The sequence below is a fragment of the Luteibacter sp. 9135 genome (assembly GCF_000745005.1).
GTDB lineage: Bacteria > Pseudomonadota > Gammaproteobacteria > Xanthomonadales > Rhodanobacteraceae > Luteibacter.
This window is the reverse complement of sequence record NZ_JQNB01000001.1, coordinates 1,667,501-2,128,873: the sequence shown is the minus strand read 5'-3', so window position 1 is coordinate 2,128,873 and position 461,373 is coordinate 1,667,501. Positions and strand designations below refer to the sequence as shown.

General features: G+C 65.4%; 405 protein-coding genes, 8 tRNA genes, 2 rRNA genes and 3 pseudogenes (2 of these 418 only partly in view). 163 read left to right on the top strand and 255 right to left on the bottom strand.

Annotated features, from left to right (window positions below; genetic code table 11):
- From FA89_RS09190 to rapA, 3 genes are all read left to right on the top strand, one after another.
- A protein-coding gene (locus tag FA89_RS09190) for a catecholate siderophore receptor Fiu (RefSeq protein ID WP_036140235.1) crosses the window boundary here: on the top strand, window positions 1-1,944 show its 3' portion. 372 nt of this gene lie to the left of the window's left edge; only the last 1,944 of its 2,316 coding nucleotides appear in the window; its start codon lies beyond the left edge, outside the window; the stop codon is at window positions 1,942-1,944.
- A 19-nt stretch (window positions 1,945-1,963) separates the two neighbouring features.
- Entirely contained in the window at window positions 1,964-2,644 is a 681-nt protein-coding gene (locus FA89_RS09185; RefSeq protein ID WP_036140232.1) for a Fe2+-dependent dioxygenase, read from the top strand.
- 72 nt (window positions 2,645-2,716) lie between these two features.
- The gene (gene rapA, locus FA89_RS09180; RefSeq protein ID WP_036140231.1) at window positions 2,717-5,548 is read left to right on the top strand and encodes an RNA polymerase-associated protein RapA; all 2,832 of its coding nucleotides are present in this window, start codon (window positions 2,717-2,719) and stop codon (window positions 5,546-5,548) included.
- Window positions 5,549-5,554: 6 nt separating this feature from the next.
- Here rapA and FA89_RS09175 read toward each other — a convergent pair whose 3' ends face one another.
- The 4 genes from FA89_RS09175 to FA89_RS09160 form a co-directional block, all read right to left on the bottom strand.
- The gene (locus FA89_RS09175; RefSeq protein WP_036140229.1) at window positions 5,555-6,211 is read right to left on the bottom strand and encodes a rhomboid family intramembrane serine protease; all 657 of its coding nucleotides are present in this window, start codon (window positions 6,209-6,211) and stop codon (window positions 5,555-5,557) included.
- Window positions 6,212-6,224: 13 nt separating this feature from the next.
- Entirely contained in the window at window positions 6,225-6,755 is a 531-nt protein-coding gene (gene gloA / locus FA89_RS09170) for a lactoylglutathione lyase (RefSeq protein WP_036140227.1), read from the bottom strand.
- A gap of 180 nt (window positions 6,756-6,935) precedes the next feature.
- Window positions 6,936-8,543, bottom strand: a complete 1,608-nt coding sequence (locus FA89_RS09165) for a hypothetical protein (RefSeq protein WP_036140224.1) — start codon at window positions 8,541-8,543, stop codon at window positions 6,936-6,938.
- Window positions 8,543-9,001: a DUF3574 domain-containing protein gene (locus FA89_RS09160; RefSeq protein ID WP_036140221.1), complete on the bottom strand. Its 459-nt coding sequence runs from the start codon at window positions 8,999-9,001 to the stop codon at window positions 8,543-8,545. Before FA89_RS09160 ends, FA89_RS09165 begins: the two co-directional genes overlap by 1 nt.
- Before the next feature lie 193 nt (window positions 9,002-9,194).
- Between FA89_RS09160 and FA89_RS09155 the strand changes: the two genes are divergently transcribed.
- Entirely contained in the window at window positions 9,195-11,627 is a 2,433-nt protein-coding gene (locus FA89_RS09155) for a TonB-dependent receptor plug domain-containing protein (protein WP_036140219.1), read from the top strand.
- A 416-nt stretch (window positions 11,628-12,043) separates the two neighbouring features.
- Here the strand turns inward: FA89_RS09155 and FA89_RS09150 are convergent, their stop codons facing one another.
- Both FA89_RS09150 and FA89_RS09145 read right to left on the bottom strand, forming a co-directional pair.
- Entirely contained in the window at window positions 12,044-13,144 is a 1,101-nt protein-coding gene (locus FA89_RS09150) for an OmpA family protein (protein WP_036140216.1), read from the bottom strand.
- Window positions 13,145-13,339: 195 nt separating this feature from the next.
- Window positions 13,340-14,791, bottom strand: coding sequence for a bifunctional 2-methylcitrate dehydratase/aconitate hydratase (locus FA89_RS09145; RefSeq protein WP_036140214.1), 1,452 nt, complete (start codon window positions 14,789-14,791; stop codon window positions 13,340-13,342).
- Between the two features lie 291 nt (window positions 14,792-15,082).
- On the opposite strand from FA89_RS09145, the gene FA89_RS09140 reads away from it, so the two are divergent.
- On the top strand, window positions 15,083-15,751 hold the full coding sequence (locus tag FA89_RS09140) for a TerC family protein (RefSeq protein WP_036140211.1): 669 nt from the start codon (window positions 15,083-15,085) through the stop codon (window positions 15,749-15,751).
- Between the two features lie 541 nt (window positions 15,752-16,292).
- Here FA89_RS09140 and FA89_RS09135 read toward each other — a convergent pair.
- The 3 genes from FA89_RS09135 to FA89_RS09125 form a co-directional block, all read right to left on the bottom strand.
- Complete coding sequence (locus FA89_RS09135; RefSeq protein ID WP_240003957.1) at window positions 16,293-17,141, bottom strand: IS3 family transposase; 849 nt, start codon at window positions 17,139-17,141, stop codon at window positions 16,293-16,295.
- An 11-nt stretch (window positions 17,142-17,152) separates the two neighbouring features.
- Window positions 17,153-17,458 carry a transposase gene (locus FA89_RS09130; RefSeq protein ID WP_036140207.1) on the bottom strand — a complete coding sequence of 102 codons (306 nt, stop codon included), beginning with the start codon at window positions 17,456-17,458 and terminating at the stop codon, window positions 17,153-17,155.
- A 512-nt stretch (window positions 17,459-17,970) separates the two neighbouring features.
- On the bottom strand, window positions 17,971-18,828 hold the full coding sequence (locus FA89_RS09125) for an outer membrane protein (protein WP_185754285.1): 858 nt from the start codon (window positions 18,826-18,828) through the stop codon (window positions 17,971-17,973).
- Between the two features lie 333 nt (window positions 18,829-19,161).
- Here FA89_RS09125 and FA89_RS09120 point away from each other — a divergent pair, with 333 nt between their 5' ends.
- A complete protein-coding gene (locus FA89_RS09120) occupies window positions 19,162-21,180 on the top strand; it encodes an NADPH-dependent 2,4-dienoyl-CoA reductase (RefSeq protein WP_036140204.1) in 2,019 nt (672 codons plus the stop codon).
- Window positions 21,181-21,398: 218 nt separating this feature from the next.
- Here FA89_RS09120 and prpC read toward each other — a convergent pair whose 3' ends face one another.
- The 3 genes from prpC to FA89_RS09105 form a co-directional block, all read right to left on the bottom strand.
- The gene (gene prpC, locus FA89_RS09115; RefSeq protein ID WP_036140202.1) at window positions 21,399-22,553 is read right to left on the bottom strand and encodes a bifunctional 2-methylcitrate synthase/citrate synthase; all 1,155 of its coding nucleotides are present in this window, start codon (window positions 22,551-22,553) and stop codon (window positions 21,399-21,401) included.
- A 12-nt stretch (window positions 22,554-22,565) separates the two neighbouring features.
- Window positions 22,566-23,453, bottom strand: coding sequence for a methylisocitrate lyase (gene prpB / locus FA89_RS09110; RefSeq protein WP_036140201.1), 888 nt, complete (start codon window positions 23,451-23,453; stop codon window positions 22,566-22,568).
- An 86-nt stretch (window positions 23,454-23,539) separates the two neighbouring features.
- On the bottom strand, window positions 23,540-25,138 hold the full coding sequence (locus tag FA89_RS09105) for an alpha/beta hydrolase (protein WP_036140200.1): 1,599 nt from the start codon (window positions 25,136-25,138) through the stop codon (window positions 23,540-23,542).
- Between the two features lie 75 nt (window positions 25,139-25,213).
- Between FA89_RS09105 and FA89_RS09100 the strand changes: the two genes are divergently transcribed.
- From FA89_RS09100 to FA89_RS09090, 3 genes are read left to right on the top strand one after another with little or no spacing between them, the layout of a single operon-like run.
- Window positions 25,214-25,993 carry a phosphatase PAP2 family protein gene (locus FA89_RS09100; protein WP_240003956.1) on the top strand — a complete coding sequence of 260 codons (780 nt, stop codon included), beginning with the start codon at window positions 25,214-25,216 and terminating at the stop codon, window positions 25,991-25,993.
- A 42-nt stretch (window positions 25,994-26,035) separates the two neighbouring features.
- Window positions 26,036-26,983 carry a diacylglycerol/lipid kinase family protein gene (locus FA89_RS09095; RefSeq protein WP_036140197.1) on the top strand — a complete coding sequence of 316 codons (948 nt, stop codon included), beginning with the start codon at window positions 26,036-26,038 and terminating at the stop codon, window positions 26,981-26,983.
- Window positions 26,980-27,786 carry a metallophosphoesterase family protein gene (locus FA89_RS09090; protein ID WP_036140194.1) on the top strand — a complete coding sequence of 269 codons (807 nt, stop codon included), beginning with the start codon at window positions 26,980-26,982 and terminating at the stop codon, window positions 27,784-27,786. The genes FA89_RS09095 and FA89_RS09090 overlap by 4 nt, the downstream gene beginning before the upstream one ends.
- A gap of 3 nt (window positions 27,787-27,789) precedes the next feature.
- On the opposite strand, the gene FA89_RS09085 is transcribed toward FA89_RS09090, so the two are convergent.
- Both FA89_RS09085 and FA89_RS09080 read right to left on the bottom strand, forming a co-directional pair.
- A complete protein-coding gene (locus FA89_RS09085) occupies window positions 27,790-28,596 on the bottom strand; it encodes an SDR family oxidoreductase (protein ID WP_036140193.1) in 807 nt (268 codons plus the stop codon).
- 56 nt (window positions 28,597-28,652) lie between these two features.
- Window positions 28,653-30,212, bottom strand: a complete 1,560-nt coding sequence (locus FA89_RS09080; RefSeq protein WP_051938646.1) for a POT-type proton-dependent oligopeptide transporter — start codon at window positions 30,210-30,212, stop codon at window positions 28,653-28,655.
- A 97-nt stretch (window positions 30,213-30,309) separates the two neighbouring features.
- On the opposite strand from FA89_RS09080, the gene FA89_RS09075 reads away from it, so the two are divergent.
- On the top strand, window positions 30,310-31,341 hold the full coding sequence (locus FA89_RS09075; protein WP_036140191.1) for an oxidoreductase: 1,032 nt from the start codon (window positions 30,310-30,312) through the stop codon (window positions 31,339-31,341).
- Here the strand turns inward: FA89_RS09075 and FA89_RS09070 are convergent.
- The 3 genes and pseudogenes from FA89_RS09070 to FA89_RS09055 all read right to left on the bottom strand — a co-directional run bounded on the left by FA89_RS09070 (window position 31,336) and on the right by FA89_RS09055 (window position 33,734).
- Complete coding sequence (locus FA89_RS09070) at window positions 31,336-32,199, bottom strand: sulfurtransferase (RefSeq protein WP_036140187.1); 864 nt, start codon at window positions 32,197-32,199, stop codon at window positions 31,336-31,338. The genes FA89_RS09075 and FA89_RS09070 overlap by 6 nt on opposite strands.
- A pseudogene (locus FA89_RS09065) lies at window positions 32,193-32,986 on the bottom strand (CoA pyrophosphatase). Before FA89_RS09065 ends, FA89_RS09070 begins: the two are co-directional and overlap by 7 nt.
- 25 nt (window positions 32,987-33,011) lie before the next feature.
- Window positions 33,012-33,734, bottom strand: coding sequence for an FKBP-type peptidyl-prolyl cis-trans isomerase (locus FA89_RS09055; RefSeq protein WP_081916408.1), 723 nt, complete (start codon window positions 33,732-33,734; stop codon window positions 33,012-33,014).
- 146 nt (window positions 33,735-33,880) lie between these two features.
- Between FA89_RS09055 and FA89_RS09050 the strand changes: the two genes are divergently transcribed.
- Window positions 33,881-34,663, top strand: coding sequence for an enoyl-CoA hydratase/isomerase family protein (locus tag FA89_RS09050; RefSeq protein WP_036140183.1), 783 nt, complete (start codon window positions 33,881-33,883; stop codon window positions 34,661-34,663).
- Between the two features lie 18 nt (window positions 34,664-34,681).
- Here FA89_RS09050 and FA89_RS09045 read toward each other — a convergent pair whose 3' ends face one another.
- From FA89_RS09045 to FA89_RS09025, 5 genes are all read right to left on the bottom strand, one after another.
- Window positions 34,682-35,572 carry a DUF1684 domain-containing protein gene (locus FA89_RS09045; protein ID WP_036140180.1) on the bottom strand — a complete coding sequence of 297 codons (891 nt, stop codon included), beginning with the start codon at window positions 35,570-35,572 and terminating at the stop codon, window positions 34,682-34,684.
- Between the two features lie 45 nt (window positions 35,573-35,617).
- Window positions 35,618-37,495: a DNA mismatch repair endonuclease MutL gene (mutL, locus tag FA89_RS09040; protein WP_036140179.1), complete on the bottom strand. Its 1,878-nt coding sequence runs from the start codon at window positions 37,493-37,495 to the stop codon at window positions 35,618-35,620.
- A gap of 52 nt (window positions 37,496-37,547) precedes the next feature.
- Window positions 37,548-39,191 (bottom strand): N-acetylmuramoyl-L-alanine amidase, encoded by a 1,644-nt coding sequence (locus FA89_RS09035; RefSeq protein ID WP_036143967.1) that lies wholly within the window; start codon window positions 39,189-39,191, stop codon window positions 37,548-37,550.
- Between the two features lie 121 nt (window positions 39,192-39,312).
- Complete coding sequence (gene tsaE, locus FA89_RS09030) at window positions 39,313-39,777, bottom strand: tRNA (adenosine(37)-N6)-threonylcarbamoyltransferase complex ATPase subunit type 1 TsaE (RefSeq protein ID WP_036140178.1); 465 nt, start codon at window positions 39,775-39,777, stop codon at window positions 39,313-39,315.
- Window positions 39,774-41,246, bottom strand: a complete 1,473-nt coding sequence (locus FA89_RS09025) for an NAD(P)H-hydrate dehydratase (RefSeq protein WP_036140175.1) — start codon at window positions 41,244-41,246, stop codon at window positions 39,774-39,776. The genes tsaE and FA89_RS09025 overlap by 4 nt, the downstream gene beginning before the upstream one ends.
- A 35-nt stretch (window positions 41,247-41,281) precedes the next feature.
- Between FA89_RS09025 and queG the strand changes: the two genes are divergently transcribed.
- Complete coding sequence (queG, locus tag FA89_RS09020; protein WP_036140173.1) at window positions 41,282-42,352, top strand: tRNA epoxyqueuosine(34) reductase QueG; 1,071 nt, start codon at window positions 41,282-41,284, stop codon at window positions 42,350-42,352.
- A 7-nt stretch (window positions 42,353-42,359) separates the two neighbouring features.
- On the opposite strand, the gene FA89_RS09015 is transcribed toward queG, so the two are convergent.
- The 49 genes from FA89_RS09015 to FA89_RS08775 all read right to left on the bottom strand — a co-directional run bounded on the left by FA89_RS09015 (window position 42,360) and on the right by FA89_RS08775 (window position 80,025).
- A complete protein-coding gene (locus FA89_RS09015) occupies window positions 42,360-43,799 on the bottom strand; it encodes an XVIPCD domain-containing protein (protein ID WP_051938645.1) in 1,440 nt (479 codons plus the stop codon).
- Between the two features lie 10 nt (window positions 43,800-43,809).
- The gene (locus tag FA89_RS09010) at window positions 43,810-44,448 is read right to left on the bottom strand and encodes a hypothetical protein (protein ID WP_221174289.1); all 639 of its coding nucleotides are present in this window, start codon (window positions 44,446-44,448) and stop codon (window positions 43,810-43,812) included.
- A gap of 163 nt (window positions 44,449-44,611) precedes the next feature.
- Window positions 44,612-45,985 (bottom strand): class II 3-deoxy-7-phosphoheptulonate synthase, encoded by a 1,374-nt coding sequence (locus FA89_RS09005; RefSeq protein WP_036140170.1) that lies wholly within the window; start codon window positions 45,983-45,985, stop codon window positions 44,612-44,614.
- A gap of 45 nt (window positions 45,986-46,030) precedes the next feature.
- Window positions 46,031-46,531 (bottom strand): disulfide bond formation protein B, encoded by a 501-nt coding sequence (locus FA89_RS09000; RefSeq protein WP_036140168.1) that lies wholly within the window; start codon window positions 46,529-46,531, stop codon window positions 46,031-46,033.
- Window positions 46,532-46,688: 157 nt separating this feature from the next.
- Entirely contained in the window at window positions 46,689-47,075 is a 387-nt protein-coding gene (gene rplQ / locus FA89_RS08995; RefSeq protein ID WP_036140166.1) for a 50S ribosomal protein L17, read from the bottom strand.
- Window positions 47,076-47,284: 209 nt separating this feature from the next.
- On the bottom strand, window positions 47,285-48,283 hold the full coding sequence (locus FA89_RS08990) for a DNA-directed RNA polymerase subunit alpha (protein WP_036115434.1): 999 nt from the start codon (window positions 48,281-48,283) through the stop codon (window positions 47,285-47,287).
- 18 nt (window positions 48,284-48,301) lie between these two features.
- Window positions 48,302-48,928 (bottom strand): 30S ribosomal protein S4, encoded by a 627-nt coding sequence (gene rpsD, locus FA89_RS08985; RefSeq protein ID WP_036140163.1) that lies wholly within the window; start codon window positions 48,926-48,928, stop codon window positions 48,302-48,304.
- Between the two features lie 11 nt (window positions 48,929-48,939).
- The gene (gene rpsK / locus FA89_RS08980; RefSeq protein WP_007513384.1) at window positions 48,940-49,326 is read right to left on the bottom strand and encodes a 30S ribosomal protein S11; all 387 of its coding nucleotides are present in this window, start codon (window positions 49,324-49,326) and stop codon (window positions 48,940-48,942) included.
- A 12-nt stretch (window positions 49,327-49,338) separates the two neighbouring features.
- Entirely contained in the window at window positions 49,339-49,695 is a 357-nt protein-coding gene (gene rpsM / locus FA89_RS08975; protein WP_036115440.1) for a 30S ribosomal protein S13, read from the bottom strand.
- Between the two features lie 126 nt (window positions 49,696-49,821).
- Entirely contained in the window at window positions 49,822-51,141 is a 1,320-nt protein-coding gene (secY, locus tag FA89_RS08970; protein WP_036140161.1) for a preprotein translocase subunit SecY, read from the bottom strand.
- Window positions 51,142-51,145: 4 nt separating this feature from the next.
- Complete coding sequence (rplO, locus tag FA89_RS08965; RefSeq protein ID WP_036140160.1) at window positions 51,146-51,577, bottom strand: 50S ribosomal protein L15; 432 nt, start codon at window positions 51,575-51,577, stop codon at window positions 51,146-51,148.
- A 3-nt stretch (window positions 51,578-51,580) separates the two neighbouring features.
- The gene (gene rpmD / locus FA89_RS08960) at window positions 51,581-51,784 is read right to left on the bottom strand and encodes a 50S ribosomal protein L30 (protein ID WP_036140158.1); all 204 of its coding nucleotides are present in this window, start codon (window positions 51,782-51,784) and stop codon (window positions 51,581-51,583) included.
- The gene (rpsE, locus tag FA89_RS08955; RefSeq protein ID WP_029213879.1) at window positions 51,777-52,286 is read right to left on the bottom strand and encodes a 30S ribosomal protein S5; all 510 of its coding nucleotides are present in this window, start codon (window positions 52,284-52,286) and stop codon (window positions 51,777-51,779) included. The genes rpmD and rpsE overlap by 8 nt, the downstream gene beginning before the upstream one ends.
- Window positions 52,287-52,413: 127 nt before the next feature.
- A complete protein-coding gene (gene rplR, locus FA89_RS08950; RefSeq protein ID WP_036140157.1) occupies window positions 52,414-52,764 on the bottom strand; it encodes a 50S ribosomal protein L18 in 351 nt (116 codons plus the stop codon).
- Window positions 52,765-52,794: 30 nt separating this feature from the next.
- On the bottom strand, window positions 52,795-53,322 hold the full coding sequence (rplF, locus tag FA89_RS08945; protein WP_036140156.1) for a 50S ribosomal protein L6: 528 nt from the start codon (window positions 53,320-53,322) through the stop codon (window positions 52,795-52,797).
- A gap of 11 nt (window positions 53,323-53,333) precedes the next feature.
- Window positions 53,334-53,729 (bottom strand): 30S ribosomal protein S8, encoded by a 396-nt coding sequence (rpsH, locus tag FA89_RS08940; RefSeq protein WP_036115455.1) that lies wholly within the window; start codon window positions 53,727-53,729, stop codon window positions 53,334-53,336.
- Between the two features lie 166 nt (window positions 53,730-53,895).
- On the bottom strand, window positions 53,896-54,201 hold the full coding sequence (rpsN, locus tag FA89_RS08935) for a 30S ribosomal protein S14 (RefSeq protein WP_036115457.1): 306 nt from the start codon (window positions 54,199-54,201) through the stop codon (window positions 53,896-53,898).
- 13 nt (window positions 54,202-54,214) lie between these two features.
- Window positions 54,215-54,754 carry a 50S ribosomal protein L5 gene (gene rplE / locus FA89_RS08930; RefSeq protein WP_036115460.1) on the bottom strand — a complete coding sequence of 180 codons (540 nt, stop codon included), beginning with the start codon at window positions 54,752-54,754 and terminating at the stop codon, window positions 54,215-54,217.
- 12 nt (window positions 54,755-54,766) lie between these two features.
- Window positions 54,767-55,078 carry a 50S ribosomal protein L24 gene (rplX, locus tag FA89_RS08925; protein WP_036140155.1) on the bottom strand — a complete coding sequence of 104 codons (312 nt, stop codon included), beginning with the start codon at window positions 55,076-55,078 and terminating at the stop codon, window positions 54,767-54,769.
- 13 nt (window positions 55,079-55,091) lie between these two features.
- Window positions 55,092-55,460 carry a 50S ribosomal protein L14 gene (rplN, locus tag FA89_RS08920; RefSeq protein ID WP_036115467.1) on the bottom strand — a complete coding sequence of 123 codons (369 nt, stop codon included), beginning with the start codon at window positions 55,458-55,460 and terminating at the stop codon, window positions 55,092-55,094.
- Window positions 55,461-55,474: 14 nt separating this feature from the next.
- Window positions 55,475-55,735, bottom strand: a complete 261-nt coding sequence (gene rpsQ, locus FA89_RS08915) for a 30S ribosomal protein S17 (RefSeq protein WP_036115469.1) — start codon at window positions 55,733-55,735, stop codon at window positions 55,475-55,477.
- An 11-nt stretch (window positions 55,736-55,746) separates the two neighbouring features.
- Window positions 55,747-55,932 carry a 50S ribosomal protein L29 gene (gene rpmC / locus FA89_RS08910; protein WP_036115473.1) on the bottom strand — a complete coding sequence of 62 codons (186 nt, stop codon included), beginning with the start codon at window positions 55,930-55,932 and terminating at the stop codon, window positions 55,747-55,749.
- Entirely contained in the window at window positions 55,932-56,345 is a 414-nt protein-coding gene (gene rplP / locus FA89_RS08905) for a 50S ribosomal protein L16 (RefSeq protein WP_036115475.1), read from the bottom strand. Before rplP ends, rpmC begins: the two co-directional genes overlap by 1 nt.
- Window positions 56,346-56,356: 11 nt before the next feature.
- The gene (rpsC, locus tag FA89_RS08900) at window positions 56,357-57,079 is read right to left on the bottom strand and encodes a 30S ribosomal protein S3 (RefSeq protein ID WP_036140152.1); all 723 of its coding nucleotides are present in this window, start codon (window positions 57,077-57,079) and stop codon (window positions 56,357-56,359) included.
- A 15-nt stretch (window positions 57,080-57,094) separates the two neighbouring features.
- On the bottom strand, window positions 57,095-57,430 hold the full coding sequence (rplV, locus tag FA89_RS08895; protein WP_029213891.1) for a 50S ribosomal protein L22: 336 nt from the start codon (window positions 57,428-57,430) through the stop codon (window positions 57,095-57,097).
- Window positions 57,430-57,702 carry a 30S ribosomal protein S19 gene (gene rpsS, locus FA89_RS08890; RefSeq protein WP_029213892.1) on the bottom strand — a complete coding sequence of 91 codons (273 nt, stop codon included), beginning with the start codon at window positions 57,700-57,702 and terminating at the stop codon, window positions 57,430-57,432. Before rpsS ends, rplV begins: the two co-directional genes overlap by 1 nt.
- 13 nt (window positions 57,703-57,715) lie before the next feature.
- A complete protein-coding gene (gene rplB, locus FA89_RS08885; protein WP_036140150.1) occupies window positions 57,716-58,537 on the bottom strand; it encodes a 50S ribosomal protein L2 in 822 nt (273 codons plus the stop codon).
- 18 nt (window positions 58,538-58,555) lie between these two features.
- Window positions 58,556-58,849, bottom strand: coding sequence for a 50S ribosomal protein L23 (rplW, locus tag FA89_RS08880; RefSeq protein WP_036140147.1), 294 nt, complete (start codon window positions 58,847-58,849; stop codon window positions 58,556-58,558).
- Window positions 58,846-59,448: a 50S ribosomal protein L4 gene (rplD, locus tag FA89_RS08875; RefSeq protein WP_036140143.1), complete on the bottom strand. Its 603-nt coding sequence runs from the start codon at window positions 59,446-59,448 to the stop codon at window positions 58,846-58,848. The genes rplW and rplD overlap by 4 nt, the downstream gene beginning before the upstream one ends.
- Window positions 59,449-59,459: 11 nt before the next feature.
- Window positions 59,460-60,101, bottom strand: a complete 642-nt coding sequence (gene rplC, locus FA89_RS08870) for a 50S ribosomal protein L3 (RefSeq protein WP_036140141.1) — start codon at window positions 60,099-60,101, stop codon at window positions 59,460-59,462.
- Between the two features lie 20 nt (window positions 60,102-60,121).
- Window positions 60,122-60,433: a 30S ribosomal protein S10 gene (gene rpsJ, locus FA89_RS08865; protein ID WP_036140140.1), complete on the bottom strand. Its 312-nt coding sequence runs from the start codon at window positions 60,431-60,433 to the stop codon at window positions 60,122-60,124.
- Window positions 60,434-60,886: 453 nt separating this feature from the next.
- Entirely contained in the window at window positions 60,887-62,077 is a 1,191-nt protein-coding gene (tuf, locus tag FA89_RS08860) for an elongation factor Tu (RefSeq protein ID WP_036140122.1), read from the bottom strand.
- Between the two features lie 50 nt (window positions 62,078-62,127).
- Window positions 62,128-64,257 (bottom strand): elongation factor G, encoded by a 2,130-nt coding sequence (fusA, locus tag FA89_RS08855; protein WP_036140139.1) that lies wholly within the window; start codon window positions 64,255-64,257, stop codon window positions 62,128-62,130.
- A 26-nt stretch (window positions 64,258-64,283) separates the two neighbouring features.
- A complete protein-coding gene (rpsG, locus tag FA89_RS08850) occupies window positions 64,284-64,751 on the bottom strand; it encodes a 30S ribosomal protein S7 (RefSeq protein WP_036140138.1) in 468 nt (155 codons plus the stop codon).
- A gap of 16 nt (window positions 64,752-64,767) precedes the next feature.
- On the bottom strand, window positions 64,768-65,142 hold the full coding sequence (gene rpsL, locus FA89_RS08845) for a 30S ribosomal protein S12 (protein ID WP_036115505.1): 375 nt from the start codon (window positions 65,140-65,142) through the stop codon (window positions 64,768-64,770).
- Between the two features lie 174 nt (window positions 65,143-65,316).
- On the bottom strand, window positions 65,317-69,531 hold the full coding sequence (gene rpoC, locus FA89_RS08840; RefSeq protein ID WP_036140137.1) for a DNA-directed RNA polymerase subunit beta': 4,215 nt from the start codon (window positions 69,529-69,531) through the stop codon (window positions 65,317-65,319).
- 25 nt (window positions 69,532-69,556) lie between these two features.
- Window positions 69,557-73,726, bottom strand: coding sequence for a DNA-directed RNA polymerase subunit beta (rpoB, locus tag FA89_RS08835; RefSeq protein WP_036140136.1), 4,170 nt, complete (start codon window positions 73,724-73,726; stop codon window positions 69,557-69,559).
- 255 nt (window positions 73,727-73,981) lie between these two features.
- Window positions 73,982-74,353 carry a 50S ribosomal protein L7/L12 gene (rplL, locus tag FA89_RS08830; RefSeq protein ID WP_036140134.1) on the bottom strand — a complete coding sequence of 124 codons (372 nt, stop codon included), beginning with the start codon at window positions 74,351-74,353 and terminating at the stop codon, window positions 73,982-73,984.
- Between the two features lie 45 nt (window positions 74,354-74,398).
- Window positions 74,399-74,932, bottom strand: coding sequence for a 50S ribosomal protein L10 (gene rplJ / locus FA89_RS08825; protein WP_036140132.1), 534 nt, complete (start codon window positions 74,930-74,932; stop codon window positions 74,399-74,401).
- A 342-nt stretch (window positions 74,933-75,274) separates the two neighbouring features.
- Complete coding sequence (gene rplA / locus FA89_RS08820; protein ID WP_036140131.1) at window positions 75,275-75,982, bottom strand: 50S ribosomal protein L1; 708 nt, start codon at window positions 75,980-75,982, stop codon at window positions 75,275-75,277.
- 3 nt (window positions 75,983-75,985) lie between these two features.
- Window positions 75,986-76,414 (bottom strand): 50S ribosomal protein L11, encoded by a 429-nt coding sequence (gene rplK, locus FA89_RS08815; protein WP_036140129.1) that lies wholly within the window; start codon window positions 76,412-76,414, stop codon window positions 75,986-75,988.
- A gap of 203 nt (window positions 76,415-76,617) precedes the next feature.
- Window positions 76,618-77,178, bottom strand: coding sequence for a transcription termination/antitermination protein NusG (nusG, locus tag FA89_RS08810; RefSeq protein WP_036140127.1), 561 nt, complete (start codon window positions 77,176-77,178; stop codon window positions 76,618-76,620).
- Between the two features lie 8 nt (window positions 77,179-77,186).
- Window positions 77,187-77,582: a preprotein translocase subunit SecE gene (secE, locus tag FA89_RS08805; protein WP_051938643.1), complete on the bottom strand. Its 396-nt coding sequence runs from the start codon at window positions 77,580-77,582 to the stop codon at window positions 77,187-77,189.
- Window positions 77,583-77,666: 84 nt separating this feature from the next.
- A tRNA-Trp gene (locus FA89_RS08800) sits at window positions 77,667-77,742 on the bottom strand.
- A gap of 93 nt (window positions 77,743-77,835) precedes the next feature.
- Window positions 77,836-79,026 carry an elongation factor Tu gene (tuf, locus tag FA89_RS08795; RefSeq protein WP_036140122.1) on the bottom strand — a complete coding sequence of 397 codons (1,191 nt, stop codon included), beginning with the start codon at window positions 79,024-79,026 and terminating at the stop codon, window positions 77,836-77,838.
- A gap of 63 nt (window positions 79,027-79,089) precedes the next feature.
- Window positions 79,090-79,165, bottom strand: a tRNA-Thr gene (locus tag FA89_RS08790).
- Between the two features lie 25 nt (window positions 79,166-79,190).
- Window positions 79,191-79,264 (bottom strand) — tRNA-Gly (locus tag FA89_RS08785).
- A 17-nt stretch (window positions 79,265-79,281) separates the two neighbouring features.
- Window positions 79,282-79,367: transfer RNA gene (locus FA89_RS08780), tRNA-Tyr, on the bottom strand.
- 172 nt (window positions 79,368-79,539) lie between these two features.
- Window positions 79,540-80,025, bottom strand: a complete 486-nt coding sequence (locus tag FA89_RS08775; protein ID WP_036140121.1) for an acyl-CoA thioesterase — start codon at window positions 80,023-80,025, stop codon at window positions 79,540-79,542.
- A gap of 101 nt (window positions 80,026-80,126) precedes the next feature.
- Here FA89_RS08775 and FA89_RS08770 point away from each other — a divergent pair, with 101 nt between their 5' ends.
- The 3 genes from FA89_RS08770 to FA89_RS08760 are packed head-to-tail and all read left to right on the top strand — an operon-like array spanning window position 80,127 to window position 82,820.
- A complete protein-coding gene (locus tag FA89_RS08770; protein WP_036140118.1) occupies window positions 80,127-82,043 on the top strand; it encodes a SpoIIE family protein phosphatase in 1,917 nt (638 codons plus the stop codon).
- Window positions 82,024-82,449 carry an ATP-binding protein gene (locus FA89_RS08765; RefSeq protein WP_051938642.1) on the top strand — a complete coding sequence of 142 codons (426 nt, stop codon included), beginning with the start codon at window positions 82,024-82,026 and terminating at the stop codon, window positions 82,447-82,449. Before FA89_RS08770 ends, FA89_RS08765 begins: the two co-directional genes overlap by 20 nt.
- Window positions 82,446-82,820, top strand: a complete 375-nt coding sequence (locus tag FA89_RS08760; protein WP_036140117.1) for an STAS domain-containing protein — start codon at window positions 82,446-82,448, stop codon at window positions 82,818-82,820. Before FA89_RS08765 ends, FA89_RS08760 begins: the two co-directional genes overlap by 4 nt.
- Before the next feature lie 56 nt (window positions 82,821-82,876).
- On the opposite strand, the gene FA89_RS08755 is transcribed toward FA89_RS08760, so the two are convergent.
- The 9 genes from FA89_RS08755 to FA89_RS08715 form a co-directional block, all read right to left on the bottom strand.
- Window positions 82,877-83,344, bottom strand: a complete 468-nt coding sequence (locus tag FA89_RS08755) for a MarR family winged helix-turn-helix transcriptional regulator (RefSeq protein WP_036140115.1) — start codon at window positions 83,342-83,344, stop codon at window positions 82,877-82,879.
- A gap of 441 nt (window positions 83,345-83,785) precedes the next feature.
- Window positions 83,786-84,877, bottom strand: coding sequence for a redox-regulated ATPase YchF (ychF, locus tag FA89_RS08750; protein ID WP_036140113.1), 1,092 nt, complete (start codon window positions 84,875-84,877; stop codon window positions 83,786-83,788).
- 33 nt (window positions 84,878-84,910) lie between these two features.
- On the bottom strand, window positions 84,911-85,489 hold the full coding sequence (gene pth / locus FA89_RS08745; RefSeq protein ID WP_036140112.1) for an aminoacyl-tRNA hydrolase: 579 nt from the start codon (window positions 85,487-85,489) through the stop codon (window positions 84,911-84,913).
- Window positions 85,490-85,543: 54 nt separating this feature from the next.
- Entirely contained in the window at window positions 85,544-86,185 is a 642-nt protein-coding gene (locus FA89_RS08740) for a 50S ribosomal protein L25/general stress protein Ctc (RefSeq protein ID WP_036140110.1), read from the bottom strand.
- 77 nt (window positions 86,186-86,262) lie between these two features.
- A complete protein-coding gene (locus FA89_RS08735) occupies window positions 86,263-87,201 on the bottom strand; it encodes a ribose-phosphate diphosphokinase (protein WP_036140109.1) in 939 nt (312 codons plus the stop codon).
- A 68-nt stretch (window positions 87,202-87,269) separates the two neighbouring features.
- Window positions 87,270-87,346: transfer RNA gene (locus FA89_RS08730), tRNA-Gln, on the bottom strand.
- A gap of 65 nt (window positions 87,347-87,411) precedes the next feature.
- Window positions 87,412-88,800 (bottom strand): 4-(cytidine 5'-diphospho)-2-C-methyl-D-erythritol kinase, encoded by a 1,389-nt coding sequence (ispE, locus tag FA89_RS08725; RefSeq protein WP_036140108.1) that lies wholly within the window; start codon window positions 88,798-88,800, stop codon window positions 87,412-87,414.
- 41 nt (window positions 88,801-88,841) lie between these two features.
- Window positions 88,842-89,456 (bottom strand): lipoprotein insertase outer membrane protein LolB, encoded by a 615-nt coding sequence (gene lolB, locus FA89_RS08720; protein WP_036140106.1) that lies wholly within the window; start codon window positions 89,454-89,456, stop codon window positions 88,842-88,844.
- A 65-nt stretch (window positions 89,457-89,521) separates the two neighbouring features.
- Window positions 89,522-91,231 (bottom strand): tetratricopeptide repeat protein, encoded by a 1,710-nt coding sequence (locus FA89_RS08715; RefSeq protein ID WP_051939051.1) that lies wholly within the window; start codon window positions 91,229-91,231, stop codon window positions 89,522-89,524.
- A gap of 150 nt (window positions 91,232-91,381) precedes the next feature.
- Between FA89_RS08715 and hemA the strand changes: the two genes are divergently transcribed.
- The 3 genes from hemA to ppk2 all read left to right on the top strand — a co-directional run bounded on the left by hemA (window position 91,382) and on the right by ppk2 (window position 94,619).
- Window positions 91,382-92,653 carry a glutamyl-tRNA reductase gene (gene hemA, locus FA89_RS08710; protein ID WP_036140103.1) on the top strand — a complete coding sequence of 424 codons (1,272 nt, stop codon included), beginning with the start codon at window positions 91,382-91,384 and terminating at the stop codon, window positions 92,651-92,653.
- A gap of 34 nt (window positions 92,654-92,687) precedes the next feature.
- Complete coding sequence (prfA, locus tag FA89_RS08705) at window positions 92,688-93,767, top strand: peptide chain release factor 1 (RefSeq protein WP_036140101.1); 1,080 nt, start codon at window positions 92,688-92,690, stop codon at window positions 93,765-93,767.
- 78 nt (window positions 93,768-93,845) lie between these two features.
- Window positions 93,846-94,619, top strand: a complete 774-nt coding sequence (gene ppk2, locus FA89_RS08700; protein WP_036140100.1) for a polyphosphate kinase 2 — start codon at window positions 93,846-93,848, stop codon at window positions 94,617-94,619.
- On the opposite strand, the gene FA89_RS08695 is transcribed toward ppk2, so the two are convergent.
- From FA89_RS08695 to FA89_RS08665, 7 genes are all read right to left on the bottom strand, one after another.
- A complete protein-coding gene (locus tag FA89_RS08695; protein WP_036140098.1) occupies window positions 94,613-95,464 on the bottom strand; it encodes a cytochrome c oxidase assembly protein in 852 nt (283 codons plus the stop codon). The genes ppk2 and FA89_RS08695 overlap by 7 nt on opposite strands.
- Window positions 95,465-95,466: 2 nt before the next feature.
- Complete coding sequence (locus FA89_RS08690; protein ID WP_036140097.1) at window positions 95,467-97,320, bottom strand: GldG family protein; 1,854 nt, start codon at window positions 97,318-97,320, stop codon at window positions 95,467-95,469.
- Between the two features lies 1 nt (window position 97,321).
- Window positions 97,322-98,056 (bottom strand): ABC transporter permease subunit, encoded by a 735-nt coding sequence (locus tag FA89_RS08685; RefSeq protein ID WP_036140095.1) that lies wholly within the window; start codon window positions 98,054-98,056, stop codon window positions 97,322-97,324.
- Complete coding sequence (locus tag FA89_RS08680; RefSeq protein ID WP_036140092.1) at window positions 98,053-98,988, bottom strand: ABC transporter ATP-binding protein; 936 nt, start codon at window positions 98,986-98,988, stop codon at window positions 98,053-98,055. The genes FA89_RS08685 and FA89_RS08680 overlap by 4 nt, the downstream gene beginning before the upstream one ends.
- 966 nt (window positions 98,989-99,954) lie before the next feature.
- Complete coding sequence (locus FA89_RS08675; protein WP_036140088.1) at window positions 99,955-101,334, bottom strand: polyketide cyclase; 1,380 nt, start codon at window positions 101,332-101,334, stop codon at window positions 99,955-99,957.
- Window positions 101,335-101,562: 228 nt separating this feature from the next.
- The gene (locus tag FA89_RS08670; RefSeq protein WP_036140086.1) at window positions 101,563-102,204 is read right to left on the bottom strand and encodes a response regulator; all 642 of its coding nucleotides are present in this window, start codon (window positions 102,202-102,204) and stop codon (window positions 101,563-101,565) included.
- Complete coding sequence (locus FA89_RS08665; RefSeq protein ID WP_051938641.1) at window positions 102,201-103,460, bottom strand: sensor histidine kinase; 1,260 nt, start codon at window positions 103,458-103,460, stop codon at window positions 102,201-102,203. The genes FA89_RS08670 and FA89_RS08665 overlap by 4 nt, the downstream gene beginning before the upstream one ends.
- A gap of 222 nt (window positions 103,461-103,682) precedes the next feature.
- Here FA89_RS08665 and FA89_RS08660 point away from each other — a divergent pair, with 222 nt between their 5' ends.
- Genes FA89_RS08660 through FA89_RS08640 form a run of 5 tightly spaced genes read left to right on the top strand, consistent with a single transcriptional unit; the run spans window position 103,683 to window position 106,638 of the window.
- Entirely contained in the window at window positions 103,683-104,276 is a 594-nt protein-coding gene (locus FA89_RS08660; protein ID WP_036140084.1) for a GNAT family N-acetyltransferase, read from the top strand.
- Window positions 104,273-105,049, top strand: a complete 777-nt coding sequence (minC, locus tag FA89_RS08655) for a septum site-determining protein MinC (protein ID WP_036140082.1) — start codon at window positions 104,273-104,275, stop codon at window positions 105,047-105,049. Before FA89_RS08660 ends, minC begins: the two co-directional genes overlap by 4 nt.
- A 34-nt stretch (window positions 105,050-105,083) precedes the next feature.
- Window positions 105,084-105,896: a septum site-determining protein MinD gene (gene minD, locus FA89_RS08650; RefSeq protein WP_036140080.1), complete on the top strand. Its 813-nt coding sequence runs from the start codon at window positions 105,084-105,086 to the stop codon at window positions 105,894-105,896.
- 2 nt (window positions 105,897-105,898) lie between these two features.
- Window positions 105,899-106,162, top strand: coding sequence for a cell division topological specificity factor MinE (gene minE / locus FA89_RS08645; RefSeq protein WP_036140078.1), 264 nt, complete (start codon window positions 105,899-105,901; stop codon window positions 106,160-106,162).
- Window positions 106,159-106,638, top strand: a complete 480-nt coding sequence (locus FA89_RS08640) for a hypothetical protein (RefSeq protein ID WP_036140077.1) — start codon at window positions 106,159-106,161, stop codon at window positions 106,636-106,638. Before minE ends, FA89_RS08640 begins: the two co-directional genes overlap by 4 nt.
- 28 nt (window positions 106,639-106,666) lie before the next feature.
- Here the strand turns inward: FA89_RS08640 and FA89_RS08635 are convergent, their stop codons facing one another.
- Complete coding sequence (locus tag FA89_RS08635) at window positions 106,667-107,935, bottom strand: multidrug effflux MFS transporter (RefSeq protein ID WP_036140076.1); 1,269 nt, start codon at window positions 107,933-107,935, stop codon at window positions 106,667-106,669.
- A gap of 114 nt (window positions 107,936-108,049) precedes the next feature.
- Here FA89_RS08635 and crcB point away from each other — a divergent pair, with 114 nt between their 5' ends.
- Window positions 108,050-108,439, top strand: a complete 390-nt coding sequence (gene crcB, locus FA89_RS08630; protein ID WP_036140074.1) for a fluoride efflux transporter CrcB — start codon at window positions 108,050-108,052, stop codon at window positions 108,437-108,439.
- Window position 108,440: 1 nt separating this feature from the next.
- Window positions 108,441-109,883, top strand: a complete 1,443-nt coding sequence (locus FA89_RS08625) for an MFS transporter (RefSeq protein ID WP_036140072.1) — start codon at window positions 108,441-108,443, stop codon at window positions 109,881-109,883.
- Here the strand turns inward: FA89_RS08625 and FA89_RS08620 are convergent.
- A complete protein-coding gene (locus FA89_RS08620; protein WP_185754283.1) occupies window positions 109,815-111,089 on the bottom strand; it encodes a carboxylate--amine ligase in 1,275 nt (424 codons plus the stop codon). The genes FA89_RS08625 and FA89_RS08620 overlap by 69 nt on opposite strands.
- Window positions 111,090-111,172: 83 nt before the next feature.
- On the bottom strand, window positions 111,173-111,463 hold the full coding sequence (locus FA89_RS20465) for a hypothetical protein (protein ID WP_221174288.1): 291 nt from the start codon (window positions 111,461-111,463) through the stop codon (window positions 111,173-111,175).
- A 160-nt stretch (window positions 111,464-111,623) separates the two neighbouring features.
- Between FA89_RS20465 and FA89_RS08610 the strand changes: the two genes are divergently transcribed.
- The gene (locus FA89_RS08610; RefSeq protein WP_036140068.1) at window positions 111,624-111,833 is read left to right on the top strand and encodes a hypothetical protein; all 210 of its coding nucleotides are present in this window, start codon (window positions 111,624-111,626) and stop codon (window positions 111,831-111,833) included.
- On the opposite strand, the gene FA89_RS08605 is transcribed toward FA89_RS08610, so the two are convergent.
- The 5 genes from FA89_RS08605 to FA89_RS08585 all read right to left on the bottom strand — a co-directional run bounded on the left by FA89_RS08605 (window position 111,808) and on the right by FA89_RS08585 (window position 121,547).
- Window positions 111,808-112,242, bottom strand: a complete 435-nt coding sequence (locus FA89_RS08605) for a hypothetical protein (protein ID WP_185754282.1) — start codon at window positions 112,240-112,242, stop codon at window positions 111,808-111,810. The two genes, FA89_RS08610 and FA89_RS08605, sit on opposite strands and share 26 nt — an antisense overlap.
- Before the next feature lie 91 nt (window positions 112,243-112,333).
- Window positions 112,334-114,769 carry a GH92 family glycosyl hydrolase gene (locus FA89_RS08600; RefSeq protein ID WP_036140064.1) on the bottom strand — a complete coding sequence of 812 codons (2,436 nt, stop codon included), beginning with the start codon at window positions 114,767-114,769 and terminating at the stop codon, window positions 112,334-112,336.
- 24 nt (window positions 114,770-114,793) lie between these two features.
- Window positions 114,794-116,206: a glycoside hydrolase family 125 protein gene (locus FA89_RS08595; RefSeq protein WP_036140061.1), complete on the bottom strand. Its 1,413-nt coding sequence runs from the start codon at window positions 116,204-116,206 to the stop codon at window positions 114,794-114,796.
- Window positions 116,207-116,226: 20 nt separating this feature from the next.
- Window positions 116,227-118,932, bottom strand: a complete 2,706-nt coding sequence (locus tag FA89_RS08590) for a glycosyl hydrolase 2 galactose-binding domain-containing protein (RefSeq protein WP_036140059.1) — start codon at window positions 118,930-118,932, stop codon at window positions 116,227-116,229.
- Entirely contained in the window at window positions 118,932-121,547 is a 2,616-nt protein-coding gene (locus tag FA89_RS08585; RefSeq protein ID WP_036143953.1) for a TonB-dependent receptor, read from the bottom strand. The genes FA89_RS08590 and FA89_RS08585 overlap by 1 nt, the downstream gene beginning before the upstream one ends.
- Window positions 121,548-122,318: 771 nt before the next feature.
- On the opposite strand from FA89_RS08585, the gene FA89_RS08580 reads away from it, so the two are divergent.
- Window positions 122,319-124,205, top strand: coding sequence for a DUF3300 domain-containing protein (locus tag FA89_RS08580; protein ID WP_051938640.1), 1,887 nt, complete (start codon window positions 122,319-122,321; stop codon window positions 124,203-124,205).
- A gap of 235 nt (window positions 124,206-124,440) precedes the next feature.
- Here the strand turns inward: FA89_RS08580 and zwf are convergent, their stop codons facing one another.
- The 4 genes from zwf to recQ form a co-directional block, all read right to left on the bottom strand.
- On the bottom strand, window positions 124,441-126,294 hold the full coding sequence (gene zwf / locus FA89_RS08575) for a glucose-6-phosphate dehydrogenase (RefSeq protein WP_051938639.1): 1,854 nt from the start codon (window positions 126,292-126,294) through the stop codon (window positions 124,441-124,443).
- The gene (locus FA89_RS08570; protein ID WP_051938638.1) at window positions 126,291-128,117 is read right to left on the bottom strand and encodes a glycoside hydrolase family 15 protein; all 1,827 of its coding nucleotides are present in this window, start codon (window positions 128,115-128,117) and stop codon (window positions 126,291-126,293) included. Before FA89_RS08570 ends, zwf begins: the two co-directional genes overlap by 4 nt.
- 87 nt (window positions 128,118-128,204) lie before the next feature.
- Window positions 128,205-129,863, bottom strand: a complete 1,659-nt coding sequence (gene ybaL / locus FA89_RS08565; RefSeq protein WP_036140057.1) for a YbaL family putative K(+) efflux transporter — start codon at window positions 129,861-129,863, stop codon at window positions 128,205-128,207.
- Between the two features lie 225 nt (window positions 129,864-130,088).
- Window positions 130,089-131,906, bottom strand: a complete 1,818-nt coding sequence (gene recQ / locus FA89_RS08560; protein ID WP_036140056.1) for a DNA helicase RecQ — start codon at window positions 131,904-131,906, stop codon at window positions 130,089-130,091.
- Between the two features lie 178 nt (window positions 131,907-132,084).
- Between recQ and FA89_RS08555 the strand changes: the two genes are divergently transcribed.
- Window positions 132,085-132,384, top strand: coding sequence for a hypothetical protein (locus tag FA89_RS08555; protein WP_036140053.1), 300 nt, complete (start codon window positions 132,085-132,087; stop codon window positions 132,382-132,384).
- 6 nt (window positions 132,385-132,390) lie between these two features.
- On the opposite strand, the gene FA89_RS08550 is transcribed toward FA89_RS08555, so the two are convergent.
- The gene (locus tag FA89_RS08550; protein WP_051939047.1) at window positions 132,391-132,753 is read right to left on the bottom strand and encodes an MGMT family protein; all 363 of its coding nucleotides are present in this window, start codon (window positions 132,751-132,753) and stop codon (window positions 132,391-132,393) included.
- Window positions 132,754-132,828: 75 nt separating this feature from the next.
- Here FA89_RS08550 and FA89_RS08545 point away from each other — a divergent pair, with 75 nt between their 5' ends.
- Window positions 132,829-133,233 carry a hypothetical protein gene (locus FA89_RS08545; RefSeq protein ID WP_036140051.1) on the top strand — a complete coding sequence of 135 codons (405 nt, stop codon included), beginning with the start codon at window positions 132,829-132,831 and terminating at the stop codon, window positions 133,231-133,233.
- 940 nt (window positions 133,234-134,173) lie between these two features.
- Here the strand turns inward: FA89_RS08545 and FA89_RS08540 are convergent.
- Together FA89_RS08540 and FA89_RS08535 are read right to left on the bottom strand one after the other, a co-directional pair.
- On the bottom strand, window positions 134,174-135,298 hold the full coding sequence (locus FA89_RS08540) for an inorganic phosphate transporter (RefSeq protein ID WP_036140050.1): 1,125 nt from the start codon (window positions 135,296-135,298) through the stop codon (window positions 134,174-134,176).
- A gap of 13 nt (window positions 135,299-135,311) precedes the next feature.
- Window positions 135,312-135,941 (bottom strand): DUF47 domain-containing protein, encoded by a 630-nt coding sequence (locus tag FA89_RS08535; protein ID WP_036140049.1) that lies wholly within the window; start codon window positions 135,939-135,941, stop codon window positions 135,312-135,314.
- Window positions 135,942-136,053: 112 nt separating this feature from the next.
- On the opposite strand from FA89_RS08535, the gene FA89_RS08530 reads away from it, so the two are divergent.
- Together FA89_RS08530 and FA89_RS08525 are read left to right on the top strand one after the other, a co-directional pair.
- Window positions 136,054-137,376, top strand: coding sequence for a hemolysin family protein (locus FA89_RS08530; protein ID WP_036140048.1), 1,323 nt, complete (start codon window positions 136,054-136,056; stop codon window positions 137,374-137,376).
- Between the two features lie 60 nt (window positions 137,377-137,436).
- Complete coding sequence (locus FA89_RS08525; RefSeq protein WP_051938637.1) at window positions 137,437-138,045, top strand: exopolysaccharide biosynthesis protein; 609 nt, start codon at window positions 137,437-137,439, stop codon at window positions 138,043-138,045.
- A gap of 14 nt (window positions 138,046-138,059) precedes the next feature.
- On the opposite strand, the gene FA89_RS08520 is transcribed toward FA89_RS08525, so the two are convergent.
- A complete protein-coding gene (locus FA89_RS08520; protein ID WP_036140047.1) occupies window positions 138,060-138,836 on the bottom strand; it encodes an RNA methyltransferase in 777 nt (258 codons plus the stop codon).
- A gap of 134 nt (window positions 138,837-138,970) precedes the next feature.
- Here FA89_RS08520 and FA89_RS08515 point away from each other — a divergent pair, with 134 nt between their 5' ends.
- The 3 genes from FA89_RS08515 to FA89_RS08505 all read left to right on the top strand — a co-directional run bounded on the left by FA89_RS08515 (window position 138,971) and on the right by FA89_RS08505 (window position 141,989).
- Window positions 138,971-139,774 carry an inositol monophosphatase family protein gene (locus FA89_RS08515; RefSeq protein WP_036140046.1) on the top strand — a complete coding sequence of 268 codons (804 nt, stop codon included), beginning with the start codon at window positions 138,971-138,973 and terminating at the stop codon, window positions 139,772-139,774.
- Between the two features lie 230 nt (window positions 139,775-140,004).
- Window positions 140,005-140,931: a metallophosphoesterase gene (locus FA89_RS08510; RefSeq protein ID WP_036143942.1), complete on the top strand. Its 927-nt coding sequence runs from the start codon at window positions 140,005-140,007 to the stop codon at window positions 140,929-140,931.
- Between the two features lie 32 nt (window positions 140,932-140,963).
- Window positions 140,964-141,989, top strand: coding sequence for a metallophosphoesterase family protein (locus FA89_RS08505; protein WP_036140044.1), 1,026 nt, complete (start codon window positions 140,964-140,966; stop codon window positions 141,987-141,989).
- Here FA89_RS08505 and hda read toward each other — a convergent pair.
- Genes hda through FA89_RS08490 form a run of 3 tightly spaced genes read right to left on the bottom strand, consistent with a single transcriptional unit; the run spans window position 141,986 to window position 144,835 of the window.
- On the bottom strand, window positions 141,986-142,681 hold the full coding sequence (gene hda / locus FA89_RS08500) for a DnaA regulatory inactivator Hda (protein WP_036140043.1): 696 nt from the start codon (window positions 142,679-142,681) through the stop codon (window positions 141,986-141,988). The two genes, FA89_RS08505 and hda, sit on opposite strands and share 4 nt — an antisense overlap.
- Window positions 142,678-143,844 (bottom strand): AI-2E family transporter, encoded by a 1,167-nt coding sequence (locus tag FA89_RS08495; protein WP_036140042.1) that lies wholly within the window; start codon window positions 143,842-143,844, stop codon window positions 142,678-142,680. The genes hda and FA89_RS08495 overlap by 4 nt, the downstream gene beginning before the upstream one ends.
- A gap of 4 nt (window positions 143,845-143,848) precedes the next feature.
- Complete coding sequence (locus tag FA89_RS08490; RefSeq protein WP_036140040.1) at window positions 143,849-144,835, bottom strand: DUF2066 domain-containing protein; 987 nt, start codon at window positions 144,833-144,835, stop codon at window positions 143,849-143,851.
- A gap of 135 nt (window positions 144,836-144,970) precedes the next feature.
- Here FA89_RS08490 and purM point away from each other — a divergent pair, with 135 nt between their 5' ends.
- The 3 genes from purM to FA89_RS08475 all read left to right on the top strand — a co-directional run bounded on the left by purM (window position 144,971) and on the right by FA89_RS08475 (window position 147,742).
- On the top strand, window positions 144,971-146,008 hold the full coding sequence (purM, locus tag FA89_RS08485) for a phosphoribosylformylglycinamidine cyclo-ligase (RefSeq protein WP_036140038.1): 1,038 nt from the start codon (window positions 144,971-144,973) through the stop codon (window positions 146,006-146,008).
- Window positions 145,992-146,657, top strand: coding sequence for a phosphoribosylglycinamide formyltransferase (gene purN / locus FA89_RS08480; RefSeq protein ID WP_240003872.1), 666 nt, complete (start codon window positions 145,992-145,994; stop codon window positions 146,655-146,657). The genes purM and purN overlap by 17 nt, the downstream gene beginning before the upstream one ends.
- A 386-nt stretch (window positions 146,658-147,043) precedes the next feature.
- On the top strand, window positions 147,044-147,742 hold the full coding sequence (locus FA89_RS08475; RefSeq protein WP_036140035.1) for a DUF3108 domain-containing protein: 699 nt from the start codon (window positions 147,044-147,046) through the stop codon (window positions 147,740-147,742).
- A gap of 168 nt (window positions 147,743-147,910) precedes the next feature.
- Here the strand turns inward: FA89_RS08475 and murA are convergent, their stop codons facing one another.
- A complete protein-coding gene (gene murA / locus FA89_RS08470; RefSeq protein ID WP_036140033.1) occupies window positions 147,911-149,170 on the bottom strand; it encodes a UDP-N-acetylglucosamine 1-carboxyvinyltransferase in 1,260 nt (419 codons plus the stop codon).
- 57 nt (window positions 149,171-149,227) lie between these two features.
- Window positions 149,228-149,467: a BolA family protein gene (locus FA89_RS08465; RefSeq protein WP_036140032.1), complete on the bottom strand. Its 240-nt coding sequence runs from the start codon at window positions 149,465-149,467 to the stop codon at window positions 149,228-149,230.
- A gap of 171 nt (window positions 149,468-149,638) precedes the next feature.
- Here FA89_RS08465 and FA89_RS08460 point away from each other — a divergent pair, with 171 nt between their 5' ends.
- The 12 genes and pseudogenes from FA89_RS08460 (at window position 149,639) to ptsP (ending at window position 159,656) form a co-directional block, all read left to right on the top strand.
- Window positions 149,639-150,652, top strand: a complete 1,014-nt coding sequence (locus FA89_RS08460) for a KpsF/GutQ family sugar-phosphate isomerase (RefSeq protein ID WP_036140031.1) — start codon at window positions 149,639-149,641, stop codon at window positions 150,650-150,652.
- A gap of 54 nt (window positions 150,653-150,706) precedes the next feature.
- Entirely contained in the window at window positions 150,707-151,255 is a 549-nt protein-coding gene (locus FA89_RS08455) for a KdsC family phosphatase (protein WP_036140029.1), read from the top strand.
- The gene (gene lptC, locus FA89_RS08450; protein WP_051938635.1) at window positions 151,252-151,851 is read left to right on the top strand and encodes an LPS export ABC transporter periplasmic protein LptC; all 600 of its coding nucleotides are present in this window, start codon (window positions 151,252-151,254) and stop codon (window positions 151,849-151,851) included. Before FA89_RS08455 ends, lptC begins: the two co-directional genes overlap by 4 nt.
- Window positions 151,814-152,395 carry a lipopolysaccharide transport periplasmic protein LptA gene (gene lptA, locus FA89_RS08445; protein ID WP_036140028.1) on the top strand — a complete coding sequence of 194 codons (582 nt, stop codon included), beginning with the start codon at window positions 151,814-151,816 and terminating at the stop codon, window positions 152,393-152,395. Before lptC ends, lptA begins: the two co-directional genes overlap by 38 nt.
- A gap of 4 nt (window positions 152,396-152,399) precedes the next feature.
- Window positions 152,400-153,119, top strand: coding sequence for an LPS export ABC transporter ATP-binding protein (gene lptB, locus FA89_RS08440; RefSeq protein ID WP_036140027.1), 720 nt, complete (start codon window positions 152,400-152,402; stop codon window positions 153,117-153,119).
- Window positions 153,120-153,230: 111 nt separating this feature from the next.
- Window positions 153,231-154,721: an RNA polymerase factor sigma-54 gene (locus FA89_RS08435; protein ID WP_036140026.1), complete on the top strand. Its 1,491-nt coding sequence runs from the start codon at window positions 153,231-153,233 to the stop codon at window positions 154,719-154,721.
- A 122-nt stretch (window positions 154,722-154,843) separates the two neighbouring features.
- A complete protein-coding gene (gene hpf, locus FA89_RS08430; protein WP_036140025.1) occupies window positions 154,844-155,197 on the top strand; it encodes a ribosome hibernation-promoting factor, HPF/YfiA family in 354 nt (117 codons plus the stop codon).
- Window positions 155,198-155,366: 169 nt separating this feature from the next.
- A complete protein-coding gene (hprK, locus tag FA89_RS08425; RefSeq protein ID WP_051939046.1) occupies window positions 155,367-156,269 on the top strand; it encodes an HPr(Ser) kinase/phosphatase in 903 nt (300 codons plus the stop codon).
- A gap of 5 nt (window positions 156,270-156,274) precedes the next feature.
- Window positions 156,275-157,171 (top strand): RNase adapter RapZ, encoded by an 897-nt coding sequence (rapZ, locus tag FA89_RS08420; protein ID WP_036143939.1) that lies wholly within the window; start codon window positions 156,275-156,277, stop codon window positions 157,169-157,171.
- Between the two features lie 39 nt (window positions 157,172-157,210).
- Window positions 157,211-157,603, top strand: a complete 393-nt coding sequence (locus FA89_RS08415; RefSeq protein WP_036140022.1) for a PTS fructose IIA component family protein — start codon at window positions 157,211-157,213, stop codon at window positions 157,601-157,603.
- Window positions 157,596-157,865 (top strand): HPr family phosphocarrier protein, encoded by a 270-nt coding sequence (locus tag FA89_RS08410; RefSeq protein ID WP_036140020.1) that lies wholly within the window; start codon window positions 157,596-157,598, stop codon window positions 157,863-157,865. Before FA89_RS08415 ends, FA89_RS08410 begins: the two co-directional genes overlap by 8 nt.
- Before the next feature lie 35 nt (window positions 157,866-157,900).
- Window positions 157,901-159,656 (top strand): annotated as a pseudogene (gene ptsP / locus FA89_RS08405) (phosphoenolpyruvate--protein phosphotransferase).
- 404 nt (window positions 159,657-160,060) lie between these two features.
- Here the strand turns inward: ptsP and FA89_RS08400 are convergent.
- On the bottom strand, window positions 160,061-162,532 hold the full coding sequence (locus tag FA89_RS08400; RefSeq protein WP_036140018.1) for an acyl-CoA dehydrogenase: 2,472 nt from the start codon (window positions 162,530-162,532) through the stop codon (window positions 160,061-160,063).
- Between the two features lie 60 nt (window positions 162,533-162,592).
- On the bottom strand, window positions 162,593-163,465 hold the full coding sequence (locus tag FA89_RS08395; RefSeq protein ID WP_036140016.1) for an alpha/beta fold hydrolase: 873 nt from the start codon (window positions 163,463-163,465) through the stop codon (window positions 162,593-162,595).
- 140 nt (window positions 163,466-163,605) lie between these two features.
- Between FA89_RS08395 and FA89_RS08390 the strand changes: the two genes are divergently transcribed.
- The 5 genes from FA89_RS08390 to FA89_RS08370 all read left to right on the top strand — a co-directional run bounded on the left by FA89_RS08390 (window position 163,606) and on the right by FA89_RS08370 (window position 168,076).
- Complete coding sequence (locus tag FA89_RS08390; RefSeq protein WP_036140014.1) at window positions 163,606-164,196, top strand: TetR/AcrR family transcriptional regulator; 591 nt, start codon at window positions 163,606-163,608, stop codon at window positions 164,194-164,196.
- A gap of 108 nt (window positions 164,197-164,304) precedes the next feature.
- The gene (locus tag FA89_RS08385) at window positions 164,305-166,089 is read left to right on the top strand and encodes a phosphoenolpyruvate carboxykinase (GTP) (protein WP_240003870.1); all 1,785 of its coding nucleotides are present in this window, start codon (window positions 164,305-164,307) and stop codon (window positions 166,087-166,089) included.
- A 75-nt stretch (window positions 166,090-166,164) separates the two neighbouring features.
- Entirely contained in the window at window positions 166,165-166,722 is a 558-nt protein-coding gene (locus FA89_RS08380) for an RNA polymerase sigma factor (protein WP_036143937.1), read from the top strand.
- Complete coding sequence (locus tag FA89_RS08375) at window positions 166,719-167,144, top strand: hypothetical protein (protein WP_036140008.1); 426 nt, start codon at window positions 166,719-166,721, stop codon at window positions 167,142-167,144. Before FA89_RS08380 ends, FA89_RS08375 begins: the two co-directional genes overlap by 4 nt.
- Window positions 167,145-167,167: 23 nt before the next feature.
- On the top strand, window positions 167,168-168,076 hold the full coding sequence (locus FA89_RS08370) for a DUF4097 family beta strand repeat-containing protein (RefSeq protein WP_036140006.1): 909 nt from the start codon (window positions 167,168-167,170) through the stop codon (window positions 168,074-168,076).
- A gap of 314 nt (window positions 168,077-168,390) precedes the next feature.
- Here FA89_RS08370 and FA89_RS08365 read toward each other — a convergent pair.
- Window positions 168,391-169,529 (bottom strand): IS3 family transposase gene (locus FA89_RS08365; protein WP_185754182.1). Its coding sequence is split into 2 segments (ribosomal slippage): window positions 168,391-169,283 and window positions 169,283-169,529, totalling 1,140 coding nucleotides; the frame shifts between segments, so codons are not numbered across the junction.
- A 785-nt stretch (window positions 169,530-170,314) separates the two neighbouring features.
- The gene (locus FA89_RS08355; RefSeq protein WP_036140004.1) at window positions 170,315-171,274 is read right to left on the bottom strand and encodes a hypothetical protein; all 960 of its coding nucleotides are present in this window, start codon (window positions 171,272-171,274) and stop codon (window positions 170,315-170,317) included.
- Window positions 171,275-171,539: 265 nt separating this feature from the next.
- Here FA89_RS08355 and FA89_RS08350 point away from each other — a divergent pair, with 265 nt between their 5' ends.
- Window positions 171,540-174,431 (top strand): bifunctional diguanylate cyclase/phosphodiesterase, encoded by a 2,892-nt coding sequence (locus FA89_RS08350; RefSeq protein ID WP_036140001.1) that lies wholly within the window; start codon window positions 171,540-171,542, stop codon window positions 174,429-174,431.
- Between the two features lie 232 nt (window positions 174,432-174,663).
- Here FA89_RS08350 and hslO read toward each other — a convergent pair whose 3' ends face one another.
- Entirely contained in the window at window positions 174,664-175,674 is a 1,011-nt protein-coding gene (hslO, locus tag FA89_RS08345; RefSeq protein ID WP_081916400.1) for an Hsp33 family molecular chaperone HslO, read from the bottom strand.
- A gap of 19 nt (window positions 175,675-175,693) precedes the next feature.
- On the opposite strand from hslO, the gene mtgA reads away from it, so the two are divergent.
- The 3 genes from mtgA to FA89_RS08330 are packed head-to-tail and all read left to right on the top strand — an operon-like array spanning window position 175,694 to window position 177,890.
- On the top strand, window positions 175,694-176,434 hold the full coding sequence (mtgA, locus tag FA89_RS08340) for a monofunctional biosynthetic peptidoglycan transglycosylase (protein ID WP_036140000.1): 741 nt from the start codon (window positions 175,694-175,696) through the stop codon (window positions 176,432-176,434).
- A gap of 8 nt (window positions 176,435-176,442) precedes the next feature.
- On the top strand, window positions 176,443-177,414 hold the full coding sequence (locus tag FA89_RS08335) for a glycosyltransferase family 2 protein (RefSeq protein ID WP_036139997.1): 972 nt from the start codon (window positions 176,443-176,445) through the stop codon (window positions 177,412-177,414).
- 47 nt (window positions 177,415-177,461) lie between these two features.
- Window positions 177,462-177,890 (top strand): CBS domain-containing protein, encoded by a 429-nt coding sequence (locus FA89_RS08330; RefSeq protein ID WP_036139996.1) that lies wholly within the window; start codon window positions 177,462-177,464, stop codon window positions 177,888-177,890.
- On the opposite strand, the gene FA89_RS08325 is transcribed toward FA89_RS08330, so the two are convergent.
- Window positions 177,875-179,206: an NTP/NDP exchange transporter gene (locus FA89_RS08325; RefSeq protein WP_240003869.1), complete on the bottom strand. Its 1,332-nt coding sequence runs from the start codon at window positions 179,204-179,206 to the stop codon at window positions 177,875-177,877. The two genes, FA89_RS08330 and FA89_RS08325, sit on opposite strands and share 16 nt — an antisense overlap.
- Before the next feature lie 139 nt (window positions 179,207-179,345).
- Between FA89_RS08325 and FA89_RS08320 the strand changes: the two genes are divergently transcribed.
- Window positions 179,346-180,707 carry a serine hydrolase domain-containing protein gene (locus tag FA89_RS08320; protein ID WP_051938634.1) on the top strand — a complete coding sequence of 454 codons (1,362 nt, stop codon included), beginning with the start codon at window positions 179,346-179,348 and terminating at the stop codon, window positions 180,705-180,707.
- 26 nt (window positions 180,708-180,733) lie between these two features.
- Here the strand turns inward: FA89_RS08320 and FA89_RS08315 are convergent, their stop codons facing one another.
- From FA89_RS08315 to gcvT, 4 genes are all read right to left on the bottom strand, one after another.
- Window positions 180,734-181,771 carry an energy transducer TonB gene (locus FA89_RS08315; protein WP_036139995.1) on the bottom strand — a complete coding sequence of 346 codons (1,038 nt, stop codon included), beginning with the start codon at window positions 181,769-181,771 and terminating at the stop codon, window positions 180,734-180,736.
- A gap of 234 nt (window positions 181,772-182,005) precedes the next feature.
- A complete protein-coding gene (gene metJ / locus FA89_RS08310; protein WP_036139994.1) occupies window positions 182,006-182,677 on the bottom strand; it encodes a met regulon transcriptional regulator MetJ in 672 nt (223 codons plus the stop codon).
- 433 nt (window positions 182,678-183,110) lie between these two features.
- Window positions 183,111-183,506 carry a glycine cleavage system protein GcvH gene (gcvH, locus tag FA89_RS08305; RefSeq protein ID WP_036139993.1) on the bottom strand — a complete coding sequence of 132 codons (396 nt, stop codon included), beginning with the start codon at window positions 183,504-183,506 and terminating at the stop codon, window positions 183,111-183,113.
- A 90-nt stretch (window positions 183,507-183,596) separates the two neighbouring features.
- Complete coding sequence (gcvT, locus tag FA89_RS08300; protein ID WP_036139991.1) at window positions 183,597-184,703, bottom strand: glycine cleavage system aminomethyltransferase GcvT; 1,107 nt, start codon at window positions 184,701-184,703, stop codon at window positions 183,597-183,599.
- A gap of 125 nt (window positions 184,704-184,828) precedes the next feature.
- Between gcvT and FA89_RS08295 the strand changes: the two genes are divergently transcribed.
- Genes FA89_RS08295 through FA89_RS08280 form a run of 4 tightly spaced genes read left to right on the top strand, consistent with a single transcriptional unit; the run spans window position 184,829 to window position 188,312 of the window.
- On the top strand, window positions 184,829-185,971 hold the full coding sequence (locus FA89_RS08295; protein WP_036139989.1) for an MlaE family ABC transporter permease: 1,143 nt from the start codon (window positions 184,829-184,831) through the stop codon (window positions 185,969-185,971).
- Window positions 185,968-186,753 carry an ABC transporter ATP-binding protein gene (locus FA89_RS08290; RefSeq protein WP_240003868.1) on the top strand — a complete coding sequence of 262 codons (786 nt, stop codon included), beginning with the start codon at window positions 185,968-185,970 and terminating at the stop codon, window positions 186,751-186,753. The genes FA89_RS08295 and FA89_RS08290 overlap by 4 nt, the downstream gene beginning before the upstream one ends.
- A 3-nt stretch (window positions 186,754-186,756) precedes the next feature.
- Entirely contained in the window at window positions 186,757-187,695 is a 939-nt protein-coding gene (locus FA89_RS08285; protein WP_036139986.1) for an MlaD family protein, read from the top strand.
- Complete coding sequence (locus FA89_RS08280) at window positions 187,692-188,312, top strand: ABC-type transport auxiliary lipoprotein family protein (RefSeq protein ID WP_036139981.1); 621 nt, start codon at window positions 187,692-187,694, stop codon at window positions 188,310-188,312. Before FA89_RS08285 ends, FA89_RS08280 begins: the two co-directional genes overlap by 4 nt.
- Here FA89_RS08280 and FA89_RS08275 read toward each other — a convergent pair.
- Complete coding sequence (locus tag FA89_RS08275) at window positions 188,260-188,871, bottom strand: alpha-ketoglutarate-dependent dioxygenase AlkB family protein (protein WP_036143928.1); 612 nt, start codon at window positions 188,869-188,871, stop codon at window positions 188,260-188,262. The genes FA89_RS08280 and FA89_RS08275 overlap by 53 nt on opposite strands.
- Window positions 188,868-190,268: an amidase gene (locus FA89_RS08270; RefSeq protein ID WP_036139979.1), complete on the bottom strand. Its 1,401-nt coding sequence runs from the start codon at window positions 190,266-190,268 to the stop codon at window positions 188,868-188,870. The genes FA89_RS08275 and FA89_RS08270 overlap by 4 nt, the downstream gene beginning before the upstream one ends.
- A gap of 160 nt (window positions 190,269-190,428) precedes the next feature.
- Between FA89_RS08270 and FA89_RS08265 the strand changes: the two genes are divergently transcribed.
- Window positions 190,429-192,036, top strand: coding sequence for an electron transfer flavoprotein-ubiquinone oxidoreductase (locus tag FA89_RS08265; protein WP_185754281.1), 1,608 nt, complete (start codon window positions 190,429-190,431; stop codon window positions 192,034-192,036).
- A gap of 19 nt (window positions 192,037-192,055) precedes the next feature.
- Here the strand turns inward: FA89_RS08265 and FA89_RS08260 are convergent, their stop codons facing one another.
- From FA89_RS08260 to FA89_RS08250, 3 genes are read right to left on the bottom strand one after another with little or no spacing between them, the layout of a single operon-like run.
- Window positions 192,056-192,988, bottom strand: coding sequence for a glycosyltransferase family 2 protein (locus tag FA89_RS08260; protein WP_051938632.1), 933 nt, complete (start codon window positions 192,986-192,988; stop codon window positions 192,056-192,058).
- Window positions 192,988-193,971 (bottom strand): glycosyltransferase family 2 protein, encoded by a 984-nt coding sequence (locus FA89_RS08255; RefSeq protein ID WP_036139976.1) that lies wholly within the window; start codon window positions 193,969-193,971, stop codon window positions 192,988-192,990. Before FA89_RS08255 ends, FA89_RS08260 begins: the two co-directional genes overlap by 1 nt.
- Before the next feature lie 2 nt (window positions 193,972-193,973).
- Window positions 193,974-194,954, bottom strand: a complete 981-nt coding sequence (locus FA89_RS08250; protein WP_036139974.1) for a glycosyltransferase family 2 protein — start codon at window positions 194,952-194,954, stop codon at window positions 193,974-193,976.
- Between the two features lie 171 nt (window positions 194,955-195,125).
- On the opposite strand from FA89_RS08250, the gene FA89_RS08245 reads away from it, so the two are divergent.
- From FA89_RS08245 to FA89_RS08195, 11 genes are all read left to right on the top strand, one after another.
- Entirely contained in the window at window positions 195,126-195,872 is a 747-nt protein-coding gene (locus FA89_RS08245; protein WP_036139972.1) for an electron transfer flavoprotein subunit beta/FixA family protein, read from the top strand.
- Window positions 195,873-195,893: 21 nt separating this feature from the next.
- The gene (locus FA89_RS08240) at window positions 195,894-196,835 is read left to right on the top strand and encodes an electron transfer flavoprotein subunit alpha/FixB family protein (RefSeq protein ID WP_036139970.1); all 942 of its coding nucleotides are present in this window, start codon (window positions 195,894-195,896) and stop codon (window positions 196,833-196,835) included.
- A 93-nt stretch (window positions 196,836-196,928) separates the two neighbouring features.
- On the top strand, window positions 196,929-198,365 hold the full coding sequence (locus FA89_RS08235; protein ID WP_051939042.1) for a UbiA family prenyltransferase: 1,437 nt from the start codon (window positions 196,929-196,931) through the stop codon (window positions 198,363-198,365).
- Window positions 198,365-199,669 carry an FAD-binding oxidoreductase gene (locus tag FA89_RS08230; protein WP_036139968.1) on the top strand — a complete coding sequence of 435 codons (1,305 nt, stop codon included), beginning with the start codon at window positions 198,365-198,367 and terminating at the stop codon, window positions 199,667-199,669. The genes FA89_RS08235 and FA89_RS08230 overlap by 1 nt, the downstream gene beginning before the upstream one ends.
- 104 nt (window positions 199,670-199,773) lie before the next feature.
- Complete coding sequence (locus FA89_RS08225; protein ID WP_036139967.1) at window positions 199,774-201,420, top strand: hypothetical protein; 1,647 nt, start codon at window positions 199,774-199,776, stop codon at window positions 201,418-201,420.
- Window positions 201,421-201,423: 3 nt separating this feature from the next.
- Window positions 201,424-202,161: an SDR family oxidoreductase gene (locus FA89_RS08220; protein WP_036139964.1), complete on the top strand. Its 738-nt coding sequence runs from the start codon at window positions 201,424-201,426 to the stop codon at window positions 202,159-202,161.
- A gap of 2 nt (window positions 202,162-202,163) precedes the next feature.
- Complete coding sequence (locus FA89_RS08215; RefSeq protein WP_036139962.1) at window positions 202,164-203,108, top strand: NAD-dependent epimerase/dehydratase family protein; 945 nt, start codon at window positions 202,164-202,166, stop codon at window positions 203,106-203,108.
- Between the two features lie 22 nt (window positions 203,109-203,130).
- Window positions 203,131-204,429: an NAD(P)/FAD-dependent oxidoreductase gene (locus FA89_RS08210; protein WP_036139959.1), complete on the top strand. Its 1,299-nt coding sequence runs from the start codon at window positions 203,131-203,133 to the stop codon at window positions 204,427-204,429.
- A gap of 44 nt (window positions 204,430-204,473) precedes the next feature.
- The gene (locus tag FA89_RS08205; RefSeq protein ID WP_036143922.1) at window positions 204,474-204,866 is read left to right on the top strand and encodes a GtrA family protein; all 393 of its coding nucleotides are present in this window, start codon (window positions 204,474-204,476) and stop codon (window positions 204,864-204,866) included.
- 38 nt (window positions 204,867-204,904) lie between these two features.
- On the top strand, window positions 204,905-207,205 hold the full coding sequence (locus FA89_RS08200; protein ID WP_036139956.1) for a hypothetical protein: 2,301 nt from the start codon (window positions 204,905-204,907) through the stop codon (window positions 207,203-207,205).
- 28 nt (window positions 207,206-207,233) lie between these two features.
- Entirely contained in the window at window positions 207,234-208,526 is a 1,293-nt protein-coding gene (locus FA89_RS08195; RefSeq protein ID WP_036139954.1) for a hypothetical protein, read from the top strand.
- Window positions 208,527-208,572: 46 nt separating this feature from the next.
- On the opposite strand, the gene FA89_RS08190 is transcribed toward FA89_RS08195, so the two are convergent.
- The 5 genes from FA89_RS08190 to FA89_RS08170 form a co-directional block, all read right to left on the bottom strand.
- Window positions 208,573-210,834: a glycosyltransferase family 2 protein gene (locus tag FA89_RS08190; RefSeq protein ID WP_036139953.1), complete on the bottom strand. Its 2,262-nt coding sequence runs from the start codon at window positions 210,832-210,834 to the stop codon at window positions 208,573-208,575.
- Between the two features lie 104 nt (window positions 210,835-210,938).
- Entirely contained in the window at window positions 210,939-212,492 is a 1,554-nt protein-coding gene (locus FA89_RS19180; RefSeq protein ID WP_051938631.1) for a class I SAM-dependent methyltransferase, read from the bottom strand.
- Window positions 212,489-213,865 (bottom strand): ABC transporter ATP-binding protein, encoded by a 1,377-nt coding sequence (locus FA89_RS08180; RefSeq protein WP_051938630.1) that lies wholly within the window; start codon window positions 213,863-213,865, stop codon window positions 212,489-212,491. Before FA89_RS08180 ends, FA89_RS19180 begins: the two co-directional genes overlap by 4 nt.
- A complete protein-coding gene (locus FA89_RS08175) occupies window positions 213,855-214,682 on the bottom strand; it encodes an ABC transporter permease (protein WP_240003867.1) in 828 nt (275 codons plus the stop codon). The genes FA89_RS08180 and FA89_RS08175 overlap by 11 nt, the downstream gene beginning before the upstream one ends.
- A gap of 31 nt (window positions 214,683-214,713) precedes the next feature.
- A complete protein-coding gene (locus tag FA89_RS08170) occupies window positions 214,714-215,883 on the bottom strand; it encodes a trans-sulfuration enzyme family protein (protein ID WP_036139949.1) in 1,170 nt (389 codons plus the stop codon).
- A 212-nt stretch (window positions 215,884-216,095) separates the two neighbouring features.
- Between FA89_RS08170 and rfbB the strand changes: the two genes are divergently transcribed.
- From rfbB to FA89_RS08145, 5 genes are read left to right on the top strand one after another with little or no spacing between them, the layout of a single operon-like run.
- Complete coding sequence (gene rfbB / locus FA89_RS08165; protein WP_036139947.1) at window positions 216,096-217,145, top strand: dTDP-glucose 4,6-dehydratase; 1,050 nt, start codon at window positions 216,096-216,098, stop codon at window positions 217,143-217,145.
- On the top strand, window positions 217,142-218,026 hold the full coding sequence (gene rfbA / locus FA89_RS08160) for a glucose-1-phosphate thymidylyltransferase RfbA (protein WP_036139944.1): 885 nt from the start codon (window positions 217,142-217,144) through the stop codon (window positions 218,024-218,026). Before rfbB ends, rfbA begins: the two co-directional genes overlap by 4 nt.
- Entirely contained in the window at window positions 218,023-218,580 is a 558-nt protein-coding gene (rfbC, locus tag FA89_RS08155) for a dTDP-4-dehydrorhamnose 3,5-epimerase (protein ID WP_036139942.1), read from the top strand. The genes rfbA and rfbC overlap by 4 nt, the downstream gene beginning before the upstream one ends.
- Window positions 218,577-219,509, top strand: a complete 933-nt coding sequence (gene rfbD / locus FA89_RS08150) for a dTDP-4-dehydrorhamnose reductase (protein ID WP_036139940.1) — start codon at window positions 218,577-218,579, stop codon at window positions 219,507-219,509. Before rfbC ends, rfbD begins: the two co-directional genes overlap by 4 nt.
- A gap of 7 nt (window positions 219,510-219,516) precedes the next feature.
- A complete protein-coding gene (locus FA89_RS08145) occupies window positions 219,517-220,929 on the top strand; it encodes a mannose-1-phosphate guanylyltransferase/mannose-6-phosphate isomerase (protein WP_036139937.1) in 1,413 nt (470 codons plus the stop codon).
- Between the two features lie 45 nt (window positions 220,930-220,974).
- Here FA89_RS08145 and FA89_RS08140 read toward each other — a convergent pair whose 3' ends face one another.
- The 8 genes from FA89_RS08140 to FA89_RS08105 form a co-directional block, all read right to left on the bottom strand.
- Window positions 220,975-222,318 carry a phosphomannomutase/phosphoglucomutase gene (locus tag FA89_RS08140; protein ID WP_036139935.1) on the bottom strand — a complete coding sequence of 448 codons (1,344 nt, stop codon included), beginning with the start codon at window positions 222,316-222,318 and terminating at the stop codon, window positions 220,975-220,977.
- Between the two features lie 16 nt (window positions 222,319-222,334).
- Complete coding sequence (locus FA89_RS08135; RefSeq protein WP_240003866.1) at window positions 222,335-223,249, bottom strand: hypothetical protein; 915 nt, start codon at window positions 223,247-223,249, stop codon at window positions 222,335-222,337.
- A gap of 216 nt (window positions 223,250-223,465) precedes the next feature.
- Window positions 223,466-224,332 (bottom strand): DUF6602 domain-containing protein, encoded by an 867-nt coding sequence (locus FA89_RS08130; protein ID WP_036139932.1) that lies wholly within the window; start codon window positions 224,330-224,332, stop codon window positions 223,466-223,468.
- Between the two features lie 40 nt (window positions 224,333-224,372).
- Entirely contained in the window at window positions 224,373-226,202 is a 1,830-nt protein-coding gene (glmS, locus tag FA89_RS08125) for a glutamine--fructose-6-phosphate transaminase (isomerizing) (protein ID WP_036139930.1), read from the bottom strand.
- 17 nt (window positions 226,203-226,219) lie between these two features.
- Window positions 226,220-227,590: a pyridoxal-phosphate dependent enzyme gene (locus tag FA89_RS08120; RefSeq protein ID WP_036139928.1), complete on the bottom strand. Its 1,371-nt coding sequence runs from the start codon at window positions 227,588-227,590 to the stop codon at window positions 226,220-226,222.
- A gap of 203 nt (window positions 227,591-227,793) precedes the next feature.
- Window positions 227,794-228,021 carry a YdcH family protein gene (locus FA89_RS08115; protein WP_036139926.1) on the bottom strand — a complete coding sequence of 76 codons (228 nt, stop codon included), beginning with the start codon at window positions 228,019-228,021 and terminating at the stop codon, window positions 227,794-227,796.
- Window positions 228,022-228,221: 200 nt separating this feature from the next.
- Window positions 228,222-228,872 (bottom strand): DUF4398 domain-containing protein, encoded by a 651-nt coding sequence (locus tag FA89_RS08110; protein WP_036139925.1) that lies wholly within the window; start codon window positions 228,870-228,872, stop codon window positions 228,222-228,224.
- On the bottom strand, window positions 228,872-229,429 hold the full coding sequence (locus FA89_RS08105; protein ID WP_081916398.1) for a DUF4398 domain-containing protein: 558 nt from the start codon (window positions 229,427-229,429) through the stop codon (window positions 228,872-228,874). Before FA89_RS08105 ends, FA89_RS08110 begins: the two co-directional genes overlap by 1 nt.
- A 95-nt stretch (window positions 229,430-229,524) precedes the next feature.
- Here FA89_RS08105 and FA89_RS08100 point away from each other — a divergent pair, with 95 nt between their 5' ends.
- The gene (locus FA89_RS08100; RefSeq protein ID WP_036139920.1) at window positions 229,525-230,634 is read left to right on the top strand and encodes a PilT/PilU family type 4a pilus ATPase; all 1,110 of its coding nucleotides are present in this window, start codon (window positions 229,525-229,527) and stop codon (window positions 230,632-230,634) included.
- 129 nt (window positions 230,635-230,763) lie between these two features.
- Here FA89_RS08100 and maiA read toward each other — a convergent pair whose 3' ends face one another.
- Window positions 230,764-231,417 carry a maleylacetoacetate isomerase gene (gene maiA / locus FA89_RS08095; protein WP_036139917.1) on the bottom strand — a complete coding sequence of 218 codons (654 nt, stop codon included), beginning with the start codon at window positions 231,415-231,417 and terminating at the stop codon, window positions 230,764-230,766.
- A gap of 113 nt (window positions 231,418-231,530) precedes the next feature.
- Here maiA and FA89_RS08090 point away from each other — a divergent pair, with 113 nt between their 5' ends.
- Window positions 231,531-232,712 carry a phosphoglycerate kinase gene (locus FA89_RS08090; RefSeq protein ID WP_036139915.1) on the top strand — a complete coding sequence of 394 codons (1,182 nt, stop codon included), beginning with the start codon at window positions 231,531-231,533 and terminating at the stop codon, window positions 232,710-232,712.
- Window positions 232,712-233,362, top strand: coding sequence for an HAD hydrolase-like protein (locus FA89_RS08085; protein ID WP_036139913.1), 651 nt, complete (start codon window positions 232,712-232,714; stop codon window positions 233,360-233,362). The genes FA89_RS08090 and FA89_RS08085 overlap by 1 nt, the downstream gene beginning before the upstream one ends.
- Before the next feature lie 481 nt (window positions 233,363-233,843).
- Here FA89_RS08085 and FA89_RS08080 read toward each other — a convergent pair whose 3' ends face one another.
- From FA89_RS08080 to tkt, 3 genes are all read right to left on the bottom strand, one after another.
- The gene (locus FA89_RS08080; RefSeq protein WP_185754280.1) at window positions 233,844-235,058 is read right to left on the bottom strand and encodes an acyltransferase family protein; all 1,215 of its coding nucleotides are present in this window, start codon (window positions 235,056-235,058) and stop codon (window positions 233,844-233,846) included.
- 77 nt (window positions 235,059-235,135) lie between these two features.
- On the bottom strand, window positions 235,136-236,431 hold the full coding sequence (locus FA89_RS08075) for a transposase (RefSeq protein ID WP_036139909.1): 1,296 nt from the start codon (window positions 236,429-236,431) through the stop codon (window positions 235,136-235,138).
- Between the two features lie 121 nt (window positions 236,432-236,552).
- Window positions 236,553-238,565, bottom strand: coding sequence for a transketolase (tkt, locus tag FA89_RS08070; RefSeq protein WP_036139906.1), 2,013 nt, complete (start codon window positions 238,563-238,565; stop codon window positions 236,553-236,555).
- A gap of 223 nt (window positions 238,566-238,788) precedes the next feature.
- On the opposite strand from tkt, the gene FA89_RS08065 reads away from it, so the two are divergent.
- A complete protein-coding gene (locus tag FA89_RS08065) occupies window positions 238,789-239,523 on the top strand; it encodes an outer membrane protein (protein WP_051938629.1) in 735 nt (244 codons plus the stop codon).
- A 77-nt stretch (window positions 239,524-239,600) separates the two neighbouring features.
- On the opposite strand, the gene FA89_RS08060 is transcribed toward FA89_RS08065, so the two are convergent.
- The 5 genes from FA89_RS08060 to FA89_RS08040 all read right to left on the bottom strand — a co-directional run bounded on the left by FA89_RS08060 (window position 239,601) and on the right by FA89_RS08040 (window position 246,030).
- Entirely contained in the window at window positions 239,601-241,841 is a 2,241-nt protein-coding gene (locus FA89_RS08060; protein ID WP_051938628.1) for a ricin-type beta-trefoil lectin domain protein, read from the bottom strand.
- A 193-nt stretch (window positions 241,842-242,034) separates the two neighbouring features.
- On the bottom strand, window positions 242,035-243,060 hold the full coding sequence (locus FA89_RS08055; protein ID WP_036139903.1) for a class I fructose-bisphosphate aldolase: 1,026 nt from the start codon (window positions 243,058-243,060) through the stop codon (window positions 242,035-242,037).
- A gap of 106 nt (window positions 243,061-243,166) precedes the next feature.
- The gene (locus FA89_RS08050; RefSeq protein ID WP_036139900.1) at window positions 243,167-243,613 is read right to left on the bottom strand and encodes an energy transducer TonB; all 447 of its coding nucleotides are present in this window, start codon (window positions 243,611-243,613) and stop codon (window positions 243,167-243,169) included.
- An 86-nt stretch (window positions 243,614-243,699) separates the two neighbouring features.
- Entirely contained in the window at window positions 243,700-245,169 is a 1,470-nt protein-coding gene (gene pyk, locus FA89_RS08045; protein ID WP_036139897.1) for a pyruvate kinase, read from the bottom strand.
- 36 nt (window positions 245,170-245,205) lie between these two features.
- Window positions 245,206-246,030, bottom strand: coding sequence for a S1/P1 nuclease (locus FA89_RS08040; protein WP_051938627.1), 825 nt, complete (start codon window positions 246,028-246,030; stop codon window positions 245,206-245,208).
- A gap of 173 nt (window positions 246,031-246,203) precedes the next feature.
- On the opposite strand from FA89_RS08040, the gene gap reads away from it, so the two are divergent.
- On the top strand, window positions 246,204-247,220 hold the full coding sequence (gap, locus tag FA89_RS08035; protein ID WP_036139895.1) for a type I glyceraldehyde-3-phosphate dehydrogenase: 1,017 nt from the start codon (window positions 246,204-246,206) through the stop codon (window positions 247,218-247,220).
- A 104-nt stretch (window positions 247,221-247,324) separates the two neighbouring features.
- Here gap and FA89_RS08030 read toward each other — a convergent pair whose 3' ends face one another.
- The 3 genes from FA89_RS08030 to hppD all read right to left on the bottom strand — a co-directional run bounded on the left by FA89_RS08030 (window position 247,325) and on the right by hppD (window position 250,954).
- A complete protein-coding gene (locus tag FA89_RS08030; protein WP_036139892.1) occupies window positions 247,325-248,305 on the bottom strand; it encodes a fumarylacetoacetate hydrolase family protein in 981 nt (326 codons plus the stop codon).
- 17 nt (window positions 248,306-248,322) lie between these two features.
- Complete coding sequence (hmgA, locus tag FA89_RS08025; RefSeq protein ID WP_036139889.1) at window positions 248,323-249,633, bottom strand: homogentisate 1,2-dioxygenase; 1,311 nt, start codon at window positions 249,631-249,633, stop codon at window positions 248,323-248,325.
- A gap of 232 nt (window positions 249,634-249,865) precedes the next feature.
- Entirely contained in the window at window positions 249,866-250,954 is a 1,089-nt protein-coding gene (hppD, locus tag FA89_RS08020; protein WP_036139887.1) for a 4-hydroxyphenylpyruvate dioxygenase, read from the bottom strand.
- Between the two features lie 88 nt (window positions 250,955-251,042).
- Between hppD and FA89_RS08015 the strand changes: the two genes are divergently transcribed.
- A complete protein-coding gene (locus FA89_RS08015) occupies window positions 251,043-251,534 on the top strand; it encodes a MarR family winged helix-turn-helix transcriptional regulator (RefSeq protein WP_051938626.1) in 492 nt (163 codons plus the stop codon).
- Between the two features lie 255 nt (window positions 251,535-251,789).
- On the opposite strand, the gene FA89_RS08010 is transcribed toward FA89_RS08015, so the two are convergent.
- Window positions 251,790-253,298, bottom strand: coding sequence for a peptide MFS transporter (locus FA89_RS08010; protein ID WP_036139884.1), 1,509 nt, complete (start codon window positions 253,296-253,298; stop codon window positions 251,790-251,792).
- Window positions 253,299-253,469: 171 nt separating this feature from the next.
- Entirely contained in the window at window positions 253,470-254,318 is an 849-nt protein-coding gene (locus tag FA89_RS08005; RefSeq protein WP_036143904.1) for a tryptophan 2,3-dioxygenase, read from the bottom strand.
- 229 nt (window positions 254,319-254,547) lie between these two features.
- Between FA89_RS08005 and pdhA the strand changes: the two genes are divergently transcribed.
- From pdhA to FA89_RS07985, 4 genes are all read left to right on the top strand, one after another.
- Window positions 254,548-255,627, top strand: a complete 1,080-nt coding sequence (gene pdhA / locus FA89_RS08000) for a pyruvate dehydrogenase (acetyl-transferring) E1 component subunit alpha (RefSeq protein WP_036139882.1) — start codon at window positions 254,548-254,550, stop codon at window positions 255,625-255,627.
- Window positions 255,628-255,639: 12 nt separating this feature from the next.
- Window positions 255,640-256,620: an alpha-ketoacid dehydrogenase subunit beta gene (locus tag FA89_RS07995; protein WP_036139881.1), complete on the top strand. Its 981-nt coding sequence runs from the start codon at window positions 255,640-255,642 to the stop codon at window positions 256,618-256,620.
- A gap of 13 nt (window positions 256,621-256,633) precedes the next feature.
- Complete coding sequence (locus FA89_RS07990; RefSeq protein ID WP_036139879.1) at window positions 256,634-258,040, top strand: dihydrolipoamide acetyltransferase family protein; 1,407 nt, start codon at window positions 256,634-256,636, stop codon at window positions 258,038-258,040.
- 174 nt (window positions 258,041-258,214) lie between these two features.
- Complete coding sequence (locus FA89_RS07985) at window positions 258,215-258,505, top strand: DUF6916 family protein (protein WP_036139878.1); 291 nt, start codon at window positions 258,215-258,217, stop codon at window positions 258,503-258,505.
- Here FA89_RS07985 and FA89_RS07980 read toward each other — a convergent pair.
- From FA89_RS07980 to FA89_RS07965, 4 genes are read right to left on the bottom strand one after another with little or no spacing between them, the layout of a single operon-like run.
- Window positions 258,498-259,019: a GNAT family N-acetyltransferase gene (locus FA89_RS07980; protein ID WP_036139877.1), complete on the bottom strand. Its 522-nt coding sequence runs from the start codon at window positions 259,017-259,019 to the stop codon at window positions 258,498-258,500. The genes FA89_RS07985 and FA89_RS07980 overlap by 8 nt on opposite strands.
- A complete protein-coding gene (locus FA89_RS07975) occupies window positions 259,019-259,552 on the bottom strand; it encodes a phage tail protein (RefSeq protein WP_036139875.1) in 534 nt (177 codons plus the stop codon). The genes FA89_RS07980 and FA89_RS07975 overlap by 1 nt, the downstream gene beginning before the upstream one ends.
- Window positions 259,553-259,574: 22 nt before the next feature.
- Window positions 259,575-260,105 carry a phage tail protein gene (locus FA89_RS07970; protein WP_036139872.1) on the bottom strand — a complete coding sequence of 177 codons (531 nt, stop codon included), beginning with the start codon at window positions 260,103-260,105 and terminating at the stop codon, window positions 259,575-259,577.
- Between the two features lie 21 nt (window positions 260,106-260,126).
- Window positions 260,127-260,657 (bottom strand): phage tail protein, encoded by a 531-nt coding sequence (locus FA89_RS07965; RefSeq protein WP_036139870.1) that lies wholly within the window; start codon window positions 260,655-260,657, stop codon window positions 260,127-260,129.
- Window positions 260,658-260,853: 196 nt separating this feature from the next.
- Here FA89_RS07965 and FA89_RS07960 point away from each other — a divergent pair, with 196 nt between their 5' ends.
- Window positions 260,854-265,302 carry a putative Ig domain-containing protein gene (locus tag FA89_RS07960; protein ID WP_051938625.1) on the top strand — a complete coding sequence of 1,483 codons (4,449 nt, stop codon included), beginning with the start codon at window positions 260,854-260,856 and terminating at the stop codon, window positions 265,300-265,302.
- A gap of 53 nt (window positions 265,303-265,355) precedes the next feature.
- Here the strand turns inward: FA89_RS07960 and FA89_RS07955 are convergent, their stop codons facing one another.
- Window positions 265,356-266,501, bottom strand: coding sequence for an acyltransferase family protein (locus tag FA89_RS07955; RefSeq protein ID WP_051938624.1), 1,146 nt, complete (start codon window positions 266,499-266,501; stop codon window positions 265,356-265,358).
- A gap of 79 nt (window positions 266,502-266,580) precedes the next feature.
- On the opposite strand from FA89_RS07955, the gene FA89_RS07950 reads away from it, so the two are divergent.
- Window positions 266,581-267,045: a DUF1456 family protein gene (locus FA89_RS07950; RefSeq protein ID WP_036139867.1), complete on the top strand. Its 465-nt coding sequence runs from the start codon at window positions 266,581-266,583 to the stop codon at window positions 267,043-267,045.
- 60 nt (window positions 267,046-267,105) lie between these two features.
- On the opposite strand, the gene FA89_RS07945 is transcribed toward FA89_RS07950, so the two are convergent.
- The 3 genes from FA89_RS07945 to rocF form a co-directional block, all read right to left on the bottom strand.
- Window positions 267,106-267,435 (bottom strand): hypothetical protein, encoded by a 330-nt coding sequence (locus FA89_RS07945; RefSeq protein ID WP_036139865.1) that lies wholly within the window; start codon window positions 267,433-267,435, stop codon window positions 267,106-267,108.
- A gap of 3 nt (window positions 267,436-267,438) precedes the next feature.
- Window positions 267,439-268,854, bottom strand: coding sequence for a tryptophan--tRNA ligase (locus FA89_RS07940; protein WP_051938623.1), 1,416 nt, complete (start codon window positions 268,852-268,854; stop codon window positions 267,439-267,441).
- Window positions 268,855-268,942: 88 nt separating this feature from the next.
- Window positions 268,943-269,863, bottom strand: coding sequence for an arginase (rocF, locus tag FA89_RS07935; protein WP_036139863.1), 921 nt, complete (start codon window positions 269,861-269,863; stop codon window positions 268,943-268,945).
- 174 nt (window positions 269,864-270,037) lie between these two features.
- Between rocF and FA89_RS19175 the strand changes: the two genes are divergently transcribed.
- Together FA89_RS19175 and FA89_RS07925 are read left to right on the top strand one after the other, a co-directional pair.
- Complete coding sequence (locus FA89_RS19175; protein WP_051938622.1) at window positions 270,038-270,493, top strand: antitoxin Xre/MbcA/ParS toxin-binding domain-containing protein; 456 nt, start codon at window positions 270,038-270,040, stop codon at window positions 270,491-270,493.
- Window positions 270,493-270,939, top strand: a complete 447-nt coding sequence (locus tag FA89_RS07925; protein ID WP_036139860.1) for an RES family NAD+ phosphorylase — start codon at window positions 270,493-270,495, stop codon at window positions 270,937-270,939. The genes FA89_RS19175 and FA89_RS07925 overlap by 1 nt, the downstream gene beginning before the upstream one ends.
- A gap of 9 nt (window positions 270,940-270,948) precedes the next feature.
- Here FA89_RS07925 and FA89_RS07920 read toward each other — a convergent pair whose 3' ends face one another.
- Together FA89_RS07920 and FA89_RS07915 are read right to left on the bottom strand one after the other, a co-directional pair.
- Entirely contained in the window at window positions 270,949-272,412 is a 1,464-nt protein-coding gene (locus tag FA89_RS07920) for a carboxylesterase/lipase family protein (RefSeq protein ID WP_036139857.1), read from the bottom strand.
- Between the two features lie 37 nt (window positions 272,413-272,449).
- Window positions 272,450-273,358 (bottom strand): AraC family transcriptional regulator, encoded by a 909-nt coding sequence (locus tag FA89_RS07915; RefSeq protein ID WP_240003865.1) that lies wholly within the window; start codon window positions 273,356-273,358, stop codon window positions 272,450-272,452.
- 167 nt (window positions 273,359-273,525) lie between these two features.
- Between FA89_RS07915 and FA89_RS07910 the strand changes: the two genes are divergently transcribed.
- From FA89_RS07910 to FA89_RS07900, 3 genes are all read left to right on the top strand, one after another.
- A complete protein-coding gene (locus FA89_RS07910) occupies window positions 273,526-274,356 on the top strand; it encodes an oxidoreductase (RefSeq protein WP_036139852.1) in 831 nt (276 codons plus the stop codon).
- A 425-nt stretch (window positions 274,357-274,781) separates the two neighbouring features.
- Window positions 274,782-275,099, top strand: coding sequence for a hypothetical protein (locus tag FA89_RS07905; protein ID WP_036139850.1), 318 nt, complete (start codon window positions 274,782-274,784; stop codon window positions 275,097-275,099).
- Window positions 275,100-275,162: 63 nt separating this feature from the next.
- On the top strand, window positions 275,163-275,678 hold the full coding sequence (locus tag FA89_RS07900; protein WP_036139848.1) for a hypothetical protein: 516 nt from the start codon (window positions 275,163-275,165) through the stop codon (window positions 275,676-275,678).
- Between the two features lie 110 nt (window positions 275,679-275,788).
- On the opposite strand, the gene FA89_RS07895 is transcribed toward FA89_RS07900, so the two are convergent.
- The 4 genes from FA89_RS07895 to FA89_RS07880 all read right to left on the bottom strand — a co-directional run bounded on the left by FA89_RS07895 (window position 275,789) and on the right by FA89_RS07880 (window position 278,573).
- Window positions 275,789-275,864: transfer RNA gene (locus FA89_RS07895), tRNA-Thr, on the bottom strand.
- A gap of 16 nt (window positions 275,865-275,880) precedes the next feature.
- Window positions 275,881-276,771 carry an SPOR domain-containing protein gene (locus FA89_RS19590; protein WP_036139845.1) on the bottom strand — a complete coding sequence of 297 codons (891 nt, stop codon included), beginning with the start codon at window positions 276,769-276,771 and terminating at the stop codon, window positions 275,881-275,883.
- Between the two features lie 66 nt (window positions 276,772-276,837).
- Window positions 276,838-277,596 (bottom strand): type III pantothenate kinase, encoded by a 759-nt coding sequence (locus tag FA89_RS07885; RefSeq protein ID WP_036139842.1) that lies wholly within the window; start codon window positions 277,594-277,596, stop codon window positions 276,838-276,840.
- Entirely contained in the window at window positions 277,593-278,573 is a 981-nt protein-coding gene (locus FA89_RS07880; protein WP_036139840.1) for a biotin--[acetyl-CoA-carboxylase] ligase, read from the bottom strand. Before FA89_RS07880 ends, FA89_RS07885 begins: the two co-directional genes overlap by 4 nt.
- Window positions 278,574-278,771: 198 nt before the next feature.
- Here FA89_RS07880 and FA89_RS07875 point away from each other — a divergent pair, with 198 nt between their 5' ends.
- Both FA89_RS07875 and FA89_RS07870 read left to right on the top strand, forming a co-directional pair.
- Complete coding sequence (locus FA89_RS07875) at window positions 278,772-279,122, top strand: hypothetical protein (RefSeq protein ID WP_036139837.1); 351 nt, start codon at window positions 278,772-278,774, stop codon at window positions 279,120-279,122.
- 18 nt (window positions 279,123-279,140) lie between these two features.
- On the top strand, window positions 279,141-279,911 hold the full coding sequence (locus tag FA89_RS07870; RefSeq protein ID WP_036139835.1) for a zinc-dependent peptidase: 771 nt from the start codon (window positions 279,141-279,143) through the stop codon (window positions 279,909-279,911).
- Between the two features lie 49 nt (window positions 279,912-279,960).
- Here the strand turns inward: FA89_RS07870 and FA89_RS07865 are convergent, their stop codons facing one another.
- From FA89_RS07865 to dusA, 4 genes are read right to left on the bottom strand one after another with little or no spacing between them, the layout of a single operon-like run.
- The gene (locus tag FA89_RS07865) at window positions 279,961-281,346 is read right to left on the bottom strand and encodes an ATP-binding protein (RefSeq protein ID WP_036139832.1); all 1,386 of its coding nucleotides are present in this window, start codon (window positions 281,344-281,346) and stop codon (window positions 279,961-279,963) included.
- 56 nt (window positions 281,347-281,402) lie between these two features.
- Window positions 281,403-282,095 carry a response regulator transcription factor gene (locus FA89_RS07860; RefSeq protein ID WP_036115892.1) on the bottom strand — a complete coding sequence of 231 codons (693 nt, stop codon included), beginning with the start codon at window positions 282,093-282,095 and terminating at the stop codon, window positions 281,403-281,405.
- Window positions 282,095-282,430, bottom strand: coding sequence for a PepSY domain-containing protein (locus FA89_RS07855; protein WP_051938619.1), 336 nt, complete (start codon window positions 282,428-282,430; stop codon window positions 282,095-282,097). Before FA89_RS07855 ends, FA89_RS07860 begins: the two co-directional genes overlap by 1 nt.
- Before the next feature lie 28 nt (window positions 282,431-282,458).
- Entirely contained in the window at window positions 282,459-283,439 is a 981-nt protein-coding gene (dusA, locus tag FA89_RS07850; protein ID WP_036139830.1) for a tRNA dihydrouridine(20/20a) synthase DusA, read from the bottom strand.
- 218 nt (window positions 283,440-283,657) lie between these two features.
- On the opposite strand from dusA, the gene FA89_RS07845 reads away from it, so the two are divergent.
- The 3 genes from FA89_RS07845 (at window position 283,658) to FA89_RS20935 (ending at window position 284,876) form a co-directional block, all read left to right on the top strand.
- Entirely contained in the window at window positions 283,658-284,143 is a 486-nt protein-coding gene (locus FA89_RS07845) for a helix-turn-helix domain-containing protein (protein ID WP_051938618.1), read from the top strand.
- Window positions 284,136-284,435 carry a hypothetical protein gene (locus tag FA89_RS19160; protein ID WP_051938617.1) on the top strand — a complete coding sequence of 100 codons (300 nt, stop codon included), beginning with the start codon at window positions 284,136-284,138 and terminating at the stop codon, window positions 284,433-284,435. The genes FA89_RS07845 and FA89_RS19160 overlap by 8 nt, the downstream gene beginning before the upstream one ends.
- Window positions 284,436-284,510: 75 nt before the next feature.
- The gene (locus FA89_RS20935) at window positions 284,511-284,876 is read left to right on the top strand and encodes a Fic family protein (RefSeq protein WP_081916393.1); all 366 of its coding nucleotides are present in this window, start codon (window positions 284,511-284,513) and stop codon (window positions 284,874-284,876) included.
- Between the two features lie 159 nt (window positions 284,877-285,035).
- Here the strand turns inward: FA89_RS20935 and FA89_RS07835 are convergent, their stop codons facing one another.
- Together FA89_RS07835 and FA89_RS07830 are read right to left on the bottom strand one after the other, a co-directional pair.
- Complete coding sequence (locus tag FA89_RS07835; protein WP_036139828.1) at window positions 285,036-286,553, bottom strand: S10 family peptidase; 1,518 nt, start codon at window positions 286,551-286,553, stop codon at window positions 285,036-285,038.
- A 163-nt stretch (window positions 286,554-286,716) separates the two neighbouring features.
- A complete protein-coding gene (locus FA89_RS07830) occupies window positions 286,717-287,115 on the bottom strand; it encodes a VOC family protein (protein ID WP_036139827.1) in 399 nt (132 codons plus the stop codon).
- 522 nt (window positions 287,116-287,637) lie between these two features.
- Between FA89_RS07830 and FA89_RS07825 the strand changes: the two genes are divergently transcribed.
- Both FA89_RS07825 and FA89_RS07820 read left to right on the top strand, forming a co-directional pair.
- Complete coding sequence (locus FA89_RS07825; protein ID WP_036139824.1) at window positions 287,638-288,351, top strand: DUF5694 domain-containing protein; 714 nt, start codon at window positions 287,638-287,640, stop codon at window positions 288,349-288,351.
- A complete protein-coding gene (locus FA89_RS07820; protein ID WP_036139822.1) occupies window positions 288,348-288,797 on the top strand; it encodes a hypothetical protein in 450 nt (149 codons plus the stop codon). Before FA89_RS07825 ends, FA89_RS07820 begins: the two co-directional genes overlap by 4 nt.
- A gap of 105 nt (window positions 288,798-288,902) precedes the next feature.
- Here FA89_RS07820 and FA89_RS19155 read toward each other — a convergent pair whose 3' ends face one another.
- The 3 genes from FA89_RS19155 to FA89_RS07805 are packed head-to-tail and all read right to left on the bottom strand — an operon-like array spanning window position 288,903 to window position 290,841.
- Complete coding sequence (locus FA89_RS19155; RefSeq protein ID WP_051938616.1) at window positions 288,903-289,238, bottom strand: J domain-containing protein; 336 nt, start codon at window positions 289,236-289,238, stop codon at window positions 288,903-288,905.
- On the bottom strand, window positions 289,235-289,999 hold the full coding sequence (locus FA89_RS07810) for a hypothetical protein (protein ID WP_036139819.1): 765 nt from the start codon (window positions 289,997-289,999) through the stop codon (window positions 289,235-289,237). The genes FA89_RS19155 and FA89_RS07810 overlap by 4 nt, the downstream gene beginning before the upstream one ends.
- Window positions 290,000-290,004: 5 nt before the next feature.
- Entirely contained in the window at window positions 290,005-290,841 is an 837-nt protein-coding gene (locus tag FA89_RS07805) for a DUF2167 domain-containing protein (protein ID WP_036139817.1), read from the bottom strand.
- A gap of 181 nt (window positions 290,842-291,022) precedes the next feature.
- On the opposite strand from FA89_RS07805, the gene FA89_RS07800 reads away from it, so the two are divergent.
- Complete coding sequence (locus FA89_RS07800; RefSeq protein ID WP_036143895.1) at window positions 291,023-291,844, top strand: plasmid replication/partition related protein; 822 nt, start codon at window positions 291,023-291,025, stop codon at window positions 291,842-291,844.
- Between the two features lie 109 nt (window positions 291,845-291,953).
- Window positions 291,954-292,472, top strand: a complete 519-nt coding sequence (locus FA89_RS07795) for a hypothetical protein (RefSeq protein ID WP_036139813.1) — start codon at window positions 291,954-291,956, stop codon at window positions 292,470-292,472.
- A gap of 4 nt (window positions 292,473-292,476) precedes the next feature.
- On the opposite strand, the gene FA89_RS07790 is transcribed toward FA89_RS07795, so the two are convergent.
- Together FA89_RS07790 and FA89_RS07785 are read right to left on the bottom strand one after the other, a co-directional pair.
- Complete coding sequence (locus FA89_RS07790) at window positions 292,477-294,639, bottom strand: ATP-binding response regulator (RefSeq protein WP_051938615.1); 2,163 nt, start codon at window positions 294,637-294,639, stop codon at window positions 292,477-292,479.
- Between the two features lie 108 nt (window positions 294,640-294,747).
- On the bottom strand, window positions 294,748-295,572 hold the full coding sequence (locus FA89_RS07785) for an exodeoxyribonuclease III (protein WP_036139810.1): 825 nt from the start codon (window positions 295,570-295,572) through the stop codon (window positions 294,748-294,750).
- A gap of 395 nt (window positions 295,573-295,967) precedes the next feature.
- Here FA89_RS07785 and FA89_RS07780 point away from each other — a divergent pair, with 395 nt between their 5' ends.
- Window positions 295,968-299,003, top strand: coding sequence for a TonB-dependent receptor (locus FA89_RS07780; protein WP_036139809.1), 3,036 nt, complete (start codon window positions 295,968-295,970; stop codon window positions 299,001-299,003).
- A 125-nt stretch (window positions 299,004-299,128) separates the two neighbouring features.
- On the opposite strand, the gene FA89_RS07775 is transcribed toward FA89_RS07780, so the two are convergent.
- The gene (locus FA89_RS07775; protein ID WP_051938614.1) at window positions 299,129-299,521 is read right to left on the bottom strand and encodes a hypothetical protein; all 393 of its coding nucleotides are present in this window, start codon (window positions 299,519-299,521) and stop codon (window positions 299,129-299,131) included.
- A gap of 174 nt (window positions 299,522-299,695) precedes the next feature.
- Between FA89_RS07775 and FA89_RS07770 the strand changes: the two genes are divergently transcribed.
- Entirely contained in the window at window positions 299,696-300,472 is a 777-nt protein-coding gene (locus FA89_RS07770; RefSeq protein WP_036139807.1) for a ferredoxin--NADP reductase, read from the top strand.
- Window positions 300,473-300,475: 3 nt separating this feature from the next.
- Here the strand turns inward: FA89_RS07770 and FA89_RS07765 are convergent, their stop codons facing one another.
- Window positions 300,476-301,138 (bottom strand): RIO1 family regulatory kinase/ATPase domain-containing protein, encoded by a 663-nt coding sequence (locus FA89_RS07765; RefSeq protein WP_036139805.1) that lies wholly within the window; start codon window positions 301,136-301,138, stop codon window positions 300,476-300,478.
- Between the two features lie 83 nt (window positions 301,139-301,221).
- Here FA89_RS07765 and FA89_RS07760 point away from each other — a divergent pair, with 83 nt between their 5' ends.
- The 3 genes from FA89_RS07760 to FA89_RS07750 all read left to right on the top strand — a co-directional run bounded on the left by FA89_RS07760 (window position 301,222) and on the right by FA89_RS07750 (window position 304,326).
- On the top strand, window positions 301,222-301,992 hold the full coding sequence (locus tag FA89_RS07760; protein ID WP_036139803.1) for a DUF3298 and DUF4163 domain-containing protein: 771 nt from the start codon (window positions 301,222-301,224) through the stop codon (window positions 301,990-301,992).
- On the top strand, window positions 301,992-302,474 hold the full coding sequence (locus FA89_RS07755; protein ID WP_036139801.1) for a DUF456 domain-containing protein: 483 nt from the start codon (window positions 301,992-301,994) through the stop codon (window positions 302,472-302,474). The genes FA89_RS07760 and FA89_RS07755 overlap by 1 nt, the downstream gene beginning before the upstream one ends.
- A 73-nt stretch (window positions 302,475-302,547) precedes the next feature.
- On the top strand, window positions 302,548-304,326 hold the full coding sequence (locus FA89_RS07750) for a DUF885 domain-containing protein (protein ID WP_036139799.1): 1,779 nt from the start codon (window positions 302,548-302,550) through the stop codon (window positions 304,324-304,326).
- Between the two features lie 40 nt (window positions 304,327-304,366).
- Here FA89_RS07750 and trhA read toward each other — a convergent pair whose 3' ends face one another.
- Window positions 304,367-305,035: a PAQR family membrane homeostasis protein TrhA gene (gene trhA, locus FA89_RS07745; protein ID WP_036139795.1), complete on the bottom strand. Its 669-nt coding sequence runs from the start codon at window positions 305,033-305,035 to the stop codon at window positions 304,367-304,369.
- A gap of 124 nt (window positions 305,036-305,159) precedes the next feature.
- Here trhA and FA89_RS19150 point away from each other — a divergent pair, with 124 nt between their 5' ends.
- Entirely contained in the window at window positions 305,160-305,987 is an 828-nt protein-coding gene (locus tag FA89_RS19150; RefSeq protein WP_051938613.1) for a universal stress protein, read from the top strand.
- Between the two features lie 174 nt (window positions 305,988-306,161).
- Window positions 306,162-306,830 carry an energy transducer TonB gene (locus FA89_RS07735; protein WP_036139793.1) on the top strand — a complete coding sequence of 223 codons (669 nt, stop codon included), beginning with the start codon at window positions 306,162-306,164 and terminating at the stop codon, window positions 306,828-306,830.
- 24 nt (window positions 306,831-306,854) lie between these two features.
- Here the strand turns inward: FA89_RS07735 and FA89_RS07730 are convergent, their stop codons facing one another.
- Window positions 306,855-307,148: a hypothetical protein gene (locus FA89_RS07730; RefSeq protein WP_036139790.1), complete on the bottom strand. Its 294-nt coding sequence runs from the start codon at window positions 307,146-307,148 to the stop codon at window positions 306,855-306,857.
- A gap of 1,024 nt (window positions 307,149-308,172) precedes the next feature.
- Between FA89_RS07730 and FA89_RS07725 the strand changes: the two genes are divergently transcribed.
- Genes FA89_RS07725 through FA89_RS07710 form a run of 4 tightly spaced genes read left to right on the top strand, consistent with a single transcriptional unit; the run spans window position 308,173 to window position 312,418 of the window.
- The gene (locus FA89_RS07725; RefSeq protein ID WP_036143887.1) at window positions 308,173-308,754 is read left to right on the top strand and encodes a cysteine dioxygenase; all 582 of its coding nucleotides are present in this window, start codon (window positions 308,173-308,175) and stop codon (window positions 308,752-308,754) included.
- A 46-nt stretch (window positions 308,755-308,800) separates the two neighbouring features.
- On the top strand, window positions 308,801-310,168 hold the full coding sequence (locus tag FA89_RS07720) for an FAD/NAD(P)-binding protein (RefSeq protein WP_036139788.1): 1,368 nt from the start codon (window positions 308,801-308,803) through the stop codon (window positions 310,166-310,168).
- 29 nt (window positions 310,169-310,197) lie between these two features.
- Window positions 310,198-311,619, top strand: a complete 1,422-nt coding sequence (gene cls / locus FA89_RS07715) for a cardiolipin synthase (RefSeq protein WP_036139785.1) — start codon at window positions 310,198-310,200, stop codon at window positions 311,617-311,619.
- A 34-nt stretch (window positions 311,620-311,653) separates the two neighbouring features.
- A complete protein-coding gene (locus FA89_RS07710) occupies window positions 311,654-312,418 on the top strand; it encodes a prolyl oligopeptidase family serine peptidase (protein WP_051938612.1) in 765 nt (254 codons plus the stop codon).
- Window positions 312,419-312,421: 3 nt separating this feature from the next.
- On the opposite strand, the gene FA89_RS07705 is transcribed toward FA89_RS07710, so the two are convergent.
- The 5 genes from FA89_RS07705 to FA89_RS07685 are packed head-to-tail and all read right to left on the bottom strand — an operon-like array spanning window position 312,422 to window position 317,004.
- On the bottom strand, window positions 312,422-312,820 hold the full coding sequence (locus FA89_RS07705; RefSeq protein WP_036139783.1) for a hypothetical protein: 399 nt from the start codon (window positions 312,818-312,820) through the stop codon (window positions 312,422-312,424).
- 30 nt (window positions 312,821-312,850) lie between these two features.
- The gene (locus FA89_RS07700) at window positions 312,851-314,083 is read right to left on the bottom strand and encodes an MFS transporter (RefSeq protein WP_036139781.1); all 1,233 of its coding nucleotides are present in this window, start codon (window positions 314,081-314,083) and stop codon (window positions 312,851-312,853) included.
- Window positions 314,084-314,136: 53 nt separating this feature from the next.
- Window positions 314,137-315,150 carry a Gfo/Idh/MocA family oxidoreductase gene (locus FA89_RS07695; protein ID WP_036139778.1) on the bottom strand — a complete coding sequence of 338 codons (1,014 nt, stop codon included), beginning with the start codon at window positions 315,148-315,150 and terminating at the stop codon, window positions 314,137-314,139.
- Window positions 315,151-315,152: 2 nt separating this feature from the next.
- A complete protein-coding gene (gene iolG, locus FA89_RS07690) occupies window positions 315,153-316,145 on the bottom strand; it encodes an inositol 2-dehydrogenase (RefSeq protein ID WP_036139777.1) in 993 nt (330 codons plus the stop codon).
- The gene (locus FA89_RS07685) at window positions 316,138-317,004 is read right to left on the bottom strand and encodes a MurR/RpiR family transcriptional regulator (RefSeq protein WP_036139776.1); all 867 of its coding nucleotides are present in this window, start codon (window positions 317,002-317,004) and stop codon (window positions 316,138-316,140) included. The genes iolG and FA89_RS07685 overlap by 8 nt, the downstream gene beginning before the upstream one ends.
- Before the next feature lie 203 nt (window positions 317,005-317,207).
- Here FA89_RS07685 and FA89_RS07680 point away from each other — a divergent pair, with 203 nt between their 5' ends.
- The 9 genes from FA89_RS07680 (at window position 317,208) to FA89_RS07640 (ending at window position 328,788) form a co-directional block, all read left to right on the top strand.
- The gene (locus FA89_RS07680; RefSeq protein WP_036139774.1) at window positions 317,208-318,251 is read left to right on the top strand and encodes a sugar ABC transporter substrate-binding protein; all 1,044 of its coding nucleotides are present in this window, start codon (window positions 317,208-317,210) and stop codon (window positions 318,249-318,251) included.
- 17 nt (window positions 318,252-318,268) lie between these two features.
- A complete protein-coding gene (locus FA89_RS07675) occupies window positions 318,269-319,429 on the top strand; it encodes an ABC transporter permease (RefSeq protein WP_081916390.1) in 1,161 nt (386 codons plus the stop codon).
- A gap of 11 nt (window positions 319,430-319,440) precedes the next feature.
- The gene (locus FA89_RS07670) at window positions 319,441-320,229 is read left to right on the top strand and encodes an ATP-binding cassette domain-containing protein (protein WP_036139772.1); all 789 of its coding nucleotides are present in this window, start codon (window positions 319,441-319,443) and stop codon (window positions 320,227-320,229) included.
- Between the two features lie 15 nt (window positions 320,230-320,244).
- Window positions 320,245-322,215 (top strand): bifunctional 5-dehydro-2-deoxygluconokinase/5-dehydro-2-deoxyphosphogluconate aldolase, encoded by a 1,971-nt coding sequence (locus FA89_RS07665; RefSeq protein ID WP_036139770.1) that lies wholly within the window; start codon window positions 320,245-320,247, stop codon window positions 322,213-322,215.
- Window positions 322,212-324,113, top strand: coding sequence for a 3D-(3,5/4)-trihydroxycyclohexane-1,2-dione acylhydrolase (decyclizing) (gene iolD / locus FA89_RS07660; RefSeq protein WP_036139768.1), 1,902 nt, complete (start codon window positions 322,212-322,214; stop codon window positions 324,111-324,113). Before FA89_RS07665 ends, iolD begins: the two co-directional genes overlap by 4 nt.
- On the top strand, window positions 324,110-325,018 hold the full coding sequence (gene iolE, locus FA89_RS07655; RefSeq protein WP_036139766.1) for a myo-inosose-2 dehydratase: 909 nt from the start codon (window positions 324,110-324,112) through the stop codon (window positions 325,016-325,018). The genes iolD and iolE overlap by 4 nt, the downstream gene beginning before the upstream one ends.
- A complete protein-coding gene (iolB, locus tag FA89_RS07650; protein WP_036139764.1) occupies window positions 325,015-325,812 on the top strand; it encodes a 5-deoxy-glucuronate isomerase in 798 nt (265 codons plus the stop codon). Before iolE ends, iolB begins: the two co-directional genes overlap by 4 nt.
- A gap of 25 nt (window positions 325,813-325,837) precedes the next feature.
- Window positions 325,838-327,361, top strand: coding sequence for a CoA-acylating methylmalonate-semialdehyde dehydrogenase (locus FA89_RS07645; RefSeq protein ID WP_036139762.1), 1,524 nt, complete (start codon window positions 325,838-325,840; stop codon window positions 327,359-327,361).
- Window positions 327,362-327,477: 116 nt separating this feature from the next.
- Window positions 327,478-328,788, top strand: coding sequence for a carbohydrate porin (locus FA89_RS07640; RefSeq protein WP_081916389.1), 1,311 nt, complete (start codon window positions 327,478-327,480; stop codon window positions 328,786-328,788).
- A gap of 253 nt (window positions 328,789-329,041) precedes the next feature.
- Here the strand turns inward: FA89_RS07640 and FA89_RS07635 are convergent, their stop codons facing one another.
- Window positions 329,042-329,233, bottom strand: a complete 192-nt coding sequence (locus FA89_RS07635) for a CPXCG motif-containing cysteine-rich protein (RefSeq protein ID WP_036139759.1) — start codon at window positions 329,231-329,233, stop codon at window positions 329,042-329,044.
- 113 nt (window positions 329,234-329,346) lie between these two features.
- On the opposite strand from FA89_RS07635, the gene FA89_RS07630 reads away from it, so the two are divergent.
- The 4 genes from FA89_RS07630 to msrB all read left to right on the top strand — a co-directional run bounded on the left by FA89_RS07630 (window position 329,347) and on the right by msrB (window position 332,090).
- The gene (locus FA89_RS07630; RefSeq protein ID WP_036139756.1) at window positions 329,347-330,051 is read left to right on the top strand and encodes an HAD family hydrolase; all 705 of its coding nucleotides are present in this window, start codon (window positions 329,347-329,349) and stop codon (window positions 330,049-330,051) included.
- Between the two features lie 66 nt (window positions 330,052-330,117).
- Window positions 330,118-331,065, top strand: coding sequence for a YihY/virulence factor BrkB family protein (locus FA89_RS07625; protein ID WP_240003864.1), 948 nt, complete (start codon window positions 330,118-330,120; stop codon window positions 331,063-331,065).
- Window positions 331,062-331,409: a glycine zipper 2TM domain-containing protein gene (locus tag FA89_RS07620; RefSeq protein WP_036139753.1), complete on the top strand. Its 348-nt coding sequence runs from the start codon at window positions 331,062-331,064 to the stop codon at window positions 331,407-331,409. The genes FA89_RS07625 and FA89_RS07620 overlap by 4 nt, the downstream gene beginning before the upstream one ends.
- A gap of 78 nt (window positions 331,410-331,487) precedes the next feature.
- Entirely contained in the window at window positions 331,488-332,090 is a 603-nt protein-coding gene (msrB, locus tag FA89_RS07615) for a peptide-methionine (R)-S-oxide reductase MsrB (RefSeq protein WP_036139751.1), read from the top strand.
- Between the two features lie 171 nt (window positions 332,091-332,261).
- Here the strand turns inward: msrB and FA89_RS07610 are convergent, their stop codons facing one another.
- Complete coding sequence (locus FA89_RS07610; RefSeq protein ID WP_036139749.1) at window positions 332,262-334,598, bottom strand: S9 family peptidase; 2,337 nt, start codon at window positions 334,596-334,598, stop codon at window positions 332,262-332,264.
- Window positions 334,599-334,686: 88 nt separating this feature from the next.
- On the bottom strand, window positions 334,687-335,502 hold the full coding sequence (locus FA89_RS07605) for an SDR family NAD(P)-dependent oxidoreductase (protein ID WP_036139747.1): 816 nt from the start codon (window positions 335,500-335,502) through the stop codon (window positions 334,687-334,689).
- Between the two features lie 171 nt (window positions 335,503-335,673).
- Here FA89_RS07605 and FA89_RS07600 point away from each other — a divergent pair, with 171 nt between their 5' ends.
- Window positions 335,674-336,132, top strand: a complete 459-nt coding sequence (locus FA89_RS07600; protein WP_036139745.1) for a PA2169 family four-helix-bundle protein — start codon at window positions 335,674-335,676, stop codon at window positions 336,130-336,132.
- A gap of 171 nt (window positions 336,133-336,303) precedes the next feature.
- On the opposite strand, the gene FA89_RS07595 is transcribed toward FA89_RS07600, so the two are convergent.
- From FA89_RS07595 to wrbA, 3 genes are read right to left on the bottom strand one after another with little or no spacing between them, the layout of a single operon-like run.
- Entirely contained in the window at window positions 336,304-336,828 is a 525-nt protein-coding gene (locus tag FA89_RS07595) for a hypothetical protein (RefSeq protein WP_036139743.1), read from the bottom strand.
- A gap of 60 nt (window positions 336,829-336,888) precedes the next feature.
- Window positions 336,889-337,662 (bottom strand): YdcF family protein, encoded by a 774-nt coding sequence (locus FA89_RS07590; protein ID WP_036139741.1) that lies wholly within the window; start codon window positions 337,660-337,662, stop codon window positions 336,889-336,891.
- Window positions 337,663-337,702: 40 nt separating this feature from the next.
- The gene (wrbA, locus tag FA89_RS07585) at window positions 337,703-338,302 is read right to left on the bottom strand and encodes an NAD(P)H:quinone oxidoreductase (RefSeq protein WP_036139738.1); all 600 of its coding nucleotides are present in this window, start codon (window positions 338,300-338,302) and stop codon (window positions 337,703-337,705) included.
- Window positions 338,303-338,416: 114 nt separating this feature from the next.
- On the opposite strand from wrbA, the gene FA89_RS07580 reads away from it, so the two are divergent.
- Window positions 338,417-339,385 (top strand): hypothetical protein, encoded by a 969-nt coding sequence (locus tag FA89_RS07580; protein ID WP_036139736.1) that lies wholly within the window; start codon window positions 338,417-338,419, stop codon window positions 339,383-339,385.
- 59 nt (window positions 339,386-339,444) lie between these two features.
- A complete protein-coding gene (locus FA89_RS20135; protein ID WP_185754278.1) occupies window positions 339,445-339,621 on the top strand; it encodes a hypothetical protein in 177 nt (58 codons plus the stop codon).
- Between the two features lie 31 nt (window positions 339,622-339,652).
- On the opposite strand, the gene FA89_RS07575 is transcribed toward FA89_RS20135, so the two are convergent.
- Window positions 339,653-341,221 (bottom strand): alpha-amylase family glycosyl hydrolase, encoded by a 1,569-nt coding sequence (locus FA89_RS07575; RefSeq protein ID WP_036143878.1) that lies wholly within the window; start codon window positions 341,219-341,221, stop codon window positions 339,653-339,655.
- Window positions 341,222-341,319: 98 nt separating this feature from the next.
- Here FA89_RS07575 and FA89_RS07570 point away from each other — a divergent pair, with 98 nt between their 5' ends.
- Window positions 341,320-342,975 (top strand): alpha-amylase family protein, encoded by a 1,656-nt coding sequence (locus tag FA89_RS07570; protein WP_036139734.1) that lies wholly within the window; start codon window positions 341,320-341,322, stop codon window positions 342,973-342,975.
- Window positions 342,976-343,017: 42 nt separating this feature from the next.
- On the opposite strand, the gene FA89_RS07565 is transcribed toward FA89_RS07570, so the two are convergent.
- The 4 genes from FA89_RS07565 to FA89_RS07550 all read right to left on the bottom strand — a co-directional run bounded on the left by FA89_RS07565 (window position 343,018) and on the right by FA89_RS07550 (window position 345,447).
- A complete protein-coding gene (locus FA89_RS07565) occupies window positions 343,018-343,311 on the bottom strand; it encodes an Imm40 family immunity protein (protein WP_185754277.1) in 294 nt (97 codons plus the stop codon).
- 186 nt (window positions 343,312-343,497) lie between these two features.
- Window positions 343,498-344,082, bottom strand: coding sequence for a hypothetical protein (locus tag FA89_RS07560; RefSeq protein ID WP_036139730.1), 585 nt, complete (start codon window positions 344,080-344,082; stop codon window positions 343,498-343,500).
- Window positions 344,083-344,172: 90 nt separating this feature from the next.
- A complete protein-coding gene (locus FA89_RS07555; RefSeq protein WP_185754276.1) occupies window positions 344,173-344,796 on the bottom strand; it encodes a hypothetical protein in 624 nt (207 codons plus the stop codon).
- A gap of 15 nt (window positions 344,797-344,811) precedes the next feature.
- Window positions 344,812-345,447 (bottom strand): LysE family transporter, encoded by a 636-nt coding sequence (locus tag FA89_RS07550; protein WP_036139726.1) that lies wholly within the window; start codon window positions 345,445-345,447, stop codon window positions 344,812-344,814.
- 128 nt (window positions 345,448-345,575) lie between these two features.
- On the opposite strand from FA89_RS07550, the gene FA89_RS07545 reads away from it, so the two are divergent.
- Both FA89_RS07545 and FA89_RS07540 read left to right on the top strand, forming a co-directional pair.
- Window positions 345,576-346,880 carry a NupC/NupG family nucleoside CNT transporter gene (locus tag FA89_RS07545; RefSeq protein WP_036139725.1) on the top strand — a complete coding sequence of 435 codons (1,305 nt, stop codon included), beginning with the start codon at window positions 345,576-345,578 and terminating at the stop codon, window positions 346,878-346,880.
- 3 nt (window positions 346,881-346,883) lie between these two features.
- Entirely contained in the window at window positions 346,884-347,732 is an 849-nt protein-coding gene (locus tag FA89_RS07540; protein ID WP_036139723.1) for a PfkB family carbohydrate kinase, read from the top strand.
- Between the two features lie 216 nt (window positions 347,733-347,948).
- Here the strand turns inward: FA89_RS07540 and FA89_RS07535 are convergent, their stop codons facing one another.
- The 9 genes from FA89_RS07535 to FA89_RS07495 all read right to left on the bottom strand — a co-directional run bounded on the left by FA89_RS07535 (window position 347,949) and on the right by FA89_RS07495 (window position 358,574).
- Window positions 347,949-350,582, bottom strand: coding sequence for a M1 family metallopeptidase (locus FA89_RS07535; protein WP_036139720.1), 2,634 nt, complete (start codon window positions 350,580-350,582; stop codon window positions 347,949-347,951).
- Between the two features lie 113 nt (window positions 350,583-350,695).
- Window positions 350,696-351,961 (bottom strand): tetratricopeptide repeat protein, encoded by a 1,266-nt coding sequence (locus FA89_RS07530; RefSeq protein ID WP_185754275.1) that lies wholly within the window; start codon window positions 351,959-351,961, stop codon window positions 350,696-350,698.
- Between the two features lie 85 nt (window positions 351,962-352,046).
- Window positions 352,047-353,057, bottom strand: coding sequence for an SDR family oxidoreductase (locus FA89_RS07525; protein WP_036139716.1), 1,011 nt, complete (start codon window positions 353,055-353,057; stop codon window positions 352,047-352,049).
- A gap of 121 nt (window positions 353,058-353,178) precedes the next feature.
- Window positions 353,179-355,113, bottom strand: a complete 1,935-nt coding sequence (locus FA89_RS07520) for a response regulator (RefSeq protein ID WP_036139713.1) — start codon at window positions 355,111-355,113, stop codon at window positions 353,179-353,181.
- The gene (locus FA89_RS07515) at window positions 355,100-355,951 is read right to left on the bottom strand and encodes a sensor histidine kinase (protein WP_036139711.1); all 852 of its coding nucleotides are present in this window, start codon (window positions 355,949-355,951) and stop codon (window positions 355,100-355,102) included. The genes FA89_RS07520 and FA89_RS07515 overlap by 14 nt, the downstream gene beginning before the upstream one ends.
- Window positions 355,948-356,961 (bottom strand): ATP-binding protein, encoded by a 1,014-nt coding sequence (locus tag FA89_RS07510; protein ID WP_036139709.1) that lies wholly within the window; start codon window positions 356,959-356,961, stop codon window positions 355,948-355,950. The genes FA89_RS07515 and FA89_RS07510 overlap by 4 nt, the downstream gene beginning before the upstream one ends.
- Window positions 356,952-357,356 (bottom strand): anti-sigma regulatory factor, encoded by a 405-nt coding sequence (locus FA89_RS07505; protein ID WP_036139707.1) that lies wholly within the window; start codon window positions 357,354-357,356, stop codon window positions 356,952-356,954. The genes FA89_RS07510 and FA89_RS07505 overlap by 10 nt, the downstream gene beginning before the upstream one ends.
- Entirely contained in the window at window positions 357,353-357,715 is a 363-nt protein-coding gene (locus FA89_RS07500) for an STAS domain-containing protein (protein WP_036139705.1), read from the bottom strand. The genes FA89_RS07505 and FA89_RS07500 overlap by 4 nt, the downstream gene beginning before the upstream one ends.
- A gap of 4 nt (window positions 357,716-357,719) precedes the next feature.
- Window positions 357,720-358,574 carry an STAS domain-containing protein gene (locus tag FA89_RS07495; RefSeq protein WP_036139701.1) on the bottom strand — a complete coding sequence of 285 codons (855 nt, stop codon included), beginning with the start codon at window positions 358,572-358,574 and terminating at the stop codon, window positions 357,720-357,722.
- Between the two features lie 141 nt (window positions 358,575-358,715).
- Here FA89_RS07495 and FA89_RS07490 point away from each other — a divergent pair, with 141 nt between their 5' ends.
- Window positions 358,716-359,066, top strand: coding sequence for a response regulator (locus tag FA89_RS07490; protein WP_036139699.1), 351 nt, complete (start codon window positions 358,716-358,718; stop codon window positions 359,064-359,066).
- A 4-nt stretch (window positions 359,067-359,070) separates the two neighbouring features.
- Here FA89_RS07490 and FA89_RS07485 read toward each other — a convergent pair whose 3' ends face one another.
- Window positions 359,071-359,454: a nuclear transport factor 2 family protein gene (locus tag FA89_RS07485; protein ID WP_036139697.1), complete on the bottom strand. Its 384-nt coding sequence runs from the start codon at window positions 359,452-359,454 to the stop codon at window positions 359,071-359,073.
- A complete protein-coding gene (locus tag FA89_RS07480; RefSeq protein ID WP_036139694.1) occupies window positions 359,451-360,374 on the bottom strand; it encodes a LysR family transcriptional regulator in 924 nt (307 codons plus the stop codon). Before FA89_RS07480 ends, FA89_RS07485 begins: the two co-directional genes overlap by 4 nt.
- A gap of 111 nt (window positions 360,375-360,485) precedes the next feature.
- On the opposite strand from FA89_RS07480, the gene FA89_RS07475 reads away from it, so the two are divergent.
- From FA89_RS07475 to FA89_RS07465, 3 genes are all read left to right on the top strand, one after another.
- A complete protein-coding gene (locus FA89_RS07475; RefSeq protein ID WP_036139691.1) occupies window positions 360,486-361,550 on the top strand; it encodes an aldo/keto reductase in 1,065 nt (354 codons plus the stop codon).
- Between the two features lie 80 nt (window positions 361,551-361,630).
- A complete protein-coding gene (cycA, locus tag FA89_RS07470; protein ID WP_036139689.1) occupies window positions 361,631-363,004 on the top strand; it encodes a D-serine/D-alanine/glycine transporter in 1,374 nt (457 codons plus the stop codon).
- A gap of 121 nt (window positions 363,005-363,125) precedes the next feature.
- On the top strand, window positions 363,126-364,160 hold the full coding sequence (locus FA89_RS07465; RefSeq protein WP_036139686.1) for an autotransporter outer membrane beta-barrel domain-containing protein: 1,035 nt from the start codon (window positions 363,126-363,128) through the stop codon (window positions 364,158-364,160).
- Between the two features lie 15 nt (window positions 364,161-364,175).
- On the opposite strand, the gene FA89_RS19145 is transcribed toward FA89_RS07465, so the two are convergent.
- On the bottom strand, window positions 364,176-365,507 hold the full coding sequence (locus tag FA89_RS19145; RefSeq protein ID WP_221174287.1) for a lysozyme inhibitor LprI family protein: 1,332 nt from the start codon (window positions 365,505-365,507) through the stop codon (window positions 364,176-364,178).
- A 257-nt stretch (window positions 365,508-365,764) separates the two neighbouring features.
- Between FA89_RS19145 and FA89_RS19140 the strand changes: the two genes are divergently transcribed.
- On the top strand, window positions 365,765-366,394 hold the full coding sequence (locus FA89_RS19140) for a restriction endonuclease (RefSeq protein ID WP_051938610.1): 630 nt from the start codon (window positions 365,765-365,767) through the stop codon (window positions 366,392-366,394).
- 4 nt (window positions 366,395-366,398) lie between these two features.
- Here the strand turns inward: FA89_RS19140 and FA89_RS07450 are convergent, their stop codons facing one another.
- A complete protein-coding gene (locus FA89_RS07450) occupies window positions 366,399-367,451 on the bottom strand; it encodes an autotransporter outer membrane beta-barrel domain-containing protein (protein WP_036139684.1) in 1,053 nt (350 codons plus the stop codon).
- 122 nt (window positions 367,452-367,573) lie between these two features.
- On the opposite strand from FA89_RS07450, the gene FA89_RS07445 reads away from it, so the two are divergent.
- Window positions 367,574-368,035: a VOC family protein gene (locus FA89_RS07445; protein ID WP_036139682.1), complete on the top strand. Its 462-nt coding sequence runs from the start codon at window positions 367,574-367,576 to the stop codon at window positions 368,033-368,035.
- Between the two features lie 10 nt (window positions 368,036-368,045).
- On the opposite strand, the gene yjjJ is transcribed toward FA89_RS07445, so the two are convergent.
- Window positions 368,046-369,413: a type II toxin-antitoxin system HipA family toxin YjjJ gene (gene yjjJ, locus FA89_RS07440; RefSeq protein ID WP_036139679.1), complete on the bottom strand. Its 1,368-nt coding sequence runs from the start codon at window positions 369,411-369,413 to the stop codon at window positions 368,046-368,048.
- A gap of 326 nt (window positions 369,414-369,739) precedes the next feature.
- Between yjjJ and FA89_RS19135 the strand changes: the two genes are divergently transcribed.
- Window positions 369,740-370,636: a restriction endonuclease gene (locus FA89_RS19135; protein ID WP_051938609.1), complete on the top strand. Its 897-nt coding sequence runs from the start codon at window positions 369,740-369,742 to the stop codon at window positions 370,634-370,636.
- 1 nt (window position 370,637) lies between these two features.
- Here FA89_RS19135 and FA89_RS07430 read toward each other — a convergent pair whose 3' ends face one another.
- The 3 genes from FA89_RS07430 to FA89_RS07420 form a co-directional block, all read right to left on the bottom strand.
- On the bottom strand, window positions 370,638-370,943 hold the full coding sequence (locus FA89_RS07430) for a hypothetical protein (protein WP_036139678.1): 306 nt from the start codon (window positions 370,941-370,943) through the stop codon (window positions 370,638-370,640).
- A gap of 541 nt (window positions 370,944-371,484) precedes the next feature.
- Window positions 371,485-372,120, bottom strand: coding sequence for a hypothetical protein (locus tag FA89_RS07425; RefSeq protein ID WP_036139676.1), 636 nt, complete (start codon window positions 372,118-372,120; stop codon window positions 371,485-371,487).
- A 139-nt stretch (window positions 372,121-372,259) separates the two neighbouring features.
- Window positions 372,260-374,152, bottom strand: coding sequence for a glycoside hydrolase family 76 protein (locus FA89_RS07420; protein ID WP_051938608.1), 1,893 nt, complete (start codon window positions 374,150-374,152; stop codon window positions 372,260-372,262).
- A gap of 286 nt (window positions 374,153-374,438) precedes the next feature.
- Between FA89_RS07420 and FA89_RS07415 the strand changes: the two genes are divergently transcribed.
- Window positions 374,439-375,515: an FAD-dependent monooxygenase gene (locus tag FA89_RS07415; RefSeq protein WP_036139674.1), complete on the top strand. Its 1,077-nt coding sequence runs from the start codon at window positions 374,439-374,441 to the stop codon at window positions 375,513-375,515.
- Between the two features lie 376 nt (window positions 375,516-375,891).
- On the opposite strand, the gene FA89_RS20130 is transcribed toward FA89_RS07415, so the two are convergent.
- Genes FA89_RS20130 through FA89_RS07405 form a run of 3 tightly spaced genes read right to left on the bottom strand, consistent with a single transcriptional unit; the run spans window position 375,892 to window position 388,543 of the window.
- A complete protein-coding gene (locus FA89_RS20130) occupies window positions 375,892-376,416 on the bottom strand; it encodes a hypothetical protein (protein WP_185754274.1) in 525 nt (174 codons plus the stop codon).
- Between the two features lie 20 nt (window positions 376,417-376,436).
- A complete protein-coding gene (locus FA89_RS07410; RefSeq protein ID WP_185754273.1) occupies window positions 376,437-381,806 on the bottom strand; it encodes an RHS repeat domain-containing protein in 5,370 nt (1,789 codons plus the stop codon).
- A gap of 35 nt (window positions 381,807-381,841) precedes the next feature.
- Window positions 381,842-388,543 (bottom strand): RHS repeat domain-containing protein, encoded by a 6,702-nt coding sequence (locus FA89_RS07405; protein WP_036139672.1) that lies wholly within the window; start codon window positions 388,541-388,543, stop codon window positions 381,842-381,844.
- A 242-nt stretch (window positions 388,544-388,785) separates the two neighbouring features.
- On the opposite strand from FA89_RS07405, the gene FA89_RS07400 reads away from it, so the two are divergent.
- The 4 genes from FA89_RS07400 (at window position 388,786) to FA89_RS20125 (ending at window position 392,021) form a co-directional block, all read left to right on the top strand.
- Window positions 388,786-389,322, top strand: a complete 537-nt coding sequence (locus tag FA89_RS07400; RefSeq protein WP_185754272.1) for a hypothetical protein — start codon at window positions 388,786-388,788, stop codon at window positions 389,320-389,322.
- 123 nt (window positions 389,323-389,445) lie between these two features.
- Window positions 389,446-390,369, top strand: coding sequence for a cytochrome-c peroxidase (locus FA89_RS07395; protein WP_081916384.1), 924 nt, complete (start codon window positions 389,446-389,448; stop codon window positions 390,367-390,369).
- Between the two features lie 364 nt (window positions 390,370-390,733).
- Window positions 390,734-391,192: a hypothetical protein gene (locus FA89_RS07390; protein ID WP_036139667.1), complete on the top strand. Its 459-nt coding sequence runs from the start codon at window positions 390,734-390,736 to the stop codon at window positions 391,190-391,192.
- Window positions 391,182-392,021: a hypothetical protein gene (locus FA89_RS20125; protein WP_185754270.1), complete on the top strand. Its 840-nt coding sequence runs from the start codon at window positions 391,182-391,184 to the stop codon at window positions 392,019-392,021. The genes FA89_RS07390 and FA89_RS20125 overlap by 11 nt, the downstream gene beginning before the upstream one ends.
- Window positions 392,022-392,118: 97 nt before the next feature.
- Here the strand turns inward: FA89_RS20125 and FA89_RS20120 are convergent.
- Window positions 392,119-392,348: pseudogene (locus tag FA89_RS20120) on the bottom strand (transposase); the annotation flags it as partial.
- A gap of 1,113 nt (window positions 392,349-393,461) precedes the next feature.
- Between FA89_RS20120 and FA89_RS07380 the strand changes: the two are divergent.
- Genes FA89_RS07380 through FA89_RS07370 form a run of 3 tightly spaced genes read left to right on the top strand, consistent with a single transcriptional unit; the run spans window position 393,462 to window position 402,599 of the window.
- A complete protein-coding gene (locus FA89_RS07380; RefSeq protein ID WP_036139664.1) occupies window positions 393,462-395,537 on the top strand; it encodes a hypothetical protein in 2,076 nt (691 codons plus the stop codon).
- Window positions 395,537-397,036, top strand: a complete 1,500-nt coding sequence (locus FA89_RS07375) for a hypothetical protein (RefSeq protein WP_036139662.1) — start codon at window positions 395,537-395,539, stop codon at window positions 397,034-397,036. The genes FA89_RS07380 and FA89_RS07375 overlap by 1 nt, the downstream gene beginning before the upstream one ends.
- A 13-nt stretch (window positions 397,037-397,049) precedes the next feature.
- Window positions 397,050-402,599, top strand: a complete 5,550-nt coding sequence (locus FA89_RS07370) for a hypothetical protein (protein WP_036139659.1) — start codon at window positions 397,050-397,052, stop codon at window positions 402,597-402,599.
- 123 nt (window positions 402,600-402,722) lie between these two features.
- Here FA89_RS07370 and FA89_RS07365 read toward each other — a convergent pair whose 3' ends face one another.
- From FA89_RS07365 to FA89_RS07350, 5 genes are all read right to left on the bottom strand, one after another.
- Window positions 402,723-404,048: a DNA cytosine methyltransferase gene (locus tag FA89_RS07365; RefSeq protein ID WP_221174286.1), complete on the bottom strand. Its 1,326-nt coding sequence runs from the start codon at window positions 404,046-404,048 to the stop codon at window positions 402,723-402,725.
- Window positions 404,049-404,068: 20 nt separating this feature from the next.
- The gene (locus FA89_RS19580) at window positions 404,069-404,506 is read right to left on the bottom strand and encodes a very short patch repair endonuclease (RefSeq protein WP_081916383.1); all 438 of its coding nucleotides are present in this window, start codon (window positions 404,504-404,506) and stop codon (window positions 404,069-404,071) included.
- 218 nt (window positions 404,507-404,724) lie between these two features.
- Window positions 404,725-405,498, bottom strand: coding sequence for a TSCPD domain-containing protein (locus FA89_RS07360; protein ID WP_036139657.1), 774 nt, complete (start codon window positions 405,496-405,498; stop codon window positions 404,725-404,727).
- Window positions 405,499-405,557: 59 nt separating this feature from the next.
- On the bottom strand, window positions 405,558-406,817 hold the full coding sequence (locus FA89_RS20115) for a hypothetical protein (RefSeq protein WP_185754269.1): 1,260 nt from the start codon (window positions 406,815-406,817) through the stop codon (window positions 405,558-405,560).
- Between the two features lie 21 nt (window positions 406,818-406,838).
- On the bottom strand, window positions 406,839-408,986 hold the full coding sequence (locus FA89_RS07350) for an adenosylcobalamin-dependent ribonucleoside-diphosphate reductase (protein WP_036139655.1): 2,148 nt from the start codon (window positions 408,984-408,986) through the stop codon (window positions 406,839-406,841).
- Window positions 408,987-409,350: 364 nt separating this feature from the next.
- Between FA89_RS07350 and FA89_RS07345 the strand changes: the two genes are divergently transcribed.
- The 4 genes from FA89_RS07345 (at window position 409,351) to FA89_RS07330 (ending at window position 414,526) form a co-directional block, all read left to right on the top strand.
- A complete protein-coding gene (locus tag FA89_RS07345; RefSeq protein WP_036139652.1) occupies window positions 409,351-410,721 on the top strand; it encodes a Do family serine endopeptidase in 1,371 nt (456 codons plus the stop codon).
- A 151-nt stretch (window positions 410,722-410,872) separates the two neighbouring features.
- On the top strand, window positions 410,873-412,381 hold the full coding sequence (locus FA89_RS07340; RefSeq protein ID WP_036139650.1) for a substrate-binding domain-containing protein: 1,509 nt from the start codon (window positions 410,873-410,875) through the stop codon (window positions 412,379-412,381).
- A 3-nt stretch (window positions 412,382-412,384) separates the two neighbouring features.
- Window positions 412,385-413,083, top strand: a complete 699-nt coding sequence (locus tag FA89_RS07335) for an HAD family hydrolase (RefSeq protein ID WP_036139648.1) — start codon at window positions 412,385-412,387, stop codon at window positions 413,081-413,083.
- Between the two features lie 66 nt (window positions 413,084-413,149).
- Window positions 413,150-414,526 (top strand): leucyl aminopeptidase family protein, encoded by a 1,377-nt coding sequence (locus tag FA89_RS07330; RefSeq protein ID WP_051938602.1) that lies wholly within the window; start codon window positions 413,150-413,152, stop codon window positions 414,524-414,526.
- Here the strand turns inward: FA89_RS07330 and FA89_RS07325 are convergent.
- The gene (locus tag FA89_RS07325; RefSeq protein WP_036139645.1) at window positions 414,517-414,834 is read right to left on the bottom strand and encodes a hypothetical protein; all 318 of its coding nucleotides are present in this window, start codon (window positions 414,832-414,834) and stop codon (window positions 414,517-414,519) included. The genes FA89_RS07330 and FA89_RS07325 overlap by 10 nt on opposite strands.
- A gap of 99 nt (window positions 414,835-414,933) precedes the next feature.
- Here FA89_RS07325 and FA89_RS07320 point away from each other — a divergent pair, with 99 nt between their 5' ends.
- Complete coding sequence (locus FA89_RS07320; RefSeq protein WP_221174285.1) at window positions 414,934-415,932, top strand: alpha/beta fold hydrolase; 999 nt, start codon at window positions 414,934-414,936, stop codon at window positions 415,930-415,932.
- Between the two features lie 16 nt (window positions 415,933-415,948).
- Here the strand turns inward: FA89_RS07320 and FA89_RS07315 are convergent, their stop codons facing one another.
- The 8 genes from FA89_RS07315 to FA89_RS07280 form a co-directional block, all read right to left on the bottom strand.
- Entirely contained in the window at window positions 415,949-416,626 is a 678-nt protein-coding gene (locus FA89_RS07315) for a hypothetical protein (RefSeq protein ID WP_036139643.1), read from the bottom strand.
- 86 nt (window positions 416,627-416,712) lie between these two features.
- Entirely contained in the window at window positions 416,713-418,188 is a 1,476-nt protein-coding gene (gene trpE, locus FA89_RS07310) for an anthranilate synthase component I (protein WP_036139640.1), read from the bottom strand.
- 247 nt (window positions 418,189-418,435) lie between these two features.
- Window positions 418,436-420,433 carry an ATP-binding protein gene (locus tag FA89_RS07305; protein WP_036139638.1) on the bottom strand — a complete coding sequence of 666 codons (1,998 nt, stop codon included), beginning with the start codon at window positions 420,431-420,433 and terminating at the stop codon, window positions 418,436-418,438.
- A gap of 10 nt (window positions 420,434-420,443) precedes the next feature.
- Window positions 420,444-421,133 carry a proteobacterial dedicated sortase system response regulator gene (pdsR, locus tag FA89_RS07300; RefSeq protein WP_036139635.1) on the bottom strand — a complete coding sequence of 230 codons (690 nt, stop codon included), beginning with the start codon at window positions 421,131-421,133 and terminating at the stop codon, window positions 420,444-420,446.
- Window positions 421,134-421,568: 435 nt separating this feature from the next.
- Window positions 421,569-422,333, bottom strand: coding sequence for a hypothetical protein (locus FA89_RS19125; RefSeq protein ID WP_185754267.1), 765 nt, complete (start codon window positions 422,331-422,333; stop codon window positions 421,569-421,571).
- A 121-nt stretch (window positions 422,334-422,454) separates the two neighbouring features.
- Window positions 422,455-423,129 carry a ribulose-phosphate 3-epimerase gene (gene rpe, locus FA89_RS07290; protein WP_036139632.1) on the bottom strand — a complete coding sequence of 225 codons (675 nt, stop codon included), beginning with the start codon at window positions 423,127-423,129 and terminating at the stop codon, window positions 422,455-422,457.
- 392 nt (window positions 423,130-423,521) lie between these two features.
- Window positions 423,522-424,334 carry a co-chaperone DjlA gene (djlA, locus tag FA89_RS07285; protein ID WP_036139630.1) on the bottom strand — a complete coding sequence of 271 codons (813 nt, stop codon included), beginning with the start codon at window positions 424,332-424,334 and terminating at the stop codon, window positions 423,522-423,524.
- Entirely contained in the window at window positions 424,331-424,645 is a 315-nt protein-coding gene (locus FA89_RS07280; RefSeq protein WP_036139628.1) for a c-type cytochrome, read from the bottom strand. Before FA89_RS07280 ends, djlA begins: the two co-directional genes overlap by 4 nt.
- A gap of 457 nt (window positions 424,646-425,102) precedes the next feature.
- On the opposite strand from FA89_RS07280, the gene FA89_RS07275 reads away from it, so the two are divergent.
- The 4 genes from FA89_RS07275 to FA89_RS07260 all read left to right on the top strand — a co-directional run bounded on the left by FA89_RS07275 (window position 425,103) and on the right by FA89_RS07260 (window position 427,279).
- Window positions 425,103-425,999 carry a phosphoribosylaminoimidazolesuccinocarboxamide synthase gene (locus FA89_RS07275; protein ID WP_036139627.1) on the top strand — a complete coding sequence of 299 codons (897 nt, stop codon included), beginning with the start codon at window positions 425,103-425,105 and terminating at the stop codon, window positions 425,997-425,999.
- Between the two features lie 112 nt (window positions 426,000-426,111).
- Window positions 426,112-426,579 (top strand): Mpo1 family 2-hydroxy fatty acid dioxygenase, encoded by a 468-nt coding sequence (locus FA89_RS07270; protein ID WP_036139624.1) that lies wholly within the window; start codon window positions 426,112-426,114, stop codon window positions 426,577-426,579.
- Window positions 426,580-426,592: 13 nt separating this feature from the next.
- Window positions 426,593-427,006 (top strand): hypothetical protein, encoded by a 414-nt coding sequence (locus FA89_RS07265; protein WP_036139622.1) that lies wholly within the window; start codon window positions 426,593-426,595, stop codon window positions 427,004-427,006.
- A 90-nt stretch (window positions 427,007-427,096) separates the two neighbouring features.
- Entirely contained in the window at window positions 427,097-427,279 is a 183-nt protein-coding gene (locus FA89_RS07260; protein ID WP_036139620.1) for a DUF2061 domain-containing protein, read from the top strand.
- Here FA89_RS07260 and FA89_RS07255 read toward each other — a convergent pair.
- The gene (locus tag FA89_RS07255) at window positions 427,262-429,394 is read right to left on the bottom strand and encodes a hypothetical protein (RefSeq protein WP_051938600.1); all 2,133 of its coding nucleotides are present in this window, start codon (window positions 429,392-429,394) and stop codon (window positions 427,262-427,264) included. The two genes, FA89_RS07260 and FA89_RS07255, sit on opposite strands and share 18 nt — an antisense overlap.
- Window positions 429,395-429,457: 63 nt before the next feature.
- The gene (locus tag FA89_RS07250) at window positions 429,458-430,777 is read right to left on the bottom strand and encodes an APC family permease (RefSeq protein ID WP_036139619.1); all 1,320 of its coding nucleotides are present in this window, start codon (window positions 430,775-430,777) and stop codon (window positions 429,458-429,460) included.
- 246 nt (window positions 430,778-431,023) lie between these two features.
- Here FA89_RS07250 and FA89_RS07245 point away from each other — a divergent pair, with 246 nt between their 5' ends.
- On the top strand, window positions 431,024-431,518 hold the full coding sequence (locus tag FA89_RS07245; protein ID WP_036139617.1) for an REP-associated tyrosine transposase: 495 nt from the start codon (window positions 431,024-431,026) through the stop codon (window positions 431,516-431,518).
- Between the two features lie 143 nt (window positions 431,519-431,661).
- On the opposite strand, the gene lpdA is transcribed toward FA89_RS07245, so the two are convergent.
- From lpdA to FA89_RS07170, 15 genes are all read right to left on the bottom strand, one after another.
- Window positions 431,662-433,506, bottom strand: coding sequence for a dihydrolipoyl dehydrogenase (gene lpdA, locus FA89_RS07240; RefSeq protein WP_036139615.1), 1,845 nt, complete (start codon window positions 433,504-433,506; stop codon window positions 431,662-431,664).
- A gap of 15 nt (window positions 433,507-433,521) precedes the next feature.
- Entirely contained in the window at window positions 433,522-435,282 is a 1,761-nt protein-coding gene (aceF, locus tag FA89_RS07235) for a dihydrolipoyllysine-residue acetyltransferase (RefSeq protein ID WP_036139614.1), read from the bottom strand.
- Between the two features lie 220 nt (window positions 435,283-435,502).
- Window positions 435,503-436,363, bottom strand: a complete 861-nt coding sequence (locus tag FA89_RS07230; protein ID WP_051938599.1) for a mechanosensitive ion channel family protein — start codon at window positions 436,361-436,363, stop codon at window positions 435,503-435,505.
- Window positions 436,364-436,481: 118 nt separating this feature from the next.
- Window positions 436,482-438,824 (bottom strand): carboxy terminal-processing peptidase, encoded by a 2,343-nt coding sequence (locus FA89_RS07225; protein WP_051938598.1) that lies wholly within the window; start codon window positions 438,822-438,824, stop codon window positions 436,482-436,484.
- 31 nt (window positions 438,825-438,855) lie between these two features.
- On the bottom strand, window positions 438,856-439,854 hold the full coding sequence (lipA, locus tag FA89_RS07220) for a lipoyl synthase (RefSeq protein ID WP_036139613.1): 999 nt from the start codon (window positions 439,852-439,854) through the stop codon (window positions 438,856-438,858).
- Between the two features lie 13 nt (window positions 439,855-439,867).
- Window positions 439,868-440,536, bottom strand: coding sequence for a lipoyl(octanoyl) transferase LipB (lipB, locus tag FA89_RS07215; RefSeq protein WP_051938597.1), 669 nt, complete (start codon window positions 440,534-440,536; stop codon window positions 439,868-439,870).
- Between the two features lie 217 nt (window positions 440,537-440,753).
- Window positions 440,754-441,044 carry a DUF493 family protein gene (locus FA89_RS07210; protein WP_036139612.1) on the bottom strand — a complete coding sequence of 97 codons (291 nt, stop codon included), beginning with the start codon at window positions 441,042-441,044 and terminating at the stop codon, window positions 440,754-440,756.
- 14 nt (window positions 441,045-441,058) lie between these two features.
- Complete coding sequence (locus tag FA89_RS07205) at window positions 441,059-442,276, bottom strand: D-alanyl-D-alanine carboxypeptidase family protein (protein ID WP_036139609.1); 1,218 nt, start codon at window positions 442,274-442,276, stop codon at window positions 441,059-441,061.
- Window positions 442,277-442,312: 36 nt separating this feature from the next.
- Complete coding sequence (locus FA89_RS20860; RefSeq protein ID WP_081916382.1) at window positions 442,313-443,599, bottom strand: septal ring lytic transglycosylase RlpA family protein; 1,287 nt, start codon at window positions 443,597-443,599, stop codon at window positions 442,313-442,315.
- 128 nt (window positions 443,600-443,727) lie between these two features.
- The gene (mltB, locus tag FA89_RS07195; RefSeq protein ID WP_036139607.1) at window positions 443,728-444,759 is read right to left on the bottom strand and encodes a lytic murein transglycosylase B; all 1,032 of its coding nucleotides are present in this window, start codon (window positions 444,757-444,759) and stop codon (window positions 443,728-443,730) included.
- Between the two features lie 62 nt (window positions 444,760-444,821).
- Complete coding sequence (rodA, locus tag FA89_RS07190) at window positions 444,822-445,913, bottom strand: rod shape-determining protein RodA (protein ID WP_036143844.1); 1,092 nt, start codon at window positions 445,911-445,913, stop codon at window positions 444,822-444,824.
- Window positions 445,914-445,939: 26 nt separating this feature from the next.
- A complete protein-coding gene (gene mrdA, locus FA89_RS07185; RefSeq protein ID WP_036139605.1) occupies window positions 445,940-447,973 on the bottom strand; it encodes a penicillin-binding protein 2 in 2,034 nt (677 codons plus the stop codon).
- Window positions 447,970-448,461: a rod shape-determining protein MreD gene (gene mreD / locus FA89_RS07180; protein WP_036139602.1), complete on the bottom strand. Its 492-nt coding sequence runs from the start codon at window positions 448,459-448,461 to the stop codon at window positions 447,970-447,972. The genes mrdA and mreD overlap by 4 nt, the downstream gene beginning before the upstream one ends.
- Complete coding sequence (mreC, locus tag FA89_RS07175) at window positions 448,458-449,474, bottom strand: rod shape-determining protein MreC (protein ID WP_051938596.1); 1,017 nt, start codon at window positions 449,472-449,474, stop codon at window positions 448,458-448,460. The genes mreD and mreC overlap by 4 nt, the downstream gene beginning before the upstream one ends.
- A gap of 41 nt (window positions 449,475-449,515) precedes the next feature.
- On the bottom strand, window positions 449,516-450,562 hold the full coding sequence (locus FA89_RS07170) for a rod shape-determining protein (RefSeq protein WP_036139600.1): 1,047 nt from the start codon (window positions 450,560-450,562) through the stop codon (window positions 449,516-449,518).
- Between the two features lie 281 nt (window positions 450,563-450,843).
- On the opposite strand from FA89_RS07170, the gene FA89_RS07165 reads away from it, so the two are divergent.
- Window positions 450,844-451,779 (top strand): carbohydrate kinase family protein, encoded by a 936-nt coding sequence (locus FA89_RS07165; protein WP_036139597.1) that lies wholly within the window; start codon window positions 450,844-450,846, stop codon window positions 451,777-451,779.
- A 112-nt stretch (window positions 451,780-451,891) separates the two neighbouring features.
- Here FA89_RS07165 and glpK read toward each other — a convergent pair whose 3' ends face one another.
- The 4 genes from glpK to FA89_RS07145 all read right to left on the bottom strand — a co-directional run bounded on the left by glpK (window position 451,892) and on the right by FA89_RS07145 (window position 456,914).
- Window positions 451,892-453,397, bottom strand: a complete 1,506-nt coding sequence (gene glpK / locus FA89_RS07160; RefSeq protein WP_036139595.1) for a glycerol kinase GlpK — start codon at window positions 453,395-453,397, stop codon at window positions 451,892-451,894.
- 8 nt (window positions 453,398-453,405) lie between these two features.
- On the bottom strand, window positions 453,406-454,251 hold the full coding sequence (locus FA89_RS07155) for an MIP/aquaporin family protein (RefSeq protein ID WP_036143840.1): 846 nt from the start codon (window positions 454,249-454,251) through the stop codon (window positions 453,406-453,408).
- Window positions 454,252-454,291: 40 nt separating this feature from the next.
- Complete coding sequence (gene glpD, locus FA89_RS07150; RefSeq protein WP_036139593.1) at window positions 454,292-455,803, bottom strand: glycerol-3-phosphate dehydrogenase; 1,512 nt, start codon at window positions 455,801-455,803, stop codon at window positions 454,292-454,294.
- A gap of 340 nt (window positions 455,804-456,143) precedes the next feature.
- Complete coding sequence (locus FA89_RS07145) at window positions 456,144-456,914, bottom strand: DeoR family transcriptional regulator (RefSeq protein ID WP_036139591.1); 771 nt, start codon at window positions 456,912-456,914, stop codon at window positions 456,144-456,146.
- Between the two features lie 295 nt (window positions 456,915-457,209).
- On the opposite strand from FA89_RS07145, the gene FA89_RS07140 reads away from it, so the two are divergent.
- Window positions 457,210-457,776 carry a YolA family protein gene (locus FA89_RS07140; protein ID WP_051938595.1) on the top strand — a complete coding sequence of 189 codons (567 nt, stop codon included), beginning with the start codon at window positions 457,210-457,212 and terminating at the stop codon, window positions 457,774-457,776.
- A gap of 147 nt (window positions 457,777-457,923) precedes the next feature.
- On the opposite strand, the gene rrf is transcribed toward FA89_RS07140, so the two are convergent.
- The 4 genes from rrf to FA89_RS07120 form a co-directional block, all read right to left on the bottom strand.
- Window positions 457,924-458,038, bottom strand: a 5S ribosomal RNA gene (gene rrf, locus FA89_RS07135).
- A gap of 124 nt (window positions 458,039-458,162) precedes the next feature.
- Window positions 458,163-461,047, bottom strand: a 23S ribosomal RNA gene (locus FA89_RS07130).
- A 192-nt stretch (window positions 461,048-461,239) separates the two neighbouring features.
- Window positions 461,240-461,315 (bottom strand) — tRNA-Ala (locus FA89_RS07125).
- 15 nt (window positions 461,316-461,330) lie between these two features.
- Window positions 461,331-461,373: transfer RNA gene (locus tag FA89_RS07120), tRNA-Ile, on the bottom strand; it runs 34 nt beyond the window's last position.

Genomic DNA, 461,373 nt, shown 5'->3' with positions numbered 1-461,373 from the left:
ACCGGCGACTCGATCTACATGCGCGGGTTCGATACCTCGGGCAGCATCTTCGTCGACGGTGTGCGCGACCTGGGCACCGTGTCGCGCGATGTCTTCAACATCGAGCAGGTGGAAGTCACCAAGGGCCCGGACGGCACGGAGTACGGCCGCACTGCGCCTACCGGTGCGGTCAACCTCGTGACCAAGCAGCCGGTGCTCGGCAACGGCGTGTCCGGCTCGGTGCAGGGCGGCAGCGGCCAGCGCCGCCGCGGCACCGCCGACTGGAACCAGGCCCTTGGCAACGACGCGGCGTTCCGCCTCAATGTCATGGGCCAGGACAGCCAGGTGGCCGGACGCGACCGTATCGAGAACAACCGCTGGGGCGTGGCCCCGTCGCTGGCGTTCGGGCTCGGCACACCGACCCGTGTCTACCTCGACTACCTGCACATCAAACAGAACAACGTGCCCGACGGCGGCGTGCCGACCATCGGCCTGCCGGGTTACACCTCGCCCGATCGCCGTGCGTTCCTCACCGGCGCGGGCAAGGTCGACGAAGACAACTACTACGGCACCAACCAGGACCACGACCATGTCACGCAGGACATGTTCACCGTCATCGTCGAGCACGATGTCAACGACACCGTGGCGCTGCACAACACCTCGCGCTGGGCCCGCACCACGCAGGATTACCTGCTGACCGCGTTCATGGGCACCACCGCCAACCTGCTCACGCCCAACCCGGCCGATCCGTCGACCTGGACGCTGGCACGCAGCCTGCCGACGTTCAAGCACCAGTCCAACCGCATCGCCACCAACCAGACCAACCTCACGGCGACGATCGAATCGGGCGCGGTCACGCAGAACATCAGCGCCGGTATCGAGCTGACCAACGAGCAGGCGCGCACCATCGGCCTCGGTCCCGTTACCGGCAGCACCTTGCCGGCCGCCAATCTGTACAAGCCGTACTCCGATGTGGGTGGCCTGCGTTACCACGAGACCGGCGCGGTATCGAGCGGCAAGACCAACACCGCCGCGGCCTACCTGTTCGACACGTTGAAGTTCGGCGAGAACTGGCAGGTCAACGCCGGTGTGCGCTTCGACCACTACAAGACCGACTTCAGCAGCCTCGTGGTCTGCGGTGCGCGCAATGGCCCCGCGTGCGGTCGCCTGCCGGCCGGCAGCATCCTGCCCGGCGTGGACACCACCAAGAGCGACAACCTGATCAACTACAAGGTGGGCGTGCTGTACAAGCCGGCCGCCAACGGCAGCATCTACATCAACGTGGCCCAGTCGCAGGAGCCGCCGGGCGGCAACACGCTCACGCTGTCCGCATCCGGCAACAGCGCCGACAACCCCAACTTCGACCCGCAGAAGGCACGTACCGCCGAGATCGGCACCAAGTGGGATCTGCTCGACTCGCGGTTGCTGCTGACCGGCGCGCTGTACCGCACCACGGTGACCAACGAACTGGTGCAGGACCCGACCGACCTGCTCTATTACCAGATCGGCAAGAAGCGCGTGCAGGGCATCGAGGTATCGGCCCTGGGCAAGCTGACGGAAGACTGGGCGATCAGCGCCGGCTTCACCACCATGGACGCCACCGTCGAAAAGGGCACCAACGTCACGCAGAACGGCTCGGACGACCTGGCCTATACGCCGAAGAAGGCCTTCACATCCTGGACCACGTATCACCTGCCGTTCGACCTGACCCTTGGCGGCGGCGCGCGCTATTCCGGTGAACTGCTGCGCGGCACGGACGGCGCAGTGGGCACGCCGCAGTACACCAAGGCGTACTGGGTGTTCGACGCGATGGCCAGCTACCCGATCAACCGCAACATCGACCTCCAGCTCAACGTGTACAACCTGTTCGACAAGCGCTACGTGGCGGCGATCAACAAGAGCGGCTACCGCTACACTCCAGGGACGCCGCGCTCGGCGATGCTCACCGCCAACGTCCGTTTCTGATCCACCGGAGGAATCCACCATGTTGCTGCATATCCCCGATGTACTGACCACCGAGCAGGTCGCGGGAATGCGTGCCGCCATGGTGGATGCCGACTGGACCGACGGTCGGCAGACCGTCGGTCCGCAGGGTGCGAAGGTGAAGCGCAACCTGCAACTGCCCGACGCGTCACCCCTGCGGAGACAGCTGGGTGAACAGGTGGTCGCGGCGCTCACCCGCCATCCGCTCTACCACGCGGCGGCGCTGCCGCTGCGCACGATCTCGCCGCGCTTCAACCGCTACGAAGGCGGCGGCGAATACGGTTTCCATATCGATGGCGCGGTGATGTCCACCGGCCACGGCGACGAACAGGTTCGCAGCGATATCTCATGCACGCTGTTCCTGGCCGAGCCGGACGAGTACGACGGCGGCGAGCTGATCGTCAGCGACACCTACGGCGAGCACGAGGTCAAGCTGCCGGCCGGCCACGCCATCGTCTATCCCTCGTCCAGCCTGCACCGGGTAACGCCGGTGACGCGTGGCGCCCGTATCGCCGCGTTCTTCTGGGTGCAGAGCCTCGTCCGCGACGATGGCGCACGGCGGTTGCTGCTGGAGCTCGATACGTCCATCCGCGAACTGTCGGCGGCGGGCGCGGATCAGCCGGCGATCCTGCGGTTGACGGGCGTCTACCACAACCTCCTGCGGCGCTGGGCCGAGACCTGATCTCACAAAGGTAGGCATCCGGGGCCCGGCGGCGGATAATCAACGCCCCCTTGCAGTCCTGGCTCCCCTCGCATGTTCCAACCCGGTCAACGCTGGATCTCTACCGCCGAGCCCGAGCTCGGTCTCGGCACCGTTCTTCGCGTCGAGGGACGTAGCGTGCAGGTGCTGTTCGCCAAGGCGGGCGTGCTGCGCCCCTATGCGGCGGATAGCGCCCCGCTGATCCGTGCGGAATTCCGCGCCGGCCAGCGCGTATCGGGCAAGGGCATTGCCTTCCTGGTCGAGCGCATCGAGGAACGCGAAGGCCTTTATGTCTACCGTGGCGAAGGCCGCGAACTGGAAGAAGGCCAGCTGGACGACGAGCAGGCGCTGTCGCAGGCGGACGACCGCCTGATCGGTGGCCGTACCGACACCAACGACCGCTTCGACCTGCGCCTGGAAGCCCTGCGCCGACGTGCCGATGCCCGTCGCTCGGCCGCCTGGGGCCTGGAATCGGCGCGGATCGGCCTGGTGCCGCACCAACTGCGTGTGGCCGGCATCGCCGCCGCGCGTCGCCCGCCCCGTGTGCTGCTGGCGGACGAGGTCGGCCTGGGCAAGACGATCGAGGCCGGCATGATCCTCTCGCGCCAGCTGGCGGCCGGGCGCGCGGGTCGCGTGCTGGTGCTGCTGCCGGAAACCCTGGTCTACCAGTGGTTCGTCGAGCTGCTGCGCCGTTTCAACCTGTCCTTCTCGATCTTCGACGAGGAACGCTGCGAGGCCATCGAACAGGCCAGCGACGGCCGCAACCCATTCGAAGACGAACAACTGGTCATCGCCGATTTCGCCTTCCTCGAAGGCTCGCCGAAGCGCGCTGCGCAGCTGACCGAGGCCGGCTGGGACCTGATCGTGGTGGACGAAGCCCACCACCTGGCCTGGACCCCGGACGAGGCCAGCCCCCGCTACCGCCTGGTCGAGACCCTCGCCGCCGCCACGCCGGGCGTCATCCTGCTCACCGCCACGCCCGAGCAACTGGGCCGCGCCGGGCATTTCGCCCGCCTGCGCCTGCTCGACCCGCAACGCTACAGCGACCTGGACACCTACCTCGGCGAGGCGGAAGGCTATGGCGCCTTGTCCGAAGTGGCCAGCGTGCTGGCCGCGGGCGAGACACTCGGCACGGCGCATCGGGATTTGCTGAAGGCTCGCTTCACCGGGGACCGCGAGTTGCTCGGCCTGGTCGAGCGCGACGACGCCAACGATGCCCTGCTGGCCGCCCTCATCGATCGCCACGGCACTGGCCGCGCCATGTTCCGCAACCGTCGTGCCGGCATCGGCGGCTTCCCGCACCGTGTGCCGCACATCCGCGTGCTGGATGCCGATGCGCTCGAGCCCGGCCGCCGCGACGCCCTGCTGGCCGAGTTCCGTTCCGACCTGCAACAGCCACCGGCCCCACTGGAGTTCGACTACCACGACGACCCTCGCCTGGCCGCGCTGCTGAGCCTGCTCGACGCGCATCCGGCGGACAAGTTCCTGCTGCTGTGCCGCAGCCAGGCCAAGGTGCTGGCGATCGAGGAAGCCCTGCGCACGAAGAGCGGCGTGGGCGTGGCCCGTTTCCACGAAGGCCTGGGCATCGTGCAGCGCGACCGCAACGCCGCGTTCTTTGCCCAGCCCGACGGCGCGCGCCTGTTGCTGTGCTCCGAGATCGGTTCGGAGGGCCGCAACTTCCAGTTCGCCCACCGCCTGGTGATGTGGGATCTCCCCCTCGATCCGGACCTCCTCGAACAACGCATCGGTCGCCTGGACCGCATCGGCCAGAAACACGACATCAGCATCCACGTGCCGGTGGTCGAGCAAAGCGCGCAGCACATCCTGGCGCGCTGGTACGACGAAGGCATGGATGCATTCCGTTCCAGCCCCGCCGACGGTCGCGAACTGCTGCGTCGTTTCGGTGAACTGCTGTCCACGCTCGCCGACGAGCACGCCCGCGAGGACGATGCCCGCGATCAGGAACTGGATGCGCTCATCGCCGAGACCCGCGGCGCGCACGAGGAACTGGCCGCCCTGATCCACGCCGGCCGCGACCACCTGCTCGAACTGGCCGCCAGCCGCGACCCGCATGCGGACGACCTCGCCGGCAGCTTCGCCGCCGAAGACGCCGACGAAGCGCGGGATGCCTTCATCCAGCGCCTGTTCGAGACCTTCGGCGTGCACGCGGAAGAACTGGCCAAGGACATCGTACTGCTGGATCCACAATACCTGTCCACCGACGGCCTCACCGGTTTCGCCGATGGTCCATTGTCGGTCACGTTCTCGCGCGACCTCGCCCTAGCGCGCGAAGACCTGCCGCTGCTGCGTCTCGACCACCCGATGGTGCTGGCCGCGGTGGACCTGCTGGTCTCGGGGGAGAACGGCAATGCCGCCTTCCTCGTCGACGATGCCCTGCCCGTGCGCACGGCCCTGTTGCAGGCAGTGTTCGTGCTGGAAATCATTGCCGACCGCACACTCGATCCGGGCCGCTTCCTGCCCACGACACCGCTGGCCCTGACGGTAGACACCAAGCTCAGCGAACGCCCGGGCTTCCGCCCCAGCGACGTCGCCATGCGCCGCGCCCCTGATCGCAATATCGAGGTGCCGCGCTATCGCAAGTTCCTCTCCAAGCTGGTGCCGCCCATGCTGGAACGCGCGCAGGACCTCGCCGAGGCTCGTGCCGAAGTGATCAAGGTGGAGGCGATGGAAACCGCACGGCGCGAACTCGATACGGAATACGCGCGGCTGGTCGCCCTGCACGCGGTCAATCCGTCGATCACGGATGCGGAACTGGAGGCGGTGGAAAACGAACGCGATGCCCTATTGGCGGCCATCCCCGAAGCGCGTTTCCGCCTGGACGCGGTGCGCTTCGTGGTCAGCCCGGACTTCCTCGCGCTGCGCTGAGTCGCTTCAGAACGAGGGGCGTGGCGGCGGCCTGACGCCCCACGCCCACAGCAGCGCCAGCCCGGCGAACAACCCGCCCAGGTGGGCGAAGTGCGCCACGCCGGACACCGTGCCGGTAACACCGAAGATCAGTTCGGCGGCGCCATAGAGCGTGACGAACAACCACGCCGGGATACCGATGGGAATCGGGATCAGCATCAGCTTCTCGCGCGGGAACAGCATGGCGAAAGCGCCGAGCAGGCCGAACACCGCACCGGACGCACCCACCGTCGGGTACATGCGGCCCGGCTCGAAGAAGTACACCACCGCCAGCTGTGCCACGGCGGCCGCTACGAGGCAGGTGAAGTAGTAGATGACGAAGCGCCGCTGGCCCATCACGCGCTCGATCAGCCCACCGAACATGTACAACGCGTACATGTTCAGCACGATGTGCATGATGCTTCCATGCATGAAGCCGTAGGTCACCAGCTGCCACACGCGGAATCCGATGCCGGCAATATCGCCGCCGCCCAGGTCCACGGCAAGATCGTGGCCGATCGGCCACAGGGCGAACCAGCGGCTCACCGCCAGCGTCTGCTCGTCGCCTAGCAGCGTTTGCGCGATGAAGACCAGCACGTTGGCGATCAGGAGGTTACGGGTGACCGGGGGCAGGTTCGTCGGCATGGTGGCGGGCGCGTTAGGCGGTGAACGGCGTGGGCTGGAGGATCTCGATCCAGTACTGGTCCGGGTCGCGGATGAAGGCGATATGGCGCATGCGGCCATCGCTCAAGCGCTTCTGGAACGCCACGCCCATCGCCTCGAAACGCGCACAGGCGGCGTTGACGTCTGGCACGCTCACGCATAGGTGGCCGAAGCCGCGCGGCTCGCTGTTGCCGTTGTGGTAGGCGAAGGCGGCATCCTTCTCCGTGCCGTGGTTGTGCGTCAGCTCCAGCACGCCCGGCTGCGACAGCACCCAGCGCTTGCGCTCCGCGTCGTCATCCGGAATGAGCGCACGATCGCCCACCAGCACCAGGTAAACGATGGTGAAGGCCGCCTCTTCGTGCACCTGCCGGTACACCGGCGTAAAGCCCAGCACCCGCGTATAGAAGTCCAGCGACGCGTCTAGGTCGCGCACCCGGATCATCGTATGGTTGAACACGTAGCCTTGGGTCACAGCATCCGGCGCGGCGGTCACGCCCGGCAGTGATGTCAGGTCGGAAAGAGACATGGGGAATTTCCTCGGGACAATGCCCAAGGGTGGCCTCCCACCCCAAGCAATTCAAGCACCACCCCACGCAACGCACCTAAAACCCGTTACTACCCACCCAACAACGCGGGTAGGAGCTCACGATGTGAGCGAAAAGCCAACGCAGCGGCAAGGCCGCACCTCACCCTACCCCTGGCCCTCCTAAACCCGCCGCTCCGACCGCCCCCACCGCTCCGAAGCCTCCCCCACGGAAAGCACCATCAACACCCCCGCCAACACCCCATACGCCGCCACGAACTGCCACACCACCGCCCGCGCCGCCGCATCCAGCAACCAGGGCAGGTACACCGAACCGATCGGCGCCACCGAATGAATCACCCCGAACGCGGTTAGCACGCCCCCCAGCGCCACGATACCCGCGGCCTTGCGCACCTGCCCGTCGATCATCGCCACCACGAAACTGGCCCAGACCATCGAGGTGATGATGAAGCCGTTGCCGAGGATCACGATGACCGCCATGGCCGAGATACCGTGGGCGTTGTCGGCGTACAGCGCCGCGAAATGCGCCGGGTCCACGATGGTCGGATCACCCAGCTTGATGGCCAGCAGCCGCGCGATGGCCGGGAAGAAACTGAAGACCACGGCGCCCGCATAGCGTAGCGGCGTGGCCTCGAACGCCTGGGTGGTGATACTGACCGACACGAAGACCAGAATCGGCGCGAGCACCGCCACGGGCAGCAATTCCACCAGGTTGGACAGGTAACCGAACACGCCGCCCAGGCCGATGACCAGACCCGTGACCAGGGTATAGCCCGTGCGTGCGCCCATGGCCTTGTAGGCCGGCTGCCCGATGTATGGCGTGGTCTGCGCCACGCCCCCGCAGATGCCCGCCACCAGCGTCGCCAGTGCCTCCACCAGCAGGATGTCGCGGGTCGAGTAATCATCCCCCGCCGCGCGCGCGCTTTCGGTCACGTTGATGCCGCCCACCACCATCAGCAGGCCGAACGGCAGGATGAGGGGAAGGTAGGGCAGCGTGGCCGGCAAGGCATCGAGGAAACCGAGGTTGGGCAGGGGCAGGCCCAATCGCCATGTCCAGCCTGCGGGCGCGTGGTAGCCGCTGCCCAGCAACCCGACCGGACCCAGCCCGTAATAAAGCGCGACGCCGACGACGAAGGCGCCCAGCACGCCTGGGATGCCGAACGGCAGGCGGCGCCGGGCGATCAGTGCGTACAGCACGATACCCAGCCCGGCAAAGCCCACCACCGGCACACGCAGGATCTCGACCAGCGGCAGCAGCCCCATCAGTACCAGCGCGATGCCGGCGATCGATCCCAGCAGGCCCGCCCGCGGTACCGAACGCTGTACCCACGCCCCGAAGAACGACAGCACGAACTTGAGCACGCCCATGACCACCAGCGACGCCATGCCCAGGTGCCAGGTGGCCTCTCCGGCGGCGGCGACATCCATACCGGCTTGCCGGTAGCCCGCGAACGCCGGGCCCAGCACCAGCAGCGCCATGCCGATGGTGGTCGGCGCGTCGATCCCCAGCGGCATGGCCGTGACGTCGTCGCGGCCGGTGCGTGCGGCCAGGCGGCGGGCCATCCAGGTATAGGCGAGATTGCCCAGTAGCACGCCGAGTGCCGTGCCGGGGAACATGCGCCGGAACACCAGGTCGGCCGGCATGCCGAAGATGCCGATGAGCGCCGTCGCCAGGAAGGCCAGTAGCGACAGGTTGTCGACCACCAGGCCGAGGACGCCGTTGAGGTCGCCGCCGCCGAAGCGAGGACGCGGTGCGGGGACGGCCGCCATCAGAAGGACACGTCCGCGGGCTGGGTCACGCGCAGCACGGACTGGTCGCCCGTCTTCGCCTTCCATGCCGCGCGGATGGCGTCGACCGACGCCCGCGCCGCCGGCGTATCGGGATACAGCAGCACCACGATCTTCGAGCGGAGGCGCTCGGGCTGTGCCTGTTGCTTGCCCTGCCACTGGCCGTAAGCGTCGACCACGGTGAGGCCGCTGGGAAAGCGCGGCGTCACGTCCTTGTCGAGGAAACCGCGCCACGCCGCTTCGTCCACGCCGTCGTGCGCATCCGCGCGGCCCAGCCCGAAGTAGAGCTCCGTGCGGACCCATCCACGGGTGGCATCCGGATGGGCCGTATCGCCTTGCAGCGTTGCCGCGACAGGTGCGGCCGGGCCGCGCTGCGCGGGGCCGGCACAGGCGGCCGTCACGAGCGAGACGGCGAGGAAAAGACCAGCGAACACCTTCATGGAAACCCCTTGCACGAGTATTTCGAAACGGACGTCCATACGGCTAGGCGTCCGACCTATTGACACAGCGTACACTGCAATGCAACAAATAGTGCAAGGTTCGCACGTTACTGCGGCCACCGGAACCATCGTGCTCCGCCATCGTCGCCCGTGTCGCCGCGGTGACCTCCCCGCGTGCCCGCCAGGATCATCCATGCACCCGTCCCGCCTCGCTTCCGCCGTCCTGCTCGGTCTTGCCGCCCTTCCCGCCGCCGCTCAGGAGGCCGACCGCAACACCGCCTCCACGCTCGACCAGATCGTGGTCACGGGCACCCACGCCAAAGACCGCACGGTACTGGATTCGCCGGTGCCGATCGATGTGCTCACGCCGGAGGACCTCCGCTCGGCCGGCGCCGTCAACGGCGAGCTCGGCCAGGCCCTGGCCACGCTGCTGCCTTCCTTCAATTTTCCCCGCCAGTCCAACTCGGGCGGCTCCGACCACGTGCGCGCCGCCCAGCTTCGAGGCATGAGCCCAGACCAGGTGCTGGTGCTGGTCAACGGCAAGCGCTTCCACACCTCCGCCCTGGTCAACAGCGACAGCAAGATCGGCCGCGGCACCACGCCGGTGGATTTCAACGCCATTCCGATCAGCGCGATCAAGCGCATCGAGGTGCTGCGCGACGGTGCCGGCGCGCAATACGGATCCGACGCCATCGCGGGCGTGGTCAACATCATCCTCGACGATGCCCCGGAGGGCGGCGAGGTGGACGCCACCTATGGGGCTTACCACACGAATTTCCGCCCCGGGAACCGAGAGATCACCGATGGCCAGAGCGGCTACGTCAGCGCCAAGGCGGGCGCCAAACTCGGGGGCGACGGTGGCTTCGTCCGTGCCGGCATCGAGGGCAACAACCGCCAGCCGACCAACCGGGCCGGCCGGGACGACATCCCCTCCTGGGAGAACCCCTCGCCGGAAAACCTGGCCTTGCGCGGCAAGCGCAACTACGCCGCCGGCGACCCGCGCAACGAGAACTACAGCGGCTGGTTCAACGCCGAACTGCCGTTCGGCGACACCGTGCGCGGCTATGCCTTCGGCATGTATACCCAGCGCCGCACCGTCGGCGACAACTATTTCCGCTATCCCGACAGCGACGCGAACGTGCCGGCGCTCTATCCGCAAGGCTATCGGCCCGAATCGCTCGGCTACAACCGCGACGTCAACCTGACCGCCGGCGCGCGCGGCCGCGCCGGCGAATGGGATATCGACGGCAGCCTGACCTGGGGTCGCAACACCTTCGACTACGACCTGCGCGACACCGTCAACGTGTCCCTGGGCGAGCAAAGCCCCACGCGCTTCGACATCGGCAAGTACGACAGCACGCAGGGCACCGCCAACCTCGACTTAAGCCGATCCGTGGAATGGGGCTCGAAGCTGTTCACGCTGGCAACCGGTGCGGAGTTCCGCCACGAGGGCTTCCGGACCTACGCGGGCGATCCGGCCTCCTATGCGGTGGGGCCGATCGTGGGCGCACCGACCGGCGCGCAGGCCGGCGGCGGCCTGACACCCCAGGACACGGCGGACCTGCATCGCAACGTCGGCGCCGCCTATGTCGATCTCTCCGGCGACGTCACGGAACGCTTCTTCGCCGATGCCGCGGGGCGCTACGAGCACTACGACGACTTCGGCTCCGCGTGGACGGGCAAGCTCAGTGCCCGGTACGCGCTCACCGATGCCTTCGCCATTCGCGGCGCGGCATCGAACAACCTGCGCGCACCCTCGCTCAGCCAGGTCGGCTTCGAATCGACCTCCACGGGCTACGGTGCCGACGGCACCCTGGTGCAGGGCCGTGTGCTCTCGGTCAACAATCCCATCGCGCGCGGGCTGGGCGCACGCGACCTCAAGGCCGAGAAATCCCGCAACTACAGTCTCGGGCTCACCGCCCGCCTGGGCGAGCGCTTCGACGCCTCGCTGGATGTGTACCGCATCGATGTCGACCACCGTGTCACGTTGTCCGAAACCATCGCGCCGGACGGCCTGGAGAATTACATCGACGCACGCTTCGGCGTACCGGGTGTCCAAAGCGTGGCGTTCTTCACCAACGCCGTGGACACGCGCACCCGCGGCGCGGAGCTGGTCACCAACTATCGGCAACCGGCCTTCGGCGGCAACCTCACGCTCACCGCCACCTACAGTTACAACCGCACGTCGATCCGCCACGTCCGCGACACGCCACCGGAACTGGCCGCGCTCGGCGCGGATGCGGTGCTGTTCGGGCTGGAAGAACGCAACACGCTCACCGATGCCGCCCCACGCCAGCGTGGCGCGTTCACCGCACGCTGGGACAACTCGCGCTGGTCGTTACTGGGCCGCGCTACACGACAGGGCAGCACTACGCGGGTGTTCGATTTCGGTGGTGGCTTCGTGCCGAAGCAGACCTATGCGGCGCGCTGGCAGCTGGATGCGGAAGCCGAATGGCACGCCACCGATCGCCTCTCCCTCGCGCTGGGCGGGCAGAACATCACCGACCAATACCCCGATCGCTCGATCCCCGACATCGCCTACGCCGGCAACTTCCCCTACGACGTGATCTCCCCGATCGGCTCGAACGGCGCGTACTGGTACGGGCGGCTCCGCTACGCCTGGTAACCCCGCCAAACCCGGCGGTGCGTTGCGTCCGCCGCCAAGGTAGCCCCGGTCGCGGTCGCGGTCGCGGTTACGGTTACGGTACAGGCCAATGTAGGAGCGGACGATGTCCGCGAACCCTCAACACCGCTAAAACGAACGATGCCGCGCCCCGCCTAACGCCGGGCGTTTCCAACTACCGAACAAAGCGGTCTCACATGGCGCGGAATGCCACGCGGGCACGTGGGTAGAACCTCCGCTCGTGCCGAGGTAACGCATCATTCGCGAAACGACACGTCGAGGGTTCGCGGACATCGTCCGCTCCTACAACCGCAGGGCTGCTGGACCCTTGGAACGTTGGCCGACCCTATGGCCTGCACAAAAAAAGAGCCCGGCTTTCGCCGGGCTCTTTCATGCTGCACTTACCGATCTTGCAACGATTACTGCTGAACCTGCAGTTCCGTGCGACGGTTACGAGCGCGGCCTTCGGCCGTGTCGTTCGTGTCGATCGGGTTGCTTTCGCCGTGACCGATCGGACCTTCCAGACGATCCGCACCGATACCGTGCGAGGTCAGGTAGTCGAACACGATCTTGGCGCGACGCTCGGACAGGCCCTGGTTGTAAGCGTCCTTACCGACGCTATCCGTGTAACCAGCAACCGTGACCTTGACGGCCGGGTAACGCTGCAGGGTGTCGACAGCCTGGTCGAGAACGCCCAGCGAGTCGCTGGTCGGCTCCTGCAGGGTCGGTCCGATGTTCGTCTCACCCTTCTTCGGGCGGTCGAACTTGAAGTTGACACCACGCAGGTCGATGACGACCTTCTGCGGGCAACCATCCGGGCCGACGATCGTGCCAGCCGGGGTGGCCGGGCACTTGTCGTCGCAATCGTTCACGCCGTCGCCGTCGCTGTCGAGCGTCGAGCAATCCGGAGCGGCCGGAGCGACAGCAGCGACCGGAGCCGGAGCTGCCGGCGGCTCGCCGAAGCGCGAGACGATCGAGAAGCCGAGGAACCAGTCACCGTAGCCATTCTCGCTCTCGACGGTCTTGTCGTCCCAGTCGTAGCGGTAGCCGGCTTCGACGCGGAAGTCGGAGCTGTCGGTGATGGTCTTCGACACGCCGACGCCGAGCTCGGCAGCCGGGGACCAGCCGTTGTCGGACGGGTTGTGGTGGTACGAACCCATCACGCCAGCCAGCAGGTACGGACGCCAGCTGTCCCAGGCACCAGCGTAGAAGCGAGCTGCCACGCCGTAGCTGTTGTTCGACCAGTGGCCGTTACCGTCGTTGTCGCGCTTGGTGCGATCGGCAAAGATGTCGATCGACGCGTTGTTCGAAATGAACTTACCGAAGCCCAGGCCGTAGTAAACCTGACGGCTGTTGGTGTTGCGGTCGGTGTCGTTGTAGTAACCGCCCACCGTCGGTGCGATGTACCAGCGGCCGTCATAGCCGTTACCCGCGGTGTCAGCAGCGGATTCCTGCGCATGAACGGCACCCACGCCGCCCAGGGCCAAGCCGATCAGCAAAAACAAGCCCTTACGTTTCATCGGTGTCTCCTCATTATTGGTATTCGCTTCCGCGCTCCACCCCAAACGGAATCGCGCGTAAATCTAAAATCTAATCCGGGGACTTCAGCCGTCCCTCGCTTTTATATCCCTTCAACGGGCGGCGGCAGTTTAGCAAAAATCAAACAATTGAACACGTGCTAAAAACCGCCGTTCATACTTGAGTCACGGCTATTATCAAGCCGTGAAGAGCGTCATGAACTCGTGAATGGGCATCGCGTCGAGTTTTTCGGCCGACGAAGTGACCTCCAGAACCTTCTCGACCCGCTCTGCAGGCCACTCTGCTCGCAGGGCGGCCTCGAACTTGCGGAGCAGGACCGGGATGCCTTCGGCGCGGCGATTGCGATGACCGATGGGAAAGTCGATCGAAATCTTTTCGGTTTTTGAACCATCTTTGAAGAAAACCTGCACCGAATTGCCGATGTAGCGCTTCTCCGGGTCGAAGTAGTCGCGGGTGAACTGGGGGTTCTCCACCACCGTCATCTTGTCCCGGAGGGCGTCGATGCGCGGATCGGCCGCCACGGCGTCGTTGTAGTCGTCGGCGGTGAGGCGGCCGAAGATCAGCGGCACGGCCACCATGTACTGGATGCAGTGGTCGCGGTCGGCGTAGTTCGCCAGCGGGCCGGTCTTGTCGATGATGCGGACACCGGCTTCCTGCGTCTCGATCACGATTTTCTCGACCTCGTCCACGCGGGAGGCGACCTGCTCGTGCAGCGCCATGGCGCATTCCACCGCGGTCTGGGCGTGGAATTCGGCCGGGAAGCTGATCTTGAACAGCACGTTTTCCATGACGTAGCTGCCGAACGGGCGCTCGAACTCGAACGCGTTGCCCTTGAAGGCCACGTCGTAGAAGCCCCAGGTCTTGGCGGTCAGCGCCGACGGATAACCCACCACGTTGCGGTAGACAGCGTTGATGGCGTGGGTGACGGCACGGCGGCAGGCGTCGCCCGCGGCCCAACTCTTACGGGGACCGGTGTTCGGGGCATGGCGATAGGTGCGCAGGGCGCCGTTGTCGATCCAGCTGTGCGAGACCGCCGTCGTGATCTGCTCCTTGTCGCCACCGAGCATGGCCGTGGTGACCGCCGTGGACGCCAGCCGGACCAGGATCACGTGATCCTGGCCGACGCGGTTGAAACTGTTCTTCAGGGCATAGCAGCCCTGGATTTCATGGGCCTTGATCGCATAGCCCAGCACGTCGCGCACCGTCAGCGGCGCGCCGCCTTCCTTCACCGCCTTGCGCGAGAGGTAATCGGCCACGGAGAGGATGGCGCCCAGGTTGTCCGAGGGGTGACCCCACTCGGCCGCCAGCCAGGTGTCGTTGAAATCCAGGTAGCGGATCTGCGTGCCGATGGCGAAGGCGGCCTGCACCGGGTCCAGTTCGTGCGCGGTGAACGGCACGCGGGAGCCACCGGGCATCACCGCGCCCGGCACCAGCGGCCCCAGGTGCTTGACGCAATCGGGGAATTTCATCGCCAGGGCCGAGCACGCCAGCGAATCCAGGAGCATGTAACGCGCGGTGTCGTAGGCCTCCTGCGAGTCGATCCGGTAGTCGGCGACGTAGTTGGCGATGTCCACCAGCGGCTGGTCCGGATCGGGACGCGTGGCGGAACGGATGTCGTGTGCGCTCATGGATGTCACTCGCGGGGTTGGGATAGCCGGCGATTTTAACCGGTGACCCCGGGGCAATGTCTTGCCGCGGTGCATCCCAACCGCGCACAATGCACCCCACTACCAACCCGAAGGGGAGTAGTTCCGCGAAGTCCCTCCGGGGTTTCGTGCGCGACGGTCGTCAATACGGATGCCCCATGCATCCCGGTCGTCGCGGTGGCCTGCGCCAGGAACGAGACTTTTGTGGTGGCCACGAGTGCGCGTGCCCGTGGCCGCCGCATTCGATCTCACCACGCGCAAAGGCCGCCACCCATGGATTTCCTCACTCCCGAATTCTTCTCCGGCCTTGCCGCCATCGTCCTGCTGGACCTGGTCCTGGCGGGTGACAACGCGATCGTGATCGCACTGGCCGCACGCAACCTGCCCCGGGAATTGCAGAAAAAAGCAGTGTTCTGGGGCACGTTCGGGGCGATCGCCCTGCGCATCGTGTTGACCTTCGCCGTGATCTGGCTGCTCAAGCTGCCCGGCCTCATGCTGGTCGGCGGCGCCCTGCTCATCCCCATCGCCTGGAAACTGCTCAAGCACGACGACCATGACCCGAACATCGACGCCGCGTCGGGCTTCTGGCCGGCGATCCGCACCATCGTGGTGGCCGATGCGCTGATGGGCCTGGACAACGTGTTGGCAATCGCCGGCGCGGCCAAGGGCCACATGGGCTTGGTGGTCCTCGGGCTGGCGATCAGCGTGCCATTGGTGGTGTGGGGCTCCACCCTCATCCTGAAACTGATCGAGCGGTTCCCTGCGGTCGTCTACATCGGTGCCGCGGCCATCGCCTGGACCGCGGCGCGCATGATCGCCCATGACGGCCTGGTGGCGCCCTGGTTCGATGCACGGCCGTGGGCGCCTTGGGTGCTGGACGCGGTGCTCGTGCTGGGCATTTGCGGCGGTGGGTGGCTTTGGGGGCGTCGGGCGCGGGGATGATCAGGGTGAGCGTGGCTCGCCTTCGGCATCGCGTTGGCCTTGGCGCCTTGGGGCAAGAGCCGGCGGGTAGCTCCCTCGGTGCCACGCCTGCGGCGACCCGCTGAGGAAAGGCCGCTCCGCGGCCGTCTATCTATTGCCCTTCGGGCCGGGTCGGGCTTCGCACAGGGGTTCTCGACTCGACATCCTGTCTCGCGAGAACGGCCGGCCGTCCTGGCCGGCCCCCTTCGGGCCTGATCTGTGCGAATCCCTCGCCTGCGGCTACCGGCACCGAGGGGGCTACCCGCCGGCTCTTTCCAAGACTGAGGTGGGTTGTTACGCGAGCGGTCGCAGAGGTGCGGGGTATGGCGTCGTCGCTTTGTTGGCTTTTCGCCCACATCGTGGGTTCCTACCCCAGGGATAGGACAGGTTGTGGCATATCCAACGCCTGATCCGCCGCATGGGTCGGAGCGCACGCACGTGCGCGAACCCTCGACGTATCTAAGGCGACCGATGCCGTGCGCAACAGGCAGGTGAGCTCGCCCCGGTTTAATGGACACTCAAGTTATGGGATAGCAGCTTCGGTCGCCGCAGGCGATCGATAGCCGTTGGTCGAGTGTAAGCGCTGCCGGTTATAAAACACTTCGATGTATTCAAAAACCACGTGGCGTGCCTCCTCGATCGAGGCGTAGCGGCGTGGGGCTGCGATCTCGCACTTCAACGTACTGAAGAAGCTCTCAGCCACCGCGTTGTCCCAACACTCGCCGCGCCGGCTCATGCTTACCCGCATACCCAGTCGAGCGAGTTCGGCCTGATAGGCCGCGCTCGTGTACTGACTGCCCTGGTCGGAGTGATGGAGCACTCCCTGCGCCGAACCGCGCTGGCCTACGGCCATGCGCAAAGCCTGCAAGGGCAAGTCGGTATGCATCGTCGCAGCCGTTGCGTGGCCAATCACTCGCCGGGCGTACAGATCGATCACGACGGCCAGATACATTGGACCCTGTTGCGTGGCGAACTGGGTCATGTCCGTTACCCAGACCTGATCAGGGGCGGCCGTGGTGAAGCATCGATCAACATGGTTATCGGCCACCGCGGACACCGTGGCGGCCCGTCGTGATGCCTTGCTTGTACGCGAGCCGCGCCCGACGAGACCGCCCTGGCGCATCAAGCGGGCGGTCGCATGGCGCCCCAGGCTCAGCCCCTGCTCACGAGCCAGATGCCATAGCCGGGGACTGCCGTAAAGCCCTCGGCTGCGCTCATGCAACTGCTTCAGCTGCGCCAGGTGCTGGCGGTCACGAAGCACGCGGGGGCTCGGATGCTTTTGGCGATGCCGCCAGGCATAGAAGCTGTTGCGACCCACCTCGAGCAGCCGGCAGAGGACCACGATGGAGTACGACGCGCTCTCCGCTTCGATAAACCGGCATCTCAGCTCGATTCCTTGGCGAAGAACGCCGTCGCTTTTTTTAGGATGTCACGCTCCATCCGCAGGATCTCGTTCTCGCGTCGAAGCTGCTGTATCTCGGCCTGCTCGGCCGTCAGCGGAACGGCGGGGGGCGATCGCGAAGGCGCTCCAGAACCGGCTTGAGCCTTCTCGATCCAGCGCCTGAAGACACTCTCGACCAGATCCAGGTCACGGCATACCCGAGACACCGGCTGACCTCGCTCAAGGACTAGGGCAACCGCGCCGGCCTTGAAATCAGGTGTGAACTGACGACGAATTCTTTTTGACATGGGACACCTCTGGACGAACCTTACGGCTCACGATGGGTGTCCATCAAATCCGGGCAAGCTCAAGGCGAGCGTTCCCAGCAACGAAGCGAAACCCAGCTCTTAGCCTTTCCCACACGCAACCTCAGTCGTCGAAAGAGCCGGCGGGTGCCACCTTCGGGGCCGGTAGCCGCAGGCGAGGGGTTCGAACGGACAAGGCCTGAAGGGGGCCGGCCAGGACGGCCGGCCGTTTCCGCTGAGCCACGGAGGGCGAATCGGAAACCCCCGTTCGAAGCCCGACCCGGCCCGAAGGGCAATCAATAAACGGCCGCGCACGCGGCCCTTCATTGACGGGTCGCCGCAGGCGTGGCCACGAGGGTGGCACCCGCCGGCTCTTGCCCCAAGGCCCAAGGCCAACGCGATGCCGAGGCGAGCCCATCACCATCCAAAAACCACAAACAAAAAAGGCCGCCCGAAGGCGGCCCAGGATTCCCCCCGGCGAGGCGGACGGCGCGAGCCGACCGCCAACCGGTTGGTCAGAAGCGGAAGCGGACGTAGGCAGCCGGTCCGTCGAGCTTCATGTCGAGATCCAGGTCGTAGCGACGCTTATCCTGGTTGAGCTTGATGCGGGTGTAGGCGTATTCCGCACCGAAGCCCACGTTCTGCCACGGGAACCACTCGACGCCGAGCGCCGCGTCCCAGATGTGGCCGTAGACGCTGCCGCCGTTCTTCTTCACGCCCGAGGCGTTGAAGTACATGCGCCACTGGTCGTTGAACGCGTGCCGCCAGCCGAGCTGCAGGTTGGGTGCCCAGGCGTTGACGTCGCTGGAAGCGCGGTCCGAGACGGTCTGACCAAAGCCGGACGCCGTGCCGCTGATGCTGGCCTGGACCTTGTAATACGCCGCACCCAGGCCGACGCCGAACACGTCGTTGCCCGTGCCGAACCACCACTTGTAGGCAGCGCTGCCGAAGGTGAACTTCAGGTCACCCTTGACCCGCGCCGTGGCGTCGATCGGGTTGCCGAGGAAGTTGATCGAGGTATCGAGGCTCTTGGCGTGCGAGCGGTTCACTTCGTAGTAGTCGAAGGTGAAGCCCTGGTGCTCGCCGATCAGGAAGTCCAGACGTGCGCGCGGCACGGTCTTGTGCTTCTTGAAGTCGAGGTCGTCTTCCAGGTTGACGTCGCCGCTGGTATTGAGGATGCCGGTCTTCGCGCCGATCGTCGTGTCGTTGTTGGTGTAGTAACCGCCCAACCAGATGCTGACGTTGTCGAGGGCGGGAGACTGCGACTTCTTCTCGCTGCTGTCCTGCGCATGCGCGGCCGCGCCGAAGGCGGCGAGCGAAGCGATGGCAAGGCCTGCAGTGAGCTTGCCGTAACGGAATTGACCTGTGCGCATGAACAAAACTCCCTGGAAATGTTTCAAAGTTGTTAGTACCCCCGTTTGAAATTTTAACAAACGCAAGTGTGTGCGTTTTGTGCAGGGGAACTCTCCAGCGTTTGAAACATCGGCGAAAACAGCAATGCGAGCCGCCTTCAGGGACTATTCCGCCCCTGACGGAAGGTGATCCGCATCACATATCGGGCCTCACATGCGCTTTACCTTACGAAAGTAAGGCCTCCCTCCTCGACACCCGCGCCACTTGGCAAGGCCGGTCGCTGCTGCGCCCGCCCTTGCCCCGACGCCTCGATCCGGGGATCATTCGAACGATCGTTTGAACCGGATGTCGCCGTGTCCTATCCCCATCTGCTTGCCCCGCTGGACCTGGGCTTCACCACCCTGCGCAACCGTGTCCTGATGGGCTCGATGCACACAGGGCTGGAGGACAAGGCCGCCGACTACGACAAGCTGGCGGCCTTTTTCGCCGAGCGCGCGCGCGGCGGCGTGGGCCTGATCGTCACCGGCGGCATCGCACCCAACATCCAGGGCTGGCTGAAACCGATGTCGGGCACGATGTCGATGCCCTGGCACGTGGGTCGCCACCGAAAGGTCACCTCGGCGGTCCATGCCGAGGGCGGCAAGATCTGCATGCAGATCCTCCATGCCGGTCGTTATGCCTACCACCCCCTGTCGGTCGCCCCGTCCCGGATCAAATCGCCGATCACGCCGTTCACGCCACGGGCGCTGGGCTCTCGAGGCGTGGAGCGCAGCATCGACGCCTTCGTGCGCAGTGCGAAGCTAGCCCGGGACGCAGGCTACGACGGTGTCGAGGTGATGGGCTCGGAAGGCTACCTGATCAACCAGTTCCTCACCTCGCGTACCAATAAACGCGCCGACCACTGGGGCGGCTCGGCCGCGAACCGCATGCGGTTCCCGATAGAGATCGTGCGGCGCATGCGCGAGGCGTTGGGCAAGGACTTCATCATCGTCTACCGCCTGTCGATGCTCGATCTGGTCGACGACGCGCAGCCGTGGGGCGACATCGTCACCCTCGCCAAGGCGGTGGAAGCCGCGGGTGCGACGATCATCAACACGGGCATCGGCTGGCACGAGGCCCGGGTTCCCACCATCGTGACCAGCGTGCCGCGCGGCGCGTTCCGCTGGGTGACCCGGCGCATGAAGGGCGAGGTGGCGATACCGCTGGTGACCACCAACCGCATCAACATGCCCGACGTGGCCGAACGCATCCTGGCCGACGGCGACGCCGACATGGTCTCGATGGCCCGGCCGCTGCTCGCGGATCCGGAATGGGTGAACAAGGCGCGCGCCTCGCGGCCGCAGGCGATCAACACCTGCATCGCCTGCAACCAGGCCTGCCTCGATCACGTCTTCGAGAATCGCCGGGCGTCGTGCCTGGTTAACCCGCGGGCATGCCACGAGACCGAACTGACGATCACGCCGGCCGCCGTTGCGCGCCGTGTCGCCGTGGTCGGTGCGGGGCCCGCAGGGCTGGCCGCCGCGACCACCCTGGCCCAGCGCGGGCATGCCGTCACGCTGTTCGATCGCGCCCACGCGATCGGTGGCCAGTTCAACATGGCCAAGCGAATTCCGGGCAAGGAAGAATTCAGCGAAACGCTGCGCTACTTCGATCATCGCCTGGACGAGACCGGCGTGACCCGCCGACTGGGCACCGATGCCGACGCGGACATGCTGGCGTCCGGCGGCTTCGACACCGTGATCCTCGCCACCGGCGTACTGCCCCGGCCGCTGTCGATCCCCGGCGCCGATCATCCCCGGGTGCTGAGCTATATCGATGTCCTCCACGGCAACGCGGCGGTGGGCGCCCGGGTCGCCGTCATCGGCGCGGGCGGCATCGGCTTCGACGTCGCCGAATTCCTGACCGAGAGCACCCCCTCGCCAACGACGGACATCGCACGCTGGACGCGCGAATGGGGCGTGGACATGACCATGGCTACCCCCGGCGGCCTGATGCCGGCGCACCCGGAGAAACCCGAGCGTGAGGTGTGGTTGTTGCAGCGAAGCGAAGGGCGACCAGGTGCGCGCCTCAACAAAACATCAGGCTGGGTGCACCGTGCCACGTTGAAGAACAAGCGCGTGAAGATGATCGGCGGCGTGACCTACGAGCGCATCGACGACGCCGGCCTGCATGTGATCGTGGGGGGCGAGGCCCAAGTGCTGGCCGTGGACCATGTGGTCGTCTGCGCCGGGCAGGAGCCGAATCGCGCGCTGCATGCCGCCCTGGTCACGCGCGGCGTCGACGTACGACTGGTGGGTGGCGCGGATGTGGCCGCGGAGCTGGATGCGAAGCGGGCGATCGACCGCGCGACGAGGATGGCGGCGGCGATGTGAATCACGTTTCGGCGTCGACGCGCCGCAGGTTTCGCGCGTCGAGCCTTAGCGGAGGCGGCTACGCCGCATTATCTTCATTCGCGCACATCGTGCGCTCCTACGACAGCCGCATCGTAGGAGCGCACGATGTGCGCGAATGAAAAACACCGCGGTGTAGCCGCCTCTACGACGCACGATGTGCGCGAATCGAGACACCGCGGCGAAGCCGCCTCACTACATCAACGCTTCTCGATCGGCGTATACGTCTGGTCTTCCGGCCCGGTGTAGTTCGCGCTCGGGCGGATGATCTTGCCGTCCTGGCGCTGTTCGATCACGTGGGCGCTCCAGCCCGACGTCCGCGCAATGACGAACAGCGGCGTGAACATGGCAGTGGGAACGCCCATCATGTGGTACGCCGACGCCGAGTACCAGTCGAGGTTGGGGAACATCTTCTTCAGTTCCCACATAAGCTTCTCGATCTTTTCCGACACCTCGAACAGGCGCGGGTTGCCGCCGTCGGTGCACAGCTTGCGCGCGATTTCCTTGATGATCTCGTTGCGCGGATCGGACACCGTGTACACCGGATGCCCGAAGCCGATGATGATCTCCTTGCGCTCGACGCGTGCGCGGATATCCGCTTCCGCCTCGGCGGCGTCGCGATAGCGCGCGATGATTTCCATCGCCACCTCGTTGGCACCGCCGTGCTTCGGGCCACGCAGTGCGCCGATGGCACCGGTGATAGCCGAGTACATGTCCGAGCCGGTACCGGCGATGACACGCGCGGCGAAGGTGCTGGCGTTGAACTCGTGCTCGGCGTACAGCACCAGCGAACGATCCAGCGCATGCGAATGCAGCTCGCTGGGCTTGCGGCCATGCAGCAGATGCAGGAAATGGCCGGCGATCGACTCGTCGTCGGTCTCGGTCTCGATGCGCTTGCCGTTGTGGCTGAAGTGGTACCAGTACAGCAGGATGGAACCGAAGCTGGCCATGAGCCGGTCGGCGATGTCGCGTGCGCCGGTGACGTTGTGGTCGTCCTTCTCCGGCAGCACCGTGCCCAGCACCGAGGCGCCGGTGCGCATCACGTCCATCGGATGAGTGGCGGCCGGCAGCAGCTCCAGCGACGCCTTGACCGGTGCCGGCAGGCCGCGCAGGCGCTTCAGCTTGGCACGATAGGCGTTCAGCTCCATCCAGTTCGGCAGCACGCCGTGCACGAGCAGGTAGGCCACTTCCTCGAACGAGCCCTTCGCGGCCAGGTCGTGGATGTCGTAGCCACGGTAATGCAGGTCGTTGCCGCTGCGGCCGACCGTGCACAGCGCCGTGTTGCCGGCGGCGATGCCGGATAACGCGACGGATTTCTTCGGCTTCGGGCCGGTCGTGGTTGCGGTGTCGCTCATGCGTGACTCTCCTTAACCCTGCTTAGAGAAAAGCGCGTCGAGGTGACGCTCGAATTCGTGATAGCCGATGCGGTCGTAGAGTTCCTCGCGCGTCTGCATCGTGTCGATGACATTGCGCTGGTGACCGTCGCGGCGAATGCTGGTGTAGACGTTTTCCGCCGCCTTGTTCATGGCGCGGAACGCGGAAAGGGGATACAGCACGATGCCGACGCCGACGCTGCCCAGTTCCTCGGTGCTGAACAACGGGGTCTGGCCGAACTCGGTGATGTTGGCCAGCACCGGCACCTTCACCGCGTCGACGAAACGCTGGTAGGTCGGCAGGTCGTAAGCCGCCTCGGCGAAGATCGCATCGGCACCCGCCTCGACACAGGCGATCGCCCGCTCGATGGCGGCGTCCACGCCAAGCACCGCGATGGCGTCGGTGCGAGCGATGAGGAAGAAGTCGGGATCGGTCTTCGCGTCGGCCGCGGCCTTGACCCGGTCGGCCATCTCGCCCGTGGTGACGATTTCCTTGCCGGGACGATGACCGCAGCGCTTCGCGCCCACCTGGTCCTCGATGTGGCACGCCGCGGCGCCGGCCTTGATCAGGCTCTTGACGGTGCGGGCGATGTTGAAGGCACTGGGCCCGAAGCCGGTATCGATATCGACCATCAACGGCAGGTCGCAGACATCGGTAATGCGGCGCACGTCCACGAGCACGTCGTCCAGCGTGTTGATGCCCAGGTCGGGCAGGCCCAGCGACCCGGCGGCCACGCCGCCGCCGGACAGGTAGATGGCCTGGAATCCGGCCCGCTTCGCGAGCAGCGCATGGTTGGCGTTGATCGCGCCGATGACCTGCAGGGGCCGTTCGGCCGCGAGTGCGGCACGGAAATGGCCACCGGCCGAGGAAGGCTGCGCCATGGAATGCTCCGGGTAAAGACGCGCATTTTAGCGCAGCTGCGTGAAGAGGCCTTGCTGCGCCGCGGCGTACGCGTCTTACCCGGGGGTTACCTCCCCTGCCCCGGGCGCGCCACCCCATACATCTCCCAGGCGATCTTCTTCATCAGCGCCTGGCGATCGTCGCCCTCGACATAGAGGTCGAAGTGGGTCTTGCCGGGCAGGAAGCGGATATCGCTGCGGGCGTGCAGGCCATCCAGCGTTTCCTTGAGCAATTTCGCAGAGCCATCGAGGTAGAACGTATCCGCGGTGCCCACGATCAGGTGGATCTTGCCGTCGAGGTCGGGCTTGAGCGTGGGCCATTGCGTGCGCAGGCGCTGGGCGATGTCGTAATGGTCGCGCCAGTAGGCCACCACCTCGGGATCGATCACGCCGGTGTCGCGGTTGAACATCGGCTGCGGACGCCCATCCTTGCCCCGCGGCGAGAACACCCAGTCGAACGAGGCCAGCTGACCGCCGTAGGCACCCAGCACCCGCTCCAGGCGGGCGAAGGTCTCGAACGTGGCGATCACCTTGCCGTCGTCGCGCACCAGGGGATAGGCCGTGCCGTCGGGCGCCTTGTAGGCGTTGGCGTGCGGCGCATAGAGGTCGATGTTGGTGAAGTTGTGGAAGTCGCTCGGGTCGGGCGAGGTGGACCACGTGCCGCCGAACACCTTCGGGTAACGCGTCTGCAGCCACAGCGTGGCCCAGCCGCCGGAGGAATGCCCGTTGAGGAACCGGCCGCCCACCTTCGCGTCCATCCGGTAGCGGCCTTCCAGCCAGGGGATGTACTCGGTGGTCAGGGCCTGGCCCCAGGGCCCGTTGTTCACCGAGTCGGCAAACTCATGCGTGCCGGTGGGGCCGGACTCGTCCAGCAGCACCCAGATCATCGGCGGCATCTGCCGGTTGGCCATGGCCGACCACAGCGAGGCGATCGTGCCCGCGTACTCGTCGAAACCGCCGCCGAAGCCGTGGGTCACGTAGACGGTGGGATAGCGCGTACTCGCCTTGGCGTCGTAGCCCGGCGGCGTCAGCACCCAGGCGCGGATCGCCAGCGGGCGCCCGGCGAAGGCGGTCAGCGCGGCGCTGGGCATGATCTCGGCGTGCGCGTGCTTGCGCGCCTCGGGCAATGCATCGCGGACCGCCTGCGGTACCCGCGGCGACAGCAACCAGGGATCTTTCGCCGGAACGGTCTTGTCCAGCACCAGGGTGGGCACGGTGCCGCCCGGGGCCAGCTTCACCGCCGTCACCGCGCTGAGCAGATCGCCCGCGCCACGGCCGTGGTAGTTGTAGTCGTGGCCGACATCCAGCACGGCCTGGACCAGGTAATCGCCCGGCGGCAGTGCGGAGAACCCGGCGGGGAACGCTTCGCCGTCGGTATCGATGTCGACCGTCTGGCCGCCGCCGATCCAGGTCACGTCGCGGGCGGCCACGGAGACCGCGGTCGGCCGGAACGGGTTGGTGTCTACGGCCTCGGGTTTGCCGTCCTTCGCGGCCGAGGCCGGCATGGCGAACAGGAGCAGGCGGCCCGACGTGCCCGGGCTGGCGGCGGGCAAGCCCACCCGGACGATGCGATGGACCGCTGGCGCCGCGTCCGCATGGACGGCATCGAAGCCACCCGCGAGGAGGGCCAGCGCGAGAACCGCGCGGAACGGTGAAGCGATGGACATGTGTTTCCCCTTATCGGCCGCGATGCGCGGCGTGGCAACATGGCCGATCCTGCCACGATACGCGAGGTGAACCGAGTGCCATTGGATTGGATCAGCACACACGCCTTGTCGATCTGGGCCCTGCTGCTGGCGGTGGCCCTGGTCGGCTCGGACGTGGCCTGGCGACGCGCCGTGCGCCGACGTGAAGGCCTCGACCCGGCCGCACGCGCCTTCCTTCGGCCGACGACCGCGCTGGTCGTGGTGGTGACCATGCTGCTGGTCGCCACGGTGATCGCGGTGGAGGTGCGCGAGCAGGCTGGGCTGACGGTATTCGACGCCGGACTGGCGGCCGACCTGCGGGCCAACCTGCCCCTGCCCGTGCTGCGGGTCATCGCCTGGGTAACGCACAGCGGCGACCCCGTGGTCGTGGGCGCGGCCACCGGCGTGGTCTTCGTGGCCCTGCTGCTGCGCCGCCACTTCCGCCTCGCCGCGACCTGGATCGTTACGCTGGTAGGCACCGCCCTGATCAACAGCGCCCTCAAGGCGTGGTTCCATCGCGAGCGCCCCCTGCACGACCACGGCTTCATCGTCGAGCGCAGCTACAGCTTTCCCAGCGGGCATGCCTCCGGCTCGATGGTCTTCTACGGCATGCTGGCCTACGTGTTGCTAGTGCTGTGCCCGCCACGCTGGCATCGCGCCATCGTGATCGGCGCGGTCACCATGATCACCGTCGTCGGCATCAGTCGCATCCTGCTCCAGGTGCATTATTTCAGCGACGTGATGGCCGGCTACGCCACGGGCCTGGCCTGGGTGACCCTCTGCGTGGGCAGCGCCGAATACCTGCGCCTCCGCGAAGGCCGCCGTGCCACCACGTAAATTCATGCGACCGTGACGAGACGAGTGCTTCGATCCTCGCCCATGCCCACCCCACTCGCTTTTGCCATCGTCATGAACGCCGGCTCCGGCCGCCAGGACGCGGACGCCGCGCGCGACGAGATCGCCTCGATCCTGGAGGCCGCCGGTCGCCCCCATGCGTTTTTCCTGATCGACGACGGGCATCCGATCGAGCAAGCGGTCCGCGAGGCGGCCGCCTATGCAAAAGAGCACGAGGGCGCCATCGTGGCGGCGGGAGGCGACGGCACCATCAACTGCGTCGCGCAGACCGCCTGGCGCGAGCAACTGACCATGGGCATCCTGCCGCAGGGCACGTTCAACTTCACCGGGCGCACGCACGGCATTCCCACCGACACGCGTGGCGCCGCCGAGGCCCTGGTGCGGTCGACGCCGATCGACGCGCAGATCGGCATGGTCAACGACCGGATGTTCATGGTCAACGCCAGCCTGGGTCTCTACCCGCAGGTGCTGGAGGATCGCGAAACCTGGAAGCAGCGCTTCGGCCGTCACCGCATCGTGGCATTGTGGTCGGGCCTGGCCACGCTGATGCGCGACTACCGGCCACTGCGTATCGCGGTCACCGACGGATCGCAGGCGCGCCAGCTGCGCACGCCCACGTTGTTCGTCGGCAACAACGCCCTGCAGCTGGAAAAGATCGGCCTGGACGAGGCTGCCGACGTGCATCGCAACGACGGCACGCTGGCCGGGCTGGTCCTCAAGCCGATCGGCAAGCTGACCATGCTGCGGCTGATCCTCAGCGGTGCGCTGGGCAAGCTGGGCGAAGCCGAGCATGTGGTGAGCTTTCCGTTCCGCGAGATCACAGTGACGCCGCGGCGCCGGCACACGAAGATCAAGGTGGCGATCGATGGCGAAATCGTCTGGCTCGCCCCACCCATCGTGTTCCGCGCCGCGCCGCGTCCCCTCGTGCTTCTCACCGACGGTGAGCGCCAGCCCGGGGAGGATCCGGGTTGAGCCTGCTGGTACAGATTTCCGATACCCATTTCGGCACCGAGCGCCCGCCCGTGGTCGCCGCCCTGGGCGAACTGATCGCCTCGTTGCGACCCGACCTCGTCATCCTCTCCGGCGATGTGACGCAGCGCGCACGGCGCAGCCAGTTCGACGCGGCGCGGCGCTTCATCGATGCCTGCGGCCGCCCATCCCTGGTCATTCCGGGCAACCACGACGTGCCGCTGCTGAACGTGTTCGCGCGTGCGTTCGATCCGTTCGGTGGCTACCGTCGCGCGTTCGGACACGACCTCGAGCCGGTGCACGCCAGCGACGACCTGCTGGTGATCGGTGTGAACACCGTGCGTGCCGCGCGCCACAAGAACGGCGAGGTATCCGATGCGCAGATCGAGCGAGTCGTACGGCAGTTGCGCGAGGCCAGCACGGCGCAGCTGCGTATCGTCGTCACCCACCAACCCGTGCATGTGATCCGCGAATCGGATGTGGCCAACCTACTGATCAACCACGAGCGCGCCATCGCCGCCTGGGCCGGGGCGGGTGCGGATCTTGTCATGGGCGGGCATATCCACCTGCCCTACGTCAGGCCGCTGAACACGGAAAAACGTGCGCTGGCCAGCGAACTGTGGTCCGTGCAGGCCGGTACGGCGCTGTCCACGCGCATCCGTGACGGCATCAGCAACTCGTTCAATGTCATCCACCACGATCCCGCCAACGATCCGGGCAGCTGCGTGGTGGAGCACTGGGACTACAACGAGGCCAACGGCCGGTTCGACCCCGGTGGCAAGACCACCATTCCGCTGCAGCGCTGACCGTCACACGTAGTGCATCTTCCGCGCGACGCCGCCGTCCACCGTGATGTTCTCACCGGTGATGAAGCCGGCCTGCGACGACAGCAGGAACACGGCCAGTGCACCGATATCCGGCGGCAGGCCGGCGCGCCCGACGGGATGTTGCGCATGATCCGCGGCGGATAACCGCGTCTTGCGGCGCAGGCCCGGTTTTTTCCATTCGTCCACGACCACCCAGCCGGGGTTGATCGCATTCACGCGCACCGGCCCGGCACTGATCGCCAGCGCATGGGTGAAGGCGACGATGCCGCCCTTGCTGGCCGCGTAGGCTTCCGTGTCCGGCTCCGACTGGTGCGCACGCGACGACGCGATGTTGACGATCGCGCCGTTGCTGCGCGTGAGCGCCGGCAACGCATGCTTGCTGCACAGGAAGGTACCGCCCAGGTTGGTATCGATGCGGCGTTTCCACTCGCTCCAGTCAAGCTTGGGCAGCGGACCGCTGTTGGGATCGGCGATACCCGCGTTGTTGACCAGGCCGTCGATGCGACCGAAGCGCTTGAGCGCCGCGGCCACGAAGCGTTTCACGCTGGCTTCCTTCGACACGTCCAGCGCCAGGAAGGCGGCACGCTCGGCGGCATCCCATTCCTCCAGGCAGGCCCTTCCGGCGTCGGCATCCACGTCGCCGATGACCACCGATCCACCGACGGCAAGCACCGCCTCGGCGATGCCCTTGCCGATGCCCTGCGCGCCGCCGGTCACCAACACCACCTTGCCGGGCCACTCGACGGTGCCCGTCGACGGAAGGGGTGCCGCCTTGTTCGCTGCCGCCATGGTCGTGTCTCCTGCCGGAAGGCCTCGATGCTCCGCGCGCCGCCGTGCAGGGAACGTCACGCGGCGCGGTAATAGTCCACGGGGCGATAGCCGCGTGCGTATAGCCCGAACGCCAGCGCAGCCACGGCAGCAAAGCCGGCGAAGAAGAACATCTGGAACGCGGTGATCCCCATGCCCGTGCCCGCGATCCCTGCCAGCACGGCTTCGTTGCGCACGCCTGCGTTGGCCAGCAGCACCCAGAGGTTGCCGACGGTGACGCTCAACGTCCAGAAGCTCATCAGCGTGCCCTTCATCGACGGCGGTGCCTGGCTGTAGGCAAATTCCAGACCGGTCGCCGAGACCAGCACCTCGCCCATGGTCAGCAACACGTACGGCAGCACCTGCCATGCGATCGAAAGCGCATCGCCACCGTCCAGCGCCATTTGCAACACGCCGACCACTACCCAGGCCAGCGCGGAAAACACGATGCCCGCCGTCATGCGACGCAGGGCCGTGGGCTCGATGCCGGCCTTGCGCAGCAGCGGAAACAGCACGAGGTTGTTGAACGGGATCAGCAGCAGCACCAGCAGCGGATTGATCGCCTGCATCTGCGCGGGGTGCAGCCAGTCGGGCGCACGCATCGCGCCGGCCTGGAGCACCCAGGTCGAGGCTTTCTGGTCGAACAACGACCAGAACGGCGTAACCAGGGCGAACACCACCAGCACGCGCAGCACCACCGCCACGCCGTCGATCGCCTCGTCGGGATGAGTACCGCGCGCCCGCTCCAGCTGCATGCGCGTACCGATGCCACCCCCGATCAGGATCGCCACAAGCCCGAGGCACAGCGCCGCGACGATGCCGAGCACCGGCGTGGTCGCCAGTGCCGCCAGCGCCAGCACGACAGACCCCGCGGCGACCCATAAACCCGGCCGGCCCTGCCCTTCGCGACGGGTGAGCAACGCGGTGCGCACCACCTTCATGAAACCGTGGGGATCGTTCCCCGCGGGTGGTGCCATCACGTAGTGACGCCGACCGCACCAGAACACCACGGTGGCAACGAACATCAACGCACCGGGAATGCCAAACGCCACGGCTGCGCCGTAATGGCGCAGGAAGAAGGGCATAGACACCGATGCGAGAAACGAACCGACGTTGATGATCCAGTAGAACGCATCGAACACGACCTTCGCCAGGCGTCGGTTCCCCTCGTCGAACTGGTCGCCGACGAACGCCGCGACGCAGGGCTTGATCCCGCCCGCGCCCAGGGCGATCAACGCAAGGCCGGTGTAGAAGCCTGCCACGCTGTGCTCGAACATGGCCAGGCAGAGGTGCCCCAGGCAGTAGACCAGGCTGAGCCACAGCACGGTGCGGTACTTGCCGAACCAGCGGTCGGCCAGCCAGCCGCCCAGCAGCGGAAAGAAATACACGCCGATGACGAAGGTATGGAACACGTCCTTGGCCGCCCCCGCACGCTCCGCCTCCGGCAGGTACAGCAGCAGCGAAGTGATCAGGAACGGCGTCAGGATGTTGCGCATCCCGTAGAAGCTGAAGCGCTCGCACCCCTCGTTACCGATGATGTAGGCGATCTGCCGCGGCATGCGCTCCGGCGGGCTGGCGGCATCGGCGATGGGCGTCATGGGCGTTTCCGCGGCTTACGAAGAAGCGCTGGATGCTAAACGAAACGCTCAGGCGAGCCGCGTTACCCTTGGTCATTCGACGTCCCAAGGAGTGACCATGCACGCGATCCCCACCGGCCTCATCGGCTACGGCACCGCAGGCGCCTTCTTCCATGCACCGCTGATCGCCGCCGCGGAGGGCCTGCATCTTGCCGCCATCGGCAGCCGCCGCGCCGATCAGATCGCCCGCGACTTTCCCGAAGCCAAGGCCTACGAAAATCCTCATGATTTGCTGACCGACCCCTCGCTCGAACTGATCGTCATCGCCTCGCCGAACGAAAGCCATGCCCCGCTCGCACGTGCCGCGCTGGAAGCCGGCAAGCACGTGGTGGTCGACAAGCCGTTCACCCTGGACGCGACGGAAGCCGATGCGCTGATCGAACTGGCCGACCGCGTGGACCGCCGCCTGTCGGTCTTCCAGAACCGTCGCTGGGACAACGATTTCCTGACGGTGCGCCGCCTGATCGAAGACGGCCGACTGGGCGAGGTGGTCTACTTCGAAACGCACTTCGATCGTTTCCGGCCCGAGATCAAGCCGGGCTGGCGGGAAACCGAAGTGGCCGGATCGGGTGTGCTGTACGACCTCGGCGCGCACCTGATCGACCAGGCACTGGTGCTGTTCGGCCTGCCCCGTGCGATCACCGCGGATGTGATGCGCCAGCGCGCGGCCGCCAAAACCGACGACTACTTCCACCTGGTGCTGGATTACGGTCACCGCCGCGCGGTGCTGCACGCATCGGCGCTGGTCCGCGACCCGGGACCGCGCTACCTGGTGCATGGCGATGGCGGCAGCTTCGTCAAGTACGGCATCGACGGCCAGGAGGCCGCCCTGCGCGAAGGTCGCCGACCGGGCGGTGAGCACTGGGGCGACGACGACCCCACGCTGTTCGGACGCTTCACCGATGCCGATGGCAGCACCACGGTGATCGACACCCTTCCCGGCCGCTACACCGCGTACTACGACGGTGTCGCAGCCGCCATCCGCGGCGAATCCGCCGTGCCCGTGGACCCGCGCGAATCGCGGGACGTCATTCGCGTGATCGAGGCGGCACAGTTGAGCGCACGCGAACGACGCACGGTGGTGCTATAGGGCATCGCCGGTGGCCACGCCACGGGAGCGGTCGCTGACCCAGCCGCTCCATGACGGTGCATAAAGGCGTGAACCGCACAGGCCCGCGTACTCCATGGCCAGCAGGTTGTGGCACGCGGTAACGCCGGAGCCGCACATGTGCACCACATCGTCCGCGGGGTGCGGCCCGATCACGCCCTCGAACGCCCGACGCAGGGCCTCGGGGGAACGGAACATGCCGTCGGTGTCGAGGTTGTCCGCGAACGGCCGGTTGCGCGCGCCGGGCACGTGTCCGGCCACGGGGTCCAGCGGCTCGACCTCGCCGCGATAGCGCGGCGTGGCACGCGCGTCCAGCAGGACCAGCCGTCCCGACGCCACGCCCTCGGCCAGGGTGTCGGCATCCACCATGCCGGCTTCGTCGAAGGCTACACGCACGGCCGTCGCCTCCCGCTGCGGTACCTCGGCATCCACGGGCAACGCGGCCCGCGCCCAGGCGGCCCAGCCGCCATCGAGCACGGCCACGTTATCCAGGCCGGCCAGACGCGCCAGCCACCAGAAACGCGCGGCCGCCAGGGCCCCGCCGGCCGCATCGTAGACGACCACCTGCAGGTCCGGCCGCCAGCCCGAACGCGCCAGCCAAGCCTGAAAACGCTCGGGCGAGGGCAACGGATGACGACCACGACCGTTCGCGGGCGTCGCCATGTCGGCCAGGTCGCGGTCGAGATCGGCACGCACGGCGCCACGGACATGCGCCCGCGCATAGTCCTCGTCACCCTGGGCGGGATGGGCGAGGTCGAACCGGGCATCGACGAACAACACGTCGTGCGCGGAGAGGTGGGCGGCGGTGCCGGCATCGACGAGCGTGCGCGAGATCAGCATGGGTGGTGTCCCATCCGTTTCAGCAGGTTGAGGAGGATGGCCGCCGTGACGCCCCAGATGCGGTAGCCGGCATGCAGGAATTCGACCATGTCACGACGGTGACCACGGAACTCCATGGTGTAGCGACGCAGGTTGTCCGGCTCGAGGAAGAACGCGAAGGGCACCTCGAACACCTCGGCCACTTCGCCGGGGTCTGGTCGGAGCACGGCGTCGGCGTCGATGCGCGCGACCACCGGCGTCACCGAGTAGCCGCTGATCGTCTCGAACGCATCCAGAAAGCCCAGCGGCGTGACCTTGCGCGCATCCAGCCCGATTTCCTCGTGGCTCTCGCGCAGCGCCGTGGCCACGGCATCCGCGTCGTGGTCTTCCACCCTGCCGCCGGGAAAGGCGACCTGGCCGGCGTGCTGCTGCAACGTATCGGTGCGGACGGTGAGCACGACGTTCTGCTCGCGGTCGTCGCGGATGCCGATCAGCACGGCGGCCTTGCGGCGTGGGCCGTCGCCGATCAGCTCGGCCATGTCGTGGTGGTTCCAGCCGCGCGGACCCGGCGGTGTGTCCAGGGGCAGCAGCGCGCCGCGCAAACGGGCCAGGAGGTCGTCCATCACCAGGCCTGTCGGGTGGGAAGGATCTCATCCATCAACCAGCGCTTGCGGTCGTCGTCCAGCGACGACCAGCAGGCGATCTCCTCGCCCGTGCGCAGGCAACCCACGCAAAGGCCGCGCGCGTCGAGGCGGCACACGCCGGTGCACGGTGTCAGGGGGAGCGAGGATGATGGGACCGGGGACATACCGTCGGTCATTCTAGCGCGACCCTCAGGGCTTGACGTCGATCAACTCGAGGTCGAACACCAGGGCCTCGTTGGGGCCGATGCGGGGCAGCTCGCCGCGCTCGCCATAGGCCAGCGCCGGGGGAATCACCACCTTCCACTTGTCGCCCACGCGCATGCGCGGGATCACGTCCTGCCAGCCGGGAATCACCCGGTTGACCGTGAAGGTGACGGGCTTGCCGTGGGCGTAGGAACTGTCGAACTCGGTGCCGTCGATCAACGCACCGCGGTAATTGACCACCACGGTGCTGGTGACACTGGCCTGCGCACCGCGGCCCTTGTTGAGCACGGCGTACTGGATACCGGAAGGCAGCGTGGTGACGCCCGGCCGGACCCGGTTGCGGGCGAGGAAATCGCTGCTGCGCTTGGCGTTGGCGGCGGCGACACGGCGGAACTCCACCACGGAATCGCGCTGCACCTTGGCGTCGAAGTTCACCAGCTGCTGCTGCATGACATCGATGGGTACGCCCGGCGCGCGCTTGGCGTAGCCGTCCTGGAGCGCCCTGACCAGCACCGCGATGTCGACATCGGGCTGGGCGCTGTTGGCGAACTGGGTGCCGATCTGGTAACCGATGGCGTACGACAGCCGGGTCTTGTCGATGGCCGGTGCGGCGGAAGCGTTTGCCGTGGCCGGCCCCTGGGCCAACGCCGGGAGGGCGGGCAGGCACAGCAAGGCGGCGATCGTGACCAGCAAACGCGAGGATGGCATCCCGTTCTCCAAGAACCCGGAACCCTGGGCGTGCGTGGAGGATAATCCATCGGCCGCTGCCCCGTCCGTACACCCTCAGACGCCGCGGAAGGGGTAAAGGTTCCCCTGCTACCATCCGCCGCCTTGCCCCACCGCCAGGAGCCGCCATGGCCTTTCGTACCCTCGTCACCGCCGATCGCGGCGCCGTCCGTCACATCACCGTCAACCGCTCCGACAAGCTCAACGCGCTCAACCGCGAGACCATCGGCGAGCTCACCCTGGCCTTCCGGCAGGCCGCGCAGGACGACGCCATCCGCGTCGTCGTGCTGGCCGGTGCGGGTGAGAAGGCATTCGTCGCCGGCGCGGACATTTCCGAGATGTCCGACTGGTCGCCGGTGAAGGCGCAGGCTGCGTCGCGCGCCGGGCAGGACTTGATGCTGACGGTGGAGCGCCTGGGCAAGCCCGTGATCGCGAAGATCCAGGGTTACACCCTGGGTGGCGGGATGGAGCTGGCCATGGCCTGCCATCTTCGCGTGGCCAGCGAGAAGGCACGCTTCGGCCAGCCTGAGATCGGCCTGGGCCTGATTCCCGGTTTCGGCGGCACGCAGCGCCTGACCCGTCTCGCTGGTCGCGGCCTGGCACTGGAGTTGTGCCTGCTGGGCCAGCAGATCGATGCGGCCCGTGCCGAGCGCACCGGCCTGGTCACCCGCGTGGTGGCGGCCGACGAACTGGACGCCGCCGTGGATGCCCTGGCCGACCAGCTGGCCGCCGCGGCACCCCTGGCCCTCAAGGGCATCCTGGAGGCCGTGATCGAAGGCGGCGAGTGCGCGATCGACCAGGGCCTGGCCTTCGAGACACAGGGCTTCGCCATCGCGTTCTCCACCGAAGACATGCGTGAAGGCACCGACGCGTTCCTGGAGCGGCGCAAGCCGGTGTTCAAGGGCGCCTGATACGGCGCCCGTGGTGCGTCAGTCGTGGCCGCCGGCGTATTTCTTCTCGCCCGCGGTCACGCGCACGTCCAGCCGGTTTTCCGGCGGCGCCAGCGGGCACGTGGCATACGGCGTGAACGCGCACGGCGGGTTGCGCGCCTCGTTGAAATCCAGCACCAGCTTGCCGTCCTTGGCCAGCGGCGTATCCAGGAACCGCGCCGCGCCGTAGGTTTCCTTGCCGCTGGTACGGTCGGCGAAGACGAAGAACAGTGAATCGGGTTCTTCCTGGATGGGGTAGAGCTCGAAGGTGTGGCCATCGCGCGTGAACACCGCCTTGCCCGGCACCTTCTCCTTGTCGATCGTGCCGAGCACCGAGCCGATTTCCAGCTCGTGCGGCGGATCGAACGGCACCCAGCGCGCTTCCACGCGCCACGTCGGGTCGACGGTGAAGTAATCCAGGCCGGCAAAGTGCATGCGCGTGGCGGCGTTGTCGTCCTTCACGCGCAGGGCTTTCTTGCCGTCGCGAGCGATAACGAAGAACCGGGCCGAGCCGAAGCGGACTTCCGTGGGCTTGCCGCCGGTGCTGCCATCGTCGACGAGCGTGGCGCGCTGCACCTCGCGACCGTCGACCAGCGCACCGCTGCCGGGCGCCAGCTCGATGGTGACCGCGCCGCCGTCGTCCAGCGTGACCACGCCAAGATGGGCGGGACCGGCCTTGAGGACGATGTCGTTGTCGGCCGCGCTGCCGATGCGATTGGCACCGGGCTGCAGCCAGTCCAGACCGACCAGGCTCAGCCAGCCGTCCGGCGCCTTCAGTGCGTCGATGCGTGCGGCACGCACTTTCTCGATGGCGGCGGTGTAGGCGTCGCCGGCAATGGCGTTGCCGGTGGTGACCGCTACGACGGAGGCGAAGGCAAGCGAACGGATCATGGCGAAACCCCGGTTTGGACGTCTATCCGTCCAGCATACATCGATTCAGCGGCCGCGCAGGAACAGCCGGTCCAGCTCCCCCAGCGACAGCTGCACCCAGGTGGGACGGCCGTGGTTGCACTGCGCCGAGCGTTCGGTGGCTTCCATCTCGCGCAGCAGCGCGTTCATTTCCGGCAGGCCCAGGCGTCGGCCGGCACGCACGGAGCCATGGCAGGCCATGGTGGAGAGCAGTTCGTTTTCCAGTTCTTCCAGCCGGCGCGAGCTGCCGTGCTGGGCCAGTTCGGCCAGCACGTCGCGGGTGAGCTGGGCCACATCGGCGCTTTCCAGCAACGACGGCACGCGCCGCACCACGACGCCGGACGGGCCGCTGCGCGACAGCTCCAGGCCCCAGTCGGCGAGCGCCTCGGCGTGTTCTTCCGCCGCGGCCGCCTCGCGCGCGCTGACGGCGACCGACAGCGGCACCAGCAGCATCTGCGAGCGCAGGCTGGAGGTGACGCGGCCGTTCTTCAGTTTCTCGTAGGTGATCCGCTCGTGCGCGGCGTGCATGTCGACCAGCACCATGCCGTGCTCGTTCTCGGCCAGCACGTAGATGCTCTTCAGCTGCGCGATGGCGTAGCCCAGCGGGGGAATGCCACCCTCCGTGTCCGGTTCGCCGTCGGCGGCCGGCGGCGTCCAGGAAGTCGACGGCCGCGGCGTCGACAGGGACGTCGTGGCGCCGAACAGGGTCTTGTAGTCGGCCAGGGGTTCGTCGCGCACGCCCAGGCCCAGTCGCGACTGGCTGCCTGCCTGCGGCCAGGCGGGCATCGATGCCATGCGCGATCCCGCGCCACCGCTCGCAAACGTTCCCACCCCTGTCCCGTGCCCCGCGTCGATGCCGCCGGCCATGCCTGACGGCGCATCCGTCGAGGACGCTGCGCCCACGCCGGCACGCGTCTGCGCCAGTGCCTCGTGCAGCGTGCGGAACAGGAAATCGTGGATCAGCCGCTGCTCGCGGAAGCGCACTTCGCTTTTCGCCGGGTGCACGTTCACGTCCACGCCGACCGGATCGAGCGTGAGGAACAGCACGAACACCGGATGGCGGCCGTGGAACAGCACGTCCGCATACGCCTGGCGCACGGCGTGGGCGACGATGCGGTCGCGGACCAGCCGGCCGTTGACGTAGAAATATTGCTGGTCGGCCTGCGAGCGCGACGCGGTAGGCAGGCCGACCCAGCCGGACAGGCTCAGGCCCGCGGCCTCGTGGTCCACGCGCAGGGCCTGGCCGGGAAACTCGGGGCCGAGCACTTCGGCCACGCGCGCCAGCGCCGCGTGTTCGTCGCGTGCCGGCTTGAGCAGGCGCACCGGCTTGCCGTTGTGCGAGAGCCGGATATCGACACCCGCGCGAGCCAGCGCCAGCGATTTCAGCAGGTCGTCGATGTGCGCGAACTCGGTGCGCTCGGCGCGGAGGAACTTGCGCCGGGCCGGCACGTTGTAGAACAGGTCGCGCACCTCGATGGTGGTGCCCGGCGGATGCTGCGCGGGCCGCGCATCCTGCAGGCGACCGCCGTCCACGTCGATGCGCCAGGCGGCGTCCTGCCCCGCATGCCGCGAGGTGAGCGAGAAGCGCGCCACGGAGGATACGGAGGCCAGCGCCTCGCCGCGAAAGCCCATGCTGGCCACGCGCTCCAGGTCGTCGAAGCTGCCGATCTTGCTGGTGGCATGCGAGGCGACGGCCAGCGCCAGCTCATCGCGCGGAATGCCGCCACCGTCGTCGCGCACGCGGATCAGCCGGGAGCCGCCCTGCTCGATGTCGACCTCGATCCGGCGCGCACCGGCATCGATGCTGTTCTCGACGAGTTCCTTGACCACCGAGGCGGGTCGCTCGATGACTTCGCCGGCCGCGATCTGGTTGATCAGCTCGGGCGGCAGGGGGCGGATGGGCATGGATGACAACCTGACTGCGTTCAGGTCGAAAGCATAGCCCAAGGGCGCGGCGTCAGCTCGCGGGAATGACCATGACCGAGCCGACGCGGACGTTGTTGTCGTTCATCTTGTTGGCGATCTTGAGTGCGCCGACGGATACGCCGTACTGCTGGGCGATGCCGGTCAGGGTTTCGCCGCGGTTGACGCGGTGGAGGTCGCGCACGTTCTCGTCGGCACGACCCGACGGCGTCTCGACCCGGCCTCGTGCGGGCGACGGGGAGGCCTCGGCCTTGGCCAGGGCCTTACGGCCGGACGTCGTCACGCGCGAAGCCGCCTTGACGGCATCGGAAGCCACTGCACCGGCGTCGGACGCCACGGCGGGCGCCGCCGGTGCGGACGCGGCGGTGGCGGCCAGCGAGGTGCCGTTGCGCCGCGCGGCCTGCGCCGCGAACCAGGTGCCCGGCGGCGGCATGGATTCGAAATAATTGCGCACACCACCGAGCACCGCCGTGGCCAGTTCGCGGCGATGGCCGTCGTCGCGCAGGCGGCGCTCTTCCTCGGGATTGGTGATGAAGGCCGTTTCCACGAGGATGGACGGCACGTCCGGCGACCGCAGCACCACGAAGTTGGCACGCTCCACGTAACCGCGATGCGTCGGACCCAGGCGACCCAGCGCCTTGAGCACGTTGCCGGCGATGGATTCGCTGGCCTGCATGGCGTAGCCCTGCTGGAGATCCAGCAACACCGCCGCCAGCGAGTCGTCCTTGTCGTCCAGCGACACGCCGCCGACCAGGTCGGCGCGGTTTTCGCGATCGGCCAGCCAGCGCGAAGCCTCGGAAGTCTTGCCGCGCGGCGACAGCACCCAGACCGACGAGCCCTTGGCGTCACCGTTCTTGAACGCGTCCGCGTGGATCGACACGAACATGTCGGCATTGTGCTCACGGGCGATCTCGTAGCGGCGCTTCAACGGAATGAAGTAGTCGCCGTTGCGGGTCAGCACGGCCTGCATGCCGGGCTGGCGGTTGATCTGGTCGGCCAGCTCGCGCGCCACCTGCAGGGTGACGTCCTTCTCGCGCAGGCCGGTGGCGCCGCGGGCGCCCGGATCTTCGCCACCGTGCCCGGCATCGATGGCCACGACCACCTTGCGCTCGCCACCGAGCATCGGCGGCGAACCTGCCGGAATCGTCTTGCCCGCCTTGCCGCGCCTGCCACGCAGGGGAGCCACGGCGGGCGCTTCGGTGGGGGATTCGGCAATGGCGGTGGCCAGCGCCGGCGCATCCGTATCTGACGGGCTGTTGTCGCCTGGATCGCTCTGGCCGCCGGGGTACAGATCGAGCACCAGCCGATAGCCGTAATCGCCGGCCGGCTTGAGCAGGAAACTCTTGGGCTTGGCGCGGGCGTCCACGGTAGCCACCACGCGGGCGCCGCCGCCCTGCTTCCCCGCCGTCATGGACTGGAACAGGCCCTGCTTGCCCGGCGCGGCGAAGTTGCCCGCCACGGTGCTCCCGGCGATATCGAGGACTACGCTGCCGGGCGTATCGCCCTGGGACATCTTGTACGTGGCGGGGCCGGACAGATCGAACACCACACGGGTGTATTCAGGGCCGGCCCACACGCGCGCCGACTTGACGTCGGCGGCCAACGCCAGGGCAGGCGCCAGCGTCGCGAGGGCGATCGCGCACACGAATCCACGGAATTTGAAGATGATTCCCCTCATACGGCCCGGATTGAACTCCATGCGCCCGACGAATGCAATATGTTTTCCCTTGATAATCCATAACCTGCGAAACCTTCGTCAACGCACGTACAGGAATGTCGTCCAAACGAGGACATGTGCGTCAGCGCGGTAGTGCGGCGAGCACGCGCTGGCCAGATACCGTGCGGGCCTCCAGCCGTACCGCACGACCGCCGTCGCGGTGCCGGAAATGGAGTTCCAGGTCCACCGTCGGCAATGCTCCTGCGCCCCGCTCCGGCCATTCCACCAGCACGATAGCGCCGGGCTCCGCCAGGCTGTCCAGGCCGAGCCACTCCAGTTCGCCGGGGTCGGCGATGCGGTACAGATCGAGGTGGAAGGCACGTCGGTCGCCGATGTCGTAGCCCTCGACCAGGCTGTAGGTAGGGCTCTTCACCCGCTCGCCCACGCCCAGGGCGCGGAGGAAGGCCCGGGCGAACGTGGTCTTGCCGGCGCCCAGGTCGCCATGCAGGAACACGACCAGGCCACCGTCCAGGCCTGCGGCCATCTCGCGACCAAAGGCCAGCGTGGCGTCCTCGTCGGCAAGGATGCGTTCTTCGCTGCTACTCATGCGGGTAACCCGTTGACCAGCCGGCGCAGGGGCTCCAGCAGGTCGCCCGCCAGCAGCCCCCGCTCGCCTTGCCGCGCGGCCACGTCCGCCGCACGGGCGTGCAGCGCCACACCCAGGCAGGCGGCCTCGTAGGGATCGCAACCCTGCCCCAGCAAGCCGGCGATGATGCCGGTAAGGGTATCGCCCATGCCGCCGCTGGCCATGCCCGGATTACCCCAGGGGCAGACCGAGACCTGGCCGTCCGGCGAGGCGATCAGGCTGCCGTTGCCCTTGAGCACCACGACCGCCCCGTAGCGTTGCGCCAACTCGCGGACCGCTGCGAAGCGATCCGTCTGGACGGCCCGGGTATCCCGGCCGAGCAGGCGGGCCGCCTCGCCCGGATGCGGCGTCAGCACGACCTTCTCCGGCAGCGCGCGCGCATGGGTATGCAGCAGGTTGAGGCCGTCCGCATCCAGCACCGTCGGCAGGCCGGCGTCCAGCGCCGTGGTCCACAGCGCGTGACCCCAGGCGGCCTGGCCGAGGCCGGGCCCCAGCGCAACCACGGATGCCTTGTCCAGCATGGGCTGCAGCGCCTGCGGACCGTCGACGCCATGCGCCATCAGTTCGGGACGCGCCGCGTTCATCGCCGGCACGTTCGCTTCGCGCGTGGCCACACTGACCAACCCCGCGCCGGTGCGCAGGGCGGCCTCCGCGGCCATGCGCACCGCACCGCCGGTACCGTGGTCGCCGCCGATGGCCAGGATGTGCCCGTTGCTGCCCTTGTGCGAATCCCGTGGGCGTCGCGGGAGGGAGGCTTCCACCAGCAGGCGCGCGTCGGGCGCCTCCAGGATGCTGCCGGGCAGGTCCAGGCCATGCCGTTCGACGTCGCCGGCGAGCGCGGCGCGATGGGTATGCAGGCCACGCTTGTGCACGATGAACGTAGCCGTTGCCGCGGCCTGCACCGCGACGCCGGGGCACTCGCCGGTATCGGCGTCCAGCCCCGAGGGCACGTCCAGCGCGAGTACCGGGACACCGGCGGCGTTGATCGCCTCGATGGCGACCGCCGCCGCGCCCTCGGGCGCCCGGTTCAGGCCCGTGCCGTAAATCGCATCGACGATGACGTCGGCGGGAGCGAGTCCGGCCCAGGCGTCCCACGACAACACCGTGCCACTCGCGGCGACGAAGGCCTCGCGGGCTTGCACGGCGTCCACCCCCCGTGGGGCTTCCAGCGCGACGAGCTCGACGGCGAGGCCGAGATCCAGCGCATCGCGAGCCACGAGGTAGCCGTCACCGCCGTTGTTGCCGGCGCCGCAGACCACGCGGAGTCGCCGCGCCTGGGGCCAGCGCCGACGCAACATGCCAAACGCCGCGGCGGCCGCGCGCGTCATCAGCGTGAAGCCGGGTAGGCCGAGGTCGCCGATGGCGCGCTGGTCGATCGCGCGGGCCTGCGCGGACGTGAAAAGAGCGATATCGAGGTTGGGCGAGGTCATCGGAGGATTATAGGAGGGGCAAGTAGAATGCACGCATGCCCGCACCCGCCGACACCGACTACGCCGCCCTCGCCGACGACATCAAGCGTTGGGCGCGCGAGCTCGGATTCGCGGACGTCGGTATCGCCGGTACCGACCTGGGTAACGACGAGGCCTACCTGCAGCGCTGGCTGGACGACGGCCACCACGGCGAAATGGATTACATGGCGCGCCACGGCACGCGGCGCAGCCGTCCGGCCGAACTGGAGCCGGGAACGCTGCGGGTGGTCTCGGTACGGATGGATTACATACCGCCCGGCACGTCCAATGCCTGGGACGTGATCGAGGACGGGGAAAAAGCCTACGTCGCACGCTATGCGCTCGGCCGCGATTACCACAAGGTGATGCGCAACCGACTGCAGAAGCTGGCGGCACGGATCGGCGAGCACATCGGCGACTTCGGTTACCGCGCTTACGTGGACTCCGCTCCCGTGCTCGAAAAGGCCCTGGCCCGCAACGCCGGCCTCGGCTGGATCGGCAAGCACACGGTACTGATCAACAAGCGCGCGGGCTCGTATTTCTTCCTCGGCGAGCTGTACACCGACCTGCCCCTGCCCGTCGATCAACCGGCCAGCGCGCACTGTGGCAGCTGCCGGCGTTGCATCGACATCTGCCCGACGCAGGCGATCGTCGCGCCCTACCGGCTGGATGCACGCAAATGCATTTCCTACCTGACCATCGAGCTCAAGGGCAGCATTCCCGAGGCGCTACGCGCGCCGATCGGCAACCGCATCTTCGGCTGCGACGACTGCCAACTGATCTGCCCATGGAACAAGTTCGCGCAGGAAGCCACCGAGCCCGACTTCGCTCCAAGGCATAGCCTGGACGGCCCGCGCCTGATCGACCTGTTCGCCTGGAGCGAAGCGGACTTCCTTTCCCGCACCGAGGGCATGGCGATCCGCCGCACGGGTTACGAAGGCTGGCTGCGCAACCTGGCCGTGGGCCTCGGCAACGCCCCCACCTCCGACGAGATCGTCGCCGCACTCCGCGCACGCGCGGACGATCCATCACCCATCGTGCGCGAACACGTGGCGTGGGCATTGGCCCGGCATGCCGTGGCTGGCTGAACCACGATCACTGAGGTTGGCGCATCACGTCGCGCTGCGGTTCGGCCAATAATGGCGGCGCCTGCGTCTGGGCTGGGGGTGTGGGTCGTTCGACGGCCTGCTGCTGCGCCATGTTCGCCCAGTCACGACTGCTTTGCTCGATTGGCGCGTTGACCGCCTGCACCGTCTGCATTTCCGCTACCTGCTTATGTGGGGAGTTCAGTGCGCCTTGCACCGCGTAGGCTCGCGAGGCATCGTCGCTCAGCGCCACATGGTCCACACGCGTCATGCCGTTTGCACGTGCGGCGACTGCTGCGGACGCAGCGAACTGATCGCTCTGCACGTCCGGTACGCGCCCCTGCTGTGCGTCGAGCCGATGCACAGCATCGCGCGACTGCATGTACAGGGCATGGTCCGGATGATCGGGATGGTCTAGCCGCGGCGAGGGCGCCGCACCTTGCACGATCGGCACATACGTGTGCGTGGTGTCGCTTTGACGGAAGTGGCGGGCCGTAGGCGGGGCGGTACTCCTATCCGAATAAGGCATGGCCTGGTGGTTACTCCCGAGGTTGATGCCGTTCTCGGCCATGATGCGCGGATCGAGATGCAGCGACTTCAGGTTGACCGCCATGGTGGCCGGCGCGTGACCGGCGGGCGCCATGGCCTGGCCGTAATAGCGTTCGAATTCCACCGCACGCCCAACCGCGACCGCACCGTAGTAGTTGGCATAGGTGGAATTGCCGTTGTGCCCGAGTGTCGCGCCCTTGTCGAAGTAATTTTTGCCCTGCCCTTCGATGTTTCCCGGCGTGGAGGCCATCGAAAGATCGGGCTTGACCGCGAGATTGGAACGCATCGCGTAGGTCGGCGGCATGTGTGTGTTGTCGACCTTGATGAAATCGCCCATGCGGCCGGGATTTCGGTTGTAGATATCCTGCAGGGTGGGCGCGGGTGCATGGTTGATGCGGGCATCCTCGCGCGCAGCGCTGACCGTGGCGTTCCAGCCTGAAATCTGCGCACGCGCCTCGTCACGACGGTTAGCCGCGATGAGGTCGCCGATCGGCCGGGTGTAATCGTGAACATTGTTTGGCGACTGCGCGACGGCCTGCAGGTCGGTATCGAACTTCGCGCGAGCACGGGCGGTATCCGCCGCGTTGAAGCCATGCTGCAATTCGTGACCGAGAACGAACGTCGGCTCACCCGCATCGAACCGGCCACCGGGGGGCGTAGTGAGTGAATGAAGCGGAAGGCGCATCTCATGCGCACCGGGCGCATATTCGCCACCGGCGTTCGGATTGTTCAGCGGAACGATGCGCTGCAGATGCCCTGCCGCGACCGCCCGGTTCACCTCGTCGACGAGCGCCGGCGAGGCATTGATGGTCTGACGCAGGTTATTCAACTGATCGGGAGTGACGCCCGGCTGATGGCCGAAGGCATCGACGACGGCGGTGGCATTGGCGCTCAGGGGCATGACGGTTGCCTCAGCGAATCAAGACCATCTTGATACACGTAAGGTCCTTACCCGGGCCATCGCCAGGCTGGACCAGCGGATAGACCTCGACATGCTGGCCGGGGCGATCAAACGCATCGAAGTTCCATCGACCATGCTCGCCGCGCGAGGTCTGGCGGGTGAAACCCAGTTGCTCCAGCTCTGCGGTGAAATGAGCGAAGTCTGGCGAGCAGATGCCCTGCGGCGATGGCTCAGCCTCATCGACGGGCGAGAACGCGAGGTCCACCCGTGGACCGATCGAGGGCACCAGCTGGCGTTGCACGCTGAACGACCAGTCGCCGGGAAGTCGCTGTGCGTAACCATAGTGGTCGGCGCTTACGCGCGTTACAGGTACCCCAAGGGCCTGACCCATGGATTCCGGCGTCAGTTCCGTCACGGTCTTATGCGATCGGATCAGGGCCATGACTCCGTTGAGCGCCTGTGTGGCCGTGATCTGGCTAGGTGGCATGGAATCGTGAGTAGCGGAACTGCTCATGCGTGAGGTCTCCCGGGCCGGATGTGCCGCGCACGCCGCAGGCAGGGCAAGCGCTGAAATCAGCGTAGCAATGGCGCCCCATCGGTATGCTGCGGATGCGAAGCGGCTGGACCGCAACCTGTCGTCCTGGATCATCGTGCCTCCTCGATGCGGGTGCGCACCTGACGGGACGCATGCCCGACGCCATGGTGGCCCAAGCCTAGCAAAACCATCCGCACGAGGAATAAGGCACCGACGGCAAATTCAGCCGCCGGACACCTTCCTGGCCCAGGCACAGGCACAGGGCCTGGCGGAACGCTCAGGCCATGCCGCCCGACTTCTTCACGATCAGCATCGCCAGTTCCAGTGACTGCTCGTAGTTGAGCCGGGGATCGACCATCGACTTGTACGCGCGGTCCAGGTCCGTCTCCACCAGGCCACGGGCACCGCCGAGGCACTCGGTGACGTTCTCGCCGGTCAGCTCCAGGTGCACGCCACCGAGGCGGGTGCCGGCCGCGGCATGGATGTCGAACGCCTGGTCCAGCTCGCCCGCGATGTTGGTGAAGCGCCGCGTCTTGTAGCCGTTGCTGGTGCTCTCGGTGTTGCCGTGCATCGGATCGGCGACCCAGAGCACGCGGCGACCTTCCCGCTTGACCGCCTCAAGCAGAGGCTGCAGCTGCGTGGCGATCTTGTCGTTGCCCATGCGATGGATCAGGGTCAGGCGACCCGGCTCCTCATTGGGGTTGAGCACGTCGATCAGGCGCAGCAGTTCGTCCGGCTGCACGGTCGGACCGACCTTCACAGCGATCGGGTTGCGGATACCGCGGAAGTACTCCGTGTGCGCGCCGTCCAGCGCCGCCGTGCGCATGCCGATCCACGGGTAGTGCGTGGACAGGTTGAACCAGCCGTCCTGGCGCGGCACCTGGCGGGTCAGCGCTTCCTCGTAGTGCAGCAGGAGCGCTTCGTGCGAGGTGTAGAAATCCACCCGCGAATAGCTGGAGATCGACTGGCCGGCCAGGGTCTCCATGAAGCGCAGCGAGTCGCCGATGGTGGCGACCATGCGCTTGTACTCGGCGGCCAGCGGCGAGTGGTCCACCCAGGCCAGGTCCCAATACTCGGGGTGGTGCAGGTCGGCAAAACCGCCGTCGATCAGCGCGCGGACGAAGTTCATCGTCATCGCGGAGCGGGCATGGGCCTTGATGAGTCGCTGCGGATCGGCGCGACGCGCGGCCGGCGTGAACTCGGGGCTGTTGACCAGGTCGCCGCGGAAGGCCGGCAGGGTCATGCCGTCACGCGTTTCGGCATCGGCGGAGCGCGGCTTGGCGTACTGGCCGGCAAAGCGACCGACGCGCAGCACGGGCTTCTTCATGCCGTGCACCAGCACCAGGCTCATCTGCAGCAGCACCTTCAGCCGATTGGAAATGATCGGGCTGTTGCAGTCCGCGAAGCTTTCGGCGCAATCGCCGCCCTGCAGAAGGAATCGCTCGCCATCCTGCGCTTCGGCAATGCGCTGCTTCAGGGTGAGGACTTCCCACGAGGTGACCAGCGGCGGCAATTCGCCGAGCTGGGTCAAGGCGTGGTTGAGCTCCGCCGCGTCTTCATACGTCGGCTGCTGGAGGGCGGTCCTCGAACGCCACGAACCCGGCGTCCAGTCGGCGGACGAGGGAACTACGGCTTTGAGGGAGTGCTGCATGACGGTGGTGCCTTCGTAATGGCGCCTGGAGCGGCGCAGGAGAAATCAGCGAACGGTGCGACGGAGAGCGACAAGCGCCCAGACGATCAGGGCAATGAACCAGAGCAGGGTCCAGGCCGGCATGGGCAGCCCGAGGATGGGTTCGATCTTCGCGCACTCCCCGGAGCCGGTGAAGGCCAGCTTCAGCATCTTCATGAAGGGGAAGGCGTCGAACAGGTAACCCAGGCCGGGGCCGCAGGCGGGAACCTGGTCGGCAGGCAGCGATTGCAGCCACAGATGACGACCCGCCGTGGCAATGCCCCACAGACCACCCAGGGTGATGAGGCCCGCATACGTGAATCGGCCGCGTCGCGTCGCCGGCGCGTGCAGGCCACCCAACAGGAAGAACAGGCCCATGATGCACACCGCGATGCGCTGGAAAATACACAGCGGGCACGGATCCAGATGCATCACGTATTGCGAATACAAGGCGAAGGCCATCAGGCCGACGCAGACGAGGAAGGCCAGCAGGTAGCGCGAACGAAACGTCAGGGAGGAGAGAGCCATGGGTAACGGATAGGTGTCAGGACAACCACGTTAACCCGATGTGCATGCATTTGTCAGCAAGCACGTGAAGTTTCGTTTGTAACCGTAATTCAATCACTTGCATAAAAAAAACCCCGGCAGGTCACCCGGCCGGGGTTCTTTGGGACAACCTTGGCGCTTACTCGGCGTCGACGGCTTCGCCGGCGGTCGGGCGGTCCACCAGTTCGACATACGCCATCGGGGCGTTGTCGCCCGGGCGGAAGCCGCACTTGAGGATACGCAGGTAACCACCGGGACGCTCGCGGTAACGGGGGCCGAGTTCGACGAACAGCTTGCCCACGGCAACCTTGTCGCGCAGACGCGCGAAGGCGAGGCGACGGTTGGCGACGCCATCGGTCTTGGCGAGCGTGATGAGCGGCTCGGCAACGCGACGGAGTTCCTTGGCCTTGGGCAGCGTGGTACGGATAAGCTCATGCTTGATCAGCGACGAGGCCATGTTCTTGAACATGGCTTCGCGATGGCTGCTCGTGCGATTGAGCTTGCGACCGGATTTCTGGTGACGCATGACGTGTACTCTCTAAGTCTGTTGTTATGAAAAGCCGGCCGGGATGGACCGACGTTCCGCGGTTACCCGCTGATGCGAGGCTGTCAGTACGCCTCGTTATAAGAGGGCGGCCTCTATGGACCGCTGTCGATTCACGATGGAAGTGCACGGGGCATCCACCGGATGGCGCAAAGGAACGGGGCGATCGAAAAGCGATCGCCCCGTGTGAATCAACCCAGCTGCATGCCGTGAGAAAGACCCGGCGGCGGCCAGTTTTCGAGCTTCATGCCCAGTGCGAGACCACGCCCGCCCAGGACATCCTTGATTTCCGTCAGCGACTTCTTGCCAAGGTTCGGCGTCTTCAACAGCTCGACTTCGGTCTTCTGGACCAGATCGCCGATGTAGTAGATGCTTTCGGCCTTGAGGCAGTTCGCGGAACGGACCGTCAGTTCGAGATCGTCGATCGGACGCAGCAGCAGCGGATCGAACCCGCCCTTCTCCGCCTTGGTCGAATCGCTCTCGCGGCGCGAGAAATCGCCGAACACCGACAGCTGGTCGTTGATGATTTCAGCCGCCTTGCGGACAGCGTCTTCAGCACCGATCGTGCCGTTCGTCTCGATGTCGAGCACGAGCTTGTCGAGGTTGGTGCGCTGCTCGACACGAGCGGCGTCCACTTCGTAAGCCACGCGCAGGACCGGCGCGAACGACGCGTCGAGCTGCAGACGGCCGATCGGCCGCGTCTCGTCATCCGGATGCTGGCGCGCGCTGGCCGGCTGGTAGCCGACGCCACGACGAACCTTCAGGCGCATGTTCAGGGCCACATCCTTGGTGAGGTGGCAGATCACATGGTCCGGGTTGACGATTTCAACGGAGTGGTCGACGGCGATATCGCCTGCCGTGACCACGCCCTTGCCCTTCTTCGAAAGCGTCAGGGTGACTTCGTCACCGCTGTGCTGACGAATGGCGACATCCTTGAGGTTCAGCAGGACTTCGATCACGTCCTCCTGCAGGCCTTCCAGAGTGGTGTACTCGTGCAGCACGCCGTCGATTTCGACCTCGACGATCGCGCTACCCGGGATCGAAGAGAGCAGCACGCGACGCAGCGCGTTGCCCAGGGTGTGACCAAAGCCACGCTCGAGCGGCTCGACCACCACCTTGGCGCGGTTGGCGCCGAGCTGCTCGACGCTGAGGCCACGAGGCCGCAGCACACTAGTTGACGAAACTGCCATGCAAGGCTCCGGTGAAGATTACTTCGAGTAAAGCTCGACGATCAGGGCTTCGTTGATATCGGCCGGCAGATCACCGCGATCCGGCACAGCCTTGAACGTGCCTGCGAACTTCTTGCTGTCGACCTCGACCCACGACGGACGAAGATCCATCGTGTCGAAAACCGTCGCTGCTTCCTGGACGCGCAACTGCGTGCGGGCCTTTTCGGTCAGCGAGACTTCGTCGCCCGGACGGACGTGGTAGGAAGGCACATTGACCTTCTTGCCATTGACCGTGACAGCCTTATGGGCCACCAGCTGACGAGCCTGGGCGCGGGTAACCGCGAAACCCATGCGGAACACGACGTTGTCGAGACGGCTTTCCAGCAGGCGCAGCAGGTTTTCACCCGTATTGCCCTTCTGGGTCGAAGCCTTGGTGTAGTAGTTGCTGAACTGACGCTCGAGCACACCGTAGATGCGCTTGACCTTCTGTTTCTCACGCAGCTGCACTGCGTAATCGGAAAGACGGGCGCGCTTGTTGGCGCCATGCTGACCGGGCTTGGTTTCGAGCTTGCACTTGGAATCGAGCGCGCGAGCCGGGCTCTTCAGACCGAGGTCGACACCTTCACGACGCGCAAGTTTGCAGGTAGCTCCACGATAACGGGCCATGGGTATGCTCCTTAGACGCGACGCTTCTTGGGGGGACGGCAGCCGTTATGCGGAATCGGCGTGACATCGATAATGTTGAGCACTTTGTAGCCCAACGCATTCAGTGAACGCACGGCCGACTCACGGCCCGGGCCGGGGCCCTTGATGCGAACTTCAACCGTCTTCACACCGTAGTCGCCTGCAGCGCGGCCAGCCTTTTCGGCGGCAACCTGGGCAGCGAACGGGGTGGACTTACGGGAACCGCGGAAACCCGCGCCACCGGCAGTCGCCCACGACAGGGCGTTGCCCTGGCGATCGGTGATCGTGACGATCGTATTGTTGAAAGAAGCCTGCACGTGGGCCACGGCATCCGTGACGACGCGCTTGATCTTCTTCTTGGTTTTAACCGGCTTAGCCATAATCGGTATCCGTTACTTCTTGATCGGACGACGCGGACCCTTGCGGGTACGGGCGTTGGTACGCGTGCGCTGGCCGCGCACCGGCAGGCCGCGACGATGGCGCAGGCCACGATAGCAACCCAGGTCCATAAGGCGCTTGACCGCCATGCCGACTTCGCGGCGGAGGTCGCCTTCGACCGTGTACTTAGCGATTTCGGCGCGGATTTTCTCCACTTCGCCTTCGCTGAGCGACTTGATGGGAGTGGTCGGAACCACGCCGGCATCCACACAAACCTGCTTCGCCCGCGAACGGCCGATTCCGAAAATGCTCTGCAGGCCGACCCAGACATGCTTCTGGACCGGCAAATTGACACCCGCGATGCGCGCCATGATGTACTGTCTCCGATGCGTTTCGTGCGCGGTAAACGCGCAATTCTAACCTGAATTAACCTAAACGGGAAGTCCTGCGGCGCTGGGCGCCAAGGCCTCCCCTACTTGGGGGCTTAACGTCCAATCTCAGCCACGGCGAAGATTGGACTTCTTGAGCAGACTCTCGTACTGGTGGCTCACGAGATGGGCCTGGACCTGAGCCGTGAAGTCCATCACCACCACCACCACGATCAGCAGCGAAGTGCCGCCGAAATAGAACGGTACGTGCCAGGCGTTCTGCATGAACGTGGGCACCAGGCAGACCAGTACGATGTAAATCGCGCCAACACCGGTAAGCCGGGTCATGACGCCATCGATGTAGTCTGCCGTGGCGCGACCCGGACGGATGCCCGGAATCAGCGCGCCCGAACGCTTGAGGTTATCGGCCGTTTCCTGCGAGTTGAACACGATCGCCGTATAGAAGAAGGCGAACCCGATCACCAGCACCGCGAACACGATGTCGTGGACCGGCTCGCCCGGGCTCAGCGCCGTGGTCAGCCACTGCAACCAGCGCGACTGGTGGGCGGAGCCGAACCAGGTCGCGGCGGTTGCCGGAAAGAGCAGAAGACTGGTCGCGAAGATCGGCGGAATGACACCCGCCATGTTGATCTTCAGCGGCAGGTGCGAGGTCTGGCGCTGGAACTGACGTTGGCTGCCCTGCTTCGCGTAATTCACGGTAATGCGCCGCTGGGCGCGCTCCATGAACACCACGAAGGCGGTGACCGCGAGAATCAGTGCCGTGACCATGAGCAGCTTCAGGACCGACAGCTCGCCGTTGTTCGCCATGGTCAGCGTGTGCGCGATGGCACCCGGCAGACCCGCAACGATACCGGCGAAGATCAGCATGGAGATACCGTTGCCGATACCCCGCTCCGTGATCTGCTCACCCAGCCACATCAGGAACATCGTGCCGGCGGTGAGGCCGACGACCGATGCCATGACGAAGCCGGCACCCGGCATATAGACCACCGGACCGCTGGCGCCGACCTGCTTCTGCAGGGCGACCGCGATACCGAAGGCCTGGAATGCCGCCAGGCCGACCGTGCCGAAACGCGTGTACATGGTCATCTTGCGACGACCCGCCTCGCCTTCCTTGCGCAGAGCCATGAGCGACGGTACGACCGAGCCCATCATCTGCACCACGATCGACGCCGAGATATACGGCACCACACCAAGCGCGAACACCGAAAAACGCGAGAGAGAACCGCCGGAGAACATGTTGACCATGTTCAGCAGGCCGCCACCACCCTCAACCAGGCTCGTCATCGCCTCAGGATTCACGCCCGGAACGGGAATGAACGAACCGAGGCGGAAGACGATCAGCGCACCAATCAAGAAGAAGATGCGCTGACGCAGTTCCGTCAGTTTGCCCAGCGAGCCGAGCGTTGTGCCCTGCGCTGCTGCCACCTGATTACTCCACGCTGCCGCCGGCGGCTTCGATAGCCGCCTTGGCGCCGGCCGTCGCAAGCACGCCCGAGAGCTTGATCGCGCGATTGATTTCACCCTTCAGGACGATCTTGACCTTCTTCGCGCGGCTGGTCACGAGACCGGCGGCGTGCAGAGCGATCAGATCGATCGTGTCGGCCTGGATGGTGGCGAGCTGGTACAGCATGACCTGCTGCGTGTCGGCCTTCTTCAGCGAGCGGAAGCCCACCTTCGGCAGGCGACGCTGCAGCGGCATCTGACCGCCTTCGAAGCCGACGCGGTGCGTGTTACCCGCACGGGCGTGCTGACCCTTGTGACCGCGGCCGGCGGTCTTGCCGAGGCCGGAACCGATACCACGCGCTACGCGGGTACGGGTCTTGCGAGCGCCCTTGCCGGGCCTGAGATCGTTAAGACGCATGACTTACTCCTCGACCCGAACCAGGTAGTAGACCGTGTTGATAAGGCCACGGACCTGCGGGCTATCCTTCAGTTCGCGGACATCGTTGATCCTGCTCAGGCCCAGGGCCTTGACGCTCAGACGATGCCGACCCTGCACGCCACGCAGACCCTTGACCAGGCGCACGCGGACAGTACCGCCAGCGGCGGTTTCATTCTTCTTAGCCATTGCCGAGGACCTCTTCGATCGTCTTGCCACGCTTGGCGGCGATGCGCTTCGGCGAGGCGACGGCCTGCAGACCCTTGATCGTCGCGCGGACGAGGTTGATCGGGTTCCGCGAGCCGACGGCCTTGGCCAGCACGTCCTTCACACCGACCACTTCGAGGACAGCGCGCATGGCGCCGCCGGCGATGACGCCGGTACCCTGCGAGGCAGGCTGCATGTAGACGCGAGCCGCACCGTGGTTGGCCTTGATGGCGTACCACAGCGTGCCGTTGTTGAGTTCGATGGACACCATGTTGCGGCGGGCGCGTTCCATGGCCTTGGAAATGGCGACCGGCACCTCACGTGCCTTGCCATAACCAAAGCCCACGCGGCCTTCGCCGTCGCCGACGACCGTCAGCGCGGTGAAGCTCATCTGGCGGCCACCCTTGACGGTCTTGGCCACGCGGTTGACGGCGATAAGCTTTTCAAGCATGCCGTCCGAATTTTCGCGATCTGTCGAGGACATCTCTTTTCCTGATAGCCCGGAATGATGGTTAGCCGGGACTTCTGTTTACGGCTTGGTCGCCGCTTGGTGTTGTAGGTACATCGGGCGACACCGGCCCCGAGGAGCCGATGCCGTGGCCTGACGCCTCTTAGAACTTGAGGCCGGCCTCACGCGCCGCATCGGCCAGAGCCTTGATGCGACCGTGATAACGGAAACCCGAGCGGTCAAACGCGACGGCTTCGATACCGGCGGCCTTGGCGCGCTCGGCAACGATGCGACCCACCGTGATGGCGGCCTCGACGTTCTTCTTGCTCTTGAGACCCTCAGCAACCGAGCTCTGCACGGTCGAGGCGGCTGCCACGACGGTGCCGTTCGGTGCGAAGACCTGGGCGTAGATGTGCTGACCGGTGCGGTGCACGCTCAGGCGGGCGACGGCGAGCTCACGAATGTGGGCACGGGTCGACTTGGCGCGGCGCAGGCGGGATGTATTCTTGTTCATCTTCTCGTCTCCAGAAAGCGGATAGGCCGATTAGGCCTTCTTGGCTTCCTTCAGGATGATCTTCTCGCCGGCGTAGCGAACGCCCTTGCCCTTGTAGGGCTCCGGCGAACGGAAAGCACGGATCTTGGCGGCCGTCTGGCCCACGAGCTGCTTGTCGGCACCCTTGATAAGGATCTCCGTCTGCGTCGGGACTTCGATGGTGATGCCTTCCGGCGCGTCGAAGACGACCGGGTGCGAGAAGCCGAGGGACAGGTTGACGGCCTTGCCCTGGAGCTGCGCGCGATAACCGACGCCGACCAGTTCGAGCTTCTTCTCGAAGCCGTTGGCAACACCGGTGACCATGTTGGCGATGATCGCGCGGGCGGTGCCACCGAACTTGTCGTCGGCGCCATCGGCGAGAACGATCGAAACGACGCCGTTTTCCTGCGAGAGCGAAACGCCCGGCAGCTCGTGGGTCGTCAGGGTGCCCTTCGGGCCCTTGACCGAGACCGTGCCATTGGCAACGGAGAGTTCAACGCCCTTCGGGAGGGTGATGGGGAGCTTGGCTACACGTGACATGTCGGTACTCCTTACGCCACCTGGCCGATGACTTCGCCGCCCAGACCCTTGGAACGGGCCTGCGCGTCGGTCAGGAGACCGGCGGAAGTCGAGATGATCGAGATACCCAGGCCACCGAGGACCTTCGGCAGTTCGTCCTTGCCGCGGTAGACGCGGAGACCGGAACGGCTGACACGGGAAATGGTTTCAATGGCCGGACGGCCTTCGAAGTACTTCAGCTTGATCTCGAGGACCGGCTTGCCCGCTTCGTCAGCGGTACGGGCGTCGAGGATGTAGCCTTCGTTCTGCAGAAGCTTGGCCAGGGCCAGCTTCACTTTCGACGACGGCATACGAACAACCGCTTTGCCAGATGCCTGGCCGTTACGGATGCGCGTAAACAGATCGGCGATGGGATCAGTCATGCTCATAAGAAAAACCCTTGAGAGTACCGATATCCGTATGACCGGAAATCTTAAATTGTAGTGCCGACACATCGTCGGTCTGCATTGCGCAGACCAACGACTATAGCAGCATGAGACGCCCCGGACAAGTTTTGTCCAGGAGCGCCCTGCCCCGCCGAAGCGGAGGCTGGTTTTACCAGCTGGCCTTGCGCAGGCCCGGGACGTCACCACGCATGGTGGCTTCGCGGAGCTTGTTGCGACCGAGGCCGAACTTGCTGTAGACGCCGCGCGGACGACCGGTCAGTGCACAGCGGTTACGCTGGCGCGACGGGCTCGCATCACGGGGAAGCTTCTGCAGCTTGGTCTGGGCTTCCATCTTCTCGTCGTACGAAGCGGTCGCGCTAAGGACGATCGCCTTGTATTCCGCACGCTTTGCAGCGTACTTTTTGACGAGCTTGGTGCGCTTGAGGTCGCGCTCGACCATCGAGGTCTTTGCCATGTTCTACCTGTGATCAGTTGCGGAACGGGAAGCTGAAGGCTTCCAGCAGCGCCTTGGCTTCTTCGTCGGTTTTGGCGGTGGTGGTGATGGAGATATCCATACCGCGCAGCGCATCAACCTGATCGAAGTCGATTTCCGGGAAAATGATCTGTTCCTTGACGCCGAAGTTGTAATTACCACGACCATCGAAGGCGCGGCCCGAGACACCACGGAAGTCGCGCGTACGCGGCAACGAGATGTTGATCAGGCGGTCCAGGAATTCCCACATCTGGGCACGACGCAGCGTGACCTTGCAACCGATCGGCCAACCGTCGCGGATCTTGAACGAAGCGACCGACACGCGGGCCTTCGTCGTGATCGGCTTCTGGCCGGCGATCTTGGTCATGTCGGCGACCGCATTGTCGAGGATCTTCTTGTTACCGGCGGCTTCGCCGACGCCCATATTGAGCGTGATCTTCGTGATGCGGGGCACCTGCATGACGTTCTGGTAACCGAAGCGCTCAGTGAGCTTCTGCATTACCGACTCTTTGTAAAACGTTTCAAGACGGGTCATGACTTCGGTTCCTTACGCGTCGACTTCTTCGCCGGAGCGGAACACGCGCACCTTGCGCCCGTCCTCGAGCGTCTTGGTGCCAGCGCGCTCGCCCTTGTTGGTGGCGGAGTTGAAGAGCTGTACGTTGGAGATATGGATCGAGGCCTCACGTTCGACGATCCCGCCCGGCTGGTTGGCCTGAGGGTTCGGCTTGGTGTGACGCTTGACCAGATTGACGTTCGAGACGACGACGCGCTCGCCATCGACGCGCAGCACGTCGCCGCGCTGCCCCTTGTTCTTGCCGGTGATGACGACGACGTTATCACCCTTGCGGATACGGTTCATGTCTGGCCTCCGCTCAGAGCACTTCGGGCGCGAGCGAGACGATCTTCATGAACTTCTCGTTGCGCAGCTCGCGAGTAACCGGCCCGAAAATACGGGTACCGATCGGCTCGAGCTTATTGTTGAGGAGCACGGCCGCGTTACCGTCGAAACGGATCACGGAACCGTCGGCGCGGCGCACACCCTTGGCGGTACGAACCACCACGGCGTTGTACACCTCACCCTTCTTGACCTTGCCGCGAGGAATGGCGTCCTTGATGGTCACCTTGATCACATCACCGACGCTGGCATAACGGCGCTTCGAGCCGCCCAGCACCTTGATGCACATCATTTCCTTCGCACCGCTGTTGTCCGCGGCGGAAAGCGAGCTCTGCACCTGAATCATGGCTGCTCTTCTCCTTAGACTTCAGCGCGCGTGACGATTTCGACCACGCGGTGATGTTTGGTCTTCGACAGCGGACGGCATTCCGCGATCCGCACCAGGTCACCCTCGTTCGCACCGGTCTCGTCATGTGCGTGAAGCTTCGTGGAGCGGCGGATGATCTTGCCGAGCAGCGGATGCTGCACCTGACGCTCGATCAGTACCGTTACGGTATGGTCCATCTTGTTGCTGATGACACGCCCCGTGAGGGTGCGCGCCGTCTTCGTGTTATCACTCATGTCCGCCGTCCTTACTTCTTAGCGCCGAGCACGAACTTCGTGCGGGCGATGTCACGCCGAACGCGGCGCAGCTGGTGCGGCTGAGTGAGCTGACCGGAGCCCTTCTGCATGCGCAGATTGAACTGCTCCTTGCGAAGGTCCAGCAGATCCTGCTTAAGCTCTTCCGCCGACTTCTGGTTGATATCTTTGCTGGCCATTACATCACCGCCCTGGAGACGAACTGGGTCTGGACGGACAGCTTGGCTGCGGCCAGACGGAACGCTTCGCGTGCCGTCGTCTCGTCGACACCTTCGATTTCATAAAGCATGCGACCGGGCTGGATCGGAGCGACCCAAAACTCGACGCTACCCTTACCGGCGCCCATTCGAACCTCGATCGGCTTGCGGGTGATCGGCTTGTCCGGGAACACGCGGATCCAGAGCTTGCCACCACGCTTGACGAAGCGCGTGATGCAACGACGGGCCGCTTCGATCTGGCGCGCGGTCAGCTGACCGTGCGTCGTCGCCTTGAGGCCGTACTCGCCGAAGCTCACGAGGTTGGAGTTGAACGCCAGGCCGTCATTGCGGCCCTTGAACTGCTTGCGGAACTTGGTGCGCTTAGGTTGCAACATGGCAACACTCCTTACTTGGCCGTCCGCTCGCGGCGGTTTTCACCACCATCGCGGCGCGACTGCTGAGGCTGCTGGTCTTCCTTCGACTCGGCCGTGGCAGCCGCCAGATCGAAGATCTCACCCTTGTAGACCCACACCTTGACACCGATGATGCCGTATTGGGTCTTGGCTTCGGCGGTGCCGTAGTCGATGTCCGCACGCAGGGTGTGCAGCGGGACGCGACCTTCACGGGCCCACTCGGAGCGAGCGATCTCGGCGCCGTTCAGACGACCGGAGACGTTGATCTTGATGCCCAGGGCACCAAGGCGCATCGCGTTACCGACCGAGCGCTTCATCGCGCGGCGGAACATGATGCGACGCTCTAGCTGCTGAGCGATCGATTCGGCGACAAGCTGGGCGTCGAGCTCTGGCTTACGGACTTCGCTGACGTTGATGTGCGTCGGAACGCCCATCATGTCGGTGACTTCCTTACGCAGCTTCTCGATGTCCTCGCCCTTTTTGCCGATCACCACGCCCGGACGGGCGGTGTAGATCGTCACGCGGGCGGTCTTGGCGGGGCGCTCGATCTGGATCTTCGAGATGCCGGCGGCGGCGAGCTTCTTGCGGAGCATCTCGCGGACCTTGAGATCGGCCTGCAGATAAACCGCGTACTCACCCTTGTTTGCGTACCACTTCGAGTTCCAGTCCTTGGCAATGCCGAGGCGGATACCGGTGGGATGAACTTTATGACCCATCGTCTCTTACCCCAGTCAGTTGCCAACAACCACAGTGATGTGGCTGGTGCGCTTCAGGATGCGCGAACCGCGGCCTTTGGCGCGGGCGTACATGCGCTTCATCGCCGGACCTTCATCGACGAAGATGCGGGCGACCTTCAGCTCGTCCACGTCCGCACCGAGATTGTTCTCGGCGTTGGCGACGGCGGAGAGCAGCACCTTGCGAACAAGGTGAGCGGCTTTCTTGTTGGTGAAGGCGAGCACGTCGCTGGCTCGGCCCACGGGCATACCGCGGACCAGGTCAGCCACCAGGCGTGCCTTCTGCGCCGAGATGCGGGCGCTGCGCAGGATCGCTTTGGCTTCGGTGCTCATCACTTGCCCTTCTTGTCGCCGGCGTGGCCCTTGTACGTGCGGGTCACCGCGAACTCGCCGAGCTTGTGCCCGACCATGTTCTCGTTGATCAACACAGGCACGTGCTGGCGGCCGTTGTGGATGGCGATGGTCAGACCGACCATCTCCGGCAGGATCATCGAACGACGCGACCAGGTCTTGATCGGACGCTTGTTATTGGCGGAAACGGCGGCTTCCACCTTTTTCACGAGGTGCAGGTCGACGAACGGACCTTTTTTTAGAGAGCGCGGCATGATCGTTTCCTAATTACTTGCGACGACGCACGATGAACTGCTCGGTGCGCTTGTTGTTACGCGTCTTGTAGCCCTTGGTCGGCGTGCCCCACGGCGAGACCGGATGACGGCCGCCCGAGGTCTTGCCTTCACCACCGCCATGCGGATGGTCCACCGGGTTCATGACGACGCCGCGAACCGTAGGACGAATGCCGGCCCAACGCTTCTTACCGGCCTTGCCGAGCTTGCGCAGGCTGTGCTCGGAGTTGCCGACTTCACCGATGGTGGCGCGGCATTCAACCGGTACGCGACGCATTTCGCCGGAGCGAAGACGCAGCGTGGCATAGCCCTGCTCGCGAGCGACCAGCTGGACCGAGGCACCGGCGGAGCGTGCGATCTGCGCACCCTTGCCCGGCTTCATCTCGATGCAGTGGATCGTGGAACCGACCGGGATCGAACGAAGCGGCAGGCAGTTGCCCGCTTTGATCGGGGAGTCGGAACCGGACACGAGACGGTCGCCCACCGACACGCCCTTGGGCGCGATGATGTAGCGGCGCTCGCCGTCGGCGTAGCACAGCAGCGCGATGTGCGCGGTGCGGTTCGGATCGTATTCAAGACGCTCGACAACGGCGGCAATGCCTTCCTTGTCGCGCTTGAAATCGATGATGCGGTACGCCTGCTTGTGACCGCCGCCGCGATGACGTGTGGTGATGCGACCGTAATGGTTGCGACCGCCGGTCTTCGACTGCGATTCGGTCAGGGGCGCGTAAGGAGCGCCCTTGTACAGACCTTCGGTCCGTACGCTGACTGCGTCGCGACGACCCGGGGAGGTCGGCTTGTGAGTGATCAGTGCCATCTCAATTCAACTCCTGGCTCAGGCCTTGGCCGACACGTCGATCGTATGACCGTCGGCGAGGCGCACGTAGGCCTTGCGCTTGCCCTGGCGGTTGCCAGTGCGATTGCGGAACGACTTGACCTTGCCCTTGGTGTTCACGAGGTTCACGTTCTCGACCTTGACGTCGAAAAGGTGTTCCACCGCTGCACGGACATCGGCCTTGGTCGCCTCAGGCGCCACGACGAAAACGTACTGGTTGTTCTCAGCAAGGCGAGCCGACTTCTCGGAGATGTGCGGCGCGCGAAGCGTATTGAGCGTGCGTTCGGTGCTCATGCGAGCCACTCCTCGACCTTCTTGACCGCGTCCACCGTCATGACGACGTAGTCGCTACCGACAAGGCTGACCGGATTCAGGGCCAGCACGTCGACGACGTGGATATACGGAATGTTGCGGGCGGACAGGTACAGCGCTTCGGTGGCGTCTTCCGACACCAGCAGCACGCGACCCTTGACTTCGAGCTCGGCGAGCTTCGCGATCATGCCCTTGGTGCTCGGGGCTTCCATCGACAGCTCGGTCACGACCTTCAGGCGATCCTGACGGTTGAGCTCGGCAACGATGGAACGAATCGCGACGCGATACGCCTTGCGGTTGACCTTCTGCTCGAAGCTGCGCGGCTTGGCCGCGAACGTCACACCACCGCCGACGAAGATCGGGGCGCGGTAATCGCCGTGGCGAGCACCGCCACCCTTCTGCTTCTTGAACTTCTTGGTCGTACCGGACATCTGACCGCGAGACAGCTGAGCCTTCGTGCCGGCACGGCCAGCCGCCTGATAGGCGGTGACGACCTGGTGCACGAGAGCCTTCTTGTACTCGCCGCCGAACACGTCGTCCGACACGGTGAGCGCCTTGGCGCCAATAACGTTGAGTTCCATGGCGTCTCTCCTCAGCCCTTGGTCGTCGGACGGATCACGACATCGCCACCCGGCGCGCCAGGGACAGCGCCCTTGACAGCGATGAGGTGACGCTCGGCATCGACCTTGACCACTTCGAGGCCCTGCTGGGTGCGATTGACCGCGCCCATGTGGCCCGACATCTTCTTACCAGGGAACACGCGGCCCGGCGTCTGGCGCTGGCCGATCGAGCCAGGGGCGCGATGCGACAGCGAGTTACCGTGCGTGGCATCGCCCATCTTGAAATGGTGACGCTTGATGGTGCCCTGGAAACCCTTACCCTTCGACACACCGGCGACGTCGACCGTCTGACCGACGGTAAAGACGTCATCCGCCTTGATCTCGGTGCCGATCGCGTACTTGCCTGCGTCTTCCGCGGAAACGCGAAATTCCCACAGACCGCGGCCCGGCTCGACCTTGGCGTTGGCGTAATGACCCTTCAGCGGCGATGTCAGGAGCGAGGCACGTTTGGCGCCCGTCGTTACCTGCACGGCGCTGTAGCCGTCGTTTTCTTCGGTCTTCACCTGCGTCACACGATTCGGGGTCGCTTCAATCAGCGTCACCGGAATCGAGCGGCCGTCTTCGGTGAAGAGCCGGCTCATGCCGCACTTGCGGCCAACCAGTCCGATACTCATCTTCGTATCCTTTTATCCGCTCAGCCGAGCTTGATCTGCACGTCAACGCCAGCCGCGAGATCGAGCTTCATGAGCGCGTCCACGGTTTTGTCGTTGGGGTCGATGATGTCCAGAACGCGCTTGTGCGTACGGGTCTCGTACTGGTCGCGGGCATCTTTATCGACGTGCGGCGACACCAGAATGGTGTAGCGCTCAATCTTGGTCGGCAGCGGGATCGGGCCGAGGACCGTGGCGCCAGTGCGCTTGGCCGTCTCGACGATTTCGCTGGCCGAACGATCGATCAGGCGATGATCGAAGGCCTTGAGCCGAATGCGAATCTTTTGGTTCGCCATAAAACCGTGTCCTGTTATCGAAAGAACGTTCTTGTGATTCGGAGTGGCTTCTCGCCGCCCCGCACAACCCATGTAGCTACTTGCAGGTGTCGCGACGGGCCGCCCTGGCCTGGCATGAAGCCATCCGGGCGACCCGAAAAAGTCGAGGCGGACCGCATAAACGATCCGCCAAGACAGAAAAGTATAGAATACACAACGATACGGATCAACAGAGCTCTCGCTCCGTGACCCAGTCGGCACTCCATTCGGCATCCATGCCTGCGAACTCGAAGCACATTCCGTGCGCCTCATTTCGCTGTGAGCCGTCGCCTTGAAGGCGATCTGGCTGATATAACTCGGCGACTATAGCGGATCGATCAGAAAAAGGGAAGAGGTGTGCCATAAAAAAAGCGGAGGCTCTCGCCTCCGCTTCTTCGGGACACCCAGGCAGGTCACCCTGCCCGACCGTCCTTCTTACTTGACGATCTTGGCGACGACGCCGGCGCCGACGGTACGACCGCCTTCGCGGATCGCGAAGCGCAGGCCTTCATCCATGGCGATCGGGAAGCCCAGGGTCACCGAGATCTTCACGTTGTCGCCCGGCATCACCATCTCGACGCCTTCCGGCAGCTTGATCGAACCCGTCACGTCCGTGGTACGGAAGTAGAACTGCGGACGATAGTTGCTGAAGAACGGCGTGTGACGGCCACCCTCGTCCTTCGACAGGATGTACACCTCACCCTCGAACTCGGTGTGCGGCGTGACCGACTTCGGAGCCGCCAGCACCTGGCCACGCTCCACGTCTTCACGCTTCAGGCCGCGAACCAGCACGCCGACGTTGTCACCGGCCTGACCCTGGTCGAGCAGCTTGCGGAACATCTCCACGCCCGTGACCGTCGTCTGCTGGGTGTCCTTCAGGCCGATCACTTCGGCCGGGTCACCCACCTTGACGATACCGCGCTCGACGCGACCGGTCAGCACCGTGCCACGCCCCGAGATCGAGAACACGTCTTCCACCGGCAGCAGGAACGGCTTGTCGATCACGCGCTCCGGCTCCGGGATCCAGCTGTCGAGTGCGTCGACCAGCTTGATGATCGACGGCACGCCGATCTCGGACTGGTCGCCCTCGAGGGCGAGACGGGCCGAACCGTGCACGATCGGGGTGTCATCGCCCGGGAACTCATACTTCGACAGCAGTTCGCGGACTTCCATCTCCACCAGCTCGAGCAGCTCGGCGTCGTCCACCATGTCCGCCTTGTTCAGGAAGACCACGATGTACGGCACGCCCACCTGGCGCGAGAGCAGGATGTGCTCACGCGTCTGCGGCATCGGGCCGTCGGCAGCGGAGCAGACCAGGATCGCGCCGTCCATCTGCGCGGCACCCGTGATCATGTTCTTCACGTAGTCGGCGTGGCCCGGGCAATCGACGTGGCCGTAGTGGCGCATCGGCGATTCGTATTCCACGTGCGCGGTCGAGATCGTGATGCCGCGCGCCTTCTCTTCCGGCGCCGCATCGATCGAACCGTAGTCCTTGAATTCGCCACCGAAGCGCTCGGCGCCGATCTTGGTCAGCGCGGCCGTCAGCGTGGTCTTGCCGTGATCGACGTGACCGATGGTGCCGACGTTGACGTGCGGCTTCTTGCGCTCGAACTTACCCTTTGCCATGACTCTGAAACCTCTGAAAAATCGTTGAAAGTTTTAATGAAGAAGCCCAATCAGGACTTCTTCATGACCTCTTCGGCGATGTTGCTCGGCGCCGGCTCGTAATGATCGAATTCCATCGTGAACGTGGCACGACCCTGCGACAGCGAGCGGATCGTCGTCGCATAACCGAACATCTCGCCAAGCGGGATCATCGCGTTGATCGTGTTGCCCGACGGCGTTTCTTCCTGACCGGTCAGCATGCCGCGACGGCGCGAGATATCGCCCATCACGTCACCGACGTAGTCAGGCGGCGTCACGACTTCGACCTTCATGATCGGCTCGAGCAGAACCGGCTTCGCCTTGGCGAAACCCTGCTTGAACGCCATCGACGAGGCGAGCTTGAACGCCATTTCCGAGGAGTCGACGTCATGGTACGAACCGAAGACGAGCTTGACCTTCACGTTCACCACCGGGAAGCCCGCGAGCGGACCACTGGTGATCGTCTCACGGAGACCCTTCTCGACCGAAGGAATGAATTCCTTCGGGATCACGCCACCGGAGATGTCGTTGATGAAGAGGAAGTCGTCCTTGATCGACGGTGCAATCTTGGGATCGGCACGATCGGCGTCGGAGATCGGCGACAGCTCGATCACGACGTGACCGTACTGACCCTTACCACCCGACTGCTTGGCATGCTTGTAGTCCGACTTGACGTCCGCGGCCTGAATCGTTTCGCGGTAAGCGACCTGCGGCTTGCCCACGTTGGCCTCGACGTTGAACTCGCGACGCATGCGGTCCACCAGGATGTCCAGGTGAAGCTCGCCCATGCCCGAGATGATCGTCTGACCCGACTCTTCGTCCGTCTTGACGCGGAACGACGGATCTTCCGCGGCCAGACGGCCGAGGGCGACACCCATCTTTTCCTGGTCCGACTTGGTCTTCGGCTCGACCGCCATCGAGATCACCGGCTCCGGGAACGACATGCGCTCGAGAGTGATGATCTTGTCCTGCGAGCAGAGCGTATCTCCGGTCGTGACGTCCTTCAGGCCGACCGCAGCGGCGATGTCGCCCGCGCGGACTTCCTTCAGTTCGTGACGCTCGTTGGCATGCATCTGAAGCATGCGGCCGATGCGCTCTTTCTTCGACTTGACCGGGTTGTAAACCGGGTCGCCCGCATTCAGCGTGCCCGAATAGACACGGAAGAACGTGAGCGCACCGACGAACGGATCGGTCATGATCTTGAACGCCAGCGCGGAGAACGGAGCATCGTCCTTCGCTTCGCGGGTATCCGGCTGCTCGTTCTCGTCGATGCCTTCGACCGGCGGGCGGTCGAGGGGCGACGGAAGCAGGTTGACGACCGCGTCGAGCATCGCCTGGACGCCCTTGTTCTTGAACGCCGTGCCGCAGAACACCGGGATGATTTCGCTACGCAGCGTACGCAGACGCAGGCCTTCAATGATCTCGGCCTCGGTCAGCTCTTCGCCGCCCAGGTACTTGTCCATCATCTCTTCCGTGGCTTCCGCCGCGGCTTCGATCATCTTGGTGCGATCTTCTTCCGCACGAGCCTGAAGCTCGGCCGGCACGTCGATGTAGTCAAACTTCATGCCCTGGGACTCCATGTCCCAACGGATCGCCTTCATCTTGAGGAGGTCGACGACGCCTTCGAAGTTGTCTTCAGCACCGATCGGTACTTGCATCGCCACGGGATTGGCGCCAAGGCGAGCCTTGAGCTGACCGACCACCTTGTCGAAGTTCGCGCCGGTGCGGTCCATCTTGTTGACGAACGCGAGACGCGGCACCTTGTACCGGTTGGCCTGGCGCCAGACGGTTTCGGACTGCGGCTGCACGCCACCGACGGCACAGAGCACGAACACCGCACCGTCGAGCACGCGAAGCGAACGCTCCACCTCGATGGTGAAGTCGACGTGTCCCGGGGTGTCGATGATGTTGAAGCGGTGCTCGGGCAGCGAACGGTCCATGCCCTTCCAGAATGCCGTGGTGGCAGCGGAAGTGATGGTAATGCCGCGCTCCTGCTCCTGCTCCATCCAGTCCATCGTAGCGGCACCGTCATGCACCTCGCCAATCTTATGACTGACACCGGTGTAGAACAGGATACGCTCGGTGGTCGTGGTCTTGCCGGCGTCGATGTGAGCCATGATGCCGAAGTTGCGGTAGCGCTCGATGGGCGTAGTGCGTGCCACGGTCTTTCCTCAATCTGGAGCTGAAATTACCAGCGGTAATGCGAGAAGGCCTTGTTGGCCTCCGCCATGCGGTGCGTTTCTTCGCGCTTCTTGACGGCGCCGCCACGGGATTCCGAGGCTTCGAGCAGTTCGGCGGCCAGCTTGCGCGGCATGGACGTCTCGCCGCGCTTGCGCGCTGCGTCGATCACCCAGCGCATGGCAAGCGCCATACGACGGCCCGGACGGACTTCGACCGGCACCTGGTACGTGGCACCACCGACACGACGCGACTTCACCTCGACGGCCGGGGCGATGTTGCCCAGGGCCTTCTCGACGAGCTGCACGGCTTCAGCGTGCTTCTTGCCGATTTCTTCGAGAGCGCCGTACACGATGGATTCGGCGACGGACTTCTTGCCGGACTTCATCACCATATTGATGAAACGGGCAATCAGCTGGCTTCCGTGCTTCGGGTCCGGGAGGACCACACGGGCGGGATGGGAACCTTTACGCGACATAATTCTTGTCCTTTACTCAGCTCTTCGGGCGCTTGGCGCCGTACTTCGAGCGCGACTTGCGACGCTTGGTCACGCCGGCGCAGTCGAGACTGCCGCGAACCGTGTGGTAACGCACACCGGGGAGATCCTTGACGCGACCGCCGCGGATCAGGACCACCGAGTGCTCCTGGAGATTGTGACCTTCGCCACCGATGTAGCTGATGACTTCGAAACCGTTGGTCAGGCGCACCTTGGCAACCTTACGCAGTGCCGAGTTCGGCTTCTTCGGGGTGGTCGTATACACGCGCGTGCAGACGCCGCGGCGCTGCGGGCTGCTCTGCAGGGCCGGGGAAGCGCTTTTGTACGCCTTCGGGCTGCGGGATTTGCGCACCAACTGGTTGACTGTCGTCATGCGAAGCTATTCCTGAGAAACATAAAGGCAGACCGAAAGATCGGCCCGCCAGAGAAACGTTGTTGACGTGCGCCGCCCACGAAGCGAGCCGGCGCCCATCGTCCCTGAATCCGAACACGAGGCGCGTCCCTGCGCCTCATTTCGTATGTACGAGCAAAACCCGGAATACGGGCCTTACTCAGCGCTATCGTTGGACCCGACAGGGGCTTCGGCGAACGAAACGGCCGGTGCCGAACCCGAGAGGGTTTCGAGCTCCGAAGCCGTCAAACCGCCCTGGCTACGACGCGAAGCGTGGTATGCCAGACCCGTACCTGCAGGGATTAGCCGCCCAACAATAACATTTTCCTTCAGGCCCCGCAACGTATCCCGGGTACCACGAACCGCCGCCTCGGTGAGGACGCGGGTGGTCTCCTGGAACGATGCCGCCGAGATGAACGACTCGGTGGCCAGCGAGGCCTTGGTGATGCCCAGCAGGACCGATTCGAACCCGGCGCGACGCTCACCACGAGCCTCGGCACGGTCGTTCTCTTCGTTGATCCGGACGCGCTCGACCTGCTCACCGCGCAGGTAGGTGCTGTCGCCCGCCTCGGTGATTTCGACCTTGCGCAGCATCTGGCGAATGATCGCTTCGATGTGCTTGTCGTTGATCTTCACGCCCTGCAGGCGGTAGACGTCCTGGATTTCCTTGACCAGGTACGAAGCCAGCGGCTCCACACCCAGCAGGCGCAGGATGTCGTGCGGATTCGGCTCGCCGTCGACGACGGTCTCGCCCTTCTCCACATGCTCGCCTTCGAAGACGATGACCTGACGCCACTTGGGAATCAGCTCCTCGTGCTCGTTACCGTCCACGTCCTTGATGATCAGGCGCTGCTTGCCCTTGGTGTCCTTGCCGAAGCTGACGATACCCGAGCGCTCCGCGAGGATCGCCGGCTCCTTCGGCTTGCGGGCTTCGAACAGATCGGCCACGCGCGGCAGACCACCCGTGATGTCGCGGGTCTTCGAGGTTTCCTGCGGGATACGGGCGACCACGTCACCCACGCCCACTTCCGTACCGTTCTGGATCGACACGATGGCGCCGGCCGGCAGGAAGTACTGGGCCGCGATGTCCGTACCCGGCAGCTTGAGCTCACGGCCCTTGCTGTCTTCCAGGCGGACGATCGGGCGCAGATCCTTGGCCTGCGTACCGCGACGCTTCGGATCGGTGACCACCGCCGACTCCAGGCCGGTCAGTTCATCGGTCTGCGACTGCACGGTGATGCCGTCGATGAAGTCGATGAAGCGCACCACACCGGCCACTTCCGTGACGATCGGATGGGTATGCGGATCCCAGTTGGCGACCGTCTGGCCCGACTTGACCGGATCGCCGTCCTTGACGGAGATGGTCGCGCCGTAAGGCACCTTGTAACGCTCGCGCTCGCGACCGTTGGCATCGATGACGCTCACTTCGCCCGAACGCGAGACGGCGACCAGGTGACCCTGGTTATGCTCGACCGACTTCAGGTTGTTGAACTTCAGCGCACCGGTGGTACGCACCGTAACGTTGTCGACCGCAGCCGCACGCGACGCCGCACCACCGATGTGGAACGTACGCATGGTGAGCTGGGTACCCGGTTCACCGATGGACTGTGCGGCGACGACGCCCACGGCCTCACCCATGTTGACCAGGTGACCACGGGCCAGGTCGCGGCCGTAGCACAGGGCGCACACGCCGTGGCTGGCGCGGCAGGTGATCGGCGAACGCACCTTGATCAGCTGCACCGAGGCCTTGTCGAGCTTGTCGACCAGGTATTCGTCGAGCAGCGTGTCACGGGTGACGATCGGCTGGTCGTCGTCGCCGGGGGCGTAGACGTCCTCGACCACGACACGACCGAGCACGCGATCGCGCAACGGCTCGACCACGTCACCGCCTTCGACGATCGGGGACATCATGACGCCGTCTTCCGTGCCGCAATCGTGCTCGGTGATGACGACGTCCTGCGCCACGTCGACGAGACGACGCGTGAGGTAACCGGAGTTGGCGGTCTTCAGCGCGGTATCCGCGAGGCCCTTACGGGCACCGTGGGTCGAGTTGAAGTACTGCAGGACGTTGAGGCCCTCGCGGAAGTTCGCCTTGATGGGCGTCTCGATGATCGAGCCATCCGGACGGGCCATCAGGCCGCGCATACCCGCCAGCTGACGAATCTGCGCCGCGCTACCACGCGCGCCGGAGTCGGCCATGATGTACAGCGAGTTCATCGACTTCTGGTTGACCGTCTTGCCGTCGGCGTCCTCGACCTTCTCGGTGCCGATACCGTCGATCATCGCCTTGGCGACGAGTTCGTTGGTGCGGCTCCAGATGTCGACGACCTTGTTGTAGCGCTCGCCGGCGGTGACCAGGCCCGACTGGTACTGCTCCTGGATCTCGACGACTTCCTTCTCGGCTTCCTCGAGGATGCCCTTCTTCTCGGCCGGGATCTTCATGTCGTCGATGCCGATGGAGATACCGGCGCGCGTCGCGAAACGGAAGCCGGTGTACATCAGCTTGTCGGCGAACACGACCGATTCCTTCAGGCCGAGCAGACGGTAGCTCTGGTTGATCAGGCGCGAGATGTTCTTCTTGGTCAGCTCGGTGTTGACCAGCGCGAACGGGAGGCCGTCCGGGATGATCTCCATGAGCAGCGCGCGACCGACCGTCGTATCGACGATGGCCGTACGCGACGACGTGGCACCTTCCGAGTCCTGCTCGGTCATGTGCACGCGCACCTTGACCTTGGCGTGCAGTTCGACGGCACGGTTGTCGTACGCACGACGCACTTCGCCGACGTTCGCGAACACCATACCGGCGCCCTTCGCGTTGATCAGTTCGCGGGTCATGTAGTACAGACCGAGCACGACGTCCTGCGACGGCACGATGATCGGCTCGCCGTTGGCGGGCGACAGGATGTTGTTCGACGACATCATCAGGGCGCGGGCTTCGAGCTGCGCCTCGATCGACAGCGGCACGTGGACGGCCATCTGGTCACCGTCGAAGTCGGCGTTGAACGCCGTGCAGACGAGCGGATGCAGCTGGATCGCCTTGCCTTCGATCAGGACCGGCTCGAACGCCTGGATGCCCAGGCGATGCAGGGTCGGGGCACGGTTGAGCATGACCGGATGTTCACGGATCACGTCTTCCAGGATATCCCACACCTGGGCCTCTTCGCGCTCGACGAGCTTCTTCGCGGCCTTGATGGTCGTGGCTTCGCCACGAGCCTGCAGCTTGGCGAAGATGAAGGGCTTGAACAGCTCAAGCGCCATCTTCTTCGGCAGGCCGCACTGGTGCAGGCGCAGCGTCGGACCGACCACGATGACCGAACGGCCCGAGTAGTCGACGCGCTTGCCGAGCAGGTTCTGGCGGAAGCGACCCTGCTTGCCCTTGATCATGTCGGCCAGCGACTTCAGCGCGCGCTTGTTCGTGCCGGTGATGGCACGACCGCGACGGCCGTTGTCGAGCAGCGCATCGACCGATTCCTGCAGCATGCGCTTTTCGTTGCGGACGATGATGTCCGGTGCAGCGAGTTCGAGCAGGCGCTTCAGGCGGTTGTTGCGGTTGATGACGCGGCGGTACAGGTCGTTCAGGTCGGACGTGGCGAAGCGGCCGCCATCCAGCGGCACCAGCGGACGCAGGTCCGGCGGGAGCACGGGAAGGACGGTCATGACCATCCACTCCGGCTTGTTGCCGGATTCCAGGAACGCCTCGATCAGCTTCACGCGCTTGGTGAGGCGCTTGAGCTTGGTCTCGGAGTTGGTCGCCGTGATCTCTTCCTTGAGGCGGATGACTTCGCCCGGCAGGTCGAGGCTCTTCAGCAGCTCGTAGACGGCCTCGGCACCCATGCGGGCGTCGAACTCGTCACCGTGCTCTTCGGTCGCTTCCAGGTACTGGTCTTCGCTGAGCAGCTGGCCGCGCTCGAGCGCGGTCAAGCCCGGGTCGATCACTACGAAGGCTTCGAAGTACAGGATGCGCTCGATGTCACGCAGCGTCATGTCCAGCATGAGGCCGATGCGCGAGGGCAGCGACTTCAGGAACCAGATGTGCGCGGTCGGGCTGGCCAGCTCGATGTGGCCCATGCGCTCGCGACGGACCTTGGCCAGGGTGACCTCGGTGCCGCACTTCTCGCAGACCACGCCACGGTGCTTCATGCGCTTGTACTTGCCGCACAGGCACTCGTAGTCCTTGATCGGGCCGAAGATGGCCGCGCAGAACAGACCGTCACGCTCGGGCTTGAACGTGCGGTAGTTGATGGTTTCCGGCTTCTTCACTTCGCCGTACGACCACGAACGGATCAGCTCCGGCGATGCCAGGGCGATCTTGATCGCGTCGAAATCCAGCGTCTGTCGCTGCTGGTTGAACAGATTGAGCAGGTCTTTCATGCGTAATCTCCGGTAGCCGCGACGATCACTTGATCTCTTCCAGCTCGATGTCGATCGCGAGCGAGCGGATTTCCTTCACGAGCACGTTGAAGGATTCCGGCATGCCCGCGGCCATCTCGTGGTTGCCGTCGACAATGTTCTTGTACATCTGGTTACGGCCCTGCACGTCGTCCGACTTGACGGTCAGCATTTCCTGCAGGGTGTACGCCGCGCCGTAGGCTTCGAGCGCCCAGACTTCCATTTCGCCGAAGCGCTGGCCGCCGAACTGCGCCTTGCCGCCCAGCGGCTGCTGGGTAACGAGCGAGTACGGACCGGTGGAACGCGCGTGCATCTTGTCGTCGACGAGATGGTTCAGCTTGAGCATGTGCATGTAGCCCACGGTGACCGGGCGATCGAACGCCTCGCCGGTACGGCCGTCGTAGAGCGTCGTCTGACCGGATTCCGGCAGATCGGCGAGCTTCAGCATGTGCTTGATTTCGGTCTCTTCGGCACCGTCGAAGACGGGCGTCGCCATGGGCACGCCGTCACGCAGGTTGTCGGCCAGCTGGATGATCTCGGCGTCCGTCATCGACTTGAGGTCGACATGGCGCACCGCACCTTCCGCACCGGCGTTGCCGTGGTTGTAGACCTCGTCGAGGAACTCGCGCAGCTTGGCCGGCTTCTCGTTGGCTTCGATCATGGCCGAGATCTTGTGGCCCAGGCCCTTGGCGGCCCAGCCCAGATGGACCTCGAGAATCTGACCGATGTTCATACGCGACGGCACGCCCAGCGGGTTCAGGCAGATGTCGACCGGACGACCGTCGGCGGAGAACGGCATGTCCTCGACCGGGACGATCATCGAGACCACACCCTTGTTACCGTGACGGCCTGCCATCTTGTCGCCCGGCTGGATGCGGCGCTTCACGGCAAGGTACACCTTGACCATCTTGAGCACGCCCGGGGCGAGGTCGTCGCCCTGGGTGATCTTGCCCTGCTTCTCCTTGAAGCGCTTGTCGAAGGCCTCGCGATGGCGCTTGACCTGGTCGGCCGCGCGCTCGAGGAACTCCGAGACTTCCTCTTCCTTGACGTTGATCTTGAACCAGTCGTCTTTCTTGAGCGTATCGAGGTAGGCGTCGTCGATGACCACGCCGCGCTTGAGACCGCCCGGACCGCTCATCGCGGACTTACCAACCAGCTGCGAGCGCATGCGGGCGTAGATCGCGCCCTCGAGGATGCGGAACTGATCGTCCAGATCCTTGCGGATCCGCTTCAGTTCGGTTTCTTCGATCTGCTTGGCGCGCTTGTCCTTCTCGATGCCGTCGCGAGTGAAGACCTGCACGTCGATGACGTTGCCGTCCATGCCCGGGGGCACGCGCAGCGAGCTGTCCTTCACGTCCGAGGCCTTCTCGCCGAAGATGGCGCGCAGGAGCTTTTCTTCCGGGGTCAGCTGGCTTTCGCCCTTGGGCGTGACCTTGCCGACCAGGATGTCGCCGGCCTTCACTTCCGCACCGATGTAGACGATGCCGGACTCGTCGAGGCGGGCCAGGGCCTGCTCGCCGACGTTCGGGATATCGGCCGTGATTTCCTCGGCGCCCAGCTTGGTGTCACGGGCGATGCAGGTCATCTCCTCGATGTGGATCGAGGTATAGCGATCTTCCTGAACCACGCGCTCGGAGATCAGGATCGAGTCTTCGAAGTTGTAGCCGTTCCACGGCATGAAGGCCACGAGCATGTTCTGGCCGAGCGCAAGCTCGCCCAGATCGGTCGAGGAGCCGTCCGCCAGGGTATCGCCCACGGCGACCACGTCACCGACGTTCACCAGCGGACGCTGGTTGAGGTTGGTGTTCTGGTTGGAGCGGGTGTACTTGGTGAGCGTGTAGATATCGACGCCGGCGTCGTTCTCGTCCACTTCCACTTCGTTGACGCGCACGACGATACGTGCGGCATCGACCTGGTCGATGACACCGCCGCGCTTGGCGGACACGGTGACGCCCGAGTCGCGCGCCACGGCGCGCTCGATGCCCGTGCCGACGAGCGGCTTCTGGCTGCGCAGGGTCGGAACGGCCTGGCGCTGCATGTTCGCGCCCATCAGGGCGCGGTTCGCGTCATCGTGCTCCAGGAAGGGCACGAGCGCCGCCGCCACCGACACCGTCTGCATGGGCGAGACGTCCATGTAGTTGATCTCGGCCGACGGACGCAGCTCGGACTCGCCACGGAAGCGGCAGGACACGAAGTCTTCGAGGAACTTGCCCTCCTTCGACAGCGGCGAGTTCGCCTGCGCGATCACGTGGTCGCCCTCTTCGATTGCGGAGAGGTAATCGACCTTGTCGGTGACCTTGCCGCTCTCGACCTTGCGGTACGGCGTCTCGAGGAAGCCGTAGGCATTGGTGCGGGCGTACACGGCCAGCGAGTTGATCAGGCCGATGTTCGGGCCTTCCGGCGTTTCGATGGTGCAGACGCGACCGTAGTGAGTCGGGTGCACGTCGCGCACTTCGAAGCCGGCGCGCTCACGGGTCAGGCCGCCCGGCCCGAGCGCCGACACGCGGCGCTTGTGGGTCACTTCGGACAGCGGGTTGTTCTGATCCATGAACTGCGAGAGCTGCGACGAACCGAAGAACTCCTTCACCGCCGCCGCGACGGGCTTGGCGTTGATCAGTTCCTGCGGGGTCAGACCCTCGGACTCGGCCAGCGACAGGCGCTCGCGCACCGCGCGCTCGACGCGGACCAGACCGATGCGGAAAGTGTTTTCCGCCATTTCGCCGACCGAGCGCACGCGACGGTTACCGAGGTGGTCGATATCGTCGACCGTACCGGTGCCGTTGCGGATGTCGATCAGGACGCGGAGTACGTCGAGGATGTCGGAGGTCTCGCCCTGCTCGGCGACCAGACGCTGCGATTCCTCTTCCTTGCGCTCGCTGAAGTACTTGTGGTCGTAGAGCACGCCCGGACCGACGACGTCCTTGCGGCCGACACGACGGTTGAACTTCATGCGGCCGACGCCCGAGAGGTCGTAGCGGTCGAAGGTGAAGAACAGGTTGAAGAACAGGTTCTGCGCGGCGTCCTTGGTCGGCGGCTCGCCCGGACGCATCATCCGGTAGATTTCAACCAGGGCCTCGAGCTGCGTGCGCGTGTTGTCGATGCGCAGCGTGTTCGAGATGTACGCACCGCGATCCAGGTCGTTGACGTAAAGCGTCGGCACAGTCTCGATCCCGCCCTTGCGGAACTTCTCGAGGTGCTCGAGCGTCAGCTCGTCGTTGGCCGCGGCGATGATCTCGCCGGTGTCCTTGTCGATCATGTCGACGGCCACGATGCGGCCGACCGGGTAATCGTCCGGCACTTCGAGCGTGGTGATCTTCTCGCTGGCCAACTGGCGCACGTGGCGCGCGGTGATGCGCTTGCCGGCTTCCACCAGCACCTTGCCGTCGATCAACAGATCGAAGGACAGGGTTTCACCACGCAGGCGCTCGGCGACCAGGTCGAGCATGACGCCGCCCTTCTTGCCGAGATGGAACACGTTGTGCTCGAAGAAGATGTCGAGCATCTCTTCGTTGCCGTAACCGAGCGCGCGCAGCAGCACCGTCACCGGCAGCTTGCGGCGACGATCGATACGGGTGAACAGCGCGTCCTTCGGATCGAACTCGAAGTCCAGCCACGAGCCACGGTAAGGAATGACGCGGGCCGAGAACAGCAGCTTGCCCGAGCTATGCGTCTTGCCGCGGTCGTGATCGAAGAACACGCCGGGCGAACGGTGCAGCTGCGAGACGATGACGCGCTCGGTGCCGTTGATGATGAAGGTGCCGGTGTCGGTCATGAGCGGGATCTCGCCCATGTAGACCTCCTGCTCCTTGACGTACTTCACGGCCTTCTTCGACGCCGGGCTGTCCTTGTCGTAGATCACCAGGCGGACCGTCGTGCGCAGCGGCGCACCGAAGGTCATGCCACGGTTGCGGCATTCACGTTCATCGAACGCGGGTTCGCCGAGCCTGTAGTCGACGTATTCGAGCGCGGCGTTGCCGGAGTAGCTGGAAATCGGGAACACCGACTTCAGCGCGGCGTGCAGGCCCTTCTCCTCGCGATGCTTGGAGCTGACCTGCTCCTGCAGGAATTCTTTGTACGAGTCGGTCTGGATGGTCAGCAGGTTGGGCACGCCCAGGACGGGCGGGCGCTTGCCGAAATCCTTACGGATGCGCTTCTTCTCGGTAAACGAGTAGGTCATGGTGGGTACCGCCTCGGCTCAGTAATGGGTCGATCAAAAATCGGATGAATCGAAAATCGGAGATCGAGATTCGTACCGCAGGGCATCGCTGCCCTCGACTCCCGATGTCCCATTTCCGACAGGGACGACGTATTGCACGTGCATGGCGCGGGGAACGTGGTGCGTGAAACAGGCCATTGAACGGCCAAAGCCCGGGGGCTTACGCCCCCAGGCTCACTTGACGCTATGTCGAACTACTGGCGCGCAAGGCGCCGATTACTTGAGTTCGACCGTGGCGCCGGCAGCTTCCAGATCCTTCTTGAACTTGGCAGCGTCGTCCTTCGATGCAGCTTCCTTCACGACGCCACCGGCTTCGGTGAGGTCCTTCGCTTCCTTCAGGCCCAGGCCGGTGATGGCGCGGACAGCCTTGATGACGTCGACCTTCTTGTCGCCAGCGGACTTCAGGATGACGTCGAACTCGGTCTGCTCTTCGACAGCGGCAGCGGCCGGGCCGGCAGCAGCAGCGGCAACCGGGGCAGCGGCCGAGACGCCAAAGGTGTCTTCGATCGACTTCACCAGCTCCATGATTTCCATCAGGGACTTGGCCTTGATGGCTTCGACGATCTGTTCGGTGGTCAGGGTGGACATTGTTTCTTACCTTTTAAATGGTTTCGATGAGAAAAGTCAGCGAGCTTAGGCGGGTTCGGCTTCGGCCGGGGCCTCGGCGGCGGCTTCGCCACCACCCTGCTGGTCGGCCACTGCCTTGACGGCGCGTGCGAACATCGCAGCCGGTTCGGACAGGACGCGGGCCAGCATCGCAAGCGCTTCCTGGCGGGTCGGCAGCGACGCGAGCACGTCGACGTGCGCCGGGGGAAGCAGCTTGCCTTCCACCGAAACGACCTTCGGGATGAGCTTGTTGTTCGCCTTCGCGAACTCCTTGATCACGCGCCCGGCAGCACCGGGCTCTTCCAGCGAGAACGCATACAGCAGCGGACCGACCAGGGCGTCCTTGACGACCTCGAACTCGGTACCGGCCACGGCGCGCGCGGCGAGCGTGTTCTTGACAACCTTCAAGAAAACACCCGACTCACGAGCCTTCTTGCGCATCGCGGTCATCTGAGAGACCGTGGTGCCTGCGTACTCGACAGCGACCAGGGAGTGAGCCTTCGCGGCGATTTCTGCCAGCTCGGCGACTACTTCTTGCTTCTGGGACAGATTGAGAGCCATTGCACTCCTCCAATTGAACTCCGCTTGCGACTCCTGCCGCTTGCGGTCCTGGGCGACATCGTCCTGACGTCGGGGACACGACGTGTCCCGGGTGGTGGCCTTTCCCCATTCGAAACGAATACGGAAGGGGCTACACCATCTACGCAGGCCGGACACCGCGAGGCATCCGATTAAGCGAACCCGCTAACGACGACGGCGTATCCATGCCAACACGAGCTCCCTGCTCGTCGCCGTCGCGCGCTGAACGCGCCTACGGTCTTTGACGGCTACCACGGCCTTGCGACCGGGGCTGCCCTCAAAAACGTTCCCCCACCGGCAAGCCGGCGGGGGCCGTAAAACCGATTACTTGGTCGAGGTGTTCACGGTCGAGGTATCGACCGGCACGCCCACGCCCATGGTGCTCGACAGCGACACGCGCTGGATGTACTGACCCTTGGCAGCTGAAGGCTTGGCCTTCAGCAGGTCGGCAATCAGCGTGTTGAGGTTGTCGGCCAGCTGGGCGGCTTCGAACGTCGCCTTGCCGATGGTGGCGTGGATGATGCCACCCTTGTCGTTGCGGAACTTGACCTGGCCGGCCTTGGCGTTCTTGACGGCCGTGGCGACGTCGGCGGTGACCGAGCCGTCCTTCGGATTCGGCATCAGGCCACGGGGACCGAGCACCTGGCCGAGCTTACCGACGACGCGCATGGCGTCGGGGGTGGCGATGACGCGGCCGTAGTTGAGATCGCCAGCGGCCATCTTCTCGGCGAGGTCGTCCATGCCGACGGCGTCGGCGCCCGCGGCGAGAGCGGCATCGGCCTTCTCACCCGGCGGCACGAACACGGCGACGCGAACGGTCTTGCCGGTGCCGTGCGGCAGCAGCGAGGAACCGCGAACGCCCTGGTCGGACTTCTTCGCGTCGATGCCCAGACGGACCGAGACGTCGACCGACTCGCCGAACTTGGCCTTGGCGTTGTCCTTGACGATCTTCAGCGCTTCGTCGAGACCGTAGGTCTTGCCGGGCTGGACGGCGGCCGATGCGGCCTTCATACGCTTCGTGAGCTTTGCCATGTCTTAACCCTCCACTACCAGACCCATGGAACGCGCGCTGCCGGCGATGGTACGCACGGCGGCTTCGAGATCGGCAGCCGTGAGATCCGGCTCCTTCGCCTTGGCGATTTCCTCGAGCTGGGCGCGCGTGACCTTGCCGACCTTGTCGGTGTTCGGCTTCGGCGAGCCCTTGGCCACGCCCGTGATCTTCTTGAGGAGGATCGAGGCCGGCGGGGTCTTCGTGATGAAGGTGAAGGTACGGTCCGAGTAGGCCGTGATCACGACCGGGATCGGGAGACCCGGCTCGAGCTTCTGCGTGGCGGCATTGAACGCCTTGCAGAACTCCATGATGTTCAGGCCGCGCTGACCGAGGGCGGGACCCACGGGCGGCGACGGATTGGCCTGACCGGCCTTGACCTGCAACTTGATGTAACCAATGACTTTCTTTGCCATCTTACGTTCCTCGCGAGTGCTGGCGCCTTGCGGCTCCTCGCTGTTGGCCTTCCCTGGTGGTGGTGGGATTCGCGCCTGCGAACCCCTTAAACACGGACACGCCGGAGCAAAAAGCTCCAGCGTGGACCGGGCATTATAGGCGTCCGACCTGGGTTAAGCAAACCCCGTGCCGGAGGGGCGGGAGCGACCCCGCCAGGAGGCCGTCAGGCCTTCTCCACCTGGCCGAACTCGAGTTCGACCGGGGTAGAACGACCGAAAATGAGCACCGCGACACGCAGGCGGCTCTTTTCGTAATTGACTTCCTCGACGACGCCGTTGAAGTCGTTGAACGGACCCTCGGTGACACGGACCATCTCACCCGGCTCGAAGAGGACCTTCGGGCGGGGCTTCTCGACACCCTCGCGGACACGACTGAGGATGGCCTCGGCTTCCGTGTCACGGATCGGGTGCGGACGATCGGCGGTGCCGCCGATGAACCCCATGACTTTGGGGGTTTCCTTGACCAGGTGCCAGCATTCGTCGTCGATACGCGGCACCTTGCCGTTCGTATCCGTCTCGATCTGGACCAGGACATAACCGGGGAAGAACTTGCGCTCGCTGCGACGCTTCTGGCCGCCGCGCATCTCGATGACTTCCTCGGTCGGAACCAGGATCTCGCCGAACTTCTCTTCCATGCCCTCGCGCACGACGCGCTCGTTGAGGGCCTTGCGAACCTGCTGTTCGAAACCCGAATAGGCGTGAACCACGTACCAGCGCTTGCTCATGCCTTACCTCAATGTCCGAGTTTAAGCAGCCAATCGAGCACGATGGTCTTCAACAACCAGTCGATCAGCCCCATCAGCAGCGAGAGAATGATGACGACCACGATGATGATACCGGTGGTCTTCAACGTTTCGTCGCGCGACGGCCAGACGACCTTGCGCAACTCGAACTGCGATTCGGAGACGAAACCGCGCAGCTTGCGGCCGGGCACCGTGAAGGCACCGATCGCCATCGCGGCGACGACCGCAGCGATAACGCCGACGACGCGCGCGAAAGACGGCACGCTCGGGTTATCGCTGAAATAGTAGAAGCCGACGATGCCGGCGACGAGCACGACCAGCGCGAGCGCCAGCTTGCCGAAATCGGCCGGGCCCATAGTCCTGGCTTGTTCTGCCTTGGTGTTCATGCGCGCTTGGCAGGGTGCCTTACGAACGTGGCTAGCGAAATCGCCTGCCTGCGTCCGACGTCAACCGCCGTGGTTCCTCGAAAGTGGCACGCCAGGAGGGACTCGAACCCCCAACCTGCGGTTTTGGAGACCGCTGCTCTGCCAATTGAGCTACTGGCGTACAAATAAAACCGTTGAACCGCGGGGCGGGCGGCCCGAAGACCGACCCGCCCCGCGACCGGGTGCCCGCCCCGAAGGGCGGACATCACTTTTCTTACTTGACGATCTTGGCGACGACGCCGGCACCGACGGTACGACCGCCTTCGCGGATCGCGAAGCGCAGGCCTTCGTCCATGGCGATCGGGAAGCCCAGGGTCACCGAGATCTTCACGTTGTCGCCCGGCATCACCATCTCGACGCCTTCCGGCAGCTTGATCGAACCGGTCACGTCCGTGGTACGGAAGTAGAACTGCGGACGATAGTTGCTGAAGAACGGCGTGTGACGGCCACCCTCGTCCTTCGACAGGATGTACACCTCACCCTCGAACTCGGTGTGCGGCGTGACCGACTTCGGAGCCGCCAGCACCTGGCCGCGCTCGACGTCTTCACGCTTCAGGCCGCGAACCAGCACGCCGACGTTGTCACCGGCCTGACCCTGGTCGAGCAGCTTGCGGAACATCTCCACGCCCGTGACCGTCGTCTGCTGGGTGTCCTTCAGGCCGATCACTTCGGCCGGGTCACCCACCTTGACGATACCGCGCTCGACGCGACCGGTCAGCACCGTGCCACGACCCGAGATCGAGAACACGTCTTCCACCGGCAGCAGGAACGGCTTGTCGATCACGCGCTCCGGCTCCGGGATCCAGCTGTCGAGTGCGTCGACCAGCTTGATGATCGACGGCACGCCGATCTCGGACTGGTCGCCCTCGAGGGCGAGACGGGCCGAACCGTGCACGATCGGGGTGTCGTCGCCCGGGAACTCATACTTCGACAGCAGTTCGCGGACTTCCATCTCCACCAGCTCGAGCAGCTCGGCGTCGTCCACCATGTCCGCCTTGTTCAGGAAGACCACGATGTACGGCACGCCCACCTGGCGCGAGAGCAGGATGTGCTCACGCGTCTGCGGCATCGGGCCGTCGGCGGCGGAGCAGACCAGGATCGCGCCGTCCATCTGCGCGGCACCCGTGATCATGTTCTTCACGTAGTCGGCGTGGCCCGGGCAATCGACGTGGCCGTAGTGGCGCATCGGCGATTCGTATTCCACGTGCGCGGTCGAGATCGTGATGCCGCGCGCCTTCTCTTCCGGCGCCGCATCGATCGAACCGTAGTCCTTGAATTCGCCACCGAAACGCTCGGCGCCGATCTTGGTCAGGGCAGCCGTGAGCGTGGTCTTGCCGTGATCGACGTGACCAATGGTGCCGACGTTGACGTGCGGCTTCTTACGTTCGAACTTACCCTTTGCCATGAGCGCTAAACTCCGCTGGAGCCAATGAGATAGTAAAAAAGGAACCGCCGCAGGCGACGAAGATGGTGCTCATGACTGGAATCGAACCAGCGACCTCTTCCTTACCAAGGAAGTGCTCTACCGACTGAGCTACATGAGCACGAACGCAGCGCGCGTTAGGACAATGGAGCGGGAGACGGGAATCGAACCCGCACAATCAGCTTGGAAGGCTGAAGTTCTACCATTGAACTACTCCCGCACTGCGCGGAACTCGTCTGGTGGAGGAAGGTGGATTCGAACCACCGAAGGCGTAAGCCAGCAGATTTACAGTCTGCCCCCGTTGGCCGCTTGGGTATTCCTCCAACATAGAACGCCTATTGTCGCGAGCGCCCCGGAAACTGTCAATAACTTCCGCACGTTGAGTTCACATGCGATGACGACTTCCGACGGCCCGGACAGCCCACCGATACGGGTAGTCGGTGAGCGAGCCGCGCAGTGTAGCGATGCCGATCGGGAATGGGAAGAGCCGGCGTCTCAGGCTTCTCGGGCGGCCTGTACCAGCGGCTCCATCGCGCGCGACATCTCCATGAGTTTCAGGGCGTATTCCTGCAGGCGGAGGTCCCGCGCTTCCACCGGCTTCCAGGGCGGCACCGGGGTAGGCTTGCCGCCGTCGGCCTTGTCCATGGCGACGAAAACCATGACGCAACTGGTCGCCAGGCGCTCCTGACCGCTCCGCAGGTCGCGCGCCAGCACGTCCACGGCCAGGTGCATGCTGGAGGTGCCCGTATGGATCAGCCGGGCGCGCACGGTGACCAGGTCGCCGATGAGGATAGGCGCGAGGAACTGGATGCCGCTGACCGACACGGTGACGCAATAGGCGCCGCTCCAGCCGACCGCACAGGCGTACCCCGCCTGGTCCAGCCACTTCATGGCCATGCCGCCATGGACCTTGCCACCGAAGTTCACGTCGGTCGGCTGCGCCAGGAAACGGAACTCGACTTCTCGCTGGGTGCCGGACATGCCGCAACCTTGCTGGGGAAAGCCGCATTATGGCGGCTGGACCGCTTGTCGTACCGCCCTGCCCGGCATAGATTCGGAACCGTCATCCCATGGAGCCATCGATGGTCCTTCGCAGTGTCGCCTCACGGCTTGCCCTGGCCGTGCTCCTGGGATCGGCGATCGTCATGGTCGTCACCGGCGGCCTGCTGTTGACCCACACGCGCGAACAGACCCTCGCCCAGACCCAGCGCGAGGCCGCCGCCATCGCCGACTCGGCCGCATTGCGCATCCAGGGCCGCATCGACGGGGTCGGCACGGTGGCGCGCACACTGGCGTTCCTCCTGCGCGACCGGCGCGACCAGGCCGCGCCGTTGATTCGCGACACGCTGGCCGCCCACCCGGACATCGTCGATATCAGCGCCGCGTTCGTGCCGCGCAACACATCCACACCCCGGAACGACGATGCCCCCGTGGCCCGCCGCGCCGCGGACGGCAGTCTGGTCATGGGTAGCCGGCGCGCGGACCCCGAGTCCTACTGGCGCTCACCGTGGTTCATCCGCGGCCTGAACTGCGATGGCGGCTGCTGGCAGCCGCCGTTCCATGCCGCCGGCGAAAGCCGCACGATGATCGGCTACTCGGTCGCCATCCAAGGCGGCGACCGGGTGCCGGTGATCGGCGTCGCCGATGCCACGATCAGCCTCGACTGGCTGCAGCGCGTCGTGTCGCAGCTGAACAAGCCCGGACATGCCTCCGGCTTCGTCGTGGACGGCGACGGGGTATTCCTGGCGCACGACTGGGCTTCGTACATCGGCAGCCGCGCCAGCCATCCGCTGCGTGAAGCCATCGCGTCCGGCCAGCCCGCCACCCGCCTCACCCCAGAGATGGGTGCACGGGTCAGCGAGCCGGTGTGGGTCTACCTCGTACCCATCCAGGGCACCCGCTGGACCTTCGGCCTGAGCATGCCCGAGCGGGCCGTGCTGGCCGATCTGCGGCGCACCTACCTGGTCGATATCCTGCTGGGCGTGCTGGCGCTGGCCGGCGTCTCGCTGATCGCGCTGTTCATCACGCGCCGGCTGATGGCACCGCTGGGCGTGCTCGCGGAGCGCGCCGAGAACGTCGCGCGGGGCGACCTGGACTTCGTACTGCCCCGCGTCCGACGGGACGACGAGGTGGGTCGCCTGACCCGCGCCTTCGACCAGATGCGCCACGAACTGGCCGGCCACATCGACCTGGCCAAGCGCACGGCACGCGACCAGGAGCGCATCGCCAGCGAACTGGAGATCGCCCGGCAGATCCAGCTCGCCCTGATCCCGGAGCCGCACTGGCTGGCGGAGGACGGCCGGCTCGAGCTCTATGCCGCCCTGCGGCCGGCCCAGGCCGTGGGTGGCGATCTCTACACCTACTTCGCTCTGGGGGCCCGGCATATCTGCGTCATGGTCGGCGACGTGTCCGACAAGGGCGTGCCGGCCGCGCTGTTCATGGCCCGCACCATCACGCTGGCCCGCACCCTTGCCACCCATGCCCGCTCGCCCAGCGACATCCTGGGCGCCCTGAACCGCGAACTGTGCAAGGGCAACGACACCTGCATGTTCGTGACCCTGCTGTGCGGCGTGGTGGAAACGGAAACCGGCATGCTCTCGATGGCCAGCGCCGGCCACGAACAGCCCGTGCTGCGGGCGGGCGGCTCTGCCATCCTGATCGACGTGGAAACCGGCCCGGCGCTCGGCCTGGACCGCGAGGCGCGCTACCCTGTCCGGGTACTCACGCTGCTGGGAGGGGACACCGTGCTCATGTACACCGATGGTGTCAGCGAGGCACATGCCGGCGACCAGCGCCTCTACGGCGCCCATTCGCTACTGGACAGCGTGGCGCGCGTCGCCGAAGGCGCGACGCCCGAGGCCTACGTGGAAGGCGTTCTCGGCGACGTGGACGCCTATGTCGAGGGCGAGCCGGCCTACGACGACATCGCCCTGCTCGCGCTCACCTGGCACGACGCCGAGACCCAGGGAGCGCACCTCGATGCGGCTGCGCATTTCTAACCGCCTGGAGGATGTCTTCCTGGCGCTGGATCGCGCCGAAGACATCCTCGAGCGCAGCGACATCGACATCGCCTGCCGTGCCGACGTACGACTGGTGCTGGAGGAACTCCTGGTCAACACCGTGCGTCACGGCTACCCCGATGGCCGCGAGGGCCGCATCGACATCCGCATGGAGATCGAAAGCGCCAGCGTCTGCCTGGAACTGCGCGACGACGGTGCCGCGTTCGATCCGATGGAACTCCCTTCGCCGGAGCTGCCGGGCGACATCGCCCAGCGCGACATCGGGGGCCTCGGCCTGCACCTCGCGCGCAGCATCGCCAGCGCCTTCGACTATGCACACGACGAATACGGCAACCGTGTCGTGATCCGCTTCGATCCCTCCCCGTCCGACGAGTCCACCCGATGACCCTGATCGTCCGCAGCGAATCCCCCACCCCCGAACGCAGCACCGTTTGGCTCGAGGGCCGCCTGGATGCCGCGTCCTTCGGCGAGTTCGACGAGGCTTTGCGGGATATCACGCCCCTGGTGGACAACGGCGGCACCCTGATCGTCGACCTTTCCGCGCTGGACTACATCAGCAGCGCCGGACTGCGCAGCCTGGCGCAGTTGCGCAAGCAGATGCACGACCGGACCGGACGCGTGCTGCTGCTCAACCCGCAGCCGCAGGTGAAGAAGGTGTTCGAGATCGTCAAGGCGGTGCCGGTGGCCGAAGTGTTCGCCAGCGTGGCGGAACTGGACCAGTACCTGGACCATATGCAGCGGAAAATCACGGGCTGAGGTGGCGGAGGTACCCTGCCCGTCACCGGGCGGGGCGGGCATGCCCAGCCTTGGTGTCAGCCCTTCGTGGTTTCGAGCACGCTGGCGCGCAAGGCTTCCAGTTGCCGCTTGAGTGCGGCCAGTTCGTCCATTTCACACCCCGTGGCACAGAAGACGTGGACAGGCACATCGCCCGTCTTCTCCCGCAATACCCTGCCCTGCGCGGTCAGCGTCACGATCACCTGGCGCTCGTCCTGCGTGCCGCGCGTGCGCTCGACCAGGCCCGCGGCCTGGAGGCGCTTGAGCAGCGGCGTCAGCGTGGCCGAATCGAGGAACAGCCGCTCGCCCAGCCCGGACACCGTGATGCCGTCGCGCTCCCACAGCACCAGCATGACCATGTACTGCGGGTAGGTGAGGTCCAGCCTGGCCAGCAACTGACGGTAGAGCTTGCCCATGGCCAGGTTGGCCGAATAGAGGGCGAAGCAGAGCTGGCCGTCGAGCGTGCGCGGGGCTTCGACGCCTTCGGGGAGGGAGGGCTTGCTCATGACGGGAATGTAGGGATGCGACTATTCAATTGCAAGCGATTTAATCGCCAGGCGAAGAAACCTTCGCGGCCAGGACGGCAGTTGAATTCACTCAGCTGCAAAAAAGTTCTTCGCGCGCTACCGGGAGAGAAACGCTCGCGGCTTCGGACGGGCGCATCTCCAGGATAGTCCGCCCGAGATCGCCAACGCTTTGCTTTTCCACTCCCGCTACCTCTGTCGTCGCAGAGGCGCTGGGTGGTTACGCTCTGAGCGAGTTCGGCCGCTTGCGGCCGCTGCCCGAGCGCAGAGTGTGACCACCCAGCGCCTCCTCGCCGCGCCATACGAGCAACGGGCTCTGGCTCTGGCTCTGGCTCTGGCTTCGGGACGGCCACGCTCATGCGTGAAGAACCAAAAAAACCTCGCACGAGCGAGGCTTTTCGTTTCACCCTTTAACGCATGCGCTCAGACGTTGAATCGGAAGTGCAGCACGTCGCCTTCCTTGACCAGGTAGTCCTTGCCTTCCAGCCGGAGCCGGCCGGCTTCCTTCGCACCCTGCTCGCCCTTGAACTTGATGAAGTCGTCGTAGGCGACGGTCTCGGCACGGATGAAACCGCGCTCGAAGTCCGTATGGATGACACCGGCGGCCTGCGGCGCGGTGGAACCGGCGCGGACCTGCCAGGCGCGAACCTCCTTCTCGCCGGCGGTGAAATACGTCTGCAGGCCAAGCAGCTTGTAGCCCGCGCGGATCACGCGATTCAGGCCCGGCTCGTCGAACCCGAGATCCTTGAGGAACTCGTCGCGGTCGGCCTCTTCCATCTGCGAGAGTTCTTCCTCGATGGCGGCCGAGATGGCCACCACCTCGGCGCCCTCTTCCACGGCGCGCGCGCGGACGGCATCCAGGTGCGGGTTGTTCTCGAAGCCGTCTTCCGCCACGTTGGCGATGTACATCAGCGGCTTCATCGTGATGAGGAACATGTCGCGCACGAGCGCCTTTTCTTCCGCGTCCAGCCCGGCCGAGCGGGCTGACTTGCCCTGGTCGAGGGCGACACGGAGTTTTTCCAGCACCGGCTTCTTCGCGATGGCGTCCTTGTCGTTGGCCTTGGCCGAACGCGTGGCACGATCGAGCGCCTTCAGCACGGCTTCCAGGTCGGCCAGCGCCAGCTCGGTGTCGATCGTCTCGATGTCGGCGATCGGATCGACCTTGTTGGCGACATGGATGACGTTACCGTCTTCGAAGCAGCGCACGACGTGCGCGATGGCGTCGGTCTCGCGGATGTGGGCGAGGAACTTGTTACCCAGACCTTCGCCCTTGGACGCGCCGGCGACCAGGCCGGCGATGTCGACGAACTCCATGGTGGTGGGAATCACGCGCTGCGGCTTCACGATATCCGACAGCGCGCTCAGGCGCAGGTCGGGCACGGGAACGATGCCGGTGTTGGGCTCGATCGTGCAGAACGGGAAGTTGGCGGCGGCGATGCCGGCCTTGGTGAGCGCGTTGAAAAGGGTGGACTTGCCGACGTTAGGCAGGCCGACGATGCCGCATTTGATGCCCATGGCGATGTTGTCCGGTATAGGTGAGTGGTGCGGTCAGGCGACCGTGTGCAGGCGCTTCATCGCCTCGTCGAACTTGCCATCCAGCGCCAGCGGCAGCACGTCGAACGCGCGCCCGATGCCGTGCATGATGGCGTCCTCGTCGGCCGCATTGGGTCGGCCGAGCACCCACGGGGTGACCTTGTCCTTGTGCCCCGGGTGGCCGATGCCGACCCGCAGGCGATGGAATTTGCCGTGGCCCAGGTGGGCCATGATGTCGCGCAATCCGTTCTGGCCGCCGTGGCCGCCGTCGAATTTCATGCGGACGGTGCCGGGCGCGAGGTCCAGTTCGTCGTGGGCGACGAGACACTCCTCCGGCGCGATCTTGTAGTAGCGCAGCGCCGAGGCCACCGCGATGCCACTCTTGTTCATGAACGTGGCGGGCTTGAGCAGCCAGACCGTTTCGCCACCGATGCGCAGCTTGCAGGTTTCGCCATGCAGCTTGCCGTCGAAGGCCCAACGCTCTCCCTGGTCCATGGCCAGGGCGTCGACACACCAGAACCCGGCGTTGTGCCGGGTCCTGACGTATTCGGCCCCGGGGTTACCGAGGCCGACGATGAGACGTAGTGTCGCCATGTGCCGAAGCGGACACGACCCGCGGCGCCAGGGCGCGCGCGGGTCGTGAGCCGATTACTTCTTCTCTTCGGTCGGAGCGTCGCCTTCGGCGGCCGGCGCTTCCGGATCGACTTCTTCCTGGATGGCGGCAACGGTGACGACGGCGACGTCGTGTTCCTTGCCCAGGGCCAGCTCAGGAATTTCCACGTTGGCCGGCAGCGTGAGGTCGGACAGGTGGATGATGGAGTCGGCGTCGAGCGCGCCCAGGTCGAGTTCGATGAACTCCGGCAGGTGCTTGGGCAGGCACGAGACCACGACTTCCGTCAGGTTGTGCGAGATGACCAGACCCGAGGTCTTGCCGGCCGGCGACTTTTCCTGGTTGAGGAAGTGGATGGGCACGGCGACCTTGACGGCCTCGTTCTCGTTCACGCGCAGGAAGTCCATGTGCAGCATGAGCTGCTTGTACGGGTGCTTCTGCCAGTCCTTGATCAGGACCTTCTGCTTCTTGCCGTCGACGGTGAGGTCGATGACGGATGAGTAGAACGACTCGAAACGCGAGCCGAGCAGCACGTCGTTGTGCACGACCTGGATAGCCTGCGGAGCCTCGCCGGCGCCGTAGACGATACCCGGCACGAAACCCGCGGTACGAAGGCGGCGGCTCGCACCCTTCCCTTCGATCTTGCGGCTCGTGGCGGTGAGCTGATGATTGGTAGCCATGGTGTTGCCTCAGGTAAACCGCCTTACGGCGGTGGTAAAGGGCTTCCCCGCGACCAGGGAAGCCCGAAAACGGTAGGTCAGTCGATGTAGAGGGAGCTCACCGATTCGCCGAAGGCGATGCGGCGGATCGTCTCGGCGAGCAGTTCCGCGACCGACAACTGACGGATTTTCGCACACTCGCGCGCGTTGTCGCGCAGCGGCAGGGTATTGGTGACCACCAGCTGGTCGAGCTGGGAGCCCTCGATGTTGGTAATCGCGGCACCCGACAACACGGGGTGGACGCAATAGGCGACGACCTTGCGGGCGCCTTTTTCCTTCAGGGCCGCCGCCGCGGCGCACAGGGTGCCGGCCGTGTCGACGATGTCGTCGACCAGGACGCAGGTCTTGCCATCCACGTCGCCGATGATGTTCATGACCGTGGCCACGTTGGCCTTCGGGCGGCGCTTGTCGATGATCGCCAGGTCGGCATCGTCGAGGCGCTTGGCCAGCGCGCGAGCGCGGACCACGCCACCGACGTCGGGGCTGACCACGATCAGGTCGTCCATGCTGTGGTGGCGCCAGATATCGGCCAGCAGCACCGGCGAGGCGTACACGTTGTCCACCGGGATATCGAAGAAACCCTGGATCTGGTCGGCGTGCAGGTCGATCGTGAGCACGCGGTCGGCGCCGGCGGTGGCGATCATCTTGGCCGCCAGCTTGGCCGTGATCGGCACGCGCGCCGAGCGGGGACGACGATCCTGGCGGGCATAGCCGAAATACGGCATGACCGCGGTGACGCTACCGGCGGACGCGCGCTTGAGCGCGTCGATCAGCACCAGCAGGTCGAACAGGTTCTCGGCGCTGGGGGCGCCCGTCGGCTGGATGACGAACACCTCCTGCTTGCGGACGTTTTCCTCGATCTCGATCTGTGCCTCGCCATCGCTGAACCGGCCGATGAGCGCCTTGCCGAGCGGAATGCCCAGGCGGGCGGCGACATCTTCGGCGAGGGCGCGGTGCGCGTTGCCGGTAAACAACATCGGGGTGGACGTATCCACGGGAACTCCTGGCGTGAGATGGGTGGGTCCGGGTGTATGCCACCGTGAGGTGGCTGGGGCGGCAGGATTCGAACCTGCGCATGCGGGAATCAAAATCCCGTGCCTTAACCAGCTTGGCGACGCCCCAACAATTCGTTCCGGCGAGCCATGTGGCCCGCCTGGCTCTGCCGCAGCCCGCGGCCCTTCCCGTCCTTACGACCTGTGTCCAGCGGCGTCGATCCGTTGCCGCATGAGTTGCAGCGGCGAGGGATCGATGCCTGCCGCCACGTGGACCGTAAAGCCCGCGGGACAGCGTGAAGCGACGGCAAGCGCCGCCTCGTGCGTTCTCGTTTCCAGGAACACGCAGCCACCGCTGCCGGAAAGCCGCGCGCTGCCGAAGCCGCCCAGCCAGTCCAGTGCCGCCGCCACGCGCGGATGCCGCGCACGAACCACGGGTTCGAAGGCGTTCTCCGCAACTTCCCCGGAAACAAAGGCCGAAATTGTCGCTTGCGGGGCATGGCGTGTCAATTCGGGCGCGGCGAACAGCGCGGCCGTGGGCACGTGTTCGCCCGGATCGACCACCACGTACCAACGCCGCGGCAGGCGCAAGGTCGTCAGTCGCTCGCCCACGCCCTCGGCCCAGGCCGACCGCCCGCGGACGAAGACCGGCACATCGGCCCCCAGGCGCAAGCCCAGCGTCGCCAGGGCGTCCTCGTCCAGTCCCGTGCCCCACAAGGCGTTCAGGCCGACCAGCACGCTGGCCGCATCCGAGCTGCCGCCGCCCAGGCCGCCGCCCATGGGAATCCGCTTGGCGATGGCGATCTCCGCACCGAGCGGACAGCCGGTTTCCGCGGCCAGCAGGCGGGCGGCGCGCACGGTCAGGTCGCTGTCCTCGGGAACACCGGGCACCGCGACGGGACGGGTGACGAGACCGTCGGCCCGCACGCGCAGGCGCACCTCGTCGCCCCAGTCGAGCAGGCGGAACACCGTCTGCAAGGCGTGGTAGCCATTGTCCAGGCGGCCCACGATGCGCAGGAACAGGTTGAGCTTGGCCGGCGCCGGCCAGCGGGTCCAGTCGGTGGGCCCCAGCGGCGCCAGTTCACGGCTCATGAAGACCCGCAGGTGGTCGGGGAAGCCGTTTTCACGGTCCCGCGCCAGCGCCCGGGCAAAGCCGGGAGCATGCTTGTCGACCACGGTGAAGCCGTGCTTCGCATAGAACGGCGCGTTCCATGGCACATCCGACAGCGTCCCCAGGTCTACCCGACGGAACCCCGCTTCGCGCGCCCAGGCGCAGGCGTACTCGAGCAGTGCGGCGCCGATGCCCCGGCCACCGAACGCCGGCAGCACATCGATCTCGGCGATGCCGATCGCGTCCGGGGTGCCGTCGGTGTCGAGGCAGACGAACCCGACCACTTCCTCGTCCACCGTCGCCACCCACGCCCGACCGCGTGCGATCAGCTCGTGGACGATCTCGCGCGGCAGCATCATCGCCGAATATGACGGCCAGGCCGGATGCCCGCGGAACAGCTGCACCGCGGCGCGTTCGATCTGGCAAAGACGGTCGGCATGGTCCGCGACGGCGGGAGATATATCGAAGTTCATCGCGGGGCCGTGGTGCGAAAGGCGCGGAGTATAGCGGGCGCCTACTTCGCGAACGACCAGTCCTCGATCGCCAGGCGCACCTTGTAGGGCGCTTTCTCGGCGAACACGCGCAACGGCATGGCCGGCTGGCGCGTCGTGTCCCAGGCCTTGTAGTCGACCGTCCAGCCGTCCTGGACCAGGCGGGACGGCAGGCCATCCCCGCCGAACGCGATGTCCGCGGCGCCGGTGTCGGCACGCAGGCCCAGTGCCCACCGCTTCAGTTCACGCAGGGGAATCTGCCAGCCGACGGTCGCGGCCATGAGCGATTCGGCATCGGTGCCGTGCCGGGTGCCACCGTCCAGGCCTTCCAGGTCGGCACCGTCGGGGCCGCCGGTGAGGCGGAAGGTGCGACCCGTGATCGGCCCGCGCACGGTGAACTCGTAGCGGTCGCCGTCCTGTCGCCAGGTAAGGGTGCCGGAGTTGCTGTCCTTACCGTCCGAGACGGACAGCTTGCCCTGCAACGTCCAGTGATCGGTATCGGCCAGGTCGCGCTCACGCTGCGCCTGCCGGCCCAGCGTGGCGGCATCGCCCGGTTGGCGGACCGGCGCATGGGTGGTCGCGCAGGCGGAAAGCAGCAGCGCGAGGGAAACGAGGGAGGTTCTGACGACACGGTGCATGGATCGATCCGGCGAGGGAGGGAAGACGAGGCGATGGCGCCCGGCGAAGGCCGCCGGCAGGCGCCCTACCCCTGCGGGCGCAGCTTCTGCTCGGCCCGTGGCAGCGCGGCGTTTTTCGGGTCGATGCGACGCACCTCGTCCAGCAGCTTGCGCGCTTCGTCGTGCGCACCCCGTGCCCACAGCACTTCGGCCAGGTGCAGGCCGACGTCGCCGTCCTTATGCCGGGCCCAGGCTCCGCGCAGCGTGGTTTCGGCCTGGTCCAGGCGACCTTGCCGGAACTGCAGCCAGCCCCAGGAATCGGCCACGGAGGGATCGTCCGGGCGCGCGGCTCGCGCCACCTGCAGCAGGGCCTGGGCCTCGGGAAGGTCGCGACCGTTGTCGGCCAACGTGTATCCCAATGCGTTGCTCGCCTCCACGTCGCCCGGCTTAAGGGTGAGCACCTGGCGGAAATCGGCCACCGCCTGGTCCACCTTCCCGGCTTCGGCATTGGCCAGTCCGCGGGCGTAGAGCATGTCCGGATCGTCCGGCTTCACCCGCAACGCCTTGTCGTAGGCATCCACGGCGGCGGCGTAGCGCCGGGCATCCATGTACAGCTCGCCGTCCAGCGCGAAGGCCTTGCGCAGGGCGTCGGGGCGGTCGGCGTATTGGGTCTGCAGGCTGCCGACGATCTCGTGGGCATCGTCGTCCTTGCCTTGCAGATGGAGGATGACCGCGCTGCGCACGGAGGCGTCGAAGATGCGCGGGTCGTCGTCGCCGACCGCGGCGTACCAGTCGAGGGCGTCTTCCTGCTGTCCCAGCAACTCGGCCAACTGGCCCAGCGTGAACGCATTCGCTGCCTGCACGTCGTCGGACTGCCGGCGGATCTCCGCGTAAAGCCCGGCCACGGCCTTCTTGTCCTGGGCACGCGCGGCCAGGGTCATCCGCATCATGTAGGTATCGACATCCTGCGTGCCGCCGGCCAGCACCCGTGCGGCGCCTTTTTCGTCGCCGCCCTGCGCCAGCACCGTGGCATAGGCCAGGCGAAGCCGCGTGTTAGCCGGATCCTTTGCCACGGCCTTCGCGAACAGGGCCTTCGCCCCCGCCTTGTCGCCGGCGCGGAAGTGCTGCTGCGCCGCCCAGCCGTAGGTCACCCCGTCGTGGAAACGCGCCTGCGCGCCGTCGCCGATGGCCTTGGCGTAGTCGTGCCGGCCGAGGGTCTCGCCCAGTTCGGCCATGGCCAGCCAGACGGCGGAATCGTTGGGCAGGCGCTGCGGCGTGGCCACGCGCTCGAGCAACTGCCCGGCCTGCGCGGCATCGCGGCCGGAGGCCAGGGTGCGACCGATCTCGCGCCAGGCCTCGGGACTGCCCGTGCCCGCCATGATTTCCAACTGGCGCTGGGCCTCGGCCGTGTCGCCGCGGTCCAGCGCCATGCGTGCGCGGGTCTCGGCCAGCTCCAGCGGCCCGGCACCCAGGCGGGCCCAGCGCGCCAGGCCCCGCGCCGCGGCGTCCTGGTCGTGCACGGCCAGGGCCAGTTCCGTGGCGCGCGCGGCCACGCGGGGGTCGTCGGTGAGCGGGGCCGCGCGGCCATAGGCATCGGAGGCGGCCTTCAGATCGTTGGCGGCCAGGGCGAAGTCGCCCGCCATCAGCTGGGCCTGGAGGTCGCGCTCCGGCGGCACGATGGCCACCTGCATCCGGTCCAGCGGCTGCGCGCCCGTACGCACGGCCCTGGGCGCGGTGGCCGGGCCGGGGGGCGTCGTGGCACAGCCGGCGAGCACCGCGAGGGTGCCCAGGGCCACAAAATGCCGCACTCGCTTGAACTTGGACCGACCGCTCAGCACACTACTCTCCGAATTCGTCCTACACGCCGATGCATGAAGCCCGGCCCTTGTGAGCGCACAATGCGCCCTTAGCTTAGCCGACGCCACCGAAGCCGACCGCAGCCCGTCATGCCACTCATCGCCCTCGGGCTCAATCACCTCACCGCGCCGGTCAGCCTGCGCGAGCAGGTGGCATTCGACGCCGCGGCGGCCCCGGAGGCGCTGGACGAACTCGTCCGGCAACCGGGGGTGGAGGAGGCGATGATCCTCTCCACCTGCAACCGCACCGAGCTTTATTGCAGCGTGGCAGAGGGCTTCGAGGGCGCGCCGGGCCTGTGGCTGTCCCGGCAACACCGTATGACCCCGCAGCGGCTGGACGAGTTCCTCTACCGCCACGACGAGCACGAAGCCGTCCGCCACATGTTCCGCGTGGCCACAGGGCTGGACTCCATGGTGCTGGGCGAGCCGCAGATCCTCGGCCAGGTGAAGGACGCCTACCAGCAGGCCCGCTCCGCGCAGTCGCTGCGCGCGCCCATGGAGCGGCTGCTGCAGCACACCTTCGCCGTGGCCAAGCGCGTCCGCACCGATACCCGCATCGGCGCGCACACGGTATCGGTCGCCTACACGGCGGTGCGCCTGGCCGAACAGGTGTTCACCGACCTGCGCCAGGCCTGCGTGCTGCTGATCGGCGCCGGAGAGACGATCGAACTGGCCGCCCGCCACCTCACCGACAAGAAGGTGCGCCGACTGATCGTGGCCAACCGCACCCCGGAAAACGCCCAGGAACTGGCCAGCCGCTATGGCGGTTACGCCATTTCCCTCGCCGACCTGCCCCGCCATCTCGCCGAGGCGGACATCGTCATCAGCTCCACGGCCTCGCGGCAGCCGGTGGTCACCCGCTCGATGGTGGCCGACGCGATCGTCGCCCGCCGACGCCGGCCGATGTTCATGGTGGATATCGCCGTGCCACGCGATATCGAGGCGGAAGTGGCCCAGCTGGACGACGTGTACCTTTACGGCATCGACGACCTCAAGCAGGTCATCGACGAAAACCGCCGCTCCCGGGAAATGGCGGCACGCGAGGCCGACGCCATCATCGACCTCCAGGTGGAGCGCTACATGTCCTGGCGCCGTGCCCTCACCCTGCGCAACCCGGCGGTGGACATGCGCATGGCCGCCGAGGCCCAGCGCGACGAAGTGCTGGCGAAGGCCCAGGCCATGCTGGCCAGGGGCCGCTCCGCGGACGAAGCCCTGGCCTTCCTGGCCAACACGCTGACCAACAAGCTGCTACATGCGCCCAGCGCGCGGCTGCGTGACGCCGCCCTGTCCGGCGACATGGACCTGCTGCACGCCGCCGGCCGTCTCTACGGACTGGACCCGGACGACGACGTTTCCGCATGATGCGTGATTGCCCTCGCCCCACGTCGTACCGTCGATGACCCCTTCCATCCGTCGCAAGCTCGAAGCCCTCGCCGAACGCCACGAGGAGGTCGGCCGCCTGCTCGCCCAGCCGGACGCGCTCGCCGACAACCAGCGCTTCCGCGATCTTTCGCGTGAATACGCCCAGCTGGAGCCCGTGGCCGCCTCCCTGCGCGAGCACGACGAGGCGGAGCGAGAGCTGGCCGAGACACGGGCCATGCTCGACGATCCCGAAATGCGCGACATGGCGGTGGACGACGTGGCACGCATCCAGGCGCGCCTGGAGGACCTGGACGGCGAGTTGCAGATCCTGCTGCTGCCGAAGGACCCGCGCGACGAAGGCAACCTGTTCCTCGAAGTGCGGGCCGGCACCGGCGGCGACGAGGCGGCGATCTTCGCCGGCGACCTCTTCCGCATGTACGCCCGCTACGCGGAGCGGCAGCGCTGGCATGTCGAGATACTCAACGCGAACGAGGGCGAGCATGGCGGCTACAAGGAAGTGGTGGCGCGCATCGAGGGCCGTGGAGCCTATTCGAAACTGAAGTTCGAATCCGGCACCCACCGCGTGCAGCGCGTGCCGGAAACCGAATCGCAGGGCCGCATCCATACCTCCGCAGCTACCGTGGCCATCCTTCCCGAACAGGACGACATCGCCGAGATCGACATCCGCGACGGCGACCTCAAGGTCGACACCTTCCGCGCATCCGGCGCCGGCGGCCAGCACGTCAACAAGACCGACTCGGCTATCCGCATCACCCACCTCCCCACCGGTACCGTGGTGGAATGCCAGGACGAACGCAGCCAGCACAAGAACCGCGCCCGCGCCATGAGCCTGCTCAAGGCACGTCTGCTGGACGCCGAGCGCAGCAAGCAAAGCGCTGCCCAGGCCGAATCGCGACGCCTGCAGGTCGGCTCCGGCGACCGCAGCCAGCGCATCCGCACCTACAACTTCCCGCAGGGGCGGATCACTGACCATCGCGTCAACCTGACGCTCTACCGCCTCACCGAGGTGATGCAGGGCGACATGGACGAACTGATCGACACGCTGACCCGCGAAGCCCAGGCGGACGAGCTGCAAAGCCTGACGGCGGCGTAACCGCCCTGCCCTGCGGGCACGCCGCGGCGACATGGCGTGCCGCACAATCGGCTTCCCGACCCCCGATGGAAGCTAACGATGGGCAAGAAGAAGAAAGCCTACGAACACGACCTCGAAGCGCTGCAGGTCGAACTGGTCGGCCTCACCCGCTGGCTGCGCCGTAGCGGCAAGCGCATGGTCGTGCTGTTCGAAGGGCGCGATGCCGCCGGCAAGGGCGGCACCATCAAGGCCATCACCGACAAGCTCGATACCCGCGCCGCCCGCGTCGTGGCGCTCGGCAAGCCGTCGCAGGACGAGCAGACCCAGTGGTACTTCCAGCGCTACGTGGAACACCTGCCCGCGGCCGGCGAACTCGTGCTGTTCGACCGCAGCTGGTACAACCGCGCCGTGGTCGAACCCGCCATGGGTTTTTGCACAGAAGACCAGTACGACGCCTTCATGAAGGCCTGCCCGACGTTCGAGAAACTGCTGACCGACGACGGCATCATCCTGCTCAAGTACTGGCTGGCGGTCGACCAGGAAGAACAGGAGGAACGCTTCGCCGAGCGCGCGCAGGATCCGCTGAAGCGCTGGAAGCTCTCGCCGGTGGATCTCGAAGGCCGCGACAAGTACGCCCGGATGGGCGACCTGCGCGACACCATGATCAAGCGCACGCACACCGCCGATGCGCCGTGGTTCGTGGCCGATTACAACGACCAGAAGACCGGGCGGCTGGATCTGATCCGCCACCTGCTCGACCAGGTGCCCGACAAGCAGGTACCCAGCGAGGAGGTGCACCTGCCGCCGCTGAAGGGCAAGCCGAAGAAGGACAAGGTCACCGACAAGGCGGAGAGGGTGCCGAAAGTCTACTGAGCCACCCTGGCACGGCGCACGGGCGCCCTGCGTGGCAGGCGCCCGTTGCGTGACAGCCGCAGCCACTGGCGCAAGGCCAGCAGGCCGCCCGCGGATTCGATCATGGCCGCGGGCACCCACATGATGACACCACCGATCAGCTGCCCGGTCAGCACGTTGAGCGTGAACGCGCGCCCGCATATCTCGAAGATGGGATAGAGGTCGGTTTTCGAGAAGGTGACGATGGCGCCGGCGACGATCTGCGGCGTCATGGTGATGCCCGGCGACAGCACCCGCCAGCCCGGCGACATCCGCCCGGGCGGCTTCGGGCGGTGGTCCAGCACCAGCCACCAGTACGCCAGCCCCGACACCACCATCGACCAGTTCATGGCGCGGTAGATCCGCCAGTCCAGCATGGCCAGCGTCTGCAGGTCGGGCACCAGCCAGACCAGGATCAACGCGACGAAGCCAAGGGTCACGACCGCGGGCTGCAGCAGTACTGCGCCCAGCGCGCGCCAGACCACGCCGCCTTGCGCGCGACGCAGGCGAACACGCCACGCCAGCGGCAAACCGGCACGAAGGATCGTCCCCGGATAGGACGCGATGACCAGCAACGGCGCCAGGTGGTGCAGCAGCACCTGCTGGATGCGGTGCATGAAGAACTCGTGCTCCGCGAAATAATCGAAATAGGTGTGCAGCGACAGATAGATCATCGCCATGCCGGCCCAGAACGCGGCCCGGCGCGCCAGCGGCACCCGCAGGCACCGGCAACCGCGCGCATAGGCAAGCGCCGTGCCGACGAAGACGATCAGGAACACCCAGGAAAACTCCCAGGGCACCACCCACTTCAGGATCGTGCCGGCCACCGTCAGGTCGCGCGGCGGGCACGGCGCGTGCGCCGCCAGCCGTAGATCAGCCCGATCAGCGCGACCAGGCCGGGTACCAGCACGATGTTGATGAACTTCAGGCGCAGCCCCAGCGCGTCGATCTCGGCGTTGAGCTGGTGCTGCACGTCACGCAGTTCCTTGCCGATGGCCAGCTTGCGCTGTAGGTACTGCTCCACCTCGCGGCGCTGCTCGGCCGTGGCCGTGCCGCCCGTGGCGCCCTTGGCCGGTTGCAGTTCGGCCAGGCGGCGCTGGGTTTCGTAGAGCTCGTTTTCCAGTTCGCGTTTCTTGGTCAGGAACTTGCGATCGGCGGCGGCCTGCAGGGCGCGCACACGCGTGAACGGACGCTGCGCATTGACCCTGCCGCGGATCGACAACAGCGCCGTGGATCCGCTGAGGTTGTCGACGATGTTGGAGACGAAATCGCCGTTGTTGGCGAACGGCGTGAGCTGCTGCTGGCCCAGCAGGGGCTGCACATCGATCCATAGGCGATCGGAGAGCAGGTCGGTGTCGGCCACCAGCACGATCTCGCCCGGGCCTCCCGCCTGGGCGAGGTGGCCCTTGCCCGCGCGCTCGGGGAACGCGGAGTGGAACGTGTCGCGCAGCCGAGCCGCCAGCACGTAACGATCGTGGGTCGGCTCGTAGTTCTCCATCAGGCTGGACGGATCGTTGGCCGAGTCGCGCACCCGCTGGGCGGGCACCACCGTGGCTTCGTCGGAAGACTGCACCAGCGGCACCAGCCGCGCCTTCGTCTCCTGGGCCAGTTCGAAGTGGCCGGCGGTCGAGAAATTCACCCGCTGCAGGCTGGCTGTCACCACATCGTCGTGGTTGAGGTCCTGCGCACCCAGGCCGAGCATCGCCGGGTGCCCGATGCTGTTGCCGTTGAGGTCGATGGTCAGCGCCTGCGAGCGGTCCAGGACCACCTGGCTCGGGTCGTACACCACTCCCCACGCGGCGAACAGGCGATGCAGGTCGGAGTCGTGATCGTCCACGATGCCGTGCGAGTCGATCAGCGGCGCACTGTCCATTTCCGAGTCCGGATCGACAAACACCACCAGGTGGCCGCCACGCAATACGTATTGGTCGATCGCGTATTGCGCGTCGTCCGACAATCGCTTGGGATGCACCAGCAGCAGCACCTCGATCGACGGATCGATGTGGGTCAGGCCGTCCGGGTCCAGCGTGGTCACTTCGGCGATCTGGTCGAGCTGCCGGAACACCGTCCAGGCGGCTTCACCGATCACCGGGTTGCCTTCCACCGGCAAGGAGCTGACCACGGCCAGCCGCGGCTTGCGCGGCATGCCCAGCTCGTAGAGCAGCTTGGCGATGTCGTATTCGACGAACGCCTCGCGAGCGGGGTCGAAGAACGGAATGGCCTGGGGTGCCACCTCGCCGGAGCCGTCCATGCCCACCAGGCCGAAGAACACCCGCTCGCCGTTGCTGCCGCCGCTGGCCGGCGTGAGGCCATAGCCTTCGGCGGCATCCTCGTCGTCGGAATACGGCACCGGGTCGATCACCCGGAAGCGCACGCGACCGTGCGCACGCACGGCGATCTCGCGCAGCATCTCCTGCACCCGCTGCTCGTAGCTGCGAAGCTGCGGCAGGTCGCGCGTGGCGTGGTCGGAAAAATACAGGGTGACGGTCAACGGTTTGGTCAGCGCATCGACGATCTGCAACGTGCCCGGCGTCAGCGTGTAGATGCGATCGGACGTGAGGTCGACGCGCGCGGTGCGCAGCGACAACGCACTGATCGCGATGGCGATGAGGAACAGCGCCGCGATGGCGACCAGGGCGGCGCGAAGGCGCAGCGAACGGGTGATACGGAAGCGGCGGGCCATCTCAGCGCGTCCTCTTCAGGTCGAGCATCACCACGCTGGCGCCCAGCCAGGCCACGATGGTGGCGAAGAAATACACCAGGTCGCGCAGGTCTAGCACGCCACGCGCGATGGCATTGGCGTGCCGCGCCATGCTCAGCTGGCCCATCGCGCCGACCAGCTTGGGCGGCACCGCATCCTGGAAGAAATCCAGCACCTGCGGCTGGCCCACCAGCAACAGCAGGAAGCAGACCGACGCGGTGAGGATGAAGGCGATGATCTGGCTGCGCGTGATGGTGGACATGCAGGTACCGATGGCGATGAACGCGCCGGCCATCAGCCAGCTGCCCACGTAGCCGGCCAGGATCACGCCGTTGTCCGGATCGCCCAGGTAGTTCACGGTGATCCAGATGGGGAACGTGAGCACCAGGCAGATCCCGATGAAGCCCCAGGCCGCCAGGAACTTGCCCAGCACGGCCTGCGAGATGGACACCGGCAGCGAGAACAGCAGTTCCAGCGTGCCCGAGGCCCGTTCTTCCGCCCACATGGCCATCGTCACCGCGGGCACCAGCACCAGGTAAAGCCATGGGTGCATGTCGAAGAACGGTTGCAGGTCGGCCAGACCACGGTCGTAGAAATCGCCGGTGTAGAAGGTAAGCGTACCCGCCAGCACCAGGAAGATGACCATGAACACATAGGCCACGGGCGTCACGAAATAGCTCCACAGTTCACGGCGGGCGATCGCCATCACACCGTTCATGCGTGGCCTCCGCGCGGCTGCGTGGTGATCTGCCGGAACACTTCGTCCAGGCGACCCTGCTCCAGCTGGATCTCGGACACCTGCAGGTTCTGGGTGCGCAGCAGGGCCTGCACCTCCTCGAGGATCGGCCGGCCCTCCCGGGGAAACACAGTGACACGGCCGTCCAGCGGATCGACCTCCACCGTCGCCACGCCGGGAATGCGCGCCAGCATCTCGCGCGACACCGCACTGCCCTGCGCGCTGAACGACACCGCCCCGTGGTACCGCGAGCGCGCCTCCAGCTCGGCGGGCGTGGCATCGGCCAGTAGCTTGCCGTTGGCGATGATCGCCACGCGGTTGCACAGGGCGTGCACTTCTTCCAGCAGGTGGGTGGAGATGAGGATGGTGCGCTCGCGCGCCATGGCGTCGATCAGCATGCGCACGGAATGTTTCTGGTTAGGGTCCAGGCCGTCGGTGGGTTCGTCGAGCATCAGCACGGGCGGATCGTGCAGGATCGCCTGCGCCAGGCCCACGCGGCGACGCAGCCCCTTGGACAGCGTGCCGATGGTCTGTTCGAGCACGTCTTCCAGTTCCAGGCGCGCCACCACCTCGTCGAACCGGCGGTAGGCCAGTTCCCGGTCCAGCCCGCGGACGCGCACCATGAAGGTGAGGAACTCACGGACGGTCATCTCGCCGTAGCTGGGCGCGCCTTCCGGCAGGTAACCCAGCGCCCGCTTGGCCGATAGCGGCTCCCGCCGCACGTCGTAGCCGCAGACGCGCGCGGTGCCGGAGGTGGGCGCAAGGAAGCCGGCGATCATGCGCATGGCGGTGGACTTTCCCGCGCCGTTGGGGCCCAGCAAGCCCAGCACCTGCCCCGGCTCCGCCCGCAACGACAGCGCATCCACCGCGATCAGCGGTCCATAACAACGGGTCAGTCGGTCGGTCTCGATCATTCCCACAATTAACGCACGGCGGGGCGGTCGCAACCACCCCTGCTACGTGTTGTAGCATCGCGCGATGGGGGGTGCTCGCCTTCGGCATCGCGTTTGGCTTTCGAGCGTTGACGCCTGGAGCAAGAGCCAGCGGGTAGCCCCCCCTCGTGGCCACGCCTACGGCGACCCGCTGAGGAAAGGCCGCTCCGCGGCCGTCTATATATTGCCCTTCGGGCCGGGTCGGGCTTCGAACGGGGATTTTCGATTCGCCATCCATGGCTCAGCGAAAATGGCCGGCCGTCCGGGCCGGCCCCCTTTGGGCCTTGTCCGTTCGAAGCCCTCGCCTGCGGCTACCGGCCCCGAGGGGGCTACCCGCCGGCTCTTTCCAAGACTGAGGTGGGTTGTGACGCGAGCGGTCGCAGACGTGTAGGGTGTGGCGTCGCCGCTTTGTTGGCTTTTCGCGCACATCGTGCGCTCCTACCCAAGGGGTAGGGCAGGTTCTGGCATATCCAATGCCTGATCCGCCGTCTGGGGGGTAGGAGCGCACGCACGTGCGCGAACCCTCGACATACCTAAGGCGACCGATGCCATGCAAAGCAGGCAAGCGAGCGTTCCCACCCACGAAGCGAAACCCGGCTCTTAGCTCTTCCCACACGCAACCTCACCGTTGGAAAGAGCCGGCGGGTGCCACCCTCGGGGCCGGTAGCCGCAGGCGAGGGCTTCGAACGGAAAAGGCCCGAAGGGGGCCGGCCAGGACGGCCGGCCATTTTCGCTGAGCCATGGATGGCGAATCGAAAATCCCCGTTCGAAGCCCGACCCGGCCCGAAGGGCAATCAATACATGGCCGCGGAGCGGCTTTCCTTGACGGGTCGCCGCAGGCGTGGCCCCGAGGGTGGCACCCGCCGGCTCTTGCTCCACAGCCCAAGGCCCATAAAAAAACCCCGCTGTCTCCAGCGGGGTTTTTCGTGTGACCTGCAAGCCAGAGGCTTACTTGGCCATCGTCGGCGCGGTGCCGGCTTCGGCCGGGGCCGCGGCGGTGCTGGCCGGGGCGGGAGCCGAGGACGAACCGGCGGGAGCCGATTCGTCCAGGCCCGGCTGCTTCAGGCCGGCTTCCTGCTCGGGGGTCTGGTCCGGCAGGTTGTCGCCCTGCAGCGGCAGGTAGACCTCGAACTTCTGCTCGTCGTAACCCTCGACCGTGCCCTTGTTGTTGACCGGAGCCTTGACCTGGATGTCATAGGCGCGGAACGACACGTCGTCGAACTTGTAGCCGTGGGTCTGCGAGTAGGCTTCCAGCATCTGGCGGGTCTGCGGCAGGCCTGCGCCGGTACCGTTCCACTCGGCCTTGAGGGCCTTGCCACCGAAGGCGAGCACGGCCTTGACATTGCCGTCCACGATCACGCGACCCAGCTTGTCCTTGCTGCCCGGTGCGGCGGCGGTGTCGCCCGCGGCGGGAGCGGCGGCGGTCGATGCCTCGGCCGGAGCCGTGGTGTCGAGTGCCGGACGCTGCGCGGCGGTGAGCTGCACGTCCTGACCGTTGATCTTCAGCGTGGTGGCGTCGATCTCGGCGGCCACGTCGAAGTTGTAGTTCTGGTCGCCCCAGTTCGTGGTGAAGGTGATGCGCGGGCCGACGATGTTCACGCCCAGCTTCTTCGCCGCGGCCTGCAGCTCGCCCATCGCCTTGTCCGACGCCGCATCGACGTCGTCGAGGGTGCGCGGAGCGGTGGTGGAGACGAACAGGATCGGCTTGGCAGGCTGCTCGGCGATGGCCGGGATCATCTTGCTGTAGTCGATGTTCGGGATCGCCGCCATCAGGTTCTGCAGGTTGGACAGGCTGAACTGGATTAGCGCGTCCGGATCGCCGTGGATGTAGAGATTGGAGAAGCGGTTGACCAGGTTGAAGCCGTAATCGACGTCGTAGGCCCACTTCACCTTCACGAGCTTCTGGCTGCGGCCAGTGCGCTCGAGGTTGATGGTGAACTTCTTGTCGTTACCGCGCCAGCCGTTGTCGACGTTCCAGACAATGGTGCCCTTGCCGGCATCGGAGATCTTGGAGAAATCCGGATCGATGGAGGCGACTTCGAGCGAGCCGTCACCCATCTTGGGATCGCCGGCCTTCCAGGAGATCTTTGCGCCCGGGCCATAGGCCTTGCCGGAAAGTTCGAACTGGACCTTGGGATCGAGGGAGCGAAGGGCTGTGTAGTCCGGGAATCGACGGAAGTTGCTGAAGACGTCGTAAACCTGGCGCAAGTCCTTGCTGATCAGCATTTCGCGCTCGACGTGTCCCGTCGAGGGCATAGCCACACCGGCAACGACGCCCAAAATGGCGACGATGACGAGGGCAACGATAAATTCTAACAGACGCGTCATTCCACGGTTCTCCGAACGTCTTACGAACAGGCTCCGCACACGGACGGTTGCCGCATGGTCACCCCTGAAGAATCGGCCCGTGGCTTGGGGTTAGCCAGTGCCGAAAGAGCCGATGGTAGCTCCTCCCGGCGGGGAACGCCATTGGGTCCCCTGCCCTTTTTCGCAAGCCTGCACAAGCGGATTTTCGGCCGGAAACCGGCCAGCCACCGCACTTGCGCCCGGACAGGGTCAGACGATGCCCATTTCCAGGGCCTTCAGCACTGCACGGGTGCGGTCGCGGACGCCCAGTTTGGACAGGATGTTGGACACGTGATTCTTCACCGTGCCCTCCGCCACCCGCAGCGAATTGGCGATCTCCTTGTTGCTGTAGCCCCCCGAAAGGAGGCGCAGGATCTCTGTTTCGCGCTCGGTGAGCGGGTCGGGCTGTTCCAGGCTGGAGAACTGGTTCTGTATCCGGCCCACCCCCGCCAGCAGGCGCTGGGTGACCATCGGTGCCACCAGCGAGCCGCCGGCCGACACCGTCCGCACGGCCTCCACCAGCTGGTCGAGCGAGACGTCCTTCAGCAGGTAACCCCGCGCGCCGGCCTTGAGGCCCGAGAGCACCAACTGGTCGTCATCGAAGGTGGTCAGGATGATGGTTGGCGGCAGCTCGTTGCGCGCGCCGAGGGTCTGCAGCACGTCCAGCCCGCTCATGTTGGGCATCCGCAGGTCGAGCAGCACCACGTCGGGGCGAACCTGGGGAATCATCTGCACCGCCTGGGCGCCATCGGCGCATTCGGCGACGACACGGATGTCCCCGGCCAGGTCCAGCAAGGAGCGGATGCCCTGGCGTACCAGGTTCTGATCGTCGACGAGGCAGACGGAAATCATGGATGGCCCTCGGAAGGAACGGAAAGTGTGGCACGCGGGACGGCCTCGGCGTCATCCGGGACCTCCAGCGTGTGACGCGTCGGCGCATGGGCCAGCGCGGGCTCCTCGCCCAGGGGCAGGCGCGCCGTGAGGGCGAACCCGCCCGCAGGATCGGCACCGAAACGGAGCGTGCCACCGAACTCGGCGAGCCGCTCGCGCATGCCGTTCAGGCCGTTGCCCGGATGGAACGGATGATTGCCGCGCCCGTCGTCGCGCGCGTCCAGGCACAACTCGTCGGGTCCGGTATGGCGGAACACCAGCCAGAGGTTGCGCGCATGGGCATGGCGCACCGTATTGGTGAGAATTTCCTGCGCGCAGCGCAGCAGCATCTGGGCCCGTCGGGGGTCCTCGACGCCGAAGCGCGGCGGCACGCTCAGGTGCACCGTCAGCCCGGGCACGCCCTCGGTCAGGCTGCGCAGCGCCTGGGTAAGGTCGATGGCATCGTCCTGGCGCAGTTCGCTGACCACCTCGCGTACGTCGGCCAGCAGCTGCTTCGCAGTCTTCTGCGCCTTCAGCACGTGCTCGCGGGCCGTGTCGTTGGTGAGGTGGCTGGCCACCTCCAGGTTCAGGCTGAGCGCGGTCAGGTGGTGGCCGACCAGGTCGTGCAGGTCGCGCGCGATGCGCATGCGCTCGGCGATGCGGGTGGATTCGGCCAGCAGGGCACGGGTGGCACGCAGTTCCGCGTTGAGCTGGCGCAGTTCCTCGCGCTCGTCGGCCTGCTGGCTGGCGATCAGGGAAGCGATGAACATCAGCGCCGAGAACCCGAAATACAGCACCGCCTGCATCACCGAGGCCACCAGGGGCCAGCCGACGGCCGCATAGAACAGCGGGATCAGCGCCACGTGCGCCAGCACCATCCAGGCCATGGCCAGCGGCAGGCTGATGATCCACGGCACCACCGCGGCCACGATGACCAGCAGCAGGGCGCTGACACCGCTCTTGCTGAGCCCGCCTACCGCCAGCGCGGTGCCCGTGAGGATCAACAGCACCGCCACGCGGGTGAAACCGTCCACCCGGGAGCCCAGCTGGCGGGTCAGCAGGCCATAGACCACACCGAACACCAGGTAGCAGGCGATCCAGGCCAGCAGGGCCATGTCGCCGATCTGGCCCGGCTGGTTGCCGGCGCGCTGGATCGACAACGGCAGCCCGGCGCACAGGTATGCCAGGTAGGTGGCGTAGCGCAGCAGCCGCACGTGGTTGAACTGGAGCTTGGACATGACCGCATCATAGGGCGGCACGGGACAAGGCCGTAACCTGACGGATGGCACGGGGACCAGACCGGCCGGACACCGGGCGAGCTTTTTAACTAGCGGTTAACAGCGGGCGCCGGGCCGTCGCGACTGGCATGCATACAGCGCCTACCGACGCTCCCCATGCCATAATGCGGGTCATCCGCGACCCGGGGGTCGCTTTCCAAGAACACTCAAGCGGAGCAACGAATGGCCCTTGCCATCCGCGACGTGCGCGAGCACGACCTGGATGCCGTGCTGGCGCTCAATAACGAGGCAGGCACCGGCATCCTCGCCACGGACATGTCCCGCCTGCGGCACCTCTACGACGTCGCGCACTATTTCCGCGTGGCCGAACAGGACAGCCGCATCGTCGGCTTCCTCATCGCCATGCGCCAGGACGCCGACTACGCCAGTCCCAACTTCCGCTGGTTCCAGGCCCATTACGAAAGCTTCGTGTATATCGATCGCATCGTGATCGCTTCCGAGCTGCGCGGCCATGGCCTGGGCCGCATCTTCTACTGCGATGTGCAGAGTTACGCCGAGGTACGTGTGCCGCTCCTGACCTGTGAAGTTTTCCTGGAACCCCGCAATGACCAGACCGTGCTGTTCCACGGCACGATGGGCTTCCAGGAAGTGGGCCAGCAAAAGATGGGCCACGACGGCCCGAAGGTCAGCCTGCTGGCCCGCGAGCTGCCCAGTTTTCCCTTCGTGCGCGAGCGCTATCTCGAACAGGACGGCCTGCCCGCCGTGCCTTGGCTGAGCGAGCGCGAGCCGCCGGCCGTCGCGCAGGTGAACGCATGAACGCCCGCGCCGAAACCCTCGACAGCGCCTGCGACCTGCGCTTCGGCCAGGTCGGCATCGCCTGCGTGCGCCTGCGCCGCGTCGATGCCGCGGCCCTGGTCGAGGAACTGGAACGCCGCGTGCGCGCCGCGCCGCAGATGTTCAACCGCGCCGCGGTGGTGCTCGACCTCTCGCACCTACCCAAGCTGCCCGACGACGGCATGGTCGATGCCCTGCTCGAGGCCATCCGCAGTGCGGGTATGCTGCCGGTGGGCATCGCCTACGGCACCGCCGAGACCGAGGCCCTCGCCGAACGCATGAACCTGCCGCTGATCGCCAAGTTCCGTGCGCAGTACGAACCGGCCTCCGGCGATGCCGCGGTGCAGGTCGCGCCGCCCGCGCCCGGCCGCGTGGAAGCCGCCCGCGCGCCGCTCGACGACAACGACGCCGATGCCACTGGCGCGATCACCGCGCAGCACCACACGGGCAGCGCGGTCCGCTCCGGCCAGCAGGTCTACGCGCGCGATCGCGACCTCGTGGTCACCGCCGCCGTGGCCAACGGCGCGGAAGTGATCGCGGACGGCTCCATCCATGTCTACGGCAGCCTGCGCGGACGGGCCATGGCCGGTGCCCAGGGCGACGAATCGGCACGCATCTTCTGCTCCGATTTCCGCGCCGAACTGGTCGCCATCGCCGGGCACTACCGCGTGTTCGAAGACATGCCCAAAGAATTCGAGGGCCAGCCCGTGCAATGCTGGCTCGACAGTGGAAAACTCATGGTCGCGCGGCTCTGATGCCGTCCGTCGCAGTAACATTCGGAGACATCTCTTGACAGAAATTATCGTCGTCACCTCCGGCAAGGGCGGAGTCGGCAAGACCACCACCAGTGCTTCCCTCGCCACCGGCCTCGCCATGCAGGGCAAGAAAGTCGCGGTCATCGACTTCGACGTCGGCCTGCGCAACCTCGACCTCATCATGGGCTGCGAACGCCGCGTGGTGTACGACTTCGTCAACGTCGTGCACGGCGAGGCCACGCTCAAGCAGTCGCTGATCAAGGACAAGCGCCACGAGAACCTCTTCGTGCTGGCCGCCTCGCAGACCCGCGACAAGGATGCGCTGACCCAGGAAGGCGTGGAAAAGGTGCTCGACGAACTGGCGAAGGAAAACTTCGACTTCGTCGTCTGCGACTCTCCGGCAGGCATCGAGAAAGGTGCCCACCTGGCGATGTACTTCGCCGACCATGCCGTGGTCGTGGTCAACCCCGAGGTCTCCTCGGTGCGCGACTCCGATCGCATCCTCGGCCTGCTGTCGAGCAAGACGCGCCGTGCGGAAAAGGGCGAAGCCCCGATCAAGCAGCACCTGTTGCTCACCCGCTACAACCCCAATCGCGTCGAAGCCGGCGAGATGCTCAGCGTGAAGGACGTCGAGGACATCCTCGGCATCAACGTCGTGGGCGTCATCCCGGAATCGGAGAACGTGCTGGCCGCTTCCAATGCCGGCGTACCGGTGATCCTCGACGACAACTCGAACGCCGGTGCCGCCTACAAGGACACCGTGGCGCGTATCCTCGGCGAAGAGCGTCCGCTTCGCTTCCTCGAGCCGGTCAAGAAGGGCTTCCTCAAGCGCGTGTTCGGAGGTTGAGCATGGGTATCCTCGATTTCCTGAAGCGTAAACCCGAGGCGAGTGCCGGCGTCGCGAAGGAACGCCTGCGCATCATCGTCGCACAGGAGCGCTCGACGCGCGGCGGTCCCGACTACCTGCCGCTGCTGCGCAACGAGCTGCTCGAAGTCATCCGCAAGTACGTCAACGTCGATGTCGAGGCGGTCAACGTCACGCTCGAGCGCGACAGCGGCCATGAAGTGCTCGAACTCTCCGTGGCCCTGCCGGACGGCAAGTCCGCGATATGAGTTCGTCCGATCCCGCCGACGCGGTCCTCCGCGTCGGCGACATCGGTTTTGACGGACCACGGCAACTCCTGATCGGTTTCGGCCTTACCCTCATCGAGGTCGCCGACGGCGAAGCCATTCCCGGCAGTTATTGGGGCGACACCGAAGCCGGCATCATCGGCACGACGGTCTACGCCCGCACCGACACTCCGGTCCACTCCCTTCTCCACGAAGCCTGCCACCTGATCGTGCTGCCGGCGGAGAAGCGTGCGCTCGTGCATACCGACGCCACCGATTCCATCGAGGAAGAGGACGCGACCTGCTACCTGCAGATCGTGCTTGGCGGGCAGCTGCCCTCGGTGGGCAGCGCGAGGATCATGGAAGACATGGATCGGTGGGGCTATACCTATCGCCTGGGATCGACGCGTGCGTGGTTCGAGCAGGATGCGATGGAAGCGCGGGCGTTTCTTGTGGAGCGTGGGTTGCCGACGGGCTGATATCGCCTGCCAGCCGCAAAGGGCCCCCTCACCCCGGCTCATTCCGCTCGATCTGCGACACCACTGACGACGCCGCGCACGCTTTCGCAAGCGCCAGCCGCCTCCGCTCCAGCGACGCGTACCAAAGCCACGCCGCCAACCCGATCAGGCAGATCGACGTCGCCCCCATGGCCAGCGTCAGCATGCTGACCGACAGCGCCGGTGAGAGCACGCCGGCGACCAGCGCCGTGAGGATCAGGCTGCCGAACGCCTGCACCGAGGACACGCCGCCGCGCTGATCAGGGAAGCGGTCCAGCAGCAACAGCGTCAGCGTCGGGAAGGCCAGCTGCACGCCGCAACCGTAGAGCGCCAGCGGCAGCGTCGACCATGGCACGCGCGGGTGATCCAGCGTCAGCGCGAGGACCAGGTTGATCGCGCAGGACGAGAGCATCGACACGTAGCCCCACGACACGGTGCGCGCCGCGCTCACACGGCCGGCCACGCGGCCGGAAATGAATGCGCCGACGACCATGCCGCTGACCACCGGCACGAACAGCCAGGGGAAACCGCTCGCGCCCAGGCCGAGCAGATCGCGGATGAGGTGGGGCGCGGAGGCGATGTACAGGAACAGGCCTGAGAAGTTGACCGATGCGGCAATAGCCAGCGGCCAGAACGGCAGGTCGCCGAGGATGGCGGCGTAGCCGCGCAGCAGCGGTCGCGGCCGGAACACGGTGCGGTGCTCGACGGGGTGCGATTCGACGAGAAAATACGCCACGCCCAGCGTCAGCAGCGTGGTGAAGCCGGTCAGGGCCCAGAAGATGCCGCGCCAGCCGTCGATACCCAGCAGCCATGCGCCGACGATGGGTGCGATGGCGGGGGCCACACCGAAGATCATCATCACCTTCGACATCATTCGCTGGGCTTCCTCGCCGTGCATGCTGTCGCGTACGACGGCACGCCCGACCACGATGCCCGCGCCACCGCACAGGCCCTGCAACACGCGGCAACCCAGCAGGAACGCGAAGCTCGGAGCCATGGCGGCACCGACCGAGGCCACGGTGTAGATCGCCATCGAGATCACGATGACCGGCTTGCGCCCGTACGCATCCGACAACGCGCCGTGGAAGAGGCTCATTACCGCGTAGGCCAACAGGTAGACGCTGAGCAGCTGCTGCAACGCCACGTCGCCGACATGGAAATCGCGGCCGATATCGGGGAAGCCGGGGAAGATGGCGTCGATCGAGAACGGCCCGATCATCGAGAGGGCCGCGAGCAGGAACGGCAGGTAACGCCTCGGATCGCGCGGCGCGGGATTCATTCGGCAGCCAATACGTGCAGGGACTTGCGAGTATACCGGCAAGGTACTGCGGCCCTCCCCCTTCCGCGGCAAAGGCACCCATAATCGGGGTGTCCTAACGTAGCGGGGGGTGATGTGGCTTACACCGGTTTCCTGGCCGTGGGTATAGGCGGCGCCGTGGGCAGCCTGTTGCGCTGGTGGCTGGCGCTGGCGCTCAATCCGCTGTTTCCCGACGTACCGCTGGGCACGCTGTGCGTCAACCTGGCCGGCGCCCTGCTGATGGGCGTCACGCTGGGGGTGTTCGACCATTTCCAGACCTTGCCGGCCGAAGCGCGCCTGCTGGTCGCCACCGGTTTCCTCGGCGGCCTGACCACCTTTTCGACCTTCTCCGCCGAGTCCGCGGGGCTGTTGTTGCGCCAGCAGTACGGGTGGTTTGCCGCGAACGTGGCCGTGAACGTGGTCGGTTCCATCGGCCTGACCATTACCGGGCTGATGATCGCCCGCGCCCTGCTGAGGCACGCCTGACATGACAAGCGCAACGCACGGGGCCGTCGACGACGGCCTGGTCGATACCGACGTCCCCGCGCGACTGGACCGCCTGCGCTGGGGTCGCTTCCACACACTGGTGGCGGTCGCTCTGGGCATCACCTGGGTGCTCGACGGGATGGAGGTCACCATCACCGGCTCGATCGCCGGTGCGCTCAAGTCCAGCCCGGTGATGCACCTGACCGATGGCCAGGTCGGGCTGGCAGGCAGCCTTTACCTCGTCGGCGCCGTCGTCGGCGCGCTGTTCTTCGGCTGGCTGACCGACCGTCTGGGACGGAAGAAGCTGTTCACGATCACCCTGGGGCTCTACCTCGTGGCGACCGCGGCCACCGCCTTCTCGCCCAACTTCCTCACGTTCGTGATCTTCCGCGCGCTCACCGGCGCGGGCATCGGTGGTGAGTACGCGGCGATCAATTCGGCGATCCAGGAGCTGATCCCCGCGCGCTACCGTGGCCATACCGATCTGGTCATCAACGGCAGTTTCTGGATCGGCGCGGCCATGGGCGCGCTGGCCGCCGTGGGGCTGCTCGACACGGGCTGGGTTTCCGCGGAGCTTGGCTGGCGACTTACCTTCGGGCTGGGCGCCTTGCTGGGCCTGGGCATCCTCTTCCTGCGGCGGTGGATTCCGGAAAGCCCGCGCTGGCTGATGCTACATGGCCGGGTCGCCGAGGCCGAGGCCGTGGTGGCCGACATCGAGCGCCGGCTGGACGCGCCGCCGCCGGACAAGCCGCTGCCCCGTCTGCGCCTCCGTCCACGCGGGCTGTCGATGGGCGACGTGGCTACCACCCTTTTCCGCGTCTATCCGAAGCGGACGGTGCTCGGGCTGGTGCTGATGGCCACGCAGGCGTTTTTCTATAACGCCATCTTCTTTACCTATGCGCTGGTGCTGGGGCGCTTCTACGGCGTCAGCGACGCCGATGTGGGCCTTTACCTGTTGCCGTTCGCGGCGGGCAATTTTCTCGGCCCGCTGTTGCTCGGGCGGCTGTTCGACACACTGGGACGGCGACCGATGATCGTCGCGACGTACACCTTGTCGGGCCTGCTGCTGTTCGTCACGGCGTGGCTCTTCGTCCACGGCTACCTGGATGCGCGCACGCAGACGATGGCGTGGAGTGTGGTGTTCTTCTTCGCGTCGGCGGCCGCCAGTTCCGCGTACCTCACCGTGAGCGAAAGCTTTCCGCTGGAGCTGCGCGCGCTGGCCATCGCCCTCTTCTATGCGTTCGGCACGGCGCTGGGCGGCGTGGCCGGCCCGTGGCTGTTCGGTCACCTCATCGGCAGCGGCGAGCGCGCCGCGATCGGCTGGGGCTACGTGCTCGGCGCGTCGCTGATGCTGGTCGGCGCACTGGCAGCGGGCCTACTTGGTATCTCCGCCGAGCGACGCTCCCTCGAAGACGTCGCCGCGCCGCTGGGTCGGGCGGACTGACCCACCGAAGCGTTTACGCAGCAGGCCCTGGATGAAATGCCAGGCGGGCGCGGGATCGTCCCGGCGGAACACGTGCAGGTCGGCGCGCAGCCATTCGATCACCAGGCGTATCCAGCCGGGATGCCGCGCCGCGGGCGAGCAACGCACGCTGGCGATGTCGTGGTACAGGTCGATGCAGCTGCCGCCGGTGCTGTAGTCGGATGCGGCGCGTGTCACGGGCAGGCACTGGGCATCTGCCCAGGCCATGGCGCAGACGTTGACGCCGCAACGCGCGGCGAACTCCACATAGGTCCAGGCGCGCGTATTCACCTCGATCATGCGGCATGCGCCGTCGCGCGGATCGCGCTTGAACTCGGCGCTGAAGATACCCCGGTAATCCAGCCCGTCCAGCACGCGGCGAATGCTGTCCACCGCCTCCGGCACGGCCGACAGCGGTACGGCGCGTGAGCAGGAACTGTTGCCGAAGTCCGGCGGCGACATCCGCCGGCGCTGTCGCGCGAACAGGCCCGCATAGCCACCCTGCCCATCGCGGAAGCCGTCGATGAAGAAGTGTTCGCTGGGCGGTCCGGGTACGTATTCCTGCGCGATGACCCGGAAGCCCTGCGCGTGGAAACGCGCCCACGCCTCGCGCAGCGCGTCGGCGCCCTCGACCCATAAGCCTTTGACGCCGGTGACATCGCTGAACTTCTGCGAGTTCACCGGCTTGAGGAAGACTCGTCCGAGCGTATCGAACGGAATGACGTCGATGTCGCCGGCGTGGGTCAGCCGGAAGGTGCGCGGGTGCGGTACGTGGATCGCCTTTAGGTAACCGGCGAACGCCGACTTGTCCTGCAACAGGCGTTGCACCTCGCGGCTGGCGGTGCTGACGGGAAAGCGCCAGCCCAGGGCCGTGTGCGGCAACTCGGCCAGCCACAGGGCCGCATCGTCCGCGCCGGCGATGATCACGGCGCGCGCCAGGGCGCAGTCAGCCAGGGCTTCGAACGCTTGCGGGCCCGGCGAGCCGTCCCAGTCCAGGCATCCCGGTACGGCCTGGAAATGACGCGATCGGGTGACCAGATCGTCGGGCGGGCAGGCCACGTAGGCGGAAATACCCGCAAGGTCCAGACTGCGGAGGATGCCCAGCGCGGTCGGTCCACGTCCCATCACGATCACCGGTAACCGCGGCTCCGTCTGCATCTGGCCTCCCGGGGAGGATGACGCCGGCATGGCGCTCCTTGGGGACCAATGTGCCACCCCGCTCCTGTCAGGCACAGATCGCCAGACGACCTATACCGAGCGGACGAGGCAGGTCAGGCCGGGGCGTCGGCCACGGCGAAAGGCAGCACGCCGGACTCGCGTGCCTCGGCCGGGCGGCGCGCGGGCGGGGCCTGGCGGGGCGTCGGCGCGGAAGGCGCGGTACGGCCGATGGTGATGTTTTTGGACGCCCGCACCTCGCGGTTGGCAAAGGTCCATATCTCCCCCGTGTCCGTGATGAACACCGTCCAGTAAAGGTCGGATTCGGGGCCGTAATCGATCAGGAAATGGGCAAAACCCTCGCCTTTGGGCGTGTTCATGGGCAGCGGCGGATTCAGTTGCAGCATAGGCTTCTCCTCGTGCTGTCCTTGTAACCGGTCGGCCCGTAGCGGCCGGGTGAACGTGCCGTGGTTCACGCATCACCCGATACGGACAGCATTTCCCCGGCCAGCCCGGTAAAATGCCGGCATACCGACAGTCAGCCAGTCCACCAGGGGAAGCCAACACGTGCAGTCACGCAATTTCGAGGTATCGGTGGTCCAGCCCGGTGGCAAGGTCGCCATCGAGATCCAGTTCAACGAAAAGATCCATGGTCTTTCGGGCGACACGTTGTGGCTGTCGCTCGAGGCGGACACCACGATCGAGAGTGCCGAGGCATTGCGCGAACTGCTGGAGTGCATCGGTCACCGCATCACGGTGACGAACGTACGCTCCTGACCGGCGCGCCGGCGCCGTCCTTCACGGCCGCCGCCAGCGGTACCACGGTCGACATCAGTCGGTGATTGGTGCCATGCACCTTGCCGCAGCCCATGCACTTCCGCGTCGTACCCAACCCGCGCCGTGCCGCGCGCGGCGAACCCAGCAGGCAGCCGCATACATAACACGCGCCCAGCACGCCGCGCTCCCATAGACGAAGGCGCACCAGCTGAAAGGCGGCCAGGGCCGCAGCCACGACGGTGCCGAGACCGAGCAGCCAGCCCGGGAGGTTGGAATACAGGGAGGCCAGGCCGAAGGGGCCGGGCATCTGCTGTGCCGCCTTGGTCACACCGGCCGCCAGCGCGCCCGCGCCGAGGGCCAGCAGGCTCGGCACGAACAACCTGAAGTACATGCGCCCGACGTAAGACATGTTGCGTCACCCCTGCCCACCGGCGTCCGCCGGCGGGTGGAGAGTGTCGCTAACAGGGTCTAGCCGCCGTGAAACGGGAGCGGTGCCGCCCTCAGGCGGCGGGCGCGCTTCCGAACGACGGCGGACGGTCGGCCTGGGCCTTGCCGAACGCCGTGTTGGGCTGGTCGCCCATCACGAACGCCAGCGTGCCACCGGCTTCCAGGTCCTTGTGCGCGATCCAGCTCTTCGTCCAGGGCTGGCCGTTCCAGGTGACCGACTGGATATAGGGACGACCCGGTCCGTTGTCCTTCGCCTCGATCACCAGCGTGCGGCCGCCGCCCACCTGCACTTCCGCACGGTCCAGCAGCGGGCTGCCGAACACGTAGTGGGTGCTGACCGGGTCGACCGCATACAGGCCCATCGCGCTCATGACGTACCACGCGCTCATCTGGCCGCAGTCCTCGTTGCCGGGCAGGCCATCTGGCTCTGGCAGGTACATCGTTTCCAGCAGCATGCGCACGCGCGCCTGCGTCTTGTAATGCGCGCCGGTGTACGCGTACAGGTAGGGCATGTGGTGGCCCGGCTCGTTGCCGAACGCATACTGGCCCACCATGCCGGCAATGTCGGGCGGCGCGTCTGCCGGCAGCGTGGGATCGGCGTTGAACAGGGCATCCAGCTTCGTCTCGAATGCCTGGCTGCCACCGAACAGCGTCATGTAGTTGTACACATCGTGCTGGTTGAGGAACGTGGCCTGCCAGGCGTTCGATTCGGTGAAATCGCGCCACCGCTTGGAATGGCCGATGGCGATCGGATCGAACGGCTGCACCCAGGTGCCGTCCTCGGCACGCGGGCGCACGAACTGCATGTCCTTGTCGAACACGTGGGCGTAGTTCTGCGAGCGCTTGCGCAGCAGCGCCGCGTCGTCGGTGTGACCCAGGGCCTCGGCCATGTGCGCCACGGCCCAGTCGTCATACGCGTATTCCAGCGTCTTGCTGGCGGCCTCGGCTTCCTTGTCGCTGGGCACGAAGCCGAGCTTGCGGTAATACGGCAGACCAAAGTAATCGTCCTGCATGGCGCGACGGCGGAACACCGGCCAGGCTTTCTCGTAGTCGATACCCTTGAAGCCCTTGGCCTGGGCTTCGGCCACCACCACCGCGGAGTGGTAGCCGATCATGCAGACCGTCTCGATGCCCTGCAACGGCCACACCGGCGCGCCACTGGGGCTTTCCACGGCAAGCCGGACCAGGCCGTCGACCAGGTCGGGCACGCGTTCGGACTGGTACAGCGTGAACAGCGGATGCTCGGCGCGGTAGGTATCCCACAGCGAGTAGGTGCTGTAGTTATGGCGACCGTCCGGCAGCGTGTGCACCGCCTTGTCCATGCCGCGGTAGCGGCCGTCCGCATCGCTGAACACCGTGGGCGCCAGCATGGTGTGGTAGAGCGAGCTGTAGAAGGTGCGCTTGATCTTGTCGGAACCGGATTCGATGGTGATCTTCGACAGTTCCTGGATCCACTCGGCTTCGGCCGCGGCGCGGATGCCGTCGAAATCCCAACCCGGCATCTCGCTGTCGAGGTTGCGCATGGCGCCATCGATGTCCACGCCCGAGATACCCACCTTCACCAGCAGCGGTGCCGACGACGCCTTGTCGAAGTGCAGCGCGGCCTTGAGGTTGTCGCCCTTGGCGGTGGCGGTGCCCGCGGGCAGGGCCTTGTCGTTGTCGTACAAGGTGACATGCGTGGCGGGACGCGACAGCTTCATGGCGAAGTAGATCACGCGACCGGAGGCCCATTGCCAGACCCGACGACCACCGACCAGCGTGTCGTTGCCGACCACGCTCAGCTGCACGTCGCTGACCCTGGCCGGCTGGTCCATCGCATCCGTATAGCCGTGGGCCATGTCCAGCAGCACGTGGGCGTCGCCGTCCTTGCCGAAGGTATAGCGATGCATGCCCGCGCGCAGCGTGGCGGTCAGCTCGGCCAGGATGTCGAAACGGGTGAGCTTCGCGCGGTAGTAGCCCGGATGCGCCTGCTCGCCGGTGTAGTGCGAGCGGTAACCCTTCACGCCGCTGCGGTAGCCTTTCTCGGGCTTGCCGTTGCCCCGCTTTGCGGCGTCGAAACGGGAGACGTAGTTCACGCCGTCGAAGTCGCGGTCGCCCGGCTGCAGCAGCACGGGACCCATCGAGGGCATGACCAGGAAGTCGAGCATATCGGCCGCGCCCGTGCCGGACAGGTGCGTGTGCGAGAAGCCCATGATCGAGCCGTCACCCTGGTGGTAGCCGGATGATCCGTCCCACTGGGCGTTGTTCGTGTCGGGGCTGAGCTGGACCATGCCGAAGGGCCGCGTCGCACCGGGATAGGTGTGACCGTGACCGCCCGTGCCGACGAAGACATCGACGTAGCGCAGGATGCTGTCACTGGCGGCGGCGCCACCGGATGACGGGGCTTTCAGGCCTTGCTGCACGCCACCGGCCATCGCGGTGAGGGAACCTAGCTGACCGATGGCGGTGGCGGCGGCCACCCCTTGCAGAAAACGTCGACGGGTAACCATGAATCGCTCCAGCGGGGTGTCGCGTCAGACGCGACGCAGGGTGTCGGGATGCTTGTCGGCCAGGTGGACGACCAGCTCGCCAAAAAGGGTGTTGGCCCAGGCGAACCATGAGCGCGTGAACTGTTTCGGATCGTCCTGATCGAAGGCCTCGTGCATGAACCCGCTGCCGGCGTGGGTGGTCTTCAGCCAGTGCAGGCACTGGCGGATCTCCGCCGTGTCGTCCGTGGTGAAGGCTTTCATCATGATCGACATGGGCCAGATCATGCGCAGGCCCTCGTGCGGGCCACCGATGCCTTCGCCGGCCTTGCCCTTGAAGAAATAGGGATTGGCCGTGCTCCACACGCGCTGGCGCGTGCGCGCATAACGCGCATCGTATGTCGTGGTTTCCAGGTAAGGCAGCGCGAGCAGGCTGGGCACGTTGGCGTCGTCCATGAAGAGCTGGTTGCCGTAGCCATCCACCTCGTAGGCCCAGAAATCGTCCTGGCCGTCGTGCATCACGCCGTGGCGCTCCACCGCCGCCTCGATCTCGTCGGCCAGCGCGCTGGCTTCGCTGGCGAATGCCTGGTCGCCGAACAGGGTGCCGTGCATCTGGGCGAGGCGACGCAGGGTAACCACCGCGAACAGGTTGCCGGGAATATTGAACGGGTACAACGTGGCGTCGTCCGACGGACGGAACATGGCGTGGATCATGCCCACCGGGCGCGTCGGCTGCCCGTAGCCGTGCAGGAACTGGCTCTCGGTCGGGTTGGGCGACGGGCGCTGGAAGTGATACGGGCCGGCGCCGTCCTTGCGCTGCTGCTCGCGGAACGTGGTGACGATGCCGCGCGTGGCGGCACGCCAGGCGTCGTCGAAGGGCTCGCGGTCACCGGTGGTCTGCCAATAACCGTGGGCGAGGCGCACCGGATAGCACAGCGAGTCGATTTCCCATTTGCGCTCGGCTACGCCGGGACGCATGTCGGTCATGTCGGCCTGCGCCCATTCGAGCTTGCTCTTGCCCTTGGGGTCGGGCAGGAACGCGTTGGCGTACGGATCGATCGCGATGCAACGGGCCTGGCGGCGGATCAGCCCGCGGAACAGCTTGCGCAGGGCTTCGTCCTTCGCGGCCAGCGGCAGGTACGGCCAGACCTGGGCAGACGAATCGCGCAGCCACATCGCGTCGATGTCACCGGTTACCACGAAGGTATCCTCGTAGCCGTCCAGGCGGCCCACCTCCACCGTGGTGTCCAGGGTGTTCGGGAAGCAGTTCTCGAACAGCCAGGCCAGCTCGGGGTCGGCGATCTTCTTCTTCGTCGAGGCGATCAGCGCCTCCACGGCGGGGCTGGTGAACTTGCGCTTGCCCACCGCCGGCCGCTGGCTGGTGAAGCGCGAGGCCGCGGACGCACCCAGGCTGACACCACCAACCATCGCGGCGCCCGGCGCCAGCGACAGCCATTTCATGAGGTTGCGACGGGAGGGATTCACGGCGTGGTCTCCTTCAGGGCATCGACGAGCGAGCGTACCGTGATCGCGCGGCGAAGGGCGTCGATATCGGTGGCGCCCTCGACCGCGATGTCCACGCTTTCGCCCGGCAGCAGGTCGAACGCGTTGTCGGACAGGCGCAGGTCGAGGTCACCGGTGTCCACCCAGACCGCGCGAGCGAGACGCTTCGCGGTAACCGTCACCACGAGCCCGTGGCCGTCGTCACGCACCGCGGTGGTCAGTGCCGGCGCCGGCAGGGCCAGCGTGCGCGCCGCGCCGAAGTACAGCAGGTGATGGGCGACCACCTTGCCCTGCTCCAGCAGGTCGAAGGCGACGACCGTCTTGCGCGGATCGGCGCCCTTGAGCAGGGTAGCGTCGTCCGCCGTCAGCGCCTTGGTGCTGGACAGCGCCGCGGCACGCACCGGCTGGCTGCTTTCCCGCAGCATCTTGCCGGCCATGTCGTAAACGCGGGTGCGCAGCGTGGCGTCGAAATCGGTGGTGCGATCGGATACGGCAAACACCTGGGTGGTGCCGTCGCGGCGCAGCGGCACCACATCGACCGGCGCGTAGAAGCGTTTGGCGTGGAACTGCAATGCCTTCCAGCGGTTGAAGTAATCCACGCTGGCCCACGAGGCACCGGGCCATACATCGTTCAACTGCCAGTACAAGGTGCCCATGTTCTGCGGGCGCGCGCTGCGCAGATGCTCGGCAGCCAGTTCGATGCCTTCGGCCTGCATCACCTGACTGAGATAGACGAACGAGGGAAAATCCTTCGGTTCGCCGTATTCCTGGCGGATGTACAGCAGCAGACGCTGGTTGCCGTCGCCGTTGGCGAACTTCTGGTGCGCGCGCATCACGGTCGATTCCGGCTGCATGTCGCCCGGCTCGGCGAACGCCTTGATGGTGGCCATGACCGGGAACGACTGCAGGCCGTACTCCGACTGGAAACGCGGCGTGATGTCGAGGTAGTGCGAGATCGGCTCGGAGCCGGACCACACCTTCCAGTAATGCATGTCGCCATCGTTCTGGACGTTGGCCGGGCCTTCGAAGTCGGTGCTGGGCGAACTGGCCCAGTACGGCACCTGGGGCGAAAGGTCAGCCACCACCTTGCGCAGCGTGCTGCCGAACAGCGTGCGCATGCCGGCCTCGACCTTCTTCACCTCGTCGCCGTTGACGAACTTCTGGAAATCGATGCGATCGGGCCATTCCTCCCAGCCGGTCTGCACTTCGTTGTTGCCGGCCCACAGCACGATGGACGGATGGTCGCGCAAGCGCGTGACCTGTTCCTCCGCCTCGATGCGGCTGCTTTCGCGGAAGGCCGTGTCGTACGGCGTGACGGCACCACCGAACATGAAGTCCTGCCAGATCATCAGGCCCATGCGATCGGCGGCCGCGTAGAACGCATCATCCTGGTAGGTACCGCCGCCCCACATGCGCAGCATGTTCATGTTGGCATCCTTCGCCGAGCGCAGGATCGCCTCCAGCCGCGCGCTGGATACCCGCGAAGGGAACGCATCATAGGGGATCAGGTTGGCGCCCTTGGCGAACACGGGCACCCCGTTGACCACGAAGGCGAAGCCCCTGCCCCACTGATCCTTGTCGCGGCGCAGTTCCACCGTGCGCAATCCGGTCTCGCGATCGGCCTCGGCCAGCGTCGCGCCGGTGGCTTCCACCGTGGCGTGGAATCGATAGAGGTTGGGATCGCCGTAACCGACCGGCCACCAGCGCTGCGGACGATCGATGGTCAGCGGCACACCGACGTGGTTCTCGCCAGCTTTCAGGGTCACGTCCTGCTGGGCCGTACCGGTCTTGCCGTCGGGCGCGGCCCACTGCACCTTCAGCGTGGCCGCCATGGCCTTGTCGACACGCAGGTCGAACTGGCTGTCCAGCTTCGCCGCTGTGGCGTCGACCTGGGTCTGCGCGATGTGGAAATCGGCGACGCGCAGGGTGTCCCAGGATTGCAGGTGCACGGGGCGCCAGATGCCCAGGGTGACGTAGCGCGGGCCCCAGTCCCAGCCATACTGGTAGTTGGCCTTGCGTACGTAGTTGGAGGTCTGCTTGCCCTTCGGCTCGTCGCCGAAGGAGGAATCGAATTCGCCCGGTAACGCGTACGGCTGCTTCAGCAGCCACGGTTGCATGCGTGCGATCGGCGATTCCAGGTGCACCGTGAGCGTGTTGGTGCCGGCGTGCAGCGTGTCCTTCACCGGCACACGCCAGCGGCGGAACATGTTGTCCGCGGACAGCAACTTCTTGCCGTTGAGGCTGACCTCGGCATAGGTGTCGAGGCCGTCGAAAACCAGATCGACGTGACCCCGCCGGAGCGTGGCCACGTCGACGTCGAAGTCCAGCCGGTAATCCCAGTCGGAGAGTCCGATCCATTGCAGGCGGGCTTCGTTGTCACGCCAGAACGGATCGGGAATCTGCTTCGTGGCCAGCAGGTCGGTCTGCACGGCGCCGGGGACGGTGGCGGGTTGCCAGTCGTGCAGGCGCTCGCAGGAGGTCTTGCATTGTTTCAGGTGGGCCAGTGTGGCGGCGGGATCGCGGACATCGTCCGCTCCTACATGGGCCATTGGGGCGGTTGCTGGTTTGGCCTCGGGAGCGAGGCGGAAGCGCCAGCCGGCGGAGAGGTCCCTCTCCGTCGGCGTGGTCGCGCTGGCGGCGCCGGCAACGAGCCAGGCCACTAGCACCAGACAACCGCGGGGCATCACAGCTTGAAGCCCATGGTCATCATGTAGGTGCGGCCGTTCTTGTAGGCATTGAGCGGCTGCGCGGGCGTGTTGTTATAGACCATGTACGTCTCGTCCAGCAGGTTGGTGGCATCGAGCGAAAGGCGGATGTGGTCGTTGACCTGGTAACCCACCGTGGCGTCCAGCTGACGGAAGATACCCGTGATCTGCTGCGACTGCAGCTGTGCGATCGAGGTGAAATACGACGAGCGCCAGCTGTAGGTCAGGCGCGCGCTCCACGGGCCCTGCTCGAAGAACGGCGACAGGTTGAACGAGTTCTTGGAGTTGTACGGCAGCGGGAAGTCGTTGCTGGTGTCGGCGTCGGAGTAGGTGTAGTTGGCCAGCATGCCGAAGCCATAGGCGAAGTTCTGCTGGTAGGTGAGCGACAGGCCCTTGACCTTGGCCACGCCGGCGTTGACCGGCACCTGCATCTGGTACACGTCGTCGCGCTGTTCGGTCAGGTTGTACTGCGTCTGCGCCACGTTGGTGTTGAGGATGTAACCGGAGATGCGGCGGAAGAACAGCTCGGCCGACAGCACGCTGTTCTCCGAGAAGTACCACTCGGCGGAGGCGTCGTAGTTGGTCGACTTGTACGGCTGCAGGTCGGTGTTGCCCGCCGAGCCGGTGAGGCTGCGGTCATCCAGCGCCACGTAAGGGGTCATCTGCTGGTAGCGCGGACGGGCGATCGTCTTGGCGGCGGCGAAACGCAGGGTCACGTCCTCGGCGGCGTCGTAGGCGATGTTGAACGACGGCAGCCAGTCGTGATACGCGCTGCGCTTGTTCACCGGCGTGTAGCTGTTGTTGCCGATGCTGTTGTAGCCGTTGACGGTGTCACGCGTGCGGAAGTAACGCGCGCCGATGTTGCCGCGGTAGCCGTCGCCGGCAAAGTCGCCCTGGATGTAGAAGGCGCGGTTCTGCTCGGCGATGCTGTAGGTGGCCTTCGGATCGAGCGCGGTGCTGGTGACCAGGCTGGAGACATAGGCCTTCATCAGGCCCGGGTTGATCGTGGTCCAGTCACCCATGTTGCCGGCCGAGTTCAGGCCGTCGAGGTAACCGCTCGGCGTGCCGCCATCGGCCAGGTTGGCCAGCGACGTACCGGCGTAGGCGGTGCTCGGGATGCTGGCGTTGTACGCATCCTGGCCGTCCAGGTGGTTGGTGGCCTTGATACCCACCGAGATCTGGTTCAGCGGGCCCCAGGCCACGTCGTGCGAGAAATCGGCCTGGAAATAGCGCTCGCGATCGTAGCTGGGCGCATAGCTGTAGCCGGCGCCGTGCGCCAGCGCGGCCGACGCGTTGTCCGGGCTGTTGTAGTTGATCTGCGGATGCTGGCCATCGAGGTTGTAGTTGAAGCCCCCGAAATTCTGGAACTGCATGTTCCAGATGCCGTCGGAACCGCCGGTGGAACCGGTGTAGCCGACCTGGCTCGAGGCCGTCCAGCCGTCACCGAACCAGTCGGCACGCAGGTTGGCGACACCGGTGTTGACCGTCGAGTCGCGCTCGTAGCCGTCGAGGTAGGTCGAGGTGCCCGGGCCGTAGCTACCGGTGGTGGCCACGCCGTTCTGGAAGCCCAGCGCTGTGGCGTCGGCGGCCGAGCCGGACCATTCGCCGTAGTGGCTCTGGTTGAAGTTGTTGAACTTCTCGGTGACGTACAGGCCGGTGAAGTTCAGCTCGAACGCGTCGTTCGGCTTCCACTGCAGGCCGGTGGAAACACCGTCGCGCTTGCGACGCTGCTGGAACCACGCGGTGTTGACCGCCGTCGGGTACACGCCCTGCTGGTTGGTCGGCACCACGGCCGGGTTGAACTGGTGATCCGGGTTGGTATCGGTCGGATCGTTGACCCGCTGGTAACCGAACACCTCGGTACCCTGGCGGTCGATGATCTTGTCCGAATGCATGAGCGAGCCCAGCACGCCGAACGTGTTGTCCTGGTTCTTCCAGCTGTACAGCACCGACGCGTTCGGCTTGCCCTTGTCAGCGCGGTCGTTGTAACCGTAGCTGACGGTGCCGGTGAGGGTGTTGGCCTTCAGGTCCAGCGGACGGCGCGTGTTGACGATGACGGTGCCGCCGATCGAGCCCTCGTCGATGTTCGCCTGCGGGGTCTTGTAGACCTGGGCGTTACCGATGATTTCCGAGGTGAGCAGGCTGTAGTTGAACGAGCGGCTGTCGGGGTTGTTCGGATCGGACGTCCAGTTGGTGGACGCCACGGTCTGACCGTTGAGCAGCAGGCGGTTCAGCGCGGGGTCGGTGCCCAGGATGCTGACCTTGTCGCCTTCACCGAAGTTGCGATCGACGCTGATGCCCGGCAGGTGCGACAACGACTCGGCCACGTTGGTGTCCGGGAACTTGCCCACGTCTTCGGCCGAGATGGCGTCGACGATGGAGTCGGCATTGCGCTTGAGGTCCAGCGATTTCTGCAGGCTGGCGCGGATGCCGGTGACGGTGACGCCGGTGAGGTTGGCGGCATCCTGCGGCTTGGCGTTGGCATCGGCTGGCTTGGCCGCGGTGGGCTGGGTCGTACCGGTCGAGGGAGCGGGGCTGGATGCGTCCTGGGCGGATACGCTGCCGGCGGCGAGGAGGCCAGTGAGGATGGCCATGGAAAGTGCGCTGATGCGGGGGTTCACATCGATCTCCTGCGGGGATGGTAACGCCGCCCGGGAATCTGCGCCTTGCGCCTTCGCCCCCTGACGTCGCGTGCTGTTCTTCGCGCAACGTGACGCATCGCGCGGGCGGGTGCCTGCGTTGTTCGCCGTCGATGCGCTGGTGTGTTCTTTGCCCTGAAGCCTGCGGCCATCGCGGTGGCCTCCGGCCATGCGTATCGCGCTTACGTCGCGATTGCAGCGATGTTACGAAGCGGATTTTTAGGGGTGCCTGACAACGTTGTCAACCGATTTTTTAACTCGATCTAAAGTCATACAAGTAAATACAACTGCATGTATTCGCAGGAATTATGTAAGCGACCTTTTACTGCACTGCGGAAAAAAGATAGGCCGCTTAGATCGATCCATGTGAATTCATTCGTATGGCGTACTGCAAGGAACGGCGCCGATGCGCGCGCTTACGGGGCATGCATTACCGGCAAACCTGCCGGGTGGAGCGGGCTCGGTGTTTTGCTGCACTGCAACCAGAACCGTGCCGGCTCGCGAACCGGCGCCTGCATTTCCTACGCTTCGGGAACGCACGAACGCCGGGGTTTCACGCAAGAACATCGCCTCACGTCGCAGCTTCTCGCGAAGTCCGACGCGGGGATGAACGACTTTGCGCCGCAAGGCGTCGCAGGGGTCCACAGACAGCCACCAGTCACCCGCAGGGAACGAATCTGCGGGCGAATCACTTCTCCGCCCCTGATGTCTGCAAGGAGCTCCACCATGAAACGCGTGAGCCTGCATGTGGTCCGCACCACCCTTCTTTCCGCATCGCTGGCCGCGGTACTTGGCGCGTGCAACCGCACGCCGCCGGCCGAGGCCGACAACCCCGCCAATGCTCCGGCCCCGGCGGCCGGCCCCGCAAGCGACGCCAGCACCGCTCAGGAGCCCGGCTATGTCCCGCCGACCGCCGACCAGCTCTACGCGCTGGTGTCGCCCATCGCCCTGTTCCCCGACAAGCTGGTCGCCCTGACGCTGGCCGGCTCGACGCATCCGGACCAGGTCGATGCCGCCCGCAGCTTCCTGGGCGACAACCGCAACCTGACCGGCGGCGCCCTGATCGATGCGGCGGATGCCCAGCCCTGGGACCCGAGCGTGAAGTCGCTGATTGCCTTTCCCGCCGTGCTCGACCAGTTGTCGACCAACCGCGACTGGACCGCGGCCCTGGGCGACGCCTATGCGAACGAACCGACCGACGTGCTCAACGCCATCCAGGCGATGCGCGAGCGCGCATGCACGCGCGGCACGCTCAAGAGCAGCAAGCAGCAGGTGGTGAGGATCGACCAGGCGCCGCCCCCGCGGACATACACCACGACCACCACGGAGACCTCGATCGTTCCCGCGCCCACCCGCACGATCGTGATCGAACCGGCCCAGTCGGATGTCGTCTACGTGCCGCACTACGATCCCGACGTGGTCTACGGCGAACCCGTGTACTCGACGGTGTACCGAACGCACTGGTACCAGGCGCCCGCCACCACCGGCGACGTGGTCGCCACGGGGCTGGTGTCGTTCGGCGCGGGCATCCTGGTCGGCCAGTTGTTCGCCTCGCACGCACACTACGACCGTCCGCACGGCGGATGGAACGAGTGGAACACCTCGTGGGGCGGCGGGCCGCGCGATGGCGGCTACGGCGGCGGTTACGGCGGTCGCCCCGCTGTCGTCTACGACAACCACCCGTATGTGGTGAATCGCACCACCATCAACCGCACCGTGAACAACAACTACGTCAACCGGTCGGTCAACATCGACAACCGGCACGACAACGGCAATGTCGATAACCGCGTCGACAACCGGCACGACTTCGGCAATGTGGACAACCGCCACGACAACGGCAACCTGGCGATGCGCAATGCCCCGCAGGCGGCACCGGCGGCACAGGTGCAGGCAGCGCAGGCGCGGCAACGCCCGGATTTCGAGCATATGCAGCGGCCCAACTTCACGGCCGCGATGGCGCGCCCGACGGCGGCCGACGCGCGGCCCGCGGTGCCTCAGCAGCAACGAACGGTGCCGGGTGCGGACCCTCGCGCTATGCTTCCGGGCGGAACGCGCCCCGGTCAGCCGCCGGCGGCCGCGTTCGCCGCGGCACATGCCGCCAACGCCGGGGAAGAACGCGCCGCCCTGCGCGAGGCACAGGACAACCGTGCCGCGCGGGCGGCCCAGCAAAATCCGACCATCGCGCACGTGCCGCCGCAGGCCAACCGTCAGCAGGTGCAGGACCCCCGAGTAGCCAACGTGCACGAGGTGGGAGAGCGTGCCCACAATTTCGACGCCAGCCGTGCCACCCAGGAGCAGGCGGCCACGCGTGCCCAGCCCGAAGCGCGCCCCGAAACACAGCGCGAGCCCTCGGCGCGCGCACAGCCCGAGCATATGCAGCCCGAGCGCATGCAGCAAGAACGTACGCAGCCATCGCGCATGCCAGCGGAGCGCGAGGAAAACCGCACGGCCCAGCCGTCGATGGCCCGTTCCCAGCCGCGACCCGAGCAGCGCCCGCCGTCACAATCTCAGCCCCGCAACGACCAGGCGCACGAGCGACCGGCACCGCGTCAGCAACAGCACGAGAACCACGCCCCACCCCACCACGACGACCACGACAAACACGATGGTTGAAGGATGAGAACCCGGAACGCCGAACGACCGCGGGCGTAGGAGCGCACGATGTGCGCGAACCCTAAACCTGTATCTGCCGAAAGAAGCCGGACCCCACACCGACAAAGGCGTTTCCAAACGCAAAACGAAGCCGCTCTTCCCTGACGCCGGTGTCACCGAACGCAACATCCGGCCATAGCCATGGGCGCCCTCACTCGCGATAGTCGCGGTGAGGGTTCGCCCACATCGTGGGCTCCTACGCGCGCGTGCGGCGGGAGGCTGACTTTTTCGTTGACGGCTTGCGTGGGGCGGCGACTTTCTTCGTCGCGGCTTTCTTCACCGCAGTCTTTTTCACGGTGGCTTTCGTTACCGCTGCTTTCTTTACCGCGGTCTTCTTTACCGCGGTCTTCTTCACCGCCACCGCCTTCCCGACAGCCTTCTTCACCGACGTCGCGCGCAGTGCCTTTTTCGCAGCGGCACGCTTGGTCGAGGCACGGCCACCGGCCGACTTCGTCGACGACGGCAGCACGTCGCTGCGCGGCTTGGCCGTGCGCCGCGCATTCAGTTCCGCGGCGGAATTGAGCGGTCGCCAGGAACGGCCGCCCATCGCCAGCAACGTGTCCGACGAAGCCGGACCCGCGCTGCCCGAGGCGTAATTCGGGAAGTCGGCCGGCGTGCGCTGGGCCCAGTCGTCGAGGATGGGCTGCACCGCGCGCCAGCACGCCTCGACCATGTCCGCACGCTGGAACAGCGTGGCGTCGCCGGTCATGCAGTCGTACAGCAGGGTTTCGTAGCCCACGTTGGGCTCGGCGCGGAACCAGTCGGCGTACTTGAAGTCCATGCGCACCGGCGCGAGTTCCACGCGCGGGCCCGGACGCTTCACGTCGAACTGCAGCGAGATGCCTTCGTCGGGCTGAATCTGCAAGACCAGCCAGTCCGGACCGAACGCGTCCATGCCGGTGCCCCGGAACGGGGCGAACGGCGCCGACTTGAAGCGGATGGCGATCTCCGTGGTGCGTCGGCCCATGTGCTTGCCGGTGCGCAGGTAGAACGGCACGCCGGACCAGCGCCAGGTGTCGATCGACAACTTCAGTGCGACGAACGTCTCGGTGACCGAGTCCGGCGCCACATCGGGCTCCTCGCGGTAGGAAGTGGCCAGTTCGTTGTTGACCGCGCCCGGGCCGTACTGGCCACGTACGGCATCCTCGGGCTGGATCGGCCGAATGGCCTCGATGGTCTCCGCCTTGCGTGTGCGCACGGCCTCGGCATCGAAGGACGTGGGCGGTTCCATGGCGACCATGGCCAGCAGCTGGAACAGGTGGTTGGGCACCATGTCACGCAACGCGCCGGTCTGCTCGTAAAACGAGCCACGCCGCTCCACGCCTACCGTCTCGGCCACGGTGATCTGCACGTGGTCGATGCGGTCGCGGTTCCAGATCGGCTCGAACAAACCGTTGGCGAAACGAAACGCCATGATGTTCTGCACGGTTTCCTTGCCGAGGAAATGATCGATGCGGTAGATCTGGTCTTCGCGCAGCACCTTGAGGATCCGCTCGTTCAGCGCATGGGCCGAGGCAAGGTCGTGGCCGAACGGCTTTTCGATGATGACGCGGCGCCAGGCCGCACCCTCGGTGCTGCCCTCCTCGACCAGACCGGCTTCGTGCAGCTGTTCGATCACGTCGCCGAAGAAACGCTCGGGCGTAGCCAGGTAGAACAGGACGTTGCCCTGCGTGCCGCGGCGGCGCTCGGTCTCGCGCAACTTCACCGCCAGGCTCTGGAAGGCGGTGAGGTCGTCGAAGTCGCCGGCGTGGTAGGTCATCTGCGCGCTGAGCCAGCCCCAGGCCTCTTCATCCAGCTTGCCGCCGCCGTTGGCCACGTACTTTTCGAGGGAGGTACGCAGGCCCTTGCGCCACGCGTTGTCGGTCATCTTGCCGTGGTTGAAACCGATGATCGAGAAGTTATCGGACAGCAGCCCGGTGCGGCGCATGTTGTAGAGCGCGGGTACGACGAGGCGGCTGGTGAGGTCGCCGGCGGCGCCGAAGATCACGACGGTACACGGGTCGGCCGGGTGAGCGCGGGAGGTGACGCGCTTCGTGGGGGCGGGGCTCATGCACGGACTCCTTGGGGATGGTGGGCGTCTGGGGTGGCGTGGATGTCTGCCGTCGCACTGGAGCCATGCGCCAGGCTGAAGGCGGCATTGACCAGGGCGACGTGCGAAAAGGCCTGTGGGAAATTGCCCAGCAGCCGTTTCGACCGTGGATCGTACTCCTCCGCAAGCAAACCGAGGTCGTTGGCCAGGCCGATCAGGCGGACGAACAACTCGCGGGCCTCGTCCAGGCGCCCTTGCAGCACGTAGTTCTCGACCAGCCAGAAGCTGCAGGGAAGGAACTGGCCTTCACCCGGCGGCAGGCCGTCCACGCCGCTGCTCGTGTCGTAACGCAGGACGAAACCATCCACCAGGAGGTCTTCTTCCACCGCCTTGACGGTGGCGACGATGCGCGGGTCGTCCGGCGGCAGGAAATCGGTCAGCGTGACGATCAGCAGGCTGGCGTCCATTTCCTTCGAACCGTACGACTGCACGAAACAGCCGCGTTCCGGGTCCACGCCCTTGGCGAGGATGTCGGTCTTGACCTCGTCCGCGATCGTCCGCCAGCGCGCGGCGAACGCGGGGTCGCGACCTTCGCGGTTCTGCTCTGAAGCGCGCTGGAAAGCCAGCCACGCCATGACTTTGGAGTGCACGAAGTGGCGCGATTCGCCGCGGATCTCCCAGATGCCTTCGTCCGGCTTGCGCCAGATGCTGGCAAGGTGCTCCAGGAACACGCCCTGCACATCGTCGGCTTCGGGCTCCAGCGCCACGCCGTTCTTCACGGCATGGGAGAACGCGCCGACCAGTTCGCCGTAGATGTCGAGCTGGAACTGCCGCGAGGCCGCGTTGCCCACGCGGACCGGCTTGGCACCTTCGTACCCTTCCAGCCAGTCCAGTTCGTATTCTTCGAGCCGGCGCTCGCCGGCGATGCCGTAAAGCACCTGTAGCTGGTCGGGCGAACCGGCCACGGCGCGGCGTACCCAGTCGCGCCAGGCGGTTGCTTCGTCGTGATACCCCGCGTTGACGAAGGCGGAGAGGACGAACGTGGCGTCGCGTGCCCAGCAGTAGCGATAGTCCCAGTTGCGCTCGCCGCCCAGTTGCTCCGGCAACGAGGTGGTGGGCGCGGCGATGATGCCGCCGGTGGGTAGGTAGCTTAGACCCTTGAGGACCACGAGCGAGCGACGGACGATGTCGCTCCATTCGCCGCTGTCGTTGCAGCGGCCGGACCAGTCTTCCCAGAAAGCCAGCGACTTGACCAAGGCATCGTAGGGATCGATCGCTTCGGGTGGGGCCAGATGGGAGGCACCCCATGCCATCACGAACGGCACGGAATCGCCTTTGCTCACCGCGAAACGCGCCACGCTGTGCATACCCTCGCCTTCGACGGCGACGGGACTGCGTACCACCAGCATGTCGGGCCCGGCGACGGCCGTCAGCGTCTGGCCGTCCACGCGGGTCACCCAGGGCACGGCGCTGCCGTAGTCGAAACGGATGGTCAGCGAGGCTTCGAAATCGACGCGCCCTTCTACGCCTTCGACGATACGCGTGACCCCGACCTGCTCGCCCGCGAAGGGCATGAAATCGATGACACGCGCCACGCCCGTGGCGGTGCGCCACTCGGTCTCGAGGATCAGGGAGCCGTCGACGTAGCCACGCCTCACCGTGGCATCGGGATCGGCCGGAGCGATGCGCCAGCGGCCGTTGCCCTCATGGCCCAGCAGGGCGGCAAAACAGGCGGCGGAGTCGAACCGTGGCAGGCACAGCCAGTCGATCGATCCATCCATGGCCACCAGCGCGGCGCTTCGGCAATTGCCGAGCATCGCGTAATCTTCGATCCGGGATGCCATCGTGTCCTCGTTGCGGGCGGGTAGTCCCATCAACGGTAGCCAGAGGCGCGTTAGAACGACGTATCCGGACGAACGAGACGCGCCCGCTCAGTGTCCCGACGAGGGCTGCGGCGGCGCGGCTGCGGCGAACATGCTGCGCGCCACCTCCTGCTCGCCGTAGATCACCTGCGTGGCACCCAGGCCGTCGAGATGGGCCACACATTCTTGCGAATGCGCACGCGCCACGATCGGCAGGTCGGGGCGCAGGGCGCGGGCGGCACGCACGATCTGGCCGGCTTCGAACGGATCGGACACGGCGACGATAAGGGCACGCGCACCGGCGAGGTTGGCCTCGGCCAGCACGAGCGCCGCGGCCGCGTTGCCGATGAGGATTTCCGCACCATGCTGCTCGCGCAACTCGCGCACCGCGTCTTCGTCGGTCTCGATAACCAGCGTGCGTGCCCCGGTGGCCTGCAATTCGGAGAACACACGACGCCCTACCCGACCGAAGCCGACCAGCACGGTGTGCCCCGCGAGGGCGGGATCGGCGTGCTCGTCCGGTGCGTCGTTGTCGTGGCGGGTGATCCAGCGATCCAGCGCACCGAACAGCAGCGGATTGATCAGGATGGAGACGATGGCCGCGGCCAGCAGGATGTCGCGGGCCTCTTCGCTGAGCAGCTTCAGCGACACGCCCAGGCCGGCGAGGATGAACGAGAACTCGCCGATCTGGGCAAGACTGGTGGCGATGGTCAGCGCGGTTTTCGGCGGACGGCCGAAGGCCAGCACGATGCCGAACGCCGCCACGGACTTACCGACGATGATGATCAGGCAGGCCGCCAGCACGATCCACGGGTGCTCGACCAGAATATGCGGGTTGAACAGCATGCCGATGGAGACGAAGAACAGCACCGCGAAGGCGTCGCGCAACGGCAGCGTTTCTTCCGCAGCCTGCTGCGACAGCTTCGATTCGCCCATCATCATGCCGGCAAAGAAGGCCCCGAGTTCGAACGACACGTCGAACAGGTGCGCGGCACCGAAGGCCACGCCGAGCGCGATGGCCAGCACCGCCAGTCGGAACAGCTCGCGCGAACCCGTGCTGGAGACAGCCTGTAGCGTCCAAGGGATCACACGCTTGCCGACGATCAGCATGATCGCCACGAACACCACCACCTTGCCGATGGTCCAGGCCACCGTCTCGGCCAGGGCCGCCATGCTGGGCGGATTGTTGCCCTGCTCCGAGCCCAGGAAGCCGCCGATGGCCGGCAGCAGCACCAGGGCCAGCACCATGGCCAGGTCTTCGACGATCAGCCAGCCCACGGCGATGCGGCCACGATCGGTATCCAGTAGCCGACGCTCCTCCATGGCCCGCAGCAACACCACCGTGCTGGCCACGGACAACGCCAGTCCGAACACGAAGCCCTGCGCCACCGGCCAGCCCAGTCCCCAGCCGAGCAACATGCCCAGGCCGGTGGCCACGCCCATCTGCACCGCGGCGCCGGGAATGGAGATCGCCTTGACCGCCAGCAGATCCTTCAGCGAGAAGTGCAGGCCCACGCCGAACATCAGCAGGATGACGCCGAGGTCGGCAAGCTCCTGCGCGATACCCGCATCGGCGACATACCCCGGCGTGAATGGCCCGGCGACGACGCCGGCCAGCAGGTAGCCCGCCAGCACGGGCAGGCGCAACCGGTGCGCAACGGCGCCGAAGAGGAAGGCGAGGACGAGGCCACCGACGATGGTGGCGATGAGTGGCGTGGCGTCGTGCATGGGCGGCTCCCTGAGTCGTCGTTGGCCGTGATCTCGTGGATCACGGCATGCACCCTCGTCTGGTCACGTCGAACTGGCGAACGTAGCGATGTCGGGCAATCCCCCTGGAGTTGGGGATGCCGAGGGTGGCACGCAAGCACTCGCACGGCATTTTTTTTCAGGCGTGGCGCACACTTGAGCATAAGCTCAAGCGTGGGACGATGTCGGATGTGCCGTGCAGGGACGTCAGGCGGGTGCGTTCAGAACGGCCAGGAAATCCTTGCCGTAACGCTTGAGCTTGTTCTCGCCCACGCCACTGATCGAGCCCAGTTCGTCTTCGTTTTCCGGCAGCGCGCGCAGCATGGCCAGCAGCGTGGCGTCGTGGAAGATGACATAGGCCGGCACGCCGTGCGCCTTGGCCAGTTCCGCGCGGACGCGGCGCAACTCGTTCCACAAGGGCATCTCGATGTCCTCGATACCCAGCGAGCCGCCGGCCACGGCAGGCGACGGCCGCGAACCGGAGCGACGGCCCTTCGCCGGCCGGGCATCTTCGCGAAGCCACACCTGGCGCTCGCTGCGCAGCACCGGGCCGCTCTCCTTCGACAGGCGCAGGGTACCGAAGCCTTCCGGGTCGGCCTCGACCAGGCCGGCCGCCAGCAACTGGCGGAACACCGACCGCCATTGTGTGGCGTCCATGTCGGCACCGATGCCGAAGACGCTGAGCTTGTCGTGACCCAGGTCGCGCACGCGCTCGCCGGCCTCACCGCGCAGGATCTCGATGAGGTGCCCCGCCCCGTAACGCTGGCCACTGCGATAGATGCAGGACATCGCCTTCTGCGCCGCCGTGGTGGCGTCCCAGGTCTTCGGCGGCACCAGGCAGTTGTCGCAATTGCCGCAGGGCTCCGGATAGACCTCGGCGAAGGCCTCGAGCAACAGCTGGCGACGGCAACGCGTGGCCTCGGCGTAGCCCAGCAGCGAATCGAGCTTGAGTCGCTCGATGCGCTTGCGGTCGTCGCCGGAGTCGGACTGGGAGATCATCTGGCTCATGGTCACGACATCGCCCAGGCCGTAGATCATCCACGCTTCCGCCGGCAGGCCGTCGCGGCCCGCGCGCCCGGTTTCCTGGTAGTAGCCCTCCATGCTGCGCGGCAGGTCGAGATGGGCGACGAAGCGCACGTCGGGCTTGTCGATGCCCATGCCGAAGGCCACCGTGGCGACCATGACGATGCCGTCCTCGCGCAGGAAGCGCTGCTGGTGACGCATGCGGACATCGCCATCCAGGCCCGCGTGGTAGGGCAGCGCGTCCACACCGGCTTCGGCCAGCCACGCGGCGGTTTCGTCCACCTTGCGTCGGCTGAGGCAATAGATGACACCGGCCTCGCCACGATGCGCATCGAGGAAGTCGAGCAGCTGGCGACGCGCATTCTGGCGCGGTGCCACGCGGTAGCGGATGTTGGGGCGGTCGAAGCTGGACACGAAGCGGCGGGCTTCGTGCAGGCCCAGGCGGTCGACGATTTCCTCGCGGGTGCGCTCGTCCGCCGTGGCGGTGAGCGCGATGCGCGGCACCTCGGGGAAACGCTCGTGCAGGATGGCCAGTTCGCGGTATTCGGGGCGGAAGTCGTGCCCCCACTGCGATACGCAGTGCGCCTCGTCAATGGCGAACAGGGCGATGGGGATGCGATCGAGCAGGCCGAGGAAGCGCCCGGTGATCAGACGCTCCGGCGCGACGTAGAGCATGTCCAGCTCGCCGGCGAGCAGCAGCTCTTCCACCTCGCGCTGGGTGGCGGCGTCGAGACTGGAATTGAGATAGCGGGCGCGCACACCCGCCTCGGTGAGCGCGTCGACCTGATCCTGCATCAACGCGATCAGGGGGGACACCACGATGCCGGTGCCTGGGCGCATGAGGGCGGGAATCTGGAAACACAGCGACTTGCCGCCACCCGTGGGCATGAGCACGAGGGCGTCGCCACCGCCGGCGACCTCCTCGACGATGGCTTGTTGCTGGCCGCGGAATCCGGGGTAACCGAAAACGGTGCTGAGGAGATCGAGGGCCTGGGACTGCATCCCTACATGCTAACAAACGGACGTGCCCGATCGGCTGTTGGTGGCAGCTAAAGCTGAGGTAGGCCTACGCCGTTACAGGAGGAAGGTGATAGTCCCGGCACGCGAACGGGCAGCTAATGACACCAGGCCGGTCGCCCCGCGACGCACCCCGGCCCTGTGTCTCCACGAGGAGCGCCCCATGGACCATCCGATTGCCGCCCGTGCCTTACCGGCCGCCCTGGCCATTTGCCTGCTGGCGTTCACGCCTGGCGCCCGTGCCGACGGCGGGCGCATCGCCTTCACCGGTGCTGTCACCGAGGCCACATGCCTGATGCGGGACCACCGTCCCAATTGTCCGCCGGGTCACCCGCTGGCGGCGACGGTCCATGTACTCGACGATCCGCAGGCGCTGGCCGATATCCATGCCGCCCTGCTCGACCACGCGCTGCGGCGCGATCCCGCCGCGCACTGGAAGGTGGTCGACACCACCTACCGCTGAGACGACTCAGCCACCCCAGAGGGCCCGGTCCAGGTCATGGTCCAGGCCAAAGGCACTCATTGGAACCCGCCCGTCCTTCACGGTGACGCCCTCGGCCTTCAGCAGGCGGCACTGTTCGCGGAAGCCGCGCGTGCCCGGTGGAATGCCGATGCGGCCGTCGGCGCGCAGCACACGATGCCAGGGCAGCGTGGCCCGGTCGGGCGCCTCGCCAAGCACGCGGCCGATCATCCGCGCCCTGCCCGGGTAGCCGGCACGGGCCGCGATCGCGCCGTAACTGGCCACTCGTCCGCGTGGAATGGCCGCGACCGCCGCGATGATCCGTGCCGCCCGAAGGGTGCGTGCCGCGTGGTCGTCCCGTTCATCGGTCATGGTCGTTTCGTGCATGTTCCCCGGGGAGGTTGAGCGTACCATCGGTATCCCCAAGGACAGATCGACAAGGCAACCATGCGGCACTTCGAAGCAGTTCGCTCCCACGTCGGCGGCATCCACAAGCTGCGCCACAACGAGCCCTACCTCATCAGCTTCGACCTGGAACTGCCGGATGGCCGTCACCAGGGCATCTACCTGGCCGAGCTGGAAGACGCCGACGGCCAGCGCTTCCTGCGCCTGTCCACCCCGATCGGCCCGTTGTCCGGTGTGGATGCACGTCGCTGCCTGCGCTTCAACTGGGAACAGCGCACCGGCTACCTCGCCGAAGCCGACCTCGACGGTTCGCCCTACCTGCACCTGTGCGAGAACCGGCCCTACGACTACCTGGACGAACGCGAACTAACGCGCATCGTCGAGGAACTGGGCACCACGGGTGACCAGCTGGAGCAGGTGGTGAACGGGGAAGCGGACGCGCTTTAAGCGCTTGTACCCGTAGGCGACCTGACTTCCGAGCAAAAACCTTTGGCCGTGGAGCAAGAGCCGGCGGGTGCCACCCTCGTGGCCACGCCTGCGGCGACCCGTCAATGAAGGGCCGCGTCCGCGGCCGTTTATTGATTGCCCTTCGGGCCGGGTCGGGCTTCGAACGGGGGTTTTCGACTCGACTTCCTGTCTCGCGAAAACGGCCGGCCGTCCTGGCCGGCCCCCTTCGGGCCTTGTCCGTTCGAAGCCCTCGCCTGCGGCTACCGGCCACGAGGGTGGCACCCGCCGGCTCTTTCCAGCACTGAGGTTGCGTGTGGGGAGAGCGAAGAGCCTGGTTTCGCTTCGTTGCTGGGGACGCTTGCTTGCGTGTTGCGCATGGCTTCATTCGCATTGGAAGGGTTGAGGGTTCGCCGACATCGTCGGCTCCTACAACAACCAACACATCGCGCATTGAGGGCGCCACGAGCTGCCCGGCACATGACGCGTGGAAAACGCCACATCCCGCAGAAACGCCATGCGCTCCCGCGTAGGAGCCCACGATGTGGGCGAAAAACCAACGAAGCGGCGACGCCATACCCTGCACGTCTGCGACCGCTCGCGTCACAACCTGCCTCAGTCGTTGGAAGAGCCGGCGGGTAGCCCCCTCGGGGCCGGTAGCCGCAGGCGAGGGCTTCGAACGGACAAGGCCCGTAGGGGGCCGGCCAGGACGGCCGGCCATTTCCGCGAGACAGGATGTCGAGTCGGAAATCCCCGTTCGAAGCCCGACCCGGGCCCGAAGGGCCATAAGAATACGGCCGCGACAGCGGCCCTTCCTCAGCGGGTCGCCGCAGGCGTGGCACCGAGGGGGCTAGCCGCCGGCTCTTGCCCTAGAGCCCCAAGGCTCCAAGGCCAAATGCGATGCCGAAGGCGAGCCCTTGAAAACCCAGAAACACACAGCGTCTCAGTAGAACAACCGCCCCAGCTTGACCAGCACATACCCCAGCACCGCAGTAATCGGCAGGGTCAGAATCCACGCCCAGACCATGCGCTCCACCACCGACCAGCGGATGGCGTTGAACCGCTTGGCGGCACCGACGCCCATGATCGACGCGGAAACGTTGTGGGTCGTGGACACCGGCACGCCAAGCATCGAGGCGGTGAGGATCACGGCCGCCGAGCTGCCTTCCGCCGCGAATCCGTTGATCGGGTGCAGCTTCACCATCTTGTGGCCCAGCGTCTTGATGATCCGCCAGCCGCCGCCCGCGGTACCGCCGGCCATGGTCAGGGCGCAGACCACCTTCACCCAGACTGGGATCGGAAAGCCACCGGCCGCCGCGGGGTCGTGCGGGATGCGCAGGAAATGCAGCACGGTGGGCAGGTGGTCGAACTGGCCGGCGGCGGTGGCACCCGCCAGCGCCAGGGCGATGATGCCCATGCTCTTCTGCGCGTCGTTCATGCCGTGCGACAGGCCCATGGCGCTGGCGGAGAGGATCTGCGCCTTGCCGAAGAAGCTGTTGACGAAGGGCGTGCGACCGAAGCGGTGCAGGCGACCCTTCTGCCGGGAAAAGAAGCCCAGCAGGGCGTACAGCGCGCCCATCAACAGGAAGCCGATGACGAAACCCAGGAACGGCGAGACGATCATCGGCACGATCACCTTGGGCACGACGCCCTTGCCCAGCCACCAGTGCGCGCCACCCTGCCACCAGATGATCGCGTGCAGGTTGCCGTCGGACGCGGCCAGCGCGGCGCCGCACAGGCCACCCACCAGCGCATGGCTGGAGCTGGACGGCAGGCCCAGCCACCACGTGATGAGGTTCCAGATGGTGGCGCCCAGCAGCGCGCTGATCAGCAGGTGCGAGCCGACGTCCACCACCCCCGTGTCGACCAGTCCGGACGCGATGGTCGCAGCCACGGCGGTGCCCCACAGCGCGCCCGCCAGGTTGGTGACGGCGGCCAGCAGCACCGCCTGGCCCGGGGTCAGCACCTTGGTGGCCACCACGGTGGCGATGGAGTTCGCCGTATCGTGGAAGCCGTTGATATACGTGAACGCCAGGGCGATCAGGACGACCGCGATAACCATGCTCATGGGGCGGCCGCCGTCAGGAGTTCTTGAGCACGATGGAATAGACGACGTTGCCGACATCGCGGCACTTGTCGACCGCCTTCTCCACCAGCTCGAACAGATCCTTGGCAAGGATGGCCTTGAGCGGATCGGAGCCCTCGGCGTACAGGGTGCGGTAGGGGTCGAGCAGCAGGCGGTCGGCTTCCGACTCCAGCGCCTGGAGCTGGTCGCGCAGTTTCTTCACCGGGTCGATCTTCAGGCCGTGGCGCAGCTGGCCGATCATCTGCACCACCACCTCGGCGGAGCGCTCCAGCAACACCGCACGCTGGCCGAAGTCGATGCCGCCCAGGCGTTCGGCGACGATCACGTAGCGCTCGGCGAACTTCTCTATGGTCTTGGGGATCTTGTAGAGGGCGGAATTCAGCGCCTCGATGTCTTCACGGTCCAGCGCGGTGACGAAGGTGTTGACCAGTTCCTCGCCGATCTGCCCGTGCAGGGCCTTCTCCCGGGCGCGCGCCGTGCTGAAGGCGGCCATCACCGGGGTGCGGTCGGTCTGGGTGACCAGCTCGTGCATGGCCCGGGCGCTTTCGCGCGCGGCTTCCGCGCTGGCCTCGAGCAGACCATAGAACTTGTCGCCCTTGCCGAAGATCGTCTGGAGAGAAAACATGGCGTCGCCTGGGGGAACGGGGGAAATGTGACGCTAATGTTACCGGAGCGGCGCGGGGTATGCCTCTATCGTCCACGACCGTAAGCATGCAGGTCTGCTATATAAGCCACCGATGCTCACCGAACTCCTGCTCGTCCTCGTGCTCTCCCTGGGTAACGCCTTCTTCGCCTTGTCGGAGATGTCGGTGGTCGCCTCGCGGAAGAGTCGGCTGAAGGCCATGTCGCGCGATAGCCGTCGCGCCCGGGTGGCACTGCAGCTGGCCGAGTCCCCGGAGCGCTTCCTGTCCACGGTGCAGGTGGGTATGACCCTCATCATCCTGGTGACCGGCGCCATCGCGGGCGACCGGCTGGGCGAGCACTTCGCCCAGCTCCTGCACGGGGGCGGCCCGACCTGGCTCGAGCCGTACGCACGCATCGCCGGCTGGCTGACCGGCTTCATCTACATGTCGCTGGTGCAGATCGTGATCGGCGAGCTGGTGCCCAAGCGCGCCGCCCTGACCGCGCCGGAACGCATCGCCTGCCAGATCGCCGTGCCGATGCTGGTGATCTCGCGGATCACCCTGCCCATGGTCTGGCTGCTCAACCACCTGTCCAGCGGCATCCTGCACCTGCTGCGACTGAACCGGGCCGGCACCTCGTCGGCCGCCACCGAAGAAGAGATCCGGCTGCTGGTGGCGGAGAGCGCCGAGCAGGGCATCCTCGACAGCGACGAGCGCAACATGGTCAACCGCGTGCTGCGGCTGGGCGATCGCGCCGTGGGCTCGGTGATGACCCCGCGGATGCGGATCGCCTGGCTGGACGTGGCGGCCTCGCGGGACGACAACCTCGAGGTGCTGCGCGAATCGCAGTTTTCCCGCTATCCGGTTTACCGCGGCGACGAGCGCGAGGTGATCGGCACCGTCGAGGTGAAATCGCTGGTGGCCGGCTTCGAGCGGGGTGAGTTCGACCTGTTCGCGCGGGTGGTCAAACCGCTTTTCGTACCGTCCACCGCGCGGGCGCTCGACTTGCTGGAGGCGTTTCGCGACGCGGATACGCAGCTGGCCCTGGCCGTGGACGAGTACGGCGATATCGAGGGCCTGGTGACGCTGAACGACCTGCTGACCGCCGTGATCGGCGCCACTGCCCCCGCATCGGATGACGACGAACACGAAGGCCCCATCGTGCGGCGCGACGACGGCAGCTGGCTGATCGACGGTAGCCTGCCGGCCGATGACCTGCGCGAGCTGCTGCAGAACGACCAGCTGCCCAACGAGGAAGACCACGACTTCCGCACCGTCGCCGGCATGATGACCACGCAATTCGGGCATATCCCCCGGGCCGGCGAGTCGTTCGTCTGGCAAGGCAACCGCTTCGAGGTGATGGACATGGACGGCGCCCGTATCGACAAGGTGCTGGTCGGCCCCGCGGGCAACGAGCCGTCCGCTGGCGCGGACTGAGACCCCATGCGGGACGCCACGTAAAGCACGGGTTCAAACCCGACCCGCGACAGTCCTGGCATGACCGTCGCCGAACCCCGCGAAGAAAAGACTGCCGCCCTGCTGCGTGCCGCCCTGCATGCCGCACCCGGTGAGCGGATTACGCTGGACAACCTGCTCGAGCCGCTGAAGCGGCGCGCCTTCGGGTTCCTGCTGCTCCTGCTGGCCATTCCCAATTTCATCCCGGTGCCGCTGGGCATCGGCGGGGTCATGGGCGTACTGGTGGTGGCGCTGGGACTGGAGATGCTGGTCGGCCTGGAGCATCCATGGATACCCGGCTTCCTGCGGCGCCGCACGCTTTCCCGAGACGGACTGCTGCGGTTCCTCGACCGCATCGAACCGGTGACCCGGCGCCTGGAGAGAATGTGCCAGCCGCGCCTGCAACGGCTGACCCGGCGCCCGTTCACCCTCGTGTCGGGCGCCGTCATGATCCTGATCGGTATCCTGCTGGCCCTGCCCATCCCCTTCACTAACTACGTCTTCGGCGGCATGCTGATCGCGTTCGCCTTTGCACTAGTGGAGCGCGACGGTGCCTTGCTGGTGGCGGTATGGACGAGCACGCTGGCGATCGTCGTGGCTTCGGCCAGCTTCAGCCGCGCGTTGCTGGGTTTCGCGCGCGACCTGTTCTAGCCGGCGCCGTTCTTTTAGCCGGCGCCATCCCTGCCGTGCGCCAGCGAAGCCATGCGCTGTGCATCGGCGAGGATGCCGTGCAGGATGCGCAGCTCACGCAACTCCGGCCGCGCACGCAGGAACAGCTTGCGCAGCTTGAGCATGATCGTGGTGGGCGAGCGTCCCTTGTGGAACTCGATGTCGTCGAGCATCTCGCCCAGGTGCGTGAAGAAGCGCTCGAGTTGTTCGGCGTCGGCGGGGGCCGCATCCGCATCGAGGCTCGGCGGCACGACGACCGGCGCCTCATCCGCCAGCAGCGCCGTGCGCAGCTCATAGGCCACCACCTGCACCGCCTGTGAAAGGTTCAGAGAACTGAAATCGTCGACGCTGGGGATACGCACCATGGCATGGCAACGTGCCAGCTCGTCGTTCTCCAGGCCCGTCCGCTCGTTGCCGAAGACCAGGGCCACCTGCTCACCGCGGCGTGCCGCGGCGATCGCCTGGGCGGCGCCTTCGCGAGGGTCGAGCTCGGGCAGGTTGACGCCGCGGCGGCGTGCCGACAGCCCCAGCGAAAACGTGGCACCGGCCAGGCCCGCCACCAGGTCGTCGTGGATGGCCGCCTGCCCGAGCACGTCGTCGGCGCCGGCCGCCAGAGCGGTGGCCTCGGGATCGGGAAAGCGATGCGGCGCCACCAGCGTGAGCCGGTCGAAACCCATGGTACGCATGGCACGCGCCGCCGAGCCGATGTTGCCCGAGTGCGAGGTGCGGACCAGGACGAAGCGGAAGCGATCGTTGAGTTCGGAAAGGGCCATGGGCGACGGGCAGGCTGGACAAGGGCCGGAAAGTCTACAACGGCAATGACTTGGGCATGGGGCATGCGGGTGATAGACTCGTCGACCGAGGCGGCCCGACCGCCCTCCCCCGTTCTTTTACCAAGTCGATATCCATGCCAAGACCCGCCGTCAACGTCGCGTCGCGTGCCGCGCGCTCCGCAGGAAACATCATCCTGCGCTACATGAATCGCCTCGAAGGCCTCGCGGTCGTCGAAAAGCAGCGGATGGATTTCGCCTCCGAGGTGGATCGCCTCGCCGAAGCCGAAATCATCAAGGAACTGCGCCGCGCCTACCCCACCCACGCCATCCTCGGCGAGGAATCCGGGCAGATCGGCAAGGGCCCGCTGGTGTGGGTCATCGATCCCCTGGACGGCACCCACAATTACCTGCGCGGCATCCCCCACTTCTGCGTGTCCATCGCGCTGGTTGAAAAGGGCGAGCCGGTCTACGGCGTGGTGTTCGATCCCCTGCGCGATGAACTGTTCACCGCCAGCAAGGGCGATGGCGCCTACCTCAACGACCGCCGCATCCGGGTCGGCAAGCGCGAAGGCATCGCCGGCGCCTTGCTCGCCACGGGTTATCCCTACCGCGCGCGTAACCACCTCGAGCCGCAGCTGGCCATGACCTCGGCCTTGCTCAAGGAAGCCGAAGACATCCGCCGCATGGGATCCGCCGCGCTCGATCTGGCCTACGTGGCCGCCGGCCGGATGGACGGCTTCTTCGAGCCGGGCCTCAACGTGTGGGACATCGCCGCGGGCGCGCTGCTGGTCCGCGAAGCCGGTGGCGTCTACGGCGACTTCGCCGGCCGTGAAGGCCTGCCCGAGAGCGGCAACATCATCGCCGGTAACCATAAGGTGGCCGCCGCGATGACCGAAGTCATCAAGGCGAACGCTACGGCTCGCCTGCTCGGGGAATAATCCGACACGCGGCGAGGGTAATCCCTCGCCGTAGCTTCTCGTTGCCTGACAGACCCTGGCGTCTTCGGCAGCGTACCTTGTCGTCGCGAACCGGACGTTCGCAAGCCTCTACCGACAAGGACTTCAGCATGTTCCCTATTCCCTTATCATGCACCCGGTTCGCGTTCGCGTTCGCAGCGGGCCTGACCGCTTTGCTTCATGGGCCCTCCGCGCATGCGACGGTCGAGACCATGATCGTCACCTCGGACCCCCAGTATCCCTGGACGGACACGCCGGGTGAAGCCGATGAGGTGCGCAAGATCCGCTCACGGCAAATGATCGAGGAGCAATACCGCAGCATCGCCGCGTACCGCGCCAGGCGGCCCGACCAGACCATCCCCGTCTTCATCAATGGCGATCTCACCGCCTATGGGCACGGCTGGCAACGCGCGGTCATGGATGAACTGCTGGGCATCCTGGGCGACAACGTCTATCTGGGACTGGGTAACCACGACTACCAGAACAACATTCTTCAAGAGGATGGATCGGGCTGCTACAACAACGGCTGCGCGCGCGACAGCGTGCTGGGGCTCGTGCAGCACGTCATGACAAAGCCCGACAAGGTGTCATTCGATTTCAGCGTCCGACCCGGTTTTCCCGGTAATCGCTATGAGGGCAGCCTCGCCTACGCCGTCAACACGCCGGGGTGGGAGCGAGTGCTCCAGGTGCAACTGAACAACTACCCGACCTACGAGGTCTCCTTCGCGTCCACCGAGGGTCTCCGTCCGTCGCGCTTCGACATCGGGTCGTCGCTACCCTGGCTGAAGAACGTGCTGGACACTCATCTCAGCGTGCCCAGGTACGGCACGCCAGCCGACAGGGCTTACGATTTCGGTATAGCGCATGTGCATTCCGCGGATGGCTACTCGGAAGGTTTCGGCGAGGCACTGGCCGCCGGCCACGTCGCCGCGGTCTTCGCGGGCCACCTGCATTTCCGGTTGGGTCGATATGGAAGCATCAACGGCGTGCCGGTCTTCCTGAGTGGGTCCGCCAGCCAGCGCACCTATCTCATCGTGGAGCACGACACCGTGGCCAGGGTGCTGCGCGTCTTCGCCGTGCGCAACAACGATCCGGAAGGACGCGAACTCATCGCTACCGTCGACGTCGACACCGTCTGACCCCGACACACGCAACGAACAAGGACGTCGTCATGAAAAAATGCAACCCGTTCCGCGCGGCGGGAGCACGCGCCTCATGGCTGGCGACGGCGCTCCTTGCCGTCGCCGCGGCCCATGCGGAACAGCCACGGATCATGGTGGTCACCTCGGACCCACAATACCCATGGACCCCCGCCACCGATGCGGGCGAACATTCGGACAAGGCCGACAAGGCCCTGGCGGAGTCGTTGATCCGCGAACAGTACCGGAGCATCGATGCGTTTCGCCGCCAGTATCCAGGGCAGTCGATCCCCGTGATCGTCAACGGCGACATCACCTCGCAGAGCAAACGATCCGAGCAGCAGAAGATCAGCGAATTGTTCGCGACCCTGGGCAACGAGCTGTATTACGGCCTGGGCAATCACGACTACCAGAACAACCTGACCAACGCCGTGTGCAAACTGCTTTACTGCGCCATGGAGGCCCTGGACAACCTGGCCCACCACGTGCACTCGCATCGGATCCGAAGCAACGTGCTCGGCTTCGACATGCTGGCGACGCCCTACCCCTCGGGTGGCATTCTCAAGCAGGGCAGCTGGTCGTATGCCTTCAAGGCCGATGGCTGGGACCGCGTCATCCAGCTGCAGCTGAATAACTTTCCCGAGTATTCGGCCAGCATGGACTGGGGCTTCGGTCCCTACAGCTATCACTACCGGGTGACGTCCAGCGTGCCGTGGCTGCAGACCCACCTGCCCGACTACAGCAACCCGCGCGTGAGCGACCTGATTCTGGTCCATACCCACCAGCCCGGCAAGCTGCGCACCTCGTCGTCGAACGACCTGCAGAGGCTGCTGAAGCGACACAAGGTGGCTGCCATATTCGCAGGTCACCTTCACGAACGCATGGGTCGCTACGACAGGGGTGGTCCCGACGACATTCCGGTGTTCCTCAGCGGCTCGGCCTCGCAGCGTACGTACCTGATCGTCGAGCATTGGCCCGACTCGAAGCAGCTGAAGGTGTACGGCGTGAGGGAGAACGCGCCCGCCAACCGCGAGCTGATCGGCCAGATCGATCTCTAGTCGTTCTTCAGCAGATTGCGCAGGAACGGCACTGTCACCCGCCGCTGTGCGGCGAGTGACGCGCGGTCGAGGGTATCCAGCAGGTCGAGCAAGGTGCCCAGGTCGCGGGCGTGGTGTGCGAACAGCCAGTCCAGCACCACGTCGTCCAGTTCGATGCCACGGGCGCCGGCCTGTTCGCGCAGCACCGCGCGGCGTTGGGCATCGGCTAGTGGCTTGAGCAGGGCCTGGGTCAGCGACCCGAGCCGCGAGCGAAGGTCGGGCAACGCGATGTCCAGGGACACCGGCGCACCCAGGGCCGAAAACAGCAGCGTGCAGCCTTCGGCACGATAGCCATTGAACGTGTCGAACAAGGCGTGCTCGGCATCGGCCTCGCCCGCGATCGAATCGATATCGTCGATGGCCAGCACATCGCTGCCGGCCATGCCGCGGATGGCGGCGGCCCGTGGCCCGCGCAAGCCAGCCAGCGGCAGGTACTGCGCGGTGCGACCCGCGTCGATGGCAGCCTGGCATGCCGCGATCAGCAGGTGCGTGCGCCCGCTGCCCGGCGGCCCCGCCACGAACACCCAGGGTGCCGATGCATCGACCGCCGCCGCACGAACGGCTTCCACGGCTGCCGCGTTATCGCCCGCGTGGAAGTGCTCGAAGCGCTGGCGCCGCGGCCAGCGCAAGGCGAGGGGAAGCTGGGTGCTCATGGAGCGCGGTCGACCGGCGGCAGGGGATCGTCCGGCCGCGGTCGCACGCGCACGTCGACATCCACGTCCACATCGAGCTTGTGCGCCGCCGATGCCGGCGGTGCGGGCTCCATGTAGAGGTCGCTCTCGCGATAACGCGCGAATACGTAGCGCAGCAGCACGACAACCACCGAGGCGGCGGGCAGGGCCAGCAGCACCCCGAGGAAGCCGAACAGGTGACCGCCAGCCAGTACGGCGAAGATCACCGCGACCGGGTGCAGGCCGATCTTGCCGCCGACCAGGCGCGGCACCAGCACGTAGCCTTCCAGCAGCTGGCCTACGGTGAACACCACGCCGACGAGGATCACGTGGGTCCAGTCGCCGTACTGCACCAGCGCGGCGATCAGGGCGGCGACGAAGCCGATCATGAAGCCGAGGTAGGGCACGAAGCTGAGCAGGCCGGCGACCATGCCGATCAGCGGACCGATCGAGATGCCGACCAGGGTCAGCCCGAGGCCGTAGAACACGCCCAAGGCAAGCATCACCAGCAGCTGGCCGCGGACGAACGCGCCCAGCACCTGGTCGGACTCACGCGCCAGGCGCACGACGGTGGGCTCGATCGAACGGGGCAGCAGGCGCTGAATGTGCGCGATCATGGTGTCCCAGTCGCGCAGCAGATAGAACGCCACGACCGGGATCAGCACGAGATTGGTCAACCACATCACCACGCCCATGCCCGACTGCGTGAGCTTGGTCATCGCCGCAGCGGCCATGCTGCCGACCGAGCCGATGTGTTCGCGGATGGTCGCCAGCAGGCGGTCGGTATCGAAGACGTTGGCGTCCAGATGCAGGCGCACCTGGATCCACGGCAGCGCCGTGGTGCGCACCCAGTCCACGTAGCGCGGCAGATTCTCGGACAGGTTTTCGAACTGGTGCTCGATCAACGGCACCAGCAGGAGCAGCACACCGACGAAGACCAGGGTGATGACGGTGAACACGATGCTGACCGCCCAGCCGCGACCCATGCCCAGCCGCTGCAGGCGATCGGCCAGGGGGTCACCCAGGTAGGCCAGCATGCCGGCGATGGCGAACGGCATCAGCACCGGGGCGAGCAGCCAGATGAGGAAGGCGATGACCGCGATGATCGCGAGCATCTGCCAGCGGCGTGAGGTGTCGTGCGTCATGGCGTCAGGGCACCCAGCGCACGGCGAGATCGGCGCCGTCGTGGGGATCGGCAGCCAGCACATGGCCAGCCGACGCGTAGCCGGCGACCAGGCGGGCCAGCGGGGCGGCGGCATTGACGGTGAACAGCACGCCGTCGGCACTGGCGGCGATCGGCGCCACGGTCTTGATCGAGGGATCGTTCTGGAACGTCGCCAGCAACCCGGCGTAGTCGGACGCCGAATGCAGGCCCGACACCCAGACCTTGCCCGAGGTGCTGCCACCCTGCGTCGCGGCGAACTGGCGATCCAGCTTGTCGGCCATGGCGTTGGCACCATTGTTCAGCAGGGCCGCACGGGCTTCGCCGCTGTCCTTCCAACTGGTGGTCTTGCCGGCCGAGACCAGGGTCCAGTCGGTCTGGTCGTCACCGATGTTGCCGACCAGGACGACGCCGGTGTTGTACTGCCGGGCCGCGTTGGCGACCGTGGCGGGATCGCCGCTGGCCAGAGCCTTGACGTCGGGCACCGCGTCGGGCTTGGGCACCAGGATCTGGTAGCCACGCGTGTCGGCCATCTGCGCCAGGGGCAGGAGGTCCTGCTGGCTGAGCAGCTTGCCGCTGGCATCGCGTGCCACCACCAGTACCGGGGCCTTGGGCGCGGCGACGGCCGCGTCGCCCACCGCCAGCACGCGGCGGATCGCACCGGGATCGAACACGATATCCAGGCTGAGCGGGGCGCCGTTGGCGCCGCCGGTGCGGGCGTACTGGTACTGCTGCACCAGGCCGCCGGGCTGCTTCATCGCCTGGGCATAGCCCGGCTTGCCGCGGGGGTCCGCCCCGTTGGACGCTCGCGCCAGGACCTGGGTCAGCCCGTTGGCGAAGGCCTGGTCGCGTACCGCCGCACTGGTGTCGGCGACGGGCACGGTCACCGTATAAATGGAGGTCTGCGCCACTGCGGGGCCGATGCAGGCCACGACGAGGAGCGTCAGGAAGACGAGGAGACGGGCTGGGCGCATGGTCGTGGCGTCGCTTTGTGAAGACGGAAGTCTGCCCAAACCTTGGCACGCCGTCCATCCAAAGCGCGTGCAGGCCAGGCCGGGCGCCCGCTTGCTGTTATCATTCGCGGTTTCCAATACGCGCCGGAACCGCTTATGTCCTCCGACCAGGGCTCCCTCACCTACCGCGACGCTGGCGTCGATATCGATGCCGGCAACGCGCTCGTCGAGCGCATCAAGCCGATGGTCAAGCGGACCTTCCGCCCCGAGGTCATGGGCGGGCTGGGCGGCTTCGGCGGCCTGTTCGACCTCTCCGGACGCTACAAGGAGCCGGTGCTGGTCTCCGGCACCGATGGCGTGGGCACCAAGCTCAAGCTCGCCCACCAGCTCGGTCGCCACGACACCATCGGTATCGACTTGGTGGGCATGTGCGTCAACGATGTGCTGGTACAGGGCGCCGAGCCGCTGTTCTTCCTCGACTATTTCGCCACCGGCAAGCTCGACGTGGACACCGCAGCGTCCGTGGTCGGCGGCATCGCCCGCGGATGCGAACTGGCCGGCTGCGCGCTGATCGGTGGCGAAACCGCCGAGATGCCGGACATGTACCCGCCGGGCGAATACGATCTGGCCGGCTTCACGGTCGGTGCCGTGGAGAAATCCGCGATGAACGATGGCTCGTCCATCGTGGCCGGCGACGTCATCCTCGGCGTGGCCTCGTCGGGCCCGCACTCCAACGGCTACTCGCTGATCCGGCGCATCCTGGAACGCGCGGGCTCGCCGCTGGACAGCGACATCGGCGGCACGACCCTGGTGGATGCCCTGATGGCCCCGACCACCATCTACGTCAAGCCGATGCTCGAACTGATCGCCAAGGTGGCCGTGCACGGCATGGCCCACATCACCGGCGGCGGCCTCAAGGAAAACATCATCCGCGTCGTACCCGACGGCCTCGGTCTGTCGATCGACGCCGCCTCGTGGCCGCTGCCACCCGTGTTCCAGTGGCTGCAGCGCGAAGGCAACGTTACCCGCGAGGAAATGTGGCGCACGTTCAACTGCGGCATCGGCTTCACCGTGCTGCTCGCGGTCGACCAGGTGGACGCGGCGAAAGCGGTGCTCGCCGGTCATGGCCTCGATACCTGGACGATCGGCTCGGTGGTGGCTGCCAGCGGCGACGAGCGTGTCCACATCGCCTGAAGCGCCCGTGGATCGCCCCCTGCGTGTCGCCGCGCTCGCTTCCGGGCGCGGCAGCAACCTCGCCGCGCTGATCGCCGCGCGGCTTCCGGTGACGTTCGTCCTGGTGGGCAGCGACAAGGCCGGCGCTGGGGCGTTGACCGTGGCGCGTGAGGCGGACATTCCCACGCTCGCGCTCAATCCGCGCGACTACCCCACCCGCCCCGATTTCGACCGCGCCCTGTTCGGCCACGTGGCGGACAGTGGCGCCGACCTGCTGGTGCTGGCCGGCTACATGCGGATCATCGACGCTACCGTGGTCGCTGCCTGGGAGGGCCGCGCGATCAACATCCACCCTTCCCTGCTGCCGAAACACCGCGGCCTGCACACGCATCGCCAGTGCCTTGACGCGGGCGACGCCGAGCACGGCGCCAGCGTGCACTTCGTCACGGCGGAGTTGGACGGTGGCCCGGTGGTGGCGCAGGCACGTATCGACGTGCGCCCGGACGACACCGAAGCCTCCCTGGCCGAGCGCCTGCTGGTGGAAGAGCACGCGCTGCTACCTGCCGTCGTCCGCGCCATCGCCGCCGGCCGCCTGCGCTGGCAAGGCGCGCCCGTCTTCGACGGGCAGCTGCTGACATCGCCGCTTACTCCAGCTGCCCTGGCCGTCTAACCCCATATTCCTGGTCGACTAACCCGTCTCCCCAGCCGTATAACCCCGTATCCCCGGCACTTGGCGTAGGAGCGCACGCACGTGCGCGAACCCTCACCTTGGCCTGTGGCGAATGAAGCCTTGCGTAGGGAGATGCGGGCGTTTTTCGCCAAGAGCAAAGGCCACAACACAAGAGCAATCGGCTTTGTTTTGCGGTCGGAAACGCCGGCTTGGGTGTGGGGCATGGCCTCGTTCGCGGTAGGTGATATGGAGGGTTCGCGCACGTGCGTGCGCTCCTACCCCCCCCAACCGGCGCGTCGGGCGCGGCCATGGGGCGTCGGGCGCCTTGTGGTTCGCCGGGTGGGCGCGTCGACGCGCATTCAGCCGCCGTGGCTAGAATCGGAACCATGAAGACCCCACTGATCCGCGCCGGCTTCGCGCTGGCCCTCGCCCTGCCCGCCGCCGCGTTCGCCGCGAGCGTGCCGCAGTCCTTCACCGCTACCTATAACGTCCTGCAGGGCGGCAGTCCGCTTGGCGAGGCCACCATCGTGCTGAAAGCGGCCGGCAACGGCCAGTACGAATACACGAACATCACCAAGGGTACGGCGGGCCTGGCCGCGGCGCTGGGGGCCAATTCGACGGAAACCTCGCGGTTCACCTGGGCTGGCTCCGTGCCTCAGGTGGTCAGCTACCACTACCAGCTGGATGCGTCCTTCAAGCAGAAGACCCGCGACATGACCGTGCAGGGCAACACCGTGCAAGTCAAGGACAACAGCAAGAGTTTCAGCTACCCGGCGGCGCAGGGCATGATCGAGCGCAATACGCTGCCCCTGGCCCTGGGCGTGGCATTGCGCGATGGCAAGCAGCAGGCCAGCTTCCCCGTCGCGGTGAAGCAGGAAGTGGAGAACCAGCAGTTCAAGGTGTCGGGAAAGGAGAAAGTGAAGGTGCCCGCGGGCACGTTCGACACCGTGCGCGTCGACCGGACCGACGCCGACCGCGGCTTCAACGCCTGGTATGCGCCGGCGAAATATCCGGTGCCGGTCAAGCTGGCGCAGAAGGACGGTGGCGACCTGACGCTGGAGCTGGTGCGATTCGAGGGCAAATAACCCTCGACCTGTAGGAGCGCACGCTGTGCGCGATATCTTTTGAGGCTGTGCGCCGAATCCTGCGCGTCACGTCGAAAATGTCGCGTCACATGTGGTGCGTCGCGAAAAGATGTCGCGCGCAGCGTGCGCTCCTACGGTCATGAGGGTGCTGCGCGGAGACGCCGATGATCAGCCCGGCAGACGCCGGATATGGGCACCCAGCACGCCCAGCTTTTCCTCGATGTTCTCGTAGCCGCGATCGATGTGGTAAACGCGGTCGACCGTGGTGTCGCCCTCGGCGACCAAGCCGGCCAGCACCAGGCAGGCCGAGGCACGCAGGTCGGTGGCCATGATCGGCGCGCCCGTCATCTTCGGCACGCCGGTGATGATGGCGGTGTTGCCCTCCAGGCGAATGTCGGCGCCCAGCCGCTGCAGTTCCAGCGCGTGCATGAAGCGGTTCTCGAACACCGTCTCGGTGATGACGCCCACGCCTTCGGCGATGCAGTTGAGCGCGGTGAACTGCGCTTGCATGTCGGTCGGGAATGCGGGATAAGGCGCCGTCACCAGGTTGACCGCCTTGGGACGGCGCCCGCCCATGTCCAGCTCGATCCAGTCCGGACCGGTGCTGATATGCGCGCCGGACTCTTCCAGCTTCTGCAGCACCGCATCCATCGTGTCGGCACGCGCGCCGCGGGCGCGCACCTTGCCGCCGGTCATCGCCGCGCCGACCAGGAAGGTGCCGGTCTCGATGCGATCCGGCAGCACTTCGTAGTGCGCGCCGTGCAGGCGCTCGACGCCCTCGACGATCAGCGTGGACGTGCCGACGCCGTCGATCTTCGCGCCCATCGCCATCAGGCAGTGGGCGAGGTCGACGACTTCCGGCTCCTGGGCGGCGTTCTCGATCACCGTGGTGCCCGAAGCCAACGTCGCCGCCATCAGGATGTTCTCGGTGCCGGTGACGGTCACCATGTCCATCACGATGCGGGCGCCCTTCAGACGACCGGCGCGGGCCTTGATGTAGCCGTTCTCGACGGTGACCTCGGCGCCCAGCGCCTGCAGGCCGCGGATGTGCTGGTCGACCGGCCGGGAACCGATGGCGCAGCCGCCGGGCAGCGACACTTCGGCCTTGCCGTGGCGCGCCACGAGCGGGCCCAGCACCAGGATCGAGGCGCGCATGGTGCGCACCAGGTCGTAGGGCGCCACGCAGGAGTTTTCCGGGCGCGGATCGATGTGCATCTTCATGCGATCGTCCAGCACCACGCGCACGCCCATGCGACCGAGCAGTTCGATGAAGGTGGTGACGTCGTGCAGGTGCGGCACGTTGCCGATGCTGACGGGCTCGTCGGCGAGCAGGCAGGACGCGAGGATGGGCAGTACGGCGTTTTTCGCGCCGGAGATGCCCACTTCACCGTTGAGCGGCTGGCCGCCGCTGATCAGGATCTTGGCCATGGAAGGAGATGCCTTGGGAAGGTAAACAGAGCGAGCGTGTCGCCTGGCGCGCTGGAATCAGCGGCGGCCGGCGGCTTCGTCGGGAGTGAGGGTTTTGAGGCCCAGGGCGTGAATGGCACCGCCCATGAGGTCGCCCAGCGTCGCGTAGACGAGGCGGTGACGGGCCAGCGGCAGCTTGCCGGCGAACTGGTCCGAGACGACTTCGGCTTCGAAATGAACGCCGTCGTCGCCGTGAACGGCGACCCTGGCACCGGGCAGGCCGGCTTCGATCAATGCCTGGATGCGCGCAGCGTCCATGGGTTCTCCGATGAGGGGATGTGCCGCGCCCGGGAGGGTTCCGAAACGGACCCTGAACCACCGGTCGATGGCGGCGCCGATAAAATGAGAATATGTAATGGTAATGGAAATCCGGTGTCGCAGAAATGGACATCCCGGGTCAGAAGCCACCACCCGGACTCCCGAGGCCGCATGAACGCCCGCACCGCCCCGCCCACCGATCATTCCGCCGTGAACGTCGAAGCTGTCGTGCGCAGCGCCCGTACGGTGATCGTCACGGAAGCCGCGGCCATCCGGGCGCTGGAAACGAAGATCGACGCCACCTTTGTCGAGGCGTGCCGGATGATCCTGGCCTGCAAGGGACGTGTCGTGGTGTCCGGCATGGGCAAGTCCGGCCACGTGGCCCGCAAGATCGCCGCCACGCTGGCCTCCACGGGCACTCCGTCGTTCTTCGTCCACCCCGCCGAGGCCAGCCACGGTGACCTCGGCATGATCCAGCCGGATGACATCCTGCTGGGCATCTCCTATTCCGGGGAAACGGACGAATTGCTCTTCATCCTTCCCGCGGTCAAGCGCCAGGGCATTCCGCTGATCGCCATCACCGGTAACCCGCGGTCGTCGCTGGCGCGGCAGGCCGAGGTCAACATCGACGCCAACGTGCCGTCCGAGGCGTGTCCCCACGGGCTCGCACCGACCTCCAGCACCACCGCCGCCCTGGTTATGGGCGATGCCCTGGCCGTGGCCCTGCTCGAGGCGCGAGGCTTCACCTCGGACGACTTCGCCCGTTCGCATCCGGCCGGCAGCCTCGGGCGCCGGCTCTTGCTGCACATCGCCGACGTCATGCACACCGGTGACGACGTGCCGCGCATCGGCGTGGATGCCTCGGTCAGCGAGGCGCTGGTGGAAATGACCCGCAAGCACCTGGGCATGACTGCGGTGATCGACGGCGAGGGCCACCTGCTCGGCGTGTTCACCGACGGCGATCTTCGCCGTGCGCTCGACGACGACGATGTGGACCTGCGCGGCGCCACCGTGGGCGAACTGATGACCCGCGGCCCGAAGACCATCGGCTCGGACAAGCTGGCCGTCGAGGCGGCCCAGCTGATGGAAAAACACCAGATCAACGCGCTGCTGGTCACCGACCCCTCCGGCAAGGTGGTCGGCGCGCTGAACATCCACGACCTGCTTCGCGCCCGCGTCGTCTGACGACCGGACCCGGCGCGGCTCCCCGACGCGCCCTTTCGTCCCCATATCGATCCCATGGCCTATACGCATTACACCGACATTCCCGCCGATATCGCCGAACGTGCGGCCCGCGTGCGCATCGTCGTCTTCGACGTGGATGGCACGCTGACCGACGGTCGCCTCTGGTACGGCGAGGACGGTCGCGAGACCAAGGTTTTCCACGTGCATGACGGCCTCGGTCTGAAGCGCCTGCAGGAAAACGGCGTCAAGGTCGCGATCATCACCGCGCGGATCAGCCATCCGGTCTCCCTGCGCGCCGAGGAACTGGGCATCCCGCACGTCTACCAGGGCCAGAAGGACAAGCGCGCCTGCCTCAACGAGCTGCTCAGCGCCCTGCGCCTGACGCCGGAGCAGGCCGCCTTCGTCGGCGACGACCTCCCCGACCTGCCGGCCATGGGTATCGCCGGGCTGTCGGTCGCCGTGGCCAATGCCCATCCCTGGGTGGCGGAGCGCGCCCACTGGCGTACCCGCCTGTCCGGTGGTTACGGCGCCGCCCGCGAAGTCGCCGACATGATCCTTGCCGCCCAGGGCAAGGCCGAAGCCGAACGGGATCGCTGGCAGTGAGCGCACTCAACCTGCTCAAGGATCGCAGCGCCGGTGGCATCGCCGGCATCCTCGTCGTGGCGCTGGGCGCCAGCGTGCTGCTGTATTACTGGGTGGCACCGCAGAAGAAACTGCAGGATTTCGTCGGCCCACCGCGCTCTGGCTACGTGCTGACCAACTTCGACCTGGACTCCTACAACGAGCAGGGCAAGCTGGCCTTCACCCTCATCGCCCCGCACCTCGAACGGCGCGAGGGTGACGATTCGCTCTATATCAACGCGCCCGACTTCGTGCTGCCGTCCACCAAGGAAGTGGACGTGCCGCCGTGGAAGGGCCATTCGCAGTACGGCTGGGTCAACAAGGATGGCACCGTGCTGAAACTGCAGGGCAAGGTCCACATGGACCGCGTGGCCTTCGCGCAGACGCCGCCGGCCAGCATCGACACCTCCGAGGTCACCGCGTGGCCCAAGGAGAACCGCCTGGAGACGGCCGAGGCAGCCCGGATCGTCCAGGGAACCTCTACAATGAACGGCGTTGGCATGCGCGCCAATCTCGATACCAAGCACCTGGAGCTCCTCGATGCAGTCCACAGCACGTACCTGCCCGCCAAGCGCTAAGGCCCTCCTCGCGGTGCTCGGACTGGCGCTGGTGGCCAGCCTGCCCGTGGCCGCCAAGCAGTCCGACCGCCAGCAGCCGGCCAACGTCGATTCCAAATCCTTCGACGGCTCGCAGCAGCCCAACGGCAAGGTCATCTGGACGGGCAGCGTGGTGATCACCCAGGGCACGCTGAAAATCACCGGCGACAAAGCGACGGGTTTCCTCGACGCCAACAACTCGATCACGCGCATCATCGTCGACGGCAAGCCGGCCACCATCCACCAGCTGGACGACGACGACAACCCGATGGACGGCCAGGCCCTGAACATCGACTACAAGGTCGACCAGGACTACGCCGTGCTCACGGGCAACGCGAAGGTCAAGCAGCCGGTGAAGGGCAGCGCCGAAGGCGACAAGCTCACGTACAACACGAAGGACAGCACGATGACCGGCGAAAGCTCCGGCGGCGCGCCCGTGCACATGACCTTCCAGCCGAAGAACCCGCCGCCGGGCGCCGCGCCCGCGAAGCCGGCCACGCCCGCCCCCACCCCGAAGAAGCCCTGACCCGATGCTTTCAGCCCAAGGCCTGCAAAAGCGTTTCCGCGCCCGCAAGGTGGTTCGCGACTTCGCTTTTTCCATCAGCGAAGGCGAGGTCGTCGGCCTGCTCGGTCCCAACGGTGCCGGCAAGACCACCTGCTTCTACATGGTGGTCGGTCTCATCCAGGCCGATGCCGGCGTGATCAAGCTCGACGAGAAGGACATCACCGGTCTGCCGATGCACGCGCGCGCCAAGCTGGGCATCGGCTACCTGCCCCAGGAAGCCTCGGTGTTCCGCCGGCTCAGCGTGTCGGACAACATCATGGCGGTGCTGGAACTGCGCGAGGGCATGACCCAGAAGCAGCGCGACGACGAACTGGACAGCCTGCTCGACGAACTGAAGATCGCCCACATCGCCGACCAGAAAGGCATCAGCCTGTCCGGTGGCGAGCGTCGACGTGTCGAGATCGCCCGCGCCCTGGCCGCACGGCCGCGCTACATGCTGCTGGATGAACCGTTCGCGGGCGTCGATCCCATCTCCGTGGGCGAGATCCAGCGCATCGTCCGTCACCTGAAGGAACGCGGCATCGGCGTGCTCATCACCGACCACAATGTCCGCGAGACCTTAGGCATCTGCGACCGCGCCTACATTCTCAACGACGGCGAGGTGCTCGCCCGCGGCACGCCGCAGCACATCCTCGCCGACGAGAAGGTCCGTGAGGTGTACCTGGGACGTGAATTCCGGATCTGATCCACGCCTGGGCGTGACGCGAATTCGGCCGGAACGTCCGGCCTGCGCGGATGCTGGTTGTGCACGTCGCATGGGGTTAGGATGCCATTGAACCCCTAACGCATCGCAGGCATGAAACCCGGACTCCAGTTTCGCCTCAACCAGCAGCTCACGCTGACGCCCCAACTGCAGCAGGCCATCCGCCTGCTGCAGTTGTCGCAGCTGGAGCTCGAAGCGGAGCTCCGCCAGATCGCCGAGGGCAACCCGCTGCTCGAGTTCGCCGAGGATGCCGAGGCGGAAGCCGATCCGGACGGCGAGTCCACGGACGGGCCGGACTTCGATAACGATTACCCGTCCCGCCAGGAAACCCCCAAGTCCGCCAAGGACGACGAGTCCACTGCCACCCCATCCGAAGAACTCGCGCCGGAATGGGAGGACGACCGCTTCCACGGCGAGGCGAGCGACTACGGTGGCAGCGCCTCCTCGCGAGCCAGCGGCGGGGGTGACGAGGACGGCTTCGAACCGCAGAACGCCGCGCCACAGAGCCTGCAGCAACACCTGGAGTGGCAGCTCAACCTGTCCCAGTTCTCGCCCCGCGACCACGCGATCGCCACGGCGATCATCCACGCGCTGGACGAGGACGGCTACCTGCGTGATGGCGTGGAGGCGGTGGAAGCCGCCCTGCCCGCCGAGCTGCGACCGGGCGTCGGCGAGATCGAAGCCGTGCGCCAGCGGGTGCAGCGCTTCGATCCCACCGGTATCGCCAGCCTCGACCTGCGCGACTGCCTGCTCTGCCAGTTATCCCAGTTCGCGGCGGAAACACCGTATCGCGACCTGGCGATCCGCATCGTCAACGAGGAACTGGAACTGCTGGCCCGCAACGACAGCGTCCGGATCGCCCGCAAGCTGAAGGCCGCCGAGGCCGACGTGGCCGCAGCGGCCGCACTGATCCGCAGCCTCGATCCGCGCCCCGGCGCGGCCCTGGATGCCACGCCCGTGGAATACGTCGCGCCCGACGTGTATGCACGGCGCGAGGGTGGTCGCTGGCACGTCAGCCTCAACCCCGACTCCCAGCCGCGGCTGGGCCTCAACCAGCACTATTGCAACCTGATCGCCCGAGCACGCGGCGACGATGCCACCTGGATGAAGGGACAGTTGCAGGAGGCCCGCTGGCTGCTGAAAAGCCTGCAATCCCGTGCGGAAACCCTGACCAAGGTCGCCGAGGTCATCGTCCGCCGGCAGAGCGCCTTCCTCGATTACGGCCCGGAAGCCATGCATCCGCTGGTGCTGCGCGAGGTGGCCGAAGAGGTGGGCATGCACGAATCGACCATCTCCCGGGTCACCACGCGCAAATACATGCACACCCCGCGCGGCACCTTCGAGCTGAAACACTTCTTTTCCAGCGGCGTCTCTACCGAAGACGGCGGCAGCGCCTCGGCCACGGCCATCCAGGCCATGCTGCGCAAGCTGATCACGGCCGAAGACGCCCGGCGCCCGCTGTCCGACCAGGCGCTGGCCGAAGAACTCCATCGACGCGGCATTCAGGTCGCTCGCCGTACGGTGGCCAAGTACCGGGAAGCGATGCGCATTCCCAGCTCCAGTGAACGCGTACGCGCAAGTTGAGAAACATCGGGGGGAACCCCATCGGCGCGTCACGGTCCCAGGAGTTCAGGCTTGAGGAACGGCACCCCCGTCGTTCCGATCCTGTCGCCCCACGGCGACACCCTCAGCAAGAAGGAGGCGTCATGCAAATCCAGATCAGCGGCCAGCACGTCCATATCACCCCCGCCCTGCGCGAGCGCGTGGAGCAGCAAGTCAGCCGCTTCGAACGCCTTTTCGACAACATCAAAGCCCTCGACGTGGTTCTTTCCGTCGACAAGAACGAACACAAGGCCGGTGGCACCCTGCACTGCGCTGGTACTCGCCTGCATGCCGAAGGGATTGCCCGCCTCGAAGACGACAACAAGGGTGACACCCTTTACTCGGCCATCGACGCCATGATCGGCAAACTGGCCGACCAGCTGCGCAAGCACAAGGAAAAACTGAAGGATCACCATAACAGCGAGGGCCGCGACGCGCGCGTCGCCAGCACCAGCTGACTCCACCGCCCGGCGGCAGCCCTCAGGCGCCGCCGGGCAAGCCACCGCGCGATTGATGGCACAATAGCCCCCTGGCCGGCGTTTTTTCTCGCCGGTCTTGCCATCCAAAGGGATCTCACGCGTGGACCGGCTCACCGCCAGACAACTCTTCGACGGCGTTTACGACCGCATGGCACTGCGCTGGGCCGCGGGCATGCGCGGTGAGTCGCGCGTGCTCGAGCCCAACGCCAAGCAGAGCCGCCGGCCCTCTCTGGTCGGCTACCTCAACGTCATCTATCCCAACAAGATCCAGATCATCGGCACCGAGGAGCTCAATTTCCTCGACGGGCTGGAGTCGCGCCAGCGCTGGGAAGTGATCCACAAGATCGCCGCCTATCAGCCGGCCGCGCTGATCGTGACGAAAGACCAGTCGATCCCCCCCGACCTTCGCGAGGTCGCGGAAGAAACCGACACCCCGCTCTGGCAGAGCACCAAACGCGGCCATGAGCTGCTCACCTACCTTCAGTACCACCTGGCCCGCACGCTGGCGCCCCGCGTCACCCTTCACGGCGTCTTCCTCGAGGTCTTCTCCATCGGCGTGCTCATCACCGGTGAGCCCGGCTCGGGCAAGAGCGAGCTCGCCCTCGAGTTGATCAGCCGCGGCCACCGGCTGGTGGCGGACGACGCCACCGAGTTCACGCTGATCGCTCCGGACGTGATCGACGGCGCCTGCCCCGAACTCCTGCAGGACCTGCTCGAGGTCCGCGGCCTGGGCGTGCTCAACATCCGCGAGATGTTCGGCCACACGGCGGTCAAGCCCTCCAAATACCTGCGCCTGGTCGTCCACCTCAAGCCGCTCACCTCCGGCGAGGACATCGACGGCATGACTCGCCTCACCGGCGATGTCAGCCGGCGCAACGTGCTGGACGTGGACGTCCCCAAGATCACCATCCCGGTCGCGCCCGGTCGCAACCTCGCCGTGCTGGTCGAGGCCGCCGTGCGCAACCACGTGCTCAAGAGCAAGGGCATCGATCCGGCACAGACCTTCATCGACCGCCAGGCGCACCAGATGCGCCGGCTACCGCCATGGTGACCGACATGAACGAGGACGTCATGAGCCCCATCGTCGAGCCCGAAGGCATCCACCTCGTGGTGCTCACGGGCATGTCCGGGGGCGGCAAAACCGTCGCCCTGCGCGCGCTGGAAGACCTCGAGTTCTACTGCGTCGACAACATGCCGGCGGAGCTGATCCCCCAGTTGGTCGCCGCCGTCAGCCAGGGCGAGCACGGTCCCCGGCGGCGCATCGCGGTCGGAGTGGACGTGCGCAATCGCCGCATCGATCTCTCGCGCATGCCCCATGTGCTTTCCGAGCTGTCCACGGCCGGGGTACACGTCCACCTCATCTTCCTGGACAGCCGCGACGACGTCCTCATCAAGCGTTATTCGGAAACACGCCGCCGCCACCCGCTGGCGGCGGAAAAACGCTCGCTGGCCGACTCCATCGCGGAAGAACGGCGCCTGTTGCGCCCGCTCGTGTCCATCGCCGAAAAGGTCATCGATTCCAGCGACCTCAACGTCCACCAGCTGCGCCGCCTGTTCGCCACCGGCTACGCGGCCGCCTCGGACGGCACCACCCTTCTGTTCGAGTCCTTCGCCTACCGCCGCGGGCTGCCGTCGGATGCCGATTTCGTCTTCGACGCCCGCTGCCTGCCCAACCCCCACTGGGATCCTCGCCTGCGGCCGTTTTCCGGCCGCGACCTGCCGGTGCGCGAATTCCTCGACGCCAATCCACTCGTGGGCGAGTACTATGCCGACGTCGCCCGTTGGCTCGACACCTGGCTGCCGCGCTTCGAGGGCGAGGACCGCAGCTACGTCACGGTGTCGATCGGCTGCACCGGCGGACGACACCGGTCGGTCTACATGGTCGAGAAGCTGGCACAGCATTTCCGCTCGGAACGCGGCAACGTACTTACCTTCCATCGCGAGCTCGAGTGACCCCATGACCCAGCCCAAGCCAGTGCGAGTACCCGGGCCATGAGCGTCGGTGTGCTCCTCATGACCCACGAAGCCGTCGGCAAGGCTCTGATCTCGGCTGCCCGCCACGTCATGCCCAAGCTGCCCATGGACGTCGACGCGGTCGAAGTCCCGCCCAGTTCCGATCCGGACGTCATGCGCACGCTCACCGCCAAGCACGCCCGCGACCTGGACCACGGCGACGGTGTACTCGTGCTTGCCGACCTCTACGGCGCCACGCCATGCAATATCGGCTTGTCGCTGAGCGAACTGGGCGTCCACCTCCGCTGCGTGTCGGGGCTCAACCTGCCCATGCTGCTGCGCGTACTCAACTATTCGGAAAAATCGCTGACCGAACTGGCCGAAATAGCGGCCAGTGGCGGTCGCGGCGGGATCTTCATCGACCATGCTTGAACGGGACATCGTGGTATCCAATCGGCTGGGCCTGCACGCGCGCGCCTCTGCCAAGCTCGTGCAACTGGTGGCTGGGTTCAAGTCCACGGTCTGGCTCATCAGCAAGGGCCGTGAAGTGAATGCGCAGAGCATCATGGGCGTGATGATGCTGGCCGCCGGCATGGGCACCTCGCTCACCGTGCGCGCCGAAGGCGACGACGCGGAGGCCGCGCTGGCCGCCGTGGTCGACCTGTTCGAGCGCAAGTTCGACGAAGGCGCCTGATCCATGACCCATCACGCGCGCAGCGTCAGCCCCCCATGAGGTACCTGCTGACCGGTACGCAAGCCGCCCGGGGCATGGCCCTGGGTCGTGCGCGCCTGGTCCAGCCGAGCATCTACGCCGTCGACACGCGAATGCTCGAGGACACCGAAGTCGCCCCGGAAATCGATCGCCTGCACAAGGCGATCGACAGCGCGCGTACGGAACTGCGCGAGCTGCGCGGCAAACTGCACGGCGCGCTCGCCCGCGAGGTGGGCGACTTCATCGACGCCCACAGCCTTCTGCTGGACGACCAGGAGCTGCTGCGCGGCCTGGACGAACTGGTATCCGTCGGCCACTACACCGCCAGCGCCGCGCTCAAGATGCAGCGCGATCGCCTCGCGGCCGTGTTCGACGCGATGAACGACCCCTACCTGAAGAGCCGCGGCGAAGATATCGACCAGGTCATCGGACGCGTGATGTCCGCGCTGCTCCAACAGTCCAGCCGGGAGGAGCGTAAGCTGGCCGCGCGCGTCGGCGAAATCATCGTCAGCGACACCGTCGCACCGGCAGACATGGCGAGCATGGCGGGCCAAGGCATGCTCGGCGTCATCGCCAGCGCCGGCAGCATCTATTCGCACAGCGCCATCCTGGCGCGCAGCTTCAACCTGCCCATGGTGGTCGGGACCAAGGACGCGCTGGCGACGATCAACGACGACGACCTCGTGCTGATCGACGCCGAGCACGGCGAGGTCATCGTTCACCCCACCGCGCAGGATCTCGCCCGCTATCGGCAATGGCAGCGCCAGGCCGCCGCGGAAGGCCGGCGCCTGGCCGCGCTGGCCACCGCGCCGACACATACGCGCGATGGCGCCCACGTGCGGCTCTAATGCCAACGCGGAGCTGACTAGCGACGTCACCCTCGCCCGTTCCCGCGGCGCCGATGGCGTCGGCCTGTACCGTTCCGAATTCCTGTTCCTGCGCCAGCGTGGCCTGCCCTCCGAGGAGGAACAGTTCGTCGCCTACCGCGACGTGGTACTCGGCATGGGCGGCTTGCCCGTCACCATCCGCACGCTGGACCTGGGCGCCGACAAGGCGGATTCCGCTGGCCTGGCCATCCGAGGCGAGGACAACCCGGCCCTGGGCGTGCGTGGCGTGCGCCTGTCGCTGCGCTATCCCGACATTTTCAGCGTGCAGCTGCGCGCCATCCTGCGCGCGGCCTGCTACGGCCCCGTGCGTATCCTCGTACCGATGATCACGCACCTGGGCGAGATGACCGAGGTGCGCCGGCTGGTCAAGAAGGCCCGAGAGGACCTGGCCCGCGCCGGTCACGAGTTGCCCGAACGGATCGACCTGGGCGCCATGATCGAGGTACCGGCCGCCGCCATCGGCGTCACCTCCATCCTCGAGAAAGCAGACTTCCTGGCCATCGGCACCAACGACCTAGCCCAGTACGTGCTGGCGGCGGATCGCAACAACGATGCCCTGGAAGGTATTTACGATCCCCTGCAACCGGCCTTCCTGCGCCTGATCGCGCACGTCATCGCCAGCGCGCGTAGGGCTAAGAAGCCCGTCAGCCTGTGCGGCGAGATCGCCGGCGACACCCGCTTCACCGCCCTGCTCCTGGCCATGGGCCTGGAAGAATTCAGCATGCATCCCGGCCAGCTGCTCCAGGTGCGCGACCGGCTCACGCAGCTGGACTGCCGCGCCCTGCGTCGCGCCGCGCCGCAGTTGTTCCGCGCGCACACACGCGATGAGGTCGAGGCGAGGTTGCTCGAAGTCGAGGCATTGCAGGACGCCTGCCCGTCAGACTGACGACGCCACACCCGGCATCACCTCCGACCGTGTCTGACCCCAAGCCCGGCACACTGTAGGAGCCGACGATGTCGGCGAACCCTCAACCTACCTATCGCGAATGAGGGAGGACCGTTTGCACGGGCGAGCGTTTCGACGTCCGGTCATTCGCTTCGTTTTGTGCTGAAAACGCCTGCACGATGGGGGTGCATGGCTTCCTTCGGTATCGATTGGGTTGAGGGTTCGCGGACATCGTCCGCTCCTACACACGGCACCATGCCGTGGTGCATCCCATGTCGTGATGGGGTGCCGGCCGCGAGGCCTTGATGTGTGTCCGTGTTGCGATGGTGTGCATGACGCACAAAAAAAAGGGGCCACGATGTCTCGTGACCCCTTTTCATGACAGCAACGATCGTTAGCGGACGTTACGCCGCGCGCACCGCCTTCATCTGTTCCGCATTGCGAATCACATTGGCGCGCAGTTCCTCGGTGTCGAAATCGTCCACCGCGATGAACTCCGCCACGCCATCACGCACACGCTGCAGCAGTTCGCGCTCGGCAGCATTGATGGCGCCCATCTTCTCCGCCTCGGCCAGTTGCTCGTTGTACGTGTGTGCCTTCAGCTGGCCACCCTTGAGCGCCTTGACGAACTTGCGCTCCACCGGCTCGGCGGCGATGACATCGGGCAGCAGCGCGTTCATGCGACCCACGGTGTTGTTTGCCGTAGGCGTCGTGTAGCTCCAGGTGGTAAGGCGGTCGCGGGCTTCGCTGGGAGCGGTGATCAGCGCGGCGACGCGACGACCCAGGCGATCCGACGGCGGCACTTCGCGCCGACCGAACGGGAAGACGAGGGCCCGCAGCAGCCAGGCCACCGGGCGCACGGGGAAGTTGCGGATCACGCCGTCCAGCGCCATCTGCATGTTCCACACGCACTGGTGGAACGCCCAGGCCAGCAGCGGACGGTCGGATTCCGGCCGACCTGTGTCCTCGTAGCGCTTGAGCATCGCACTGGCGATGTACAGGTACGACAGCACGTCACCCAGACGAGCCGACAGCTTCTCCTTGAATTTCAGCTTGCCGCCAAGCACGCCCATGGCGACGTCCGCACACAGCGCCAGCGCCGCCGAGTAGCGGTTGAGCTTGCGGTAGTAGCGGCGCGTGTAGGCGTCACCGGCGGTGTCACCGATCTTCGCGGCCGTGATGCCCAGCACGAAGCTGCGCACCGCATTGGAGATGCCGAAGCCGATATGACCGAACAGTGCCTTGTCGAAGGTCTTCAGGCGCTCGCGGTAGTCGGCGATGCCCAGCGCCTGCATTTCCTTCAGCACGTAAGGATGGCAGCGGATGGCACCCTGACCGAAGATCATCAGGCTGCGCGTCATGATGTTCGCGCCTTCCACCGTGATGGCGATGGGCACCGACTGCCAGCCGCGACCCATGTAGTTCTTCGGGCCGAGGATGACGCCCTTGCCACCGTGCACGTCCATCGCGTCGGAGGCGATCTGGCGGCACCATTCCGTGGCGTGGTACTTGGCGATGGCCGACGGGACGGCGGGCTTTTCACCGCGGTCCACGGCAGCGGCCGTGGCACGCGACAGCGCCTGCATGGCATAGGTGAGCCCACCGATCCGGGCCAGTGCTTCCTCCACGCCCTCGAACCGGCCGATGGCCAGGCCGAACTGCTTGCGCATGCGCGCATACGAGCCCGTGGCCGATACCGCCATGCGCGACGCACCCGTGGCGTTCGACGGCAGCGAGATGGCGCGGCCCACCGACAGGCACTCGACCAGCATGCGCCAGCCCTGGCCGGCCATGTGCGGGCCACCGATCAGCACCGACAACGGCACGAACATGTCCTTGCCGTGCACCGGGCCGTTCTGGAACGGCGTGTTCAACGGAAAATGGCGGCGGCCGATCTCCAGCCCCGGGGTTTCGCGCGGCAGCAGCGCCAGCGTGATGCCAAGGTCTTCCTTGTCGCCCAGCAGCTTGTCCGGGTCGTACATACGAAAGGCCAGGCCGACGATGGTCGCCACCGGCGCCAGCGTGATGTAACGCTTGTCGAAGGTGAGGCGGATGCCGACCGTCTCTTCGCCGTTCCACACGCCCTTGGTGACGATGCCGAAGTCGGGGATGGAGGTGGCATCGGAACCCGCGTAGGGACCCGTCAGCGCAAAGCAGGGAATTTCACGGCCATCGGCCAGGCGCGGCAGGTAATGGTTCTTCTGCTCGTCGCTGCCGTAATGCATCAGCAGTTCGCCAGGCCCAAGCGAGTTGGGCACGGCGACGGTGGACGCCACCGTCTGCGACATGCTGGACAGCTTCTGCAGCACCGCCGAATGGGCCAGCGCCGAGAAGCCAAGGCCACCGTAGCTCTTGGGAATGATCATGCCGAAGAACTTGTTCTTCTTGATGAACTCCCAGACGTTCGGCGGCAGGTCGGCCAGCTCGTGGGTGATCTGCCAGTCGTCGATCATGCTGCACAGTTCCTCGACCGGGCCATCGAGGAAGGCCTGTTCCTCGACCGACAGTTCAGGGCGCGGCTGGCGCAGCAGTTCGGACCACGCCGGCTTGCCCGAGAACAACTGGCCCTCGAAACCGACGGTGCCTGCCTCGAGCGCGGTCTGTTCGGTGTCCGACAGTTTCGGGGTGACCTTGGCGAAGAGGGACAGCAGCGGCGCACTGATCTTCTTGCGACGGAAGTCCACCATCATCAGCGGCGCGGCGACGAGGGCCAGCAGGATGAGCAGGACCACGGTGGTCACCGGCGCGCCGGCAAGCACGCCGACCACGAGGATGGTCACGCCCGTGGCGATGGCCCACGTCTTCAGGGACGTGCGGTGGTAAGCACAGGCACCGGAGGCGATGAGCGCCGCCAGCACAACCAGGATCGCAGACATCGGAATCACCTCGTTACAGTCGAACTACGGAAAAGGGTATCGGGTACGGCGTGGAGCGTTTCAGAGGGTACGCAGGAACAGGGCGATCTCGCGCGTGAACGCATCGTTGGCATCCCCCGCCACCATATGGGTTGCCCCGGGAAGGCTGACATGTCGCGCGTGCGGCACCAGCCGGAGAAATTCCTCCACCGTCTGGCAGGAGACGACATCGCTGCGGGCACCCGACAACAGCAGCACCGGCACACTGACCCGCGCCGCCGCTTCGAACAACTGCGGCTGGTAGCGTTCGCTCTCGGCCACCATGCCGTCGAGCAGTGCCGGGTCCCAGTGCCAGCGCAGCCGGCCGTCTTCGCCCCGGCGCAGCAGCGGCGCCAGCTGCGTCGCCGTCTTGCGCTCACGACGCTGGGGCAGGTACGCCTCGATGGCCGAGGCCGCCTCGTCGTAACTGGCGAAGCCGTGGGGGTGGGCGCGCATGAAGCCGAGGATACGTTCCACCCCCGCGGTTTCCCACCGCGGAGTGATATCGACGAGCACGAGCGCCGAGAACGGCGCAGCCCCGGACGATCCGCCCGCCGCGGCGAGGCCCAGCAGGCCGCCCATCGACGCGCCCACCAGAACCGGAGGCCGACCGTCCGGCGAAGCGGAGGCCGCCACGACCAGCAGGTCGTCCACGAACTGCTGCATGTGGTATTCGCCGCGAGGCAGGCGGTCGCTCTCGCCGTGACCCCGGGCATCGAACGTGGTGCTGCCGAAGCCTTGCTCCGCCAGGGCCACCGCGGCGCCGGTCCAGGCATGGCGCGTCTGGCCGAAGCCGTGGGCGAACAGCAGGCTCGGCGAGCGGTGCCCTATCCTGCGCTCGATCGCCAGCGCCACCCCGTCCATGGAGACGAGGCGTGTCGGGGTCGGGCAGGCAGAAAGGACATCGGCAACCATACGGTAGAGTATGTGGGCGTCGGGCGGGTGCGTCAATACGCCCGCGTACGGTCATGCAATGGCTTCCAAGTCAAGGTCTTATGCAACACATCCTAAAGCCCCCGGATTGCAAACCGCGGCGGCTCCGCTACCATGCGGCGATGAACGACGGTGCCAAGAACGAACGAGTCCGCCTCTCTGCCGAAGACTGGGAAGACGGCGCGCTGGCCCTTATCGCCGAACAGGGCGTGGGCGCCCTCGCGGTGGAAGCCCTTGCGCGCCGGCTCGGCGTCACCAAGGGCAGCTTCTACTGGCACTTCCGCACGCGCGAGGCGCTGCTGCAGGCGGCCCTGGAGCGCTGGGAGGAATACGGCGAACGCGAGGTGCTCGCGGAGATCGAGCGCATTCCCGACCCGCTCAAGCGCTTTCCCGAGCTGTTCCGGCGGGTGGCTCACGAGATGCAGCCGCATCGCGTCTATGCGGCCCTGTTGAAGGCATTGGATCATCCACAGGTGGTCCCGGTCATGTCGCGCGTCTCCCAGCGCCGGATGGAGTTCCTGACCCGGCTCTACAGTGAGGCCGGGCTGGACCCGGTAGTCGCCCTGCATCGCTCGCGCCTCACCTACGCGGCTTATGTCGGCTTCCTGCAGCTCAACTTCACGCTCGGCCTGCCCCGCCTCAGTCATGAGGAATTCGATGCCTATGTCGAGCACATGATCGCCACGCTGACGCCGGCGCACGTCAACGACTGATCGCGCATGAATGGCATGGTGCGGTTTTGCTGCGCCGTGCCTTGCCAATACCACGCATCGCAAACTACTGTCTCCATGGACTTTTACTGGAGACCATGACGGATGCGTTTGGACGGCAGTTCCCTGGAAGCACTGAATCGATGGGTCGACGAGGCCGCCCGCCTCACCTGCCCCGCGTCCATCCACTGGTGCGACGGCTCCGATGCCGAGTACGCCGGACTGGTCCGCACCATGCTCGACAGCGGCGATCTGCTGCCGCTGAACGAGGCGAGCAACCCGCGTAGCTACCTGCACCGCTCGCATCCGTCGGACGTGGCGCGCGTCGAACACCTCACCTTCGTCTGCACCCCCGAGCAGGACGATGCCGGCCCGAACAACCACTGGATGGCGCCTGCGGAAGCGCACGCCAAGATCGATGCTTTGTTCGAAGGCGCGATGCGTGGACGCACGATGTACGTCATCCCCTATTGCATGGGCCCGATCGACTCGCCGCTCTCGCGCTGCGGCGTAGAAATCACCGACAGCCCCTACGTCGTCGCCAACATGCGCATCATGACCCGCATGGGTGCGCCCGCCCTGGCACGCATCGAACGCGAAGGCCGCTTCGTGAAGGGCCTGCATTCCACGGGCGACCTGGACCCGGAACGCCGCTTCATCATGCATTTCCCCGAGGAACTGTCGATCAAGTCGATCGGTTCCGGCTACGGCGGCAACGCGCTGCTCGGCAAGAAATGCCATGCGCTGCGTATCGCCAGTCACCAGGCACGCCGTGAGGGCTGGCTCGCCGAGCACATGCTCATCGTCGGCGTGGAAAACCCGCAAGGCGAAAAGCATTACATCGCGGCGGCGTTCCCGTCGGCCTGCGGCAAGACCAACCTGGCCATGCTGATTCCCGCCGACGGCTACCGACAGGCCGGCTGGAAGGTCTGGACCGTCGGCGACGATATCTGCTGGATGACACCCGGCTCCGATGGACGCCTCTGGGCGATCAATCCCGAAGCGGGTTACTTCGGGGTGGCGCCCGGCACCGGCGCGGGAACCAACCCCAACGCGCTGGCCACCCTGGGCCACGATGCGATCTTCACCAACGTCGCCCTCACCGCCGACCAGCGTCCCTGGTGGGAAGGCCTCGGCGAAGGCGAGCCGGCCACCGACTGGCAGGGCCGCCCGTTCGACGCCGCCCACGGTCCGGCCGCCCATCCCAATTCCCGCTTCACGGTCAGCGCCAGGCAATGCCCCAGCTGGGCGCCGGAGTCGGAGGACGCCGCCGGCGTGCCGATCTCGGCCATCGTCTTCGGTGGCCGCCGTCCGTCCCTGGTGCCGCTGGTATTCGAAGCCCGCGACTGGGTGCACGGCGTGCTGGTGGGGGCCGCGATGGGCTCGGAAACCACGGCTGCCGCCACGGGCGCCGTGGGCGTGCTCCGCCGCGACTCCATGGCGATGAAGCCCTTCTGCGGCTACAACTTCGCCGACTACTTCGCCCACTGGCTGTCGTTCGACAAGCCCGGTGCCAGGCTGCCGCGGATCTTCCACGTCAACTGGTTCCGCAAGGATGCCGAAGGCCGCTTCATGTGGCCGGGCTACGGCGAGAACATGCGCGTGCTGGACTGGATGATCCAGCGCGTCACGGGCAAGGCCCAGGGCGTCGAGACGGCGATCGGGGTCGTACCCGCCGCTGGGGAACTCAACACCGATGGCTTGTCGCTCAAGCCCGGCGCGCTGGACGACCTGCTCCATGTGGACGTGGAGGGATGGACCGAGGAACTTCGCGCCATCGGACTCTATCTGGACGGCTTCGGCGAGCGTATGCCGTCGCGACTGAAGGCCGAACGCACCCGCGTCAGCGACGCGCTCGATGCCGCGCTGGAGCGCAAGGCGACCAACGTCGCCTGATCGTTAAACCGTTTCGCCCTTGCCGGCATCCAAGCTGGCAAGATGAATGCCCTATGCCTCACCGCCACCGCCCTGATGCCGTCTGAGCCGCCCGTCGTCGCGACCACCGACGACGCGGTGGTCCGAGCGGCGATCGCCGGCGACCGCAAGGCCTTCGAGACGCTGTATCGCCGCCACGCCGATCGCGTCTACGGCGCCGTTCTGCGGCTGGCCGCGTTCGACCATGCCCGTGCCGAAGACCTCACCCAGGAGGCGTTCGTCCGGGCCTGGCAGAAACTGGACGGCTTCCGCTTCGAAAGCGCCTTCGGCACCTGGGTCTACCGGCTGGCCGTCAATGTGGCGCTGATGTCCATACGCGCCCGCAACGCCGATCCGGTCAGCATCATGGACGACGACCACCTGCCGGACATCATGTCCACCGACAATCCCGTGCGCGCCGTCGAGCGCGACGAACTCGAAAAAGCCATCGCCGCGCTTCCGCCGCGCGCACGCGCCGTGTTGGTACTGCACGACGTGGAAGGCTGGAAACACGAAGAGATCTCCATCGAGCTGGGTATGGCGGTGGGGTCCTCCAAGGCTCAGTTGCACCGTGCGCGCGGGCTGCTCCGCCGCGTCCTGGGAGACACACCATGAACGAACTCGATTACCTGCGCCAGATGCGCTCGCTCAACCGCCCGGTCACGCCGCATCGCGACCTCTGGGCCGACATCGACGCGCGGCTGGACGAGTCGACCGCGCGCGCCGCCCTCGCCCCCCGGCGCCGACGCGCGCAGCCCTGGCTGATGGCCGCCGCCATCGCCGGCGTCGCCGTACTGGGTGGCGGCCTCGGCCTGCACCTGGTCGGGCCGGCAGGCGGCGATGGCCTGGCCAGCCGGCAGGTCTGGAAGCCCAGCGATCCTCGCCTGTCCGGCGCCGCGGTCGAACTCGACGCTGCCCACATGGAGCTGACCCAAGCCATTCAGGACTCCCCCGAATCCCCTGCGCTGCAGCGACTGCTGCTGCGTACCGAACGCCAGCGCGATCGCCTGCGCAATCTCGAAAAGCAAGCCGGCTAAACACGTACAGCCAGGACACCCCCATGAAAACGCTCTATCTCACTCCCCTGCTGCTGGCGTTCTCGATCGGTCAGGCCATAGCCTCGACCCCGATCAACCTGTCGAAAGACATTCGACCCGACGCCAAGGTCACCATCGACAACGTCAAGGGCGAGGTCACCGTCACCGCCTGGGACAAGAACCAGATCCAGGTGTCCGGCACCCTCGGCGACGGCGCCCGCCCGCTGGAGATCGACGGCGACAATCGCGAGGTCGATATCCATGTCGAAGGCGACGAAAAGAAGGGCAACTGGCTCAGCTGGGGCAACGACACCCGCATGCAGCCCACCGTGCTCAACATCCGCGTGCCGCGCTCGGTGTCGGTGTCCATCAACGTGGTCAGCGCGCCGGTGAGCATGGACGGCCTGGATGGCGGCAAGATCGATGTCGATTCCGTGAGCGGAAGGGTCCGCGCCAATCTGCGCTCTCCCGAAGTCACCATGCAGACCGTCAGTGGCACCATCGACCTCGCCGGCCGAGCGGGCAAGGCCGATCTACAGACCGTATCGGGCGATATCACCGCCCCCTCGGTCACCGACCGCGTCGAGGCGCAGACCGTCTCCGGCCGGATGACCGTCGGCGGCGGCGCCTGGAAAGAGGCCAATTTCAGCACCGTCTCGGGCGATACCCAAGTTACCGGCGGCCTGGTCCGGGACGGCAAGCTCACCGTCGATTCCATGAGCGGCGACGTGCAGATCCAGCTTCCGGGCGACACCTCCGCCCGGCTGGAAGCATCGACGTTCAGTGGCGACCTGCGCAGCGATTTCGGCACGCCGTCCAAGGGTGAGGATGGCCCGGGCAAGGAACTGAAAACCACGATCGGCAGCGGCAATGGCACCATCCACGTGGAGTCGTTCAGCGGTGATGTGCGGATTCGTGGGCAGGGGCGCTGAGGGGGTGGGGCATTGGAGTTTTGAGGTGTTGGCGTCTTGAGGTGTTGGAGCAAGAGCCGGCGGGTGCCACCCTCGGGGCCACGCCTGCGGCGACCCGTCAAGGAAGGGCCGCGTGCGCGGCCGTTTATATATTCCCCTACGGGGCGGGTCGGGCTTCGAACGGAGGTTTCCGATTCGCCATCCATGGCTCAGCGGAAACGGCCGGCCGTCCTGGCCGGCCCCCTTCGGGCCTTGTCCGTTCGAATCCCTCGCCTGCGGCTACCGGCCCCGAGGGGGCCTGTCGTGGTCAAGTATTTCTGGACACCCGATAGGCGTTATTTCCGGGCCGCCATCATCTCGTAAATGGCTGGCGGCACCTGCCCGTTGGCCGCATGTAGGCGCCGGTAGTTGTAGTACGACGTCAAGAAAACAGTGATGTCGCTTTGGGCTTCATCGCGGTTGCTGTAAGTCGATGTCGCCCATTCGGTTTTCAACGTGGCGAAGACGCGCTCGGCAACCGCGTTATCCCAACAGTTGCCGCGCCTGCTCATACTTTGGGTAATCCCCAGGGCCTTGAGGCGTCCGAGAAAGTCAAAACTGTTGTACTGCGCACCTTGATCGGAGTGGAACATGAGATTCCCCGACGGTTTCCTCTCTCTGATTGCCATGTCCAGGGCGGCAACGGCCAGCTGTGCATTCGGCCGGGTTGAAAAGGCCCAGCCCACGATCCGGCGTGCATAAAGATCCACGACAACGGCCAGATAGAGCCAACCCTGTCGGGTAGGCACAAAGGTAATGTCACCGACCCAAACCTGGTCGGGCCGGGCGACGTTGAATTGCCGTTCGAGGCGGTTGGGGGCCGGCACAGCCGCCTTGCTCGCCGTCCGGTACACGTGCCGACGCACCCGCTCGGCCCATAGACCGGCCTGCCTCATCAACGTGCGCGCCCGATATCGCCCTGTCGGCATGCCTTGGCGACCCAACTCAGCCGCCATGCGACGGGTGCCGTAACTGCCTCGGCTCTGGCGATGAATCTGCTTGACCCTCGCTACTAGCGCCGGATCGGCAACCGCCGGCTGTACCTCTTCTGCCCGCTTGGCGTAATAGCTGCTACGGGGGTATTCCATCGCCTCGCACAGCCGCGATACCGGGTAGGCCTCCTTCAGCTCGTCGATCACCGCCGTGGGCGATCGCTCTCCCGAACGAAGAAGGCGATGGATTTTTTTAAAAGTTCGCGCTCCTCCTTTAGCTGAAGTACCTGCGACTCAAGCTCGACGATACGCCGCCGATCATCCGCCGCCGTGGGGGCATGAACCCCGGTCGACTTAGCCTCTTCATGTATCGCCAGCCAGCGCCTCAACGCTGTCGGGCCTACATCCATCAGCTGGCATACCTGTCGTACCGTATGCCCCTCGGCCACCACCAGATGCACGGCGTCGTCTCGCTGCGATTGCGATATCTCTTTACGTCCCATAGCTCACCTCCTTCTGCCTGTGAATCCTATCGGACTGTCCAGAAAGATTAGACCACCTCAGCCACCCGCCGGCTCTTTCGACGACTGAGGTCGCGTGTGGGGAGAGCGAAGAGCGGGGTTTCGCTTCGTGGGTGGGAACGCCCGTCAGCCTGCTTTGCATGGCATCGGTCGTCTTAGATACGTCGAGGGTTCGCGCACGTGCGTGCGCTCCTACCCCCCAGACGGCGGATCACGCGTTGGATATGCGACGACCTGCCCTACCCCTGGGGTAGGAGCCCACGATGTGGGCGAAAAGCCAACAAAGCGGCGACGCCACACCCTGCACGTCTGCCGCCGCTTGCGTCACAACCCACCTCAGTCTTGGGAAGAGCCGACGGGTAGCCCCCTCGGGGCCGGTAGCCGCAGGCGAGGGATTCGAACGGAAAAAGCCCGAAGGGGGCCGGCCAGGACGGCCGGCCGTTTCCGCTGAGACAGGAGGTCGAATCGGAAACCTCCGTTCGAAGCCCGACCCGGGCCCGTAGGACAATCAATAAACGGCCGCGCGTAGGAGCGCACGATGTGCGCGAACCAGGTACACGGCCGCGCCAGCGGCCTTTCATCCGGGTCGCCGCAGGCGTGGCCCCGAGGGGGCTACCCGCCGGCTCTTGTTCGATCGGTGCCGCTTCACCGCTTTGTTGGCTTTTCGCGCACATCGTGCGCTCCTACACACCTTTGCGCGGATAACGCATACCCATGCGCGAACCAACCATGTGTAAACGAAAAACCCGCCTCATGGGGCGGGTTTTTCAGAGGTCCTGGTGGTATTGGACGTAGGGTGTTCGGGACTGGTCGGGCTCGGGCCCGGCGGGCGCTGTGGGGGCATTGCCGGACGACCACACGTTCTGTGCGCCGACCGACAGCTCGCCACGCCAGGGCAGCCGGAAGGTCACGCCGAGGTCGACAGCGCTCCAGCGGCGGTCCGGGTTGAGGCCATTCACGATGTTGGCTTCCGGCTGCATGGTGCGGCCGGTGATCGCACCGGAGATGGGGCCGCGGTCGACGCCGAAGCTCAGGGCCTTCTGGTCGACCGAACCGATCCCCAGCAGGTTACCGGGCAGGAGCCGGATGCGACCGACACTGGCGCCCAGGTCGATGCCGCTGCGCGCGCCCAGGTCGACCCGGCCATGCGCGTTGAGTTCGGTGCTGGAGGACAAGGCATTGACCGGCAGGCCCGAGGCCGTCGCCAGACCCGGCAGGACACGCGGCAGCGCGGCGCCGCCGCCCGTGGGCCGGCTGGAACCGACGCCGAGGCCAACGCTGTAGCCCGTGCCGCGGAACGTGGCGCCGACTTCGCTGCCGACGATGCGCGGCGGTGCCCCAGGCGTGTAACAGCGGCTGTCGAGGCTGCTGGACGCGGCGGTGGCACAGGACGCGGCGGTGTTCGCCCAGCCCTGCCCACTCACGCTGGCATGCGCCTGGAGGCGCGGGCCGAGGTCGTACTGCAGGCCGCTGGCAAGAAACGGACCCGCATCCACGGCGTGCAACGCCAGCGGCTTGGACGGATCGGCGCGGTCATCGGCCTGGAGAGCCAGCATCCGGCCGTCGGGGGCGCGCCACAGCGGCAGCGAACCCGCGTTGGTCCGGGCATAGGCATCCGGCTGCTGTGACAGCAGACGCGTGGCCGTGGCATCCGAGCCCACCGACGCGGTCTGCCCTGCCGCGGCGAGCGGCATCAGCAGTAGCAAGGTGAGTACGGATCGGCGCATGAAAGGTCTGGTGGTCAGCGGCTGATGGTTGCCTCCCCGTGCCCCCGTCATCAGCCCGACGAAGACGATTGGAACTATACCCCGTTTTACTTTTTACTAACACCCCGAGAAGGCTGGGGTTCAGGAAAAAGCTTAGCTGCCGTTTATGACGAGTGGGGGACCGGACGCGTGGGGCGCAACGGATTCGGCACAGGGCGAGGCCATCGCACGGCTGCCTTAACGCATATAGACTCACCTCAACCATGACCGGAATCCATGTCAGGCGATGACCATAGCTCCATCCCATAGCCCGACAACATTGCCCCCCGGTTTCGGGGAGGTCGAGCCGTTGCACGATGCCGTCGAACGGCTGCTGCGGGCGGCGGACCCTGAAGGCATCCGCGACGAGTGCGAATCCTTCGCGCGCTGCCTGTTGCCGGACGCCCGGGTATTCTGGCGCCAGACCGACGATGCCCCGACCCGCGCCGGCACCGTGATCGCACTGGGCGCCGATCCGCAGACCGGGCGCAGCCTCGACTTCGCCGTCGACGACGATGCGCCTGCCTGGACCGACCTCATCGCCTGGATGGGCCGCCTGGCATCAGCACGCCTGCGCCAACTGGCCGAAACCGCCAGCCTCTATGAAGCCATCTCGCGCCTGGCGCTTGCCGAGCGGCTGCAGCGTGCGCTCTACGCCATCGCCGAGCAGGCCGGCGCCGAGCACAACATGAAGGACATGATGAGCGCGCTGCACGGCATCGTCAGTAGCCTCATGTACGCCGAAAATTTCTTCATCGTCCTGTACGACGCGCAGAACCGTACGGTGCGCTTTCCGTATTTCGTGGACACGCTGGACGACGACATCCCCGATCCCGAGGGCATCCAGCTGATCGACGCGATCGAGAACTCACTGACCTGGCACGTGCTGATGAGCGGCCGGTCCATGATGGGCGCCAGCAACGAACTGGAAAAAAGCCTGCCCAGCCGGCGCGTGGCCATCGGGCCGCCCAGCGACGACTGGCTGGGCGTGCCGATGAAACGCGGCGACGACGTGGTCGGGGCGCTGGTCGTGCAGAGCTACCGGGACGATACGCGCTATACGGAGAACGACCGCGACCTGCTCACCTATGTCGCCCAGCACGTGCAGACGGCACTCGAGCGTCGCCAGGCCCACGAGGAACTGGAACGCCGCGTCACCACGCGTACCGCCGCCTTGCGCGAGGCGAACCGCGTGCTGCGTCAACAGGTGTTGCAACGCCAGCGCGGCGAGCGCCTGCAGGCCGCCCTGTTCCGCATCGCCGAGCTGGCCAACACGTCCGACAGCATCGAAAATTTCTACGCCGCCGTGCATCGCGTCATCGGCGGCCTGCTGTACGCGCGCAACTTCTATATCGCGCTGCTCTCGGAAGACCAGAACAAGCTGACCTTCCCTTACTCCGTGGACGAACTGGACGGCTCGCGCGAGCCACGCGAACTGGGCCGCGGCCTGACCGAATTCGTGCTGCGCAACGGCAAGGCCCTGCTGGCAGACCGCGACGAGATCGACCGCCTCAACCGTGACCACGTGCTCTCCACCAGCGGCGCGCGCTCGCTGCACTGGCTGGGCGTGCCGTTGATCTGGAACGAGAAATCCATGGGCGTGCTGGCGGTGCAGAGCTACTCGCCCGAGCACACGTACAGCGCACGCGACCAGGAACTGCTGACCTTCGTCAGCTACCACATCGCCAACGCCTTGCAGCGCAAATACACCACCGAATCCCTCAAGCAGGCGTATGCCAGCCTGGAACGCCGTGTAACCGAGCGTACGCGTGCGCTCGCCCTGGCCAACCGCGACCTGCGCGAGCAGATCGCCGAGCGCGAGCGCGTCGAGCGCCGCCTCAAGTACGAAACCCTGCACGATTCGCTCACCGGCTTGCCCAACCGCACGCTGTTGCTGCAACGCCTGGAACAGGCCCTCAACCATTACCGGGAAAACCCGGGCGAGCTGTTCGCGGTTCTGTTCATCGACCTGGACCGCTTCAAGGTCATCAACGACTCGGTGGGTCACCTCGTCGGCGACGACCTGCTCTTCCAAGTGGGCGGGCGGGTACGCGCCTGCCTGAAAACACGCGACGTGGTGGCGCGCCTGGGTGGCGACGAATTCGCCGTGCTGGTCGAGGGCATCACCGATCCACAGGCCGCCACGCAGATCGCCGAGCGGATCATCGCGCAGTTACAGACGCCGTTCCGACTGGGGGCGAAGGAGATCTTCACCTCCGCATCCATCGGCATCGCGCTGCCCACGCCCGAGTACACGCGGCCGGAAGAACTGCTGCGCGACGCCGATTCGGCGATGTACCGCGCGAAGGACGAGGGACGCCATCGCGCGGCCATCTTCGACGATCGGCTACGGCGTGAGGCGTTGTCGCTGCTCGAACTGGAAGGCGACCTGCGCCGGGCGATCGCCCGTAACGAGTTCGTGCCGTTCTTCCAGCCGATCGTCGAGCTGGAAAACCTGCGTGTGGTGGGCTACGAAGCCCTGCTGCGCTGGCGCCATCCGGAGCGCGGCCTGCTTCCGCCCGGCGAGTTCCTGGCGGTAGCCGAAGATACCGGTTGTTCCGAGGCGATCGACTGGCAGATCTTCGAGCAGGTCGCACGGCAGGCCCGCGCGCTCACGCGCGACGAGGGCTTCATCAGCATCAACGTCTCGGGAAGCCACTTTCGTTCGCCCGACCTCGACCAGCGCCTGCTCGACCTGTTCGCCCAGCATGGCGTACCCGCACGATGCATCCGCGTGGAAGTGACCGAGCGCGCCCTGCTGGAAAATCCGGCCCAGGTGAAACGGATACTGGAGAACCTGCAAGGGCACGGCGTGGGTATCGCGCTGGACGATTTCGGCACGGGCTATTCATCGTTGAGCTACTTGCACCAGTACCCGATCGAAACCCTGAAGATCGATCGCTCGTTCGTGATCGAGCTGCCCGCGGAAGACGACCAGGCTCACAGCACCGCCGTGGTGCGCGCCATCCAGGCGCTGGCGGATTCGCTGCGGATGCAGGTGATCGCCGAAGGCATCGAGACCGAGTCGCAGATGCGCGTATTGCAGCGCATCGGCTGTCGCTTCGGTCAGGGTTTCCTGTTCGCGCAGCCGCAGCCGGCAAGCAAGTGGCTGGCGGCGCCGCTGTCGTTGGATGCCTGATAGCCAGCGGCTCCTAAAAAAGCTATGTAGGAGCGCACGCTGTGCGCGATGCCAGGTTGCCGCGATGTTGTGTTTCGCGGGGGTGCCGCTTCACCGCTTTGTTGGCTTTTCGCGGGCTTGCCGCTTCAACGCTTCGTTGGCTTTAGCGGGCCTACCGCTTCACCGCTTCGTTGGCTTTTCGCGGGCTTACCGCTTCGCCGCTTTGTTGGCTTTTCGCGCACAGCGTGCGCTCCTACTGTAGGGTTTTTGGGGAGGGAGGGGTGTCGGACTGGGTGAGCAGGCGTTCGGCGTCGACGCGGTCGAAGACGTAGCGGGTGGCGCAGAATTCGCAGATGACCTCGATCTCGCCGTTGCGATCTTCCAGGGTGGCCTCGACTTCCTCGCGGCCCAGCGCGCGTAGCATGCCTTCCACGCGCTCCTGCGAGCACGTGCAGCCGAAGGCCAGCGACCTGGGCTCGTAGAGGCGCACCGTTTCCTCGTGGTAGAGCCGGAACAGGAGTTCCTCCGGGCGTGTCGTCAGCATCTCGCTGGCGCTCAGCGTCGCGGTGAGGTGGCCGACGCGTTCCCAGGCATCGTCGTCGTTTTCCGCGGCGTCATGGCCGCCCTCGCCCGGCACGGGCTGCAGGAACAGGCCGACTGCGTGCTGGCCGTCCGCGGCCAGGAGGATGCGGGCCGGCAGTTGCTCGGAGCGCTCGAAGTAGCTTTCCAGCGCCTCGGCCAGCGACGGTGCGTCCAGGTCGACCAGACCCTGGTAACGACCGCGCTCGGCCTGGCCGATGGTGATCGCCAGGGCCGCTTCCGGCAGCGCCCTGAAGTCGAGTTCGCCGCCGGGCGCAAGCTGGTCCGGTTCGAACCGTGCCAGCCCGCGCAGGCGGCCCTTGTCGGTGCATTCGGCGAAGAGCAGGCGCAGTGCGCCCTGGCTCTTGAACTCCAGCGACAGCGAACCCTCGAACTTGATGTTGCCGGTGAGCAACGCGGAGGCCGCCATCGCCTGGCCCAGCAGGTTGCGCAGGGCCGGCGGATACTCCGCCCGTGACGCAATGTCCTGCCAGCTGGTGCCGAGGCGGACGAAGACGCCGCGCACGCCGGCTTTCTCCAACAGGAAGCGGTGCAGGATGTCTTCGGATGCAAGGGTATCGAGAAGCGAATCGGGCACGGTGGCCTCCGGGTGATCCGACGGGAGATGGGGATGCAGCGCGCCGTCGACAAGCCCGGCACGCGTGCGGCCCTTATACTGCGCCATCCTCCTTCGCCGTGACGCCATGAGCCCGACGCCTCGCTCGCTGCCCCGCCGCCTCGTCCACATCGTCGCGCTGCTCGTGGTTTCCTGGGTGGCGTTGTCGTGCCTCGTGGTCGGGGTGCTGCGCTTCGTCCCGCCCTGGACCAGCGCCATGATCATGGAGCGCCGGGTCGGCGCCCTGCTCGGCGGCGAGAGCGATTTTACCTACCGCCGCCACTGGGTGCCTTGGGCAGGCATATCGCCGCAGGTCGGCCTGGCCATGGTCGCCGGCGAGGACCAGAAATTTCCCTACCACCACGGCTTCGACGTCGATGCGATCCAGGATGCCATCGACGCCGCCGACGAGGGCAAGCGCTTGCGCGGCGCCAGCACGATCAGCCAGCAGGTCGCCAAGAACCTGTTCCTGTGGAACGGCCGTAGCTTCGTCCGCAAGGGCCTGGAGGCGTACTACACGGTGCTGATCGAAGCACTGTGGTCCAAGCAGCGCATCCTCGAGGTCTACATGAATACCGTGGAGTTGGGCGACGGCGTCTACGGCGTCGGTGCCGCCAGCGAGGCGTTCTTCCACACCACGCCCGACCGGCTGGGCGTGGCGCAGGCGTCCCGCCTGGCTGCAGTGTTGCCCAATCCCCGGCGGTTCCACGCCGATGCGCCCAGCGCCTATGTGCAGCGTCGCGCGGCTTGGATTGCCCAGCAGATGGGCCAGCTCGGCGGACCGGCCTACCTCAAGCGACCGGCACCGGCGGCCGGACGCGTCCGCTGAGCACACCGATGACCTACTCCCTCGCGATCGTTGTCCCCGCTTATAACGAAGCGCAGGTGATCGACGACTTCCACGCGCGCATGGGCGCCGTGCTCGACGGCCTGGCCGCAGCGTCGCGCATCATCTATGTCGACGACGGGAGTGGCGACGACACCTGGACGCTGATAGAGGCCATCGCGCAGCGCGACGCCCGCGTGGTGGCGCTGCGCCTGTCACGCAACTTCGGCAAGGAAGCGGCCATGACCGCCGGCATCGACGCCGCGGACGCCGATGCGGTGGTGGTGATCGACGCCGACCTGCAGGACCCGCCCGAGCTGATCCCCACGCTGGTGGCGCGCTGGCAGGAAGGCTTCGACGTGGTGTACGCGACGCGCGGGGAACGCGACGGCGAAACGCGCTTCAAGCGGTTCACTTCCGCGGCGTTCTACCGGGTGATGGAGCGCGTGGCCGATACCCCGCTGCCGCGGGACACGGGTGACTTCCGCCTGCTCTCGCGCCGCGCCGTGGAGGCCCTGGGTGGGCTGCGCGAGCGCCAGCGCTTCATGAAAGGCCTGTTCGCCTGGATCGGCTACCGGCAGACATCGGTGGTGTACCACCGCGATGCCCGCCATGCCGGCGTCACCAAATGGAACTACTGGCGGCTGGGCAACCTGGCCGTCGAAGGCATCACCTCGTTTTCCACGGCGCCACTGCGCATCGCCACATGGCTGGGCGTATCAGCGGCCTTGCTCGCCTTCCTCTACGGCTTGTGGGTGCTGCTCAAGGTCTGGCTCTGGGGCGACCCGGTGCGGGGTTACCCGACCCTGATGGTGGTCATCCTGTTCCTGGGCGGCGCACAGTTGCTGGCGCTGGGCGTCATCGGCGAATACATCGGACGGACCTACGCGGAGTCCAAGCGGCGCCCGCTGTACTACGTGGAGTCGCGCCGCGGGCAGGCGCGTTCACCCGGCCGTGACCCCACCGGACAGCCGCCGGCGTAGACTCGCTGTTTCCGCGGCGGCACGCCGCATGCAGCGGAGTCACGATCATGCAGCAGGTCAGGCATCTTCTCGAAGGCAAGGGCAAGGCGGTCTTCGCCGTGGCGCCCGAGGCGTCCGTGTATGACGCGGTCCGGCAGATGGCGGAAAAGAACGTCGGCGCACTGGTGGTCATGCAGGGCGACACGCTGGTCGGCATCGTCTCCGAGCGCGATTACGCCCGCAAGGTGATCCTGAAGGATCGCTCGTCACGCGACACGCCGGTGGCCGAGATCATGACGGCCAGTGTGATCACGGTGTCCGTCGACGCCACGGTGGACGAGTGCATGCGCCTGTGCACTGACGGTCGCCTGCGCCACCTGCCGGTGATCGATGGCGAAGCGATGGTCGGCATCGTGTCCATCGGCGACCTGGTCAAGGCGGTGATCTCCGAGCAGAAAGAAACCATCAACCAACTCGAGAGCTATATCACCGGTTGATCGTCGCGCTGTTCCGGCAGTAGATCGGGGGACGTCGCCGCCCGACGCCCCATCTCCGCGGCCACGCAGGCCAGCCCGGCTGCGGTAAGACCAATCGCGGTGATGCCGACGCCCGCACCGCGCAGGGCGACCAGACCGGTAGTGACCACCAGGTCGCCGAAGCGCCATACCGCGGTCTCGATGAAGTTCTTGCCCTTGTAGCGCACCTCGCGGGGCGTGCGGGTGTAGAGCGCATCGGACGCCGGCTTGGTCATCCCGTAGGTCATGCCACGCGAGCCGACCAGGACGATGGCGATCACCGGAACCGTCCAGCCGCCCACGTGCAGGTCGACCAGCCCGGCCAGCGACAGGCCCAGCAGCAGGAGCATGTTGGCCAACGCTGGCAACACCATCGCCCAGACCACGCCCAGGCCGCGCATGATCATCGGGGTCAGCGTCAGCTGCAGTAACGCACCGAAGCAGTTGGTCCACAGGTCGAGGTCGGCATAAAAGGCCGTGCGCGCCGCGTTGTCCACGAAGTGGGCCTTGGTGTAATCGGCCATGAGCGTGTAACCCATGGTGGCGATGCCGTCACCCAGCAGCATCAGCACCAGCATGTAGCGCAGGAACGGTTGCGAGAACGCGGCCTTGGCGCCCTGCAGGATCGACCCGCCCACGGGCGCGCCGGCGCTGTCGTCGTTGATGTCGCGGCGCCCGGACAGGGCCAGCAAAGCGCCTAGCGCCAGCAGCAGCAGCGTGGCGGACACCACCAGCATGGCCGGCACGCCCAGGCGCTGGACCAGTAGCCGGGTCAGCAGGGGGCCCAGCAGCGCGCCAGCCATGCCGCCGGCGGCGATGAATGGAAACATGACCCGCGCCTGCTGGCTGCGGTACACGTCGGCCATGAAGCTCCAGAAAAGCGACACCACGAACAGGTTGAAGACGCTGACCCAGACGAAGAAGATGCGCCCCAGCGACACCGCGCCGATCCGGTCCTGGGCAATGAAGGCCGGGATGAACGCCAGCATGGAGGCTGCAAAGAACAGGTAGCTGCTGCCGATGACGCGCTTGCGCGGGAAGCGCGAGACCAGCCAGCCGAACACGGGCGTCAGCGCCAGCATCACCACGAACACGATGGCGTAGAACGTGGGCAGCGATTGCGACCCTGCGGCGCCGGCAAGCTGGTCGCGAACGGGGCGCAGCACGTAATAGGACGTCATCACGAAGAAGAAGGCGATGACGGATAGCGCGAGGGTCCTGCCCTCGCCCAAGGCGACGCGTCGACGGACGTTCACGGGTGGCGGGCGTTCCGCGGGAATCTTCGTCGAGACTAGCACGCCGCTTTCGTTCAGGGAGGTCAAGGCGCATGCGTTGTGGCGAACCCGGAAGTGAAAGACAATGCGGAAGACGATGCCGCGCTCGCTGGCATCCCCCTTCCCGCGGCGTGCCCCCACGCCTCGACCGCGCGAGATAAGCATGTCGTTTCGTTCCGCCTCCCTGCTCGCCTGCGCCCTTGCCTGCGCCACCGCCATTCCCGTGGCCCTCGCGGCGCCCCCCCCGCAGAAGCCACCGGTGGTCCATGTCGACCCCGCGTCGGAAAAACTGCCGGCCGAGCGGGTCAAGGACACGATCGAAAACTACAAACGCTGGATGGATGCCGCCGAAGCCCGTGACGCGGCACCGGCCATCGTCACGGCCATCATCGTCGACGACAAGGTGGTCTACGAGCGAGCCATCGGCTATGCCAATGCGAAGACAAAGGAAGCCGCCACGCCGGAAACCGTATTTCGCCTGGCTTCGCTGTCCAAGGCCTTCGCCACCGGCGTCACCGCGGTGCTGGTGCGCCAGGGGTTCCTCAGCTGGGACACCAAGCTGATCGACACCATCCCGTACTTCAAGCTCAAGGACATGCAGGCCGCGCAGCAGGCCACGGTGCGTGACATCCTCGGCCAGCGACTGGGCCTGCCACGCAACACCTACGACAACATGCTCGAGGCCGACGCCCCGTACGAGGAGCTGGTCCGCAAGCTCGACGAGGTGGATCTGTCCTGCAAGGTCGGCGCATGCTACGGCTACCAGAACGTGGCCTTCAGCATGATCGGCGACGTGATCTACGCCACCACTGGCGACTACTTCTTCCGCCAGGTGGAGCGGCGCATCTTCGCACCTCTGGGCATGACCACCGCCAGCTACGGCCGCGATGCCCTCGAGGCCAGCAAGAGCTGGGCACGGCCACATCGTGGCGGGCCGCACAACTGGATTCCCTACGAGCCCAACGACAGCTACTACCGGGTCGCCCCCGCGGCCGGCGTCAACGCCAGCCTGCGTGACATGGAGCAGTGGTTGATGGCCCAGATGGGTGGACGTCCGGACGTCCTGCCGACACCGTCGCTTGACGTGCTGCATGCGCCCGAAGTGGACACCCCGTCCGAGGTGCACTCGCTGCCCTGGCGCCGTGCCCGCGTGACCGAAGCCCACTATGCGCTCGGCTGGCGCGTGTTCAAGTACGCCAACGAGGACCTGATCTTCCATGCGGGCGCCGTGTCGGGCTATCGCACCATGATCGGCTTCTTCCCGAAGTACCACGCCGGCGTGGTGACCATGTGGAACGGTGCAGGTCCGGTGCCGGCCGGCCTCATGCCGATGGTGTTCGACAGCCTTCTCGGCCTCAACCACGTGGACTGGGCCGGTGTGGAAGGCAACGTGCGCGCGGCGCCGGTGGCCAAGGCCGCGGCTGCACCCACGAAGTCGAAGACCAAGGCGAAGGGCAAGGCGGCGCCGGCAAAGAAGACCGCGCCCGCCACCTCGACCAAGAAGAAAAAGAAAGCGTCGAACTGACGCGTCCCCACCGGGGGACGCGGGCCTTATCGACCCAGGTTGAACTGCAGCCGGCGCCGCAGGGTCACGGCCATCGGCTCGCCGTTGCGCATGGCCGGCTTGAATTCCCAACGTCCCACCGCGTCCATGGCGGAGCGATCGAACACGTGCTTGGGCTGCGAATCGACGACGGTGACATTGGACACGGCGCCATCGACGCCCACCGTCAGTTCGACATCCACCCAGCCTTCCTGGTTGGCACGCATGGCCGCCGTGGGATAACGCGGACTCACCTGGCGTACCAGCACGGCATCGCTGATCGCGCCGCTTTCGGCCGCGGCGGGCGCCGAGGGCGCGGTCGCTGCCTGACGCGTGGCGGCAGCGGATGCCGGAGCGGTCTGCTGCTGCGACTGGGCGAGACGTGCCGCCTGCTCCCGTGCCGCCTGCGACCGCTGGGCTTCGGCCGCCGCCGCAGCCTGCTCGGCCTGCTGCTGACGGGTCGCCGCGGCGTTCTGCTGGGCCTTCTGGGCATCCAGGGCCTGCTGCTGCTCGCGGTCCAGCGTCTTGCGCTGCGCGTCCAGTTTCGAGCGCAGGATGGTCAGCGTGTAGTTTTCCGGATCGGCCTTGGCCAGCAGGTCGATCTCGCGCTGCGCTTCGTTGAAGTCGCGCTGGTTGATCGTCTGCTCGGTGGCCGCTGAGCCGTAGGAGAAGGTCTCGCGCAGTGCGTCGGCGGCCACGGGGTTACCTGGCTGCTTCTCCAGCACCTTCATGTAGAACTCGAACGCATTGTTGCCGGCGGGCGCAACCAGGCGTTGCTCGTTCATGGCGGTGCGCGCTTCGGCCAGCAATTGGTCGACGCTCAGGGCATCGACGTTGGCCACGGGCGTCGTGTCACGCGTGGCGGTCGAATTCTGCACGGCGACCGGTGCCGGTGCTTCCGCCTCGTGGGCATCGCGGTAGGGCTTGATGATGAGGAACCAGGCTGCGACGGCAAGCGCGGCGACGATGACGACGACGGCAAGTGTGACGGGACTGATCGCGCCACGCTGGCGGCGGCGCTCGATGGTGCGTAGACGGTTATCCATGGCGGTCGTACGGACTCCGCAAAGCGCGCGCCCCCTATGGCTTGACGCGGTGGACCCCCCGTCCCCCGCAGCGCGATGTGGCGACAAGGTAACCGTAATGGCCGCGTGAATCCAGCATGGCCATCCCACAAATGAATAACCCCGGCAAGCCGGGGTCAAGTTTCGAAGCGTCTCCCCGCGCTGGGCACCGCGGAGAGATAATTCGCAAAGCACGTTCTTATAAGTAGGTAACGCTTACTTGACCTTGGCGGTCCGGGTAGCGCGAGCGACCTTGGCAGTGGCGACTTTCTTGGTGGCGGCCTTACGCGGAGCGGCAGCCTTGCGCGGGGCAGCTGCCTTACGCGGTGCGGCGGCCTTGCGCGGCGTAGCTGCCTTGCGGGCGGTCTTCTTGGCGGCGACCTTGCGGGTGGTGGTGGCCTTCTTGACCGGCGACTTGCGGGTCGAAGCCTTCTTGGTGGCGACCTTGCGGGTCGAGGTCTTCTTGACCGCAGCCTTCTTGGCGGTGGTCTTGCGGACCGGCGACTTGCGGGTCGACGCCTTCTTGGTCGCGACCTTGCGGGTCGAGGCCTTCTTGGCCGGCGTCTTGCGCGCGGCAGTCTTCTTTACGGTGGACTTCTTCGTCGCCTTCTTGGCGGCGGATTTCTTGGCAGTGGCTTTCTTGGCAGTGGCCATGGTTCGTCTCAGCTCCTCATCAGTTGGCAGTGGTTGCCCAGTAAAAGCATGAAGGAACGCTTCAACCAGCAAATCGCTGTTCGTCGCGTGCCTCAAATTGTTCACCTGGCGGCGTGTACGTTCATCGGATAGCAGGCGGAGGATATGCAGCGGAATCGAGACGGTGATCTTGCGAACCGCACCCGCTTTCGAACCATGCTCCACGTACGGCCTGATGAATTTTTCTGTTTCCATTTCCGGGTTCCCCGTCAATTGACGCAAAAGCTATTCCTCAACATTTCCGCTGTCAATAAATTTTGGCTCTAAATTGAAGACGTTGCGGACACATAACCGACGATCGAGCGGACTGCACGGTGGCCGTGGGCGTTACCGTCGAAGCTGTCGGCGTACTAATGGACTTCCATAACGAAACACGCTGCGACGGACAGGCCGTTCAGCAAACACCGTAAATAAAGCGTTTTTTATCGCCTTTCCAGTAAAGGAGCATGCGCGGCGCGAGGATCGTCGCACGATATTTTCATACCGGCCGGCGACTGCCTCAGGGGCGAATTCCGGGGATGAACGGAAGACGACTGAGCCGAAAAAAAAATTTCGCCGAAGGCGCCCCGCGGACAAAAAAATGCCGGTCGAGGACGACCGGCATCGGGTTGAAGCACAAGAGGGGCGATCAGTCGTCGCCGTTTTCGGCGAGCTCGGCATACTCGTCGGCCGTCATCAGGCTGTCGAGTTCGCTCTTGTCGTCGACCTTCAGCTTGAAGATCCAGCCAGCCTCGTAAGGGTCTTCGTTGATCGTTTCCGGCTTGTCGCTCAGCGTGGCGTTGACCTCGATGATCTCGCCCGACACCGGCGCGTAGATATCGGAGGCGGCCTTGACCGACTCGACCACGGCGGTACCGTTGCCGGCCTGCACGCTGCTGCCGACTTCCGGCAGTTCGACGTAGACCAGATCGCCCAAGGCGCCTTGAGCATGGTCGGAGATGCCGACGGTGACCGTGCCGTCCTGCTCGACGCGCACCCACTCGTGGGACTTGGCAAACTTCAGATCGCCTGGGATTTCGCTCATGGGGTATTCCTCGTTAGCTCGGGACGGGGGTGCGATAGCGGGTCGGGACATTGTCGCCGGTCCACGCGTTTCGCGAAAGCATGCTGTGGATCAGTCGACGATGCCCGGCATGGGCTGGCCGTCGCGGACGAACGGGAACCTGACCACGCGCACCGGAATCTCGCGGCCACGGATGTCGACCCGAACCTCGCCATGGTCACCCGCCGGAACCCGGGCGAAGGCCACCGACTTACCGAGGGTGGGTGCGAAGCCACCCGAGAGGATCTCGCCTTCGCCGCGGGCGGTGAGCACTTTCTGGCCGTGCCGCAGCACGCCTTTCTCGTCCATCACCAGGCCGATCATGACGCGAGGCACACCCTCGGCCTTCATCGCTTCCAGCGCGGCGCGACCGATGAAGTCACGCCCCTCGTCGAGCGAGATCGTCCAGGCGAGCGCGGCCTCCCAGGGGCTGACCGTCTCGTCCATGTCCTGGCCGTAGAGGTTCATGCCGGCCTCCAGGCGAAGCGTGTCGCGCGCACCCAGACCCGCCGGAGTGACGCCCGCCTCGCACAGCAGGTTCCACAGTTCGACCACACGACTGTTGGGCACCACGACCTCGAAGCCGTCTTCACCGGTGTAGCCGGTGCGGGCGAGGAACAGCGGCATGCCATTCGGCCCTTCCACCTCAAGGGCGGCGAACTTGCCCAGCTTGCCGGCTTTCTCGCGAACCTCGTCCGGCAGCAGGCCGAGCAGTTTCTGGCGGGCGTTGGGGCCCTGCACGGCGATCATCCCGAACTCGGGGCGCTCGCGCACGGTGACGCCGAACGCGGCGGCCTGCTTCTCGATCCAGGCCAGATCCTTGACGCGCGTCGCGGCGTTGACGACCAGGCGGAAGAAATCTTCGCGCAGGAAATAGACGATGAGATCGTCGATGACGCCGCCGTTCTCGGCGAGCATGCACGTGTAGAGGGCCTTGCCGCTCTTGGTCAGCTTGTCGACGTTGTTGGCGAGCAGCTTGCGCAGGAACTCGCGGGTGCGCTCGCCGGTGAGGTCGACCACGGTCATGTGCGAGACGTCGAACATGCCGGCGTCCTTGCGGACGGCGTGGTGCTCCTCGATCTGCGAACCGTAGGCGATCGGCATGTCCCAACCGCCGAAGTCGACCATGCGGGCACCGAGTTCGCGGTGGGTGGCGTTGAGTTCGGTCTTGTCGGTCATCGTCTTACCTTGCAGGAGATGGCGGTAGGCAGTAGCCCGGCATTATCGGCCGCGGCGGTGCAGAAGGCCAATCGCGGTGCAGCACGATCGCCGCGCGGGCACCGGCTCCTGCTAGTGTTCCGCCCATGGCATCGGCATCCCACCCCGGCTCGGCCACCCTTACCCGCGACGCCTCGGGCCAGCGGCTGATGCTCGCAGGCGACTGGACACTCGCCCACTACACGGACCTGCAGCGTCGCGCCAGCGAACTGGCCGGTGCGATCGACGGCGACACCGTGATCGATACCCACCGGCTCGGCGCGATGGATACATCGGGTGCCTTCGTCGTCGCCGAGTTGCTGGGCAGCGCACGCACGCGGCAACTCGCCCAGGACGATGCCCTGCCCGCCGCCCGCCAGGCCCTGCTGAAAACCGTCGGCGACGCCATGGACACCTATTGCACCGGCACGAAGCGAAAGCGCGATGCCGGCTTCGTGGTCATGCTGGAGCGGATCGGCCGCGCGCTGGAAGGCACCTGGAAACAGACGGCGACCTTGCTGGCGTTCATCGGCATCACCCTGCAGGGATTTCTCGCCACGGCATGGCGGCCCCGGCGCTGGCGCGTCACGTCCCTGGTGGCGCATATCGAACAGACCGGCCTGGATGCGGTACCCATCCTCGCCCTGCTTTCCTTCATGGTGGGCGCGGTGGTCGCCTTCCTCGGGTCTACGGCGCTGGCCAGTTACGGCGCCAGCGTCTTCACCGTCGACCTGATCGGTTTCGCCTTCCTGCGGGAATTCGGCGTGTTGCTTACCGCCATCCTGCTCGCCGGTCGCACCGCCAGTGCGTTCACCGCGCAGATCGGCTCAATGAAGGCCCGCGAGGAGATCGACGCCATCCGCACGCTGGGCCTCGACCCGGTAGAGCTGCTGGTGCTGCCGCGGGTGCTGGCGCTGCTGGTCGCCCTGCCCCTGCTCACCTTCATCGCGATGATCGCGGGCATCGCCGGTGGCGGCGTGGTGTGCATGGCGGTGCTGAAGATGTCGCCCTCGATGTTCCTGTCGATGTTCCAGTCGGATATCTCGCTCGGCCAGTTCCTGGTGGGCATCGTCAAGGCGCCTCTGTTCGCTTTCATGATCGGCGTCATCGGATGCATGGAGGGTTTCAAGGTGAGCGGCAGCGCGCAGTCGGTGGGCGAGCACACCACCTCGGCGGTGGTGCAGTCCATCTTCGTGGTAATCCTGCTGGATGCGCTGGCCGCCCTCTTCTATATGGAGATGGGCTGGTGAGCGCCAAGGAGACCGTGATCGCCGTGCGCGGACTGGTTAACCGCTTCGGTGCGCAGACCGTCCACGAGGACCTGGACCTCGATGTCTACCGCGGCGAAATCATCGGCATCGTGGGTGGCTCGGGCACCGGCAAGTCGGTACTGCTGCGCACCATCGTCGGACTGGTGCGACCGGTGGCCGGCGAGGTACGCGTCTTCGGCGAAAACCTGCTGGCGTTGCCCGACGAACAACGCTCGCGCGTGGAGCGTCGCTTCGGCGTGCTGTTCCAGAGCGGCGCCCTGTTCTCGTCGCTGACCGTGGCCGAGAATATCGCGCTGCCCCTGATCGAACATGCCGGCCTGGCGCGCGGCGACGCGCAACGGCTTGCCGGCGTGAAGCTGGCGCTATCCGGCCTGCCCGCGGACGCAGGGCGCAAGTACCCCTCGCAGCTGTCCGGCGGCATGATCAAGCGCGCTGCCCTGGCACGTGCGCTGGCGCTCGACCCGGAGATCCTCTTCCTCGACGAACCCACCGCCGGGCTGGACCCGATCAGCGCGGCCGCGTTCGACAGCCTGATCGTCACCCTGCGGGATGCGCTGGGGTTGACGGTGTTCCTGGTGACCCACGATCTGGATACGTTGTATTCCACATGCGACCGCGTTGCCGTGCTGTCGCAACGGCGCGTGCTGGCCGCCGCGCCCATCGACGAGGTCGCGCGTACCGACGATGCCTGGGTGCAGGCGTACTTCAACGGACCGCGCGGCCATGCCGCCACGCTCGCCGCCCACCGCGGCAAGGAATGAACCATGGAAACCCGTGCCCACCACGTACTGATCGGACTGTTCGCGGTCCTGGTCGTCCTCTTCGGCCTGGCCTTCGGCGTGTGGCTGGCCAGGGCGCATTCCGACCAGGAATGGAACTACTACGACATCGTTTTCAACGAAGCCGTGACCGGCCTGTCGAAGGGCGGCACCGTGCAGTACAACGGCATCCGGCTGGGCGACGTCACCCAGCTGCGGCTGGACCCCGAAGACCCGCGTCGTGTGCTGGCCCGTGTGCGCCTTTCCGGCGACACGCCGCTGCGCAAGGATACCCACGCCAAGCTTGCCCTCACCGGTGTCACCGGCGTCGCCATCATCCAGTTGTCCGGCGGCTCGCCGGGTAGCCCGCTGATGGTGGGGCATGACGGCCAGGTGCCGGTGATCGTCGCCGACCCATCGCCGTTCGCACGCTTGCTGGCCAATGGCGAAGACCTGATGACCAACATCAGCCAGGCCGCCGCGAAGGCCAACGAACTGCTGTCGAAAGATAACGTGCAGCGGGTGCAGAACACGCTCGACCATCTCGACAAGACCACGGCCGTGATCGCCGACGAGCGCGAGGACATCCGCATGCTGATCAGGCAACTGGTGACCGTGACCCGACAGGCCGACGACACGCTGGCGGAGAGTCGCGCCCTGGTACACAACGCCAACGGCCTGATCGATACGCAAGGCAAGGCCACGCTGGAAAGCGCGCAGCGGGCGATGGCGTCGCTGGAACGCGCCACGGCATCGGTCGATCGCCTGCTCAACGACAATGCCGACGCGATCAACGGCGGTGCCGCCAGCCTGGGCGATCTGGCACCCACACTGCACGAGCTGCGCGACACCTTGGGCTCGCTGCGGTCGATCACCCGGCGCCTCGACGAAAACCCCAGCGGCTACCTGCTCGGCCGCGAGAAGACCAGGGAGTTCACGCCATGAGACTGGCCCGCTTCGCCGTTCCGCTATGCCTTGCCTTGCTGGCCGGCTGCTCGATCCTGCCCAAGGCCGAATCGCCCCGTGTCTACCTGCTGCCCGCGGCACCGGCGGCGCGTCCGGCGACCACGACGAGCGTGACCTGGACGTTGCGCATCGCCACCCCCACCGCACCGCGCGCGCTCGACAGCGCACGCATCGCCGTGGTGCCCGAAGCCAATACCATCAGCGTCTATGCCGGCGCGCGCTGGGCCGACAGCGTGCCGCACCTCGTGCGCGACCGGCTTGCCGATGCCTTCCGCGATACCGGCCGCGTGCGCGCCATCGGCACCGACGACGGCAATCTCGGCGCCGACTACGAACTGGACGGCAGCCTGGCCGCGTTCCAGACCGAGTACATCGACGGCAAGCCGACCGTGGTGATCCGTTTCGATGCCATCGTCGCCGGCACGCGCAAGCACCAAATGGTCGGCGCGCGCCGCTTCGAGGTACGCGAGCCGGTCGACGGCAAGGCCGTACCACAGGTGGTCGAGGCATTCGGTCGGGCGATGGACACGCTGGCCCGCCAGATCACCGCCTGGACCCTGGAGCAGGCGGTGCCACCTGGCGGAACGTCAGGTTGATCCGTGGCGCGTCCACGCGCCGTCGGGCCGGCAACTCATGCTTATATAAGCGTTGCGTTGCGCCAGCCATGCGCAACAGGCTGCCGTGCGGCAGCTCCACCGCCACGGCCGGGCCACCTGCCGTGTGGCGAAAACGAAACGTCCGTGGCGCGCCCAGGCTCACCGACGCGATGATCGGCTCGGGGCCGAGCTCCGGCTCGTCATCGCTGTGCCAGCCCATCCGGTCGGCACCGTTACGGTAGAGGTTGGCAAGCACGCTGTTGAAGGAAGTACCGCATGCGGTCGCCACGCGGTCCCGCAACATGCGCAGTGGAGCCAGCCACGGATGCGGTACGAAGCGTGTGCCCGAATAACGATAGGCGGCGTCGGCGTCACCGATCCACGCACTCAGGCGAGGTGAATCCACCTGCCGCCCGAACATGCGGATGCGATGGACCTCCCACGGCAAGGTGGCGAGCAGCGACGCCAGCAGCGCATCCGCTTCGTCGCGCGGCAACCATGCCGGCGCGATATCCACCTCGGCGCCCGGCAGATCGACCGGTTGCCACGCGGCGGTCAGGCGGGTTCCACCGGGTAGGCGGGCTCCGCATCGAGCGACGAGGCACACACCGCCGCCAGTTCCAGCAGGCGAAGATCCGAGCCACGTGCGCCGACCAGCTGCATGCCGATCGGCATGCCGTTGGCCAGCGTGCCCATCGGAATACTGACCGCCGGGCAGCCCGCCAGGCTGGCAAAGCCACACAGGTCTGCCTGTGAAGCAGGTACCGGCCCATCTAGCGGAAAGGCACCCTGTGGCGTGGTCGGTAGCACCAGCACGTCCACTTGTGCGAACAGGCGACGCATCTTCAGGGTGGCCGCATCCAGCACGCCGTCGGCGGCGGCATAGTCGGCAGCCGACTTGCGGGTGGCGAAGCCGACCATGTCACGGAAGCCCGCCGATACCGGATAGGCCTCGTCAGCCAGTTCCGCGGCGAAGGTATGGATCATCTCCGCTTCCATCAGCAGCAGGCCCGCCCGTCGGGTCCGGGCAAAATCCCAGTCCGAGAAATCGACCTGGCGGCGCTCGCCCAGTTCACCCTGCAGGCGCGCCAGGGCAGCCTCGAACACGTCGATCACGTCCTGCTCGACACCGATGGCAGCCAGGTCGGGCAGGAAACCCGCGCGCAGGTTGCCCGGCTCCCAATCCGGCGGCGAGAACGCCACGCGACGGCGGCGCGAGCGCGGATCGTCCGCGTCGTAGCCGGCCAACGTCTGCAGTAGCACGGTAAGGTCGTCTACCCCGCGCGCCAGCAGGCCCACCGCGTCGAGGCGACGCGCCGCCGGCACCAAGCCCCGCGCCGATATCTCGCCGTGGGTCGGCTTCAGCGCATAGATGCCGCAATAGCTGGCCGGCACGCGGATGGAGCCGAGGCTGTCCGAACCGATGGCCGCCACCGCCATGCCCGAGGCCACGGCCGCCGCCGCGCCGCCGGACGAACCGCCCGCGGTGTAACCGAGCCGGTGCGGGTTGTGCGTTGCGCCATGCACGGGATTGTTGGTGGTGAGGCCCAGTGCGCCCTCGTCCATGTTGGTCTTGCCCAGTAGAACGGCGCCCGACGCGCGCAGGCGCGCCACCACGTGCGCATCTTCGTCGGGCACGACGCTGCGCCGCCGCATGCCGGCACGTGTGGGCACGCCGGCCACGTCGAAGTTGTCCTTGATCGCGATAGGGATGCCGTCCAGGCGCCCGATGACGCCGTCGCGACGGCGACGATCCGCGGCCAGGGCCTGTTCCTGGATCAGCGAGACGCTGTAATCGACGAACGCATTCAGGCGCGGATTGAGGCGCTCGATGGCGTTCTGGTAGACATCGGACAGGGCTTGCGGTTGCACCCTGCCGATAGCCAGCCAATGCAGTATTTGCAACAGCGTGGCGCGGCGCATGTCGGTGTCGGCCACCGGCGGCATCGTATTCATGAAATCTCCTGGCGCTTGGCACGATTATGAACGCGATATGTGAACGTCATGCAAGGCCCTATCGCGTGAGGACGTTTGAAACGGCGATTTGCCCCCCTTGCGACGAAGCCTGACAATGATGGGTCAGCCACCCCGCCAGCCGAGTTCGAGTGAGCCAGCCATGAGCGACCGCGAGACCATGGAATACGACGTCGTCGTCGTCGGGGCCGGCCCCGCCGGCCTGGCGTTCGCGATGCGTGCGAAACAACTCAACCCCGACACGTCGGTCTGCGTCATCGAAAAAGCCTCGACGATCGGTGCGCAGATACTGTCCGGCGCCGTGATCGAAACCGGGCCGCTGGATCGGTTGCTGCCGGATTGGCGCACGGCGCCGCCGCCCATCTGCGTGCCGGTGACCACCGACGAATTCTGGCTGCTGCGCGACCACGCCTCCGGCACGAAACTTCCGGTCACGCCGCCGCAGATGAACAACCACGGCAACGTGATCGTCAGCCTGGGCGCGCTCTGCGCGTGGCTGGCGCCGCAGGCCGAAGCGCTAGGCGTGGACGTATTTCCCGGCTATGCCGCCGCCGAGGCCCTGTTCGACGACGCGGGCGCGGTGAACGGCGTGCGTATCGGCGACATGGGCGTGGCGCGCGACGGCACGCACAAGCCCGGCTACACCGAGGGCATCGACATCCGCGCGAAGGTCACCGTGCTGGCCGAAGGCTGCCGCGGTCACATCACCAAATCGTTGATCCGGCAGTTCGCCCTGGACAAGGACAGCGACCCGCAGACCTACGGCATCGGCATCAAGGAACTGTGGCAGCTGCCGCCCGGCCGCGGCCAACCCGGCAAGGTGGTGCATACCGCCGGCTGGCCGCTGGCCAACGACACCTACGGCGGCAGCTTTCTTTACCACATGGAAAACGACCGCGTGGCGATCGGCTTCGTCGCCGGCCTGGACTACCCGGACCCGATGTTCTCGCCGTTCGAGGCCTTCCAGCAGTTCAAGCACCACGCGAACGTGAAGGGCCTGCTCGACGGCGGCACCATCGTCTCCGCCGGCGCGCGCGCCATCGTCGAGGGCGGTTTCCAGTCGCTGCCGAAGGTGGAGATGCCGGGCGCGGTGCTCATCGGGGACTCCGCAGGACTGGTCAACGTCCCAAAGATCAAGGGCACGCACCAGGCGATCGCCTCGGGCATGCTCGCGGCCGAACATCTCCTGGGCAACGCGCTCAGCCCGGCCGGCTGGGACGCGAAGCTGCGCGATTCCGCCGTCATGAGCGAGTTGAAGAAGGTCCGCAATATCCGGCCCGGTTTCAACAAGGGGCTGTGGTGGGGATTGATCAATGCCGCGTGGGAAACCGTGACCGGCGGTCGTTCGCCCTGGACACTGAAGAACCACGCCGACTGGTCGGCGCTGCAGAAGCTGGGCGAGTACGAGGCACCGAAGACGGATTATGTCGACCGCACCTTGCCCCCGCGCGATCGCCTGGCCAGCGTGTATTTCGCGGCCACCGAGCACGACGAGGACCAGCCGGTGCACCTGAAGGTGCTGGATACCTCCATCTGTGTGGATCGCTGCACGACGGAATACGGCAACCCGTGCGAACGGTTCTGCCCGGCCGGCGTCTACGAGATGGTGCAGGACGAAGGTGGGCGTCGCCTGCAGATCAACTCGGCCAACTGCGTGCACTGCAAGACGTGCGACATCAAGGACCCGTACGAGATCATCACCTGGGTCACGCCCGAAGGCGGCTCGGGCCCGAACTACCAGAACCTGTAGCGCTCACGCGAGGGCCGGCTCACAGCCGGCCCAGCGCCGCGGCCAGCAGCAGCCCCGCATTGCCGATGGCGGTCTGTCGGTAAAGGCCGGCGCACGCGAAGTGCCACAGGCGCGGCAGCAACCAAGTGGCGCGGCCCCGTGCGAAATGGTCGAAGCGCGCGCGTTCGTCGTCGCCCAGCGCATCGCGCATGTTCGACAGCAGGGCAACGTTGGCTTCGTTCCACTCGCGATGACGGCCACCCACCATGTCGGCCATGCGGCGCAGGCGAGCGCCCAGTCCGGCATTCGAACCGATGATGTTATCGGCATGCTGGCGATAACCCAGCGTCGGCTCTCGGTCGTAGACCACCCGACCTCCGGCACCCGAGACCACCAGGTACGCCCACCAGTCGTGCGAGACCACGCGGGCAGACGCCGGTGCGCGACACATCAGGTCGCGCGCGCGACGGTTGAGCAGCATGGTGTTGCCACCGGCGAGGCTTTGTACCAGGGCATTGGCGAACGACGGACGACGGCCGAACAGGGGTGAAAGGCCGAATGGCCGGCCCGCCTCGTCGATCAGTCGCGAACGGCCCCCGTACAGGGCCGGTTTGTCCGGCGGCACCGCGGCGAGCGCGAGAAGCGCGGTCTCCAGCTTGTGCGCATCCCATATGTCGTCCTGGTCGCTGAACGCCACGTAGTCGCCCGTTACGCCTTCGCGATGCAGCATCGACATGAAGTTGCGCGAGTAACCGGCGCTGGGGCCCTGCCAGAGCACCATGCGCTCCGCGCCGAGCCGCTCGCGATAGGTCAACAGGAGGGCGAGCGTCGCGTCGGTGGAGCCGTCGTCGGAGGCGTGAATCGTCCAGTCCGTATGGGTCTGGGCAACGATGGAGTCGAGTTGCTCGGCGAGGTGGCGGGTGCCATTGTAGGTGGCGAGGAGGATGGCGACATGCTGCGTCCCCGTAACCATCATCCCTTCCTCAACAGGTCGCGCAACGCCGTTCGCGTGCCCGTGGCAAAACGCGTGTAGGCGCCGGTCAGCCATTCCCAGGCCACCGACGGCACGCGGAAAAGCGGAGCGCGCGTGCCGATGCTCAGGCGTCGCTCGAGATGCCGTCGCGTGGCATCGATGTCGTTTTGCACGCCGTCGGGGGCGCCTTCGGTATCGAGGCGCTCATCCAGCGCGTCGATGCGCGCGACGGCCGCACGCAATTCGTCCCCACGCGGCATCCGGAATTCGGCCAGACGGGTGCGCCACGTACGGGACCGCATGCCGATCTGGTTGCCGTCATGCTGGCGGTAGTCGATCAGCGGATCGTCGATGAAATCGACCTTGCCCGTCGCTGCGGCGAGAGTAGCGATCCATGCGTCGTGTACCCAGGCAGAGGGCACGGGCAAGGCACGAGCCAACAACTCGCGGCGGAACGCCGCCGTAGCCCCCGTGGCGATGTTCCGGCGCAGGTAGACACGCAGCGCTTCGCCGCCGTCGATGAGGCCCCGTTCGATCGCGGACAGTTCAAGCGCCTCGAACAGGCCGCAGCCCATGTCCGCCCCATCCGCGGTAACCAGACGGGCATCGCTGTGCAGGAAGGTCAGCGCCGGATCGGCGAGGAAACGCGCTGCCAGCGTGGCGATCTTGTCCGGATGCCATGCGTCGTCCTGATCGCACAGGAAGACCAGATCGCCCGAGGACTGCGCCAGCGAAGCGGAGAAGTTGGCGACATAGCCCAGCCGGCGGGGGCGACGTACCGCCTGCACGGTGACACCCCGCGTCCGCGCCAGCACGGCGAAGTCCTGGACGATGGTCCATGTGCCGTCCGTCGAGTCGTCATCACCGATGATCACCTCATCAGGCAGGCGGCTCTGCGTCAGCAGCGTACTGAGCTGTTCCGCAAGGTAAGCCTGGCCATCGCATGTGCAAAGCACGACGGAAATACGCAAGGCAGGCGCCATGGTCAATGCTTCCTCAATGCGTCGCGTAGTACCGACGACAGGCCGTTGCCGTGCCGGCCATACCCACCGCCACGCCATTCCGACCACAGGTCGGGCCATCGCGCGTAACGCGGGCGGGAACCGATCGCCACGCGTCGCCGGAAATGACGCATGCGCTCGGCGACCATCTGGCGCGAGGCGAGCGGGATCGTCGCGTCCTCGGCGAAACGTTCGTCCAGGGCGGCCATGCGCTCCAGCCCCCGGATGAGCAGCGCGTTGCGCGGAAGGAACAGGTCGGCGATCCGCTGGCGCCACGTGCGCTTGCGCATCCCGATCTGGTTGCCGCCATGCTGCCGGTAATCGATCAACGGGGACGACAGCGGCAGGATGCGCCCGGTCAGCGCCGCCACGGTGGCCAGCCATTCGTCATGGATCCAGCCCGGGGGCACGGGCAGCGCACGACGCACCAGCGGCTGCCGGAACGCCGTCGTCGCCCCGGTGACCACCGCACGTCGCAGCAGCACCGGAAACGCGCGGCCGGAGCGCAGGGCATGCCAGTCGGCCGGAAGCAGTTCGAGCGCGTCGAACAATGTCTGCCCCAGCGGGGCGCCGGCCGCATCGACCAGGCGGGCATCGGTGAACAGCAGGGTCAGGTCGGGCTCCTCGGCGAGGGTCGCGGCCATCCGCGCCAGTTTTTCCTCATGCCACCGATCGTCCTGGTCGCAAAGGAATATGAGATCGCCCGTCGCCAACGTGAGCGCATCGGCGAAGTTGGCGATGAAACCGACGTTGGCCGGCCGCAGGCGAATCACGACCTCCACGCCCTGACCACGGCAACGCGCCGCGAACCGCTCGATGGCCTTGGGCGTGCCGTCCGAAGAGGCATCGTCCGCGATCACGATCTGGTCGGGCAGGCGCGACTGGGCCAACAGGCTGGCGAATTGCTGCTCCACATAGGCCGATCCGTTGTAGGTGCACACCACCACGCTGACGGTCGGCGTCATTAAAGGTCGATTCCGGACATGACCCCGGATTATCGCAAAGATACCCCCGCGCGCCACCTTTGCCGTATGCCATCCCGCGGCGCGTCAAACGCCGGTTTGAAGTTTGGATAGAATACGGAGTCAACCCGAGGCGACCGCAACGACGGCCGCCCCTACGCACAGGAACCCCGAATGAAGATTCTGGTCGGCTACAAGCGCGTCGTGGACTACAACGTCCGCATTCAGGTCAAGCCGGACGGCACGGGCGTCGTGACCGACGGCGTGAAGCTCTCCGCCAACCCGTTCGACGATATCGCCCTGGAAGAGGCCCTGCGCCTGCGCGAGAAGGGCGTCGCCGACGAGGTGATCGTGGTGGGCATCGGTCCGGCCGACCTGACCGCCCACCTGCGCAACGGCCTGGCCATGGGCGCCAACCGTGCCATCCACGTCCAGACCACGGAGGCCATCGCCCCGCTGACCGCCGCCCGCACCTTCCTCAAGCTGATAGAGAAGGAGCAGCCGGGGCTGGTCATCCTGGGCAAGCAGGCCATCGACGACGACGCCAACCAGACCGGCCAGATGCTGGCGGCCCTGTGGGACCGTCCGCAGGCCACCTTCGCCGGCAAGGTCGAGATCGCCGACGGCAAGGCCACGGTCACGCGTGAGGTCGACGCCGGCCTGGAGACCATCGAGGCCGACCTGCCCGCGGTGATCACCACGGACCTGCGCCTCAACGAACCGCGATTCATCAAGCTGCCCGACATCATGAAAGCCAAGTCCAAGCCGATCGACGTGATCGAGCTGGACTCGCTGGGCGTCGATGCGGCAGACCACATCAAGACCACCCACTACGCCGCCCCGCCCAAGCGCAGCAAGGGCGTCATGGTGAAGGACGCCGCCGAACTCGTCGCGGCCCTCAAACAGAAGGGCCTGCTGTAAGGCAGCCGACCGGAGAATCCCATGTCCAAGATCCTCGTTATCGCCGAGCACCTCGACGGCAAGCTGAACGGTGCTACCGCCCGCGCCGTCAGTGCCGCCTCGGCCGTGAAGCCCGACACCATCGACGTCATCGTGCTGTCCGACGCCCCCGACGCGGTTGCCGCCGAGGCGGCGAAGATCGACGGCGTCAGCAAGGTGCTGACCGTGGCCCGCGCCGAGAACGCCCACGCGCTGGCTGCCGTGCTCGCGCCGCAGATCGCCAAGGCGGCCGCGGGTTACAGCCACGTGTTCCTACCCTCGACCACCTTCGGCAAGGATCTGGCGCCGCGCGTGGCCGCCCTGCTGGGCGTGTCCCAGGTCAGCGACGTAATGACCGTGGAGGGGCCGCACAGCTTCAAGCGCCCCATCTACGCCGGCAACGCCATCGTTACCGTGGAAGTGGATGCCGCCTCCACGGTCGTCGCCACCATCCGCACCGCGTCGTGGCCCGCGGCCGCCGCCAACGGGTCGGCCCCGGTCGAGGCGCTGACCGTCGAGGCCACCCTGCCCTCGCACACCCGCTTTGTCGGGCTGCAGCAGGGCAAGAGCGACCGTCCGGACCTGCAGGGTGCCGCCAAGGTGGTTTCCGGGGGCCGTGGCGTGGGCTCGAAGGAAAACTTCGAGATCGTCTACGCCTTCGCCGACAAGATCGGCGCGGCCGTGGGCGCCTCGCGCGCGGCCGTGGATGCCGGCTACGTGCCCAACGAGATGCAGGTCGGCCAGACCGGCAAGATCATCGCGCCGGAGCTGTACATCGCCATCGGCATCTCCGGCGCCATCCAGCACCTGACGGGCATCAAGGACGCGGGTACCATCGTCGCCATCAACAAGGACGGCGAGGCGCCGATCTTCGAAATTGCCGACATCGGCCTGGTCGGCGATCTGTTCAAGATCCTGCCCGAGTTGGAAGCCGCCCTCGGCTGACCCATGGCCCGGGCAGGCGCCCGGGCCGTCACGTTCAAGGCCGCGGCGTCCGCCGCGGCCGTTTTTCTGATTCAGGGACTAGCAATGCCGGACATGGCGGTGGAAAACGCGGCAAAGACGGGTATCCCGCTTTGCGTCGACCTGGATGGCACGCTCATCCGCTCCGATTTGCTGATCGAGTCGGCACTGGCGCTGCTGGCGCAGCATCCGCTGGCCATCTTCTCGATGCTGGGCTGGCTGCTCCGGGGCAAGGCCCACCTGAAGCGCGAGATCGCGCGGCGCGTGCAGCTGGATCCGGTCGCCCTGCCCTACAACCACGAGCTGATCGACTGGCTGCGCGATCAACGCGCCCATCGTCACGTGGTGCTGTGCACCGCCTCGGACGTGACCCTCGCCACACCCGTCGCCGACCACGCGGCTGTGTTCGACGAGGTGATGGCCAGCGACGGCCAGGTCAACCTGTCCGGTGCCAACAAGGCAAAGGCGCTGGTGGAACGCTTCGGCGAGAAAGCCTTCGATTACATCGGTAACGCGCCCGTAGACCTCGCCGTGTGGAAGCACGCCCACGCGGCCCTGGTCGTGGAGCAGGGCGAGACCCTGTCGAAAGCCGCGGCACGCGTCGCCCCGGTGGAAAAACGCTTCACCGTGCGTAGCGGCGGCATCAAGGCCTGGGCGAAAGCCCTGCGTGTGCACCAGTGGATCAAGAACGTGCTGGTCTTCCTGCCGTTGCTGGCCTCGCATCGCGTGCTGGAACTCGATCGCGTCGCGGCGGCCCTGCTGGCCTTCGTCTGCTTCGGCCTGTGCGCCTCGAGCGTCTACCTGACCAACGACCTGCTCGACCTGCCGTCGGACCGCCAGCACCATCGCAAGCGCAACCGCCCGTTCGCGGCGGGTACGCTGCCGCTGATCGCCGGACCCATCGCCGCAGTGCTGCTGCTGATCGCCGGTTTCGGCCTGGCCTTCTTCGTCTCGCACCTGTTCGTCGGCGTGCTGCTGGGTTACTACATCCTCACCACGGCCTACTCGATCCGGTTGAAGCGGATCATGATGCTCGACGTGGTTGTGCTGGCCACGCTGTATACGACACGCATCCTCGCCGGCACGGCAGCGATCCACACCAAGCCGTCGTTCTGGCTGCTGGCCTTCTCGATGTTCATCTTCCTCAGCCTGGCGATGGTCAAGCGCTACACCGAGTTGCTGGCGCTGCAGAAGAAGGGCCAGGTGAAGGCCAGCGGGCGTGGCTACGATGTCGAAGACATTCCGCTGATCCAGTCCCTGGGCGGCTCCAGCGGCTACCTTGCCGTGCTGGTGCTGGCACTTTATGTGGACAGCACGGCCAGCATGTCGCTCTACGACCACCCGCATTATTTGTGGATGCTGTGCCCGCTGCTGCTTTACTGGATCAGCCGCACCTGGGCGATCGCCCACCGCGGGATCATGCACGACGACCCGGTGGTGTTCGCCGTGATGGACCGCACCAGCCAGATCCTCGGCGTGATCGCGGCGGTGATCGTCGCAGCGGCCGTCTGATGGCCCGCGCCGGACGCTCCTGGGGCCGTTACCCCGTCACCACGGAAAAAGTGATCGCCCTGAGCGATCGGCATGCCCCCCTGCCGCCCAGTACCCTGCCCGTGCTGCCCCTGGGCAACGCACGCAGCTACGGCGACAGCTGCCTCAACGACGGCGGCGTGCTGCTCGCGGCGCGGGGTCTGGACCACTTCATCGCCTTCGATCCGGCCACCGGCGTGCTGACCTGCGAGGCCGGCGTGCTGTTTGCCGACATCCTCGATCTGGTGGTGCCCCAGGGCTGGTTCCTGCCGGTCACCCCGGGCACCCGCTTCGTGACTGTCGGCGGCGCCATCGCCAACGACGTGCATGGGAAGAACCACCATCGCGCCGGCACGTTCGGCCACCATGTGCTGGCCTTCGAGCTACTGCGTACGGACGGCTCACGGCGAGTCTGCTCGCCCACCGAAAACGCGGACTGGTTCGCGGCCACCGTGGGTGGCCTGGGCCTGACCGGCGTCATCACCCGTGCCACGATCCAGTTGCGCCGCATCGCCGGGCCGTGGATGTCTACCGAGAGCCACCGCTTCGAAAGCCTGGCCGGTTTCTTCGACTTGTCGCAGGCCTCCGACCGGGACTACGAATACACCGTGTCGTGGATCGACTGCGCGGCCAAGGGCAAGGCGCTTGGCCGCGGCCTGTTCAGCCGGGCCAACCATGCGCCGTCGCGGCCGGACCAGCGCCCGGCGACGTCGTCTCGGCGCCTCGCCATGCCGATCACCCCACCGGTCAGCCTGGTCAATTCGCTCAGCCTGCGGGCGTTCAACCAGTTGTATTACCACCGCCAGCGGCAACGCGTGGCGCACGCGACGACGCACTACCAGCCGTTCTTCTACCCGCTGGACAGCATCGCCCACTGGAACCGCATGTACGGCCCGCGTGGCTTCCTGCAGTACCAGTGCGTGGTGCCGCCCGCCGCCGCGGAAGCGACCATGTTCGAGCTGGTGAAGACGATCGCCGACGCCGGCGGCGGCTCGTTCCTGGCCGTGCTCAAGCAGTTCGGTGACCGGCCTTCGCCCGGCATGCTGTCGTTCTCGCGGCAAGGCACGACGCTGGCACTGGATTTTCCGAACGACGGCGCAGGCGTGTTCTCGCTGCTTGACCGCCTGGACGCGATCGTCGCGGACAAGGGCGGCGCGGTGTATCCGGCCAAGGACGCGCGGATGTCGGCCGCCCATTTCCGCGCTTACTTCCCGGCGCACGAGGCGTTCTCGGCGTTCGTCGATCCCGGTGTGTCGTCCAGTTTCTGGCGGCGTGTTTCGGCATGAGGGGGGATGCGTGGCACGGAGTGAACGCTTCGTTCGCCTCCCCGTCTGATCCGCCCCACCGCCATCGCCTCACGAGCCCGCATTGGGCGACGGCAGCCACTGTCATGGCCCTGGTGATGGTGCTGTATACCCTGATCGGCGTCGTTCGGGCCTATTCGCCCGTACCGTTGTGGGACATGTGGGACGGGTATATCGGATTCTTCCTGCAAGCCAGGGAAGGCGGCTGGTTGCCATGGCTGGATGGGCATGCCGAGCACCGGATCGTGCTGTCGCGGCCCTTCTTCTACGCCGATATTGCCTGGTTCGGGGCGCGGGGTATCCTGCCGATCGTCGCAGGCCTGGCCATCACGGCCGGTATCGCGACGATCTTCATCCAGGCTGCCAGGCGCTCATCGGACGCACTGACACCCGCGGCACGCAAAGCCCTTTGCGCCGTTCTTCTTGGCGGCACGTTTTTTTGGTCACAACGCGAGAACTTCACCTGGGCTTTCCAGGTGCAGTTCTTCCTCGTCGCCTGGCTGCCCCTGTCCGCGTTCTACCTCGCGGCGCGCGCTGCGTCGGAACCGACACGCGGTTATCTTGCACCGGTGGCAACGGCATGTGCTGCGCTTGCACTGGGTGCGATGGCAAACGGCATTTTTGCCCTGCCGATCCTGCTCGTTCTCGGTGCCTGCGTGGGTCTGTCCCCCCGCTGGCTGGCGGGCACGGCGTTGACGACCGTACTTGCCGTGCTGCTGTTCCGGCAGGGGTTCAGCGGCGGACAGACGCATGTGCCGATGCTGGCGGTCCTGATGGATCGGCCGATGGACGTCGTCCACTTCGTGCTGCGCTATGTCGGCGGTCCGCTCTGGTTTGCATTCGGCAGGGCAAACTGGGCCATTGGAATCACGGAAATCGCCGCAGCGCTGCTGCTGCTGGGCACCTTGGCGTTCGTGCCCACGGCATGGCGCACGCGCCGCACCCACCCGATGTCGTTGGCCATGGTAGCCGTGGTGGCTTATGTGGCCGTCAGCGCCTTCGGAACGTCGTTGGGCCGTCTCCCCCTGCCTTACGGGCTTGCCGGCGCGTTCGTCAGCCGGTACACCACGATGGGTGGACTGGCCTGGCTGGCGAGCCTGGTCATGGTGGCGCCTGCCCTAGGCGATCGCATTGTGCGCGCTCTTCCCCTGGCGGCCACCCTGGTGCTCCTCGGTCTCATGTCCTGGCAACTCAGGGCCATCCGCAATCAGGCGTCCACCCTCTATTCGCGTGATCTGGGCGCCCTGGCCCTCGCCACGCAGATGAACGATCCGTCTGCCATCGCGCCGTTGTATCCGCCCGAACAGACGGCGCATGTGCTCGACATCGCCAACAGGGCAGGTAAGGCCCGTCTCTCCGCCTTCGGGAGGAACCACCTGCTGGCGGCGATAGGGTGGCTGGGCAGACGCGCGCCCGCTGCCGGGTGCCAGGCCGGTATCGAAACGTCACAGGTCCTCGCCTCGGGCCGTCCGCAGCGCCGTATCGATGGGCATCTGAAGACCGCGTTCAGCCAATCGTCCGACGGGGCGGCCCTGGTCGTGGACGAGCACGATATAATCGTCGGTTGGGCGCTGGTCCGGCCAAAGGCGGCCCGGGAGCGTGGCGATAGCGTCGACGGGCCCGCTTTCAGCGGCTTCGTCGACGACCCGCGAACGGATCATGCCGGCTGGACGACCACCTCCCTGCGCATCTGCGCTATGCCCACGGGCGCCTCTTTCGCGTATTCGGAGTAACACATGCAGCGAGTCCTGATCATCGGAGCGACCTCGGCGATTGCCGAAGCCACCGCCCGTCTGTACGCCGAACGCGGTGCAAGGCTCCATCTCGTCGCCCGTAACCGGGCTCGGCTGGACGCCATTGCCGACGACCTGCTGGTCCGCGGCGCCCCCGAGGTCACCCGCGCCGAGCTGGAAGTCAACGATATCGCCGCCCACGGCGCCGCTCTCGACGCGGCCTGGGCGGCGCTGGGTGAGGTCGACGTAGTGCTGATCGCACACGGCACGCTGCCCGATCAGAAGGCCTGCGAGGCCTCCGTGGAGACCGCCCTGGCGGAGTTCGCCACCAACGGCACGTCCACCATCGCCCTGCTGACCCTGATCGCCAACCGCATGCAGACCGCCGGCCGCGGCAGCATCGCCGTGATCTCGTCGGTGGCTGGCGACCGGGGTCGCGCCAGCAACTACCTGTACGGCTCGGCCAAGGCCGCGGTCAGTGCCTTCCTCAGCGGCTTGCGCCAGCGCATGGCGAAGCACGGGGTGGCCGTCATCACGATCAAGCCCGGCTTCGTCGACACGCCGATGACCCGCGAGTTCAAGAAGGGTGCCCTCTGGGCCAAGCCGGAGGCCATCGCCGAGGGCATCGTCTCCGCCGTGGACAAGGGCCGCGCCGTGGCTTACCTGCCGTGGTTCTGGTCCGGCATCATGACCATCATCCGCTGCATCCCCGAATTCCTCTTCAAACGGCTCAGCCTCTGACCATGGCAGACAAGCACAGCAAGATCGTCATCACAGGCGCGGCCGGTCTGGTCGGCCAGAACCTCATCGTCGAACTGAAAAGCCAGGGTTTCACCCAGTTGGTGGCGATCGACAAGCACGCTTACAACATGGGCATCCTGCGCGACCTGCATCCGGACGTGGTGACGATCGAGGCGGACGTGGCGGTGCCGGGCCCGTGGGAAGAGGCCTTTGCCGGTGCGTCGTGCGTCGTGCAGCTGCATGCGCAGATCACCAGCAAGTTCACCGAGGAATTCGTCCGCAACAACATCGATGCCACGCGCGTGGTGCTGGACGCGTTCAAGCGCCATAACGTGCCTTATATGGTGCATATCAGCTCCTCGGTGGTGGTCTCGGTCGCCAACGACGACTACACCAACACCAAGAAGGCCCAGGAAAAACTGGTGGTGGAGTCGGGCATCCGCCATACCGTGCTGCGCCCCACCCTGATGTTCGGCTGGTTCGATCCGAAACATTTCGGCTGGCTGTCGCGCTTCATGGCCAAGACGCCGGTGTTCCCGATCCCCGGCGATGGCCGCTACATGCGCCAGCCACTCTACGAGCGCGACTTCTGCCGTTGCATCGCCGATTGCATCGTGCGCGAGCGCAACGGCGAGGTGTACGACGTGGTGGGCGATACACGCATCGACTACGTGGACATCATCCATACGATCAAGAAGGCCAAGGGCCTGAAGACGCTGATCGTGCACATCCCCTATGGCTTCTTCGGCTTCCTGCTGAGGGTGTATGCGCTATTCAGCGGGAAACCGCCCTTTACCGAAAGCCAGCTCAAGGCGCTGAGCGCCGGCGACGACTTCAAGGGCGTGGACACGCAGGCCGTGTTCGGCGTGCGGCAAACCCCGTTCGCCGATGCCGTGCGCGAGAGCTACTGCGACCCCCGTTACTCCGCCATTGTCCTGAAGCGCTGAGCGCCCCGCCGGAATGCAGTCGATGAATCATCCCCAACGTGTCGCCGTACTCGGTGCCGGCCCCATGGGCCTGGCCGTGGCCTACCAGCTTGCCCGCGACGGGCACACGCCGGTCATCTTCGAAGCCGACGACCGCGTCGGCGGCATGACGGCGAGCTTCGACTTCGGCGGCCTGAAGATCGAACGGTATTACCATTTCCACTGCATCTCGGATGCCGGCTTCCTGACCATGCTGGACGAGCTCGGCCTGGCTGATCGTATGCGCTGGACCGAAACGAAGATGGGCTACTGGTTCGACAAGCGCCTGCAAGCCTGGGGCAACCCGGTGGCCCTGCTGAAGTTCAAGGGTCTGAGCCTCACGGCCAAGGTCCGCTACGGTCTGCATGCCTTCCTTTCGACGAAGCGCAAGCGCGAGGACTGGCGTCCGCTCGATCATATCGAGGCCACCGGATGGATTCGCCGCTGGGTGGGCGAGGAAGCATGGCGGTCGCTCTGGCAGCGCCTGTTCGACTACAAGTTCTACGACTACAGCGACAATCTTTCGGCCGCCTGGATATGGAGCCGTATCCGCCGCATCGGCACCTCGCGATACAGCATGTTCCGCGAGAAACTCGGCTACCTCGACGGTGGCTCGGACACGTTGCTCCACGGTATGCAGCAGTGGATCACGGACCACGGTGGCGAGTTTCGCCTGTCGACGCCCGTTACCCGCGTCGTGATCGAGAATGGCACGGTCAGGGGCGTGGAGACGCCCGCAGGCTTCGAAGCGTTCGACAAGGTTGTCAGCACGATTCCGCTGCCCTTCGTCCCGCGGGTCATGCCGGACCTGCCCGCCGACATCCTCGCCAAGTTCAGTGCACTGAAGAACGTGGCGGTGGTGTGCGTCATCGCCAAGCTGCGCAAGCCGGTCACGGAGAATTTCTGGCTCAACACCAACGACGACGACATGGATATCCCGGGTCTGGTCGAGTACACCAACCTGCGCCCGCTCGATCAGCATGTCGTGTACGTGCCGTTCTACATGCCGGGCGAGCACCCGAAGTATGCGGAGGCCAACGAGGTCTTCACCGACAAGGTCCGCCGATACCTGAAGACGATCAACCCGTCGCTGACCGACGAGGATTTCATCGACATCCGCGCGAACCGGTACCGCTACGCACAGCCGATCTGCCCGCCGGGCTACCTGGAATCGATCCCTCCGCGCAAGCTGCCCGTGCATGGTCTCTGGGTGGCGGATACCTCGCATTATTATCCCGAGGATCGGGGCATCTCCGAGAGCATCGACTTCGGCCGGATGATGGCACGCGAAGTCGTGGCATGACCGAGCACACCATCAAGGCACCGCTACACCGCCGCCTGCGGGACCTGATGAAGTCCCAGTTCGTGCTTTTCCTGATCGTCGGCGGGTCTGCGGCGGTCGTGAACTTCCTTTCCCGGGTAGTGATCAACCACTGGACCAGCTACGCCTGGTCCGTCGGCCTGGCGTATGTCATCGGCATGACGACGGCTTTCGTATTGAACCGCCTGTTCGTGTTCAAGGGGTCGTCCCAGGCCGTGCACCACCAGGCACTCTGGTTCATCCTCGTCAACCTGTTCGCGCTGGTCCAGACGCTGATCGTCAGCGTCGTGCTGGCGAAGTACGGCTTCCCCGCCATAGGCTTCACATGGCACCCCGAAGCCGTCGCGCATGCCATCGGGATCATGCTCCCCCTCGTGTCGAGCTACTTCGGCCACAAGTACCTGTCCTTCAGGAACTGAAGGGCAACACGTCCCACCCGGAATACACGGACCTATCGATGCACCTCCAGCGACTCGATTACGCAAGGCTGGCGCGGCTGTCCGCCGTCGTCACGGCCTTTGCCGCCACCATCCTGCTTGTCGTCCCGTTCGCACCCTTCGTGGGAGGACTGGACGGTGAAGCATGGCGCTATGCGATGAACGTCGCGGTGGCCGACCATATGGTCTTCGGGAGGGACATCATTTTTACCGCCGGGCCCCTCAGCACGGTGTACACGCATGCCTATCACCCGGCGACCGACGTTTTCCTGATCGGCGTTTCGCTGATCCTGGCTACCGCCCTTTTTGCCGGCTTTGCGGCCATCACACCGCCCGCGCGTCGGCCCTGGCTGTTGCTGTTGCCCGTACTGCTCAGCCAGACCACATTTGAGGGTGCCACGATCCTGGCGCTCCCCCTTCTGCTCCTGCTGTCTGCCGAGAAGGCTACCGAGCAAGGTTGCCGCCTCCAGATGGCGGCCACCTATGGACTCGTCGTGGCGTGCACCCTGCTCCCCCTGGTCAAGGGGACCATGGCGATAGCCGTCGCGGCGTGTCTCGCGCTGACTTTCCTGGCGCTCTGGCGGCGCTCACGGGTCGCCTCACTCGGAATCGTCGTCGTCGGACTGGTGACACTCTGCGGGACATGGATGCTCGCGGGCCAACCTCTCGCCGCGCTGCCGGTGTTCTTCGCCAGCCAGATTCCAGTCGTATCCGGTTACACGATAGCCATGGCCCAGCCCGGCAACACCTGGGAAGCCGTGGTCTTCCCGATGTTTGCGATCTTCGCGATATGGGCCATGTGGCGCCACGACCTGCGGCAGGGCTGGCGCGTCGTCGTCGCCGTCGCCCTGCTGTTGTTCCTCGCGTTCAAAGCGGGCTTCGTTCGTCACGATACCCACGCGACAATCGCCGCCAGTTCCCTGGCACTGGCCGGCCTGATCGCCTTCCTCGAAAAACCGCGTATCACGACGCGCGGTGCGACGGGACTTGTGGTCGGGTTCGCCGGCTTCGCGCTGATCTCTATGTCGTACCAATCCTTCGATACGCTGAAGATGCAGGAACGCCTGTTCCAGGAGCTCGGTGCCGCTTCGTCCGGTTTGGCGACTCGCATCCTGCATCCGGGTAGCCTGCAAAAGGGCTTCGCAGAAGAAAACGCGCGCTTGCGGACGCTGTATCCGCTACCCCCTTTCTCCGGTGACGCCGACCTTTACCCGGAAAATGTCGCTGCGCTTCTGGCCAGTGGCACGCGCTGGAACCCTCGGCCGACTATCATCACCTATACGGCCTACACGCCGGCCCTGCTGCGTGCGGACGCCGACCATCTGCGGGAGCATGGCGCCGCCCGGATCTACTTCGCGCTTGCGCCTATCGACTCGCGTTACCCGGCGCTGGGTGACAGTCTCAGCTGGCCCGTGCTGCTCGGCACCTACGCGCCAACAGGCTTTGTAGACCGCTACGCCATACTCGACCGACGCTCCCCGAGCCAAGCGTTGGTTTTCGGGAAGGTGGCCGAATCGACAGGAGAGTTTGGCCGCACGATTCCTCTCGAAAACCACACCGACGCGCTCTGGGCGAAGATCGATGTCCAGCCGACCCTGCTCGGGAAGCTGGCTTCGACCGTGTACAAGGCTCCCCGGCTCATCATGTCGGTCAGCTATAACGACGGAACTCGGAAAAACTACACCTTCGTGCCGGGCATGGCCTCGGAGGGATTCCTGTTGTCGCCGACGGTATCGAGTGCCGAAGAATTCGCCGCCCTGACGTCGCATAAGCAAGCCAACCTGTTGGCAGGTAAATACGTAAAAACGATAACGATCGCCGGTGAGAGCGGAACGCGCTGGCTGTGGAAACATGACTTCACTTTCAGCGTCCAGGACGTGAGTATTCCTGCCTTGGATTCGACCGACACCCTGCTCTTCGACAAGGCGACGCCTGCGGAGCATCTGTCCGACGTACCGGATGGCGGCGACTGCTCGATCGACAGCATCGACGAAAAGCCGGTCAATCCTGCGGGGAACATCCTGCCCGCCGATCTCCTCCGTGTTCGCGGATGGACGATGGTTTCCACCGCCAGCGGCAGGGCGAACGAGGACGTGCGGATTCTTCTTACCCGCGGCGACCAAACCTTCGTCGCGCCGACGCGCATGCTTCCGCGACCCGACGTAGCCGCTTTCTTCGGTCATCCGGAAGAGAGCAACATCGGCTTCAGGGCTTCCGTGGATACCTCGGACATCCATGGAACCTTCGTGGTTCGTATCCTGCAGACCTCAGACAACGTCCCGCACCTGTGTCCCGTGCGCGCGACGGTCACCTTGCCGTAAAAGAACCGGAACGTAAGGGAACATTCGCTTGTCCGCCGATCAGACATCCCGCATCAATACGCCATCGATGACCATCGATACCGAAAGCACCAGAACGCATCAGGGCGCGCTCGCGCTGTTCCTGGTCCTGTTCGTCGCCATCGCCTTCAAGTCGACGGATGCTCTTTCGCTGCCTCAGTTCTGGGCTGAAGACGGGCCCGTCTTCTTCGCCGGGCAGTTCGGACATGCGCTGCCGCAGGTGTTCGCTTCTTACGCCGGCTACCTGCATGCCATCCCAAGGATCGTCGCGTGGCTTGCGACCCTGGCTAGCCCGACGCGCGCGCCGGTGATATACAACCTTTCCGCGATCGTGATGAGTGCCATAGCCCTCACTTACGTCGTCGGCAGGTTACGCAGGGTACTACCGCTGCCGCTCATGCTGGCGACATTCCTGCTCTTGCCGACCAGCGGGGAGATCTTCGGCAACCTCACGAATGTACAGTGGTTCCTTCAGCTCGTGCTGCCCGTGGCGTGTCTTTCCGCGGCACCGCGCCTCGATGGCTGGCGCCTGCCTGCCCGAGACCTTGTCATCCTGCTCATAGCGCTAAGCGGCCCGTTTTCGCTTATCGCAACCATAGTGGCGGCAGGTATGTGGTTCGCGTCGTGGACCGACCGTCGCTTCTCCATCGGCGCTTTCGAAGGGCATCTCGCGGCCTGGTCTACACGAGCCGACGTCCGGATCATTGTACTCATCGCCGCGGGCGGGTTGATTCAGCTGGTGACGTTCCTGACCCATCCCGTGCCTCTTTCAGGCGATACGCACACGCCGTTCCGGTTGGTGAAAATCGCACTGTTCGACATCACACCGATACATATCTTCGGCTTCGATTTCCTCACGAACACCTGCTACGCGCTTATCTACCTGGCGATCGGTGCTGCACTGATTTTCGGACGAGGCATGACAGGCGAGCATCGGTTGACGATCCTGGCTCTTCTGCTCTTCGCTTTTGCCGGCGTACTATCAGGTATGGCCAAGACACCCAACCTGGACAGCTACTACGATTTCAACCTCGCCGACAGGTATTTCCACGCACTGAGAATCGTCTTCTGGTGGGCCGTTTTCGTCGCCATCGCGTCCGCGACGACGTATTGCAGAAAGGACATATGTACCATCGTGACGCTGTGCATCGTGATGATCACCCTATCCAACCTGAGCCACATGCGGCGCGGCCCCATGCAGGACTTCCAGTGGAAGGCGCATGCGCGAGAGCTGAAACAGCCGGGAAGCCACTCGATCCCCATCAATCCGCCCGGGTGGTCGGTCGACGTCACGACACCTTAGGTTTATGAAAACGGAAGGGGGCGGAGATTCCACCCCCTTCTGCGTTTCAGGCGCCCGCCTGCCACTGCCGGACATGGCGCTTCGGACCGAACATGAACGATGCGTCGTCCAGGCTCAGGTTCGGGTTGAAATAAGGATCGTTGAGCAACTCGGCGCCCCAGCGAGAAGCCATGAACGCAGACTCCGCGTCGAACCGTTCCTTGCGGGCGCCCACATCGTCGTGGCCGCGCGATGCGGATTCGTGGTGATACATCTCGGCGCGGGGCGTCCAGACCACGGCGTAGCCCTTCGCACGAATCCTAAGGCACAGGTCGACATCGTTGAATGCCACCCCCAGTGCCTCGTCGAAGCCACCGACCTCGTCGAACACCTCGCGCCGAACAGCCATGCAAGCCGCGGTGACGGCCGACAGTTGCTGGGTCAGGTGCATTCGGCACATCTGACCGGGATAGCCACGCTGCTGCAGATGGTAGGCATGGCCCGCAATGCGCGCCTGCCCGAGGCCGAGAATGATGCCGGCATGCTGGACGGTATCGTTGGGGTAATACAGCATGCAGCCCACCGCCCCCACTTCCTTGCGCAGTGCGTGTGAGACGAGCTCGTCGAGCCAGCCGAAAGAGATCACTTCCAGATCGTTGTTGGCAAAAACCAGGACCGTGCCGGCAGCCTGGCCTACCGCAAAATTATTGATCGCGGAGAAGTTGAACGGCGCGTCATAGCGAAGCACCTTCGCCCGGTTCGCGACGGTTAGCCCTTCGAAGTAATCCAGCGTTTCCTGCTCGACCGACCCGTTATCGACAATCAGCACCTCGTAGCGGGTGTAGGTCGTCTTCTCCAGGATGCTCTCGACGCACTGCTTGAGAAGATCAACGCGGTCACGCGTGGGAATGATGATCGAGACGAGCGGCACATCGCCTGGCTCGATCATATGTGCGAAGTTGCCCGGGAACGAGGACAGCTCTTCAAAGCGACCGCGCATGCCCACCCGCTCGAAGTGCGCCGTCAGCGACTTCTTCGCCGCAACGCCTGCGTAGCTCTTCTCCTGCGGCCCGGCGGCCGTGGAGCCGGCGATGGTGCGCCAGTGATAGAGCACGTGCGGCACATGGACGATCTGCGAGGGCGACAGTCGCTCGACGCAACGCAGCGCCAGATCGTAATCCTGGCTGCCTTCATAACCTTCGCGGAAGCCACCGAGTTCGCGCAGCAACGCCGTGCGATAGACACCGAAGTGGCTGACCATGTTGTGCCCACGGAACAAGTCGATATTGAAATCCGGCTTGAAGTACGGATCGAAGCGAATCCCGTCCTCACCGATCTTGTCCTCGTCGGAGTACAGGACCTGGGCATCCGGGTTGTCCATGATTGCCTTGGCCATGGTGGACAGGGCAACGGGCGAGAGTTCATCGTCGTGGTCAAGCAGCGCCACGTAATCGCCCGTCACCAATTCCAGTGCGGAATTGGACGAGCGCGAGATGTGTCCATTCTTCTCCCGGAACACCACCTTGATACGCGGGTCGCGGGCCGCGTACTCGCTCAACACCGAGCGGATGCGGGGATTGGGCGAGCAGTCGTCGGCGATGCACAGGGTCCATGCCTCGTAGCTTTGCTCGATGACGGAATCGATACACCGACGCAGCCACTTTTCCGGCGGGTTGTAGACGGGCATCACCACGGATATCGAGGGCGCATCTTCGCGACCGCGGAACGATGCCCTGATTTCTTCCAGCCTCGCCGGCGTCCATGTGTCGTTCGTGAGCACCCAGTTCAGGTAGTTCCGTGAGAGCGAGATCGCTACGATGTCGAGGTACAGCGCATACAGCGCTTGCCCGACGGCACGCGGCCCGTTGCGGAAAAGCTGGTATGCACAGCGCCGGATGAGGCGCTTGCGCGACATGACGACGCCCGAACGCTGCGTGATCGCGCTCCACATCTCGCGCGCCGCATGGAAGCGGCCCACCTTGGTGAGGGTGAACAACTCAAGGTCGAACTCCGCCTCGCTGCTGAGCGGATCGAAGCGCAGGCCGACGATATCGCGCTTGAGCACAATGATAGAGGTGCGCGTCCGGGTGGCCGCACCGAACAGCGGTATGCCGTCGGATTCCAGCACCGGCGTGCCGAAATCGGGATAAAGCACTGCGGAGAGGCCCGCCCCATCGACGGCCTCCAAGTCGCACGTCACCTCGTACCAGCCGGCTTCCAGGCGGCCGCCTGGAAGCTCGACGCGGAACTGGGGATCGTGGCCTGTGGACGTCCAGCGCTTCGCCGAGCCGGCACTGGCCACCAGATCGTTAGCCGGCTCGAGTTTCATACCCGGACCGCGATGCGGCGCGCTATTGTCAATTACCAGAGACACCTTTTTTAACCCCCAAAATGACACATGTACGACGTCGAGCCCCAGACGGCTCGTGGACGTTATCGTGGTCGTCTGCGAAAGCGATCGAAGAACGATCTCTGACTTATATGTTGAAGAAGTGCGGAAGATGCGTCCATCCTTGTCAACAGATCGTCGGCTCGTACGGTAAGCCCGTCGGTCTTCGCGATCAGCTCGTTGGTTGTCGCTTCCACGGTGGCTGTTTTCGCAGCGAGTTCATCCGTCTTCGCGATCAGTTGCGCCAATTTCTCACCAAGGTCGGATACCAGGACGTTGGTGGCATGCGCATTGACATCGAGCCGTGCTCTCGCCTCCGCGACTGATGCGTTGAACGAGGCCAGTTCCGAGCGCAGTGCGGCCAGTGGCAACCGCTTTTCCTGGCCGTTAACTTCAGCCGTTACGCCAGCAAGCTGCGAATGCGCAACCTCTGCGACATCCCGATCCGTCAGCAGCGCCTCATAATCGAGCGTCGCTTCCAATGCAACCCAGCCGTCCCGGGTTAGGCTGCCCCAGACGTCACCGACGTACATCTCGAAGTTCGGATCGTCGTGGAACGACGCGATACGCAGGCCGCCCTCGAATCGATCGCTCACCAGCTGGCCGCTTACAGCCAGCAGGCGCTCCGCTGCGCGAACGTCGAGGTTCACGACCGCGTTCAGTTCATGACGGAACGCCAGCGACAGGACGCTGAACACACCACCCAGGTTTGCGGGATCGATACGGATGAAATCGGGGCGTTCACCGGGAGGAAGCCGAAAGACGAGACTGACCTGGCCGAGGGCACCGCCCGCCTTTACGGATATCGATTTCTGCTCCGAGAAGCCTTCGTCTTCGTTACGATAATAAATACGCGCTTCAACCCCGGAAGGCAGCGCCACCGCGCGATCGAGAAGACGCGTCTGCTCGTCGATGATCGTGCTGGCGATCTGCTCGAAGTAATTCCGGACGCGAGCCGGATCTTCCGCGGCCAAGGCCATGAAATCGTCGAACGCTTCCGTGGCCGCGGAACCGATGCGCAGCACGGCCAGACCGTTGCTGTGGTTGAACTCGAATACCTGGTAACGCTCGCGCAGTTCGGCGATGAACTTCCAGACGCCGAAGTCGCCGTGCCGCACCTGGCTGTCGTGGAACAGGACGACGCCCCGGTCGCTCATCTTCGGCAACCAGGTGTTGAAGTCGTGACTGACCGCCTCATAGGTATGCAGGCCATCGATATGCAGCAGATCGATGCTGCCGTCCGCGAAGCTGTCACGCACGTCGTCGAAATAGCCCTGTCGCAACGTCGAGAAGTGGCCGAACCGCTTGTCGTGTCGCGCGCGCAGGCTTTCCAGCACGGAGCTGTCATAGAACCGCGCCTGCGGATCACCTTCCCAGCTGTCGACAGCGAAAAATTCGGCCTCCAGGCCGATCGCTTCGGCTGCCTGGCAGAACGCCAGATAGGAGTTACCTGAGTCCGTGCCCAGCTCCACCAGCTTTCGCGGACGCAGCATCTCGATCACTGCATAGGCGAACGGAATATGCCCTGCCCAAGGATAGGGGAACGTCAGCGACGGCTTGAGGAAAGCGGTGCGATACTTGTCGAGGTTGAAATTCACGATTGATTTTCCCTGATGACTTCGACGTCGAGCATGTTGATGCCGATGAGGCCGGAGGGCGTACCCCGACCATCGGACCTGAACTTGATGGCCTCGTGTATCCAGTGCTGGATGACATGCTCCGACTGGTCACCTTCCGCCACGCCCGCCGTCACGAAATATTCGCCAGCCTGCAGTCTTGGCATTTCGAACCTGAAGACCGCAGTCAGCGTCCCTGCTGTTTCGACCTGGAACTTCTCGTCGATGTACAGATGCGTATTGTCCCCGAACAGCAGCTGTCCGAGGCGATCCTTGATGTAGAACCCCACGATGACGCCGTCGAGATCACCCTTGGCGACCACGTCGATCTTCAGTGCCACTTCCTCGCCACCGAATATCAGGCCGAGTTCGCTGTCGTCGCTGCCCACCATGGCAACGTGCGCGATCTCCGCCCGCGATTCACCGAAACTCGGCGCATTGGGATCGAAGGGGAGCAGCTCGATATCGTTGCGTAGTACCGAACGATCCCGGAGCTCGAGCCTCTCGTCCCGTCGCCGGGCGACGCGTGCGTCGGTCTTGGCCCGGGCGACCAGCGTGCCCGACTTGGTGCCCTGACGTTCGTGGATGAACGCTTCGGTGTAGGCGGCCATGACATCCTTGGCCACGCCGGCGGCCTTGACCACACCGCTGTCGAGCCAGATGGCGCGGTCGCACAGTCCCGTGACCGCGGCGCCGTCGTGGCTGACGAAAAGCAACGTGCCCCGCGCCTTGAAGTCCCGCAGGAACCGCATGCACTTCTGGGTAAAGAACGCATCACCGACCGCCAGCGCCTCATCGATGATCAGGACGTCGGCATCGACATGCACGATGACCGAGAAGGCGAGGCGCATCACCATGCCGCTCGAGTAACTCTTCACCGGCTGGTCGATGAAGGCACCGATGTCGGCGAATTCCGCAATGGCATCGAAACGGCTGTCGATCTCGGCATTCGTCAGACCGAGGATCGAGGCATTGAGGTAGACGTTCTCGCGCCCCGTGAACTCCGCATTGAAACCGCTACCCAGTTCGAGCAGCGCCGCGACGCGACCGCTGACCGATACCGAACCTTCCGTGGGCGCGAGCGTGCCCGCGATCAGTTGGAGCAGGGTCGACTTGCCGGAGCCGTTGCGCCCGATGATGCCCAGCGTCTCGCCCCGGCGCACGTCGAATGACACGCCATGCAGCGCCCAGAACTCGCGGTAATACGTGCGTCGCGACCCGGCCAGCCCTTGGAGCAGCCGATGCACCGGCCGGTCGTAGATGTGATAGCACTTGCTGACGTCGTTGACCGCGATAGCTACGTCGGGACCGGCGCCGGCGGGCGATTCGACCAGCGATGACGGATCAGATGACATCGGCGAACCCCCGCTTCGTCTTGAGGAACCAGGCATAGCCGAGGTAGGCGACGACGAAACTCCCCGCCGCATACAGGGCAAGGCCGAAGAAGTCGGGCACATTGCCCCACAGCGCCACTTCACGCGCCTGGTTGATGATGAAAGACAACGGATTCATCGCGAAGAACAGCCGATATTGCGGCGGCAGCGAGTCGACGGGGATGATGGCCGACGACAGGAACAGCATGGCCGTGGCGATGACGCCGGTGACCTGCGGGATATCCCTGATGTACACGCCGAGGGACGCCATGAACCAGCTGACACCCATGGTGAACAGGACGAACGGCGCCAGCACCACCGGGAGGAAGATGATCGTCCAGGGCACGTAGTGCTTGAAGACCAGGTGCAGGCACGAAAACACGATGAAATTCGCCGCCACGTGGAACAGCGCGGAAAGCACCATCGGCCACGGCAGGATCTCCAGCGGGAAAATGATCCGCTTGACCAGATTGGGATTACCGACGATCAGGGTCGGCGAGCGGATCAGGCATTCGGCAAAGTAACCATGGATGATCAGGCCCACGAAGAGGATCAGCGCGTACTCGCCCGTGCTGTCGGACGTATGGGGCCACCGGCTCTTCATGATGTAACCGAACGCGAAGGTATACACGCCCAGCATCAGGAACGGGCTGATCAGCGACCAGAACAGGCCGAACGTGGCTCCCCGGTAACGACCGAGCAACTCCCGCTTGCTCAACGCCAGGGTCAGCGAGCGGTATTTGCCGAAGGCCTCGAAAGGACCGGACAGCGTGGGCTTCTGCAACGAGGGGTACGACAAGGTGCACTTACTCCAGTCTTCAGTCGCGTGGTCAGGCCAGAGCCGCGGCCAGTTCGCCGCGGAGATCCTCGATGTCCTCGACGCCCACCGAAAGCCGGATGAGGCCGTCCGATATGCCAAGGCGCTTGCGTGTCGCCGGGGGGATCGAGGCGTGGGTCATGATGCCCGGGTGTTCGATCAGGCTCTCGACGCCACCCAGCGATTCGGCCAGCGCGAACAGTTCGCATCGTTCGAGCATGCGACGTGTCTTGCGCAGGCCGCCGTGTAACTCAGCCGTGATGATGCCGCCCGCGCCGTCCATCTGGCGGCGGGCCAGCGCGTGCTGCGGATGGCTCTTCAGGCCGGGGTAGATGACACGTTTCACGGCCGGATGGCGCTCGAGCCAGGCGGCGAGATCCGTTGCGCTCTCGACGTGCTGGCGCATGCGCAGGTGCAGGGTCTTGAGGCCCCGCATGGCCAGGAACGCATCGAAGGGCCCGGCGACGGCGCCGACGGAATTCTGCAGGAAGCCCATCCGCTCGGCCATGTCGGCATTCGCGGCAACGACGATGCCACCCACGATGTCGGAGTGGCCGTTGAGGTACTTGGTCGCCGAGTGCAGGACCAGGTCGGCCCCGTGCTCGATCGGCCGCTGCAGCATCGGGGAGCAGAACGTGTTGTCAACGACCAGGATGAGCCCATGCTTTCGTGCGAAGGCGGACACCTTCGCGAGGTCGACCAGCTTGAGCATCGGGTTGGTCGGGGTCTCCGCCCAGATCATCCGGGTATTCGGCTTCAGCGCCGCTTTGAGGGCGGCGGTGTCATTGAGATCGACGAAGGAAAAATCCAGCCCCGCCGAACGACGGCGAACCTTGTCGAACAGACGGTAGCTGCCGCCATAGAGGTCGTCCATGGCGATCACGTGGCTTCCGGTATCCAGGAGCTCTAGCGTGGTGGCCGCCGCAGCGAGTCCCGAAGCGAAGGCAAAACCGGCGACGCCGCCTTCCAGGTCGGCTACGCAACGCTCGTACGCCATCCGCGTCGGATTCTGTGTACGCGAGTACTCATAACCCTTGTGGACGCCAGGACTTTCCTGAACGTAGGTGGAGGTCGCGTAAATCGGCGTCATGATCGCGCCGGTGCTCGGATCGGGCGACTGCCCCGCATGGATGGCGCGGGTGCCCAGGCCCTGACGAGTCGATTTGGAAGGTTTCGAAGCCATAAGCGCCTGATTTGATTGGCTGGCAAGCCAGCATGACTGCGCCGGGCGCAGAGGACCGCATATCTTAACCAGTTTGCCTGGCGAGGTTTCAGAGCCCTGTAGGCGCTCTCTGACACCATTCATCTTTTTGAATATGACAGGCGATACCGTTGAACCCGCCCGCGTGCATGCGAGAATATCCGATCGCTTACCCAGGAATCACGCGTAACTCCATGAAAACTTTACTAGTCACCGGTGGCGCGGGGTTCATCGGCGCCAATTTCGTCCTCCAGGCCGTGGCTGACGGCCTCCGTGTCGTCAATCTCGACAAGCTCACCTACGCCGGGAACATGCAGACGCTGCAGTCCCTCGCCGGCAACCCGGCGCATGTCTTCGTGCAGGGCGATATCGGTGACCGTGAGCTGATCACGCGCCTGCTGGCCGAACACCGCCCCGATGCCGTGGTGAATTTCGCTGCCGAAAGCCACGTCGACCGCTCCATCGACGGCCCCGCCGCGTTCATCGAAACCAACGTGGTCGGCACCCTGGGCCTGCTCGAAGCCACCCGCGACTATTGGCGCGGCCTCGACGAGGCGGCCGGCAAGGCCTTCCGCTTCCTGCACGTGTCCACCGACGAGGTGTACGGTTCGCTGGGCGCCGAAGGTTTCTTCACCGAAACCACCCCGTACGCCCCCAACTCCCCGTACTCGGCATCGAAGGCCGCGTCCGACCATCTGGTCCGCGCTTTCCACCATACCTACGGGCTGCCGGTGCTCACCACCAACTGCTCGAACAATTATGGCCCCTTCCAGTTCCCCGAGAAGCTGATCCCGCTGGTCATCCAGAAGGCCCTGGCCGGTGAAGCCCTGCCCGTGTACGGCGATGGCATGAACGTCCGCGACTGGCTGTACGTGGAAGACCACTGCAGCGCCATCCGCCGCGTGCTCGAAGCCGGCCGCCTGGGTGAGACCTATAACGTCGGCGGCAATTCCGAACGCGCCAACCTGGTGGTGGTCAAGACGATCTGCGCCATCCTCGACGAGGTCTCGCCCCTCGCGGACGGCAAGCCGCACGAAAGCCTGATCACCTTCGTCCGTGACCGCCCCGGCCACGATCGCCGCTACGCGATCGATGCCAGCAAGTTGAAGGACGAACTGGGCTGGACCCCGGCGCACACGTTCGAATCCGGCATCAAGGCCACGGTGCAGTGGTACCTCGACAACAAGCCGTGGATCCAGAACATCCTCGACGGTAGCTACCAGCTGGAGCGACTCGGCGCATGACGACCAAGGGCATCATCCTCGCCGGCGGTTCCGGCACGCGGCTCTATCCGATCACCCAGGCGGTCAGCAAGCAGCTGCTGCCGGTGTACGACAAGCCGATGATCTATTACCCGCTGGCGACGCTGATGCTGGCCGGCATCCGCGACATCCTGGTCATCAATACGCCGCACGAGCAGGCGCTGTTCCAGCGCCTGCTCGGTGACGGCAGCCAGTGGGGCATCAACATCACCTATGCCGTGCAGCCGTCGCCCGATGGCCTGGCCCAGGCCTTCATCATCGGCAAGGACTTCATCGGCAACGATCCCAGCTGCCTGGTGCTCGGCGACAACATCTTCTACGGCGTCGGCCTGACCGAACGGATGAAGCGCGCGGCTTCCCGGGAATCCGGCGCCACCGTGTTCGGCTACTTCGTGAAGGATCCGGAGCGCTACGGCGTGGCCGAATTCGACGCCAGCGGCAAGGTGATCGGCCTGGAGGAAAAACCCGCCAAGCCCAAGTCCAGCTACGCGGTCACCGGCCTGTACTTCTACGACAACCGCGCCGTGGACTACGCCGAGAACCTGAAGCCCTCGCCGCGTGGCGAACTCGAGATCACCGACCTCAACCGTTGCTACCTGGACGATGAGTCGCTGCACCTGGAACAGCTCGGCCGCGGTTACGCCTGGCTCGACACGGGCACGCACGAATCCCTGATGGAAGCCGGCGAGTACATCCAGACGATCGAGAACCGCCAGGGCCTGAAGGTCTGCTGCCCGGAAGAAATCGCCTATATCAACCAGTGGATCGATGCCGAGCAGTTGCTCAAGCTGGCCAAGCCGCTGTCCAAGACCGGCTACGGCCAGTACCTCCAGCACCTGATCGAGCAAGGTTACGTCGGATGAAATTCATTGAAACCGCCCTGCCCGGCTGCATCGTGATCGAACCGCAGGTGTTCGGCGACAGCCGCGGGTTCTTCTACGAGAGCTACAACGAGGCGAAGTACCGCGAAGCCGGCATCGACCGCCGTTTCGTCCAGTCCAACGTATCCCGCTCCGCCCGCGGCGTGCTGCGCGGCCTGCATTACCAGTGGCCGCATCCACAGGGCAAGCTGGTCAGCGTGCTGGAAGGCGAGGTGTACGACGTCGCCGTCGATATCCGCCGCGGCTCGCCCACCTTCGGGCAATGGGCTGGCGTGATGCTGACCGCCGAGAACCACCGGCATTTCTGGATACCGGAGGGCTTCGCGCACGGTTTCTGCGTCGTCTCCGAATACGCCACGTTCTCGTACCAGTGCACGGACCTGTACAACGCCCAGGCCGACGGCGGTGTACGCTGGAACGATCCCGCCATCGGCGTGGACTGGCCGATCTCCGAGCCCCTGCTGTCCGACAAGGACACCAAGGCGCCCCTGCTGGCGGATATCGCCGAGGACCGTCTGCCGGAGTTTCGTCCGTGAAGATCCTGCTGCTGGGCGCCAACGGCCAGCTAGGCCAGACCTTCCTCAGCCAGGGCGGCCTCGCTGCCCGGGGTGAGCTGATTGCCGCCTCGCGGGACGGCTCCCTTGCCGTCGGCGGCGGCCGTGGCGTCGTGGGCGACCTGACCGATCTTGCCGGCCTGGAAGCCCTGCTGGATGCCGAGCGGCCCGACGTGATCGTCAATGCCGCCGCCTATACCGCCGTGGACAAGGCCGAGTCCGACGAGGCCGTGGCCACACGCGTCAATGGCGATGCCCCCGGCATCATCGGACGCTGGGCCGCTCGTCACGGTGGCTTGGTAGTGCATTACTCGACCGACTACGTGTTCCCCGGTGACGCCACCGCGCCCTACGCGCCGACGGCGGCGACGGGCCCCCAGGGCGCGTACGGCCGCAGCAAGCTCGCTGGCGAAGAAGCCCTGCGCGCCAGCGGCGCTGACCACCTGATCCTGCGCACGGCCTGGGTCTACTCGGCGGTCGGTCACAACTTCCTGCGCACCATGCTGCGCCTGGGCGCCGATCGCGACGAACTGCGTGTCGTCGCCGACCAACGCGGCACGCCCACCACCACGACGCTCATCGTCGAGGGAACGCTGGCCGCGATCGACCGGATGCAGTCGGTCGCCGCCTCGGATCGCTCCAGCCTGTCGGGCACGTATCACCTCACCGCCTCGGGCGAGACCACCTGGCACGGTTTTGCCGAGGCGATCTTCGACGAGGCAGCCGCTAGCGGCGTCATCGCCCGGCAGCCCCGGGTGACCGCCATTGCCAGCAGCGAATTCCCTACGCCCGCCCGGCGTCCGGAATACTCCGTGCTGGACAACTCGGGCTTTGCCGCCACGTTCGGCCACCCGCTGCACGACTGGCGCGAAGGACTTCGCGCAACGCTCGGTCAACTCCCCACTCCGTGAGGCGGTCATGCTGATTCCCCTTATCCTGAGCGGCGGCAGCGGAACGCGGCTATGGCCGATTTCCCGCCGTAACCTGCCCAAGCAGTTCCTCTCGCTTTCGGGTAAGGAAACCTTGTTCCAGCAGACGGTGTTACGAGCGGCCTCCCTCCCCGATGCCGCCGCGCCGGTCGTCGTGGCCAGCGACGACCAGCGCTTCCTTGCCGCCGAGCAGCTGCAGGAACTGGGCATCACCGACGCCAACATCCTGCTGGAACCGGTACCGCGCAACACGGCGCCCGCCATTGCCGTCGGCGCACTGCAGGCCATGGCACGCGATGCGGATGCACTGATCCTCGTGCTGCCCGCCGATCACCTGATCGGCGACACCGGCGCCTTTACCGAGGCCGTTGCGCGGGCACGCCACCTTGCCGAGCAGGGCTGGCTGGTGACCTTCGGCATCCGGCCCGACCGGGCGGAAACCGGCTTCGGTTACATCCGCCGCGGCGCAAGCCTGGAGGGCGAGACCTTCCGTGTGGCCCAGTTCGTGGAAAAGCCGGCGCTGGATGTGGCCGAGTCGTACTTGGCCAGTGGCGACTACGACTGGAACTCGGGCATGTTCCTGTTCCGCGCCTCTCGTTACATCGAGGAACTGAAGACGCTGGCACCGGCGATGCTGGACGCCGCACAGGCCGCCTTCCGCGAGGCCAATACCGACCTGGATTTCATCCGGCTCGATGCCGACGCGTTCACCGCCGCGCCGAGTGATTCCATCGACTATGCGGTGATGGAAAAAACCGGCCATGCCGCCGTGGTGCCGGTGGCCTGCGGGTGGAGTGACATCGGCTCGTGGGACGCGCTGTGGATGGCGGCGGGCAAGGACGAACACGGCAACCACATCGAAGGCGATGTCATCGCACTCGATACCCGTGGATCGCTGATCAGATCGCACGATCGCCATCTGGTCGCCACCATCGGCCTGGACGATGTGGTGGTCGTCACCACCCCGGACGCGACACTGGTCGCACGTCGCGACGCGTCGCAGGACGTGAAGAAGATTGTCGAACAACTGAAAGCCGCCGGTCGCAGCGAGCACGACCTGCATCGCGTCGTGCGCCGCCCGTGGGGCAGCTATGACTCACTCGAGTCCGGCGACCGCTTCCAGGTAAAGCGCATCGTGGTCAAGCCAGGCGCCGCGCTAAGCCTGCAGATGCACCATCACCGTGCGGAGCACTGGATCGTCGTCAAGGGCGTGGCCGAGGTCACCTGCGACGACAAGGTGTTCCTGCTGGCCGAGAACCAGAGCACCTACCTGCCCCTGGGCAGCCGCCACCGCCTGCGCAACCCGGGCAAGGTGCCCGTGGAGTTGATCGAGGTGCAGTCGGGTTCGTACCTGGGCGAGGACGACATCGTTCGCTTCGACGACGTGTACGGCCGCGCCTAGCGTCAGGCAGTACCTGGCAAGTTAAGGGGCCGGGAGGCCCCTTTTCTATTGCTCGATCAACGCGGACAACTCGGCCGTACGCTCGTGCATCAACGCAGTGTCGCCGCGGGATTCCACGTTGAGCCGCAGCAAGGGCTCCGTGTTCGACGAGCGCAGGTTGAAGCGCCAGTCGCCGAAGTCGGCACTCACACCGTCGGTATGGTCGATCGAAGGGCACTGATCCGCGTAGAACGCCATAACCTTCGCGACGGCCGCGGGTGCATCCTTCACCACGAAATTGATTTCCCCACTGCAGGGATAGGCCGCCATGCGCTGCGCCAGCATGTCCTCGAGGCTGACCCCGGTCTTCGACATGCGCTCGGCGACCAGCAGCCAGGGAATCATGCCCGAGTCGCAATACGCAAAGTCACGAAAATAATGGTGCGCACTCATCTCGCCGCCATAAATGGCGTCTTCGAGGCGCATGCGCTCCTTGATAAAGGCATGCCCCGTCTTGCTTTGTACCGGCACGCCATCGGCCTGCTCCACCATGTCGATGGTGTTCCAGGTAAGCCTCGGGTCGTGGATGATCTTCGCACCCGACTGTTTCTCGAGCAGTTGCGCGGCCAGTAGCCCGACGATGTAGTACCCCTCGATGAAGTTTCCCTGCGCATCGAAGATGAAACAGCGATCGAAGTCGCCGTCCCATGCAAGGCCCAGGTCGGCACCATGGGCCACGACCGCTTGCGCCGTCGCGCTGCGATTCTCCGGCAGCAATGGGTTGGGGATGCCGTTCGGAAACGTACCGTCCGGGGCATGATGGATGCGGATGAAGTCGAACGGCAGATGGGGCGCGAGCAGGTCCACGATGGCACCGGCCCCGCCGTTACCCGCGTTCACAACAATCTTCAGAGAGCGCAGTGCCGTCGGGTCGATATAGCCTAGCAAATGCGCGATGTAAGCCGACTTGTCGTGGTCGCGAACGACCTTGCCGCGCACGGCGGTAGCGCCACCGAAGTCGTCCGCCTCCACCATCCGCTCGATATCGCGCAGTCCCGTGTCGCCGCTGATGGGCCGCGCACCCTCTCGCACCAACTTCATGCCGTTGTAATCGATCGGGTTATGACTCGCCGTCACCATGATGCCGCCGGCGACCTGGCGGTGGAACGTCTGGAAATAGACTTCCTCCGTGCCGCACAATCCGATGTCGATGGCGTCCCGACCTTCATCGTTCAGACCGCGCACTACCGCGGCCGCGAACGCCGTGCTGTCGACGCGGATGTCGTAGCCCACGACCACGACGCCCTCGCCCAGGGTCCGGGCACACGCCCGTCCGATACGGTACGCCATGTCCTCGTTGAGTTCATCCGGGACGCGGCCGCGGATGTCGTATGCCTTGAAGCACGTCATGAATCACCTCTGTCGATCAGCGCGGGGGCATGGCACCTTTGGTCCAGCACAGTTCCCACGTATTGGGATCGCCCGCACCGCTGCACGCAAAATAAAGCGACACATCGGTCTGATCGAGATAACCATACACATTGGTCAGGAAGCCAGGCTCGACCTCGACCGGCTTGGTATGACCACTGTCCAGGACACGTGTCCACGTGCCGTTGAACATGTCGTCGCCTTCGGCCCTATATAGACATAGACCACGCGCGGTGCCCACTTCGGGATACGCCGGACCGTAGACCGAGTCGTTATAGGCTTCGCAGACGCTCGCCATGTAGTAGTAAAAGCCGCCGTCGCGATAGCTTGGTGCAAACGCTATGGCGGGCTTGGCGTGCGATATGCCTGGGACGCCATTGAGCGTGAGCCCCGCCATGCTCAATGGCCGGCGCGGACCGAAGTTGATCCCGTCGGGCGACTGCCGGAAATAATAGACGGGCGAGCCAGTTGCATCCGTGTAGGTATAAACCGTAGCAACGCCCGACCCGGCATCCGTGCTCCATGCCACCGACTGACCGCTTCCGTACGCGCCCGGATCGCCGTCGTGAATCACCGGTGTGCCGTATTTGGACCAGTGTATACCGTCTGTCGAGAACGCCGCACCGATGCGGTTATCGATACCGTCGCTGCCGGGCCGCTCTGTGGTGTAGTACATCGCGTAGCCGTAAGGCTGGCCGTTGACCGTCCAGCTGCCACGGATCACGGTGGGATCGCAGGTGTGCACGCCTTCCCAGTCCAGGATGGGCATGCCGGGTACGCGACGGTTTGCCTGGAGCACCACTTGCGGCGTGCTCCATGCCCCACCGGGCGTGCGTTCGACATATTTCACCGAGTCGGCACCGCTGTTTTCGCTGCACCACCAGACCTTTTCCTTGCCATCCAGGTCGATCATGGCGCTTGGCGAGTAATCCCACCCTGGCGTACTGAAGGGCAGCAACAACTCGCCGGGGGTAAACGCATCGGCATGCGCGACGCCCGCGCCCACAGCGGCGAATATGACCAATGGCATGATCCATTTAAGCATTCCGAGCTCCCTAACGACCGATTGAGGTCTACCCATACTGTTGTACCACTGCGCACGGCGACGCTTGGTGGAACCGAATATTTGCTAGATGCGAACCCGCGAGTTCATCACCACAGTTTTGCGAGGCAGTAACTTTAGCTCTCTTGCATAATCGACAACCGTAGTCGGGGCATCATAGATGGCATCGGTCATGGCCACGAAAAGGGCGTGAAGCGCCCCGCGCTCCGTGTCGCAGATCGTCCAGCCATGCCGCACCACATTTACACGACCCGTCTGCTCGGGTTCGGGGTTTGCAAGCGAGAAATGGAAACCTTCAAAAAGAACGAAGCCTACGCCCAGCAGGAAAATACCGTCCAACGTATTGGATCGCGTGATGTGGCGCATCGGGAACTCGTCACCGGGCGACCACCCTTCCTCGATAAAGGTAAATTGAGGCCCCGGAGTATGCCGCCAGCGATAGTATTGCTCGAGCCACCCGAACACCGTGTCCATCTTCACCGGACCGGCATACGCGACCAGGAAGCGCCGTGGCCAGCTTTGTCGGTAGGCGTCGGAGAAGCTGCCTTCCGGATGGCGTAGCGCGAAGCCCGCGTCGCATGCCTCAAACAGTGCTTCCTTGGTCAAGGTCGATTTGACCTCGACCGTCGCAAAGACACCTTCGCGTAGGAACGAGGAAATGTCGCCTCCGATATCCAGGCGCGGCAGCGACGAATCATAGAGCACCACGTCCTGCTGCTTGCGCTGTTGGGTCTTTGTCGAGAAGGCATCGATGATTTCTCCCTGACCCACGGTCACGCTTTTGCCGACGTTCTTTTCCAGAAAGCTTCTTACGAACGCCTCACGCGGCGATCCGATGTTGCCACCGTGCCCGGCATGCGCCGATAGACCGTACTGACCGATGAGCGTCGTTTCCGATGCGTCGAAATAAGATTTAAAGACCGACGTTTTCATTTCTGACGCTCCTTGAAGGTGTGCCGCGATGCGCGGCTTGTCATTCCACAGTCACCGACTTGGCCAGGTTTCGCGGTTGGTCCACATCCGTGCCACGCATCACCGCGACGTGGTAAGCCAGCAGTTGCATCGGAATGGTAAAGACCGCCGGCGCGATCAGATCGCCACCGCCGTCCACACGTACCGTGGCGATATGGTCGGCATCCGCATCCAGCTCCGCACGCTCGTCGGCGAAGACGATCAGTTCGCCGCCGCGGGCGCGTACTTCCTGCAGGTTGGATTTCAGCTTGTCCAGCAAGGGACCGTTGGGCGCCACCGCCACGATCGGCATGTTCTCGTCCACCAGCGCCAGCGGGCCGTGCTTGAGCTCGCCCGCAGGATAGGCCTCCGCGTGGATATAGGAGATTTCCTTGAGCTTGAGCGAACCCTCCAGCGCCACCGGGAACTGCGCGCCGCGCCCGAGGAATAGCGCATGCTGCTTGGCAGCGAAATGGTCGGCGATCCGGATGATCTCGGGCTCGCTCTTCAGCGCGTTCTCGATGTAGCGCGGCAGCGACTGCAGTTCCTTGCAGTGCGCCAGGTACTTGCTTTCATCCAGGCCGCGGCGCCGACCCAGATCCAATGCCAGTAGCCCGAACGCGGTGAGCTGGGTGGTAAAGGCCTTGGTCGAGGCCACGCCGATCTCCGGGCCCGCGCGGGTCATCAGGCGCAGGTCGGATTCACGCACCACCGAGGACTCGGGTACGTTGCAGATGGCGAACGTGGCGAGGTAGCCGCGACGACGCGACTCGCGCATGGCGGCCAGGGTATCGGCGGTTTCGCCGGACTGCGACACCGCGACGAAAAGGGTGTTCTCCGGCACCACCACGTCGCGGTAGCGGTATTCGCTGGCCACCTCGACCACCACGGGGATGCGTGCCAGTTCCTCGATCCAGTACTTGGCGACCATGCCGGCGTGGTAGCTGGTACCGCAAGCGACGATATGAATGCCACGGGTCTTGTCGAGGATCGGGTCGGCATCGATGCCGAAGATGTTCGGCAACACACCATGCGGACCGATACGACCTTCCAGGGTGTCGGCCACGGCGCGCGGCTGCTCGAAGATCTCCTTCTGCATGTAATGGCGGTATTCGCCCCGCTCCACCGAGTCGGCGCTGATCTCGCTTTCGTGGGCCGTGCGGTCCACGCGCTGGCCGTCCAGGCCGAACACCTCCACGGTTTCCCGCGTGATCTCGACCACGTCGTCTTCTTCCAGGTACATCATCCGGTTGGTGACCTTGATGAGTGCCTGCGCGTCGGAGCCGAGGAAATGCTCGCCGATGCCGATGCCCACCAGCAGGGGGCAACCGCGACGGGCACCGACGACCCGCTCGGGTTCGTCCAGGCTCATCACCGCGATGGCATAGGCACCTTCCAGTTCGCGCACGGCGGCGGTGACCGCTTCGCGCAACGGCTTGCCGGACTGCACATGTTCGTCGATCACGGCACCCATCACCTCGGTGTCCGTTTCCGAATGAAACACGCGACCCTGCGCCTTAAGGCGCTCACGCAGGGAGGCGTAGTTCTCGATGATGCCGTTGTGCACGATGGCGATGCGGCCCTGCACATGCGGATGCGCGTTGTGCTCGCTGGGCACGCCGTGCGTGGCCCAGCGCGTGTGCGCGATGCCGGTCCCGCCGGGTACCGGGTCCGCGTCGTACAAGGCCTCCATCTCGCGCACCTTGCCCTTGGCACGGACGCGGCGGATCTGGCCGCCATCCGCGATGGCCATGCCCGCGGAGTCGTAACCCCGGTATTCGAGGGCTTTCAGGCCTGCGATGAGGATGGGCGCGATATCACGCTGCGCGACAGCGGCGACGATTCCACACATGACGCTTCCCCTTGGCCTTAGTTGACTTTGCGACGCAGGTAATTGAGCAGGTCGATCCGCGTGATGAGGCCGAGGAACTGTTCCCCGTCGACGACGATGGCGACATGACCTTTCTCGAACACGGGCAGGAGCGCCTCGATAGGCTCCCTGACCTGGAGCATTTCGGGCGACGCCATCATCGCGGTGGACACCGGGTCGCGGAACTTCGATTCGTCCGCATGCACGTGCAGCAGGACGTCGGATTCGTCGAGGATGCCGACGATGCGATCGCCCTGCATCACCGGCAGCTGCGACACGTCGTACAGCTTCATGCGGTTGTACGCCGTAATCAGCATGTCGTCGGGCTTGATCACCACGGTGTCGCGCTGCGCGTAGGGACGCAGGATCAGGTCGCGCAGGTCGCCGTAGCGCTCGCGCTCGAGGAAGCCGTTGTCCAGCATCCAGTAGTCGTTGTACATCTTCGACAGGTACTTGTTGCCGGTATCGCAGACCAGCGTGACCACCCGCTTGGGCGTGGTCTGCTCGCGGCAGTACTTTAGCGCCGCGGCCAGCAACGTGCCGGTGGACGAGCCGCCAAGCACGCCTTCCTTCGACAGCAGCTCGCGCGCGGCCAGGAAGCTTTCCTTGTCGGTGATGGCGAAGGCTTTCTCGACGAGCGAGAAATCGCTGATCGAGGGGAGAAAATCCTCGCCGATACCTTCGACCATCCAGCTGCCGGACTTCTCCGACAGGATGCCCTCGTTGATGTATTGCGCCAGGATGGAGCCGACCGGATCGGCCAGGATGATCCGCGTCTTCGGCGAGTGCTCCTTGAGGTAGGCAGTGAGCCCGCTCACGGTGCCCGAGGACCCACAGCCCACCACTATGGCGTCCACGTCGCCGTCCATCTGCTCCAGTATCTCAGGGCCGGTGGTCTGCATGTGTGCCAACGGATTGTCGGGGTTGCCGAACTGGTTGATGAAGTAGGCACCCGGGGTTTCGCGCGCGATGCGCTCGGCCATGTCCTGGTAGTACTCCGGGTGGCCCTTGGCGACATCGGAACGGGTCAACACCACCTCAGCGCCCATCGCCTTGAGGTTGAAGATCTTCTCGCGGCTCATCTTGTCCGGCACCACCAGGACCAGCCGGTAGCCCTTCTGCTGGGCGACCAGCGCCAGGCCCAGGCCGGTATTGCCCGCCGTGCCTTCCACCAGGGTGTCGCCCGGCTTGATCTTCCCGGCGCGTTCGGCGCCTTCGATCATCGACATGCCGATGCGATCCTTGACCGAGCCACCGGGATTCGCACTCTCGAGCTTGAGGAACAGCTCGCACGGCCCTGCGTCCAGGCGCTGGGCGCGCACCATCGGGGTGTGACCGATCAGGTCGAGGACGCTGTCATGAACAGTCATTGGAACTCCATCGTGTTTTTGCGGCGTGGCCCCTTCGACCTCGCCCTCTGGGCGCCCATCATAAAGGGTGTGCCGGGGAACCGATGCCCGGCCGATCGGCCGAACCGTAACGACATAGGTACGACCCTGCCGCAACGATCCGGTCGGTGGAACGAAAACGGGCGCCTTGCGGCGCCCGTCGGTCGATGGAGCCGGGTCAGGGCTCAGTGTGGAGACTGCTGCCAGCTATCCCACATTCGTTGGAGCTTTTCCTTGGCCTGCAGCTTTTCCCTCTTGAGACCCGCCAGGCTGACATCGTCGATAGGCAGACAGCCGATGTTGGCGTCATGCAACTTGGTATCGAGTTCCTGGTGGCGATAGAAAAGACGACGGGTATCCGCGTTGGCGTGGATGAACTTCTCGACGTCGTCACGCTGCTGGTTTTCGAACATTGCAAACTCCTCGCGGTGGGATCGGCCTGCGGTGCGGGCCGGTCGTGAGGGGAGCCATGCGGTCGCTGCGTTGCACGGCTCCGGCAGGACCGCCACCGTGTTTTTTCCGGTGACGGGATACCGAAGCTACTCCGCTCACCGGAGCCGTGCAAGGGCGATTTTTCTCACGTTACACGCCTAAAAACGCATAAAAAAGCGATTTAGTTGCCGTTCGACTTTTTGGTCTTCTTCGGGGCCGGTGCTGGCGCACCGCCGTCGGAGGAGTTCATGTCGCGCATGGCACGTGCGGCCGCCTCGGCCAGTGCGGCCTGCTTCTTGGCCGCGTTGGCCACTTTGGCCTGCGCCGCAGCGACCTGCCTGGCCTTGTCACCCTCGGCCTTGGCCTGGTCCAGCGCCTGGGAGTACTCCACGCCCTGCTGCTGCAGGCGGGCGGCCTCTTCCTGGATCATCTGGTTCTGGGCGCGCTGCTGCTCGAGCTGGCGGCGGGCCATCTCGGCATCCAGCCGGCTCGCCTCCAGCAGGATGGCATCGTGCTCACGGTCGAGTTGGGCGCTCTTGGCCTGGGCGTCCTGGTACTGAGCCATGGCCTTGGCAATGTCCACGCGGCGCTCGGCCACGTAGAGGTAATGGGCGTGTTCCTTGTCCTTGGGACGGAACTGGCCCATCTGGTTGATGGCCTCGCGGGCGCGCGCCTGCTCGGCCTGCGCATAGCTGCCCAGCACGGGGTCGGAGGAGAGTTGGTCCAGGCTGGAATTGAGACGACGGATGTCCAGGTCGTCCGTGGCGGCCATGGCGCTGCCGGCCGCGAGCGCGAAGGCAAGGGCCGAGGCAAGAAGGGTGGAACGCTTCATCACTGGCCTCCCTGGGGGTTGGACGACTGGATCTGGCTGCCCGACGGGTCGTTCAGCGGCTGGGTCTGTCCCCCCACGGGCGGCGGGGTGGTGTTCGTGGGCTCGGGCAGCACCGATTCCGACTCCTGCACATTGGACGGGATGGGCACCGTGTCGTTGGCATGGTTGTCGATCATCTCGACACGCATGCGTGAGTTTTCCTTGCTCTTGGTCGTGTTCTGCGCACGGGCGGCACCCAGGCGGGCCTTGGCACGGGCCAGTTCGCTGTCCGCACGCGATTCGTCGGCGAGCACCGCCGCCTCGTCGTACTTACGGCTGGCCATGGCCGCCTGCGCCTGACGGAACTTGCTCTGCGCGTAGTCCAGGTCCACCGGCGCGTAATCGGCGGCTCCGGCGTCCCGGGCGGCCTGCAACTGGGCCAGGGCCTGATTCATCGAGCCATCGGGCGGAGGAACACTGGCACAGCCGGCGATCGTCATGACTGCCAGGCCGAGAGCGGCCAGGGCAGGGAGTCGGCGACCCTTGGAAAGGGTTTTCGACGGCAAGTTGTGCACCATCACTCGTTCCTCTTACAGATTTGCGAGATATTGTCGATATATATAGGGTCAAGGGCTGACCTCGACTCGATTGTAATGAACGTCCGGGGGTTTAGGTGGATATCGGTTATTTCCTGAAGCTGATGGTGGACAAGGGCGCGTCGGATATGTTCCTGACGACCGGCGCCCCGGTGAACATCAAGGTGGAAGGCAAGCTCTACCCGTTGGGCAACACCGGCCTGCCTGCCGGCATGGTGAAGAAGATCGCCTACTCGCTGATGGACGAGGGCCAGGTGCCCCAGTTCGAGCGCGACCTGGAACTGAACATGGCCCTGGCCGTGAAGGAAGCCGGGCGTTTCCGCATCAACGTGTTCAAGCAGCGTGGCGAGATCGGCATGGTCATCCGTGCCATCAAGAACGAGATTCCCTCGCTGGAAGAACTGCAGCTGCCCACCATCTTCCGTGAGCTGATCATGGAGCCGCGCGGCCTCATCTTGGTCGTAGGGGCCACGGGCTCGGGCAAGTCCACCACCCTGGCGGCCATGCTCGACCACCGCAACAACAACAGTTCGGGCCACATCCTCACCATCGAGGACCCGATCGAATACCTGCACCGGCACAAGCGCTCCATCGTGAACCAGCGCGAGGTGGGCCTCGACACCCACAGCTACCACGAGGCCCTGAAGAACGCGATGCGCGAGGCGCCGGACGTCATCATGATCGGCGAGATCCGCGATACCGAGACCATGGAGGCGGCTATCTCGTTCTCCGAGACTGGCCACCTCTGCCTCGCCACGCTGCACTCGAACAACGCCGACCAGACCCTGGAGCGCATCCTCAATTTCTTCCCGGAAGCCGCGCACAAGAACGTCCTGATGAACCTGGCCCTGAACCTGCGCGCGGTGATCAGCCAGCGTCTGGTGATCGGCAAGGACGGTCGTCGCATGCCGGCCACCGAGGTGCTGCTCAACACCCCGCTGATCCGCGACATGATCCGCCGCGGGCAGATCCACGAGGTGAAGGACGCCATGGACCGCAGCCTGCAGGAAGGCATGCAGACCTTCGACCAGTCGCTCTATCGCCTCTACAAGGAAGACAAGATCACGCTGGAGGAATGCCTGAACAAGGCGGATTCCCGCGATGGCCTGGCGTTGAAGATCCGCCTGTCCGAGGGATCGACCGGGAACGAGTTCGCTTCCAGCGATCCGTACGGGATTGGGGTTTAAGCGGGAGCCTGGCGGCAGGTCGGGATCGCGCACATCGTGCGCTCCTACAACCGAGCGCCTTGTAGGAGCGCACGATGTGCGCGATCCCAGCCCCTCAAACCCCCGGTAGGAGCCGACGATGTGGGCGAATCAGGTCACAGGAGCGTCCGGCTGCACCTCAGGCGCCGCCCTCTGAAAGGCCTCCAGCCCCTGACAAGCTCGCACCACCCGGCGAATCGTCGGATACGGCGCCAGATCCACGCCCCAACGCACGGCGTTGTAGTGCTGCGGCACCAGGCAGCAGTCCGCCAGGGTCGGTGAGTCGCCGTAACTGAATGTCCCGGCGTCGCCCTCGGCCAGCAAGGCCTCCAACCCGCCGAAGCCGTGCGCGATCCAGCGGCGCGACCAGGCCTCCTTCGCCGCCTGGTCCGCGCCGAACTCCGCTTCGATGGCCTTGAGCACCCGCAGATTTCCCAGCGGATGGATATCCGTACCCACCGCCTGCATCAGTTCGCGCACCTTCGCCCTGCCCTGCGCATCCGCCGGCAAAAGGGCCGGGTCCGGGCGGGTCTCGTCCAGATATTCCAGGATCGCCATGGACTGGCGCAGCGTCCGATCGCCGTCCACCAGCGTTGGCAGCTGGGCCTGCGGCGACAACTCGCGGTAGGCCGGCTTCAGGTGCTCGCCGCCGTCGTTGACGAGGTGCACCGGCCGCGACTCGTAGGCCAACCCCTTGAGCTGGAGGGCGATGCGTACGCGGTAGGCGGCGCTGGAGCGCCAGTACGTGTAGAGGACGAGGGCCATGGCGGGGGTTTCCGGGCGGGGACGGGCCGATTCTAGCCCGTCACCGTTTGCGCCCATCCACCCCGGGCGCGGACAATGGGGGATTCTTCTCGACCGCCAGCTGGAGACCCACCGTGTCCGTCATCCGCATGCAAGACCTCGACCTCAAGGGCAAGCGAGTCCTCATCCGCGAAGACCTGAACGTGCCCGTCGAGAACGGCAGGATCACCTCCACCCAGCGCCTGGACGCCTCGCTGCCCACCATCGTGGCCGCGCGCGACGCCGGTGCCCGGGTCATGGTCATCTCGCACCTGGGCCGGCCGAAGGAAGGTGCGTTCGACGAAGCGTCCTCACTCAAGCCGGTCGCCGCGTGGCTCGGCGAGAAGCTCGGCACTGACGTGCGCCTCGTTCGTGACTACCTGGGCGGCGTGGATGTGGCCGAAGGCGAGGTCGTCGTGCTGGAGAACTGCCGCATGAACGTGGGCGAGGGCAAGGACGACGAAGCCCTGTCGAAGCAGTATGCCGCCCTGTGCGACATCTTCGTCATGGATGCCTTCGGCACTGCGCATCGCGCGCAGGCGTCGACCCATGGCGTCATCCGCTTCGCGCCCGTGGCCGCCGCCGGCCCACTGCTGGCCAAAGAACTGGATGCGCTGGGCAAGGCCCTGCAGAACCCAAAGAAGCCGCTGCTGGCCATCGTCGCCGGCTCCAAGGTATCGACCAAGCTCGAGCTGCTGCAAAACTTGGTGGGCCGTGTGGAGCAGCTGATCGTGGGTGGTGGTATCGCCAATACGTTCATCCTGGCCGCAGGGCACAAGGTCGGCAAGTCGCTGGTCGAGGCCGACCTGCTGGATACGGCGAAGAAGATCATGGCCGATGCCAAGGCGCGCGGCGCCGAAGTACCGGTGCCGACCGATGTCGTGGTGGCCACGGCGTTCGCCGCCGACGCCAAGGCCACGGTGAAGCCCGTGGACCAGGTGGCCGACGACGAGATGATCCTCGATATCGGCCCGGACACCGCGAAGCGTTACGCCGAGCTCATCGCCAAGGCCGGCACCGTGGTCTGGAACGGTCCGGTCGGCGTGTTCGAGTTCGACGCCTTCGGCAAGGGTACCGAGACGCTGGCGCGCGCCATCGCCGCGTCCAGCGCGTTCTCCATCGCCGGTGGCGGCGATACCCTCGCCGCCGTCGACAAGTACGGCATCGAAGACGGCGTGTCGTACATCTCGACCGGCGGCGGCGCCTTCCTCGAATTCCTCGAAGGCAAGGAACTGCCGGCCGTGGCCGCCCTCGAGGCGCGGGCGGACGCGAACTGATGCTGATCCTTTTCGACCTGGACGGCACGCTCATCGACTCCCAGATCGGCATCTTCGCCGGCGTTCGCCATGCCATGGCGAGCGTCGGCGCCGAGGCACCGGATGACGATGCGCTGCGCGCCTGGATCGGTCCCCCTCTGCGGGTGAGCTTCGGCCCACTCCTGGACCATGACAGCGAGCGCGTCGAAAAAGCCGTGGAGGCATACTCGCAACGCTTCCACGACATCGGCTGGTCCGAACACACCGTGTATCCGGGCATCCCGGAACTGATCGCCGCCCTGGTCGGCGCCGGCCATCGACTCGCCGTCGTCACCAGCAAGGTGCGTCCACACGCCGAGCCCATCGTCGCCCACCTGCCCTTCGGCGAGGCGTTCGAGCAGGTATACGCACCCGACCCGTCCTCGGCGAAGAGCGAGAAGGCGGAAATGATCAGCGCCGCGGTGCTCGATTTCGGGAAAGGTGTCGACGACGTGCTGATGATCGGCGACCGTCATTTCGATATCGACGGCGCCGTAGCCAACGGCGTACGTGGCATCGGCGTGCTCTGGGGCTTTGGGGATCGTGCGGAGCTGGAAGAAGCCGGGGCGTGGAAAATCGTCGAGAAGCCGATGGATATCGCGGCGCTGGCAGGCGCCAAGCTAGCTAGTTAAGTCAACAGGCAGGCTTTTCCCTACACCGCCATGCGATATCTGCAAACGATCCAAGGGACATCCCTGATGTCCCTTGATCCGAAGGCTAGCTAGTTTCGCGGGATGACGATCACTCAGGCGTCTTCCAAGGAGCTTTCCATGCCACTTCGCACCATGGTAATCAGCGCGCTGACAAGCTCGCTCTCTTTCCCGGCCGCCTGTCTTGCCGACGGCATCGTCACGACCTCGGCGAGCGTACACGCAGACTACCCGTGGGCGCGCTCATCCTCGCGCTCCCTGCCGACTCCTCGGTATCCAGGCACGACATCGGCAAAGGAACTCACCCAGCGATCCATCGCTGGCGCATTCCCGCCGGCGCGTCGCCACCCTCCGGCAGCCGAATGGGCCATGCGCGTCGCCGCTTTTGCTTTGGAGGCCACAGGACACGCCACAAACGTCAGGCATGACGACATCGGAGACGTCGGCAAGCTGCCGCCCCGAGCTATATCCCAACGGATTCATCCCGCGGCGTGGTGTATTTCGCCCGCATGCCAAGGAACGGCTTCTCGACCGCATAGTACGAAAGTGCCGAAACAGCCAACACGACGGGAAGCACTACCACCAGCGTGGTGACCAGTACATCGAATTTGAGAACGCCGGTCGGGCGGAGGAACCACCCGTTGGCACCGATGACGATCAGGATCGACACATGCAGCAGGTAGGTGCTGTAGCTGACCTCCCCGATGCGCGACAGGCCACGGGAAAGCAGCTGCGGTATCCGCTTCGCCACGGGTACGTAGGCACAGATGAACATCGCCCAGACTAGCCCCTCGATGGTCGGCCACACGCCCTTCCAGCTTGCGACCGACGGCCAACCGCCGAGTGCATGGAAACCGTAGATCACGGCGAGCACGACCAGCACGCTGGGTACGAAAAACCAGCCGAACCGGGCAGCCAGCGCCGGCCTGTCGACGCACAGCTTGGCCGCCATCATGCCGATGAGAAACTGGTCGATACGACCTACGCTGGTCCAATACGAAATATCGCGAATGTTCGCGCCCTGGTACGTCATGCCGTACCTGATCAGGATGGCGAACGCGATCAGTGCGAGGAGTGGCCGGATGCCCCGCGTTTCCAGCATGCGCATCAGGAAGGGGAAGATGAGGTAGAACTGGAACTCGACGCCGACCGCCCAGAACAGCGACCCCACCACCCCCATCGACTGCACCGCCGGCATGTAGCCGGTCGGCAGGATCACGAGCACGAGGGACTGCAGGGTCAGCTGCGGATTGGTCGCCAGCACGACGACCACCAGCAACAGGTAGAGCGGGTAGATCCTGAGGATGCGATTGCGCACGAAGCTGCGGTAGTCGACGTGTTTGCCGATGGCGCTTCGCGTGAAAAGAAAGCCGCTCAGGACGATGAACAGCCCGACCGCCGTGTGGCCTTCCAGCAACAGCGCAAACAGCGGATTGTGCGTGAGAACCCTGTCGGATTCCTGGAACCCACTGCCGTGGGTCATGAATCCGCTCATGTGCTGGAACGAGTGGTAACAAAGGATCAGTACCGCGGCAAAGGCGCGAATATGATCGAAAGCGGGCTCGTAGGGCTGGTTTCGGCTCTGCATGGCCAATTCTTGCATGAGCCGTGAGAAATTACCTCTGTCGGCCGTTTCGCCAGCCAGCCAAGAAAAAGCCCCCTTGCCAGCCTGTGTCAAAACTGGTTGCTGCGGCTCAAGGAGGTGCCCCTCGCAAGAGGGGCGCCTTTTTCTTTGGACGAGTAAAGAGTGAGCGATTAGCCCGGCTGCAGTTGCCGGATGAACTGGCCGCGCCCCAGCAGGCTGCTTAAGCGCTTCAGATTAAAGGCCATCACCGCGATGGCCATCTCCGAGGCGGCGCCCCGGGTTCCTCGCAGCAGGAAGCGAGGCAAACCAAAGATCCGGTATTTCAGTTCCGCAAACGGTCGCTCCACGGTGCAACGCCGCAGGCGCATCGCTTCCGGCGTCGCTCTGGCATGCATGCGGTCCAGGACGTCGTCGTCCCTGTGCCGGGTCACGATGCGCCGATCGGCCGTCGTGCACTGGCCCTTGAGGGCGCAGGCTCCGCACGCCGCCACAGGCGCGGCATAGTGGACTGAGCGAGTGGCACGGTGGACTTGTTTGCGGACCAGTGTCGCGCCACCTGGGCATTGCATGACGTCCTGATCGACGTCGTAGATGAAGGCGCGACGGTCCATCAAGGTGCCATCGCCCTGGTTATTGACCGAGCGATTGGCCGGTACGTGCACCACCAGGTTTTGCTCTTCGCACGCTCTGGCCTGCTCACCGTTGGAGTAGCCGGCGTCGGCCACGATGTTCAACGTCTGCGTGCCCAGCACCTCGCGCGCCTTGGTCGCCATCGGTAGCAGTTGGCGGTTGTCGCCCGCGGCCGTGGTCACCTCGTGCGCCACGATCAGGCCCGTCGTCGCTTCGACGGCCGTTTGCACGTTATACGCGGGGATCTTGCCCTCGTTGGGGCTACGCATGAAGTGCGCTTCTGGCTCCGGATGCGCCGCGACCGCCGATGACTCCGCCGCGTCCGCTGCATCCAGCTCGCCGAGGTATCGGGCCAGTGCATCGCGGGCCGCCACGCTACGCTTGCTGCTCACGGCACGGAACTTCGAGCCATCGATCGCGACCCAGTCGCCTTGCAACAAGGCCTGGGCCTTCGCCCACTGGATCAGGGTCGCCCCCGCCCCCGCCACCGCCTCCCCATGCAGGCGCCGAAACTCGGCAATGACCTTGTGGTCGGGCACCAACCGGCCCAGCAACCACATCAACTCGATGTTGCGGCCGCACTCGGTCTCCAGTCGCCGCGACGAACGGATCTGCTGCAGATAGCCGTACAGATAAAGACGAAGCAGGTCGCCGGGATCGTATCCCGGCCGCCCCGTGGCGGCCGGGCGGCTACGGGCAAAGCCCAGCGCCTGAAGATCCAGGCCGCTTACGAAGGCATCGATGACCCGGCAGGCGTGGTCCGCCGGCAACAGATCATCCAGGCTCAACGGAAACAGCGCGCTCTGACCGCGACCTTCGCCGGTGATGTGGCCCATAAAGAAAATGCCCTCGGGGTCTCCGAGGGCATTTTTACTTGCAGCCGCTTCAGCGTCTACGTGTCAGGTGAGTTTTGACACAGGCTGTTGCGGGGGCTTTTCTCGACCAGGCGATGTCGCCTTACTTGGTCACGCGCTTCACCGCATCCACCACGGCCGTGGTGGTGATGCCGAAGTGCTCGTACAGCTTGTCGATCGGGCCGGAGGCGCCGAAGGTGGTCATGCCCACCGTCGTGCCGTCAAGGCCGACGTACTTGCCCCAGAAATCGACGCTGGCGGCCTCGACCGCCACGCGCGCTCGGCACCACGAGGGCAGCACGCCTTCACGGTATTCGGCCGGCTGGGCATCGAATTCCTCGGTGCACGGCATGGACACGACGCGCACCGGGATGCCCTGATCGCCCAGGGCCTGGGCGGCCTCGACGGCCAGGCCGACTTCCGAGCCCGTAGCGATGATGATCGCCTTGAACTTCTCCGACGATTCCCAGAGCACATAGCCGCCCTTGGCGATGTTGGCCACCTGCTCTTCCGTGCGCGGATTGTGCTTGAGGTTCTGCCGCGAAAAGATCAGGCACGAGGGGTTGCCCTTGCGCTCGATGGCCTGCTGCCACGACACCGCCGACTCCACGGCATCGGCCGGGCGCCACACCCGGTTGTTCGGGATCAGGCGCAGCGAGCCCAGGTGCTCCACCGGCTGGTGGGTCGGGCCGTCTTCGCCCAGGCCGATCGAATCGTGCGTGTAGACGTGGATGGCGTGGGCCGGGATCAGGCACGACATGCGCACGGCATTGCGCGCGTAGTCGGAGAACACCAGGAACGTTGCGTCGTACGGCACGAAGCCGCCATGCAGGGCGATACCGTTGGAAATGGCCGACATGCCGAACTCGCGCACGCCGTAATGGATGTAATTGCCCTGCTCACCGCCATCGGCGATGTTCTTCGAGCCCTTCCAGATGGTCAGGTTGGACGGCGCCAGGTCGGCGGAGCCGCCGATCAGTTCGGGCAGCAGCGGGCCGAAGGCGTCCAGCGCCATCTGCGACGCCTTGCGCGAGGCAACCACGGGACCCTCGGCCTGCAGCTTGGCGATGTAGGCGTCGGAATCCTTCTTCCAGTTGCCCGGCAGCTCCCCCGAGGTGCGGCGCTTGAACTCGGCCGCCAGTTCCGGGAAGGCCTTGGCGTAGGCATCGAACTTCTCGTTCCAGGCCTTTTCGCTCTGCGCACCGGTGTCCTTGGCGGACCACGAATCGTAGATGTCCTGCGGGATCTCGAACGGGCCGTAGTTCCAGCCCAGGCGCTCACGCGTCAGCTTGACCTCGTCCGCGCCCAGGGCTGCGCCGTGCGAGGACTCCTTGCCTTCCTTATTGGGCGAACCGAAGCCGATCACGGTCTTGCAGATGATCAGTGAGGGCTTTTCGTGCTGCGACGTGGCCGCGGCGATGGCCTTCTTGATGGCCTCGCCGTCGTGGCCGTCGACCGGCTTGTCGTCATCGCCCACCACGACGTTCCAGCCGTAAGCGCGGAAGCGCTCGGCGGTGTTGTCGGTGAACCAGTCATGCACTTCGCCGTCGATCGAGATGCCGTTGTCGTCGTAGATCGCCACCAGCTTGCCGAGCTTCAGCGTGCCGGCCAGCGAGCAGACCTCGTGCGAGATGCCTTCCATGAGGCAGCCGTCGCCAGCGAACACGAAGGTGTGATGGTCGACGATGTCATGACCGGGGCGATTGAAGCGCGCGGCGAGGACTTCCTCCGCGATCGCGAAGCCCACGGCGTTCGCGAGGCCCTGGCCGAGTGGACCGGTGGTGGTCTCCACGCCGGGCGTATGGTGGTATTCCGGGTGGCCCGCGGTGCGGTACCCGAGCTGACGGAAGTGCTTCAGGTCTTCGATGCCGAGGTCGTAGCCGGTCAGGTGCAGCAGGGCGTACTGCAGCATGGAGCCGTGGCCGTTGGACAGGACGAAGCGGTCGCGGTTGGGCCAGTGCGGGTTGGTCGGGTTGTGGTGGAGGAAGTCGCCCCACAGTACCTCCGCGATGTCGGCCATGCCCATCGGCATGCCCGGATGGCCCGAATTGGCGGCTTGGACACCGTCCATGGCCAGGGCGCGGATCGCGTTTGCGCGTTCGCGGCGTGTCGTCATCGGCATTCTCCAGTTAGCAAGGGCGGAAAAACCATGATTGTCGCGCATCGGGCATGAGCTTGTCGTGGACGTTCATGCCACGGCAGGGAAGTTAACCAAGCCTTAATGTTTTAACACTGGTTTCTGAATTTCTTCAGGTACGAAGGCCTCTAATAGCGACAAGCCGTCGTCGCCCCCTCCCCACACACGACGATGGTCGCCCCGACAATAAGAGGAATACCCCATGAAAAAGGCAGCTCTTGCCCTTGCAGTTTCTTGCGTTTCGTTTGCAGCCATTCCGGCTTTCGCACAGGATTCCAACACCGCCGTCAGCGGCAACTACCAGCCCAGCCAGTCCGTGGGCAGCGGCAACTGGTTCATCGCCGCGCAGGCTGGCCGTACCAACGGCAGCGACAACGGTGGCTTCGGTGACGGCAACAATGGTGGCTTCAACTTCCTCAAGGGGAACAAGGACCGTCGCACGGGCTACGGCCTGCTGGGCGGCTACCGCTGGAAGGTCGGCCCGGATCTGGGTCTCGGCCTTGAAGCCGGTTATGCCGATCTGGGCAACTACCGCGTGAAGAACGTCTTCGAGAACGGCCAGGACGTCGACCAGAAGGGCACGCGCAACGCGCTGCGCGGCTGGTTGGTCGGTGTGAACGGCAAGATCAACCTCGTGCAGGGCTGGTACCTCAGCGCGCACGGCGGTTACTTCCGCGCCAACGACAACAACCAGAACTACAACAACAGCGTCAGCGAAGACCTCGGCTTCTCGAGCGGCGGCAGCGCCTCCCGCGGCAGCTGGTACGGCGGTGTCGGTACCGGTTGGGACATCAACGAGCACTTCAGCGTGGGTGCGGCGTATGACTACTTCCACGCCGACGCAGGCAAGGTGCGTAACAACGCCACGGGTGAAGTCTCTCGCGGTATCAAGCGCTCCACGGGCATCGTTTCGCTTGCCGGTGAATACCGCTTCTAAGCACCTGTTCCAGATATAGATCCACGTAAAACAAAGGAGCCGCGACGTCGCCGTCGCGGCTCCTTTTCTTTTATCCATCAGTTGGGCTGGTATTCCCAACGCTGGTGGTCGTTGCCCAGGCAGGCGTACAGCTGCAGGCGCGAGCCGTTGTTCTGGCCGCCGGACGGGTCGTCGAGGCAGAGATTGCTCTGCGTGCCGCGGACTTCGCCGCGGATGCGCCATTTCTGGTTGGGCTGGGCATTGCATTGCCACATGCGGACGACCGTGCCGTTCGCCGTGCCGCCATCAGCCGCCTCAAGACAGTTGCCGCCGTAGCCCACTATGCTGCCGTTCGGGCCCAGCTTCCACTTCTGGTTATCGGTGTGATTGCAGTCCCACAGTTGGACGCGCGTGCCGTTGGACGTACCGTAGCCTTGCACATCGAGGCAGCGCCCCATATCGCTGATCAACTCACCGACGGACGGATCGAAAGTAAAGCGCTGATTCGACGTGCCGCCGTCGTCATACAACTGGAACAGCGTGCCGTTGGCGCTGCCGAAGTCGATCCCGTCTACCACTCGGCCCCCGTTGGTGACGAGCGACGCATGCGTGAAAGTCCAGGACTGATTCGATGTCGATGCTTCGCTCCACAGCTGGAGCGGCGTGCCGTTGCTGGTGCCGAAGTTGGCCGCATCCAGCACCATCGAGGTACCCAGACTGTACAAGGCACGCGTATCCGCCGCGGAACCCCACTGCTGCTGCCGCAACCCGTTGCAGGCCCACATCTGCATGGGAGCGCCGTTATTGGTGCTGCCGTTGGACACATCGAGGCAGCGACCCGTGCCGTTCGCCAGAGTCAACTGGCCTGGCGCATTCGAGGTCGGATCGGCGACCACGGTCGCGCGGAAATTCATGGCGGTCACCATGGTCTCGCGGAACGTGCGCGCCACGTCCGCGGCATTGGCCACACCGCAGGGCAGGCCCTTGCAGGTGGACACATCAGGCGTCGAGTACATGAGCTCGGCTTCCTGGCCGCTCTGGCCGTACGACATGATGTCGTAGAAGTTGGCGCTGTCGTTCCGGTAGCCGTACGAGTACGGATACAGCGCGCCGGTCGAGTTGGTCTGCGTGTTGTGCTGCGCGCCCAGGTTGTGACCCATCTCGTGGGCCAGCGAAGTATCCGGGCAATACGAGTAGCTGCCACCGCCCAGGTCGATGCTGCCGTCGCCAACGACCGAGAACGTCTGGTCGCGGCCATTGGTGTTGTAGGGGGCCTGCGGAATATAGGCCAGGCCGCAGCCGTTCTGGCCCGAGGCATAGCGGCGCATGAAGGACACCAGGTCGGCACCGTACTGCTTGCGGGCGGCGCGCACGGCCGCCAGCGGCGAGGACGCCGAGGTCGAGGCCAGGTCGCTCAGCGCCGTGCCGTTGTCCGTATTGTCCGCGTAGTTCACTTCCAGGCTACCGACCAGGCGAAACGAGGCGGTGGTGACACCTGAGTTGGCCAGGCCGCGGTTGGCCACGTCGATCAGGTTGGTCAGGCGCGTCGTCACCGCCGAGGCGCTGCCCAGGTACGCGCGATAGCCGCTGGAGTAGCCGATCAGGACGTCGACGGGCGCCGCGGTCGACGAGGAGGCCGCGGCCGTGACGGGTGCCTGCGATCCGGTCGTCTCGGCGGCCTCGTCGGCCGCCTTGACCACCGTATCGCCACCGGCACGAATGCCTTGCTGCAGCTGGCTGAAAGGCGCGCTGCTCACGTAGGTCTTGCCGCCGAGCGTGGCGATGCGCAATTGCTGCCCGTTCGACGACGGCAACACGCCGTAGGTGGCATCGGGACCGAAGGTGATCACGGCGTCCTGGCCCGTCGTACCCCCGTCCTTGCGGCCGACCCAGGTCCAGTTCCCGTCCTCGTGGGTGATGTGCCTGTCGTAATCCAGGGCGACCTGCGAGCCGTCCGGCGCAGTGAACGCGAGGTGGCCCGACAGAGCGGAGGCGAGCACCTGGTCCACGTCGATATCGACCGGATAGTAGGTGTACGGCCCTTCCCGGCGGGGCGTCTCCGTCGCCGAATACGAGAACAGCTCGCCCGTCGGCGCGGTCGCATGGGCGGACGACGTCATGGCCGAGCCGGCGGCGCCGGGGGCGGCGTTCGCAGCCAGGGGGCGAAGCGGTGTCGATACGATGGGCGCTACGACGGAAGCGGCTGCGGCCGGTGACGCGAAAGCGATGGGGGGACGACTACCGGGATCGGTCGCGCCTGACGCCTGCCAAACCATGACCCCGGCCAGTGCCAGGGTACCCATGACCACCGCCCAGGCGGTCCCTTTCTTACGATTCATCGAGCCGTTCTCCGCTGCCGCTGGATCGGGCTTCAAGGAAGAAGACCCGCCGTCCCCAGGCTGGGGACTGCCACATATACGGCAAGGAACTGAACAAAGTTGCCGAATATGTGGATTCCATCAGTTAACGGCGGTACCCCAAAAAAAAAGAGGCGCCCCTGAGGGCGCCTCTTCTCGTTCGTTCAGGATCGGGTTAGGCGTGCTTTTTCCAGCGACCCAGCGCGGCCTCGCCGTTCTCCTTGGCCCGCTCCAGCACGATCTTCTGGGCGGCGGCCACGTTGCCCTTGATATCCTTGGCCCACAGCGCGAGGGCTTCCGCCTGCATGGCACGGCCGTACGAGAAGCTGACCGGCCACGGGTGCGGGCCGAGCTTGTTGATCTCGTTGAGGTTCTCGGTGGCCTGGGTGTCTTCCTGGCCGCCGGAGAGGAACACGATGCCCGGCAGCGTCGCCGGCACCGTGGTCTTGAGGACGCGGACGGTAGCATCGGCCACGTCCTCGGCATCGACCTGGCTTTCTTCCGGGGCGTTCTTGCCCGGGATCACCATGCTGATCTTGAGGATGGTGCCTTCGAGCATGACGTTCTGCTCGTAGAGGGCGTTGAACAGGCTACGCAGCACGGCTTCGTGCACTTCGTAGCTGACCTCGAGGTCGTGCGTGCTGTCGGCGCCGTCCATCACCACTTCCGGCTCGACCATCGGCACGATGCCGGCTTCCTGGCACAGGGCCGCGTAGCGGGCCAGCGCATGGGCGTTGGCCTCGATGGCCGTGGAGCTCGGGTTGTCGTCGGTGATGTTGATCACGGCGCGCCACTTGGCGAACTGGGCGCCGAGCTGGGCATATTCCTTCAGGCGCTCGCGCAGGCCATCCAGACCTTCGGTGATCACGTCGCCCGGGAAACCCGCCAGCGGCACCGGGCCCTTGTCGACCTTGATGCCCGGGATGATGCCGTTCTTCTTCATGATCTCGGTGAACGGCACGCCGTCCTTGGTCTTCTGGCGGATCGTCTCGTCGAACAGGATGGCGCCGGAGATATGGTCGCCCAGGTTGGGCGTCGTGAGCAGCAGCTCGCGGTAGGCGCGCCGGTTTTCCTCGGTGTTCTCGATGCCGACGCTGTCGAAACGCTTCTTGATGGTGTTGGTCGACTCGTCGATGGCGATGATGCCCTTGCCCGGGGCGACCATCGCCTGCGCGATCTGTTCGAGGTTTTCGATGCTCATGACAACTCCATGATGGTAGTGGTATGCCCCTTTTTCAGGGGCGAAGCGATGACTGAAACCGGCGGAGTATAGGGCTGCGCGCCGCGAATGCCGTTGTGCGATGCGATCAACTGGTCTGGTCGTAACCCGGCAGCTTGCACTTGGCCAGGAGGGCAGCCTTGGCGGCGGGGTCTTCCGGAAGGTTGAACCCGGTGACGTAGTAGGTCTGCACGGGCACGGCCGTGCCGTTCTGGTTGCCCTTCACGTAGACCAGTTGCTTGACGATGCTGACGCCGACCTGGCCGAGGTCACCCTGGGGTTCGACCTTCTCGATCCGTGCATTCTGCGTGCGACCGTCCGAGCCGATCATGTAGCTGACGGCGACGCAGGTCGGCTGGTTGAGGTTCTTGCCGGTGTTCGGCACATCGGGGCTGACGGACTTGTTGGTGAGGTACCAGTAGCCGGTCAGTCGCTCCGGAGCGACGCGGCGGAGGTTCTGCGCCTGGGCGGTGCCCGCGGCCAGGAGGAGGACGGCGGCGGCAATGGCGCCGGTGCGGGAAGAGATACGGATCATGACGCCCTCGGTAGGTAACCAGGGCGTCGAGTTTAACCCCGCGGACGCATGCGCTGCGTATGAGGCATGCGTCCGCGGCGGGTCGATCAGAGGTCGCGCAGGCTGTCGGCGATGCCGTCGTCGCCGACGACCAGCAGCTTCAGCGTGTTGGTGCCACCGCCGCGGCCGATGTGGTCGCCGTGCGTCAGGATGACGCGGTCGCCCTTGACCAGCTTGCCCAGCGCGAACAGGTGCTGGAGCGCCGCGCGGGCGGTGTGAGCGGGGTCGAGGTTGCCCTGCTCGAAGTCCACCGGCTGCACGTCGCGCAGCATCAGCATGCGGCGGCGGGCCATGTCCGAAGGGGACATGGCGTAGATCGGCACCGCAAAGCGATAGCGCGACAGCCACTGCGCGGTGGCACCGGACTCGGTCAGCGCCACGATCGCGCGCACACCCACCTGGGCGGCGAGCGACATGGCGGCCAGCGCAATGGCCTGATCGCTGCGGTCCAGCGACTGCACGTCCGGACGCAGGTCGCCACGCGGCTCGAACTGGCGCTCGGCGCCCAGGCAGATGCGGCGCATGGCGGCCACGGCCTTGTCCGGATGGGCACCGGCCGCCGTCTCTTCCGAGAGCATGACGGCGTCGGTGCCGTCGATCACCGCGTTGGCCACGTCCAGCACCTCGGCGCGGGTGGGGATGGGCGCGCGCACCATCGACTGCAGCATCTGCGTGGCGGTGATCACCGAGCGGTTGCGCTGCACGGACTCGCGGATGATCTTCTTCTGCAGGCCCGGCAGCTCGGCATCGCCGATTTCCACGCCCAGGTCACCACGGGCGACCATGACCACGTCGGAGGCATCGATGATCTCGCCCAGCACCGGGATGGCGTCGGCGCGCTCGATCTTGGAGACGATGGCGGCATCGCCACCGGCTTCGCGCATGAGGCGGCGGGCCTCGTGGAGATCGTCGGCGCAGCGCACGAACGATACGGCGAGGAAATCGGCGCCCATCTCGGCGGCCAGCTTGATGTCGTTGCGATCCTTGTCGGAGAGCGCCGAGACGCTGAGGCCGCCGCCCTGGCGATTCAAGCCCTTGCGCGCGGACAGGCGACCGCCGATGACGACGCGGGTGCGGATTTCGGAACCCGAAATTTCCAGTACCGACAAGGCGATAAGGCCATCGTCCAGCAGCAGCACGTCGCCCGGCACCACGTCCCGGGGCAGGTCGTAATAGCTCACGCCCACATGGGTCTGGGTGCCGGCCGGCGCATCCGGACGGCAATCGAGCGTGAAGCTGTCGCCGGCCAGGAGGTCGATCGGGCCGTCGGCGAACTTCTCGATGCGGATCTTCGGGCCCTGCAGATCGGCCAGGATGCCGACCTCGCGGCCGACCTTCTCGGCGGCGGCGCGCACGGCGGCGGCGCGGGCGCGGTGGTCGTCCGGCACGCCATGGGACAGGTTGAGGCGGACGATGTCCACGCCCTCTTCGAGGATTTTCTCAAGCATGCCCGGCGCGTCGGTGGCGGGACCGAGGGTGGCGACGATCTTGGTGCGGCGAACCTGGATATCGGTCATTGTGTATCTACCTTGTCTTCGAATTCGGGACGCGGATCAGTCCAGCGTCTTGTTGAGCAGGTCGGCGAGACGCTTGCCTGCCTCGCGCAGGCGGGTCTCCGCGACCGGGAGCTGCTTCGCCACGTAGGCGTCGTCGATGGTGTGCGAGTCGGGATAGAAGCCGTCGGTGGCCACGATCGCGCAGGATTCCTCGGCCCACTGGGCGTAGGGATTGTCCAGCGGTGCCTGCGGCTTCGGCAGCTGCACCGGCCCCTGCGCGGCCAGGCGATCGGCGTAGGCGGGCCATTTCAGGTCGCGGGTGTAGAGCATCTTCGAGTCCCACACGCTGTGCAGGTTGGTGCCCTTGCCGTCGAACTGCACCTGGTAGTCGTTGCCGCCCTTGTCGTCACGGTTGCCGGCGTGCAGCGGCTGGTGCACGTCGCCCACGAAATGGACGACGAACTTCAGCGCCTCGGCGCGCTCGGCCTGCGACTTATGGCGGTCGCCCAGGATGGCGACGTACTTCTCGAGGCCACCCACGACGCATTTTCCGTCCGCGCAATCGCGGGCGGGCACGTAATGGCATTTGCCGTCCACGAAATCCATGTAGTGCAGCGGTCCGGTGGCCTTGCCCAGCGCCTTGGTGGCGGGGTCGTCGCGGAGCCGATCGGGCCAGCTGGCGATGTCCGGCAGGGGATCGGCGCTGCCGGTTTCCCCGAGCAGGCGCTGGATTTCCGCCTTGGCGGTGGGGTCCAGCTGGCGCCAGGCCAGTTCGGCGACGATCCGGTGGCCGATGTCGCCCCAGGCATGGACGCTGGCGAAGGCCGGGAGGGCGAGGGCCAGCAGGGTGGCGATGGTGCGGCGCTTATGAACGGCGTTCATGGACAGGTAAACGTTTCCGGACGGGGCGAACGCCCAAGTGTGCCACAGCCGGCCGGGCACACGGATGACAAATCGCGGCGGTGCAGCAAGCCGGCCCCCGCGACCTTCCGCTACCATGGAGGTTTACGCCACCTGCCCTTACCTCGTTAGCAAATCCCACCCGGAGGCTGCACATGACCATCAAGGTCGCCATCAACGGTTACGGTCGCATCGGTCGCAACATCCTGCGCTCGCTCTATGAGTCGAAGAAGAACGGCCAGGACATCCAGATCGTCGCGATCAACGATCTCGGCAACGCGGAAACCAACGCCCACCTCACCCAGTACGACACGGCCCACGGCCGTTTCCCCGGTGAAGTCTCGGTCGACAACGGCGACCTGATCGTCAACGGCGACCGGATCAAGGTCTTCGCCGAGCGCGATCCGTCCAAGCTGCCCTGGGGCGAGCACGGCGTCGACGTGGTGCTGGAGTCCACCGGCTTCTTCACCTCCAAGGCCAAGGCCAGCGCGCACATCGCCGGCGGCGCCAAGAAAGTGATCATCTCCGCGCCCGGCGACAAGGACGTGGACGGCACCTTCGTCATGGGCGTCAACGACGACAAGCTCACCTCGAAGCTCGAAGTCATCTCCAACGCGTCCTGCACCACCAACTGCCTGGCGCCGCTGGCCAAGGTGCTGCACACGAAGATCGGCATCGTGCACGGTCTGATGACCACGATCCACGCCTACACCAACGACCAGGTGCTGACCGACGTCTACCACTCGGACCTGCGCCGCGCCCGTAGCGCCACGCACAGCCAGATCCCGACCAAGACCGGCGCCGCCGCGGCGGTAGGCCTGGTGCTGCCGGAACTCAACGGCAAGCTGGACGGCTTCGCCATGCGCGTGCCGACCATCAACGTGTCCGTGGTCGACCTGACCTTCACCGCCGCACGCGCGACGACCAAGGAAGAGATCGACGCTGCCATCCATGAAGCCGCCAACGGCGCCATGAAGGGCATCCTGGCCGTGAACAGCGCGCCGCTGGTGTCGATCGACTTCAACCACAACCCGCACTCGTCGATCTACGACTCGACGCAGACGCGCGTGATGGAAGGCACCCTGGTGAAGGTCCTCTCGTGGTACGACAACGAGTGGGGCTTCTCCAACCGCATGCTGGACATGACCAAGGCGCTGATGGCCGCCAAATAAGGCCAAAACGCCCATGTAGGAGCGCGCGATGCGCGCGATGCCTATGAAAAAACCCCGCACGTCACCGTGCGGGGTTTTTTTTAAGGTGCAGCTCAGGTTACCGCTCAGGCTTGCTGAATAACCTGCTCGATCGCCCCGAAGATACTGACGCCAGCCTGGTCGACCACGTCGATCTTCACCGTATCCCCGAACGACAGGAACGGTGTACTCGGGCTACCGTCGCGCAGGGTCTCCACCGTGCGCTGCTCGGCCAGACAGGAAGCACCCTTGCCCGTGTCCTCATTGGCGATGGTGCCCGAGCCCACCAGCGTGCCAGCGGTCAGCGGGCGGGTCTTCGCCACATGCGCAACCAGCTGCGAGAAATCGAACTGCATGTCCACGCCGCACTCGGCTTCACCGAACCACTGGCCGTTGATCCAGGTGCGCATGGGCAGGTGCAGCTTGTCGTCCTTCCAGGCGTCGCCCAGCTCGTCGGGAGTGACGAACACCGGGGACAGCGCGGAGCGCGGCTTGGACTGGACGAAGCCGAAGCCCTTGGCCAGTTCGCCGGGAATGAGGCCACGCAGCGAGACATCGTTGACCAGCCCTACCAGCTGGATGTGGCCGCCGGCCTGCGCGGGCGTCACGCCCATGGGCACATCATCGGTGACGACCAGCACCTCGGCTTCCAGGTCGATGCCGAAATCCTCGCTGGGCACGGCCACGGGATCGCGCGGACCGAGGAAACCGGCGCTGGTGGCCTGGTACATCAGCGGGTCGGTGTAGAACGAGGCTGGCACTTCGGCGCCGCGGGCGCGACGAACACGCTCCACGTGCGGCAGGTAGGCACTGCCGTCCACGAACTCGTACGCACGCGGCAGCGGTGCGGCCAACCGCGCCATGTCGAGCGCGAACGCACCGTCCGCCGTGCCCTCATTGAGGTCTTCGGACAGCGCGTTGAGGCGCGGCGCCAGGGTGTTCCAATCGTCCAGCGCCGCCTGCAGGGTGGCCGCGATGCCCGAGGCCTTCACGGCACGCGACAGGTCGCGGCTGACGACGATGAGCGTGCCGTCGCGGCCGCCTTCCTTCAACGAAGCGAGTTTCATGCGTTTCCTTTAAACGATCAGACCGTGGGCGGCGTGAAGTGCTTCTTCAGGTCGCGCCAGCAGGCGTAATAGTCGCCTTGCAGCGCGCCGGACGCCAGCGCCTGTCGCGTCGGCCGGATGACCTTGCGCGTTTCGAACATGAAGGCCATGGTGCCCGTGATGTGGTCCGGGTGCGATACGTCCGCCGCGGAGGCCTTCTCGAAGCTGGCCGCATCGGGGCCATGGCCGCTCATGCAGTTGTGCAGGCTGGAACCGCCGGGCACGAATCCGCCGGCTTTCGCGTCGTAGGCACCATCGATCAGGCCCATGAACTCGCTGGCCACGTTGCGATGGAAATACGGCGGGCGGAACGTATGCTCCGCCACCAGCCAACGCGGCGGGAAGATCACGAAGTCCATGTTGGCCGTGCCGGGCGTGTCGCTGGCCGAGGTGAGCACGGTGAAGATCGACGGGTCCGGGTGATCCACGGCGATGGAGCCGATGGTATTGAAGCGGCGCAGGTCGTACTTGTAGGGCGCGTAGTTGCCATGCCAGGCCACCACGTCCAGCGGCGAGTGATCGATGGTGGCCGACCATAAGGCACCCTGGAACTTGGCCACCAGCGCAAAATCCCCGTCCAGGTCCTCGTATGCGGCGACCGGAGTGAGGAAATCGCGCGGATGGGCCAGGCCATTGGCACCGATGGGGCCGAGGTCGGGCAGGTGCAGCGCTGCACCGAAGTTCTCCGCGACGTAACCGCGTGCCTCGCCATCCGGCAACTCGACCAGGAAGCGCACGCCGCGCGGCACGACCGCGATCTCCAGTGGCTGGACATCGATTACGCCCAACTCGGTGCGGATGCGCAGGCGACCCTGCTGCGGGACGATCAGCAGCTCGCCGTCGGCGTCGTAGAAATAACGCCCCTGCATCGAGCGATTGGCACAGTACAGGTGGATACCGATGCCCGCCTGCTCTTCCGCGCCGCCGTTACCGCCCATGGTGACCAGGCCGTCGAGGAAATCCGTCGGTGCGGAAGGCATCGGCAGCGGATTCCAGCGCATCTGGTTCGGCGTAGCGGGAGCTTCCTGGAAGCGGTTGTGGAACGTCGGATGCCCGAGTTCGGCGAACGGCGAATGCTGGGCCGCCGGGCGAATGCGATAGAGCCAGCTGCGCCGGTTGCTATGGCGCGGCGCGGTGAACGCGCTGCCCGAAAGCTGCTCGGCATACAGCCCATGCGCCACCCTCTGGGGCGAGTTCTGGCCGACCGGCAGCACGCCGGCGACGGCTTCCGTGGCGAACTCGTTGCCGAAACCGGTCTGGTAACCGTGGGTATCGTCGGTATGGCTCATCGTGGTGTCCTGTGTCGATGACAACCTGCTTGGGTGGAACCTGCATGGCCGAGACACGACCTGCATGGGCAAACCGCGGGGTCGGGAGAACGAAACCCCATGTAGGAGCGCACGATGTGCGCGAAAATCTCTACGCCGTGCCCTGGAGCTGGCGCGGCAGCTTGGAGGGTTACGCGAAGATACATCGCGCACATCGTGCGCTCCTACGTGCGTTTTTTCGCACCCGGGCTTTTTAGAGCACGCCGCGGCGCATCTGGTCGCGTTCGATGGACTCGAACAGCGCCTTGAAGTTACCGTTGCCGAAGCCTTCGTTACCCTTGCGCTGGATGATCTCGAAGAAGATCGGCCCGATGTTGTTCTGCGTGAAGATCTGCAGCAGCAGCTTCTTCTTGGTCTCGTCGTCGGCGTCGATAAGCAGTTTGTTCTTCTGCAGGCGCGCAATGTCTTCGCCGTGGTCCGGCACGCGCACGTCGATTACTTCGTAATAGGTGTCCGGCGTCTCGAGGAACGCCACGTCCTGCGCGCGCATGGCTTCCACCGAGGCGTAGATGTCGTCGGTGAACAGGGCGATGTGCTGGATGCCCTCGCCGTTGTACTCACGGATGTACTCGTTGATCTGCGACTTCTCGTCCGACGACTCGTTGAGCGGGATGCGGACCATGCCGTCCGGTGCCGTCATCGCCTTGGACACCAGGCCCGTCTTGGCGCCCTTGATGTCGAAGTAGCGGATCTCGCGGAAGTTGAACAGCCGCTCGTAGTAGTCGGACCACTTCTGCATGTTGCCGAAGTGCAGGTTGTGGGTCAGGTGATCGATGAAGGTCAGACCGAAGCCCTTCGGGTGGCGATCGACGCCCGGCAGCCACTCGAATTCACCGTCAAACACGTCGCCCTTGGCGCCGTAGGTATCGATGAGATAAAGCGCACAGCCGCCGATGCCCTGGATCGTCGGGACGTCCAACGCCAGTGTGTCGGCCTTGAGCAGGATCTTCTCGGCGCCATTGGAAAGGGCGGTGGCCTGCACATCGGTGGCGGGGCGATTGAAACGGATCGCGAAACCACAGGCGCTGGGGCCGTGCTCGGCGGCAAAATCCGACGCGAACGAGTTGGGTTCCTCATTGACGAGGAAGTTGCACTCGCCCTGGCGATACAGGGTAATGGCCTTGGTGCGGTGCTTCGCCACGGCCGTGAAGCCCAGCCTCGGGAACAGCGTATGCAGCAGCGCGGCATCCGGCGCGGCAAACTCGACGAACTCGAAGCCGTCGACACCCTGCGGGTTCTCGAAGGTGGTGACTTCCATACCGATATTGGGCTGGGCGCTCATGGGCGATACTCCTGGCGTGGGCACGGCTCGGGCCGTCTGCCCTCCCTTATAGTTTCACTTGTAACCATTTGCAAGGATCAGCGCACTAATGACTTTCGAACCCGTCCCGGCCCATGCGCCCCTGGAGCTGGAACACTTCCTGCCCTACCGCCTGTCGATCCTGTCCAACACGGTCAGCCAGTCGATCGCGGCCGAGTACGAGGGGCGCTTCCAGCTCAGCATGACCGAGTGGCGCGTGATGACGATCCTGGCCCGTTTCCCGGAGATTTCCGCGCGGGAAGTGGTCGAGCGCACGGCCATGGACAAGGTGGCCGTCAGCCGCGCCGTAGCCCGCCTGGTCGAGAAAGGCCGCGTGGACCGCGGCACGCACGACGACGACAAGCGCCGCTCCGTGCTGAAGCTGTCCGAGGCAGGCTGGGCGATCCACGACGAGGTGGCGCCCATGGCCCGCGCCCACGAACGCGAGCTGCTGGCCCGACTGGACGAGGCCGAGCGCGCGCAGCTCGACACCATCCTCGACAAACTCCTCCACCCGGCGGGGTCGGCGGCGGCCGCAGGCTCGACGTCGACCGAGGGGTAGGAGCGCACGCACGTGCGCGAACCCTCACCGTTGCGATGGCGACGGCGGCCGCGCTTCACATCGGGCCAGGCGGTTCCAGGCGTCGAACGAGCGAATACCGGATGCATGGAAGCGCTCGCTCGTGCGGGCGGCCAGCATCTGTCGCGCGGTGCAAGGGCGAGGGTTCGCGCACGTGCGTGCGCTCCTACATACCCCAGGCACCTTGCAAGGACGCCGGTACCTGGGCGCGCGCCCAGGCCTGGCGTCATCGGGGTGTTATTTCACCCCGTGCATCAAGCGGTTGATCAGCGGGGCGATGAGGAACAGCAGGATGCCCGAGCCGATCAGCAGTTCGAAACTGAAGGTGAAGCCGGACAGCGCGGAGCCGATGGTGATGCCGGTCTCGCCGCTGATGTGGCCGGCCAGCAGGCCGGACAGGTTGTTGCCGATGGCGGTGGACAGGAACCAGCCTCCCATTGCCAGGCCCACCACACGTAGCGGAGCCAGCTTGGTAACCATCGACAGGCCGATCGGCGAGAGGCACAACTCGCCGATGGTCTGCATGACGTAGCACACGGCCAGCGGCCAGAAGGGAATGAGATTGTCCGCGCCCACGAGGCGGGTCAGCGCATACATCAGCACCAGGAAGCCCAGCGCGTTGAACATCAGGCCCAGGCCGAACTTGCGCGGGATGGAGGGTTCCTTGCGGCGCTTCGCCAGCAAGCCCCAGCTCACGGCGACGACGGGGGCGAAGACGAGGATGGCCGCGGAGTTGAGTGACTGGAACCAGCCGGTGGGGAATTCCCAGCCGCCAAACATGCGCCGGTCGACGATGTTCTGGGCCAGGAAATTCAGCGAGCTGCCAGCCTGCTCGAAGAACATCCAGAACAGCACGTTGAACGCGAACAACAGCAGCATGGCGATGACACGGTGGATCTGGATACGGTCGTGGCGCACCGCCTCAAGCACCAGCATGATCGCCACACCGATGAACAGCACGCCGAGCAGCCAGGCGATCAGCACCGCCCCGGCGTAAGCCATGAGCAGATAGACCAGCGGGATGGCGACAAGGATACCTACCAGCACCGCGCCCAGGTTCTTTCCGGCATGGCGCTCCGGCGGCGGCACGCCCACGCCCTTGAGCTGTTTCTTGCCGATCAGGAACCAGATGAAGCAGATGACCATGCCGACGCCGGTAGAGGCGAACACGGCGCGGTAGTTATCCTGCAGGGGCGTATCCGTCGCCACCGAGGCGATCCAGCCGGTCACCAGCGGGGCGAGGAAACCACCCATGTTGATGCCCATGTAGAAAATGGTGAAGCCACGGTCGCGACGGTCGTCGCCCTGGCGGTAGATCTGGCCGACCAGCGAGGAGATGTTCGGCTTGAACAGGCCGTTGCCGACGATCACCGTGGCCAACCCCGCCAGGAACACCTGCTGGTTGGGCACCATCACCATGAACAGGCCGGCGCCCATCACCACCGCGCCGACCAGGATGGATCGCTGGTAACCCAGGATGCGGTCCGCAACCCAGCCGCCGAACAGGGCGGAGGCGTAGACCAGCGCCAGGTAAGCGCCATAGGTGCGACTGGCGTAGCCCTGCCCCGCCTGGTCGCCCTTGAAGAACTCCGCCACGATGTACAGCGTGAGCGCCCAGCGCATACCGTAGAACGCGAAGCGCTCCCAGAATTCGGTCATGAACAGCATCCACAGCGGGCGCGGATGACCCATGGTCTGCGGATAGTCGGGCACGTCGCGTACCTGGCCGGGGGCTGTCGGAGTCATGGCTTCCCTTGTGAACGGTGCAAGCAGCGTGTTTAGCGGGAGGGGGGCCTCCCCGTCAAATCCCCGTCCATGATTCACCTACCGGGACCTACCGATGTAGGAGCCCACGATGTGGGCGATAGGATGTTCACGGCGGCTCCATCGCCCACATCGTGGGCTCCTACACGAATGCTAGGTACCGAGGATGGTGCGGACTTCGATCAGTTCGGGGAAGAAGCTTTGCTCGAGCGCCTTGCGCAGGAACGCCACGCCCGACGAGCCGCCGGTGCCGGTGCGGAAGCCGATGATGCGCTCCACCGTCTTCATGTGGCGGAAGCGCCAGAGCTGGAAGGCTTCCTCCACGTCCACCAGCTGCTCGCTGAGGTGGTATTCGGGCCAGTGGTGCGCCGTGTCCTCGTAGATTCGCTTGAACACCGGCAGCAGGGACGGCTGGCTGCGCCAGGGCTGGGTGAGGTCGCGCTGCAGGATGTCCGCGGGCACCGCATGGCCGCGGCGTGCCAGGTAGCGCAGGAACTCGTCGTACAGGCCCGGGGCCTCGAATACCTTGCCCAGCCGCGCGTGGGCCACCGGATCGTGCTCGAACACGCGCAGCATGTCCGCGTGCTTGTTGCCCAGCAGGAACTCCACGATGCGGTATTGCAGCGACTGGAACCCCGACGACGGGCCCAGCACGTCGCGGAACTGCAGGTATTCGGCAGGCGTGAGGGTTTCCAGCACCGCCCACTGCTCGTAAAGCTGGCGCTGGATCTGCTTGACCCGGGCCAGCACCTTGAGCGTGCCGTCCACGTCGTCGGCGCGCAGCCGCGCCAGCGCCGCGTCCAGCTCGTGGATCATCAGCTTCAGCCACAGCTCCGAGGTCTGGTGCTGGACGATGAACAGCATCTCGTCGTGGTGGGCCGGCTGGCTGCGCGGCTGCTGGGCGGAAAGCACCTGGTCGAGCTTCAGGTAGTCGCCGTAGGTGAGGCGGCCGTCGAGGTCGGTACGGATACCCGGTTCGATCTCGCGCTGGGGAGGGGTCATCGAAAGTTCTTTCCACATGAGGGGTGCCAGGACCCCGCAACCCGCGCCACAGCGCCGTTCCGGGGCAGCCACGGCCGGTTCCATGCTGCGCCGTGCCTTGCCGGGTGATAATACCCCTGATATCTAGTCCGGCTCGCAATGATCGAAAAGCCGCTCGTGCCCCGCTGGATGGGCCGTCCGCTTCCCCACTCGTGCGTGTCGTTTCTAACCCTTCCCCTGGGAGCGAGTCGTGTCCATCGCCGCCAAGTTCGAAATCGAATACCTGCAGTACCTTGACCAGGATGGTAAGGAAACCGGCAAGGAGCTCCCCGCCTTCGCCAAGGACCTCGACCATATGGTCGAGCTCTACAAGCTGATGGTGTCCACCCGCGTGTTCGACGCCAAGTCGATCGCGCTGCAACGCACCGGCAAGCTGGGCACCTACGCCTCGTGCCTGGGCCACGAGGCCGCGCACGTCGGCATCGGCAGCGCCATGCGCCGGGAAGACTCCCTGGCCGTGTCCTACCGCGAATACGGCGCGCAACTGTATCGCGGCGTGAAGCCCCGCGAGGTCTACACCTACTGGGGTGGCGACGAGCGCGGCAACGATTTCCAGGATGCCCCGGCGCACGACTTCGCCTGGTGCGTGCCCATCGGTACCCAGTGCCTGCACGCCGCCGGCTCCGCGCTGGCCTTCAAGATCCGCAAGGAACCCCGCGTGGCCGTGTGCACCATCGGTGACGGCGGCTCGTCCAAGGGCGACTTCTACGGTGCCATCAACGTCGCCGGCGCCCAGAAGCTGCCGATGGTTGCGGTGATCGTCAACAACCAGTGGGCCATCTCGGTGCCCCGCCGCATCCAGAGCGGTTCCGGCACGCTGGCCCAGAAGGGCATCGCCGCTGGCCTGCCCTGCATCCAGGTGGACGGCAACGACATCATCGCCGTGCGCGCCGCCATGGAGATCGCCCTGGATCGCGCCCGCAACGGCGAAGGCGCCAGCGTGATCGAAGCAGTGACCTACCGCCTCGGCGACCACACCACCGCCGACGATGCCCGCCGCTACCGTGGCGAGCAGGAAGTGAAGGACGCCTGGGAGCGCGACCCCGTACCGCGCCTGCGCAAGTGGCTCGAAGCCAAGGGCCAGTGGGATGACGCGAAGGAAGAGGCCTGGAAGACCGAGTGCGACGACTGGATGGACAACGAAGTGAACGCGTATCTGGAAACGAAGAACCAGCCGGCAACGGCCATGTTCGACTACCTGTACGCCGAACTCCCGGCCGACCTCGAAGCGCAACGTGACTACGTCGCTTCCCTCGATCGCACGTCGTAAGGACTCCTTCCCATGGCACAAATCACTCTTATCGAAGCGGTGACCCAGGCGCTCGCCTATGAAATGCGCAACGACGAAAGCGTCGTGGTGCTCGGCGAGGACGTCGGTGTCAACGGCGGCGTGTTCCGCGCCACCCAGGGCCTGCAGGAGCAGTTCGGCGAGATGCGCGTCATCGACACGCCGCTGGACGAAGGCACCATCGCCGGCCTGACCATCGGCCTGGCCGTGCAGGGCATGAAGCCGGTGGCCGAAGCCCAGTTCGAAGGCTTCATCTACCCGATGATGGAACACATCGCCTGTCATGCCGCGCGCATGCGCAACCGTACCCGCGGTCGCATGACCGTGCCGGCCGTGTGGCGCGCCCCCTGGGGCGGCGGCATCCGTGCGCCGGAGCATCACTCCGAGGCGAACGAGCACCTGTTCACCAACATCCCCGGCCTGCGCGTGGTCATGCCCTCGTCGCCGGCGCGTGCCTACGGCCTGCTGCTGGCCGCCATCCGCGATCCGGACCCGGTGATCTTCTTCGAGCCCAAGCGCATCTACCGCCAGTACAAGGAAGAGGTGCCCGACGACGGCGAAGCGTTGCCGCTCGATGTCTGCTTCGTGTTGCGCGACGGCACCGACGTCACGCTGGTGACCTGGGGGGCGCAGGTGAAGGAATGCCTGGAAGCCGCCGACGAACTGGCCCAGCAGGGCGTCAGCGCGGAAGTGATCGACGTGGCCACGCTGACCCCGCTCGACTTCGACACCATCGCCGAGTCGGTGACCAAGACCGGCCGCTGCGTCATCGTGCACGAAGCGCCCAAGACCGCCGGCTTCGGTGCCGAGATTGCCGCCCGGCTGGCCGAGGAATGCCTCTATAGCCTGCTCGCCCCGGTGCAGCGCGTGACCGGTTTCGATACGCACATTCCGCTGTTCCGCCTGGAAATGAAGTACCTGCCCAGCGTCGAACGCATCGTCGAAGCCGCCCAGCGCACGCTCGCCGCCTCCTGAGGAACCGATAGACATGGCCGACATCAAGACCTTTTACCTGCCGGACCTCGGCGAAGGCCTGCCCGACGCGACCGTCGTGGAATGGCACGTCAAGGAAGGCGACACCATCAAGCTCGATGCCCCGCTGGTGTCGATGGAAACCGCGAAGGCCGTCGTCGACGTGCCCTCGCCGTACTCCGGCACCGTGAAGAAGCTGCACGGTGGCGTGGGCGACATCATCGAGACCGGCGCCTCGCTGGCCGATTTCGAGATCGACCCGAACGCGCGCCAGCGTGCCGAGGCCGAGTCCACGGGTCACCACCACGGCCCGAAGAAGAGCGTCGGCAGCCCCGCCGCGGACGACGCGACCAAGGTCGTCGCCTCCGATGACGGCGGCGAGATCGAATCCGACGGCAAGGCCCCGGCACAGCGCGAAGACGAGGGCACCGTCGTCGGCGCCATGGTCAGCGGCAATGCCGTGCACACCGAGCAGGTCTCCAGCGCCGGTGGCGTCAAGGCCGTGCCGGCCGTGCGCGCGCTGGCGAAGAAGATGAAGATCGACCTCACTCGCGTGCAGCCCACGGGCGCGGGCGAGGTGATCACCATGGCCGACGTGAAGAACGCGGCGGCCAGCGGCACTGCCACGCTCGGCGCGGGCGGTTCAGCGTCTGCCGCGCCCGCGCGTCCCGCGGCGGCCCAGCATCTGGCACCCACGCTACCGGAGCCGGGCCCCGCCCCGACCCGCACGCCGGTGTCGCTGGCCGGCAAGGCCGTGCGCACCGCGCCCCCGGGCAAAGACAGCATGGGCCAGCCGGAACAGCTGAAGGGTGTCCGTCGCAACATGGCGCGCGTGATGGCCGAGGCACACGCCAACGTCGTCCCGACCACCATCGTCGACGATGCCGACCTGCACGCCTGGATCGGCAAGCAGGACATCACCGCCCGCCTGATCCGCGCCATCGTGACGGCCTGCAAGACGGTGCCGGCGCTCAACGCCTGGTTCAACGGCAAGGACCTGACCCGCACGCTACACCCCCACGTGGACATCGGCATCGCGGTGGACACGGAAGACGGCCTGTTCGTGCCGGCCCTGCGTAATGCCGACGTGCTCGACGGTGCCGGCGTCCGCGCCGCGATCAAGCGCCTGCGTTCGTCGGTTGAAGATCGCAGCATCCCGGCATCGGAACTCTCCGGCTACACCATCAGCCTGTCCAATTTCGGCATGTTCGCCGGCCGTTACGCCACCCCGGTGGTCGTACCGCCCACGGTCGCGATCGTCGGCGCGGGCAAGCTGAGCCACGACGTGGTCGCCGTGATGGGTGGCATCGAAGTGCATCGCCGCATGCCGCTGTCGCTGACGTTCGATCACCGCGCCGCCACCGGCGGCGAGGCCGCGCGGTTCCTGAAGGCGATGATCGACGATCTGGGACTGCCGCAGTAATAGCGGGTTGGCGCAGTAACCGGGGTGCAGTCGTAACCCGGGGTGTTTTTTCGCGCACATCGTGCGCTCCTACATGACCGGGTACTACCGGCGTTTGTAGGAGCGCACGATGTGCGCGATGCTCTCCCCAACGCAACCGACCTGCGCAACGCAGGTCACCCGGGAGGGGTACCCATGCAGTTCTTCGAGATCCACCACTTCGCCGGCCATCTTAACGAAACCTTCGAGGCCGACGTCGATACCGGCGAGGGCAATGCGCCCTTCGTGCTGGTGGAAGTGCAACCGCTGCCCGCGGCGTCCTCGTTCCGCCAGGCGTTCTCGCTGTTGTTCCACAACACCGCGGCGATCCTTTTCGCTCAGCGCACCTACACGATGCGCCATCCGCAGTTGGGCGAGTTCGGCATCTTCCTCGTGCCCATCGCGCGCGACCGCAACGGCTTCGTCTACCAGGCCGTGTTCAACTAGCGCGCATGCGCCGGTGCATGCCACCGGCCTCGCCTTCGTCGACGAAACCCAGCCGCGTGTAAAGCCGCATCGCGGCGGGATTGTTCACGGCCACGCTGAGCGTGACGGCGGGCGCAATCGCACGCGTAGCCTGCAACAACGCGGTGCCAATGCCCTGCCCGCGCACGTCCGCCAACAGCGCGATGTCGACCACGTGCCACGCCGCCCCGGATACATCGAGGTAATAGCGCCCGATGTCACGGCCATCGCGTTGCAGGAGGAAGAAATACGCGTCCGGAAAGTGGCGAACGAAATGCATGTGCTGCATGCCGAACTGCTGGTCGGCGAAGGCAGCGCGCGTTTCTTCCGGCCATCCGGTTATGGCCAACTCGTCGTCGCGGGTCTGGCGGTAAAGCGTGCGCAGGAACGCCAGGTCGCGATCGTTGCAGGCGCGCAGCTGCACGCCGGCGACGGCCAGTGAGCCCGCCAGCGTATCGCTACCGGGTCCAGCGACCGGAAAGCCGGGCAGGTGCATCAGTCGAAGCTTGGGTAGATGCCCTGTAGTGCGATGCAGAAGTTCACCGCCAGGAACGGTTGCCGGTTTTCATGCGGCAAGCCCGAACCCACCGGCTGGATCGCCAGCGGCGACAACGTGGTGGAGGGCACCGCGGCCGGAACGAACGGGGATGTGGTGCTGGGCGTGACAAGGGCACTGCCTGCCGCCGGCACCGACGTCCGCTTGGTCTGGTCACGCTGCGCATACACCGTGGCGCCGTGCCCGTGCGAGGGCATCTCCGGTACCGTCAACGCGTGCTGGAACTCACCGTACGCGTTGCCTGCGGACCGCTGTGTCAGGCCGGGGCCCGCCCCCGTGCCACCGGGTGCGCGCGACGACAGGTTGGGCAGCATGAAGGTCGACGAGCCGTTGCCGCCATAGGTGGTACCGAGCAGGGAGAACAGTGCCGAGTACTGCCGCGTCGGCAACGTCGCGCCGTTGCAGTAGGCCCAGTCCACCGGTGCGAAGTCGAAACCAAAAACCTGGATCTCGCCCATGTAGGGTTCGGTCATGTCGTAGTCGCCTGGCGATGGATCAGGGAGGGGTGGGATAGACGCCGAGGTACGCGATATAGAACGGTACGCTCAAGGTCGGCATGAGGTTGTTGTGCGGCTGCGAGCCACCCTGGTTGCCCACCGCGGCAACCGCCATCGTATAGGCGGTCAGGCCGGAAATATCGGGCGTGTACATCGTGTCCGGCGCGATACCGCCGAGCACGGCGCTCGCTCCGGGCGTGGCGCTGGTGCCCGTGTCCGTCGTGGCGATGCACGTGTGGTTGTGCATGGGCAGCTGCGGCGTGGACAGTGTCACCGTTTCGGTACCGGACTGCTGGCCCGCGCGGTAGTTGCTCAGGCCAGGGCCCTGCCCCAGCCCGACCGCAAGACGACCGCGCATGTCCGGCACACCGAAGGTGTTGACGCCATCACCGCCGTAGAGGGTGCCGAGCAGCGCGTAGAGCGTCTCGTATTCGCTGATCGGGACCAGGCTGCCGTCGCAGGCAAGCCATCCCTGCGGCACACGGCTGAAGCCGAGCATGCGAATCTCGCCGATATAACACTCGGACATGGTCGATCTCCTGGTTCGGCGTCAGCTGCGTGAGGGGAAGATGCCGGTCATGGCGATGTTGAAGCCGAGCGCGCTGTAGGGCTGCAGGTTGGGATGCGGCTGGTTGCCGCCCGCCATGCCGACGGTGGAACCGATCAGCGGCGTCGGGTGGCCCGGCGGCGCGTAGAAGTTCTCCGCGCCCGAGCCGCCGTAGAGTGCGTTGGCCGGGGACTTCACGGTGCCCGCCGTGGTGGTGGTGTTCAACGGATGCGTGTGCATCGGCATCTCGCCCTGCAACAGCGTCACGATCTCCGCACCGGCGGCCGCGCCGACGACGTATGCCGGGGGCTGCCAACTGCCATCGGCCGACGGCCCCGAGCCGACGGGCGTACGGCTGCGCATATCGGGCAAGGCGAACGTGGTGCGACCGTCGCCGCCGAACCTCACGCCCAGCAGGGAGTAGAGCGCCTGGTTCTGCTGCAAGGGCATCAGTTGCCCATTGCACGTCGCGAATCCCCTGGGTGCGAAGTTGAACCCCGCGAGCATGATCTGCCCGAGGAAATAGTTGCTCATCCGTTGTCCCCTGATGGTTGACTCGCGTGAGGCGGCGTCGCCTGCGTGCGCCGACTGTCGTCGATGGCGTGAAGGGACACAAGGGCCTGCCTTCAAGTTCATGCCATGATTGCCGAATACACATGTTGCTGTGGTCAAACGGCCGCGCATAATGCGCGTGCTGGCACATGCTTCAGCAGGGACACAGGGGTTCGACATGACATCGTTGTTTTTCGGCGGCCGCCACGCGGTCGCGCCGGGTCGCGCGCGTTCACGCGTGGCGTCGTGGCTTTTCGGCCTGTGCCTGCTCGCCGTGGGCGGGCTTGCCCACGCCGCGGGTTGCCAGCCGCAGTCCATCATTGTGGCCTCCGGCGGTACGGTCGTCACCGACCTCAGCAATTGCGCGGTGGTAGGAATCAACGGCTACCAGAGCCCGCCGCAGCACGGAACCAACGACCCACGGAACAACAATTCCAGCGGCCTGGTGTACTACACCAATAACGGCGACGGCTCGACCACCGACAGTTTTTCCGTCCTCGACGGCGACGACAACTCCGTGATTCCGTTCACGGTAACGGTGCAGCAGACCAACCCGACCGTCACGACAACCACCCTGCCCGACGCCACGATCGGTGCCGCCTACAGCCAGTCGCTGGCGGCCTCGGGTGGCACGACGCCGTACACCTGGTCGCTGACCGGCGGCGCGCTACCGGCGGGTATCACCCTGTCTTCCGCAGGTGTCGTCAGCGGCACGCCCACGCAGGCCGGCAGCTTCAGTCCCGTGTTCACGGTGACAGACAGCGCCAACCGCACCGCGTCGCGCACCATTGCCCTCACCGTAGGGGGCCCGACGCTGGCGATTGCGCCTACCACGCTGCCTAATGGCGTGGCCGGCACGGCTTATAACCAGGCCCTCAGCACGACAGGCGGCACCGCCCCCTATACCTATGCCGTCAGCGGCGGCTCGTTGCCGCCTGGTATCACCGTATCCAATACCGGAACCGTATCCGGAACGCCCAGCGCGGCCGGCAACTACAGCTTCACCGTGCGCAGCACCGACAGCTCCACGGGTACGGGTGCGCCCTTCAGCACCACACGTACCTACGCGCTCACTATCGACGCGCCCACCATCACGGTGGCTCCGGCGACCTTGCCGAACCCGACCGTCGGCGTCGCCTACTCGCAGACCGTGACCGCTTCCGGTGGCACGGCGCCCTATACCTTCGCGATCACTGCGGGGGCGATCCCGGCCGGCATGACCTTCGGCAACTCCGGTACGCTCGGCGGTACCCCGACGGCCGCCGGCACGTTCAACTTCACGGTCACGGCGACTGACAACGGCGGCTTTACCGGGAGCCGCACCTACACCGTCGCGGTGGCTGCGCCGACGATCGCCGTCGCACCGACTACCCTGCCCGGTGCCACCGCCGGCCAGGCCTACTCAAGCACCGTCACGGCCAGCGGCGGCACCGCGCCCTACGCCTATGCCATTACGGGGGGTAGCCTGCCCAGTGGCATGACGTTGTCCGCGACGGGGGTGATCTCCGGTACCGCCACGGCCGCCGGCACCTCCAACTTTACCGTCACCGCCACCGACAGCTCCACCGGTACCGGCGCGCCGTTCAGTGGCTCGCGAGCCTACGCACTGACCGTGGGCGCTCCGACCGTGGTCGTGGCACCGGCCACGCTGCCGAACCCGACCGTCGGCAACGCCTATTCGCAGGCCGTGACTGCCTCCGGCGGCACCGCGCCGTACACGTTCGCCGTCACCGCCGGGGCGACGCCGTCCGGACTGAACCTCAGCACGGCCGGTGTACTCAGCGGCACACCGACCGCTGCTGGCACGTTCAACTTCACCGTCACGGCGACCGACGGCAACGGCTTCGACGGAGCCCGCGCCTACACCGTGACCGCTGGCGGACCGGCGCTGGTCCTCACACCGACCAGCCAACCTGCCGCACGTATCGGCCAGGCCTATAGCGCATCATTCTCGACGTCGGGCGGCACCGCGCCTTACCACTACACGGTGACCGGCAGCCTGCCCCCCGGCCTTTCCCTGGCGGACAACGGCACCCTCAGCGGGACACCGACACAGGCCGGCAACTTCCCGGTGTCTATCCATGTCACCGACAGCAGCACGGGTGCGGGTAGCCCCTTCACCGCGACGGTCAACATGACGCTGGCCGCCGATGCCGATCCGCTCGTGCTGACGCCGGCAAGCCCCGTGCTCACCGCCACCTACGGCGCCAGCAGCAGCATCGTCTTCGGCAGTAGCGGCGGCTCCGCACCACGTACCCTGTCCCTCACCGGCGCGCTGCCCGCGGGCATGAGCTTCGATGCAACATCCGGCGTGCTTTCGGGCACGCCGACCGTCACCGGCAGCTTCCCCTTCACCGTGACGGTTACCGACGGCAGCCTCACGCCGGCCACGCTGAGCCGGAACTACACACTGACCATCGCCGCGGTTACCGTGGTCGTCAGCCCGGCGACGTTACCCGGCGGCGTCATGGGGAGCGCTTATAACGCCACGCTGAGTGCCAGCGGCGGCGCGGCACCGTACACGTTCACGGTGACTGCGGGCGCCCTGCCCGACGGCATCACCTTGTCTTCGGCCGGCGTGCTGGCCGGCACGCCGACGCGTAATGGCACGGCGACCTTCACGGTGCAGGCCGCGGATACCCATGGCATGGCCGGTACGCAGGCGTACTCGGTCACCATCGGCGATGCCGCACCGGTGGCGGTGGCCGATACGGCCGCCACCGCCGCCAACCAGGCGGTGACGATTCCCGTCACGGCAAACGACAGCGGTGTGATCACATCGGTGACCGTCGCCTCGGCACCCGCCCACGGCACCGCTGCCGCCAACGGCACCTCGGTGCTTTACACGCCCACCAGCGATTTCTTCGGCACAGACAGCTTCACCTACACGGCCATCGGACCCGGCGGGCGCTCCAATATCGCCACGGTCACGGTCAACGTGCAGGCAGGCAACCTGCCCGTGGTCCCGGACCAGACAGCCGCGGGCGTCGCGGGCCAGACCATCGGCATCAATGCCATCCAGGGCGCCAGCGGTGGTCCGTTTACCGCGGTGACTCTCGTCACGCCTCCGGCGGCCGGAACGGCGACAGTGAACGGCACGACGATCGCCTACACCGCCCCAGCGGACGCCACCGGCACGCAACGCTTTACGTACACGCTCACCAACGCGTTTGGCGTCTCGCAGCCGGCCACGGTAACGGTGACGGTGCAGCCGCGTCCGGTGGCCGTGGCACTGACCGCAACGGTCGGTGCCGGCCAGTCCGTGCAGGTGGACCTGACCGGTGGTGCGCGCGGCGGTCCCTTTACCGATGCCGCGGTCGTGTCGCTCTCGCCCGCGCAGTCGGGCGCCGGGACCATCGTCAAGACAGCCTCCGGCTATCGCCTGGACTTCGCTGCCGCCGCGGCCTTCTCGGGCCAGGCACAGCTGATGTACACGCTGTCCAACGCCTACGCGGTGTCCCAGCCGGCCACGGTGACGATCACCGTGACGGCACGCCCGGACCCCTCGAAGGACGCTGAAGTCACCGGCATCCTCGGCGCGCAGGTGGATGCCACCCGCCGCATGGCCAGCGGCCAGATCAGCAACTTCCAGCAGCGCCTGGAGTCGCTGCACAACGCCGCATCGTCCCGCTTCAGCAACGGCCTCAGCTTCAGCTCCGGCGGCGGCCGCCAGGCCGTGAACGGCGACCGTCCGGGCAAGGGCGTGGCCGAGGCCATGAACGACCCCGACGCGCCCGCCTTCCTGCAGTCCGATACGCGTCCTGCGCCGACCCAGAGTGGACAGGCCTCGCCGGACGACGTGGCCTTCTGGACCGGCGGTGCCGTGAACTTCGGCGCGACCAACCGCGGTACGGCGGCCAATGGGGTCGACTTCACCACCTCGGGTGTCAGCGTGGGTGCCGACAAGCGCCTTTCCAACGCGTTGACCCTGGGCCTCGGCGTGGGCTACGGCCACGATGCCAGCGACATCGGCAAGATGGGCAGCCGTAGCACCACCACCGCCTACAACATGGCGCTGTATGCCAGCCTTCGCCCGAGCGACCACACGTACATCGACACCCTGCTCGGCTACCAGTGGCTGGACTTCGACGCACGGCGATACGTGACGGCCGACGGCGGTCGTGTCACCGGCAGCCGCAACGGTAAGCAGGCGTTCGCCTCGGTGGCCTTCGGCTACGAGCACGACGACGGCACCACACGACTGACACCCTACGGACGACTGGACGTGTCGCGTGCGCAGCTGGACGGCTATACCGAACGTGGCGACGCCACCTATGCCCTCGACTACCGTGGACAGACGGTGCGCACGTCCACGGGTGCCCTGGGCCTGCGGGCGGAGTTCCGCCTCAAGCGCGACTTCGGGGTGCTGGTGCCGCGGGTACGCGTGGAATACCAGCGCGACTTCCAGGGTGCCAGCAACGCGACGATGTCCTATGCGGACCTGCTGGCCGGGCCGCTTTACCGGTCCACCGTGGGCGATAACGCGCGAAACCACACGTTGCTGGGTGTCGGCATCCAGGCGCAGTTCGACAGCGGATTGTCGCTGCGCGCGGAATACCAGGCGCTGTTCGACTCGGGCACGCACGCCAACCAGTCGATCCTGTTGGGCATCGAGAAGACGTTCTGATCGGGGCGGCCCCACGCATCACCGCGATGCGTGGGGCCGCAGGCCCATGTGCGTCAGGCGTTGCGCCGGCTGAAGCGCGCCCGCAGCCGGCGGTTCAGCGGATCGCCGTAGAAGCGAGCCACCAGCCAGGCACACAGGGCGGAGACCAGGAAGAAAACCAGCAACAGCGGCAGCTTGCGCTCCGGCGTCAGGGTGGCCTTGGGCACCAGCTCGCGCAGGATGCCCAGCACGATGATATGGAACAGGTAGAGCTCGTAGCTGTGCGCACCCAGCCAGGCCAGGGGGGCACCGGCCCGACGGGCGAACGCCCCGCCGGGCAGCGCGGCGACCGCGACCAGGAACACCGCCGCCGCGATACCCATCTGCGTGGCGCCGAAGGCTTCGTTGCCGTCGATGCCCCGCATGTACACCCAGCCCATGGCCAGCAGCGCGAGCAGCGCCAGCGAACGGCATAACACCGGCGTCCAGACCACCTCGCGTGCGGCGACCGCTGCCGCGCAGCCGTAGACCAGCATGTCCACGCAGGCCAGGTTGCCGTACAGGTAGAACAGCTCGTTGTCGTCGTGCAGCCAACGGTAGGCCGGACCGATGACCAGGCCGGCGCAGCCGATGACGACACGTTGCCACGGCCGCCGCGCGGCGACGAGTACCAGCGGGTAGACCAGGTAGAACACCTCCTCGACCGACAACGACCAGTAGACGTTCATCGCGTAATTGAAGTAACCGACCGAACCCATCAGCACGTTGTGCCAGAAGGTGAGCACCGAGAGATCGGCGATGACGAAGAACCCGCGCCCCAGGGGCACGTCGTCGCGCACGTTGGCGAAGTCCGGCAGCCCGGCCAGGCCAAGCACCGTGATGATCGCTAGCGCCAGCATCATGGACGGGTAAAGGCGGAACAGGCGCAGGCGATAGAAGTGCCCCAGGTCGATACCACCCAGGCTGCCGTAGCGCCGGAGGATGTTCGAGGTGATCAGGAATCCCGAGATCACGAAGAACACGGAAACGCCGTAGTTGCCGTTGTAGAAAAGCGTCCGCAGCGTGTCCACCGGCACCCAGTCGGCCAGCGGGCTGCGATGCAGCCGGTAGGTCAGCGAGAAATGCAGCAGCATCACCATGACGATGGCCAGGCCGCGCAGCAGGTCGATGTAGAGGTTGCGCCCGGCGTGTCCGGCGTTGGTGGGCGGGACGGGCGGCATCGGCATCGCTTCCTGGCATTGGACCGGGCAGTCCGTGGTTTATGTTCCTGCCGCAGATCGGCCGGTGTACCCTAGGCGGATGCTCAACAATGACACACTCCGCAGCATCCGCTACATGCTCGACCTCGGTGAGGTCCATGTGGTCGAGATCCTCAAGCTCACCGGCTTCGAAACCACCCGCGAACAGGTCGATCCCTGGCTGCGCAAGGAAGACGAGGCCGGCTTCGTCGAGATGCCCGATGCCGCCCTGGCCCACTTCCTCGACGGCCTGATCCTGCATCGCCGTGGTCGCGACGAAAGTCAGCCGCCGCGGCCAGTGGAGACCCGGGTCAACAACAACGTGGTGCTGAAGAAGCTACGCGTCGCCTTCGAACTGAAGGAAGACGACATCCTGGCGCTCATGACCAACGCCGGCTTCCGCGTCTCCCGTGGCGAGATCAACGCCCTGTTCCGCCAGCCCAAGCACAGCAACTTCCGCCTCTGCGGCGACCAGTTCCTGCGTAACTTCCTCAAGGGCCTGACCGGCAAACTGCGCGGCGCCTGACGTAGCGGCCGCTCACGCTTGAGCCCGTAGGGCGACGGGCTGCGCGGGACGGCGAAGCGCTTACCGGCGCTCGCCGCGCTTCCAGACGACCTGGCGCACGATGAGCGCCACCACCAGCACGGCGACAAACGCGCCATAGCCCCACAGTGCCGGCACCACCTGTTGCCAGATGGCGCCACTCTTCGGGCCGAAGCTATCGGCGGCCGGCAGTTCCACCGCGTCGAACGAGACGAGGGCCGCCTGGATCGACGCGACCACGGCAGCCAGCAGCGCCAGCACGTCGAACGCGCGGCGGGTGGCGTTGGTCACCAGCGACTTCGGGTACTGCCAATAGGCCCAGCCCAGCACGATCAGCCAGGGCGCCAGCAGCATCAGGGCCAGGTAGCGCATGGCTCAGCTCGCCTTCTTCGCCGCCGCTTTGGCCGCGGCCTCGTCCGCCGTGGCGGCAGCGAGTGCGTCCAGCGCCGCGCGAACGCGGGCCTCGGCCTCGGCGCGGCTGGCTTCATCGGTGAAGGACGGACCCGTGGCTACCGTGGCGCTATCGACCTGCAGACCCAGCTGATCGCCGACGGCGGTGAGCGAGGCAGCCGCACCGCCCAGCGTCGCCAGCGACTGGCGCAAGGCACCGGCCGCCTTGGGATCGGCAAACGCCTTCGACAGCAGCAGTTCGGCGCCGTCCGCATCGAACAGGCGGAAGCGGAAGCTGCCGTCGTCGTCGCGGAAGCTGGCGATGCGCGGCGGGCGCGCTTTCGGCGCAGCGGCCGGCGCCGCGGGCGACGTAACGTTCTCCTGGCGGCGGTAGCGCGGGCTGCGCAGGCCGACGGCTTCGCGCAGCGTCTCCAGCAGCGGCCCGGCCACGGCACGGGCCTTGGCGGCACCGGCCAGCAGCACGTCTTCCATGTCGTCCGGACGTGCCATCAGCGCCTCGTAACGCTCGCGCATGGGCGCCACGTCGGCTTCGATGCGGTCGAACAGGGCCACCTTGGCTTCGCCCCAGCCCATGCCGCCCTGCAACGACTGCTCGAAGGCCACGGTTTCGGTCGGCGAGGCGAACGCCTTGAAGATCGTGAACAGCGCAGCGTCCGCGGTGTCTTTCGGCTCACCCGGCGCGCGCGAATCGGTGACGATCTTCATGATCGCCTCGCGCATGCCCTTGGCCCCGCCCTCGAACAGCGGGATGGTGTTGTCGTAGCTCTTGGACATCTTGCGACCGTCCAGGCCGGGCAGCGTGGCCACCTGCTCCTCGATGTGCGCCTCCGGCATGACGAAGAACTCGCGGCCGTAGGTGTGGTTGAAGCGCTGCGCGATGTCACGCGCCATCTCGATGTGCTGGATCTGGTCGCGGCCCACCGGCACCTTGTTGGCGTTGAACGCGAGGATGTCCGCGGCCATCAGCACCGGGTACATGTACAGGCCCGCGGTGATGCCGGCATCCGGGTCTTCCTGGCCATCGACGTTGCGATCCACGGCGGCCTTGTAGGCATGGGCACGGTTGAGCAGTCCCTTGCCGGTGACGCAGGTCAGCAGCCACATCAGCTCCGGCACTTCGGGAATATCCGACTGCCGGTAGAAGGTGGCGACGTTCGGGTCGAGGCCGGCGGCCAGGAACGTGGCGGCGATCTTCATGCGCGAGGCTTCAACGCGGTCGGCGTCGTCGCTCTTGATCAGCGCGTGATAGTCGGCCATGAAATAGAAGGCATCGACGTTCGGGTCCTTGCTGGCCAGGACAGCCGGACGAATCGCGCCGACGAAGTTGCCGAGGTGCGGCGTGCCGGTGGTGGTGATGCCGGTGAGGACGCGGGTATGCATGGGGACCTTGGGGCTACGGACGATAACCGTCCGAGTGTAGCCCGCGACTGCCCCGGCGGCGACCCGTGGCCGCCACCGGAACCCCGGGTCAACGCATGAGCGTGGATTTGCCGAACAGGGATTCGACCAGGTCCACGGCCAGTTTCGCCGTCTGGTTGCGCTTGTCGAACGCCGGGTTGAGCTCGACGATGTCCAGCGAGCCGACCCGGCCGGTGTCCGCGATCATTTCCATGACCAGCTGGGCCTCACGGTAATTGGGGCCGCCACGCACGGTGGTGCCCACGCCCGGGGCGATCGAGGGGTCGAGGAAATCCACGTCGAAGCTGACGTGCAGGTGGGTATCCGCGTCCACGCCGGCCAGGGCTTCTTCCATGGCGGCCTTGATGCCTATCTCGTCGATGTAGCGCATGTCGTAGATATCGATGCCCACTTCGTGGACGAAGCGCTTTTCGCCCTCGTCCACCGAGCGGATGCCGACCTGCCGGAACACGTCCGGCGTGGTGGCCGGCACCGTGCCGCCAATATGGGTGAGCACGTCGGGACCGTGCCCGCACAGGCAAGCGACAGGCATGCCGTGGATATTGCCCGACGGGGTGATCTGGCTGGTGTTGAAGTCGGCGTGGGCGTCGAGCCAGAGTACGCGCAGCTTCTTGCCTGCCTCGCGGCAATGGCGGGCCACGGCGGAGATCGAGCCGATCGCCAGGCAGTGGTCGCCACCGAGCATGATCGGCAGTTGGCCTTCGGTCAGCGCCGCGTGGACAGCGTCATGCACGGCGGTGTTCCAGGCCACCACTTCGTCCAGGTGGCGGTAACCGTTCACCGGCGGCAGCCACGGATTGAGCGGACCGGACAGGTTGCCGCGATCGACCACGTGCATGCCACGACGGGACAGGCGCTCCGCCAGGCGGGCGACGCGCAGCGCCTCCGGCCCCATGGAACTGCCACGGTGGCCGGCACCGATATCGGTAGGGGCGCCGATCAGGGCGACGGAACGGGTAAGCGGGCTCATACGATAGGACTCAGCATCCCGCAAGTTTACATGGCGCCCGGAAACAGCCACGTTGCAGCGCGTCAGGGGGTAGCCGATAACCGCGGCGAAGGACGACGAGCGAACGGGACAGGAGCCGCGTGCGGATGCCCGCCAAATGGCGTAGACTTCCGCTCAAATGGAGAGGATTACGTCATGATCGCCTACGTCGCCGATGCCGACCCCATCCGTTATGAACTCCGCGAGACCGTGCATAGCCGCATGGCCCGTCTGCTCGATCTCAAGCTCGAATCGGATGCGGATGCCGTCCGGCTGGTCAGTCAGGGGATTTCGGTCCATTCCTATCGCCGCGTGGCCGACAAACTGCATTTTCCCGCCAACCTCGTTGCGCCGGAAAGCACGGTGCGCCGTCGCCTCAGCGAAGGCCGCTTCAGCGAAGTCGAATCCGAAAGGGTGGTGCGTGTCGCCCGGGTGTTCGCGGAAGCCGTCGAACTGTTCGGTGACGAGGCCATGGCGCTCACCTGGTTCAACACGCCGGCCGACTACCTGGACGGCGACCCGCCGGTCACCCCGCTGGCGCTTGCGGCCAGCGACAACGGCGCGCGGCTGATCGAGGCACGCATCCTGCGCACCGCCCACGGCATGTTCTGATGCGCCTGTGGCGTATCTCGTCCTATCCCGGCCTGAGCGGGGTGGGCGGCCAGCATGCGGATGGCCGCTGGCACACGCGAGGCCGCGCTATCCTTTACACCTCCGAGCACCCTGCCCTCGCCATGGTCGAAGCCATGGCGCACATGCGCCTGGGCATCACGGCCATCCCGCTGACGCTCAAGCTGATCGCCATCGACGTGGACGACCGGGCCACCCGGGCGCCGATGCCACGGTTACCGTCGGGCTGGCAGGCCAACGAGCCGACCAGCCAGGCCGTCGGCGACGCCTGGCTGGCCCGTAAGAATCACCTGTTGCTGCCGGTACCCTCGGCGGTCCTCGCGCATGCAACCAACGTGCTGGTGAACCCCGCGCATGCGGACATGGCGCGCTGCGTGACCGAGGTCGAAGTGGAACCGTTCTGGTTCGATCGGCGGTATCTGCGCTGAGGGCTGGCTTCAAAAAAGCGACAGGTGCCCACCACCTTCGACATACGTGTCGTAGAACCGCCGCTTCGTCGCATCGAGCATGGACTCACTCTGCATGCGATCGCCAAGACGCATCATTACCGGTGTGGCGGGATCATAGCGCGGCCACACCGCTTGCCCCTTGGCGACCGGTCGCCCCGTCTTGACGAAGCCCAGCCAGTACGCGGTCATCGCATCGGCGATGATGCGATCGCGTGGCTGGAAAGCCCGTCCTTTCGCCGCATCGAGGTTGCCTAGCGCATAAGGAATCTCCGAGCTGTGGAACGCGCCGAAAGCTTCCGAACCGGGTTCGACATGATCGAACAGGTAAAGGTAGATCGGTTGGTGACTCGTGGCAGCGCGCGCCCTCGCCCAGCGCTCGGTGGCGGCCAGGCCTCGCTCACGGTGCACGCGCCGATCCTCGGGATTGGCGTCGCCAGACGATTCATCCGCCGTCATGCCGGCAAGGACGGGTGTGTCGATAAACGTGTCGGCGACACTGGCATAGGGGTCGGACGGAATCAGACGTCCGTCGATCACCGGCGCGAACGTCATCACCCCTTCGTCGGCATGGCGCGCCGCCTGCGCCACCTGCGATGCAGGCAGACGACGCAGTTCATCAATGGTGCGGACGCCTGCCGCGGCCAGGACTTTCTTGCCCGTTGCCTGCGCCTGCGCAAGGGTTCGGGGCGCTATGCCCATGCCGGGACCGCTTTGCGAGATGACCTGCTGGAACAGGCCTTTCGCGGCGGGCGCCACCATCAGGTCGTGGACCGCCATGGAGCCCGCCGACTGGCCCGCGAGCGTGATGCGCGACGGATCGCCGCCGAACGCCCGCGCGTTGTCCCTGATCCAATGCAGCGCGAGCAACAGGTCCTTGATGCCGTAATTACCCTGCGCACCTTCGGCGGCAGAGAGCTCCGGAGGCGCGAGGAACCCGAAGACGCCGAGGCGGTAGTTCACCGTGATCACGATGATGCCGCCGCGTGCCAGCGTAACGCCGTTGTAGATCGGCACCGATCCCGAGCCACCGGCAAAGCCGCCGCCGTGGACCCAGACCATGATCGGCAAACCCGCATGTGGTGCCGTGGCGGCGGACGGGCGCCAGACATTCAGCGACAGGCAGTCCTCGCTCACCTCGCCCTGCACGAGGTACTCCGGCGTGTACGGACCGAAGCTGCCGCCGACGTCTTGCTGGCAGGCGGGGCCGAAGGCCGTCGCCATGCGCGTCGCCTGCCACTCGGGAGCCGGTCGCGGCGAGCGCCACCGGCCCTCACCCGCCGTGCTGGCACCATACGGGATGCCAAGGAAAACATCGACACCCGCAGAGGTCGTACCGGCGAGCACGCCCTGTGTCACCCGCACTTGGGGAGGCTTCGCCATGCATCCCGCGCCTGCCAGCGTGGCGATGGCGATGGCGATAACGGCGATGAAAACCCGTCGAACGTCGATCATGGATCTTTCCTCGGTGGCTCGGTTGGCTGGGCGACGCTCAATGGGACGACACGAAGCCCGACGGCGTCAGTGCTTCCGGCATGGCGAAGTCCCGTCGCATCCGTGCCACTTCCTCGACGGGAGGGCGACCAAACAGGCGCTTGAATTCACGACTGAACTGCGAGGCGCTTTCGTAGCCGACAGCGGTCGCGGCCGCCGCGGCCGTCGTGTCCTGGCGAAGCATGTGCAGCCTCGCCTGGTGTAGCCGGGTCGATTGCACGTAGCGCATCGGCGACGTGCCGGTCATCGCGCGAAAATGGGCATGAAACGTCGGCACGCTCATCGCCGCCTCGTCGGCCAGGCGATCGACGCTGAGGGCCTCGTCGTACTCGCTGTGGATCAAACGGATCGCGCGCGCCACCCTGCCGAATCGCCCCTGCTGGGCCAGCGCGGCACGCATCGAGCCGCCCTGCGCGCCGCACAGCACGCGGAAGTAGATCTCCCGCACCATGGCGGGGCCAAGCAGTTCGCCCTCCGGCGCATTCGCCAGCGCCTCGAGCAGACGCAGCACCGCCATCGACAGCGAGGCTTCCATCGGCGAGGAATACAGGCCCCGGGGTTCTGCCGTGGCGATGCCTTCGTGGCGGTCCAGTTGCTCACACAGGTCCAGGGCCATGGCGCTGTCCAGGCGAAGGTAGATGGCCAGCAGCGGCTCCTGCGCCGTAGCCTGCGTCTCCATCGCGAAGGGCACCGGCACGGACACGACGAGGTAGTGCTGGTCGTCGTAGACGAAGGTCTGCCGCCCCAGGAAGCCTCGCTTGCTTCCCTGGACCACGATGACGATGCCGGGCTCGTACAGCACGGGCGTACGACTCAGCGGTCGATCGGCGCGAAGCAGGCGCACGTCGGGCAGGCACGTCAGTGTGTATCCCTCGTCGCGGGCCATCCCGCGGAGAAGACCGATCATGCGCTGACGCCGGCGGTGGCTATCGTCCATCGCGCCAATGTCCCTCATCCCATGCGTCGATGCAAACCGGCCTAATAGGATCAGGCAATATCCCAAGAGACCAGGCCATGGGATGCAACGTCCGCGGGAACTACCTTGGTCGGCACGTCATACGAAAAGGCCAGACCATGGGTAGCAAGACATGTTTCATCACCGGCGTCAGCAGCGGCTTCGGGCAGGCGTTGTCGCGTGAAGCCCTCGCGGCCGGCCATCGCGTCATCGGCACCGTGCGAAGCGAAGATGCCCGCTTCGCATTCGAAGCCCTGGACGCCACGCGCGCGCATGCGGTCATCCTCGATGTCACCGACCACGACGCGATCCCCGGAATCGTCGCCGATGTCGAATCGCGCCATGGCGCCGTCGATGTGCTGGTCAACAACGCGGGCTACGGCCACGAGGGCATCTTGGAGGAGTCGCCCATGGAAGAGATGCGTCGGCAGTTCGAGGTCAACGTCTTCGGCGCCGTGGCCGTGACAAAAGCCTTTGTGCCGAGGTTCCGCGAACGACGCCGCGGCCACATCGTCAACATCACTTCCATGGGCGGTTTCATCACCATGCCGGGCATTGCCTACTACTGCGGCAGCAAGTTCGCCCTGGAAGGCATCAGCGAGGTGCTGGGAAAAGAGTTGGCACCGTTCGGCGTCCACGTCACGGCCGTCGCGCCGGGCAGCTTCAGGACGGACTGGGCCGGGCGATCGATGCGGCGTACGCCGCGAAGCATTGCGGACTACGACGCGTTGTTCGAACCCATCCGGCAGTCACGCAAGGAGAAGAGCGGCCACCAGTTGGGCGATCCGGCCCGGGCGGGCAAGGCGATCCTGGCGTTGATCGACCTGCCCGATCCACCCGCGCACCTTCTGCTGGGCAGTGACGCACTCGATCTGGTGCGCGGCAAACTGGGCGCCATGACGGCGGACATCGATCGCTGGGAGGCGTTGTCGAGATCGACCGACGGTTGATATCGAGGACGATCTGGCGGGGCCGGTGCCGAAACCCAACACCTATTCGGGACCGGAAGGCGCCTACCAGCAAGACAAGCAAGGTATAGGCACCTCTTGAATGCCTTCCGGATCGCCGGTTTGGTGGCACGGTAAGCGCGCTGGGTAAAGGCGATGTTGAACTGGTCTTCCCGCTGATGTGTCCGGCTGACGATATCCACTTCCATATCGAACAGCGAATCCTTAGCCACGGACTCACGGACGCAAGTCCGAAGGCGGCATCGTCCCTACGTGACGGAATCATCGCGCGGCGACTGTGATGAAGTAATCGGCTCTTGATGTAAGGGAAACCCTACAAGCTTCGCAGGCAATCCCCTACAGAGTTTGCCGAAACTTGCGCAGTAATATCCCGCAGCCAATCACGGCACCTTCATACAGGGGAAATCATGAAAATTTCTGCACTGCTTTTCGGCAGCTTGATAGCTTGCGCCTCGTTCGCGGCATCGGCGACGGATGACCTCAATCGCACGGTGGCAAGCGTCGGAGTTCAGAACGGCATCGGGGCTTACGCACGCTTCGTTGAACCGACCTCGGCCAATTGCCTTTACGGTGTTGTCTACCTCGGCGGTATGGACCAGCCCAACACACGCGGCATGGTTGCCATTCTTCTCGCAGCGAAGGCGGCTGACGGTAAGATTGGGGACATCGCGTATGACGTCCAGAGCAACGGAACCTGTTTCGCTACCAAGGTCGAGAATCAGTAAGGCGAAGAGCTGATGCTGTTCAACCTTCGGCGGCCAACATCCGCTTCAACTCAGGATGGCCCTATGACAAGCAAATCCGACAAAGCGAGTGCCTCATACTCGCGGCTGCGAAAGAACGTTCTAGGCATGGCGCTTTTCGCTATCGCCCTGCCGGCCATAGCAGACAGCACCACTGGGACTACTGTCACGATCACTGGCAAGCCCACTCCAGGCAAGCAGGTCATTGCGACGGTTGTCGTTACCGGCAAGCATCTCGTGGATGGGCCGACCCACAGTGTTCCTGGCGGTGACGTGCAGCTTATGCTGAACGGCACTCCGTTGGTTCAGGTTAGAGCATCAACCGCGAACTCGACCGTGTACGACTATGGCTGCGTCGACTCAAGGTGCGGGCTCTACAAGTTCATGTCGACCAACACGACCGCGAAGTTCCCGATCACTCTTCCCAAAGGAATCACGTCGTACCAGTTCTCGGGCACCTACACCGGCGATGCCGACTCGCACGGCTCGACATCTGCGATCGTGACAGTCAAGCCTGTCTATAACAGTTCAAGTGCAGCAATCGATCTACTTCTGGACTAACACCTGCGGCTCATGGACGAGCCAACTCGTGTGGTAAGTCCACGTGGGAAGCGGGTGCCGCCCCCGCTGACAGAGACAGTGGACGAGCCGGACTGCCTTCGACTGGTTTCTGGTGCCGACACCCGGATTCGAACTGGGGACCTACCGCTTACAAGGCGGTTGCTCTACCAACTGAGCTATGCCGGCGAAGTGCGGAAGTTTATCAGAAGCAACCCGTGGGTCGAGTGGTCACGGCAGGGTTGCGCAGGCCCTTGCGGAGGTCGCTGCCTCCATCCTCGGGCACCACCACGTCCAACCACCATACGGGCGTGGTCTCGGTGCGCTCGCTCATGCGGGCCGGGAAACCGGCGGCGGCCACTTCGTCGCGACGCTTACGCGCATTGGCCGGGTCGTGGAACAGGCCCAGGGCCACGGAGTTCTGCAGTTCACCCTGCACCGTCACCACGAAATAATCCTTGATGCCCTTGGCCTCCAGCCGACGGGCCTGCGCCAGCGCCTGCTCGCGCGTGGCCTGCGCAGGCAGGAACACCCGCCAGCCTCGCGACTCGCTGGCCTGCTCCTGGCGCTGGCGACTGCGCACCGTGCGCGAGGCGATGGCCGTGCGCGCGGCGCGCAGATCCACTTGGTTGGCGAACGGACCCACGGCGAGGCAGCGGTAGGCGCGCTTGGGGCTGGTCGGTGCCGGAATGGCCAGCGGTGGTGTCGTGGACAAGGACGATGACGGTGCCTTCGCTTTGGCGGCCGCCGCTGCCAAGGCCGACGTCGCCGAGGCGCCGGACACGGGCGCGATCGGTGCAGAGGCAGCGGGTGTGGATGCGGGGACCGATGCCTGGGTGGTTGCCGTCGCCGGCGATGCATTCGAAGACGCCGGTGCCGCTGCGGACGTCGGCACCGCAGGCGCGGCATGGACCGGTGCGGCGGTGGGCGGCGCTACGCTAGCCGCCGGCGGCGGTACTTCGGCCAGCAGCTTGAGTCGGGGCACGCCGCTGTCGGTGGGGTCCACCGCATGGGTGCCGGTGTCGCCCAGCAGCAGCCACGCGGCCACCGCGATGTTGAGGGCAATCAGCAAGACGAAGAACAAACGCAGCAGCATGTTGGCCTTGGGCGTGACGTTGGACCTGCGCGTGTTCCCCTGGTCAGAACCGGCGGCGTCGGGATTCTAGGCGATATCGACGGTGGCGGTGTGCACCGTGGCCCAGACGGCCAGCCCGCGCAGCACGGTATCGGGCACAAGCATGACCTCGTTCGCCAGCAGCGGTGCCAGCACGGCGGCGTCGCCCCCGCCCAGGGTCACCGTGGGGTGTCCGCCGAGGGTGTCCCGCGAGCGCTCGACGAAACGATCGACCAGGGCCGCGCAGGCCTGCCAGCAGCCCGAGGCCAGGCCGTCGGCGGTGTTGTCGGCCAGATCGCGAACGTTGCCCGCGGCCGACGGGCGCACCTGCACGGTGGCCCCGAGCACGGATTGCTGCATCAGCAACGGGCCCGGCGCGATCCAGCCGCCGAGGTGCCGGCCTTCCGCATCCAGCGCATCCAGGGTGAGCGCCGTGCCCACGCTGGCCAGGACACAGGGCGAGCGTCCCGCCGCATGCGCATCCACCAGCGCCAAGAAGCGATCCACCCCCAGGCGCTGCGGCTCAGCGTACGCGTTGGTCACGCCGCAGGCCTGCGCCGGCGTGCGCACCCATTCGGCGATCAAGCCGAACGCCTTGCGCGCCGCCACATCCACCGCGGTTTCCCGCGCGGAATCCACGACGGAGGCGCCGACGACCCGCGTCGGTGTCGGCCACGCGGCCCACAGCACGGCCAGTTCGTGCGCGATGTCGGCATCCCAGCCGAACGCACCCCGATGGGTGAAGGTGGTGCCGTCCAGCAAGGCGAACTTCAGGCGGGTGTTACCCAGGTCCAGCAACAGGATCACATGCCGCTCCTGCGCACGGAGACATCCGCGCTGTCCACCGTCACCGACTCGCCGTCGGCGCGGCGCACGCGCAGCGCCCCGCGTTCGTCCACACCTTCACCCATGGCGTTGTATTCGCCGCGCGGATCGATGACGCGCAGCGGCTGGTCGCGCAGCAGGTCGTTGGCGGCGTACTCCGCGGCGAAGGCCGAAAAGCCGCGACGCTCGAAGGCAAGCAGCCCTTCCGCCAGCGCGGAGACCACCGCCGTGGCTACCTGGTTGCGTCCCGGCGGCTGCCCACCGGCCAGATCGGCCAGGTCGGTCACCGGCTGGGCGGCACGCTCGCGCAGGGTATCGGGCAGGCGGATATTGAGGCCGACACCGATGATGGCCGCGCAGGGACCGGAATATTCACCGGACAGTTCGACCAGGATGCCGGCCAGCTTGGCGTGCCCCGCGAGCACATCGTTCGGCCATTTCAGACCGGCCGTGCGGATGCCCAGGTCATCCAGCGCGCGGATCAGCATGACCCCGACCGCCAGTGACAACCCGGACAGCGACGCGAAGCCGCTGTCGAACCGCTTGAGCACCGACAGGTACAGGTTCATGCCCGGCGGCGACAGCCACACGCGCCCACGACGCCCACGTCCGGCCGATTGCGTCTCGGCCATGACGAAGGCGAGGTCATCCAGGGTGGGAATGCGTCGCGCCAGCTCGCTCGAGGTGGAGTCGATCTCCCAGTGGGTTTCCAGCATGCCGACCCGGGGCGAGACGTCGGCAGACAGCGAGGCGCGGATACGCTGGGCGTCGAGCAGCTCCGTGGTCCATGGCAGGCGGTAACCCCCGCCGACCTTGGCCTCCACCGGCACGCCCTTGAGCCGCAGGGATTCGATCTGCTTCCACACGGCGGCACGCGTGACACCGGCCTGCCGGGCCAGGGTGGCACCGGACACGGCGTCGCCGCCGGCGAGGGCTTCCATGAGGTCGCGAGCGAGCATGGGCTACCGTGGGCCGTCAGGCGGCCGGTGTCGGGGAGGGAAGGAGCCGGGACATCACGCAATTCTAGGGCAGCGGGAAGGATTTCGCCCGCGTTGGCCCGGGAGGGCCGATGACGGACCTCCAGCACTGGCACCTACGCGATATTTCTGAGAGGATCGGTCGTCCCCCGGCATGTCCGGGGCCCACGGGGTATACCGATGAACGCCAGACCGTACATTTTCGGATGGCTGTGCCTCGTCGGTGCCATCGGCACCGCCGCCGCGTCCGACGCCCGCATGACCAGCAACCTGCTCTCCCTGGGCCGGTCGGTCGTATCGACGTCGTCGTTCGATGCCGGTTCCACCTCGCGCTCGGGGCAGGACAGCGGCCGCGACAGCGCCACTACGGACACGGCGCGCCCGTTCCATGGGGCACCCGGCACCCGGGGCCAGGGCCAGATCCCCATGCCGCCGCCGGTGGATGCCGACGCCGACGCGCACGACGGCTCGTCGGGCGGTCGCTCCTCGGGGCCGAGCTGGCAGTCGATGCTTCCCGGGTCCATTTTCTAGAACGGCCCGGATCGTTCCTTGGGCGTTCTTTCCTCGTGGCTTGCGCGTTTTCGCGCGCCGATTCCTCCGATCGACGACACGTTATGGGCGCAGGCGGTGTCACGGTTGCCGCTGGCACGCGCACTGGACCCACCGCGTGCGCGCTACTTGCGCGAACTGGCCGCCGTCTTCCTGCACACCAAACGGTTCCACGCGCTGGGCGGCGCGGTGCTGGACGACTTCTGGCGACTGGCCATCGCCATGCAGGCCAGCCTCCCCGCCCTGCCGCATGGGCCGAAGGCCTTCAAGGGCTGGACCAACGTGCTGGTCTATCCGGGGCAGTTCAACGTGCGACGCAGCCGCCACGACCCGCCGACCGGCGTGGTGACCGAGAGCGACGACACGTTGATCGGCGAAGCATGGGAACGGGGACCGATGGTGCTCTCGCTCGCCGATGTCGCGCTGGATATCGAGGCGCCGTGGGACGGTGTCAATGTGATCGTGCACGAGATGGCGCACAAGCTGGACATGCTGGCGCGCCCGGCCAACGGTGTGCCGCCCCTGCCGCCGGGCATCGATCGGCGCGAGTGGATCGCCACCATGCAGCGCGGCTTCGAACGCCTGTCGCGCGCCGCGGACCGTGGGCGCGAAACGACCATCGACCCCTACGGCGCGGAAGCTCCCGAGGAATATTTCGCGGTGACCAGCGAGATGCATTTTTCGCAGCCGGCGGCGCTACGTGAGGCGGAGCCGGCGGTGGCCCGGCTGCTCGAGGCCTTCTATGGACCCTCACCAGCCGATCAGGGCTGAGAACCATCGGGTGCGGCGCCTGCCAGCCTGCGCAGGCAACACGGGAAAATCAGGCCGGCGGGATGCGCACGCTGAAGCGGGCGCCGCCCAGTTCCTCGGAATGGTCGACGTGCAGTTCGCCCTGGTACGCCTTGACGATGTCCTGCACGATGGACAAACCGATGCCGTGGCCCTGCACCCGCTCGTCGCCACGGACACCGCGCTGCAGGATCAGGTCGATCTTGTCGTCGGGGATCCCCGGGCCGTCGTCTTCCACGATCAACTCCAGGCCGGCCCGACCGCGCACCTTCGCCACCGAGCGCGCGGTAAGCAACACACGATGCGAGGCCCATTTGAAGGCGTTCTCGACCAGGTTGCCCATCAGTTCGAGCAGGTCGCCCTGCTCGCCCGGGAAGGTCACGCCTTCCTCGATCTCGAATTCGCACAGCACGTTCTTGGCGGCGTAGACCTTCTCCAGGCTTTGCACCAGGTCTTCCGCATGCCCGGCGATCGGCTCGACCGAGGCGATGGTGCGACGGCCCGAGGTGGCCGCCCGCGACAACTGGTAGGCGACCAGTTCGTCCATCTTGCGCACCTGTTCGAGGATATCCCCGCGCAGGCTGCGGGCGTCGGCATCGTTTTCCAGCTGCGAGCGCACCACGGCCAGCGGCGTCTTCAGGCTATGCGCCAGGTCGGCCAGGGTGTCGCGGTAACGCGTGCGCTGCTCGCGCTCGCTGTCGATGAAGGCATTGAGGCGCTTGGTCAGCACCGTCAGCTCCATCGGGTAGGGGCCGTCCAGGTGGTCGCGCGCGCCGCGCTCGATGTGGGCGAGATCACTGGACACGCGACGCAGCGGCAACAGGCTCCAGCGCAGCAGGAACAGCTGCAGCAGCATCAGCATCATGCCCAGCATGGCCAGCCAGAGGAATTGCGTGCGGCGGTACGTCGCCACCTGCCGCTCGAACTGGTCTTCCGTCTGCGCCACCGCGAAGGTCAGCGGCACGCTGCGCTTGTCGGTGCTATCCAGCGACACGCCGTAACTGAAGACGTACAGCTTGCCGCTGCGGGTTTCCACCGGCTCGAAGGCCGTCTCGCCCGGCGCCAGCATACGCACGAAATCGAAATCGCGGCCCAGCGCCGACGATGATTCCCAGCGAAAGCCCTCGTTGCCGACGATGATGGCGTACAGACCCGAGCCCGGTCGCGAGAAGTCGGGGCTGGGCTGGCTGTCCGGGGTGGTGACCTTGCCGGCGCGGGTGATATCCGTACCGGTGATATACGCGATGGCGTAGTTGTGCAGCCGGTCGTGCATGGCCGATAGCTCGGAGGCGTAGTTGGCCTTGTTCTGCGCCAGGCCGGTGAGGCCAAGGAACGCGGCCAGCGCGAAGCCGGTGGCCAGCGCGGCGCGCGCGGCCAGCGACAACGGCCGTCGTTTGATCGGTGAAGCGTTATCCATGCTTCCGGCTACCTCGGGACGGCTCGGTGTTGAGGCGGCGCCGTCCACGGTCTCGATCAGTCTTCGTCGGCTTCGTTCCGCGGAATGGCGAAACGGTAGCCGCGACCGCGGACGGTCTCGATCGGCTTGAGCGCGCTTTCCGGGTCCAGCTTGCGGCGCAGGCGGCCGATGAAGACCTCCAGCACGTTGGAATCGCGGTCGAAGTCCTGCTGGTAGATGTGCTCGGTGAGATCGGCCTTGGAGACCAGTTCACCCGCGTGCAGCATCAGGTATTCCAGCACCTTGTACTCGTAGCTGGTCAGGTCGACCTGACGGCCTTCGACGGTAACCGTCTGTGCCGTGGTGTCGAGCTTGATCGGCCCGCAGGCCAGCACCGGCTTGGACCAGCCGCTGGCGCGGCGGACCAGCGCATTGATGCGGGCCAGCAGCTCCTCGACATGGAACGGCTTGACCAGGTAGTCGTCGGCGCCGTGCTTGAGGCCTTCGACCTTGTCCTGCCAGCTGCCGCGCGCCGTGAGGATCAGGATCGGGTAGCGCTGGCCGTGCTCGCGCAGCGCCTTGACCAAGTCCATGCCCGAAAGCTTGGGCAGCCCCAGGTCGATGATGGCCAGATCGAAGGGCACCTCGCGGCCGAGGTAGAGCCCCTCTTCGCCGTCCTGGGCCGCGTCGACGGCGAAGCCATCGCGTTTCAGGCGCGCGGCGAGGGTCTCGCGAAGCGGTGCCTCGTCCTCAACGAGCAGGATGCGCATCAATGTTTCTCCTTGTTGTCCCCGGCACTGAGGTCCAGGGGCTTGGCGGTTTCGGTTCGGACGGGGACGACGCGGACGTGACCGTCCAGCGTCAGCACCTTGACCCGGTATTCGGTGATCCGGCCGCGCTCCACGAGCCGCGTATCCGCCGACAGCACTTTCCCCCCGGTTTCCTTCTGCACCTTGCTAACGGCCTGTTCGAGCGTCAGCGACTGTTCCGCCTGGGCAGCCACGGGCAGCGCGACGCAGAACGCGGCGAAAATTAGCGGAAGAAACGTGATTTTCATGTCTGGCGCGGCACGACGGCGGACGGCAAGTGGCACGATCATGCCCATGGCCTACCCGCCTGAAGCTGAACGAAACCTAGGCGGCCTGCCGCAAAGGTGCCATGGCGGCTTCGATCAGTCGCCAGTCGGCGCCGGGAAGGTGCGCGCCCTCGCTCAACTGGCGGCGGAAACCGCGCGCGCCGGGCTCGCCCTGGAACAGCCCCAGGATGTGCCGGGTGATGTGCTTGAGCTGGGTGCCCCTGGCCAGTTCGGCCTCTATATAGATGCGCATGCGTTCCAGCACCTCGGCCCGCTCGGGCAGCGGCGTGCCGTAGAGGTCGGCCTCCAGGCGGGCCAGCACGAAGGGATCATGGTAGGCCGCCCGCCCCAGCATCACGCCATCCACCCGGGCCAGGTGCTCGCGCACCGCCTCCACCGTGGTGATACCGCCGTTGATCACGACGGTGAGCTGGGGGAACTCACGCTTCAAACGGTAGACCCGCTCGTAGTCCAGCGGCGGGATCTCCCGGTTCTCCTTGGGGCTGAGGCCTTCCAGCCACGCCTTGCGCGCATGGACCACCAGGATGCCCACGCCGGCCTCGACCATGGTGGTGGTGAAGCGCTGCAGGTCCTCGTAGGCATCCTGGTCGTCCACGCCGATGCGGCATTTGACCGTGACCGGCACATCCACCACGTCGGCCATGGCCCGGACGCACTCGCCGACCAGGGCCGGCTCGCGCATCAGGCAGGCGCCGAACTTGCCGGACTGCACCCGATCCGACGGGCAACCCACGTTGAGGTTGATCTCGCCGTAACCCGCCGCCGCGCCCATGACCGCGGCCTTGGCCAGCTCCACCGGGTCGCTGCCGCCCAGTTGCAGGGCCACGGGGTGTTCCTCGTGGCTGTGCTCGAGCAGGCGCAGCTGGTTGCCACGCACCAGCGCCGCGCTGGTGACCATCTCGGTGTAGAGGCGCGCATGCGGAGACAGCAGCCGGTGGAAGTAACGGCAGTGGCGGTCCGTCCAGTCCATCATGGGGGCGACGGTGAGGCGAAAGGCGGTGGGTTCGATGACGGGCATGCCGCCATTTTAGCCGTACCGGATGAGTTGCGAATTGCGGCACCTATCCCAAACGACCGAACGACATTCTTATGAGTTAAACCGACTTGAAAATATACTATTCAAGTCGCTATGATGACTTATATTAATCGTTTCAAGTCACTATAGCGACTTGAAATCATCAGAAACCATTCCGTCCAATTCCTATCTGCTTCCGTCGCAGGCGCCAGGAGCACTCCATGCCTCTCTCAAATCGCCAGAACATGCGGCGTCTCGCACGCTCGAAGCTCGACAAGACCGGGAGCTGGCTACGGGAAAACCTCACCGTGCTGCGGGCCGCACCGCATGGCGGATGGGTAGCCAGTATCCGCGACGCACTGGGTATGTCCCAAGCCGATCTGGCCCAACGCATGGGCCAGAGCCAGAGTGCCCTAGCCAAGCTGGAAATGAGCGAACGGGCCGGAACCGCACAGTTGGACAGCTTGAGGCGTGCAGCTCACGCTATGGATTGCGAACTGATTGTCCTGATGGTGCCCCGGCAGCCCCTGCAAAATAGTGTGGATCGACGCCGCCTGGAGGTTTACAGCGAGCTTTACGACAAAGCCGCAGTCCACATGAAGCTTGAGGATCAATCGATGTCTCCCGAGCTGATGCAGGTCATGCTGAGGGATGCCGAGGAATCGATTCCGGACAATGTGCTGTGGCGGAAGTCGGGTCTTGGTTGATCCACACGCAGCCCTCTTCGACATCGAAGACGGTCAGACTCCACTCGACCCCGACGAAGCCGTCGGCCTCAGGCTTGGCTGGATTGCAACAAGGTCGGATCTCAACGACGCCGAAGGCGCAAACATCCTTTCAGGGATGCACTGGGGCAGCACGCAGATCAGAGGAAAGAACCCGGCGGATGTGGCAAACGAGGGTTTCCTGCGTGCACTGCACGCCCGTATGTTCAGCGACGTCTGGCGATGGGCGGGAACGTTTCGCCAGACCGAGCGCAACATCGGAGTCGCCCCCTAGCAGATTGCGATACAGCTTCGGCAGTTGTTCGACAACGTTGCGGTCTGGCAGGAATACGGGGCCTACTCCCTGGATATGCAAGCGGTCGCCCTGCACCACAGACTGACCGTCATCCATCCTTTCCCGAATGGGAATGGTCGTTGCTTACGTGTGATGGCCGACCTCTTCATGCAGCGTCATGGTGCCGAGCCTTTCAGCTGGGGGCCGTCACCACATGGTGCGGCCGTGAGGCAGCAGTACCTGACTGCCATCGCCAGGCAGACGCCGGAGAAATGCAACCGCTATTGGCGTTCGTGCGCAGCTGACGGCAGCTTCATTTCTGCGTCCAGCCATGCCTTGCCTACGGCCCAGGCACACCCTCGCCAGACTAGAAAGACTCGAAGAAATTACTCTCTGTGGTGGCTGCGCGTTCGTCATGGCGAGCAACAAAGCGAACGGTAAGCGCAAGAGCCGTATGCACCCACAAGAGCAACGTAGTGGCCACGCCGAACAGAAAGATGGAAGCTGGCATCTGATACATGCGTGAAAGTGTTCACCGTCACAAAAGCGGCTGAGGCCCGCTACGCCACGACGCAGCGTTACAGAAAACCAGCTCTACATCTATTTGCCAGCTTCATCCGACATCGTCTTCACGATGAACGACCGCATATCGCTAAGCAGATGCTGTCGGTACTCCGGCTCGAGATACATCATGTGCCCCGTCGGGTAGTACTTCATGTCAACACGGTCCGTCGGGATGCCGGCGTGCCCGATGTTGTACTGCGCCGAAGAAACCGGCGACGAGAAATCGTAGTAACCCGACGCGACGAACAGGTGCATGCCGGGATTGCGGGTCATCGCCGCTCCGATCTTCGGCGCCGGATTGACGAAAGCGCCATTGTCGAGATCGTAGGTCCAATCGCCGGGAAGCACACCGACATAGGGCCTCGTCGCCTTCACCTGGAGTTCCGTCCCGAGATACCCGCGCATCGCATTCAGGTATGGCAGCCCGGCCGCCGATAATGACGGATCAAAGGTTTCCTGCGGATCGAAGACCGAGGCGCTTCCGGTCGTGTAGCGCGCATCGAAGCGCGCGATCCTGACGCCCTGATCGCGCAACAGGAGGCGGCGAAACGTATCCGGAGCGATCCGGAGGTTCGACCGAACCCACTCATCCTCGGGGATTCCCGTCAGCTTCGCCAGACGAGCCGCGACACGATCGCGTTCGGCGGCATCGAGGTGGCTGCCCTGGGAGAGAGCGGCGGTGTAGTCGCGCGATGCGAAGGCTTCGCTTTCCGCCACGGCATCGGCCACCGAACCGGCATGCTGCCCACCGAAGCGGTGGTAAAACCAGGCGGCGGCCGAGTAACTTGGCAGGAACAGTTCGTAGCCGCGATCGTAGCCCGGCGGCATCATCACCGTGCCCCAATCGAGCCCCTGCGAGATCAGGATTGCACCGTTGAAGGTCATGAACGCATCGTCATCGACGATCATCGCCGTGCGGATCGTTCCGTAGGATTCACCGCCGACGAACCGGGGCGATTGCCAACGCTTGTTTTCGGTCAGCCATGTGCGGATGAACTTGGCGACCGACGAGCCGTCGGTGCTGATCTTGTAGAAGTCGTCGTTCTTCTTCGCGCCGACGGCATGACTGTAGCCTGTGCCGACCGGGTCGATGAATACGAGATCGCTGATGTCGAGCAGGGCATCGGGATTGTCGACCAACGCCGCGCCCGGACTCGACAGGTCGCCTCGACCGGCCGGACCGTCGAGCGCGATGATCCTCGGACCGAGCGCGCCCATCTGGATCCAGAACGACGCGGAGCCGGGGCCCCCGTTGAAAAGGAACGTTACCGGACGCCTACCCGGATCTTTCACCTTCGCCGTATAGGCAACGGAAAAGATTTTCGCTTCCGGCTTGCCGTCGTCATCGAAAATAGGCGTAAGACCAGCCGTCGCGACGTATCGAACGTCGACGCCGCCGAACCGGCCTTCATGTTGCGTGACGACTTGGGCGGGATCGGCGCTCTCTTCGGCGGTCGCGGCGACCGCTGGAGACGACGGCACTTCCGCATGCAGCGAGGCGACGGCAACGCTCAGCCACAGGGACGCCAGGATGGCGCGGCACGGTACTCGCATGGGTGTCCTCTCGACGTTTAACCTCGACACCCGGGGGAACCGTGCATCGCATGGCGCCCGGTGGGGGCAGGCCTTCCATGGCGCACTGTCGCATATTCCAGGAAGTGCTTTCGAGTGACGTCTGGCCTAGGTGAGATCCAGGCGCGCCGCCCTATCCCATCCTTCAACCAGGCGTGCCGCTCAGGTGCAGCACACCCCACCCATGGCCGTCCAGATCGACAAAGCTGTGGGAGTACATGAAGCCGAGGTCTTCCGGCTCGTCGTAGGTGGTGGCGCCGGCGGCAAGCGCTTTGGCAACCAGTTGGTCCACTTCCTCGCGGCTGTCACAACCGATGGAGATCAGCACCTCCACGGCCTCGCTCGTATCGCAGACAGCCTTGGGCGTGAAGTCCCTGAAGCGCGCGTGGGTCGTCAGCATGATGTAGATCGTGTCGCTGACGATGAAACAGGCCCCGTCGTCATTGGAGAACTGGGGGTTGTACGAGAAGCCCAACGCCGTGAAGAAGGCCACGGATTTCGGCAGGTCGGCGACCGGCAGGTTGATGAAGACTTGCTTGCTCATGCATCTCTCCGTGGCATATTGGCTGGGACGGGGCGAGGTACCGCGCCGCCACTGTAACCGAGCGTGAGCAACCCGGCATTGGCAGAAAGTCATACGCAACTGGCATGCCACGTGCTTGATCGGCTAGTTTCGGTAAACACATGGCCGCTCCTGGCCGGGCACTGCGGAATCGAACGATATGACGAGAGCAATCTTGCTGGCCGTAGGGCTGGCGGCAGGGCTATGGGTAGCGGGAGCCATAGCGAAGAAGCGCGAGTCGACAACGTTAGCGGGACAAGAAGACGAAAAGACTTAAACCTTTGCCAATGAAAAAGCATCGAAGCCAGCGCGTCCGAATCCATCGGAGTCCAGCCGTCGCCGTCTACACGACGGCGATGCTTCTGCCGCGCCGACCAAAGGGGTTTCATGCCACGCTCCAAGCAATCGTTGTTCCTTGAGACCAGGCCGTGGCTCGTTGCAGCATGTCTTGCCGTTCTACCTTCGCTCACGCTGGCCCAGACGCCCGACGCACCGGTCCAGGTGATGATCGTCGGCGTCTCCCACATGGACAATCCCGGCCACGACCTGCACAACATGAAGCACGACGACGTGCTGCAGCCCGGCAGGCAGGCCGAGATCGTGGCACTGACGCAGGACCTTGCCCGATTCAAACCGACCCAGGTCGCCATCGAGCAGGACAAGGCGCCGGCCAACGACAAGTATGCGGCTTATCTTGCCGACACCCTGCCCCCTTCACGCAACGAACGGGTGCAGCTTGGTTTTCGCCTGGCCAAGCTGGCGGGCCTCACGACCATTCAAGGCATCGATGCCGACGGCGACTTTCCCTATCCGCCCGTCAAGGCGTATGCCGAGTCGCGTGGCTTAGGTCCGCTGCTTGCGAAGCAGAACGCGGATATCGATCGGCAGATCACCGCGGAATCGAAGTTGCTCGCCGAAAAGGGGATCGCCGCGGAGCTTCGCTACCTCAACGACCCCGCCCGACTGAAAAACGACAATGCGTTTTACCGGACGATGTTGCGCATCGGTGCGGACGACACCCAGCCCGGTGCGGATCTGCTCACGGGCTGGTACCGTCGCAACTTCCTGATCTGCGCGAAGCTGCTTCAGGTCGCCCAACCGGGGGACCGGATCGTGGTGTTCTACGGCGCGGGACACGCCTTCCTGCTGAGGCAATGCGTCGAGGAAACACCTGGATTCCGGCTCGTCGAACCGAACGATTACTTGAAACCTTCATGAACCCGAACCTGAAGCAGAAGATACGTCGCTGGGCAGTCCATCTCATCTGGCTGGCCGTTACCGGCATGGCCTTCGGCTGCGGCGTAAAGCTAGGCTTCCGCGCCTATGTGGCGACGCTGGGTGTCTTGACCTTGGACAACCAACGAGGCCGTGACATGGTCAGCCTGACCACGGCGCTGCGTCTGGTTGAAAAGGACCAACTGGATGCCTATCGGCAAAGCGCAGACTGGCGTATCCGAGAGAGCATCTTTATGTTGGGTCTGAGTACGCGATACAGCGCGTGCAACGAGACGGAGCAACAAGCACTTACCGATGCACGAGGCTATCTCGCCACGCACCCCTATCCCAAGACCGCGACGACGGACGATCCGTTCGCGGTGGAATATAAGTCGGGGCTGGCCTGGTGCAACGGCGAGACCGCGCAAAGACCGTCGCTATTCTTCTAGCCTCTCATGGGACGGCTCCCCGTACGGTTCGGGCGACCTACGCGCAGGCACTAAAAAGTCGGATATACGCTCCGTCCAGAAGAGAAGCGCCCTTATTTGTTGCTATCAATCCGGGCGCAACGAGCACCCAAGGTAGTAAGCAGCACTCAACTCTTTCGCCCGCACCCGGGCGATCTCGCGGATGTCCTCGCCGTGTTGCGTGAACTTGTCCGGGTGGTACTGCGCAATCAGTGACTGGTACGCCGTGTCGATCTCGTGGCGACTCGCGTCCGGCGCCACGCCCAGCACGTCGTACCAAGGGCGTCGCGTATCCAGTTGCAGGGGCGCCTTGCGGTCCGGTGCGGCGGCCGCCTCACCCTTGGGTGTCGCCATCATCGCCGAGACGAACTTGTAGCCGATGGCCAGGCAGATGCCGATGACCACGATGTCCATCCAGTTCATGCCAGTGCACCCTCGATCCGTTGGTAATAGGCCTGTAGCCGCGCGTGCGCTTCGCTACCTACCTCCTCGATGTCCAGCTGGCGCTGCACCCTTGCGCGAATGACGTCACGAAGGCGGGCGCGCTCGTCGGCGTCCAGCACGACCTGTGCGACCGCCACGAGGTCGAAGCGTTCGGCCGCGCGCAGGCCCTGCTTGCGGACAAGGTTGAGGGCATACGGCGCGCAAAGCAGCGCATCCGATGCCATGCCTGCAAACGCCTTGCCGCCCGTGCCCGTCAGCCGGCGCACGCGCCCTACCCGCCACACCGCGATGCCGATGGCGAGATAAAGCGCGACCATCCAGGCCAGCAGGCCCCACACGTTGCCCGCCATGACGGCGGGCATCACGGCGAACAGCAACGCCACCACGCCGACCGCCCCTGCGGACGAGGCCACACCGATGCGCCACGCACGCAAGCCCCGCAACGGCACCGCCAGCCCGTCGGGCGCAGGGGAGGCGTCGGTCGCGACAGGCGCATGGGACACAACGGGTGCAGGCAACCGCGGCGACCAGCGCAGGCGCAGCAGCGTGCGCGTAGGCGCCAGCAGCGGCGGTACGAATACATGCCGGCCTGCCAGCTGGAAATCCGTGCCGACGGAGAACGTCCAACGTCCCCGCCTGCCTTGGTAGAGAACCACTTCATTGTGGTAGAGCAGCAACGTCGCGTCGTAGACATACATGCCCACGACGCCGAGCAGCAGCCACCCGGTGTTCGGCAGCATGGGCGTTACGGGCGCTTGCGCGTAAACAGCCGCTTGATCGCGCCGCCCGCGGCGGCGAGGCCGACCAGGATGAATTTCCACGCGGCGGCCAGGAAGGTGCCGATCACGGCGAACAGGCCCTTCTTTGCGGCCACGGCCGCCACGCCGCCCGTGATGAGTGCGGCCAGGCCGTACTCGGCCACGCGATCGCCGGGATGGAAATCCGTGTACGACTGCCCGGGCGTGAAGGCGAACCCGCCCAGCGTACCCTTGAAGTCGTCGACCGCCTTCGCCAGCACCTTCGGATCGGACACCAGCACCACGTTCATGACGCCGCTGCGACCGAGGATGCGCGCGTTGTAGTTCACCACGTCGTCGTGCGTGCGGTCCGTCCGCGCCAGGAAGGCCCAGGTCAGGGACTTGAACTGCGTGTCGTAAAGCGGCTTGTTCTGCCAGCCGACCAGGGTCAGGGTTTCCCAGCCGCGCGAACGCCGCTCCTTGTTGCTTTCCTCGGTCCCCTGTTTTGCCGAGGCGAGAATATCGTCGGGATCGAGCTTCTCGTCGTCCTTGACGTAACCCACGTCGTCGTAATCGAAGAACGCCGTCCACGCCATGTCGGTCGGCGCCAGCGTGTACGTGTCGGACGCGTCGGGCGGGTTTTCCATCAGTTCGTTGAGGCGCTTGGTGCCCGCCGGGTCGAGGAAGGCGTAGCCATCCGGGACGTCCAGCGTCGCCTGCGTGCCGAGCTGCACCTTGGTCGGGCCGTACTTCCACGGCAGGTCGGACACGCCTGCGGCGTGGGCGAGCGTGGTGAAGACGAAAAGCGCCAGCGCGGCGGCCCAGTTCCTTGCAAATACGGTCATGTGTGTTTCCCTGGACGATGCCCTGACGACCCGTGGAGACCCCCGCCACGTAGCGGCGCAGTTTGGGGCGAGGGAAAACCGCCGTCAAGACAAGCGGTTCCGGGACGCTTGCCGGGAAGGCAGGCACGTGGGCCTCGCAGCGACTAGAATGCGCCCCCTCGCCGTCACCTGCTCCCCGACCATGCATATCGTCGTCAACGAAGAACTCAAGGCCTATATCGACCCGTTGTCCGCGGACGAGTACGAGGCGCTGGAGCGCAGCCTGCTCGCCGAGGGCTGCCGCGACGCGCTGGTGCTCTGGGGCGACACCCTGGTCGATGGCCACAACCGCTACGGCATCTGCCGGAAGCACGATATCCCGTTCAACACCGTGCAGCACGACCGTTTCCAGTCCATCGACGACGTGCACCTGTGGATGATCGAGCAGCACCTGGGCCGACGCAGCGTCTCGGATTTCCAGCGCGGCGTGCTGGCCCTGCGCAAGCGGGAGATCCTGGCCGAGCGCCGGGCACGCGCCGCCGCCAACGGCGGCGAGGACAGCCCGGACGTACCGTTCGACACCGAGGGCGCGCAGCCCGCGATGGCGAAGCCGGCCCGGGTCAACCCGAACGACAGCCGCAAGGAAATCGCCCGCGAGGCGCGGATCAGCAGCAACCAGGTCGGCATGATCGAAAAGATCCGCAAGGAGGCTGCTCCCGAGGTGGTCGCCGCGGTGAAGGCGGGCTCGCTGTCGATCAGCGCCGCGGCGGCGGTGGCCACCCTGCCCGAGGACGAGCAGCGCGCGGCGGCCACCGGCGGCGATGCCGAACTCAAGCAGGCCGCCAAGCGGGTGCGCGAGTCCAAGCGCAAGCCGCGCGAGAAACCGAGTGACGACGTCCTGGCGCTGCGCGAGCAGGTGGCCGACCTGGAAGCGGAGAACCGCAACCTGCGCCGCGAGATCGATACGCTGCGCGCCCGGCTGGGCGAGCGTCCCGTGGACCCCGACGAGGAGCCGGCGGAGTAAGGTGGGCGCAAGGGCTGGGGAACTAGCATCGGCCCGTGGCGATCAAAGCCCGGTACACCGGACGCCGCCCCAGACGTTCGCAGGCACCACCCCCGGAGTGTGTCCCCGCATGAAACCGTTCCTCGCCCTCGTCGCCCTCTCCCTCGCCGCCACGGCCACCATGGCGCAGGACACCCCCCGGCCGCTCAACCTGCGGTTGCCGGCGGATTACACCCCCGCACCGGCCAGCACGGCACCCGCACCGGCGAAAAGCACCGACGCCGGGGTCGCCGCCGACCCGAAAGCGCCCGCGGTCGCGCCCAAGAACGGCGGCGGCAGCGTCGCCGTTACCTCGTCACGCCCGCTCGATCCGCCCGGTACCTACTACGGCGATACCTCGGGACGCATGACCGGGGTGGAGGGCGACGATGGCAGCCCCCGCTGCGACGATGCGTCCTACAACACGCCGCAGGTGCATGGCAGCGTCAGCACCGGCGTGGTCAGCGCCAGCCATGGCGGCAGCGGCAGTTACCAGGCCGGCGCGGTCAGCCTCAGCCAGGCCTTCGGCAGCTGCGAGCACCCGAGTGGCGGCGTGAGCATTTCGGTGGGCGCCGGGCAGGGACACTTCGGCGGCGGGCGCATCCGCTGATCGCCTAGGCGTCTGCGGCGGCCTGCGCGTAACGCCGTTGCACCTCGACGAACCGCTGCGTGGAACGGGCCAGCGCGTCCAGTTCGTCGATCACGCGTTGGCCATCGGCACGGGAATCGATCATCAGCGCGATGTCGCCGCAGACATGATCGGTGCCCGGCACGCCCAGGTTGGCCAGCACGTTGCGCAGGGCGTGGATGGCTTCCGACGCCGCGGCCACGTCGTGCGAACGGATCGCGGCCTTCAGTGCCGTGCAGTGGTCGTCCGCCGTACGTGCGCACAGGTCCACGAACGCCTTGAACTCGTCGAGGCTGGTCAGCGCGCGCATTTCGTCCAGCGGCGTCGCCACGGCACGGCCGGGCGGCAGTCCCATGGCCGGTTGCCAATGACGCGCGGCATCGTCGAGCAAGCGCTCCTCGGCGATCGATTCGATGACGTCGAGCAGACGCTGCGCGGCGATCGGCTTGGTCAGGTAGGCACGCGCGCCCGCCTTGAAGGCGATGCGCACGGCATCGTGGCTGGAATCGGCGCTGAGCATGACGATGGGAGGCATGGCCTGGGTGCGCCGGGCCACCTCGATCCGGCCCAGCACGTCCCAGCCTGAACTGCCGGGCATGTGCAGGTCCATGAAGATCAGGTCGAAGGTCTCGTCCGAGAGGCGCTCCAGGGCTTCGTCGCCGCTGGCGCAGAAGGTCGACGCATGGCCTGCCCGGTCGAGGATGCGCCCGACGATCTCGCGGTTGGCGGCGTTGTCGTCCACCACCAGGCAACGCTGGGAGGCCACGCGGCCGCGGTGCTCGTCCAGCATGTCCACCAGCGGCGTCTCGGCGGCGCTGCGTGCCCCGGCATCCGCGCGGTGCAGCGGGAAGCGCCAGCCGAAGATGGTGCCGCCCAGCGGGTTGTCGCTCACTTCCAGCGAGCCGCCCATCTGCTCCGACACGTTGCGCACGATGTACAGGCCCAGGCCCACACCCTCCTGGCGGCGACTTTCACCGCCACTGAGCTGGTGGAAGGGATCGAAGACGCGCTGCTTGTCCGCATCGGCGATGCCGATACCGGTGTCGGTGACGGTGCAGGCCACGGTGGGGTCCTGCCCTGCCACGCCGTCGCGCAGTTCGATGCGTACGTCCACGCACCCTCCCGGCGGCGTGAACTTCACGGCGTTGGACGCCAGGTTGGACAGCACCTGCTCGATGCGCCCGGGGTCGCCGATGAACACGCCCTCCACCGAGGCGTCGCGCGCCACACTGAAGGCAACGCGCTTTTCCGCCGCGTAGGGCCGGCACACCGCACCCACCGTGGCGAGCACCTCGTCGAAGCCGAACGCCTGGTGACGCAGGTTGAAGCTGCCGCCGGCAAAGGAGGCGACATCCAGTACCGCGTTGACCCGATGCAGCAGGGCATTGGCGTTGGTCGCCAGCAACGCGACCAGTCGACGCTGGTCGTCGCTCATGACGGCGGTGTCGATCAGCGACGCGGAGTGGATCACGGTGCTGAGCGGCGTACGCATCTCGTGGCTCATCATCGAGATGAAGCGGTGCTGCGCCTCGCGCGAGGCGATCGCCTCGGCCGATACTTCCCGCAGCGCGTACATGATCCGGTAGAGCATCATCGGCAGCACGATCACCAGCGCCACGGCATACAGGGCATAGGCCGGACGCGCCAGCCAGTAACCCTCCGGGGCGACGACCGCGAGGATAGCCACCGACGCGACGACACTGGCCAGGAACGCCCAGCGGCTGTAGCGCACACCGACTGCGACGGACAGGAACGGCAGCACGACAGTTACCGTGATCGCCAGCATGAAGGCGGCTTTCAGCAGCACGGCGACGATGGCGAAGTTGGCGGCGTTGCCCACGGCATCCACCACGGGCGTCTCGCATGGGGCGCCCGCACGGACGAACAGCATCCAGAACGTGCTGAGCACGAACAGCGCCACGGCCACAGGCACCACGTTGTGCGATTCGCTGGCCATGGGCAGGGGCCCATGCAGCCAGGCCGCGCTCCACACCACGATGAAGCCGAGGATGACCGAGCGCATCAACGAGACGTGGTACTCGCTGAAACTGGCCACGATGCGGTCGATGCGTGGATTGCGCAGGCGCTTGGCGACTTCGCTGAGCATCACGGGCTCGACGCGCCTACCGCTACCGCCGTCGATCTTCATGCCAGCTGAACCTGCGACTTCCCCATTGGCGGCCTAGTCTAGGGTCTTGGACGCCGCTGGCAAGTGCGGGTTGCGAATTCACCTTCGTGAACACGAATAGGTCGGCACTTACGTATTCCGCTTCGTCGCTGTCTTCCGGGCCGCCCGTTTCCTCGGCGCCCGGGTCGACCACTCCGCCCACACCGGGGCATGGTCGCTGGCCTTGGGCAGGTCCCTTACCCATCGGTCCACGCCCGATCCCATGAGGCGAGCCGCCAGATCCGGGGACAGGAGAAGATGGTCGATGCGCAGGCCGCGATCACGCGGCCAGTGCTGGCGGAAGTAATCCCAGAAGGTATAGATCGTCTCGTCCGGATGCGTGTGGCGTACCGCGTCCGTCCAGCCCTGCTCGAGCAGGCGATGGAAGGCCTCGCGGCTTTCGGGCTGCATCAGGGCGTCGCGTCGCCAGTGCGTGGGATCGTAGATGTCGGCATCCGTGGGCACGACGTTATAGTCACCCGCGAGAACAACCGGATGGCCCGTGGCAAGCAGGCCGTCGGCATGACGGATGAATCGCTCGAACCAGGCCAGCTTGTAGTCGAACTTGGGACCCGGCTGCGGATTGCCATTGGGCAGATAAAGACAGCCCACCAGCACGCCGTGCACGGCAGCCTCAAGGTAGCGGCTTTGCACGTCGCGCGTGTCGCCCGGCAGGCCCCGTCGGCTTTCCACCGGGTCAGCACCACGGGCGAGGATGGCCACGCCGTTCCAGGCGGTCTGGCCCGCCCACAGGGCACCATAGCCCGCTTCGTTGATCGCATCCACGGGAAAGGTCTTGTCCGTGGCCTTCAGTTCCTGCAGGCACACGATGTCCGGGCTTTCCTTGCCAAGCCACTCAAGCAGGTGCGGCAGGCGCGAGCGGATACCGTTGACGTTGAAGGTCGCGATCTTCATGCGTGAGAAATGTGGGGAACCGAGGGTGGAAGCCGGGTGACGAAAAACTTTTTTCGTCCGTCTTCACATCACGGTTTTGCGCCGCCCTCGCAAGTTATATCGATGGCATAAAACTACCCAAATACCCATAGTTACATCGTTTTCTGCTGCGACGCGTCAAATGGTTTGGCCGGCTGGACGGCCATCACGGCATGTTGCGCGGCATCTGGACAAGACCCCATGGGCTCATGTACATCTGCGTCCAGAGCCCATTTGGATCGTGATAAATGGGCATGTCGCGACGGAGTGCGGGGAGGGGCCTACAGCTCCGGATGCAGCGACCGGTCGGGGGACCTGCCATCGTCGCGAGCCCCCGTGTCGCCGTCGGAAATCACAGGCATCATTTCGGGGAAAGCATGAAGAACCACTTTTTCTTACGCAGGAGCGCGCTCGCCCTGGCGGTGTGCACCTGCCTGGGCGGCGTCTCCGGCGCCTACGCGCAGTCCACCACCGGCAGCATCAACGGCAGCGTGCCCGCAGGCGCCAACGAGACCGTGGTGGTCGAGAGCGGCACCGGCTTCCGCCGGGAAGTGCCCGTGGATGCGCGCGGCCGCTACGCGGTCAACCAGATCCCGCTCGGCACCTACACCGTCACGCTGATGCGTGACGGCAAGGCGGTGGACTCGCGCAAGGACGTGACCCTTCGCGTGGGCGCCAGCAGCGACGTGTCGTTCAACGCGCCGGCCACCGCGACGGCCACGGCCTCGGATGCGACCAGCCTTGGCGGTGTCACCGTGACCGGCACAGCCCTGCCCAGCATCGACGTCACCACCGTCGACTCCCGCACCGTGGTGACTGCCGAGCAGCTGGCCAAGCTGCCGCTGGGCCGCAATGCCGAGGCCATCGCGCGACTCGCCCCCGGCGTGGTCAATAACGGCGCCAACTTCCAGAGCGACACCGGTCGTTCGGTGGCCAGCTTCGGCGGCGCCGCGTCCAACGAAAACGCGTACTACGTCAACGGCTTCAACACCACCGACCCGCTCAACGCGCTGGGTGGCCTGCAGCTGCCGTACGGCGCCGTGGACCAGCAGGAGGTGTACACCGGCGGTTACAGCGCGCAGTACGGACGTTCCGACGGCGGCGTGATCAACCAGGTGGGCAAGCGCGGCACCAACGAGTGGCACTACGGCGCGCAGGTGCTGTGGGAACCCAACTGGGCGCGCGCTTCCGGCCCGGACCTGCATTACGCGCGCACGCCGGCCTCGGCACCTGCGGGCGACCTTTACCAGCCCAAGAGCCAGAACGACAAATGGGTGACGACGGTCAGTGCTTATGCGGGTGGCCCGTTGATCAAGGACAAGCTGTTCTTCTTCGTGGCCGGTGAGTTCGAGAAACAGGGCTACCGCAACGTCAACTCCGTGGGCACCAGCACGCCGGCCTCGACCAACAACTACAGCAACCCGCGCTGGTACACCAAGCTGGACTGGAACATCAACGAGAGCAACATCCTCGAACTGACCAGCGCCGGCGACAAGCGCGAGGGCTCGGGCACCCGCTATGCCTATAACTACGCGGACCGCTCGCGCACCGGCTCCATCGGCCCCGTGAACGACACCAAGACCGGCGGCGATTTCTGGGTCGCCAAGTACACCGGCTACCTGACGGACAACCTGACCGTCAGCGCCACGTACGGCAAGATGACCTCGAAGAACTACGAGCAGCCGGGCGACTACGATCCGAACCTGGCGCGCGTGGACAACGCCGCCGCACAGAACCCGGCACTCAACGGCGGCAACCTGATCCAGAACAACCAGGTGGGTGACATCAGTTCGCCCGACCGCGGCAACAAGACGAACAACCTGCGTTTCGACGTCACGTATGTGGCGGGCGACCACACCCTCTCGGTGGGTATCGACAACGTCAAGTCCCAGGTGCTGGATTTCGGGACGGTCAGCCCGGGTCCCGGTTATTCCTGGACCTACGACCAGACCACCGACCCCTTGGCGCCCATCGACAACCATGCGGGGCGCAATTTTGTGCCCGCGCCCGGCCTGTTCCCGAACGGACAGGACGGTTACTACGTGCACCGCGACATCAATATCAACCTGTCCAACGTGCGCTCGGACCAGAGGGCCCAGTACATCGAGGACAAGTGGAAGATCACCGATCGCTGGCTGCTGTCCTTGGGCGTGCGCAACGACCAGTTCACCGACTACAACCCGTCAGGCCAGGCGTTCATCACGCAGACCCGTCCGCAGTGGGCACCACGCATCGGCGCGTCATGGGACGTGAATGGCGACGGCAGCTTCAAGGTCTACGCCAACGCCGGCCGCTACTACCTCGGCCTGCCGCTCAATCCCGCTACCGGCGCCGCCGCCGGTTACACGGCCACGCAGCAGTACTACACCTACGCCGGGATCAATCCGGTGGACGGCACGCCCACGGGCCTCACTCCCTTCAGCGGCGTGGTCTCGGGCAACAACTCCTACGGCATCCCGCCGGACCCACGCACGGTGGCCGGCAAGGGCCTGAAGGCCGAGAACCAGGACGAGTACATCCTCGGCTTCGACAAGACGCTGGGTGAAAACTGGACCTACGGCTCCAAGCTGACCTGGCGCAAGCTCAACACGGTGATCGACGACTTCTGCGACATCGACCTGGTCACCGCCAAGGCCAACGCGCTGGGCTACACCGTCGGCTCGACCAACAGCTGCTACCTGGTCAACGGCGGCCACGGCAACACCTTCACCTTGCTGGATGGTGGCGGCAACGCGTTCGAAGTGCCGCTCAGCCGCAAGGAAATGGGCATGCCGTCCACCAAGCGCCGTTATTACAGCGTGGAGCTGTACGCGGAACATCAGTTCGACGGTGTCTGGTACGGCAAGTTCGACTATGTGTTCTCGCGCTCGTACGGCAACACCGAAGGCCAGGCACGCACCGATTCGCGCCAGTCCGGTGCCGCCGGCAGCATGGACTGGGACAACCGGTACGTCATGGAGTACGCCAACGGCGACCTGGGCAACGACCATCCGCACGTGTTCAAGGCCTACGGCTACTGGCAGTTCGCGCCGGAATGGCAGCTGTCCGGCAACCTGCAGGCCGCCAGCGGCGCGCCTGAAGTGTGCCTGGGCTACTTCGGCGGTGACGACCCGGATCCGGCCCACTACGGCAGCGCCTACCACTACTGCGACGGGCAGCCGTCGCCGCCGGGCAAGCAGGGCCGCCTGCCGTGGACCTTCCAGGTGGACATGGGCGTGACCTATCGCCCCGAGTGGGCCGCCAAGCGCCTGGCATTCTCGGCCAACGTGTTCAACGTTCTGAACCAGCAACGCCCGACGTACCGCTATCCGACCAAGTACTCCGCGCCGGGCACGCTCAACACGATCTACCGCGTGCCGATCTACACGCAGGACCCGCGCTACGCCCGTCTTGCGGTGAGCTACGACTTCTAGACCCTGATCCCTGTGTGACGCTTGCGCCCCTTTCCCCGGACACCGGCTACTCCCCAGCCCGTGTCCGGGGAACCGGGCGCTCTTTTTTTTGGCGCGTCGCCGCTACGGGTGCGCCACTGGCGCCGTCAGCGCAACTCGCCCGAGGCCGCCACCACCATCTCGATATAGCCCAGGATCTCCGGGATCGAGAGATCGAACACCCCGGCATCGCCGTTGTCGTAGGCCTGGCGCCAGACGGCATAGCCGTCGCGCCAGCTCTCGTCCGCGTCGGCGGTGCCGTCCGGCTCGAGCAGGCTGGCCACCAGCGTGGTGCGGGACACCGCGGCATGGTTCATCGCCGGCTGCACGCCGCCCTCGATGCGGTGGTTGCGCAGCTTCACGCCGAGGATGGAGATGTGGAACACCTCGCCGTCCTCGGGCTCCTGATCGATCCGGCGGATGGCCACGCGGGAGGTTTCCTCGCCCGGTCGGGCACGGTAGGTCCAGGCCTGGCCGGCGGCATAGGCGGGTTTGGTCACGGTGGTTCCTGGGGTCGCCTGATGTTCCGGCATCTTAGCGGATGCCGTATCCTTGCAGGTTCGGGTGCGCGCCCACAGGTGGGGTAAGGCGCCTCGCGCCAGGCAACGCGGCCCCGGTGGCCGCTTCCCCAGCCAGGACACCCTTCTTCCGTCTTTACCGAGGTTCAGCACACCATGGTGGCACTGGCGACCGAGCACGTCATCGACGTGCATCACTGGAACGACACCCTTTTCAGTTTCCGCACCACGCGCGATCCGGGCTTCCGCTTCGAGAGCGGGCATTTCGTGATGATCGGCCTGGAAGTGGACGGGCGCCCGCTCATGCGCGCCTATTCCATCGCCAGCGCGCATTACGAGGAGCACCTGGAGTTCTTCAGCATCAAGGTGCAGGACGGCCCGCTCACCTCCCGGCTGCAGCACCTGAAGCCGGGCGATCCGGTGATCGTCAGCCGCAAGCCCACCGGCACGCTGGTGCTCAACGACCTCAAGCCGGGCAAGCGCCTCTACCTGCTGGGCACCGGCACGGGGCTGGCCCCGTTCATGTCGATCATCCGCGACCCGGAAACCTACGACCGCTTCGACACCATCGTCCTGGCCCACGGCGTGCGTCACGTGAACGACCTGGCCTACTCCGACTACATCGAGAACGAGCTGCCGAAGCACGAATACCTGGGCGACCTGGTGCGCGAGAAGCTGATCTATTACCCCACGGTCACCCGTGAGGACTTCCGCAACCGCGGACGCATCACCGATGCCATCGCCGACGGCGAGCTGGCCCGGGCCACCGGCCTGCCCCAGCTCAACCCGGCCGAGGACCGCGTCATGCTCTGCGGCAGTCCGTCCATGCTGGACGATATCTGCGTGCTGCTGGACGGCGAAGGCTTCCAGGCCTCGCCGCGCACCCGCGAGCCGGGCGACTACGTCATCGAGCGCGCCTTCGTCGAGAAGTAGGCCTCAGCGGCGTACGCGCCCCTGCCCCTCGTTGTCCCAGTAGCCGAAGATCCGCCGCGCGATAAGCTTGTACAGCCGCTTGCCGGTGGCCCGCCACAACCGGGAGTGCGGTGCCGGGCGGGACAGGATCGCCTGCTGGCGAACGGAGAGGCGATCGGGCGCGTAGGTGCGCTTGTGCTTGAGCAGGTGGCGCAGGTCTTCCCGCGCCAGCAGGCGGAACAGGCGACCGCGGCGGCCGCGGGTCCAGGCGATCTGGAAATCCACCAGGCCCGGCGTGCCGTCCTCGCGCAGTAGCCAGTTCGGCTCCTTGGCCAGGTCGTTGTGGACGATGCCGCGACGGTGCAGCACGCTGAGCAGGCGCAGGGCCTGGCGGTAATACGCCGGGTCCCGTGGCTGTCCTTGCTGCATCGGCTGGCCGGCCATGTAGCTGCGCTCCAGCACCCGGCCGTTCCAGGCCAGCAGGCGCGGCACGCCGTCGATGCCTTCCAGCCGTGCCAGCGCGCGCGCCTCGCGCGCGGCCGCCCGGCGTGCAAAGCTCCGTGCCCACCAGCGTGCGGAGGCGATGTCGCGGCGGATCACCACCACGCCATCGCGCTCCACGCGCTCGATGCGGCCGAGCTCGTCGGCCTTGAGCAGGGTCACGTTTTCGGTTGTCGCGTCGGGCACGCAGGTCCTTCGATTCGTTGACGCGCTCTGCGCCGGGCGCCAGCTACGCTAGGATGATGATTCTCGCAGGGAGAGGACACCCCATGTTGTCGCGACACATCCTGTCGCTGGTTCTCGCCGTCGGCATGCTGGGCGCATGCCACGACGACGCGAATCCGTCGACCGGCGGGGAGACGCCTCGTTCCGCAAAGGCCACCGCCGCCAAGGATACCGAATCCGGTGAGGAAGGCCTCTATACGGTGGAAGTGAAGCTGCCCGCGCTGCCGATCGAGGCCGCCCCGTTGCGTGCCATTCTGGAGCGCTACGTGGACCGGCAGCGGCGTGCCTTCCTGGAAAGCCTGGATGCGCCGGGCGCGCGTGAGCAGGCCCGCGAATTGCCGTGGGACCTCAACCTGGACATCGCCGTGGCATCGCACACGGATCGCTTCATCAACGTGCAGGTGGACGGCTCCGCCTTCACCGGCGGCGCGCACCCCGCGCCGATCGTCGACAGCTTCACCTACGACCTGCGCAAGCAGCGCGTCGTCGGCATCGTCGAGCTGTTCGCCGATGCGCACGCGGCCGAGGGCGCCTTCGCCACCGAGGCACGTCGCCAGCTGCTGACCGCGCTGGACGACCAGGACGATCCGCTGTCCTCGGACAGCCGGCAGATCGATGAAGGCACCACGCCGGGCAAGGACCACTACCGCGTGTTCGGGCTGCTCACCGGCCCGGACGACAAGGTGCATGGCCTGACCTTCATCTTCCCGCCCTACCAGGTAGCGCCCTACGCCGCAGGCCCGCAGGCCGTGGACGTGCCCAGCGAGGCGTTCCGCGCCTTTCTCAAACCCGAGTACCGCGAGGCCTTCCACTGATGGACCTCTTTCTCTACCTGCTGGCCGCGGCCCTGATCGTCGGCGGCATCGCCGGGGCCATCCTGCCGATGCTGCCCGGCATCCCGATGATCTTCGGCGGCATCTGGCTCGCGGCCGCCGTGGACGAATACCGGCACCTGGGCTGGGGCTGGCTGCTGGCCATCGGCATTGTCGGTGCGGTCGGCATCGCGCTGGACTTCATCTCGGCCTCGCTGGGGGCAAAGAAGATCGGCGCCAGCCCGCGCGCCCTGTGGGGCGCGGGGATCGGCACCACCATCGGCATGTTCTTCGGCCTGCCCGGCCTGCTGCTCGGGCCGTTCCTGGGTGCGGTGGCGGGCGAGCTGTGGTCGGGCAAGAGCGTGCTGCGCTCCGCGCACGTCGGCGTCAGCACGTGGTTCGGCATGCTGCTGGGCATCGTCGCCAAGGCGGTGCTGTCCTTCCTCATGCTCGGCATGGCCGCGCTGGCACTGCTCTTCAGCTAGCCACGCCGATCGGCACATTGGCCTGCGACACCCGCAGCGGCTAGTCTCGGGCGACTCACAGGGGAATCCACGCATGTTCAGACCACTCGCCCTCGCGGCGGCCATCACGTTCGCCGTCGGCACGCTGCACGCGGAAACGGCACCGCCGGCCTGGATCGCGCGCAGCAATGCCGACGCCCAGCCGCTGCTGGACGTCACCGCGCGCTTCAGTCCGGAATCCGCCACCGACATCGGCATCAAGGGTTACGACGAGAAGATCGTCGACCTGGGCCCGGACGTGGACAAGCGCCAGCGCGCCGCCCTGGTGGAGGTAGCCCGCAAGGTGGCTGACCGGCTGGCCGAGGAAAAGGACCCGAACGTCCGGCAGGACCTGCAGATCCTGGCCAAGCAGGTCGCGGGCAGCATCAAGGGCATCGACCTCGACGACCAGTACCTCATTCCCTGGTACGACGCCGGGCAGATCGTCTTCAGCGGCGAGTTCTCGCTGCTGAACGAGGAAAGCACGCCCGCACAGAACAAGGCCGCGCTGGGCCGCCTGAAGTGCTATGTCGGCATGACCCCCGGCTGCACGCCGCTGGTCGACCAGGCCCGCGCGCGCACCACCGAGCGGCTGGGCAACGAGGCCCTGCTGGGCCCCGTCAAGGCCGACGTCGAACAGAAGCTGGGCAACACGCAGCGCTATGTCGACGGCATCCGCAAACTGTTCGCCGAGAAGAAGATCCCCGGCAGCGACGAGGCCATGAACCGGCTCGATACCCAGCTGAAGGCATACAACGCCTGGGTGAAAGCCACGGTGCTGCCGCGCTCGCGCACGGACTTCCGCCTGCCCGAGCCGCTGTATGCGTACAACCTGGAGCAGGTGGGCCTGGATATCGCCCCGCGCGACCTGATCGGCCGGGCGCAGCTGGAGTTCATGGAAACCACCTATGCGCTGCAGATGCTGGCCCCCGTGGTCGCGAAGGCCGAAGGCCTGCCGAACGGCGATTACCGCGCCGTGCTCAAGGCGCTGAAGAAGAAGCAGCTGCCCAAGGACAAGGTGGAATCGACCTACCACACGGTGCTGGGCAAGATCGAGGACACCATCCGCACGCAGCGCATCGTGGAACTGCCGAAGCGGCAGATGGCCATGCGCCTGGCGTCGGAGGCAGAGAGCGCGCGCACGCCCGCACCGCACATGGACCCGCCGCCTTTCATCGACAACACCGGACAGCGCGGCACGTTCGTGCTGACCTCCGGCAACCCGCCGGCCAACGGCGATGCCAGCCAGGCGTACGACGACTTCACCTTCGAGGCCGCCGCCTGGACGCTCACGGCGCACGAAGGACGCCCGGGCCACGAGTTGCAGTTTGCCGCGATGGTGGAACAGGGCGTGTCGCTGACCCGCAGCCTGTTCGCCTTCAACAGCGTGAACGTGGAAGGCTGGGCGCTGTATTCGGAAGCGGAGATGATGCCTTACGAGCCGCCGGCGGGGCAGTTCATCGCCTTGCAGTTCCGCCTGCTGCGCGCGGCGCGCGCCTTCCTCGACCCCATGCTCAACCTCGGGCTGGTATCGCGCGAACGCGCCCACGACATCCTCGTGAACGACGTCGGCTTGTCCGAGCCGATGGCGCGGCAGGAACTGGATCGCTACACGCTGAATTCGCCCGGCCAGGCCACCGCGTATTTCTACGGCTATACGCGCATCCTGCAATTGCGTGCGGAAACGCAGACCCGGCTGGGCGCTGCCTTCGATCGCAAGGCGTTCAACGATTTCCTGATCGCCCAGGGCCTGTTGCCACCCGACCTGCTGGCCGAGGCCGTACGCACCCGGTTCATGCCCGGAACGGCAACGAAAGCCAACGCCTCGCCCTGACACGGGCCATCGCCCGGCCTGCTACGGCCCGCCGCGCACCTCAGTGCGTGGCGGGCCCCTGTGGGATGAGGTAAAACAGGACGGCGAAGAAGTGGCACACGCTGCCGGCCAGCACGAAGACGTGCCAGATCGCGTGGTGGTAAGGCAGCTTGCGCGCGATGTAGAACGGCACGCCGCCGGTGTAGGCCAGGCCGCCGGCCAGGAGCAGCAACAGCCCACCCGTGGGCACGCTCTCGCGGAGTGGCTGGACAGCGACGGCCGCCACCCAGCCCATCCCCACGTACATGATCACGGCCGCCTTGCGGTAGCGCTTGAGCATGCCCAGTTCGGCCAAGCTGCCGAGGATCGCCAGCGTCCAGATGGTGGAGAACAGGCCCCAGCGCCAGGCGCCATGCAGCGCCAGCAGCGTAAAGGGCGTATAGGTGCCGGCGATCAGCAGGAAGATGGCGATGTGATCGCACGTACGCAGGACCCGCTTCGCGGCCGCGCCTGGGATGGAGTGATACAGGGTGGACGCCGCATACAGCAGGATCAGCGTGGCGCCGAACACCGAACTGGCCACCACGGTACGCGTGTCGCCGTACATGACCGAAAACGCCACGAGCACGGCGAGACCGGCAATGCTCAGCACCAGACCGATGCCGTGAATCACGCTGCTGGCGACTTCTTCTCCGAGGGGATAGCGCGGCTGGGCGCTGTCGAAAGACATGGGCTTTTCCGGAATAAGTCGAACGCCGAAGATAACCGATTCGGTCCGTTATCGAGAAAAGGTCGCATTGCCGCAGGTTTTTGCCCGGATTGACCAGAGCGGCCCTGCCGTTGTTCCATGGGGCATGACCCTCGAACTGCTCGTGCACATCGCCCGCCTCCCGCCCCAGGGTGCCGGCCTGCGCGCCGCCGTCGCCCTGGCCGTCCGCCTGGGCTCACGTCTGGATGCCCTGCACGTGGTCGACCTGCCGGCCGCCGCGTTCACCGTGCCCGAGGCCGTGCCCATGCAACTGGATGCCGTGCGCCAGCGCGCCGCCGACGCCCGGGCCGTGGTCAGCGAGTGGACCGACCTGATGCTGACGGCCGGCTTGCAGGGCAACTGGCGGGTCGGCAACGGCGACACCGTCACGGTGCTGACCCACGCCGCCGCCGGTTACGACCTGCTGGTGATGGAGCGCTCGTCCACCCTGCGTGGCGACGCCCCCGTCGGTTTTGGCGTGGTGTCGCGTACGGTGTTCGGCTCCAGCCGCGGCGTGCTGGTAGTGCCCGAGGCAGCCCCCGTAAGGACGCTGGGCGAGCACGTGCTGGTGGCCTGGAGCGGCAGCCGGGAATCGGCACTGGCCGTCCGCTCGTCGCTGCCGCTGCTGCGCAAGGCCACGCGCGTCACCGTCATCGACGGCAGCCGCGACGAGGATCCGGGCACCTGCGCCCTGCCGCATACCGACATCCGCACCTGGCTGGACACGCACGGCGTACAGGCCGAGGTGCGCCCGCTCGGCGACGGAGCGGCTTCCGCGCCGGGCCCCGCCCTGCTCGATACCGCCCATGCGGAAAACGCCGACCTCATCGTGATGGGCGCCTGGGGTCGTTCGCGCCTCTCGGAAATGGTGCTGGGCGGCACCACCCGCTACCTGTTCATGCAATCGGACGTACCGATGCTGGTAGCTCACTGAGGGCGACGCGCTGACGCGTCAGCACTGACCGATTTGGCCGTCCAGACGGCCCTCTTGCAACTTTTCCCAAAGCCTGCCTAACCTGCAACCGGACCCGAACACGATCCCCGCCGGCCATGCCCGGCCGTCTTCCCGACCGCGCTTCACCTTCCCCCACGTTGCAGGAGGTGGCTCATGTCGTTCGCCCGTCCGTCCGTCCTCGCCGGAGTGCATCCGGATACCGTCCGCATCGTCGCGATGAGCGCGGCGATCGCCCTCAACGCCGCCGCACTCGTCGCCGTCATGCGTCCCATGGTGGCCAACCTGGTCTCGGCCCCCGTGGCCCAGGAACCGATCCGACTGATCGAACACATGGCCGAACCCAAACCCGTTCCCGCGCCACCGCCCGTCGCCCTCAAGCCGCTCCCGGTCAAACCGCCCCGCACCGTCACCACCGTGACCCGGCCCATTACCTCGCCACCCGTGCAGACGGCGGTGCCCACCGACGAGGGCAGCGCACCGATGGTGCCCGCGGTACCGACCGTGGCGCCGACCGCCACCGCCGACGTCCCCAGCGCACCGGTGGAGGCCACGCTGGCCTATGTCTCGGCGCCCGCGCCGGCCTACCCGCGCATGGCCATCGGCGGCCGCATGCAGGGCACGGTCACCCTGCGCGTACTGGTGGACGAAGCCGGAAAACCGCTGGACGTGGTGATCGAAAGCAGCAGCGGCCACAGCGTGCTGGACAAGGCGGCACGCGACCAGGTGCTGGCAAAGTGGCGGTTCCAGCCTGCCCAGCGCGACGGCCACACCGTGCAGGCGTGGGCGCGCATCCCCATCACGTTCGACCTGAAGAACCTCTAAGACAAGCGTGCCGCGCAGGCGCCCTCAACGGGGCGCCTGCATCACCACCACGTCGGGCTGGCGGCGGGTAGCCCGCGCAATTGCCCAGACGATCAGGGCCAGCACGGCCACGGGCAACAGCACCGGCAGCAGCGCCAGGGCGACCACGGGCGCCACCAGCAGCATGGCGATACCGCCGATCACCGCGCCAAGCAGGCTGGCAAACACGCTGAACACGCCGCCGATGACGCCGAAAACCAGCTTCAGCACGGCGCCGACCAACGCAAAGACCAGCCAGAAGCCGGCGAACAGGATAACGAGCGAGGTGAGGACGATCATGGCAATGCACTCCGTGACAGGCCGGCCGGTGGGCGGGTTCGCAGCCTAGGATGCTGTTGGGTGGGGGAAGGTTTAAAGGCGTTGGATGACTTTTTTGGGAGGGCTCGCCTTTGGCATCGCGTTGGGGCTTGGCGCCTTGGGGCGTTCGAGCAAGAGCCGGCGGGTAGCCCCCTCGGGGCCACGCCTGCGGCGACCCGTCAATGAAGGGCCGCGTCCGCGGCCGTATATCTATTTGCCCTACGGGCCCGGGTCGGGCTTCGCACGGGGATTTTCGATTCGCCATCCATGGCTCAGCGAAAATGGCCGGCCGTCCTGGCCGGCCCCGCTACGCGGCCTTGTCCGTTCGAAGCCCTCGCCTGCGGCTACCGGCCCCGAGGGGGCTACCCGCCGGCTCTTCCTCAAGCTGAGGTGGGGTGTTGGGCGAGCAGCGAGTGTGGGTGAGCAAGCAGCGTTCGGGGTTACTGCGTCAGCGCTTTGTTGGCTTTTCGCGCACATCGTGCGCTCCTACCCCAGGGGTAGGGCAGGTCGTGGCATGCCCAACGCATGGTCTGCCGGTGGGGTAGGAGCGCACGCACGTGCGCGAACCCTCGACACACCTAAGGCGACCGATGCCATGCAAAGCAGGCAAGCCAGCGTTCCCAGCCACGAAGCGAAACCCAGCTCTTAGCTTTTCCCACACCCAACCTCAGTCGTCGAAAGAGCCGGCGGGTGCCACCCTCGGGGCCGGTAGCCGCAGGCGAGGGCTTCGAACGGAAAAAGCCCGAAGGGGGCCGGCCAGGACGGCCGGCCGTTTCCGCTGAGACAGGATGTCGAATCGGAAACCTCCGTTCGAAGCCCGACCCGCCCCGTAGGGGAATTAGATATACGGTCGCGGAGCGGCCCTTCATTGACGGGTCGCCGCAGGCGTGGCCCCGAGGGTGGCACCCGCCGGCTCTTGCTCCAAGACCCAAGCTCAAGAGTTACGACGGTTTAACGGCCTCCGTGGTCCACTTTCCTCCAGTGAATTCCCGAGATGGCCCAGCCCATGGGTAAGCGTTTTTCCATCGTCAGGACGTTGCGCGATATCGCCTTCGACCTGTCGGACGTGGAGCACCCGGATCTCGCCTCGATGGGGCGAGATCTCGGCCGTGCGCTCCATGCCCACAGCCAGGAATTGGCCCAGGCCCTGGGGCCGTTGCGTGAGCGTCGCCGTGGCTTCGAGCGCTGGATACTCGCCGAGCGGTCGAAGCGACCGGTCAGCGTGCTGGTCATGGCCTGGCCGCCGGGTTATGTCACGCCGGTGCACGACCATGGCGGGCTGTGGGGGCTCGAAGCCACCATCTCGGGCGCGCTGGAAGTGGAATCGTTCGACCGTCCCCACGGCGACGAGCACGCCCTACGCAGCACCGGGCGCACGTGGCTTGGTCCCGGGGACGCCACATGGTTCGACGCCACCGAGACGCACGCCCACCGCTGCCGCAATTTGTCGCGGCACGACACGGCGCTCACGCTTCACGTGTACGGTGGCGATCTGGCACAGTATCTCGCGTACGAGCAACCAGGTCCCTCGGGACACTGGATCGCACGACCGAGGCAATCGATTATCGCGGGACGCCTGACGGCCTGACGGTCTACGGCCCTCCACCCCAGCCATCGGGCGAAGGACCAACAGCATGTTTCATAAAGTCGCCATCATCGGCGGTGGCGCGGCAGCGGCGACGCTGGTGAGTGAGTTGCTGGAGCGGCGTACGCCCCGGCCCTTGCACCTGGACTGGTACGCCGGCGCGCCGGCGGCCGGCCGTGGCATCGCCTATGGCACGCCCTCGGAACGCCACCTGTTGAACGTACGTGCCGCCTCCATGGGCATGTTCGTCAGCAAGCCGGGCGGTTTCCTCGAGTACGCCCAGGCGCTGGACCCCTCGGTCAAGGGTTCCGACTTCCTGCCACGGCGCCTCTACGGCGATTTCCTCCAGTCGCGCGTGGAGCAGGCGGTGAAACACGCCGCCTCGCTGGGCCACGATATCAACGTGCATCCGTTCGACGCCGATGCGCTGGTGCCTACGGCCGACGGCGTGACCATCGGCTACGGCGACGAGGAATCCCATGCCGACGCCGCGGTGCTGGCCATCGGTTCGTTGCCGCCGCGCCCCCTGGCGGGCGTCGAGGACGCCGCCATCGCCAGCGGCCGCTACGTCACCGATCCCTGGCCGTTCCTGGCCAGCGTGCAGCACGACGATCGCCCCCTGCGCGTGCTCGTCATCGGGCTTGGCCTCACCGCCGTCGACGTCCTGCTCGAACTGTCGGCGCATTGGCCCAACGCCCACTTCACCGCCCTGTCCCGCCACGGCAAGCTGCCCGAGCCGCACCTGGCCGCCGCCTCCGCACCCACGGACGACGGCTCGGAACTGGTCGAGGCGATGCAGGACGATCCGAACGTGCGCGTGTGGCTGCGTCGGTTGCGCGAGGCCACGGCCAACGCGAAGGACTGGCGCACCGTGATCGACGGCATGCGCCCGCATACCCAGGGCCTGTGGCGCGACCTGCCACGCGCCGAACGGTCGCGTTTCCTGCGTCACGCACGTTGGGCGTGGGAGCGGGCGCGTCATCGCATGCCGCCGCAGGTGGCCGCCGCCGCGACACGACTGGAAGCCGAAGGCCGCTTCGAGCGTGGGCGTGGCCGCATGCGCGCGGTACGCCTGTCGCCGGAAGGCACGCTGGATGTGGTGCGCGCGCTGCCCGGGGGCGCGGAAAGTACGGCGTCGTACGACCTCGTCGTCCAGACCGTCGGCCTCAACACCGATACCCAGCGCACCGAACATCGCCTCGTGCGCCAACTGGTGGTCGACGGCCTGGTCCAGCCCGATCCCCTGGGCCTGGGCCTGCGCGCCGTGCCCGACGGCCACCTGCTGGACGGCAACGGCAAGGCCCGGCCCAACCTGTTCGCCATGGGCAGCATGCTGCGTGGCGCCCTGTGGGAATCCACGGCCATTCCGGAAATCCGCAAGCAGGCGCAGAACGTCGCCAACATGCTGCTGGGCTGACACGTCGAAAACGTGGACACTGCCGGCGTATGATCACGACGCTCATCGCCATCGCCGCGCTTTCCCTGCACGCCGCCGGCGTGCTGGCCGCCATGCACGCGGTCATGCATGCCCGCACGGCCCAGGGCGCCTTCGCCTGGGCCCTGGGCCTGGTCTTCCTGCCCTACCTGTCACTGGTGCCTTACCTGTTCCTGGGCGCCAGCCACTTCGGCGGCTACGTCGACCTGCACCGGCAGCGCCAGGCGCGGTTCTTCATGCTCCACGAGGAGGTGGCCCACCCGGGTCACACCGGGCTGCTGACACCGCCCGCCCCCGTCCATGATCCGCGTTACGACGCCATCGGGCGGATGATCAACAGCGCCATGCACGGCGGTCACGCGCTGGCCCTGCACATCGACGGGGAGGCCGCCTTCACCGCGATGTTCGCCGCCATCGCCCGCGCCGAGCGCTACGTGCTGGTGCAGTTCTTCATCATCCACGACGACGTGCTCGGCCGACGCCTGCGCGATGCCCTGCTGGAACGCGCCGCCGCCGGTGTGCGTGTATGCCTGCTCTACGACGGCATCGGCAGCCACGCCCTGCCGGACAGCTACGTGGAAACCCTGCACAAGGGCGGCGTCGAAGCACGCCGCTTCGCCACCCGGCGCTGGCGCAACCGCTTCCAGCTCAACTTCCGCAACCATCGCAAGGTGCTGGTGGTGGATGGCGAGCGCGGCTTCGTCGGTGGTCTCAACGCCGGCGACGAATACCTCGGCGCCTCGCCACCGCTGTCACCGTGGCGCGATACTCACATGCAGATCGAGGGGCCGGCCGTGGCCGACCTGCAGCGGGTGTTCGCCGAGGACTGGTACTGGGTGACCGGCGAGCGGCCACCGTCGTCGCCCCCGCCCGAGCGCTGCGGACGCGCCGCCACCCTCATCGTGGCCACCGGGCCGGCCGACCGGCAGGAAAGCTGCTCGCTGTTCTTCACCCAGGTGATCCACGCGGCGAAGCGGCGCATCTGGATCACCACGCCTTACTTCGTGCCGGACCCGGCCGTGTTCGCGGCATTGCGCCTGGCCGTGTTCCGCGGGGTGGACGTACGCATCCTGATTCCCTGCCGACCCGACCACCGCACCGTGTTCATGGCCAGCACGCTCTATGCGCACGAGGCCACGGTGGCCGGCATCCGCATGTTCCGCTACCAGCCGGGCTTCGTGCATCAGAAGGTGATGCTGATCGACGAGGACACCGCCGTGGTCGGCAGCATGAACCTGGACAACCGCAGCTTCCGGCTGAACTTCGAGATCGCCGCGCTGAACGTCGATGAGACCTTCGCCGCCGAGGTGGAAGCGATGCTGGAAACGGACTTCGCCAACGCGGACGAAGTGAACGTCAACGACTACCGGCGGCTGTCGTACCTGCGGCGTGTGGCCCTGCATGTGGCGCGCCTGTTCGATCCGGTACTCTGACGCCTCGCGCCACCTCGCCGACCAGGGACTCATCATGCTTCGTACCCTCGCCTTCCTCACCGCCATGACCGCCGTCGGTGCCTCTGCCGCCCCCGCGCAGTTCGTCGAACGCAGCGTCGACGTGGCCGGCCGGACCTACCGCTATCAGGTGTTCGTCCCCGCGGACATCACGCCGCATCCCGCCGTGGTGCTGTTCCTGCATGGCAGCGGCGAGCGTGGCAACGACAACCTCAAGCCGTTGTCGCAGGGCCTGCCGCCCTGGTTGAAGCAGCACACCGATTTCCCCGCCGTGGTGGTGATCCCTCAGGCGCCGGACAACACGGAGTGGACGGACAAGGCCGATGCCGACATGGCCATGGCCGCGCTGGAAAAAAGCGTCATGGAGTTCCATGGCGATCGCAAGCGCCTCTACCTCACCGGCCTGTCCATGGGTGGTTATGGCTCGTGGCAGCTCGCGGCGGATCATCCGGGCACGTTCGCCGCGGCGGCGATCATCTGCGGCGGCGTCACCCAACTGGGCGACGACGAAGACCGCCAGCTGTTCGTGCAGGGGGTGCCGGCCGGCAGCGACCCCTTCGCCTGGGTGGCGCAGAAAGTCGGTGCGTTACCGGTGTGGATCTTCCACGGTGGCGACGACAACGTCGTGCCCACCGAGCAGTCGCGGAAGATGCATGCGGCGCTGGTGGCCCGCAAGGCCGAGGTGAAGTACTCCGAGTTTCCGGGCGTGAACCACGGCTCGTGGCAGAAAGCCTATGCGACACCGACGCTGTGGGACTGGATGTTCGCCCACCACCGCTGAGCGTCAGGGCGTGGGGGTGCGCATGCCTTGCAGCAGTTGCCTGAAGCCGCCGGAGAACACGGCCCAGCCCAGGCACACCCCTACCAGCGACCCCACGCATTCGAAGAACACGCGCAGGCCGATGGCGTCCGGATCGTGCACCGCCGCCAGCTTCAGGCGCAGCAGCGTCATCGACTGCAGCGGGGCGAAGTTGAAGTAGAAAAGGTCCCAGAGGTCCTGGCCGCCGGCGAGCACCAGCGTGAGCGCGAAGGCCACGCTGATGTCCTTGCCGTGGCTCCAGCCGTTGGCCTTGCCGAACGCCCGCACCACCGCATAGAGCACCAGTCCCACCAGCAGCGCGATGCCGCCCGTCTCGAGCGCACCGACAATGCCGAAGCCGGTCCAGCTGCGATCGTAGGGCATGGGGGAACCTCGTCGGGAATCAGGGGGGCATTATGCCCGGGTGGCAGCCGCTTTCCCGCGGGCATCCGTGTCGCGACCGAAACGCAGGTACAGCGACACCGACAACAGGGCCGCCGCCAGCGCGGCGAAACCGGCGAGGAGGAAGATGGCCGGGTAGTCGTAAAGCCCCGCCACCCAGCCGCCAACCGGCCCGGTCAGGCCCAGCGCCACGTCCAGGAACACCGAATACGCACCCAGCGCCGCTCCGCGGTTGTGGGTGCTGACGCGGTTCACCGCCTCCACGCCCAGCGCGGGGAAGACCAGCGCGAAGCCTGCCCCGGTCAGGGCCGCGCCGGCCATCGTGGCATTCGGCGTGCTGCCCAGCCACAGCGCCACCAGGCCGCAGGCCTCGATCGCCAGCGAGACGATGGCCACGCGATAGCCGCCGAAGCGGTCGATGACGTTGCCGAACACGAGACGGATACCGATGAAGCAGCCGCCGAAGATGGACAGCGACAGCGCCGCGTCCGTCCACCCGCGACTGGCGTAATACAGCGCGACGAAGGTGGACAACGAACCGAAACCGATCGAGCCCAGGGCCAGGCCCACGCCGTAGGGCATGACACGCGACAGCACGCTCTTGAACGGCAGTCGCTCGCCGTGGCTGGGCGCGATGCGCGCCTTCGCCAGCGCGAGCGGCACGGCGATCAACCCCAGCACGAAGGTAAGGATGCCCAAGGCGATGAAGCCGTGGTCGCGGGCGAGCGTCACACCCAGCGGCGCACCCAGCGCGATGCCGCCGTAGGTGGCGATGCCGTTCCAGGAAATCACCCGCGCGGTATGTTCGCCACCGATGCCGCCGATGCCCCAGGTGATCGACCCGGTGCTGACCCAGCTCTCGGCAAAACCCAGGCCCAGCCGGCTGAGCAGGATCAGCACCAGCGACAGCGCCGGGATGGTCGGCACCAGCGCGGCCAGCGCGAGGAACAGGCCCGAGAGCGCCAGCACGACCAGCCCGGTGAGCACCGCGCGTTTCGGTCCCATCGCGTCGGCCATGCGCCCGGCATAGGGCCGGCTCATCAGCGTGGCGAGGTACTGCGCGCTGACCGCGAGGCCGGCCAGGATGGTCGAGTAACCGAGGTCGAGGTGCGCGAAGCCCGGCAACACGGCCAGCGGGATACCGATGCAGAGATAGACGACGAACGTGAACACGACGGCGGAAAGAATGCGCGCCGTGATCACGAAACGCCGCCCGCGCTGGGGGACGAGAGGAGGTAGGGACATGGTGCAGCGATTATAGCGCGGGGGTGTTGCGGTGCATCATGAAGAATAATTCGTCAAAGCCCCACCGGCTGCCCCGTCTGCAACGACTCGCGCAACGCGATGGCAATACGCGTCGCTTCCACCGCGTCGTCCATCGTCAGGTCGAACGGCGTGTCGTCGAGCACGGCGTCGACGAAATGCCGGGCCTGGGTGACGAAGGCCGGGGCGAAACGCTCGTAGAACGACGGCAGCACCGTGTTGCGCACACCGTGGGCATCGGCGATCTCCACGCGGTCCGTGCGCGGGTTGCGACCGATGCTGACGCGACCGGCGGTACCGGTGACGTCGGTATGCGTGTCGTGGCCATGGGCCTGCGTGCGCGACGCGTAGAACATCGCCATGCGACCGCCCTCGAACTCCACGATGGCGACGCCGTTGTCCACGTCGCCCATGGCTTCCAGGGGCGGATACATCGCCACGGTGCCCGTCGAGTACACCTTGGTCGCCTTCGGCCGGCCGAGCAGCCAGCGAGCCAGGTCGATGTCGTGCACGCTGCAGTCGAGGAAGATGCCGCCGCTGGTGGGCGCGAACTTCAGGAACGCACCGCTCGGGTCGGCCAGGTCCGTCGTCTGCGAATACACCAGGAACGGACGGCCGATGCCACCCGCCTCGATATGCCGGAACGCGTTCCGGTAGCTGTCGTCGAAACGACGTACGAAACCCACCATCGCCCGTTTGCCGGCCACCGCCGCATGCGCGGCGGCGCGACGACAGTCGTCCAGTTCCAGCGACAACGGCTTCTCGCAGAACACGTGCTTGCCTGCGTCCAGCGCCTGCGCGATCTGCGCGGCATGCAGCGACGTGGGCGTAACCAGGAACACGGCATCCAGCGACGGATCGGCCAGCATGTCCTCGTAAGAGGTATGGATGGTGGCAACATCCAGCGTGTCGCGGGCCCAGGCACGCTCCGCCTCCACCGGACTGCACACGGCGGCCAGTTCCGCGCGTGGAACGGCGCGCGCAAGATTCTCGGCATAGCGCTGGCCGAGCCGGCCGAGGCCGGCAAGACCGATACGAAGCGTGGCCATGGTCAGATACTCACCTCGATCGCCTTGCCCTCGCGCCAGGAACGCGCGGCGGCCTCGGCCAGTTCCAGTGCCTTGATGCCGTCGGCGATGGTGGTGCGTACCGGCGTGCCGCCCGCCAGCGCGTCGAAGAAGTGGGCGATCTCCGCCGCATACGCCTCGCGGTAACGCTCGAGGAAGAAATGCTCCGGCAGGTCGTGCGCGATGCTGGACCCGGTATGCGCGACGACCTGGGTCGGCGCCACGTTGCCGGCCTGCAACATGCCCTTGCTGCCCAGCACCTCGAAACGCTGGTCGTAGCCGTACGCGGCACGGCGCGAGGTGTTGATCTGGCAGAGCCGGCCGCTACGGGTACGGATGGTGACCGCCGTGGTGTCGATGTCACCGGCCTCCTGGATGGCCGGATCGGTAAGGCAGCTGCCGGTGGCATGCACGCTGACCGCTTCGTCGGAAAGAATCCAGCGGAAGATGTCGAAATCGTGGATCAGCATGTCCTTGAAGATGCCGCCGGAACTCTTGATGTAGGCGACCGGCGGGGCACCGGGATCGCGACTGGTCACCACCAGCAGTTCCGGCGTGCCGATCTCGCCGTCGTCCAGCCGCTTCTTCAGCGACGAGAACGTGGGATCGAAGCGGCGCTGGAAGGCGATCATGCAGGTAACGCCCGCCTTTTCCACCGCGGCCTGGCACGAGCGCGCGCGCTCCACGTCCAGGTCCACCGGCTTCTCGCAGAAGATCGCCTTGCCCGCCGCCGCCGCGCGATGGATCAGGTCGGCATGCGTGTCGGTGCTGGAGCCGATGACCACGGCGCCGACGGCCGGATCGTTCAGGGCTTCGTCCACACTGGCGACCTTCGCGCCGTGCTTGCCCGCCAGTTCCTCGGCCGAGGGCGCGTGCACGTCCACCACGTAACGCAGGCGGGCTTCGGGGTGGCGGGCGACGTTGCCCGCGTGGATCTTGCCGATGCGCCCGGCACCGAAAACGGCTACTTCAATCATCGTATTCTCCTCGGGGAAGTGTTTCTTCGACGGTCAGTTCGAGCTTGTAGGCCAGCGCGACGAACAGCGCCTGGCACAGGCACATGGTGCTGGTGAGTCCGCGGAAGGCGAACGCGCTGCCCTCCTTCACCTTGAGTAACACATCCGAATGCCGCGCCAGCGGGCCCAGGTCGCTCTCGGTGATACCGAGCACGCCGGCCTTGTGCTGCTGCGCCACGCGCATGGCGTAAAGCGTTTCCTTGCCGAACGGCGGGAAGCTGATGGCGATCAGCGCGTCGCCCTTGCCGATGCTGCGCAGCTGTTCGCGGAACATGCCACCCAGTCCGCTGACCAGGTGCACCCGCTTGGGCGTGTGCTGCAACGCGTAGGCGATATAGGTGGCGATGGCGAACGAACGGCGCACGCCGATCACGTAGATGTTCTCGGCGGCGGCCAGCATGTCCACCGCTTTCTGGAAGCGTACCTCATCGATCTCGGCGGCCAACTCGTCCAGGCCGGCCCGGCTGGCGTCGATGAAACGCGAGGCGATCTCCACCGCGGGCAGGCTACCCTTGCCGCCCTTGATGACGCTGCGGATGCGCTGCTGGTAGCTGCGCTGTGGCGTCGCCTGCGCCGTGAAGGCGTTGCGGAACACCGCCTGCATCTCGGTGAAGCCGGAATAGCCGAAGCGCTGGGCGAAACGGACCACGGCCGACGCGTGCACGCCGCAGCCCTCGGCAATCTCACCGACACGCTGGACCATGATGGAACCACGATGTTCCTCAAGGTACCGGGCCACGCCCTGCAACTGCCGCGGCAAGGCCTCGAATTCCTCCGCGATGCGCTGCATGAGGGCATCGGCTTCGTCGCGTTTGGCCATGGGGCACTCCAGGGGGGACCGGCGGCATTCAACCACGGTATGGAACATATTTTCCATTTATTTTTTTTGCTGCAATGCAAATTGCAACCGTGGAACGGCAGGTCCATGCTCGGCTCGCTTTCGGCACACACCGCGGCCACGCGGCCGTCGTCGCAGTTCGATACCCATCACCCGACCGCGCCGCGGTCACCTGTGGAGGCTATATGCGATCCAAACTTTTCCACGCTTCGTTGGCGGCGGCTCTCGCCCTCGGTCTCGGCCTCGCCGCCCCTGCCTCGCAGGCCGCGCCCGGCGACCGTTACGTCCTGGTCTCCCACGCCGCCGATTCCGATTCCTGGTGGAACACCATCAAGAACGCCATCAAGCAGGCGGGTGAGGATTTCGGCGTCGAGGTCGACTACCGCGGCTCCGGCAACGGCGACCTGTCCGAAATGGCCCGCCAGCTCGAATCCGCCGCCGCCCGCAACTACAAGGGCGTGTCCTTCGATATCGCCAGCTACGCCGTGCTCAAGGCCCCGGCGGCGAAGATCTCGGCCAAGGGCATCCCCATCGTCACCATCAACTCCGGCACTCCCGAGGAGAGCAGGAAAATCGGCGCGATCATGCACGTGGGCCAGGGCGAATACGACGCCGGCAAGGCAGCCGGTGAGCGCGCCAAGGCCAAGGGCATCACCAGCTTCGTCTGCATCAACCACTACGCCACCAACAACGCCTCGTTCGAGCGCTGCAAGGGCTTTGCCGAGGCCATCGGCGTGAAGGACTGGCGCAAGACGTCGATGATCGACTCGGGCATGGACCCGACCGTGGTCGCCAGCAAGGTCAGCGCGTACCTGCGCAGCAACCCGAAGACCCAGGCGATCCTCGCCCTCGGCCCCAACGCCGCGGAGCCGACCATCAAGGTGGTCAACGACATGCACCTGGCCGGCAAGATCGACTTCGGCACCTTCGACCTGTCGCCCGCCATCATCGGCGGCATCAAGTCCGGCACGATCCAGTACGCCATCGACCAGCAGCCGTACCTGCAGGGCTACATGGGCATCGCCGCGCTGGTGATCGCGCACGACCAGAACACCAAGGACCCGGCCAAGATCATCGAAGCCATCAAGGCCAACCCGAAGTTCCAGGCCCGCCTGAAGCAGTACGACCTCAAGCCCGTCTATACCGCCACGGGGGTCAGCTCCGGCCCGGCCTTCGTCACGAAGGACAACGTGGCCACCGTCGAGAAATACGCCGGTCAGTACCGCTGATCGTCGGGGAGTGAACCATGAGCGCCATCAATGAGAGCGTGTCCAACATGATCCAGTCCAACCGTGCGAACGCGCCGGAAGCACCGACCTCCACGGACGAACGCGTGCGACGGGTATCCCCGTGGCGCATTCTCCTCGACCGGCCCGAGCTCGGGTCGATCGCGGGCACCGTGCTCGTCTTCGTCTTCTTCGGCATCTTCGCCCGCGGGTCGGGCATGTTCGCACTCGATGGCGTGATCAACTGGGCACAGGTGGCGGCGTACCTCGGCATCCTGGCCGTGGGCGCCTGCCTGCTGATGATCGCCGGCGAGTTCGACCTGTCGATGGGATCGATGATCGGCTTCGCCGGCGTGCTGGTCGCCATTCCACCGATGTACATGGGTTGGCCGCTGTGGGCATCGGTGATCTTCGCCTTCGTCGGCTGCATGGCGCTGGGCGCGCTCAACGGTTACCTGGTGGTACGCACCCGGTTGCCGTCGTTCATCGTCACCCTCGCCTTCATGTTCATCCTGCGCGGCCTGACGCTGGTGCTGTCCACCAGCTTCGCCAACAGCACCATCGTCAGCGGCGTGGGCGACAAGTTCGCGGAAGACCCGGTGATCAACGCGCTGTTCTCCGGCACCACGCTGCACTGGCTGTTCACCGCGCTGGCCGGCATGAACCTGATCGAGAAGCTGCCCAGCGGCGACCCGGTCGTCGGTGGCATCCCCAAGGTGCTGGTGTGGTGGCTGGTGATGGGTCTGGCCGCTGGCTTCGTGCTGGCGCGCACCCGCTTCGGCAACTGGATCTTCGTCGTCGGCGGTGACGCCAACGCGGCCAAGAACGTCGGCGTCCCGGTGCGCCGGGTCAAGGTTTCACTGTTCGTACTCACCGCCTTCTGCGCCTGCCTGTTCGGCGTGCTGCAGGTGGCCGACGTGGGCTCGGCCGCTGCGGATCGCGGCCTGCAGAAAGAGTTCGAAGCCATCATCGCCGTGGTGATCGGCGGTGCGTTGCTCACCGGCGGCTTCGGCTCGGTGATCGGCGCCTGCTTCGGCGCACTGATCTTCGGCGTCGTGCAGATCGGCATCTCGTACACCAACATCGATTCGGACTGGTACCGCGTCTTCCTCGGCGGGATGTTGCTGCTGGCGGTGCTGTTCAACCACTACATCCGCAGCCGCGCTGCGAGCACCAAGTGAGGACCGCCCCCATGGCCGACGATTACATTCTCGAACTGGACAACGTCAGCAAGTTCTTCGGCACCGTGATCGCCCTGCAGGGCGTGACGCTCCGCCTGCGCCGTGGCGAGGTGCACTGCCTGCTCGGCGACAACGGCGCCGGCAAATCGACGCTGATCAAGACGCTGGCCGGCGTGCACCAGCCCAGCACGGGCGAATACCGGGTCGAGGGACGCGCCGTGAAATACAGCTCGCCCCGCGAGGCGCTGGACGATGGCATCGCCACCGTTTACCAGGACCTGGCCCTGGTGCCGCTGATGAGCGTCGCGCGCAACTTCTTCGCCGGGCGCGAGCCGCGCCGGAAGATGTTCGGCCTGATCCCCGTCATCGACATGCAGTACGCCAACGAGACCGCTCGCGAGAAACTCGCCGAGATGGGCATCCGCGTGCGCGACGCCAGCCAGCCGGTGGGCACCATGTCCGGCGGCGAGCGGCAGTGCCTGGCCATCGCCCGCGCCATCCATTTCGGCGCCAAGGTGCTGATCCTGGACGAGCCCACGGCGGCCCTGGGCGTCAAGCAGTCTTGCAACGTGCTCAAGCTGATCCACAAGGCGCGCGAGCGTGGCATCTCGGTGATCTTCATCACCCACAACGTGCACCACGCCTACCCCATCGCGGACAGCTTCACGCTATTGAACCGCGGCCAGTCCATGGGCACCTTCGCCAAGGCGGATGTCACCAAGGAAGCCGTGCTCGACATGATGGCCGGCGGCACAGAGATCCAGAGCCTGGTCGACGAACTGGAAGGCCGCGCGGCCTGAACACGGAAAAACCCCATGCGTAGTCTCCTGCCCCGTTCCGCCTCCCGCCCCATCGACGTCGCCTGCCTCGGCCGGCTCGCGGTGGATCTCTACGCCCAGCAGATCGGCGCCCGCCTGGAGGACGCCACCAGTTTCGCCAAGTACCTCGGTGGATCTTCGGCCAACGTCGCCTTCGGCACGGCACGGCTGGGCCTGCGCTCGGCCATGCTCGCCCGCGTCGGCGACGATCACATGGGCCGCTTCCTCACCGAGACGCTGGAAGCGGAAGGCTGTGACATCAGTCAGGTCACGGTGGACACGGACCGGCTCACCGCCCTGGCCATCCTGGGCATCAAGGATCGCGAGACGTTTCCGCTGCTGTTCTATCGCGACAACTGCGCCGACATGGGGCTGACCACGGAGGATATCGACGAGGCCTTCATTGCCCGCTGCCGCGCACTGGCCATCACCGGCACGCACCTGTCGCAGCCGGGCGTGCATGCCGCCGCCACCCGCGCCATCGACCTGGCCCGCCAGCACGACGTGCGTACGGTGCTCGACATCGATTACCGCCCGGTGCTCTGGGGCCTGACGGGCAAGGGCGACGGCGAACGCCGCTTCGTGGCCGCCGATCATGTCACCGCACATTTGCAGGCCAGCCTGCCGGGCTTCGACCTGATCGTCGGCACGGAAGAAGAATTCCATATCGCCGGCGGCAGTGAAGACCTGCTGGCGGCACTGCGCGCAGTGCGTGGCATCAGCGCCGCCACGCTGGTGGTCAAGCGTGGCGCCATCGGCTGCAGCGTGATCGACGGCCCCATTCCCGAGCGCATCGACGACGCCCCCACCTACCGCGGTGCGCGCGTGGAGGTGCTGAACGTGCTCGGCGCGGGCGATGCCTTCCTCTCCGGCTTCCTGACCGGCTGGCTGGACGGCGAGTCCGTGGCGCAGGCCTGCGCGTTCGCCAATGCCTGCGGCGCCATCGTGGTGTCCCGCCACGGCTGCGCACCGGCCATGCCCGCCCGTGCGGAACTGGACGCCTTCCTGGCGCGCGAGGGCGGCATCCCGCGGCCCGATCGCGACGCCGAGCTGTCCCACCTGCATCGCACCGCCGTACCGCGCAAGGCATGGAACGACCTCTATGTGTTCGCCTTCGACCACCGGGTGCCGTTCTTCGAGCTGACCCGCGAAGCCGGCGGCGACGAAGCCCGGCTGCCGCGCCTGAAGGAGCTGCTCGTGGAGGCGGTGGCCGCCACCGAACGCGCCGGCCACCTGCAGGGCCATGTCGGCCTGCTGGCCGACGACCGCTACGGCCAGAACGCACTGAACGCGGCCACCGGTCGCGGCTGGTGGATCGGCCGCCCGGTGGAAGTGCCGGGCTCCAGTCCTCTCGAACTCGAACGCGGCCGCTCCATCGGCAGCCAGCTGATCGCGTGGCCGCGCGAGCACGTCATCAAGTGCCTCGTGGCCTTCGATCCCGATGCCACGCCCATGGAACGCGTGGAACAGGAAACCCAGATCCGTTCGCTCTACGACGCCGCCGTCATCAGCGGCCACGAGCTGCTGCTGGAAATCATCCCGCCGTGCACGGGCGGCCCCGCCCAGCGCGACGAGCTGGTGCTGCGCTCGATGAAACGCATCTACAACCTCGGCATCCGCCCCGACTGGTGGAAGCTTTGCCCGCCGCAGCGCGACGCCTGGCAAGGCATCGACGCCCTGATCGCCGAGCGCGACCCGCATTGCCGGGGCGTGCTGCTGCTCGGCCTGAATGCCCCGGAAGAAGTCCTGGCGGCCGGCTTCGCCGATGCCCTGGAGAGCACCACGTGCCGCGGCTTCGCGGTGGGCCGCACCTTGTTCAGCGAACCGGCGAAAGCCTGGCTGGCGGGGCGGATCGACGATGAGACGCTGGTCGCCCAGGCGCGTGCGGCGTTCGAACGGATGATCGCCCTGTGGCGCGAAGGCCGTCGTGCCCCGCAGGCGCCGATGCGGGAAGGCGCCGCGGCATGACCACGCCCTCCTCTCCCCCGGCCACCGTCCGGCTGACCACGGCGCAGGCGTTGGTCCGTTACCTCGCCGCACTGCAGGGCCGCGATCCGGACAGCGATGTGTCGGCGCCGCTGTTCGGCGGGGTCTTCGCCATCTTCGGCCACGGCAACGTGGCCGGGCTGGGTGAAGCGCTGCACGGCATCCGCGACACGCTGCCGACGTATCGCGCGCACAACGAACAGGCGATGGCGCATACCGCCATCGCCTACGCCAAAGCGCACATGCGCCGGCGGATGATGGCCGTCACCACGTCCATCGGACCGGGTGCCACCAACCTCGTGACGGCGGCGGCGCTGGCTCACGTCAACCGCCTGCCGGTGCTGTTGCTGCCCGGCGACATCTTCGTCTCGCGCGCACCGGATCCGGTGCTGCAACAGCTGGAGGATTTCGGCGACGGCACCGTCTCGGTCAACGACTGCCTGCGTCCGGTGTCCCGCTACTTCGACCGCATCGTGCGTCCGGAACAGTTGCTGACGGCGCTGCCACGGGCCATCCGCGCGCTCACCGATGCCGCCCTCTGCGGCCCGGTGACGCTGGCGTTGCCGCAGGACGTGCAGGCCGAGGCGTACGACTGGCCGCTGGCCTTCTTCGAGCCGCGCGAGATCGTGTTCCGCGCGCCGCAGCCCACCGACGACGAACTGATGCACGCGCTGGACGCCATCGAGGCGGCCGAGCGTCCGGTCATCGTGGCCGGCGGCGGTGCCCTGTACGCCAGGGCCACCCCGCAATTGCTGGCCTTTGCCGACAAGCACGGCGTGCCCGTGTGCGAGACCCAGGCCGGCAAGGGCGTGCTGCCGTGGAACCACCCGCTGCATCTCGGCCCCGCGGGCGTCTGCGGCTCCACCGCCGCCAACGCCCTGCTGCGCGACGCCGACCTGGTGATCGCCGTGGGCACGCGACTGCAGGACTTCACCACAGGCTCCAACGCCCTGTTCGCCCACGTGCCGATCCTCTCGGTCAACGTCAACACGTTCGACGCGCTCAAGGGCAACGGCCTGGAAGTGATCGGGGATGCCGCACGCGTGCTGGACGACCTGGGCTTCGGCCTGGAGGACTGGACCGCTCCGGAAGCCTGGACATTGCGCGCGCGCCAGTTGGCCGGGGCATGGCTGGACATCGTGGCGCGCACCACGGATGCCCGCCAGCCGCCGGCAGGCCGCCTGCCCTACGACGGCGAAGTGATCGGTGCCGTGCAACGCTCGTCGTCACGCTCCACGCAAGACGACGTGGTCGTCTGCGCCGCGGGCACGCTACCGGCGGAACTGGAAAAGCTGTGGCGCACCGAAACACCCGGCGGTTACCACATGGAATACGGCTACTCGTGCATGGGTTATGAGATCGCCGGCGGCCTGGGCGTGAAGATGGCCCTGCCCGACCGCGAGGTGGTGGTCATGGTCGGCGACGGCAGCTACCTCATGATGAATTCCGAGATCGCCACCTCGGTGATGCTCGACGCCAAGCTCATCGTCGTGGTGCTGGACAACCGCGGTTACGGCTGCATCAACCGGCTGCAACAGTCCACCGGCAGCGCCGCGTTCAACAACATGTTCGACGATTGCGTGCAGGGCCGGCACGGCGCACCCACCATCGACTTCGCCGCGCATGCCCGCGCCATGGGCGCGATCGCCGAGCACGTCGCCGACATCGCCGGCCTGGAGGCCGCCATGGAACGCGCACGCGCCGCCGACCGTACCTACCTCATCAGCATCGACACCGACCACACGCGCACCACGGACGAAGGCGGCGCATGGTGGGAGGTGGCGATTCCCGAAGTATCGTCGCGCGATGCCGTGCGCGACGCCCGCGCCGGTTACGACACCGCCATCGTGGCCCGCAAGACCAGGAACACGCCCACATGAAAAACGATCCCATCCGCATCGGCATCAACCCGATCTCCTGGAGCAACGACGACCTGCCCTCGCTCGGCGGCGAGATCCCGCTGTCCACCGCGCTCACCGAAGGCAAGGCCATCGGCTACGAGGGCTTCGAGCTGGGCAACAAGTTCCCGAAGGAGCCGGCCGCGCTGCGCGACCTGATGGCCGGCTACGGCCTGGACGTGGTGTCCGGCTGGTATTCCGGACGCGTGGCCGAGCGCTCCGCGAAGGATGAAACCGTGGCCGTGGAGAAACACCTCCGTCTGCTGGCCGAGAACGGCTGCAAGGTCATGGTCTACGGCGAGGTGGCCCACGCCATCCAGGGTGAGCCGGTGCCGCTATACAAGCGCCCGCGCTTCCGCACGGCCGACGACTGGAAACGCTACGGCGACAACCTCACCGCGTTCGCGACGTTCACGCTGTCGCACGGCGTGCGGCTGGCCTACCACCATCACATGGGCGCCTATGTGGAATCGCCCGAGGACGTGGACCAGCTGATGGCCCACACCGGCGACGAGGTGGGCCTGTTGTTCGACAGCGGCCACACGTACTTCGGCGGCGGCGATCCGCTGGCCGTGCTCGACCGCCACATCGGCCGCATCTGCCACGTGCACTGCAAGGATGTGCGCCCCGGGGTGGTCCGCCTGGCACGCAACCGCCACTGGACCTTCCTCGAGTCCGTGCTCAACGGCGCCTTTACCGTGCCGGGCGACGGCGTGATCGATTTCGCGGCCATCATCGATCGGCTGAAAACCCACGGGTACACCGGCTGGCTGGTGGTCGAGGCCGAGCAGGACCCGTCCGTGGCACCCAGCTATGCCTTCGCCAAGAAAGGCTACGACACACTGCGTAACCTGCTGGACCGCGCGACGGTCGGGGAGGCCGCATGAGCCTGCTGGTCAAGGCCATGCCCACCGGCGAGGCGATCGTCAAGGTCACGCCGGAAACCGCCCACTGGAAGCACGTGGGTTTCGAGGCGCGTCGCATCGTGGCGGGCTCCACCGTCGAGATCGCGCTACCGGAACGTCGCGAAGGCTGCCTGGTGGTGCTCGTGGGCCGCGTGGACATCGCGGTTGCAGGCCAGTCGTGGAAGGACCTCGACGGACGCGCCAGTGTGTTCGAGGACCGCGCGCCGCATGCGGTGTATGCGCCGCCCTCATCGGTTTACACGGTAACCGCGCACACCGACGCCGAGCTTGCGCTGGCGTCCGCGCCGGCCACCGGCAAGTTTCCGGCGCGCCTGATCGACCCCGCCTCGATGAAGCGCTCCACGCGCGGCACCGGCGCCAACACACGCTACGTGTGCGACATCCTGCCGGAGACGGAAGACGCGGAGTCGCTGCTGGTGGTCGAGGTGCTGACCCCGGCAGGGCATTCGTCCAGCTACCCACCGCACAAGCACGACACCGACGCCCTGCCGGAAGAAAGCGTGCTGGAAGAGACCTACTACCATCGCGTCGATCCGCCGCAGGGTTTTGCCTTCCAGCGTGTCTACACCGACGAGCGCGACATCGACGAGTCGATGGCCGTCGGCAACCACGACGTGGTGATGGTGCCGCGCGGCTACCACCCGGTGGTGATGCCGCACGGCTACCGCGGCTACTACCTCAATGTCATGGCCGGCCCGAGCCGCGCCTGGCACTTCCGCAACGATCCCGCCCACGAATGGATGATCGCGCGCTGACCGCGCCGCATCGGAGTAACCGAACATGTCCGCCCAGCCTTCCGCTTCCTCCCTTCCCCGTATCGGCCATTTCATCGACGGCAAGCCCTATACCGGCTCGCCCTCCGGCACGGCACCGGTCTACGACCCGGCGCGCGGCGTGCCCGCGGCCGAGGTGGACCTCGCGTCGGTCGTCGACGTCGATGCCGCCGTGCGCGCGGCGCATGCCGCGTTCCCGGCATGGTCCGACACGCCGCCGCTCAAGCGCGCGCGCGTGATGTTCCGTTTCAAGAACCTGATCGAGCGCGACCTCGACCGTCTCGCGCGCATCATCGTGGCCGAACACGGCAAGGTGCTTTCCGACGCGAAAGGCGAAGTGATCCGCGGGCTGGAAGTGGTCGAATACGCCTGCGGCATCCCGGAACTGCTCAAGGGTGAGTACACCGAACAGATCGCCAACGGTATCGATGCCTGGACGATGCGCCAGGCGCTGGGCGTGTGCGCCGGCATCACCCCGTTCAACTTCCCCGCCATGGTGCCGATGTGGATGTTCCCCATGGCGCTGGCCTGCGGCAACACCTTCGTATTGAAGCCGTCCGAACGCGATCCGTCGCTGGCGGTGGAGCTGGCCCGGCTGCTGCAGGAAGCCGGGCTTCCCGACGGCGTGTTCAACGTGGTGCATGGCGACAAGACCGCCGTGGATGCCCTGCTGGAACATCCGCTGGTTCGCGCGGTGAGCTTCGTCGGTTCCACGCCGATTGCCGAATACATCTATGCGCAGGGTTCCGCCAGGGGCAAACGCGTACAGGCACTGGGCGGCGCGAAGAACCACATGATCGTCATGCCCGACGCCGACCTCGACAAGACGGCGGATGCACTGATGGGCGCGGGTTACGGTGCCGCCGGTGAGCGCTGCATGGCGATATCCGTGGCCGTCGCCGTCGGCGAGGCCACCGCCGATGCGCTGGTGGCGAAGCTCGCGCCGCGGGTGAAGGCGCTGCGCATCGGCCATGGCCTGGACGAGACGATCGAGATGGGCCCGGTGGTCACCGGCATGCATCGCGACCGCATCACCCACTACATCGACGACGGCGAAGCGGCCGGTGCCGAGCTGGTCGTGGACGGCCGCGGCTACCAGGTCGCCGGTTGCGAACAGGGCTTTTTCGTGGGCGGCACGCTGTTCGACCGCGTCACCCCCGCCATGCGCATCTACAAGGAAGAAATCTTCGGACCCGTGCTCTGCGTCGTTCGCGTGCCGGATTTCGCCAGTGCGCTGAAACTGGTGGACGAGCATGAATTCGGCAACGGCACGGCCATCTTCACCCGCGACGGCCAGGTGGCGCGCGAGTTCGCCCACCGCGTTCAGGTAGGCATGATCGGCATCAACATCCCCATCCCCGTGCCGATGGCCTTCCACAGCTTCGGCGGCTGGAAGAAGAGCCTGATGGGAGACCACCACGCCCACGGCCCGGAATCTGTGCGCTTCTACACAAGACAGAAAGCTGTCACACAGCGCTGGCTGAACCACGACGAAAGTGCAGGGGCGGAATTCGCGATGCCCACACATTAGTCTGACAAAAACATTATGATGCGGCGGGTTGGACGCGCGGGGAGCTATTGTGCGTTGCAACTTAGATAATCAAAAGCCATAAACGCAAAAGCATAAATTTTCAGGGAGAAGGACACATGCTCAACGTACTCGCTAAGCGTCCCATCGCCGGCGTGCTGCTCGCATGCCTCGGCCTGGCTGCTACCGCGGCGCACGCCGACGACCTCGCAACCAGCAAATACCTGTTCGGTGACTGGAACGGTGAACGCACGCGGCTCGAAGATGCCGGCGTGAAGTTCGACCTCGGTTACGGCGGTGAAGCGGCCCACAACTACTCGGGCGGCACCAAGAACATCACCCGTTACACCGACCAGTGGAAGCTGGGCGCCGCGTTCGACCTGCAGAAGCTGTGGGGCTGGAACGGCGCGACGTTCAACATCGTGGTTACCGATCGTAACGGCCGCAACATCGGCGCCGACGCCAACATCGGCAACAACCAGCTGATCCAGGAAGTCTACGGTCGCGGCCAGACCTGGCACCTGACCGTCTTCTCCCTGGTGCAGAAGTTCTTCGACGATCGCCTGACCTGGAAGATCGGCCGCCTGCCGGTCGGCGAGGACATCAACCAGTTCTCGTGCGACTTCCAGAACCTGACCTTCTGCGGCGCGCAGCCGGGTAACATCGTGGGCGACTACTGGGTCAACTGGCCGACCAGCCAGTGGGCCACGGTGCTGAAGCTGGATACCTCGAAGGAAACCTTCGTCCAGATCGCGGCCTACCAGGTCAACCCGAAGTACGTCGACGACTCCTACGCGCGTCACAACGGCCTCAAGCCGAACTTCCCCGGCGGCACCACCGGTGCGCTGATCCCCCTGGAGTTCGGCTGGAAGCCGATGGTCAACGGCCTGCCCGGTTCGTACCGCGCCGGCGTCTGGTACAACACGTCCAAGGGTAACGACCTGTACCTCGACGTGAACCGCCAGCCCATCGCGCTGACCGGCAACGAGCCGCTGCAGCACGATTCCCGCAAGGGCGCGTGGATCACCTTCCAGCAGCAGGTGTCCGGCGAAGCCGGCGGCAAGGGCACCACGGTGTTCCTGAACATCGCCTCGGCCGACCACGAGACCTCGGCGACCAATAACCAGATCTCGCTGGGCATGGAGTACAAGGGCATCTTCGATCGCCCGAACGACTTCATCGGCGCCGCCATCGGTGGCTCGCACGCCAGCGGTTACGCCGCGAAGAACCAGCGCCTGGTCAATGCCATCACCGGCACGGACGGCATCGTCAACGACGGCTACGAGAAGGTCGCCGAAGTGTTCTACAGCTACTCGCCGATCCCCTCGATCGCACTGCGTCCCAACCTGCAGTACATCAAGGATCCGGGCGGCAGCAAGCAGAACGACGACGCGCTGGTGCTCGGTCTGAAGATGTCGGTGGCGTTCTAAGCCGCTCCGTCATCGGTGTCATCGAGAAGGCCTGGGGAGACCCGGGCCTTTTCTTTGTGTGGCGGGCTGGGTCGCCCACATCGTGGGCCCTACGCGGCTGCGGTGGCGTGGAGGGCGGATCGCCCACATCGTGGGCTCCTACAGCGCGGCGTCGCGTTGTTGTTGTTGTAGGAGCGGACGATGTCCGCGATCCGCCTCGGTCCGCGATCTGCCTGGGTCCGCAATCTGCCTCGGTCCACGCCCCCTCAACGCCTCACCCCTCATTCTCCGCCGACGCATCCAGCGCGAACGAATCGTCGCCCTCGTCCACCGTCAGGCGCATCACGATCGGGCGGCAACACACCTGGCAATCCTCGATATACATCTGGCTGCCGCCCGACGTATCGACGGCCACCTCGATGGTCTCGCCGCAATAGGGGCAGGCGACGTCGGTAAACTCATACATATGGAAAGTCCCAGGACAGGCGCGCGGTTGCGCGCGGCATCGATTGACGGCAACCTGCGAGGTTCCGCTTTAACGATGTCGCACGCAACCGTGCGCGCAGGAACCTTACCTTCATGATCGAGATGGTCGGCTTCGACGGCGACGACACGCTGTGGCGTAGCCAGGAATACTACGACGACGCCCAGGCGGCCTTCGAGGCCATCCTGGGCCGGTATGTCGACCTGGCCGCGGAGGGCCTGCGCACGGCCCTGCTGGACACGGAGCGCGGCAACATCGCGCTGTTCGGCTACGGCGCCAAGGGCATGGCCCTGTCCATGATCGAATCGGCGATCGAGCTGACCGACGGGCGCATCGAGGCCCGCGACATCCATCGCATCGTGCGCCTGGCCAAGGACGTGCTCGGCCACCCGGTCCAGTTGCTTCCCGGCATCCGCGAGGCGGTGGAGGCCGTGGCGGCGACCCACCGCGTGGTGCTGATCACCAAGGGCGACCTCTTCCACCAGGAAGCCAAGGTGGCCCAATGTGGGCTGGCCGGCATCTTCCACCGGATCGAGATCGTCTCGGAGAAGGATCCTGCCACGTACACCCGTTTGCTGCAGGAGTTCGGGCTCTCGCCGGATCGCTTCGCCATGGTCGGCAACTCGCTGAAGTCGGACATCGCCCCGGTGGTCGCCCTGGGTGGCTGCGGGGTGTACATGCCCTATCACAGCACCTGGGAACACGAGCGTCTGGCCGGCTTCGCCATGGGCGAGCGCGTGGTCGAGGTGGCCGGCGCCGAGGCCATCCCCGCCGCCATCGTGGCCCTGCACGCGGCCTGACGCCAGTCCACGCCACCTTCGCGCCCCAGCCGCGAAGCTGGCTGGATCGATTCGGGAGGCGAACACGTGCATGCGAGATTGAAGATGGGCTGGCGGGTCGTCAGCACCACGGTGAAGGGATTCAGCGACGACGAGTTGATGACACGCGCCGCCGCGCTCGCCTTCTACTCGGCGCTGTCGTTCGCGCCGTTGCTGGTGTTGCTGCTGTGGGTGGTGGCCTCGCTTCGTCCCGAGTGGCAGGCCCAGCTGATCGATAGCCTGAACGGCCTGGTCGGCTCACGCGCCGCCGAAGCCGTGCGGCTGGTGATCGAAAACGCCAAGCAGAAGCCCAGCGTGGGCAGCGTGGCCGGCATCATCGGACTCGGCGTCACACTGGTGGGCGCCTCCGCCGTGTTTGCCCAGCTGCAAGGCGCCCTGAACCGGGTCTGGGGGCTGCAGCCGAAGCCCGGCAAGGCCACCCATGCAATCCTGACGTGGTTGCGCGCGCGCCTGCATGCCCTGGGGCTGCTGCTCTCGCTGGCCTTCCTGCTGGTGATCTCCTTCTCCGCCAGCGCCATGATCGCGGTGTTCGTCCGCGGCGGCACCACTGGCTGGCACGTGCTGGAGACGCTGATTTCCCTGGCCGTGTTCGTCGTCATCTTCGGCGCCATCTACAAGGTGCTGCCGGATGCCATCATCGAGTGGCGCGATGCCGTGATCGGCGCCAGCCTGACCGCCCTTCTCTTCGTGGTGGGCAAGTTCGCCATCGGTTTCTACCTGGAGCGCAGCAACGTCGGCGGCCCGTACGGCCCGGCGGGCAGCGTGGTGGTGCTGCTGGTCTGGGTGTACTACTCGGCCCTGATCCTGCTGCTGGGCGCCGAACTGACCGAGGCCGTGGCCGAGGCGCGGGGCACCCCGATTAAACCGCGGCCATACGCCATGTCGATCAAACCGGAGCCGGCGCACGTATTTGACCCCTCCGTCACGAGGCCGGGGGTATCCCTGTCGCAGCCCTATAAGGAGGATGCCCCATGAAGACCCATCTGCTCGCCGCCACCCTGTTCATCGTCGCTACCGGTGCGGCCGTTACCGCTCCCCCGGCCGATGCCCAGAGCCGGCGCAGCCAGCACCAGGTCTGCCGCGACGTCCAGACCAAACAGATCCAGTCCAAGGACGATAACCGCCTGATCGGCACCGGCGTGGGTGCCGTGGCCGGTGGCCTGCTGGGCAATCAGGTGGGCGGCGGCAAGGGCAAGACCCTGGCCACCGTGGCCGGTGCGGTCGGCGGCGGTTACGCCGGCAACCAGATCCAGAAGAACCATCAGAACAAGAACGCGACCTACGAGACCCACCGCGAGTGCCATTGGGTGAACGACTGATCGTGTAAGCCAGACCCCCTCGGTCCGGTCTTATCGGAAGGGTGCCACCGGGCACCCTTCCTGCTTTCCGGAGGTTCCATGCGCCACGCCGATCCCGATCGCCGCCGTTTCCTGGGCGTGTTTGCCGCCACGGTCGCGGCCTCCGCCTCGCTGCCCTTCGTCCTGCGCGCCATACGGCCCGCCATGGCCGCCGACGCCCCGCCCGCGCCACAGGGCGGCACGGTGACACTCGACGCCTTCGCGCCCGACAAGAAGCCGCTGGGGCCCCATCCCGAGGCCCGCGTGGTGCTGACCGACGACCAGTGGAAGGCGAAGCTGGGCACGAAGTCGTATTACATCACCCGCCAGGAAGGCACCGAGCCGGCCTATACGGGCGAGAACTGGGACCGGCATGACAACGGTATCTACCGCTGCATCGGCTGCGACACGGCGCTGTACGACTCGGCCACCAAGTTCGAGTCCGGCACGGGGTGGCCCAGCTTCTGGAAGCCGATCTCGAAACGGAACGTGGTGGAGAAGATCGACCGCAGCCTGCTCGAGGAGCGCACGGAAGTGAAGTGTGCCCGCTGCGACGCCCACCTCGGCCACGTGTTCGACGACGGCCCCGACCCCACCGGCCTGCGCTACTGCATGAACGCCGGCGCCATGCACTTCGCCCCGGTACCGAAAACCGCGGGGTAGGAGCGCACGCACGTGCGCGACATCTTTTCGCGCACACCACACGTCACTGCAAACACCGTGTAGGAGCGCACGATGTGCGCGACATGTGTTGAGGCCGAACGTCCGGCGTCACGCGCCAGCCCTTCAGGTTCGGCGAACACACGTCGCGCACATCGTGCGCTCCTACATGGGTTAATTGCGGGGCGGCATGGGGGTCAGCTGGAACTCCTTGGGCGGGGTCTCGCCCTTGAGGTAGCGCACGAAGTAGTCCCAGCGACGGCGCGTCATGTACGGCGTGGCGTCGCCGTAGCCGTGGTGCGCGTTAGGGATGATGACCAGATCGAAATCCTTGTTCGCCTTGATCAGCGCGTCGACCACCAGCAGCGATTCGTACGGCGGCACGTTATCGTCCATCGTGCCGTGCGCGATCATCAGGTGACCCTTCAGGCCGCCGACCCACTTCTGGTTGGCCTGGTCGTCGTAGTTGCTCTTGCCGTCCTTGTCCTTGACCAGCAGGCCCTGCCACTTCTCGGCCCAGTCGTCCTCGTAGTTACGGTTGTCGTGGTTGCCCGACTCCGAGATGCCCACCTTGAACACGTCCGGGTAGCGGAACATGGCGGTAGCCGTGGCGTTGCCGCCGCCGGAGTGGCCCCAGATACCCACGCGATCGCCGTCCAGCCAGCTGTACTTCTTCACCAGCTGCTTCACCGCCAGCACCTGGTCGGGCAACGTGTTGTCGCCGATGTTCTGGAAATACGCATCGTGGAACGCCTTGGAGCGCCACGGCGTGCCCATGCCGTCCACCGCTACCACCACGAAGCCGAGCTCGGCCAGCGCCTGGTTATCGCCATGGGCGGGCAGGAAGCTGCGCGTGCGGATCGAGCCCACCTGCGGGCCCGGGTAGATGTAGACGATCAGCGGGTATTTCTTCGACGGATCGAACTTCGACGGCTTGAACATCTGGCCGTAGAGGTCGGTCTTGCCGTCACGCGCCTTCACCGTGAACGCGGTGGGCGGCACCCAGCCGGTGGCTTTCAGGCGCGAGATATCGGCATGGGCGATGTCCTTCACCGTCGCACCGGTATCCGAACGACGCACCAGCGCCACCGGCGGCGTATCGATCGTGGAATACGAATCGAAGAAGTAGGTGCCGTCCTTCGACAGGCTGACCGTGTGGTCGGCGTTCTCAGGCGTCAGCAGGGTCAAACCCTTGCCGTCGAAGCCCACCTTGTAGAACTGCTGGTAATACGGATCGACGCCCTTCTCGCGGCCCACGCCACGGAACCAGATCGTCTTCGTCTTCGGATCGATGCGCAGCACCTCGGTGACGTTCCAGTCGCCCTGGGTGATCGCTTGCTCCAGCTTGCCCGTCTTCAGGCTGTACATGTACAGGTGGCCCCAGTTGCTCCGCTCGGAGAACCAGATCACCTGGTCGGTCTCGGGCACGTATTGCCAGTTCACCGTGCCGTTGCCGCTTTCGAAGTAGGTCTTGGCCTTTTCCTCGAACACCGTGCGCACGTCGCCGGTTTCCGGGTTGGCCACACGGAACCACTCGTGCGTGTGGTCACGCGAGGTGGACACGAAGGCGATGCTCTTGCCGTCGCCCGCCCAGCGCACGTCGTCCCACACGCCAGGGCTGCACGACACATCGTCGCAAAGCGACGAGCGATGCTGGTCGGCGGGCATCTTGAAGCGCACCACGGTTTTCGTCGGCACGTCGATCACGACGCGCTCGATCATGGTCACGTCCTTGTCGCCGGGCAGCGGGTATTTCCAGGTCTCTACCTTGGGGTGGCCCACGTTGGTGGTGACCAGGGTCATCTCGCCGGTCTTGCGCTGGTCCTGCTGGAACGTGGCGATCTTCTTCGAGTCCGGCGACCACACGAGGATCGCCTCGTCGGTGTGCTGCCAGCCGGCGTTGTCCGTGGCGTAACCGAAGTCCTTGATGCCGTCGGTGGTCAGGCGCGTCTCGGCACCCGTGGCCACGTCGCGCACCCACAGGTTCCAGTCGCGGATGAAGGCCTCCGACTTGCCGTCCGGCGACTTCAGGCCCGGCTCATCGCCGTAGGGCTTGCCGGCCGCGTCCTTCTTCACCGCGGCGATCTCGCACTTGCCGATCGCCTTGTCGCAGACGTAGTGCCTGCCGCGCGAGGTTACGTCCAGGCCGTCGTCCGGACGGACGACGAACGTGCTCACCGGCAGCTTGTCGGGCTCCACCTTTGTACCCGACGCCTTCGACAGCGCGGCAGCCAGCTTGTCGCGGTCGAACGCGCGCGAGGCCTGGCCCGTGGCGGCATCGACGGTAAGGAACTGGTCGCCGTCCTTGTCGTGGTCGCGGTACCAGAAATGGCCGTCGTCGACCCAGGTGACCCGCTGGACGGAGTGGTCCACCAGTGTGGAAGCGTGGCCCAGGAAGGAGTCGGCGCGCTTGTAGTCGTCGAGGGTGACGGCCTGCGCGGACGCCGCAGCGGCCCCGATCAGTCCGAGGAGGACGGCGCCGGAAAGCGCCGCGGTGCGTTTGGTCGACATAGGGGTTCCCCATCACAGCAACGGCGCAGGGCGCGCCGCGAACCGGACGAGGCTATCCCCCATGCGCGCCTGCGGCGTATGCCATTGGTCACGGGTCCGTGCGACGCCCCACCCGGAAGCGCCGACCCTGCCGTTCGATCATGGCCAGCGCCAGCGCATCGGGCAGCAGCTTGAACAAGGACTTGATGGCTGTGTTGACCCGGCCGTTGACGTAGACGGCCTTGCCGGCGTCGGCCGCGTCCAGACCCTGTCGCGCCACCGTGGCCGCGTCCATCCACAGCCAGCGCGGCATCTTCGAGACCAATTCGCGCGAGCCGGTCACGTCGTGGAACTCCGAATAGGTAAAGCCCGGGCACACCGCCGTGGTGTGGACACCGGTGCCCTTGCCCTCCAGCGCCAGCGACTGCGACAACTTGATGAGGTAGGCCTTGGACGCCGCATACAGCGTGTGCCCCGCCGAGCCGGGCAGATGGCCCGCCAGCGAGGCGATGTTGACGATCCGGCCGTAGCCACGCGCCTGCATGGACGGCAACAGGCGCCAGGCCAGTTCCGTCGGGGCGGTCATCAGCACCTGGATGAAGTCGGCATGCGCGGACCAGGGCTGCTCGTGAAAATACCCGCTGACGCCGTATCCGGCATTGTTGATCAGTACGTCGATCGCCAGGCCTTGGGCATCCAGGGCCGCGACGAGTGCTTCCGGGCCGTCGGAGCGGGCCAGGTCCAGCGGCGCCACGATCGCTTCGATGCCGTGCCGGTCGCGCAATTCGGCGGCGAGCTTTTCCAGGCGGTCGGCCCGGCGTGCGGTGAGCACCAGGTCGTGGCCGCGACGGGCCAGTTCGCGGGCGAACGCCTCGCCGATGCCGGCGGATGCGCCGGTGACCAGTGCGCGACGATTCGATGCCATGGACGTTCCTCGATACATGTTCGCGATGGGAAGTATGCACCCGCGTTACATGAACGGGGCCCCCGTGTGTTCACGGATGAGACGCGGCTTTCACGGATTCATGCACCCCGTGACCGCGATGCTTGGGCTCCTTAAAACGACTCGATCCGAGTCATCCGACGGAGCCCGACCATGACCAGCAACGACCACGATATCAAGGTTCTCAACAGCCTCATCGAGACCACCATCGACAGCGCCGAGGGCTACGGCGAAGCCGCGAAGGATGCCGAGAACACCCGTTACGCCTCGACCTTCCAGCAGCGCGCCGGCGAGCGTCGCCAGGCCGCGCAGGCCCTGCAGACGCAGGTCCGTGCACTGGGTGGCAACCCGGAAGACGACGGCACCATCCTTGCCAAGGCGCACCGCATGTTCGTCGAGCTGCGCGCGAAGATGAGCTCGAAGGACGACACCGCGATCGTCGACGAAGTCGAGCGTGGCGAAGACCACATCAAGCACAAGTACGAAGACGCGCTGAAGGACACCGAAGTCTCGGCCGCGAGCCGCGCCGTGATCGAGAAGGCCTACGTGTCGGTCAAGACCGGCCACGACCAGATGCGCGACCTCAAGCACGCGCTGCACGGCACGAACTGATCTTTCCATTGATCGGTTGAAGAAACGGGCCCACTGGGCCCGTTTTTTTGTCGCCGTAACCTGCCATGGTAGGAGCCCACGATGTGGGCGATTTTCCAACCGATCTTCTCGCGTTAGCTACAGAGAGCGAAAGATCGCCCACATCGTGGGCTCCTATACGGCGTTTTTGCTTTACTTGGCGGCGGGATCGGGCTCTTCGTTCATCAGCGCGTTGATCTGGCCCTTGTGCGCTTCGTAGAACGCCACGTTCTTCTGGTTGACCTTGGACTGGTCGACGTAGGCGGCCATCCGCGGGTTGCCCTTCGCTTCCGAGGCGATGGCCGCATTGGTGACGGCGAGGTTGGCGAGCAGGAACTCGCGCGGCGTGAAGCCGTACTTCTTGATCAGCGGCGCGATGCGCGGATCGGAATCCGTCACCTGCTTGGCCAGGTCGTCGAGCGAGTGGATCTTCGAGAAATCGGTCTTGGCGTCCTTGGGCTTGATGCCCTGCGCCTTGGCTTCCTGCGACACCTTGACGATGCGGTTGAACACGTCGTCTGTGAGGTTGAAGTTCTGGATGGCCTGCTTGTCGGCGGCGGGAATCTGCGACGCCGGATTGGCGGCGGCCGGTGCCGGTGCGGACTGCTGTGCGAACGATGCCACGGGCATCACGGTAGCGGTGGCCAGCAGCGCGGCAAGGATATAACGAGACTTCACGGGCAACTCCTTCAGGGACGGGTCCGTGGTGGACGTGGCGATAGCTTAAGTGGCCGGATGTTATGTGTTCGTGGGCGGCGTTGCGCTTCCTTCAGGAAGCTTCGGGCCGTTCCAGCCCATCAGGTTGTAGAAATCGTAGCGCCACACACCCACGTATTCGTGGATGGCGAAATCGGCAAAGGAAAGGTTTTCCGAGGTGGGCAGCCAGTCGTAGCGGGCCGTCACGTAATCGCCGCGCACGGGCTCAGCCTGTATGCCGAAGTGGGCGAAATAGATCATGGCCCGGCGCAGGTGCACCGCCGAGGACACCAGCACCACCTTGTCCGCGCCGTAGGACATAAGCAGCGGCTTGCTGAACTGCGCATTCTCGAAGGTATTCATGCTGCGCGATTCCAGCAGCAGGTCCGCGCGCGGTATGCCCAGTCGGGCCAGGCTGATCGCGTAGACATCGGCCTCGGCCTGGCCCAGGTGGGCCGCATCGCCGCCGCTGACTTCCAGCTTGCAGTCGGCCCCGGTGGCCTTGCACGCCCGATACAACTCGGCCGCGCGGAGCACGCGGCCATTAGCGTAGAGGCTGGGCTCGATGGACCCCACGCCGCTACGCACCGTACCGGCACCGAGCAGGATGATGGCGTTGCGCTGCCCCCACTGGGCCACATCGGGCGCATAGCCCGCCTGCAGGTTGGACAGCAGCAGGCCGGTCAGCGGCCCGCAGCCGGCGAAGAACAGCCAGCCGACGGCCAGCAGCATGAGCAGCCGACCGGCGAGGCGGCGGCGCAGGCGCATCGACAGCAGGGCGACGGCCAGGAGGATCAGGAAAAAGGTGAGTGTCATGGGGCGGAGCGTAGCAAAGCCCCATGGCATTTGTTGCGCGTCAGCCGAACAGTTTCGCCGCGATCTCGGCAATATGCTTGCCCTGGAAACGGGCACCGGCCAGTTCGTTCTCGCTGGGCTGGCGGGACCCGTCGCTGGCCGCGATCGTGGTGGCGCCGTACGGGCTGCCACCGGTCACCTCGTCCAGCTTCAACTGACCCTGGAAGCTGTAGGGCAGGCCCACCGGGATCAGGCCGAGGTGCAGCAGGTTGGTGATCAAGGAAAACAGGGTGGTCTCCTGCCCGCCGTGCTGCGAGGCCGTCGAGACGAACGCGCCGCCCACCTTGCCGTTGAGGGCACCGCGCGACCACAGCGAGCCGGTCTGGTCGAGGAAGGTGGCCATCTGGGCGCTTAGCCGGCCGTAGCGGGTGCCCGTGCCCAGGATGATCGCATCGTAGGACTCCAGCTCGTCCACCCGGGCGATCGGCGCCGCCTGGTCCAGCTTGAAATGCGAACTGCGCGCCACGTCGTCCGGCACCGTCTCCGGCACGCGCTTGATGTCGACCTGGGCACCCGCCTCGCGGGCGCCTTCCGCCACGGCCTGCGCCATGGTTTCGATATGGCCATAGGCCGAGTAATAGAGCACGAGCACCTTCGCCACGGCGAATCTCCTGTATCGAACGGGGAAGTCGCCACCGTAGGCCCGTCGGTGTTTACACCACGTGGTGGCGGGACGGTAAAGTGAGCCACCTGGCATACCGGACGCCTTTACCTCGTGTCGATCGAAGAAGCGATCACGCCCACCCGAAGCGAGCCGCTGACCGCGGAGCGCGCGTATGAGCTGTACTGGGCCGACCTGCTGGGCGAAGAACCCGTCTTCTACTGCATCGGCCAGGGGTGCACCGCCCAGCTGATCTGCGCCTGCCTCGAAAAACCGGAGCAAAACCTACGGATTCGCCCGTACTTCCGCTCCCGCCGGATCGACGACCACGCGGACACCTGCGAGGTGGTGCACGCCACCGGCGAGGCCAGGAACGACAAGCAGCCCGACGTGTTCGAAGCCGAGCGCCCCGCCGATCATTTCCGCGCGGTGCCGCCGGTGAGCGGCTTGGCAGCCATCCCGCCGAGTCCAGGCACACCACCCGACCAAAGCCCGCCGACGCCCGGCGATCCCGCCGCCCCCCGCCCGCGCCGCGTCACGGCGGCAGCGACCACCCGACGGCCCAGCCACTACTACCGCCTTTCGTCACTGGTGCAGAAATTCCTCGAACACCGCCGTGACGACGATCTCGGCGAGGCCCAGGTGGCGATCGGTGGGGAAACCACCACCTACGAAGCCCTGTTCCGTAACGTGTTCCGGCAGAAGGTGGCCGACCTGACCGGCACCCGGGCGGTATGGTGGGGCGCGGCCTCCCTGCGAGCCACGAAGGAAGGCGGGTATTACCTGAAGTTCTCGCGTCCGTTCCGCCACGGCGACGACGAACTTCGCCCGACCATCACCCTCACCGCGAAAGACATCGACGCCTACCCCGTACGCAAGCTGTTGCGCGCCCGTCTGGACAAGTTGATCGCCGAATCCGGCGGCTACTGCGTGGTGTTCGTGTGGGCGAAACCGTGGATGCCCAAGGACGCCGAGAAACCGTTCGTTCGTTTCTATGCCAACAACCTGGACCATATCGACGTGCGCGGGCCGGAGATCCTTCAGGAGCTGGCGAGCACATCGCGGGTAAAGCCCGGCGCATGACCCGTGCACGTCCGCGGCCCGCTGACGCCGCGTTGACCGCGGGACGCTAAGATGGCGCCATGGTCCGCAAACGCCGCCTTCGCCTGCCCTTCGTGCGTCACCCACGCGACGCTACGCACGATTTCGACGATGCCAGTTACGACGGCGGCGTATCCGGCGGCGCCTATCTGCGGCACATCATTGTCGTGGCCGTGCTGCTGGGCATTATCGGCCTGATCCTGCGGCAGTACCTTTGACCTGCTGCGCCGAGCATCACCCGGACGTCGCTCACCCCAGGTAGATACGCCCCTCGGACGCCTGCAGCACACCACGCCGGTTATCCCCGCGCGTGGAAAGCACGCACGGCCCCACCGGCTCGTCGATCGGCAACTGCGCAGGCGCGTCGGTGACATTGAGCACGACCACGAGACGTTCATCGCCCGCGACGCGCTCATAAGCCAGCACCGCGTCGCTGACGCCCAAGATGCGTACGTTGCCTGCGCTCAGCGCCCGCGATGCCCGGCGCATCCACAGCAACGATCGATACAACGACCAGATCGACGCAGGATCGGCGGACTCCGTTGCCACGTTACGCGTCGCCACGTCGTCGCCCAGGCGCAGCCACGGCACCCCGTTGGTGAAACCGGCACCCGGCCCGGGGGTCCAGCGCATCGGCGTACGCTGCGGATCGCGGCCCAGGCCCTTGTCCGGCTCGTTGAGTTCGAACGGATCGCGCACTTCCGCATGCGGGATGGCTACATCATGCATGCCGATCTCGTCCCCGTAATACAACGTCGGCGTACCCCGCAGGGTAAGCAGCAGCATCGCCGCGATACGTGCCTGCGCATCGCCCACGCGCGAGGCGATGCGCGGCTTGTCGTGGTTGCCCAGCACCCAGTTCGGCCAGCCACCCGGCGGCAGGGCCGCTTCATAGCGTTCGACCAGCGAAGCGATGTCGCGCGCGTGCCAGGGCGCACCGATCAGCAGGAAGTTGAACGGCAGGTTGGCGCCCTGCAGGCGGTCGCCGTAATAGGCGACGATGCGCTCCAGCGGCAGGTACAGTTCGCCGATCAATACGCGGTCCGGGAATTCATCCACCACCGCCCGCATCGCCGCCACCACATCCATCGTCTCCGGCAGGTCCGCGATATGGGTCGGCAGGAAGCGGTTGGCCTCCGAATCGATGCCGTCGCGGTATGCCGGATTGAGTGGATTGTCGCGAAACTGCGCGTCCTTCATCACGTGGTAGAGCACGTCCACACGAAAGCCGTCCACGCCGCGGCGAAGCCAGAAACGCATCGACTCGAACATGGCTTCGCGAAGCGCGGGGTGCCGCCAGTTGAGGTCGGGCTGCTTGTCCAGGAACAGGTGCAGGTAGTACTGGACGGTGCCCGCGTCGAACGTCCAGGCGCTGCCGCCGAAGTTGGACAACCAGTTATTGGGCGGGCCACCGCCCGGGGCGGGATCGTGCCAGATGTACCAGTCGCGGAACACGCTGTCGCGCGCGCGGCGGCTCTCGCGGAACCACGGGTGCTCGTCGGAGCTGTGATTGGGCACGAAATCCAGGATGACCTTCAGCCCCAGCGCATGCGCATCGGCGATCACGGCGTCCATTCGCTCGATGTCACCAAACAGGGGATCGACGCCGCGGTAGTCGCTGACGTCATAGCCGAAGTCGGCCATCGGCGACGGATAGATCGGCGATATCCAGATCGCATCCACGCCGAGGTCGGCCAGGTAGGGCAGCTTGCCGCGCAACCCTTCGAGATCGCCGATCCCATCGCCGTTCGCATCGGCGAAGGAGCGGGGGTACACCTGGTAGATGACGCCATCGCGCCACCAGCTACGTGCTGTCATCGTCATGCAAGCGAGGGTGACGCGGCGGATGTGTAGGTAACGCCTTCACGCCCGGCCCCGTACGCTCCCGCCACCCCCAGTCTGCCGCGAGCGCCGTCATGATCAACGACCTCTGGTACAAGAACGCCGTGATCTACTGCCTGTCCGTCGGCAGCTTCCAGGACTCCAACGGCGACGGCATCGGCGATTTCCAGGGCCTGTCGCGGCGGCTGGATTACCTGCAGGGCCTGGGCGTCACCGCCGTCTGGCTGATGCCCTTCCAGACCTCACCCCTGCGCGACGGCGGCTACGACATCGCCGACTATTACAACGTGGACCCACGCTACGGCACGCTGGGCGACTTCGTCGAGTTCACCCACGCCGCCCACCAGCGCGGCATGCGCGTGCTAATCGACCTGGTGGTCAACCACACCTCCGACAAGCACCCCTGGTTCCGCGAAGCGTGCCGCGACCCCTCCTCGAAGTACCGCGACTGGTACGTGTGGTCGAAAACGCGCCCGGCCAACGCCGATGAGGGCATGGTATTTCCCGGCGTGCAAAAGAGCACGTGGACGCACAACGCGCAGGCCAAGGCGTGGTATTTCCACCGCTTCTACGACTTCCAGCCCGACCTGGACACCGCCAATCCCTATGTGCAGGCCGAGATCCTGAAGATCATGGGCTTCTGGACGCAGCTGGGCGTGTCCGGCTTCCGCATGGACGCCGTGCCCTTCGTCATCGCGACCAAGGGCGCGGACGTGAAGAAGCCGAAGGAGCAGTTCGACATGCTGCGCTCCTTCCGCGAACTGCTGCAGTGGCGCAAGGGCGACGCGATCATCCTGGGGGAAGCCAACATCCTGCCCAAGGACGATATGCAGTACTTCGGCGACGACGGCGATCGCCTGCAGATGATGTTCAATTTCCAGGTCAACCAGAACCTGTTCTATGCGCTGGCCGCCGCGGACGTGCGCCCGCTGGTCAAGGCGTTGGAGAAGACCAAGCCGCGTCCGGCCACCGGGCAGTGGGCACTGTTCCTGCGCAACCACGACGAGCTCGACCTGGGCCGCCTGACCAAGGCGCAGCAGGCGAAGGTGTTTGCCGAGTTCGGACCGGACAAGGACATGCAGCTGTACGACCGCGGCATCCGCCGGCGCCTGGCGCCGATGCTGCGTAACGACCGCCGCCGCCTGGAGTTGGCCTATTCGCTGATGCTCACCCTGCCCGGCACGCCGGTGATCCGCTACGGCGACGAGATCGGCATGGGCGACGACCTGTCGCTACCCGAGCGCGAATGCGCGCGCACGCCCATGCAGTGGTCGACCGAACGGCTGGGCGGCTTTACCGACGCGAAGCGCTCCGTCGGCAAGGTGATCGCGGAAGGCCCGTTTGGCTACCCCCATGTCAACGTGGCCGAACAGCGGCGGGACCCGGATTCGCTGCTGAACTGGATGGAGCGCGTCATCCGCATGCGCAAGGAAATCCTGGAGGTGTCCTGGGGCGATTTCGAGGCGATACCGCTGGACGACGATGCGATCCTGATGATCCGCTACACCTGGCGCGGCAACGCCGTCGTGTTCCTGCACAACCTGTCCGACGCACCCTGCGAGGCCGTGTTCTCCCGGGACGGGCAACTGACCAACGTACTCTCCGACGACCACAGCGAACCCGATGCGCGCGGCATGCATCGCATCCTGCTGGAACCGTACGGGTACCGCTGGTTCCGCGAGGGTGGGCTTGGCTACATCCTCAAGCGGAAGGAAGTGGATGGGGTTTGAGGCGGAAAGCGGGCTTGCCCACTTGCCAGACATGACGACGGATCAGAACACCTGGGCGACTACCATGGAAAAGAGCGCGGTCTTGTTCGCAGGCACCTGATATCCGCGGATGTAATCGCGAGTCTCCAGGATGGAACGAATGACGTACTCAGCAGCAGTCTCGCCCGGATTCGGCTTGGTGTCCCAGTAGGCACGCGGCATCTCAAAGCCCTGCGCTGTTGCGTAGAAAACGTCTCCGCCGAGAATCGCCACCCCGGTACCCTCTAACGTCTCAGCGGCATCCACCGCATCGTCGGCCAGCAGCGCCACATCGGCTACTCCCAACGACTCCATCATGGGAACGCCGCATTCTTGGAGCACTTGCACGTAGGACGCAGGAAGACTCAAAAGACTACTCCTCGATTGTGGACATGCGCTTGGACTAATTTTCTGGTCGCCATCCAAGAGGCACGCTGGGTCACGCGAGCATCGACCACCCAACATTAGAAGCGAGCCGGCGAAATCATCCGCACATCTTGTCGTTCAGTGCGATAACGGCCGCTCGTGGGGGCCGAGCACCTTCCAGGAGTTGATTTCGATCGAGAGTTCGGGGTCATGACGTAGCTCGGCGATGACGTCCGCGATGCCCCGGTTTGTTCCGCGCCTGCGCCGGATGGGAGCCAGGAGCAGTACCCTATTCGGTAAAGCGTGATCGCGTAAAAGCTCGATAAGCTCGGGTATTCGCCGTGGCGGGCAGCTTGCGGCAACAGCCGCAGCCAATGCCATGCTGACATCACCCGGACCCTCGTGTTTTTGACCGGCAGAAGCTTTGTACATGGACACAATGTCGTCCCAGTGTGGCTGCGCTTCTTTCCTTGCAAGCAACCTGGCGAGTGATTCGAGCGTGCCAGCCGAATAATGTCTTTTGAGGTGATTCAAGATTATCGGGAGAGCATGTCGAAACGTGCTCGCGGACACATGGGTAAGGCGATTTACTATATCGACACGGATACCGACGCTTGCCAGTTCTTCCAGAAGTTCTCTCTGCTCGATCTTGAACGCAGCGATCCTCGCTTCAATTCGGGCTTCGAGCTCAGCCTTATATTTTCGTCCTTCCGCGGTCAGCATGAACCATTTCCTCTCACTATGAGTGAGTCAGCACGCGATCGAGCATGAATCCTTACAGGAGGTCCGCTGCGAGCTTATGCAAAACAGGAACTAGCCTTGCAAGAACTTTATCTCGTGCAGTTGTTTCGATGAAATCACGGGCGTAGACCGCGCGCGTTCGCGAAGACACTTGATCAGCGCATGAAAATCGGCAAGTCGATCCGCTTCCAGAACATCGGCTTCCTGGGAGGACAATTCACGATCAACCCAAGGATGATGGGAAATCATCCTATCCATCTCCGCCGTAAGCTTGTAAAACCCGGCAACCTCCAGGTGACTGAAAAGCACCTGTCCGGCCGCCCGGTCCGCCATGTTGTAAGCAGCCTCCCGTATCTCCACCAGCCGCCTGATCTCTCGCGTCTTCGAAAACTCCACAAGTAGCTCGAACGATTCCAGAAAAGATTCCGCATACGGCGACTCGGTGATCGGTGGCACGTCAGGCGATGGATAAAGCCGCTCGATCACTTCCCGCACCGGAAGCCCACTGCCTTCGATGACGAAGTGCCAGACGCTATCGAGAATAGTATTGACGGGTGTATGGCCGTTCGGGGGTGCCCACAGACCATACCCAACACTCATCCGATCCAATGCGGCCGCAGCCACTGCTGCGGCGCGACCGGGGCCGAGACGCTCAAGAGCTGATTGATCGAGCCGTCTATCGAACCGGTTATTCATAGGGGAGGCGTCAGGTCAGCGCCGCGCAAACACCAGGTGCAACCCGAACAAGGTAAACACCGCCCCAGCGCCGCCGTCGATCCAGCGGCCGGCGCGCACGTAGGCCCGGCGCATCGCCGGCAGGGCGAAGATGCCCGCGACCAGCCCGAACCACAGCACGGTTTCCGCGGTGACCATGGCCCATAGGCCCCAGCGGGTGGCGCCATCCGTGCCCTCGCCCACGAAGGCCGAGAAGATCGAGGCGAAATACACCGCGGCCTTGGGGTTGGCCAGGTTGGTCGCGAGCCCCCGCGCCAGGGCGCGACCCGGGCTGGAACCGCGCACGTCCACCACGGGCGCCGCGGCTTCCGCCTCGGCCTTCGGCGGGGCCCGCCATGCGGCGCGCAGCATGCGCAGGCCCATCCAGCAGAGGTAGGCGCCGCCGAGGATGGCGATGCCCCGCTCCAGCCAGGCCAGGCGGTGCAGCAGCAGTTGCAGGCCCAGCAAGGCCAGCGCGGCCCACACCGCCACACCGAGGGCGATACCGACCACGCCGGCCAGGGCCTCGCGGCGCGAGCGGCTGGCGGCCAGCTGGGAGACGAAGAAGAAGTCGGGGCCCGGCGTGACGAGCGCGACGATCTGAACGAGGGCGAGGGTCAGGAACAGGTTCATGGGGCCAAGATTACCCGTCTTCACCCGAATTTCGCAGTGCGCCTTGCCCCACGAGACCACCTCCCGTAACCTCGCGTTTTTAAAAGCGGTCACGGGGCTACCCCCGGCCTTCATAGGGGTAAGTCGCAATGCTGGGTCTGCTTGGCCACGTTTTGTTTGGCCTGTTCGGGTTGGCGGTGCTGATCGGCATCGCGTTCTGCTTCTCCAACAACAAGCGTGTGGTCGACTGGAAACTGGTCGCCACGGGCGTCGCCCTGCAGATCGCCTTCGCGGCCGTGGTGCTCAAGGTGCCGCTGGGCCGCGACGTGTTCGATGCCATCGCCACCGGCTTCGTCCGCCTGCTGGACTATGTGGACGTGGGCTCGCGCTTCATTTTCGGCAGCCTGCTGGACAGCTCGAAGTTCGGCGTGATCTTCGCCGTCAAGGTGCTGCCCACCATCGTCTTCTTCGCCGCCCTCACCGGCGTGCTGTACCACCTCGGCGTCATGCAGCAGATCGTCAAGGCCATGGCCTGGGTAATTACCAAGGTGATGCGCGTGTCCGGTGCGGAGACCACCAGCGTGTGCGCCAGCGTGTTCATCGGCCAGACCGAGGCACCGCTGACCATCAAGCCGTATATCGAGCGGATGACCCAGGCCGAGCTGATGACCGTGATGATCGGCGGCATGGCGCATATCGCCGGCTCGGTCATGGCCGCCTATGTCGCCATGCTCGGCGGTGACGACCCGGCGCAGCGCATGTTCTATGCGAAGCACCTGCTCACCGCCAGCGTCATGGCCGCGCCCGCCACCATGGTGCTGGCCAAGATCCTGGTGCCCGAGACGCAGGAGCCGCTTACCCGCGGCACCGTCAAGATCGACGTGGAGCGGACCACCGCGAACGTCATCGACGCGGCGGCCACCGGTGCCGGCGACGGCCTGAAGCTGGCCATGAATGTCGGCGCCATGCTGCTGGCCTTCATCGCGCTGATCGCCTTGGTCAACGGCCCCGTGCAGTGGCTGGGCACCGTCGGCGGCGACCACAGCATCAACGCCTGGCTGCTGGCCACCACCGGCCACGAGGTCAAGCTCAGCCTGGAGACCATCTTCGGCTGGGTGCTCTCGCCCATCGCCTGGCTGATCGGCGTGCCCTGGCAGGATGCCACCCTGGTCGGCAGCTTCATCGGCCAGAAGGTGGTCATCAACGAATTCGTGGCCTACGCCTCGCTCGCCCAGCACCTGCCCGAGCTGCTGCCGGAAAGCCGCCTGATCGCCACGTATGCGCTGTGCGGTTTCGCCAACTTCTCGTCCATCGCCATCCAGATCGGCGGCATCGGCGGCCTGGCACCCAACCGTCGCGGCGATCTCGCCCGCCTCGGCCTGCGTGCCGTGCTGGGCGGCTCCATCGCCACGTTCATGACGGCGACCATCGCCGGCGTGCTCGAGCGATTCTGAGGCGTGTCCGGCGTACGCCTGCTCGTTGTCGGTGGCTATAGCGAGGAAGAACGCTGGCAGACGCCGGCCCTTCCCCGCAATGGCGAACCGGCCTACGCCGACCGCTTCGAACGCCGCCCCGGCGGCAAGGCGTTCCACCAGGCCGTCGCCGCCGCGCAGGCGGGTGTCGCCACCGGCCTGATCGCCGCCATCGGCGACGACGTGATCGATCCCTCGGGCGTCCCGCCCCTGGTCGATGCCCGCTGGCAATCCACCACCGGCGTGCGCACCGGCCGCACCGCACTCATCGTCGATGCCAAGGGCCAGACCCTCTCGGCGTTGTCCTCGGGCGCCAACGACCAGCTGTCGATCGCCTTCGTCTCCGCGCAGGCGGACCTGTTCGCCAGCGCGAAGGTCCTGCTGGCGTCGACGGAAGCCAATATCGACACCATCGCCGCCACGCTCGACCTGGCCGGCACGCACCGCCTCATCCGCATCCTCGATCCCGGTCCGCTACCGCCCGGTCTTTCCGTGCGCGAGTTCGCCAGCACCGACGTGCTGCTGCTCAGCCTGCACGAGTTCGCCCGCTGCTGCGGCCGCTTCCTCAACATCGACATCACCGCCAGCGCCGTCACTGGCATGGACGACACCACGATCAACGCCCTCGCCCGCCGCCTGTGCGCCGGCACGGTGGTGGTGTCACTGGACAAGAGCTGCCTGGTCTCCCACGGCAGCGACCGCTACGGCGACCAGGCCGACCTCTACCGCGTGCCCACCTGCGGCACCGGCGATGCGTTCAAGGGCACGCTGGCCGCACGGCTTGTCGATGCGCCGTGTTTCCGTGATGCGCTGATGGCGGCGTGTTCGGCTTAGAGCAAGCGCGTCACGTCGCGGCAGGTGGGTAGGAGCGCACGCACGTGCGCGACATGTGTTGAGGCCGAACGTCCGGCGTTACGCGCCAGCCCGATGGTTTTTGGCGAAAAGATTTCGCGCACGTGCGTGCGCTCCTACATTACCTTTGCGAACTTCGACGCGCACAAAAAAACCCGCCGGCCGCAAGGCCAGCGGGTTTTCAATTCACGGCAACGATCAGCCGTTCTTCTTCAGCCACGCATCCACGGCAGGCAGGCGCTGCTCGCGCACCATCGCGCGGTAGCGGATGCCGGCGATGGCGGTTTCCGCATCGCGACGCGACGTGGCGACGATGTACTTCTCGGCGAAGGTGTTGACCTTGTCGATCGTGGCCACCTCGCTCGAACGACCGGCCAGCATCGGGTAGTAGCGCGACGCCGACGTGGAATCGACCAGCTTGTCCACCTGGTCCTTGTGGGCCACGGCGAAGTCGAACGCCATCTCCGGGTGGTGACGGGCCACGGTGGAGATCAGCTGCGCGCTGTTGGTCGCGCCGGCTTCGCCGGTGAGCGCCAGGTCCAGCGCACGCTGGGCCAGGGCCTTGTCCTCGCTGGCGGCCAGCATGCCATACAGGCGATCCTTCACCAGCGGGGTCTTCTCCGCCTTCGCCGCCGCATGCATCTTGTCCCACGTCGCGCTGTCCGCGTGCTCGGCCACCACGCCCAGGATCACCGTGCGCAGCTCCGGCGACATCTGGTTGCTCTCGTAGCGACGACGCGCTTCGGCGATGACCTTCGCGTCGCCCAGGTGACCCAGCGTGCCGATCAGCGAGGAACGCAGGATCGCCACCGGCGCTTCCTCGCCCGGCTTCGCATCCCAGCCGATCTGGGCGAACTTGGGCGACAGGCGCGACAGCGCGTACTTGCGCAGCACGGCCTGGCGCTTCGCGTCACCGTCGTAGTAGCTGTCCAGCGAATAGAAGTCGCCGTTGATCTGGTCCCACAGGGCCGGCGACGCATCCAGCGGCGTCACCTTGATGAAGTCCAGCACGTCGGACGCCGGTTCCAGGCCACCCATGCCCAGCGCCCATACGTCGGCGGCGACGCCGAGCTGGTCGATCGGGTCGAGCTTCGCGTAGGCACCGGTCAGCGCCTTGATCTGCGCCGGCTGGTACAGCGTGCGGAAGTAACCGGTCTGGCCGGCGTTGAGCAGCACCGGCGCGCAGCCGGGCACGGTCATCGTGGCCGAGCCGTTCTCGATCAGCGCTGTGGCGGTGGCGCCGCCGACCGTCTTCGCGATCACCGGCACGTGCCAGGCCAGGGCCTTCTTGTCCGGGCGATCGCGGGTGAACTCGCCCTGCGACAGCTTCAGCGTGGTGGACCCGCCGGCGCACGAGGCCGATTCCACGCGCACCAGCGGGATACCCGGCTGCAACGTGAAGTCGTGGGCGATGGTGCTGACCGGCTTGCCGGCGGCGGCGTCGATCTCCTTCCACAGGTCGTCGGATACGGTGTTGCCGTACGCATGCGCCTTGATATAAGCCTGCACGCCCTTCTGCCAGGCATCCGGACCGACATAGGCCTCGAGCATGCGGATGACCGACTCACCCTTGGCGTAGGTAATGGCGTCGAACGCCTGGCTGGCCTGCTCCACCGTGGCCACGTGCTGCACCACCGGGTGGGTGGTGGCCACGGCATCACGCCCCATCGCGCCTTCGCGGATCGCGACGGCCTCGAGGTTGGTGTGCCATTCCGGATGCAGGCGCTCGGTGGTGCGCGAGGCCAGCCACGAGGCAAAGCCCTCGTTGAGCCAGAGGTCGTCCCACCAGCGCATGGTCACCAGGTCGCCGAACCACTGGTGCGCCATTTCGTGCGCGGCGGTGTTGAACACCTCCTGCTTGTCCGACTGCGTGGAGATGGACGGATCGAGCAGCAGCGCGTATTCGAAGGTGTAGATCGCGCCCCAGTTTTCCATCGCCGAGAAGAACTGGCTCTGGCCCGGTGAGGCGATGTTGTCCAGCTTGGGCAGCGGGTACGGCACGCCGAAGTACGCGTTGTATTCCTGCAGCACGGCCTTGCCGGACTCCAGGGTGAATTGCGCCTGCGAGGTCAGGCCCTTCTGCGTGATGACGCCGATTTCCACGCCGTCGCTCTGCGTGGTGGCGCGATCGAATTCGCCCAGGCCGAAGAACAGCAGGTAGGTGGACATCTTCGGCGTCTGCTCGAAGGTCACCGTCTTGGTGCCGTTGCCCAGGTCCTTGCTGTTCGCCGCGGGCATGTTGTTCACGGCCATGTCGGCCGAGGGCACGGTGGCGGACAGCGTGAAGGTGGCCTTGTACGCCGGCTCGTCCCACGAGGGAATGAAGCGACGGGCGTCGGAATTCTCGAACTGCGTATACAGCGCGCGCTTCTTGCCGTCGGCCTTGGTGTCGTAGTCGATCGCGAACAGGCCGTTGGCCTGCGTGCCGATCTTGCCGATGTAATCCATCGACAACGTGTAGCTGCCGGCCGGTACGGCATGGTCGAAGGTAAAGGTGGCGGTCTGCGTGTCCGCGTCCACGGCAACCTTCGGCGCGGCGAAGCTCGCCTTGCCCTTCGCGGGCCGCAGCGTCACGTGGGCGAAGGTCATGTCCACGGCATTGAGCGTGATGGACGCGGTGGGCTCCAGGACGTCGATGGCGATCGCCACCTTGCCGTCGAAGGTCAGTTTATCGGCATGCGGCACTACCGCGACGTCGTAGTGCGTCGGGCGCACGCTACGCGGCAACTGGGTGGTGGCGAGCTGGCTGGCTTCGGTGACCGGGGTGGCCACGGCCACGGCGGAAAGACCGGCGAGCGCGAACGCGATCGCGCTGACGAGAGGAGTACGCATTGCTGGAGGGCCCTTGGTTCGTCGCGCCGCCGGGAACGTCCGGCGGGTCGATTCGCCGATGGTGGCCTCCGGCGCCGGCGGTGAGAAGCGCCGGAAGTCATGGACGCAGGAATTTACGGCGACCAGAAGCGCCACCACGCGCGTCGTTCCAGGCGGCGCAGGGCTTTCAGATGACCGCGGGCAGCGGCCTTGCGGTACCACGCCCGCGCAATGGCCAGGCTGGGCGGCACGCCGTCACCGTTCTCGTGGAGCAAGCCCAGTTCGAACTGGGCGTCGGCATGCCCGGCGCCCGCCGCCAGGCGATACCAGCGCAGCATCGCGTCCACATCGCGCGGCACGCCGCGGCCGCCGTCGATCATCCGCGCCAGCGCGTATTGCGCGCCTGTATGGCCGCGCTCGGCGGCCAGCCCCAGCCAGCGTACCGCTTCCGGCTCGTTGCGCGCCACGCCGTCACCGACGGCCAGCCGCTGGCCGAGCGCGAACTGCGCGGCGGCGTCCTGCTGCGTGCCGAGCGCCGCCGGCGCGGGTGCGCCGGCGTCTTGCGCGGCCTCCCGTTGCCGGTCGGCCGCATCCATTTCATCGAGCAGGCGCGCCGCTTCGCTGTCGCCCTGGTCCGCGGCGCGGCCCAGCCACTGCCGCGCCTGCGCACGGTCGCTGTCGAGATGACTGGTTTCCAGGTAGATCCGGCCCAGCGCGAACTGGGCGCTGGCGTTGCCGAGTTCGGCCGCGCGGCGGTAGTAGCGTGTGCCCATTACCGGGTCGCGCGCCACCCCGATGCCGTCGCACAGCATGTGCGCGACGCTGCACAGGGCATCCGCATAGCCCCGGGCATCGCTCTGGCCGCAATCCACCGCCTTGCTGTAATAAGCGAAGGCGAGTTCCGCATCCCGCTGCACGCCGCGCCCGAAGTAATGCGACACGCCCAGGTTCACGCAGGCCTGCACATGGCCCTGGTCAGCCGCCAGGCCCCACCAGCGCAAGGACTCCCGGCGATCCATGGGTACGCCCTGCCCGCGCGCGCACAGCGAGCCCATGGCGCATTGCGCCTCGGCGAAGCCGGCGTCCGCGGCGCGCCGGTACCAGCCCGCCGCCTCGACCGGATCGTGCGTTACACCCGCGCCATCGGCGTAATGCGACGCCAGCCGGCACTGCGCATCCAGGTGGCCCTGGTCGGCCGCGCGGCGAAACCATTGCACCGCGCGCCGGGCGTCCGGTGTGACATGCGCCGTGCCGTCCACATACGCCTGGCCGATGCGGAACTGGGCCTGCGCGTCACCCAGCTGGGCAGCCTTTTCCATGCGGCCGAACCGCTGTAGCGCATCCATCTCGGCGGCGTAGCGACGGTCGCCCAGCCGCACCCCTCCTCGTGCATCCGACATCCCGTTCCCCTGAAAAACGCCTGTCGACTTTGGGCGAATCATAGGGGATGCCGCCACGGTCGGACATCGGTTTATGGCAAGAAACTCAGGGGTTGCCGGCGCCGCCGGACGCGCCCACGATCTGCCCGGTCTCGTAGCTGGCTTCGGTGGAGGCCAGCTGCACATAGATCGGCGCGATTTCGGCAGGCTGGCCAGGGCGCCCCATCGGGGTGTCCCCGCCGAACTTCTTCAGGTTCTCGTCCGTCTGCCCGCCGCACACCTGCAACGGCGTCCAGAAGGGTCCCGGCGCCACACCGTTCACGCGGATGCCCTTCTTGATCAGCTGCTTGGCCAGCGCCTTGGTGAAGATCATGATGCCGCCCTTGGTCGTGGCGTAGTCGAGCAGGTTGGCCGAGGGGTTGTAGGCGTTGACCGAGGCGGTGTTGACGATGGCACTGCCCGGCGGCAGGTGCGGCACGGCGGCCTTGGTGATCCAGAACAGCGCGTAGAGATTGGTTTTCATCGTCCAGTCGAAGTACTCGGTCGAGATGTCCAGGATCGAATCGAAGCTGTGCTGGCGTCCCGCGTTGTTCACCAGGATGTCCAGCCCGCCCAGTCCGTCCACCGCCTTCTGCACCAGCTGGCCGCACCAGGCCTCGTCGCGGATGTCGCCCGGCAGGGCCAGCGCCTTGCGGCCGGCCTTGCGTATCAGGTCGATCACCTCCTTCGCGTCGGTTTCCTCGTCCGGCAGGTAGCTGATGGCCACGTCCGCGCCCTCGCGCGCATAGGCGATGGCCACGGCACGGCCGATGCCGGAGTCGCCGCCGGTAATCAGCGCCTTGCGACCGGCCAGCCGACCGCTGCCCTTGTAGCTGGTTTCGCCATGGTCGGGCCGCGGGTTCATCTTGCCGGCCAGGCCCGGCCATGGCTGGTTCTGCACGGCAAAGGGCGGCTTGGGAAACCCCTCGCGCGGATCGGACAAGCCACGCGTACCGCCCACGCCCGTGGCCGTGCCACCCACCGCGGCGAAGGCAGGCGTGGCCATGGCCGCGGCGGCAACGCCCAGTGAAGCGTTCTGCACGAGCCGGCGGCGGGCCGGAGAAAAGTCGTCGTTCATGGTGGGGCTCCAGACGGTGCGAAGGGGTGGCCCCAGCATCGCACCCCGCTGTCGACGTGCCGTGCGCGTCGCGCGAACGCCTCACGATGTCCCTGCCCACCCGCCCTGGGACGGCGACGACTCAGCCCAGCATCTGGCGTACGCGTTCCAGCAGCCCGTCGATCTCGAACGGCTTGGTGATCATGTCCATGCCCGGGCCGAGAAAACCCGTGCGCTGCACGGCGCTTTCCGCATAGCCGGTCATGAACAGCACCGGCAGCGTGGGCCGCCAGGCGCGGGCCACGTCGGCCAGCTCGCGGCCGTCCATGCCCGGCATGCCGATATCGGTCAGCAGCAGGTGGATATCGTCGTCGCCACGCAGCGTGCGCAACGCCTCGTCGGTATCTTCGGTCACGATGCAGTGGTAACCCGCTTCGGTGAGCACCTCCGCCGTCATCATGCGCAGGGTCTCGGTGTCCTCGACGATCAGCACTCGCTCACCGTTGCCACCGGCGATGGGCCCGCGCCGCGGTGCCGACGCGATCGCCTCGCCCTCGCCCACGGGCAGCAGCAGCGACACGTCGGTGCCCTCGCCCACCACGCTGGCGATACGTGCATGGCCGCCGGACTGGCGCGCGAAGCCGTAGATCATCGACAGGCCCAGCCCCGTGCCCTGGCCCACCGGCTTGGTGGTAAAGAAAGGCTCGAACACCTTGTCCAGGATCGCCGGGTCGATGCCCGAGCCGTTGTCGGATACGGTCAGCATCACGTACTCGCCGCTGGCCAGCTGCGGGTCCCCGTCGACGCGGGCCAGGCGCGTGGACACGCGGATGGCGCCGCCACCCGGCATCGCATCGCGCGCATTGATGACCAGGTTGATCACCGCGTTCTCGAGCTGGTTCGCATCCACGCTGGCGATCACGGGCGAGGTGGACAGGAACAGGTCGAGGCTGATGTGCTCGCCGATGGTCCGGCGCAGCATGTCTTCCAGCGAACGCACGCGCTCGTTGACGTCGGTGGCGCGCGTGTTCAGCGGCTGCTGGCGGGCGAAGGCCAGCAGGCGATGGGTGAGCGCGGCGGCACGACGCGCGGAACCCAGGGCCGCATCGGCAAAGCGCTGCACGCTTTCCGGCTTGCCCGCTTCCACCTGGCGGTTGATCAGGTCGATGCCGGTGATGATGCTGGTGAGCAGGTTGTTGAAGTCGTGCGCGATGCCGCCGGTGAGCTTGCCCAGCGCGTCCATCTTCTGCGCCTGCAGCAACTGTGACTCCGTGCGCTCGCGCTCGGCGATCTCCAGCGCCAGTTGCGTGGTGGCGGTGTCGATCTGTTCCAGCTGCGCGCGTTCGCGGCGGCGCTGCTCGGTCACGTCGTCGACGAAAACCAGGCCGGTGCCGTCGCGATGGGGCGTCAGCCGCCACTCGGTCTCGCGGGTGCCCGTGCGCGAGGCCATGCACAGCACGCCGCGCCAGCGATGCCGCTCCGCCACGTGCACGCGCATCTGCGCCAGCAGCTCGTCCTGGCCCTCTTCGAAACAGCCGTCCAGCCGCTCCGTGCCGCCGACCGGCTGGACCAGACGGCGGAAGGCCTCGTTGGCCTCCACCACGTTAAGGCCCGCATCGACGACGGCAATGGGCGCCGCGATGCTGGTGAATATCTCGCGGAAGCGGGCTTCCGATTCGCGCAGCGCCAGCTCGGTGTCGCGCACGCGCACCAGCGTGCGGATGGTCGCCACCAGCACGTCCGGATCCACCGGGTGCACCAGGTAGGCGTCCGCGCCGTTTTCCAGGCCGGTGATCATGTCGCCGGTTTCGATCGACGCCGCCGAGACGTGCACCACCGGCAGCAGCAGCGTCTCCGGTGCATCGCGCAGCTGGCGCACGATATCGAACCCGCTCATGTCCGGCAGGTTCACGTCCAGCACCAGGCAGGCGATGTCGTTGGCCGCGATCATCTGCAGGCCTTCGGTGCCGGTGCCCGCCTCGATCACCGTGTAGCCGTGCCGCTCGATCGTGCGCCGCATCGCGTAGCGCGTGGCGGCGTTGTCGTCGACGATCAGGATGCGGTTATTCCGCGGCATCGACAGCCTCCGCGGGCAACGTCAACGGCAAGGTGACATGGAACACGGAGCCCACGCCCGGCGTGCTCTCCAGGCCCACTTCACCGCCCAGCAGGTGGGCGAACTGGCGGCACAGCGACAGCCCCAGGCCACTGCCGCGCACGCGCTTCTGCAGCGGCGAATCGATCTGGGTGAAGTCCTCGAACAGGATGTGCTGCAGGTCGGCCGGGATGCCGATACCGGTGTCGCTCACGGCGAAGCGCACGAGGCCGTCGCCCTCCAGCTGCGCGGTCACGCGCACCTCACCCCGCGGCGTGAACTTCAACGCGTTGGAGATGAAGTTGCGCAGGATCTGCGCCAGCTTCTTGTCGTCGGTGTACAGCTTGGGCATGCCCTGCGGGGCTTCGAAGATCAGGTCCGCGTCGGTGTTGTCGACGATGGGACGGAACATACCGCGCAGCGCGGAGAACAGGTCCATCAGTTCGAACCATCCCGCCGAGATGCTGATCCGGCCGGCCTCGATCTTGGCCAGGTCCAGCAGGTCGTCCACCATGTCGCTCAGCTCGCGCGCGGCGCCGCTGACGAAGGCCAGTTGCTTGTGCTGCTCCACGGTCAGCGGGCCGTCCAGCTCGTCGTCCAGCAAGCGGGTCATGCTGAGGATGGAGCCAAGCGGCGTGCGGAACTCGTGGCTCATGTACGACAGGAACCGGCTCTTCAGTTCGGACGCCTCGCGCAACTGCTCGGCCTGGTTGTCCAGTTCCGCATACAGCGCCAGCACACCCTGGTTGGTTTCTTCCAGCTCGGTGCGCATGGCCTCGTTCTCGGCACGCAGGCGCTGGATCTCGTCGGCATCGGTCATGCCGTGGCCTCCAGTCGGATCGCAAAAACCGTGGCATCGTCGCGCCCGCGGCAGAAGTCGCGATGCAGCAGCGCCGTCACCAGCGCGGGATGGCGCGACACCAGCCCGGGATAATCCTTCAGCGACCAGCGCGATTGCAGCCCGTCGCTGTGCATCACCAGCAGCCGGCCGGCCACCTGCGGAAAATCGAACGCCTGCGCGCGGCGGGTCTGCACGCCGACAATGCCCGGATGCGAGGCCAGCCCGCGTGAACCCTCGGGCAGGTGCACGCTGCCGGCGATGTTGCCGATGCCGGCATAGCGCAGGCCGGCAGTGCGCGCATCGAAACGCGCCAGCGCCACGGCGCCGCCGCGTCCGCCCAGCATGGCCTGTGCCAGCGCGCCCATCAGGGTGACGGGGTCCTCCATCGGTTCGGCCAGCCATGTCCCGACGGCAACCCGTGCCGCCTCGTGTGCCGCCTCACCATGGCCCAGGCCATCGACCACGATGGCGGCGATACGCTGGTCGTCCAGCGCCAGCGCCCAGCCGTCGCCGGACACCTCCTCGCTATGCAAGGCATGGTGACTGGCGCCGAAGCGGATATCCGCCTTGCCGAAGCCCTTGGGATAGAGGCGGGCGAGCACGATCGCGCCGCGCGGGTCGGCATACATGTCCATGACATCGGACTGGCGCTTGACCGCGCCCAGGCCTTCGCCCCGCGTGCCGCCCGTGGAGAAGCCGTCGGGCAGGCAGTCCACCAGGTTGAAACCCGGGCCGCGATCCACCGCGATCACTTCCACCCCGCGCGCGCCGATGCCGTCCAGCGCGGCGATGTGCAGTTCGCCGCCCTTTGCATGCTTGAGCACGTTGGTGGCCAGTTCGGTCGCGACCAGGGCGACGCGACCCGCATCGGTGGTATCGAAGCCGGCCTCGGCCGCCACCTGCTGCGCCACGCGCCGCGCATGTCCGATCTGGCTGGTTTCCTCGATGGGCACGACGCGCGTCAGGCTGCCGCTGAGGGTTACGTCCATTTGCAGATCATGACGCGCGTGCCGGCACCCGGGGCGCTGTCCACGGAAAATTCGTCGACCAGTCGCTTGGCGCCGGTGAGGCCCAGGCCCAGGCCACCGCCCGAGGTCCAGCCGTCGGTCATGGCCAGCTTCATGTCGGGGATGCCGGGACCCTCGTCGCGGAACAGCAGGCGCAGGCCCTTGCGTCCGTCTTCCTGCAGGATTTCCCAGTCCATGTCGCCGCCACCGCCATAGATGACGGTGTTGCGTGCCAGTTCGCTGGCCGCGGTGATCAGCTTGGTCTGATCGACCAGGCGCAGGCCGCATTCCACCGCCAGTTTGCGCGTGGTCTGGCGCGCGAGCACCACATCCTGCTCGATGCCGACCGGTTGCGATCCGCTGCGAACGACCGTCATTGACGTTGCACGCGTTCGCGCAGCAGCTTCATGCCCCGCTCCACGTCCAGCGCGGTGATCACGCCGGGCAGCGTGAGGCCCAGTTCCACGAGGGTGATGGCGACGGCCGGCTGCATGCCGACCAGCACGGTTTCCGCGTCCATGATCTTGGACAGGCCGGAGATGGTGCCGATCATGCGGCCGATGAAGGAATCCACGATGTCCAGCGCGGAGATGTCGATCAGCACGCCGCGGGCGGACGTGGCGCTGATGCGCTCGGCCAGATCGTCCTGCAGCGTGAGGGCCAACTGGTCGTGCATGTCGACCTGGATGGTGACCAAGAGGAACTCGCCCATGCGCAGGATAGGGATGCGGTCCATGGCGTCAGGCGGCCTTGGAGACGGTGACGCCCTGGCGCTTCAACGCGAGCGCAAGGGCGTCGGCGAGGTTGGCCTTGGTCACGATGCCCTGCAGGTCCAGGCCCAGGTGCACGATGGTCTGCGCGATCTGCGGGCGCACGCCGCTGATGATGGCGTCGGCACCCATGAGGCGGATCGCGGTGACCGTCTTGAGCAGGTGCTGGGCCACCAGCGTATCCACGGTGGGCACGCCGGTGATGTCGATGATGGCGATTTCCGAGCCGGTTTCCACGATGCGCTGCAGCAGCGACTCCATGACCACCTGGGTGCGCTGCGAATCCAGCGTGCCGATCATGGGCAGCGCCAACACGCCGTCCCACAGCTTCACCACCGGGGTGGAAAGCTCCAGCAGTTCTTCCTGTTGGCGGGCGATGACGTCCTCGCGCGACTTCTGGAAGGCGCGGATGGTGTGCATGCCCAGCGCGTCGATCAGCTCCGAAATAGCCCAAAGCTGGTTGCCCAGCTCGGCCGGGTCGGTGGCGTACTCGCGCTGCAGCAGATCGAACAACGGACGCTTGAGCGAGAAGATGAAGCTGGCCGTGCTCTGTGAGTCGAAACCCTGCATGGCGCGGCTGCGCGAGAGTTTCTCGAGGAACACCCGGGTTTCCGACCATTCCTGGTTGGCCAGCGTGGCGTCGCCCACATAAGCGCCGCTGACCAGCAGGCGCAGGAAGTCACGCGTCTGGGCGTCGAACTCGAGATGGTTGAGGCGGGAATCGCGCGACACGCCACTAGCGTCCAGGTTGACCTTCCAGCTGGCGAGGATATTCACCTCGTTGGAACGAATGGCTTCGACGGTCTGCTGGCTGAGTGCGGTCATGGTGATCCCCCTGTAAAGCTATATGATGCGTGGGCACAAGGCGCAATGGAATAGCACCCGGGCACCCCCTGACGTTGACAAGGCATTCACGCCAGAACCGGTATCTGCCTCGCCGTTCCTTCCTTCAAAAGTGCCTGCCCCATGACATCACAGCCCAAGCGTGTCGTTCTGCTCGTCGAGGACGATGACGCCATCCGCGAACTGACCGCGATGATCCTCGAGGGGGATTACGAGGTGCACACGGCGCGCAATGGCGACGAAGCCGAGGCTTGGCTGGAAACCCGCAAGGCCGACCTTCTGTTCACCGACGTGCGCATGCCGGGCACGGTCACGGGACAGGAGCTGGCCCGCCGACATAGCGACATGCCGATTCTGGTCACCTCCGGCGAGGCGAAGGAACAGCACGCCTGGGTGCAGGAGCCGATGGGCTACCTGGCCAAGCCGTACGACCGCAAATCCCTGCTGGCCGCCATCGAGCGTCTGGCCGCCTGATCGATCACCCGCGATCGATCACCCGGGCGATCCGGTTGTCACGGAAGACGAACTCCGACGTACCCTGCATCTCGATGATGGTGCCCGCGCCGGGACCGTCCGGGATGTCCTCGGCGATCTCGCCGTGGAAATCGATGGTGGCGACCACCGTATCGCCGTCGTCGCGCAGGTCCACCAGGGTCTGCTTGCGCGAGGCGAACAGCGCCGCCCCCACCCGCGCCAGTTTCTCGAAATCCGCCTTGCCGTCCGTGGCCACCGCCAGCTGGTCGGCCACGTGGTGCTCGAAGCGCACGTCGTCGGTGAGCGTCACCAGCATGCCCTCGACGTCGAAACGGTTATAGGCGTCGATGTACGCCCCGATCAGGGCCTGGTGGTAGTCGGCGGTCATGCGGTGGATCCTCGGGTGGCGTCGGGCGCGTGGCGCTCGCGAAAGAAGTCGATGAAGACGCGCAGCTTGCGCGGCATGTGCACGCGGCTGGGATAGTACACATGGAACGGCGCGTAGGTGGGCCAGCACGCCTCCAGCACCGGGACCAGACGACCCGCGGCCAGGTCGTCGCGCACCAGCGCCTCGAAGTGGCATCCGATGCCCACGCCGGCCAGCGCCGCCTTCAACAGCACCTCGCCGTCGTTGCTGACCATGGCCGGGCGGGTATCCCGCTCCACCATGCGGCCATCGTCCAGGAACTCCCACGACATCAGGCTGCGGTCGTTGGCCAGGCGGATGCTGGTGCAGCGATGCCCCGAAAGGTCGGCCAGGTCCACCGGCGTACCGTGCCGCGCCACGTAGCCGGGCGAGGCGAAGGTGGCCAGGCGCTGGGGTCCGCCCACCGGCACGGCCACGACGCCCTGCGCCAGGCTCTCGCCGATGCGGAAGCCGGCGTCGAAGCCGCCGTCCACCAGGTCGACGAAGGTGTTGTCGCAGTGCAGGTCCACCACCACGTCCGGATAGGCCACGACGAAGTCCGCCAGGTGCGGCAGCACGATCACTTCCGCGATCACCCGCGGCAGGTTGATCCTCAGCAGGCCGGCCGCCGATGCGCGTGATTCGTTCACCGACTCGACCGCCTGGGCCAGCGCCGCCAGCGCGGGTTGCGCATCGTCGAGGAAACGCCGGCCGATCTCGGTGATGCCGACCCGCCGCGTGGTGCGGTCGAGCAGGCGCACGCCCAGGCGACTTTCCAGGGCCCGCACCGTCTGCGACAGGGCCGAGGGCGACACACCCAGTTCAGCGGCCGCGCGGGTGAAGCTGGCATGGTGCGCGACGCGCGCGAAGGCGGCGATGGCGGGCAGCATTTCGGAAGACATCGCGCAGCCATTATGAAGCCGGGCTTCATAGCCTATGCCGCGCCGGCCGATTTATCCACGCCAGCCACACGCCTATCGTCCGGGTCTGTTTCCTCTCCACAGGACGGCACGATGAGCACGCGACTGAACGACTACCTCACCCTCGGCCGCTCCGGCCTGCGCGTCAGCCCAGTGTCGCTGGGCACGATGACCTTCGGCGACGACTGGGGCTGGGGTGCCGCCGAAGCGGAATCCCGCCGCATGCTGGATCTCTACATGGAGCGCGGCGGCAACTTCATCGACACCGCCAACTTCTATACCGGCGGCACGTCCGAGACCCTGCTGGGCACCTTCCTCGCCGGTCGCCGCGAACAGGCGGTGGTCGCCACCAAGTATTCGCTGGCGACGGAACCGGGCAACCCCAATGCCGGCGGCAACCACCGGCGCAACATGGTGCGCGCCGTGGAGGCCAGCCTGCGCCGGCTCGGCACCGACTACATCGACCTCTACTACCTGCACGTGTGGGATGGCCTGGTGCCGGTCGAGGAGGTGATGCGCGGCTTCGACGACCTGGTCAGCGCGGGCAAGATCGTCTACGCCGGCATCTCCGATACGCCCGCCTGGCAGGTGGCGCGCATGCAGACGCTGGCCGACCTGCGCGGTTGGGCACCGCTGGTCGCCCTGCAGATCGAGCACAGCCTGATCGAGCGGACCGTGGAGCACGATCTGCTACCCATGGCTCACGAACTGGGCCTGGGCGTACTGGCCTGGTCGCCCTTGGGCAGCGGCGTGCTCAGCGGCAAATACACCCGCGAGGACATTGCCCGGCACAAGGATGCCGACCCGTGGAACGGCACACGTGCGGCGGTGGCCGCCGGCATGGGCGCGCTCAGCGAGCACAACCTCGACATCGTCGATGTGCTGCGCGAGGTCGCCGAGGATGTGGGCCATTCGGTGCCGCAGACCGCCATTGCATGGTTGCTGGCCCGGCAGATGCCCACGGTCATCCCGATCATCGGCGCGCGCACGGCCGCCCAGTTCGAGGAGAACCTGGGCGCGCTGGAGGTCACCCTCTCCGAGGCGCACGTCCGACGCCTGGACGAGGCGAGCGCCATCGTTCCCGTCTTCCCGCACAGCTTCCTGCCGAAGGTGCTGCCGCAGGTGTTCGGCGGGCAAAGCATCACCCGGCCGCGCTGACCGACATTCGGGACGGAAGCGTTTGCGGGCCCGGGCGGTTCCCCGTATGTTCGTCGCTTCGTCCCGACCCGAGCACCCCGATGTCCCTTCCGCAGGAGCCGTCACCCGAGCACCTCAGGCGCAGCCTGTCCAACCGCCACCTGCAGCTGATCGCCATCGGCGGGGCCATCGGCACCGGGCTGTTCATGGGCTCGGGCAAGACGATCAGCCTGGCCGGGCCGTCCATCCTGTTCGTTTACCTGATCATCGGCGTGATGCTGTTCTTCGTCATGCGGGCGATGGGCGAGCTGCTGCTGTCCAACCTCGAGTACAAGTCGTTCATCGACTTCTGCACCGACCTGCTGGGGCCCTGGGCCGGATTCTATTGCGGGTGGACCTACTGGTTCTGCTGGATCATCACCGCCATCGCGGACGTGATCGCCATCTCCTCGTACGCGCAGTTCTGGTTTCCCGGGCTGGCCCCGTGGGTGCCGGCGGTGCTGTGCGTGCTACTGCTGCTGGTGCTCAACCTCACCACGGTGAAGCTGTTCGGCGAGCTGGAATTCTGGTTCGCGCTGATCAAGATCGTGGCGATCTGCGCGCTGATCGTCACCGGCTTCGGCATGATGGCCTGGGCGTTCACCTCGCCCGACGGGCACGTGGCCTCGCTGTCCAACCTGTGGGCGGACGGCGGCTTCTTCCCCATGGGCATCGGCGGGTTCTTCGCCGGCTTCCAGATCGCCGTGTTCGCCTTCGTCGGCATCGAGCTGGTCGGCACCACGGCCGCCGAGACGGCCGACCCGGAGCGCAACCTGCCCAAGGCGATCAACTCGATCCCCGTGCGCATCATCCTGTTCTATGTGCTGTCACTGGTGGTGATCATGTCGGTGACACCGTGGCGCCAGGTGGTGCCGGGCAAGAGCCCCTTCGTCGAGCTGTTCCTGCTGGCCGGCATCCCCGCCGCGGCCAGCCTGATCAACTTCGTGGTGCTCACCTCGGCCACCTCGTCGGCCAACAGCGGCATCTTCTCCACCAGCCGCATGCTGTTCGGCCTGGCCGAGGAAGGCCACGCGCCGTCCGCGTTCCGCCGGCTGTCCCGCGCCGCGGTGCCCTCGCGCGGCCTGCTGTTCTCGTGCATCTGCCTGCTCGGCGGCGCCATGCTGATCGCCGTGGTGCCTAATCTCGTCACCGCGTTCACGCTGGTCACGACGCTGGCGGCCATCCTCTTCATGTTCGTGTGGTCGCTGATCCTGGCGGCGTACATCGCCTACCGGCGCCAGCGTCCGGAGCTGCACGCCGTGTCGTCGTACAAGATGCCCGGCGGCGTGGCGATGTGCTGGGTGTGCCTGGCGTTCTTCGCCTTCGTGCTGGGCCTGCTGGCCCTGGAAAGCGACACCCGCCAGGCGCTCATCGCCAGCCCGGCCTGGTTCGCGCTGCTGGCGATCGGCTATGCGCTGCGCCGTCGCAAGGCGTAAACCCGCCGGCGCCTCACCTATGTGAAGGCCTTCACACGTGCTGGCACAGGCATTGCTGCGATCACCCCGGGGGCCGACGCGCGTCGGTTCCCCGTCGCCTCACCGGGGAAATCCAGCACCCATGCCGCCGTACCGTCACTGCGCGTCACGTCAGAAACTGCCCATCCTTGCCGCCCTCGGGGCCGGCACGGGGCTGCTCGTGTTTTCGTCGTCCTCCGCGGCGGCCATCGTGGACGGCAGCATGCTCACCTCCACGCGCACCGCCATGCTGGACGACGCCCGGCAGATCCGGGCGACCGTGCTGCGCCACTCGCTGGTGCAGGAAGAAGGCGGCACCCGGGACGACGGCCTGTGGACGTCCACCTGGGGCCACTGGGGCGACCACGATCGTAACGACGAAGCGGCACGCCTGCGCAGCAATGGCGGCGGCGTGCTCGGTGGTGTCGACCGCGACCTGGGCGAGGCCCACGTCGGCCTGATCGCCGGCGCGGGCACCCTCACGGCACGCACGCCGGGCGCCGACGTGCAGTCCAAAACCTCCATCGTCGGCGTGTATGCCGCGGGCACCCACGGTGCGTGGCACTGGCAGGGCGGCGTCAGCTATTCATGGAGCCAGTTGCAGAGCCACCGCCGCGCCAGCGTGGCCGGCCTGGGCATCGGCAACACCGCCTCCGCACGCTACGACAGCGGCGTTGCGCAGGCCTGGCTGGACGGCGGCTACCGCATCGGTTTCGGCCGCGGCTCGATCACCCCGTTCGTCAACCTCGCGCGGGCCCAGCTGCACCAGGATCCGATCCACGAGACCAACGACATCGCCGCGCTGCGCGTCGATGCCAACCGCGGCCATGTCGACATCGGCACGATCGGCGTGCGCGGTGCCATGCAATTCGCCGATGGCGTGGTGGGGCACGCCGGCGTCGGCGTGCAGCAGGCCTGGGGCGACGACGTGCGCCCCGTGGACACGCAGCGTTATGCCAGCGGTGGCGATCCGTTCCGCGCCATCGGCGTGCCAACCCCGCGCCACGCGGTGGTGGCCGATGTCGGTATCGCCTTCGCCACCAGCAAGGGCACTTCCGTGGACGCGAGCTACCGCGGCATGTTCGGCGGCGGCGCGAAGGACCAGGGCGTACGGATCAGCGTGACCGTGCGCTGGTAGCGGCGCATGTCAGCCTCAGTGTTCCTCCGGCGGCGGCACCGGCACCATCGACGAGAGCAGGAAGGCACCCCGCTTCACCTCGACATACACCGAGGCCACCGGCTCCAGCGCGTCGCCTTTCAGTCGCCAGGCCGAGACCATCCAGTCGTCGTTGACGCGCCAGCCGACGTGACCGTGGTCGATGTAACCCAGCAGGGTCTCGCCGCGGAAGGTCAGCGGGAAAACGTCGGCATCCTCGCTGTAGCCGGCCATCACGCCATCGGCGTAACCGCTGCCGAAGTCGGGAAGCTCGGGGGGCTCGCCGCCGTTCGACGTCGCCAGGGCCTTGCCGCCTTTCGCCGCGGCCACCAGCGCATCGTAGGTCACCTTGTCCTTGCCGGTGAGGTTGCGCGCCAGTGTGGCTGCCATCGGGCTGCGATCGTAGCGGGCGACCGCCGCCATGGCCGTCGTGGCGAAATCGTCGCACGGCGACTGCTTCGGTGCGCACGCACTGCCCTTGACCGAGAGGGTGTAATCGAAACGCGCGACCAGCCGCGCGTCCTTGCCAAATGCCTTGCCCTCCCAGCGCGCCGTCTGCAGGATCATTTCGTCCGGGGTCGGATAGGCCAGCCAAAGGGCGACGTAGTCGTCACCGATCTTCGCCAGGTCGTGCTGCGACATGCAGTCGCCGCTCCAGGACACCGGCGTCGGCACGGCGATCGCCTTTTTCCCGTCGATACGGAACGGCGTCTCGTCCCAGCAATGCATCGTGCCTTCCACGGCATACAGCGAACTCACCGGCGAGCCGGGCAGCTTGCGCCAGTACGTGGTGTTCGCGGAGGCCAGGGCGCCCGCGACGGTCTTGTCCGGCTGGAACGGAAAATCGCCCGGTTTTTCCACGTCGCCGTCTGTCGATCGCGTGATGGGCACACCGAGCTCGCCGAGCTGGTCGAGCACGTCACGCGATCCGTCCGATACCTTGCCCAACACCGTACGGATGCGATCCAGCGGCGCCGGTGCCGGCGTGTCCAGGCCCTTGAGCACGTCGATCCGTGCCCGGTAGCTCGCTACCGTCGCCGGCAACGGCTTGCCCGGCGCCATGCGCAGCTGCGACCACACGGCGGCATCGCGCTCGGCCAGCCAGTGGCGCTGGTCCAGTTTCAGGGCATCGGCCATGCCGGGATGCGCGGCGAGGGCCGCGCGGAACGCCTGGCCCAGTTCGCCATCCAGCGCGGACACCTTCGGCGAGGCGCAGATCGCTTTCTCGACCGGGGTACCGGCCTTGGCGCAGTCGAAGCCGGCAGCGTGTGCCAGCACCGGGGAGCACAAGAGCGCGGCAAGGGCGATCGATCGGGTCGGGGTCGGCACGGGAGGCATGTCCTCAAGAGGGAGTGGATGGCAAGACGTCCAAATCTACCGGCACCGTGTGAAGACGGGTTCACAACTGCGCCTACAAATGTAGGGGTTCGCCTACAGGAATTCCTGCAACAACCCGCTATATTCCACACCGTCCAGCGACGTGCCAAGGGGGTGCGCAACGCTCGGACGAGGGAAAGCACCATGGCAGTCCCGTACAGCGCCCACGTGCGCCCTTCCTTGCTGCGTGACCTCCCGGGAGACCGGCGATGAGGTTCACCAAGCCTGTGCGTTTTCGGCATGACGACGCGCTGACACGCATCCCGTGGGACGAGTTCGGGCGCCTGGTGGCCACGCACTACCGTGAGCAGGGCTACGTGGTGGAGCACACCGGCGGTCGCGCCGGCCGCCACCGCGCGGAAGACGCCATGGACCTGACCCTCACGCGCGGCGCCACTTCCATCATCGTCCAGTGCCGTCACTGGGTCGCCCAGCAGGTGCCGCACCAGGACGTTCGCCAGCTGGTCAACGCCATGCCGGCCACCGGTGCCAGCCAGGTCATCGCCATCACCTCCGGCGAGTTCAGCCGCTCGGCCGTGGAGTTCGCCGAACGCCTGCCCCACGTCACGCTGATCGATGGCATGCGCATCCGCGCCATCCTGGGCAAGGTGCCCGAACCGCCCCTGCCCGTGCTGCTGCCGGGTGGCGTGCCGCCCTGGGCCGAGGACGCGGATCACCTGCGCAGCCGTGCGCCCATGGTCGCCGCCGTGGGCGCGGTGATCGTCATGGGCCTGATGCTGTGCGTGATGTACGGCGTGTACATCCACGAGATCCAGCGCGCCCAGATGCAGTCGATGCAGGCCACCGCCACGCATGCGGCGACGGTGGCGATGCCCTGAGCGGTCAGAACACCCAGTTGAGCGCAAGGCGCGCCGACTGGTCCTTCGCCGCACTGGCGAACTGACCGTTCCACGACGCATCCACGGTCACCGTGGGCGTGGCCAGGAAGCGGATGCCCGCCACGCCGACGCCGGCGTTCTCCGCGATGGGTGTACCCAGCGACTCGATGGTGGTGCCGCCCGCGATGACGCGCTGGCGACTGGCGGGCTGCGTATCGCCCGCGGCATGCTGCCAACCCACGCTGCCGAATATCCCGAAGCGACCATCCTCGCCGAAGTCCTTGCGGCCGCGCAGGCCCAGCGTGCCGTAGGTCACGTCGCTCTTGTCGCTCATCACATGCAACGCCGCCACGCCGCCGCGCTCGTTCACCGAGCCCGTGCGCAACTGCTGCTGCGCCAGGCTGAGGAACGGCGCCAGCCCGCCGGTATCCCAGCGAAACTCATAGGCCGCCTCGACGAAACCCTGCAACGCCTGGCTCTTCATGCTGCCTGCCAGCCGGGCGGCCAGCGTACCCAGGTCCACCACCGTGCGATGCGTATCGACGTCGTAGCGCGTGTACAGCCCACCCGCCTGGATCAGCACGTTGCCGTACTGGCCGCCGCCGTAGATCGCGGCGGTCAGCGAGCGGCCACTGGCCGACTCGTCACGCGTATCCGCGGAGACACGACCGCCGCCCAGCGCAACACCGAGACGCGACTGTGCCCCCACGCCCATGTCGGCCCCCACCATCACGCCGCTGCCCTTGGTGTCCAGCCTGGCCGCGCTGCCGTCCTCGTCGTGGTGGCCGCGATGGCCCCACGCCGATGCCCACGTGGCCACGGCGTCTTCGGTCTGGTCGGCGTACTGCGTGATCAGGTGCTGGTTGATCGCCTCGCGCTGGTAGCGGCCATCATCGGCCAGTGCGCCGGGCAGGTTGGCGTGGATATCGCCGGAGAGCGGCGCCCCCGAGGCATCCTGCGCGAACGCGGGTGACAGGGAGACGCATAGGCTGGCGGCCAGCAGCGCCTGGCAAAGCCGCGGGGAGCCGGTCCCTGCGGGACGGTGAGTACGGTTCATTCGTTTTTTTCCACTGAATGCCTGGGCAGTAGCGCCGATGCAGGCGGCAATTATCGACGAAGTGAAGGGCGGGAAACGAGTGCTGCTACGATCTTCGTCATCGCAGCTGGGAAAAATTCGCCGTGGACACCAACGCAGGCGTTATCGCCGTCGACCATACGGGCTTCGTCGTGTCATCGCTGGACGACGCCATACGCTTCTGGACAGAGGCCCTCGGTTTCACGCTCGAGCGCCAGTCGGAGATGGGCGGCACGTTCCTGCATCAGGTCACAGGCGTCGATGACCCTCTCGTGCGCACGGCTATCGTCAGGGCACCGGGTGGTTACATGGTCGAGCTGCTGGCGTACTCGCAGGGTGCTCGCCATGGTTCGGCGCCGGAAAGTGCGGGGGCCATCGGTGCCGTGCACCTGGCACTGGCGGTGCGTGACATACATGCGGCGATCGCGCGTATCGAGGCGGCGGGGTGGATGGTCAAAGGGAGTCCTCAGGCGATTCCCGGTGGGCCGAGGCAAGGGACGCGGGTGGTGTATGTGTCGGGGCCGGACAAAATCACGTTGGAGTTGATGCAGTTGCCTGGCGGTTGACGGTACCGCGTCAGGCGAACCGCTCGATGGCTGCACGCACCGCGGCACCGTTTGCATCTGCGATGCGCCGGAAGGCGTCACTCACGCCCGCATGCTGGGCCACCCGTGCCCAGTACAGTTCGGCCCAGATCGCGGCACGATGCCAATAGGCCATATCACGCGGGGATGGCGTGGCAGGCGTGTAGTTACGCACGGGAATGGCGCCGTTTGCGGCGGGCTTGTAGAGCATTGGCAGCATGTCGTAACTGGGCGTCAACGTGAGTGGAAGGCTGTCATCGAGGAAGAACGACAGGTTGCCGAAGTGCATGTCGGTGTTGCCGATCATGCGCCCGAACCACCATCGCTGCCGCGCCTGGTCCAACGCAAACTCGTCGATCCAGTTACCACCATGCATACGCGTGGCCGCAGCAGCCCAATCGTCACGGATGCCGTCATGCGCATCACTCCATGCCGCCAGGCTTACGCAGCCGCGACGTCCGTACGCGCCCATGCGATCAAAGCGTGTGACCTCAAGGCATACCCTGCCCTGCGACTCGACCAGCTCGCTTGGCGCGCTTGCATGGCCGTGTTCAGACAGCACGTTGCCTGCCAGGTGTTCGCAGATCAGGAGATCCGCCCAGCGACGCGCCATGGGGCCACTGTCGACAGGCTCGCTGAATTTCACGATGACGTGTCGGATATGGCCTGCGGCGTCGATGACGGACGCGGTGAATTTGGGTTGTTCGCCGGCTGCCGATGATCCGACGACATCTCCCGCCAGCGCAGCTTCTGCCATCTCCCCATAGCGCAACGCACGGGTATTTTCCGGAAGCGCGTTTGGCTTGGCTTGCAAAGCCCGTTCGAGCGCATCGTCATCGAGCACGAAGTTGCCGGGCCCATCCTCTCCACGCAGCAGAAGCGCCGTGAGCACGGCATCGTCGTTCCAAAGCAGGACGTCCTGATGCAATCCCAGCTCACGATGCCATTGCTGAGCGAATTGGCGACCCAGAAAGCCCTGCGGTCGCTGGTCATCAAGGAACCAGGGGACGCCAGGAAACAGGCCTGCGGCAAACTCGTCTCTCAGCCAGGGACAAGACACACCGGACAACAAGCTACCCGCCCCATATAGCGTTGTCAGTTTACCGAACGAATGAGGACGCCCCTCTTGATCGATGCGAAAAAGCGGCCACTGGGAGCCGAGGCCGCGGACATTGCGAACCGCTGCGTATCGAGTCTGTCGGGCACGCCCAACGCGAACCACGTGCTCGGATACCGAAGTGAGGGCTCGAGACACCGTGGGCTGGCTTAGCCCGAGAATCCGACCTAACTCGCGAGCGGTAGTTGCACCCTCCTTACGGAGAATAGTCAGGAGTCGATCAGCGATAGCAGATGCAGGCATGAATGAATAGATACATGAATAGATTTATTTCGTCAAATATATTTATATTCAGTAACTTAAATCATCGATAGGTCAGCATGTGAATAGATACTGTAGCCAGTTGATCAGCCTCCGGGCGCACCATAAGTGCACGAGAACGTGCACCCACTGCCTGCCGTAAACGCACGCACAAGACGATTGTGAGTTTCGACAGTGCACGTAGAATCATTCTTCACCGCTCGGCTCATCCCTGCGGAACCCGCACACCGCGTATCAAGGGGAACACATGGCTTCGATCGTATCGGCGCAGATGCGCCCGGCCTGTGCGGCGTGCCCGGCGATCAGTCATGGGTAACCGCTGGAAGCCCGTGCGCTCACGGTGGGACGATTCGCTTACCCGGGTGGGTTGGGACGACTTCGAGCACCGTGTGGCGGAGTACTACCGCGGGCAAGGCTACCGCGTGGAGCACACCGGCACCGGGGCCACGCTGGGGATGAGCGACGGCGGCATCGACCTCAAGCTGTTCCGCGGCGGCGAGTACACCGTGGTGCAGTGCAAGCACTGGAACACCGGTCAGGTGCCGCATAACGCCGTGCACGAATTGATCGGCGTCATGCATACCCAGGGTGCACAGCGCGCCGTCCTTATATCGTCCGGTGAGTTCACCAATCATGCGATGCGCTCGGCGGAGAAGTACATGCCGATCCAGCTGATCGGCGGCGCCGAGATCCGCGCCATGCTGGGTCCGATCCCGGAGATGGATATGCCCTATTCCTCGGCCCGGGACGAGATGCCCAGTTGGGTGGTGGAAAGGCGCCACCGGCGAAGGAGGCATCCGGCCTCGGCGAAGTCCATTGCCGCCAGACTTGTGGCTTTCGCCGCGATGGTGTTGATCTTCTGCTTTTATATCCCGCACGTGTTCAGCAACATGTCCGTCGAAATCCTCCGCGCGAACTCGCAGAACGCGGCTAACGCCCGGGCGAATGCGCGCGACGTTCAGGCATGCCCCGCAGCGCCCTACTCCGATTACTACGCGTCGCACGCGGTAGCACCGGCGCCTTATGCCGCAAGGAATGCGAGCAACACCGCCAACGCGCACGCACCCATCACCACGACCGATGGTAACCCCCGGGCTACGGGATCGACGCCAACCACCAAAGCCGAGCTCTCGGCATGGCAGGCGGAGAACGCAAAGGCGATGAAGATCCTGGAGAAGACGACGCCGGAACTGGGGTCGAACTAAGCTAGCGTCCCGTTCCGTCACCCAGCTCGCATCCTCTCTGGGCCTGCTCCCAACACACCCGCACATGCGCCTGTGCCGCGCACTGCACGCCCATGTTCGTCAGTGCGCCAATGGCTTCCAGACCCAAGGCCATGCGCTTGCAATCCACGGTATCGGCCTCGTGGATCAGGTCGGCCAGCAGTCCGGTCAGCCCGCGCGCAAACTGCAGCCATTCGGTAGCTTCGTTCAACAGCGCATGGGCGGTCGCTTCCGGGTCGGCGTGGTAGCACATCCGGTCCGGTGTCGGATGCTCGTTCGAAGTAGTCATCGCATTCTCCTTTCGACCGTCGTTCGCGATTCCAGGTGCGGCACACCGTGGGAACGCGGTGTGCCGCGGATCATGCGGATTCGCGGGTTCACGGCTGCCCGTGGCCGGGCGCCGGACGGTGTGATTGACGACGTGTGTAGCGGCGCTCGCCTTTCTGCCGCTCACGCAACAACGTGCCGCGTGATTCGGCAGGGAAAAATCTCAACTCCGACGGCAGGCGCCGCGGTTCTTCAACCGTATCTGCGAGGGATGCAGACCGCCCGGTAACCGGTGGGGGTGTCGCCGGGGGGATTCGGCGGGCGAGCGAGTACCGTATGATCGGTGTTAGCCATGATCAACTCTCGTTTAGTTGGCTATGGTCAGCGGTCCAGGGGTGTTGGTAGCACCCTTGGGCCGCGCTTCACCGCTTGATGCGGTGGTCGCCTGCGGTGCGTGTGGAACCCGGCGCAGGCGACGTGACGAACGTAACAAATCAACTTGCGGTTGTCTGTAGTCGCGGGGATGAGAAAGCGGGCCATTTCGTCCGGGATGCCGTTCCGTTTTAGTTCGGAGACGTCCAACCCGAGGCCTTCTTCACCGCCGCCTCGACCTTGTCGTAATACGCCATCGCCGTTTTCTGCACTGCCTCCGGCAATGCCTTGAAGTTGTCGCCCGGCACACGCGTGATCTCGTCTCCCGGTTGCCGGGGAAGGCTTCCCCGGATCACGTACTTCGTGTCCTTGTAGACAGTGATCAGTTTCACCGTGGCCGGATCGAGGCCGTCGCAATCGATCCAGTACGGCACCACCACCAAGGCATTGCCGTCACCCGCGTCGATCACATCGACCAGTGACGTCAGTGGCTGGATGCCGCAGAGCGGGCTGCCGTTGGTGTCCTTGATCTCCCACTTGGCAAGATAGCCGCCGTGGTCTTCGATGAAGCCGTAGGCATGCAGCGAGACGTAGCTTTTGCCGTCGATTGTCGGACCGTTGCGGTTACCGCCGAAGGCCAGCATGCGCAGATTGTTATAGGCATCCGGATAAGCCAGCGCCTTGAGCATCTGGCTGCCGTTGTCGTAGTAGCTGGCGACGTCATCGCGCTGCTCGCCCGTGAGGGGTGATACGCCGAGGTCGCGGGCCGTGGCGGCCTGGGCGATGAGGCAGGTGAGAAGCGTCGCGAGCGGAACAGGGAAGCGCATCGTGCCTGGACTCGGTCGGGGTGGTAGCACGAACGATATCCGATCCCTCCGGCTTTATCCGCCCGGCGTCCTGCCCATGGCCGCAACATAGGAAGGCACCTCCGCCGCTGCTCACGCAGGGGCGGAGGTGCCCGTACCGCTACTGCACGATCGTGGCCGCCACGTGGTACACGCGCCCGCCCCACCCATCATTGGGGAAAGAGTCCGACACCTTGAGATAGATCGGCCGTGAGCCGTTGCTGGCCTGGCCCAGGTACGGGGTCAGGTCGATGCTGTGGTCGGCCTTGTTGGAGCCGTCGGTGATCGGGCGGTCTTCCTGCAACACGGTGGTCCAGTGCGCGTTGTCGAGGCTGACCTGCACCAGGTACTCGGCATCGATGGTCAGGGTGACGTGGGCGGACGTGGTATCGGCCGGGAACGGGAACCGATAGGTGAAGTGCGCATTGCCGTCGGCGAAGCGGTTCTGCACGCCGTTGCTCTGCGAGCCGCCGGCATCGACCAGCCAAGGATTCTCATCTACCGTCCCGGTGTCGAAGTCGATCGCGTGCGCCACCAGCACGTCGGCCTGCGTACTGAAGCCCAGGCCGGCGGCCGCGACATTGGCGGTGACGGCATGGTGTCCGTCGGTCGCCGTCGCCGGCACCGTGAGCTGCAAGGGAACGTTGCCGTACACGGGCGTTGCGTTGCCGCGGGGGTGCAGGGGGAGACGGGCGGCGCGTGGCGTGGTGCGCCATCCTGCGGGGGTGTCGATTACCGTCAACGCCTGCACAGGCAGCACGCCGGTGGCGGAGATGCCAAGATCGAGCGCGACCGAGGTGACGCCCGACGCCGAGGGCATGATGACCGGCTGCGCCGGCGACAGCGTGGCCGCCAGCGATTCGTGCGGTGGCGTGGCGGGGATATCGCCGACCAAGGCACTGAGGGCGCTGGCCTGCGTGCGCCAGTCGAATACATTGGGATGGCTATCACTGGTGGCGCCGGACCAGCGGGTGCCCAGACGTCCGGCGGCGTCGCGATCGTTGTCCCACACGCTCTTGGCCTGTCGATCGAGGAAGGCCGCGTAGCGGCGGTCGTGGGTGGTGTCGACCAGGTCCGTCCAGTAGCGGGTGAAGATGCCCTTGAACTGCTTGCCGTTGTCGTCACAGGTCTGGTCGGACGCGTCGCAGCGTTCGGACAGGATGCCATCGGTGACCAGACCGTTCGGGCCGATGGCGGCGTCCGCGAGGCGGCGCACGCTAACGAGGATGGCGGGGTCGCCGGTGGCGCGCCACAGTTCCAGGCCGCCACCGATCAGCATGCCCTGGTTGTAGCTCCACACGGCCTGGCCGTTGTTGGTGCAGGCGTTGGTGAGGCCGTCGTTGACCAGGCCATCGGCGTTGACCATGCCGCTGCCCTGGAACCATGACCACGCGGCGCGCGAGCGGCCCAGCCACAGCGTGTCGCCGGGGAGGCGGTTATGCAGCTCGGCCGTGAGACGAATCCACAGGCCGTTGGTCACGGCATTCTTATAAGTGCGCTCGCCATCCCACCAGACGCCACCGCCACAGGTGGAGGTATCCCAGTAGCCGTTGACGTAGTCGGCAATGGTGACCGCCATGTCTAGGTACTTGGGATCGTGGGTCAGGTCGTAGGCCTGCAGCCAGGTGAGACCCCACCACTCGGAGTCATCGATGGCGCGGCTGGTGAAGTTGCCCAGCAGCGGATCGCCCGAGAGCACGCCGGCGGGGAACGCACCCTTGTCCTTCTCGAAGGTGTTGTCCAGTTGGCCGAGGTAGCGACGGTCACCGGTGCGTTGCATGTAGTCGCCGATGGTCTGCAGGGCGACGGCGGAGTTCCACCAACTGGCGGGGAACCAGGCTTTGCCGGGGTCGTACGAGGCCATCAGTACGTCTGCCGCTACGCGGGCACGGGCGACGGCGGTGCGGCCATCCCACTGGGGATCGGCCAGGTGGGGACGATCGGTGGCCGAGGTGGGAGAAACGACGGCCAAGGCCGTCAGGCTGGCGGCTGCCAGCAGGGTATGCACTCGCATGATGAGAAACGCTCCTCTGGATACCCACGAAGGGCCATGGAGGCTCCCCTCCCCCACACCCCGCTCAACGCCGGACCGTGGGCGGTGATCCGGCGGGACAGGTGCACGCAAGGGCCGTTCGTCTGAAGCGTGGAGCGGTGGACGGCGGTTGCGAGTCTGGGGAGTGTTGCAGGGTTGGGGTGGTGGGGAGTGAGAACTGGGTCAAGGGGAGCGATGACGCCTGGGGCTTGCGCCGGGCTGCCTAAGGGGATCACATACCAGCCACTAGCCGACCACGAGTGATGACATGGCACAGGGTAAAAGCGTTTTGATCTCGGGGGCGAGCTTCGCCGGGCTGGCGACGGCCTACTGGATGCGGCGCCTCGGTTATGACGTGACGGTTGTGGAAGCGGCGCCGGCTCTCAAGCGCGGAGGGACGCCGGTCAATATTAAGGACGCTACCGTCGACGTGGTGCGTCGTATGGGGCTGTTCGAGCAGATCGAGTCACATCGCATCATCAAGACGCTGACGGCGTTTTCTGGGCCGGAGCATGTGGAGGCGAGGTTTCGGGACGAGAAGGACGGCGAAGGTATGCCGGGTGATGTCGATTACGAGATCGAGCGGGATGTGTTGCTTCGGCTGATGTACGACACGGTTGAGGACCACGTCGAGTTTGTATTCAACGACGGTATTCGGTCGATGCGGGAGGACGACGCGGGTATGTCGGTGTCGTTTGAGAGGGGTTCCGACCGTCGGTTCGACCTGGTGTTTGGCTGTGATGGCATCCATTCCAACGTGCGTAGCCTTTGGTTTGGTCCCGAAAAAGACTATGCGCATTTCCTTGGGGCGTATGGGGCGGTCACGATCCTCGACAGGCTTTTGCTGCCGGAAGGCACGTCGAATATGTTCGGGGAGGATGGTCGGTTCGTTTCCGTGAATACGTACAACGGGAAGACCGACATCATTCTGTTGTTCGCTTCGGCAGATGAGCTGGATGTGGATTGGCGTGACAAGGATAGTCAGCGGCGCATTGTGCTGGATCGGTTTGCCACGATGGAGGGGCCTATCACTGCGCTGCTTGCGGAAGTGGAGCGGGCGGAGAATTTTTACTTTGGGCCTATTACGCAGATCTTGATGCCCGCCTGGACGAAAGGACGGGTGGCGCTTGTTGGGGATGCGGGGTATTGCGCGTCGCCGGCGGCGGGGAAAGGCGGGTCGCTGGCGTTGGATGGGGCGGCCGCTTTGGCGGATGCTTTTGAGCAGCATGGTGGCGAGTATGCGGCGGCATTCGCGGCGTACGACGCGGGGTTTCGGCCGTATCTTGAGGACGTGCAGGCTGGGGCTGTGGGGTTCTGTCGGCAGGTGCTTGGGGCGGGCGGATGACGCAACCGTACCGAAGGTCATCAGCTTCAATTATTTGTGAACACCAATAATTGCGGCAAAGGACTTAGCGCACCGACCGAAATTCACACAATCAGATCGGCTTCTAACCGAATAACCGCACCGCAGCTGGGCACCATGCAGCCTGGTCACCATATGCCACGACCATTTAACTGCAGTCACGCGAACGACAAGCTGCCGCTCCCCTTGAAGGGAGCGTCCTACACACGTCCACTAAACCTTTTAGTGGAAGAAGATAACTGAAGCACGGGACAAGCCGGATATCATCACGCGACCTACTTGTGCGTACGGACAGCACGCATACTGGGAAGATTAGATACGCCATTTTTAAACTACTTCCGACCCACTCTTCCAGCACTCAGCTCCAGGCAGCCGCTCCTTTCTTGGGGCTAGGCAGTCTATCCAACGTGACCAGCTTATTGACATCCCAGGCTGTAATCGGAATTGCCCGCTTCGACACCTCTGCGTCAATTCGTGCAACCAACATCTCGACATCATCGATCATTGTCATGACTCGAACCCCTCCGAAGATCGCACGATTGCCTACACGGAGATGGTAGTTGCCTACGGATCGATCCGCTGCGGAAAGATCGCCGCAGCGTACGCTTGTGATCTTGTCCCATGAGACAAATCCGTTTGGCACACCGAAGAACGATCTACCAATACCTTCAGAAGAAACCACGACATCTTGATAGGCGAACATCGGGAACGTCACAAATGCAATGACAAAAGGAATACCCACCAAGAAATAGATCAGATCGCCGGAAGTGAATACTATAGCTGCCCTGAAAAAGGCATAAGCCGCCATGGCGAATACAGCTGCCGAAAGTAGCAAGGCTAGTAACGGGAGCTTCCCATATTTGAAGGTAATTTTTTCAGGCATGTACTTTGAGAACCTGTTCGCTAAAAATTCATACTAGCCCATGGGAAGTGATTATCTGGCGGGGGAGGCGCCTGCGGCTCGGACTCGGCGCAATCACCAAGTGGATCCAGCACGCCTCCGATGCCACCGATGACTCCAGATAGACCACCGAACACGCTTTCGCCCGCGAGCCCAAGGCCAATATCCCCTGCCGCGGCAACGCCTGCCTCGCCTGACATCAGCGGAGCCAGAGCACCAAGAGTTGCACCGTAGCCAGCCCTTTTCATCGCCGGTTTATTCGCTGAGAGATTACCGGCAATGGTTCCGGCGGCCCCTGAGAGAGCACCATAAGCCGCAGTGGCGCCGCCGCGCGCGAGTGCTGCGCCAATGGACCCAGCGATGCTGTTACCGATGGCCCCCGCTGCAGGGCCAATCAGTCCACCCAGCGCACCCGTAACTGTGCCCGCCAGAGCACCCGCCGCTGCTCCGCGCCAACCGTCGGAGATATAGCCCGTCACACCGCCAATTAGGCCACCAACGATCGCCCCTACAAGACAGGTCGGGCAGTGCCCGCTAGGATCAGTATACGTGGTGGGTGCGCTTCCGACATATTGATAGTTATTGAGCTGCCCGGACAAAAGGCCTAGCGAATCCTCGCTCAGGAATCGTCCCTCAGATGGCACGTAGTATCGGGATCGGTAATAGTAGAGATCGTCATCATCGAGTTCACGACCGGTATATAAATAGCGGTTTTCTGTCGAGGTTCCAATGCCCTGAGTTTTGCCGTACGCGTCATAGCCATAGCGAGTGCTTACGCGACCCTGACTGTCAGTCAATGCGACCGATGACCCGAGTGCATCTGCCAAGTAATACTCGGAAGTGCTTCCATCAGTTCGAGAGAGCTTCTCGTCAACTGAATCGCCAGTAATAAGCAAGAATGTCTTACCACCGACCGTCTCCGCCACTTCGGAAAGTCCGTCGTAGCGATAGATCTTGGTAACGTCCGACGTCTTCGTGATACGTCGGCCCAAAGCGTCGTAGCCGAACGCAAGCAGATCGCTTCCGCCGGAACTGACCTTGACGAGCTGGTTTCGAGCATTCCATGTAAACGTTCGCGCACCGTCAGATGTCAGGTTTCCATTTTCGTCGTACGCATACGAAGCGGCATTGCCAACTGTCACCCTGTTCGCCAGATCAAATTGATGATCGGACGCCGTCGCCCCCGGCAGAATCATCGTACCCACGTTCCCACCCTGCACCAGACGACGCCCCACAGAATCGTAACTGTATGAGGACTCACTCAGTACGGTATTCGACGAGTCACGGTAACTGAGGTCCACTAATGAACCCGCGGCATCATATGAATATCGGGCGGAAACACCGTTCGGGAACGACAACGACGACCTTCTACCTGATATGTCATAGTCGAATCGATAGGCCCCTTGCCCGTTACGGATAGCTAGAAGTCGATTGCCTGCATCATAATCGTACGCAAGCGATTGACCATCGCTTGTCGACATGCCAGTTCGCCGACCAGCGAAGTCGTAAGTGTAAGAAATGCTGCCTTGCGGAGTCGTCTCCGAAGAAACGTGATCGTACAAATCGTACGCCCAGGCAAGTCGTCCGCCGCTGGTATCCAGAGCCTCAACCGGCCTGTTATTAGTTCCATATGTGTACGAGATACCCGAACCGTCCGCAAACGTCTTCAGCGTCGGAAGGTCCAACTCGTTGTAGGTAATGGTGGTCACCTGCCTTTTTCGATCTTCGAAGGACGTCAGATTGCCTTTGGCGTCATAGCCAAACTTCTCCTCGCGCCCGAGCGCATCCGCTGATGATACGCGATGACCCATGTTGTCAAAGTCGAACGTCAACTCAGAGCCGTTTGGCAAACTTGCCTTGATTAGATCTCCCATGGAGTCATAGTCAAAGTGCGACATTTTCCCGTCGCCATCGACAAGTGAGATGATGCGGTCGTTCGAGTCGAAAGCGGATTGAGTGACTGATCCATCCGCCGCAATGGTAGCCACGCGGCGGCCGACGACGTCATAGACAAAATGGGTGACCGAACCGAGAGGGTCTGTGATGGAGATTAAGTCACCACCGCTGTATCCGAGTTGGTACGTGCTCCCCGCATCGTTGGAAACACTTGTTAGCCGCCCCGCCCCGTTGCATGTGAAGTGTACCGAACGCCCTGTCGCATCAGTTAGAATCGATGCGCAAGCCCCCTCGTAAGCCACCTCGGTTTTGTTGCCCAAAGCGTCGGTCATGGACGCGATGCGCGCATCGTTTGTGTAGGTATAGCGAACCGTGGATTCGTCGGACGTTCCAGCCATGCGAGTGACGGCCGTCACGTTTCCGTTCGTATCGTATTGATAATTGGTTTTCCGCCCGGCGATGTCAGTTCGGGAGAGAACTTGCCCAGCAGCGGATCGTTCAGTTCTTCTCGTCTGAGCCAGTGGCGTTCCATAGGCCAACGTCTCAGCGATGGGATAGCCGCTGACCGGATCGAATTCCGTACGTTCCTTGTGCCCATTTTGATCGGTGACCGTCGCAGCCATGATGCTGTTATCGGCACCGCCCCTTTCGTAAGCGATGCTTGTGGAAGATCCGTCCGTATAAACCTGACCCGTTACGACGCCGCTAACCTTCGTTTCAAACTGATTCGTAAACTGGACGGTTCCGCTTCTGTCCTTGATCGATTCGATCAGCCATGCCTGCACGCCGTCGACCATCCGGTGCGTGTATTCCTCTGAGGTCCCATCGGGATATGTGACTCGCTTTAGCATCCACCCGTCGAGCGCCGACTGCGTCCCGGAAAACGATGCGTATTCGTAATGAACGGTGCGACCCAATTGATCGGATACTTTTCCTATAACGTTATTACTGGTGAATCCGATATCGATCGTTCGTCCGTTGGGCGACACTATCTGGGAAAGCAGGCCCCCGTTGTACAAATATTGCGTGACATTTCCGGCGCGATCTACGCGGCGATAGAGATTGTTAGGCGCGTGCCTGTTGAACCAGTACTGGCTGCCGTCCTTGAGCGTAACGATCCAGTGGGCGCCTTCAGCGGTAGAGTCGTTGAGAAACTGGAGCGTCGCCCCGTAAAACACCGACTGCGTATCGCTGTGGCGCCAGACCGTCCCCACAAGCGGCCAAACAGCCTGCCCACTAACAAGGTGAAACTCGATTGCCTCACCGCAAGCCAAAACGAGCCGCGGGGTATCGAAACCCTGCTGAGCAGAAAGCGTAAGGTTAAGCGCAGTGCCTGTACCACGACCGAACGGCGAACCCACGGCTGCCAGATTTGTCGCCGTTCTGTCGATACTCAAGGGCATGACATCCGCAACCGAAAGGTCCTGCCAACGCTTCAAAAACTGACCTGTTTTCAAATCAACAGGATCGGCTGCGCATTTGTTATTGGGCTTCTTACCGTTGTCTTCCTGGGGCGGATTCGTCGATGCGCCAGCGCCGAGCGCCCAGACCAACCGTGTTTCTTTGTCGGCGACCAGCTGACTCGCGTCCCCGGACACATGCCCCGTGCCATACATATCCCAGCCCTTCTCAGCCGAGTAGACCCAGAAGTCCGCCTTATCCGCTGGCTTTTGCTTGCCGTAGTTCGGATACACCACCTGGATACCTTTCGCAGCCTCCGGCGTCATACCCTGCACCACTGCATCGCCCGGCTGGATAGTGAAGTACATCGGGAAGTTATCGGGCAATGGAAACGGCGCATGATCGACGGGCGTCGGCACGATCGCGATCTCGTTGAGCACCTTACCGTCCCGGTCCTTGAAAACGGCACCGGCAGGGATACGTAGCTCCAGGCCCGGCATGTCCGGGTGTGTCAGCACCGTTTCACGCGTGGTCGGCGAGGGCAGCGCGATCTTGTCGCGATCCAGCACCCGCGGCAGGTACATCACGAATGGCATGTGGTTAACCGTCGACGCCGTAACATCGGCACCCACGATAAAGCGGCCGTATTCCGTGTTCGCTGAGCCCGCTGGGCGACCGTCCACGAACAGCTCACGGCGACCCGCGAGCACATGCTGCAGGACGAACACGCCTTGTCCATCCGTTCGTACTTTTTGCCCGTCGACGCTAATCTCAACATTGGCAATCGGCGACTCGTCGATCTGACGAACCTGTCCGATCAAAGCCGTGCTTCCCTTGGGTAAGTCGGCCTCGAGCTGCTTTGTGTCGGGAAGCATCTGGCGATCCCTGTAGAGGCGCCAGTGTCCGCCATCGCTGGTAGCAACATTGTCTTGGCCGGGGTAGAACGCCCCGTCCTTGACCTGGCCCTTGTCGCGGCAAAGATGGAAGGCATCAACCGGCTTGCAGGGCGCGACCTTGCCGGCACCAGCCATGACGAAGATCGGCGGCTGAGCCGAATCTGGAGCCGTGGTACCGGGCTGATGGCCTTCGCCAGCCAGGACTACACCACCACGAGCGGCCTTGGTCGTAAAGCCAATCGCCTCATAAGGCACTACATCGCCCTTGGCGGTATGCAGCCCCTGGACGAAGATCGTGTAGCGGGCTGACGGGTAAAGTTCATCCGGCAGCTGGACAAAGACCAGCCTGCCCCCTTCGGTGCCAATTACACGGGTCTTCACTACGCCACTGGGACCCAATAGCGACACGGTTCCACCCAACCCGGCAACGTCGACGGGCTCGCTGAAGCGTAGGGCGAGCGGCCCAATGGGCGAGGCACCGCTTTTGTCTTTCGTGGGAAGCGAAGCAACGACGCCATGCGGCTTAACCGCAGTAATGGCCTCCGAACGACCAAACAGCCACGCCTCATTAATCGGTCGGCCGATCTCGTCGACTCCGCCCACAATCTGCAGCGTGCCGTCAGCCAGCAACGACGCTACCGACTTCATGCGTACATGGGCCGGATCGCCAGCCAGCAGATCCAGATGACGATCCAACGGACGCCACAGCGCCACATCATGCGCCGGCACGTTACCCACGCCCCAACCACCGGTCATCGCCAACGTACCGTCTGACAACACGTTAAGCGTATGTGCCGCTCGCGGCGGCAGACCTAGGCGTCCCGTCGTCACCAACGCACCTGTCGACGGCTCGAACCACTCCCCTGTCTCCACCAGCCGACCTTCGTCATCGATACCGCCCCAGACCAGCACCTGACCGGTGGGCATCACGGTAAGCGACGCGAATCGGCGCGGCGACGACAAGGCAATCCGCTTACCCGCTAGCGAAAGCGCTCCGTCGCGCAGAGACAAAGTCCGCCCGTCGGATAGCGTCACGTCCGAGCGATCCAGTGAACTACCCAAGGGAAACGGCGTCGGCATCGAGGCAGGCGCCTCGACCGTGAAGCGATGCGCTACCGCGAGCGTCAGCGCGCTGAGAGCCACGACCGAGCCAACAGCCCATATGCTCGACTTTTCCATGCGAATCCCCTTCATTCCCTTCTCATTCCGCGTTGTCATGGCGACACCTTTTCGGCGGTGATATGCCCTTGAGCGGACACGCCCCAGTCAGTGCCAATCATTACTATATAAGTGCCGCCAACAGGCAGGTTGGGCAATGTCAGCGTCTTAACCGTACTGTCGTTGGTTCGTGCGTACGCATTACCTAGCGTGATCAGACCGACATCCGGGCGATACACCGAAATCGTCGTGTATCGGCTCGCGGTATCGGCGACGATGTCGTCAAAGGTCAGCCTTACCGTATCGCCGATCGATGCATCAAAGGACGTCCGGGCCACCTGCATACGGCCATGCGTCAGATCTTTTGGCACACCGTAGGTCATCGGCCCCAGCTCGAGGTTCCTCGTAACGGAAGCATCGAACGAGAGCATCTGATCTCCCGCAGGGACCATTGACACTCGGTACGTTCCGGGCGACATATTCCACCAGTCCTGGATACAGGCGGGGTCGGTGGAGTAGCAGTAATAGTTCGCAATATTGATGCCCTTGGGATCGTATACGAACATCTGGAAGTAATTGTTTGTAGTTCCGACGATCTTTACGTTCTCAACGACGAACTCCAGGTTTCCACCCGGTCCTACATCCACATCGATCGACGCCGTCTGTGCACCTACAGAAGTCGCAATGTGCTGCACCGTGGTCTCCGACACGACCGAGCCTGTCACACCCTCGACTACGGTGAGATTACCCTTCCCGGCGAGACCATAGTCCGTACTCGCTACCACCGTGTAGTCGCCCGAAACCGGAAGACTAGGCAAGTTCAAGGTGAGGCCGTTAGTAGAGTAAAGGCTGCTGTACGGGACACCGGAGACGATAAGACCACCATCGGGTCGGAAGACCGAGATGCCCGTGTTGTAACCCGCAGGTGTGGAAACAAGATTGCTCAGCCGCAGAGCAACCGTCTCGCCTTGTTCCGCATGGAAGCGCGCACGCGTGAACTCGCCAAGACCGTGACTTATATCGAGCGGCTGACCCAAGATCATGCTGCCAGCTTCCCGATGCCTGACCAGGGAAGCGTCGAAGTGGATCTGGTCGTCCGACTGCGGCTGGACAATGACCGTATACACCCCAGACTTTGTCCAGAAATCACGAGTACATGCCGGATCACTGAAATAGCAGTAGAAGTTGTCGACGTTGACACCATTGGCATCATAGATCGATACATAGGAATAGCTCGACCGACCGGCCCCGCCTGCACCGCTGAGTACAAGCTCGAAGTTGCCACCCGCTCCTGTATCTACGTTGAAATAGATGTTCTGCCCCAAAGTATTAGCCTGAAGGTGCTGGCTGGTATCTGCAGACACCGTGCTTCCCGTGACCCCATTCACCAACGACAGGCTGCCCGATCCACCGAGCCCGGCGTCGCTTGCCACGACAACGATGTAGTCACCGCTCACCGGTAAATTGGTGAGGCCCACGAGATGTGTATCCCGCGAGTACATCGAGCTGAACGAGTTATTTCCCTGGATCAATCCGCCATCGGGACGATATATCAGGACAGACGTGCTGTAGCCCGCGGTTGATGTCGTAGCGTTGTCCAGTCGAAGCGCGAGCGATTGGCCCTGGTCGGCGTGGAAGCGGTAGCGAAGCACCTCACCCAGGCCGTGCGTCGTATCCGCAGGCGTCCCGACCTGCAGGACACCGCGATCGACATCACGGGTCAGCGACACATCGAAGGCAACGGCCATTCCATCGACCGGCTGGGCGACTGCGGTGTAGATACCGCCACGCGCGTTCCAGAGGTGCAGATTGCATGCGGGGTCGGCAAGGTAGCAATAGATGTTATCGACGTTGATCCCGTCCGGATCGTAGAGCGACACGTAGTAATAGCTTCCGCCCGTACCGGTGAGAGTGTGAAGATTCAGCTCGAAGTCGCCCCCCGTGCCAGTGTCCACCTGCATGTACAGATTCTGCCCTGCCGCACTGGATGCAAAGTGATTCGGATGCGACACGGATACCGTGGTGTCCGCCTGAGCATTGAAGAGTGTCAATGTTCCCGCTTGCGGTAGCCCTTCATCACCGCCCACGATGACGAAGTAGTCACCGCTAGCAGGCAGGTTCGACAGGTTAAGGGACAGGTGGTCACGCGAGTAGAAGCTTGTATACGGGTTGCTCTCGACAATCTTCCCACCATCGGGACGGTAGACCAGCACGTTGGTGTAGAAACCGGCAGGCGTCGAGGCCAGATCGGACAGGCGGAGCAACACTGTGCTCCCCTGATCACCGTGAAATGTGTATCGGAGTGCCTCGCCAAGTCCGCGTGTAATATCCACCGCCACGCCCGGGGTCAAGGCGCCCTTCACCGTATTCGGCCGGCCTACGACGTTGAACGCCAGCGTGCTTCCCGTCGGCCTGGCGACCACAGAATAGGTACCGGTCGCAAGGTTCCACAAGCTCCGAGCGCAAGCGGGATCGACGGGATAACAATAGTAGTTGTCGATGTTCAGACCCGATGGGTCATAGACCTGGACATAGAAGTAGCCTCCCTTCCCACCATCCTGAAGTTCGTCCGCAAGCGTGATTTGCAGGTTGTCGCCCAAGGTGGCATCGAAGGTTAGCGTCACATCCTTCGACTCGCCGGTGGACGCAAAGGCATGCTTTGCACCATCCAGAGGCAGGTTGGTCGCCTGATGTATGGGCGAGGCGTTGCCTGCCGACACTGTGGCACGGAGCTTGCCCGATGCAGCCAGACCGTAGTCTGGCAAGACAAGTATCACGTACGCGCCTGCGACGGGAAGGTTAGGCACACTTATGGTCTGGGCCTGACCCGTTGTGAAATCACCAATAGCGGTTGTAGCAGTGGTCAGATAGCCCGCGTCAGGGCGATACACAATGAAGCGCACCCCCGCACCCATGGCAGCGGGGATCACTTCGGAAGCCTGCAGCTCAAGCGTGTCGCCCGCATTGGCGTTGATCGTGAAGCGCTCGACCTGCCCCGTCCCGAGCGCGAAGCCTGTCGAGACGCCAGACGATAGCGCCGGTCCTTGCGCATGGGCACGTACGATCGCGTCCAGGCTGAGCGTGCCACCGTAGTTTGGCCAGATTATAAAATTGTACTTACCCGCGGCAAAGCCCCAGAGATGTACTTCGCAACTGGAGCCCGGATACGACGTGTAGCAGGTTTGCGTCGCCACCTGCCGTCCGGCAAGGTCATAGACATAGACTGAAAACGCCGGCGTACTGGCTCCCACCAGTTCCAGGTTGGACAACGTCAACTCGACGTTTTGCGTCGGTCCGACCGTGATGGACCCGTAACCGTTCTGTCCGTTCAGGCGCGTTTCGAAGTGAACCGCCGCCGCACCCGACTGCATTGCAGCCGCGACCCCGTTCATGACCGTCAAGGTCGCCTCGGCCGCTAGACCGTAAGACGGCAGCATGTAAATCCGGTACTTCCCGCTCACCGGCAGGTTGGTGAGGTTCACTACCCCGCTGTCGCCGACCTGAAAATCAGAATACGCAGGTGTTGCAGCAACGATCGGGCCTACATCAGGGCGATAGACAATGTAACGAATGGTCGCGCCCGCGGGGTGCGTCGTGGCGCCCTCGACATGCAGCACCACAGTCTCGCCGGCCGCAGCGTCGAAGGTCATCTGCGTAGGCTGCCCCTGCTGAAGTACAACGTGAGCCGGCACCTCACGTTGCAACGTGGGTCCCGCCCCAAGGTGACGAATCAGGGCGTCGAAATGTAATGTACCCCCGTAGTTCGCCTGCACCTGCAGCGTATAGCGACCTGCAGCCAGCTTCCAGAGATGTAGCTGGCAACTCGCACCGACGTTGTTCGAAGCGCATCCGTCACCACGGATATAGCGGCCCGCACTGTCGTAGACGTCGACGTAAAACTGGGGATACGCCGAACCCGTCTGCGAAAGATTGGCAAGTGTCAACTCAAGATCTTCGTTCGCTTCGGCAGTGAATTGAATGTAGGACGTCTGGCCGGAGACATGGGTTTCGTACGTTCCGCTCGTATCGCCTGCACCCTGCTCTCCTGCCGATCCAGACACCATGGTCACATCGCCGGTTGCAGCGGAGCCGCCAACAGGCAAGACGAGTAGCGTGTAATGGCCGGTCGAAGGAAGATTGGGCAAATTGATGAGCTGCGAACTGGCGCTTGTGAAATCGCTATAGGCGCGCGTTGTATTCATGATCGCACCGACGTCCGGGCTGTACAGGAGGAAGCGAACGCCTCGACCGCCGTCGCTGGCGATGTTCGCCACTTGGAGCGCAACCGTGTCACCAGCTTCGGCGTCAAAACCGATCTCTTCGGCCAGGCCCGTGGCCAGGTCGAAGTGCAGGGGAATGTCTCTAGCTATCACACGTCCCGTCACATGCGATCGAAAGCTGACATCAAACCCTAAAATCCCACCATAATTTGGGGTCACCTCCGCCCGGTAGTGACCCGGTGGCAACCGCCACAGGTGCAATTCGCAGCCTTGTGTCGTGCACGAATCGGACGTGATCTGGCGACCTACGTTGTCATACACGGTCACGTAGAACTGTGGATACGCTGACCCTGTCAACGTGATGTTGCTGAACGTCAACTCATAGGGGCGATTCGGCTCCGCGTCGAAGTCGATGTAGATGTTCTGCCGGTCCACCGTGGCGGCCAGATGAGCAACGTCGCCATCCGCCACTACCGTCTTCGCTGCTCCCGAGACCACGGCAAGTTGGACAGCATCGGCGAGACCGTAGTCGGGCAGCACGATGACCGTATAGTTTCCGGACACCGGAAGGTTGGGAAGATTGATCGTGCCGGACGTGCCAGCTGTCACATCTACGTAGGCACCAGTACCCCGCATAATGGCGCCTGCATCGGGTCGGTAGATGAGAATCCTTGTACCCTGCCCCGCTGGTGTCGTGGCGGCGCTCGCCACCTGGATGGCAACGGTTTGGCCGGTCGTACCAGCAAACGTGAACCGCTCAGCCTGCCCGGCCGACAGATTGATGTTCACTATCTGATCGAGCGGAAGGGAACGCCCCTTGAGATGCGTCCTAAGTGCCGCATCGAAATGAAGTCTTCCGTCATAGACAGGGCTGACGATGACGCTATAGCGGCCGGGCGACAGGTACCAAAGATGTATACCGCATCCGCCACCAGGCGATGAGGTATAGCAGCTTGTCGAGGTTACCTGATTGCCTGCCGGACCATATACGTTGACGTCATAGGCTGTGTTTGATGTGCCCTCTAAGGTAGCGTTTGCTATCGCCAGCTCGTAGTTACCGAGAGCTGAAGCTTCAAAGTCAAGGTAGGCATTCTGCTTAGAGGTTGCTGCATCGAAGTGCTGAAAGTCCCCATCGGGGGGCAGCGTACCTACCAGGCCCTTGACTACAGCGACCTGGACGTTGCCGGTGTACCCCAATCCGGGCCACGCGATGACCTGCCACGTACCGGCTTCGGTTATCGCAGGCATGTTAAGGCCACCGGCCCCGGCAAAGTAACCCCATGTATACGCAACACCACCCGGCGTGCGTACCTCGTAGCCAACGTTTGCGTTCGCAGGGCTCGTCGTGGCGCCTACGATCTTCAGCGCCAGCGTATCGCCGGCCCGTGCGGAAAACGTGCCACGTACACTCTGCGATGTCCCTTCAGCTGAGAGCGTGGTTACTGCGTCGCTTACCTTCGCTGCGCCCTGGACGCCGGCCGTGAAGCTGGCACCGCCCTCACTGACCGAGAACAGCACCAGATACGTACCGGTACCGGAGAGCCTCGGCAAATGAATCGATGCCTGGCCGCCGGAGTAGAACAGCCCTTGAAACAGGAGTGTGTTTCCTGGCGCGTAAACCGAATATTTCAGCCCCGATGAAGGAATCGAAACATTGGAAAACTGCAGCGTGATCCACGACTGGCCCGCGTTGTCGAATAAGAGTGCTGCCTGATGGGTAGTATCGGCAATGGTGAGCGTCGCCGCGGTTGCGTCAAGCGTAGCTACGCCCTTCGACGCAATGGAAGCTGGGCTTATCCCCGGCGGCACTACCATTACTGTCTGCAGACCTTCCGCCAGGCCATACGGCGTTTGTACGGAAATATGCCCACTACTGGCGCTGGGCGATACGAGCGCTGACAGCGCGACGTTGTTGCTGGCTGGCCCAACGTCCAGCGATCGGCTATCGAGACGCAGCGACGTCTTACCTGGAATCGGATACAGGTGAGAACCGCTGACGGAAAGGGTATCGCCTGCAACCGCGATGTCGGGGGACACCTCACCAATCACAGGTGGAAGCCCAGTGTCATCGACGACGAACGGCGCATCGCTGGTCGTACTACGTGTGCCGACGGCCACCGTCACCGGACCCGTCGTCGCCCCAAAGGGCACGGTAACCTTTAGCTCGTTGGCGGTCGCCGAGGCAACCGTAGCGGTCGCGCCATTGAACAGAACAGTGTTGTCCGACAACTGGCTACTGAAACCCTGCCCACGGATCGAAACCAGCGTCTCCACGGTCCCATGGCTCGGCGTCATTGCAAAGATGCGCAGTTCGGAGGCTTCAACCCGCTCGATGCGGATGATGTTGCCCATCACGTCGTAGACGTACCGGGCGCTCTCTCCATCGTCATTGGTCACCACGACCAGACGGCCGTTAGCGTCATAGACGTAATTTGTGGCCTGTACGCTCGTGGCGGAAAGCATCAACGCCAGCCCGAAGGCCAGCCACAATGCCAGCGTCCTGCACGCGCGGTGAGCACGCGTCCTTTGCGAAATCATGCGCACGTCCCCTATGGCCGGCGCCTACCGGCCTATCCTTGTACCCGTCGTATCGGCCCCTGAAGCCTGGCCCCCTTTGCACCGCGTAATGTACGGTCGAAACATATCGCGAAATGAGATTCGCGTCACAAAATATTTTGAGAAGCACTTATTGAGGTGCGTGATTTCTCGCGATCTGCTATTGATATGCCCACGCCGGGACGCGTATCCGGCGGCTCAACGGTCCGAGGGGGGACCGGAACATGTCCGGAATGACATCAATGAACAAATGGACTGCCAGCGCGTGCGCCATCGTCGCCACGCTCGCTCTTGCCGCCTGCAGTGGCTCCAAGGACCAGGCTGAGAAAGCCGGCGTACCCGCTTCAGGGGCAGCAGCCAAGAAAGCGACCGTGGCACGGCCAGCCGCCAGCGCCGACGATAACAGCTGGGGCCTTTATCTCGCCGATCAGGGCAAGGTGCACGCCGATGACATCGGCATGAAGCCGTTTATCTACGTAATCCCTGCCAGTGATAGCCAGATGGGCGAGGACCGCCGCAAGAACGAAACCGAATCCATCGTCAATGGCGCAGGCTCGGTGCTTATTCCGGGTGCGCTGCTGATCATCGGCGGCCCAGATGCGACAGTTATCCGCGCCTTCGTAGAAGGTCTCGGCAAGGACGTGAAGCCAGATTCGCTCAAAGGCGTCACCGTGCTTGTCGTAAGCGACTCCGCGCAGAAGGACAGCTTATCCAAGGCACTTGCACCCACAGGCGCCCGAGCCCGCGTCGTGTCGATGTAACTATCGCGCTTCGGTAGACATCCCGTGAGGCCCGGTCCGTTTGCCACCTGCATTGCACTCGCCCTTGCCCTTGCCGGGGCGGGTGGGCTCGCGCTTGTATGGGGCACGGGCACGTCAAGCGCGATGCCTGATAGGACAGTTGCGCTTGGGCATAAGATCTTTCTCGACCCAAGATTGAGTGCTGACGGTAAGACCAGCTGTAGCACGTGCCATATCCCAGGCTCAGCATTTAGTGACGCAAACCCGGTCGCCATCGGACACCACGGCCTTGCTGGCACACGCAATACGCCGTCGCTCACGGCGACCCTCGCATCTGGGCGGACGACCTTTTTCTGGGACGGACGGCGCGACAAGCTCGAGGACGCAGTGATGGATCCTTTCAGTAATCCAGTCGAAATGGGTTTGCATGATCGCACCGCCGTGGCGTCGAAAGTCACATCCCTCAATGACTACTCGGGCTGGATCGCATCTAACGAGCCAGCGGAGCAAGTGGACCGAAAGATTTCCGCCGCTTTAGCGTCTTACCTGCGCGGATTGCCGTTGGCGCCCACCCGATTTGAGCGATTCACGCGCGGAGATGACACCGCCATTGATGAGCGAGAGAAACTCGGCATGCAACTCTTCGCTGGCAAGGGCCAGTGTGGCGCCTGCCACAAGCTTTCAGACGCACGACTGACCGACGATCTGTTTCATCGATCGGGCGTGAGCATGGACGATATCGCCAACGCCCTGCCCTCTCTCACGCAGGGCGTGTTAGAACGGAACCTTTCTGGAACCTCATTAGGTGATCGCGTTGCGACCCACACGAACGAGGCCCAACTTGGGCACTTCATGGTGAGCCATAAAGTGGCGGACCTCGAAACGTTCGCCACGCCATCGCTTCGTGAAGTGCGACTCACGGCACCATATATGCACGATGGAAGCGTTAGAACGCTGGACGATGCCGTGGACAGAGAGGTCTACTATCGGGGCCTTGATACCGGTTATCCGATTGGATTGACTGCACAGGAGCGTGGGGACCTGAAGGCGTTCCTTGGGACGCTTTGAAATCGATCGCGCGTCTCAATAAATTCCGGGCTCGCACTTCGAAGGCCGGTTTCGTTAGGGATCTAACCTTGAACAAAGGGTTGCAGTAACTGTCTTCCACGTAGACGCCGGTCGCCCGTTACTTATTCGGTCGCTCCTAAATTAGCGCAGCCAGTTTTTGATGTCCGTTTGGACGTGTAGCGGACTGGGAGACCTATGCTCCTTACCTGTAGGACGCCACAAGAAACAATATAGTGCTTTTCGATCGCAGTCCTATCAGGCAAATTCGGCACCGAGTCGCATAAGGCTATTAAGGAATAACATGCCATGCCGATCAAGTTAACGCCTGGAGGTATAGGCATTATTTTACAGAAGGAAGACGTATATGCCACGCTTCACCTATGCGATCTGCATGACCCTCTACTTCATCCCGTTCATTTCCGCAGGCCAGACCGTCCCGGAGAATGCTCGAGCAAAAAGCCTACAGGACATCACCTGGACAGCCGACCAGCTATGCACGAGAGCCGCTACGGGTGGTACGAGTTGGAGGGTCAATGCCTCGGCCACTGTACAGGCCGAATTGGATAAGCTACTCAAGAGATTGGTGAAACTTGGCGTCAACACTACCGGGGCTTATCAAGCGGAATCGCATGAGGGCGTGTTAGCAAATGAGGTTTTGGCTGCAACCAAACAAGCTGATGGATGCAAGTTGCATGTCTTCGATCTTCTGGTGGAGAGAATGATTCCAAAGCCTCCACAGTCGATGCAGACGAGTTATGGAAAGAACAGCCCTAACGTCGAGACACTTAATGGCTCCATGGTTATCAATGATCATGGCAACTAAAATATCGCGCGTAATCTTCGCGGCAGTTTTGTCGCTCTTCATCGCTGATGTTCATGCCATGCAAGGCCAGACCACAGCTGGCAGCTGTAGTCCCAGTGTAGGTACTCAGAACGCTAATTCAAGCATTGTGATTAGCTGCTCATATGGTGGATCGTCGGTACAGGACAGTTACCTTATCGCCACACACCCAACAAGGGTAAAGATCACTGGCGCGCTATTCACAACTTGGGTGGAGGATAACTCGGCGCCGTTCCTATCTCTTGAATTCACGAACGATTCCGACCTCCCTGCGCTATCGACCAAGATAGATGTTCTTCGACAAGAATCGGCGGAGGCCTTCACCAATATGAAGCCATACGCTATCCACAGAAGCCGCATATTTCGGCAACTGGACGCTAACAGCTTCTCGATCGATGCTAAATCTACTATTACGCTACCCATTGTCTCGATAGAAGATCTTGCTTCGATGATTCTGCCGCAAGTTCCCCGAGACTACTGTGCCTATGATGCCTCGATTGGCATTGGTACGGATCCTGACGAGCAAAAAGCGCGCACTGATATGCTGGAACGCGAAAGCTACTCGCTCTTCTTCCATCCTGAAAGCCGTGGAACGGGTAAAGCAGAATTCGCAAACCTCCTGCAGGTGCCGGTATTGATGCGAATTCGCTTCAAGAACGTTTTCGGCGGGCAGTCTTCACAGTATACAAAGGCGTTTGTCTATTACGCGCAACGCGGCTCCACAGCATCCATTTGGTATCCGACGACCAAGAAGCTTGGTCCTCTCCAATGTATAGGGGACGACTCGCCGCACTTTACTATGAGTGGGTGATCTCAACCGGTCGGCGCAACGGTTTGATTGACTGTTCTTGCGCTCATATCGACGATGGCCAGGGAGCGGCGCTCGCTCAGCTTTCGACTAACTAGATAACCAGCTTGCGCCGGTCCGGTGCGCTCACCATTTTTTTCGCAAGGCGTCCTTGATCACCTCGTTTTCCAGCAGCTGTTCGGCCAGCAACTTCTTCAGGCGGCCGTTCTCGGCCTCCAGGTCCTTCAGGCGCTTGGCCTCGGGCACGCTCACGCCGCCGAACTTGCTCCGCCACAGGTAATACGAGGCCTCGCTGAAGCCGTGCTTGCGGCAGAGATCCTTTACCGGCATGCCGGCCTAGACCTCACGCGGGAACCCAATGATCTGTTCTTCGGAAAAGCGCTTCTTCACGTCCAATCTCCTTCTCCTGGGCAATTGAACTCGAAACCGGCGCACTACTCAAATCTGGGGGGACGTCGCTAGCATGGCAACGCACCGCGCCCGCGCGCGCGAGATCGCCGGCCAAGTTTCAAAACGGGCAACGCAACCGAGTGCAGTAATTCATCGCGGCTACCGCCCCGCCTCTAGCGGGCGACAACCTCCTCGTTACTCGAAGGCGTCGGTGACATAAAGCTCAGCGCACCACAGCGTCGGTAAACCCCGTCGCCGAAACACGACGGTCCTTCAGATGCGGCATCAAGTCGTCAGAGGCTTCCGTTTTTGGAATTCATGCCAAATTTACGTAGAACTTTTTTAGGCATTTAAGGCGTCGCAGCTAGGGGCTTTTCTGTGTCCCTCCTGGTGGGAGGTCGAGCCGGCGAAAACAAAGGAATTTTCACCTGCGCAGCAATACTGGAGCGTCGAAATGTCGACGCGGCGGCGGAAACCCACGCGCTTCAGCTCAAGCAAAGATGTGACGTTCCGGCGTGCTCAACTCACGTCTCGCCACATCAAACGGGGACGTGCTAAGGCTTCCGTGAGTACGACTAGAGGTCTGATCTAGATCATTATTTGAGAATGTCGGCCGAAGAACGTCGCCAGACTATTGCTACGCCTTTAAATGTTGCGATACTTCTCAACAGAAGGGAGTGTCTGGTGGTGTGGAGCAGCGCGAACAAATTGCAAGAAGTGTCGCCAAAAGGATCTCTGCCGATCTGGGTATCAGACTGCCGCGATCTGTGGCGCGCGACCAGACGGACGATCGATGTTCGGGGCAGCGCCGTGAGGGCCGTGGAGCGGACGCCGGTCGTCGAATCCGGTGGTGCAGCGACCGACGGAGCCCTCACTTGCGGCTGAACTGAAGAGAAGGCGATCCCAATCTTCTGCGCCTCACGCATGCATCGCACTCATCACACCTCATGAATACTTTTTCTCTCGACAGCAAAGTCGAAATCGATCACGGCACCAAAAAATTTCTTCGAAAGTAACGGACTTACACATATTCCGCGGGCGAGGGGGGGAGCGATGAATAAGTATCCTGAGGGATTGCTCGACTGGTCAGGAGACAAGTCGGGCGGAGTAAAGAAGCTCTTCTATAAGGGCAGCGGACGTCCATCAGGAAGCGTGATCAACACGCGCCTGCTAGAGAGGCTGCTCGGCTGGACGCGAGAAATTGCTGATGGTGCGCAGGATACGCCCAGAGCCATCTTTTTGATTGGCGGGCCGGGTAATGGCAAGACAGAAGCAATCGAGTACACGATACGAGAGCTCGATAACTCGATGCAGCTCGGCGGTTCGCTCGAGGCGGAGTTTGCCGCTCGGTACTCGGGGGAAGCTGGGCCGCCGGGACGGCTCGTCCGTAGCAGAGTTACGACCTTTCCCGAGCTCAGCCGCATTTCCGAGATTGCAATTGTTCAAGACGGGTCAGAGGGCGACCTTGATGACGTCGCCACCCCGGCAGATCACCTTTGCCGGGATATCGAGCGGCTACTACAAGGACCAGAAGGCCACGTTTACATGGCATGCGTTAACCGTGGCGTACTCGACGATGCACTCATCCTTGCAACAGAGCGCGGGGATGACGAAGTTGCCCGATTGATCAAGCAAGTAGTGCAGTCGACCTCGCTAAATGCCAGAAGCCTCGACTGCTGGCCTCTTGATTCGTTTCCGCAGTTTGCAATTTGGCCCATGGATATGGAATCTTTGGTGGACGAAGTCGACGGCTCTCCCTCCGCTGCACGCCAGATACTTTCGGCCGCAACCACCGAGAGTGACTGGCCAAGCTTTGGGTCGTGCGCCGCGGGTGAACGCTGTCCTTTCTGCACTAATCGCAAATTGCTATCGCTGGAAACCCAGCGGTCGTCGTACATTCAGACGTTACGTTGGTTCGAATTGGCTAGCGGTAAGCGTTGGAACTTCCGTGACTTATTTTCGCTAGCGGCCTTCCTTCTCGCGGGCACCACTGAGACAAACTCGTCGACGGGCTATCAGCCTTGCAACTGGGCTTCGGCTCAACTGAACCCGAAGGACCGCGACCCCGCTAAGGCTGCCATCAAGCGCACCAGGGGAATGTTCAGGCTCGTCACGGCTCAATATCAACATGCGATGTTCAACGCGTGGCCAGTCGAGAAGTCATCCGCACTGAAGGCTGACCTGAAAGAACTGAAGCTTGATTCACAACCGACGCTTGCGGGCCTTCAACAATTTCTCGCCCTAGACAAGCGTAAAGAGTCAACGAATACCCTGCGGTCTCAGTTGGCGGGCATGAGCGGCTATCTCGATCCTGCGTTCGCGAGCCCAACGCTCGATGTAGCGGTCAGCGCTAGCACCACCATCAAGTTTGAAGAGCTGGATAGGCGCTTCAGCCTCTCCGTCAAGGAGGCAAGGACCTACCTCATTAAGTATCAGTGCTTATCGATAATCGAGCTTGATCTGCTGAAAGCTCTTGAAGAAGCAGATGAACTCCTGTCGGATGAGTCAGTTCGCCGCCGGAAGCCAGCCGTGGCGGAACGTGTACAAGCCTTTATCAGGCTCATAGCTTGCAGAATCGCTCGCCGTTCAATAGGAGTACGGTCGGGCGTCACCAAAGACTCGGATGCACTGGATGAGTTCAATCAAATCCTCAAAGGCGGCATCGCGGCCCTGCAAGTCGCAGCAAAACAAGTGGAAGGGCTCCTTAACAAGAACCGGCGTTTTCTTGTAAGTCTGAACACGACTTTCGGTGAGCCGCTTCCGCCACCCGAGCGGCGCGTGATGCTGATAACAGACATTCAGAAGGTTCGCGCAATGCCCGCGCCGTCCGAAGGAAAGAGGCCCCGGTCACCAGTTAGATTCCTGAGCGTCGGCTCCGGCGGCGCGAACCAGTCGGTCGCCTTGACCTACGAACTCTTCAAAGCGACGAAGTCGCTCCGGAGGGGGATGGTACCCGCCTCGCTCCCCCGCTCCGTGGTCGCCCTGCTTGATACAACTAGGGCAAAGCTGGCCGGCTCGGTGGTGCGAGACGAGCAGGCACTCGACGAGAGCGAGATCCGCCTGGGCATTAGGGACGATGTAATCGTCAGAAACTTCGGCAGGTTCCTGGTGCAGGTGGAGAAAGCTTGATGCTTATTGACGATTTTTTGGCAAGCCCGTGGAAAAAGTCGCATGAGGCGTTCGAGGATTCCGTTTTCAACATTCGCCCGGCCCCTGAGTTCTCGACCGGCGAGGTACTTCTCTCTTCCTTATACCGCGCCTCCGGTTTCGCCGGGATCGCCGAGAACAGGGTCAAGAGTCAGGGAGACGAGCTTGGCAAGGCTGCCGACAAGGCACGCAAGAAGGCGACAAACGACGGTTCAATACAACCCGACACATGGCGTACCGTCCTCGATAGATTAGTTCAGAGCCCGAAAGTCGCGCAGCAATCTTCGAAGCGCTTCATGTCACTGTCGCCAGTCGTTCCCGACGTCGCGCTCTACTCCGGAGCTGCCAGACTTGCGGGAAGCCCGTGGAATCCTGGCCAGCTTGTCAAACGAATGATTCAAATGGGCGCGCCATCTGACGACGCGGCAACGGATGTATGGCGGCGCCTGCACGACGCGCTTAGCGTCGGCGAGAACGATGACGTTTGGGCCTGCTGGCTCGAGGAAGAGTTCAAGGGTCGGCGCAACGGCGACATCAGCTGGAGCGCCACAAACCTACCGCACCTCGGTGCATTCCCCCCCGCTGATCGATCGAGCTTCAACTATCCTGCGAAGCAGTTTGTCGCGGACCTAGACGGAATTATTAGCGCAAAGTCCGCAATGACGCGGCGTCAGTGGATTAGTTTATTGGAGTCTGTCCTCCGGATAGGCTCGGTAAGCCACATGCTCTGGCTCTGCGATGTGAACGATAGGATTTGGAAGATCATCCGGGCGGTCGTCGAAGGCAGCCTCTCTAACGTGGCAGTCTCGCAACACGAAGTGATCGAACAGGTGTTCACGGTAAAGAAGCGGATGCTCTCATTCGGGCATCCTGCCATACCGATGCTAAGAGATTACTCCTCTAAGTATCTGGCGGCCCGTCTGGGTATAAACATGACGCTTTGGTCACTTGCCGACATGGGTATCAAGGTCGGGAAGATCGAGTCGATAGAGGGGGTTCGTGCTCTCCTATCATCTGTGTTGCAGAACGCCGCGCGACTATCCGGTTCTGGGTTGATCGCGGCGTACCACAAAGTGCACGATCGCGAAGTTCGTACGATTACCTGCAGAAAAGGCGTCGGCGCGAATCTGATGGAGTTCGCGCAGTACACCCTCGGACAACGTCAGACAATGGATGAGACGCTCCGCGGATACGATCAGGGCTACTTCTTGAAAAAACGCGGAAGCTCTCGCAGCGCGCCGTGGATTCTTGCCCTTGGCCCCGCTTCCGTCCTCGCCATGGCTCACTGCTGCCTACATGAAGTAAATGGACCGCGATCGGTTCAGAGGCTGGCTGCTCACCTTGCATCGTACGGAATCGAATTTGACCTTCATGGTCTGAACGACAGCGATCTTGGTCGCCAGCTACGCATGCTCGGCCTCGTCCTCGATAGTCCCGATGCGGAAAGCGGCATGCTGCTCGTTCCTCCTTTTGCAATCTGAATGTGGTGATCACGTGAGCAAGCTCGCTAATGCAATGGCTGCATGGGTAAATGGCCGAATGGCAGCCGAGATCGTCTCGCTACCAAGCGGGAGCCGGGAATGTCGTGCGGTGTTTTGTGCACCCCCCTACCCGCTTCTCGTGGAGGTGTTCCAGCAATTAGCCGGTGACGGTCGACTAGCCGTCGCATTTTCCGCCGATGGAGACGAGATTAAGTATCCAGTGGTACTTCAAGTGGACGAAGTTCCGCCCGGCTCGTTACACGCAGGCGTACATCAGTCGGGCCTAAGCTCGTTCCATGGCCTCGCGTCAATTCGAAATGATCCGAACTGCGGCATTTTTCTAACGCTCGTTTCACCGGGCGGACAGGCGAGTGACACGCACGAATCTACTCGGAAGGCATTTGGCGTCCCGTCCGCCGCGAATGAGGGAGGATCCTCGATAACAACCTGGTGGAACTCCTCTTTTGTACAGGAAATGGTTGATGGTGGTATCGGCGATGGTGATGCAGCCCAGCTTGATGAAGCGCGCAGCCTAGTTCTCAAAGCAGTCGTGGCCGCAGACGCTGCAGACCAGCATGACGTGAGCAGGATCGGGGCCTGGGAAGTCATAAGACGGCTTTGGGAACTGCGTGACGGCGGAATGACGCTGAACGACCGCGTAAGTTTGGCTGCGGGCTTTCCGCCATCCGAAGACCAGCGACTAGACGCCGAAAGAAAAGCATCCATTCTTGACGCTCTGGTGGAGAAATTTGAAAGCGCCAACTTGGGAATCGGGATAGAGCAGCTTAAAGAGCGTGCAGCAAACCCGACGGAGAAAGATCTTCTGGACGCATTTCTCGCGCATATCCGGCGAAAGTGCGAAATCGTCACGGCGCTAAAGAGGTCCATGCCGTACTTTTACGCGCCCGACGATATTAGCCCGCCGCCAGCTTGGTGGAGCGGCCTGACGCTCGATCGGTGGGAAAACCTGTTAGAAGAGGAGGCGCGAAATGCGGAGATCGCCCTATCATGCATCAATCCTCTTGCGGTTCAGGGCAAGAGCGCGGTGCCCGTCGTACGCGATATCGCACGACTGCGCATTGAGATAAGAGCCACGGAAGAGAACGAGGAAATAACAGTTCGCGTCACGCGCGACGCACCTGGCGGAGCGGCTAACCGGCGAGAATGGGTTCTCTCAGGCGATCGGTTCATCGAATTCGATGACGAAGCGATCCCGATGCACAGAACGCCGATTAAGTACACGGTCGAGGCGGTGAGCATCGACGCAGGAAAGGCAACGACAAAGCTTATCTCCCTCGCAACTTGGGAACCTGGGCTTGTCGTTTTCTCGCGTTCCGCCAACAAGGTAAAAATTCCCAAGGCTGCCCCAGGAAAGCCGATTGAGACGACACTAGAGATGTCCGGCGTAGGTCGTCATTACCTTGACATTTACGTGAGGCCAGGCGTCGAAATATTGTCGCAATGCGCGCTCGTTATAAGCGAAGACGACGGCGTTGATCCCGAGGCTACCGGGCCCACACGCATTGGCCAAGTCGCTGAATGTGAGTACGGGCTGGAAGTCGAAGCTGGTGGTGAGCGCGCCTACCAGTTCGATGTAAAACGTCCCGAGTCGAAAGCATCCGAGAAGTTTCAAATCCATTTATTGGCCGAGGAAGCGGCTGGCGAAGCATGCAAGAGCTACTTCGAATTCCATCTTGCACGGAACGCTCGACGTGACAACGGACGTGTGCCACGCACGGTGCACGCCGATAATCAGGCTCGATGCGCTCAGCTACAAGGCTGGCTCATCGAAGAATCATGCGCTGCCCGCTCGTACTACCCATTCGTTCTTGCACCAGACTACGCGGCTGACTGGCGGCGTCGCGAGTGGTCTTCGGCCGAAGACACAATCTTTTCAGCCGGTAGGTTCTTGAACGACCCCCGCCCACAGCCTTCCGAGATGCGCCCGCCAGAAACGTTTACCATGGCAAGGGTCGAGCTCGCGCGCAAGGTGCGAGGGGCTGAAGGCAATGACTTGGTCGAGTCGACCAATTTGGGTGAATTGCTAGCGACCGATCGCGAATTCGAGGCTTCAGTTGACGCGTATATCCGGTCCTACCTTGATTGGCTTTCTTCGTCGCCCAGCGAGGCTTGCTGGTGCGACATCGGATTGGTAATGGGGCTGGAGAACGACGGAGTTACGCTTGAGCAAGTCCCGAACGCAATCATCGTTTCCCCGTTTCATCCAATCCGTTTCGCCTGGCACTGCTTGGCGCAACGGGCAATGTATCTTGCGTCGAGGAAGCTACCTTGCCCGGCCGCAAGCATACTTGATCCTGACTGTGTACCTGACACCATCGTGTTGCCGCTTCGCGACGCCACCGGCGGCACCAGCGATGTGGCGTATTTTTCAGTCGAATGCAATTCTGATTACTGGGGCATCCTCTGGAATACCAACCGACTGGACCGCCTTGCAGGACTGAGTGCTTCGGCACCCCTCGATCGTGAGATGGGCCTCCTTGTGGGTGGAATTTCGAGCGGATTCAGCGTCTCGCAAGTCCACCGCGCGATGGACGATGTGTGTGAGATGCTGGTCGCTAAACCCGTGATCGGCGTCCTCGTATCGAGCGCCGCGGGACAGAACAATGCTTGCAACGATGGAATGCTTTCTTGGGGTAGAAAGAATTTTTCCGGGGATGAGAACGGCAATACAAAGACGCTAGGAATTGGTGCGAGCGAGATTCATGTATTCGACGAGCGCGGTGATGGCGTCCGTCCCGACGATGCGGAGATTTCGAATCTGGCGGAAGACACGTCCAACGCTGTGCAATGGTATTCCGCACCGGATACGATCGGACACCACGATCTGGCAATCATCGCGCAATTGGAAACGTCAAACGCTGCTGCCTTGCCGACAAAGCTCTCCTCCCCTCTAGGGATTGGCGGCCTAGTGCGGATGAGGATCCGAGAACAACAGAGGACTGGCGGAGGCCAGTTCCTATGCGAATCCCGCGTGTCCGCACCAGCACGGATATCGGGTGATGGCATTGCGGACAACACGGCGAAAGCGATTTCGAGGCTGGAAGGCTATGGCGATGGTCCCGTTGGCTACGTCTTCGCACCCAGCATTGCTGCCGTCAAGAGGTCCCTGGAGAAGGCCGAGTTTGTGGCGGTCTCGTCCTCGGCCGTCGACCCAGCGTGCTTTCTTGGCAACTGGCTGGAGGGGACGTATCTATGGGACTACGAACTTCCGTCGTACTCAGGCAGAACCGGAGACAGTAACGGCTACTATCTTCTCTCCAGTATCGACGAGATCGACATCGAGACGATGCGGACCGTTCTCAAGCGCCTGCCGGATTGCGGCGATCTCTCACGCGAGCATCTTTCGGCGATCGTGCAAGAGGTGGCGCGTCGAGGAATCCCAACAGTCAGAGGGCTCTCTGCGGGCAATTCAGGCGCGACCGGTGACCTAGGTCTTTTCGTTGCTACACGTATGCTCCAGGATAGCTTTCGCACGTCCGGCGCCGAAAGCGGCCTCCTCAGTCCTTGGACGGAAAAGAACGGGGAGCATCTGATCACGCTAGTGATCCCCGTGGATCCGTTTCAGCGATATCTGGACGATCTCGGCAAGGCGATCAAGAAACCGACCATGCATCGACCAGACCTCATCGTGGTCGCCCTCTCGATCAGCGATTCTGTCGTCCGGTGCAAATTGACGCCTATTGAGGTCAAGAATCGGACTGGTCACGGAGTCATGTCAAATGCGCTACGCCAGGACGCGCTGGAACAGGCAAAGTCGTTGTCCACTCTGTTGGCAGCGCTTCAAGCTACCTATTCGGAAGAGCAGGAAATGGTTCTCTGGCGCCTGGCGTATCAGAACCTGATCGCTTCCATGGTGGGATATGGCTTTCGCGTCTATAGCCAACAGTTGGCAGAGAGTGGACGCGCAGGCGAGTGGTCCGTGCTTCACGCGAAGGCAATGGAAGCAATACTGTCGTCGGAACTGGCGATCGAAGTCGATGCGCACGGCAGGCTCATCGTCATTGATGGCTCTGCTGCCAGCGGTCCGAGAGACACGGACGGAGATGGCTTCAATGAAACGATTGAGCTTTCTCAGGCAGATGCAAGCCTAATAGCACGAGGTCACAGCGAGGATCTCTATCTATCGATGCACGCCAGTGTATCCACTTGGGGGCTTTTGCCGTCTGAATCCACCTCATCGGCACCTACACTAATTCTCGAAAATAGAGCAGCCGGTGTCACGCAGCCGCGACGATCGGTCGAATGGGGCGCGCCGACGCTCGAAGTGCAAGCCGAGTTTCCAGATAACAACGCAAAGGCGAGTGAGGTCCAAGCGAGTGACGATACGCTGCGATCGCAGCTGGTTGCCCCCCGCCAGACGGAGCCTGCGCAGGCACCACCTGCCTTAGCCGAAACGTCCGACGGACTCGATCAGACCGGATTGGACCTTAGAATTGGCGAGACTCTCGATGGATTCCAGACACGCGTTCTACATCTCAATCTTGGAGACACCGCGCTCAACCAATTGAACATGGGCGTCGTTGGCGATCTGGGTACCGGAAAGACACAGTTACTGAAGTCACTCGTCTATCAGATAGCGAGCGGTTCGGGCGGGAATCGGGGAGTTGAGCCCAACGTTCTAATCTTTGACTATAAGAAGGATTACTCGATCGGTGACTTTGTAAATGCAACGGGTGCCCGGGTTATTAGGCCGCAGCATTTACCGCTTAATCTCTTCGACCTATCGGCATCGTCCCAAGCGATCAGCCCGTGGCTCGAACGGTACCGCTTCTTCGCCGACGTCCTGGATAAGATTTATCCGGGCATTGGGCCTGTGCAACGCGACAGGCTAAAAACTGCGATCAAGGACGCGTATGCGGCGTACGGCGACGGAATCTATCCAACGATCCACGACGTGCATCGCAATTACGTAGCAGCACTCAAGGGTAGCGCCGATTCTCTTTCAGGCATCCTTGGTGACATAGTCGACATGGAGCTGTTCGCAGATGACCGGTCATCAATCGTCGGGCCCGCCGAATTCCTCAAGGGCGTAGTGGTCATTGCCTTGAATGACCTCGGCCAGGACGATCGTACGAAGAACATGCTGGTTGCCATCATGCTCAATGTTTTCTATGAGCGCATGTTGAAGACGCCGAAGCGCCCGTTTCTCGGCACGAACGGGACCATGCGAGTCGTCGACTCGATGCTACTGGTGGACGAAGCTGATAACATAATGCAGTACGAGTTCGACGTACTCCGAAAAGTTTTGCTTCAAGGACGCGAGTTCGGAGTAGGCGTGATCCTCGCCTCCCAGTACCTGAGTCACTTCAAGGCAGGTGGAACGGACTATCGGGAGATGTTACTCAGCTGGTTCTTGCACAAGGTTCCCAACGTATCGGCAAAGGACCTTGGACCTCTTGGCTTGAACGACCCGGCCGCGTTGCAGCAAGTCGCAGAGCGCATCAAGAGCCTACAGTTGCACGAGTGTCTCTACAAGACGCACGACGTCGCAGGCGAATTTGTAAAAGGCGCGCCTTTCTATAGACGGGACGAGTGGCAATAATTTTATTCACGGCACAAGCATCGGCATCGTTTCTTCGCTGAACGATGCCGATGCCGACCTGAGCAGGTATCTATAATGATGCGCTGTCTTGGAACGGGACGGTGCCTCGGCGCATCATAGAGACTATGACTTGCGCCCCTTTAAACCTACGGTCTGGTTACGAATGATTCTGGCTAAGTGCTTGCCGATCGCTTGAGCCATCGGCACCGGAACTGCATTGCCGATCTGGGTGTATTTCGGAAGCTCGCGAACGTGATTGCCTTCAACAGGATTTCCTGCGCGACGAATTCCGCCGGTGGTGCGCTTACCCTTGAACTGGTACCAGTCGGGAAATCCTTGCAGCCGCGCCCATTCCCGCACGGTCAACGTTCTTGGTTGTTCAAAATGAACATAGTCATCGGGCATTGATGTGGCCGTTATCGACGGTCCCTTTTCGCCCCATTCCCGAGGAAGTACCCGCTGGCCGAACTTTCTCGTGGCCTCGAAATACTTGCCGTGGATCATTGCGTGAAACTTCTTGCGTACGTCTGGGCGATGCTCGCTGTACTCGTGCTCCGTAACGGCGTCGCCCTTGCTGGCCACCTTCAGCCCATCGGAAGATGTCCGGAATTGACGCTGGACTTCGCAAAGCACCCTTGAAGGATATTCGCTCGTCGCCCCTCCGTTCTCATGGTTCGGGTCGACGAGGTCCCCCAGAAGGTCGACGATGCTCGGCGCAGAGCCAGGGACAGGCTTGGGTATAAAGCCGCGAGTGATTGCGGTCCCGTCGATCGCTTCTATACCGTCCTTGCGAGTAATGTCGCCAGCGATGTCCCTGCGGATTCCCACTAACATCACGCGCGGCCTATTTTGCGCCACGCCATAGTTCTTCGCGAAGACGACTTCGGCCGCAAGCTCGTACTCGCCAATGCTTGCAAATGCCTTCTTCACATCTGCCCAAATTTCGCCACTGTCACCTTCAGCGGTCCATCGCCCGGTTAGCAAGCCACGCACATTCTCGAACACGAATGCTTTCGGCCTGAGTCCGTCAACGATGCGGGCCATGTCCTTATAAAGATGATTCGAGGGCATAGCCTCTTTTTCGACTGCATAAGAGCGCCTATGGCCGATTCCCGAGAAACCCTGGCATGGAGGGCCTCCCACAACGAGATCGATATCGCCGTGATGGATACCAAACTCCGCGCGGAAATTATCTTGCAGCTTGTTCAGGTAGTCCTTCCGTGTGATGCGCCGCGCGTCGGACGAACTGAAAGCGTTCAGCCAGGTCTCTTTGTCGAGATCCCACCCGAACCACTCGTGTTTAGCCATTCGGTTTGAGATGTACGTGCCACGTGCGTCGTTATTTATCTCATTCACGTAGATCGGAGTAAACCCCGCCTGCTCTAGACCGAGGCCAAACCCCCCGCATCCAGCAAATAAGTCAACTACGCTCAACATTTTGTTCTTCAAGGAAGCTTTTCCCAGTTACGTTACGTCCCTTGACTTGGTTGCAAGGCTTCGAGCCTGGCTGCCAGTCGAGTGAGTGTCTTTTCGCGCATTTTTTTTGTTGACAGCTGGCACTCCCACACCCGAATGACCTTCCAGCCAGCGCTTGCCAGGGCTTTTTGGTTACGCAGGTCACGCGCTTGATTGGCGGCAATCTTTGCTTGCCAAAACACTGAATTATTACCCGGAATGCGACCGCCTTGACATACATGTCCGTGCCAAAAGCAGCCATCCACTAGAACGACGGCACCATATTTTGGCAGGACCATGTCCGGACGACCAGGCATGTCCTTTACGTGGAGGCGATACCGGAAGCCGCGGCCGTGGAGGAACTGACGAACCTGCATCTCCGGTTTAGTATCCTTTCCGCGGATCCTGGACATCCGCTCACTTCGCTCCTTAGACGTCATGATGTCAGCCATGGCAGTGCTCCTAGAAACGCTTGTATGACTTCGGTCCTGCCGCCTGCAAACGCAAGTTAGGTCTCGCAGATATCAATTCCTGCGATTAACACATTCCCCCAACCTCCAGCGCATTCGTTGCGCAGGCGGCACGCTCACTAAGTGCGGCCGGTGTCGGTCCGCTGTCCGGGAATAAAAAAGGCGGCCGCGGCCGCCTTTCTAACACCGGGGCTAGAACCTCACCCGCACTTCGAATACCCACAATTCAAACAAGTCTGGCACCCATCCATCAGCACCAACGCCTGCGTATTGCACTTGGCACAAAGCGTCGCGCCAGCCGGGAAGCCCGAGGCATTGGTATGCGCAGCCGCATCCTGGTTATCCCCGACATCGCCGGATCCCACCACGGCCGGGGTGACGGCGGCGACGGGCTTGGGCGCGTTGGCCTTCTCGTAAGCGGCGCGCTTCTCTGCGATCAGCTGGCGGGTCGCATCGCTCATTTCCGGGTCGTGGATCAGGCCGATCGACTTCATGTGCTGCTCCACCACGCCGCCGATCTCGGCCACGATGCTGGGCATGTAGACGCCGCCGGCCTTGAAGTAGCCGCCGCGCGGGTCGAAGACAGCCTTGAGCTCTTCGACGATGAACGTCACGTCGCCACCCTTGCGGAAGACGGCGGACAGGATTCGGGTCAGCGCCACGATCCACTGGAAGTGGTCCATGTTCTTCGAGTTGATGAATAGCTCGAAGGGGCGACGCTGTTCGTGCGGGGTACCGGCGTTCAGGACGATGTCGTTGACGGTCACGTACAGCGCGTGCTCGAAGAGCGGCGACTTGATCTTGTACGTGTTGCCGACCAGGGTTTCCGGACGCTCCAGGCTCTCGTGCATCTGGATCACTTCGGCAACCGGCGCAGCCTCTTTCACGGGCGCGGCGGCGGGGGCCGGGGTGGCCTTGTCCTCGGGCTTGACGACGTTGTAGCCCGTGATCTTCTTGTCGATCTTGAACGCCATGATCTCTTCTCTGTCAGGTTATCCGGCCCGGCATGGATGCCGGGCCGGATGGGTACTACTTACTTGCGACGACCACGGACGGCGGACTTGCGCGCCGACGTACGGCCGGTCTTGCTGGCAGTGGACCTCTTCACGGCGCTAGCCGCTTTCTTGCCAACCGCCTTGCGGGCGGTCGTCTTGCCGGCGGCCTTGGGAGCCGTCTTCTTCGTGGCCGGACGGGCACCGCTCCTGCGAGCGACGCTTGCGGCTGCCTTCTTGAACGCCTTGCGGGCGCCTGCGTCAGCCTTGACGACGCGAGCGCTGGCCTTCTTCGCGGTCGTCTTGCGACCGGTGGTGACCTTCTTGGCGACGCGACCGGCCGACTTGGTGGCGGTCTTGCGGCCGGTGACGGCCGACTTGGCGACGCGACCCGTCTTCTTTGCCGCAGCCGACTTGGCCGTACGGCCCGTCTTCTTGGCAGCCGCCGTCTTGGTCGAACGACCAGTGGTCTTCGACGCCGCCGACTTGGTCACGCGACCGGTCTTCTTCGACGCGGCCGACTTGGCCACCCGACCCGTGGTCTTCTTCGACGCAGCCGACTTGGCCACGCGACCGGTCTTCTTCGAAGCGGCCGCCGACTTGGCGACACGCCCCGTCTTCTTCGACGCCGACGACTTGGCCGTACGACCCGTGGTCTTCGCCGCGGTCTTGCGACCGGCCGAGGTGGTCGCCTTGCGGGCGGTCGTCTTCTTGGCAGCCGTCTTCTTGGCCGGAGCCTTCTTCACGGCAGCCTTCTTGGCGGCAACCTTCTTCACCGCCGCCTTCTTCACGGCCTTCTTGGCGGTCGCCTTCTTCACGGCGGTCTTCTTGGCAGCGGCTTTCTTGGCCGGCGCCTTCTTGACCGCAGTCTTCTTGGCGGCAGCCTTCTTCGCCACGGCTTTCTTGGCCACAGCCTTCTTGGCCGGAGCCTTGCGCGTCGCCTTCTTCACCGGGGCTTCCGCCTCGACCGGGGCTTCGACAGCGGCAGCCTTCGGCTTGCGCACCGCCGGCTTGCGCGGCTTCTTCGCGGCCACGACGGGCGCCGAATCGACCGAATCGGTCGCATCGTCTTCGTCGAACGCGTGGTGGTCGTGCTCGGCCGTGTCGCTGGCCGGGGTGGCCGCCGTCACGTCGATCACCTTCTTGGCGACCGGCTTGCGCTTGACGACTTTCTTGGCGACAGCCGGTGCAGCAGGCGCAACGTCAGCGGCGACTTCCGTCTCCGCTGCCGGCGTGCTGTCGGTATCGATGGTGTCGTCCGAGGGCAATTCACCCTCGACGATCTGGTTTTCACTCGACATACGTATTCCCTCTCCGCGGGGTCAGAACTTACCGTAATAGCCTTCCTTCAAGGCATCGAAAAGGTTCGCGGCGGTGTGCATTTCACCGTCGTACTCAACCTCGTCGTTACCCTTCAGTTCGACAACGCTACCGTCTTCCAATTCGAAGCGATAGAGGGTGTTCTCGAGGTCCGCTTCCTTGACCAGCACGCCCTGGAATGCGGCGGGGTTGAATCGGAAGGTGGTGCACCCCTTCAAACCCTGCTTATAGGCGTAGAAATAGATGTCCTTGAAGTCCTCGTACGGATAATCCGTGGGGACGTTGGCGGTCTTGGAAATGGAGGAGTCGATCCACTTCTGCGAGGCCGCCTGGATATCGACATGCTCCTTGGGACTGATGTCGTCGGCCGACACGAAGTAATCCGGCAGGCGGGTCTTCGGGTCGTCGGAGAACGGCAGGGCATCGCCGTTGATGAGGGCGCGGTAGGCGAGCAGCTCGTAGCTGAACACCTCGACCTTTTCCTTGGACTTCTTGCCCTCGCGGATCACGTTGCGCGAGTAGTGGTGCGCAAAGCTGGGCTCGATGCCGTTGGAGGCATTGTTGGCCAGGCTCAGGCTGATGGTGCCGGTGGGGGCGATGGACGAGTGGTGGGTGAAGCGCGCACCGGTCTCGGCCAGGGCGGCCACCAGCTCCGGGGCCACGGAGGCCACGCGCTGCATGTAGCGGGAGTATTTGGCGTGCAGCACGCTGCCCTTGATCGACTGGCCCACGGTCCAGCCGTCGGCAACCATCTCCGGACGCTTGCGCAGCATCTCGGCGGTCACAGCGTACTCGCGCATCAGGATCGGGGCCGGGCCCTTTTCCTTCGCCAGTTCCAGGCCCACTTCCCAGCCGGCCACGGCCATCTCGCGCGACACCTCGTCGGTGAACGACACCGCGTCGGCGGTGCCGTAGCGCATCTTCAGCATGGTCAGCGTGGAACCCAGGCCGAGGAAGCCCATGCCGTGGCGACGCTTGGAGATGATCTCCTCACGCTGTTGCGCCAGCGGCAGGCCGTTGATCTCCACCACGTTGTCGAGCATGCGGGTGAACACGCGGACCACCTCGCGGTACTCCTCCCAATCGAACCGGGCCTTGGGGCCGAACGGGTCGCGCACGAAGGTGGTGAGGTTGACCGAGCCCAGCAGGCACGAGCCGTAGGGCGGCAGCGGCTGCTCGCCGCAGGGGTTGGTAGCGCGGATGTGCTCGCACCACCAGTTGTTGTTCATCTCGTTGACGCGGTCGATCAGGATGAAACCCGGCTCGGCGTAGTCGTACGTCGAGACCATGATCATGTCCCACAGGTGCCGCGCGCGGATGTGGCCGTAGATCTTGCAGGCGACCAGGCCATCCTCGCGGGTGACATAGTTCTCCTTGGTGGGCCACTCGCGCCAGACCACCTTGGACGCGTCGTCCAGGTCGATCTCGTGCTTTTCCTTCACGTGCACCGGGAAGACGGTCGGCCAGTCCTGGTCGTTCTCCACCGCGTCCATGAAGCCGTCGGTGATCAGCAGCGACAGGTTGAACTGACGCAGGCGTCCGTCCTCGCGCTTGGCGCGGATGAACTCCTTCGCGTCCGGATGGCTGATGTCGAAGGTGCCCATCTGCGCGCCGCGACGACCGCCGGCCGACGAGACGGTGAAGCACATCTTGTCGTAGATATCCATGAACGACAGCGGGCCCGACGTGTGGGCGCCGGCGCCGGAGACGTAGGCACCGCGAGGGCGCAGCGTCGAGAATTCATAGCCGATGCCGCAACCGGCCTTCAGCGTCAGGCCGGCCTCGTGCACCTTCTCCAGGATGTCGTCCATCGAGTCGAGGATGGTGCCGGACACGGTGCAGTTGATCGTGGAGGTGGCCGGCTTGTGCGCCAGCGCGCCGGCGTTGGACGTGATGCGGCCGGCGGGGATCGCCCCGCGGCGCAGCGCCCAGAGGAAACGCTCGTACCAGTGCGCGCGCAGCTCGTCGGTGGCTTCCACCTCGGACAGGGCGCGGGCGACGCGCTGGTAGGTGCCGTCGACGGATTCGTCCACGGGCACGCCGGACTTCGCCTTCAGGCGGTATTTCTTGTCCCAGATGTCGTACGAGGCGGGCTGAAGCGGGATGGCCGCGGTCTCAAGCCCCATGGCTTGCGCACGTGCAGTGCTCATGTATGTGTCGTCCTCGTGTCTCGGCTTCTGTAGGCCGTGTGGGTTGGGCTGAGTCGGCCCCACGCATCGACAGCCCTCCCCCCGAGTGCTGCCGACCATCCTCGCTCGCCCTGCCCGCCGGCAAAAATGCCTTGGCGGACGAAGGTTTGTCGCTGGTACCTGACGATCCGCAACACCAGTGCTTGGTAAATAGCGAACAGCGGAACACAAGATGTTGTGGTTACGACCGGTGGGAACCTTACCCCCGCCGTGGGTCGATGTAAAGTGTCGAAGACAGGCATCTCACCGTTTGAAACCCGGCGACGCGACTGTGGTCGAAGGCGGCGATCGATGTGCCTGGTGCACACAGCCAAGGAGTACACCCATGCCGTTTCCTATCCCCCGGCGGATGCCGAATCTGGTCCTCGGTGCCGCACTGGCGATGGCCCTCGCCACGCCCGCGTTCGCCGCCCTGCCACCCGCCGTTAACGGCGAGCCATTGCCCTCGTTGGCACCGATGCTTTCCAAGGTCACACCGGCGGTGGTCAACATTTCCACCAAGACACGCGTGCGGGCGCGCGATCCCTACTTCGACGATCCGCTGTTTCGCCAGCTGTTCGGCAATCAGGGCGCGCCGCGCGAGCGCGTTGAGCAGAGCCTGGGCTCGGGCGTGGTGGTGGATGCGGCCAAGGGCTACGTGCTGACCAACCACCATGTGGTGGGCGGCGCGGACGACATCACGGTCACCCTGCAGGATGGGCGCGACCTGAAGGCGAAGCTGGTCGGCAGCGATCCGGACACCGACGTGGCGCTGCTGCAGATTCCCGCGGACAAACTGCAGGCGCTGCCCATTGCGGATTCGTCGCAACTGCGCGTGGGCGACTTCGTGGTGGCCGTGGGCGATCCGTTCGGGCTGGGCCAGACAGCCACCTCGGGCATGGTCTCCGCGCTGGGTCGTTCGGGCCTGGGCAAGGGCTTCCAGAACTTCATCCAGACCGACGCCTCGATCAACCCCGGCAACTCCGGCGGCGCGCTGGTCAACCTGCGCGGCGAACTGGTCGGCATCAACTCGATGATCTTCACCCCCTCGGGCGGCAACGTCGGCATCGGCTTCGCCATCCCGACCGACCTCGCCACCGGCGTGATGAAGCAGCTGCTGGCCTACGGCAAGGTGCGCCGCGGCAACCTGGGCGTGGAGGTGCAGGACATCACGCCGCGCATCGCCCAGGCGCTGGGCCTGAAGGACACCACGGGCGCGGTGGTGACCCGGGTCGACACCGGCTCCCCCGCCGAGGGTGCGGGCTTGCAGACGGGCGACGTGCTGACCGCCGTGGACGGCAAGGCCGTCCGCAGCTCGCAGGACGTGCGCAACGCCGAGGGCCTGCTGCCGCTGGGCGCGAAGGTCACGCTGTCGGTGAAGCGCGAGGGCGCGGCCCGCGATGTGCAGGCCACCATCGAGGCGCCGCGGCTGGCGACGCTGGACGGCGGCAAGGTGGACGGGCGACTGGCGGGCGTGGTGCTGAGCGACCTCAGCCCTGAGCAGCGCGCCGCCGGCCTGTTCGGCGTGGCCCTGAGCGGGATCAGGCGCGGCTCCGCGGCCGACCGCGCGGGGCTGCGCGACGGCGACATCGTGATCGGCATCGGCCAGCGCAAGGTGGCCTCGGTGAAGGGCCTGCCCGTCGGCACTGCCCTGGCTGGACGGCAGTTGCTGCTGACCGTGGTGCGCGGCGAGGCCGTCTATTACGCGATGCTCTGAGCCCCTTCGAAGGCGGGCCCATCCCGACAGGCTACGTTCCGGTTGGGGTGGGCACGATGCTGAACGACGCCAATGGTGCGCGCGCGCCCGCCTTGGCCCACAATGGCGCCCCATTGCCAACCCCGCTTCCGTCCCGAGGTTCTTGCCGTCCATGTCTCTTCGTCTTGCGCGACTGTTCACCGCCACGCTGATCGGCCTCAGTGCCTCCGCTACCGTTCTCGCCGCCGGCTCCACACTGATCTGGCGGGGTGACATCACCACCGCCCGTGGCGTGGTCAACGATGTGGCCAAGGCCTGGGAGAAATCCGGCAAGGGCAAGATCGAGCTGCAGCCCTTCAACACCGCTTCGGGCATCGATGCCGTGGCCAAGGGCTCGGCCGACATCGCCGGCTCCGCCCGTCCCGCCGTGGGCGCCGCCGAGCAGTCGCTGACCTTCACGCCGGTGGCGTGGGACGCGCTGGTCATGGTCACCTACCCGTCCAACCCGGTGAGCAACATCACGCTCATGCAGTTGCATGAGATCTACATGGGCAAGATCACCAACTGGAAGGAACTCGGCGGCAACGACCAGCCGATCAACCTCTATGCGGTGGCCAGCCCGGGCGATGGCGTGGAATACAGCCTGCGCAAGCTGCTGTTCGGCCGCGGCAACCAGCCGGTGGCCGCGCCGCGCCTGTACGTCAACGTGGCCAAGCTGGAAGAAGGCGTCACGCTGGACAAGCAGGGCCTGGGCGCCACCACCCTCGCGGGTGCGTCGTCCAACAAGAAGGTGAAGATCCTCTCCATCGACGGCGTTGCGCCGTCCATGTCGACGGTCGGCAGCGGCGCCTACCCGCTGTACACCGAGCTCTACCTGGTCTCCAACAGCACCGGCCCCAAAGAGGCCGACGTCAAGGATTTCATCGCGTTCGTCACCTCCGGTGCCGGCAGCTCGCTGCTGCGCTCGCATAGCCTGGTGCCCTACGCCGATGGCGCGTCGCTGGCCTCCGGCGATGCCGCTCGTCGCGCCAAGATCGCTTCCACCGTGGGCACCCGTGCCAACGTGGGCCAGGCGATGACCACGCCGACCGTGGCCGCCGCTACGCCGGCCGCCGAGGCCGCGAAGGAAACCGCCGTCGCCAAGGCGCAGGTCACCGGCAAGGCCGGCAAGGGTGCCAAGGTCGCGAAGGAGACCAAGGCCTCCGTCGCCACCACGGCCGAGCCGTCGCAGTTCGCGCATGTCGCCGCCAGCGTCAGCACCTCGGCGCACATGGGCTTCTCCGGTGTTCGTTCGGAAGCGGTCACGGTGTCCGACAACGCGAAGGTCGGTGGCAAGTTCGCCAAGGTCACGGCCGATGCCGTCACCGTGAAGGGCAAGCCGGTCGCCAAGCCGGCGGCCCCGGTGGACGCCACCGAGAAGTCGACGCGCGTCGAAACGCCCAAGGTAGCCGAGGCCCCCAAGGCCAAGGCTGCCGCCAAGGCGGAGAAGGCTGAGAAGGCAGAGGCGAAGTCCGAGAAGAAGTCGGCCGCCGCCTCGCGCACCTACAAGGTGTCGGCCGGTGACACGCTGTACTCCATCGCCAAGAAGAACGACGTCGAGGTCGACAAGCTCCGCGCCATGAACGGCCTGAAGGACAACAATGTCCATCCGGGCCAGGTGCTGAAGGTCGGCGCCCGCTAAGTCGTGCTCGTCCGCGCCGTCTCCCTCGACCTCGACGACACCCTGTGGCCGGTACTGCCGGCCCTGATCGAGGCCGAGCACTGCGTGGACCGGTGGCTGCAACAGCACCATCCCGATGTCGCCCGCGCATGGCCCCTGGAGGCCATGCGCGAGCTTCGCGAGCAGATCGCCCGCGACAACACGCACCTCTCCCACGATTTCAGCGAACAGCGCCGGCTGACCATTCGCCACGCGTTCGCCGCCTGCGGCATCGATGACGCCCCGGTCGACGAGACCTGGCGCATCTATTTCGCCGCCCGCAACAACGTCGAGCTTTACCCCGATTCCCTGGCCGCGCTGGAGCGGATCGTCGAGCGCGTGCCGCTCGTGGCGATCTCCAACGGCAACGCCGATCTGGAAGTCATCGGCCTCCACCACCTGTTCCACACCCGCCTGAGCGCCTCGGGCGTGGGGGTGGCCAAGCCCGATCCGCGCATCTTCCTGGCCGCGGCCGAGGCGCTGGGCCTGCCGCCGCACGAGGTCCTTCACGTCGGTGACGATCCGCTGCTGGACGTGGTGGGCGCGCGCGAGGCCGGCATGCGCACCGTGTGGCTCAATCGCGACGGCGCGGTGTGGTCGCATGGGCCTGCACCGGACCTGGAATTCACTGACATGACATCCCTTGCCGACTGGATAGAAGCGTCGACGGCCACTGACAGCTAGAATAGCTGTCATACCGTTCACCACCTTCCCATACGCGGTGTCACACCGCGGGGCACGGGAGCCCTGATGTCGTCACTGATCGATACCAAGCCCGGCAAGCGCCGCTCCATCCCGATCGAGATGATCGATGCCTCCAGCGCGCCTGCGCTGGAAGCGAGGCTCACCGCGGCGCACCGACAGTGGATGACCTCGACCAGCTTCCGTCCCAGCCCCGGCTCGGTACTCCTGCTACCTGACGCCAACGGTGCGATCGAGCGCGTGCTGGTGGGCGTGGACGCCTCCGAACCGCTGATGGCACTGGGTGCGTTGCCCTACCGTCTGCCGGAAGGCAACTACGAGATCGCCAAGGAAAGCGTGGCGACCGACACCGACCTGGTAGCGCTGGGCTGGGCCCTGGGCGCGTATCGCTTCGAGCGCTATCGCGCGCGCGGCCGTGCGCCGGCGCAGTTGGTGGTGGATACGGCCACGTCGCGCGCGTTGCAGCCGATCATCGATGCGACCTATCAGGTGCGCGACCTGGTCAATACGCCAGCCGAGGACATGGGCCCCGAGCAGCTGGCCGAAGCCGTCCACGCGCTGGCCGCTCCGCACAAGGCCAAGGTGCGCGAGTGGATCGGCGACGACCTGCTGGCCGCCAACTTCCCCACCATCCATGCCGTGGGCCGCGCCAGCCATCGCGCACCGCGCCTGATCGAGCTGACCTGGGGCAAGAACACCAACCCCCGGCTGGTCATTATCGGCAAGGGCGTGTGCTTCGACACCGGCGGCCTGGACATCAAGCCGTCCGATGGCATGCGCTGGATGAAGAAAGACATGGGCGGCGCCGCGCACGCAATCGCGCTGGCGAGCCTGGTCATGAAGGCCAAGCTGCCCGTGCGGCTGACCTTGCTGGTGCCGGCCGTGGAAAACGCGATCAGCGGCAGCGCCATGCGCCCCGGCGACATCATTCGCACGCGTGCGGGCCTGACCGTCGAAGTGGACAACACCGATGCCGAAGGCCGGCTGGTGCTGTGCGATGCCCTCGCGTTCGCGGTGGAGCAGACGCCTGACCTGATCGTGGATTTCGCCACGCTGACCGGTGCCGCGCGCGTCGCGCTGGGGCCCGAGGTGCCGGCGCTGTTCACCAACCGCGATGCACTGGCCGATCATGTGATCGGTGCGGCCGAGGTGTCCGCCGATCCGCTGTGGCGCTTGCCCTTGTGGCGGCCGTACCGGCGCATGCTGGAATCGCACGTGGCCGACTTCGCCAACTCCGGCGCGTCGCGGCACGCAGGCGCGATTACCGCAGCGCTGTACCTGGAGCGGTTCGTGCCGGAAAACCAGAACTGGATGCACCTGGACACCTACTCGTGGAACGACGCCGACCGACCGGCGCATCCGCGCGGTGGCGAAGCCCAGGGGCTTCGCGCGTTCTTCCGGTTCCTGTCCGAGCGCTACGCCTGATCGCTGGCCGGGGCGACGGATGCGTCGCTCCTGGCCTTCTTCCATGCGACCACGGCGCGAAGGTTGCGCTCCAGCTCCGCGATGGTCAGCGGGAAATAGTCTTCATCGCGATCGCCGACCTGCCAGCTGGCCACGCGTTTGTCGGTCGCGCCGACACCCATCGCATTGAGCGCCTTGCGCACGTCGGACGGATCCAGATCCGTCGCCTGCACGATAAGTTGCCATAGCCAGTTCATGCGCTGCGGGTCCACACCGCGCGTCAGCGGTGGCTTGGCATACTCGCGCAGCGGCGGGTCGATCTCGGACATGAGGTGGCACTCCCTGTAGGACTCAGGCGAACGAGTATGCCACCGGCCTTCACACTGGGGTGTCCTACGATGGCCGATATCCCCTGTCGGAGTATGGCGATGCGTCGCGTGTTTCTTGCCCTCTCTCTACTGCTTCCCGCTCTGCCCGCCTTGGCGGACGACACCCCACGCGTCGAGGCGCTGGGCGCACGCCTGGAGCGCGCGTCCTATCCCTATCCGGTCACGATGTTCACCGTGCACAGCGAAGGCCGCGCGTTCGAGATGGCGTACATGGATCTCATGCCCGCCCATCCGAACGGCCACACCGCGGTGCTGCTGCACGGCAAGAATTTCTGCGGCCCGTACTGGGTGGCCACCGCCGAGCGCCTGCGCGATCGCGGCTACCGCGTGGTGATCCCCGACCAGATCGGCTTCTGCAAGTCGTCCAAGCCGCGCGAATATCCCTACGGCATCCACCAGCTGGCCGCCAACACGCATGCGTTGCTCGCCAGCCTGGGCGTGGACAAGGCCACCGTGATCGCTCATTCGATGGGCGGCATGATCGGCGCGCGCTACGCGCTGATGTATCCCGAGGGCGTGGAAAAACTGGTGCTGGTCGACCCGCTGGGCCTGGAAGACTGGCGCGCCAAGGGCGTGCCCTGGCGCAGTGTGGACCAGTGGTATGCGGGCGAGCTGAAAACGTCCTACGCCAGCATCAAGGCGTACCAGATGAAGAGCTACTACGACGGCAAATGGAACCCGGCCTACGACCGCTGGGTGCTGATGCAGGCCGGCCAGTACGAAGGCGACGGGCGCGAGACGTCATCGTGGGCCGGCGCGCTCACCTACGAGATGATCTACACGCAGCCCGTGATCTACGAGTTCCCGCTGATCCGCGTGCCGACCGTGCTCATCATCGGCCAGGCCGACCGCACGGTGATCGGCAAGGACGGCACGCCGCCGGCCATCGCCGCCACGCTCGGCGACTACCCCACCCTGGGCAGGGAAGCCGCCGCGAAGATCCCCGGCGCCCGACTGATTCCGCTCGACGGGCTGGGCCATGCGCCGATGATCGAGGCGCCGGAGCGTTTCTACCAGGCGCTGGACCAGGCCCTTTGAGTGGACCTTTGAGGACTCAGGGGCGACGCCCGAAGGCCAGCACCTCGGAGGTGTAGGTCTCGACCAGCAGGCTGAAGGGCTGGTTGCTGCCAGTGAACAGCACCGCGTGGTGCTGCAACACATCGTGCGGAATGGCCAGCGGGCCCCACTTCGGCGGCGGCAGCGGCGCATCCATCTCCCAGCCCTTGGGCAGCGGCGCCCAGAGCAGGTCGGCGCTGGTGGTCTGGCGACGGAAATTCAGCGCCTGCACTACCTTGCCGAACGGCTGGTCGGTGGTGTCCAGGATCTGGTTCATTTCCGGCGTGAGCCGCGACGGCACGTACCAGTTGTCGGCCTCGGACAGCACGCGCTCGCCGCACACCAGCTGCACGTGGCGGTAGCGCACCGGCTCGTCCGGTCCGATGCCCAGGATCTGCCTTGCGTCGTCGGGCAGCGGCTTGTCCTGGCCCTTGATCCGGCGCGCGACGATGGTCGGCACGGCGGCCAGTTCGTGGTCGCCGCACCAGCGCTCCAGCGTCAGCGTGGCGCTGGGATGGCTGAGCAGGTCGGCATTGAGCGTCTCGATCAGCGCCAAGGCCTGCGTGCGCGACGCGATGTCGTCGCAGAAGGGCTCGCGGGCCAGGGACGGCGTGGCGGTGGCGGCAGCCATGAAGGCCAGGCTGCCGGCGGCGATAAGCGTGCGTGGATGGATCATGGGGCTCTCTCGTTCCGTGGGGGCGGATGCGCCGAACGTAGGTGCCTCTTCGACCGCAACCGGTTGCAAGCGCGACGAGGTGGACATTACAGCCCCCTCGCCGCCTGCGCCACCGCACGAAATAACGCCCGCCCCTTGTTCATCGTCTCTTCCCACTCCGCGGCCGGGTCGGAGTCGTAGACCACGCCGCCGCCCGCCTGCACGTGCAGGCGGCCATCCTGGATCACGGCGGTGCGGATCGCGATGGCCGTGTCGGCATCGCCCCACCAGCCGAGCCAGCCGATGGCGCCCGCGTAGATGTTGCGCTTGAACGGCTCCAGCTCCTGGATGATTTCCAGCGCGCGGACCTTAGGCGCGCCGCTGACCGTGCCCGCCGGAAAGGTCGCCTTGATCACGTCCATGTAGGAAAGATCGCCACGGATGTCGCCTTCCACCTGGGAGACGATGTGCATCACGTGCGAATAGCGCTCCACCACGAAGGATTCGGCCAGTTCCACCGTGCCCGTCTGGCTGACCCGGCCCACGTCGTTGCGGCCCAGGTCGATCAGCATCAGGTGCTCGGCGCGCTCCTTGGGGTCGGCCAGCAGCTCGGTCTCCAGGGCCATGTCCTCCGCCTCGTCCTTGCCGCGGCGGCGCGTGCCGGCGATGGGACGCAGCACCACGCGACCGTTCTTCAGGCGCACCAGGATCTCCGGCGACGAGCCGACGATCTGGGTCGGACCCATGTCGATGAAGAACATGTAGGGCGACGGGTTCGTGGCGCGCAGCGCGCGATACACATCCACCGGACGGGCGTTGAAACCGACGCTCAGGCGCTGCGACGGCACCACCTGGAAGATGTCGCCGGCCAGGATGTATTCCTGCGCCTTGCGCACCATGGCCTCGTATTCCTCGCGGGTGAACGACGACTTGAAGTCGGATTCATCCAGCGCGGCCGGCTGCAGCAGCTGCGGGTACGACACACCGCCCTGGCGCAGGCGGAACGTCAGGGCATCCAGTCGCCGCATGGCTTCCGCGTAGGCCTGCGGCCTGGACGGGTCCGCGTGCACGATGAGGTACAGGCGCCCCTTGAGGTTGTCGAACACCGCGATCTCGTCCGCCAGCATCAGCAGGACGTCGGGCGTGCCCAGCTCGTCTTTCTTGTCCCACTGCGCCAGCCGTTCCTCGATGTAACCGATGGTCTCGAAGCCGAAGTAGCCGACCAAACCGCCGGTGAAGTCGGGCAGCCCCGGCAGTTTCGGCACCTCGTACTGCTTGCGCAGCACCTCGATCTCGGCCAGCGGATCGTCCAGATGGCGCCGCTCGATCACCTCGCCGCTTTCCTCCACTTCCAGCTCGTGCCCGCGCAGGCGATACACCCGCCGTGCCGGCAGCCCGATCATCGAGTGACGACCCCAGGTCGCGCCGCCTTCCACCGATTCGAAGAGGAAGGTGTACGGGCCATCCGCCAGCTTGAGGTACACCGACAGCGGTGTATCGAGGTCGGAAAACACCTCCCGTACCAACGGGATGCGGGTAAAGCCCTCGGCGGCGTAGGCGTCGAATTGTTCGCGGGAAATCATGGGTCGTCAGCAGTGACCTTGGGATGACCCGCGATTGTAGGCCCAACATGACGGGGATGGGGCCGCGACCACCCTCCCGCCCCCTGGTAGGAGCCCACGATGTGGGCGATGCTCTTCATCACCGCTACGCAAAAATACGATGCGGTGATCGCTCACATCGTGAGCTCCTACACAACGGCGGGGTGATCGCTCACATCGTGAGCTCCTACGACGGTGCGGTGTGGGAGGGGCGTTCGCGTCGGGGTGGTTAGCCCAGGCGTTGGCGGGGGAGGCCGCGGAGGTGGAGGGTGAAGGCCACGCCGTCGTCGAGGTTGCGGGCGCTGGCGCTGCCCTGGTGGCGTTCGGCGACCAGCCTCACCACGTAAAGCCCCAGACCGAGGTGCGGTGCGTCGCCGGGGGTGGCCTTGTCGCGCAGGCTGACGAGGGAATCGAACAGGCGACCCTGCATCGCCGCGGGCAACGGCGGGCCCTGGTTGGCCAGCTCGATGTCGGCGCCATCGGGCGTGGGGCGCAGGGCGATGCGCAACCAGCCATCCGGTGCGGTGAACGACAGCGCGTTGTCGAACAGCTTGTCGAGCGCCTGCGCGATGAGTTCCGGCGAACAGTGCATAAGCACCGGCGTGGGCGGCAGATCGGCGTCGAGGCGGCGCTCGCCGGCCAGGGCGCGATAGCCTTCGGCGCAGCCGCGCACGACGGCCGCCAGGTCGACGTCTTCCGCCTCCGCCGACGCTATGGCGCGCTCCATGCGGCTGGCTTCGCTCATCGCGCGGACCAGCTGGCCCAGGCGTGCCACGCCATCGCGCGCCCGGGCCAGGTAGGGTGCGGCTTCCGGCGGCAGGCCGGCATGATCCAGGTTATCCAGCGACGACTTGACGATCGCCAGTGGCGTGTTGAGTTCGTGCGACAGCTTGGACGCCAGCGTGCGCAGGTAGTCCGTGTAGCCGCCCACCACCTCGAACAGGCGCTCGAAGCTGCGCGCCAGGTCGCCCAGTTCGTCGGTGGCGTCGGTCAGCGGGAACGGGCCGTCCAGGCGGCCGTCGTTGGCTTGTGCCCGTTCGGCCGCGTTACGCAGGCGACGCAGGCGGAAAGTGAGCCGCGTGGCGAACAACAGCAGCACGCCGCCGGCCACCAGCAGCACGGCGAAGCTGGTCAGCAGCAGGCCGAACAGCGCGCGGTTGGCCAGCAGCGGTACCGAGCGGCTGGGCTGCTCCAGCAACACCACGCCGTGGCTGCGGCCGCGCATCTGCAGCGGCATCGCGGCGGCCAGCACCACGCTGCCGCGTGCCTCGCCCGCACGCCATGCCGTGGCGGTCTTGCCCCGCATCGCCTCGCGCACCTCGGGCAGGTCCACCCGGGGCGCGTCTTCCGCCCACGCGCTGTCGCTGTCCATCCGTGTCGCCAGCAATGAGCGGTACACCAGCGACGCAAACCAGCCGGGACGATCGCCGGCGGGCAGGTCCGGCAACGACAGCTTGCCGCTCTGCGCCACCAGCCAGGCATCGGGGGACAGGATGCGGACGCGCACACCGTCGGGTGCCAGCCGCGACACTTCCTGCGACAGCGGCGTGGAGAAATCCAGCAGCGGGCGATTGTCGGCCGTCAGCGGCTCGCTGTCGCCGTCGGCGGCGATGTGGACACCGAGTCCGAAGCGATCCAGGCGCAGGCCGCGCGGCAGCTTGAACTCCACCCGGAAGCCGCTACCGTCCTCCTGCCACTGCGCATTGATGCGGTCGGGCAACACGCCGGCGTCCGCATCCAGGGCGATGGCCGTCGTCGCACCCGGTGCGGCGCTGGCCATGAGGTAGCGCTGGGTGTCGTCGCCGCTGGCGATGGAGACGATCAGGTGATCGGCATTGAGCGCGAGACGATCCGCGGCATCCGCACGGTGACGCTGGGGGGCGCGCACGTCCACGTAGAAATACATCCAGCGATCGTCTTCGGCCAGCATCACCCGCGCGGCCTTGCCCAGCGTCTGCGCCCACGGGCTGAGCGAGGCCCAGTCGTCGGCGTACCCGTCGACGGTGATCGGCACGCTGGTGTGCTGCACGTACCAGACCGGCCCGGCGGGCGGCAGCGGTGCGTCGACCACTACCAGACTGCGGGCCATGGCGCGCGCGGAGGCCACCAGGGCCTGCGCCTGGCCTTCGCGCAGCAGCGTTTCCATCTGGCGGACGTACAGCCACCCCGCCACCGGCAGGGCCAGCGTGCACAGGGCGACCAGCAGCAGCTTCTGGCGCAGGCTCATGCGTGGAGCATCACGGCGTCCAGCGGTAGCCCACGCCGTGCACGGTTTCGATGGCGTCGAAATCCGGCGCCAGCGCGATGAACTTCTTGCGGATGCGCTTGATGTGCGAGGTGATGGTCGCGTCGTCCACCACCAGCTCGGCTTCGCGCATCAGCTGGTCGCGGTTCTTCACGTGGCCGGGGAAACGCACCAGCGTGTGCACCATCCAGAATTCGGTGACGGTCAGCGGAATCTCGATGCCGTTCCACAGCACGCGCATGCGCTCGGATTCGAGCTTCAGCGGCCCATGCTCGATCACCGTCTCGCTGGCTGCCGGCGCCTTCAGCGACTCGATCCGCCGGAACAGCGCGGCGATGCGTGCGGCCAGTTGGTGCAGGCTGGTGTCCTTGGACAGGTAATCGTCGGCGCCCAGGCGCAGGCCGGAGATGACGTCGAAATCCGAATCGCGCGCGGTCAGGAAGATGATCGGCAGCGTGGCTGATTTGGCCCTGAGTTCGCGGCAGAGGTCGAACCCGCCTTCCGGCTCGTCGCCCAGGCCGATATCGATGATGACCAGCTCGGGCAGGCGCATGGCGAAGGCGGTGGAGGCATCGCGACGCGAGCCGTAGCCCCGCGTTTCATAGCCGAAGCGGTTCAGCGCCTCGACGTAGTTGGCGCGGATGAGGGGTTCGTCTTCGACGATGGCGATGCTGCGGGCCATGGGTATTCCGGTGTGGAGGATCGGCGTGCGCAGGGTGCTATGGGGGGCCCGTCGGCGCAAGGCCCGCCCCTCGATTGCCCGCGTTTCGCCCTATCCCCGGCCCTTGCGCGCCGTGCACGAACCCTTTGCCTTCGGTTTGCCATAAACCATCCGCGGATTGCCCCTTGTCGGACGCTCCGTCCGCCGAGCGCGGCATTCAACTAGGCATGACGGCGCGCTTGTGGCGCCGATGGAGATACGACGATGACGACCAAACCCGACGCGGACAATACCGAACTCGAGCGCGACTTCGAGCCGCTGCGCGTGGCCCTGGCGCTGGGCGCCCTCGTGCTGGGCGTGTTGTTCGGCCTGCACTGACCGTTTCCCCCGAATGCTCCTGCCGGAGCTTCCTTCGCTCCCCTGTCCCGACGGCCAGGGGAGATTTTTATGTGGGCGTCACTCGGCCCGCGTGGTCGGCTTGGTCACCACGCTGCCCAGCTGCACCATCTGCGGATCGCCGACGGTCACGCTGCCGTTGAGGCCGCGGAAGTAGTCTTCGCCCGTCGCGGCGATCAGTCGCTCCATCGAGAAGCCACGCATGCCACTGCCGACGCGTGAGCCGCCACCGGCATTGAACTGGCCGATCTCCTCGCCGTTCTGCGGCGACAGGCCGTCGATGAAGATGGAGCCGCCGAACATGGCCGCCGCCTCGAGGTTGCGCATTTCTGCGAGGTAGATGCGATGCGCCCGGTTGCCGGCCGTCGCGTCGGCGTACTTGGCGCGCAGGTCAGCCCAGTAGGCATCCGCCTGCGCCTTCTCCGCCGGCGACAACTCCAGGTACGCCTTGGCGAACGCGGGCTCGAAACGCGGGTCGTGGCGCTCGGACGCCAGCGCAAGCCAGGCCACGCCCAGCGGGCGGTTGGCCGGGCCTTCGTCGCCGTTGTAATACATCAGGCCCAGCACGTACTGGGCGGGCTTGTTGGCCCAGTAGGCCGCGTCGCGCAGGCGTTCGCGGGCACGACTGTTATGGCCATACCCAAAATCGCGTGCCGCGGCACAGAAGTAATACTCGCCGGGGAGGATGCGCTGGATGCCGCCGGGGCAGTAGGCGTTGACCTTGCGCAACAGGGCGCGCGGGTCGGCCGGCTCGGCCACGGTGTCGGCGACCGCGCTGCCCATGGCAAACGTGGCGAGTATGGCGAACGAAAGCGTACGGAACATGCGCATGAGCCTGTCTCCCGAGCGGTCGAATCGATCCCTTTCAGGCGGCCCCTCGTGTGGGGCTACCCTTACCCTGCCATTACCATACTACCGGGTTTGCTATTACATCGTGAAAATGGGCTCAGCCGCCGTCGATGGCGGCATGCATCCGGCGGATCACGTCGGCATAGTCCGGCGCGGTGAAGATAGCCGAGCCCGCCACGAAGGTGTCCGCGCCCGCGGCCGCGATGGCACCGATGTTGTCGGCGTTGACGCCGCCGTCCACTTCCAGCCGGATATTGCGGCCGCTGGCGTCGATGCGCTCGCGCACATGGCGGATCTTGTCCAGCGCGCCGGGGATGAACTTCTGGCCGCCGAAGCCCGGGTTGACCGACATGATCAGCACCATGTCGATCTTGTCCAGCACGTAGTCCAGCCAGTTCAGCGGCGTGGCCGGGTTGAACACCAGGCCGGCCTCGCAGCCCTCGCCCTGGATCAGCTGGATGGTGCGATCGACGTGCTCGCTGGCCTCCGGATGGAAGCTGATGCTGCGCGCGCCGGCCTTGGCGAAGTCCGGCACGATGCGATCCACCGGCTTCACCATCAGGTGCACGTCGATGTGCTCGGTGATGCCGTAATCGCGCAACGCCTTGAGCACCATCGGCCCAATGGTCAGGTTGGGCACGTAATGGTTGTCCATCACGTCGAAGTGCACCCACTGCGCGCCGGCATCGAGCACCTTGCGGGTGTCCTCGCCCAACCGGGCAAAATCGGCCGAGAGGATGGACGGGGCGATGACGGGGGCTTGCTTGGGCATGGCGAATACCGTGGTCGTGTCGACGGAAGCCGGCAGCTTAACCCGGCGGCCCTAAAAGCGGCGTACACGACCCCGCCGCGACCCGGGGCGTACATACCCCCATCCCCCGCCACGACATCCGCCTGCCACGACACCCGCCCGGTAGGAGCGCACGCACGTGCGCGACATCTTTTCGCGACAACCACCGAGCTGGCGCGCCAGCTCCCAGTCCCGGCCTCAACACATGTCGCGCACATGCGTGCGCTCCTACGCGCGGCCGGACGCGTTTCATGCACCGCCGGATGTGTTCTGCGCACCGCCGAACGTGTTTTGCGCAGCGCCGGATGCATTTTGCGGACAACTGGATGCATTTTGCACACCCGCCGGCTGCGTCTTGGACGCCACGCGACGCCTTACTTGAAGCCCTTCTCCGCCTTGATCCGCTCGTACGCCGCATTGATCTCGCTGGCCCGCGATTCCGCGCGGCGGCGCATGTCGTCGGGCAGGTCGCCGAGACGGTCGGGGTGGTGTTCCGAGATCAGCTTGCGGTAGGCGCGCTTGATGGCGCGATCGTCCGCACCACGCTGGATGCCCAGCACGGCATAGGGATCGGGGCCGGCCGTGTTTCGCTGCGGCGGCACGTAACCGCCGCCGCCACCGCCGGGGTTGCCGTAGGCCCGGCCGCCGCCCGTGGCGTTCCAGGCATAGCCCTTCATCGCCATCAGCGCCATCAGCTCCATGTCGCTGACTCGCAACGCGAAGGCCAGCTGGCGCAGGATGCCCATTTTCTCCGTGGACGGATTGCCGCCCTCGGCCAGTACGGTCTCGATGACTACGTCGATCACCGGAAACGCGTGGTCGCGACGGTGGCCCACCCACTGGCGCAGCTCGTCGATGACCTCGGTGGCGTTGAATTCGGGCTGTTTGCCCTCGTTGAACGCGTCGATAGCCTGACGGCGCTGCTCCTGGTCCAGGCTCATGCGGGCCATCAGCCGCTCGGCGATGGCGATCTCCGCCTGCGAGATGTGCCCGTCCGCCTTGGCCACCGCGCCGATCAGCGCGAACAGCGGCGCGATGTAGCCGCCCTGCGCGGGTGTGCGTCGGCGCTGCTGCTGGCGACTGGCGTCGAACATGAAGCCGAGCGCGCCGCCGATGAGCGCGCCGAGCAGGTTGTGGGTAGCCCACATGCCCAGGACCGCGCCGATGAGAGTGCCGGAAAAGTTCATGGAGCGGCCCTGGAGGGGATCTGTGCGGAAAACCACTGGGCCAGCTGGTCGAGCTCCGCATCGGTGAGTGGGCCGGTGGCCGCGCGCATCACGGGGATGTCGCGACGGCCGTCACGGTATTGGCGCAACGCATCGCGCAGGTAATCGAGCTTCTGTCCCGCCAGGTTCGGCGCACCCGGTATCCGCGCCATGCCGTCCTCGCCATGGCACGCCGCGCACAGCCCCAGTCGCGCCGGCCTGGCAGGCGGCGTGGCGGCATGGGCAGTGGCGGAAACGGCCAGAACAAGCGCCGCGTGCAGTAGGAATCGCATGGCAAGGTAATAAGGGCAGTAACCGGGAATTCTAGCAGGCGGACTACGTCCGCCTGCGGGTAGGAGCGCACGATGTGCGCGAATCCTCAGCTACGTCCGCCTGCGGGTAGGAGCGCACGATGTGCGCGAACCCTCAGCCTCCGACGCTGCGAATAAAGCGGGGCGTCGGCACAGGCAGGCGCTTCCATGAACCCGGTTGTGATGGTCGGTGTGGCTTCGTTTGGCGTTTGGAAACGCCTTGCCCATGGCGGGGGATGGCTTCGTTCGCCATAGGTGACGTAGACGGATCGCGCACATCGTGCGCTCCTACCCCCGAGGCCCATTGGTCGGTCCCATCGGTAGGGACGCCCGGGCCCATCGGTCAGACCCATCGCCCGGAACGCCAGGGCCGCCGGTAAATACGCGATGGCGGCCGTACAATGGCGGCCTTCGAACCGTCCCCTCCGGAGCTTTCGCCGTGCCGACCACCCTCTCGCAATCCGACCTGCCCGGCCTCGAGCTCATCCATCGCGGCAAGGTGCGCGACGTCTACGCCCTGCCCGGCAACCGCCTGCTGATGGTCGCGACCGACCGGCTGTCGGCGTTCGACGTGGTGCTGCCGGACCCGATCCCCGGCAAGGGTGAAATGCTGACCCAGATTTCGAACTTCTGGTTCGAGAAGACCCGGCACATCATTCCGAATCATCTCACCGGCGAGGATGTCGCCTCGGTACTCCCCGCCGGCGTGGACCCTGCGCTTTATGCGAAGCGTGCCGTCATCACCAAGCGGCTGAAGCCCGTGCCGGTCGAGGCCATCGCCCGCGGCTACATCATCGGTTCCGGCTGGAAGGCCTACCAGGCCACCGGCGAGATCTGCGGCATCCGCCTTCCCCAGGGCCTTGAGCAGGCGCAGCAGCTACCGGAGCCGATCTTCACCCCGTCGACCAAGGCCGCCGTGGGCGACCACGACGAAAACGTCAGCTTCGACGTCGTGGTGGATGCGGTGGGCGGCGACCTGGCCAACGCCGTGCGCGAGGCCACCCTGGCGATCTACGCCTTTGCCGCGGCCTACGCCGCCGAGCGCGGGGTGATCATCGCCGACACCAAGCTGGAGTTCGGCACGGACGAGCACGGGGTGCTGCACGTGATGGACGAGATGCTGACCCCCGACTCCTCGCGCTTCTGGCCGGCAGACAACTACCAGCGCGGCATCAGCCCGCCCAGCTATGACAAGCAGTTCGTCCGCGACTACCTCGAGGCCCTGGGCTGGAACAAGACGCCGCCCGCGCCGAAGGTGCCTGCCGACGTCATCGAAGGCACGGCCGCCAAGTACGCCGAGGCCCTGGACAAGCTGGCCGGCATCCGCCTGACCTGAGCCTTGCCGCACCGCAAGGTTGACCTGCAGCGCGCCAGGCTCAACGCTTACCTTCCACGCCCAGGCCGGAGCGCCATGTCCGGCCTGGGACGCCACGCCTCCGGGGGTTTTCATGCGCGACGCGGCACGCTGGTTCGGCAACTACGGCCGTGACCACCAGAACGAGACCAACCAGCTGATCCACTGGATGTGCGTGCCGGCCATTACCTGGTCCGTGGTGGCGTTGTTCTGGCTGCTGCCTGTGCCGGCCTGGCTCGGGCGCCCGGGGCTGTGGGCGGTGCTGGCGATGTTCCTGGCCTTCTGTTTCTACTTCTACCGGCTGTCGCGCAAGATCGGCCTCGCCATGGCGGGCGCCTTCATCATCCTGGCCCTGGTGACCGATTCGCTTTACCGCAGCATCGGCAGCAGTGGCCTGCTGTGGTCGGCCATCATCGTCTTCGTGGTCGCGTGGGTCGGCCAGTTCATCGGTCACCGGATCGAGGGCAAGCGACCCTCCTTCCTGACCGACCTGCAATACCTGCTGATCGGGCCCGCCTGGCTGATGAGCAAGGCGCTGTCCCGCTTCGGCACACCGTACTGATCCCGGCGCCCACGTGACCCAGACCCTCCTCACCCTGTTGTCGGCCATCATCTGGCTGGTGCTCTATGCCAGCGTCGGCGCGGTCGTGCCGGCCCTGATCGGCTGGTCGGCCCTGCGCTGGCTCGAACGCACCCCGGTGGTGTTCAACCGCACCTATCTCGCCATGCTGGTCTGGCTGCTGATCGCGCTGGGCGTGGGCGGGGCGGTGCTTTTGCTGACACGCCATGGGCAACCGCTGGATGCCTCCCTGCTCGAGTTGGCCTGGGTCCGCGGCTGGCTGGTGCTGGACATGCTGCTCGGCGCCTTCCTGATCTGGCGATTGGTCCCACGCGTCGATGCGCGCCGGGTCAAGCCGACCAGCGCCTGCATGACCGTGGCCATCCTGATGGTGGTCGGCATCGTAGGATTCATGGCCCTGCATCGATAGTCGTGTGCTATCGAAAACATCAAAACGATCACTTGGACATCACCCGCGGCACCCCCATAATGAGATCCATTCCCATCTGAGGATTTCGTCATGGCCCGCACCATCAAGTACGCCGCGACGCATTTCAGCATCGCGTTTTCCATGAGCTACGCCGTCAACCAGAACCTGGCCGTCAGTGCCCTGGTCGGCGTGGCCGAGCCCATCGCCTTCGCTCTTGGTCGGGACCTGCTACGGCAGCGCCGAGTCGACCTGCCGCTACCGCGCGCCGCCTGAGCCCCCGCCGACCCGGGCATTGGTGTCGGTAACGGCCCGGGTGAAGTCCTTGAACGGGATATCGGTGATGCCGACCAGCCCGATGTGCGCGTTTTCCCCGTCGAGTACCCGGCCGGTGACCGGCTGGTCGATGTACTGGAACCAGTGCGTGCCCACAACGACACCCGACGCGACGGCGGCGTCCACGAAGCGCGCGTAGGCCTTGCCCCGCTCTTCCTCACTACCCACCGCGGCCACGCCGTTACCGAACGGCCCGCGATCGGCCGACCCGAAGTGGAACTCCGTGATCATCACGGGCTTGTCCATCTTGCGAAAGGCCGCCACGTCGAAACCGTGTTCGGGCACATCCGTGTACGTGTTGATGCTGGTGACGTCCGCGTAGGCGGCGCTGGCCTGCTCCACTTCCGGCGTGCGAACGGCAAGCCGGCCACCCAGGAACAGGTGGTGCGGGTCCGCTTTCTTCAGCGTCTGCGCGACGGTGCGGAAATACTGATCGGCGAACAGGCGCAGGAAGGCCATGTTGTCGGCGGCCACGGCGGGATGAGCTTCGCTAGGGTCCGGCGCCTTGAAGCCCTTGGCGGCCACCTGATCCCAGGTGGTGACGTTCACGCCCCACGCCTTGGCAAAGCTGGCGGCATCGCCGTGGGTTTTTTTCAGGTAGGCGAGGAAGGCTTGCTTGGCGGGGCTTTCCGGCCCCTGCGCGAGCGAGCCCACTGCCAGCGCCCAGCGCCCTTGCGGCCCCTGCCCGGCCCAGGCCAGTTCGTTGTCGGCGAAGTAACCGAGCAACCACGGATCGTCCGTCACGCCCTTGCTCGCGTTGGCGACGGCCGCTTGCGTGGCCTTGAGGAAACGCGGATCGAACGGGTCCGGCATCCGGCCCCAGTAGTCGTAGCCCGTGCTCACCGTGTTGAAATCGCCCTTGATGAGGATCGGTACCGTGTAGGCGATACGGTGATCGTTGGCGAAGGCCGGGTCGCTCCAGTTGCCCAGGGTGTTGAAGCGCCAGCTGCGCAGTCGATCGACACTGCGCTTGCGCCACGCCGAGGCGAAGTCGTTGCCGAGGCTGCGCGACACGTTCTGCGAATAGATGTCCCACCATCGCCCGTGGTTCATGCCGTTGTCGCGCTGCGAGCCCTGATCGCTGCGGCTGTCGGCCACACCGCTGAACGTGCCGTGGTCCACGGCCGGATCGAGGAACATGAATTCACGGCCCTGCACGTAGGTGCGGGCATCGGTGAGGTTCACGGCATTCACGCCCAGCGAGAAGAACGCATGGCCCTCAGGCGTCACCAGCCACCAGCGGTCGCCCTGCTTCTGCGTGTGGAAGAAGCCGGTGACCTTGAGTGCCGGCCGATCGAGGCGGCCACCGAAACGGTCGAGACCCGGCGACGCAGCGGCGTTCTTCGCGTGGTCCGCGTCGGCGGGTAGGGCCGCGCGCTCCTTCAAGGCCGCATCGCTGTCGATCTTCTCCGGCCATGTCGCGCGGGTGTACTGACCGTACCGATCGACGATGCCGGTGTACGCCTTGCGCAGGTCGCCATCGCCCGCCACCGTGTCCAGCGCGCCGAACAGCAGCGTTTGTGCGGCACCCGGTTGCGGCATGGACATGGTCACCGAGGTGATGGCGCCGGCATCCACCGCGCCGTCCACGGCCGTGGCCACCAGTCGTTTGTCCTTGCCGTCATCGAACGGCATCGGCGGCCCCACCTGCATGCCGAACGCACGCGGCGAGGTGGCTTTCAGTGTTACCGACAGCGTCTGCGGTGGCCCCGGCGGCAGCCCGACCACCGTCTTCAGGTGCTTCTCGCCCGAGGCGATATCGACGATGAGCGTGACCGGCCAGGGCATGCCGTTCTGTACGCGCAGACGCAGCGTGCCATCCGGCTGCCATGCCCACGTGCCTTGCGCTGGCGCGATCACCAGCGATGGCGCGGCGGACGGTTTGAACGTCACCGCCACCAGCTCGCCGCCATCGGCCGCCTTGCGTGGGTTGGCATCGAGCGTGGCGTCACGCGTGGTGACATGCGTGGCGGATGTCGGGTGGACGAGGTCGACCGTGGTCGCCTGGGCGGAGACGGTGGCCGTCAGGAGCAGCAGGGGCAGGTAAGTACGCATGCCCCGAATCTGCCACGGAACGCTTGAACGCGGGTTACACGGGGCGACTGTCGAGGCGAGCGCCTACACGCTTTTCCGCCGCCACAGGTAATACACCGGCACACCGACGGCAATGATGAGCAGGCTCATCCCGGCATCGCCCGGCTCGGTAATCGCGGTGGCGGCAATCACGCACAACACCGTCGTCGTGAACACGAGCGGCAACACCGGATACCCAGGCACGAGGTAGGGCGAGGGCTCGTCGCGTAATTTCCTGCGATACCAGAAGATGGTCGCAATGCCGAACGCATGCGACAGCCATTCGCCGACCGTGGTGTAGTTGAGCAGCGCCTTGAAGCTGCCCGACAGGATCAGCACGATCGCCCAGCCGCCCAGTGCCGCCAGTGCGAACTGCGGCGCGCCGGTCTTCGCGTCGATGCGCGCGATCGGACGGAAGAACATGCCGTCCGCGCTCATCACCTGCAGCACGCGTGCGCCGCCGGCGATGGCGATGCTGCAATAACCGAAGGTCGAGCAGGCAATGCCCACGGCGATGATGGTCGCGCCGGATTCGCCGAACACACGACGCATCAGGTCCGCCGCGGGCGCCGTGCTCGCGGCCAGGCCGGCATGTCCCAGGCCGGCCATGTAGGCGATGTTGACCAGCACGTAGCAGACCACCACCGCGAGCATGCCCAGGCCCAGCGCGCGGGGCAGCGTGCGTTGGGGCTCGCGCACTTCGCCGGCCAGGTCGTTGAGGTAATGGAACCCGCCGTAGGCGAACAACGCCGGGAGGATGGCACCGATCACCGTGCTGGCCGGCACGTCGTGCGTGGGATCGGCCACGAACGCCGCGCCCAGGTGTCCGCGCGCCAGGTACAGGCCCACGACGATCAGCAATGCGACCGCGCCGAGTTTCAGCACGGTAAAGATGTTCTGCACCCACGCACCGGCACGGATGCCGAACAGGTTCACCGCCACGATGAAGGCGATCGCCCCCACCGCCAGCGGTTTGACCCACTCCTGCGGCAGGCCGGTCGCACGACACGCGTAGTCGGCGAACGTGGTGGCGACGGCGGCGACGCTGCCGGGGTAATTGATCAGCGCCATCGTCCAGCCGAACAGGAACGCCGGTAACTGGCCGAAGGCTTCGCGCAGGTACACGTAGGTGCCGCCCGCCTGTGGCCGACGCGCCCCCAGCTCGGCATAGCAGAGCACGCCGGCAAGTGTGAGCAGGCCGCCGAGCGTCCAGAGCAGGATCACTTCCGTACCCGAACTGGTCAGCTGCGCCACGGTGGCCGGCGTGCGGAAGATGCCCGCCCCGATCACGCCGCCGATGACGATCATCGCGGCATCCCAGATGCCGAGGCGACGGAGGTAGTGAGCTGGCTGCGGTGCTGGCATCACCGGACGATGCCACAACCGCCCGCGCGATGCGATGTGCCGTTGTCGATGACCGAGGCGGATCGATGATCCCGCCGGGTTGGAGCGCACGATGTGCGCGATGGGGGGTTACCACGTCGCCGCGTTGTTGGCTTTTCGCGCACATCGTGCGCTCCTACCCCCGGACGTCGGGTGTCGGGCACGGGGCATCTTGCGATGCGGTGAACGCCGCTGTTTCGACGGTGCCGGCGTCGGGACGATGGACGGATGACATCGCATCCTGGCAACAAGGCACTTCGTCGCGGTCGGGTTTCCGAGGCCGGTCGCGTCTACCTCGTCACGGCCGTGGCCTGGAATCGTGCGCCGATCTTCGGTGACTACCGCACCGCGCGGCGGATAGCCCGCATCGTCCACGCACCGACCACCTGGCGGCGCGCCGAATGCCTTGCTTGGGTACTGATGCCCGATCACTGGCACGGGCTGGTGCAACTCGACGACCATGCCGATGCCGACCTGTCGAAGATGGTCAGGAAACTGAAGTCGCTGGTGACGAAAGCGCTGCGCGATGAAGGGCGTACCTCGCCTGTTTGGCAGAGGGCGTTCCATGATCGGGCATTGCGTGCCGATGAGGATGTCCGCGCGGCGGCGCGTTACATCGTGGCCAATCTGGTACGCGCGGGGCTGGTGCGGCGCGTGGGGGATTATCCGTATTGGGATGCGGTTTGGGTGGGGGCGGATGGGGGTGAGGGGCGGGATGCCTGATGGCGGTCGTTCGTGTCGGAGGTTTCTGCACGGACGATCGGGTACGTCGTGCGCTTCTACGCGGCGGCGATCGCGCACATCGTGCGCTCCTACAAGGGCGGGTGTAGGAGCGCACGATGTGCGCGATGCGGGTTGCCGAAACGCTATTTCTTCTTCGGAATGTAAAGGTCCGTGATCGTCCCTTCGTACACCTCGGCGGCCATGCCTACGGACTCGCCCAAGGTCGGATGCGGGTGCACGGTGCGGCCGATGTCGCCGGCTTCCGCGCCCATTTCGATGGCCAGGACCAGTTCGGAGATGAGGTCGCCCGCATGCGGGCCGACGATACCGGCGCCGACGATGCGGTGGGTTTCTTCGTCGAAGATGAGCTTGGTGAAGCCTTCGGTGCGGTCGATGCCGATGGCGCGACCGGAGGCCGCCCAGGGGAACTTGCCCACGCCGACCTTCAGGCCCTTCTCCTTCGCCTCGCGTTCGGTCACGCCGACCCAGGCGATTTCCGGGTCGGTGTAGGCCACCGACGGGATGACGCGTGCGTCGAAGAAGCTCTTCTGCCCGGCGGCGGCTTCGGCGGCCACCTTGGCCTCGTGCGTGGCCTTGTGCGCCAGCATGGGCTGGCCGACCAGGTCGCCGATGGCGAAGATATGCGGCACGTTGGTGCGCATCTGGCGGTCGACGGGGATGAAGCCCCGCTCGCTGACTTCCACGCCGGCCTTGTCGGCGCCGATCTTGTTGCCGTTGGGCGAGCGCCCGACCGACACCAGCACGCGGTCGTACACCGTGGTCTCGGGGATGCTTTCACCCTCGAAAGTGATCTCGATGCCCTTCTTCGTCGCCTTGGCCGCGACCACCTTGGTCTTGAGATGGATACCCTTGTAGCGCTTGGCGATCCGGCCCTGCAGCGGCTTGACCAGGTCGAGGTCGGCGCCCGGCATCAGCTGGTCGGCAAGTTCCACCACCGTGACTTCCGAGCCGAGGCCCGCGTACACCGTGGCCATTTCCAGGCCGATAATGCCGCCGCCGACGACCAGCATCTTCTTCGGCACGTCGCGCAGCTCCAGCGCGCCGGTGGAGTCGATGACGCGCTCGTCGTCCCACGGGAACGAAGGCAGCTTCACCGACTGCGAGCCCGCCGCGATGATGGCGTTCTCGAAGCGGATCAGCCTGGTGCCCTCGGCCGTCTGCACTTCCAGCTCGTGCGCGGAGATGAAGCTGCCCACGCCGGTGACGGTGCGTACCTTGCGAGCCTTGGCCATCTGCGCCAGGCCGCCGGTGAGCTTGCCGACCACCTTGTCCTTGAACGAGCGCAGCTTGTCGAGGTCGATCACCGGCTTGCCGAACGCGATGCCGTGCGCTTCGATGGCGGCGGCTTCGTCGATCACGGCGGCCGCGTGCAGCAGCGCCTTCGACGGGATGCAGCCGACGTTGAGACAGACACCGCCGAGCGACTCGTAGCGCTCCACCAGCACCACGTCCAGGCCGATGTCCGCACCACGGAACGCGGCGGTGTAGCCGCCCGGGCCCGAGCCGAGCACGACCAGCTGGCACTCGATATCGGCCTTGCGACCGGAATCGCCGGCGGCCTTCGCCGTCGACGACGGCGCAGCGGCGGACGATACGGACGAGGCAGCCGCAGGTGCTGCGGAAGCCTTCGGCGGTGCCGGTGCGGGCGACGGCGTAGCCGGCGCGGGGGCATCCTTGACTGTCGACTGGCCGACGGCCTTGCCGGCGTCGGACGACGCGTCGCTACCGGAGGCCTCGATGAGGGCGATGACGCTGCCGTCGTTGAGCTCGTCGCCGATCTTGACCTTGATCTCGACGATGGTGCCGGCCTGCGACGCAGGCACGTCCATCGTGGCCTTGTCCGACTCCAGCGTGACCAGGCTCTGGTCCTTGGCGACGGTGTCGCCAACCTTCACCAGTATCTCGATGACCGGCACATCGTGCGAGCCGCCGAGGTCGGGTACTTTCAGTTCGATCGTGTTAGCCATGCGTATCGCCTCCGGTCAGAGCAACAGGCGACGGATATCGCCGAGCTGCTGGGCGAGGTACACGGCGAAGCGTGCGGCCAGGGCACCGTCGATGACGCGATGGTCGTACGACAGCGACAGCGGCAGCATCAGGCGCGGCGCGAATTCCTTGCCGTTCCAGACAGGCTTCATCTGCGCCTTGGACACACCCAGGATCGCCACTTCCGGCGCGTTGACGATCGGCGTGAACGCCGTGCCGCCGATGCCGCCGAGCGAGGAGATGGAGAAGCAGCCGCCCTGCATGTCGGCCGCGGTGAGCTTCTTGTCGCGCGCCTTCTTCGAGATCTCGCCCAGTTCGGCGGCAAGATCGAGCAGGCCCTTGGTATCCGCATTGCGGATGACCGGCACGACCAGGCCATCGGGCGTATCCACCGCGATGCCCACGTTGTAGTACTTCTTCAGCGTCAGCGTTTCACCGGCCGCATCGAGCGACGCGTTGAACTGCGGGAATTTCTTCAGCGCCGCGACCACCGCCTTGATCTGGAATACCAGCGGGGTGACCTTCAGGTCCTTGTTCTCTTCGCCGAGCTTCTTGCGGAAGGCTTCCAGCTCGGTGATGTCCGCATCTTCGAACTGCGTGACGTGCGGAATCATGGCCCAGTTGCGCGCGAGGTTGGCGGCCGAGATCTTCGGGATGCGGCCCAGCGGCTTTTCTTCCACTTCGCCGAACTTCGAGAAATCCACCTTCGGCCACGGCAGCAGGCTGAGCCCGTTGCCACCGCCGGCGGAAGCACCACCCGCGGACGGCGCAGCGCCCGAGGTCATCACCTGCTTCACGTAGCCGGACACGTCCTCGCGCTGGATGCGGCCACCGCGGCCGCTACCCTTGACCTGGGCGACATCGACGCCGAGCTCGCGGGCGAAGGCACGCACGGCCGGGCTGGCGTACGGGGCGTTGCCCGGCATGATGACACTGGCGTCGAACGACACCGGCGGCGTGCGCGGCGCACCACCGACCGGCTCCGACTTCGAGGCGCCGGAGGCCGACGACGAAGCGGCTTCGCGCTTCGGTGCCTCGGCGGGCGCCTCGGCGATGCCGGGCTTATCGGTGGATGCGGCGGGCTGGGTGTCTGCCGCAGCGGCCTCGGCGGATTCGCCGCCCTGCCCTTCGAGGACGGCGATCAGGTCGCCGTCGTTGACCTCGTCGCCAACCTTGACCTTCAGCTCCTTGATGACGCCCGCGGCCGGCGCCGGGATGTCCATCGTGGCCTTGTCGGATTCCAGGGTCATGAGGCTCTGGTCCTTTTCGACCGTGTCGCCCACCTTGACCATCAGCTCGATGATCGGCACCGGCTTGCCGCCGATGTCGGGCACCGTGACGTTGATCGGGCCGGAGGCCTTCGTCGCCGACGGTGCCTTGGCGGCAGCCGGTGCCGCGGCGGCGGCAGGCGCCGCGGCAGGCTTGGCGTCGTCGGCCTTCGGGGCCGCCTGGGTAGCCGCCGGCTTCGAGGCTTCCGCCTTCGGCGCGTCGGCCTTGGTCGTCTCGGCCGGGGCGTCGCCCTCGGCTTCGACCAGCGCAATCACGTGGCCTTCGTCGACTTCGTCGCCGACCTTGACCTTCAGCTCCTTGATGACGCCGGCGAACGGCGCAGGCACTTCCATCGTGGCCTTGTCGGATTCGAGCGTCACCAGGCTCTGGTCTTTCTCGACGCGATCGCCGACCTTGACCATGATTTCGATGACGGGGACCGCGTTACCACCAATATCGGGTACGCGGGCTTCTTTGACGTCGGCCATGGAACCTCCAGAAAAACAGGCATCGGCGGGCGGCTAACCCTCCGGCGGGGGAATACGGGCGCCCATGCTGCGGCGCAACCGGAAGATTGTAATCCCTCGCGCGACTTTTCCCACGATTCAAACGATCGTTGGGCCCGCCACGCCTTTGTAGGAGCGGACGATGTCCGCGAACCGGTATGCGAAAACGGTCGTGGCGCCTTATCGCGGACATCGTCCGCTCCTACAGGGGGCGGTTTGCGGTCGGCGGGGCGATGGGAGGCGTGCCGACTACGCGGATCTCGCTCTGCGGGTAGGGAATGGTGATGCCTTCCTCGTCGAAGCGCTCCTTGATCCGACGCAGCAGGTTGGTCTGCGCGCCCTGCATGTCGGCCACGGTGGTCCAGGCGCGGATGACCAGGTTGACGCTGGAATCGCCCAGAGCGTCGGTCCAGACGCCGGGCGCCGGGTCCTTGAGGATGCGCGGATCGGCCTCGAACAGGTCGGTGATGACCTTCATGGCCTTGCCGATGTCGTCGCCGTAGCCGATGCCCACCTTGAACTCGAACCGGCGGGTGCCGCGCACGTTGTAGTTGATGATCGCGTCGCCGCCCACCTTGGCGTTGGGCACCACGGCCTCGCGGTTGTCCGGCGTGATCAGGAAGGTGTGCATCAGGTTGACGCTCTGCACCGTGCCGTCGATGCCGCCCACGGTGACGTAGTCACCGACGCGGAACGGGCGGAACAGGATCAGCAGCACGCCCCAGGCCAGGTTGGACAACGAGCTGGTGAGCGCCAGGCCCACGGCCAAGCCGGCGGCGCCGATGGCGGCGATGAACGAGGCGGTGGGGATGCCGATGGTACCCAGCACCTGGATGAACAGCAGCGCCAGCAGCACGCCGTAGATGGCGTTGCGCAGGAACAGTGCCAGGGTCACGTCGACCCGCGCCCGCTCCAGCGCGCGCCGGCCCAGGTTGGCGAGCCGCGCGGCGATCCAGAAGCCGATCACCAGCAGCACGATGGCCAGGCCGATGCGGATGGAGTACGTGAGGATAAGCGCACGCATGGCGGCGTCTACGCCGACACGGTCGAGAAAATCGTTCATGGGCCTGCCTTCGGACGTTGGAAAAATGCGCGTCGAGGCTAGCAGCGGCCGGGTGAAGAGGTGGTTTGGCGCATAAAAAAACCCGCGCCCTGGACGGGCGCGGGTCATGCGGCGGCGATCAGGGCGTGGGCGTACCTGCCGGCGTACCCGCGGCTGGCGCCACAGCCTTGTGCGGTACCTGCGCGGTCTGCGGCGCGTCGATCTTGCGACCGCCGTACGGCAGCACCTCGGCGGCGACCTTCGGATCCGCCTTGATCATGGCCACTTCGTCGCTGACGATGTGAGCGGCCTCGTCCAGCGGCGTGTCCTTGGCCTTCTTCGCGTCGGCTTCCTGCTTGATCTCCGACTTCAGGCTGCGCTCGTTGGCGTTGAGGCCGTCGTCGCCCGTGCTGTCGTCGGACGCGTCCGATGCGCTGCCGTCGCCACCGAAGATGGCTTTCCGGCGGTTGCGGAAGTCGGCCTGCATCGCCTCGTACTGCTTGCGCTCGGCCTGGCGGGCCGCAAAGTTGAGCGAGATGTCGGTCTTGTCGCGCAGCTTCTTGTACTGGGCCATCTCATCCAGCATCAGCTTCCACGCCGGCGAGGTGGCCACGCGGGCGTCGTGCTTCTGGTTGAGCGGACCGAAGATGGGCTTCAGATCGGCGACCGGCTTGTAGTCGGCCGGGTCGATATGACGCCACGGCAGCGCGTTGTCGTAGGTGGACTCGCCGAATTCCTTCGCGTCGCCGTTCTGCGGGAACTGCACGTCCGGAGTGACGCCGCGCAGCTGCGTGCTGTCGCCGTTGATGCGGATGAACTCCGCGATCGTCATCTTCAGCTCGCCGTACTTGGCGTCCTCGCCCGTCTGCGCCTTGCCGAAGCGGTCGAGGTCGACCAGATTCTGCACGGTGCCCTTGCCGAAGGTGGGCTCGCCGATGATGACGCCGCGGCCGTAATCCTGGATGGCGGCAGCGAAGATTTCCGACGCCGACGCCGAGCCGCGATTGACCATGACCGCCATCGGGCCGTCCCAGGCCATGCCCGGCGCGTCGTCGCCCTGCGCGTCGATCTGGCCGCGTGCATCGCGCACCTGCACCACGGGGCCGGTGTCGATGAACAGGCCGGTGAGCTCGGTGGCTTCCGACAGCGAGCCGCCGCCGTTGTTGCGCAGGTCCATGATGACGCCGTCGACCTTCTGCGCCTTCAGCTCGGTGAGCAGCTTGGAAACGTCGCGGGTGGCGCTCTTGAAGTTGGTGTCGCCGTTACGGCGGGCGCCGAAGTCCTGGTAGAACGTGGGCAGGTCGATCACGCCGATCTTGCGGGTGACGTCACCGTCCTTGACCTCGACGACCTTGGACTTGGCGGCCTGCTCTTCCATCGTCACCTTCTTGCGGACCAGGGTGACGATGTCGTGCTTGCCGTCCACGCCGGCATCGGCGGGCAGTACCTCGATGCGAACCGTGGTGTCCTTCTTGCCGCGGATCAGCTTGACCACGTCGTCCTGGCGCCAGCCGACCACGTCGACCATCGGGCCGGTCTCGCCCTGGCCGATGGCCACGATGCGGTCGCCGGCCTTCATCTTGCCGGATTTGAACGCGGGGCCGCCGGGCACCAGCTCGCGGATGGTGGTGTAGTCGTCGCGCGCCTGCAGCACGGCGCCGATGCCCTCGAGCGACAGGCGCATGGCGATGTCGAAGGCGTCCGCGGCGCGGGGGCCGAGGTAATCGGTGTGCGGGTCGGTGGAATTAGCGTAGGCCGTCATGAAGGCCTGGGTGGCGTCTTCATTGTCCAGCTGGCGCACGCGCGAGATATAGGTGGCGTAGCGCTTGTCCAGCGTCTTGCGGATGTCGTCGTCCGTCTTGCCTGCCAGCTTCAGGCGCAGCCAGTCGTTCATGGTGCGCTTGCGCCACACGTCGTCCAGCTCGGCCTGGTTCTTCGGGGCGGTGGCCTTCTTGCGGTCGAAGTTGAAGCTTTCGTTACCGCTGAAATCGAAGCCCTTGGCCAGAAGCCCGCGCGCGTAGTTCATGCGGTCCACAGCCCGGGTGATGTACAGGTTGAACACCGAGAACGGGGCGGTCAGGTCCTGGTTCCAGATCGCGTCGTCGAGCTGGGTTTTCATCGGCTCGAACCTGGCCAGGTCTTCCTGGGTGAAGAAGACCTTCTCGCTGTCCAGCGACTCGATGTAGGCCTTGTAGATCTTTGCCGACATGGCGTCGTCCAGGGGCTGGGCCTGGTAATGGAAACGCGTGAGGAACCGCGCGGACAGCTGCGATGCCTGGGCTTCGGCCGGGGTCGGCTTCAGCGGCAGGGTGGATTCCTTGCGCTGCGGCTCGGGCGAGGTCGCAGCTTCCGAGGCATCCTTCGGCTGGGGAGCGGCCGATTTGGTCGCGGGCGCGGTGTCCGGCTGCGGTTTGGCGTTCTGAGCGTGGATACCTGTCGCCGAAAGGGCGAGCAGGAGGGCGAACGCGGGACGAAGGATCATGTAATCGCAGCCTCGGAGTGCGTTGAAACGTTTATTCGACGACACCCGCGGCATGAGCCATGAGGTCGGCATGGTAGGAGGATCGCACTAACGGGCCCGAAGCGACATGGCCGAAGCCCATCGCCTCACCCGCCACGCGCAGTGCATCGAACTCGTCCGGCGTCCAGTAACGGACCACCGGGTGGTGATGCGCCGTCGGCTGCAGGTATTGGCCGATGGTGATCATGTCGACGTCATGGTTGCGTAGATCGCGCATGGTCTCCAGCACCTGGTCCATGGTCTCGCCCAGGCCCAGCATGATGCCGGACTTGGTCGGGACCTCCGGGTGCTGCGCCTTGAACCGCTTGAGCAGGTCCAGCGACCACTGGTAGTCGGCGCCGGGCCGGACCTCGCGGTAGAGGTGGGGCACCGTCTCCAGGTTGTGGTTGAAGACATCCGGCGGGAAATCCTTCATGACCTCCAGCGCGCGCTCCATCCGGCCCTTGCCGCGGAAATCCGGGGTGAGGATCTCGATGCGGATGTTTGGGCTGGCGTGGCGCACGGCACGGATGCAGGAGGCGAAGTGCTCGGCACCGCCGTCGCGCAGGTCGTCGCGGTCGACCGAGGTGATCACCACGTACTTCAGCCGCATGTCGCGGATGGTCTCGGCCAGGCGGGCCGGCTCCAGCGGGTCGGGCGGCTGCGGGCGGCCATGGGCCACGTCGCAGAACGAGCAGCGCCGCGTGCAGACCTCGCCCAGGATCATGAAGGTGGCCGTGCCCTTGGAGAAGCACTCGTGGATGTTCGGGCAGGAGGCTTCCTCGCACACCGTGACCAGCGAGTTCTCGCGCAGGCGCGCCTTCAGTTCCTGCACGGCATTGCCCTGCGGCAGGCGGACGCGAATCCAGCCCGGCTTGCGCAGCGTGGGCACGTTCGTGTCGAAGCCCGCGCGGTTGAGCGCGATCTTGTCGTTGCCGAGCATCTTCTCGCCGGGCTTGTCGACGACGGCGATGGGGATGCTGCGTGGGGAAGGGGAAGAGGTTTGGCTCATGACGGCTACGTCCTCAGACCGCGACGCGGGCGGGGAGTTCGGGAAGGGTAGGATCGGCGGCGACGGCGGAGAAGCCGAACTGCTTACAGAATTCCTGTACCAGGACGTCTTCCACGTCCACCAACCGCGACGGACCGCCCAAGTCTAACACCTGGGTGACTTCCAAACCCTTGTACCCGCAGGGATTGATGCGGTGGTAGGGGGCCAGATCCATGTCCACGTTGAAGGCCAGGCCGTGGAAGCTGCACCCGCGTCGGATGCGCAGGCCCAGCGCCGCGACCTTGGCCCCGGCGACGTAGACCCCAGGGGCGCCCTCCTGCCGTTCCGCCCCGATGTTCCACTCGCCCAGGGTATCGATGATGGCCTGCTCGATGCGGCAGACCAGCTCTCGGACGCCCACGCCCACCCGCCGCAGATCGATCATGGGGTAGGCCACGATCTGGCCCGGGCCGTGGTAGGTGACCTGGCCACCGCGATCCACGCGCACCACCGGGATATCCCCCGCGGCCAGCACATGCTCTTCCTTGCCGGCCTGGCCCAACGTGAACACGGGATCGTGCTCCAGCAGCCACAGCTCGTCGACCGTGTCGTCCGTGCGGTTGTCGGTGAAGGCGCTCATGGCCTTCCAGGTGGATTCGTAGGGAACACGCCCCAGCCGGCGGACGTTGAGGGGGAGGGTCATGGGGGACGGTTCGTAGGAATTATCGGGAAGTTGTGGGCCCGCGGCCCGGGAATCAAGGATTCCCGGCACATGCCCGCGACCGGTAGGAGCGCACGCTGTGCGCGAAAAGCCGTAGGAGCGCACGCTGTGCGCGATTGGGACGTGCCGCATCCCCGCTTTGTTGGCTTTTCGCGCACATCGTGCGCTCCTTCACCCACCCGTCCTGCGCGGGGGCGGGTTACATCGTGAAACGGATGTTCTCGTCCGCACGCAGCGTGCTGTGGGCCTCGAGGTATTTCTCACGGCTGGGGGCGACGAAGCTCACCGTGACCGACTGGTAGTTACCGGCGGGGGTGAGCTTGGTGGACAGGGTCTCGTGGAGCACTTCCAGGCCGATGCCGTGCAACAGTGCAGGCACGTGCTTGTCGAGACTGGCGGCGGCATTGCCGATCGCCGTGATCTCGAACTCGCCCGGGAACTGGAAGCCCTTGCCGTCCTTCTGTGCGTCGCTGAAGTCGATCTCGCGCATGGCCGGATGCCCTCTTACTTCTTGTCGCCGTCGCTGTGGAACCACAGCATGATGGTGTCCCACAGGCGGGAGAAGAAGCCGCCTTCGGGCGCGTCGTTCAGGGCCACCAGCGGCGCCGTGAGCACCGGCTGGCCATCCAGCGTCACGCGCAGCGTGCCGACCTGCTGGCCCTTCTTGAACGGGGCGATCAGCGTGGTGGGGATGTCGAGGTTGGCCTTGAGCTTGTCGTAGTCGCCGCGCTTGACCGAGACCAGAGCGTCTTCCGTGAGGCCCAGCGGCACGGTGTTCTCGGCGCCCTTCCACAGCTTGGGCGTGGCCAGCGGCTTGTTGGCCTCGTACAGCTTGTGGCTTTCGTAGAAGCGGAAGCCGTAGTTGAGCAGCGCCAGCGCGGCGTCCGCACGACCCTTCTCACTGTTGGCGCCCATGATGATGGCGATCATGCGGGCGTCGCCCTGCTTGGCCGAGGCGGCCAGGCAATAGCCGGCGGCGGCGGTATGGCCGGTCTTGATGCCGTCCACCGTGTTGTCGCGCCACAGCAGCAGGTTACGGTTGTGCTGCTTGATGCCGTTCCACTCGAACTCCTTCACGGCCGAGATCGCGTAGTCCTCGGGGAAGTCGTGGATCAGGGCGCGCGAGAGGATGGCGATGTCGTGCGCGGTCGTGTAGTGGTTGGCCACCGGGTAGCCGGAGGCGTTCTGGAACTGCGAATGCGTCATGCCGATCTGCTTGGCATAGGCGTTCATCAGGTTGGCGAACGCCGGCTCGGAGCCAGCGGTGTGCTCGGCCAGCGCGATGGCGGCATCGTTGCCCGACTGGATGATCATGCCGAAGAGCAGGTCTTTCAGCGGCACCTGGCTGTTGAGCTTGAGGAAGCTGGTGGAGCCGTCGGTGCTGGCACCGCCGCCACGCCAGGCGTTCTCGCTGATGGTGACCGGATCGGTCATGTGGATCTTGCCGTTACCGAGTTCGGCCGAGACCACGTAATCCGTCATGATCTTGGTGATGGACGCCGGTTCGAGCTGCACGTCCATGTCCTTGGATGCGATGATCTGACCCGTGTTGTAGTCCATGAGCACCCAGCTCTTGCCCTCGACTTCCGGCGGCGGCGGCACCGGCGCCTCGGGCACCGCCGGGCGGGGCACGGCGGTCGGACGGGGGGGCTGCTGCGCAGCGACGCCGGCGACGAGCGCGGCGGCGGCGAAAGCGAGGAGGGAGCGGGGCAGGAGCTTCATCGTTTCAACGGTCCAGTGAAATGCAAAAAAAGAAGGTCAGTCTACCGCGACCGACGGACGGGGCAGACCCATGCCGGCGATCTGGTCGGTCACGCGATCGGCCGTGTCGACGTCGGCCAGCGGCCCGACGCGAACGCGACGCACGCTGCGGCCACCCACGGCGGTCTCGATGACACTGACCGGCCCGAGGCCGGCTTTGTTCAACTGGTCAGCCACCCGGTTGGCATTGGCCGCGTCGGAAAACGCGCCGACCTGGAGGTAGATGGTGGGCTTTCCGGGAATGGCGGCCGTGATCGGCCCCTGGGCGGCCCCCGAGGGAACCCCGGTGTTGCCCGTCGTGGCCACCCTTGTACCCCTGGTGGCACCCGTGCCGGTACCGGCGCCCGCCAATGGCGGCAGGGCTTCCGCTGGCGAGATGCCGGTCATGCCTGGCACGTGGTTCTCGTCGTCGTTGCCGGTGGACGCCGCGCCGGTCGCCGGCGTGGCGCCGCTGACCGGCCGGGCGCTGCCCACCGCGGCGTTCCCGACCACGGCGGCACCCACGGGCACGCTCCCCACGGGCGCGGCAATCGCCGAGGACGGCGGCCGGGTCACGGCGCGCTCTGCGGTCGGCGCGGTGCGCGCGCCCACCGGCACGGCCGCGACGAACCGCCCCGCAGGCGGTGGTGGCGCGGTGATCGGCGCGGGCTTGGGCGCCGTGTTGACGTACGGCGCCCCGCGATCGCTGTTGGCCTCTGTCGGGTCGATGGCGCGGACCTCGACCAGGCCGGTGCCCTTGGGCCACACGCCGATCTTGACGGCGGCGGCGAAGGAAAGATCGATGATGCGGTTCTCGTGGAAGGGGCCGCGATCGTTGATGCGCACGATCACGCTCTTGCCGTTCTCGAGGTTGGTGACCCGCGCATAGCTGGGCAGCGGCAGCGTCTTGTGCGCGCCCGAGAACTGGTACATGTCGTATTCCTCCAGGCTGGAGGTCTTGTAGCCGTGGAACTTGTTGCCGTAGAACGAGGCGATACCGCGCTCCACGTAACCGCGCGGTGTCGGCAGCACGTTGTAGGTCTGGCCCAGCACGGAATAAGGGGTCTTGTTGCCGTAGATCGACCGCGGCTCCACCTTCGGCACCGGCTCGGGCAGCTTGCTGACGTCCGGAATCTCGGTGGGCACGCTGTCGGCACGCGAGCGATACCGCGAACCCTGCGACTTGCGGATATCGTCGTACCCGCCCCGCGACGACGATGAAGAGGACGAGCCCCCGCCACTGCTACCCCGCGAAGCCGGCCGCGTATTCTGCGCCCCGCCACACGCCGACAACAGCACCGCCATAAGCACCACCAAGCAGAACCGCCACCCGGTAGGAGCCCACGATGTGGGCGATCCCAAAGCCCCAGGCGACCCCGAAGCCACAGGCGATCCCCAACCGGTAGGCGATCCCAACGACGGCGCCCCCTCCCTCATCGCGGCGCAGCACCACCCGCCCGCTCGCGGATCGCCTGGGCGAGCTGGTTCACGGCCATGGCATACATGGGACTGCGGTTATACGTGGTGATGACGTAGAAGTTCTGGAACGTCAGCCAGTATTCGTCCCCGGCCGGCCCGTCCAGCCGAACCAGCTGGGCCTCACGCCCCGGATTGAGGTGCTGCACCGGAGCGAAGCCATCGGCCACGAACGACTCCACGGGCGCCACGGGACGCCAGTCTTTGGGCACCTCCGGCGCAGTCACACGGCCATCCGGCTGCGCACGCGCGGCCACCGGGCCGCCTCGCTCCCAGCCGTGCTCGACGAAATAATTGGCGATGCTGGCGAAGATGTCGCCCATCGAGCCCTTCATGTCGATCCGGCCGTCGTGGTCGTAGTCCACACCCCAGTCGCGAATGGACGAAGGCATGAACTGGCCCCAGCCCTGGGCACCTGCGTAGGATCCGGTCAGCGTGTCGATCGGGCCACCGAGGTGATTGGACGGCAGCTCCAGCAAGGTCTTCAACTGCTCGCGGAAGAACGGCGCGCGCTTGGGGTAATAGAAGGCCAGCGTGCTGAGCGCATCGATGACCTTCCACTTGCCGGTGTTCTTGCCGTAGAACGTCTCGACGCCGACGATGGCCACGATGTACTCGGGCGGCACACCGTACTTGCGACCGATGCCGTCCAGCAGGGCGCGGTGTTCTTCATAGAACGCGGCGCCCGCGGCGATCCGCTGTTCGGTCAGGAAGATGGGGCGGTAATCGCGCCACGGCTTGCCCTCGGCGGGGCGGCTGATCGCGTCGAGGATCGCCTGCTGTTTCTTCGCGTTATTCAACAGCGCATTCAGCGAAGCGGGACTCTTACCCGTGTCCTTCGCCACTTCGCGCACCAGTGCGTCCTGGCCGGGATGCGTTTCCGCATGGGCCGATGCCGCGACGATCAGGGGGAAGGCGAACAACGCGCCGGCAAGGCGCGGAAGACGACGTACGGGGCGTGCGCGACGCGCTGTGAGGGCTTCATCCATGCCGTGAAGGGTACCACGCGGTCGTGACGCGTCCGGGGCACGCAGCGGCCGCTGTTCAGCCATCAATCGTGCAACTTGCGGTTCGCGTGGATCGACATCAGCACGCCGAATCCGGTAAGCAGCGACACGGCCGAGGTGCCGCCGTAACTGACCAGGGGCATCGGCACGCCGACCACAGGCAGGATGCCCGCCACCATGCCGCCGTTCACCGCCACGTACACGAAGAAGCTCATGCCGATGGCGCCGGCGAGCAGGCGCGAATAGGTGTCGCGCGCGTTCATCGCGATCCAAAGGCAGCGGCCGATGATGAACGCGTACAGCAGCATGATGCCGATGACGCCGATCAGCCCGAACTCCTCGGAAAACACCGCGAAGATGAAGTCGGTGGTGTGCTCGGGCAGGAACTCCAGGCGCGACTGCGTGCTGTGCTGCCAGCCCTTGCCGAACACGCCGCCGGAGCCGACGGCGATCTTCGACTGGATGATGTGCCAGCCGTTGCCCAGCGGATCGGATTCCGGATCGAGCAGCGTGCGCACGCGGTTGCGCTGGTATTCGTGCAGGAACTGCCAGGCCACGGGAATGGCCCCGCCCACCGCGCCCACGATCAGGCCGATGCGCCACCAGGCCATGCCGGAAAGAAACAGCGCGAACGCGCCCGCACCGGCCACCAGCAGTGCGGTGCCGAGGTCGGGCTGTTCCGCGATCAGGCCGGCCGGCACCGCGATCAGCAGGCCCACCACCACGATGTCCTTCCAGCTCGGCGGCAGCTGGCGCGGATGCAGGTACCAGGCCACCATCATCGGCATGGTCAGCTTGAGCAGTTCGGACGGCTGGAAGCGCATCACGCCCAGGTCCAGCCAGCGGTAGGCTCCCCTGCCCTCGCCCAGCACGGCCACCACCACCAGCAGCGCGGTGCTGCCCATGTACAGCCACGGTGTCCACGAGCGCAGCACCGGCGGCGGAATGCGGGAAATGACCAGCAGCAGCACGCCGCCCAGCGCGAAGCGCGCCGCCTGCCCCGTCACCAGGCCGACATTGGCGTTGCCCGCGCTGTACAGCGTGGTCAGGCCCACGCCCGCCAGCACCATCAGCGCCAGCAGCAGGGGAATATCCAGGCGCGGCCGGCTGATCAGGCGCAGGCCGAAACGCTTCATGCGCAGGGTGAGGTTCTGGATGGCGCTCACTGGTCCTCACCGTTGTCGTCGGGGGGTGGTGCGCTGCTGGCGCCATCGGCGGGCTGGACGCCCTGCACGGGAGAGGCCTCGGGATGCTCGTCCGGATGGGCATCCGGCGACGCCTCGGGCGGTGCGTCGGAGGTGACGATCGGGCCCGGCGGCAGGTCGGACGGGCGCGGGCCGCCTTCGTCCACCGCCCACTGGTCGAGGATCTTGCGCGCGATGGGGCCGGAATCCGCGGCGCCCCAGGCGCCGGCTTCGAGCACAACGGTCGTTGCGATCTTCGGATCGTCCGCCGGCGTATAGGCGATGAACAGCGCACGGTGGCGCGTGGCCAGGTAGGCGGTGTTCTTGTTTTCGTTGTAGGCGTTGGTGGTGCGCGAGAAGCGCTCGGCGGTGCCGCTCTTGCCGGCGATCAGGTACGGGAAGCCGATGCCCAGCTTCCTGCCGGTGCCGGCACCGGAGTTGATCACCGCCTTCATGCCGTCGTTCACGGCATCCCAGTCCGCCTGCTTGCGCACCACGGACGGCCCGCTGGGCGGGAATGCCTGGCGCACGCGCGGGCTGTCCACGCCGTCCTGCGTATCCAGCAGGAAATGCGGCGTGTAAGGAATGCCGTGGCCCGCGAACGTGGCCACCGCGTGCGCCAGCTGCAGCGGCGTCACCGCCCAGTAGCCCTGACCGATGCCGGCGATGATGGTTTCGCCGGGGTACCAGCCCGCCTTGCTGCGCGTGGCCTTCCATTCGCGCGACGGCAGGATGCCGGGCACCTCGCCGACCAGGTCGATGCCGGTCTTCTTGCCGAAGCCCAGGCTACCCATCCACTGCGACAGGCGATCGATGCCCATGTCCAGCGCCAGCCGGTAGAAATAGGTGTTGGTGGACAACTCAATGGCGCGAATCATGTTGACCGTGCCGTCGCCGCCGCGCTTGTCGTCGCGGTAACAGCGCGACTGCCCCGGGATGCAGAACTCGCCCGTGGACAGCACCGTGTCCGATGGCCGGCGGATGCCCATGGTTAGGCCACCCAGCGCCAGGAACGGCTTCACCGTGGAGCCGGGCGGATACACGCCACGCAGCGCGCGGTTGTACAGCGGCTTGTCGGGCGAGGTGGTCAGCGCCTTGTAGTCGGCCGAGCTGATGCCGTTGACGAACAGGTTGGGGTCGAAGCTGGGCACGCTGGCGAAAGCCAGCACCTGTCCGTTGCGCGGATCGATGGCGATCGCCGCGCCAGCGCGGCCGTTCAGGCCATTCTCCGCGGCCTTCTGCAGGCGCACGTCGATGCTCAGGTAGATGTTCTTGCCGGGCGTCGGTGGCGTGGTGTCCAACACCGCCTGCGTACGCCCGTCGGCGTTCACCTCGACCAGCTCGTAGCCGGGCGCGCCATGCAGCAGTTTTTCGTAGGAGCGCTCGATGCCTATGCGGCCGATATGCGTGGTGCCCTTGTAGCTGGCCTCCTCGTCCTCGTCCATGCGGGCCAGGTCGTCCACGTCGATGCGGCTGACATAGCCGATGACATGGGCCAGCGACGCGCCCATCGGGTAACGCCGGGTGAGGTAGGGCACCACGTCCACGCCGGGGAAGCGCCAGCGGTTGACGTCGAAGCGGCCGATCTCGTCCTCGGTCAGCTTGAGCTTCAGCGGCACGCCCTCGAAGCGCCGGCTACCCTTCACCTGCTTGCGGAAGGTGGCGATGTCCTCGTCGCTCAGCGGCACGATGGCACCGAGGTTGGCCAGCATGGTGTCCATGTCGGCCACCTGTTCCGGCGTCACTTCCAGGCGAAAGGCCGGCACGTTATCGGCCAGCAGCACACCGTTGCGGTCGAAGATCAGCCCGCGGGCGGGTGGGATCGCGCGCGGCTTCACCCGGTTTTGCTCCGAGCGCGCGGCGAACTCGTCGTGGTGGTTCACCTGCAGGTTGACGTACTGGCAGCACACGGCGACCAGCCCGGCCAGGATCAGCGCGAACCCGGCCAGGGCACGGCGCCGGAACAGCGCCACCTCGCCCCGCACTTCCTTGATGGAGGCGCGCCGCTTCATGTCTCGTGGATGCGCAGCCGGGCGCGGAGGTCGTCCAGGATCAGGAACACGAACGGCCACAGCGCCGCGCCCACCAGCGGCGAGATCCAGTATTCCGCCGGCGGCGCCGGGTCGCCGCCGAGTACGCGGATCAGCAGCAACAACACGCGATCGTTGAGCAACAGGCCCAGCACGGCCAGCGACTGCTGCCACATGGGGAAGAAGCGCAGGCGCGAACGGAAGCGCAGCGCGATGAACACCATGGCGGTGAGGCGCAGGGCCTGCTCGCCCAGCAGCACGCCGTCGAACAGGTCGGCGCCCACGCCCAGGCAGAACGCCATGCCCAGCGTCACGCGATCACCCGACTGCAGGCACCAGTACAGCAGCACCAGCGCCGGCCAGTAGGGCTTGAACGGCGTCAGCGGCCCGGGCAGCGGGATCAGCATCAGGAACAGCGACAGCAGCAGCGTGGCGGCGAACCACAGCTGGCGAACCCGGATGCGGTTCATGGCGTGCTCCCCGTGGACGCGGCGCGCGCGGGAACGCGGCTGGCCGTCGGCGAGGTGACCGACGGCAGCGTCGGCGCCGCGGCGGCCGGCGTCGTGGGAGCCGCATTGGGGTCGGGCGCCAGGCTGTTCGACGGACCGACGTTCGGGGCGAGCGGCGGCGGCCCGGCCGGCTCGGCCAGGTCGTGCAGCAGCAGCACGTCCTCGCTGCGGTCCAGGTCGGCGGCGGGCCTGGCCTGCGCCGAGAGGAACGTGCCGGACGGCGTCTGCGCCACGTCGCGTATTTCCCCCACCGGAAAGCCGGGGGGAAAGCGGCCGCCCAGGCCGGAGGTAACCAGCTTGTCGCCGGCCTGCACGTCCGCCGAGACCGGAATGGTCGGAAGGGTCAGCATGTCGCCCGCGCGCGAACCGTAGGCCACGGTACGCAGGCCGGTGCGCTCGATGGTGACGGGAATCGCGTGGTTGGGGTCGGTGATCAGCATGGCCACCGAGGTGGTGGGCATCACGTCGACGATCTGGCCCATCACGCCGCGGGCGTCGATCACGACCTGGCCCTGCTGGACCTTGTCGCGGGCGCCGAGGTTGAGCACGATCCGATGCCGGAACGGGCCGAGGTCCACGCCGACCAGCCGGGCGAGCTGCACGTTGAGCGACAGGCTGTGCTGGGTGTCCAGCAGTTCCTTCAGGCGCTGGTTCTGCTCGGCCACCGAGGCCATGCGGTTGAGCTTGGCGTTGGCCAGCAGCAGGTCTTCACGCAGCCGCTGGTTCTGCTCGGTCAGGCGCTGGCGGTCGGCGAACGCCACCGTGGCCGCCTGGAAACCCTGCGACGGCAGGCCGGCGATCCGGTAGATGGGCTCGATGACGATGGACAGGCCGTAGCGCACGTTGCCCAGCCACCCGCCCCGATGGTCCAGGACCATCAGCACGCAGGCCAGCGCCAGGTAGACGATCAGGCGCAGCGTTCCCGCCACGCCCGGTGCGAACAGCGGCGACGATTCGTCGCGATTGAGGGCCATGGTTCAGCGCGCTCCGGCCAAAGCGCCGCGCGCGGCCGCCATCATTCGAACGCGAAGAAGTCGCTGCCGTGCTGGTCGATCATCTCCAGGGCCTTGCCGCCGCCACGCGCCACACAGGTGAGCGGGTCGTCGGCCACCTGCACGTGCAGGCCGGTTTCCTCGGAGATCAGGCGATCCAGATCGCGCAGCAGCGCGCCGCCGCCGGTGAGCACGATGCCGCGCTCGGCCACGTCGGAGCACAGCTCCGGCGGGGTCTGTTCCAGCGCCGCCTTGACCGCCGCCACGATGCCGGACAGCGGCTCGTGCAGGGCTTCCAGCACCTCGTTGGAGTTGATGGTGAACATGCGCGGCACGCCCTCGGCGAGGTTGCGGCCGGAGATTTCCATCTCGCGCACTTCGCTCTGCGGGAACGCGCAGCCCACTTCGAGCTTGATCCGCTCGGCGGTGGACTCACCGATCAGCGTGCCGTGGTTGCGGCGAACGTAGTTGATGATGGCTTCGTCGAAGCGATCGCCGCCCACGCGCACGGACTGCGAGTAGACGATGCCGTTGAGCGAGATGACCGCGACCTCGGAGGTGCCGCCACCGATGTCCAGCACCATCGAGCCACGGGCCTCGTGCACCGGGATGCCGGCACCGATCGCGGCGGCCATCGGCTCCTCGATCAGGAAGACGTCACGGGCGCCGGCGCCTTCGGCCGATTCCTTGATGGCGCGACGCTCCACCTGGGTGGAGCCGCAGGGCACGCAGACCAGCACGCGCGGGCTGGGCCGCAGCATGCGCGAGCGGTGCACCTGCTTGATGAAGTGCTGCAGCATCGCTTCGGTCATGGTGAAGTCGGCGATGACGCCGTCCTTCATCGGGCGGACCGTGGCGATGTTGCCGGGGGTGCGGCCGAGCATGCGCTTGGCGTCGCCACCCACGGCGGCGACGGTACGGGGACCACCGGGGCCACGATCCTGGCGGATGGCCACGACGGACGGCTCATTCAGGACGATGCCCTGTCCACGCACATAGATGAGCGTATTCGCCGTGCCGAGATCGATGGAGATGTCGTTCGAAAAGAGTCCGCGGAACTTCTTAAACATGTGCGGCGGGCGCCCGTTGCGGCAAAAAGTAAGCATGGAAGTCTAGATTGGCGCCCTCCCCCACGCAAGGGCGAAGCGGAGGCGAAGAAGTTAAGAAAGTCTTGTAAGTCCGGAGGATGCGAGCGGAAGCTGCGGCATTTCCGTAATTCTGTACGTGTTGGCCTGTCGCCTAAGGCGACAAATTTGGGTACGATCCGTCGGTTTGCCGAACCCCTCGCGTTCGGCGCTCGCGGCGGCCGGTTCACGGTCGTGCCATCACATCCTTCAGGGTTGCCCAACGCATGACTGCCGTTATCTGCGGATCGCTCGCCTACGACACCATCATGGTGTTCCAGGACCAGTTCAAGAACCACATCATTCCGGATCAGGTCCACATCCTGAACGTGTCTTTCCTGGTGCCGGCCATGCGTCGCGAGTTCGGGGGCTGCGCGGGCAACATCGCCTACAACCTGAAGTTACTGGGCGGCGAGCCGATGCCGGTGGCCACGGTCGGCCAGGACTTCGCGCCCTACCGCGCGCACCTGGAGAAATTCGGCATCCGCCTCGACGGCGTGCGCCAGTTCGACGACCAGTTCACCCCGCAGTGCTTCATCACCACGGACCTGGACAACAACCAGATCACGGCCTTCCATCCCGGCGCCATGTCCAGCGCGCACGAGAACCACGTGCGTGACATCCCGGACTACCAGTTCGGCATCGTCGCGCCGGACGGCCGCGAAGCCATGCTGCAGCACGTTGACGAGTTCGCCGCCCGCGGCGTGCCCTTCATCTTCGACCCGGGCCAGGCGATGCCGCTGTTCAACGGCGACGAGTTCCGCTCGATGATCGGGAAGGCCACGTACGTCATCGTCAACGACTACGAATCGCAGCTGCTGCAGCAGCGCACCGGCTGGAACGCCGCGGACATCGCCTCGAAGGTCACCGCGTACATCGTCACGCAGGGCCCGCGCGGTTCGCAGATCCACGTCAACGGCGAAACGATCGAGATCCCGCCCGCCCGCGAGCACAAGGTGGTCGATCCCACCGGCTGCGGCGACGCGTACCGCGCCGGCCTCATCTTCGGCATCATGAAGGGCTACGACTGGCCCACCGTCGGCAAGATGGCCTCGCTGATGGGCGCGCTGAAAGTCGAGCACCCGGGCACGCAGAACCAGTACTTCACGTACGATCAGTTCGCCGCGGAATTCGAAAGCCAGTTCGGTTACACGCTGGGCTGAGGCGCCAACAGGTGGCTTTTCGCGCACATCGTGCGCTCCTACATGGTCTGTGGCACGCCAGACGGTACGTGCCTTTGTAGGAGCCCACGATGTGGGCGATAATCGCAAAGCCTCAATTCCGCGGCTTGAACCCCATCGTCGCGGTCACCGCCTGCTTCCACCCTTCATACAGGTCGTCGCGCGTTTCCTTGGTCATCCCGGGCTTGAACTCGCGATCGACAGCCCAGCGCTTGGCGATGTCGGCACGATCCTTCCAGAAACCCACGGCCAGGCCGGCAAGATAGGCCGCACCCTGCGCGGTGGTCTCTTGCACCTTCGGGCGCAGCACGGTCACATCCAGGATGTCCGCCTGGAACTGCGCCATGAAGTCGTTGGCGATGGCGCCACCGTCGGCGCGCAGTTCCTTCAGTTCGATGCCCGAGTCGATCTGCATCGCTTCCAGCACGTCGCGGGTCTGGTAGGCCATGGATTCCAGCGCGGCACGGATGAACTGCTCCTTGGTGGTGCCGCGTGACAGGCCGAACACCGCGCCGCGGACGTCGCTGCGCCAGTAGGGCGCACCCAGGCCGACGAACGCAGGCACGAAGTACACGCCATCGTTGTCCTTGGCGCGCTCGGCATACGACTGCGAATCCGCCGCCTTGCCCAGCATGCGCAGGCCGTCGCGCAGCCACTGGATCACCGAGCCAGCCACGAAGATGCTGCCTTCCAGGGCGTATTCGACCTTGCCGTCCACGCCCCACGCGATGGTGGTGAGCAAACCATTCTTCGAACGGACAGCTTTCTCGCCGGTGTTCATCAGCATGAAGCAGCCGGTGCCGTAGGTGTTCTTGGCCAGCCCGGGTTCGAAGCAGGCCTGGCCGAACAACGCCGCCTGCTGGTCGCCCGCGATGCCGGCGATCGGTACTTCACGACCGAAGAAATGCTTGGCCAGCGTGTTGCCGTACACCTCGCTGGACGACTTCACTTCCGGCAGCATCGCGCGCGGCACGTTGAGCATCGTCAGCAGTTCGTCGTCCCACTCGCGCTTGTAGATGTCGTACATCAGCGTACGCGAGGCGTTGGTGTAGTCGGTGACGTGCACCTTGCCGCCGGTGAGGTTCCAGATCACCCAGGTATCGATGGTGCCGAACAGCAGCTCGCCCGCTTCGGCACGCGCCTGCGCACCCTCCACGTGGTCGAGGATCCAGCGCACCTTGGTGCCGGCGAAATAGGCGTCGATCAGCAGGCCGGTCTTCTCGCGCACCATCTCGTCATGGCCGGCGGCCTTGAGCTTCTCGCAGATGTCGGCGGTCTGCCGCGACTGCCACACGATGGCGTTGTAGATCGGCTGGCCGGTCTTCTTGTCCCACACCACCGCCGTCTCGCGCTGGTTGGTGATGCCGATGCCCTCGATGCAGCTGGCGTCGATGCCGGAGCTGCTGATGACTTCGGTCATCGTCGACAGCACGCTGGTCATGATCTCGCGCGGGTTGTGCTCCACCCAGCCCGGCTGCGGGAAGATCTGCGGGAACTCGCGCTGCGCCGTGCCGGCGATGTTGCCGTCGTGATCGAACAGGATGGTGCGCGAGCTGGTGGTGCCCTGGTCGATAGCGAGGATGTATTTCTGCTTGTCCATCTGGGGCCTCACTGAATGGTCGAATGGGAAGACGTGCCGCGCGCCGCGGCCTGGCGCGCTTCTTCGAGCGCACGCTGGCGGGCCGGCAGGAACGGATGGATCAGCAGCTGGTAGGCACCACCACCGACCACGCCGCCGATCAGTGGGCCGACGATCGGCACCCACCAGTAGTTATCCGGCGACGGCAGGGCGGACGAACCCCAACCGGCGAAGTAGGCGAACAGGCGCGGGCCGAAGTCGCGCGCCGGGTTGATCGCCCACGCTTCCAGGTAACCCATCGACGCACCGATGGTGGCCACCAGCAGGCCGATGATCAGCGCGCCGTTGTTGGCGCCCGGGGCGGTCTCGTTGTACTGCTCGGTAATGGCGAAGATGCCGAACAGCAGGAAGGCGGTGAGGATGATCTGGTCAGTCAGCGCATGCATGGGCGTAATGGCCAGGCCCGGATGCGTGAAGAACACGCCGGCGGCGCCGCCCGCTTCACGGGTGAGGTTGTGCGTGGCGTTGAAGTGGTCGATCACCGGCCCGAACAGGGCGTAGACGATGGCCGCACCGAGGAACGCACCGATCACCTGCGCGATCCAGTAAGGCACCACCTTCTTCCACGAGAAGTTGCGGAAGACGGCCAGCGCCAGGGTCACCGCCGGATTGGCGTGCGTACCCGACACCGATGCCGTTGCATAAATCGCGATGGTGACGGCAAGGCCCCACGCGATACACACGCCCCAGTAGGCGTTGAGGTAGGGACTGGGGTCGTAGAGCACATACATGCACGCTACGGAATCGCCGAAGGCGATGATGATGAACATCGCCACGGCTTCGGATATCAACTCACCAATATTTTGTCGCATGATCCGTCTCTCCATCGGTTTCATGGCTGGCAGCGCGCTAGCGCTACGGTTGGGTGGCGCGCCCCTGCGGGACACGCTGATTGAGGTACTCGGTAAGGCGCTGCACGTCGTCCTTGCCGACATGCAGGCCGATCTTGCTGCGACGCCAGAGGATGTCCTCGGCCTCGGTCGCCCATTCGTGACGGATCAGGTAGTCCACTTCGGCCTGATAGAGGTCCGCGCCGAAATGCGTGCCCAGCGCCGCCAGGCCATTGGCTTCGCCCAACAGGTCGCGAGCTCGCGTGCCGTACAGGTGTGTCAAGCGCCAGGCAAAGCGCTCGGTCAGCCACGGCCGCGACGCACGGAGATCGTCCGTCAGCGCGTCGATGTCGCGCTCGCCGCCGCCGGGCAGCGGACGGGCATCCGCCGTCCAGGCCGGCTTGTCGTTGCCCAGCAGCGGAGCCAGCTTATCGACGGCTTCCTCGGCCAGCTTGCGGAACGTGGTCAGCTTGCCGCCGAAGACGTTGAGCAGCGGCGGGCCGTTCTGGTCGATGTCCAGCAGGTAGTCGCGCGTGACTTCCGACGCACTGCCCGATTCGTCCTGCAGGAGGGGCCGCACGCCGCTGTAGCTCCACACGACGTCGTCAGGGGTGAGCTGCTTCTTGAAGTAGCGGTTGGCCGCCTCGCAGAGGTACTGGATTTCCTCGGCATCGATCTTGGGCTTCGACGGGTCGGCCTTGTATTCGATATCCGTGGTGCCGACCAGCGTGAAGTCGCGCTCGTACGGAATGGCGAACACGATGCGACGATCCGGCTGTTGGAAGATGTAGGCGTAGCGGTGATCGTAGATCTTCGGCACGACGATGTGGCTGCCCTTGATCAGGCGCAGCGAGTGCGAATGCTTCAGGTGGGCCACGTCGTCGAGGAAGCTGGCGGCCCAGGGCCCCGCCGCATTGACCAGCGCACGCGCCCTGACGAAGTGACGGCTGCCGTCGCGCGACTCCAGCTCGGCGATCCACCCATCGCCGTCACGGCGCGCGCTCACACAGCGCGTGTGGGTCTCGACCTTGGCGCCACGCTGCACCGCGTCCATCGCGTTGAGCACCACCAGGCGGGCATCCTGCACCCACGCGTCGGAGTACACGAAGCCCACCGAGAAATCGTCACGCATCGGCTCGCCGGTGACATGCTTGGCAAAGCGCACGCGGCGCGAGCCCGGCAGCGTGCGCCGGCCACGGCCCAGGTGATCGTAGAGGAACAGCCCGATACGGATCATCCAGGCAGGGCGCAGGTGCGGCTGGTGCGGCAGCACGAAGCGCAGGGGCCAGATGATGTGGGGTGCCGCGCGCAGCAGCACCTCGCGCTCGGCCAGCGCCTTGCCGACCAGGGCGAACTCGAACTGCTCGAGGTAACGCAGACCGCCGTGGATCAGCTTGGTCGACGCACTCGAGGTATGGGACGCCAGATCGTCGCGTTCGCACAGCCACACCGAGAGCCCACGGCCCACGGCGTCACGGGCGATACCGACGCCATTGACGCCGCCGCCCACCACCAGAACATCGACCTGCTCGACCATTGCACCACCCCACTTGGCTGGAGGCGTTGCCCTACCGAAACGAGGACACCCTACGCTCGGGTACGTTCGTTCGCGACGGGCCGGAAGGGCCTGGGAGAGCGAAAACGAACAATCCATGACTCGGCAGGGCGACACCTGCGTTGAAATGAGCATATTCGAACACAAACGAACATCGCACGCTGCAGTGCAGCGTACCGATGCGTTTTCCTATGGGGTGGACTCACGCCGGTACCGGCGAGTCCTGGCTGCCATGCGGCCGTCCGCCGTTCATAGGCAGGAGCTAACCTGATGTTTACGCGGGTATAAGAGGCACCTTGGCCTCCCGAAGGCGCAGTTCGGCTCAGTCCGCGACGTAGAGCCGCGTGCCCGCCGCTTCCAGCACAGGCAACAAGGCCTCGGGCGGCGGCCGGTCGGTAAACCATGCGTCGACACGGCTGAAGTCGCCGAGGCGCACCATGGCGTTACGGCCGATCTTGGTATGGTCGGCGCCGAGGAGCACCTGGCGGGAGTGTTCGATGATGGCCTGGGCCACCCGCACTTCGTGGAAGTCGAAATCCAGCAGGGTGCCGTCGAGCTCGATACCCGATATACCGATGATGCCGAAGTCCACCTTGAACTGGCGGATCAGCTCGATGGTCGCTTCTCCCGTCACTCCGTGGTCCCGGCCACGAACCACGCCGCCGGCGACGATCACCTCGAACGTAGGGTTGTCGCTCAGCAGCAACGCGATATTGAGGTTGTTGGTAATGACGCGCAGATCGCGGTGGTCGAGCAACGCGCGCCCTACTCCCTCGTTCGTGGTGCCCAGGTTGATGAAGAGGGATGAGCCATCCGGGATCTGTCGCGCGATGGCCTCGGCGATGCGGCTCTTTTCCACCGCCTGCAGCGTCTGCCGTGCCGCGTAGGCTACGTTCTCTACACTGCTGGCCGGCACACTGACGCCACCGTGGTAGCGGCGGATAAGGCCGCCGTCGGACAAGAGGTTGAGGTCCCTACGGATCGTCTGTGGCGCCACGTCGAAATGGCTGGCCAGTTCGTCGACACCGACGAAGCCTTCGCGCTGCACGATCGCGACCAGTTCCTCCTGCCTGCGGTTGAGACGTGTATCCATGGCGTTTTCCTTGCTGCACGACGCGCCAACATCATGCCGACTAATCACGCGGGTGTCATGTTGCACCGGCGATCCACGCAAACCCTTCGCGATTGAACGGACGTTTGCCCATTCAGCGCAGCGCTGATGCCCATATCCGACATTCGCACGCGACATGGCGGGCGATCCTTATCGCGTAGTGCATGGGCAGATTGCCGTGCACCGCGTGTAGCGCACCGACAAGCGCGCTATGTCCGCACGCTGCCCACCGATCAGGCGCGCAGCGTATGTTTCGCTTTATGGAAAGGAACCACGTTTGAACTCCGTACGTTTTGCACTTTGTACCCTCGCGTTCGCCGCCACCGCAGCCACGCGTATCCAGGCCCAGGAAGGCGCCTCATCCACGTCGCGCGTGATGACCGCACTGCCTTCGCTCGCCGCGGAAGGCCGTGTTCTGCCCACGCCACCGATGGATTTCGCTGTGATGCCGGTGCCTCGCGCACCCGCGCCTGCCCTGTCCAGCATCCGTGTCTACGCGGTCGGTTCGACGGCTTGCGGTTGGGAATACACCAACGGCAACAGCAGCACGACCTGTAATCACGGCGGTGGCGAGCTACGCGTGGCGATCATCGAGATCGGCTACGGCGCCAACCCGATCGCGTCGATGGATGGCGGTCAGCTGCCACGCTCAGCCCGCTACGCAAGCACCGGTATCTGCATCACCGGCACGCAGTACACCTGGCCATGCACGCCGGGCCAGACCGTCGTTGGTTGGCTCGACGAGTACAACGTGGACGGTCATGAGTCAGGGTACTTCCAGTACCAGAACACGTCGACTAACGCGCCGTACAACACGCTGTATACGCAGATCAACATCCTTTGACCGCGTAAAGCAAAGGCCTCCCTGGGTGGGGAGGCCTTCTGGTCGGTTGGCTGGAGCACGTTCGCGATGACGTACTGCAAGTCTTGCGCTGTGCGCGGACAAAAAGAAAACCCGGTCTCAGATGAGACCGGGTTTCCGGGATAAAGCCCCTGGCGGTGACCTACTCTTGCATGGCTTGAGCCACACTACCATCGGCGCATGCGCGTTTCACTTCTGAGTTCGGGAAGGGATCAGGTGGTACCACGCCGCTATGGCCGCCAGGGAAGGGGTGGGAGCAGCGCTTTTCGAGCGCCGGCTCCACAGAGGGTGTAAACGAGTGACAAGCGTCCGGGTTTTAATCGAACAGCGAGTTAAGAGATTAAGACGGTGAAGCGTCTTGGGGTTATATGGTCAAGCCTCACGGCTCATTAGTACACGTAAGCTCAATGCATTGCTGCACTTCCACACCGTGCCTATCAACCACCTAGTCTTGATGGTGCCTTAAGGAGAGTCTAGCTCTCGGGAGATCTCATCTTGGGGCGTGCTTCCCGCTTAGATGCTTTCAGCGGTTATCACTTCCGTTCGTAGCTACCGGGCAATGCCATGGGCATGACAACCCGAACACCAGCGGAACGTCCACTCCGGTCCTCTCGTACTAGGAGCAGCCCCCCTCAAATCTCCAACGCCCACGACAGATAGGGACCGAACTGTCTCACGACGTTCTGAACCCAGCTCGCGTACCACTTTAAATGGCGAACAGCCATACCCTTGGGACCGGCTACAGCCCCAGGATGTGATGAGCCGACATCGAGGTGCCAAACACCGCCGTCGATATGAACTCTTGGGCGGTATCAGCCTGTTATCCCCGGAGTACCTTTTATCCGTTGAGCGATGGCCCTTCCATACAGAACCACCGGATCACTAAGACCTACTTTCGTACCTGCTTGATCCGTCGATCTCGCAGTCAAGCACGCTTATGCCTTTGCACACAGTGCGCGATGTCCGACCGCGCTGAGCGTACCTTCGTGCTCCTCCGTTACTCTTTGGGAGGAGACCGCCCCAGTCAAACTACCCACCATACATGGTCCCCGATCCGGATTACGGACCTAGGTTAGAACGTCAAGCACTTCAGGGTGGTATTTCAAGGATGGCTCCACCGAAACTAGCGTCTCGGTTTCATAGCCTCCCACCTATCCTACACAGAAGAACTCAACGTTCAATGTAAAGCTATAGTAAAGGTTCACGGGGTCTTTCCGTCTTGCCGCGGGAACGCTGCATCTTCACAGCGATTTCAATTTCACTGAGTCTCGGGTGGAGACAGCGCCGCTGTCGTTACGCCATTCGTGCAGGTCGGAACTTACCCGACAAGGAATTTCGCTACCTTAGGACCGTTATAGTTACGGCCGCCGTTTACTGGGGCTTCGATCAAGAGCTTCGCCTTGCGGCTGACCCCATCAATTAACCTTCCAGCACCGGGCAGGCGTCACACCCTATACGTCCACTTTCGTGTTTGCAGAGTGCTGTGTTTTTGATAAACAGTCGCAGCGGCCAGGTTACTGCGACCCCTCGATGCTCAGTCACGCACGTGACCACACCAAGGGGCGCACCTTCTCCCGAAGTTACGGTGCCATTTTGCCTAGTTCCTTCACCCGAGTTCTCTCAAGCGCCTTGGGATTCTCACCCTGCCTACCTGTGTCGGTTTGCGGTACGGTTTTTCTACAGCTGAAGCTTAGTGGCTTTTCCTGGAAGCGTGGTGTCAGTCACTTCGTCCTCATAGGACTCGTCTCGGTGCTCGGCATAAAGATTCCCGGATTTGCCTAAGAATCATGCCTACCGCCTTTCCCCAGGACAACCAACGCCTGGTAGACCTAACCTTCTCCGTCCCCACATCGCACTGTAGAAAAGTGCAGGAATATTAACCTGCTTCCCATCGACTACGCATTTCTGCCTCGCCTTAGGGGCCGACTCACCCTGCGCCGATGAACGTTGCGCGAGGAAACCTTGGGCTTTCGGCGGGGAGGCTTTTCACCCCCCTTATCGTTACTCATGTCAGCATTCGCACTTCCGATACCTCCAGCAAGCCTTACGACTCACCTTCACAGGCCTACGGAACGCTCCTCTACCGCGTACAGATCAAAATCTGTACACCCCGAGCTTCGGTGCATAGCTTAGCCCCGTTAAATCTTCCGCGCAGACCGACTCGACCAGTGAGCTATTACGCTTTCTTTAAAGGATGGCTGCTTCTAAGCCAACCTCCTGGCTGTCTATGCCTTTCCACATCGTTTTCCACTTAGCTATGACTTTGGGACCTTAGCTGCGGGTCTGGGTTGTTTCCCTTTTCACGACGGACGTTAGCACCCGCCGTGTGTCTCCCGTGTATCACGTGTTGGTATTCGGAGTTTGCCATGGTTTGGTAAGTCTCAATGACCCCCTAGCCATAACAGTGCTCTACCCCCAACAGTGTTCGCACGAGGCGCTACCTAAATAGCTTTCGAGGAGAACCAGCTATCTCCGAGTTTGTTTAGCCTTTCACTCCGATCCTCAACTCATCCCCATCTATTGCAACAGATGTGGGTTCGGTCCTCCAGTGCGTGTTACCGCACCTTCAACCTGGTCAAGGATAGATCACTCGGTTTCGGGTCTACTGCCAGAGACTATTCGCCCTATTCAGACTCGGTTTCCCTTCGCCTCCCCTATACGGTTAAGCTTGCCACTGACAGTAAGTCGCTGACCCATTATACAAAAGGTACGCAGTCACCCTTGCGGGCTTCCACTGCTTGTACGTATACGGTTTCAGGGTCTATTTCACTCCCCTCTCCGGGGTTCTTTTCGCCTTTCCCTCACGGTACTAGTTCGCTATCGGTCAGTCAGGAGTATTTAGCCTTGGAGGATGGTCCCCCCATGTTCAGACAGGGTTTCACGTGCCCCGCCTTACTCAATTTCATGCCATGCACCCTTTCGTCTACCGGGCTATCACCGTCTACGGCCAGCTTTTCCACGCTGTTCGACTAGAATGTACGACACTTTTGGGCTAGTCCGCGTTCGCTCGTCGCTACTGACGGAATCTCGGTTGATTTCTTTTCCTCCGGGTACTTAGATATTTCAGTTCCCCGGGTTCGCTTCGTACAGCTATGTATTCACTGCACGATACCGCCTAAGCGGTGGGTTTCCCCATTCGGACATTGCCGGATCAAAGCTTGTTGCCAGCTCCCCGACACTTTTCGCAGGCTGCCACGTCCTTCATCGCCTCTGACTGCCAAGGCATCCACCGTATACGCTTAGTCGCTTGACCATATAACCCCAAGTCGCCTCGGGGCCATATACATCCAGCCACTTCGTTTCGCCTTAACACTTATCTCGGTTCGGTTTGAACCAAGACGCTTGTCACTCGTTTACATGTTTTCAAAGAACACCACACCGGCCTCAATGCCGGATGGCTTCAAATTCAATCTTTGTGTGCGTACACATCCATTTAAACCAAAACTGGTGGAGCCTGTCGGGATCGAACCGACGACCCTCTGCTTGCAAAGCAGATGCTCTCCCAGCTGAGCTAAGGCCCCATAAGTGATCTCAAGTGGTGGGTCTGGGTGGACTCGAACCACCGACCTCACCCTTATC

Coding starts and splice junctions, on each gene's coding strand:
- FA89_RS08740 (WP_036140110.1), bottom strand. CDS start 86,185: ATGGCTACCAATCATCAGCTCACCGCCACGAGCCGCAAGATCGAAGGG.
- FA89_RS08685 (WP_036140095.1), bottom strand. CDS start 98,056: ATGAACGGTGTGATGGCGATCGCCCGCCGTGAACTGTGGAGCTATTTC.
- rplX (WP_036140155.1), bottom strand. CDS start 55,078: ATGAACCGTATCCGCAAGGGTGATAACGTCGTCGTCATCACCGGCAAG.
- ybaL (WP_036140057.1), bottom strand. CDS start 129,863: ATGCACGACGCCACGCCACTCATCGCCACCATCGTCGGTGGCCTCGTC.
- rpoB (WP_036140136.1), bottom strand. CDS start 73,726: ATGACCTACTCGTTTACCGAGAAGAAGCGCATCCGTAAGGATTTCGGC.
- FA89_RS09165 (WP_036140224.1), bottom strand. CDS start 8,543: ATGGCGGCCGTCCCCGCACCGCGTCCTCGCTTCGGCGGCGGCGACCTC.
- rpsG (WP_036140138.1), bottom strand. CDS start 64,751: ATGTCGCGTAAAGGTTCCCATCCCGCCCGTGTGGTCCTCCCGGACCCG.
- FA89_RS07810 (WP_036139819.1), bottom strand. CDS start 289,999: ATGCTGCCGAACACCGGGTGGCTGCTGCTCGGCGTCGTGGGCATGTAT.
- FA89_RS08625 (WP_036140072.1), top strand. CDS start 108,441: ATGACAAGCGCAACGCACGGGGCCGTCGACGACGGCCTGGTCGATACC.
- FA89_RS07525 (WP_036139716.1), bottom strand. CDS start 353,057: ATGAACGACGACTTTTCTCCGGCCCGCCGCCGGCTCGTGCAGAACGCT.
- FA89_RS07700 (WP_036139781.1), bottom strand. CDS start 314,083: ATGTCCCTACCTCCTCTCGTCCCCCAGCGCGGGCGGCGTTTCGTGATC.
- rpsC (WP_036140152.1), bottom strand. CDS start 57,079: ATGGGTCATAAAGTTCATCCCACCGGTATCCGCCTCGGCATTGCCAAG.
- rpe (WP_036139632.1), bottom strand. CDS start 423,129: ATGCCCAAGCAAGCCCCCGTCATCGCCCCGTCCATCCTCTCGGCCGAT.
- FA89_RS07575 (WP_036143878.1), bottom strand. CDS start 341,221: ATGACAGCACGTAGCTGGTGGCGCGATGGCGTCATCTACCAGGTGTAC.
- FA89_RS08255 (WP_036139976.1), bottom strand. CDS start 193,971: ATGGCGCCTGCCTTGCGTATTTCCGTCGTGCTTTGCACATGCGATGGC.
- rplF (WP_036140156.1), bottom strand. CDS start 53,322: ATGTCACGTGTAGCCAAGCTCCCCATCACCCTCCCGAAGGGCGTTGAA.
- rpsD (WP_036140163.1), bottom strand. CDS start 48,928: ATGGCCCGTTATCGTGGAGCTACCTGCAAACTTGCGCGTCGTGAAGGT.
- FA89_RS08775 (WP_036140121.1), bottom strand. CDS start 80,025: ATGTCCGGCACCCAGCGAGAAGTCGAGTTCCGTTTCCTGGCGCAGCCG.
- murA (WP_036140033.1), bottom strand. CDS start 149,170: ATGGCCAAGATCCTGATCAGCGGCGGCCAGCCGCTCAACGGTGAAGTG.
- FA89_RS07500 (WP_036139705.1), bottom strand. CDS start 357,715: ATGGACCGCATCCCTATCCTGCGCATGGGCGAGTTCCTCTTGGTCACC.
- FA89_RS08130 (WP_036139932.1), bottom strand. CDS start 224,332: ATGAAAACGTCGGTCTTTAAATCTTATTTCGACGCATCGGAAACGACG.
- tuf (WP_036140122.1), bottom strand. CDS start 79,026: ATGGCAAAGGGTAAGTTCGAACGTAAGAAGCCGCACGTCAACGTCGGC.
- FA89_RS09035 (WP_036143967.1), bottom strand. CDS start 39,191: ATGAGGGGAATCATCTTCAAATTCCGTGGATTCGTGTGCGCGATCGCC.
- FA89_RS07380 (WP_036139664.1), top strand. CDS start 393,462: ATGAATAAGTATCCTGAGGGATTGCTCGACTGGTCAGGAGACAAGTCG.
- tkt (WP_036139906.1), bottom strand. CDS start 238,565: ATGACGACACGCCGCGAACGCGCAAACGCGATCCGCGCCCTGGCCATG.
- FA89_RS08585 (WP_036143953.1), bottom strand. CDS start 121,547: ATGGCCATCCTCACTGGCCTCCTCGCCGCCGGCAGCGTATCCGCCCAG.
- FA89_RS07210 (WP_036139612.1), bottom strand. CDS start 441,044: ATGCGCGAGATCGACTTCAGCGACGCACAGAAGGACGGCAAGGGCTTC.
- FA89_RS08475 (WP_036140035.1), top strand. CDS start 147,044: ATGAAGACCCCACTGATCCGCGCCGGCTTCGCGCTGGCCCTCGCCCTG.
- hpf (WP_036140025.1), top strand. CDS start 154,844: ATGCAAATCCAGATCAGCGGCCAGCACGTCCATATCACCCCCGCCCTG.
- rplA (WP_036140131.1), bottom strand. CDS start 75,982: ATGGCAAAGCTCACGAAGCGTATGAAGGCCGCATCGGCCGCCGTCCAG.
- FA89_RS08770 (WP_036140118.1), top strand. CDS start 80,127: ATGGTCCTTCGCAGTGTCGCCTCACGGCTTGCCCTGGCCGTGCTCCTG.
- FA89_RS09095 (WP_036140197.1), top strand. CDS start 26,036: ATGCCCACCCCACTCGCTTTTGCCATCGTCATGAACGCCGGCTCCGGC.
- FA89_RS09050 (WP_036140183.1), top strand. CDS start 33,881: ATGGCCTTTCGTACCCTCGTCACCGCCGATCGCGGCGCCGTCCGTCAC.
- FA89_RS07860 (WP_036115892.1), bottom strand. CDS start 282,095: ATGCGCATCCTGCTCGTTGAGGACGAGGCACCGCTTCGCGAGACCCTC.
- minE (WP_036140078.1), top strand. CDS start 105,899: ATGGGTATCCTCGATTTCCTGAAGCGTAAACCCGAGGCGAGTGCCGGC.
- FA89_RS08580 (WP_051938640.1), top strand. CDS start 122,319: ATGAAACGCGTGAGCCTGCATGTGGTCCGCACCACCCTTCTTTCCGCA.
- glpD (WP_036139593.1), bottom strand. CDS start 455,803: ATGGTCGAGCAGGTCGATGTTCTGGTGGTGGGCGGCGGCGTCAATGGC.
- FA89_RS07490 (WP_036139699.1), top strand. CDS start 358,716: ATGACATCACAGCCCAAGCGTGTCGTTCTGCTCGTCGAGGACGATGAC.
- FA89_RS09150 (WP_036140216.1), bottom strand. CDS start 13,144: ATGAAACGTAAGGGCTTGTTTTTGCTGATCGGCTTGGCCCTGGGCGGC.
- FA89_RS09185 (WP_036140232.1), top strand. CDS start 1,964: ATGTTGCTGCATATCCCCGATGTACTGACCACCGAGCAGGTCGCGGGA.
- ychF (WP_036140113.1), bottom strand. CDS start 84,877: ATGGGCATCAAATGCGGCATCGTCGGCCTGCCTAACGTCGGCAAGTCC.
- rplQ (WP_036140166.1), bottom strand. CDS start 47,075: ATGCGTCACCAGAAATCCGGTCGCAAGCTCAATCGCACGAGCAGCCAT.
- pyk (WP_036139897.1), bottom strand. CDS start 245,169: ATGACCGATATCCAGGTTCGCCGCACCAAGATCGTCGCCACCCTCGGT.
- FA89_RS08635 (WP_036140076.1), bottom strand. CDS start 107,935: ATGAATCCCGCGCCGCGCGATCCGAGGCGTTACCTGCCGTTCCTGCTC.
- FA89_RS07560 (WP_036139730.1), bottom strand. CDS start 344,082: ATGCTGACCGCGGAAGGACGAAAATATAAGGCTGAGCTCGAAGCCCGA.
- FA89_RS08435 (WP_036140026.1), top strand. CDS start 153,231: ATGAAACCCGGACTCCAGTTTCGCCTCAACCAGCAGCTCACGCTGACG.
- FA89_RS08145 (WP_036139937.1), top strand. CDS start 219,517: ATGCTGATTCCCCTTATCCTGAGCGGCGGCAGCGGAACGCGGCTATGG.
- djlA (WP_036139630.1), bottom strand. CDS start 424,334: ATGAACTTTTCCGGCACTCTCATCGGCGCGGTCCTGGGCATGTGGGCT.
- FA89_RS07665 (WP_036139770.1), top strand. CDS start 320,245: ATGCGTAGTCTCCTGCCCCGTTCCGCCTCCCGCCCCATCGACGTCGCC.
- FA89_RS08355 (WP_036140004.1), bottom strand. CDS start 171,274: ATGCGCCGATCCGTACTCACCTTGCTACTGCTGATGCCGCTCGCCGCG.
- queG (WP_036140173.1), top strand. CDS start 41,282: ATGCCCGCACCCGCCGACACCGACTACGCCGCCCTCGCCGACGACATC.
- FA89_RS08110 (WP_036139925.1), bottom strand. CDS start 228,872: ATGAAGCGTTCCACCCTTCTTGCCTCGGCCCTTGCCTTCGCGCTCGCG.
- hmgA (WP_036139889.1), bottom strand. CDS start 249,633: ATGAGCCATACCGACGATACCCACGGTTACCAGACCGGTTTCGGCAAC.
- FA89_RS08280 (WP_036139981.1), top strand. CDS start 187,692: ATGAGACTGGCCCGCTTCGCCGTTCCGCTATGCCTTGCCTTGCTGGCC.
- FA89_RS07280 (WP_036139628.1), bottom strand. CDS start 424,645: ATGCGATTCCTACTGCACGCGGCGCTTGTTCTGGCCGTTTCCGCCACT.
- lipA (WP_036139613.1), bottom strand. CDS start 439,854: ATGAGCCAAACCTCTTCCCCTTCCCCACGCAGCATCCCCATCGCCGTC.
- rpmD (WP_036140158.1), bottom strand. CDS start 51,784: ATGGCTAAGAAGAATGAAACCGCCGCTGGCGGTACTGTCCGCGTGCGC.
- FA89_RS08555 (WP_036140053.1), top strand. CDS start 132,085: ATGGACCATCCGATTGCCGCCCGTGCCTTACCGGCCGCCCTGGCCATT.
- FA89_RS07970 (WP_036139872.1), bottom strand. CDS start 260,105: ATGTCCGAGTGTTATATCGGCGAGATTCGCATGCTCGGCTTCAGCCGT.
- FA89_RS07675 (WP_081916390.1), top strand. CDS start 318,269: ATGAGCGCCATCAATGAGAGCGTGTCCAACATGATCCAGTCCAACCGT.
- FA89_RS07730 (WP_036139790.1), bottom strand. CDS start 307,148: ATGATCGTCCTCACCTCGCTCGTTATCCTGTTCGCCGGCTTCTGGCTG.
- pdsR (WP_036139635.1), bottom strand. CDS start 421,133: ATGGCCCGCAGCATCGCCATCGTCGAAGACGAACCCCTCATCCGCGCC.
- FA89_RS08225 (WP_036139967.1), top strand. CDS start 199,774: ATGGCCCTGGTGATGGTGCTGTATACCCTGATCGGCGTCGTTCGGGCC.
- FA89_RS08315 (WP_036139995.1), bottom strand. CDS start 181,771: ATGGATAACCGTCTACGCACCATCGAGCGCCGCCGCCAGCGTGGCGCG.
- cls (WP_036139785.1), top strand. CDS start 310,198: ATGATCACGACGCTCATCGCCATCGCCGCGCTTTCCCTGCACGCCGCC.
- FA89_RS07515 (WP_036139711.1), bottom strand. CDS start 355,951: ATGACCGATGCCGACGAGATCCAGCGCCTGCGTGCCGAGAACGAGGCC.
- FA89_RS07825 (WP_036139824.1), top strand. CDS start 287,638: ATGATCGTCGGCGTCTCCCACATGGACAATCCCGGCCACGACCTGCAC.
- FA89_RS07635 (WP_036139759.1), bottom strand. CDS start 329,233: ATGTATGAGTTTACCGACGTCGCCTGCCCCTATTGCGGCGAGACCATC.
- FA89_RS07170 (WP_036139600.1), bottom strand. CDS start 450,562: ATGTTTAAGAAGTTCCGCGGACTCTTTTCGAACGACATCTCCATCGAT.
- FA89_RS07790 (WP_051938615.1), bottom strand. CDS start 294,639: ATGAAGATCGACGGCGGTAGCGGTAGGCGCGTCGAGCCCGTGATGCTC.
- FA89_RS08460 (WP_036140031.1), top strand. CDS start 149,639: ATGAACGCCCGCACCGCCCCGCCCACCGATCATTCCGCCGTGAACGTC.
- FA89_RS07360 (WP_036139657.1), bottom strand. CDS start 405,498: ATGGCGTTCAAGATCGACAAGAAGATCACGGGCTACAACGTCGTCAAG.
- FA89_RS08680 (WP_036140092.1), bottom strand. CDS start 98,988: ATGATCGAGACCGACCGACTGACCCGTTGTTATGGACCGCTGATCGCG.
- FA89_RS20125 (WP_185754270.1), top strand. CDS start 391,182: ATGGCAACTAAAATATCGCGCGTAATCTTCGCGGCAGTTTTGTCGCTC.
- FA89_RS09075 (WP_036140191.1), top strand. CDS start 30,310: ATGCACGCGATCCCCACCGGCCTCATCGGCTACGGCACCGCAGGCGCC.
- FA89_RS08005 (WP_036143904.1), bottom strand. CDS start 254,318: ATGACCCCTCCCCAGCGCGAGATCGAACCGGGTATCCGTACCGACCTC.
- FA89_RS09000 (WP_036140168.1), bottom strand. CDS start 46,531: ATGGCTCTCTCCTCCCTGACGTTTCGTTCGCGCTACCTGCTGGCCTTC.
- FA89_RS08465 (WP_036140032.1), bottom strand. CDS start 149,467: ATGGACGCTGCGCGCATCCAGGCATTGATCGAAGCCGGCCTGCCCGGT.
- tsaE (WP_036140178.1), bottom strand. CDS start 39,777: ATGAGTAGCAGCGAAGAACGCATCCTTGCCGACGAGGACGCCACGCTG.
- mtgA (WP_036140000.1), top strand. CDS start 175,694: ATGAGCCCGACGCCTCGCTCGCTGCCCCGCCGCCTCGTCCACATCGTC.
- FA89_RS07855 (WP_051938619.1), bottom strand. CDS start 282,430: ATGGGCATGATCGTGCCACTTGCCGTCCGCCGTCGTGCCGCGCCAGAC.
- FA89_RS08170 (WP_036139949.1), bottom strand. CDS start 215,883: ATGGCTTCGAAACCTTCCAAATCGACTCGTCAGGGCCTGGGCACCCGC.
- FA89_RS07915 (WP_240003865.1), bottom strand. CDS start 273,358: ATGATCGGTCTTCTCCGCGGGATGGCCCGCGACGAGGGATACACACTG.
- FA89_RS07415 (WP_036139674.1), top strand. CDS start 374,439: ATGGCACAGGGTAAAAGCGTTTTGATCTCGGGGGCGAGCTTCGCCGGG.
- FA89_RS07425 (WP_036139676.1), bottom strand. CDS start 372,120: ATGCGCTTCCCTGTTCCGCTCGCGACGCTTCTCACCTGCCTCATCGCC.
- cycA (WP_036139689.1), top strand. CDS start 361,631: ATGTCCCTTCCGCAGGAGCCGTCACCCGAGCACCTCAGGCGCAGCCTG.
- rpsH (WP_036115455.1), bottom strand. CDS start 53,729: ATGAGCATGACTGATCCCATCGCCGATCTGTTTACGCGCATCCGTAAC.
- gcvT (WP_036139991.1), bottom strand. CDS start 184,703: ATGACCGACAAGACCGAACTCAACGCCACCCACCGCGAACTCGGTGCC.
- FA89_RS09010 (WP_221174289.1), bottom strand. CDS start 44,448: ATGATCCAGGACGACAGGTTGCGGTCCAGCCGCTTCGCATCCGCAGCA.
- FA89_RS07990 (WP_036139879.1), top strand. CDS start 256,634: ATGGCCGACATCAAGACCTTTTACCTGCCGGACCTCGGCGAAGGCCTG.
- FA89_RS09080 (WP_051938646.1), bottom strand. CDS start 30,212: ATGACGCCCATCGCCGATGCCGCCAGCCCGCCGGAGCGCATGCCGCGG.
- maiA (WP_036139917.1), bottom strand. CDS start 231,417: ATGGCCCTCGTCCTCTACACGTACTGGCGCTCCAGCGCCGCCTACCGC.
- FA89_RS08490 (WP_036140040.1), bottom strand. CDS start 144,835: ATGCGCCCAGCCCGTCTCCTCGTCTTCCTGACGCTCCTCGTCGTGGCC.
- FA89_RS08505 (WP_036140044.1), top strand. CDS start 140,964: ATGAAAAAATGCAACCCGTTCCGCGCGGCGGGAGCACGCGCCTCATGG.
- rplE (WP_036115460.1), bottom strand. CDS start 54,754: ATGACCCGTCTTGAAACGTTTTACAAAGAGTCGGTAATGCAGAAGCTC.
- FA89_RS19580 (WP_081916383.1), bottom strand. CDS start 404,506: ATGGCTGACATCATGACGTCTAAGGAGCGAAGTGAGCGGATGTCCAGG.
- FA89_RS08295 (WP_036139989.1), top strand. CDS start 184,829: ATGGCATCGGCATCCCACCCCGGCTCGGCCACCCTTACCCGCGACGCC.
- rapA (WP_036140231.1), top strand. CDS start 2,717: ATGTTCCAACCCGGTCAACGCTGGATCTCTACCGCCGAGCCCGAGCTC.
- glmS (WP_036139930.1), bottom strand. CDS start 226,202: ATGTGTGGAATCGTCGCCGCTGTCGCGCAGCGTGATATCGCGCCCATC.
- FA89_RS07950 (WP_036139867.1), top strand. CDS start 266,581: ATGCTCAACAATGACACACTCCGCAGCATCCGCTACATGCTCGACCTC.
- FA89_RS07410 (WP_185754273.1), bottom strand. CDS start 381,806: ATGGAAAAGTCGAGCATATGGGCTGTTGGCTCGGTCGTGGCTCTCAGC.
- FA89_RS07710 (WP_051938612.1), top strand. CDS start 311,654: ATGCTTCGTACCCTCGCCTTCCTCACCGCCATGACCGCCGTCGGTGCC.
- FA89_RS20135 (WP_185754278.1), top strand. CDS start 339,445: ATGGTCCGCAAACGCCGCCTTCGCCTGCCCTTCGTGCGTCACCCACGC.
- FA89_RS08620 (WP_185754283.1), bottom strand. CDS start 111,089: ATGCCGGCGTCATCCTCCCCGGGAGGCCAGATGCAGACGGAGCCGCGG.
- FA89_RS19140 (WP_051938610.1), top strand. CDS start 365,765: ATGAGGTTCACCAAGCCTGTGCGTTTTCGGCATGACGACGCGCTGACA.
- FA89_RS19155 (WP_051938616.1), bottom strand. CDS start 289,238: ATGAACTGGATGGACATCGTGGTCATCGGCATCTGCCTGGCCATCGGC.
- FA89_RS07955 (WP_051938624.1), bottom strand. CDS start 266,501: ATGCCGCCCGTCCCGCCCACCAACGCCGGACACGCCGGGCGCAACCTC.
- FA89_RS07495 (WP_036139701.1), bottom strand. CDS start 358,574: ATGACCGCACTCAGCCAGCAGACCGTCGAAGCCATTCGTTCCAACGAG.
- rpsL (WP_036115505.1), bottom strand. CDS start 65,142: ATGACGACAGTCAACCAGTTGGTGCGCAAATCCCGCAGCCCGAAGGCG.
- FA89_RS08180 (WP_051938630.1), bottom strand. CDS start 213,865: ATGTCATCTGATCCGTCATCGCTGGTCGAATCGCCCGCCGGCGCCGGT.
- FA89_RS07480 (WP_036139694.1), bottom strand. CDS start 360,374: ATGTCTTCCGAAATGCTGCCCGCCATCGCCGCCTTCGCGCGCGTCGCG.
- FA89_RS09085 (WP_036140193.1), bottom strand. CDS start 28,596: ATGGCGGCAGCGAACAAGGCGGCACCCCTTCCGTCGACGGGCACCGTC.
- FA89_RS09025 (WP_036140175.1), bottom strand. CDS start 41,246: ATGACCTCGCCCAACCTCGATATCGCTCTTTTCACGTCCGCGCAGGCC.
- iolB (WP_036139764.1), top strand. CDS start 325,015: ATGAGCCTGCTGGTCAAGGCCATGCCCACCGGCGAGGCGATCGTCAAG.
- FA89_RS08550 (WP_051939047.1), bottom strand. CDS start 132,753: ATGACCGATGAACGGGACGACCACGCGGCACGCACCCTTCGGGCGGCA.
- FA89_RS07545 (WP_036139725.1), top strand. CDS start 345,576: ATGCTGGGTCTGCTTGGCCACGTTTTGTTTGGCCTGTTCGGGTTGGCG.
- FA89_RS08260 (WP_051938632.1), bottom strand. CDS start 192,988: ATGGTTACGGGGACGCAGCATGTCGCCATCCTCCTCGCCACCTACAAT.
- FA89_RS08530 (WP_036140048.1), top strand. CDS start 136,054: ATGCTCACCGAACTCCTGCTCGTCCTCGTGCTCTCCCTGGGTAACGCC.
- FA89_RS08140 (WP_036139935.1), bottom strand. CDS start 222,318: ATGACGTGCTTCAAGGCATACGACATCCGCGGCCGCGTCCCGGATGAA.
- FA89_RS08395 (WP_036140016.1), bottom strand. CDS start 163,465: ATGGTTGCCGATGTCCTTTCTGCCTGCCCGACCCCGACACGCCTCGTC.
- hslO (WP_081916400.1), bottom strand. CDS start 175,674: ATGGCGCAGTATAAGGGCCGCACGCGTGCCGGGCTTGTCGACGGCGCG.
- FA89_RS07900 (WP_036139848.1), top strand. CDS start 275,163: ATGACAAGCAAATCCGACAAAGCGAGTGCCTCATACTCGCGGCTGCGA.
- FA89_RS07505 (WP_036139707.1), bottom strand. CDS start 357,356: ATGACGGTCGTTCGCAGCGGATCGCAACCGGTCGGCATCGAGCAGGAT.
- FA89_RS07780 (WP_036139809.1), top strand. CDS start 295,968: ATGAAGAACCACTTTTTCTTACGCAGGAGCGCGCTCGCCCTGGCGGTG.
- FA89_RS08320 (WP_051938634.1), top strand. CDS start 179,346: ATGTCGTTTCGTTCCGCCTCCCTGCTCGCCTGCGCCCTTGCCTGCGCC.
- FA89_RS19590 (WP_036139845.1), bottom strand. CDS start 276,771: ATGCTGCTGCGTTTGTTCTTCGTCTTGCTGATTGCCCTCAACATCGCG.
- FA89_RS07995 (WP_036139881.1), top strand. CDS start 255,640: ATGGCACAAATCACTCTTATCGAAGCGGTGACCCAGGCGCTCGCCTAT.
- FA89_RS08010 (WP_036139884.1), bottom strand. CDS start 253,298: ATGACTCCGACAGCCCCCGGCCAGGTACGCGACGTGCCCGACTATCCG.
- FA89_RS07465 (WP_036139686.1), top strand. CDS start 363,126: ATGCCGCCGTACCGTCACTGCGCGTCACGTCAGAAACTGCCCATCCTT.
- FA89_RS08525 (WP_051938637.1), top strand. CDS start 137,437: ATGACCGTCGCCGAACCCCGCGAAGAAAAGACTGCCGCCCTGCTGCGT.
- FA89_RS07535 (WP_036139720.1), bottom strand. CDS start 350,582: ATGCGTACTCCTCTCGTCAGCGCGATCGCGTTCGCGCTCGCCGGTCTT.
- FA89_RS07965 (WP_036139870.1), bottom strand. CDS start 260,657: ATGAGCAACTATTTCCTCGGGCAGATCATGCTCGCGGGGTTCAACTTC.
- FA89_RS07725 (WP_036143887.1), top strand. CDS start 308,173: ATGGGTAAGCGTTTTTCCATCGTCAGGACGTTGCGCGATATCGCCTTC.
- FA89_RS08030 (WP_036139892.1), bottom strand. CDS start 248,305: ATGAAACTCGCTTCGTTGAAGGAAGGCGGCCGCGACGGCACGCTCATC.
- FA89_RS08200 (WP_036139956.1), top strand. CDS start 204,905: ATGCACCTCCAGCGACTCGATTACGCAAGGCTGGCGCGGCTGTCCGCC.
- FA89_RS07345 (WP_036139652.1), top strand. CDS start 409,351: ATGCCGTTTCCTATCCCCCGGCGGATGCCGAATCTGGTCCTCGGTGCC.
- FA89_RS07375 (WP_036139662.1), top strand. CDS start 395,537: ATGCTTATTGACGATTTTTTGGCAAGCCCGTGGAAAAAGTCGCATGAG.
- FA89_RS07800 (WP_036143895.1), top strand. CDS start 291,023: ATGCATATCGTCGTCAACGAAGAACTCAAGGCCTATATCGACCCGTTG.
- FA89_RS07530 (WP_185754275.1), bottom strand. CDS start 351,961: ATGTCGGATGCACGAGGAGGGGTGCGGCTGGGCGACCGTCGCTACGCC.
- rplP (WP_036115475.1), bottom strand. CDS start 56,345: ATGTTGCAACCTAAGCGCACCAAGTTCCGCAAGCAGTTCAAGGGCCGC.
- rplD (WP_036140143.1), bottom strand. CDS start 59,448: ATGGAACTCAACGTTATTGGCGCCAAGGCGCTCACCGTGTCGGACGAC.
- FA89_RS07830 (WP_036139827.1), bottom strand. CDS start 287,115: ATGAGCAAGCAAGTCTTCATCAACCTGCCGGTCGCCGACCTGCCGAAA.
- FA89_RS08590 (WP_036140059.1), bottom strand. CDS start 118,932: ATGCCCCGCGGTTGTCTGGTGCTAGTGGCCTGGCTCGTTGCCGGCGCC.
- FA89_RS07245 (WP_036139617.1), top strand. CDS start 431,024: ATGACATCGCATCCTGGCAACAAGGCACTTCGTCGCGGTCGGGTTTCC.
- FA89_RS07960 (WP_051938625.1), top strand. CDS start 260,854: ATGACATCGTTGTTTTTCGGCGGCCGCCACGCGGTCGCGCCGGGTCGC.
- tuf (WP_036140122.1), bottom strand. CDS start 62,077: ATGGCAAAGGGTAAGTTCGAGCGCAAGAAGCCGCACGTCAACGTCGGC.
- FA89_RS08765 (WP_051938642.1), top strand. CDS start 82,024: ATGCGGCTGCGCATTTCTAACCGCCTGGAGGATGTCTTCCTGGCGCTG.
- prpB (WP_036140201.1), bottom strand. CDS start 23,453: ATGGCGCAGCCTTCCTCGGCCGGTGGCCATTTCCGTGCCGCACTCGCG.
- hemA (WP_036140103.1), top strand. CDS start 91,382: ATGCCACTCATCGCCCTCGGGCTCAATCACCTCACCGCGCCGGTCAGC.
- gcvH (WP_036139993.1), bottom strand. CDS start 183,506: ATGAGCGAAATCCCAGGCGATCTGAAGTTTGCCAAGTCCCACGAGTGG.
- FA89_RS07680 (WP_036139774.1), top strand. CDS start 317,208: ATGCGATCCAAACTTTTCCACGCTTCGTTGGCGGCGGCTCTCGCCCTC.
- FA89_RS07925 (WP_036139860.1), top strand. CDS start 270,493: ATGCGCCTGTGGCGTATCTCGTCCTATCCCGGCCTGAGCGGGGTGGGC.
- dusA (WP_036139830.1), bottom strand. CDS start 283,439: ATGCCCGTCATCGAACCCACCGCCTTTCGCCTCACCGTCGCCCCCATG.
- FA89_RS07735 (WP_036139793.1), top strand. CDS start 306,162: ATGTCGTTCGCCCGTCCGTCCGTCCTCGCCGGAGTGCATCCGGATACC.
- FA89_RS07670 (WP_036139772.1), top strand. CDS start 319,441: ATGGCCGACGATTACATTCTCGAACTGGACAACGTCAGCAAGTTCTTC.
- FA89_RS08510 (WP_036143942.1), top strand. CDS start 140,005: ATGATCGTCACCTCGGACCCCCAGTATCCCTGGACGGACACGCCGGGT.
- FA89_RS09015 (WP_051938645.1), bottom strand. CDS start 43,799: ATGCCCCTGAGCGCCAATGCCACCGCCGTCGTCGATGCCTTCGGCCAT.
- rpsM (WP_036115440.1), bottom strand. CDS start 49,695: ATGGCGCGCATCGCGGGTGTCAATTTGCCGGTCCAGAAGCATGTCTGG.
- rplV (WP_029213891.1), bottom strand. CDS start 57,430: ATGAGCACCGAAGCCAAAGCGATCCTGCGCAGCGCCCGCATCTCGGCG.
- FA89_RS20860 (WP_081916382.1), bottom strand. CDS start 443,599: ATGGCGGTGCTGTTGTCGGCGTGTGGCGGGGCGCAGAATACGCGGCCG.
- FA89_RS07400 (WP_185754272.1), top strand. CDS start 388,786: ATGTCCGGAATGACATCAATGAACAAATGGACTGCCAGCGCGTGCGCC.
- FA89_RS07940 (WP_051938623.1), bottom strand. CDS start 268,854: ATGCATACCCGCGTCCTCACCGGCATCACCACCACCGGCACGCCGCAC.
- FA89_RS07230 (WP_051938599.1), bottom strand. CDS start 436,363: ATGAACGATTTTCTCGACCGTGTCGGCGTAGACGCCGCCATGCGTGCG.
- rplK (WP_036140129.1), bottom strand. CDS start 76,414: ATGGCAAAGAAAGTCATTGGTTACATCAAGTTGCAGGTCAAGGCCGGT.
- rplJ (WP_036140132.1), bottom strand. CDS start 74,932: ATGGCTCTCAATCTGTCCCAGAAGCAAGAAGTAGTCGCCGAGCTGGCA.
- FA89_RS07315 (WP_036139643.1), bottom strand. CDS start 416,626: ATGATCCATCCACGCACGCTTATCGCCGCCGGCAGCCTGGCCTTCATG.
- rpsQ (WP_036115469.1), bottom strand. CDS start 55,735: ATGAGTGATAACACGAAGACGGCGCGCACCCTCACGGGGCGTGTCATC.
- FA89_RS08410 (WP_036140020.1), top strand. CDS start 157,596: ATGCTTGAACGGGACATCGTGGTATCCAATCGGCTGGGCCTGCACGCG.
- FA89_RS08330 (WP_036139996.1), top strand. CDS start 177,462: ATGCAGCAGGTCAGGCATCTTCTCGAAGGCAAGGGCAAGGCGGTCTTC.
- lptA (WP_036140028.1), top strand. CDS start 151,814: ATGCAGTCCACAGCACGTACCTGCCCGCCAAGCGCTAAGGCCCTCCTC.
- FA89_RS09045 (WP_036140180.1), bottom strand. CDS start 35,572: ATGATCCGTTCGCTTGCCTTCGCCTCCGTCGTAGCGGTCACCACCGGC.
- FA89_RS08265 (WP_185754281.1), top strand. CDS start 190,429: ATGAGCGACCGCGAGACCATGGAATACGACGTCGTCGTCGTCGGGGCC.
- FA89_RS07980 (WP_036139877.1), bottom strand. CDS start 259,019: ATGCACCTGCCCGGCTTTCCGGTCGCTGGACCCGGTAGCGATACGCTG.
- FA89_RS07250 (WP_036139619.1), bottom strand. CDS start 430,777: ATGCCAGCACCGCAGCCAGCTCACTACCTCCGTCGCCTCGGCATCTGG.
- FA89_RS09175 (WP_036140229.1), bottom strand. CDS start 6,211: ATGCCGACGAACCTGCCCCCGGTCACCCGTAACCTCCTGATCGCCAAC.
- FA89_RS07910 (WP_036139852.1), top strand. CDS start 273,526: ATGGGTAGCAAGACATGTTTCATCACCGGCGTCAGCAGCGGCTTCGGG.
- FA89_RS07205 (WP_036139609.1), bottom strand. CDS start 442,276: ATGAAGCTCCTGCCCCGCTCCCTCCTCGCTTTCGCCGCCGCCGCGCTC.
- mreC (WP_051938596.1), bottom strand. CDS start 449,474: ATGGCCCTCAATCGCGACGAATCGTCGCCGCTGTTCGCACCGGGCGTG.
- FA89_RS08135 (WP_240003866.1), bottom strand. CDS start 223,249: ATGATCGACCTGGATGGCAAGGAAAAGGTCTGGTGGTGCAGCGAAAAC.
- rplR (WP_036140157.1), bottom strand. CDS start 52,764: ATGAACAAGAATACATCCCGCCTGCGCCGCGCCAAGTCGACCCGTGCC.
- msrB (WP_036139751.1), top strand. CDS start 331,488: ATGCGCCACGCCGATCCCGATCGCCGCCGTTTCCTGGGCGTGTTTGCC.
- FA89_RS07865 (WP_036139832.1), bottom strand. CDS start 281,346: ATGGATAACGCTTCACCGATCAAACGACGGCCGTTGTCGCTGGCCGCG.
- FA89_RS07720 (WP_036139788.1), top strand. CDS start 308,801: ATGTTTCATAAAGTCGCCATCATCGGCGGTGGCGCGGCAGCGGCGACG.
- rpsS (WP_029213892.1), bottom strand. CDS start 57,702: ATGCCGCGCTCTCTAAAAAAAGGTCCGTTCGTCGACCTGCACCTCGTG.
- FA89_RS07750 (WP_036139799.1), top strand. CDS start 302,548: ATGTTCAGACCACTCGCCCTCGCGGCGGCCATCACGTTCGCCGTCGGC.
- FA89_RS08640 (WP_036140077.1), top strand. CDS start 106,159: ATGAGTTCGTCCGATCCCGCCGACGCGGTCCTCCGCGTCGGCGACATC.
- FA89_RS07835 (WP_036139828.1), bottom strand. CDS start 286,553: ATGCGAGTACCGTGCCGCGCCATCCTGGCGTCCCTGTGGCTGAGCGTT.
- FA89_RS08495 (WP_036140042.1), bottom strand. CDS start 143,844: ATGACGCACGACACCTCACGCCGCTGGCAGATGCTCGCGATCATCGCG.
- FA89_RS07600 (WP_036139745.1), top strand. CDS start 335,674: ATGACCAGCAACGACCACGATATCAAGGTTCTCAACAGCCTCATCGAG.
- FA89_RS08540 (WP_036140050.1), bottom strand. CDS start 135,298: ATGAGCATGGTTATCGCGGTCGTCCTGATCGCCCTGGCGTTCACGTAT.
- recQ (WP_036140056.1), bottom strand. CDS start 131,906: ATGCAGTCCCAGGCCCTCGATCTCCTCAGCACCGTTTTCGGTTACCCC.
- FA89_RS07755 (WP_036139801.1), top strand. CDS start 301,992: ATGGACCTCTTTCTCTACCTGCTGGCCGCGGCCCTGATCGTCGGCGGC.
- FA89_RS08455 (WP_036140029.1), top strand. CDS start 150,707: ATGGCCTATACGCATTACACCGACATTCCCGCCGATATCGCCGAACGT.
- FA89_RS07705 (WP_036139783.1), bottom strand. CDS start 312,820: ATGCCCTACGATCGCAGCTGGACCGGCTTCGGCATTGTCGGTGCGCTC.
- FA89_RS08060 (WP_051938628.1), bottom strand. CDS start 241,841: ATGAATCGTAAGAAAGGGACCGCCTGGGCGGTGGTCATGGGTACCCTG.
- FA89_RS07255 (WP_051938600.1), bottom strand. CDS start 429,394: ATGCGTACTTACCTGCCCCTGCTGCTCCTGACGGCCACCGTCTCCGCC.
- FA89_RS07620 (WP_036139753.1), top strand. CDS start 331,062: ATGAAGACCCATCTGCTCGCCGCCACCCTGTTCATCGTCGCTACCGGT.
- FA89_RS09055 (WP_081916408.1), bottom strand. CDS start 33,734: ATGCCATCCTCGCGTTTGCTGGTCACGATCGCCGCCTTGCTGTGCCTG.
- FA89_RS07340 (WP_036139650.1), top strand. CDS start 410,873: ATGTCTCTTCGTCTTGCGCGACTGTTCACCGCCACGCTGATCGGCCTC.
- FA89_RS07845 (WP_051938618.1), top strand. CDS start 283,658: ATGCCTCTCTCAAATCGCCAGAACATGCGGCGTCTCGCACGCTCGAAG.
- yjjJ (WP_036139679.1), bottom strand. CDS start 369,413: ATGCCTGCATCTGCTATCGCTGATCGACTCCTGACTATTCTCCGTAAG.
- FA89_RS08665 (WP_051938641.1), bottom strand. CDS start 103,460: ATGTCCAAGCTCCAGTTCAACCACGTGCGGCTGCTGCGCTACGCCACC.
- FA89_RS07520 (WP_036139713.1), bottom strand. CDS start 355,113: ATGCCGCGGAATAACCGCATCCTGATCGTCGACGACAACGCCGCCACG.
- FA89_RS07770 (WP_036139807.1), top strand. CDS start 299,696: ATGGTGGCACTGGCGACCGAGCACGTCATCGACGTGCATCACTGGAAC.
- hda (WP_036140043.1), bottom strand. CDS start 142,681: ATGAGCACCCAGCTTCCCCTCGCCTTGCGCTGGCCGCGGCGCCAGCGC.
- FA89_RS08065 (WP_051938629.1), top strand. CDS start 238,789: ATGAAAAAGGCAGCTCTTGCCCTTGCAGTTTCTTGCGTTTCGTTTGCA.
- FA89_RS19150 (WP_051938613.1), top strand. CDS start 305,160: ATGACCCTCGAACTGCTCGTGCACATCGCCCGCCTCCCGCCCCAGGGT.
- FA89_RS07350 (WP_036139655.1), bottom strand. CDS start 408,986: ATGAGCACTGCACGTGCGCAAGCCATGGGGCTTGAGACCGCGGCCATC.
- FA89_RS07880 (WP_036139840.1), bottom strand. CDS start 278,573: ATGCTCGCTCGCGACCTCATGGAAGCCCTCGCCGGCGGCGACGCCGTG.
- FA89_RS08390 (WP_036140014.1), top strand. CDS start 163,606: ATGAACGACGGTGCCAAGAACGAACGAGTCCGCCTCTCTGCCGAAGAC.
- aceF (WP_036139614.1), bottom strand. CDS start 435,282: ATGGCCGACGTCAAAGAAGCCCGCGTACCCGATATTGGTGGTAACGCG.
- FA89_RS08660 (WP_036140084.1), top strand. CDS start 103,683: ATGGCCCTTGCCATCCGCGACGTGCGCGAGCACGACCTGGATGCCGTG.
- rplC (WP_036140141.1), bottom strand. CDS start 60,101: ATGAGTATCGGACTGGTTGGCCGCAAGTGCGGCATGAGCCGGCTCTTC.
- rplO (WP_036140160.1), bottom strand. CDS start 51,577: ATGCGTCTTAACGATCTCAGGCCCGGCAAGGGCGCTCGCAAGACCCGT.
- FA89_RS08250 (WP_036139974.1), bottom strand. CDS start 194,954: ATGACGCCGACCGTCAGCGTGGTGGTGTGCACCTACAACGGATCGGCC.
- FA89_RS08055 (WP_036139903.1), bottom strand. CDS start 243,060: ATGAGCATCGAAAACCTCGAACAGATCGCGCAGGCGATGGTCGCCCCG.
- FA89_RS08735 (WP_036140109.1), bottom strand. CDS start 87,201: ATGTTGTTTACCGGCAACGCGCACCGCGCCCTCGCCGAAGATGTCGCC.
- rpmC (WP_036115473.1), bottom strand. CDS start 55,932: ATGGCCAGCAAAGATATCAACCAGAAGTCGGCGGAAGAGCTTAAGCAG.
- FA89_RS07795 (WP_036139813.1), top strand. CDS start 291,954: ATGAAACCGTTCCTCGCCCTCGTCGCCCTCTCCCTCGCCGCCACGGCC.
- rodA (WP_036143844.1), bottom strand. CDS start 445,913: ATGAAGCGTTTCGGCCTGCGCCTGATCAGCCGGCCGCGCCTGGATATT.
- metJ (WP_036139994.1), bottom strand. CDS start 182,677: ATGGAAACAGAAAAATTCATCAGGCCGTACGTGGAGCATGGTTCGAAA.
- FA89_RS07550 (WP_036139726.1), bottom strand. CDS start 345,447: ATGAACCTGTTCCTGACCCTCGCCCTCGTTCAGATCGTCGCGCTCGTC.
- FA89_RS07570 (WP_036139734.1), top strand. CDS start 341,320: ATGATCAACGACCTCTGGTACAAGAACGCCGTGATCTACTGCCTGTCC.
- FA89_RS08520 (WP_036140047.1), bottom strand. CDS start 138,836: ATGGCCCTTTCCGAACTCAACGATCGCTTCCGCTTCGTCCTGGTCCGC.
- FA89_RS19125 (WP_185754267.1), bottom strand. CDS start 422,333: ATGTTCCGTACGCTTTCGTTCGCCATACTCGCCACGTTTGCCATGGGC.
- prpC (WP_036140202.1), bottom strand. CDS start 22,553: ATGAGCGACACCGCAACCACGACCGGCCCGAAGCCGAAGAAATCCGTC.
- FA89_RS07225 (WP_051938598.1), bottom strand. CDS start 438,824: ATGATCCTTCGTCCCGCGTTCGCCCTCCTGCTCGCCCTTTCGGCGACA.
- nusG (WP_036140127.1), bottom strand. CDS start 77,178: ATGAGCAAGCGCTGGTACGTGGTTCACGCCTATTCGGGTTTCGAACAG.
- FA89_RS07165 (WP_036139597.1), top strand. CDS start 450,844: ATGACTGCCGTTATCTGCGGATCGCTCGCCTACGACACCATCATGGTG.
- FA89_RS08370 (WP_036140006.1), top strand. CDS start 167,168: ATGAAAACGCTCTATCTCACTCCCCTGCTGCTGGCGTTCTCGATCGGT.
- rfbC (WP_036139942.1), top strand. CDS start 218,023: ATGAAATTCATTGAAACCGCCCTGCCCGGCTGCATCGTGATCGAACCG.
- FA89_RS08235 (WP_051939042.1), top strand. CDS start 196,929: ATGGCGGTGGAAAACGCGGCAAAGACGGGTATCCCGCTTTGCGTCGAC.
- FA89_RS20115 (WP_185754269.1), bottom strand. CDS start 406,817: ATGTCGAGTGAAAACCAGATCGTCGAGGGTGAATTGCCCTCGGACGAC.
- FA89_RS08075 (WP_036139909.1), bottom strand. CDS start 236,431: ATGGGCCACATCACCGGCGAAGGTCGCGGTCAGAGCGCGCTGTTTCCG.
- FA89_RS07920 (WP_036139857.1), bottom strand. CDS start 272,412: ATGATCGACGTTCGACGGGTTTTCATCGCCGTTATCGCCATCGCCATC.
- FA89_RS07985 (WP_036139878.1), top strand. CDS start 258,215: ATGCAGTTCTTCGAGATCCACCACTTCGCCGGCCATCTTAACGAAACC.
- FA89_RS09070 (WP_036140187.1), bottom strand. CDS start 32,199: ATGCTGATCTCGCGCACGCTCGTCGATGCCGGCACCGCCGCCCACCTC.
- rplW (WP_036140147.1), bottom strand. CDS start 58,849: ATGAGCACCGAACGCACGCTCAATACGCTTCGCGCGCCGCACATCTCC.
- FA89_RS08120 (WP_036139928.1), bottom strand. CDS start 227,590: ATGACTGTTCATGACAGCGTCCTCGACCTGATCGGTCACACCCCGATG.
- lpdA (WP_036139615.1), bottom strand. CDS start 433,506: ATGGCTAACACGATCGAACTGAAAGTACCCGACCTCGGCGGCTCGCAC.
- FA89_RS07875 (WP_036139837.1), top strand. CDS start 278,772: ATGAACGCCAGACCGTACATTTTCGGATGGCTGTGCCTCGTCGGTGCC.
- pth (WP_036140112.1), bottom strand. CDS start 85,489: ATGGCGACACTACGTCTCATCGTCGGCCTCGGTAACCCCGGGGCCGAA.
- purM (WP_036140038.1), top strand. CDS start 144,971: ATGTCCTCCGACCAGGGCTCCCTCACCTACCGCGACGCTGGCGTCGAT.
- FA89_RS07565 (WP_185754277.1), bottom strand. CDS start 343,311: ATGATGGAGTCGTTGGGAGTAGCCGATGTGGCGCTGCTGGCCGACGAT.
- FA89_RS08570 (WP_051938638.1), bottom strand. CDS start 128,117: ATGGCATCCCGGATCGAAGATTACGCGATGCTCGGCAATTGCCGAAGC.
- FA89_RS09160 (WP_036140221.1), bottom strand. CDS start 9,001: ATGAAGGTGTTCGCTGGTCTTTTCCTCGCCGTCTCGCTCGTGACGGCC.
- FA89_RS07805 (WP_036139817.1), bottom strand. CDS start 290,841: ATGACCGTATTTGCAAGGAACTGGGCCGCCGCGCTGGCGCTTTTCGTC.
- FA89_RS08015 (WP_051938626.1), top strand. CDS start 251,043: ATGACTTTCGAACCCGTCCCGGCCCATGCGCCCCTGGAGCTGGAACAC.
- FA89_RS07430 (WP_036139678.1), bottom strand. CDS start 370,943: ATGACTACTTCGAACGAGCATCCGACACCGGACCGGATGTGCTACCAC.
- FA89_RS07640 (WP_081916389.1), top strand. CDS start 327,478: ATGCTCAACGTACTCGCTAAGCGTCCCATCGCCGGCGTGCTGCTCGCA.
- FA89_RS09140 (WP_036140211.1), top strand. CDS start 15,083: ATGGATTTCCTCACTCCCGAATTCTTCTCCGGCCTTGCCGCCATCGTC.
- rpsK (WP_007513384.1), bottom strand. CDS start 49,326: ATGGCTAAGCCGGTTAAAACCAAGAAGAAGATCAAGCGCGTCGTCACG.
- lolB (WP_036140106.1), bottom strand. CDS start 89,456: ATGCACCGTGTCGTCAGAACCTCCCTCGTTTCCCTCGCGCTGCTGCTT.
- trpE (WP_036139640.1), bottom strand. CDS start 418,188: ATGATTTCCCGCGAACAATTCGACGCCTACGCCGCCGAGGGCTTTACC.
- FA89_RS08605 (WP_185754282.1), bottom strand. CDS start 112,242: ATGTCTTACGTCGGGCGCATGTACTTCAGGTTGTTCGTGCCGAGCCTG.
- FA89_RS07485 (WP_036139697.1), bottom strand. CDS start 359,454: ATGACCGCCGACTACCACCAGGCCCTGATCGGGGCGTACATCGACGCC.
- FA89_RS09155 (WP_036140219.1), top strand. CDS start 9,195: ATGCACCCGTCCCGCCTCGCTTCCGCCGTCCTGCTCGGTCTTGCCGCC.
- rfbA (WP_036139944.1), top strand. CDS start 217,142: ATGACGACCAAGGGCATCATCCTCGCCGGCGGTTCCGGCACGCGGCTC.
- rplB (WP_036140150.1), bottom strand. CDS start 58,537: ATGGCACTGATCACTCACAAGCCGACCTCCCCGGGTCGTCGCGACGCA.
- FA89_RS19175 (WP_051938622.1), top strand. CDS start 270,038: ATGATCGCCTACGTCGCCGATGCCGACCCCATCCGTTATGAACTCCGC.
- FA89_RS19135 (WP_051938609.1), top strand. CDS start 369,740: ATGGGTAACCGCTGGAAGCCCGTGCGCTCACGGTGGGACGATTCGCTT.
- FA89_RS07555 (WP_185754276.1), bottom strand. CDS start 344,796: ATGAATAACCGGTTCGATAGACGGCTCGATCAATCAGCTCTTGAGCGT.
- FA89_RS07510 (WP_036139709.1), bottom strand. CDS start 356,961: ATGGACGTAACCCTCAGCGGCAGCCTGACGCGCGTCGTGCCCATCGAG.
- FA89_RS07260 (WP_036139620.1), top strand. CDS start 427,097: ATGGCCCGCACCATCAAGTACGCCGCGACGCATTTCAGCATCGCGTTT.
- FA89_RS08105 (WP_081916398.1), bottom strand. CDS start 229,429: ATGGTGCACAACTTGCCGTCGAAAACCCTTTCCAAGGGTCGCCGACTC.
- mrdA (WP_036139605.1), bottom strand. CDS start 447,973: ATGAAGCGGCGCGCCTCCATCAAGGAAGTGCGGGGCGAGGTGGCGCTG.
- mutL (WP_036140179.1), bottom strand. CDS start 37,495: ATGCCCATCCGCCCCCTGCCGCCCGAGCTGATCAACCAGATCGCGGCC.
- trhA (WP_036139795.1), bottom strand. CDS start 305,035: ATGTCTTTCGACAGCGCCCAGCCGCGCTATCCCCTCGGAGAAGAAGTC.
- FA89_RS07760 (WP_036139803.1), top strand. CDS start 301,222: ATGTTGTCGCGACACATCCTGTCGCTGGTTCTCGCCGTCGGCATGCTG.
- FA89_RS08220 (WP_036139964.1), top strand. CDS start 201,424: ATGCAGCGAGTCCTGATCATCGGAGCGACCTCGGCGATTGCCGAAGCC.
- rapZ (WP_036143939.1), top strand. CDS start 156,275: ATGAACGAGGACGTCATGAGCCCCATCGTCGAGCCCGAAGGCATCCAC.
- FA89_RS08245 (WP_036139972.1), top strand. CDS start 195,126: ATGAAGATTCTGGTCGGCTACAAGCGCGTCGTGGACTACAACGTCCGC.
- FA89_RS08755 (WP_036140115.1), bottom strand. CDS start 83,344: ATGAGCAAGCCCTCCCTCCCCGAAGGCGTCGAAGCCCCGCGCACGCTC.
- rfbB (WP_036139947.1), top strand. CDS start 216,096: ATGAAAACTTTACTAGTCACCGGTGGCGCGGGGTTCATCGGCGCCAAT.
- FA89_RS08415 (WP_036140022.1), top strand. CDS start 157,211: ATGAGCGTCGGTGTGCTCCTCATGACCCACGAAGCCGTCGGCAAGGCT.
- lipB (WP_051938597.1), bottom strand. CDS start 440,536: ATGACCCTCCCCCTCAACGTCCGCCGGCTGGGGCGTGTTCCCTACGAA.
- FA89_RS08085 (WP_036139913.1), top strand. CDS start 232,712: ATGCTGATCCTTTTCGACCTGGACGGCACGCTCATCGACTCCCAGATC.
- FA89_RS07905 (WP_036139850.1), top strand. CDS start 274,782: ATGAAAATTTCTGCACTGCTTTTCGGCAGCTTGATAGCTTGCGCCTCG.
- FA89_RS09005 (WP_036140170.1), bottom strand. CDS start 45,985: ATGCAGCACTCCCTCAAAGCCGTAGTTCCCTCGTCCGCCGACTGGACG.
- FA89_RS20935 (WP_081916393.1), top strand. CDS start 284,511: ATGCAAGCGGTCGCCCTGCACCACAGACTGACCGTCATCCATCCTTTC.
- FA89_RS08515 (WP_036140046.1), top strand. CDS start 138,971: ATGCCAAGACCCGCCGTCAACGTCGCGTCGCGTGCCGCGCGCTCCGCA.
- FA89_RS08675 (WP_036140088.1), bottom strand. CDS start 101,334: ATGACGCGTCTGTTAGAATTTATCGTTGCCCTCGTCATCGTCGCCATT.
- FA89_RS08990 (WP_036115434.1), bottom strand. CDS start 48,283: ATGGCAGTTTCGTCAACTAGTGTGCTGCGGCCTCGTGGCCTCAGCGTC.
- rpsN (WP_036115457.1), bottom strand. CDS start 54,201: ATGGCAAAGACCTCGATGGTCGAGCGCGACCTCAAGCGCACCAAGCTC.
- FA89_RS20130 (WP_185754274.1), bottom strand. CDS start 376,416: ATGCCTGAAAAAATTACCTTCAAATATGGGAAGCTCCCGTTACTAGCC.
- iolE (WP_036139766.1), top strand. CDS start 324,110: ATGAAAAACGATCCCATCCGCATCGGCATCAACCCGATCTCCTGGAGC.
- FA89_RS08115 (WP_036139926.1), bottom strand. CDS start 228,021: ATGTTCGAAAACCAGCAGCGTGACGACGTCGAGAAGTTCATCCACGCC.
- FA89_RS07320 (WP_221174285.1), top strand. CDS start 414,934: ATGCGTCGCGTGTTTCTTGCCCTCTCTCTACTGCTTCCCGCTCTGCCC.
- FA89_RS08215 (WP_036139962.1), top strand. CDS start 202,164: ATGGCAGACAAGCACAGCAAGATCGTCATCACAGGCGCGGCCGGTCTG.
- FA89_RS08050 (WP_036139900.1), bottom strand. CDS start 243,613: ATGATCCGTATCTCTTCCCGCACCGGCGCCATTGCCGCCGCCGTCCTC.
- FA89_RS07145 (WP_036139591.1), bottom strand. CDS start 456,914: ATGGATACACGTCTCAACCGCAGGCAGGAGGAACTGGTCGCGATCGTG.
- mreD (WP_036139602.1), bottom strand. CDS start 448,461: ATGAACCGCATCCGGGTTCGCCAGCTGTGGTTCGCCGCCACGCTGCTG.
- FA89_RS07945 (WP_036139865.1), bottom strand. CDS start 267,435: ATGCGCTACCTGGCCCTGATGCTGCTGGCGCCCTGGCTGATCGTGCTG.
- prfA (WP_036140101.1), top strand. CDS start 92,688: ATGACCCCTTCCATCCGTCGCAAGCTCGAAGCCCTCGCCGAACGCCAC.
- FA89_RS08285 (WP_036139986.1), top strand. CDS start 186,757: ATGGAAACCCGTGCCCACCACGTACTGATCGGACTGTTCGCGGTCCTG.
- FA89_RS07270 (WP_036139624.1), top strand. CDS start 426,112: ATGCGCGACGCGGCACGCTGGTTCGGCAACTACGGCCGTGACCACCAG.
- FA89_RS07630 (WP_036139756.1), top strand. CDS start 329,347: ATGATCGAGATGGTCGGCTTCGACGGCGACGACACGCTGTGGCGTAGC.
- FA89_RS20465 (WP_221174288.1), bottom strand. CDS start 111,463: ATGCTGCAACTGAATCCGCCGCTGCCCATGAACACGCCCAAAGGCGAG.
- rocF (WP_036139863.1), bottom strand. CDS start 269,863: ATGAGCCCGCTTACCCGTTCCGTCGCCCTGATCGGCGCCCCTACCGAT.
- FA89_RS09105 (WP_036140200.1), bottom strand. CDS start 25,138: ATGTCCATCGCTTCACCGTTCCGCGCGGTTCTCGCGCTGGCCCTCCTC.
- minC (WP_036140082.1), top strand. CDS start 104,273: ATGAACGCCCGCGCCGAAACCCTCGACAGCGCCTGCGACCTGCGCTTC.
- FA89_RS07330 (WP_051938602.1), top strand. CDS start 413,150: ATGTCGTCACTGATCGATACCAAGCCCGGCAAGCGCCGCTCCATCCCG.
- rplN (WP_036115467.1), bottom strand. CDS start 55,460: ATGATTCAGGTGCAGAGCTCGCTTTCCGCCGCGGACAACAGCGGTGCG.
- secE (WP_051938643.1), bottom strand. CDS start 77,582: ATGAACACCAAGGCAGAACAAGCCAGGACTATGGGCCCGGCCGATTTC.
- glpK (WP_036139595.1), bottom strand. CDS start 453,397: ATGGACAAGCAGAAATACATCCTCGCTATCGACCAGGGCACCACCAGC.
- iolD (WP_036139768.1), top strand. CDS start 322,212: ATGACCACGCCCTCCTCTCCCCCGGCCACCGTCCGGCTGACCACGGCG.
- FA89_RS07305 (WP_036139638.1), bottom strand. CDS start 420,433: ATGAGCCTGCGCCAGAAGCTGCTGCTGGTCGCCCTGTGCACGCTGGCC.
- FA89_RS07405 (WP_036139672.1), bottom strand. CDS start 388,543: ATGATTTCGCAAAGGACGCGTGCTCACCGCGCGTGCAGGACGCTGGCA.
- FA89_RS08270 (WP_036139979.1), bottom strand. CDS start 190,268: ATGAATACGATGCCGCCGGTGGCCGACACCGACATGCGCCGCGCCACG.
- lptB (WP_036140027.1), top strand. CDS start 152,400: ATGCTTTCAGCCCAAGGCCTGCAAAAGCGTTTCCGCGCCCGCAAGGTG.
- FA89_RS08545 (WP_036140051.1), top strand. CDS start 132,829: ATGCGGCACTTCGAAGCAGTTCGCTCCCACGTCGGCGGCATCCACAAG.
- FA89_RS07475 (WP_036139691.1), top strand. CDS start 360,486: ATGAGCACGCGACTGAACGACTACCTCACCCTCGGCCGCTCCGGCCTG.
- FA89_RS08210 (WP_036139959.1), top strand. CDS start 203,131: ATGAATCATCCCCAACGTGTCGCCGTACTCGGTGCCGGCCCCATGGGC.
- zwf (WP_051938639.1), bottom strand. CDS start 126,294: ATGAGCCCCGCCCCCACGAAGCGCGTCACCTCCCGCGCTCACCCGGCC.
- hppD (WP_036139887.1), bottom strand. CDS start 250,954: ATGAGCGCCCAGCCCAATATCGGTATGGAAGTCACCACCTTCGAGAAC.
- FA89_RS08595 (WP_036140061.1), bottom strand. CDS start 116,206: ATGAAATGGCTGTCGCTGGCGCCGGGCGCCGCGATGGTTGGTGGTGTC.
- FA89_RS08375 (WP_036140008.1), top strand. CDS start 166,719: ATGAACGAACTCGATTACCTGCGCCAGATGCGCTCGCTCAACCGCCCG.
- FA89_RS08400 (WP_036140018.1), bottom strand. CDS start 162,532: ATGTCTGCGATCCTGGTTGTGCTGGCGGCGCTCATCGCCTCCGGTGCC.
- gloA (WP_036140227.1), bottom strand. CDS start 6,755: ATGTCTCTTTCCGACCTGACATCACTGCCGGGCGTGACCGCCGCGCCG.
- FA89_RS07390 (WP_036139667.1), top strand. CDS start 390,734: ATGCCACGCTTCACCTATGCGATCTGCATGACCCTCTACTTCATCCCG.
- FA89_RS07610 (WP_036139749.1), bottom strand. CDS start 334,598: ATGTCGACCAAACGCACCGCGGCGCTTTCCGGCGCCGTCCTCCTCGGA.
- ispE (WP_036140108.1), bottom strand. CDS start 88,800: ATGAACTTCGATATATCTCCCGCCGTCGCGGACCATGCCGACCGTCTT.
- FA89_RS08335 (WP_036139997.1), top strand. CDS start 176,443: ATGACCTACTCCCTCGCGATCGTTGTCCCCGCTTATAACGAAGCGCAG.
- rpsJ (WP_036140140.1), bottom strand. CDS start 60,433: ATGGCGAACCAAAAGATTCGCATTCGGCTCAAGGCCTTCGATCATCGC.
- hprK (WP_051939046.1), top strand. CDS start 155,367: ATGGCACTGCGCTGGGCCGCGGGCATGCGCGGTGAGTCGCGCGTGCTC.
- FA89_RS09125 (WP_185754285.1), bottom strand. CDS start 18,828: ATGCGCACAGGTCAATTCCGTTACGGCAAGCTCACTGCAGGCCTTGCC.
- rpsE (WP_029213879.1), bottom strand. CDS start 52,286: ATGTCCTCGACAGATCGCGAAAATTCGGACGGCATGCTTGAAAAGCTT.
- rplL (WP_036140134.1), bottom strand. CDS start 74,353: ATGTCCACCCTGACCACCGAACAGATCGTCGAAGCCATCAAGGCCAAG.
- FA89_RS08040 (WP_051938627.1), bottom strand. CDS start 246,030: ATGAACGCCGTTCATAAGCGCCGCACCATCGCCACCCTGCTGGCCCTC.
- FA89_RS07975 (WP_036139875.1), bottom strand. CDS start 259,552: ATGACCGAACCCTACATGGGCGAGATCCAGGTTTTTGGTTTCGACTTC.
- FA89_RS09145 (WP_036140214.1), bottom strand. CDS start 14,791: ATGAGCGCACACGACATCCGTTCCGCCACGCGTCCCGATCCGGACCAG.
- FA89_RS09130 (WP_036140207.1), bottom strand. CDS start 17,458: ATGTCAAAAAGAATTCGTCGTCAGTTCACACCTGATTTCAAGGCCGGC.
- gap (WP_036139895.1), top strand. CDS start 246,204: ATGACCATCAAGGTCGCCATCAACGGTTACGGTCGCATCGGTCGCAAC.
- rpoC (WP_036140137.1), bottom strand. CDS start 69,531: ATGAAAGACCTGCTCAATCTGTTCAACCAGCAGCGACAGACGCTGGAT.
- FA89_RS08670 (WP_036140086.1), bottom strand. CDS start 102,204: ATGATTTCCGTCTGCCTCGTCGACGATCAGAACCTGGTACGCCAGGGC.
- FA89_RS07685 (WP_036139776.1), bottom strand. CDS start 317,004: ATGGCCAAACGCGACGAAGCCGATGCCCTCATGCAGCGCATCGCGGAG.
- mltB (WP_036139607.1), bottom strand. CDS start 444,759: ATGGATGAAGCCCTCACAGCGCGTCGCGCACGCCCCGTACGTCGTCTT.
- FA89_RS07605 (WP_036139747.1), bottom strand. CDS start 335,502: ATGGCATCGAATCGTCGCGCACTGGTCACCGGCGCATCCGCCGGCATC.
- FA89_RS07325 (WP_036139645.1), bottom strand. CDS start 414,834: ATGTCCGAGATCGACCCGCCGCTGCGCGAGTATGCCAAGCCACCGCTG.
- FA89_RS08535 (WP_036140049.1), bottom strand. CDS start 135,941: ATGTTTTCTCTCCAGACGATCTTCGGCAAGGGCGACAAGTTCTATGGT.
- FA89_RS08600 (WP_036140064.1), bottom strand. CDS start 114,769: ATGGTTACCCGTCGACGTTTTCTGCAAGGGGTGGCCGCCGCCACCGCC.
- FA89_RS07645 (WP_036139762.1), top strand. CDS start 325,838: ATGTCCGCCCAGCCTTCCGCTTCCTCCCTTCCCCGTATCGGCCATTTC.
- FA89_RS08230 (WP_036139968.1), top strand. CDS start 198,365: ATGGCCCGCGCCGGACGCTCCTGGGGCCGTTACCCCGTCACCACGGAA.
- FA89_RS07420 (WP_051938608.1), bottom strand. CDS start 374,152: ATGCGAGTGCATACCCTGCTGGCAGCCGCCAGCCTGACGGCCTTGGCC.
- FA89_RS08760 (WP_036140117.1), top strand. CDS start 82,446: ATGACCCTGATCGTCCGCAGCGAATCCCCCACCCCCGAACGCAGCACC.
- iolG (WP_036139777.1), bottom strand. CDS start 316,145: ATGATTGAAGTAGCCGTTTTCGGTGCCGGGCGCATCGGCAAGATCCAC.
- FA89_RS08690 (WP_036140097.1), bottom strand. CDS start 97,320: ATGGCCCGCCGCTTCCGTATCACCCGTTCGCTGCGCCTTCGCGCCGCC.
- FA89_RS07395 (WP_081916384.1), top strand. CDS start 389,446: ATGCCTGATAGGACAGTTGCGCTTGGGCATAAGATCTTTCTCGACCCA.
- FA89_RS08350 (WP_036140001.1), top strand. CDS start 171,540: ATGACCATAGCTCCATCCCATAGCCCGACAACATTGCCCCCCGGTTTC.
- FA89_RS08190 (WP_036139953.1), bottom strand. CDS start 210,834: ATGAAACTCGAGCCGGCTAACGATCTGGTGGCCAGTGCCGGCTCGGCG.
- FA89_RS07820 (WP_036139822.1), top strand. CDS start 288,348: ATGAACCCGAACCTGAAGCAGAAGATACGTCGCTGGGCAGTCCATCTC.
- ppk2 (WP_036140100.1), top strand. CDS start 93,846: ATGGGCAAGAAGAAGAAAGCCTACGAACACGACCTCGAAGCGCTGCAG.
- FA89_RS07785 (WP_036139810.1), bottom strand. CDS start 295,572: ATGAAGATCGCGACCTTCAACGTCAACGGTATCCGCTCGCGCCTGCCG.
- FA89_RS07450 (WP_036139684.1), bottom strand. CDS start 367,451: ATGAACCGTACTCACCGTCCCGCAGGGACCGGCTCCCCGCGGCTTTGC.
- FA89_RS08240 (WP_036139970.1), top strand. CDS start 195,894: ATGTCCAAGATCCTCGTTATCGCCGAGCACCTCGACGGCAAGCTGAAC.
- FA89_RS08380 (WP_036143937.1), top strand. CDS start 166,165: ATGCCGTCTGAGCCGCCCGTCGTCGCGACCACCGACGACGCGGTGGTC.
- FA89_RS07590 (WP_036139741.1), bottom strand. CDS start 337,662: ATGACACTCACCTTTTTCCTGATCCTCCTGGCCGTCGCCCTGCTGTCG.
- FA89_RS07695 (WP_036139778.1), bottom strand. CDS start 315,150: ATGGCCACGCTTCGTATCGGTCTTGCCGGCCTCGGCCGGCTCGGCCAG.